The 460515-nt window shown below is 70.4% G+C and carries 403 protein-coding genes, 1 tRNA gene, 1 other RNA gene, 5 pseudogenes and 3 riboswitches; of the genes and pseudogenes, 205 read left to right on the forward strand and 205 right to left on the reverse strand.

Annotated features, from left to right (window positions below):
• Together ACFU8W_RS07270 and ACFU8W_RS07275 are read left to right on the forward strand one after the other, a co-directional pair.
• Window positions 1–398, forward strand: a 398-nt coding sequence (locus ACFU8W_RS07270) for an integrase core domain-containing protein (protein ID WP_384033048.1), incomplete at its 5' end; no start/stop codon positions are given.
• A 56-nt stretch (window positions 399–454) separates the two neighbouring features.
• Window positions 455–655 carry a hypothetical protein gene (locus ACFU8W_RS07275; RefSeq protein WP_384033051.1) on the forward strand — a complete coding sequence of 67 codons (201 nt, stop codon included), beginning with the start codon at window positions 455–457 and terminating at the stop codon, window positions 653–655.
• Window positions 656–836: 181 nt separating this feature from the next.
• Here ACFU8W_RS07275 and ACFU8W_RS07280 read toward each other — a convergent pair whose 3' ends face one another.
• Both ACFU8W_RS07280 and ACFU8W_RS07285 read right to left on the reverse strand, forming a co-directional pair.
• Window positions 837–1346 carry a hypothetical protein gene (locus ACFU8W_RS07280; protein WP_384033055.1) on the reverse strand — a complete coding sequence of 170 codons (510 nt, stop codon included), beginning with the start codon at window positions 1344–1346 and terminating at the stop codon, window positions 837–839.
• On the reverse strand, window positions 1343–1588 hold the full coding sequence (locus tag ACFU8W_RS07285; RefSeq protein WP_384033058.1) for a hypothetical protein: 246 nt from the start codon (window positions 1586–1588) through the stop codon (window positions 1343–1345). Before ACFU8W_RS07285 ends, ACFU8W_RS07280 begins: the two co-directional genes overlap by 4 nt.
• A gap of 657 nt (window positions 1589–2245) precedes the next feature.
• Here ACFU8W_RS07285 and ACFU8W_RS07290 point away from each other — a divergent pair.
• Window positions 2246–2641: a hypothetical protein gene (locus tag ACFU8W_RS07290; RefSeq protein WP_384033060.1), complete on the forward strand. Its 396-nt coding sequence runs from the start codon at window positions 2246–2248 to the stop codon at window positions 2639–2641.
• Window positions 2642–2770: 129 nt separating this feature from the next.
• Window positions 2771–3061: a hypothetical protein gene (locus tag ACFU8W_RS07295; RefSeq protein ID WP_384033063.1), complete on the forward strand. Its 291-nt coding sequence runs from the start codon at window positions 2771–2773 to the stop codon at window positions 3059–3061.
• Between the two features lie 754 nt (window positions 3062–3815).
• On the opposite strand, the gene snpA is transcribed toward ACFU8W_RS07295, so the two are convergent.
• Window positions 3816–4580, reverse strand: a complete 765-nt coding sequence (snpA, locus tag ACFU8W_RS07300) for a snapalysin (RefSeq protein WP_384033066.1) — start codon at window positions 4578–4580, stop codon at window positions 3816–3818.
• Window positions 4581–5087: 507 nt separating this feature from the next.
• Window positions 5088–5237 carry a hypothetical protein gene (locus ACFU8W_RS07305; RefSeq protein ID WP_384033069.1) on the reverse strand — a complete coding sequence of 50 codons (150 nt, stop codon included), beginning with the start codon at window positions 5235–5237 and terminating at the stop codon, window positions 5088–5090.
• Between the two features lie 800 nt (window positions 5238–6037).
• On the opposite strand from ACFU8W_RS07305, the gene ACFU8W_RS07310 reads away from it, so the two are divergent.
• Entirely contained in the window at window positions 6038–6736 is a 699-nt protein-coding gene (locus tag ACFU8W_RS07310; RefSeq protein WP_384033072.1) for a class I SAM-dependent methyltransferase, read from the forward strand.
• Between the two features lie 352 nt (window positions 6737–7088).
• On the opposite strand, the gene ACFU8W_RS07315 is transcribed toward ACFU8W_RS07310, so the two are convergent.
• Both ACFU8W_RS07315 and ACFU8W_RS07320 read right to left on the reverse strand, forming a co-directional pair.
• Window positions 7089–8267 carry a PP2C family protein-serine/threonine phosphatase gene (locus ACFU8W_RS07315; protein WP_384033075.1) on the reverse strand — a complete coding sequence of 393 codons (1179 nt, stop codon included), beginning with the start codon at window positions 8265–8267 and terminating at the stop codon, window positions 7089–7091.
• 745 nt (window positions 8268–9012) lie between these two features.
• Window positions 9013–9930, reverse strand: a complete 918-nt coding sequence (locus ACFU8W_RS07320; protein WP_384033079.1) for a hypothetical protein — start codon at window positions 9928–9930, stop codon at window positions 9013–9015.
• Between the two features lie 50 nt (window positions 9931–9980).
• Here ACFU8W_RS07320 and ACFU8W_RS07325 point away from each other — a divergent pair.
• Window positions 9981–10066 (forward strand) — tRNA-Ser (locus ACFU8W_RS07325).
• A 362-nt stretch (window positions 10067–10428) separates the two neighbouring features.
• Here ACFU8W_RS07325 and ACFU8W_RS07330 read toward each other — a convergent pair.
• Window positions 10429–11097, reverse strand: coding sequence for a hypothetical protein (locus tag ACFU8W_RS07330; protein ID WP_384033082.1), 669 nt, complete (start codon window positions 11095–11097; stop codon window positions 10429–10431).
• A 405-nt stretch (window positions 11098–11502) separates the two neighbouring features.
• A complete protein-coding gene (locus ACFU8W_RS07335) occupies window positions 11503–12087 on the reverse strand; it encodes a flavoprotein (RefSeq protein WP_384033085.1) in 585 nt (194 codons plus the stop codon).
• 432 nt (window positions 12088–12519) lie between these two features.
• Here ACFU8W_RS07335 and ACFU8W_RS07340 point away from each other — a divergent pair, with 432 nt between their 5' ends.
• From ACFU8W_RS07340 to ACFU8W_RS07350, 3 genes are all read left to right on the forward strand, one after another.
• Window positions 12520–12954: a hypothetical protein gene (locus ACFU8W_RS07340; protein ID WP_345512989.1), complete on the forward strand. Its 435-nt coding sequence runs from the start codon at window positions 12520–12522 to the stop codon at window positions 12952–12954.
• A gap of 155 nt (window positions 12955–13109) precedes the next feature.
• On the forward strand, window positions 13110–14459 hold the full coding sequence (locus ACFU8W_RS07345) for a DUF1254 domain-containing protein (protein WP_384033089.1): 1350 nt from the start codon (window positions 13110–13112) through the stop codon (window positions 14457–14459).
• 47 nt (window positions 14460–14506) lie between these two features.
• On the forward strand, window positions 14507–14734 hold the full coding sequence (locus ACFU8W_RS07350; RefSeq protein ID WP_358862430.1) for a DUF2277 domain-containing protein: 228 nt from the start codon (window positions 14507–14509) through the stop codon (window positions 14732–14734).
• Here ACFU8W_RS07350 and ACFU8W_RS07355 read toward each other — a convergent pair.
• The 4 genes from ACFU8W_RS07355 to ACFU8W_RS07370 all read right to left on the reverse strand — a co-directional run bounded on the left by ACFU8W_RS07355 (window position 14721) and on the right by ACFU8W_RS07370 (window position 18637).
• Window positions 14721–15398 (reverse strand): DedA family protein, encoded by a 678-nt coding sequence (locus ACFU8W_RS07355; RefSeq protein WP_384033093.1) that lies wholly within the window; start codon window positions 15396–15398, stop codon window positions 14721–14723. The two genes, ACFU8W_RS07350 and ACFU8W_RS07355, sit on opposite strands and share 14 nt — an antisense overlap.
• A 212-nt stretch (window positions 15399–15610) precedes the next feature.
• Window positions 15611–16069, reverse strand: a complete 459-nt coding sequence (locus ACFU8W_RS07360; RefSeq protein WP_384033096.1) for a DoxX family protein — start codon at window positions 16067–16069, stop codon at window positions 15611–15613.
• 114 nt (window positions 16070–16183) lie between these two features.
• A complete protein-coding gene (locus ACFU8W_RS07365) occupies window positions 16184–17872 on the reverse strand; it encodes an alkaline phosphatase D family protein (RefSeq protein ID WP_384033099.1) in 1689 nt (562 codons plus the stop codon).
• 120 nt (window positions 17873–17992) lie between these two features.
• A complete protein-coding gene (locus ACFU8W_RS07370; protein ID WP_384033102.1) occupies window positions 17993–18637 on the reverse strand; it encodes an HNH endonuclease family protein in 645 nt (214 codons plus the stop codon).
• 302 nt (window positions 18638–18939) lie between these two features.
• Here ACFU8W_RS07370 and ACFU8W_RS07375 point away from each other — a divergent pair, with 302 nt between their 5' ends.
• The gene (locus ACFU8W_RS07375) at window positions 18940–19674 is read left to right on the forward strand and encodes an ABC transporter permease (RefSeq protein ID WP_384033105.1); all 735 of its coding nucleotides are present in this window, start codon (window positions 18940–18942) and stop codon (window positions 19672–19674) included.
• A 21-nt stretch (window positions 19675–19695) separates the two neighbouring features.
• Here ACFU8W_RS07375 and ACFU8W_RS07380 read toward each other — a convergent pair whose 3' ends face one another.
• Window positions 19696–20358 (reverse strand): HAD-IA family hydrolase, encoded by a 663-nt coding sequence (locus ACFU8W_RS07380; RefSeq protein ID WP_384033108.1) that lies wholly within the window; start codon window positions 20356–20358, stop codon window positions 19696–19698.
• 188 nt (window positions 20359–20546) lie between these two features.
• On the reverse strand, window positions 20547–21590 hold the full coding sequence (locus tag ACFU8W_RS07385) for a peptidoglycan-binding protein (RefSeq protein WP_384033112.1): 1044 nt from the start codon (window positions 21588–21590) through the stop codon (window positions 20547–20549).
• 118 nt (window positions 21591–21708) lie between these two features.
• On the opposite strand from ACFU8W_RS07385, the gene ACFU8W_RS07390 reads away from it, so the two are divergent.
• Window positions 21709–23751: an MFS transporter gene (locus ACFU8W_RS07390; protein WP_384033115.1), complete on the forward strand. Its 2043-nt coding sequence runs from the start codon at window positions 21709–21711 to the stop codon at window positions 23749–23751.
• A 51-nt stretch (window positions 23752–23802) separates the two neighbouring features.
• Here ACFU8W_RS07390 and ACFU8W_RS07395 read toward each other — a convergent pair whose 3' ends face one another.
• Together ACFU8W_RS07395 and ACFU8W_RS07400 are read right to left on the reverse strand one after the other, a co-directional pair.
• Window positions 23803–24279, reverse strand: coding sequence for a GNAT family N-acetyltransferase (locus ACFU8W_RS07395; RefSeq protein ID WP_384033118.1), 477 nt, complete (start codon window positions 24277–24279; stop codon window positions 23803–23805).
• A gap of 307 nt (window positions 24280–24586) precedes the next feature.
• Window positions 24587–25702 carry a DUF2330 domain-containing protein gene (locus ACFU8W_RS07400; protein WP_384034243.1) on the reverse strand — a complete coding sequence of 372 codons (1116 nt, stop codon included), beginning with the start codon at window positions 25700–25702 and terminating at the stop codon, window positions 24587–24589.
• Between the two features lie 412 nt (window positions 25703–26114).
• Between ACFU8W_RS07400 and ACFU8W_RS07405 the strand changes: the two genes are divergently transcribed.
• Window positions 26115–28085, forward strand: coding sequence for a bifunctional glycosyltransferase 87/phosphatase PAP2 family protein (locus ACFU8W_RS07405; RefSeq protein ID WP_384034246.1), 1971 nt, complete (start codon window positions 26115–26117; stop codon window positions 28083–28085).
• 66 nt (window positions 28086–28151) lie between these two features.
• Here ACFU8W_RS07405 and ACFU8W_RS07410 read toward each other — a convergent pair whose 3' ends face one another.
• Window positions 28152–29393, reverse strand: coding sequence for an ROK family transcriptional regulator (locus ACFU8W_RS07410; protein ID WP_384033121.1), 1242 nt, complete (start codon window positions 29391–29393; stop codon window positions 28152–28154).
• 188 nt (window positions 29394–29581) lie between these two features.
• Between ACFU8W_RS07410 and ACFU8W_RS07415 the strand changes: the two genes are divergently transcribed.
• Window positions 29582–32185, forward strand: a complete 2604-nt coding sequence (locus ACFU8W_RS07415; protein WP_384033124.1) for an alpha-N-acetylglucosaminidase TIM-barrel domain-containing protein — start codon at window positions 29582–29584, stop codon at window positions 32183–32185.
• Window positions 32186–32311: 126 nt separating this feature from the next.
• Here ACFU8W_RS07415 and ACFU8W_RS07420 read toward each other — a convergent pair whose 3' ends face one another.
• Together ACFU8W_RS07420 and ACFU8W_RS07425 are read right to left on the reverse strand one after the other, a co-directional pair.
• Window positions 32312–33271 carry an AEC family transporter gene (locus ACFU8W_RS07420; RefSeq protein ID WP_384033127.1) on the reverse strand — a complete coding sequence of 320 codons (960 nt, stop codon included), beginning with the start codon at window positions 33269–33271 and terminating at the stop codon, window positions 32312–32314.
• A 136-nt stretch (window positions 33272–33407) separates the two neighbouring features.
• Window positions 33408–34664, reverse strand: coding sequence for a cytochrome P450 (locus ACFU8W_RS07425; RefSeq protein WP_384033130.1), 1257 nt, complete (start codon window positions 34662–34664; stop codon window positions 33408–33410).
• A gap of 292 nt (window positions 34665–34956) precedes the next feature.
• Here ACFU8W_RS07425 and ACFU8W_RS07430 point away from each other — a divergent pair, with 292 nt between their 5' ends.
• Window positions 34957–36135: a steroid 3-ketoacyl-CoA thiolase gene (locus tag ACFU8W_RS07430; RefSeq protein WP_384033133.1), complete on the forward strand. Its 1179-nt coding sequence runs from the start codon at window positions 34957–34959 to the stop codon at window positions 36133–36135.
• A 94-nt stretch (window positions 36136–36229) separates the two neighbouring features.
• Window positions 36230–37534: an alpha/beta hydrolase gene (locus tag ACFU8W_RS07435; RefSeq protein WP_384033136.1), complete on the forward strand. Its 1305-nt coding sequence runs from the start codon at window positions 36230–36232 to the stop codon at window positions 37532–37534.
• A gap of 145 nt (window positions 37535–37679) precedes the next feature.
• Here the strand turns inward: ACFU8W_RS07435 and ACFU8W_RS07440 are convergent, their stop codons facing one another.
• From ACFU8W_RS07440 to ACFU8W_RS07465, 6 genes are all read right to left on the reverse strand, one after another.
• Entirely contained in the window at window positions 37680–38552 is an 873-nt protein-coding gene (locus ACFU8W_RS07440; protein ID WP_384033139.1) for an ECF transporter S component, read from the reverse strand.
• Window positions 38549–40258, reverse strand: a complete 1710-nt coding sequence (locus ACFU8W_RS07445; RefSeq protein ID WP_384033142.1) for an ABC transporter ATP-binding protein — start codon at window positions 40256–40258, stop codon at window positions 38549–38551. The genes ACFU8W_RS07440 and ACFU8W_RS07445 overlap by 4 nt, the downstream gene beginning before the upstream one ends.
• Window positions 40258–41427, reverse strand: coding sequence for an energy-coupling factor transporter transmembrane component T (locus ACFU8W_RS07450; protein WP_384033145.1), 1170 nt, complete (start codon window positions 41425–41427; stop codon window positions 40258–40260). Before ACFU8W_RS07450 ends, ACFU8W_RS07445 begins: the two co-directional genes overlap by 1 nt.
• Window positions 41424–42110, reverse strand: coding sequence for an SCO2322 family protein (locus ACFU8W_RS07455; protein WP_384033148.1), 687 nt, complete (start codon window positions 42108–42110; stop codon window positions 41424–41426). The genes ACFU8W_RS07450 and ACFU8W_RS07455 overlap by 4 nt, the downstream gene beginning before the upstream one ends.
• Window positions 42107–43369, reverse strand: a complete 1263-nt coding sequence (locus ACFU8W_RS07460) for a prenyltransferase/squalene oxidase repeat-containing protein (RefSeq protein ID WP_384033149.1) — start codon at window positions 43367–43369, stop codon at window positions 42107–42109. The genes ACFU8W_RS07455 and ACFU8W_RS07460 overlap by 4 nt, the downstream gene beginning before the upstream one ends.
• Window positions 43370–43476: 107 nt before the next feature.
• Window positions 43477–43611, reverse strand: a riboswitch (cobalamin riboswitch).
• A 31-nt stretch (window positions 43612–43642) separates the two neighbouring features.
• The gene (locus ACFU8W_RS07465) at window positions 43643–44680 is read right to left on the reverse strand and encodes an MBL fold metallo-hydrolase (RefSeq protein WP_384033152.1); all 1038 of its coding nucleotides are present in this window, start codon (window positions 44678–44680) and stop codon (window positions 43643–43645) included.
• Between the two features lie 224 nt (window positions 44681–44904).
• On the opposite strand from ACFU8W_RS07465, the gene ACFU8W_RS07470 reads away from it, so the two are divergent.
• Entirely contained in the window at window positions 44905–46386 is a 1482-nt protein-coding gene (locus tag ACFU8W_RS07470) for an aldehyde dehydrogenase (RefSeq protein WP_384033155.1), read from the forward strand.
• Window positions 46386–46619, forward strand: coding sequence for a ferredoxin (locus ACFU8W_RS07475; RefSeq protein ID WP_358859555.1), 234 nt, complete (start codon window positions 46386–46388; stop codon window positions 46617–46619). The genes ACFU8W_RS07470 and ACFU8W_RS07475 overlap by 1 nt, the downstream gene beginning before the upstream one ends.
• A 212-nt stretch (window positions 46620–46831) precedes the next feature.
• On the opposite strand, the gene ACFU8W_RS07480 is transcribed toward ACFU8W_RS07475, so the two are convergent.
• On the reverse strand, window positions 46832–48307 hold the full coding sequence (locus ACFU8W_RS07480; RefSeq protein ID WP_384033159.1) for a PHB depolymerase family esterase: 1476 nt from the start codon (window positions 48305–48307) through the stop codon (window positions 46832–46834).
• Between the two features lie 302 nt (window positions 48308–48609).
• On the opposite strand from ACFU8W_RS07480, the gene ACFU8W_RS07485 reads away from it, so the two are divergent.
• The 3 genes from ACFU8W_RS07485 (at window position 48610) to ACFU8W_RS07495 (ending at window position 52603) form a co-directional block, all read left to right on the forward strand.
• Window positions 48610–49596: an aldo/keto reductase gene (locus tag ACFU8W_RS07485; RefSeq protein WP_384033162.1), complete on the forward strand. Its 987-nt coding sequence runs from the start codon at window positions 48610–48612 to the stop codon at window positions 49594–49596.
• Window positions 49597–49768: 172 nt separating this feature from the next.
• Entirely contained in the window at window positions 49769–50575 is an 807-nt protein-coding gene (locus tag ACFU8W_RS07490) for a 3-hydroxybutyrate dehydrogenase (protein WP_384033165.1), read from the forward strand.
• Between the two features lie 42 nt (window positions 50576–50617).
• Window positions 50618–52603, forward strand: coding sequence for a helix-turn-helix domain-containing protein (locus ACFU8W_RS07495; RefSeq protein WP_384033168.1), 1986 nt, complete (start codon window positions 50618–50620; stop codon window positions 52601–52603).
• A 30-nt stretch (window positions 52604–52633) separates the two neighbouring features.
• On the opposite strand, the gene ACFU8W_RS07500 is transcribed toward ACFU8W_RS07495, so the two are convergent.
• The 8 genes from ACFU8W_RS07500 to ACFU8W_RS07535 form a co-directional block, all read right to left on the reverse strand.
• On the reverse strand, window positions 52634–53539 hold the full coding sequence (locus tag ACFU8W_RS07500) for an alpha/beta fold hydrolase (protein WP_384033171.1): 906 nt from the start codon (window positions 53537–53539) through the stop codon (window positions 52634–52636).
• A complete protein-coding gene (locus tag ACFU8W_RS07505) occupies window positions 53536–54681 on the reverse strand; it encodes a branched-chain amino acid ABC transporter permease (RefSeq protein ID WP_384033174.1) in 1146 nt (381 codons plus the stop codon). The genes ACFU8W_RS07500 and ACFU8W_RS07505 overlap by 4 nt, the downstream gene beginning before the upstream one ends.
• Entirely contained in the window at window positions 54678–55565 is an 888-nt protein-coding gene (locus tag ACFU8W_RS07510; RefSeq protein WP_345512954.1) for a branched-chain amino acid ABC transporter permease, read from the reverse strand. Before ACFU8W_RS07510 ends, ACFU8W_RS07505 begins: the two co-directional genes overlap by 4 nt.
• The gene (locus ACFU8W_RS07515) at window positions 55565–56317 is read right to left on the reverse strand and encodes an ABC transporter ATP-binding protein (RefSeq protein WP_384033177.1); all 753 of its coding nucleotides are present in this window, start codon (window positions 56315–56317) and stop codon (window positions 55565–55567) included. The genes ACFU8W_RS07510 and ACFU8W_RS07515 overlap by 1 nt, the downstream gene beginning before the upstream one ends.
• Window positions 56314–57105: an ABC transporter ATP-binding protein gene (locus ACFU8W_RS07520; protein WP_345512951.1), complete on the reverse strand. Its 792-nt coding sequence runs from the start codon at window positions 57103–57105 to the stop codon at window positions 56314–56316. Before ACFU8W_RS07520 ends, ACFU8W_RS07515 begins: the two co-directional genes overlap by 4 nt.
• Window positions 57106–57108: 3 nt before the next feature.
• Window positions 57109–58353, reverse strand: a complete 1245-nt coding sequence (locus ACFU8W_RS07525) for a substrate-binding domain-containing protein (protein WP_384033180.1) — start codon at window positions 58351–58353, stop codon at window positions 57109–57111.
• Between the two features lie 210 nt (window positions 58354–58563).
• Entirely contained in the window at window positions 58564–58935 is a 372-nt protein-coding gene (locus ACFU8W_RS07530) for a DUF4190 domain-containing protein (protein ID WP_384033183.1), read from the reverse strand.
• Between the two features lie 147 nt (window positions 58936–59082).
• Entirely contained in the window at window positions 59083–59691 is a 609-nt protein-coding gene (locus tag ACFU8W_RS07535) for a TetR family transcriptional regulator (RefSeq protein ID WP_384033186.1), read from the reverse strand.
• A 228-nt stretch (window positions 59692–59919) separates the two neighbouring features.
• On the opposite strand from ACFU8W_RS07535, the gene ACFU8W_RS07540 reads away from it, so the two are divergent.
• The 3 genes from ACFU8W_RS07540 (at window position 59920) to ACFU8W_RS07550 (ending at window position 63174) form a co-directional block, all read left to right on the forward strand.
• Window positions 59920–61251 (forward strand): glycosyltransferase family 4 protein, encoded by a 1332-nt coding sequence (locus ACFU8W_RS07540; RefSeq protein ID WP_345512948.1) that lies wholly within the window; start codon window positions 59920–59922, stop codon window positions 61249–61251.
• Between the two features lie 70 nt (window positions 61252–61321).
• A complete protein-coding gene (locus ACFU8W_RS07545; RefSeq protein WP_366134209.1) occupies window positions 61322–62089 on the forward strand; it encodes a class I SAM-dependent methyltransferase in 768 nt (255 codons plus the stop codon).
• The gene (locus ACFU8W_RS07550) at window positions 62086–63174 is read left to right on the forward strand and encodes a prenyltransferase (protein ID WP_384033191.1); all 1089 of its coding nucleotides are present in this window, start codon (window positions 62086–62088) and stop codon (window positions 63172–63174) included. Before ACFU8W_RS07545 ends, ACFU8W_RS07550 begins: the two co-directional genes overlap by 4 nt.
• Window positions 63175–63213: 39 nt before the next feature.
• Here ACFU8W_RS07550 and ACFU8W_RS07555 read toward each other — a convergent pair whose 3' ends face one another.
• Entirely contained in the window at window positions 63214–63507 is a 294-nt protein-coding gene (locus ACFU8W_RS07555; RefSeq protein ID WP_345512944.1) for a hypothetical protein, read from the reverse strand.
• Between the two features lie 150 nt (window positions 63508–63657).
• On the opposite strand from ACFU8W_RS07555, the gene ACFU8W_RS07560 reads away from it, so the two are divergent.
• Window positions 63658–64209 (forward strand): hypothetical protein, encoded by a 552-nt coding sequence (locus tag ACFU8W_RS07560; RefSeq protein ID WP_384033194.1) that lies wholly within the window; start codon window positions 63658–63660, stop codon window positions 64207–64209.
• Between the two features lie 40 nt (window positions 64210–64249).
• On the forward strand, window positions 64250–65026 hold the full coding sequence (locus ACFU8W_RS07565; RefSeq protein ID WP_384033197.1) for a maleylpyruvate isomerase family mycothiol-dependent enzyme: 777 nt from the start codon (window positions 64250–64252) through the stop codon (window positions 65024–65026).
• Between the two features lie 9 nt (window positions 65027–65035).
• On the opposite strand, the gene ACFU8W_RS07570 is transcribed toward ACFU8W_RS07565, so the two are convergent.
• From ACFU8W_RS07570 to ACFU8W_RS07605, 8 genes are all read right to left on the reverse strand, one after another.
• Window positions 65036–66049 carry an LLM class F420-dependent oxidoreductase gene (locus ACFU8W_RS07570; RefSeq protein ID WP_384034249.1) on the reverse strand — a complete coding sequence of 338 codons (1014 nt, stop codon included), beginning with the start codon at window positions 66047–66049 and terminating at the stop codon, window positions 65036–65038.
• A 116-nt stretch (window positions 66050–66165) separates the two neighbouring features.
• The gene (locus tag ACFU8W_RS07575; protein WP_384033200.1) at window positions 66166–66948 is read right to left on the reverse strand and encodes a hypothetical protein; all 783 of its coding nucleotides are present in this window, start codon (window positions 66946–66948) and stop codon (window positions 66166–66168) included.
• 244 nt (window positions 66949–67192) lie between these two features.
• Window positions 67193–68134 (reverse strand): N-acetylmuramoyl-L-alanine amidase, encoded by a 942-nt coding sequence (locus tag ACFU8W_RS07580; RefSeq protein ID WP_384033203.1) that lies wholly within the window; start codon window positions 68132–68134, stop codon window positions 67193–67195.
• A 21-nt stretch (window positions 68135–68155) separates the two neighbouring features.
• Window positions 68156–68743, reverse strand: a complete 588-nt coding sequence (locus ACFU8W_RS07585) for a class I SAM-dependent methyltransferase (RefSeq protein WP_384034252.1) — start codon at window positions 68741–68743, stop codon at window positions 68156–68158.
• A 220-nt stretch (window positions 68744–68963) separates the two neighbouring features.
• Complete coding sequence (locus ACFU8W_RS07590) at window positions 68964–70580, reverse strand: chitobiase/beta-hexosaminidase C-terminal domain-containing protein (RefSeq protein ID WP_384033206.1); 1617 nt, start codon at window positions 70578–70580, stop codon at window positions 68964–68966.
• A gap of 251 nt (window positions 70581–70831) precedes the next feature.
• Window positions 70832–72160, reverse strand: a complete 1329-nt coding sequence (locus tag ACFU8W_RS07595; RefSeq protein WP_384033209.1) for a M20/M25/M40 family metallo-hydrolase — start codon at window positions 72158–72160, stop codon at window positions 70832–70834.
• A complete protein-coding gene (locus ACFU8W_RS07600) occupies window positions 72157–73533 on the reverse strand; it encodes a cytosine permease (RefSeq protein ID WP_345512937.1) in 1377 nt (458 codons plus the stop codon). Before ACFU8W_RS07600 ends, ACFU8W_RS07595 begins: the two co-directional genes overlap by 4 nt.
• Window positions 73533–74486, reverse strand: a complete 954-nt coding sequence (locus ACFU8W_RS07605; RefSeq protein WP_384033212.1) for a DUF1177 domain-containing protein — start codon at window positions 74484–74486, stop codon at window positions 73533–73535. The genes ACFU8W_RS07600 and ACFU8W_RS07605 overlap by 1 nt, the downstream gene beginning before the upstream one ends.
• Window positions 74487–74641: 155 nt before the next feature.
• Here ACFU8W_RS07605 and ACFU8W_RS07610 point away from each other — a divergent pair, with 155 nt between their 5' ends.
• Both ACFU8W_RS07610 and pepE read left to right on the forward strand, forming a co-directional pair.
• Window positions 74642–75472: an IclR family transcriptional regulator gene (locus ACFU8W_RS07610; protein WP_384033215.1), complete on the forward strand. Its 831-nt coding sequence runs from the start codon at window positions 74642–74644 to the stop codon at window positions 75470–75472.
• A gap of 87 nt (window positions 75473–75559) precedes the next feature.
• Window positions 75560–76288, forward strand: a complete 729-nt coding sequence (pepE, locus tag ACFU8W_RS07615; RefSeq protein ID WP_345512934.1) for a dipeptidase PepE — start codon at window positions 75560–75562, stop codon at window positions 76286–76288.
• Here pepE and ACFU8W_RS07620 read toward each other — a convergent pair.
• Window positions 76251–78053, reverse strand: coding sequence for an MFS transporter (locus ACFU8W_RS07620; protein ID WP_384033219.1), 1803 nt, complete (start codon window positions 78051–78053; stop codon window positions 76251–76253). The two genes, pepE and ACFU8W_RS07620, sit on opposite strands and share 38 nt — an antisense overlap.
• 252 nt (window positions 78054–78305) lie before the next feature.
• Here ACFU8W_RS07620 and ACFU8W_RS07625 point away from each other — a divergent pair, with 252 nt between their 5' ends.
• Genes ACFU8W_RS07625 through ACFU8W_RS07635 form a run of 3 tightly spaced genes read left to right on the forward strand, consistent with a single transcriptional unit; the run spans window position 78306 to window position 83270 of the window.
• Entirely contained in the window at window positions 78306–80480 is a 2175-nt protein-coding gene (locus ACFU8W_RS07625; protein WP_384033222.1) for an acyl-CoA dehydrogenase, read from the forward strand.
• Between the two features lie 17 nt (window positions 80481–80497).
• A complete protein-coding gene (locus tag ACFU8W_RS07630) occupies window positions 80498–81688 on the forward strand; it encodes a lipid-transfer protein (protein ID WP_384033225.1) in 1191 nt (396 codons plus the stop codon).
• A gap of 55 nt (window positions 81689–81743) precedes the next feature.
• Complete coding sequence (locus tag ACFU8W_RS07635; protein ID WP_384033228.1) at window positions 81744–83270, forward strand: MFS transporter; 1527 nt, start codon at window positions 81744–81746, stop codon at window positions 83268–83270.
• Window positions 83271–83327: 57 nt separating this feature from the next.
• On the opposite strand, the gene ACFU8W_RS07640 is transcribed toward ACFU8W_RS07635, so the two are convergent.
• Genes ACFU8W_RS07640 through ACFU8W_RS07655 form a run of 4 tightly spaced genes read right to left on the reverse strand, consistent with a single transcriptional unit; the run spans window position 83328 to window position 86840 of the window.
• Window positions 83328–83960: a response regulator transcription factor gene (locus ACFU8W_RS07640; RefSeq protein ID WP_345513011.1), complete on the reverse strand. Its 633-nt coding sequence runs from the start codon at window positions 83958–83960 to the stop codon at window positions 83328–83330.
• Between the two features lie 5 nt (window positions 83961–83965).
• A complete protein-coding gene (locus ACFU8W_RS07645; protein WP_384033231.1) occupies window positions 83966–85168 on the reverse strand; it encodes a sensor histidine kinase in 1203 nt (400 codons plus the stop codon).
• Between the two features lie 11 nt (window positions 85169–85179).
• The gene (locus ACFU8W_RS07650; RefSeq protein ID WP_384033235.1) at window positions 85180–85905 is read right to left on the reverse strand and encodes an ABC transporter permease; all 726 of its coding nucleotides are present in this window, start codon (window positions 85903–85905) and stop codon (window positions 85180–85182) included.
• Window positions 85905–86840, reverse strand: a complete 936-nt coding sequence (locus ACFU8W_RS07655) for an ABC transporter ATP-binding protein (protein WP_384033238.1) — start codon at window positions 86838–86840, stop codon at window positions 85905–85907. Before ACFU8W_RS07655 ends, ACFU8W_RS07650 begins: the two co-directional genes overlap by 1 nt.
• Before the next feature lie 306 nt (window positions 86841–87146).
• On the opposite strand from ACFU8W_RS07655, the gene ACFU8W_RS07660 reads away from it, so the two are divergent.
• The 3 genes from ACFU8W_RS07660 to ACFU8W_RS07670 are packed head-to-tail and all read left to right on the forward strand — an operon-like array spanning window position 87147 to window position 90089.
• Entirely contained in the window at window positions 87147–88001 is an 855-nt protein-coding gene (locus ACFU8W_RS07660) for a MaoC/PaaZ C-terminal domain-containing protein (RefSeq protein ID WP_384033241.1), read from the forward strand.
• Between the two features lie 30 nt (window positions 88002–88031).
• Window positions 88032–89108, forward strand: a complete 1077-nt coding sequence (locus ACFU8W_RS07665; RefSeq protein WP_384033243.1) for a Zn-dependent alcohol dehydrogenase — start codon at window positions 88032–88034, stop codon at window positions 89106–89108.
• 33 nt (window positions 89109–89141) lie between these two features.
• The gene (locus ACFU8W_RS07670; RefSeq protein WP_384033246.1) at window positions 89142–90089 is read left to right on the forward strand and encodes a 3-oxoacyl-ACP reductase; all 948 of its coding nucleotides are present in this window, start codon (window positions 89142–89144) and stop codon (window positions 90087–90089) included.
• Window positions 90090–90495: 406 nt separating this feature from the next.
• On the opposite strand, the pseudogene ACFU8W_RS07675 reads toward ACFU8W_RS07670, so the two are convergent.
• A pseudogene (locus tag ACFU8W_RS07675) lies at window positions 90496–91826 on the reverse strand (hypothetical protein).
• A gap of 205 nt (window positions 91827–92031) precedes the next feature.
• Between ACFU8W_RS07675 and ACFU8W_RS07680 the strand changes: the two are divergent.
• From ACFU8W_RS07680 to ACFU8W_RS07695, 4 genes are all read left to right on the forward strand, one after another.
• Window positions 92032–93075, forward strand: coding sequence for an iron-siderophore ABC transporter substrate-binding protein (locus ACFU8W_RS07680; RefSeq protein WP_345512921.1), 1044 nt, complete (start codon window positions 92032–92034; stop codon window positions 93073–93075).
• A 109-nt stretch (window positions 93076–93184) separates the two neighbouring features.
• Window positions 93185–94030: a Nif3-like dinuclear metal center hexameric protein gene (locus ACFU8W_RS07685; RefSeq protein WP_384033249.1), complete on the forward strand. Its 846-nt coding sequence runs from the start codon at window positions 93185–93187 to the stop codon at window positions 94028–94030.
• Complete coding sequence (locus ACFU8W_RS07690) at window positions 94027–94770, forward strand: C4-type zinc ribbon domain-containing protein (protein WP_345513010.1); 744 nt, start codon at window positions 94027–94029, stop codon at window positions 94768–94770. The genes ACFU8W_RS07685 and ACFU8W_RS07690 overlap by 4 nt, the downstream gene beginning before the upstream one ends.
• Entirely contained in the window at window positions 94770–95996 is a 1227-nt protein-coding gene (locus tag ACFU8W_RS07695) for a bifunctional RNase H/acid phosphatase (RefSeq protein ID WP_384033254.1), read from the forward strand. Before ACFU8W_RS07690 ends, ACFU8W_RS07695 begins: the two co-directional genes overlap by 1 nt.
• A gap of 357 nt (window positions 95997–96353) precedes the next feature.
• Here the strand turns inward: ACFU8W_RS07695 and eda are convergent, their stop codons facing one another.
• Window positions 96354–96977, reverse strand: a complete 624-nt coding sequence (gene eda / locus ACFU8W_RS07700; protein WP_384033257.1) for a bifunctional 4-hydroxy-2-oxoglutarate aldolase/2-dehydro-3-deoxy-phosphogluconate aldolase — start codon at window positions 96975–96977, stop codon at window positions 96354–96356.
• 73 nt (window positions 96978–97050) lie between these two features.
• Window positions 97051–97851 (reverse strand): peroxide stress protein YaaA, encoded by an 801-nt coding sequence (gene yaaA / locus ACFU8W_RS07705; protein ID WP_384033261.1) that lies wholly within the window; start codon window positions 97849–97851, stop codon window positions 97051–97053.
• A gap of 282 nt (window positions 97852–98133) precedes the next feature.
• Here yaaA and ACFU8W_RS07710 point away from each other — a divergent pair, with 282 nt between their 5' ends.
• The 5 genes from ACFU8W_RS07710 to ACFU8W_RS07730 all read left to right on the forward strand — a co-directional run bounded on the left by ACFU8W_RS07710 (window position 98134) and on the right by ACFU8W_RS07730 (window position 102297).
• Complete coding sequence (locus ACFU8W_RS07710) at window positions 98134–99555, forward strand: RNB domain-containing ribonuclease (protein WP_384034256.1); 1422 nt, start codon at window positions 98134–98136, stop codon at window positions 99553–99555.
• 194 nt (window positions 99556–99749) lie between these two features.
• Window positions 99750–100292: a TetR/AcrR family transcriptional regulator gene (locus ACFU8W_RS07715; protein ID WP_384034259.1), complete on the forward strand. Its 543-nt coding sequence runs from the start codon at window positions 99750–99752 to the stop codon at window positions 100290–100292.
• An 18-nt stretch (window positions 100293–100310) separates the two neighbouring features.
• Window positions 100311–100712: RNase P RNA component class A (gene rnpB / locus ACFU8W_RS07720), an RNA gene on the forward strand.
• A gap of 405 nt (window positions 100713–101117) precedes the next feature.
• A complete protein-coding gene (locus ACFU8W_RS07725; protein ID WP_384033264.1) occupies window positions 101118–101612 on the forward strand; it encodes a hypothetical protein in 495 nt (164 codons plus the stop codon).
• Entirely contained in the window at window positions 101593–102297 is a 705-nt protein-coding gene (locus tag ACFU8W_RS07730) for a vitamin K epoxide reductase family protein (RefSeq protein WP_384033267.1), read from the forward strand. The genes ACFU8W_RS07725 and ACFU8W_RS07730 overlap by 20 nt, the downstream gene beginning before the upstream one ends.
• On the opposite strand, the gene ACFU8W_RS07735 is transcribed toward ACFU8W_RS07730, so the two are convergent.
• Window positions 102248–103564, reverse strand: a complete 1317-nt coding sequence (locus ACFU8W_RS07735) for a globin domain-containing protein (protein ID WP_384033270.1) — start codon at window positions 103562–103564, stop codon at window positions 102248–102250. The genes ACFU8W_RS07730 and ACFU8W_RS07735 overlap by 50 nt on opposite strands.
• A gap of 641 nt (window positions 103565–104205) precedes the next feature.
• On the opposite strand from ACFU8W_RS07735, the gene ctaD (ACFU8W_RS07740) reads away from it, so the two are divergent.
• Together ctaD (ACFU8W_RS07740) and ACFU8W_RS07745 are read left to right on the forward strand one after the other, a co-directional pair.
• Window positions 104206–105993: a cytochrome c oxidase subunit I gene (gene ctaD, locus ACFU8W_RS07740; protein WP_384034262.1), complete on the forward strand. Its 1788-nt coding sequence runs from the start codon at window positions 104206–104208 to the stop codon at window positions 105991–105993.
• Between the two features lie 46 nt (window positions 105994–106039).
• Window positions 106040–106360: a hypothetical protein gene (locus ACFU8W_RS07745; RefSeq protein WP_384033273.1), complete on the forward strand. Its 321-nt coding sequence runs from the start codon at window positions 106040–106042 to the stop codon at window positions 106358–106360.
• 52 nt (window positions 106361–106412) lie between these two features.
• On the opposite strand, the gene ACFU8W_RS07750 is transcribed toward ACFU8W_RS07745, so the two are convergent.
• The gene (locus ACFU8W_RS07750) at window positions 106413–107060 is read right to left on the reverse strand and encodes a protein-L-isoaspartate(D-aspartate) O-methyltransferase (RefSeq protein ID WP_384033276.1); all 648 of its coding nucleotides are present in this window, start codon (window positions 107058–107060) and stop codon (window positions 106413–106415) included.
• Window positions 107061–107425: 365 nt separating this feature from the next.
• A complete protein-coding gene (locus ACFU8W_RS07755; protein ID WP_384033279.1) occupies window positions 107426–108121 on the reverse strand; it encodes a 2'-5' RNA ligase family protein in 696 nt (231 codons plus the stop codon).
• 269 nt (window positions 108122–108390) lie between these two features.
• Between ACFU8W_RS07755 and ACFU8W_RS07760 the strand changes: the two genes are divergently transcribed.
• Window positions 108391–110541, forward strand: a complete 2151-nt coding sequence (locus ACFU8W_RS07760; protein ID WP_384033282.1) for a hypothetical protein — start codon at window positions 108391–108393, stop codon at window positions 110539–110541.
• Between the two features lie 273 nt (window positions 110542–110814).
• Here ACFU8W_RS07760 and ACFU8W_RS07765 read toward each other — a convergent pair whose 3' ends face one another.
• The 4 genes from ACFU8W_RS07765 to ACFU8W_RS07780 all read right to left on the reverse strand — a co-directional run bounded on the left by ACFU8W_RS07765 (window position 110815) and on the right by ACFU8W_RS07780 (window position 114404).
• Window positions 110815–111720, reverse strand: a complete 906-nt coding sequence (locus tag ACFU8W_RS07765; protein WP_384033285.1) for a MauE/DoxX family redox-associated membrane protein — start codon at window positions 111718–111720, stop codon at window positions 110815–110817.
• A gap of 31 nt (window positions 111721–111751) precedes the next feature.
• Window positions 111752–112366, reverse strand: coding sequence for a cell wall protein (locus ACFU8W_RS07770; protein ID WP_345512906.1), 615 nt, complete (start codon window positions 112364–112366; stop codon window positions 111752–111754).
• 11 nt (window positions 112367–112377) lie between these two features.
• Window positions 112378–112800: an RlpA-like double-psi beta-barrel domain-containing protein gene (locus tag ACFU8W_RS07775; RefSeq protein WP_266986249.1), complete on the reverse strand. Its 423-nt coding sequence runs from the start codon at window positions 112798–112800 to the stop codon at window positions 112378–112380.
• Between the two features lie 251 nt (window positions 112801–113051).
• Window positions 113052–114404: a phosphoribosyltransferase family protein gene (locus ACFU8W_RS07780; RefSeq protein ID WP_384033289.1), complete on the reverse strand. Its 1353-nt coding sequence runs from the start codon at window positions 114402–114404 to the stop codon at window positions 113052–113054.
• Between the two features lie 612 nt (window positions 114405–115016).
• On the opposite strand from ACFU8W_RS07780, the gene ACFU8W_RS07785 reads away from it, so the two are divergent.
• Window positions 115017–116492 carry an ATP-binding protein gene (locus ACFU8W_RS07785; protein ID WP_384033292.1) on the forward strand — a complete coding sequence of 492 codons (1476 nt, stop codon included), beginning with the start codon at window positions 115017–115019 and terminating at the stop codon, window positions 116490–116492.
• A 355-nt stretch (window positions 116493–116847) separates the two neighbouring features.
• Here ACFU8W_RS07785 and ACFU8W_RS07790 read toward each other — a convergent pair whose 3' ends face one another.
• From ACFU8W_RS07790 to ACFU8W_RS07800, 3 genes are read right to left on the reverse strand one after another with little or no spacing between them, the layout of a single operon-like run.
• A complete protein-coding gene (locus ACFU8W_RS07790) occupies window positions 116848–118275 on the reverse strand; it encodes an RtcB family protein (protein WP_384033295.1) in 1428 nt (475 codons plus the stop codon).
• Between the two features lie 5 nt (window positions 118276–118280).
• Window positions 118281–119264 (reverse strand): CapA family protein, encoded by a 984-nt coding sequence (locus ACFU8W_RS07795; RefSeq protein ID WP_384033298.1) that lies wholly within the window; start codon window positions 119262–119264, stop codon window positions 118281–118283.
• Window positions 119265–119289: 25 nt separating this feature from the next.
• On the reverse strand, window positions 119290–119751 hold the full coding sequence (locus tag ACFU8W_RS07800; RefSeq protein ID WP_384033301.1) for an archease: 462 nt from the start codon (window positions 119749–119751) through the stop codon (window positions 119290–119292).
• Window positions 119752–120038: 287 nt separating this feature from the next.
• On the opposite strand from ACFU8W_RS07800, the gene ACFU8W_RS07805 reads away from it, so the two are divergent.
• Window positions 120039–120968, forward strand: coding sequence for an LLM class F420-dependent oxidoreductase (locus tag ACFU8W_RS07805; protein WP_384033304.1), 930 nt, complete (start codon window positions 120039–120041; stop codon window positions 120966–120968).
• A gap of 277 nt (window positions 120969–121245) precedes the next feature.
• Here ACFU8W_RS07805 and ACFU8W_RS07810 read toward each other — a convergent pair whose 3' ends face one another.
• Complete coding sequence (locus tag ACFU8W_RS07810) at window positions 121246–122442, reverse strand: winged helix DNA-binding domain-containing protein (protein ID WP_384033307.1); 1197 nt, start codon at window positions 122440–122442, stop codon at window positions 121246–121248.
• Between the two features lie 1112 nt (window positions 122443–123554).
• Here ACFU8W_RS07810 and ACFU8W_RS07815 point away from each other — a divergent pair.
• Window positions 123555–124382 (forward strand): hypothetical protein, encoded by an 828-nt coding sequence (locus ACFU8W_RS07815; protein WP_384033310.1) that lies wholly within the window; start codon window positions 123555–123557, stop codon window positions 124380–124382.
• A 57-nt stretch (window positions 124383–124439) separates the two neighbouring features.
• Here the strand turns inward: ACFU8W_RS07815 and ACFU8W_RS07820 are convergent, their stop codons facing one another.
• The gene (locus ACFU8W_RS07820) at window positions 124440–125105 is read right to left on the reverse strand and encodes a ChbG/HpnK family deacetylase (RefSeq protein WP_384033313.1); all 666 of its coding nucleotides are present in this window, start codon (window positions 125103–125105) and stop codon (window positions 124440–124442) included.
• Window positions 125106–125128: 23 nt separating this feature from the next.
• On the opposite strand from ACFU8W_RS07820, the gene ACFU8W_RS07825 reads away from it, so the two are divergent.
• Complete coding sequence (locus tag ACFU8W_RS07825) at window positions 125129–125569, forward strand: GNAT family N-acetyltransferase (protein WP_345512895.1); 441 nt, start codon at window positions 125129–125131, stop codon at window positions 125567–125569.
• 54 nt (window positions 125570–125623) lie between these two features.
• Here the strand turns inward: ACFU8W_RS07825 and ACFU8W_RS07830 are convergent, their stop codons facing one another.
• Window positions 125624–126526, reverse strand: a complete 903-nt coding sequence (locus tag ACFU8W_RS07830) for a glycosyltransferase family 2 protein (RefSeq protein ID WP_384033316.1) — start codon at window positions 126524–126526, stop codon at window positions 125624–125626.
• Window positions 126527–126639: 113 nt separating this feature from the next.
• Window positions 126640–127041, reverse strand: coding sequence for a MazG-like family protein (locus ACFU8W_RS07835; protein WP_384033319.1), 402 nt, complete (start codon window positions 127039–127041; stop codon window positions 126640–126642).
• An 83-nt stretch (window positions 127042–127124) separates the two neighbouring features.
• On the opposite strand from ACFU8W_RS07835, the gene ACFU8W_RS07840 reads away from it, so the two are divergent.
• Window positions 127125–128105 carry an aldo/keto reductase gene (locus tag ACFU8W_RS07840; RefSeq protein ID WP_384033322.1) on the forward strand — a complete coding sequence of 327 codons (981 nt, stop codon included), beginning with the start codon at window positions 127125–127127 and terminating at the stop codon, window positions 128103–128105.
• 38 nt (window positions 128106–128143) lie between these two features.
• On the opposite strand, the gene ACFU8W_RS07845 is transcribed toward ACFU8W_RS07840, so the two are convergent.
• The 5 genes from ACFU8W_RS07845 to ACFU8W_RS07865 all read right to left on the reverse strand — a co-directional run bounded on the left by ACFU8W_RS07845 (window position 128144) and on the right by ACFU8W_RS07865 (window position 133418).
• Window positions 128144–129280: a serine hydrolase domain-containing protein gene (locus ACFU8W_RS07845; RefSeq protein ID WP_384033324.1), complete on the reverse strand. Its 1137-nt coding sequence runs from the start codon at window positions 129278–129280 to the stop codon at window positions 128144–128146.
• Window positions 129281–129451: 171 nt separating this feature from the next.
• The gene (locus ACFU8W_RS07850) at window positions 129452–130114 is read right to left on the reverse strand and encodes a ScbR family autoregulator-binding transcription factor (protein WP_345512889.1); all 663 of its coding nucleotides are present in this window, start codon (window positions 130112–130114) and stop codon (window positions 129452–129454) included.
• 268 nt (window positions 130115–130382) lie between these two features.
• A complete protein-coding gene (locus tag ACFU8W_RS07855; protein ID WP_384033328.1) occupies window positions 130383–131261 on the reverse strand; it encodes a PhzF family phenazine biosynthesis protein in 879 nt (292 codons plus the stop codon).
• Window positions 131262–131420: 159 nt separating this feature from the next.
• The gene (locus tag ACFU8W_RS07860) at window positions 131421–132194 is read right to left on the reverse strand and encodes an SDR family oxidoreductase (protein ID WP_384033331.1); all 774 of its coding nucleotides are present in this window, start codon (window positions 132192–132194) and stop codon (window positions 131421–131423) included.
• Window positions 132195–132416: 222 nt separating this feature from the next.
• Window positions 132417–133418: a Gfo/Idh/MocA family protein gene (locus ACFU8W_RS07865; RefSeq protein WP_384033334.1), complete on the reverse strand. Its 1002-nt coding sequence runs from the start codon at window positions 133416–133418 to the stop codon at window positions 132417–132419.
• 79 nt (window positions 133419–133497) lie between these two features.
• Between ACFU8W_RS07865 and ACFU8W_RS07870 the strand changes: the two genes are divergently transcribed.
• Window positions 133498–134802, forward strand: a complete 1305-nt coding sequence (locus tag ACFU8W_RS07870) for a multidrug effflux MFS transporter (protein ID WP_384033337.1) — start codon at window positions 133498–133500, stop codon at window positions 134800–134802.
• Between the two features lie 103 nt (window positions 134803–134905).
• Here the strand turns inward: ACFU8W_RS07870 and ACFU8W_RS07875 are convergent, their stop codons facing one another.
• On the reverse strand, window positions 134906–136234 hold the full coding sequence (locus tag ACFU8W_RS07875) for a hypothetical protein (RefSeq protein WP_384033340.1): 1329 nt from the start codon (window positions 136232–136234) through the stop codon (window positions 134906–134908).
• Window positions 136235–136410: 176 nt separating this feature from the next.
• On the opposite strand from ACFU8W_RS07875, the gene ACFU8W_RS07880 reads away from it, so the two are divergent.
• The gene (locus tag ACFU8W_RS07880) at window positions 136411–137415 is read left to right on the forward strand and encodes a small ribosomal subunit Rsm22 family protein (RefSeq protein WP_384033343.1); all 1005 of its coding nucleotides are present in this window, start codon (window positions 136411–136413) and stop codon (window positions 137413–137415) included.
• A gap of 115 nt (window positions 137416–137530) precedes the next feature.
• Here the strand turns inward: ACFU8W_RS07880 and ddaH are convergent, their stop codons facing one another.
• On the reverse strand, window positions 137531–138433 hold the full coding sequence (gene ddaH, locus ACFU8W_RS07885; RefSeq protein ID WP_345512881.1) for a dimethylargininase: 903 nt from the start codon (window positions 138431–138433) through the stop codon (window positions 137531–137533).
• A 197-nt stretch (window positions 138434–138630) separates the two neighbouring features.
• Here ddaH and ACFU8W_RS07890 point away from each other — a divergent pair, with 197 nt between their 5' ends.
• Both ACFU8W_RS07890 and ACFU8W_RS07895 read left to right on the forward strand, forming a co-directional pair.
• A complete protein-coding gene (locus tag ACFU8W_RS07890; protein WP_327246702.1) occupies window positions 138631–139245 on the forward strand; it encodes a TetR/AcrR family transcriptional regulator in 615 nt (204 codons plus the stop codon).
• Between the two features lie 345 nt (window positions 139246–139590).
• Entirely contained in the window at window positions 139591–140337 is a 747-nt protein-coding gene (locus ACFU8W_RS07895) for a bifunctional DNA primase/polymerase (protein WP_345512879.1), read from the forward strand.
• A gap of 91 nt (window positions 140338–140428) precedes the next feature.
• Here ACFU8W_RS07895 and ACFU8W_RS07900 read toward each other — a convergent pair whose 3' ends face one another.
• From ACFU8W_RS07900 to efeO, 4 genes are read right to left on the reverse strand one after another with little or no spacing between them, the layout of a single operon-like run.
• Window positions 140429–141364 carry a hypothetical protein gene (locus ACFU8W_RS07900; RefSeq protein WP_384033348.1) on the reverse strand — a complete coding sequence of 312 codons (936 nt, stop codon included), beginning with the start codon at window positions 141362–141364 and terminating at the stop codon, window positions 140429–140431.
• Window positions 141297–142268: an iron uptake transporter permease EfeU gene (gene efeU / locus ACFU8W_RS07905; RefSeq protein WP_345513005.1), complete on the reverse strand. Its 972-nt coding sequence runs from the start codon at window positions 142266–142268 to the stop codon at window positions 141297–141299. Before efeU ends, ACFU8W_RS07900 begins: the two co-directional genes overlap by 68 nt.
• Window positions 142269–142300: 32 nt before the next feature.
• Window positions 142301–143611, reverse strand: coding sequence for an iron uptake transporter deferrochelatase/peroxidase subunit (gene efeB / locus ACFU8W_RS07910; protein ID WP_384033351.1), 1311 nt, complete (start codon window positions 143609–143611; stop codon window positions 142301–142303).
• Between the two features lie 20 nt (window positions 143612–143631).
• Window positions 143632–144768, reverse strand: a complete 1137-nt coding sequence (gene efeO / locus ACFU8W_RS07915) for an iron uptake system protein EfeO (RefSeq protein ID WP_384033354.1) — start codon at window positions 144766–144768, stop codon at window positions 143632–143634.
• A gap of 360 nt (window positions 144769–145128) precedes the next feature.
• Between efeO and ACFU8W_RS07920 the strand changes: the two genes are divergently transcribed.
• Complete coding sequence (locus ACFU8W_RS07920) at window positions 145129–145860, forward strand: PhzF family phenazine biosynthesis protein (protein WP_384033357.1); 732 nt, start codon at window positions 145129–145131, stop codon at window positions 145858–145860.
• 144 nt (window positions 145861–146004) lie between these two features.
• Here the strand turns inward: ACFU8W_RS07920 and ACFU8W_RS07925 are convergent, their stop codons facing one another.
• Together ACFU8W_RS07925 and map are read right to left on the reverse strand one after the other, a co-directional pair.
• Complete coding sequence (locus tag ACFU8W_RS07925; protein ID WP_384033360.1) at window positions 146005–146670, reverse strand: heme oxygenase (biliverdin-producing); 666 nt, start codon at window positions 146668–146670, stop codon at window positions 146005–146007.
• 199 nt (window positions 146671–146869) lie between these two features.
• Window positions 146870–147727 (reverse strand): type I methionyl aminopeptidase, encoded by an 858-nt coding sequence (map, locus tag ACFU8W_RS07930; RefSeq protein WP_384033363.1) that lies wholly within the window; start codon window positions 147725–147727, stop codon window positions 146870–146872.
• A 58-nt stretch (window positions 147728–147785) separates the two neighbouring features.
• Between map and ACFU8W_RS07935 the strand changes: the two genes are divergently transcribed.
• Window positions 147786–148016: a hypothetical protein gene (locus ACFU8W_RS07935; RefSeq protein ID WP_037694672.1), complete on the forward strand. Its 231-nt coding sequence runs from the start codon at window positions 147786–147788 to the stop codon at window positions 148014–148016.
• A 35-nt stretch (window positions 148017–148051) separates the two neighbouring features.
• Here the strand turns inward: ACFU8W_RS07935 and ACFU8W_RS07940 are convergent, their stop codons facing one another.
• Complete coding sequence (locus tag ACFU8W_RS07940; RefSeq protein WP_384033366.1) at window positions 148052–149371, reverse strand: MFS transporter; 1320 nt, start codon at window positions 149369–149371, stop codon at window positions 148052–148054.
• A 65-nt stretch (window positions 149372–149436) separates the two neighbouring features.
• On the reverse strand, window positions 149437–150039 hold the full coding sequence (locus ACFU8W_RS07945) for a hypothetical protein (RefSeq protein WP_384033369.1): 603 nt from the start codon (window positions 150037–150039) through the stop codon (window positions 149437–149439).
• Between the two features lie 137 nt (window positions 150040–150176).
• Here ACFU8W_RS07945 and npdG point away from each other — a divergent pair, with 137 nt between their 5' ends.
• Entirely contained in the window at window positions 150177–150887 is a 711-nt protein-coding gene (gene npdG / locus ACFU8W_RS07950) for an NADPH-dependent F420 reductase (protein ID WP_345512869.1), read from the forward strand.
• Window positions 150888–150986: 99 nt separating this feature from the next.
• The gene (locus ACFU8W_RS07955; protein WP_327246712.1) at window positions 150987–151160 is read left to right on the forward strand and encodes a hypothetical protein; all 174 of its coding nucleotides are present in this window, start codon (window positions 150987–150989) and stop codon (window positions 151158–151160) included.
• Window positions 151161–151183: 23 nt separating this feature from the next.
• Here ACFU8W_RS07955 and ACFU8W_RS07960 read toward each other — a convergent pair whose 3' ends face one another.
• The gene (locus tag ACFU8W_RS07960; RefSeq protein WP_384033372.1) at window positions 151184–151984 is read right to left on the reverse strand and encodes a site-2 protease family protein; all 801 of its coding nucleotides are present in this window, start codon (window positions 151982–151984) and stop codon (window positions 151184–151186) included.
• 327 nt (window positions 151985–152311) lie between these two features.
• Between ACFU8W_RS07960 and ACFU8W_RS07965 the strand changes: the two genes are divergently transcribed.
• Window positions 152312–155704 carry a BTAD domain-containing putative transcriptional regulator gene (locus ACFU8W_RS07965; protein ID WP_384033375.1) on the forward strand — a complete coding sequence of 1131 codons (3393 nt, stop codon included), beginning with the start codon at window positions 152312–152314 and terminating at the stop codon, window positions 155702–155704.
• Window positions 155705–155721: 17 nt separating this feature from the next.
• Here ACFU8W_RS07965 and ACFU8W_RS07970 read toward each other — a convergent pair whose 3' ends face one another.
• From ACFU8W_RS07970 to panB, 4 genes are all read right to left on the reverse strand, one after another.
• Window positions 155722–156573, reverse strand: a complete 852-nt coding sequence (locus tag ACFU8W_RS07970; protein WP_384033378.1) for an ABC transporter permease — start codon at window positions 156571–156573, stop codon at window positions 155722–155724.
• Window positions 156570–157595 (reverse strand): ATP-binding cassette domain-containing protein, encoded by a 1026-nt coding sequence (locus tag ACFU8W_RS07975; protein WP_384033381.1) that lies wholly within the window; start codon window positions 157593–157595, stop codon window positions 156570–156572. Before ACFU8W_RS07975 ends, ACFU8W_RS07970 begins: the two co-directional genes overlap by 4 nt.
• Window positions 157596–157777: 182 nt before the next feature.
• Window positions 157778–158692: an IS982 family transposase gene (locus ACFU8W_RS07980; protein WP_384033384.1), complete on the reverse strand. Its 915-nt coding sequence runs from the start codon at window positions 158690–158692 to the stop codon at window positions 157778–157780.
• A gap of 58 nt (window positions 158693–158750) precedes the next feature.
• A complete protein-coding gene (panB, locus tag ACFU8W_RS07985; RefSeq protein WP_376665443.1) occupies window positions 158751–159635 on the reverse strand; it encodes a 3-methyl-2-oxobutanoate hydroxymethyltransferase in 885 nt (294 codons plus the stop codon).
• A gap of 157 nt (window positions 159636–159792) precedes the next feature.
• On the opposite strand from panB, the gene ACFU8W_RS07990 reads away from it, so the two are divergent.
• From ACFU8W_RS07990 to ACFU8W_RS08005, 4 genes are all read left to right on the forward strand, one after another.
• Window positions 159793–161403 (forward strand): MFS transporter, encoded by a 1611-nt coding sequence (locus tag ACFU8W_RS07990; RefSeq protein ID WP_384033388.1) that lies wholly within the window; start codon window positions 159793–159795, stop codon window positions 161401–161403.
• A gap of 151 nt (window positions 161404–161554) precedes the next feature.
• Entirely contained in the window at window positions 161555–162256 is a 702-nt protein-coding gene (locus tag ACFU8W_RS07995; RefSeq protein WP_384033391.1) for a TetR/AcrR family transcriptional regulator, read from the forward strand.
• Window positions 162257–162553: 297 nt separating this feature from the next.
• Entirely contained in the window at window positions 162554–163471 is a 918-nt protein-coding gene (locus ACFU8W_RS08000; RefSeq protein ID WP_384034267.1) for an endonuclease/exonuclease/phosphatase family protein, read from the forward strand.
• Window positions 163472–163701: 230 nt separating this feature from the next.
• The gene (locus ACFU8W_RS08005) at window positions 163702–164916 is read left to right on the forward strand and encodes an MFS transporter (protein ID WP_384033394.1); all 1215 of its coding nucleotides are present in this window, start codon (window positions 163702–163704) and stop codon (window positions 164914–164916) included.
• Between the two features lie 193 nt (window positions 164917–165109).
• Here the strand turns inward: ACFU8W_RS08005 and ACFU8W_RS08010 are convergent, their stop codons facing one another.
• The 6 genes from ACFU8W_RS08010 to ACFU8W_RS08035 all read right to left on the reverse strand — a co-directional run bounded on the left by ACFU8W_RS08010 (window position 165110) and on the right by ACFU8W_RS08035 (window position 171152).
• Window positions 165110–166864 (reverse strand): NAD+ synthase, encoded by a 1755-nt coding sequence (locus ACFU8W_RS08010; RefSeq protein WP_384033397.1) that lies wholly within the window; start codon window positions 166862–166864, stop codon window positions 165110–165112.
• An 87-nt stretch (window positions 166865–166951) separates the two neighbouring features.
• Complete coding sequence (locus ACFU8W_RS08015; protein WP_384033400.1) at window positions 166952–168586, reverse strand: multicopper oxidase family protein; 1635 nt, start codon at window positions 168584–168586, stop codon at window positions 166952–166954.
• Window positions 168587–168647: 61 nt separating this feature from the next.
• The gene (locus ACFU8W_RS08020; protein ID WP_384033403.1) at window positions 168648–169073 is read right to left on the reverse strand and encodes a hypothetical protein; all 426 of its coding nucleotides are present in this window, start codon (window positions 169071–169073) and stop codon (window positions 168648–168650) included.
• A 100-nt stretch (window positions 169074–169173) separates the two neighbouring features.
• Window positions 169174–169599, reverse strand: coding sequence for a CBS domain-containing protein (locus tag ACFU8W_RS08025; RefSeq protein WP_345512855.1), 426 nt, complete (start codon window positions 169597–169599; stop codon window positions 169174–169176).
• 135 nt (window positions 169600–169734) lie between these two features.
• Window positions 169735–170457: a DUF305 domain-containing protein gene (locus ACFU8W_RS08030; RefSeq protein WP_384033407.1), complete on the reverse strand. Its 723-nt coding sequence runs from the start codon at window positions 170455–170457 to the stop codon at window positions 169735–169737.
• 17 nt (window positions 170458–170474) lie between these two features.
• Window positions 170475–171152: a DUF3105 domain-containing protein gene (locus ACFU8W_RS08035; protein ID WP_345512853.1), complete on the reverse strand. Its 678-nt coding sequence runs from the start codon at window positions 171150–171152 to the stop codon at window positions 170475–170477.
• Between the two features lie 273 nt (window positions 171153–171425).
• Between ACFU8W_RS08035 and glnA (ACFU8W_RS08040) the strand changes: the two genes are divergently transcribed.
• Window positions 171426–172787, forward strand: a complete 1362-nt coding sequence (gene glnA, locus ACFU8W_RS08040) for a type I glutamate--ammonia ligase (protein WP_384033410.1) — start codon at window positions 171426–171428, stop codon at window positions 172785–172787.
• A 75-nt stretch (window positions 172788–172862) separates the two neighbouring features.
• Here glnA (ACFU8W_RS08040) and ACFU8W_RS08045 read toward each other — a convergent pair whose 3' ends face one another.
• Entirely contained in the window at window positions 172863–173084 is a 222-nt protein-coding gene (locus ACFU8W_RS08045; protein ID WP_384033413.1) for a tyrosine-type recombinase/integrase, read from the reverse strand.
• A gap of 93 nt (window positions 173085–173177) precedes the next feature.
• A pseudogene (locus ACFU8W_RS08050) lies at window positions 173178–173408 on the reverse strand (GNAT family N-acetyltransferase); the annotation flags it as partial.
• A gap of 176 nt (window positions 173409–173584) precedes the next feature.
• Here ACFU8W_RS08050 and ACFU8W_RS08055 point away from each other — a divergent pair.
• Both ACFU8W_RS08055 and ACFU8W_RS08060 read left to right on the forward strand, forming a co-directional pair.
• Complete coding sequence (locus tag ACFU8W_RS08055) at window positions 173585–175006, forward strand: protein kinase (protein ID WP_384033417.1); 1422 nt, start codon at window positions 173585–173587, stop codon at window positions 175004–175006.
• A gap of 419 nt (window positions 175007–175425) precedes the next feature.
• Window positions 175426–175512, forward strand: a pseudogene (locus ACFU8W_RS08060) (glutamine synthetase); the annotation flags it as partial.
• Between the two features lie 100 nt (window positions 175513–175612).
• Here the strand turns inward: ACFU8W_RS08060 and ACFU8W_RS08065 are convergent.
• Both ACFU8W_RS08065 and ACFU8W_RS08070 read right to left on the reverse strand, forming a co-directional pair.
• Window positions 175613–176824: a globin domain-containing protein gene (locus ACFU8W_RS08065; RefSeq protein ID WP_384033420.1), complete on the reverse strand. Its 1212-nt coding sequence runs from the start codon at window positions 176822–176824 to the stop codon at window positions 175613–175615.
• Window positions 176825–177055: 231 nt separating this feature from the next.
• A complete protein-coding gene (locus ACFU8W_RS08070) occupies window positions 177056–177646 on the reverse strand; it encodes a TetR family transcriptional regulator (protein WP_266986346.1) in 591 nt (196 codons plus the stop codon).
• A gap of 155 nt (window positions 177647–177801) precedes the next feature.
• Between ACFU8W_RS08070 and ACFU8W_RS08075 the strand changes: the two genes are divergently transcribed.
• The 3 genes from ACFU8W_RS08075 to ACFU8W_RS08085 all read left to right on the forward strand — a co-directional run bounded on the left by ACFU8W_RS08075 (window position 177802) and on the right by ACFU8W_RS08085 (window position 180711).
• Window positions 177802–179301: an MDR family MFS transporter gene (locus ACFU8W_RS08075; protein ID WP_384034270.1), complete on the forward strand. Its 1500-nt coding sequence runs from the start codon at window positions 177802–177804 to the stop codon at window positions 179299–179301.
• Window positions 179302–179465: 164 nt separating this feature from the next.
• Window positions 179466–179681: a hypothetical protein gene (locus ACFU8W_RS08080; RefSeq protein WP_345512849.1), complete on the forward strand. Its 216-nt coding sequence runs from the start codon at window positions 179466–179468 to the stop codon at window positions 179679–179681.
• 217 nt (window positions 179682–179898) lie between these two features.
• Window positions 179899–180711, forward strand: coding sequence for a putative protein N(5)-glutamine methyltransferase (locus ACFU8W_RS08085; RefSeq protein WP_384033425.1), 813 nt, complete (start codon window positions 179899–179901; stop codon window positions 180709–180711).
• Window positions 180712–180823: 112 nt separating this feature from the next.
• Here the strand turns inward: ACFU8W_RS08085 and ACFU8W_RS08090 are convergent, their stop codons facing one another.
• Entirely contained in the window at window positions 180824–181339 is a 516-nt protein-coding gene (locus tag ACFU8W_RS08090; protein WP_384033428.1) for a pyridoxamine 5'-phosphate oxidase family protein, read from the reverse strand.
• A 135-nt stretch (window positions 181340–181474) separates the two neighbouring features.
• On the opposite strand from ACFU8W_RS08090, the gene ACFU8W_RS08095 reads away from it, so the two are divergent.
• A complete protein-coding gene (locus tag ACFU8W_RS08095; RefSeq protein WP_384033431.1) occupies window positions 181475–184465 on the forward strand; it encodes a bifunctional [glutamine synthetase] adenylyltransferase/[glutamine synthetase]-adenylyl-L-tyrosine phosphorylase in 2991 nt (996 codons plus the stop codon).
• Window positions 184466–184564: 99 nt separating this feature from the next.
• Here ACFU8W_RS08095 and ACFU8W_RS08100 read toward each other — a convergent pair whose 3' ends face one another.
• Window positions 184565–185500 (reverse strand): phosphatase PAP2 family protein, encoded by a 936-nt coding sequence (locus ACFU8W_RS08100; protein WP_384033434.1) that lies wholly within the window; start codon window positions 185498–185500, stop codon window positions 184565–184567.
• Window positions 185501–185574: 74 nt separating this feature from the next.
• Window positions 185575–186642 carry a LacI family DNA-binding transcriptional regulator gene (locus tag ACFU8W_RS08105; RefSeq protein ID WP_384033437.1) on the reverse strand — a complete coding sequence of 356 codons (1068 nt, stop codon included), beginning with the start codon at window positions 186640–186642 and terminating at the stop codon, window positions 185575–185577.
• A 407-nt stretch (window positions 186643–187049) separates the two neighbouring features.
• Here ACFU8W_RS08105 and ACFU8W_RS08110 point away from each other — a divergent pair, with 407 nt between their 5' ends.
• The 8 genes from ACFU8W_RS08110 (at window position 187050) to ACFU8W_RS08145 (ending at window position 201731) form a co-directional block, all read left to right on the forward strand.
• On the forward strand, window positions 187050–188324 hold the full coding sequence (locus tag ACFU8W_RS08110; RefSeq protein WP_384033440.1) for an extracellular solute-binding protein: 1275 nt from the start codon (window positions 187050–187052) through the stop codon (window positions 188322–188324).
• Window positions 188325–188345: 21 nt separating this feature from the next.
• Window positions 188346–189362, forward strand: coding sequence for a carbohydrate ABC transporter permease (locus tag ACFU8W_RS08115; RefSeq protein ID WP_384033443.1), 1017 nt, complete (start codon window positions 188346–188348; stop codon window positions 189360–189362).
• Window positions 189359–190243, forward strand: a complete 885-nt coding sequence (locus ACFU8W_RS08120; protein ID WP_384033446.1) for a sugar ABC transporter permease — start codon at window positions 189359–189361, stop codon at window positions 190241–190243. The genes ACFU8W_RS08115 and ACFU8W_RS08120 overlap by 4 nt, the downstream gene beginning before the upstream one ends.
• Before the next feature lie 105 nt (window positions 190244–190348).
• A complete protein-coding gene (locus ACFU8W_RS08125; RefSeq protein WP_384033449.1) occupies window positions 190349–192025 on the forward strand; it encodes a glycoside hydrolase family 13 protein in 1677 nt (558 codons plus the stop codon).
• Window positions 192010–193068 (forward strand): LacI family DNA-binding transcriptional regulator, encoded by a 1059-nt coding sequence (locus ACFU8W_RS08130; protein WP_384033452.1) that lies wholly within the window; start codon window positions 192010–192012, stop codon window positions 193066–193068. The genes ACFU8W_RS08125 and ACFU8W_RS08130 overlap by 16 nt, the downstream gene beginning before the upstream one ends.
• A gap of 471 nt (window positions 193069–193539) precedes the next feature.
• On the forward strand, window positions 193540–195246 hold the full coding sequence (locus ACFU8W_RS08135) for a carbohydrate-binding module family 20 domain-containing protein (RefSeq protein WP_384033455.1): 1707 nt from the start codon (window positions 193540–193542) through the stop codon (window positions 195244–195246).
• Window positions 195247–195704: 458 nt separating this feature from the next.
• On the forward strand, window positions 195705–201017 hold the full coding sequence (gene pulA / locus ACFU8W_RS08140; RefSeq protein WP_384033458.1) for a pullulanase-type alpha-1,6-glucosidase: 5313 nt from the start codon (window positions 195705–195707) through the stop codon (window positions 201015–201017).
• A gap of 363 nt (window positions 201018–201380) precedes the next feature.
• A complete protein-coding gene (locus ACFU8W_RS08145) occupies window positions 201381–201731 on the forward strand; it encodes an isomerase (RefSeq protein ID WP_345513001.1) in 351 nt (116 codons plus the stop codon).
• A gap of 49 nt (window positions 201732–201780) precedes the next feature.
• Here ACFU8W_RS08145 and ACFU8W_RS08150 read toward each other — a convergent pair whose 3' ends face one another.
• From ACFU8W_RS08150 to ACFU8W_RS08175, 6 genes are all read right to left on the reverse strand, one after another.
• Window positions 201781–202503 carry a TetR/AcrR family transcriptional regulator gene (locus ACFU8W_RS08150; protein WP_345512834.1) on the reverse strand — a complete coding sequence of 241 codons (723 nt, stop codon included), beginning with the start codon at window positions 202501–202503 and terminating at the stop codon, window positions 201781–201783.
• Window positions 202504–202688: 185 nt separating this feature from the next.
• Window positions 202689–204650 (reverse strand): beta-N-acetylglucosaminidase domain-containing protein, encoded by a 1962-nt coding sequence (locus ACFU8W_RS08155; protein WP_384033462.1) that lies wholly within the window; start codon window positions 204648–204650, stop codon window positions 202689–202691.
• 304 nt (window positions 204651–204954) lie between these two features.
• The gene (locus ACFU8W_RS08160) at window positions 204955–206034 is read right to left on the reverse strand and encodes a PDR/VanB family oxidoreductase (RefSeq protein ID WP_384034274.1); all 1080 of its coding nucleotides are present in this window, start codon (window positions 206032–206034) and stop codon (window positions 204955–204957) included.
• 8 nt (window positions 206035–206042) lie between these two features.
• Window positions 206043–206948 carry a metal-dependent hydrolase gene (locus ACFU8W_RS08165; protein ID WP_384033465.1) on the reverse strand — a complete coding sequence of 302 codons (906 nt, stop codon included), beginning with the start codon at window positions 206946–206948 and terminating at the stop codon, window positions 206043–206045.
• Window positions 206949–207239: 291 nt separating this feature from the next.
• A complete protein-coding gene (locus ACFU8W_RS08170) occupies window positions 207240–207560 on the reverse strand; it encodes a hypothetical protein (RefSeq protein ID WP_384033468.1) in 321 nt (106 codons plus the stop codon).
• Window positions 207561–207945: 385 nt separating this feature from the next.
• Window positions 207946–209904, reverse strand: a complete 1959-nt coding sequence (locus ACFU8W_RS08175) for a hypothetical protein (RefSeq protein WP_384033471.1) — start codon at window positions 209902–209904, stop codon at window positions 207946–207948.
• 108 nt (window positions 209905–210012) lie between these two features.
• Here ACFU8W_RS08175 and ACFU8W_RS08180 point away from each other — a divergent pair, with 108 nt between their 5' ends.
• Window positions 210013–210483: a hypothetical protein gene (locus tag ACFU8W_RS08180; RefSeq protein ID WP_384033474.1), complete on the forward strand. Its 471-nt coding sequence runs from the start codon at window positions 210013–210015 to the stop codon at window positions 210481–210483.
• A 41-nt stretch (window positions 210484–210524) separates the two neighbouring features.
• Here ACFU8W_RS08180 and ACFU8W_RS08185 read toward each other — a convergent pair whose 3' ends face one another.
• Window positions 210525–211970 carry a DUF1996 domain-containing protein gene (locus ACFU8W_RS08185; RefSeq protein ID WP_384033477.1) on the reverse strand — a complete coding sequence of 482 codons (1446 nt, stop codon included), beginning with the start codon at window positions 211968–211970 and terminating at the stop codon, window positions 210525–210527.
• 107 nt (window positions 211971–212077) lie between these two features.
• Window positions 212078–212641, reverse strand: coding sequence for a carboxymuconolactone decarboxylase family protein (locus ACFU8W_RS08190; RefSeq protein WP_345512824.1), 564 nt, complete (start codon window positions 212639–212641; stop codon window positions 212078–212080).
• Between the two features lie 69 nt (window positions 212642–212710).
• On the opposite strand from ACFU8W_RS08190, the gene ACFU8W_RS08195 reads away from it, so the two are divergent.
• Window positions 212711–213214: a MarR family winged helix-turn-helix transcriptional regulator gene (locus ACFU8W_RS08195; RefSeq protein WP_384033482.1), complete on the forward strand. Its 504-nt coding sequence runs from the start codon at window positions 212711–212713 to the stop codon at window positions 213212–213214.
• Between the two features lie 133 nt (window positions 213215–213347).
• Window positions 213348–215036: an alpha-L-fucosidase gene (locus ACFU8W_RS08200; RefSeq protein WP_384033485.1), complete on the forward strand. Its 1689-nt coding sequence runs from the start codon at window positions 213348–213350 to the stop codon at window positions 215034–215036.
• Between the two features lie 22 nt (window positions 215037–215058).
• Here the strand turns inward: ACFU8W_RS08200 and ACFU8W_RS08205 are convergent, their stop codons facing one another.
• The 7 genes from ACFU8W_RS08205 to ACFU8W_RS08235 form a co-directional block, all read right to left on the reverse strand.
• A complete protein-coding gene (locus ACFU8W_RS08205) occupies window positions 215059–215706 on the reverse strand; it encodes a LuxR C-terminal-related transcriptional regulator (RefSeq protein ID WP_384033488.1) in 648 nt (215 codons plus the stop codon).
• Window positions 215691–216959, reverse strand: coding sequence for a histidine kinase (locus tag ACFU8W_RS08210; RefSeq protein ID WP_384033491.1), 1269 nt, complete (start codon window positions 216957–216959; stop codon window positions 215691–215693). The genes ACFU8W_RS08205 and ACFU8W_RS08210 overlap by 16 nt, the downstream gene beginning before the upstream one ends.
• A 266-nt stretch (window positions 216960–217225) precedes the next feature.
• A complete protein-coding gene (locus ACFU8W_RS08215; RefSeq protein WP_345512819.1) occupies window positions 217226–217840 on the reverse strand; it encodes a winged helix-turn-helix domain-containing protein in 615 nt (204 codons plus the stop codon).
• A gap of 332 nt (window positions 217841–218172) precedes the next feature.
• Window positions 218173–219084 (reverse strand): DUF6891 domain-containing protein, encoded by a 912-nt coding sequence (locus tag ACFU8W_RS08220; RefSeq protein ID WP_384033495.1) that lies wholly within the window; start codon window positions 219082–219084, stop codon window positions 218173–218175.
• Between the two features lie 99 nt (window positions 219085–219183).
• On the reverse strand, window positions 219184–220218 hold the full coding sequence (gene glnII / locus ACFU8W_RS08225; protein WP_345512816.1) for a glutamine synthetase: 1035 nt from the start codon (window positions 220216–220218) through the stop codon (window positions 219184–219186).
• A 109-nt stretch (window positions 220219–220327) separates the two neighbouring features.
• Window positions 220328–221524: a hypothetical protein gene (locus ACFU8W_RS08230; protein WP_384033499.1), complete on the reverse strand. Its 1197-nt coding sequence runs from the start codon at window positions 221522–221524 to the stop codon at window positions 220328–220330.
• Window positions 221521–223011: a hypothetical protein gene (locus tag ACFU8W_RS08235; protein WP_384033502.1), complete on the reverse strand. Its 1491-nt coding sequence runs from the start codon at window positions 223009–223011 to the stop codon at window positions 221521–221523. Before ACFU8W_RS08235 ends, ACFU8W_RS08230 begins: the two co-directional genes overlap by 4 nt.
• A 235-nt stretch (window positions 223012–223246) precedes the next feature.
• Between ACFU8W_RS08235 and ACFU8W_RS08240 the strand changes: the two genes are divergently transcribed.
• Window positions 223247–224173, forward strand: coding sequence for a Gfo/Idh/MocA family protein (locus ACFU8W_RS08240; RefSeq protein ID WP_384033505.1), 927 nt, complete (start codon window positions 223247–223249; stop codon window positions 224171–224173).
• Window positions 224174–224220: 47 nt separating this feature from the next.
• Here the strand turns inward: ACFU8W_RS08240 and ACFU8W_RS08245 are convergent, their stop codons facing one another.
• Entirely contained in the window at window positions 224221–224883 is a 663-nt protein-coding gene (locus tag ACFU8W_RS08245) for a hypothetical protein (protein ID WP_384033508.1), read from the reverse strand.
• Window positions 224884–225068: 185 nt separating this feature from the next.
• Window positions 225069–225518 carry a MarR family transcriptional regulator gene (locus ACFU8W_RS08250; RefSeq protein ID WP_384034277.1) on the reverse strand — a complete coding sequence of 150 codons (450 nt, stop codon included), beginning with the start codon at window positions 225516–225518 and terminating at the stop codon, window positions 225069–225071.
• A 70-nt stretch (window positions 225519–225588) separates the two neighbouring features.
• Between ACFU8W_RS08250 and ACFU8W_RS08255 the strand changes: the two genes are divergently transcribed.
• Window positions 225589–226473 carry an alpha/beta fold hydrolase gene (locus tag ACFU8W_RS08255; RefSeq protein ID WP_384033511.1) on the forward strand — a complete coding sequence of 295 codons (885 nt, stop codon included), beginning with the start codon at window positions 225589–225591 and terminating at the stop codon, window positions 226471–226473.
• Between the two features lie 12 nt (window positions 226474–226485).
• On the opposite strand, the gene ACFU8W_RS08260 is transcribed toward ACFU8W_RS08255, so the two are convergent.
• Complete coding sequence (locus ACFU8W_RS08260) at window positions 226486–226845, reverse strand: arsenate reductase family protein (RefSeq protein ID WP_384033514.1); 360 nt, start codon at window positions 226843–226845, stop codon at window positions 226486–226488.
• 120 nt (window positions 226846–226965) lie between these two features.
• Here ACFU8W_RS08260 and ACFU8W_RS08265 point away from each other — a divergent pair, with 120 nt between their 5' ends.
• Window positions 226966–227235, forward strand: coding sequence for a hypothetical protein (locus ACFU8W_RS08265; RefSeq protein ID WP_384033517.1), 270 nt, complete (start codon window positions 226966–226968; stop codon window positions 227233–227235).
• A 66-nt stretch (window positions 227236–227301) separates the two neighbouring features.
• On the opposite strand, the gene ACFU8W_RS08270 is transcribed toward ACFU8W_RS08265, so the two are convergent.
• Window positions 227302–227547, reverse strand: a complete 246-nt coding sequence (locus ACFU8W_RS08270) for a hypothetical protein (protein WP_384033520.1) — start codon at window positions 227545–227547, stop codon at window positions 227302–227304.
• Between the two features lie 76 nt (window positions 227548–227623).
• Between ACFU8W_RS08270 and ACFU8W_RS08275 the strand changes: the two genes are divergently transcribed.
• Window positions 227624–228109 (forward strand): hypothetical protein, encoded by a 486-nt coding sequence (locus ACFU8W_RS08275; protein WP_384033523.1) that lies wholly within the window; start codon window positions 227624–227626, stop codon window positions 228107–228109.
• Here the strand turns inward: ACFU8W_RS08275 and ACFU8W_RS08280 are convergent.
• The 4 genes from ACFU8W_RS08280 to glnA (ACFU8W_RS08295) form a co-directional block, all read right to left on the reverse strand.
• Complete coding sequence (locus ACFU8W_RS08280) at window positions 228075–229034, reverse strand: helix-turn-helix transcriptional regulator (RefSeq protein ID WP_384033526.1); 960 nt, start codon at window positions 229032–229034, stop codon at window positions 228075–228077. The two genes, ACFU8W_RS08275 and ACFU8W_RS08280, sit on opposite strands and share 35 nt — an antisense overlap.
• Window positions 229035–229515: 481 nt before the next feature.
• On the reverse strand, window positions 229516–230028 hold the full coding sequence (locus tag ACFU8W_RS08285; protein ID WP_384033529.1) for a hypothetical protein: 513 nt from the start codon (window positions 230026–230028) through the stop codon (window positions 229516–229518).
• A 796-nt stretch (window positions 230029–230824) separates the two neighbouring features.
• Window positions 230825–231553 (reverse strand): hypothetical protein, encoded by a 729-nt coding sequence (locus ACFU8W_RS08290; protein WP_384033532.1) that lies wholly within the window; start codon window positions 231551–231553, stop codon window positions 230825–230827.
• A gap of 267 nt (window positions 231554–231820) precedes the next feature.
• A complete protein-coding gene (gene glnA / locus ACFU8W_RS08295; RefSeq protein WP_345512801.1) occupies window positions 231821–233230 on the reverse strand; it encodes a type I glutamate--ammonia ligase in 1410 nt (469 codons plus the stop codon).
• Between the two features lie 255 nt (window positions 233231–233485).
• Between glnA (ACFU8W_RS08295) and ACFU8W_RS08300 the strand changes: the two genes are divergently transcribed.
• Complete coding sequence (locus ACFU8W_RS08300) at window positions 233486–233953, forward strand: RDD family protein (protein ID WP_327246799.1); 468 nt, start codon at window positions 233486–233488, stop codon at window positions 233951–233953.
• 89 nt (window positions 233954–234042) lie between these two features.
• Here the strand turns inward: ACFU8W_RS08300 and ACFU8W_RS08305 are convergent, their stop codons facing one another.
• The 4 genes from ACFU8W_RS08305 to lipB all read right to left on the reverse strand — a co-directional run bounded on the left by ACFU8W_RS08305 (window position 234043) and on the right by lipB (window position 237165).
• Window positions 234043–234750 carry a DUF4191 domain-containing protein gene (locus ACFU8W_RS08305; RefSeq protein ID WP_345512800.1) on the reverse strand — a complete coding sequence of 236 codons (708 nt, stop codon included), beginning with the start codon at window positions 234748–234750 and terminating at the stop codon, window positions 234043–234045.
• Between the two features lie 19 nt (window positions 234751–234769).
• Window positions 234770–234970, reverse strand: coding sequence for a hypothetical protein (locus tag ACFU8W_RS08310; protein ID WP_037693926.1), 201 nt, complete (start codon window positions 234968–234970; stop codon window positions 234770–234772).
• A gap of 305 nt (window positions 234971–235275) precedes the next feature.
• Complete coding sequence (gene lipA, locus ACFU8W_RS08315; RefSeq protein WP_345512798.1) at window positions 235276–236241, reverse strand: lipoyl synthase; 966 nt, start codon at window positions 236239–236241, stop codon at window positions 235276–235278.
• A gap of 126 nt (window positions 236242–236367) precedes the next feature.
• Window positions 236368–237165, reverse strand: coding sequence for a lipoyl(octanoyl) transferase LipB (gene lipB, locus ACFU8W_RS08320; RefSeq protein ID WP_384033538.1), 798 nt, complete (start codon window positions 237163–237165; stop codon window positions 236368–236370).
• Between the two features lie 264 nt (window positions 237166–237429).
• Here lipB and ACFU8W_RS08325 point away from each other — a divergent pair, with 264 nt between their 5' ends.
• Entirely contained in the window at window positions 237430–239106 is a 1677-nt protein-coding gene (locus ACFU8W_RS08325; RefSeq protein ID WP_384033541.1) for a regulator, read from the forward strand.
• A 117-nt stretch (window positions 239107–239223) separates the two neighbouring features.
• On the opposite strand, the gene ACFU8W_RS08330 is transcribed toward ACFU8W_RS08325, so the two are convergent.
• The 5 genes from ACFU8W_RS08330 to ACFU8W_RS08350 form a co-directional block, all read right to left on the reverse strand.
• Entirely contained in the window at window positions 239224–241470 is a 2247-nt protein-coding gene (locus tag ACFU8W_RS08330; RefSeq protein WP_384033543.1) for an alpha-L-fucosidase, read from the reverse strand.
• Window positions 241471–241487: 17 nt separating this feature from the next.
• Entirely contained in the window at window positions 241488–243815 is a 2328-nt protein-coding gene (locus ACFU8W_RS08335; protein ID WP_384033546.1) for a family 20 glycosylhydrolase, read from the reverse strand.
• A 94-nt stretch (window positions 243816–243909) separates the two neighbouring features.
• A complete protein-coding gene (locus tag ACFU8W_RS08340) occupies window positions 243910–245223 on the reverse strand; it encodes an NAD(P)/FAD-dependent oxidoreductase (protein ID WP_384033549.1) in 1314 nt (437 codons plus the stop codon).
• Between the two features lie 170 nt (window positions 245224–245393).
• The gene (locus tag ACFU8W_RS08345; protein ID WP_327246805.1) at window positions 245394–246293 is read right to left on the reverse strand and encodes a TIGR01777 family oxidoreductase; all 900 of its coding nucleotides are present in this window, start codon (window positions 246291–246293) and stop codon (window positions 245394–245396) included.
• Window positions 246294–246354: 61 nt separating this feature from the next.
• Window positions 246355–247026 carry a GntR family transcriptional regulator gene (locus tag ACFU8W_RS08350; protein WP_384033553.1) on the reverse strand — a complete coding sequence of 224 codons (672 nt, stop codon included), beginning with the start codon at window positions 247024–247026 and terminating at the stop codon, window positions 246355–246357.
• Between the two features lie 146 nt (window positions 247027–247172).
• On the opposite strand from ACFU8W_RS08350, the gene ACFU8W_RS08355 reads away from it, so the two are divergent.
• Genes ACFU8W_RS08355 through ACFU8W_RS08370 form a run of 4 tightly spaced genes read left to right on the forward strand, consistent with a single transcriptional unit; the run spans window position 247173 to window position 251166 of the window.
• On the forward strand, window positions 247173–248516 hold the full coding sequence (locus ACFU8W_RS08355) for an MFS transporter (RefSeq protein ID WP_384033556.1): 1344 nt from the start codon (window positions 247173–247175) through the stop codon (window positions 248514–248516).
• Window positions 248513–249712: a GAF domain-containing protein gene (locus tag ACFU8W_RS08360; RefSeq protein WP_384033560.1), complete on the forward strand. Its 1200-nt coding sequence runs from the start codon at window positions 248513–248515 to the stop codon at window positions 249710–249712. The genes ACFU8W_RS08355 and ACFU8W_RS08360 overlap by 4 nt, the downstream gene beginning before the upstream one ends.
• On the forward strand, window positions 249709–250614 hold the full coding sequence (locus ACFU8W_RS08365; protein WP_266986463.1) for a polysaccharide deacetylase: 906 nt from the start codon (window positions 249709–249711) through the stop codon (window positions 250612–250614). The genes ACFU8W_RS08360 and ACFU8W_RS08365 overlap by 4 nt, the downstream gene beginning before the upstream one ends.
• A 33-nt stretch (window positions 250615–250647) precedes the next feature.
• Window positions 250648–251166, forward strand: coding sequence for a GNAT family N-acetyltransferase (locus ACFU8W_RS08370; protein WP_384033564.1), 519 nt, complete (start codon window positions 250648–250650; stop codon window positions 251164–251166).
• Window positions 251167–251272: 106 nt separating this feature from the next.
• Here ACFU8W_RS08370 and ACFU8W_RS08375 read toward each other — a convergent pair whose 3' ends face one another.
• Complete coding sequence (locus tag ACFU8W_RS08375) at window positions 251273–251902, reverse strand: TetR/AcrR family transcriptional regulator (protein ID WP_384033567.1); 630 nt, start codon at window positions 251900–251902, stop codon at window positions 251273–251275.
• 140 nt (window positions 251903–252042) lie between these two features.
• Here ACFU8W_RS08375 and ACFU8W_RS08380 point away from each other — a divergent pair, with 140 nt between their 5' ends.
• Window positions 252043–252813: an SDR family NAD(P)-dependent oxidoreductase gene (locus ACFU8W_RS08380; RefSeq protein WP_376342569.1), complete on the forward strand. Its 771-nt coding sequence runs from the start codon at window positions 252043–252045 to the stop codon at window positions 252811–252813.
• A 31-nt stretch (window positions 252814–252844) separates the two neighbouring features.
• Here ACFU8W_RS08380 and ACFU8W_RS08385 read toward each other — a convergent pair whose 3' ends face one another.
• From ACFU8W_RS08385 to ACFU8W_RS08415, 7 genes are all read right to left on the reverse strand, one after another.
• Entirely contained in the window at window positions 252845–253366 is a 522-nt protein-coding gene (locus ACFU8W_RS08385) for a DUF4240 domain-containing protein (RefSeq protein WP_345512998.1), read from the reverse strand.
• A 61-nt stretch (window positions 253367–253427) separates the two neighbouring features.
• On the reverse strand, window positions 253428–254399 hold the full coding sequence (locus ACFU8W_RS08390) for a WYL domain-containing protein (RefSeq protein WP_345512785.1): 972 nt from the start codon (window positions 254397–254399) through the stop codon (window positions 253428–253430).
• Window positions 254400–254534: 135 nt separating this feature from the next.
• A complete protein-coding gene (gene aceE, locus ACFU8W_RS08395; RefSeq protein WP_384033571.1) occupies window positions 254535–257204 on the reverse strand; it encodes a pyruvate dehydrogenase (acetyl-transferring), homodimeric type in 2670 nt (889 codons plus the stop codon).
• Window positions 257205–257462: 258 nt separating this feature from the next.
• Window positions 257463–258086, reverse strand: coding sequence for a GntR family transcriptional regulator (locus ACFU8W_RS08400; protein WP_327246815.1), 624 nt, complete (start codon window positions 258084–258086; stop codon window positions 257463–257465).
• Window positions 258087–258231: 145 nt separating this feature from the next.
• A complete protein-coding gene (gene sucB / locus ACFU8W_RS08405; protein ID WP_384033575.1) occupies window positions 258232–259998 on the reverse strand; it encodes a 2-oxoglutarate dehydrogenase, E2 component, dihydrolipoamide succinyltransferase in 1767 nt (588 codons plus the stop codon).
• A 60-nt stretch (window positions 259999–260058) separates the two neighbouring features.
• Complete coding sequence (gene lpdA / locus ACFU8W_RS08410; protein WP_266986479.1) at window positions 260059–261447, reverse strand: dihydrolipoyl dehydrogenase; 1389 nt, start codon at window positions 261445–261447, stop codon at window positions 260059–260061.
• Window positions 261448–261830: 383 nt separating this feature from the next.
• Window positions 261831–263375, reverse strand: coding sequence for a leucyl aminopeptidase (locus tag ACFU8W_RS08415; protein ID WP_384033579.1), 1545 nt, complete (start codon window positions 263373–263375; stop codon window positions 261831–261833).
• A 261-nt stretch (window positions 263376–263636) separates the two neighbouring features.
• On the opposite strand from ACFU8W_RS08415, the gene ACFU8W_RS08420 reads away from it, so the two are divergent.
• On the forward strand, window positions 263637–264473 hold the full coding sequence (locus ACFU8W_RS08420) for an endo alpha-1,4 polygalactosaminidase (RefSeq protein WP_384033582.1): 837 nt from the start codon (window positions 263637–263639) through the stop codon (window positions 264471–264473).
• Window positions 264474–264513: 40 nt separating this feature from the next.
• Here ACFU8W_RS08420 and ACFU8W_RS08425 read toward each other — a convergent pair whose 3' ends face one another.
• Window positions 264514–265290, reverse strand: a complete 777-nt coding sequence (locus ACFU8W_RS08425; RefSeq protein WP_384033585.1) for an adenosylcobinamide-GDP ribazoletransferase — start codon at window positions 265288–265290, stop codon at window positions 264514–264516.
• Window positions 265291–265378: 88 nt separating this feature from the next.
• Between ACFU8W_RS08425 and ACFU8W_RS08430 the strand changes: the two genes are divergently transcribed.
• Window positions 265379–266140 (forward strand): hypothetical protein, encoded by a 762-nt coding sequence (locus ACFU8W_RS08430; RefSeq protein ID WP_384033588.1) that lies wholly within the window; start codon window positions 265379–265381, stop codon window positions 266138–266140.
• Here ACFU8W_RS08430 and ACFU8W_RS08435 read toward each other — a convergent pair.
• The 5 genes from ACFU8W_RS08435 to ACFU8W_RS08455 all read right to left on the reverse strand — a co-directional run bounded on the left by ACFU8W_RS08435 (window position 266083) and on the right by ACFU8W_RS08455 (window position 271975).
• Entirely contained in the window at window positions 266083–266820 is a 738-nt protein-coding gene (locus ACFU8W_RS08435) for a hypothetical protein (protein ID WP_384033591.1), read from the reverse strand. The genes ACFU8W_RS08430 and ACFU8W_RS08435 overlap by 58 nt on opposite strands.
• Complete coding sequence (locus tag ACFU8W_RS08440) at window positions 266817–268616, reverse strand: phosphatidylglycerol lysyltransferase domain-containing protein (protein WP_384033594.1); 1800 nt, start codon at window positions 268614–268616, stop codon at window positions 266817–266819. Before ACFU8W_RS08440 ends, ACFU8W_RS08435 begins: the two co-directional genes overlap by 4 nt.
• A gap of 90 nt (window positions 268617–268706) precedes the next feature.
• Window positions 268707–269789, reverse strand: coding sequence for a nicotinate-nucleotide--dimethylbenzimidazole phosphoribosyltransferase (gene cobT / locus ACFU8W_RS08445; RefSeq protein ID WP_345515620.1), 1083 nt, complete (start codon window positions 269787–269789; stop codon window positions 268707–268709).
• 115 nt (window positions 269790–269904) lie between these two features.
• Window positions 269905–270732: a class I SAM-dependent methyltransferase gene (locus tag ACFU8W_RS08450; RefSeq protein WP_384033599.1), complete on the reverse strand. Its 828-nt coding sequence runs from the start codon at window positions 270730–270732 to the stop codon at window positions 269905–269907.
• Between the two features lie 40 nt (window positions 270733–270772).
• The gene (locus ACFU8W_RS08455; RefSeq protein ID WP_384033602.1) at window positions 270773–271975 is read right to left on the reverse strand and encodes a bifunctional adenosylcobinamide kinase/adenosylcobinamide-phosphate guanylyltransferase; all 1203 of its coding nucleotides are present in this window, start codon (window positions 271973–271975) and stop codon (window positions 270773–270775) included.
• A gap of 111 nt (window positions 271976–272086) precedes the next feature.
• Between ACFU8W_RS08455 and ACFU8W_RS08460 the strand changes: the two genes are divergently transcribed.
• Window positions 272087–272296, forward strand: coding sequence for a hypothetical protein (locus tag ACFU8W_RS08460; RefSeq protein WP_030933634.1), 210 nt, complete (start codon window positions 272087–272089; stop codon window positions 272294–272296).
• A 69-nt stretch (window positions 272297–272365) separates the two neighbouring features.
• On the opposite strand, the gene ACFU8W_RS08465 is transcribed toward ACFU8W_RS08460, so the two are convergent.
• The 3 genes from ACFU8W_RS08465 to ACFU8W_RS08475 form a co-directional block, all read right to left on the reverse strand.
• Window positions 272366–273442 carry a S1C family serine protease gene (locus ACFU8W_RS08465; RefSeq protein WP_384033606.1) on the reverse strand — a complete coding sequence of 359 codons (1077 nt, stop codon included), beginning with the start codon at window positions 273440–273442 and terminating at the stop codon, window positions 272366–272368.
• Between the two features lie 249 nt (window positions 273443–273691).
• Window positions 273692–274426 (reverse strand): class I SAM-dependent methyltransferase, encoded by a 735-nt coding sequence (locus ACFU8W_RS08470; protein WP_384034281.1) that lies wholly within the window; start codon window positions 274424–274426, stop codon window positions 273692–273694.
• Between the two features lie 125 nt (window positions 274427–274551).
• On the reverse strand, window positions 274552–275151 hold the full coding sequence (locus ACFU8W_RS08475) for a DUF3043 domain-containing protein (RefSeq protein WP_384033609.1): 600 nt from the start codon (window positions 275149–275151) through the stop codon (window positions 274552–274554).
• Window positions 275152–275447: 296 nt separating this feature from the next.
• Between ACFU8W_RS08475 and ACFU8W_RS08480 the strand changes: the two genes are divergently transcribed.
• The 5 genes from ACFU8W_RS08480 (at window position 275448) to ACFU8W_RS08500 (ending at window position 281958) form a co-directional block, all read left to right on the forward strand.
• A complete protein-coding gene (locus tag ACFU8W_RS08480) occupies window positions 275448–276230 on the forward strand; it encodes a PspA/IM30 family protein (RefSeq protein ID WP_384033612.1) in 783 nt (260 codons plus the stop codon).
• A gap of 10 nt (window positions 276231–276240) precedes the next feature.
• The gene (locus ACFU8W_RS08485) at window positions 276241–276519 is read left to right on the forward strand and encodes a hypothetical protein (protein ID WP_345515627.1); all 279 of its coding nucleotides are present in this window, start codon (window positions 276241–276243) and stop codon (window positions 276517–276519) included.
• A gap of 154 nt (window positions 276520–276673) precedes the next feature.
• Window positions 276674–277942 (forward strand): sensor histidine kinase, encoded by a 1269-nt coding sequence (locus ACFU8W_RS08490; RefSeq protein ID WP_384033616.1) that lies wholly within the window; start codon window positions 276674–276676, stop codon window positions 277940–277942.
• Window positions 277939–278637, forward strand: a complete 699-nt coding sequence (locus tag ACFU8W_RS08495; protein WP_345515629.1) for a response regulator transcription factor — start codon at window positions 277939–277941, stop codon at window positions 278635–278637. Before ACFU8W_RS08490 ends, ACFU8W_RS08495 begins: the two co-directional genes overlap by 4 nt.
• A 165-nt stretch (window positions 278638–278802) precedes the next feature.
• Complete coding sequence (locus tag ACFU8W_RS08500; RefSeq protein WP_384033619.1) at window positions 278803–281958, forward strand: efflux RND transporter permease subunit; 3156 nt, start codon at window positions 278803–278805, stop codon at window positions 281956–281958.
• A gap of 124 nt (window positions 281959–282082) precedes the next feature.
• Here the strand turns inward: ACFU8W_RS08500 and nadA are convergent, their stop codons facing one another.
• A complete protein-coding gene (gene nadA, locus ACFU8W_RS08505; RefSeq protein ID WP_345515631.1) occupies window positions 282083–283279 on the reverse strand; it encodes a quinolinate synthase NadA in 1197 nt (398 codons plus the stop codon).
• A gap of 284 nt (window positions 283280–283563) precedes the next feature.
• Here nadA and ACFU8W_RS08510 point away from each other — a divergent pair, with 284 nt between their 5' ends.
• The gene (locus tag ACFU8W_RS08510; RefSeq protein ID WP_030933606.1) at window positions 283564–283920 is read left to right on the forward strand and encodes an iron-sulfur cluster assembly accessory protein; all 357 of its coding nucleotides are present in this window, start codon (window positions 283564–283566) and stop codon (window positions 283918–283920) included.
• Window positions 283921–284089: 169 nt separating this feature from the next.
• On the opposite strand, the gene ACFU8W_RS08515 is transcribed toward ACFU8W_RS08510, so the two are convergent.
• Entirely contained in the window at window positions 284090–285541 is a 1452-nt protein-coding gene (locus ACFU8W_RS08515; protein ID WP_384033623.1) for a hypothetical protein, read from the reverse strand.
• A 139-nt stretch (window positions 285542–285680) separates the two neighbouring features.
• Window positions 285681–285878, reverse strand: coding sequence for a hypothetical protein (locus tag ACFU8W_RS08520; protein WP_345515633.1), 198 nt, complete (start codon window positions 285876–285878; stop codon window positions 285681–285683).
• A 160-nt stretch (window positions 285879–286038) separates the two neighbouring features.
• Here ACFU8W_RS08520 and ACFU8W_RS08525 point away from each other — a divergent pair, with 160 nt between their 5' ends.
• Window positions 286039–287013, forward strand: a complete 975-nt coding sequence (locus tag ACFU8W_RS08525; protein WP_384033626.1) for a carbohydrate kinase family protein — start codon at window positions 286039–286041, stop codon at window positions 287011–287013.
• Window positions 287014–287023: 10 nt separating this feature from the next.
• Here the strand turns inward: ACFU8W_RS08525 and ACFU8W_RS08530 are convergent, their stop codons facing one another.
• Complete coding sequence (locus ACFU8W_RS08530) at window positions 287024–288406, reverse strand: cysteine desulfurase/sulfurtransferase TusA family protein (RefSeq protein ID WP_384033629.1); 1383 nt, start codon at window positions 288404–288406, stop codon at window positions 287024–287026.
• A gap of 269 nt (window positions 288407–288675) precedes the next feature.
• Between ACFU8W_RS08530 and coxB the strand changes: the two genes are divergently transcribed.
• The 4 genes from coxB (at window position 288676) to ACFU8W_RS08550 (ending at window position 293150) form a co-directional block, all read left to right on the forward strand.
• Complete coding sequence (gene coxB, locus ACFU8W_RS08535; protein WP_345515636.1) at window positions 288676–289638, forward strand: cytochrome c oxidase subunit II; 963 nt, start codon at window positions 288676–288678, stop codon at window positions 289636–289638.
• Window positions 289635–291371, forward strand: a complete 1737-nt coding sequence (gene ctaD, locus ACFU8W_RS08540; RefSeq protein WP_384033633.1) for a cytochrome c oxidase subunit I — start codon at window positions 289635–289637, stop codon at window positions 291369–291371. Before coxB ends, ctaD (ACFU8W_RS08540) begins: the two co-directional genes overlap by 4 nt.
• A complete protein-coding gene (locus ACFU8W_RS08545) occupies window positions 291368–291766 on the forward strand; it encodes a cytochrome c oxidase subunit 4 (RefSeq protein WP_345515638.1) in 399 nt (132 codons plus the stop codon). The genes ctaD (ACFU8W_RS08540) and ACFU8W_RS08545 overlap by 4 nt, the downstream gene beginning before the upstream one ends.
• A 127-nt stretch (window positions 291767–291893) precedes the next feature.
• On the forward strand, window positions 291894–293150 hold the full coding sequence (locus tag ACFU8W_RS08550) for an Ig-like domain-containing protein (RefSeq protein ID WP_384033637.1): 1257 nt from the start codon (window positions 291894–291896) through the stop codon (window positions 293148–293150).
• Window positions 293151–293225: 75 nt separating this feature from the next.
• Here the strand turns inward: ACFU8W_RS08550 and ACFU8W_RS08555 are convergent, their stop codons facing one another.
• Window positions 293226–293627, reverse strand: coding sequence for a hypothetical protein (locus ACFU8W_RS08555; protein WP_345515641.1), 402 nt, complete (start codon window positions 293625–293627; stop codon window positions 293226–293228).
• Between the two features lie 187 nt (window positions 293628–293814).
• Between ACFU8W_RS08555 and ACFU8W_RS08560 the strand changes: the two genes are divergently transcribed.
• The 6 genes from ACFU8W_RS08560 (at window position 293815) to ACFU8W_RS08585 (ending at window position 300971) form a co-directional block, all read left to right on the forward strand.
• Window positions 293815–294435 carry a heme-copper oxidase subunit III gene (locus ACFU8W_RS08560; RefSeq protein ID WP_266986533.1) on the forward strand — a complete coding sequence of 207 codons (621 nt, stop codon included), beginning with the start codon at window positions 293815–293817 and terminating at the stop codon, window positions 294433–294435.
• A gap of 62 nt (window positions 294436–294497) precedes the next feature.
• Window positions 294498–295307 (forward strand): c-type cytochrome, encoded by an 810-nt coding sequence (locus tag ACFU8W_RS08565; RefSeq protein WP_345515642.1) that lies wholly within the window; start codon window positions 294498–294500, stop codon window positions 295305–295307.
• The gene (locus ACFU8W_RS08570; protein WP_384033641.1) at window positions 295304–296356 is read left to right on the forward strand and encodes a Rieske 2Fe-2S domain-containing protein; all 1053 of its coding nucleotides are present in this window, start codon (window positions 295304–295306) and stop codon (window positions 296354–296356) included. Before ACFU8W_RS08565 ends, ACFU8W_RS08570 begins: the two co-directional genes overlap by 4 nt.
• The gene (locus ACFU8W_RS08575) at window positions 296353–297978 is read left to right on the forward strand and encodes a ubiquinol-cytochrome c reductase cytochrome b subunit (RefSeq protein ID WP_345515644.1); all 1626 of its coding nucleotides are present in this window, start codon (window positions 296353–296355) and stop codon (window positions 297976–297978) included. The genes ACFU8W_RS08570 and ACFU8W_RS08575 overlap by 4 nt, the downstream gene beginning before the upstream one ends.
• A 124-nt stretch (window positions 297979–298102) precedes the next feature.
• Complete coding sequence (trpD, locus tag ACFU8W_RS08580) at window positions 298103–299167, forward strand: anthranilate phosphoribosyltransferase (RefSeq protein WP_327246845.1); 1065 nt, start codon at window positions 298103–298105, stop codon at window positions 299165–299167.
• An 84-nt stretch (window positions 299168–299251) separates the two neighbouring features.
• A riboswitch (SAM riboswitch) is annotated at window positions 299252–299369 on the forward strand.
• A 174-nt stretch (window positions 299370–299543) separates the two neighbouring features.
• A complete protein-coding gene (locus ACFU8W_RS08585; RefSeq protein WP_384033646.1) occupies window positions 299544–300971 on the forward strand; it encodes an aminotransferase class V-fold PLP-dependent enzyme in 1428 nt (475 codons plus the stop codon).
• A 67-nt stretch (window positions 300972–301038) separates the two neighbouring features.
• Here the strand turns inward: ACFU8W_RS08585 and ACFU8W_RS08590 are convergent, their stop codons facing one another.
• Complete coding sequence (locus ACFU8W_RS08590; protein ID WP_345515647.1) at window positions 301039–301320, reverse strand: Lrp/AsnC ligand binding domain-containing protein; 282 nt, start codon at window positions 301318–301320, stop codon at window positions 301039–301041.
• Window positions 301317–302066, reverse strand: coding sequence for a rhomboid family intramembrane serine protease (locus ACFU8W_RS08595; RefSeq protein ID WP_384033649.1), 750 nt, complete (start codon window positions 302064–302066; stop codon window positions 301317–301319). The genes ACFU8W_RS08590 and ACFU8W_RS08595 overlap by 4 nt, the downstream gene beginning before the upstream one ends.
• Before the next feature lie 163 nt (window positions 302067–302229).
• On the opposite strand from ACFU8W_RS08595, the gene ACFU8W_RS08600 reads away from it, so the two are divergent.
• The 5 genes from ACFU8W_RS08600 to ACFU8W_RS08620 all read left to right on the forward strand — a co-directional run bounded on the left by ACFU8W_RS08600 (window position 302230) and on the right by ACFU8W_RS08620 (window position 307729).
• Window positions 302230–302472 carry a hypothetical protein gene (locus ACFU8W_RS08600; protein WP_266986548.1) on the forward strand — a complete coding sequence of 81 codons (243 nt, stop codon included), beginning with the start codon at window positions 302230–302232 and terminating at the stop codon, window positions 302470–302472.
• A gap of 37 nt (window positions 302473–302509) precedes the next feature.
• A complete protein-coding gene (locus tag ACFU8W_RS08605; protein ID WP_345515650.1) occupies window positions 302510–303871 on the forward strand; it encodes an NYN domain-containing protein in 1362 nt (453 codons plus the stop codon).
• Window positions 303872–304155: 284 nt separating this feature from the next.
• Window positions 304156–305181: an NlpC/P60 family protein gene (locus ACFU8W_RS08610; protein ID WP_345515652.1), complete on the forward strand. Its 1026-nt coding sequence runs from the start codon at window positions 304156–304158 to the stop codon at window positions 305179–305181.
• A 240-nt stretch (window positions 305182–305421) separates the two neighbouring features.
• Complete coding sequence (locus ACFU8W_RS08615; protein WP_384033655.1) at window positions 305422–306453, forward strand: NlpC/P60 family protein; 1032 nt, start codon at window positions 305422–305424, stop codon at window positions 306451–306453.
• A 28-nt stretch (window positions 306454–306481) separates the two neighbouring features.
• Window positions 306482–307729, forward strand: a complete 1248-nt coding sequence (locus tag ACFU8W_RS08620) for a hypothetical protein (protein ID WP_384033658.1) — start codon at window positions 306482–306484, stop codon at window positions 307727–307729.
• On the opposite strand, the gene ACFU8W_RS08625 is transcribed toward ACFU8W_RS08620, so the two are convergent.
• Window positions 307686–308972, reverse strand: coding sequence for a glycosyltransferase 87 family protein (locus ACFU8W_RS08625; protein ID WP_384033661.1), 1287 nt, complete (start codon window positions 308970–308972; stop codon window positions 307686–307688). The two genes, ACFU8W_RS08620 and ACFU8W_RS08625, sit on opposite strands and share 44 nt — an antisense overlap.
• Before the next feature lie 98 nt (window positions 308973–309070).
• Here ACFU8W_RS08625 and ACFU8W_RS08630 point away from each other — a divergent pair, with 98 nt between their 5' ends.
• Complete coding sequence (locus ACFU8W_RS08630) at window positions 309071–310213, forward strand: glycosyltransferase family 4 protein (protein ID WP_384033664.1); 1143 nt, start codon at window positions 309071–309073, stop codon at window positions 310211–310213.
• Between the two features lie 65 nt (window positions 310214–310278).
• Here the strand turns inward: ACFU8W_RS08630 and ACFU8W_RS08635 are convergent, their stop codons facing one another.
• Window positions 310279–312075: an AMP-dependent synthetase/ligase gene (locus ACFU8W_RS08635; RefSeq protein WP_384033667.1), complete on the reverse strand. Its 1797-nt coding sequence runs from the start codon at window positions 312073–312075 to the stop codon at window positions 310279–310281.
• A 293-nt stretch (window positions 312076–312368) separates the two neighbouring features.
• On the opposite strand from ACFU8W_RS08635, the gene ACFU8W_RS08640 reads away from it, so the two are divergent.
• From ACFU8W_RS08640 to ACFU8W_RS08665, 6 genes are all read left to right on the forward strand, one after another.
• Entirely contained in the window at window positions 312369–313175 is an 807-nt protein-coding gene (locus tag ACFU8W_RS08640; RefSeq protein ID WP_345515658.1) for a metallophosphoesterase, read from the forward strand.
• Window positions 313176–313280: 105 nt separating this feature from the next.
• Window positions 313281–313730, forward strand: coding sequence for an SRPBCC family protein (locus ACFU8W_RS08645; protein WP_266986565.1), 450 nt, complete (start codon window positions 313281–313283; stop codon window positions 313728–313730).
• A gap of 4 nt (window positions 313731–313734) precedes the next feature.
• A complete protein-coding gene (locus tag ACFU8W_RS08650; protein ID WP_384033671.1) occupies window positions 313735–315072 on the forward strand; it encodes an ArsA family ATPase in 1338 nt (445 codons plus the stop codon).
• Window positions 315073–315178: 106 nt separating this feature from the next.
• Window positions 315179–315637 (forward strand): DUF5304 domain-containing protein, encoded by a 459-nt coding sequence (locus tag ACFU8W_RS08655; protein ID WP_345515660.1) that lies wholly within the window; start codon window positions 315179–315181, stop codon window positions 315635–315637.
• A gap of 75 nt (window positions 315638–315712) precedes the next feature.
• Window positions 315713–316654: an ROK family glucokinase gene (locus ACFU8W_RS08660; RefSeq protein ID WP_345515662.1), complete on the forward strand. Its 942-nt coding sequence runs from the start codon at window positions 315713–315715 to the stop codon at window positions 316652–316654.
• Window positions 316655–316733: 79 nt separating this feature from the next.
• Window positions 316734–317498, forward strand: a complete 765-nt coding sequence (locus ACFU8W_RS08665) for an endonuclease/exonuclease/phosphatase family protein (protein WP_384033675.1) — start codon at window positions 316734–316736, stop codon at window positions 317496–317498.
• Between the two features lie 44 nt (window positions 317499–317542).
• Here the strand turns inward: ACFU8W_RS08665 and ACFU8W_RS08670 are convergent, their stop codons facing one another.
• Window positions 317543–318193: a hypothetical protein gene (locus ACFU8W_RS08670; protein WP_384033678.1), complete on the reverse strand. Its 651-nt coding sequence runs from the start codon at window positions 318191–318193 to the stop codon at window positions 317543–317545.
• Window positions 318186–318965 carry an alpha/beta fold hydrolase gene (locus ACFU8W_RS08675; RefSeq protein ID WP_345515665.1) on the reverse strand — a complete coding sequence of 260 codons (780 nt, stop codon included), beginning with the start codon at window positions 318963–318965 and terminating at the stop codon, window positions 318186–318188. The genes ACFU8W_RS08670 and ACFU8W_RS08675 overlap by 8 nt, the downstream gene beginning before the upstream one ends.
• 195 nt (window positions 318966–319160) lie before the next feature.
• On the opposite strand from ACFU8W_RS08675, the gene ACFU8W_RS08680 reads away from it, so the two are divergent.
• The 5 genes from ACFU8W_RS08680 to ACFU8W_RS08700 all read left to right on the forward strand — a co-directional run bounded on the left by ACFU8W_RS08680 (window position 319161) and on the right by ACFU8W_RS08700 (window position 324244).
• Complete coding sequence (locus ACFU8W_RS08680; RefSeq protein WP_037697119.1) at window positions 319161–319904, forward strand: lysophospholipid acyltransferase family protein; 744 nt, start codon at window positions 319161–319163, stop codon at window positions 319902–319904.
• Window positions 319905–319954: 50 nt separating this feature from the next.
• Window positions 319955–321187, forward strand: coding sequence for a MacS family sensor histidine kinase (macS, locus tag ACFU8W_RS08685; protein ID WP_384033683.1), 1233 nt, complete (start codon window positions 319955–319957; stop codon window positions 321185–321187).
• Window positions 321184–321894 carry a response regulator transcription factor gene (locus ACFU8W_RS08690; protein ID WP_345515670.1) on the forward strand — a complete coding sequence of 237 codons (711 nt, stop codon included), beginning with the start codon at window positions 321184–321186 and terminating at the stop codon, window positions 321892–321894. Before macS ends, ACFU8W_RS08690 begins: the two co-directional genes overlap by 4 nt.
• A 191-nt stretch (window positions 321895–322085) precedes the next feature.
• Window positions 322086–323114: a 6-phosphofructokinase gene (locus ACFU8W_RS08695; protein ID WP_384033686.1), complete on the forward strand. Its 1029-nt coding sequence runs from the start codon at window positions 322086–322088 to the stop codon at window positions 323112–323114.
• A 77-nt stretch (window positions 323115–323191) separates the two neighbouring features.
• Window positions 323192–324244, forward strand: coding sequence for a 2-hydroxyacid dehydrogenase (locus ACFU8W_RS08700; protein WP_384033689.1), 1053 nt, complete (start codon window positions 323192–323194; stop codon window positions 324242–324244).
• A gap of 43 nt (window positions 324245–324287) precedes the next feature.
• On the opposite strand, the gene ACFU8W_RS08705 is transcribed toward ACFU8W_RS08700, so the two are convergent.
• Both ACFU8W_RS08705 and ACFU8W_RS08710 read right to left on the reverse strand, forming a co-directional pair.
• The gene (locus ACFU8W_RS08705) at window positions 324288–326174 is read right to left on the reverse strand and encodes an anthranilate synthase family protein (protein WP_384033692.1); all 1887 of its coding nucleotides are present in this window, start codon (window positions 326172–326174) and stop codon (window positions 324288–324290) included.
• 94 nt (window positions 326175–326268) lie between these two features.
• On the reverse strand, window positions 326269–326325 hold the full coding sequence (locus ACFU8W_RS08710; RefSeq protein ID WP_107063558.1) for a trp operon leader peptide: 57 nt from the start codon (window positions 326323–326325) through the stop codon (window positions 326269–326271).
• A 102-nt stretch (window positions 326326–326427) separates the two neighbouring features.
• Between ACFU8W_RS08710 and ACFU8W_RS08715 the strand changes: the two genes are divergently transcribed.
• On the forward strand, window positions 326428–327774 hold the full coding sequence (locus ACFU8W_RS08715) for a class II 3-deoxy-7-phosphoheptulonate synthase (RefSeq protein WP_384033695.1): 1347 nt from the start codon (window positions 326428–326430) through the stop codon (window positions 327772–327774).
• A 168-nt stretch (window positions 327775–327942) separates the two neighbouring features.
• The gene (locus ACFU8W_RS08720; RefSeq protein ID WP_384034284.1) at window positions 327943–328275 is read left to right on the forward strand and encodes a bacterioferritin-associated ferredoxin; all 333 of its coding nucleotides are present in this window, start codon (window positions 327943–327945) and stop codon (window positions 328273–328275) included.
• Window positions 328276–328307: 32 nt separating this feature from the next.
• Here ACFU8W_RS08720 and bfr read toward each other — a convergent pair whose 3' ends face one another.
• The gene (bfr, locus tag ACFU8W_RS08725; RefSeq protein ID WP_266986592.1) at window positions 328308–328787 is read right to left on the reverse strand and encodes a bacterioferritin; all 480 of its coding nucleotides are present in this window, start codon (window positions 328785–328787) and stop codon (window positions 328308–328310) included.
• A 154-nt stretch (window positions 328788–328941) separates the two neighbouring features.
• On the opposite strand from bfr, the gene ACFU8W_RS08730 reads away from it, so the two are divergent.
• The gene (locus tag ACFU8W_RS08730) at window positions 328942–329574 is read left to right on the forward strand and encodes a sulfite oxidase-like oxidoreductase (protein WP_345515675.1); all 633 of its coding nucleotides are present in this window, start codon (window positions 328942–328944) and stop codon (window positions 329572–329574) included.
• Between the two features lie 27 nt (window positions 329575–329601).
• Here the strand turns inward: ACFU8W_RS08730 and ACFU8W_RS08735 are convergent, their stop codons facing one another.
• The 6 genes from ACFU8W_RS08735 to thiO all read right to left on the reverse strand — a co-directional run bounded on the left by ACFU8W_RS08735 (window position 329602) and on the right by thiO (window position 335383).
• Window positions 329602–330180, reverse strand: coding sequence for a DUF4396 domain-containing protein (locus ACFU8W_RS08735; RefSeq protein WP_384033699.1), 579 nt, complete (start codon window positions 330178–330180; stop codon window positions 329602–329604).
• A gap of 84 nt (window positions 330181–330264) precedes the next feature.
• On the reverse strand, window positions 330265–331122 hold the full coding sequence (locus ACFU8W_RS08740; protein WP_384033702.1) for a deoxyribonuclease IV: 858 nt from the start codon (window positions 331120–331122) through the stop codon (window positions 330265–330267).
• 6 nt (window positions 331123–331128) lie between these two features.
• Entirely contained in the window at window positions 331129–333039 is a 1911-nt protein-coding gene (pknB, locus tag ACFU8W_RS08745; RefSeq protein WP_384033705.1) for a Stk1 family PASTA domain-containing Ser/Thr kinase, read from the reverse strand.
• A gap of 123 nt (window positions 333040–333162) precedes the next feature.
• Window positions 333163–333957, reverse strand: a complete 795-nt coding sequence (locus ACFU8W_RS08750; RefSeq protein ID WP_384033708.1) for a thiazole synthase — start codon at window positions 333955–333957, stop codon at window positions 333163–333165.
• Between the two features lie 2 nt (window positions 333958–333959).
• Window positions 333960–334178 (reverse strand): sulfur carrier protein ThiS, encoded by a 219-nt coding sequence (thiS, locus tag ACFU8W_RS08755; RefSeq protein ID WP_384033711.1) that lies wholly within the window; start codon window positions 334176–334178, stop codon window positions 333960–333962.
• Window positions 334175–335383 (reverse strand): glycine oxidase ThiO, encoded by a 1209-nt coding sequence (gene thiO, locus ACFU8W_RS08760; protein WP_384033714.1) that lies wholly within the window; start codon window positions 335381–335383, stop codon window positions 334175–334177. The genes thiS and thiO overlap by 4 nt, the downstream gene beginning before the upstream one ends.
• A riboswitch (TPP riboswitch) is annotated at window positions 335381–335493 on the reverse strand. It overlaps the preceding gene by 3 nt.
• A 51-nt stretch (window positions 335494–335544) precedes the next feature.
• On the opposite strand from thiO, the gene ACFU8W_RS08765 reads away from it, so the two are divergent.
• The 7 genes from ACFU8W_RS08765 (at window position 335545) to ACFU8W_RS08795 (ending at window position 340734) form a co-directional block, all read left to right on the forward strand.
• Window positions 335545–335886 (forward strand): hypothetical protein, encoded by a 342-nt coding sequence (locus tag ACFU8W_RS08765; protein ID WP_345515681.1) that lies wholly within the window; start codon window positions 335545–335547, stop codon window positions 335884–335886.
• Between the two features lie 97 nt (window positions 335887–335983).
• Window positions 335984–337168 carry an NAD(P)/FAD-dependent oxidoreductase gene (locus tag ACFU8W_RS08770; RefSeq protein WP_384034287.1) on the forward strand — a complete coding sequence of 395 codons (1185 nt, stop codon included), beginning with the start codon at window positions 335984–335986 and terminating at the stop codon, window positions 337166–337168.
• Between the two features lie 138 nt (window positions 337169–337306).
• Window positions 337307–337492, forward strand: a complete 186-nt coding sequence (locus tag ACFU8W_RS08775; RefSeq protein WP_384033717.1) for a peptide-N4-asparagine amidase — start codon at window positions 337307–337309, stop codon at window positions 337490–337492.
• Window positions 337493–337534: 42 nt separating this feature from the next.
• Window positions 337535–337900: an Rv2175c family DNA-binding protein gene (locus tag ACFU8W_RS08780; protein ID WP_345515685.1), complete on the forward strand. Its 366-nt coding sequence runs from the start codon at window positions 337535–337537 to the stop codon at window positions 337898–337900.
• A 127-nt stretch (window positions 337901–338027) separates the two neighbouring features.
• Window positions 338028–338681, forward strand: coding sequence for a thiamine phosphate synthase (gene thiE / locus ACFU8W_RS08785; RefSeq protein ID WP_384033720.1), 654 nt, complete (start codon window positions 338028–338030; stop codon window positions 338679–338681).
• A 155-nt stretch (window positions 338682–338836) separates the two neighbouring features.
• A complete protein-coding gene (metF, locus tag ACFU8W_RS08790; protein ID WP_384034290.1) occupies window positions 338837–339754 on the forward strand; it encodes a methylenetetrahydrofolate reductase [NAD(P)H] in 918 nt (305 codons plus the stop codon).
• A gap of 50 nt (window positions 339755–339804) precedes the next feature.
• Window positions 339805–340734 carry a hypothetical protein gene (locus tag ACFU8W_RS08795; RefSeq protein WP_384033723.1) on the forward strand — a complete coding sequence of 310 codons (930 nt, stop codon included), beginning with the start codon at window positions 339805–339807 and terminating at the stop codon, window positions 340732–340734.
• A 106-nt stretch (window positions 340735–340840) separates the two neighbouring features.
• Here ACFU8W_RS08795 and ACFU8W_RS08800 read toward each other — a convergent pair whose 3' ends face one another.
• The 5 genes from ACFU8W_RS08800 to ACFU8W_RS08820 all read right to left on the reverse strand — a co-directional run bounded on the left by ACFU8W_RS08800 (window position 340841) and on the right by ACFU8W_RS08820 (window position 346902).
• The gene (locus ACFU8W_RS08800; protein ID WP_384033725.1) at window positions 340841–342361 is read right to left on the reverse strand and encodes a phytoene desaturase family protein; all 1521 of its coding nucleotides are present in this window, start codon (window positions 342359–342361) and stop codon (window positions 340841–340843) included.
• 31 nt (window positions 342362–342392) lie between these two features.
• Window positions 342393–343031 (reverse strand): DUF4126 domain-containing protein, encoded by a 639-nt coding sequence (locus ACFU8W_RS08805; protein WP_345514567.1) that lies wholly within the window; start codon window positions 343029–343031, stop codon window positions 342393–342395.
• A 370-nt stretch (window positions 343032–343401) separates the two neighbouring features.
• A complete protein-coding gene (locus ACFU8W_RS08810) occupies window positions 343402–344013 on the reverse strand; it encodes a TetR/AcrR family transcriptional regulator (RefSeq protein WP_384033728.1) in 612 nt (203 codons plus the stop codon).
• Between the two features lie 29 nt (window positions 344014–344042).
• Window positions 344043–346130 (reverse strand): YhgE/Pip family protein, encoded by a 2088-nt coding sequence (locus ACFU8W_RS08815; RefSeq protein WP_384033731.1) that lies wholly within the window; start codon window positions 346128–346130, stop codon window positions 344043–344045.
• Complete coding sequence (locus tag ACFU8W_RS08820; RefSeq protein WP_345514571.1) at window positions 346102–346902, reverse strand: ATP-binding cassette domain-containing protein; 801 nt, start codon at window positions 346900–346902, stop codon at window positions 346102–346104. The genes ACFU8W_RS08815 and ACFU8W_RS08820 overlap by 29 nt, the downstream gene beginning before the upstream one ends.
• 164 nt (window positions 346903–347066) lie before the next feature.
• Between ACFU8W_RS08820 and ACFU8W_RS08825 the strand changes: the two genes are divergently transcribed.
• The 3 genes from ACFU8W_RS08825 (at window position 347067) to ACFU8W_RS08835 (ending at window position 349146) form a co-directional block, all read left to right on the forward strand.
• Window positions 347067–347621: an SAV_6107 family HEPN domain-containing protein gene (locus ACFU8W_RS08825; protein WP_384033735.1), complete on the forward strand. Its 555-nt coding sequence runs from the start codon at window positions 347067–347069 to the stop codon at window positions 347619–347621.
• Between the two features lie 102 nt (window positions 347622–347723).
• Window positions 347724–348503, forward strand: a complete 780-nt coding sequence (locus ACFU8W_RS08830) for a class I SAM-dependent methyltransferase (RefSeq protein ID WP_384033738.1) — start codon at window positions 347724–347726, stop codon at window positions 348501–348503.
• Window positions 348504–348753: 250 nt separating this feature from the next.
• Window positions 348754–349146 (forward strand): DUF3040 domain-containing protein, encoded by a 393-nt coding sequence (locus tag ACFU8W_RS08835; protein WP_327246885.1) that lies wholly within the window; start codon window positions 348754–348756, stop codon window positions 349144–349146.
• A gap of 343 nt (window positions 349147–349489) precedes the next feature.
• Here the strand turns inward: ACFU8W_RS08835 and ACFU8W_RS08840 are convergent, their stop codons facing one another.
• The 4 genes from ACFU8W_RS08840 to ACFU8W_RS08855 all read right to left on the reverse strand — a co-directional run bounded on the left by ACFU8W_RS08840 (window position 349490) and on the right by ACFU8W_RS08855 (window position 355144).
• Window positions 349490–351901 carry a DUF3488 and DUF4129 domain-containing transglutaminase family protein gene (locus ACFU8W_RS08840; protein ID WP_384033742.1) on the reverse strand — a complete coding sequence of 804 codons (2412 nt, stop codon included), beginning with the start codon at window positions 351899–351901 and terminating at the stop codon, window positions 349490–349492.
• A 10-nt stretch (window positions 351902–351911) separates the two neighbouring features.
• The gene (locus ACFU8W_RS08845) at window positions 351912–353288 is read right to left on the reverse strand and encodes a DUF58 domain-containing protein (RefSeq protein WP_384033746.1); all 1377 of its coding nucleotides are present in this window, start codon (window positions 353286–353288) and stop codon (window positions 351912–351914) included.
• On the reverse strand, window positions 353288–354340 hold the full coding sequence (locus ACFU8W_RS08850) for a MoxR family ATPase (protein WP_345514576.1): 1053 nt from the start codon (window positions 354338–354340) through the stop codon (window positions 353288–353290). Before ACFU8W_RS08850 ends, ACFU8W_RS08845 begins: the two co-directional genes overlap by 1 nt.
• A gap of 240 nt (window positions 354341–354580) precedes the next feature.
• The gene (locus tag ACFU8W_RS08855) at window positions 354581–355144 is read right to left on the reverse strand and encodes a beta-class carbonic anhydrase (RefSeq protein WP_384033750.1); all 564 of its coding nucleotides are present in this window, start codon (window positions 355142–355144) and stop codon (window positions 354581–354583) included.
• Between the two features lie 381 nt (window positions 355145–355525).
• Here ACFU8W_RS08855 and rsmH point away from each other — a divergent pair, with 381 nt between their 5' ends.
• The 16 genes from rsmH to ACFU8W_RS08935 all read left to right on the forward strand — a co-directional run bounded on the left by rsmH (window position 355526) and on the right by ACFU8W_RS08935 (window position 373497).
• The gene (rsmH, locus tag ACFU8W_RS08860) at window positions 355526–356494 is read left to right on the forward strand and encodes a 16S rRNA (cytosine(1402)-N(4))-methyltransferase RsmH (RefSeq protein ID WP_345514579.1); all 969 of its coding nucleotides are present in this window, start codon (window positions 355526–355528) and stop codon (window positions 356492–356494) included.
• A gap of 49 nt (window positions 356495–356543) precedes the next feature.
• Window positions 356544–357140: a septum formation initiator family protein gene (locus ACFU8W_RS08865; protein WP_384033753.1), complete on the forward strand. Its 597-nt coding sequence runs from the start codon at window positions 356544–356546 to the stop codon at window positions 357138–357140.
• 4 nt (window positions 357141–357144) lie between these two features.
• Window positions 357145–359145, forward strand: a complete 2001-nt coding sequence (locus tag ACFU8W_RS08870; protein ID WP_384033756.1) for a peptidoglycan D,D-transpeptidase FtsI family protein — start codon at window positions 357145–357147, stop codon at window positions 359143–359145.
• A gap of 18 nt (window positions 359146–359163) precedes the next feature.
• A complete protein-coding gene (locus ACFU8W_RS08875; RefSeq protein ID WP_384033759.1) occupies window positions 359164–360891 on the forward strand; it encodes a UDP-N-acetylmuramoyl-L-alanyl-D-glutamate--2,6-diaminopimelate ligase in 1728 nt (575 codons plus the stop codon).
• Window positions 360892–360895: 4 nt separating this feature from the next.
• Window positions 360896–362302, forward strand: a complete 1407-nt coding sequence (gene murF / locus ACFU8W_RS08880) for a UDP-N-acetylmuramoyl-tripeptide--D-alanyl-D-alanine ligase (protein ID WP_345514584.1) — start codon at window positions 360896–360898, stop codon at window positions 362300–362302.
• Entirely contained in the window at window positions 362299–363369 is a 1071-nt protein-coding gene (mraY, locus tag ACFU8W_RS08885) for a phospho-N-acetylmuramoyl-pentapeptide-transferase (protein WP_266986653.1), read from the forward strand. The genes murF and mraY overlap by 4 nt, the downstream gene beginning before the upstream one ends.
• A complete protein-coding gene (gene murD, locus ACFU8W_RS08890; protein WP_384033765.1) occupies window positions 363366–364784 on the forward strand; it encodes a UDP-N-acetylmuramoyl-L-alanine--D-glutamate ligase in 1419 nt (472 codons plus the stop codon). Before mraY ends, murD begins: the two co-directional genes overlap by 4 nt.
• 113 nt (window positions 364785–364897) lie before the next feature.
• Complete coding sequence (gene ftsW, locus ACFU8W_RS08895; RefSeq protein WP_384033768.1) at window positions 364898–366325, forward strand: putative lipid II flippase FtsW; 1428 nt, start codon at window positions 364898–364900, stop codon at window positions 366323–366325.
• A gap of 6 nt (window positions 366326–366331) precedes the next feature.
• Complete coding sequence (gene murG / locus ACFU8W_RS08900) at window positions 366332–367426, forward strand: undecaprenyldiphospho-muramoylpentapeptide beta-N-acetylglucosaminyltransferase (protein WP_384033771.1); 1095 nt, start codon at window positions 366332–366334, stop codon at window positions 367424–367426.
• A 50-nt stretch (window positions 367427–367476) separates the two neighbouring features.
• Window positions 367477–368265: a cell division protein FtsQ/DivIB gene (locus tag ACFU8W_RS08905; RefSeq protein ID WP_384033774.1), complete on the forward strand. Its 789-nt coding sequence runs from the start codon at window positions 367477–367479 to the stop codon at window positions 368263–368265.
• 275 nt (window positions 368266–368540) lie between these two features.
• On the forward strand, window positions 368541–369755 hold the full coding sequence (gene ftsZ / locus ACFU8W_RS08910; RefSeq protein WP_384033777.1) for a cell division protein FtsZ: 1215 nt from the start codon (window positions 368541–368543) through the stop codon (window positions 369753–369755).
• A complete protein-coding gene (gene pgeF, locus ACFU8W_RS08915; RefSeq protein ID WP_345514592.1) occupies window positions 369752–370501 on the forward strand; it encodes a peptidoglycan editing factor PgeF in 750 nt (249 codons plus the stop codon). Before ftsZ ends, pgeF begins: the two co-directional genes overlap by 4 nt.
• Window positions 370502–370507: 6 nt before the next feature.
• A complete protein-coding gene (locus ACFU8W_RS08920; protein ID WP_384033780.1) occupies window positions 370508–371227 on the forward strand; it encodes a YggS family pyridoxal phosphate-dependent enzyme in 720 nt (239 codons plus the stop codon).
• Window positions 371228–371353: 126 nt separating this feature from the next.
• Window positions 371354–371971 carry a cell division protein SepF gene (locus ACFU8W_RS08925; protein ID WP_030972886.1) on the forward strand — a complete coding sequence of 206 codons (618 nt, stop codon included), beginning with the start codon at window positions 371354–371356 and terminating at the stop codon, window positions 371969–371971.
• Between the two features lie 70 nt (window positions 371972–372041).
• Window positions 372042–372326 carry a YggT family protein gene (locus ACFU8W_RS08930; RefSeq protein ID WP_037697102.1) on the forward strand — a complete coding sequence of 95 codons (285 nt, stop codon included), beginning with the start codon at window positions 372042–372044 and terminating at the stop codon, window positions 372324–372326.
• 49 nt (window positions 372327–372375) lie between these two features.
• Window positions 372376–373497 (forward strand): DivIVA domain-containing protein, encoded by a 1122-nt coding sequence (locus ACFU8W_RS08935; protein ID WP_384033785.1) that lies wholly within the window; start codon window positions 372376–372378, stop codon window positions 373495–373497.
• Window positions 373498–373779: 282 nt separating this feature from the next.
• Here the strand turns inward: ACFU8W_RS08935 and ileS are convergent, their stop codons facing one another.
• Window positions 373780–376938 carry an isoleucine--tRNA ligase gene (ileS, locus tag ACFU8W_RS08940; RefSeq protein ID WP_384033788.1) on the reverse strand — a complete coding sequence of 1053 codons (3159 nt, stop codon included), beginning with the start codon at window positions 376936–376938 and terminating at the stop codon, window positions 373780–373782.
• 536 nt (window positions 376939–377474) lie between these two features.
• On the opposite strand from ileS, the gene ACFU8W_RS08945 reads away from it, so the two are divergent.
• From ACFU8W_RS08945 to ACFU8W_RS08960, 4 genes are read left to right on the forward strand one after another with little or no spacing between them, the layout of a single operon-like run.
• The gene (locus ACFU8W_RS08945) at window positions 377475–378320 is read left to right on the forward strand and encodes a TraR/DksA family transcriptional regulator (RefSeq protein WP_384033791.1); all 846 of its coding nucleotides are present in this window, start codon (window positions 377475–377477) and stop codon (window positions 378318–378320) included.
• A gap of 58 nt (window positions 378321–378378) precedes the next feature.
• Window positions 378379–379002, forward strand: coding sequence for a signal peptidase II (gene lspA, locus ACFU8W_RS08950; RefSeq protein WP_384033794.1), 624 nt, complete (start codon window positions 378379–378381; stop codon window positions 379000–379002).
• A gap of 23 nt (window positions 379003–379025) precedes the next feature.
• Complete coding sequence (locus ACFU8W_RS08955) at window positions 379026–379967, forward strand: RluA family pseudouridine synthase (protein ID WP_384033797.1); 942 nt, start codon at window positions 379026–379028, stop codon at window positions 379965–379967.
• The gene (locus tag ACFU8W_RS08960; protein WP_384033800.1) at window positions 379964–380443 is read left to right on the forward strand and encodes a GNAT family N-acetyltransferase; all 480 of its coding nucleotides are present in this window, start codon (window positions 379964–379966) and stop codon (window positions 380441–380443) included. The genes ACFU8W_RS08955 and ACFU8W_RS08960 overlap by 4 nt, the downstream gene beginning before the upstream one ends.
• Window positions 380444–380503: 60 nt before the next feature.
• On the opposite strand, the gene ACFU8W_RS08965 is transcribed toward ACFU8W_RS08960, so the two are convergent.
• Window positions 380504–382819 carry a hypothetical protein gene (locus ACFU8W_RS08965; protein ID WP_384033803.1) on the reverse strand — a complete coding sequence of 772 codons (2316 nt, stop codon included), beginning with the start codon at window positions 382817–382819 and terminating at the stop codon, window positions 380504–380506.
• A gap of 239 nt (window positions 382820–383058) precedes the next feature.
• Between ACFU8W_RS08965 and ACFU8W_RS08970 the strand changes: the two genes are divergently transcribed.
• The gene (locus tag ACFU8W_RS08970) at window positions 383059–384645 is read left to right on the forward strand and encodes a Na+/H+ antiporter (RefSeq protein ID WP_384033806.1); all 1587 of its coding nucleotides are present in this window, start codon (window positions 383059–383061) and stop codon (window positions 384643–384645) included.
• A 53-nt stretch (window positions 384646–384698) separates the two neighbouring features.
• Here the strand turns inward: ACFU8W_RS08970 and ACFU8W_RS08975 are convergent, their stop codons facing one another.
• A complete protein-coding gene (locus tag ACFU8W_RS08975) occupies window positions 384699–385826 on the reverse strand; it encodes a mechanosensitive ion channel domain-containing protein (protein ID WP_345514605.1) in 1128 nt (375 codons plus the stop codon).
• A 46-nt stretch (window positions 385827–385872) separates the two neighbouring features.
• Between ACFU8W_RS08975 and ACFU8W_RS08980 the strand changes: the two genes are divergently transcribed.
• The gene (locus ACFU8W_RS08980; protein WP_345514606.1) at window positions 385873–386442 is read left to right on the forward strand and encodes a dienelactone hydrolase family protein; all 570 of its coding nucleotides are present in this window, start codon (window positions 385873–385875) and stop codon (window positions 386440–386442) included.
• A 58-nt stretch (window positions 386443–386500) separates the two neighbouring features.
• Here the strand turns inward: ACFU8W_RS08980 and ACFU8W_RS08985 are convergent, their stop codons facing one another.
• The 5 genes from ACFU8W_RS08985 to ACFU8W_RS09005 form a co-directional block, all read right to left on the reverse strand.
• On the reverse strand, window positions 386501–387484 hold the full coding sequence (locus ACFU8W_RS08985; protein ID WP_384033811.1) for a zinc metalloprotease: 984 nt from the start codon (window positions 387482–387484) through the stop codon (window positions 386501–386503).
• Between the two features lie 286 nt (window positions 387485–387770).
• Window positions 387771–389429: an alkaline phosphatase D family protein gene (locus ACFU8W_RS08990; protein WP_384033814.1), complete on the reverse strand. Its 1659-nt coding sequence runs from the start codon at window positions 389427–389429 to the stop codon at window positions 387771–387773.
• A gap of 85 nt (window positions 389430–389514) precedes the next feature.
• The gene (locus ACFU8W_RS08995; RefSeq protein WP_345514609.1) at window positions 389515–390330 is read right to left on the reverse strand and encodes a DsbA family protein; all 816 of its coding nucleotides are present in this window, start codon (window positions 390328–390330) and stop codon (window positions 389515–389517) included.
• Between the two features lie 44 nt (window positions 390331–390374).
• Window positions 390375–391106 (reverse strand): hypothetical protein, encoded by a 732-nt coding sequence (locus ACFU8W_RS09000; RefSeq protein WP_384033817.1) that lies wholly within the window; start codon window positions 391104–391106, stop codon window positions 390375–390377.
• Window positions 391107–391172: 66 nt separating this feature from the next.
• Window positions 391173–392498, reverse strand: coding sequence for a DUF2252 domain-containing protein (locus tag ACFU8W_RS09005; RefSeq protein WP_384033820.1), 1326 nt, complete (start codon window positions 392496–392498; stop codon window positions 391173–391175).
• A 169-nt stretch (window positions 392499–392667) separates the two neighbouring features.
• Between ACFU8W_RS09005 and dnaE the strand changes: the two genes are divergently transcribed.
• Window positions 392668–396204 carry a DNA polymerase III subunit alpha gene (gene dnaE, locus ACFU8W_RS09010; RefSeq protein WP_345514613.1) on the forward strand — a complete coding sequence of 1179 codons (3537 nt, stop codon included), beginning with the start codon at window positions 392668–392670 and terminating at the stop codon, window positions 396202–396204.
• Window positions 396205–396293: 89 nt separating this feature from the next.
• Here dnaE and ACFU8W_RS09015 read toward each other — a convergent pair whose 3' ends face one another.
• Window positions 396294–396467, reverse strand: a complete 174-nt coding sequence (locus ACFU8W_RS09015; RefSeq protein WP_266986699.1) for a hypothetical protein — start codon at window positions 396465–396467, stop codon at window positions 396294–396296.
• A 223-nt stretch (window positions 396468–396690) separates the two neighbouring features.
• On the opposite strand from ACFU8W_RS09015, the gene ACFU8W_RS09020 reads away from it, so the two are divergent.
• The 4 genes from ACFU8W_RS09020 (at window position 396691) to ACFU8W_RS09035 (ending at window position 400743) form a co-directional block, all read left to right on the forward strand.
• Window positions 396691–397956 (forward strand): NYN domain-containing protein, encoded by a 1266-nt coding sequence (locus ACFU8W_RS09020; RefSeq protein ID WP_384033824.1) that lies wholly within the window; start codon window positions 396691–396693, stop codon window positions 397954–397956.
• Window positions 397957–398050: 94 nt separating this feature from the next.
• Entirely contained in the window at window positions 398051–399025 is a 975-nt protein-coding gene (locus ACFU8W_RS09025; RefSeq protein ID WP_345514792.1) for an ABC transporter ATP-binding protein, read from the forward strand.
• Window positions 399026–399083: 58 nt separating this feature from the next.
• Window positions 399084–399938, forward strand: a complete 855-nt coding sequence (locus tag ACFU8W_RS09030) for an ABC transporter permease (RefSeq protein WP_384033827.1) — start codon at window positions 399084–399086, stop codon at window positions 399936–399938.
• A gap of 34 nt (window positions 399939–399972) precedes the next feature.
• The gene (locus tag ACFU8W_RS09035; protein WP_384033830.1) at window positions 399973–400743 is read left to right on the forward strand and encodes an ABC transporter permease; all 771 of its coding nucleotides are present in this window, start codon (window positions 399973–399975) and stop codon (window positions 400741–400743) included.
• Between the two features lie 165 nt (window positions 400744–400908).
• Here the strand turns inward: ACFU8W_RS09035 and ybaK are convergent, their stop codons facing one another.
• The 4 genes from ybaK to ACFU8W_RS09055 all read right to left on the reverse strand — a co-directional run bounded on the left by ybaK (window position 400909) and on the right by ACFU8W_RS09055 (window position 405065).
• Window positions 400909–401418 (reverse strand): Cys-tRNA(Pro) deacylase, encoded by a 510-nt coding sequence (ybaK, locus tag ACFU8W_RS09040; RefSeq protein WP_384033833.1) that lies wholly within the window; start codon window positions 401416–401418, stop codon window positions 400909–400911.
• Window positions 401419–401435: 17 nt separating this feature from the next.
• Window positions 401436–402185 (reverse strand): LON peptidase substrate-binding domain-containing protein, encoded by a 750-nt coding sequence (locus tag ACFU8W_RS09045; protein ID WP_384033836.1) that lies wholly within the window; start codon window positions 402183–402185, stop codon window positions 401436–401438.
• A gap of 5 nt (window positions 402186–402190) precedes the next feature.
• Complete coding sequence (locus tag ACFU8W_RS09050) at window positions 402191–403228, reverse strand: hypothetical protein (protein WP_384033839.1); 1038 nt, start codon at window positions 403226–403228, stop codon at window positions 402191–402193.
• 229 nt (window positions 403229–403457) lie between these two features.
• Window positions 403458–405065 (reverse strand): oxidoreductase, encoded by a 1608-nt coding sequence (locus ACFU8W_RS09055; protein WP_384033842.1) that lies wholly within the window; start codon window positions 405063–405065, stop codon window positions 403458–403460.
• A 169-nt stretch (window positions 405066–405234) separates the two neighbouring features.
• On the opposite strand from ACFU8W_RS09055, the gene hisD reads away from it, so the two are divergent.
• The 10 genes from hisD (at window position 405235) to ACFU8W_RS09105 (ending at window position 413008) form a co-directional block, all read left to right on the forward strand.
• Window positions 405235–406584, forward strand: a complete 1350-nt coding sequence (gene hisD, locus ACFU8W_RS09060) for a histidinol dehydrogenase (RefSeq protein WP_384033846.1) — start codon at window positions 405235–405237, stop codon at window positions 406582–406584.
• Complete coding sequence (locus tag ACFU8W_RS09065) at window positions 406581–407702, forward strand: histidinol-phosphate transaminase (RefSeq protein WP_384033849.1); 1122 nt, start codon at window positions 406581–406583, stop codon at window positions 407700–407702. The genes hisD and ACFU8W_RS09065 overlap by 4 nt, the downstream gene beginning before the upstream one ends.
• On the forward strand, window positions 407699–408295 hold the full coding sequence (hisB, locus tag ACFU8W_RS09070; protein ID WP_384033852.1) for an imidazoleglycerol-phosphate dehydratase HisB: 597 nt from the start codon (window positions 407699–407701) through the stop codon (window positions 408293–408295). Before ACFU8W_RS09065 ends, hisB begins: the two co-directional genes overlap by 4 nt.
• Window positions 408292–408459 carry a hypothetical protein gene (locus tag ACFU8W_RS09075; RefSeq protein WP_266986719.1) on the forward strand — a complete coding sequence of 56 codons (168 nt, stop codon included), beginning with the start codon at window positions 408292–408294 and terminating at the stop codon, window positions 408457–408459. Before hisB ends, ACFU8W_RS09075 begins: the two co-directional genes overlap by 4 nt.
• Window positions 408460–408470: 11 nt before the next feature.
• Window positions 408471–409112, forward strand: a complete 642-nt coding sequence (gene hisH / locus ACFU8W_RS09080) for an imidazole glycerol phosphate synthase subunit HisH (protein WP_266986721.1) — start codon at window positions 408471–408473, stop codon at window positions 409110–409112.
• Window positions 409112–409840 carry a bifunctional 1-(5-phosphoribosyl)-5-((5-phosphoribosylamino)methylideneamino)imidazole-4-carboxamide isomerase/phosphoribosylanthranilate isomerase PriA gene (priA, locus tag ACFU8W_RS09085; RefSeq protein WP_384033856.1) on the forward strand — a complete coding sequence of 243 codons (729 nt, stop codon included), beginning with the start codon at window positions 409112–409114 and terminating at the stop codon, window positions 409838–409840. Before hisH ends, priA begins: the two co-directional genes overlap by 1 nt.
• Window positions 409837–410235 (forward strand): RidA family protein, encoded by a 399-nt coding sequence (locus ACFU8W_RS09090; RefSeq protein WP_345514629.1) that lies wholly within the window; start codon window positions 409837–409839, stop codon window positions 410233–410235. Before priA ends, ACFU8W_RS09090 begins: the two co-directional genes overlap by 4 nt.
• The gene (gene hisF / locus ACFU8W_RS09095; RefSeq protein ID WP_384033860.1) at window positions 410232–410987 is read left to right on the forward strand and encodes an imidazole glycerol phosphate synthase subunit HisF; all 756 of its coding nucleotides are present in this window, start codon (window positions 410232–410234) and stop codon (window positions 410985–410987) included. The genes ACFU8W_RS09090 and hisF overlap by 4 nt, the downstream gene beginning before the upstream one ends.
• 162 nt (window positions 410988–411149) lie before the next feature.
• Window positions 411150–411737, forward strand: a complete 588-nt coding sequence (locus tag ACFU8W_RS09100) for a helix-turn-helix domain-containing protein (protein ID WP_345514632.1) — start codon at window positions 411150–411152, stop codon at window positions 411735–411737.
• 26 nt (window positions 411738–411763) lie between these two features.
• Window positions 411764–413008 (forward strand): MFS transporter, encoded by a 1245-nt coding sequence (locus ACFU8W_RS09105; RefSeq protein ID WP_384033863.1) that lies wholly within the window; start codon window positions 411764–411766, stop codon window positions 413006–413008.
• 54 nt (window positions 413009–413062) lie between these two features.
• Here the strand turns inward: ACFU8W_RS09105 and ACFU8W_RS09110 are convergent, their stop codons facing one another.
• Window positions 413063–413695 carry a TIGR03085 family metal-binding protein gene (locus ACFU8W_RS09110; RefSeq protein WP_384033866.1) on the reverse strand — a complete coding sequence of 211 codons (633 nt, stop codon included), beginning with the start codon at window positions 413693–413695 and terminating at the stop codon, window positions 413063–413065.
• An 85-nt stretch (window positions 413696–413780) separates the two neighbouring features.
• On the opposite strand from ACFU8W_RS09110, the gene hisI reads away from it, so the two are divergent.
• From hisI to lgt, 11 genes are all read left to right on the forward strand, one after another.
• Complete coding sequence (gene hisI / locus ACFU8W_RS09115) at window positions 413781–414161, forward strand: phosphoribosyl-AMP cyclohydrolase (RefSeq protein WP_266986735.1); 381 nt, start codon at window positions 413781–413783, stop codon at window positions 414159–414161.
• A gap of 11 nt (window positions 414162–414172) precedes the next feature.
• Window positions 414173–415660, forward strand: coding sequence for an anthranilate synthase component I (locus ACFU8W_RS09120; RefSeq protein ID WP_384033870.1), 1488 nt, complete (start codon window positions 414173–414175; stop codon window positions 415658–415660).
• A 14-nt stretch (window positions 415661–415674) separates the two neighbouring features.
• On the forward strand, window positions 415675–416328 hold the full coding sequence (locus ACFU8W_RS09125) for a TIGR02234 family membrane protein (protein WP_384033873.1): 654 nt from the start codon (window positions 415675–415677) through the stop codon (window positions 416326–416328).
• A gap of 187 nt (window positions 416329–416515) precedes the next feature.
• Window positions 416516–416767 (forward strand): HGxxPAAW family protein, encoded by a 252-nt coding sequence (locus tag ACFU8W_RS09130; RefSeq protein ID WP_345514636.1) that lies wholly within the window; start codon window positions 416516–416518, stop codon window positions 416765–416767.
• 75 nt (window positions 416768–416842) lie between these two features.
• A complete protein-coding gene (locus tag ACFU8W_RS09135; protein ID WP_384034293.1) occupies window positions 416843–417325 on the forward strand; it encodes a DUF2752 domain-containing protein in 483 nt (160 codons plus the stop codon).
• Window positions 417326–417440: 115 nt separating this feature from the next.
• Window positions 417441–418250, forward strand: coding sequence for an indole-3-glycerol phosphate synthase TrpC (gene trpC, locus ACFU8W_RS09140; protein ID WP_266986745.1), 810 nt, complete (start codon window positions 417441–417443; stop codon window positions 418248–418250).
• Window positions 418251–418258: 8 nt separating this feature from the next.
• Window positions 418259–418477 (forward strand): tryptophan biosynthesis modulator TrpM, encoded by a 219-nt coding sequence (gene trpM / locus ACFU8W_RS09145; RefSeq protein WP_358857985.1) that lies wholly within the window; start codon window positions 418259–418261, stop codon window positions 418475–418477.
• Between the two features lie 135 nt (window positions 418478–418612).
• Window positions 418613–419899: a tryptophan synthase subunit beta gene (gene trpB, locus ACFU8W_RS09150; RefSeq protein WP_384033878.1), complete on the forward strand. Its 1287-nt coding sequence runs from the start codon at window positions 418613–418615 to the stop codon at window positions 419897–419899.
• The gene (trpA, locus tag ACFU8W_RS09155; protein WP_266986751.1) at window positions 419896–420708 is read left to right on the forward strand and encodes a tryptophan synthase subunit alpha; all 813 of its coding nucleotides are present in this window, start codon (window positions 419896–419898) and stop codon (window positions 420706–420708) included. The genes trpB and trpA overlap by 4 nt, the downstream gene beginning before the upstream one ends.
• A 76-nt stretch (window positions 420709–420784) precedes the next feature.
• Complete coding sequence (locus tag ACFU8W_RS09160) at window positions 420785–421612, forward strand: thioredoxin domain-containing protein (RefSeq protein WP_384033882.1); 828 nt, start codon at window positions 420785–420787, stop codon at window positions 421610–421612.
• A 122-nt stretch (window positions 421613–421734) separates the two neighbouring features.
• On the forward strand, window positions 421735–422715 hold the full coding sequence (gene lgt / locus ACFU8W_RS09165; protein ID WP_384033885.1) for a prolipoprotein diacylglyceryl transferase: 981 nt from the start codon (window positions 421735–421737) through the stop codon (window positions 422713–422715).
• Window positions 422716–422840: 125 nt separating this feature from the next.
• On the opposite strand, the gene ACFU8W_RS09170 is transcribed toward lgt, so the two are convergent.
• From ACFU8W_RS09170 to ACFU8W_RS09200, 7 genes are read right to left on the reverse strand one after another with little or no spacing between them, the layout of a single operon-like run.
• Window positions 422841–423662 carry a CoA ester lyase gene (locus ACFU8W_RS09170; protein WP_266986759.1) on the reverse strand — a complete coding sequence of 274 codons (822 nt, stop codon included), beginning with the start codon at window positions 423660–423662 and terminating at the stop codon, window positions 422841–422843.
• Window positions 423659–424858 carry a CaiB/BaiF CoA transferase family protein gene (locus tag ACFU8W_RS09175; protein WP_384033888.1) on the reverse strand — a complete coding sequence of 400 codons (1200 nt, stop codon included), beginning with the start codon at window positions 424856–424858 and terminating at the stop codon, window positions 423659–423661. The genes ACFU8W_RS09170 and ACFU8W_RS09175 overlap by 4 nt, the downstream gene beginning before the upstream one ends.
• Complete coding sequence (gene rbsK, locus ACFU8W_RS09180; RefSeq protein ID WP_384033891.1) at window positions 424855–425739, reverse strand: ribokinase; 885 nt, start codon at window positions 425737–425739, stop codon at window positions 424855–424857. Before rbsK ends, ACFU8W_RS09175 begins: the two co-directional genes overlap by 4 nt.
• Window positions 425736–427112, reverse strand: a complete 1377-nt coding sequence (locus ACFU8W_RS09185; RefSeq protein WP_384033894.1) for an ADP-ribosylglycohydrolase family protein — start codon at window positions 427110–427112, stop codon at window positions 425736–425738. The genes rbsK and ACFU8W_RS09185 overlap by 4 nt, the downstream gene beginning before the upstream one ends.
• Window positions 427109–428284, reverse strand: a complete 1176-nt coding sequence (locus ACFU8W_RS09190; protein WP_384034298.1) for an ADP-ribosylglycohydrolase family protein — start codon at window positions 428282–428284, stop codon at window positions 427109–427111. The genes ACFU8W_RS09185 and ACFU8W_RS09190 overlap by 4 nt, the downstream gene beginning before the upstream one ends.
• A complete protein-coding gene (locus tag ACFU8W_RS09195; RefSeq protein ID WP_384033897.1) occupies window positions 428265–429494 on the reverse strand; it encodes an ADP-ribosylglycohydrolase family protein in 1230 nt (409 codons plus the stop codon). The genes ACFU8W_RS09190 and ACFU8W_RS09195 overlap by 20 nt, the downstream gene beginning before the upstream one ends.
• The gene (locus ACFU8W_RS09200) at window positions 429491–430720 is read right to left on the reverse strand and encodes an ADP-ribosylglycohydrolase family protein (protein WP_384034301.1); all 1230 of its coding nucleotides are present in this window, start codon (window positions 430718–430720) and stop codon (window positions 429491–429493) included. The genes ACFU8W_RS09195 and ACFU8W_RS09200 overlap by 4 nt, the downstream gene beginning before the upstream one ends.
• Window positions 430721–430981: 261 nt before the next feature.
• On the opposite strand from ACFU8W_RS09200, the gene ACFU8W_RS09205 reads away from it, so the two are divergent.
• The 3 genes from ACFU8W_RS09205 to ACFU8W_RS09215 all read left to right on the forward strand — a co-directional run bounded on the left by ACFU8W_RS09205 (window position 430982) and on the right by ACFU8W_RS09215 (window position 438516).
• On the forward strand, window positions 430982–431716 hold the full coding sequence (locus tag ACFU8W_RS09205; protein ID WP_345514648.1) for a VIT1/CCC1 transporter family protein: 735 nt from the start codon (window positions 430982–430984) through the stop codon (window positions 431714–431716).
• A gap of 778 nt (window positions 431717–432494) precedes the next feature.
• Entirely contained in the window at window positions 432495–437063 is a 4569-nt protein-coding gene (gene gltB / locus ACFU8W_RS09210) for a glutamate synthase large subunit (RefSeq protein ID WP_384033900.1), read from the forward strand.
• A complete protein-coding gene (locus tag ACFU8W_RS09215; protein WP_345514650.1) occupies window positions 437056–438516 on the forward strand; it encodes a glutamate synthase subunit beta in 1461 nt (486 codons plus the stop codon). The genes gltB and ACFU8W_RS09215 overlap by 8 nt, the downstream gene beginning before the upstream one ends.
• A 153-nt stretch (window positions 438517–438669) precedes the next feature.
• Here ACFU8W_RS09215 and ACFU8W_RS09220 read toward each other — a convergent pair whose 3' ends face one another.
• On the reverse strand, window positions 438670–439605 hold the full coding sequence (locus tag ACFU8W_RS09220) for a rhomboid family intramembrane serine protease (protein ID WP_345514651.1): 936 nt from the start codon (window positions 439603–439605) through the stop codon (window positions 438670–438672).
• A gap of 199 nt (window positions 439606–439804) precedes the next feature.
• Here ACFU8W_RS09220 and ACFU8W_RS09225 point away from each other — a divergent pair, with 199 nt between their 5' ends.
• A complete protein-coding gene (locus tag ACFU8W_RS09225) occupies window positions 439805–440524 on the forward strand; it encodes a VWA domain-containing protein (protein WP_345514652.1) in 720 nt (239 codons plus the stop codon).
• Window positions 440521–441096 carry a HutD family protein gene (locus ACFU8W_RS09230; protein WP_384033905.1) on the forward strand — a complete coding sequence of 192 codons (576 nt, stop codon included), beginning with the start codon at window positions 440521–440523 and terminating at the stop codon, window positions 441094–441096. The genes ACFU8W_RS09225 and ACFU8W_RS09230 overlap by 4 nt, the downstream gene beginning before the upstream one ends.
• 160 nt (window positions 441097–441256) lie before the next feature.
• Here ACFU8W_RS09230 and ACFU8W_RS09235 read toward each other — a convergent pair whose 3' ends face one another.
• Entirely contained in the window at window positions 441257–441547 is a 291-nt protein-coding gene (locus tag ACFU8W_RS09235; protein ID WP_345514655.1) for a hypothetical protein, read from the reverse strand.
• A gap of 161 nt (window positions 441548–441708) precedes the next feature.
• Between ACFU8W_RS09235 and ACFU8W_RS09240 the strand changes: the two genes are divergently transcribed.
• From ACFU8W_RS09240 to ACFU8W_RS09260, 5 genes are all read left to right on the forward strand, one after another.
• Window positions 441709–442212 (forward strand): pyridoxamine 5'-phosphate oxidase family protein, encoded by a 504-nt coding sequence (locus ACFU8W_RS09240; RefSeq protein WP_384033909.1) that lies wholly within the window; start codon window positions 441709–441711, stop codon window positions 442210–442212.
• A 146-nt stretch (window positions 442213–442358) separates the two neighbouring features.
• Window positions 442359–442970, forward strand: coding sequence for a TetR/AcrR family transcriptional regulator (locus tag ACFU8W_RS09245; protein ID WP_384033912.1), 612 nt, complete (start codon window positions 442359–442361; stop codon window positions 442968–442970).
• Window positions 442971–443004: 34 nt separating this feature from the next.
• Window positions 443005–443148 (forward strand): hypothetical protein, encoded by a 144-nt coding sequence (locus tag ACFU8W_RS09250; RefSeq protein WP_384033915.1) that lies wholly within the window; start codon window positions 443005–443007, stop codon window positions 443146–443148.
• 249 nt (window positions 443149–443397) lie between these two features.
• Entirely contained in the window at window positions 443398–443601 is a 204-nt protein-coding gene (locus ACFU8W_RS09255; RefSeq protein ID WP_003969786.1) for a cold-shock protein, read from the forward strand.
• Between the two features lie 228 nt (window positions 443602–443829).
• Window positions 443830–445482 (forward strand): DEAD/DEAH box helicase, encoded by a 1653-nt coding sequence (locus ACFU8W_RS09260; RefSeq protein ID WP_384033918.1) that lies wholly within the window; start codon window positions 443830–443832, stop codon window positions 445480–445482.
• 267 nt (window positions 445483–445749) lie between these two features.
• Here the strand turns inward: ACFU8W_RS09260 and ACFU8W_RS09265 are convergent.
• Window positions 445750–445848, reverse strand: a pseudogene (locus tag ACFU8W_RS09265) (enoyl-CoA hydratase); the annotation flags it as partial.
• A gap of 138 nt (window positions 445849–445986) precedes the next feature.
• Between ACFU8W_RS09265 and ACFU8W_RS09270 the strand changes: the two are divergent.
• Together ACFU8W_RS09270 and ACFU8W_RS09275 are read left to right on the forward strand one after the other, a co-directional pair.
• Window positions 445987–446166, forward strand: a pseudogene (locus ACFU8W_RS09270) (hypothetical protein); the annotation flags it as partial.
• A 35-nt stretch (window positions 446167–446201) separates the two neighbouring features.
• Entirely contained in the window at window positions 446202–447428 is a 1227-nt protein-coding gene (locus ACFU8W_RS09275; RefSeq protein WP_384033921.1) for an NADH:flavin oxidoreductase, read from the forward strand.
• On the opposite strand, the gene ACFU8W_RS09280 is transcribed toward ACFU8W_RS09275, so the two are convergent.
• The 3 genes from ACFU8W_RS09280 to ACFU8W_RS09290 all read right to left on the reverse strand — a co-directional run bounded on the left by ACFU8W_RS09280 (window position 447388) and on the right by ACFU8W_RS09290 (window position 451826).
• Entirely contained in the window at window positions 447388–448890 is a 1503-nt protein-coding gene (locus tag ACFU8W_RS09280) for an ankyrin repeat domain-containing protein (protein ID WP_384033924.1), read from the reverse strand. The genes ACFU8W_RS09275 and ACFU8W_RS09280 overlap by 41 nt on opposite strands.
• A gap of 48 nt (window positions 448891–448938) precedes the next feature.
• Window positions 448939–449847, reverse strand: coding sequence for a hypothetical protein (locus ACFU8W_RS09285; protein ID WP_345514662.1), 909 nt, complete (start codon window positions 449845–449847; stop codon window positions 448939–448941).
• 164 nt (window positions 449848–450011) lie between these two features.
• The gene (locus ACFU8W_RS09290; RefSeq protein ID WP_384033927.1) at window positions 450012–451826 is read right to left on the reverse strand and encodes a beta-galactosidase family protein; all 1815 of its coding nucleotides are present in this window, start codon (window positions 451824–451826) and stop codon (window positions 450012–450014) included.
• A 253-nt stretch (window positions 451827–452079) separates the two neighbouring features.
• On the opposite strand from ACFU8W_RS09290, the gene ACFU8W_RS09295 reads away from it, so the two are divergent.
• Window positions 452080–452979 carry an AraC family transcriptional regulator gene (locus tag ACFU8W_RS09295; protein ID WP_345514664.1) on the forward strand — a complete coding sequence of 300 codons (900 nt, stop codon included), beginning with the start codon at window positions 452080–452082 and terminating at the stop codon, window positions 452977–452979.
• An 11-nt stretch (window positions 452980–452990) separates the two neighbouring features.
• A complete protein-coding gene (locus ACFU8W_RS09300; protein WP_384033931.1) occupies window positions 452991–453326 on the forward strand; it encodes a chorismate mutase in 336 nt (111 codons plus the stop codon).
• A 331-nt stretch (window positions 453327–453657) separates the two neighbouring features.
• On the opposite strand, the gene ACFU8W_RS09305 is transcribed toward ACFU8W_RS09300, so the two are convergent.
• Window positions 453658–457548 (reverse strand): ThuA domain-containing protein, encoded by a 3891-nt coding sequence (locus ACFU8W_RS09305; protein WP_384033934.1) that lies wholly within the window; start codon window positions 457546–457548, stop codon window positions 453658–453660.
• Window positions 457549–457985: 437 nt separating this feature from the next.
• Window positions 457986–458963 carry a multicopper oxidase domain-containing protein gene (locus ACFU8W_RS09310; protein ID WP_345514668.1) on the reverse strand — a complete coding sequence of 326 codons (978 nt, stop codon included), beginning with the start codon at window positions 458961–458963 and terminating at the stop codon, window positions 457986–457988.
• A gap of 751 nt (window positions 458964–459714) precedes the next feature.
• Here ACFU8W_RS09310 and ACFU8W_RS09315 point away from each other — a divergent pair.
• Window positions 459715–460515: OmpL47-type beta-barrel domain-containing protein (locus tag ACFU8W_RS09315; protein WP_384034304.1), on the forward strand; the 801-nt coding region annotated here is incomplete at its 3' end.

Raw genomic sequence — 460515 nt, forward strand, 5'->3', positions numbered from 1 at the left:
TCGCCCTGGACGCGCTGGACATGGCCGTCTGGCGCCGCCGGCGCGAGGGCACCGACCTGGCCGGGCTGGTCCATCACTCCGACCGCGGAGTCCAATACCGTGCCATCCGCTACACCGAGCGCCTGGACGAAGCCGCCGCAGTCGCCTCGGTCGGATCCAAGGGCGACTCCTACGACAATGCCCTCGCCGAGGCGTTCAACAGCCTCTTCAAGGCCGAGCTAATCCGCAACAAGGGCCCCTGGACCGGCATCAACGATGTCGAGATCGCCGTCGCCGAGTACATCGACTGGTTCAACCGAAGACGCCTCCACGGCGAGCTCGGCCACGTCCCACCCGCCGAGTTCGAAGCCCGCCACACCCCAACGACCACCCCAGAACTCACCCTGAAAAACAGCTAATCCACTCTCCATCAAACCCGGGGCTTGACAGTGAGGTGGCCTGCTTCCGTAGGGCGGTGATCGAGTTTCCCGCAGTTCGGGAACTCACCTGGACCCGCCAGAGCATCATCCGGCCGGCAGTGGATGCCAGCGGTGAGCAGGACTGGGGCGGGATCGATGCGCTGCGACAGCTCGGGGCCGTCTACCGGCTCGAAGGCGACTGGGGAGCGATCGAGGTCGTGTCTCAGGAGCCGATCGTGCGGATCGTCGGCAGTTGATTTGCGCTGCAGCAGAGAAGTACAGCAACGGTGGCAACCACAGGCGGTCGTCTCTAGCCGTTGCCACCCCCGTAATCACGTCGGGAGACCTCAGCGACCTTCGTGCCCGTAGTTCGCATCGAGGCGGTCACTGTCCCCCAAAGGGAGCGGCAGCAAGACCCAGGAGAACTGGCCATACGCTTCAGTCGGCCGTGCTTGAAGACGCTGAAGACCTGCTCGCGACGCACAGGTCATAGTTGTCCAAGTCGCCCATGTACACCCAGAGCTTGACCGAGTTTGCGGTTCCTCCAGCCGTGTACTGCGCAGACACCTTTGAGTCGGAGAAGTGGATCGTGACTTCAGTGACGGGCTCGGACTCGTCGGGGGGAGTCCAGGTGAACGATTTCCACGACCCGCTGCCACTCCGGGAGTGAAAATCCACACGGTCCGGAAGTTGGCCACTCCAGTCCCAGAAATCGCCGCAGATGTCCTTGGCAACGAAAGTGCCGTTTGCGGCGAAGGTGACACTCCCACTTTCTTCGTCCCGCCAAGCCCCGACCAGTTGCTCATCGGTGACGGCTTGAGGTGTACCCGGGGGCATTGGGGGATCGTGGATTGCGGCGGCGAGGCTGTAGCAGCCGGAAAGCAGCATGCACATCGCGCCGCCAGCCATTGAGGCGCCGAGCATTGTGCCCGCACGAGCGATCCTCATCCTGCTGTCCCGATCTCATCGGTGTAGGTGTCCTCGATACCCTGGCACAAGAGTTGAACATGTTCAAGATGTTGTTGGCGCCCCTTGGATGGCAAGGTCGAAGCCCTCACGTGGTAGGGGCTGACGGCAATGTGATGGACGGCCAGCAGCGCAGCAGAGAGGGCGGCCTGACGTCCACGACTGACATCAACGACGGTGGACGGCAGCAGTACTGAGCGGCTGTCTACAGCACCGTCGCCCATGGCGCGACCAGGTGCGGCTGCTGTCCGGCCGAACTTACAAAGCAGATGTCGGCGGTTCGAAACCGTCCGCGCCCACCAGGGCAAAGGCCCCCGCAGTTTCGCTGCGGGGGCCTTTGACGGTAGTGGGTGACGGCAGTCGCTCACTCGGGCCGGCGCCGCCGCAGCAGCCGGTCCATAACAAGCAGACACGGCACCGGGCGTCCAGGTCGTTCGTGCAGTGGTGCGCTCCACCTGGACGCCAGGACCCGCGCCCGCTCCACGGTGTGTGGGTCGACGGCAGACGGGATGACAGTGGGGCAGGCTGTGGCTGGGGTGCGTGCCCCTCGCGTGCCCGATCCGTCGGGAAACTGGGGGAACCACGGGGAGTCACAGCAAGGTTCCGACCCAGGTCAGCGAAGGTGCAGGTCCTCGGACCATGGCAGCTCCCGCCCAAAGTCTCTCCATGCCGACCTTCGCTGCCAGGCGCACGGACCGTAATCGCGAAGCGCGCCCCGGCCCCATTGACACCAGGACTTGAACACGTTCAAGATGATGTTCGCCGCTACCTTGAGGCGTCGCTACCGGGCATGTGCGAGTCACGAGAGGCAGGGCCGTATGGCTGCCGACCAGCATCAGCGGATACGACGTGCATTCATGGGCGCTGCGTTGGGAGGTGCGGTGACATTCCTGTTGGCCTCCTGTTCCGGCTACTACCCAGTCGAGGTCAACACCGTTGATCAGCTGACGGGCGTGTGGTCGGACTGGACCGGGGCGACCGTTGAGTTCAAGGACGACGGCACGTTCACGGCCGAGGGCTTGGACAAGGCGGACGTCGTCGGCTGGGGGTGCTCCGGGTTCGCCGACCGGCAACATGGAACCTGGTCTCCCTCCGGAACGTATGGCAGGGTCACCTTCGACGGCGTGGACTGCGAGGACATGAAATTGGCCTTCTACGGCTCCCCGGATTCCTTCATCGCCTGCTTCACTCGGGACGTGACTTCCGGGGGTGCACGAACGAATTCAGCCGGGAGGAAGGCTGATCCGAATGATCCTGGCCGTGAACCGACTACTTGATCACCACGTCACGGGACATGTGCGGGACGACTCGTCAGCCGAAGGGCGTATCAGGCGCTTGAACTGCATGGACATGGAGGATCGGACCGGCCTCCGGAACCGTGTGTGTTGAGCGGCATCATGTTCTCCATGACCTCCGGATCCAGCAGCGCTCCCGTTGAGAGCACCCACGTTACGGCCGTGACCGATGGTGTCGCCCAAGTCTTCAAGTGGGAGGCGGACGCGCGGATCGAGGTGCGAGACCTCGGGGGAGAGGTCGTCATTGAGGCGAACGCCGCGGGCCTCAGGACGCTCGCTGGGCATCTCCTCGTGTTGGCCGACGATGGAGTTGCCGATGGAAGTCACCTACACCTCGAGGACGGCAACGGTCTGGAGGGCGGGTCCGTCGGCTTGGTCCTGGAGCGCAGCGACGACGAGTGAGAGCGCCAGGCGGCCGTCGTGCGACTGGGCGACGAGCTGACATCAACAGCGGTGGACAGCAGCAGTCATGCCCGTCCCCTCATGGCGCGTTCTGCCGTGGCTGCTCAAGCCGGTACGAGTGTCCGGGCGAACTTGCAAAGCAGATATCGGCGGTTCGAAACCGTCCGCGCCCACCAGTAGGAAGCACGGCAAAGGCCCAGGTCGCCGGTAGTAAACCGGCGACCTGGGCCTTGATCGTTCCTCCCCGATTACGGCGGGGGAGGGGCGTCGTGCCACTCACGTGCCAGATAGCTCCTCCGGACCCTCCGCGGCGGGCTCTGCCGGCCGGGCCTTCTTGATCTGATCGTCGACGTGAGCGGCGATCGCGTGGTCCCGCCCGTTCACCAGGTGTCGATATTTCGGCACCGCCTGCGTACCGGCCGGCTGGGACGCGTTCGCCCTCTCGCGCAAGCGAGCATCGGCCCGCTGTCCCCACTTCGGGGGTGCCTATATGGGCGCGATTGGTGGCGAGAGAGCCGGCTTCTGCTGATCGTGGCCGGGCCGGCAGTGTTGGCGACCAACCCGGCCCTGTTGGCCACGTTCAAGGTCACCAACCAGTGGGCGGTTGGCTTCGTCTCCCGGCTCCGCCCCCCCAGGACAGCCATACAAAGCACCAGCGTCTGTCGGCCAGCCTGCAGGAGTGCTCAGACGACCGTCTTGAGCATGTGCCTGAAGCCATCCTCGACAGCGAGCCGCTTCCCACTTGGGAACGCAATCACCTCCAGGACGTGCTGTGGAGCGGACGCCCCGGACCGTGGCCCGGCGCCACGGTCCATACCGACGGTCCAGCGCTCCGGTGGTCAGCGGGCTGGTTCACCCTGCCCGGGGCCTGCGCGAGTCCGGTGGCCCACAGCTGGTCGACACGCGCGCGCTCGGCGGCGTTCGGGTAGCGGTTGGTGCAGGACGGGCCGGGGCCGCCGCCCGACATCAGCTCACTGCACGGCCCGCTGTAGTTGTCCAGCAGGCCCAGCACGTGTCCGGTCTCGTGGGCGGCGACGCGGACCGAGTCGTTCTGCTTGCTCTGGGTGTAGTCGAGGAAGATGTAGCCGCGTCCGTGGCCGTTGGTGGAGGCGTAGGACCCGCGTGAGTCGTTGCCCTCGCGGTAGGAGAAGTCGGCACCGCTCGAAGCCTCCTGGAGCTTGACGTTGGACTCGGAGCTGTTCCAGATCGCGGCCGCGCTCGATATCTGCGAACGGAAGCTCGGTGCCTGGGAGGCGTTGTAGTAGACAGTCACCGCCTGCGCGTTGGGCTGGGCGGCGCGCTTCTCGGCGACCGATTTGAGCACGGCCTCGAAGAACGCCTTGTTGTTCGTGGCCTCCTGAACCGACCCGGCGTACCGCGCCACGGAGGTACCGGCGGCAGCGGGCGGGGTGGCGGCCGTCTGGGCGCTCGCCGGCACCGCCGCGCCCAGCGCGCTGGAGGCCAGACCCAGGCCGAGAGCGAGGGCAAGGAGCCTCGCGGATGTTCGGGACGACTTCATGTGGGGGCTCCTACTCGCTCGGTGACGCCGAGCGCCCGGTGCGTGTCGACTCTGCGCGAACACCGGTTCCGAACTGCGGCGACGTCCTGTGGGGCGCCATTCTTAGAACGGCTCGACAGGGAGCACAAGGGGCCCCGCCGCTACGTCGCCTCGTAGGTCCCGGGACCTCGCCAGGGCTGTGTGCGGGTCTTCGGTCCGCGCATGATGGCGGGAGAGAAAGCTGTCGCGGCGTCAGAAGCGTTACACCACGGGGCAACGGGCGTGCTGGCCGGCCGGGCGGAATCCCGGTACACACGGAGGGATCCGAATTGGGGCGAATGCGGACAAATGTTCAGACATCTGCCACGCCGCATCTACTAAGCGCGCTGGTTGGTTGGCGAAGCGCTGTGACCGACGTCATAGAAAACGGGCTTCCGATTCATTCGCGCTCCACCGGCCCCGATTCGCCCCCACCGGGGAGTCACCCTCGGCGCCGGGCGGCATCCCTCACCGCTGAGCCGCCGCCGCTCAGTCCTGATCAGGATGGAAGCCGGGCCCGCCGTGCAGCCCGGCGAGCGGCGCGGGGGAGGGGTCGGTCGGTTCCTCACCCGCCTCCAGCAGCGTGTCCGCCGCACCCAGTGGCTTCGGGACTATGCGGGCCGGGCTGTCGTCAGCCACGCGAACGAGGTGTGTGCCCGGTCGTAGGCAGTAGTCGGGCTGACGTCCGAAAGCCGCTGACCGCCGGGTTGCTGCGTATGCGTCCCACTACCTTGATGCAGCTGGCCCGCACGGACTCGGCAACACAGCTGGGTGAACTGTGGCCTGCGGCGTAACTCCAGCCTGGCGAGGCCCGTCTCGTACGGCATGGGAGACATCAATGCTGTGCTCGCGGAGCCTGGGCTGGCGGTGGTGGAGATTGTTGCGGGAGATGTAGCGACGCTGCACGCGATCGGCGCCCGCCGCCGACCGATGGGCATCGACCGGCGTCCCGGTCGACCACGAGGCGGCGGGCGACGGCTTGGGGTGTCGAGGCAGTCGGTGCACTCCTGGGTGTGCAAGTACACATCCTGGGCCCCGACTTGAGCGACCGGAACCCCCGCGGCGACCTCCATGACCGCGTGATACCGCTGCTCGACCACGCTCAACTCCACCAGCACGGCCCCGGCCCTCCCTGCACACGCCTGTCAGACACACACAGCCACGTGCCCGATCGTGCGGGAAACCACGGGAAACCACGGGGAACCGCGGTGGCGAGCGGGCACCGCGCGGCACCGCGGCCCCTGACCGTATGACCTGGTCAGGGGCCGTTCACCTGCGCGGTGGGTGTGGGATTTGAACCCACGGTGACGTGCGCCCGACGGTTCTCGAGATCGTCGACGACGTTGACTCGCCCATTGTCCGCCGCCGTCAGCCGTTCGCCTCGAACGAGTCGATCCAACTCTGTGGTGTGCGCACGGCGTGGGTGCGAAGGTGGCGGGATGACGCGAGCCGAGACTGCGTACCACGGAGAGCTGGGCGAGTACTTCGCCACCTTTGCCACGAACAACGCCTCCAACGCCCACACCGATCGGCCGGCCATGCTCAAGCTGGCCGGGGACGTGGGCGGGCTGCGGGTACTGGACGTCGGGTGCGGGGCCGGGCACTACGCGGCCGAGTTGCGGGACCGCGGGGCGGCGGAGCTCGTCGGGGTGGAGGGCAGCGAGACGCTGCTGCACGCCGCACGCGAGCGGCTCGGGGATGGCGTCGAGCTGCACCGTCATGACCTGGAGGAGCCGCTGACGTTCCTGAAGGACGCCTCGTTCGACCTTGCGGTGATGGCGCTGGTGTATCACTACGTGGAGGCGCGTGAGCAGTTGCTCGCCGAGCTGCGGCGCGTGCTGCGCCCCGGTGGAACGCTACTCGTCTCCAATACGCACCCCGCCGGTGAGTGGGCATGGTTCGGAGGCTCGTACTTCGCCGACGAGCGTGTCGAGGCCCCCGTCGCCGGGAGGTTCACCATGTCCTACCGGCGGATGACTCTGGAGAGGTTCCTCGGGGAGCTGCTCGGCGCCGGGTTCGTGCTGGAGCAGTTGGTGGAGCCGCGGGCGATGGAAGAGGCCCGCGAGATCGATCCGCGCCGCTACGAGAAGACCCACACCGTGCCCTACTTCCTGGCCGTCCGGCTCCGCCGCCCGTAGCCAGGGACTCCACCGCCCTCACGCCTCACCAACTCAGGGCCACACTTCTGACGGCAGTCTGACGGCAACGTCAGCGGACGTCACGGTACGCAGCGGGGAGTCACGGCGTGTCAACGCTGGTCATGATCCAGAAGATAAGGCCGACCAAGAATGTGACCACCAGGTACATCCAGAAGAAACCGAGCATCCGTCCCCCTCAGCCGGACAGACCTATGGGCTGCGTACCCGTTGCGTGCCCGATCAGACGGAGGCAACCAGGGAACCACGTGGCCGACGTCGGTGAACTCCACCAGCAGACCATGCGCGCGACGGCCGCGGCCAGGGAAGTAGACCTCGCCCAGGCCCTCGGCGGCTATGTCCCACGGCTGCTGCCCGCTGACGCCGACGTGTCGCGCTGGACGCGCTGACGGTGGTGGTCCGGGTGCGGGGTGTGGTCCCGGCGGATGGCGAGGAGGGCGACGTCGTCGCCGAGGCGTCCGCCGGTGTGGGCGAGCAGGTCGCGTTCGATGTGGTGGAGCAGTGCCTCGGGAGGGTGGTCGGTCCACTGCGCTGCGCGTTCCGCGAGCGGGTAGAAGACGCCGTTGTGGTCACGGGCTTCGATGACACCGTCGGTGTACAGGACCAGCGTGTCCTCAGGGCCGAAGGGCAGGACATCGACGACGAGGTTGCCGGGATCCGTGACGCCGACGCCAAGTGGGGGCCCGGGGTGGAGGCGGGGCACGTGGACGGTGTTGTCGGGGCCGAGCAGCAGGGGTGCCGGGTGACCGCAGCTGGTCATGCGGACCACGGGCTCGGCATCGGAGATCTCGACCAGAAGAGCGGTCACGAAGCGTTCTCCCGCCTCGCCCTCCGGTTCGAAGTCGGCGAGGTAGCGGGTCATGCTCCGTTCCAGGGAGGCGGCCAGGTCGGGCAGGGAGGCGTGCTGGTAGGCGGCCTCGCGGAAGGCGCCGAGCAGGAGGGCGGCCTCGCCCAGGGCGGGCAGGCCCTTGCCCCGCACGTCACCGATCATCACGCGGGCCGCGCTGCCGGTGCGGGCGGCGGCATACAGGTCGCCGCCGATATGGGCCTCCTCCTCGGCAGCCAGATAAACACAGGCGAGCCGCAGAGGGCCGAGCCGACTCGGCAGCGGCCACATCAGCACCTGCTGGGCGGCCTCGGCGACCGACCGGACCTGAGCCATCTGGCGTGCGTGCCGGTCGCGCACCGCACACAGGAACACGATCAACGAGGTGATCACCGCGATAGCGATCATCTCCACCACCACGTTCCGCGAAGACAGCGTTCCGGTGCGCCAGCCGCTGACCGCCTCGCCCGCCAAGGCCAGGACCCCGATGCCGCCCGTCGTCCAGGGGCCCGCGAACCAGGCGGTGAGCGTGGGCGCGACCACCAGCAGGGGACCGAGAACGATGTTTGGCCCACTCGCGATGTCCGAGGCAGTGATCACAACGATGAGCAGAACAGGGATGAGCAGCAGCAGGTGGCTCGGCTGCCACGACTGCCCGAGACCCACACGTCCCTGTCTGGAGCCCACGCCTTCCACACTGCACCGCTACGGATCCCCCCGCGACCGCAGGAGACGGTGACAGCAGCAACCACTCAGGCGCGGCCTCAGGGGTGGACCGTGAGCAGTGGGTGGCCTTCCGAGCGGCTCGAACCCAGCGGGCTCAATGCGTCCTCCGGAGCCGTTGCGACAGCGGCAGTGACAGCAGTCCTGAAGGCAACGAGGGCGGACGGCGGCGGGTCCGCGCGACCGTCAGCGGAGGCTCTGCACCAGGACGCACGCCCCGATCATCGCAGCTGTATTCACAAACTCCGCCATCGCGCCGATACTGACAGTAACGGATCGACAAGGGGCCGCAGGACGGTTCCGCCGGACAAACGGGGGCTCCGTGATCTTCTCTATTTCCATGGCGGTTGTGCTCGCGGCCGCGGTCGGGGTGTGCTTGGTCGTACTGCGGCGCAGAGGCGGCGCGGGGGAAAGCGGGGCACTGCAGCGTGGGGCAGCGGACCAGGGACTCGCACAAGGGCTGGGCATGACCCCCAGGGCATGACCACCACCCCACGCGGGGCAACCTCTAGCGCATCGGCTGACAGTCGAGGCGGCCGAACTGGGGGCCAGCGGCGGCAGCCTTCCTCGTACTCTCATGGACGACCACGGACAGAACCTTGCGCTTCATTTCAGGCCAAACGGAAGAGTTACAAGGTCACTTGCGCGCGTGATCGCGTTCGGGGCGAAGAGGTTGTGGGTTTCACATCCCGCCACCCCGACACGGTTCTCAGCCAGAACTGGCGATGACCTGCCCGACGACGGAGAGGCGCTGCTCGCATTCCGGGCAGGTTGCCTCACCGAAGGCATAAGTCAGGGTGCGCGCGACCTCCTCGTGGCCGTCGGTCAGGGCAAGGTCGTAGAGGCGGCGGCCGAGACCTTCCAGGGCGCGGGGGTCGGCCGGATGGAGAGGGAAGGTATCGATGTCGGCGGAGAGTGCGTAGTCTTCCGCCGCGCTGAAGAAGCCCCGCTCTCCGATGACCACCCACAGCGACGCGCACCCGTCGGGATCGGGGCACTCGAGTTCGTATTCCTCGTTGACGACGCCCCAGAACAAGTCCTGTGCCCAGTGGATGCCGCCCTCCAGGTTCAGGACCGCCTCAAGCAGGTGGCAGTAGTCATTCCGGTCTGCGGTGACCTGCCGCCACTGGTTTGCGGCGGCCAGCAGGCGTGCGACTTCCGGCGCGTGCCGGTCGCGCAGGTGCCGGGTCTCGTACCGCTGGTCCGCCTGGACGAGAAGGGCGCCGGCCAGGAGGAGGGCCGAAGCTGCCGTGTCGGCATGGTCGTCCTCCGCCATGTCGGTCAGCGTGTGCAGCACCAACGGTTGGGCCACATCCAGGGAACCGTTGTGATAGAGCTCCGTCCAGAGGTCGCTCCAGGCCTGACTGTCCCGACCCGTGGCGGCACGTTCCAGCAGGGCCCTCAGGCGGTCGGAATCGGCGTCGTCCCCGCGGGGAACAGGAGAACTCGTCGTCATCTCCGGCATCCAAGCAGAGTGCCGCGAGCGCACTTTCGCCAACCCTTCGATTGCGGTGGACGTGTGCCGGTCGGCATCTGGTGGGCTGGGCCGCCGGCCAGGCGAGCCGTTGCGAGTCTGCTCGGTGCCGGAGCTGTTCCGCTGATATCCAGTATTGACATCAACGACCATGGACAGCGGTGGCGCCCGGCAACCATATCCGGCAACCATATGCGGTGCCCGTGCGCGTAAGAGGTCGCAATCGCATCGGGCCCTGATCGAACTTACAAAGCAGATGTCGGCGGTTCGAAACCGTCCGCGCCCACCAGTCGGAACGCCCCCGCAGCGAGCCGCTGCGGGGGCGTTGACGGTAGGAGGTGACGGCAGTCCCTCGGGCGCATCGCGTCGCTCTGGGGTGTGTCCAGTCCCAGGTGATGGCTGCGCCCATGCTCCTGCCTTCGGCCCGCTCGGCGCTGCCGCCGCCGACGCGCGCCCACGAGAGATAGGTCCGGAAGGGCATGAGTCGAGAACCAAGCCCGCGGCTTCAAGACATGCCTCCGGCGGGGGCGCTCAGACTCCGGGATGGACGGGGCGCCGTTCGCGAGTGCCGGCCGGAGCGTGGCGAGCGTCGTGGGGAGCTGAGGTGAGTGGTGGGTAGTGGTGGGTAAGGATGGGTGGCGAAAGTGCAGCTCAGCGAGCATTGCGGGGGAAGAACCTCACGGGTGTGTTGCCCGTGTACTGGAACTCGCCGCCAGGCAGGCAGTTCTCGTCGGGGTTGGTGCCGAGCCCGTCGCAGTGTTCCGCGCTCAGCCGCATGAAGACTGTAGTCGTGTGGCCTCCGGCGCTGAGCGGGTGCAGCGGGGGCGTGGCGAAGGAGGCAAAGAGGATGCCGGTTTCGGGGTCGAGCGTGATACGGCGCACGGCCTCGCGGCCGAAGGTGAAGCTGCGCTCCTGGCGGGTGCCGATGTCGTTGACGACCCGGACACCGCGGAATTTCGAGATGAAGTCGTCCATCGGGGCGGGGCGTGCGGGCGTGTAGCCCGCCGGGTAGACGGTGCCCTGGGCGCTCGGCGCCGTGCCCCAGCTCGGGAATGTTCTGACCCACTGCTCGCCGACGAACGCCTCGCGGCACGGGGGCGGGCCGATGAGCCGCTGGGTGACGCCGAGGAACTCGTTGAGGTTGACCCCCTCGAACACACACGCGTGTTCGACGGGAGGAACCTGAGCGGTCGGAACCCCGGCGGGCTCACCCGCCTGTTGTGCCTGGGCAGTGGCGCCGCCTGCCAGGGCTGTCCCCAGGGCCAGTACGGCGGACACCGCAACGGTGCGCACTCGGATTCCGATCGGGGTCTTCTTCATCGTGCAGCAGCACCTTTCGGCAGCGTCGTCCGGCTTTTGGGGGCAAGAATGGCCCGCACCAAAAGACCTCCGAACCGGACACGCCGGGCATCTGCCGGATGGCCGAGCGGGCTGCGCTCTCGCGGGTTGGAGGCCCGCGGGGCCCGCCCTCGGGCGGACGACTGGAATCTGTCAGACAGGGCCCCAGGAAGCGGGTCGCCCGGCAGCCCGGCGCCGGAGCAGTCGTCCGCCATACCGGACTCCAGCCCGGTGCTGAGCCAGAAGGCCCAGGTCAAGAACGCGCTTCCAGACCTTGGAGCGATGGGTGGCCTTGAGAACGACCACGGACGGCGGCGACACTCAGCAGCCAGGTCTGGCACCGGTGCGCGAGGCGGGCTCCGACCGGGCCGCGGCGAGATCGAACTCCTAGAGCGGGTGTCGAGCAGCCCGGGCCGTCACATGCTGGATGGACTCCGTGATCGCGGCCCAGGGCAGCTGTCGAACCGCCGGCCCTTCGCGGGGTTCATGGAGCGGCCAGACGTCAGGACCGTGGATGAGCTCTACGTCCGCCTTCCGCAGGGCCGCGACATGCCCGTCCCACGCTGGGTGCCGTACGTGTGCTGCGTTGACCCGCGGGAACACCACGACCGGAACGCCGATCGTGCCGACTGCCTCGCTCACTTGCGTCAGTGCTTGGTTGTCGGCGATGCCCGTCGCGAGCTTGGCAACGAAGTTCGCGCTGGCGGGGGCGACGACGTAGCAGTTGGCGACCGGGTGGGGGCGGGCCTCGGTCGGCAGGCGAGGCGTATCCCGGACTGGCAGGCCGGTTACGGCTTCCAGCCGGTCCAGTTCACCGTTCGCCCGCAGCCATTGGCCGGCATTCGGGGTCAGGGTCACGGCTACCTGCCAGCCGACGGCGATCGCCGGCTCGACCAGGCCGGTGCGTAGTTGCTCGACTCCATCGGCTGCCGTGCCCACGACTCCCAGCACTCCGCGGCTGCCTGCGCTCACGGTTCCACCACCCCGCATCGGTCCGGCCCCTCGGCCAGCAGTACAGCAGAGCAGAGAAGTGCCGCAACCACAGCGACTTGGTTGCTAGCCGCAGGATGATTGCTGGCATCTGCGAAGGGATGGTTGGCGGGGTGTGCAGGGGCTCGGCAAGAGTCCGGCGGGTACGAAGTGCAAGGTGACGAAGGTGACGCGGTACCCGTCGGGCGGGTGAGGACGCGGGTCGCCCCGTCGGTGTCGGCGAAGCCACGACAGTTTTCATGAGCGGGTGAGAGCCTGTTCCGGCCTCCCGGTCGTGACTGATCGGGGGGCCGTTTTCATGGCTGTCGCCACGTCGACGGCGTCACCCGTACGGACGCGTCCGGGTGGTCGCGCGGGCGGGTGCCGCGCAGGGTCGGATTCGTTCAGTTGTTCCGCTCGGCCAAGGAGACTTCCATGGCACAGTCAGCTCCCGCCCCCGGCACCCGCCGTACCTCCGCCCCCGTGGGCGAGAATCCCTGGGCGGCCGGGGGAGTCATGTTCGCCGGTGTTCTGCTGATGGTGGACGGCGTCATGGGGGTCATCAAGGGGATCGCCGGCATCGCGTCCGACGACGTCTACGCGCGCCTCAGCAATTACACCTTCAAGTTCGACGTGACGGCCTGGGGCTGGATCCACCTGGTGCTCGGCGTGGTTCTCCTGGTCGTCGGCTGGGGCATCCTCAAGGGTGCCGACTGGGCCAGGGCGACGGGTGTCGTGCTGGCTGCGCTCAACATGATCGCCAACTTCATGTGGCTGCCGTACCAGCCGATCTGGGCGATCATCTCCATCGCGATCGACGCGTTCGTGATCTGGGCTCTGTGCACGTACCGTTCGGCGGCGATCATCTAGTGGTGGCCGTGACCGCGGCAGCTGCGCGGGCGACCGCGGCGGAGAGGGTCCGGGGCCGTCCGATGGTGGAGAACATCCGGACGGTACCCGCGGGCCATCGATCCCGACGATGCCCGGTCGGTGGCTTCGGGCGCTTCCCGGAGGGTGTGTAGGTGATGGGCGAACCGATCGGGCAGGGGGGCGACCTCGTCGCTCTTGCCGCTGAGGCGTACGTGTACGGGTATCCGTTGGTCTCCGGCCTGTCGACGGTCGAGAGATCGATGCAGGAGGGCGTCGGCCCGCTCGCGCCGACTCCGTTCAACCACTTCGCGCACGCGGGGCAGTCGGCGGCTCCCGACACCCACTTCGCCCCCGTCGACCACGACACCGTCTGCTCGATGGCCCAGCTGGACCTGTCCGGAGGGCCGATCCGGCTGCATGTCCCGGACACCGGCGGGGCCTACTACGTTCTGCAGTTCGTGGACACCTGGACCAACAACTTCGCCTATGTGGGGCGCCGGGCCACCGGCACGGACGCGGGTGACTGGCTCATCGTGCCGCCCGGCTGGTCGGGCAGGGAGCCCAGCGGGGTGCGCGGGGTGATCGATGCGCCGACCTCCGTCGTCTCTGTCATCGGGCGCAACGTCTGCGACGGCCCGGACGACATCACGCGGGTGCGGGCGCTTCAGGAGCAGTACACGCTCACGTATCTCGAACCCGGCACGCACCGGACGGGGCTGCCGGCGCCCGACCCCGACGTACCGGCGGAGCTGCGGTTCTTCGAGCAGCTCAGGGTGTGGCTGGCCGACTTTCCGCCGGCTGCCGCCGACTGCGCGTACCAGGACCGGTTCCAGCCGCTGGGGCTGCTGGAGGAGGGTCCCTCGCCGTACGTCTCCGCCGGTTCCGCCCTCGTACGCGCACTCACCGAGGGGATGGCGCAGGGCAGGGAGCGGGTCGAGGCGGCCGCCCGGCCGACCACGGTGACGGGCGGGGGATGGGAGATGGATCCGCATCTCTACGACTACAACCTCGACCACTTCGGGGTGGGGACGATCGACTCGCCGGAGTGGAAGATCGCCGACCGGGAGGCGTCCTACCTGGTCAGAGCGGTGGCGGCGCGCGTGGCTCTGTGGGGGAGCCACGGGTACGAAGCGGTGTGCGCCCACACCTCCCACGATGCCGACGGCAATCCGCTGAGCGGTGCGCACTCCTATGTGATGCGCTTCGAGCAGCTGCCGCCGGTGGAAGCGTTCTGGTCCGTGACCATGTACGAAGCGTCGGACCACCATCCCGTCGCAAACCCGGCGGGCCGACGCTCGCTCGGGGACCGCACCCCCGGGCTGGTGCGCGGGGCCGACGGGTCGCTGACGGTCCACATCAGCAAGGAGACGCCCACGGACCCTGCCGCAGCGGCGAACTGGTTGCCCGCGCCGGACGGGGAGTTCCGGCCCGTGCTCAGGTTCTGCATGCCGGGGCGCGCGATCATCGACGGCAGCTATGAGCTCCCCGCCATCGAACTCAGCTGACCCGGGTGTTCCGGCCCGTTGTCAGTGGGGCGGTCCACACTGGAGTCATGTGCCGCAGTATCAAGACCCTTCGCCCGCCAGCCATCCCCGAAGAGGCCACCGAGGAGGACATCCGGGCGGCCGCCCTGCAGTTCGTGCGCAAGGTGTCCGGCTTCCGGGCTCCGGCCGCGCACAACCAGGAGGTGTTCGACCGGGCCGTGGACGAGATCGCCGCAGCGACCGCCAGACTGATGGACGGTCTTGAGGTGCGGGGGGCGGTCGTCAGGACGCCGTAGAAGCCGAAGCGGGTGCTGGAGCGGAAGCCGTCGCGGCCGCCGCTCCGGGGCGGCGCATGAGGTACGCGGCGAGGGCGCCTGCCACGAACAGGGCCAGGACCGAGACCGCAGTGCCCAGCCATGTCGTGCCCAGCCACTGGCCGCCGAAGTAGCCGAGGCCCACGCTGTAGACCGCCCAGGCCACACCGGCCAGCGCCGACCAGGGCAGGAACTCCTTCACCCTGCGGTGCGCCGCGCCCGCGCCCAGGGAGACGACCGAGCGGCCGGCCGGGGCGAAGCGGGCGATGACGACGAGGATCCCGCCGCCGCGGCTCAGAGCCGCGCCGAGTCGTTCCTGGGCGGTGGTGAGGCGGCGCGAGCGGGCAATCGCCCGGTCGAGGCGGTCGCCGCCGCGCCAGGCCAGCCGGTACGCGACGAGGTCGCCGAGCACCGAGGCGGTGGCCGCGCTCAGGATCAGGGCGAGGAGCGACGGAACCTGGGGGACCTCACTGGGGCCGCCCGCCGTGCCCACGACCGTGGTCGAGCCCGCGGCGGCGGCTGTCGCAGCGGTGATCACCAGGACCCCGCTGGGGAGGACGGGCAGGAAGACGTCCAGGAGCACCGAGAGGGCGACCACGGCATAGATCCATGGGCTGCCGGTCAGCGCACCCACACTCTCAAGCACCTTCTACTCCCCGATTCGTTTCAACGCCGCGACGTCGCAGGGGAGCGGCAGGAGCGGCAGGGCCAGCTGTACAGCGTACGCCTGCCGTTTACCTGCACATCATGAAGGTGCGGGGGATGTTGTGTACCTCACGCGTCACATCCGCCCCGTGGGGGAATGGTGCCCGGCCCTCGCTGTCGCGGAGGGCCGGGCACCCGGTACCGGGCCTCGGATCAGGCCGTGACCGCCGACGCCTGCTCGCGGGCGCCGTCGTCACTGCGCTCCGCGCCGTTCCGCGGGGCGAACAGCCGGTCCAGGGCGAAGGCGCCGGGGCCGGTGAAGACCAGCAGCAGGAACACCCAGCAGAAGACCGCTGACGGCTCGCCGCCGTTCTGCAGCGGGAAGAGGGCCTCGGGCTGGTGGACCTTGAAGTACGCGTACGCCATGGAGCCGGAGGATATGAAGGCGGCGATGCGGGTGCCGAGGCCGAGTACGACCAAGGTGCCGCCGACGAGCTGGATGAGGGCCGCGTACCAGCCGGGCCAGGTGCCGGCGGGTATCGAGCCGCCGCCCATCGCGCCGCCGAGGATGCCGAAGAGCGAGGCGGCACCATGGCAGGCGAAGAGCAGGCCGACGACGATCCGGAACAGGCTGAGCGCGTACGGCTGTGCCTTGTTCAGCTGGGTGTACATGGGGGGGAGAGCTCCTTCGGTCTGGTGGGGACGTGAACCGATTGAGCGCTTCAGGTTAGGGAAACCTTACCAATGCTTGCAAGTTCAACATTCTGTCAGCTGGCTGAAAATTGCCTATGCGTCGATGGTCAGGCTCTGGTCCAGTACCGTCTCCAGCTGCGCACCTGTACTGCTCTCTTTGGCCTGAACCAATGTCAGCGCAGCTTTCCGGCCACGCAGGGTGAGAGTCATCAACTGATTGCCGAACCACGGTCCGCCGGTCTTCCGCCACTGGATCGGTGACGGGCCCGTCCGCCCGTGCCGTGCCAGTGCTCGCCCCAGCCGCCGTCCCGTCCGGCTCCAGGCGAAACGGAATCCCGCCCTGAGCGCGCCGGGTATCGAGTTGTGCACGGGTGAGCAGGTCAGCTGCAGGATGCGCGCCCCGGGTGCACCTCCCGGCGCGTCGGCCGGCCACGAGGGCTGCGCGATGTACGCGTGGTGCACGTCGCCCGACAGTACGCACACCGTCGCCGGGGCGTCCGGACCGCTCCCCGCTTCCCGGATCAGCTCGGTCAACCAGCGGAACGAGGCGGGGAACGCCGCCCAATGTTCCAGGTCGGAGCGTCGACGCAGATTCTCGCCGAACCGCGCCCAGCGCCCGCCGGGCCCACCCCGCTCGCCCCGGCACAGCGCGGCGTCCCACTCCTCCGCGGCATGGACGAGCGGCGGAAGCAGCCACGGCAACGACGTACCGATCAGGAGATGGTCGTACGAACCGGGGTCGGCGAGCGCCTCCTCGCGCACCCAGCGCGCCTCCTCGGCGTCGAGCATCGACCGCTGCTCCTCGTCGAGAACGCGAGCCGCGCGGGTGTCCACCATCAGCAGCCGTATTCGGCCGAAAACACGTCGGTAGCTCCACCGTGTACCGGCGGGTTCGGCACACACCTCGGCGGCGAAGCGGCGCAGTGGCTCCGTGCCGTCAGGGACGGCACACACCTCGGCGTAGAGCGGGTCCGCGGCCAGGGCGGTGGGGGAGAGATTGCCGAGGTGCTGGTAGACCCAGTACGAGGCCAGCCCGCTGACGATCCGCTCGTGCCACCAGGGGGTCGCCCGGACATCGGCGAGCCAGGCGGCGCTGGTGTTCCAGTCGTCCACGACGTCGTGATCGTCGAAGATCATGCAACTGGGGACGGTCGAGAGCAGCCAGCGCACCTCGGGGTCGCGCCAGGACTCGTCGTAGAGGTGGGTGTACTCCTCGTAGTCCGCGACCTCGGCGCCCGGCGGTTCGCTCAGGTCCCGGCGTGCGGCGAGGCGGCGGCGGGTCGCCTTCGATATCTCGTCGGCGTACACCTGGTCGCCGAGCAGGAGCAGTACGTCGGGGCGTGCGGCACCCGGGTCGGCGGCGAGCCGGGCGGCGAGGGCGTCCAGGGCGTCGGGGCCGACGGTGTCGGGCTCGCCGGAGGGTGGAGCCGCCCAGCGGCAGGACCCGAAGGAGATCCGGACGGGCCGTTCCCCGGTGTCATCGGCCGGTGCCGGTGGCGTGGTGATCGTGCTCGCGGGGAAGCCGGAGTCCTTGAGCGGCCAGACCCGGAGGCCGTCGAGCAGCACCTCGTACGTGGTGGTCGAGTCCGGGGTCAGACCGGTCACCACCACCAGCGCGTAGTGGTGACCGGCGATCGCGAACGTCCGGGACGAGCCGGCCGCGCCGTCCGCGCATCGCACGTCGACCGTGGTGGGCCGGTCGGCCTCCACCCAGACGGTTGCGGTGGAGCCCGTCTCCCAGTCGACGTATCGCAGCAGTGGTCCCAGGCGCAGCCCGGCCATGAGGTGCCCTCCTCGCGTCGTCCCGCACGGACGGGGCTCGTCGCATACGGGCGGGGCCCGTACGGTACAGGCGGCTCCGTACCGTACGGAACGACGGGAAGGGGGCGTGCGGTTCCGGGGTCAGCAGCCGTTCAGGACCGACTGGAGCGCGCTCTTCTCCGCGGAGTCGACGGTCAGGTTGTAGTAGTGCTTCACATGCACCCAGGCGCGCACGTAGGTGCACCGGTACGCGGTACGGGACGGCAGCCACTCCGCCGGGTCCTGGTCGCTCTTGGACTGGTTGACGTTGTCCGTGACCGCGATGAGCTGGGGACGCGTCAGATCGTTGGCGAACGACTGGCGTTGGGCGGTGGTCCAGCTGCTCGCGCCCGAGCGCCAGGCCTCGGCGAGCGGGACCATGTGGTCGATGTCCAGGTCGGAGGCGGCGGTCCAGGTGGCTCCGTCGTACTGCGAGTACCAACTGCCGCTGACGGCCGCGCAGCTGGAGTCCTGGACCACGTTCGTGCCGTCGCGCTTCAGGACGACCTCGCGGGTGTTGCAGGTGCCCGACTGGGTGATCCAGTGCGGGAACTTGTCCCGGCTGTAGCCGGTCGACGAGCCCTCCGCCGATACCGTCAGCTCGCTCAGGTAGGTGCGGGCGGTGGAGGCGCTGACCGGGGTGGGCATGGCCGCCTGGGCGGTGGGCGCGGTGAGCAGCCCTGTGGTTGCGGCAAGTGCGGCGGATGCGACGACCACACCTATGCGACGCGCGTAGACACCAGACATGCGAACTCCCTCGATGTGGGGGGACCTTGGACGGGCGACCTGTGGAGCCCGGCCATCGTGGCGGCGCCAGGTTTCTGTGGGGTGGGCGCCAGGTAACAGGGTGGCGACATGGGCACGTCACATCAAGGGCTGGGACGGAGCGGGTCGGCGCTGCGAGGGCGTACGGAAGGAAATGTGCGGGCGTACGCGGATGTTCGCGGCCTATGGGGTGTCCGGGCCCGTACGCGAGGCATATGAGGAAGCGGCAGTTGACGTATCGACAGGTCGCGAATGCCGGGGCCGGCCGGACTTATGGTTGCCGCGTGCTGCTTCCGGTCAACCTCACGCTCGGCATCGTCCTCGCCGTGCTGCTCGCGGCGGCCGCCGCCGTCGCCGCCTGGGCCTCGCTCGGCCGGTCGCGCGAGATCGTCCTCGCCGGGCTGCGTGCCGCGGTCCAACTCGCCGGCGTCTCCGTGCTCATCGGCTGGGTGGTCCGCTCGCTGCCCCCGCTGCTCTGCTTCGTGGCGCTGATGTATGCCGTGGCGGTACGGACCGCCGGACGTCGGATCACCGGGAACCGTACCTGGTGGTGGGCGGCTGTGCCGATCGCCGCGGGGGTGGCGCCGGCGGTCGTCCTGCTGCTGCTCACCGGGCTCCTGTCGGTCCGGGGCATCGCGCTGATCCCGGTGACGGGCATTCTCATCGGGGGCGCGCTCACCGCGACCGTACTCGGCGGACGGCGGGCGCTGGACGAACTGACCGCGCGGCGCGGGGAGGTGGAGGCGGGAATGGCGCTCGGGATGCTCGACCGCGATGCCCGGCTGGAGATCGCCCGGCCCGCGGCGTCGGACGCGCTGCTGCCGGGGTTGGATCAGACGCGGACGGTGGGGCTCGTCACGCTGCCCGGGGCGTTCGTGGGCATGCTGCTGGGCGGCGCCTCACCGGTGCAGGCGGGGGCCGTGCAGCTGTTCGTCCTGGTGGCGCTGATGGCCGTACAGGCGGTGGCTGTTGCCACAGTGCTGGAACTGGTGGCGCGGGGGCGGCTGCACCGCGACTGAGTCCGGGGAGGCTTTCCGCGGTCAGAGGGCGCGGATGCACAGACGGATCGAGCCGTCGGTTGACGCCTCCACCCGGATCTGCGTCAGATCCGCGACGTGCGCATCCGGCGCCAGTGCCGCGGCGCGCGGACCCACGCCCACGACGCGCATCCCGGCCGCCCGGCCTGCCGCGATACCCGCCTCCGAGTCCTCGAAGACGATGCAGTCGGCCGGGGCGAAGCCCAGTTCGGCCGCACCCTTGAGGAAGCCCTCGGGGTCGGGCTTGCTGGCGCCGACGCATTCCGCCGTGACGCGGGTGATCGGCATCCGCAGTCCGGCCGCCGTCATCCGGGCCTGGGCGAGCGCCTCGTCGGCCGAGGTCACCAGGGCGTGCGGGAGCGTGGCGATCGCGTCCATGAAGGCCGGGGCGCCGCCGATCGGGACCACGCCGTCGGTGTCGGCGGTCTCCTCGGCGAGCATGACCCGGTTGTCGGCGTAGTTCTGCTCCATCGGCCGGTCGGGCAGGAGTACCGCCATGGTGGCGTACCCCTGTCGCCCGTGGACCACCTTGAGCGCGGCCTCGGGGTCCAGCCCCTCCCGCAGCGCCCAGCGCCGCCAGCAGCGCTCCACCACCGCGTCGGAGTTCACGAGTGTGCCGTCCATGTCGAGCAGGAGGGCACGTGCGGTGAGGACGGTGGCCGGCATCGGCGGGCTCCAGGGCGCGGGGGGAGGAGGGCAACGTGGGGTGAAGAGAACAAGCGGCCCCGCCCGCCGGTCAGGGAGTGCGGGCGAGGACCACTTTGTTCCATCACGATACAAAAACCTGCCCGGGAAAGCGAATCCCTTTCCGAATACGGGAGGAGAAGGACGGCTCCCCGGGGTTGGTCGCCGCCTCAGGACCGGCCGCGGCCCGTCGTCTCCGCCTCCAGTGCGCTCCGGGTGCTCGGGCCGTAGACGCCCGACGGGTCGTCGTCGATGGCCTTGCGCGACTGGTAGGCGCGTACGGCGCTCGCGACCCGCTCCGAGTAGTTGCCGTTGTCGGGTCCCTGGTAGAGCCGCACCTCCTGCAGCCGCCGTTGCAGCTCGGCCACCGCGGGGCCGTGGTCGCCGGGCTGCAGTGTGCTGCCTTCGGGTTTCCCGAGCGACGGGGCCGTCGAGGTTCCGGTGGGCTGCGAGGCCGTCGCCGATGCCGCCGGGGCGGACGGGCGCGATGAGGCAGCGGATGCGGAGGAGGAGGGCGAGACGCTCGCCGACGCGGAGACGGACGCGGACGGCGACGCCGAAGCCGACGGGGAGGTGGACGCGGACGGCGACGCCGAAGCCGACGGCGATGCGTCCGGTGAAAGGGGCGCATCGGGGACGCTCGACACCCGGGCACTCGGGAGCGTCCGGTCGTGCTCGGAGTCCCCGTTCCCACCCCCGCCGAACAGACCGCCGGCGAACGCCGCGGTGCCCACCACGCCGATCACGGCCGCGCCGACCGCGAACATCGCGAGGGGCCGTCGGCGGCGTGACTGCACCGGATCCACCAGGTCCACCAGGTCCACCGGATCCGTGGCCATGGCGACCGTACGGGGATCGTCCGCCCCGGCGCTCTCCTGCGGCAGAGGCGTCAGGGGCGGCAGAGGCGTCAGAGGCGTCAGAGGTGGCGGATCCTCGGGCGTCGCCGGGTCGAGGAAGAGCGGCATCGTCATGGCGGGATCGCTCGGGGCGGCGTCCGCGGGCGCCTCGTCGCCCCCCAGCGTCACGTACGGCCGGATCCGCAGTGGATCGAAGTCCTCCGCCGCCGCGGTCTCCGCCCGCTCCGCCGCGCGCCGTGCCGCGCGCTCCGCGCACCCGCACCCGGGCCCCGCGTCAGGTCTGCCGTGCGGTCCCCCGCCCCATGCATCCGTCGCTCTGTCGTCCGTGCCGCATTCCGGGCAGACATGTCCGGTCATTGTGGGTCCCTCCCCTTGAACTGCCTGCGATTATGCAGTCCTCCGCAGCAATGCCCCAACAGGCCATAACCGTCCATAACGGCCAGGATGGTGATGTAGCGGAACCGAGGAGATGTTCATGGCTCACCAGCTGAACCCTCCGGCCCTGGCCCCTGGCGAAGGCCGTTCCCAGCGGACGGTCCTGGTCGCCATCGGTGCCCTGCTCCTCGGCATGCTGCTCGCCGCGCTCGACCAGACCATCGTCTCCACCGCTCTGCCGACCATCGTCAGCGAACTCGGCGGCCTGGAGCATCTGTCCTGGGTGGTCACCGCCTATCTGCTCGCGTCGACCGCCGCGACCCCGCTCTGGGGCAAGCTCGGCGACCAGTACGGCCGCAAGAAGCTCTTCCAGCTCGCCATCGTCATCTTTCTCATCGGCTCCGCGCTCTGCGGCATGGCCCAGAACATGCCGCAGCTGATCGCCTTCCGTGGCCTCCAGGGCCTCGGCGGTGGCGGCCTGATGGTGCTCTCGATGGCGATCGTCGGTGACATCGTCGCCCCGCGCGAACGCGGCAAGTACCAGGGGCTGTTCGGGGCGGTCTTCGGTATGACGAGCATTCTCGGACCGCTGCTCGGCGGCCTCTTCACCGAACACCTCAGCTGGCGCTGGGTGTTCTACATCAACCTGCCGATCGGCGTTGTTGCCCTGCTCGTCATCGCCGCCGTACTGCACATCCCGGTCCGTCAGGCCAAGCACACCATCGACTACCTGGGCACCTTCCTCATCGCCTCCGTCGCCACCTGCCTGGTTCTCGTCGCCTCGCTGGGCGGATCGACCTGGGCCTGGGGCTCGGCGCAGATCATCGGACTCGCCGTCGTCAGCGTGGTGCTGCTGATCGCCTTCGTGTACGTCGAGCGGCGCGCCGCCGAACCCGTACTGCCGCTGAAGCTGTTCCGGATCCGGACCTTCACCCTCGTCGCCGTGATCAGCTTCGTCATCGGATTCGCGATGTTCGGAGCGATGACGTATCTGCCGACGTTCCTGCAGGTCGTGCACAACATCTCGCCGACTTTGTCCGGTGTGCACATGCTGCCGATGGTGCTCGGTCTGCTGCTCACCTCGACCGTGTCCGGTCAGATCGTCAGCCGTACGGGCCGGTGGAAGGTCTTCCCGATCCTCGGTACCGGCATCACCGCGATCGGCCTGCAGCTCCTGCACCGCCTCACGGAGAACAGCAGTACCTGGCAGATGAGCGCCTACTTCTTCGTCTTCGGTGCCGGACTCGGTCTGGTGATGCAGGTCCTCGTACTCGTCGTGCAGAACGCCGTCACGTACGAGGACCTGGGCGTCGCGACCTCCGGGGCCACATTCTTCCGCTCCATCGGCGCCTCGTTCGGTGTCGCCGTCTTCGGCACGATCTTCACCAACCGGCTCACCGGCAAACTCGGCGCGGCTCTCTCGGGCGTCCCGCTGCCACCGGGCATCGACGCCGGTCGACTGGCCGCCGATCCGCGCGCCATCTCCCAACTGCCGCCCGTGCTGCAGGCCCCGGTGATCCACGCGTACTCGACCTCGATCACCGACGTCTTCCTGTACGCGGCGCCCGTGGTCCTGGTCGCCTTCGTCTTCGCCTGGTTCCTCAAGGAGGACAGGCTGCGCGGCTCGGTGACGGCTCCCGACAGCACCGAGACCCTGGCCTCGAACCCGGTCGAGCGTTCCTCGTACGACGAATGCGCACGGGCCCTGTCGGTGCTCGCCACCCGCGAGGGGCGCCGCGACGTCTATGTGAGGATCACCGAGCGTGCGGGGTACGACCTGCTGCCCGCGGCCGGCTGGATACTGTTGCGCATCAAGCGGCACGGCACCGTCGAACCCGGGCTGCTCGCCGACGCCACCCCTGTACCGCTGCGCGTGATCAGCGAGGCGGTGCGACAGCTGGAGGAGCGCGGTCTGGCCCGGCGCGAAGGGGTGCAGCTGGTGCTCACCGACCGAGGCTCGGAGGCCGTGGTGAAACTCGCCGAAGCGCGCGAGGAGTTGCTGGCCGAGCTGTTGGGCGACTGGTGGGGGCCGGAGCGGCCGACGGACCTCGTCGGACTCGTCGCGGAGCTGACCGCCGAGACGACCGGATCGAGCAGGGAACAGCCGCGCTGTCCGGAGCCGAGGCGGGACCACGCGCGCTGACCCGGGCCCGGGGATCCCCTGACCGGACCCCGGCCCGGGGACAGCTCCCGGTCACAGCTCCTTCGCGAACCAGTGCTCCGCGTACTGCCGCCGGTGGAACGCGGGCACCTCCCGGTAGCCGTGCTTGGCGTACAGCCCGCGCGCCTCCACCAGGTCGTTGCGGGTGTCCAGCCGGATCTGTCGTACGCCGAAGGCACGCGCCGCGCCCTCGACGGCCGCCAGCAGCAACCCGCCGCCGCCCGTGCCGCGGAACTCGGGGCGCACGAACACGCGGGTGAGCTCCGCGGTGTCCGCGTCCACCACCAGCAGCCCGGCGCAGGACGCGGGCTTTCCGTCGAACCTGCCGACGACGAACGCGCCGGTCGGCCCCGTGAGCAGGTCGGCGCCGTCGCCGGAGAGTCCCTCGTCGATCTCCTCCGCGGTCGCGGGTCGCTGCCAGTAGCGACTGGCGACCTCGTCGTAGTAGTCACGACGCAGAGCGCTCGCGTCGGGGGAGTCGAAGCGTTCAGGGGTCACGGTCCAGGTCATGTGCGCCATTGTGACCTGAGCATGACCGGGAGCCCAACGGTTTCGAGGGAGGGCGACAGCGCAGGACGAGCGGGGGACGAGCGGGGGAGCGGCGAGCGGGCGGTACGGGCCGGGGCCATGCGGCGTGGCCGACGCCTGGGCACCTGAGGGGATGCGGACCGCGGTGACGGCGGACGAGGTGCGGATCGCCGTACCGCGATTCACCCTACGTACAAACGTTTCAGGTCATCGAGCAGTTGCCCGCACTCGGCGTACGGGCCGCCCGCGGCCCTGACGTGCCGCACCGGCGGCACGCACAGCCGCGCACTCACGCCGGCGGCGGTGGGACCGTGACCGGCGGCGGGGGCAGCACAGGGCGCCGCAGGTGCGCCCGGACGCCCAGCAGCACCGCCACGGCTGCGACCAGCACGACACCCAGGAGGGTCAGCAGCCAGGCCGGGACGCCGGCCACGGTCAGCAGTTCGTTCCGGTAGGTCATGGTCCGGTACGGGGTGTCGGCGGCGCTCGCCCGCAGCTCGTGATCCCCGTCGATCCGCTCCGGGTGCGGGAACGACTGCTCGATGGCGGTGACGAACACGGAATTTTTGCCCGCCAGCTCCCGGATCGCCCCCGTAGCCGTGAAGCTCGTCGCAGAGGGTGTCGAACCAGTCGGGTCGACCTTTCCCGCGTACGTCACGCGCGGCGCCTCCCCGCCGATCGGGCCGGCCGGCTCCATCCGGTGGGCGGCCAGCACGTACAGCCCCAGCGACTGCGGTGTCGCGGCGAGCTTCGACAGCCGCATCGGGTAGACGAGCCGGTCGCTCGCGAAGCTCAGCCGCAGCGGGTCGAGCTCGCCCAGCAGGAGCGCACCCTTCTCCCTGGGGGCGAGGCGGACGGCCACGTACTCCCACCTCCGGTCGACGTACGGCTGCAGCGCGGTCGCCAGCCGGTCGGGCAGCTCGAAACCGTTCTGCCGCAGCCAGGTCTGGAGCGCCTCGGGGTCGGTCGCCGTCAGCCGCGCCACATCGAACGGGCCGAGCCGCTCCCGCCCGACAACGCCCACCGGCGGTGCGCCGGCCGCGGACGGCGGTGCTGCGGCGTCCACCCCACTCCCGGAGCCGGCGAACGGCCAGTCCCCGGAGCGTGGCCAGAAATAGTGCCGGGTCGCGAGGACCGGCGCGGTGAGGGTTTCCAGCTCCGAGAAGAGCGCCCGATCACCCAGTTCGACGGAGGCGCGGTGCGGTACGGGCATGATCCAGGCCGCCTCCGGGGCGTCCCCGCGCACCGTCAGCTGCATGACGATCTGCTCGGTGCGGCCGTCCCAGCCGACCACCGATGTCTCCCGGTCCACGGTGACGTGCGCGTCCCTGCCGGGGACCATCGCCCCGCAGCCGCATGCGTACGCCGGGCTGATCAATGATCCGAGCTGCAGCGAGACCAGCATCAGCAGCAGCGACAGGGCGCGGATTCCCCACGAACCCCGCTTCCCCCATGGGCTTCGCTTTCCCCGCACCCGCCGCATGAACCGCGTTCCCCCCGTGCCCGTTGAGCCCCGCCGCGACCGCCCGATCGGTCGATCAGGGGGACAGACGTCGGAGCGAACGATCCGGTTCCGGCCAACTGTGTCCGGGCTCGACCAGGCTCTCCGGCGTTCTCTCGAACAAGGGCGGGATGACAGTCAGGCGAAGAAGGGGTTGATTGTGTCTACCTCATAGCGCAATGCGAAGGTTTCACAGCACGTCCCGCGTCGAGGGACGGCGGATGGACGGTGGGAGGGTCGGCGCAGCGTGGCGAATGCGGAGCACAGTGTGCGCGGAAGCGCGGTGACCGGGGCGAGGACCGGGGCTGCCCGGGCCGTGCTCTGGCTGGTCGTCGCAGTGCTGGCGGGGCGGCAGATGGCGGTGGTGCTTCGGCAGCCACCCGGTGAACGGCTCACCGACCTGGAGACCTGGATCGGCGAGAACGGCGTACTGCACGTGGCGGGCTCGCTGTACGACACCGACCGGTTCACCGGCACCCCCTTCGCCGGACTGGTGCTGAAGCCACTGACCCGTACGGCCGAACAGAGCCTCGGCGTCGCCTGGACCTTCGGTTCGCTGCTGCTCGTCGCCGTCCTCGGCATCGTCGCGGCGCGCGCCCTGCCGGGGCCCGTCTCCCGCCGCACCTCGCTGCTGGCCGCCCCCGTCGCGATCAGCCTGCTCATGCTGTCCCTTCCGGTCCGCAACGCCCTCCACCTCGGCCAGACCAGCATTCTGCCGGTCCTGCTGGTGCTTCTGGGCTGCTTTGTGGCCCGGGGGGAACGGGCATCCGGTGTACTGATCGGGATCGCCGCCGCGCTCCAGCCGACCATGCTGCTCTTCGCCGCCCTGTTCTGGCTCACCGGACGCCGCCGGGCCGCCGTGACGGGCGGCGGCGCGTTCGCCGCGTGCACCGCCCTGGCCTGGGCCGCGATGCCGCACGACTCGGTCACGTACTGGGTGCACCATGTCGCGGGAGCCGGGCTCGGAGACGGCGCGGACAGCCTCGCCAACCAGTCCCTGCACGGCGCGCTGCTCCGCTTCGGCCTTGCGGGCCCGCTCGAGATCGTGCTGTTCCTGCTGCTGGCCGCCGCCGTCTGCCACGTCGGGCTGCGCCGCGCCATACGCTACGCGCAGGACGGCCAGTTGCTCCTCGCCGTCGCCGTGACCGGCTGCGTCGCCGTCGCCGTCTCGCCGACCGCCTGGCAGCACCAGCTGCTGTGGGTGCTTCTCGCCGTCGTCGGCCGGGCCGGTACCCGCGCCTCCGAGCGGCTGGTGTGGCCGGCTGTCGTGGTGCTCGTGCTCACCCTGCCCGGGAAGGTACTGCTGCCGAACATCCCGGTCGCCTACCCGGTACGGGACAACGTGCTGCTCCTGGCGGCGCTCGGCGCGGCCTGCGCCGCACCGTTCCTGCCGCGCACCTCGCCGTACTGGCAGCACCCGGTCCCCACGGACTACGCGGCCCCGGTTCCGGCACGCTGGAGCCGCGTACCGTTGCTGCCGTTCTGGCGGCGGGTGCTCAGCCGCCCCAATCTGCTGCTCGAACTTCTGCTGATCCGGGTCGTCTACTCCGCGTACGGACAGGTCAGGCTCGCGGCCACGGCCGGCCGCGCCACCGCCGAGGAGCACGGACGGCAGATCCACTCGCTCGAACAGTGGCTGCACATCGACATCGAGCACCGGGCCAACCACGCGGTCGTCCACATCGGCTGGCTCCGGGACTTCTTCGACTACTACTACTCGACGTTCCACTTCATCGTGCCGCTGACGATCCTGGGTGTGCTGTACGTACGCCGCCCCGCGGACTACCGCTGGGCCCGATCCACCCTCGGCTTCGCCACCCTGGTCGCACTCCTCGGCTTCTGGCTCTACCCGCTGGCCCCGCCGCGGCTGATGCCGGGGCTCGGCTTCATCGACACGGTCCACGGCGTCCAGGACTTCGCGAAGCCCGACTACGGGACGCTGACCTCGGTGACCAACCAGTACGCGGCGATGCCCTCGCTGCACTTCGGCTGGTCGCTCTGGTGCGGCATCATGATCGTGATGCTGGCCCCGAAGGCGTGGATGAAGGCGCTCGGGCTGCTGCACCCGCTGTTCACGGTCTCCGCGATCGTCGCCACGGCCAACCACTGGGTGCTCGACGCGGTGGGCGGGGCGCTGGTCATCGGGACCGGATTCCTGCTGACATACGTCCTGGCGGGGCCGCGGAGACTGCAACCCGTGGCAGGGGCGACGGACGGGGCGGACGGCACGACATCCGCGGAACACGTGCCGGAGGAGACCGGCGAGGCGGTGGGCGGCAAATGCTGACCGGGTCGCACCCGGTCCTGCTTCGCCAGGGGTCGGACGGTCGGCGGTTGTGGGCCGAGGCCTTTGTCAGCCGAGGCCCTGGTACGACGCCGTCACGCGTTCCTCGGCGACGTCGAGGGCACGTCGCACCGCCCCCAGGGCGACCGCCCGCTCGCCCGACACAGAGGCGTCCACGGCGACCGGTACCAGGGTGTGCGACCGCAGATGCCTGCGCACGGGGTCGAGGAGGACGTCCCCGGCCCGTGACACCCCGCCGCCGATGACGATCCGGCCGGGATCGAGCACCAGCACCAGTGCGGCCAGCCCTCGGGCGAAGCGGGCGGCCACCCGGTCCACCACGCCGACGGCCGCCGGGTCTCCCGCCCGGGCCGCCGTGAAGAGCGGTGCGATGTCGTGGGCGTCACCGACCGCCACACCCGCCTCCAGGGCCAGCCGGTGAATCGCCTCGGCGCCGACGAGCTGCTCGAACGGTCCCATGCCGTCGGCCGGACGCGGTCCCGGAGGGGCGTCCGGATCGCGCACCAGGTCGATGAAGCCCAGCTCACCGGCCGCAGCCGAATTGCCCCGGTAGGGCCTGCCGTTGATGACGATGCCGGTGCCGATCCGGCGGCCCCACTGGACGAAGACCAGGCAGTCGGTGCCCGCACGCGCACCTGCGCCGGTATCGGCCGCCGCGCCGCGTCGGCGTTCCGAGAGCACGGCGAGATTCACGTCGTTGTCGATGGTCACGGGGCAGTGCAGCCACTCGCGCAGCAGCGACACCGCCGGCAGCCCGGCCCAGTCGGGGATGCTGGGGGCCAGCAGCACCTCGCCGCGTTCGCGGTCGACGATGCCGGGGGTGCCCGCACTCACGGCCCACAGGTCCGACAGAGGTACCCCCGCCTCGGCCGCTGCCGCGGTCAGTGCGCTCCGTACCGTGGCGAAGAGCCGGGGCCCGGCCGCGCCCCGGTCCACGGACGCGCGATGGGAGGCCAGCACCTGGCCCGCCAGGTCCGCGATCATCACCAGCACCTTGTGGGGGCCGATGTCGATTCCGGCGACGTACCCCGACTCGGCGCGGAACCTGGCGTACTGGGCCGGTCGGCCGAGCTGCGGGGACCCGGCGGCCGCGGTGAACTCCACCAGGCCGCAGTCCCTCAGCTCGGTCAGCGCCCTCGTCACCGCGGGCCGCGAAAGGCCGGTGAGCGAGGCGAGGTCGGTGACGCGGGCGGTCGGCGCGTCGCCCTCCCGCAGTGCGGCCAGGACCGCGGCGACATTCATCCGGCGAAGGACGTGCGGACCGGTGGCCGCGGCTCTCCCGACTGGCATATGCGTCAACTCCCTTGCACCACCGTGCTGTCGGCACTGTATCCAGCAAGCCGGGAAGCCGGGCCGTCCGTCCTCTTGACGGCCGCACGGCACCCAACTCATATTAACGAATGCTCCGTTACTAAGTCTGATGAGCACCGGTACACGTCCCGGCAACTCCCGCATCCCTTCACCGGACGAGGTCACCCTTGAGAAGCCTCAGATCCTGGGCCGTCGCCTGCACGGCTGCCCTCGCTGTCGTCGCCACGGTCCTGAGCGCCTCCGTCGCCACTGCGGAAAACGGGCCGCCATCGGCCCCTCGTGGCACGCCGGCCTTCGCCCCCGAACCGGCCGAGGAGGCGCTGGCCCGCCTGCTGCCGCACCATGTCTCGCAGTTCGACCTGGTGCCGGTGAACCGCCCCGCCTCCGGCGACTACTTCACCGTGTCCGGCACCACCGGCAAGGTGCGCATCCAGGGCACCACCCCCGCCGTGCTGCTCAGCGGCGTCAACTGGTACCTGAAATACACGGCCAAGGTGGACATCGGCTGGCCCGGTGACAGCACGTCAAGGCTGCCGAAGAAGCTCCCCGCGCCCACCGGGACCATCCGCCAGGACGCCTCGGTGCCGCACCGGTTCGCCCTGAACGACACGGACGACGGTTACTCCGGTGCGTACCGTGACTGGGCCTCCTACGAGAAGCAGATCGACGTCCTGGCCCTGCACGGCGTCAACGAGGTCTTCGTGCAGATGGGCGCGGACGCCGTGTACTACGACACCTTCCAGGAGTTCGGGTACACGAAGGAGCAGCTGAAGTCCTGGATACCGGGCCCGGCGCACCAGCCGTGGTGGCTGATGCAGAACATGTCCGGCTTCGGCGGGCCGGTCACGGACCGGCTGCTGGCGCAGCGCGCACAGCTCGGCCGCAAGATCGCGGACCGGCTGCGCCGGCTCGGGATGACACCCGTCCTGCCCGGCTACTACGGCACGGTCCCGCCCGGGTTCACGGACAGGAACCCCACCGGCCCCGTGGTTCCGCAGGGCGGATGGGTCGGCTTCGAACGGCCGGACTGGCTGGACCCGCGCAGCGAGATGTATCCCAAGGTCGCCGAGGCGTTCTACCGTCATCAGCGCACGATGTTCGGTGACTCCACCCTGTACAAGATGGATCTGCTGCACGAGGGCGGCAAGCCCGGCAACGTGCCCATCGGGGACGCCGCCAGGGCCGTCATGAACGCCCTGCAGGTGGCGCACCCGGGCGCCACCTGGGTCCTGCTCGGCTGGCAGAGCAATCCCTCCACTCAGCTCATCGACGCGGTCGACCGGAGCAAGCTGTTCATCGTGGACGGACTGGCCGACCGCTACAACGGGCTCGACCGCGAAGCCGCCTGGCACGGAACCCCCTACGCCTTCGGCACCATCCCCAATTTCGGCGGGCACACCACCATGGGTGCCAACACCGCCGTCTGGACCGCGCGGTTCCACGAGTGGCGCACCAAGCCGAACAGCGCGCTCCGGGGGATCGCCTACCTCCCGGAAGGTACCGGCGGCAACCCCGTTGCCTACGAGCTGTTCACCGAGCTCGCCTGGCACGCGGGCCCGGTGGACCGGACGGCCTGGTTCGCCGACTACGCGGAGCGTCGCTACGGCGGCGCCGACCCGCACGCCGCCAAGGCATGGGAACTGCTGCGTACCGGCCCCTACAGCACCCCGTCCGGCAGCTGGAGCGAGTCCCAGGACAGTCTCTTCACCGCACGCCCCTCACTGACCGCCGGTACCGCGGCCAGCTGGAGCCCCTCGTCCATGCGGTATGACGCGTCGACGGTGCAGCGGGCGCTCACGGAGCTCCTGCAGGTTGCCCCGGAGCTGCGGAAGTCCGATGCGTACCGCTTCGATGTGGTGGATGTGGCCCGGCAGGCCCTGGCCAACCGCAGCCGCACGCTGTTGCCGCAGATCAGGGCGGCGTACCAGGGGAAGAACCTCACCCTGTACCGGCAGCGGGTCACCGAGTGGAAGCAGGACCTCGCCCTGCTGGACCGGCTGCTGGCCACCGACAGCCGGTTCATGCTGGGGCCCTGGCTGCAGGACGCCAGGTCCTGGGGACGCACCGACGCGGAGCGGGCCGCCGCGGAATTCGACGCCCGCTCGATCCTCACCACCTGGGGTGACCGGTCCGGCAGCGAATCCGGCGGGCTGCGCGACTACGCGAACCGCGAATGGTCGGGACTGGTCTCCGACTTCTACGCGAAGCGCTGGACGGTGTACCTCGACTCCCTGGACACGGCCCTGGTCACAGGACAGCCGCCGGCCGCGATCGACTGGTTCGCGCGGGACAACGCCTGGAACCTGGAGCGCACGAGCTACCCGGTGCGGCCCGAGGGCGACCCGGTGCAGCTGGCCGACACCGTACGCACAGCCCTTCCGGCACCCGTCGTACCGGGCCCGATCACCGGCATCGGCGGCAGGTGCGTCGCTCCGGAAGGCGGCTCCTCCGTCGACGGAACCGCCCTGCAGCTCTCGGCCTGCGACGGCACCCCCGCCCAGACCTGGACCGTGCCGGGCGACGGCACGCTCGTCGCGTACGGCAAGTGCATGGATGTCCGCAACGGCTCGACGGCCGACGGCACCGCCGTCCAGCTCTACCAGTGCAACGGCACCCCGGCCCAGTCGTGGACCCCGTTGCCCGACGGCACGCTGCGCAACGTCAAATCGGCGCTGTGCCTGCACGCCGAGGGCGGTGCCACGGACGGCGCGCGTCTGCTGATCCGGACCTGTGGAACCGCCTCCGAACAGCAGTGGAAACTCCCCGGGTAGCCGGAGCCCGGTCCCTGAGGGCCGAAGGGGTGCCGGGACGAACCGCATCGTCCCGGCACCCCTTCGGCGTGGATCGCCGCGTCTTCCAGCATCCGCCTGTCCGGGGCGGCCCGCCACTCGAACGGCTCAGGGGCGGGACGGTGCAAGCGCCCAGGCGGCCAGCGACAGCGTGGCCATGGACACGACCGTGGACGCCACCACGGAGTTGCGGGCGAGGCTGGTGTCCAGACCGTACTGGCGGGCGTAGATGAAGGCGTTCTGGGCCGTCGGGAGCGCGGAGCAGAGGACCACGGCGAGTAGCTGGTGGTCCGGCAGGTGCAGCAGCGGGCCGCCGACCAGGAAGGCGATCAGGGGCTGGACCAGCGTCTTCAGCACGACCGCCAGGCCCACCTCCGTACGTCCTGCGGGCACCGTCGTCGCGGTCGTTGCCGGATCCGGGCGGCCGTGCAGGGACAGGCCGAGGGTGATCAGGGCGGTGGGCACGGCGGCCGCGCCGAGCAGATCACAGGAGTGTTCGAGGGCGTGCGGCAGCCGCACCCCGAGCGCGGAGACGGCGACGCCGAGCATCGAGGCCATGATGATCGGATTGCGTACGGGCATGGTCACCATCCGTCGCAGCGCGACACCTTTTCCGGAGCCCGCCCCCGTACCCGTGTCCAGCAGCGTCAGGATCACGGGGGAGACCAGCAGCACCTGGAAGAGGATGATCTGGGCGACGAACGACGCGTCACCGAGCACCTGGACCGCCACCGGGATGCCCAGATTGGCGGAGTTGACGTAGCCGGACGCCATGCTGCTGATCGCCTGGTCGGCCGTCTTGCGGCCGAAGAAGCGCCGGGCGAGCAGGAATCCGAGGGCGGACACGAGTGCCGTGCCCGTCCCGAAGGCCACCATCGAGGAGTTGGCGAAGGCGTCCAGTCGCGCACCGGAGACCATCGTGAACAGCGCCGCCGGCATGGCCACATGGAAGACGAACCGGCCGAGCACGGCCTCCGCCTGCTCACCGAGCAGACCGCTGCGGCCGACCGTGTAGCCGATCGCGGTGAGTGTCCAGATCGGAGCGAAGGCGGAGAGCAGGGCATGCATGGACGCCATGATCCTCGGACGGCTGTCCAGTGCCTGTGCCGGGGTGCGGAGGCCGGAAGGGGACGGGGCGCGGACGGGTGGCAGGGGCCGGGGCGTGGGAGGGACGGCCCCCGCCGTCCGGGAAGCCGCGAGCCGGTCAGCCGCCGACGGCGGTACTGACCCGGAGCTGCTTGATTCCGTTCAGCCAGGCGGAGCGCAGCCGCCGTGGGTCCTCGACCAGCCGCAGATCGGGCAGCACGTCCGCGATCGCGTTGAAGATCAGGTCGATCTCCATGACGGCGAGGGACTTGCCGAGGCAGAAGTGCGGCCCGCCGCCACCGAATCCGAGATGGGGGTTGGGGTCCCGGGAGATGTCGAAGAGTTCCGGGCTCTCGAAGACCTCGGGGTCGTTGTTGGCGGAGGAGTAGAACAGCCCGACCCGTTCGCCCTTCTTGATCTGCTGCCCGCCCAGTTCGACGTCCTGGGTGGCGGTCCGCTGGAAGGAGACCACGGGGGTGGCCCAGCGGACGATCTCCTCGGCGGCGGTCTCCGGGCGCTCGCGCTTGTAGCGCTCCCACTCCTCGGGGTGGGTGAGGAAGGCGTGCATGCCGTGGCTGATGGCGTTTCGGGTGGTCTCGTTGCCGGCGACGGCGAGGAGGATCACAAAGAATCCGAACTCGTCCGAGGAGAGGTTGCCTTCGCCCTCCGCGGCGACCAACTGGCTGACGATGTCCTTGGCGGGGCACTCCTTGCGTGCCGCCGCCAGGTTCATCGCGTACGAGACGATCTCCATGGCCGCCTCGGCGCCGACCTCTTCGGTGATCGCGTACTCGGGATCGTCGTACGCCGCCATCTTGTTGGACCAGTCGAAGATCTTGGACCGGTCCTCCTGCGGTACACCGATGAGCTCGGCGATGGCCTGGAGCGGCAGTTCGACGGCGATGTGGGTGACGAAGTCGAACGAGCCGTCGTCGGCGGCGGCGGAGGCGAGGGCCGTCTCGACGATCGACCGGGCGCGGCTGCGCAGGGCCTGTTCCAGGGAGCGGATGGCGCGGGGGGTGAAGCCGCGCTGGACGATCTGGCGGACCCGGGTGTGCTCGGGCGGGTCCATGTTCAGCATGATCAGCTTCTGGACGTCGATCTGGTCGCGGCTGATCGTCTCGTTGAAACGGATGACCGCGGTGTTGGTATGGGAGGAGAACAGTTCAGGGTGTGTGGAGACGTACTTGACGTCCACATGCCGGGTAACCACCCAGTAGCCCTCGTCGTCGAAACCGGAGATACCGGCCGGCTGGGTGCACCACCAGACCGGCGCGGTCTCCCGCATCCGGGCGAACTCCGGGTGCGGGATGCGGGCTTGGAGCAGGTCGGGATCGGTGAAGTCGAACCCTTCGGGCAGATGGGGGCAGGGCATCGGCAACTCCAGGTCGGTCCGAGGGGCGCCCGAACATTGCCTGACGACCCATCAGAAGGTGCCCGCAAGGTAGTAACGAGTTCTACAACTGGCAAGAGTCGCGGCCCGATCTGTTGCGCGAGGGGGCGTGTACGGGCTTCGAGGTGCGCCCATTGTGCGCGCAAGGTATGTGCACGGCTCTTGCGTACCGGGGGTAAGCCTCATAAGACTGCTGGCAGAACTAGAACGCGTACTAGTTCCTTCCGCGGGCGCCGGGACGCCCCCTGCGGAAGCGCGAGGAGAGGACGAGCTCATGGCCGCGGAACCCGTCATCGTCGAAGCCGTACGCACCCCCATCGGCAAGCGCGGAGGCGCGCTCGCCAATCTGCACCCCGCCTATCTGCTGGGCGAGACCTACCGTGAACTTCTCGGCCGCACCGGCATCCACGCCGACTGCGTGGAACAGATCGTCGGCGGTACGGTCACCCACGCCGGCGAACAGTCCATGAACCCGGCCCGCAACGCCTGGCTCACCGTGGGACTTCCGTACGAGACCGCCGCCACCACCGTGGACTGCCAGTGCGGATCCTCGCAGCAGGCCTCCCACATGGTCGCCAACATGGTCGCGGCCGGAGTCATCGACGTCGGTATCAGCTGTGGTGTCGAGGCGATGTCGCGCGTGCCGCTGGGCAGCGGCTCCAAGCACGGCCCGGGGAAGCCCTGGCCGGACGAGTGGAACGTCGACCTGCCCAATCAGTTCGAGGCCGCCGAGCGCATCGCCCGTAAGCGGGGCCTGACGCGGGAGAACGTCGACTCGCTCGGGCTGATCTCGCAGGAGCGGGCGGCCGTGGCCTGGGCCGAGGAGCGGTTCAAACGGGAGACGTACGCGGTCCAGGTGCCGACCACCGAGGAGGAACAGGCGGCCGGGCAGGGCATGTGGCGCCTCGTCGACCGGGACGAGGGGCTGCGGGACACCACGATGGAGGGGCTCGCCCGGCTCAAGCCGGTCATGCCCACCGCGATCCACACCGCGGGCAACGCCTCGCAGATATCCGACGGCGCCTGCGCGGTCATGTGGGCGTCCAAGCGGATGGCGCGGGCACTGAAGCTCAAGCCGCGCGCCCGGATCGTCGCCCAGGCGCTCGTCGGTTCCGACCCGCATTTCCACCTCGACGGGCCGATCGACGCGACCCGCGCGGTGCTGGGCAAGGCCGGGATGTCGCTCAAGGACATCGACCTCGTCGAGATCAACGAGGCGTTCGCGTCGGTGGTGCTGAGCTGGGCCCAGGTCTTCGAGCGGGACCTCGACGGGCTCGCGAAGGTCAATGTCAACGGTGGCGCCATCGCACTCGGCCACCCGGTGGGCGCCACCGGGGCCCGGCTCATCACCACGGCGCTGCATGAACTGGAGCGTAGCGACAAGGAGTTCGCGCTCATCACGATGTGTGCGGGCGGAGCGCTGGCCACCGGAACGATCATCCAGCGGCTGTGAGGAATTCCCCCGGCCGGGGGGTGGTGTCAGGTGCACCCCGGCCGGGGGTCCATGCCGCTGTCGGTGCCGCTCACGGATGCATAGCGTCACGGCCATGGAGAACAACAACAGCAAGACGTGCAGCAATACCCCTTCTTCCGGGGGAGGTCGGCGTGGTGCCCGGCGAGGACTGGCGGTCGCCGTGGTCATCGCCCTCGCCGCCCTCGGCTCCGCGCCCGCCGTGGCCCAGCAGGCCGGACCGGCGGACGGGGGATCCCGCGCCGCCCCCACCACCGGACGGGGCACGCTCCTCGCCGTCACGCCCGTCGCCACGCTCGACCGGACCGACATCGGCGCCTTCCTCGCCTCGGCAGGCATGGACACGGGCACCGTCCGCTACGGCGTACACGCCTACCGCCTCACGTACCGCACGCTCACCCCGCAGGGCGAACCCACCACCGCCACCGGTCTGTTCGTCCTCCCCAGGGGTGGCGCCGACCGCCTGGATCTGGTCTCCGACACCCACGGCACGATGGTCCACCGCGACTACGCGCCCTCCGTCGGCGAGGACTTCGGTCGGTTCGCCCCGTACCTGCACGCCTCCGCCGGCCGCGCCGTCGCCGCCCCCGACTACCTCGGCCTCGGTATGGGGCCGGGCCCGCACCCGTACATGGACACCGCGTCCTCCGTCACCGCCTCCCTCGACATGCTGCGCGCGTCCCGCACCGCGGCGCGGGAGCTGGGGCGCCCCCTCACCGGCGAGGTGTACGCCAGCGGTTTCTCCCAGGGCGGCCAGGTCGCGGCGGCTCTGGCCAAGGCCCTCGACAGCGGCGCGGACCGGCACTTCAGGCTGCGGGCGCTGGCACCGGTCTCGGGGCCGTACGACCTCCGGGGCGCGGAGACGCCCGCCATGTTCGACGGCCGGATCAACGACATCAGCGCCGTCTTCTACATGTCGTACTTCCTTACCGCGCAGAACCGGCTGCACCCGCTCTACAAGGGCCCCTCGGAGTTCTTCCGCGAGCCGTACGCGGACATCGTCGAAAGCCTCTTCGACACCCATCACTTTGAGGAGGACATCATCCCGGCGCTGCCCGGCACGCTGAAGGAACTCCTCACCGACGAGGCCTATCAGGACCTGCAGCATCCGGCGGGTGTGCTGCGCGACGTACTGAACGCCCAGGACGGTCAGTGCGACTGGAAGCCCGAGGCGCCCGTGCGGCTCTACTCGTCAGCCGGCGACCGGGACGTGGCGATCGCCAACTCCCGCAACTGCGCAGCTGATTTCGCCGCGCACGGCACGCGAGTTCCGGTCATCGACCAGGGGACGACCGATCACAACGGGACCTTCATGAAGTCCGGCCCGCAGATCGTCCGCTGGTTCGACAAGGTCGCCGCAGCGGGACGGCGTCACCGCTGATCGGACCGGGCCGGACCCGGAGCCGACGGAGGGCCGGCGGCGGGCGGTGCGGGGCTGGGCGAGGGCGGTGCGGGCGAACGACACAGTTCCGGGGTGGAACGGCTACTGCTCCCGATGGTGGAGGACCAAGGTCCTGTGGGGACCTTCACGCCTTCGGGGCGTCGAATGTGACCTGGGCCTCGAAGGCCGCACGCCGCGTGGCCCGGCGCAGCGCCTTCAGCAACGTCCCGCCGACGACGAGGGTCAGGGCCACGGTCAGCACGGCCCGTCCCAGGTCCCAGCCCAGCGAAGTGGCCAGGCAGTATGCGAGGAAGCGGACCAGGTTCTCGGTCAGCGGATCACCGGGATGGAAGGAGATGCCCGAGCCGAGGCCCGGCACGATCGTCCAGCCGTACAGGTTCATCACCGTGCCGTACGCGAACGCCGCCACACCCCCGTAGGCCGCGAGCATCAGCAGCTCGGCCCGCCCGCGCAGCCGGTCCGGGCCCGGCAGCAGCCCGGCGCCCATGGTGAACCAGCCCATCGACAGCATCTGGAACGGCATCCACGGGCCCACCCCGCCGGTGAGCAGCGCGGACGCGAACATCGTCACCGAGCCGAGCACGAACCCGAAGCCCGGGCCGAGCACCCGGCCGCTCAGCACCATCAGGAAGAACATCGGCTCCAGGCCCGCCGTCCCCGCGCCGAGCGGGCGCAGCGCGGCGCCGACCGCGGCGAGCACACCCAGCATCGCCACCGCCTTCGCGTCCAGGCCGGAGTCCGCGATCGTCGCGACGACCACCCCGACCAGCAGCGGAAGCAGCGCGGCGAACAGCCAGGGCGCGTCCTGGGAGTGCGCGAGGCCGGAGTCCGCGCCGGCCAGCAGCGGCCAGCCGATGGCGACGACACCGATCGCGCTGATCAGGAGGAGCGCGGCGATCGCACGCGGCCCGAGCCGGACCGCCCGCGCCTGCCGGTCGCCGGTGCGCCGGTCCCTCGGTGTTTCGGCCGCTCGTACGGCCCGTTCCCGGGGCGTCATGCGCCCTTCTCCAGTGCCGCGCGTACCTGCGGCACGGTCAGCCACTCCTGCGGGGCGAGTATCTTCGCGGTCTGCGGTGCGAACGCCGGGGACGAGACCACGACCTGCCGGGTCGGCCCGTCCGCGACGATCTCCCCGTCGGCGAGGATCACCACCCGGTGGGCCAGCTCGGCGGCGAGCTCCACATCGTGGGTGGCCAGGACGATTGCATGGCCCTCGGCCGCCAGACCGCGCAGCACGCGTATCAGGCGGGCCTTCGCCGCGTAGTCCAGGCCACGGGTCGGCTCGTCGAGCAGCAGCAGCGGGGGTCGCGCGGTCAGCACGATCGCCAGTGCCAGGGCGAGGCGCTGCCCCTCGGAGAGGTCGCGCGGGTGGGTGTCGTCCGGTACGTCCGGCAGCAGCTCGGAGACCAGGGCCCGGCAGCTGCCCGCCGCGGCGCCCGCGTCCGCGTCGGCCGCCGCGCACTCGGAGGCGACCGTGTCCGCGTAGAGCAGATCGCGCGGTTCCTGCGGTACGAGCCCGACCCGGCGCACCATGTCGCGCGGCGGTGTGCGGTGCGGGGCCAGGCCGCCCACGTGGACGGTGCCGGCCGTGGGCTCGACCGTGCCGACGAGGGTGGCGAGCAGCGTGGACTTGCCCGCGCCGTTGCGGCCCATCAGCGCGACGGTCTCGCCGGGTGTGACGGAGAGCGTCACCCGGCGCAGCGCCTCGACGCGACCGCGCCGCACCCCCAGACTCTCGGCCCGGACGATCGCTTTCCCCGCGGGACCCGGAGCGGGCTCCGGCTCGGGTGCGCGACGGCGTCCGAACAGCCCACGCCGTACCGGGGCGGTGGGCAGCGGTGGCGGGGCAGCGGGCGTCGTCGACGGGACGGCCGACGGTGGCTCGGCCGATGCCAGTCGTTCCCGCAGACCGGTCGCCCGGCGTCGCGCATCACGCACGGAGAGCGGCAGCGGTGTCCAGTCCGCCAGCCGTCCCAGCGCGACCACCGGTGGGTGGACGGGGGACACGGCCATGACGTCGGCGGGCGCACCCGTCACGGGTGCGGCGCCCGGCGAGGGCAGCAGGACGACCTGGTCCGCGTACTGGACCACGCGTTCCAGCCGGTGCTCCGCCATCAGGACCGTCGTGCCCAGGTCGTGCACCAGCCGCTGGAGCACCGCGAGGACCTCCTCGGCCGCCGCCGGGTCCAGGGCGGACGTCGGCTCGTCCAGGACCAGCACCTTGGGGTGCGGGGTCAGCACGGAGCCGATCGCGACCCGCTGCTGCTGGCCGCCGGAGAGCGTGCCGATCGGCCGGTCGCGCAGCCCGGCGAGGCCCAGCAGATCGAGGGTCTCCTCGACCCGCCGCCGCATGACATCGGGGGCGAGCCCCAGCGACTCCATGCCGTACGCAAGCTCGTCCTCGACGGTGTCGGTGACGAAATGGGAGAGCGGGTCCTGGCCCACTGTGCCGACCAGATCGGCGAGTTCGCGCGGTTTGTGGGTGCGGGTGTCGCGGCCGTCGACCGTCACCCGGCCGCGCAGCGTGCCGCCCGTGAAGTGCGGTACGAGACCGGAGACGGCCCCGAGAAGCGTCGACTTGCCGACCCCCGACGGACCGACGAGCAGCACCAACTCGCCCTCCGGGACCGTCAGATCGACGCCGGACAGGGTGGGGTGCGCCATGCCCTCGAACTGCACCGAGACCTGCTCGAACCGGATCATCACTGCCCCTTCTCGGAGTGCGCGACGGGAGCCCCGGCCGGACCACCCACCGGGGGCGGCGCGGGCGCCACCACCGCGGGCAGCAGCCCGATCAGCACCGCCGCCGCGGGCCACAGCGGGAACACCGGCGCGACCAGGGGTACGACCCCGGGGTGCAGCGCCTCCGGGTCGACGCTGCCCGCCAGGATCATCGCCGTCGCGACCATCGCACCCGACCCCGCCACCAGCCAGGCCCGCACACCCCACCGGTCGGGCCGGTAGCGGGTACGGACCGAGCGGGCGCCGCCGAGCCGCAGTCCGGCCGTCGCGGCGACGAGCCCGGCGAGCAGCAGCGGCAGACCGTAGACCGCACCCTGCGAGGCCAGCAGGCCGTACGTACCGGCGCAGACCCCCAGCAGACCGCCGAGGGTGAGGACGTTCGTGGTGTGCCGGACGGCGGGCGGGACCTGCGCCGTACGCCCGTACCCGCGCGCGTCCATCGACGCCGCCACGGCCACCGACCGCTCCAGCGCACCCTCCAGCACCGGCAGTCCGATCTGCAGAACGGCCCTGATGCCCCCGGTCGGGCGGCCCCGCAGCCGGCGTGCGGTGCGCAGGCGCACCACATCGGCGACCATGTTCGGCGCGAACGTCATCGCGACGACGACGGCGACCCCCGCCTCGTACAGCGCACCCGGCAGCGACTTGAGCAGCCGGGCCGGGTTGGCGAGCGAGTTCGCCGCGCCGATGCAGATCAGCAGTGCGGCCAGCTTCGCCCCGTCGTACAGCGCGAAGAGCAGCTGCTCGGCGGTGACCCGGCCGCCGATCCTGACACCCTGCGCCCAGTCGGGCAGCGGGACTTCGGGGAGGGTGACCACCAGGTGCGTACCGGGGATCGGCGAGCCGAGGACGACGGAGAACAGCAACCGCACGGCGACGACGAACAGTCCGATCTTGATGAACGCCCCGTACGAACGCGCCCACGGCGCATCCGTACGGCGCGCCGCCACGACATATCCGGCCACGCCCACCAGCAGCCCGAGCAGCAGCGGATTGCTGGTCCGCGACGCGGCGGTGGCCAGCCCGAGCGCCCACAGCCACCAGGCCCCGGCGGGCAGGGCATTGCTGCGGGTCGCCGCGGGCGCCCGCAGTGCATGGCTGAGCCGGACCGCGCCGGGGGAGGCGGTCATCCGCGCCGGCGGCGGGCCTGCAGGACGGCGGCGATGCCGAGCAGCAGGACGGCACCGAGCCCGACGAGCACGCCGGTGGACGGACCGCTGCGCCCGTTCCCGGGGTGGGAGGACGAGGGAGAGGCGGACGCCGTGTGCCCGCTGCCGGAGACCTGCTCACCGCAGCCCGAGGCGGGGTAGCCGGAGATGGCGCAGAGCAGGGCGTCGCTGCTGTAGCGCAGCGGCTTGGCCACCGAGGCGAGCGCCTCGGCGGTACTCGCCCCGGGGGCGACCTGCGCACAGGCGGTGCGCAGCGCGGGCGGCGTCTCCCCGGCCGGGGCGTCCGCCGCCGTGCCGGGGTCGATGACGAGCGCGACGCGCTTGGTGCCGTCCTTGGCGGGGGTGTCCGCGCAGACCGTCGCGAAGTCGGGGCTGCGGCGCGGCTTCGCCGAGTCCTGGGAGTCCTCGCTCACGGAGAACCGGAAGCCCTGCACCGCCCCGTCGTCGGGCCGGACGAGCGAGGGTCCCTGGGTGGCGTAGGCCCAGCCGGACCCCTTGCCCTCCCAGAACGACCAGTAGCGGTAGCCGGCCGCATGGGCGGTGCCCGCGCCGAGCACGGTCAGAGCGGCGCCGAGCACCAGCAGCAGCGCGACGGCCACCCGTCCGCCGAAGGCATGCCCCGCACGATTCCCCGCCCGGTTCACGGCTGCTTCCGGCGGCTGCTGATCAGGAAACCGATGCCCGCACCGGCGGCGAGACCGATACCGACCAGCCACCACACCCCGAGACCGGCGTCGTCGCTGGTGCCGTCCTGGGCCGAGAAGTCGTCCGGGGTCGCACTGGGCGTGATGACGGCGGCGGGCGCGGGACCGCTCGCGTTCAGCTCCCGGATCAGGTCGACGCCACCGAAGTCGCGGGCGTCGGCGCCGGTCGCGTGCGCGGCCAGGACCAGCTGGGCATAGGCGGCCGGGCCGCTCTCCTCGGCCCAGCTCCTGGAGTTCTTCTGCAGCCAGCCGACCGCGTCGGCCGCCTTGTTCTTGTGGCCCGCGGAGGCCAGGGCGACGACCGCGTCCGCGGTGTTGCCGAAGTCGGGCTGCGGGGTGGTGTCGTCGGAGCCCGGCATCGGCGGCAGGTTCAGATGGTTGCCGTTCTTCGCGAGGGCGCCCGCGAGGTGGAAGGCGCCGTTCTGGGCAGCCTGCTCCGGCTTGACGACGTCGCTCGTCCGGCAGGCCGGCGGCTTGCCCTCGACCGTGGCGTTGTCCCCGGCGGCCAGCCCCTTGCCCATCGAGCCGAGCACGGCGGCCGCGGTGGCATCCGCGTTCGCGGCGAGCTTCCCGGCCTTGTCGGGCTGGTACGCGAACGCGCCCCCGTCCTTGCCGCCGCACGGGATCGCGAGCGCGAGCAGTGCGTCGTACGGGGTTTTGCCGCCCGGATTCGTCATGTCGCCGATCCGCTGGCCCTGCCGGGCCAGCGCGCCGATCACGATCGAGGTGGAGTTGGCGTCGCTGGGGGAACCCGCGTTGTAGCCCCAGCCGCCGTCCTCGTTCTGGATGGACTTCAGCCAGCGGACGCCGTTGTTCACGATGTCGCCGTGCCCGCCGATTTCCGCCAGCGCCTGCACCGCGGCGGCGGTCGCATTGGTGTCCAGCATGGTCTTGGCGTCGCACGGCTTGGAGACATCGGCGCGGTACGAGGCGTAGGCGCCGCTCGCGCACTGCTGGGCGATCAGCCAGTCCACCGACTTCGTCGCGGGCACGACCCCCTCGACGCGCTGGGCGAGGAAGGCCAGCGACTGCCGCCAGACCCCGTCGTACGTCGGGTCCTTGGTTCCGTACAGCCCGGAGGGCAGCGCGACGGACGGGGTGGGGGAGGGGGACGGTGCCGCGACCGCGGCCGGGGCAGCGGCCGCACAGAGCACGGTGGCGGTGGCGGCGAGCGCTGCTGCGCTGCGGCGTACGGTCATGGCGGGCTGAGCCTCTCCTGGTGGGAAACCGGGCACAGGCACACTCAGGCACCAGGCTCCGGCCCCGTATTCCTCGACGGTGCCGGCCACCGGGGTTCCGGTGACGCGAGCCGGTCACGACCGCGGACAGGGCAGCCCGACTCACCGCTGTGTCAGCGGCTCACGGTTGCGTGGTCAGTGCCGGATTCGCACCGGCTTCCCCCTGAACGGGCATGATGACGACTCGCACATTCTACCGGGGCGTAGCCGGCCCCTTCCGGGCGGAGGGCTGCCTCACACAGCGACGTACGTCACGGGTCCGCTGCCCGGCACCGCCTCCGCGCGCCCCAGCTTCACCAGCCGGCGCACATGAGCCTCCGCCTCGGAGACGGCGATGTTCCGCGAACCGTACGGGATCTGCTCCCAGGGCCGGTTCCACTCCATCCGCTCGGCCAGTTGCCATGGCGTCAACGGGGTGGCGAGCAGGGCGAGCAGTCCGGTCAGCCGCTCCTCGTGATGGTCGAGGAGTTCCCCTACGCGCCCCGCCGCGTCCGCGAACGGGTGCTGGTGGGCGGGGAGCACCTCGGCGACCCCGAGCCGGCCGATGCGCTCCAGCGAGTCCAGGTAGTCGCCCAGGGGGTCGGTGACCGTCGCATCGTCCGGGTCCTCGTACAGCCCGATGTGGGGGCTGATGCCGGGCAGCAGATGGTCACCGGAGAAGAGACGGCCGCGGCCGGGCAGACCGGCCGGGTGGTCCTCCTCCAGGTGCAGGCAGACATGGCCGGGGGTGTGGCCCGGCGTCCAGATCGCCCGGAGCCGCCGGCCCGCGAGGTCGAGCAGCTCGCCGGGGACGATCTCGCGGTCCGGGAGGGCGGCGCGCAGTCCGGGGAGCGTGCGCATCCGGCCGCCCGTGCGGGCGGCGCGCAACGGGGCGAGGTGCTCCTCCGGTGCGCCGACCGCGGCGAGCTTCGCCGCGAGGTAGCTCAACCAGGTGCCCGGTTCGGATTCGCGGGTGCGGCGCACGATCGCGGTGTCCGCGGCGTGCATCGCGATCCACGCCCCCGATGCCTCGCGGACCTGTCCGGAGAGTCCGTGGTGGTCGGGGTGGTGGTGGGTGATGACCACGCCGTGGATGCCTGCGATGTCCACACCGACGGCGGCGACTCCGGCGACCAGGGTGTCCCAGGCGTCGGGGTCGTCCCAGCCGGTGTCGACGAGGACCGGCCCGCGGTCGGTGTCGAGGACATGCACCAGGGTGTGGCCGAGCGGGTTGTCCGGGATCGGGACCTTGATGGACCACACGCCGCCGCCGTGCTCGGTCACCTGTGTCATGGGCTCCCCATCTCTCGCGTCGGCCGGGCCGCGCTGTGCCACCCCTACTGTAACGAGAACTTGTTCCATTAGTAGCCCAAGTCGACCATCCGTGCGGGGGTGTTGCAGCGCCCCCGTCCGGGGCGTGGACTCCTGGAACTGGAACTGGTATCAGTTCTGACACGGAGTCAGATATGAAATCAGGTGTGGAGTCGGTACGTGCCGGGTCGCGGGAGGCAGCAGCCATGACCGAGCTTGTGGAACACGGAAAACTGTTCATCGGCGGGGAGTTGGTCGATCCGCTCGGCCGGGACGTCATCGAGGTGATATCGCCCCACACCGAGCAGGTCATCGGTCGGGTGCCGCACGCCTGTGAAGCGGATGTGGACCGGGCTGTCGCCGCCGCCCGCCGGGCCTTCGACGAAGGGCCCTGGCCGCGCGCGTCCCTGAACGAGCGGATCGAGGTGATCACGCGGATCAAGGACGCGTTCGCCGTGCGGCACGAGGAGATCGCCCGCGTGATCAGCTCCGAGAACGGAACTCCGTACAGCTCCAGTGTGATGGTGCAGGCGCTCGCCGCGATGATGGTGTGGGACGCGGCGATCACCGTCGCCCGCACCTTCCCGTACGAGGAGCGCCGCGACGGCGTCCTCGGGCCGCTGCTGGTGCGCCGGGAGCCGGTCGGGGTGGTCGCGGCCGTCGTGCCGTGGAATGTCCCGCAGTTCACCGCCGCCGCCAAGCTCGCGCCCGCGCTCCTGGCAGGCTGCTCCGCCGTGCTCAAGGTCTCGCCCGAATCGCCCCTGGACGCCTACATCCTGGCCGAGATCGCCGCCGAGGCCGGGCTCCCCGAAGGGGTGCTGTCGATCCTTCCGGCGGACCGCGAGGTGAGCGAGTACCTGGTCGGCCATCCGGGCGTCGACAAGGTGTCGTTCACCGGCTCGGTCGCGGCGGGCCGCCGGGTCATGGAGGTCGCCTCACGGAACCTCACCGGTGTCACCCTGGAGCTCGGTGGCAAGTCCGCCGCTGTCATCCTTCCCGACGCCGATCTGGACACGGCCGTCGCCGGCATCGTCCCGTTCGCCTGGATGATCAACGGCCAGGCGTGCGTCGCCCAGACCCGCATCCTCGTCCCGCACTCCCGCTACGACGAGACCGCCGAGGCGTTCGCCGCCGCGGCGGGTGCACTGAAGGTCGGTGACCCGCTCGACCCCGCCACCGAACTCGGCCCCCTGGTCGCGCGGCGCCAGCAGCAGCGCTCCCTCGACTACATCCGGATCGGCCAGGAGGAAGGCGCCAAGATCCTTACGGGCGGCGGCCGTCCGGCCTCCCGGGAGCGCGGCTGGTACGTCGAGCCGACCCTCTTCGGATCCGTCGACAACTCCATGCGCATCGCCCGCGAGGAGATCTTCGGGCCGGTCGTCTGCCTGCTGCCGTACGGCGACGAAGCGGAGGCGGTGAAGATCGCCAACGACTCCGAGTACGGGCTCAGCGGCAGCGTCTGGACCGCTGACACCGAGCGCGGCATCGACATCGCCCGCCGGGTGAGGACGGGCACGTACAGCGTGAACACCTTCAGTCTCGACATGCTCGGGCCGTTCGGCGGCTACAAGAACTCCGGCCTGGGGCGGGAGTTCGGACCCGAGGGGTACGGCGAGTACTTCGAGCACAAGATGATCCATCTGCCCGCCGGGTACCGGCCCGCGCAGCCCGGCCCGCAGGAGGGGTGATGGGGGACCGCTGGCATGTGGAGGTCGACCGGAGCGTCTGCATCGGCTCCGGGATGTGCGTGAACCACGCTCCGGACGGCTTCCGGCTGGACTCCGCCCGGCAGTCCCACCCGGGCGATCCGGAGACCGATGCCAACGAGCGGGTGCTCGCGGCGGCGGAAGGATGTCCCGTCGAAGCGATCACGCTGACGCTGGCCGATTCGGGCGAGGTGGTCTTCCCGCCGGAGGACTGACGGCCGGTCAAGGATGTTCGGGATCGGTGTGCGTGGTGACCGTCACCGCGTACGGCAGCGGCAACTGCATCGGTTTGTCGAACGGATACTTCGATCGGTATGTCAATGGAGCCGGTAGCTACACCGGTTGGTTCGCCGTCACCAACTGGCCGACAAGCGCGAGGTGCAGCCCGGCACGGGCCCCCGGGCTGCACGGCGGAGCTCCCGGCCCCTCAGGCGGTACAGCCGGTGTCGGCGATGACGAACCAGCCCGCCGGTGACTCCCGCAGGGTGTGCGTGACGAACACGTTGTACAGCCCCATGTTCTGCTCCGAGCCGTTGGCGTACACGTAACCGCCGGTCGTGTGCGCCCTGCCCGCCGCCACCTGCGCGTAATTCGTCGCCGTGTAGCAGGCGCCGGTCGCTCCCGAGGTCGTGGTCGCCGTCACCTGGGACGAGACCCCGCCGACCGCGCCCGAGGTGTCGACCGCGGCCACCGTGTAGCGGTACGCGGTCCCGGCGGACAGCCCCGTGTCGGTGAACGCCGTCGACGCGGGCTGGGCGACCTTGCTGCCGTCGCGGTAGACGGCGTACGAGGAGGCTCCCGCGACGGCGCCCCAGGACAGCGAGGCGCTGGTCCCGGTGACACCCGTGACCGTCAGGCCGGAGGGCGCAGGCAGCGGGTCCTCGCCACCACCGCCCGGTGCGCCCTGGTCCAGCCCCCAGAAGACGCCCGTGTGGTAGGTCGAGCAGATCGAGCTCAGGAAGTACGCGGCGGTCCTCCCGCACTGATCGGTTCCGGAGCCCGGGGAGACGGCCAAGCCGTGACCCATGCCGGAGATGGAGTACGTCTCCACGGCCGGCCGCCCGGAGGCGTCGTTGTAGACGCTCCGGGTGGTGTTCCCGGGCAGGGTGGTGGTGCTGGAGGGGGTCTGACCGATGCCCCAGACATCGGTCCACTGGTCACGCAGGGCGGTGGCATTGGCGGGATACACCGTGTAGTCGGACGTGCCCTGCCAGATGGCCACGCGCGGCCACGGACCCGAGTAGCCGGGGTAGGAGCCGCGGACCTTGTCGCCCCACTGGGCGGGGGTCAGCTTCTGCGGGCCGGTCTGGCAGCCGGAAGCGGCCGCCTGACTGGTTGCGCACTGCGCGGGCAGACCGGAGGCCACGGACCCGCCCGCGAACACGTCCGGGTAGGCGGCCAGCAGATCGGCGGTCATTGCGCCGCCCGCCGAGAGCCCGGTGACGTACACCCGGCGGCCGTCCGAGCCGTACTGCTGCTTCGCGTGCTCCACCATCTGCACGACGGAGGCGGCCTCGCCCTTGCCCCTGGTGTCCTCGGCCGGATCGAACCAGCCGAAGCAGGAGAGCGAGTTGTTCGCGGAGGTGGTCTGCGGGAAGACCACGGCGAACTTCCACAGGTCGGCGTATTTCGGCCAGCCCGAGTTGGTGTAGTAGTCGTTCGCCGTCTGCGTGCAGCCGTGCAGGGCGATCACCAGGGGTGCGCCCGTGGGTAGACCGGCGGGGGCGTACTCGTACATCTGCAGATTGCCGGGGTTCGAGCCGAAGCCGGTGACCTGCTGGAGGCCGCCGGCGGCAGCGGCGGACGGGGCTGCCGTCACGGTGCTCAGTGTCGCCGCGACGACACCGAGGACAGCGGTGGACGCGATGCTCCGGAGCAGGCGTCGCAGGATGGATGGGCGCACGGGGCCTCCCTGTTCGGAACGTGCGGACGAGCGGACATACGGACTGCTGCCGGAACCTAGGAGTCCGGGCCGCCCCGGCCCATGGGGCGGGCTGACATCCCTCGGAGCCCGCTGTGTGCGACGCCGCTCTTGCGTCGCTGGTGCTGCGACCGGAAAGGTTTGCCGCGAGCTGTTCCGCCAGGGATTACGGGACAGCCCTTAGCGTCGACGGGAAGCCGGGATTGACATCGAGTGCGCTCGAACATACAGACTCCCGGTCAGCAACGCCCGCACCCGAGACGGGCTGTTGGGAGGGGACAGACATGCGGTACCGCACGATCGGCACGGACCCGAAGAGCCGCCGCGAGGTCAGCGTGCTCAGCCTCGGTGCCATGCTGATGGGCACAGCCACCGACGAGGCGACGTCCTTCGCCATCCTCGACCGGTACGCCGAGGCCGGCGGCACCTTCATCGACACGTCGAACAACTACGCGTTCTGGGTCGACGGCAGCCAGGGCGGGGAGAGCGAGCAACTGCTCGGCCGATGGCGCCGGAGCCGCGGTGTCGGCAACGAGATCGTCATCGCCACCAAGCTCGGTGCCCGGCCGAACGCCCCCGCCACCGGCTTCACCCACGACATCGAAGGGCTTTCGCCGAAGGTGATCCGGGAGTCCGCGGAGCGGAGCCGGGAACACCTCGGTGTCGAGAAGCTGGACCTGCTGTACGCACACGTGCAGGACCGGAGCGTGCCGATGGGCGAGACCGTCGAGGCCTTCGGTGAACTGGTGACCGAAGGGACCGTCGGCCTGTTGGGCGTGAGCAACCACTGGGCGTGGCAGGTGGAGCGGGCCCGGACCCTCGCCGCGGCCGCAGGACTGCCGGGATACGAGGTCCTCCAGTACCACCACAGCTATCTGCGGCAGCGCACGGACCTGCCCGGCCTGCGGTCCCCGGACGGCCAGGAGGGTGTGCTCTCCGGGGACCTGCTCAGCTATCTGCGGGCCGAACCCGCCCTTGTGCCGGTCGCCTACTCGCCGCTCCTGGCCGGTGCCTACGTCCGGGCGGACAAGCCGCTGGGCCCGGAGTTCGACCACCCGGGCACACCGGCCCGGCAGGCGGCGCTGCGGGCGGTGGCCGAGCAGACCGGGGCGACCGTCAACCAGGTGGTCCTGGCCTGGCTCATCGGCGGCGACGTCCCGGTCGTCCCGCTGGTCGGCGCCTCCTCGGTGGCACAGCTGGACGAGAGCCTGGCCGCGGTGGACCTGGAGCTGACGGCGGAGCAGCGGGCGACGCTGGACGCGGCCCACTGAGAGGAGCTCACAGTGCCCGTCGTCGAACCCGGGCCCGACCCGGGCTCGACGACAGGCGCCGACGGGTTCCGCCCCCTGCCTCGCACCATGTACGCCGCCACCATGCCGACACGCGGCGGTGTGTGCACCGACCCCGTGTGACGTGGGCTTCCGCCTCCTTACGGTGACGACCATGGAGACTCCCCAGCGCCCGGAACCCGGGCCCGCACCGCTCACCGTCCCCCCGCCCGTAGACCGGTCCCTCGCCGGCCGTACCGCCCTGGTGACCGGTGCGGCGAGCGGCATCGGACAGGCCTGCGCGCAGGCTCTCGCCGCCGCGGGCGCCCATGTGTACGTCGTGGACAAGGCAGCCGACGCGGCGAAAGAACTGGCGGAGCGGATCGGCGGAACGGCCTGGGTCGTCGATCTGTCCGTGCCCGAGGCGGTGGACTCCCTGCCGGACGACGCGGACCTGGTGGTCAATAATGCAGGGCTGCAGCATGTGGCCCCCGTGCACGAATTCCCGCCGGACCGCTTCGCCCTGATCCACCGCGTCATGGTGGAAGCACCGTTCCGCATCTTGCGCCGCACCCTGCCCGGCATGTACGAACGCGGCTGGGGGCGCGTCGTCAACATCTCCTCCGTCCACGGGCTGCGCGCCAGCCCGTACAAATCGGCATACGTATCGGCCAAGCACGCACTGGAGGGACTCAGCAAGGTGGTCGCCCTGGAAGCAGCACCGCACGGAGTGACCAGCAACTGCGTCAACCCCGGCTACGTACGCACGCCCCTGGTCGAGAACCAGATCGCGGCACAGGCCCGTACCCATGGCATCACGGAGGAGGAGGTGGTGGGCAAGGTGATGCTGGAACGCAGTGCCATCAAGCGCCTGATCGAACCCGAGGACGTCGCCGGGGCGGTGCTCTGGCTGTGCGGGCCGGGTACCTCACACATCACCGGCACCTCCCTTTCCATGGACGGCGGCTGGACCGCCAACTGACCCTCCCGGCTCCCCGCCCCTCCCGACGAACGATGGCCGCCCATGTCTGCACCCACCCCCTCCGCCGCGCCCCACCTGCGCCTCCTCCTCGACCTGCTGGTCGAGGACGCCCCCGCCGAGGCGCTGGGAGCCGTGTCCTCCCAGGCGCGGGCGGCCGGTGTGCCCGCGGGCGAACTCGCCGAGGTGGAGGCGGCCACCGCCACCGCCCTGCGGATCAGGGGCGCCCTGCGCCAGCACCGGCGCCGCGAGCTCCAGCTCACCGCGCTCTTCGACACGGCGGGCGATCTGGCCGCCTCCCGGGATCTGGACGACGTGCTGAAGGCGATCGTCCGGCGGGCCAGGATGCTGCTCGGCACGGACACGGCGTATCTCACGCTCCCCGACGAGGAGGCGGGGGACACCTACATGCGGGTGACCGACGGGTCGGTGTCGGTCCTCTTCCAGCGGCTGCGGCTGGAACTCGGCGAAGGGCTCGGCGGCCTGGTCGCGCAGACCGCGAGCCCGTACGCCACCCCCGACTACCGCACCGACGACCGCTTCCGCCACACCCGCAACATCAACGCCGGGGTCCTCGACGAGGGGCTCGTCGCCATCCTGGGCGTGCCCCTGCTCCTCGGGTCCAGCCGCGGTGGTACGGGGAAGGTCATCGGCGTCCTCTTCGCCGCCGACCGGGCATCCCGCGTCTTCAGCCCCGACGAGGTCGCCCTGCTCTGCTCGCTCGCCGCGCACGCCGCGATCGCGATCGACACCGCCCGCGCCCTCGCCGACACCCGGTCCGCCCTCGCCGACCTCGCCGAGGCGAACGCCGAGCTGGCGGAGGCGAACGCGGCGGTACGCGAGCACTCCGCCGCCATGCAGCGGGCCGAGGAGGCACACGACCGGCTGACCGACCTGGTGCTGCGCGGCGGTGACGTCAAGGACGTCGCGGCGGCCGTCGCCGGGCTGCTGGACTCCCCACTGACCATCCACGACCCGGGCGGGCGCCCGCTGGCGGCCGTCCGGCCCGACGGTGCGGGTCTCGCCGCCGACTCCATGGACGCCGGATGGCTGGTCGAGACCGCCGAGGAGTCCCGCACCGGAGCGCGCGCCGTGCACCGCGACGGCCGGTGGATCTGCGCCGTGCTCGCCGGGCAGGAGCTCCTGGCCAGTCTGGTCCTGCACCAGCACGGCCGGCTCGACGACTCGGACCGGCGGCTCTTCGAACGCGCCGCCGTGGTCACCGGCCTCCTCCTGTTGCTGCGGCGCACGGTCGCCGAGACCGAGAACCGGATCCGCGGCGAGCTGATCAGCGATCTGCTGACCGACGCGGACCGCGACCCCGCCGGACTGGCCGAACGCGGCCGACGCCTCGGCATCGACCTGGACCGCCCGCATCTGCTGCTCGTGGCCGAGGCGGGCGCCCGGGAGAAGCTCTGCGCCGCAGCCCTGCGCTATCTGTTCGGCGGGGACATCCGCGGCGTGAGTGCCGAACACGCGGGAACCGTGGTGCTGTTGATCGGCTGCGAGGCGGACGCGGACCCCGGACCCGATGCGGGGGACGCGGCGCGGGCGGCGGCCGCCCAGCTCGGCCAGCTGGTCCAGGCCCCCGTCACCGTGGCCGCCACCGGTCCGGCCCGGGGGCCTCGGCAGCTCGCCGCCGCGTACGCCGAAGCAGCACGCTGCCTGCGGGCCATGCGGGTCCTCGGCCGTACCGGCGAAGGCGCCTGCGTCGACGAACTCGGCTTCCTCGGCGTGGTGCTGGGCAACGCGCAGGACGTCGACGGTTTCGTCACAGCGACGCTGGGACCCCTGCTGCGGTACGACGCCCAGCGCGGCACCCACCTCGTACGCACGCTGAGCGCCTACTTCGGCTCCGGCGGCAGTCTCATCCGCGCCAAGGACGAACTCCACGTCCACGTCAACACGGTGGTTCAGCGGCTGGACCGGATCCAGGTGCTGCTCGGCCGCGACTGGAACGAGCCCGACCGGGCGCTGGAACTTCAACTGGCGTTGCGGCTGAACCTGTTGTCGGGCGGTCAGGAGCGGTAGCCGACCGATCGGCCGGCTACCGCTCCGTACTCAACTGCCGCACGGACTCGGTATGTTCGAGAGTGCCACCAGTCGTGCGGCGATCTCCCGTGCGCCGGTGTCCCCGGTGAGCACGGTGTAGTGGTTGACGTCCGGCACCGCGACCGGCTCCAGCAGGGTGCCGGAGAGGTCGGCGGCCACCAGCCGCTGCTCGTCGTACAGTCCCTGCGGCTCGTCCATCAGACCGCGCGCCGCCCACAGCAGCGTCGCCGGCGCCGGCAACTTCCTTACCGCCGACAGGACGTCGTCGTCGAAGAGACCGATCCCGTCGGTGCGCACCGCCTCGATCCGGCACGTCGAGTGCATCGCCGGTTCGTCGCCCGTCAGATCGCGCTGGATGTACGCGTCCACCTCGGGCGACCAGGCGTCCCCGGCGAACGCGGGATGCGCCTGCCAGAACTCCCGGTAGGCGGCCCGGTCGGGGAACGTCATCGACAGCCGGTCCATGGCCGGGCCGATCACCGCCGTCATCAGTTCGTCCGGGGAGAGATGGGTGGGGGCGGGGAAACCGATCCCACCGTCGACGAGCAGCAGCGGACCGAACCGGTCCGGATGCCGTACGGCGGCCAGCGCCGCCACGAACGCGCCCATCGAGTGACCGGCCAGCACCACCCGGTCCAGGCCGAGCACCCCGGTCAGGGCCGCGATGTCATCGGCGTGCACCGCGATGCCGTACGGTCCGGGCAGCCCGGAGCTTCCGGCCCGGCCGCGCAGGTCCGGGGCGACCAGCGTGACCTGGCCGGCCAGCAGCCGCGCCACCGTGCCCCAGGAGAGCGCGTTGGCCGTGATGCCGTGCAGGGCGACGACCACCGGCGCGTCGGGCTCCCGGGCCGGCCAGCGCAGGGCGGCCAGCTCGCCCCCGGCCACCGGGACACGTATCTCCTCGTACGCGGTCATGAGCGCCGGTCCTCCTTCTGGGCGGGTACGCCCTCACTGGTCGCACGGAGTACGGAACGTATCCGGGACGGCAGCCGTGCCAGCCCGCCCGGCAGAAGATGGACCACGGCCACGAACACCACACCGAGCAGGAACAGCGGCTGGGAGAGCGGTACCCGCAGTACCGCGGGAAGGTCGGCGACCGCACCCGATCCGGCGAGATCGCCGAGCCGGTGGTCGGCCCACGTGTAGAGGATGCCGCCGACCATCGGTCCCCAGCGGGTGCCCGAGCCACCCAGCACCACCATCACCAGCAGCGACAGCGTGAAGTCCGACGTCGTCGTCTGCGGGGTGGAGCCGCCGGTGAGCAGCAGATGGACGAGCCCGCCGAGCGCGGCCAGCGCACCGGCCAGGACGAACGCCGTCAGTTTGAACCCGTACGGCTTCAGCCCCAGCACCTCCACCCGGCGCTCGTTCTCCTTGATGCCCTCCCAGACCCGCCCCGTCGGCGAGTGGACCGCCCAGTGGACGACGGCCAGCGTGAGGACGAGATAGCCGAGCGCGACCCAGTACAGGTTCGCCGTGTGCTCGATGCCCACGAGCCCGGACGGCAGCAGCTCGGCGGGCGCGGCCCGACCCTCCTCGCCGCCGGTGAAGCCACGGGGGTTGCGGGAGACGAGGATCGAGCCCGCCTGGGCGAAGGCCAGCGTCACCATGGAGAAGCCGATGCCGGTGACGCGCAGGCTCACCGATCCCAGCACCAGCGCGAGCGCGATCCCGAAGCAGACGCCGACCGGCGCGGAGACGGCGAACGGCAGTCCGGCCTCCAGCATGATGGTGTTGGTGGCGTAGCTGCCCGCCGCGAAGTACAGGGCATGCCCGAAGGAGAGCAGCCCGGTCCGGCCGAGCAGTAGGTCGTAGCCGGTGGCCAGGGCGCCGAACAACAGGCAGGTGGCGAGGAGTTGCAGGCTGCCCGGACTGCCCAGCGGGCCGTCGAGCAGTCCCGGCAACGGCAGGGCGCTGTACGGTGCGACGATCAGCAGCACCAGCACCACGGCCGGCCACCAGCGCAGCAGCCGCGCCGTGTTCGCGCGCACCGGTGCGTCGGACGGTGCCGCCGGTGTTCCGCTCGTGCGGTCGGGTGTCCCGGTCACGGTGCTCACGCGAGCCTCCCGGTCAGTCCGCGCGGCCGTACGAGCAGCAGCGCGGCGAGCAGGACGACGACGGCCAGGTCGCCGAGGCCCGCTGCGGTGTAGTAGTTGGCGAACTGCTGGACGAGGCCGATCACGACGGACGCCACGGCGGCGCCGGTCACCGAACCCATGCCCCCGGTGACGACCACGACGAACGCGAAGATCAGCAGCGAGGTGCCCTGCCGGGGGTCGACCGAGCCGAAGTACAGCCCGCCGAGCGCCCCGCCGAGCGCGGCGGCGCAGCCGCCGATCGCGAAGACGAGCGTGAACGCCTTGCGGACGTCGATGCCGAGCGCGGTCACCATCGCCCGGTCCTCGACCCCCGCCCGTACGACCAGTCCGTGCCGGGTCCGCCCGAGGAAGAGCCGCAGCGCGATCAGCACCACGACCGCAGCCGCGATCAGCACCAGCCGGTTGACCGGGACCTCCGCGCCCAGCAGGGAGAACGTGCCGGACAGCGCCTCGGGCCCGGGGAAGGTCCGGGCGTCCGAGCCCCAGATGCCCGACAGCAGCGCCGGGACGGCGAGCCCCACCCCGACCGTGGCGAGCACCTGCTCGCGCGGCCGGGTGTAGAGCGGGCGGACGACGGTGAGTTCCAGCAGCACAGCGGCGGCGGTGCCCACCGCCGTACCGAACAGGACCGCGAGGACGAAGCCCGCACCGCCGGGGCCCGCGCCCGGCAGATGGCCGGACGCCGCCCACCAGGTGCCGTAGGCGCCGATGGAGAGCAGCGCCCCGTGCGCGAAGTTGAGCACGTCCATCAGACCGAAGATCAGCGAAAGCCCCGACGCGATCAGGAAGTAGAGCGCCCCCAGACCGAGTCCGGTCATGGTGAGCAGCACAAGGGTGGACATCAGGAATCTTCCTCCGCGTTCCGGGAAGGCACGTGGGCGGCCGGACCGTGCCCCACGCCCAGCAGCCGGCGCGCCGCCTCGGCGTCGCCCAGCAGCTCACCGGCCGGCCCCTGATGGGCGGTCCGGCCGTCGGCGAGCACCGTGCAGTGCGCGGCGAGGCGCCGTACGACGGCGAGGTTCTGCTCCACGAGCAGCACCGGCACCGCCTCGGCGGCTCGCTCCAGCACCTCGGCGACCTCGGTGACCACCTTGGGCGCCAGACCCTTGGTGGGCTCGTCCGCGATGATCAGCCGGTTTCCGTTGAGGAGAGTGCGTCCGATGGCGACCATCTGCTGCTGCCCGCCGGACAGCGTCCCGGCCAACTGGCGCTCCCGGCGTTTCAGTTCGGGGAAGAGCTCATGGACGAGGGGGTACGCCGGTGCGCCCGCCCCGCGCCGCTCGGCCAGCCGCAGGTTCTCCGCCACGGTCAGTCCGGCGAAGATGCCGCGGTCCTCGGGGGCGTAACCGATGCCCCGTCGTACCAGCGTGTGGGTGGGCAGCTCCACGGTCTCCTCACCGTCGAGCCGGACGCTTCCGGTGCGCGGGACGAGGCCGAGGACGCCGCGCACGGTCGTGGTCTTCCCGGCACCGTTGCGGCCGAGGAGCGCGGTCACCCCGTGGCGGGCGACATCGAGGTCCACGCCGTGCAGGATGTGCCGTCCGCCGATGAGAACCCGCAGGTCCCGTACGGCGAGCAGGGTCTCCGTCGTCACAGCCCCTCCCCGAGGTATGCCTGCTGCACGGTCGGGTCGGCGGTCACGGCCTCGGGGGTGTCCAGCGCCAGCAGCCGGCCGTGGTGCATCACGGCCAGCCGGTCGGCCAGCCCCAGCAGTACGTCCATGTGGTGCTCGACCATGAGGACGGTGCGGCCCTCGTCCCGGTGCAGGGTGCGGATCAGTTCGGTGAGCGCGGGGACCTCCTCCGCGCTCACCCCGGCCATCGGTTCGTCGAGCAGCATCAGCCGCGGCTCGCCCACGAGCAGCACCGCCAGCTCCAGCTTCCGCTTCTCGCCGTGCGACAGCTCGGACGCCAGCGCCCGTGCGCGGTGGCCGAGTCCGGTGCGCTCCAGCACGCCGCGCACCTCGTCGGTGTACGGGGAGGCGCGCCGCCACACGCGGTACGAGCCGCCCCCGGCGGCCTGGGCGGCCAGCCGGACGTGGTCGGCCACGCTCATCCCCGGCCACAGACTGGACGTCTGGAACGTCCGGCCGATCCCGCGCCGGGCCCGGACGTGCGCGGGACGGCCGGTCAGGTCCGTACCGTCCAGCGCGAGGGTGCCGGAGGTGGCTGTCGTCAGCCCGCTGATCAGATTGAACAGCGAGGTCTTGCCGGCCCCGTTGGGGCCGATGAAGGCCAGGAACTCGCCCTCGCGGACATCCAGGGTGATGTCCTCGACGATGGTCGCCCCACCGACGCCCCAGCCCAGTCCGGCCAGTTGAAGCACGGGGGCGGCGGAGTGCGCCGCGCTCCCGTGATCCGTCGTGATGTCAGGTGCTGCCACCGGTCAGCCCGCCGAGGGCTTCGCGGGCGGCGCCACCTTGTCCATCGGCTCGGTGGTCACCAGCTCCGGCTTCGCGGCGGCGCCCTTCCCGGTCAGCTTCGCCACGAACATCGGCTGCAGCAGCGCGTGGTCCTCGGCGCGGATCTGCTCCTTGCCCTTCACCCCGTCGAAGCTCCAGCCCTCCAGGGCCTTCGCCATGGCGGCGGGATCGGTGGCGCTGCCCTCCTCCACGGCGTGCACGATCATCTGGGCCGCGGTGAAGCCGTCGGGGGTGAACAGATCAGGGGTGCCGCCCGCCTTGGCCACCGCGTCCAGCATGGCCTTCTCCACGGCGTTGCCGCCGCCCGCGCCGGGGAAGTAGTGCGCCAGGAACGAGACCTTGGAACCCGCCGCGCCGAAGACCGGGTACGAGGCGGTCCCGGCCAGCCCGGTGACCACCTTGGAGGCGCTCGGCACCCCCTGCTGGTCCAGGGCGGTCCACAGTGCGGGGGCGGTGGAACCGGCCCAGGCGACGAAGACCAGATCGGGACCGGCGGCCTTCACCTGCCGCGCGAACGGGGTCAGGTCCGTGGCGCTCGGCGGGGCCAGCACGGAACCCACCTTCGCGCCCTGGCCGCCGAGCACGGCCTTCACCGCGGCGACGTTGGCCTGGCCGAACGTGGTGTCCTGGGCCAGCACGGTGACCTTCTTGCCCTTGGCCCCGCCGAGCATCGCCCCGGCGGTGAGGATGTCCTGGTAGGACTGCCGGCCGGAGCGGAACGTGTAGGCGTTGATCCCGGTCACGGCGTCGGTGGCCGCGGGCCCGCTGACGTACAGCACTTTGTTCTGCGCGGCGAGCGGCGCCATCTGCAGGGCGACCCCGGAGTCCGTGGTCCCGGCCAGTACCTTGTAGCCCTTGCCGATCAGGTTCTTCGCCGCGGCCACCGCCTTGCCGGGGTCGCCCGCGTCGTCCTGCTCGGTGACCTCGATGCGGTGCCCGGCCACTTTGCCGGTGCCCTTCGTCGCGTAGTCCAGACCCGCCATGAAGCCGTCGCGGTACTGCTTCCCGTAGGCCGCGAGCAGCCCGGTCCGGGAGTAGACCAGCCCCACGTCGATGGTCTGGTCCTTCGCGCCCTTGCCGGACGCGGTGTCAGCCTCGCCCGCCTTGCCGGCGGCGGTGCAGCCGGTCAGCAGGACGCCGGCGGCGGCCAGCGTGGCGAGTGCGGAGAGAGATCTGCGGTGGGCGGTGCCTGTGGCTCTGCGACGCATGGTGACCGGCTCCTCGGCGGGATTCCTGTGATGTCGCCGAACCGTATGAACCCCGCGCCGCCGTCGACATGGTGCAGGGGCCCCCACCTGAGGCGGTGCACATGTGGGGGTCGCACATGGGCCGGAGCCGGGGGCAGGGTGGCGCGGCCCGGGAGGACCGCGCCCCGTCACCGCCGCGCCATCCGCCCGGGCGGATGTCCGTCGGCGATGTCAGACGCCGCTGGCCGCCTGGATCGTGGCCACGAGGAACCCGAGGCAGGCGAAGGCGCAGCCGATGATCCCCATCACCATTCCGGCGGTCGCCTGGCCGCGGGCGCCGCCCTCGCCGCGGTCCGCCATGCGGCGGGCCGAGACACCCAGGCACAGGGCGATGATCGGCGCCACGATCGGGACGAGCAGCAGTCCGACGATGCCGAGCACCATCGAGGCAGTCGCCTTGCCGGTGGGCAGCGCGGCGCCCGTGGGGTATGCGTAGCCGTAAGGGGCCTGGGCGCCTACGCCGTACCCCGGCGCCGTCCCGGGGTGGACGCCCTGGTTCTGCTCGTCCGCCGTGCCGCGTGCCATGCCTGACTCGTCAGCCATGTCTTCCTCTCCATCGATGCTGGTCAGGTTCATGTTAGGAGAGATTCGAGGGCGCCCTGCACGGAGATGTGAGGGGTATGTGGTCGGCAGGTGACGCCTCGGGGCAGGTCTGCCTGGGGCCGTCCGCGGCTGATGACGGGCCGGCCCTCAGGGGGCGTCCGGAGCCGTCACGTCGATCAGCCGGCACACCGTCTCGATGTCTATCTTCACCTGCGCGATCGACGCCCGCCCCGACAGCCAGGTGATCAGCGCCGAGTGCCAGGTGTGCTCGATGACCCGGACCGCGGACAGCTGCTCCGGCGTCGGGTGCTGGAGTCCCATCGAGTCCAGGATGATTGCGGTCGTGATCCGCGAGACGGTGTCCACCTCGGGACTGACGCTGCGGTCCGCAAAGGTCAGCGCACGCACCATCGCATCCGCCAGATGCGGTTCGCGCTGCATGGCGCGGAACGCCCGCATCAGGGTGTCGGCGACGCGCGCCGCCGCGTCGTCCCCGGCCGGGGGGCGCTTGCGCAGCGTCCCGTGCATGTGCTGGAGCTGGTCCTGCATGGTGGCGACCAGGAGGTGGATCTTGGAGGGGAAATACCGGTACAGCGTGCCCAGGGCGACCCCGGCGGCCTCCGCCACCTCACGCATCTGCACCGCCTCGAAACCGCCCCTGCTGGCGAGCTGGGCGCTGGCGTGCAGAATGCGACGACGGCGGGCCTCCTGCCGTTCCGTCAGGGGCGGCGATGCCGGCTTGGCTTCCGCTGTCATGTGTCCCCATCCATGGCTTCTGTCCGCAACCGGGGGAGGCGTCTGGGCCCCGGCGGCGCACAGCATGCCAGGGTGCCCGGTGGTGGCGCGAATCACCTGATCCGGCCGTTGCGTCGACGCTACCTGCCGGTAGATTCGTAGCTCATTGAACGATCCAGTCTGAAACTTGTTCTAGATTAGCGCGAGCGGTTACGCTCCGGCGAACACGCAGTGAGAAGGGGGCCGAGTGTGACCGCTGAGGCCATAGAAGCGGGCCCTCGCACGGGCGGCCACGCGTCGGGCAGCACCGACGGGCGACCCCTGCGCATCGCACTTCTCACCTACAAGGGCAACCCGTTCTGCGGCGGTCAGGGTGTGTACGTACGCCACCTCGGCCGCGAGCTCGCCCGCCTCGGCCACAGCGTCGAAGTGATCGGCGCCCAGCCCTATCCCGTACTCGACGAGGGCGTCCCGCTCACCGAGTTGCCGAGTCTGGATCTCTACCGCCAGCCCGACCCGTTCCGCACGCCCGGACGCGGCGAGTACCGGGACTGGATCGACGCCGCCGAGGTCGCCACCATGTGGACCGGCGGCTTCCCGGAACCGCTCACCTTCAGCCTCCGCGCCCGCCGCCATCTCGCCGCGCGCCGAGGCGAGTTCGATGTCATCCACGACAACCAGACTCTCGGGTACGGGCTGTTGGCGGATCTCGGCGCCCCGCTCGTCACCACCATCCACCACCCCATCACCGTCGACCGGCAGCTGGAACTGGACGCCGCCGACAGCCGTCGCCGCCGCGCCTCCGTGCGCCGCTGGTACGCCTTCACCCGTATGCAGAAGCGGGTCGCGCGCCGGCTGCCGTCGGTCCTCACCGTCTCCGGCTCCTCCAAGCAGGAGATCGTCGACCACCTCGGGGTGCGGCAGGACCGGATCCATGTCGTGCACATCGGTGCGGACACAGACCTGTGGTCGCCCGACCCGAAGATCGCCGAGGTGCCGGGCCGGATCGTCACCACCTCCAGCGCCGACGTCCCGCTGAAGGGCCTCGTCCACCTCGTCGAGGCGCTCGCCAAGCTCCGTACCGAGAACCCGCAGGCGCACCTCGTGGTCGTCGGCAAGCGGGCCGAGGACGGACCGGTCGCGCAGGCCATCGAGCGGTACGGACTCCAGGACGCCGTGGAGTTCGTCAAGGGCATCAGCGACGCCGAACTCGTCGACCTGGTGCGGAGCGCCGAGATCGCCTGTGTCCCGTCGTTGTACGAGGGATTCTCACTGCCCGCCGCCGAGGCCATGGCCACCGGCACCCCGCTCGTCGCCACCACCGGCGGGGCGATCCCCGAGGTGGCCGGCCCGGACGGCGAGACCTGCCTGGCCGTGCCGCCCGCCGACGCCGGGGCGCTGGCCGCCGCACTCGCACGGCTGCTGGGCGACCCGGAACTGCGGGCCCGGCTCGGCGCCGCGGGCCGCGAACGGGTGCTGTCCCGGTTCACCTGGAAGCAGGCGGCCATCGGCACCGCGGAGCTCTACCGGCAGGCGATCGCCGCCCGCGCAGCCACCACGCACTCCGGCGGCCGTCGGTGACCCCGACGCCCGTACACGCCGTCCCTGCTCCCTGACCCCCCTCGACCCCCGACCGCGAAAGCAGGCATTCGTGCTGACCGTGGACTTCACCCGCTTCCCGCTCGCCGCAGGCGACCGAGTGCTCGATCTGGGCTGCGGCGCCGGACGCCACGCCTTCGAGTGCTACCGGCGCGGCGCCCAGGTGGTGGCACTCGACCAGAACGGCGAGGAGATCCGCGAGGTCGCGAAGTGGTTCGCGGCGATGAAGGAGGCCGGCGAGGCCCCCGAGGGTGCCACCGCCACCGCGATGGAGGGCGACGCGCTCAACCTGCCGTTCCCCGACGAGTCCTTCGACGTCGTCATCATCTCCGAGGTGATGGAGCACATTCCCGACGACAAGGGCGTGCTCGCCGAGATGGTCCGGGTCCTCAAGCCCGGCGGCCGGATCGCCATCACCGTGCCGCGGTACGGCCCCGAGAAGATCTGCTGGACGCTCTCCGACGCGTACCACGAGGTCGAGGGCGGTCACATCCGCATCTACAAGGCCGACGAACTGCTGGGCAAGATCCGCGGCGCCGGTCTCAAGCCGTACGGCACCCACCACGCCCACGCCCTGCACTCGCCGTACTGGTGGCTGAAGTGCGCGTTCGGAGTCGGCCGCGACGGCGAGGACGCAGCGCTCCCGGTCCGCGCGTACCACAAGCTGCTGGTCTGGGACATCATGAAGAAGCCGGCCGTCACCCGGGTCGCCGAGCAACTGCTCAACCCGGTCGTCGGCAAGAGCTTCGTCGCCTACGCCACCAAGCCGCACCTGCCCAGGGCCGCCGCCGCGGACGACCTCTCGAAGGCCGAGGCGTGACCACTCCCGAGCAGACCGAACACCTTGTGCTGCCCGGAGTGCTCACCGCCGAGCAGGCCACCGAGACCGTCGAGGCTCTGCTCGCCGTGCAGTGCGAGGACGGCGCGCTGCCCTGGTTCCGCGGTCACCACCTGGACCCGTGGGACCACACCGAGGCCGCCATGGCCCTTGACGCCGCGGGTGAGCACGCCGCGGCGGAACGCGCCTACGACTGGCTGGCCCGGCACCAGAACAAGGACGGCTCCTGGTACGCCGCCTACCACGACGGCGACCCGGAGCGGCCGACCGACCGGGGCCTGGAGTCCAACTTCTGTGCGTACGTGGCGGTCGGCGTCTGGCACCACTATCTCGCCACCGGCGACGACGCGTTCATCGACCGGATGTGGCCGACCGTCTACGCGGCCGTCGAATTCGTCCTGCGGCTCCAGCAGCCCGGCGGCCAGATCGGCTGGAAGCGCGAACCCGACGGAACCCCGGTCGACGACGCCCTGCTGACCGGCTGCTCCTCCATCCACCAGGCGCTGCGCTGTGCACTCGCCATCGCCGAGCAGCGCGAAGAGCCGCAGCCCGACTGGGAGTTGGCGACCGGTGCGCTCGCGCACGCGATCCGCAACCACCCCGAGCGCTTCCTCGACAAGAGCCACTACTCGATGGACTGGTACTACCCGGTCCTCGGCGGCGCGCTCACCGGAACGGCCGCCAAGGAACGGATCGAGGAAGCCTGGGACCGATTCGTCGTCCCCGGCCTCGGGGTCCGCTGTGTGGTGCCCAACCCCTGGGTGACCGGCGGCGAGAGCTGCGAACTCGCCCTGGCGCTCTGGGTGATGGGTGAGTCCGACCGGGCGTTGGAGATCCTCCAGTCCATCCAGCACCTGCGCGCCGAGGGCGGCATGTACTGGACCGGATACGTCTTCGAGGGCAACCGGGCGTTCTGGCCGGAGGAGCACACCACCTGGACCGCCGGCTCGCTGCTGCTCGCGGTGGCTGCCCTGGGGGGCGACGAGGCGACCACTGCGGTCTTCAGCGGCGAACGGCTGCCCAAGGGGCTGGAACCGGACTGCTGCGGCGAGGCTTCGCGCACCTGACGGTCTGCTCGGACCACTGAGCGGGTCCTCGCCGGCAGGTCAGTAGCGGCGGATGTGGCTCGCCACCGCATGTCCGACGAAGAGGTAGACGGCGGCGGCGAGGCCGTATCCGGCGACGACCCGTGCCCACGCCTCGTCGAACGTGAACAGGTCGTACGACCAGCCGGCCAGCCAGCGGGCCGCGCCCCTGACGAAGTCCACCAGGTCGTTGGCCCGGTTCGCGTCCAGGAGGTACATCAGGATCCACAGGCCGATGATGGCGGCCATGACGTCGGCCACGACGGCTATGACACGTGCGGCGGTGCTGCTTCTCGTGCCTTTTCCAGGTGACATGAACACCGGGTTGCCGCTTTCCCCGGCCCGAAACCCGGACGGCGCCTCCCGAGTGGCGCGGCACCCGGGCCGGGATGAGCCTGGCCGGGAGTGCCGGACCGCGTCATTCACCCGCAGAACCCACCGTGTGCCCGTTCAGGGAGGCCCGCTGTGCCCCGTTCCGTACCGCTCCGCCGTCTGTTCGTGGCGTTGCTGCTGTCCTGCACCGTGCTGGTGGGCGCCACCGGGTGCGGCGGGGGCTCCAGCAGCAGTTCGAGTTCCTCCCCGACCCCGAGCGGTACGGCGTCGCCGGAGAAGCAGAAGCTCGCGAAGACGCGGTTCGTCGCCAACGCGGGGCTCGCGGCGGGTGCCACGTATCAGTGGATCGTCAAGCCGTACCGTGCGGGCAAGTTCAAGACGGGCGCCGACGGGCGGAAGACCGCACTGGTCAAGGCGGGGCTCGCGGGCGTGTTCGCGTACAACCGGCTCAAGGCGGCGGCGGACAACGCCAAGGGCGACCCGCTGCTGTCGCAGGCGGTCGCGCCGCTGACGGCGGGCATCGCATCCCTCAAGGGGCTCGGGGCCAAGCTCCGCACGGGCGAGGCGGGCGCAGGGGACGTCAGTGCCTTCGAGAACGTCATCAACGGCGTCAAGGACGCGGGCAAGAGCGCGGGCGCCGAGGTGAAGGACAAGGTGCCGTCCACGTCCCAGCTCGGCGGATAACCGGATGTGGGCTGCGAGGAGGCCGCATTAGGGTGCCGCCATGACGCTTCTGGCACATGATCGCTACTGCGACGAAATCGTCCGGCAGACCGATGAGTTGAGGGCGGCGCTCAAGGGCGCGGACCTCGACGCGCAAGTCCCGACCTGCCCCGACTGGACGCTGCGCGATCTCGCCGTGCACGTCGGCGGCGCCCACCGCTGGGCCGGCGAGATCGTCCGCACCCGGGCGACCGGGCAAGTCCCGGACGAACAGGTGCCGGAGTTCACGCCGGACGGCGACGACCCGGCCGTGCTGGACGCCTGGCTGGCCGACGGGGCGGAGAAGACGGCTGACGTGCTGCGCGACGCAGGTCGTGACCGGCAGGTCTGGAGCTGGTCGTGGGACAGGAGCGCCGGGTTCTGGGCGCGACGCATGGTGCACGAGACGGTCGTCCACCGCGCCGACGCGGTGCTCGCCGTGCGGGCCGGCTACGCGGTGGCGCCCGAGCTGGCGGCCGACACGATGGACGAGTGGCTGGAGATCGTCGCCTTCGCCCAGTCCCAGGGGGACCCGGAGGCCGCGGAGCTCCGGGGGGCCGGCCGGTCCCTCCACTTCCATGCCACGGACGTGCCCGGGGCGGAGTGGCTGATCGAGTTCGGCGAGGACGGGTTCACCTGGCGGCGGGCGCACGAGAAGGCGACCGTCGCGGTGCGCGCGCCGCTGACGGACCTGATGCTGCTGATCAACCGGCGGCTGGACGTGGACAGCGGGCGGGCCGAGGTGCTCGGGGACCGGGAGTTGCTGGACTTCTGGCTGGAGCGGGCGACGTTCCGCTGAGGGGGGCGCTCAGGCGCTGTTGAGGTCTGCCAGTACGCGCAGGGTGTGCGGGTCCGGTGCCGTGACCAGCAGGTCGGTCACCGGCCCCTTCCGCCACAACTCCAGCCGTTCCGCGATCCGTTCACGCGGGCCGACGAGCGAGATCTCATCGGCGAACGCGTCCGGCACGGCCAGCACCGCCTCCTCCTTGCGGCCTTGCAGGAACAGCTGCTGGATCCGCCGCGCCTCCTCCTCGAAGCCCATCCGTGCCATCAGATCGGCGTGGAAGTTGCGGGCGGCGTGTCCCATCCCGCCGATGTAGAAGCCGAGCATCGCCTTCACCGGCAGCAGGCCTTCCGTGACATCGTCACAGACGTGCGCGCGGGCCATCGGCGCGATCATGAAGCCGTCGGGGAGCCCGGTCAGCGACGCCTCGTACACATCGGTCCGCAGCGGCGACCAGTACAACGGCAGCCAGCCGTCCGCGATCCGGGTCGTCTGCGCGATGTTCTTCGGGCCTTCGGCCCCCAGCAGTACGGGCATCCCGGCCCGCAGCGGATGGGTGATCGGCTTCAGCGGTTTGCCGAGCCCGGTCGCGTCCGGACCGGTGTACGGATGGGAGTGGAACCGCCCGTCCAGCTCAACAGGGGCCTCGCGCCTCAGTACTTGCCGGATGACCTCGACGTACTCGCGGGTGGCGGTCAGCGGGCTCCTCGGGAACGGGCGCCCGTACCAGCCCTCCACCACCTGGGGCCCTGACAGCCCGAGCCCGAGCATCATGCGGCCGCCGGAGAGGTGGTCGAGGGTCACTGCGTGCATGGCCGTCGCGGTCGGGGTGCGTGCCGCCATCTGCGCAATGCCGGTGCCCAGCCGGATGCGGGAGGTGTGCGCAGCGATCCAGGCCAGCGGGGTGAAGGCGTCGGAGCCCCAGGCCTCCGCCGTCCACACCGAGTCGTAGCCCAGCCGTTCCGCCTCGCGGGCGAGGTCCAGGTGGGCGGGGTTCGGGCCGCGGCCCCAGTAGCCGAGAGCGAGTCCGAGCCGCATACCGGTCCCTCCAGCCATACAGAACTGACGATACATCAGATTGCTTTGTGCGGACGGAGATTACGGCAGCGGCCCCCCGCCCGGAAGAGGCGAGGGGCCGCGGAGCGGGAGTGCTGTCAGCCGCGCTGGATGCCCGTGGTGTCCTGCAGAACGCCACGACGGCCGTCCTGGGTCTGGGCGATGAGGCCCGGACCGCGCTGCTCGACCGCGAGGTACCAGGTGCCCGGCGCCAGTTCGGCGATCGGGCTCGGCGAACCGTCCTCGCCGTACAGCGGACGGGCCACCGGCACGGCGAACCAGAACGGCGCGAAGTCACCGGCCTGCGCGGCGCCGCCCTGCGGGGCCTGCTGCGCCTGGGCGGGGTCGGGCTGACCGGGCTGCGGCTGGGCACCGTACGGCTGGGGCTGACCCGGCTGCGCACCGTACGGCTGCTGCTGGGCACCCGGGTAGCCGTACCCCTGGCCGGGCTGCGGCTGGCCGCCGTACGGCGCCTGCGCGGGCTGCGGACGCGGGGCGCCCATCAGGGGCGCCTTCAGCGTGGGGACCAGCGGGGTGGCGACCGCGCCGCCGGCCAGCACGAGCGAGCCGATCAGGCCGAGGATGAGACCGGCACCGGCGTCGACCTGGCCGAGGTCGATGATCGTCCAGAAGATGTTCCACGCGGTGAAGACCGTGGCCGCGACACCGAACTGGCCGAGGTCCAGGCCGACGACCTTGCGGGGCTGGGGCTGCGAACGGGAGAGCACGATCAGTGCCGCACCGATCACCCCGACCAGGTAGACGCCGATCGCATTGCCCAGCGAGTCCCAGGCGTTCGGCGCGTCGACGCCGAGGCCGTTGTAGGAGAAGAAATCGAGGAAAGAGGCGATGAACAGCACCACCGCTGCTCCGATCACCACGCCATCGCCTCTAGTGAGCGAGCGGATATTCACGTGAAGGTCCTTAGTCGGTCGTCTCGTCGGGGCGGTCGTCGCTGCCGCCGGTACGGCGGGCACGGCACGAAGCTCGGGGGCGGCTCCCCATCGTACGGATGAATCTATCGTCTGCCAGGGCGGGTTGTGCCCTGGCCCGGACCTTGGACGGTCATCCCCCTGAATAACCCTGCATAACCACCGCACAACCACCGCATAATCAGGGCTCCTCTTACCCGCGCAGGTAGGAACTGATGCCATCCGCAATGCCCTGTGCGGCCTTCTGGCGCCAGCCCGCGCTGGTGAGCAGGGCGGCGTCCTTCGGATCACGCATATTGCCGCACTCGATGAACACCTTGGGCACCGTGGACAAATTGAGTCCGCCCAGATCCTTACGGGTGTCCAACCCCGTATTGCCGCCCACATAATTGGAAGGCGCACTTCCGGTAGCCCGGACGAAGAGGCCGGCGATCCGGGTGCCGAGTTCGCGCGACGGTTCGACGATTTTCGAGGTGTCCGCAGCCCCGCCGCGCACGAGTGCGGGAAGGATCACATGGAAGCCGCGGTTGCCGACCGCGGAACCGTCCGCGTGCACCGACACGACCGCATCGGCCCCGGCGCGGTTGCCGATCCGGGCCCGCTCGTCGACACACGGCCCGTACGGGCGGTCGTTGTCGTACGTGAGGACCACCTCGGCGCCCTGCGCCTGCAGCAGTGCCCGCAGCCGGTGCGCCACATCGAGGGTGAACTCGGCCTCGGCGTAACCCGAGTCGGTGGACGTACCGGTGGTGTCGCACTCCTTGTGCGCGGTGCCGATGTCCACCTGGCGCCCGATCTCGCGGGTGTGCTCGTGGTTGCGCGGATTGTGCCCGGGGTCGATCACGACCGTCTTCCCCGACAGCGGCCCGGACACCGTGCGGCTCGCGGACTTCGACGAGGAGGGCGGCACCGAGGTCGCCCTCGCCGACGGATTGCCCTTGGCGGGCGAAGGCGACAGGGACGGCGGGGACGACGTGCCACCACCGCCCTCGCGCGGCTGCGCCGCCGCTCCGCCGCCGCTGCCACCCCCACAGCCCGCGATCAGGCACACGCAGCCCAGCGCGGCAGCGGCGAGCAGGGTCCGGCGACGCCGCGCGGGGCGCGGGGTGGGAGAAAAGCTGGTGTCGTACGGCACGTCGCGATGCTATCCGGCGGCTCAGATCCCCGTTCCGGTACGGCGCAGGACGCGCAGCGAGTCCGTGACCGACACCTCGGTGAACGCCCCGGACTCCAGCGCCCGCAGATACACCCGGTACGGCGCCTGACCACCGTGCGCGGGGTCGGGGAACACGTCGTGGATCACGAGCAGTCCGCCCTCGGCGACATGCGGTGCCCAGCCCTCGTAGTCGCCGTTCGCATGCTCGTCGGTGTGCCCGCCGTCGATGAAGACGAAGCCGAGCTGCCCGCCCCAGACGGCCGCGACCTGCGGGGACCGCCCTACGAGCGCCACGACGTGGTCTTCGAGGCCCGCCGCGTGCAGCGTGCGGCGGAAGGTCGGCAGCGTGTCCATCCGGCCGACCTCCGGGTCCACGACGGTCGGGTCGTGGTACTCCCAGCCGGGCTGCTGCTCCTCGCTGCCGCGGTGATGGTCGACAGTGAGTGCGGTCACACCGGCCGCCCGGGCGACGTCGGCGAGCAGGATCGTGGACCGCCCGCAGTACGTCCCGACCTCCAGCAGCGGCAGACCGAGCGCGGCGGCGTCGGTGGCGGCCGCGTGGAGGGCGAGCCCCTCGACCACCGGCATGAAGCCCTTGGCCGCCTGGAAGGCGGCGAGAATCTCCGGCTCGGGCTCGGCGGCCACGGGGTTCCTCCTGGTCGTACGGGAATGAAACGGCGCCTCATCGTGCCGTACGGGCCGGTCGGCGCCGTCGGCGGGGTGGCTTGTGCCGGCCGGGCCGACACCTGGTGCGGCCGCAGGAGCGGTGGGCCCGCCGGCCCACCGCTCCAGGGGGTGTCCCGGCGCGTCAGCGGGTGAACGTCAGCGTCGCGGCCGGGGAGGCGTTGCCGTACGCGTCCACCGCCACGACCCGCGCCTCGTACGCGTGGCCGGCCACCGCGCCCGGGACCGGGATGTCCAGGGTGTTCGGGCGCGGCATGATGTAGAAGTCGGAGAGGACCTTGGACGAGACGGCCTTGGTGCCGGTCGTCGTGTCGGTGATGTCGACCTCGTAGTGGTGGACCATCTGGTCGTCCTTGGCCTGCGCGATCCGCACGACCGTGGCGCCCTCGGGTCCGCGTACCGCCGTCAGCGGCTCGCCGGTGGTGAACTCCGGTGCCACCTTGTTCCGTTCGGCGGCCGTGTACCGGAAGTTGTCCTTGATCTGCTGGTTCGTCGAGCCCTTCAGACGTACCGTCCAGCCCGGACCGCTCAGCGTGCCCGCGCTGGCGTACGGCGGCTGCCAGCTCGCCGACCACTGTCCTCCGGCGTAGATGTCGTGCTGGTCCGCGGCCATGTTGATGCGGTCGATCTCCGTACGGTCCTTGTAGACCTCGACGAAGAGCGCCTGGGCGGTCGGCGACTCGAAGCGGTTGGCGAGGCCCGTCTCGGTGACCATCTGGTAGCCGTGGTCGATCTCGACGTACGACATCGAACCGTCGTTGACCGACGTGAAGTCGCGCTGGTGGATCGACCGGTCGTCGTTGATGTTGAGGTGCGAGTGGCCGCTGAAGAGGATCGCCTGCGGGAAGGCGCTCAGGTCCTCGGCCAGCCGCGGGTTGGACGCCTGCTGGCCGTCCATCGCCGTTCCCGTGGTGGGGCGGTGGCCCTGGACGAGGATCGGCCGGTTGGCGTTGGCCGGGTCCGCGGTGAGCTCGGCCAGGCGGGTCTTCAGCCAGGTGCGCTGCGCGGTGTCGTTGTTGTAGGTCTCCGTGTTCACCGTGAAGAGGTGCACACCCTTGACGTCGGACTCGTAGTAGCCGCCGCCGGAGTCCGGGAACCACGCCTTCGGGTAGCCGGCCCGTATCGCGGCGAGGCCCGCGTCGTGGTTGCCGTTGGAGATCAGCAGCTGGGTGCTGTCCATGCCCTTGCGCTTGAGGTTCGCCTGGAAGATCTCCGAGACGATCCTGTGGTCCGGGCCCTTGCCGTCGCCGTTGTCGTTGATCATGTCGCCGTTGGACAGGATCGCGTCCGGGTTCGGGAAGATCGAACCGATGGTGTCGAAGAAGCTCTCGTACTTCTTGTCGTTGTGCGCGTGGTCCCCGACGTGGACGTCCGACATGACGACGAACGTGGCGAGCGGCTTCTCCTGCGTCTTGATCAGGTAGCCGTACGAGACGGGCGGGCTCGCCTGACCGCCGTGGAAGGCGACGGCCGTGACGTTGGTGTCCTCGGTGATCCGCAGCGGGCGGCCGGGGGAGTAGACGCTGCTTTCGCGGGTCGGGGTCGAGCCGTCCAGCGTGTAGCGGACTGTGGTTCCGCGCTCGGTGCTGAACTTCAGTGTCACCGCGTGCTCGTACCGCCCACCGGGCACACTCACGCCGGGTGCCGCGGGCGGGTGGGAGGTGTCGGGCTCGGCGTGGGCAGCGGTCGGTGCGGCGAGCGCCGCGGACGCGGCAACGATCACAAGAGGGGTGATTCTCACGGGGGTTCCTTGTCTCTGGCGCGGTCACCATAACGAGTCGGTAACCGGTCTGAACCAAGGACGCTAGGTGGTCACGGGGAGGGGGAGGGGCGCCGCGGCTGTCCGTTCCATGAAGCGGTCGTGAACGTCCGTGTGCTGCTCGCGCAGGGGCTGCGCTCCATGCCGTACGCCCCCGCCGGAACAGGTCCGGCGGGGGCGTACGAGGGGTGGGCCCGGGTCGGGGCGGCCCCCGGCGGAGCTGCTGGATCGGCTCAGCAGCTCTGCCAGAGTCGGGTCATGACACGCACCCCGAACCGCAGCCCCTCCAGCGGGACGCGCTCGTCCACGCCGTGGAAGAGCCGGCCGTAATCCAGGTCGTGCGGCAGCTTCAGGCCCTTGAAGCCGAAGCAGCGGATGCCGAGGTGGGTGAAGGCCTTGGCGTCCGTGCCGCCGGGGTTGCAGTACGGGACCGGGTGTCCGTCCGGGTCCTCGGCGCGTACGGCCTCGCACATCGCGTCGACGAGCGGGCCGTCGAACGTCGTCTCCATCGCGATGTCGTGGTTGACCCACTTGCGGCTGACCGACGGCAGGAGCAACTGGTCGATGGTGTCGATGAGTTCCTGCTCGTGTCCGGGGAGGAACCGGCCGTCGACGCGGGCCGTGGCCTTCCCCGGGATGACGTTCGTCTGGTAGCCGGCGCTGAACATGGTCGGGTTCGCCGAGTTGCGCAGGACGACCTGCATGAAGTCGGAGACCGGGCCCAGCTTCGCCAGGCTGCCCTCGATGTCGTCCTCGTCGAAGTCGACCCCCTGGAGGCGGGCGGCCTCTTCGAGCAGCGCGCGGACCGGCTCGATCAGGCGGATCGGGAACGTGTGGCGGCCGATCCGGGTCAACGACTCGGCGAGGTCGGTGACCGCGTTCTCGTCGTTGGGGGACGAACCGTGGCCGGCCCGTCCGGTGGCGGTGAGCTCCATCCAGGCCATGCCGCGCTGGGCGTTCTCGATCGGGTAGAGGCGCCGGGTGTCGTCGATGGCGAAGGAGAAACCGCCGCCCTCGCCGATCGCCTCGGTCACCCCGGAGAACAGTTCCGGACGGTGCTCGACCAGCCAGTGGGCGCCGAACCTGCCGCCCGCCTCCTCATCGGCGAGGAAGGCGAGGACCAGGTCGCGGGAGGGCTTCGTGCCCGTGCGGGCGAAGTGCCGGGCGGTGGCGATCATGACCGCCACCGTGTCCTTCATGTCGATCGCGCCGCGGCCCCAGAGGTAGCCGTCGCGGATCTCGCCGGAGAACGGCGGCACCTGCCACTCGGACGCGTCGGCCGGGACCACGTCGAGGTGACCGTGGACCAGCAGGGCGCCGCGCTCGGGGTCGCGGCCGGCGATGCGGGCGACGACGTTGGCCCGGCCCGGGGCGGACTCGACCAGTTCGGAGTCGATGCCCACCTCGGCGAGACGGCCCACCACCCAGTCGGCGCTCGCGCGTTCGTTGCTGGTGGGGTTGGAGGTGTCGAACCGGATCAGTTCGGCGCAGAGGTCGATGACCTCGGCCTGAGCCTGGTCGGACGCCGGGACGAGGGGGGCGGCGGGGTCGGGGGTGGTCATGCTGCTCCCACGGAGGTTGTTGCGCGGGCGGCGGGGACAGCGCTGTCCTCGTCGCCCAGGGTGGAGGTGCCGTACGGCTTGACCCAGCCCAGCAGGCCGAGCACCGCGTACAGCACGAAGGCCGTGCCCAGCGAGTTGAGCGCCGGGATGCCGCCGTCGTAGAACTTGCCGACGCAGAACGCCACGATCCAGATGGCTATGGACATCGGCACCCAGGTCGGCGAGGTCCTCGGCAGCGTCTCGGCCTCGCGGGTGTCGTCCAGCGGCTTGCGCATCCTCTTCACGACCCAGTACTCGGCCACGATGATGCCGCCGATCGGCGGGATGGCCACGCCGAGGATCGAGAGGAACTCGGTGAAGTGGGTCATGATCCCGATCGCGGACAGGACCGTGCCGGCGATGCCGAGGACGATCGTGACCGCGCCGCGGTGCAGCCGCTTGCCGAAGACGACCTGGAAGAAGTTGACGACGCCGAGCGAGGAGCCGTACAGGTTCCAGTCGTTGATCTTCGCGGTGGACATCAGGACCACGATGACGCCGAAGGCACCCGAGGTGGAGAGCACGATGTGCGACACCTCGTTGCTCTTGACCAGGTGGCCGAGGAGCACACCGGTCATGCCGACGATGTACTCGGAGAGGATCATCGACGAGGCGCTCTGGATGAAGACGTGCGAGCCCTTGCGGTTGTAGCGGGTCATCTCCGGGGCCACGATCGCGCCGGTCATGAAGCCGCCCGCGATGGCGGTGGCGGCGACGGCGAGCGGGATCGTCTGGCCGGGCGGCGGCGAGTTGATCAGGTCACTGATCGAGTGGTCCTTGAGCGTCGAGACGACGGACCAGGCGACCATCGCGAAGAAGAGCGGGGTGACGATCTTCGCGAAGACCGCCATGTAGCGGAAGCCGAAGATCACCAGGGCGGTGATGGCCATGCCCGCGAGCACGCACCACATCCAGGACGGTCCGCCGACCAGCGCCGAGACGCTGTTGCCGAAGATCGTGTTCTGGACCCCGAACCAGCCGACCAGGCTGACCGCGATGACAAAGCTCACCAGCGCCGAGCCATTGCGGCCGAAGCCGACCCAGCGGGTCAGCATCGGGGTCGCCAGACCCTCGCGCATCCCGGCCAGACCGATCGCGAAGATGACGATCTCCAGGATCACCGCGCCGAGCGTGAAGGCGAGGAAGGCGTTCCCGAAGGTCATGCCGACACCGATGGTGGCGCCGAGCGTGAACTGCGAGATCGAGCCGGACTGGGCCAACCACTGCAGCAGCATGGACCAGAATCCGAACCTCTTGTCGCGCGGGACGCGCGAGAGGGAGTAGTCGTCGCTGCCGATGCTCTTGGCCTCGGCCTGCGGGGCGGCGGCTGCCATCAGGACTCCTGGGGTGTACGGCCGGAGGTCTGCAGGTGAGCCAGCGACCCGTAGCGGTTGACGAGGTTGTCGAACTCCACCGCGTCGTGGAAGTCCAGGTGGCCACTGCCGTAGGCCTTGGCGACCTCCACGGCGTAGCGGGCGGCGGACGCGATGTCCGTCTCGTGGCTCGCGCCCGTCTGGCAGCCCGGCACCGCGGCGGCCGAGGTGACCGCGAGGCCGACGACCGGAGCGGCCGTCGCGGTGGAGGGCTGCAGGATGGAATTGATGTGATGTGCACCGTTACCGTACGGCGTGATGTCCTGCGTGGTCACGGGGTAGGTGACCAACGGCTCACCGGTGACGACGGCGAGCAGCTCACCGAGCTGCTCGCTGACCCGGAGCACCCATCCCTCCTTGACGGTGGGGGAGAGGGCCAGGCCCTTGTGGTTGATGATCCGGTTGCCCTTGGTGGTGTCGATGGAGAGCACGGCCTCCATCTCGCCGGTCACCTCGTGCCGGTTCATCGTGGCGATGTCCACGGGCGAGCCCATGAACGGCACCGGTTCGTGGGGCTCGGTCGGCGCGTCCGGGCAGATGTGGGTGGCGATGATCACGTCGCCGGGCAGCACATCGCCGCGGCGGCGCATGTCGAGCAGCTTGGCCGCGGTGGCCACGGCGGCTGCCGCGCCGTCGGCGTCGGAGACCAGACCGGTCACCTCGGGCCGGGCGCCGATGCCGCCGAGGCGGCCGACCACACCGAGGGTGCGGGCGCTGCCGCCGGAGGTGCGGCCCTGGCTGCCGGGGATCCTCACGAGCACGAAGTCCGTGGAGCCCCGTTCGCCGGCGACCGTGGTGACCTGCGCGGACGAGCCCTCGGGCCCCGCTACGGAGTCGAGGTACTCGACGACCGTCTTGCCGTTGACCTGGGGGTCGTCCAGCAGGTCAAGGATGTCCAGCACGTACTTCAACATGGGGGGCCTTTCTCACGCATCCATCACACCCGTCCGGCGCCCGGCAGGGAGTCACGGACGCCGGACGGGGTGCTGAGAGCAGATTCGGGATCGGATAGCGTTGAGCGCAACTGTTTCCCGTTATTTGCAATTCAGGTCTGAATGGTGAGATGACGATGGCGGACTTCGATCTGGACCGGCGCACCCCCGCCGGGGCCCTGCAAACCGTCGACCGGGCGCTCCTCGTGCTGCTCGCGTTCGAGCGGACCAGGCCGGACTGGGGTGTGACCGAGGTCGCCGAGGAGTTCGGCTGGGACACCTCGGTGGCCCAGCGGCTCCTCGCGACGCTCGCCGGCCGCGGCTTCCTGGTCTCCGACCCGGCCACCCGCCGCTACCGCATCGGCCCCGCCGTGCTGCGGCTCGGCCGGCTCTGGGAGCGCTCCGGATCGCTGGAACTGCTCGCCGGGCCGGTCCTGGAGGAGCTGCGCCGGGCCACCGGTGACACCGTTCTGTTCTGCCTGCCGGACAGCTTCCACATGCGGTGCGTGGCCGCCGAGGAGGGCGAGACCGGACCGCTGCGCTACTACCCCCTGGTCGGCGAGCTCTACCCGGCGCACGCCGGGGCGACCAGCAAGTCGTACTACGCCTACCTGCCCGATGAGCAGCGCCACCGGCTGTTCCGCGGCCGCCCCATGGCCCGCTTCACCGAGCGGACCGTCACCGACCCGGACCAGCTGGAACAGGAGTTCCTGAAGATCCGTGCCCAGGGGTACGCCTGCACCGTCGGCGAGTACGACACCGGGATCGCGACCGTCGCCGTTCCGGTGTTCCTGGGGCGCGAGCCGTACGGGAGCCTCAGCCTCGGCGGTGGCGAGGAGCGGTTCCGGGGGGCGCCCGAGGACCGGCTCGACGCCCTGCGCCAGGCGGCCCAGCTCCTGGAGCAGAGGCTCACCCACCCGCCGCAGCGCCCGAAGTCGCGGGCCCGCCGCCCCCGTACCACCGACTGACCCGTCCGAACGTCCGGGTCACCGGGACACCGGTGCCCCCCGAGTCACCCGAACCGTCTGAATCACCCGAGTCGTCCGAGGAACCCTGTGAATCTGCTTCTGCTCTCCAACTCCACCCAGCACGGCCGTGGTTATCTGGAACACGCCCTCGACACCGTCATCGGATTCCTGCCCGCCGGTGCCCGACTGGCCTTCGTCCCCTACGCGCTGGCCGACTACACCACGTACACCGCACGCGTCCGTGACGCCCTGGAGCCGTCCGGCATCACCGTCCGCGGTGTCCATGAGAACGCCGACCCGGCCGCCGAACTCGCCGCATCCGACGCCGTGTTCATCGGCGGCGGCAACTCCTTCCGGCTGCTCAGCGCCCTCTACCGCACCGGGTTGCGCGACGCCGTCATCGAGGCGGTGCGCGCCGGGCTGCCGTACATGGGGGCCAGCGCCGGTACGAACATGGCGGCGCCCACCCTCCGTACCACCAACGACATGCCCATTGTCCAGCCGCCGTCCTTCGAGGCGCTCGGCCTCGTCCCGTTCCAGATCAACCCGCACTACCTGGACCCGGACCCGGCCAGCACCCACAAGGGCGAGACCCGCGAGGAGCGGCTGACCGAGTTCCTGGAGGAGAACGACGTGCCGGTGCTCGGCCTGCGCGAGGGATCCTGGCTGCGCGTCAACGGCCGCCAGGCCCGGGTGCAGGGCGCCCACCCCGCCCGGCTGTTCACCCGTGGCGCGCAGCCGCAGGAGCTCCCGCCGGGGTCGGACGTCTCCCATCTGCTCATGACGACACCGCGGTTCGACGCTCCGGTGCGCTGACCGTCAGCACGAGGTCGATCTCGACGGGCAGTCCGCTCGCCGGGTACGCCGCCGGGCAGGCGCGCGGCGCGTACCCGGCGGCGGACCCGGCCAGCACGAAGCTGCTGCCGGAGGACGGGGCGGTCAGGGCGTACCGACCGGCCTCGTCCGTGACGGTGAGCCCCGCCTGCCGGCCATTCCGGTCGATCAGCGTGACGTTGGCGCGGGCCACCGGCGTGCCGTCCGCATCCAGCACCCGGCCGCGGAACCCGCCCGAACCGGCGGCGGCATGCGACGCCTCCCGGACGGGCGCCGCCTCGTCCGCGCTGCTCGCCAGCAGCACCGGCCGTGTCGCGTCGCGCTGCGAAGGCAGGAACGCGGCCACCACCAGACCGATCGCCACCGCACCCGTCGCGATCATGAACGAGGTCCGGAATCCCTCCATCGAGGGAACCGACACCGGTCCCATCCGCACCGAGGTGTTGGCGAGCACCATGCCGATCACGGCACTCGACGCCGACGTACCGATCGACCGCATCAGGGTGTTCAGACCGTTGGCCGCACCCGTCTCGGACGGATCGACGGCCCCGATGATCAACGCGGGCAGCGAGGAGTACGCGAGCCCGATACCGGCCCCGAGCACCACCGCGATCACCACGGTCTGCCAGGCGGCACTCATCAGGCCGAGCCCCGCCCCGTAACCGATCGCGATGACCAGCAGGCCGAGCATCAGCGACACCTTGGGCCCGCGGCGGGCGGACAGCCGGGCGTACAGCGGGGCGACGAACATCATCGTCAGACCCAGCGGCGCCACGCACAGCCCCGCCACGACCATCGACTGCCCCAGGCCGTACCCCGTCGACGTCGGCAGCTGCAGCAGCTGCGGCAGGACGAGCGAGACCGCGTAGAACGCGACACCGACCATCACCGAGGCGAGGTTGGTGAGCAGCACCTCGCGCCGGGCCGAGGTCCGCAGATCGACCAGCGGCGCCGGGCTGCGCAGCTCGAAGAGCCCCCACAGCGCCAGGATCAGCAGGGACGCGGCGATCAGACCGAGCGTGGTGCCCGAGGTCCAGCCCCAGTCGCTGCCCTTGGTGATCGGCAGCAGCAGACAGACCAGACCGAGCGAGAGTCCGAGCGCACCGGGCAGATCGAACCGGCCGGGCGCGCGCAGCGAGGTCTCCGGTACGACGAGGACGGTCAGGGCCATCGACAGCACCCCGAGTCCGGCGGCGCCGAAGAACAGCGTGTGCCAGTCGGCGTGCTGCGCGACCAGCGCGGCGCCGGGCAGCGCGAGCCCGCCGCCCACGCCGATCGAGGAACTCATCAGCGCCATCGCCGAGCCGAGCTTCTCGCGCGGCAGCTCGTCGCGCATGATGCCGATGCCCAGCGGGATGGCGCCCATCGCGAAGCCCTGGAGCGCCCGCCCCACGATCATGACGACGAGTTCCTCGGTGAAGGCGCAGACCAGCGAGCCGATCACCATGACGGCGAGGCTGGCGAGCAGCATCCTGCGCTTGCCGTGGAGGTCGCCGAGCCGGCCCATGATCGGTGTGGCGACGGCCCCGGCGAGCAGCGTCGCGGTCATCACCCAGGTGGCGTTGGACGGATCGGTGTGAAGAAGGGCGGGCAGGTCCTTGATGACGGGGACGAGCAGGGTCTGCATCACCGCGACGGTGATACCCGCGAAGGCGAGTACGGGGACGACACCGCCGCCCGCACGTCGCTCCCGCGGATCGGGGAGCTGCTGCTCCTCGGCGTGCTGATCGTTCGTCGTCTGTGGCATACGTGCGGCCTCCGGGCGGCGGAAGGAAGAGGGGGTGAGGACGGAGTGCGGGTCCGGCGGCGGGCAGCACCGACCGCCAAGTGTGTGCACGCTGAACGCTTCCGGAGGTCCGGGGTATTCCGGTGAACGCGGTACCAACAGGGCATGGCGAGGTACTTGGCCGGAACCGTGCGGCCATCTGACCTTCCGTCAGATTGAAACGTGTTCTACTCTTGCGCCGTTCCAGTGGCCGCGACCGGCGAGGATCCGTACATGGGCATCGGAATCACCCAGGAACAGCGGGATGTGGCGCAGGCCGTACGGGGGTGGCTGGCGCGTGCCGTACCCCCGGACGAGATCCGCAAGCTCCTCGACGCGAGCGCTCCGTCCGCACCCGGCGCGCGCCCCGGCTACTGGGACGGTCTCGGCGAGCAGGGGCTGCTCGGCATCCATCTGCCCGAGGAGCACGGCGGAGCGGGCGGCACACTCCTCGACCTCGCCGTGGTTCTGGAGGAGACGGGACGGGCCGCGCTCCCCGGCCCGTACCTGGCGAACGCGCTCGCCTCGGCGGTGCTGGGCGACGCGGGCGGGAGCGACCTGCTGGGCGCCCTCGCCGCCGGTACCCGCATCGGCGCCGTCGCCCTCGGCCCCGGCACCCTCACCGTCGTGGAGGGCGAGGACGGTCACCTTCTCGACGGCACGGCTCCGCCCGTGCTCTCCGGTGCCGACGCCGACCTGCTTCTGCTCCCCGCCGAATCGGCCGCCGGCACCCTCTGGTTCGCCGTCGACACCGCCGCCGAGGGGCTGACCGTGCGCCCGCACCGAGGCGCCGACCCGACCCGCCCCACCGCCGAGGTCCGGGCCGACGGCGTACTCGTACCCGCGGACCGGGCCGTACGGATCGACTCCGCGGCCGTCCGTGATCTCGCCGCCGTCCTCCTCGCCGCCGAGGCGTGCGGCACCGCCTCCCGGGCGCTGGACACCGCCGTCGCGTACGCCGGGGTCCGCGAGCAGTTCGGCCGTCCCATCGGGCAGTTCCAGGGCATCAAGCATCTCTGCGCCGACATGCTCGTCCGCGTCGAACAGGCCCGCGCCCTGGTGTGGGACGCCGCCCGCGCGGCGGACGAAGCCCCGGAGGTACGGGGACTGGTCGCCGCCCTCGCCGCGGGCACCTCGCTCGACGCCGCATACAGCTGCGCCAAGGACTGCATCCAGGTCCTCGGCGGCATCGGCTTCACCTGGGAGCACGACGCCCACCTCCATCTGCGCCGGGCACTCGTGGCACGGCAGTTGCTGGGGGCGGGGGACGCCCACCGGCTGCGGGCCCTCCGGCTGGCCGAGGGCGGAGCGCGCCGCGAGCTCGCCCTCGAACTCCCCGCCGAGGCCGACCGCCACCGCGCCGAGGCGCGCGAGGCCGTCGCCGCCGCCCGGGGGCTCGATCCGAAGGAAGCCCGCCGCGTCCTCGCCCCGACCGGCTACGCCGCCCCGCATCTGCCCGCCCCCTACGGTCTGGACGCCGGACCTCTCCACCAGCTCGCCGTGCAGCAGGAGTTGAAGGAGCAGGAAGTGAAGGTGAGCGACCTGGGGATCGCCACCTGGGTGGTGCCGTCACTCCTCGCACACGGGACACCGGAGCAGCAGGACCGCTACCTCATGCCCACCCTGCGCGGCGAACTCCTCTGGTGTCAGCTGTTCTCCGAGCCCGGCGCCGGCTCCGACCTCGCCTCGCTCCGCACGAAGGCCGAGCGGACCACCGAGGGCTGGCGGATCAACGGCCAGAAGGTATGGACGAGCGCCGCCCAGGGGGCCGATCACGGCATCCTGCTCGCCAGGACCGACCCGGACGCCCCCAAGCACCAGGGGCTCAGCTACTTCCTCGTCGACATGAGGAACACCGAAGGCATCGACATCCGCCCGCTGAAGGAGATCACCGGCGACTCCCTCTTCAACGAGGTGTACTTCGACGACGTCCTGCTGCCCACCGACGCCGTCGTCGGCGACGTGGGCGACGGCTGGCGGGTCGCCCGCAACACCCTCGGCAACGAACGCGTCCACATGGCCGACCAGATGACCTTCGACACCGGACTGGAAGCGCTCATCGCCCGTTCCGGCGAGCTCGACGGCAGCTACCGGGCGCGGATCGGCGCCCTCGCCGCCGAGGCGCACGCACTCGCCTGCATCGGACTGCGGACCACCCTGCAGCAGGTGTCCGGACTGGAGCCGGGCGCCGGAGCCTCGGTACGCAAGCTCGTCCAGACCACCCACCAGCAGAAGGTCGCGGAACTCGCCCTGGAACTGCTCGGACCTGCGGGGGCGACCGCGGAAGGTCCCGGGGACCGGGCCCTGCACGGATTTCTGATGTCCCGCTGCCTGACCATCGCGGGCGGCACCACCCAGATTCAGCTCAATGTCGTCGCCGAGCGCATTCTCGGCCTCCCGCGTGACTGAAGGGACGTGACCTCTCCATGAAGGCATACATCGTCGGCGTCGGGATGACGAAGTTCGAGAAGCCGGAGACACGCGACTGGCAGTACTGGGACATGGTGAAGGAGGCGGGGAACGCCGCGCTCGCCGACGCCTCCGTCGCCTACGAGGAGGTGCAGCAGGTCCCCGTCGGCTACTGCTTCCAGGCCTCCACGGCCGGCCAGCGCGCCGCGTACGAGCTCGGACTGACCGGCGTACCCGTCTACAACGTCAACAACAACTGTGCCACCGGCTCCACCGCGCTGATGCTGGCCCGGCAGTTCGTCGAGGGCGGCATCAGCGACTGCGTCCTCGCGCTCGGCTTCGAGAAGATGACGCGCGGGTCGCTGGGGAGCGGGTCCGACGGCGGAGCGGACTTCAGGACCTCGCCCGTCGCCCGGCACTACGGGATCATGGCCGCCGCCCACGGCTTCGAGATGTCCCCGCCCACCGCCCAGATCTTCGGCAACGCGGCCCGCGAACACATGGAGCGGTACGGGACGACCGAGGCGCAGCTCGCGGCGGTCGGCGCCAAGAACCACCGGCACTCGGTGAACAATCCGTACGCCCAGTTCCAGGACGCGTACACGGTCGACGAGATCCTCGCCGCCAGGACCGTCCACCGCCCGCTGACCAAACTCCAGTGCTCACCCACCTCCGACGGGGCGGCCGCAGCCGTCGTCGTGTCGGAACGCTTCGTCGGGAGCCACGGGCTGGAGGGCAGGGCGGTCGAGATCGTCGCCCAGGCCATGACGACCGACACCGGCGATTCCTTCGCCGCCGGCACCTGCATCGACGCCGTCGGACTGCCCATGTCACGCGCCGCCGCCCGGCAGGTGTACGACACCTCGGGGCTCTCGGCCGCGGACCTCGACGTCATCGAGCTGCACGACTGCTTCTCCATCAACGAACTGCTCACCTACGAGGCGCTCGGCCTGTGCGGTGAGGGCGAGTCCGGCAAACTCGTCGAGTCCGGGGCCACCACCTACGGCGGCCGCTGGGTGGTCAACCCGTCCGGTGGCCTGATCTCCAAGGGCCACCCGCTCGGCGCCACCGGCATCGCCCAGGCCGCCGAACTCACCTGGCAGCTGCGCGGCGAGGCGGGCGACCGGCAGGTGCCCGGTGCCCGGGTCGGACTCGCCCACAACATCGGGCTCGGCGGCGCGGCGGTCGTCACGCTCCTCCGTCGATAGTCGGAGCCGGTGTCCGGCCATATACTGATGTACGGGGCGCAGGGCGCCTGCGAGTATGACGCTCATGGTTGACGTCACGACGCCCACGCCCCTGCAGAAATCCCGCACCTGGGCGGTGGTCCTCGCCGCCTGCACAGGCCAGTTCCTCGTCATCCTCGACGTGTCCGTCGTCAATGTGGCGCTGCCGTCCATGCGGTCCGACCTGGGGCTGAGCGCCGGTCAGTTGCAGTGGGTCCTCAACGCGTACGCGATCGCGTTCGCCGGGTTCATGCTTCTCGGCGGGCGCGCCGCCGACATATACGGCCGCAAGCGGATGTTCCTGGTCGGTCTCGGCCTGTTCACCGCCGCCTCGCTGGTCGGCGGGTTCGCCCAGGAGGGCTGGCAGCTGCTCGCCGCCCGTGCCGCGCAGGGGCTCGGTGCCGCCGTGCTCTCTCCCGCGACCCTCACGCTTCTCACCGCCGCGGTTCCCGAGGGCCCGGCCAGGACCAGGGCGATAGGCACGTGGATGGCCGTCGGCGCCGGAGGCGGCGCGGCCGGCGGACTGGTCGGCGGGGCGCTCACCGACCTCCTCTCCTGGCGCTGGGTCCTGCTGATCAATGTGCCGTTCGGCGTGCTCGTCCTGATCGGGGCCACGGTCTGGCTCGCCGAGAGCCGGGCGGGCAGGCGGCACCGTATCGACCTGCTGGGCGCGGTGCTGGTCACGGTGGGGCTGGCCACGGTCTCGTACGGCATCGTGCAGACCGAGCGGGAGGGCTGGACGGCTGCGGCCACCCTGGTGCCGCTGCTCGGCGGGGTGGCGCTGCTGGCCCTCTTCGTCCTCGTGGAGGCGCGGACGGCGGTGCCTCTGATGCCGCTCCGGGTGCTGGGCACGCGGGCGGTGGCGGCGGCGAACGTGGCGATGATCGTGATGGGGTCCGCGACGTTCTCGATGTGGTACTTCATGACCGTGTACGCGCAGTCGGTGCTGGGCTACACGCCGATGCAGGCCGGACTGGCCCTGATGCCCACCTCGTTGGCGGTTGTGCTCGGCTCGACGTTCGCGCCTCGGATCATGGCACGCGTCGGCGCGAAGAACCTCGTCCTGATCGGTCTGGCGATCACCGCCACGGGCTTCGGCTGGCAGTCCACGATGGGCGCAGAAGGCTCGTACCTCACGTCGATCTGCGGGCCCGGCATCCTGATGATGGCCGGTGCGGGGTTCGCGTCCACGCCGCTCGCCTCCCTCGCCACCTCGGGTGCGGCGCCCGGGGACGCCGGTCTGGTCTCCGGGCTGGTCAACACCTCACGCACGATGGGCGGTGCGCTGGGTCTCGCCGTGCTCTCCACGGTCGCGGCGGCACGGACCGGGGGCGGCGCCGGCGCGGAGGAGCTGACCGCAGGGTTCGCGCTGGCGTTCCGGACGGCCGGCACGGTACTGCTCGGCGGACTGCTGCTGATGGCCCTGTGGCTGCCGCGCCACAGCTCGTCGCGCTCCGGAAGGTCCGGCCCGTCGGCCACGTCAGGCCCGTCGAGCACCTCGACTCCGTCCCGCGCGTCGAGCACATCGAGCACATCGGGCATGTCGAGCCCGACCGGCGACTGAGCTCCTCCAAGGGCAGGTGGGCGCCGGTCACGTCCGGCGCCCACCTGCGAACACCGCCTACAGCCAGCCCTGCTGCCGCGCCGCCCGCACCGCCTCCATGCGGTTCCGCGTCCCTGTCTTCCCGATCGCCGACGACAGGTAATTACGTACCGTCGACTCGGACAGATGCAGCTTCGCCGCGATGTCGGAGACCGTCGCCCCGTCCACCGAGGCGTTCAGCGCGTCCCGTTCCCGCGCCGTGAGCGGGCTGGGGCCGGCACTCAGGGCGGCCGCGGCGAGGGCGGGGTCGATGACGGTCTCACCGGTCAGCACCCGCCGGATCGCCGCCGCGAGCTCCTCGACCGGGCCGTCCTTGACCAGGAACCCTGCCGCGCCCGCCTCCATCGCGCGGCGCAGATAGCCGGGACGCCCGAAGGTGGTGAGGATCAGCACCCGGCAGTCCGGTACCTCCTCGCGCAGGTCGGCGGCGGCGTCCAGCCCGCTGCGGCCCGGGAGTTCGATGTCGAGGAGTGCCACATCGGGACGGGACAGCACCGCGGCGTCCACGATCTCGTCCCCGGCGGCGACCTGGGCCACGACCTCGATGTCCGGTTCGAGCCCGAGCAGCAGGGCGAGCGCGCCGCGCATCATGCCCTGGTCCTCGGCGAGCAGCACCCGGACGGACGTGTGCGGCGGGTGATCTCGGGGCATCTCGTTCACCGGCCCAGCGTAGGGGGTGAGGAGGGACTTCCCGCGACGTCCACGGTGTCCACCGGCAGCTCCGCGCCGACCACGAAGCCACCGCCCGGCCCGGGGCCCGCGGTGAGCGAGCCTCCCGCCGCGGCGAGACGTTCGGTGAGGCCCTTCAGGCCCGTGCCGCCGATGCCGGGTGCGGGCGGCGGGCCCGCCGGTCCGCGGCCGTCGTCGGTGACGGTCAGCCGGACGTGCTCGGCCGCGCCGGCCACGACGAACGAGCAGGTGGTCGCGTTGCTGTGGCGTACGACGTTGGTCACCGTCTCCCGCACCACCCAGCCCAGCAGCGCCTCCGCCTGCGGGGTGAGCGGCGGTCCCGAGCGGTGGACCACCGCTTCGATCCCGGCGGCGGTCAACGCCGACCTGGCCCGGTCGAGTTCGGTGGCCAGGCTCCCCTCGCGGTAGCCCGTGACGGCCTCCCGGATCTCGGTGAGGGCCTGACGGCCGACGGACTCGATGTCGGCGACCTGGGCCAGCGCCGCGTCCATGTCGCGCGGTGCGAGCCGGCGCGCGGCCTCCGACTTCACGACGATCACGGAGAGCGTGTGCCCCAGCAGATCGTGCAGATCGCGGGAGAACCGCAGCCGCTCCTTCTCGACGGCGGTCGTGGCCAGTTCCTGCCGGGTGGCCCGCAGCTCCGTCACGGTCTCCGACAGGGTCAGGATCGCGGCCGTCACCGCACCCGAGATGAAGGTGCCGTATCCGATGGTCCAGGGGTCCGAGTTGCTGTCCCCGCGCCAGACGGCGACACACGTGGCGACGGCCGCGAGGCCCAACATGCCGAACATCAGCTGCCGGTTGCGCAGGATGGTGCCGCAGGCCAGCGAGAGCAGGGGGAAGAACAGCAGCCAGCTGCCGCCATACCCGATCGCCAGCCCCAACGTGACCAGGGCCATCACGGCGAGCAGCACGTACGACACCGGGCTCTCGCGTTTCCTCTTCTCGAACCCCCGGAACACCACGGAGGGGTAGAGGGAGTTGAAGACGAGGAGCCCGAGACCGCCGATCCAGGGGTTGGAAGTCTCGCCCTGGAAGAGGTTGGAGAAGGCGCCGAGACCCAACAGCAGCCAGGGCAGCAGGGCGTACGGTCCGGGCGGCCCGAGGCGCCCTTCCTCCCGGTGCTGCCTGCGTCGTTCCTTCCACGATCCTGATCCGTTCCGGGACATGCTCGCTCCTGTCACACGGTCCTCGCGGACCGACGGTACGAGACGACGGCGTACGTACCGAACAGCAGGAGCCACCCGGCGAGCACGGCGATCGTTCCGGCGGAGGGCGCGTGGCCGCCCGTGGTCGCCCAGCCCAGGTCGGCGAACCGGTGGGCGGGCGTGTACGTGCCGATGGAGCGCAGCCAGGACGGGTACTCGGAGAGCGGGAACCACAGTCCGCCGACGATCGCGAACCCCATCAGGCAGGCCACGTTGACCACGCCGGTGGCCTGCGGGGTGAGCCGGTAGCCGTTGCCGATTCCGAGCATGGTGAAGGGCAGCGCACCGATCCACAGCAGCAGGGGCAGCGCGATCCACTGCCAGACCTCCAGCCGCACGCCGTTGACCAGCGCCCCGGCGAGCAGCACCGTCAGGATGGTCGGCAGCACGGTCACCGAACCGCTGATCGCACGGCCCACGACCACGCGGGACGGGTCGAGCGGGGTGATCCGCAACTGCTGGAGCCAGCCCAGGGACTTGTCGGACGCGACGCCCGTACCGATCGACATGGCGGCGCCCAGCGCCCCGTACGCGGCCATACCGACCATCGAGAAGGCCTTCCACCCGCTCGCGTCGTCCCCGCCCCCGCCGAGGTTGGTGAAGAGCAGGTACATCAGGACCGGCATCCCGATCCCGAAGATCATGAAGACGCCGTCGCGCAGGGTGCGCCGGATCTCGAGCACGATGTAGGGGAGCATCACACGGTCTCGCTCTCGGAGTCGGTGGCGGGGGAGGTCAGTGAGAGGAACGCGTCCTCGAGCGTGGCCGGGGAGACCCGGAGATTGCGGACCCGGCCGAGGCGGGCCAGCTCGATCACCGTGGCGTCCGAGTCGTCCGTACGCAGCAGTGCACGGTCGCCGCGGATCTCGACGGCGTTGACGCCGGGCAGCAGCTCCAGCCCCTGGGTGGGTCCGCCCGCCAGGTCGAAGGAGACGTGGTTGCCGCCGACGGACTCCTTGATGCGGTCGCCGCTGCCGTCCGCGACGATCCGGCCGCGGTCGATGACGACGATCCGGTCGGCGTTCTCGTCGGCCTCCTCCAGGTAGTGCGTGGAGAAGAGGACCGTGTTGCCGCGCCGGGCGTAGGCACGCATGGAACCCCAGAACGCCCGCCGGGCCTCGACGTCCAGGGCGGCGGTCGGCTCGTCCAGGACGACCAGCTCCGGGTTGCCGGCCAGTGCGACGGCGAACCGGACGCGCTGGATCTGCCCACCGGAGAGCTTGTCGATGCGCCGGTCGGCGTACGCGGAGACGCCCGCCAGGGCCAGCGATTCGCGGACCGGCATCGGGCTGGGGTAGGTGGAGGCGACGAACGCGATCAGTTCGCGGACGGTGACCCGGGGGATCGGCCGCCCGTCCTGCAGCATGGCGCCGACCCGGCCGGCGCGTACCGCCTGCTCGGGGGCGCTGCCGAGCAGTTGCACACCTCCGGAGTCCGGCTCGTTCAGACCGAGGAGCAGGCTGATGGCGGTGGACTTGCCCGCGCCGTTGCGGCCGAGCAGTGCGACGGTCTCGCCGCGCTCCACGGTCAGATCGATCCCGTCGACGGCCCGTACGGTCCGCTCCGCCCGGCCGAAGACCTTGACTGCCCCGGTGAAGACCACCGCGGGCCCGTTCCCCGTCGTCTTTTTCATGACACCGACGGTACGGAGCCGGGCCCGCGCCACGGCAGAGGCGCTTGTACGGACTCCGCGATGACAAATGTCATGGCCCGGGTGCGCCTGACTGGCCCCCGGCGGGAGCCTGATCGCCTGCCCCGCAAGGAATCTGACGAGACGTCAGCAGTCTTCACAACTGCTGGGGGCTGCGTTATACATAGGGCCAACCGGCTAGAACGCGTTCTAGAACGAGCGTGACGGCCGGTCCCGCACGACCTCGGTGCGGCCGACGGTGCGGACGGCCGCGCCGAGGTCTTCCCACCATCAAGGAGCAGCACCCCCATGCCCATTGATGCCGCAAAGGCGATGGCCGCCGACCCCCGGACCGCAGAGATCGGCTGGGACCACAAGGACATCCAGCTCTACCACCTCGGACTCGGCGCGGGCATCCCCGCCACCGACCCCGACGAGCTGCGCTACACCCTGGAGTCCCGGCTCCATGTCCTGCCCAGCTTCGCCACCGTCGCAGGCGCCGGCATGGGCGTCGTCGGCGGACTGTCCTCGCCCGGGATCGACGTCGACCTCGCCGCCGTGCTCCACGGCGGACAGACCGTACGGGTGCACCGGCCGATCCCGGTGAAGGGCAGGGCCGTGCAGACGTCGAAGGTCGCCGCCGTGTACGACAAGGGCAAGGCGGCCGTTCTCGTCCTGCGCACCGAGGCCGCCGACGACGACGGCCCGCTGTGGACCAACGACGCCCAGATCTTCGTCCGCGGCGAGGGCGGCTTCGGCGGCGAGCGCGGCCCGTCCGAGCGGCTCGCGCTCCCCGACCGGGCACCCGACCGGGTGGTCGAGCGGACCATCCGGAAGGACCAGGCGCTGCTCTACCGGCTCTCCGGGGACTGGAACCCGCTGCACGCCGACCCCGAGTTCGCCGAGCTGGCCGGCTTCGACCGGCCGATCCTGCACGGTCTGTGCACCTACGGCATGACGCTCAAGGCCGTGGCCGACACGCTGCTCGACGGTGACGTGGCCCGGATCGGCGCATACAGCACCCGTTTCGCGGGGGTGGTCTTCCCGGGCGAGACCCTCCGCATCCGGATGTGGGCCGGGGACGGCCGCGTCCAGGTGGCCGTGACCGCCGCCGAGCGGGACGACGCACCGGTCCTGGCCGACACGCTCGTCGAACACTTCTGAATCACGCAACGACCCGAGGGGAGCCGCACCATGCGCGCAGCCGTACTGCACGAGATAGGTCAGGACAAACTGGAAGTCCTCGACGACGTCGAGGCGGTGGGCTTCGGTCCGGGCAAGGTCAGGCTCCGCATCCGGGCCACCGGGCTGTGCCACTCCGACGTCTCGGCGATGAGCGGCGTGCTGCCGCAGCCCGCCCCCTTCATCCCGGGCCACGAGGGCGCCGGTGAGGTCCTCGACACCGGCGACGGCGTGACTGGACTGAGTGCGGGGGACCGGGTGCTGGTCTGCTGGCTGCCCGCCTGCGGGGCGTGTCCCGCCTGCAGGCGCGGCCAGACACAGCTCTGCCTGGCCGGGTTCATGAACGCGGGCACACCCAACTTCAAGCGCCCCGGCGGCGATGTGTTCGGTTTCGCCGGGACCGGCACCTTCACCGAGGAGGTCGTCGTCGACGCGGGCTGCGCGGTGCCGATCCCCGACGACGTGCCGTTCGAGATCGCTGCGCTGATCGGCTGCGGAGTGACCACCGGACTCGGTGCCGCGATCAACACCGCGCAGGTGCAGGCAGGTTCATCGGTCGCTGTGATCGGCTGCGGTGGCGTCGGTATCTCCACCATCCAGGGGGCCAGGGTCCAGGGCGCCGCCCAGATCGTCGCCGTCGACCCGGTCGCGTCCCGGCGCGAGGCGGCACTCCGGTTCGGCGCGACGGAGGCGGTCTCGCCCGACGAGCTCGCGGATGCCAAGCAGCGGATCACCGGCGGCGAGGGCTTCGACTACGTCTTCGAGGTCGTCGGCAAGTCGGCGACGGCCCGCACGGCGTACGAGAGCACCCGGCGCGGCGGCACGCTCTGCATCGTCGGCGCGGGCGCGATGGACGACAACTTCCAGGTCAACATGTTCGAGCTGTTCTTCGACGAGAAGCGGATCCTGCCCTCGATGTACGGGGGAGGGGACGTGCTCCGCTCCTACGAACGGGCCATCGCGCTCTGGCGGGCGGGCCGGATCGACCTCGAATCGATGATCACCCACCGGGTGCAGCTGGCCGAGATCAACGACGCCCTCGGCCAGATGAGGACCGGCGAGGCGCTCCGTACCTGCATCGAACTCTGACCCCGTCGCTTCCGAGAGGACTCCGAGATTCCGATGTCACAACCCCTTCCCCTGGACGGGCTGTCCGCGATCGTCACGGGCGCGGGCCGCGGCCTCGGGCGCGCCGAAGCACTGGAACTGGCGAGGCTCGGCGCGGCCGTCGTCGTCAACGACTACGGGCAGCCGGGCCGCGACGGCTCCGGTGAGGCATCGGCGACCCCCGCCGAGGAGGTCGCCGAGGAGATCCGCGCGGCGGGCGGCAGGGCCGTCGCCCACCTCGGCGACGTCTCCGACCACGAGCAGGCCCGGGCCCTGGTGGAACTGGCCGTCAGCACGTACGGCACGCTCGACATCCTGGTCAACAACGCGGGCATCCTGCGCGACCGGATGGTCTTCTCGATGACCGAGGACGAGTGGGACTCCGTCATCCGGGTGCATCTCAAGGGCCACTTCAACACCACGCACTTCGCCGCGGCCCACTGGCGCGCCCGCTCCAAGGAGTCCGGCGGCCCGGTCTACGGCCGGATCGTCAACACCTCGTCGGAAGCGTTCCTGGCGGGCTCGGCGGGCCAGCCGAACTATGCGGCGGCCAAGGGCGGCATCGTCGGCCTCACCACATCGACGGCCCTGGCGCTGGCGAAGTACGGCGTCACCACCAACGCCATCTGCCCGCGGGCCCGCACCCGGATGACGGAGGACGTCTTCGCGGGATTCGAGGAGCCGACGGACGGCCGGCTCGACGCGCTGGCCCCCGAACACGTCTCCCCGCTGGTCGGCTATCTGGCCTCGCCGGCGGCCGCCGAGGTCAACGGCCAGCTGCTCGTGGTGCACGGCGGGATGGTCGCGATCGTCGAACGCCCCCGGGTGGCCGCGAAGTTCGACTCGTCCAAGGAGACGTTCTCCTTCGACGAGCTGGACGAACTCATCTCCCCGTACTACGCGGAGCGTCCGTCGAACGAGACGTTCGCGGCCGCGGAGGTACTGGGACTGAAGCGGGGCTGACCCCCAGGGGTGGGGCAGCGCACAGGGAAGGGCCTCCGCAGCCGAACAGCGCTGCGGAGGCCCTTCCCTCACTCGCCCCCTCGTTGATTTCCGTTGCGGTCAGGCCGCTCTGCCGCCCCCCTCGGCGGGGCGCCGATGGCGACCGTGCGGCTGCCCGTCCGTGCTCTCCGTCGACACACCCCCTCGGTGCTTTCCGGAGCCGTCGGCGTCGGCCCGTGCGGCGTCCGCCCCCGGCGGGCGCGTCTGGGTCGTGTCGGTTCGGGCTTCAGACATGTGGGAAGTCACCCCGTTGTGATCGCTTGCGTGTGTGTCACCGGGACCATCGCGCCACCACCACCCGACACGGCCACCGTCGGCAACCGCACCCGTCGGCTCGTAGGGGTGCCCCCTGGCCCCGGCCCAGAATTTAACCAGGTGCCGTGCGCCCCACGAGAGGCGCCTGGCCCAATGGAACCGGCTTGTACACGGGAAGAGGCGCGGCAGCCGCGGACGGTTGCATACCGCTTTCCGCGACCGCCGTCCACGCAGGCCCGGCGCCGCGTTCCCCGTCCTCCGGCGCCTGCAGCAGGGCCACCCCGCACGGCACGTCCCGGCCGACGTACGGGAGCTTGAGGAAGCCGTCCCGGGTCCACAACCCGGACCCGGCCAACCATCCTCCCGGGGCGGCGAGTTGGTGCAGCCTGCGCCCCGCCGGACGCCACACCCCGACCCAGCTGCCGACCGCACCGTCGATCCGCAGGGCCACCGCACAGCTCTCCGGCATCAGCGTCTGCCCCGGCTGCACGGCGAACGGCGTCACCGCGAGATCCGCCGGATGCAGACACTCCGGGAAGCGCACCGGCAGACTGCTGCCGAGCACCCCCCAGCCGAGCCGGTCGTGGCCCGGCGCATCGGAACGGATCAGCAGCAGTCCGCTGTCCGCATCGGCGAGCAGCAGACGGTCGTTGCTGTCCGGTGTGATCTGCAGCAGCGGCGTCACCTCGCCGCTCCGGTCCAGATCCACGGCGACGGCCTTCACCGGACCGCCGCCCACAGGCTCCCGGTCCAGGGCCAGCATCCGCCCCGCCCGGTCCAGCCACACCCCGCCGGAGCACCGTCCCGGCACCTCGGCGACCTGCTCCGGCCCGTACGCCCCGCCCGCCACCAGCCAGACGGCGGTGGAGCGTTCACCGACCGACAGCGCGTACGCACTCGCACCGTCCGGCGACGGCGGCAACAGGGTCAGGGGGGTGTCGTCGGCGCACTCAAGGGCGCCGAGGGGCAGTTCGCCGGTGCCGGGGCCGGTCGGGTAGAGCAAGGAGAAGGCGTGCCGGTCCGCCACCCGCCGCCTGATCAATACCCGGCCGTCGGTGAGCGGCAGCACGTCGGAGTCCGGCTCCTCGGGCTGGTCGAGGGGGAGCGGCACGGCGTACGGCTCGTGCCCGTCGAGCGTCCAGCGCTCGGGGAACCAGGCGGCGTCCGGCGCCTGCCCGGAGAGCGTGAGCCGCGCCGCGTACGAGCCGTCGGCGGCGATGGTGAACGCGCCGGCCCCGACGGCGGCAGCCCTGCCGGGCCCGCCGGACCCGCCGGGCCCGTCGGGGACACTCGGTTCACCGAACTCGCCCTGCCCGCCGGGCACGATGAGCCCGTTCCGCTCCTCCGGCTCGTCCGAGCCCCCGGGTTCTTCCACTTCTCCGGACGCGGGATCCACCGTCACGACGGCCCCGGCCGACTCACCTCGATGGCACAGGCAGTCACGGAATCATCACCTCCGGCATCCGAAGTTAGTTTTCGCACTTCCTGCCGAACAACACGAGAACCGCCACTTCACACATATGGGTGGCAATGCCCGTATTCGCCTGAGAGTAAGGGGGTGGTTGTGCTGCCGTTGAAGGGTGTAGCTAAGGTTAGGCATCCCTAAGCATTCCCTGTGAGTCCCTCAACTGGAGCAAGTGACCACGTGATGTCCATACGACGCCGCAGCACCGCAGCGGTCGGCCTGGCAGTGGCCGCCGCCCTCACCCTCTCCGCCTGCAGCAGCGACGACGGCGGAAAGTCGGGCGACTCGGCCAAGTCCGCCGGCGGCGACAAGAAGGCAGCCGTGGCGACGGGCGGCAAGGACTTCGGCGACGCGGCGAAGAAGACGGCCGGGTACGGGACGGACGCCCCGGCGGGCCAGTTCCCCCGGACCCTCACCCACGCCATGGGCAAGACCGAGCTCAAGTCCGCCCCGAAGCGGGTCGTCGTGCTGGACGTCGGCGAGTTCGACAACGTCGTCTCGCTGGGTGTGAAGCCCGTCGGCTACGCCCCCTCCGAGGGCGACGAGGCCATTCCCTCGTACCTGAAGAAGGACGCGGGCAACCCGAAGAACGTCGGCACGATCAACAACCTCAACCTCGAGGCGATCGCGGGCCTGAAGCCGGACCTGATCCTCGGCAGCCAGCTGCGCGCCGCCGACAAGTACGACCAGCTCTCCAAGATCGCGCCGACCGTGTTCTCCATCCGTCCGGGCTTCACCTGGAAGGAGAACTACCTCCTCAACGCCGCGGCGCTGGACAAGACCGCCAAGGCGAAGAGCCAGCTCGACGCGTACGAGAAGAAGGCCGCGAAGCTGGGCGAGGACATCGGCCCCGACAAGCCGACCATCTCCATGGTCCGCTACCTGCCGGACCGCATCCGTCTCTACGCGAAGGCGTCGTTCATCGGTACGATCCTTGAGGACGCAGGTCTGCCGCGGCCCAAGAACCAGCAGATCGACGACCTCGCCGCCGAGATCAGCCCCGAGAAGATCGACGAGGCGGACGCCGACTGGATCTTCACCGGCGTCTACGGCGACCCGAAGGCGACCAAGCGCGACACCGCGCAGTCCAACCCGCTGTGGAAGAACCTGAAGGCGGTCAAGGAGGGCCGGGCGAAGGACGTCCCGGACGAGACCTGGTACCTCGGCCTCGGCGTCACCGCGGCGAACCTGGTCCTCGACGACCTCCGCGCCGACCTGGTCAAGTAACCGACTGACCGGAACTGCGCGTAACGATGCGTGACCGGCTGTTGCCCGGCCCTCACGGGTCGCCTCAGCCATGGGCGACGGGGCACGGACGGAAGGTAGCCTTTCCTCCGTGCCCCGTCTGTCTGAAGTTCTCACCGCGCTCGACGCCCTCTGGCCCCCCGAGCGGGCCGAAGGATGGGACGCGGTCGGAACGGTCTGCGGAGACGTGGACAACCCGGCCGCCGAAGTCGACCGTGTGCTCTTCGCCGTCGACCCGGTCCAGGAGGTCGCCGAGGAGGCGGTCAGGCTCGGAGCCCAGCTGATCGTCACCCACCACCCCCTCTATCTGCGGGGTACGACGACGGTCGCGGCCGACACCTTCAAGGGCCGGGTCGTGCACACCCTCATCAAGCACGACATCGCCCTGCACGTCGCGCACACCAACGCCGACACCGCCGACCCGGGCGTCTCCGACGCCCTCGCCGGCGCCCTCGACCTGCGGGTCACCGGCCCCCTCGTGCCCGACCCGACCGACTCCAAGGGCCATCGCGGCCTCGGCCGGATCTGCGAACTCGGCCACCCCGAGACCCTCCGCGACTTCGCGGCCCGCGCCGCCGCCCGGCTGCCCGCCACCGCGCAGGGCATCCGCATGGCCGGCGACCCGGACGCGCTCGTGCGCACCGTCGCGGTCAGCGGCGGCTCCGGCGACGGCCTCTTCGACGCGGTGCGCGCCGCGGGCGTCGACGCCTTTCTTACCGCCGATCTGCGCCACCACCCGGCCTCCGAGGCCGTTCAGCAGTCTCCGATCGGCCTGATCGACGCCGCGCACTGGGCCACCGAATGGCCCTGGTGCGAGCAGGCCGCGGCGCAGCTCGACGCGATTTCCGACCGCCACGGATGGGACCTGCGGGTCCATGTCTCGAAGCAGGTCACCGACCCCTGGACCACCCACCACTCTTCTGGAGCCCCCAACTGAACGCCGCGCCCGCCGACCAGATCCGACTTCTCGACGTCCAGGCACTCGACGTACGGCTGTCGCAGCTTGCCCACAAGCGCAAGTCGCTGCCCGAGCACACCGAGATCGACTCGCTCACTGCCGACCTCGCACAACTGCGTGACCTGCTGGTCGCCTCGCAGACCGAGGAGAGCGACACCGCCCGCGAGCAGACGAAGGCGGAGCAGGACGTCGACCTGGTGCGCCAGCGCGCCGTCCGCGACCAGCAGCGCCTCGACTCCGGCGCCGTCACCTCGCCGAAGGACCTGGAGAGCCTGCAGCGCGAGATCACCTCGCTTGCCAAGCGCCAGGGTGACCTGGAGGACGTCGTCCTCGAGGTCATGGAGCGCCGCGAGTCCGCACAGGAGCGCGTCACCGAACTGACCGCACGGGTCTCCGCCGTCCAGGCCAAGGTCGACGACGCCACTGCCCGCCGGGACGCCGCGACGAATGAGCTCGACGAGGAGGCCGCGACCGTCACGAAGGAGCGCGAGCTCGTCGCCGGCTCCGTGCCGGCCGACCTCCTCAAGCTGTACGACAAGCTCCGCGCCCAGTCGGGCGGGGTCGGCGCCGCCCGGCTCTACCAGCGCCGTTGCGAGGGCTGCCGGCTGGAGCTGAACATCACCGAGGTCAACGACGTCAAGGCGGCGTCCCCGGACACGGTGCTGCGGTGCGAGAACTGCCACCGCATCCTGGTCCGTACGGCGGAATCGGGCCTGTAATGACGGAGCCGCGCCAGTTCGTCATCGAGGCCGACGGCGGCTCCCGGGGCAACCCGGGGCCCGCCGGGTACGGCGCGGTCGTGATCGACCCGGTCACGGGGGAGACGCTCGCCGAGGCCGCCGAGTACATCGGCATCGCGACGAACAACGTGGCCGAGTACAAGGGCCTCATCGCGGGCCTGAAGGCCGCGAAGGCGCTGGTGCCGGACGCGTCGGCGGGCGATGCGCTGCGGGTGCGCGTCCGGATGGACTCCAAGCTGGTCGTGGAACAGATGTCCGGCCGCTGGAAGATCAAGCATCCCGACATGAAGCCGCTCGCGGCGGAGGCGGCCCGGATCCTTCCGGCGTCCGCCGTCACGTACGAGTGGATCCCGCGCGAGAAGAACAAGCACGCGGACCGGCTCGCCAACGAGGCGATGGACGCGGGCAAGCGAGGCAAGCAGTGGGAGCCGTCGGCCTCGACAGCCGCACTCGACCTGCCTCCCGTCTCCGGTCCGCCCGGGGACGCGGCGGCAGGCGCCGCGAAGGCGCGGGCGGCGATATCCACCCGCCGCGAACCCGCGGCCACCCCGCAGGTCGGCTGGGGCGGGGCTCCCGACATGGGTGCGCCCGCGACGTTCGTCCTGCTCCGCCACGGCGAGACGGCCCTCACCCCCGAGAAACGGTTCTCCGGAAGTGGCGGCACCGACCCCGAACTCTCCGCGGCCGGCCGACACCAGGCGGAGCGCGTGGCCGAGTCCCTCGCGGCCCGCGGCACCATCCAGGAGATCGTCAGTTCGCCCCTGCGTCGCTGCCGCGAAACGGCGGCGACGGTGGCCGCGCGCCTGGGCCTGACCGTCGAGGTCGAGGACGGCCTGCGCGAGACGGACTTCGGTGCCTGGGAAGGCCTGACGTTCGCCGAGGTGCGTGAACGGTACGGCCCCGACCTGGACGCCTGGCTCGCCTCCACGAGGACGCTCCCCACGGGCGGCGGCGAGAGCTTCGCCGAGGTGGCCCGCCGGGTCTCGTCCACCCGCGACCGCCTGACCACCCGCTACGCGGGCCGCACGGTGCTCCTGGTCACGCACGTGACCCCGATCAAGACCCTGGTCCGCCTGGCCCTGGGCGCCCCACCGGAGTCCCTGTTCCGCATGGAACTCTCGGCGGCGTCGCTGTCGGCGGTGGCGTACTACGCGGACGGCAACGCGTCACTGCGACTGCTGAACGACACGTCGCACCTGCGGTAGGGAGCGGAGTTCCCCGGGCGCGGGCGCAAGGCGCTCCCGGGCTTCCGTTCCCGGCGGGGGTATTCCGAGCCGAAGAGAAGCGGGCGCCCCGCCGGTTCCCAGGCGGCGCACGGCTGCCGCTGCTGCTTCCCGCCGGGGGCAGGCGAGTACCGCGCGAAACGGTGTGGGGCCGGTGTCCCCCGAGGGGGGCGGCACCGTGACGCGGTGCGGAGCTGTCGTCCGCCGAGGGGCACGGGCCGGCCGTCCGCGGCGCGAAGCTGCCGCTCTTCCGGAGGAACCGGGGGTACTTCGTACGTCCAGGCAACACCCACCGGCGTCCGGGGCGGAGCCCGGTCCGGGAAGGGGCGGGGAGGCGAATCAGCCGCGCAGCGCCGCCGCCTCGCCCGCCAGGCGCTCCACCCGCGCCCAGTCCTTGGCCGCCACCGCATCCCCCGGCACCATCCAACTGCCGCCCACGCAGCCGACGTTCGGCAGTGCCAGATACGAGGGGGCCGAGGCGAGCGAGATGCCGCCCGTCGGGCAGAACCTGGCCTGGGGGAGCGGTGCGGACAGGGCCTTGAGGTAGGCCGTGCCACCCGCAGCCTCCGCCGGGAAGAACTTCATCTCGGTGACCCCGCGCTCCAGCAGCGCCACCACCTCGGACGTCGTCGAGACGCCCGGCAGGAACGGCACCCCCGACCGCTTCATCGCGTCCAGCAGCACATCCGTCCAGCCCGGGCTGACCAGGAACCGGGCCCCGGCCGCCACCGTGTCGGCGACGTTCTGCGCGGAGATCACGGTGCCCGCGCCCACCACCGCATCCGGTACCTCCGCGGCGATCGCCTTGATCGCGTCCAGTGCCGCCGCCGTCCGCAGCGTCACCTCGATGGCCGGGAGCCCGCCCGCGACCAGGGCCCGGGCGAGCGGTACCGCGTCGGCGGCGTCCTCCAGGACGACTACGGGGACTACGGGGGCAAGGTCCAGCACAGAGGAGGAGGTCATGGCCTCATCTTGCCGCGCTCACCGCACAGTACGCAATGAGCGTTGCACATGCTGCAATGCTGCTTGTCGGGCGTCAGTGGATCTCCGTCACGACGACATCGAGCGTCCACGGCCGCCCCGCCCGCCCCGGAGCCTCCGCCTCCACCACGTACCCCAGCTCCCGCAACGCGTCCACCAGCTCCGCGGGTCCCTTCGGCCGGTCCCCCGACTGCAGCAGGTCGCGGACCATCCGCCCCTTCGTCGCCTTGTTGAAGTGGCTGACCACCGACCGCTTCTCCACCCCGTCCACCATCTGGGAGTGCAGCACCCGCACGCTCGCCGTGCGCTCCGCCACCGCACCCTTCGGCTTCCACGCCGCCGTGTACGCGGACGACCGCAGATCCAGTACGAGCCCGTCCCCGGCCGCCTCCGGCATCACCTCGGCCATCGGCGCCCGCCAGTACGCGCCCAAGGCGCCGAGCCCCGGCAGCTTCACCCCCATCGAGCAGCGGTACGACGGAATCCGGTCGCCCACCCGCACCGCGCCCCACAGTCCGGAGAAGACCAGCAGCGACTTCCCGGCCCGCCGCCGGGCCGCCGTGTCCAGGGACGCCAGGTCCAGCGCGTCGTAGAGCACCCCGGTATAGATCTCCGCGGCGGGCCGCGTTCCCGCCGTCCGCAGCTCGACGTTCTTCGCGATCTCGCCGCGCAGCCCCTCGCTGAGACCGAGCACCTCGCGGGCCTTCTCCTCGTCCGCCACGCAGAGCTCGACCAGCTCGTCGAGGACCGCGGTCCGAGCCTCGGCAAGGCCCGGCAGCGACAGCGACTCCGGCTTCAGGGGTGCTCCGCGCCCCGAGGCGGCCTTTCCTTCGGAGGGCGGCAACAGCACGAGCACGGCGGTTCTCCTTCGTACGAACAGGGAAGCGGCCCCCACGACTGCCCAAGGCCTGCCTGCCAGCGTAAAGGGACGCCGGGACCGCCCGGCCCGGCACCCGGTCCGCAGGGCCACCCGCCCCCCGGCACCCGGACCGCAGGACCACTCGCCCCCGGTCAGCAAGGCCACCGGCCCCCGGGCCGCAGGACCAACCGGTCCCCGGACCGCAGGGCCGCCCGCACCCGGGATGCCGGTCGCCCCGCCCCGCCATACGCTCGGTCCATGCCCCGCCGCCATCTCCACATGACCGGCGCAGCCGACACCCCGTTGCGGGCGGCCCTGCGCGAACTGCGCACCACGCTCGGACTGCCCGTCGATTTTCCTCGCGAGGTCCTCGCGGAGGCGGCGCAGGTGGCGAAGTCCCTCGTCCTGACAGGACACCAGGACGCGACGGACCTTCCCCTCTTCACCATCGACCCGCCCACCTCCACCGACCTCGACCAGGCGATGCACCTCGAACGCCGCCCGCACGGCTTCCGGGTGCACTACGCCATCGCCGACGTCGCCGCCTTCGTCCGCCCCGGCGGCGCACTCGACACCGAGGCCCACCGCCGGGTGAGGACCCTCTACTTCCCCGACGGCAAGGTGCCGCTGCACCCCACCGTGCTCTCCGAGGGCGCAGCCAGTCTCCTCCCCGGGCAGACCCGCCCCGCCCTGCTCTGGCGGATCGACCTCGACTCGGAGGGCCGCACGGTCGCCACCGACGTACGCAGGGCCCTGGTCCGCAGCCGCGCCAAGCTGGACTACGCGGGCGTCCAGCGGCAGATCGACGCGGGCACCGCCGAGGAACCCCTCGCCCTGCTGAAGGACATCGGCCGGCTCCGCGAGGAGCAGGAGGTCGCCCGCGGCGGTATTTCGCTCGACGTGCCCGAGCAGGAGATCGTCCAGCGTGACGGCGCATACGGCCTGGAGTACCGCGCCCCGCTGCCCGCCGAGGGATGGAACGCCCAGGTCTCCCTCCTCACCGGCATGGCCGCCGCCCATCTGATGGCCGAGGCAGGCACCGGCATCCTGCGTACGCTCCCGGTCGCCCCGGACGGCGCCGTCGCCCGGCTGCGCCGCTCGGCCGAGGCCCTGCACGTCGACTGGCCGCACCACGTCCCGTACGCCCAGGTCGTCCGGTCGCTCGACCCGAGCAGGGCGAGCCATGCCGCGTTCCTGCAGGAGTGCACCACCCTGCTGCGCGGCGCCGGCTACACGGTCTTCGACCATGGCGAACTCCCCGCCCCCGCCGTCCACGCCGCGGTTGCCGACCTCTACACGCACTGCACCGCGCCCCTGCGCCGCCTCGTCGACCGGTACGCGGCCGAACTGTGCGTCGCGGCAGTCGCGGACCGGGAGCCGTCCGAGTGGGTGACGGCCGCGCTCCCCGGCCTCCCGAAGGAAATGGCCGAAGGGACCCGCCGCGCCAACACGGTGGAACGCGAGTGCGTCGACCTGGTCGAGGCGGCACTCCTCAGTGACCAGGTGGGCGAGGTCTTCGACGCGTACGTGGTCGACGTGCAGGACCAGGAACCCACCATCGGCACGGTCCACATCGAGCACCCCGCCATCGTGGCCCGCATCGACGGCGGCACGACGAAGCTCCCCCTGGGCGAACGGCTCCGGGTCCGCCTCACCCAGGCGGACCCGGGGGCGGCGAAGGTGCTGTTCGCGCCCGCATGAGAGCGGCGGCGGCGCGTGGCGGCCGGCCTCGTGTCCCGGTGCGGCCGACCTGACCGCCATCTCGTACGATCACGCCTTCGGCCACGGGCTCCGAGGGCACCACGGACTCCGGCGCACCCCGGCGGGCTCCGTACGAAGGAAGGCTTTCCAGCGTGACTGAACGTGTCACTGCCCCGGGCCATGCGACCGGCCATGTGACGGAACGGGCCCGGCAGATCATCGCCGCCGCCCGCACCCTCCTGGAGACGGAAGGCCCGGAAGCCCTCACCATGCGGCGGCTCGCCGACAGCATCGGGATCACGGCACCGTCCCTCTACAAACACTTTCCGGACAAGGCCTCCGTCCTGACGGCCCTGGCCGGCGAGGTGCTGCGGGAGACGGCCGAGACGCTGGAAGCGGCCGAGTCCGCGGCCCCCGGTTCGTTCCCGGCCCTCGCCACCGCGTACCGCGCCTACGCCCTGGCCCACCCGCACCTCTACCTCCTCACCACCGCGCGCCCCATGGACCCCACGGCCCTCCCTCCCGGCCTGCAGGAACGCGCCGCGGCTCCTCTCTTCCGCGCGGTCGACGGCGACCAGGAGCGGGCTCGGGCGGCCTGGGCGTTCGCCCACGGAATGGTGGTCCTGGAACTCAACGGGCGGTTTCCCCCGGGCGCCGATCTGTCGGCCGCCTGGTCCGCAGGCATCGCGGCGTTCGCCCGATCAGCTCCGTCCGAGGCGTCCCGCGCGTCCGGGTAGCATGGTCGACACGGCAGACGAGCCGGGCGGACGGCCGCGTGGGGATTTTCGGATCCTCCCGAGGAACGTCCGGGCTCCACAGGGCAGGGTGGTGGCTAACGGCCACCCGGGGTGACCCGCGGGACAGTGCCACAGAAAACAGACCGCCGGGGACTTCGGTCCTCGGTAAGGGTGAAACGGTGGTGTAAGAGACCACCAGCGCCTGAGGTGACTCAGGCGGCTAGGTAAACCCCACCCGGAGCAAGGTCAAGAGGGGCCGTCGCAAGATGGCCCTGCGCGAACGTTCGAGGGCTGCCCGCCCGAGTTCGCGGGTAGACCGCACGAGACCGGCAGTAATGCCGGTCCTAGATGGATGGCCGTCTCCCCGGCCGCCGCGAGGCGACCGGGTGACAGAACCCGGCGTACAGCCCGACTCGTCTGCCGCCACCTGCGGTTTTCCTTCGAAAGGGCCTCCGACCTGCGTCGGAGGCCCTTTCTGGGCTTTCAGCAGCTTGCCGCTTCGGGCCGCAAGGAGTCCCTCCGAAGCCCTCGGACCTGCCGCGTCGGCTCACGCCGGGGTCCGGAGCCGCGACGTCCCGCCGAGCAGGCTCAGCGCCTGAGCGCCCGTCAACTCGACCGCGCGGTGTGGTCCGGTGGCTGCCGGTCCGCACGCCAGGGCCGAACGGCCCAGGGCCGAACGGCCCTAGCGGCGTCGGACCCCCGATGGGTTGACTGCGGTGGACCGCATGCTGCGGGCCGGCCCAACGGCGGCTCCGGGGCCGGGCCGCAGCTTGTGGAGCGTTCGGTCGGAGCGGGCGGTGCGGATGTGTACAGGAGGAGAACGCGTTGATCGCGGTCGTCGGACACAGAGACCTCAACAACAGAACTCTGGCGCTGGTGGAGGCTGAACTGAGAGCGCGGCTGGACTGCCTGGCAGAGGGCGTGGCCGCTCTCGTACGGGTCGGGGCGGGGCTGCCACTGGTGTTCGGGCGCGCCGCCCGGGAGGCCGGACGGAAGCTGACGGTACTGCTGCCGGCCCAGGGCTCTGTGCCCGCAGTGCTGCCCGAGGGGGACCGGCGGGCCGCAGGGGAACTGCTGATCCTGGCCGAGAACGTACGGTTGCTGGCTTTTGATCCGGCCGACCGCAACGCTTGTGTCAGCGCCGATGAACGTCTGGTGGAGACGTGCCGGACCGTGCTCGCCGTGTGGGACGGTTCGCCGTCGGACGGCCGGGACGCCACCGCACACCTGGTTGCCTTCGCCCGGGCGCGTGGAATCCGGGTGGAGGTCGTCTGGCCGGACGGCTCCGTGCGGGGCGGGCATGAGCGCGTCGGCGCGTGAGTCGGAGCTGGTGCCGGGAGCCCCCGAGGCCGATGACCGGGAGGTCGGCTCCTCGCAGGACAGGGCGGACGACGGTGCTTCGAGGGTGAGCGGCGAACAGGAGCGGACCGCGGCGCGCCAGGGATTCGCATGGCTGTTGGTGATCACCGCCGCCCTCGGGCTGCTGGGCTCCTTCGTGATCACCACCGACAAGTTCGAACTGCTCGCCGACCCCGGCTTCGTACCCGCCTGCTCGCTGAGCCCCGTGGTGTCCTGCACGGATGTGATGCGCAGCGAACAGGCGTCGGTGTTCGGCTTCCCCAATCCGCTCATCGGACTGATCGCCTTTGGGACGGTGATGGGGACCGGCGCGGGCCTGCTCGCAGGTGCGCGCTACCGGCGGTGGTACTGGCTGGGGCTGAACCTGGGCACCTTGTTCGGTGTCGGCTTCTGCATGTGGCTGATGACGCAGGCGCTGTACGACATCGGCGCGCTCTGCCTGTGGTGCGTACTCGTGTGGGTGGCCACCATCTTCATGTTCTGGCACACGACCGTGCACAACCTGCGCCATGGCGTCCTGCCCGCCCCACGCGCTCTCGTCGCGGTGGTGCTGGAGTTCCCGCTTGTGGTCCCGGTTACCTGGTGCCTGGTCATCGTCATGCTGATAGCAACGCGGTTCTGGTCGTACTGGCAGACGTTTCCATGACCCGCACGATGCCGGTGCTGTCGTGATGGGTGTGCATGGCCGGGACTCCGGCGGCGGCCAGCCGGGCGGCGACGGCCCGCACGGAGCCTGTCGTGGATGCCTCGGGTTCCAGGGCCAGATAGACGTGCTGCCGGGCGGCGGCCCCGGAACGCTGCGCCAGCATTCCGTCCAGGACCCCCGGACCGGGATCTGCACAGAGACCGGCCCGACCTGCTGTGAGGACGGTCAGCCAGGGGCGTCCGCGCCGGAACGCCTCGAGATACGCCGCGTCGTACATGCCCTCACCCACCCTTGCATCCAGCAGCAGCCGCACCCGGTGCGCACGGGACCGTTCGGCGTCGATCTGCTGGAGCAGCGCCTTCATCGCGGCCCATCCGGTACCGGAGGCGATCAACAGAACGTCGGCGGAGGGGGTGTGATCGGGCAGGACAAGCGCGCCGCGCGGCGCGCTGAGGCGGACGGTGCCGCCTTCCCGCGTGCCGTGCACCAGCGCATCGCTCACCCCGTCGGCGCCCCGGGCCCGTACATGGAATTCCAACTCGCCGTCCGGATGCGGCGCGCGGGCCAGGTAGTAAGGACGCCATGCCTGCTCCTGCAGCGGCGACTCCAAGGACGCGTACTGCCCGGCCCTGAAGGAGTAGGGCTGATGGGGGCGCACCCTCAGCACCGCGAGATCCGGAGTACGGAACTCGTGCGAGGTCACTGTCGCCTCCCAGCTCGGCGGTTCGGCGATCGCCTCGTCCGCGCCCCTGACCATCGCCGAAACGGCCAGCCGCAGCATCCGCAGCCAGGCGTCCTCCAGCGCACCGGTCCACCGGGCGCCCGCACGCATGCGCAGCGCCTCGATCAGCGCCGCCTCGAACGCCTCGAAGTGCGCGGGGCGCACACCGAGTTTGCGATGGTCGCGACCCAACTGCGCGAAGGTGCCGATCATCTCGTCCGTACGGTGCAGATTGCCGATCAGATAGCGGAAGATTCCGACGAGATGGGCCTGCTGGAACGCCATCGACTCGGGGAACAACGACCGCAGATACGGATGCCGCTCGAACATGACCCGGTACAGCTCGGCGATCAGCTCCTCCAGCGGGCTCACCAGCGGCAGGAATTCGCTGATCAGCTGCTGGTCGGCCGTTCCGTCGTACGCCTGCGGTGCCTCGGCGCGCCACGGTTCGGCATCAACTCCGGCCGGGGACAGGAGGCGTCGTCGCAACCGCATCGCGTCGTGCCGCGCGAGCAGTGCGTGGTAGTCCTCGCTCGGGGTGTTCATGGACCGCTGACTCCTTGGGACAAGCACGGTGGGGGGCCGGGACGAGGGGCCCCCGTGGCGCCCGGACGATCTCGGCGGCGTCAGTATGGCACCGCGTCCAGTCTGCTGACCGGCCCCTGCCGCAGGGTCTTTCGGCCCTGTTCAGAGCCCTTTTCGGCATGCTGTGAAGCCTCGGCGGAAGGACCTGCGGACGGTCGCACGTACTGGTTGTCGCCCGTCCCTCACGACGACCACGGGGTCGTCCGGCGCGGCGTACGCGATCTGCTGGAGGCCCAGGACGGCATCGGGTCCGTCGGCGAGGCGTCCGTCCCCACCACAGGGCCGGGACCGGTCCACGGGCGGTCGGCTGACGACAGCTCAACTGCCGAGGGCCCGGCGGTGTGTGGTCTCGAAGGCGGGCGCGGGCGGGGCCGGTCGGCTGCCGAACGCGTGGGGAAGTAGGGCCGGTCGGCCCCGTGGAAGGTGCCCGTCGGTCCCTGGGGAGCGTCGCCGCTTGCGACCAGCATGGTGCGGTCGGGAAGGTCCGGTCCGTCCCCTTGTGATCCGCCGGACCTTCCCGACCGCTCCATGGAGCCGTCCGCGTGCGGCCGGGGCGCGTTCGGAGAACTGCCAGAGCTGGAGGACACGGTCCGGTGGACGCAATGGAATCGCAGGGCAAGCAGGCCGCCCCTGCATATGGCCCCAAGCCCCCCGGCCCCAGGGCCGACCCCGCCGGCGCGCGGGCCAGCACCGTCGACGCGGCGGGCACCCCGGCCGTTCGCCGGCCCGCTCGGGCGGGCACGACTCGGCCCGGCACCGATCTGCCGGGCCGTTCCTCGCGCGGCCGGATCGTCGTCTCGTGGCTCACGACGACCGACCACAAGCAGATCGGCACGCTGTATCTCGTCACCGCGTTCGCCTTCTTCCTGATCGGTGGGGCGATGGCGCTGGTGATGCGCGCCGAACTCGCGCGTCCCGGGACGCAGATCATGTCCAACGAGCAGTTCAACCAGGCATTCACGATGCATGGCTCGGTGATGCTGCTGCTGTTCGCCATGCCGCTGTTCACGGGATTCGCCAACTGGCTCATGCCGCTCCAGATAGGCGCACCCGATGTGGCCTTTCCGCGGCTGAACATGCTGGCCTACTGGTTGTTCCTCTTCGGTTCACTGATCGCCGCGGGAGGGTTTCTCACTCCTCAAGGAGCCGCCGATTTCGGCTGGTTCGCCTATGCCCCGCTGTCCGACGCCGTTCACTCGCCGGGCGTCGGCGCCGATATGTGGATCATGGGCGTGGCGCTGTCCGGCTTCGGGTCCATTCTCGGAGCGGTGAACTTCATCACCACCATCATCTGCATGCGTGCCCCGGGAATGACCATGTTCCGGATGTCGATCTTCACCTGGAACGTACTGCTGACCGCCGTACTCATCCTCCTGGTCTTCCCGGTCCTCGCCGCAGCACTTCTCGCGCTGGAGATGGACCGGAAGTTCGGCTCGCACATCTTCGACGCCGCCAACGGGGGTGCGCTTCTGTGGCAGCACCTGTTCTGGTTCTTCGGGCACCCGGAGGTCTATGTGTTGGCTCTGCCGTTCTTCGGCATCGTCTCCGAGATCATTCCGGTATTCTCCCGAAAGCCGATGTTCGGCTATATCGGTCTCATTTCCGCGACGATAGCCATTGCCGGGTTGTCCGTCACCGTCTGGGCCCACCACATGTATGTCACCGGTGGTGTACTGCTGCCCTTCTTCTCCTTCATGACCTTCCTGATCGCCGTACCGACCGGAGTGAAGTTCTTCAACTGGATCGGCACGATGTGGAAGGGGTCGCTGTCTTTCGAGACGCCGATGCTGTGGGCCACCGGATTTCTGATCACCTTCGTCTTCGGTGGACTGACCGGAGTCATCCTGGCCTCACCACCACTGGACTTCCACGTCTCCGACTCGTACTTCGTGGTCGCCCACTTCCACTACACACTCTTCGGTACGGTCGTCTACGCGATGTTCGCCGGATTCCACTTCTGGTGGCCGAAGTTCACCGGCAAGATGCTCGACGAGCGCCTGGGGAAGATCACCTTCTGGGTGCTGACGGTCGGCTTCCATCTCACGTTCCTGGTGCAGCACTGGCTCGGTGTGGAGGGAATGCCCCGCCGATACGCGGACTATCTCGCAGCCGACGGTTTCACCGCCCTCAACACCCTTTCCACTATCGGCTCATTCCTGCTCGGGCTGTCGTTCCTCCCCTTCTTCTACAACATCTGGAAGACCGCTCAGTACGGCAAGAAGGTAACCGTCGACGACCCCTGGGGTTATGGCCGCTCCCTGGAATGGGCCACGTCGTGTCCTCCTCCCCGGCACAACTTCACCGCCCTGCCCCGAATCCGCAGCGAGTCCCCGGCCTTCGATCTGCACCATCCGGAGATTGCCGCGCTCGACCCCGCCGTACCGCACTGACCTCGTCCACCACCGCAAGCCCCGCTCCTGAGGAGAGTGCTGTCCGATGTCCCATGGTGTTCTGGCGCTCGGCGTCGCCGTCCTCTGCGTATCGGGCAACGTCTGGTACCTGCCCGCCTGCATCGACCTGCGTGCCGGGCAGGACCGGCCGCGCTCCCGCCGACTGGTCGCGGCCGCTGTACTGGCCGGGTGGGGATCGGCGGCCCTCACGATGCTCCTGCTGCTCACGCCGGTCACCCTGTCCGCGGTCGCACTGGTGGCGGTCGCGGGCACCGTCACCACGGTGTCCCTGGCCTTCCGCGCGCGGCTGAGTCGCGGCCAGGAGCAGCGTGAAGAGGAGGCCCGCTGGGCCGCGCTCCTCCGTTGACCAACGCGTTCGCGTCCTTCCCGATACCGGCGGCGGCGGTCTGGCGGTCTGTCTAGGGAAAGCCGTACCGTCCCCGCAGACGCACGAAACGGGCCGCCGTCAGCAGTCGCACGGTGACCAGCCCCGAGGAGGCGCGCCGGAAGGAGATGACCTCCTCGTCCCCTCCCGGCCCGATGGGCTGTACCAGACGGCCGCCGAGCCGCAACTGCTCAATCAGTGGCACGGGGACCTCGGGGAACGCGGCGGACACGAGGATGGCGTCATAAGGAGCGAGGTCCGGCACGCCGCCGCTGCCGTCCCCGATCCGTAGTTCCACGTTCCGGATGTCCTGGCCGGCCAGATTGCGCCGGGCCTGAGCGGCGATGTCCGGCCACATCTCGATGCTCACCACGTCGGCCGTCAGCCGGGCGAGCAGCGCGGTCTGGAAGCCGAGTCCCGTACCGACCTCCAGTACATGCTCGTCCCCGTCCAGGCCGAGGCTCTCGATCATCATGGCCGACAGCGAGGGCTGCGTGGTCACCTGCTGGTAGCCGATCGGCACCGGTACGTCGTCGTAAGCGGCCGCCGCACGGTTGCTGGGGACGAACTGCTCTCGCGGCGTCGTACGCACAGCCTGGAGCAGGCGCTCATCACCGATCCCGGCCGCACGAAGGGCCTGTACGAGATCATCAGGAGTACGGGCGGAATCTCGCGAGCGCATCGGGTGCTCAGGTGTGATCGACCGGCTGCGCGAACCTCTGCCGGTGGGCGCAGTGCGCACAGCAGAAGAACTGCCCCTCAGCCTGCAGACCGTAGCCGGGAGGGTGGCTCCGACAGTCGTCGTTGCGGAGGCACACTGTCACGAACGTTCACTCCTTGATGGACTGCGGGCCTGTGGCTCGCATGCGGCCCGCACTCGGCCCGGCTCCCGCTCGAAAGGCTGCTTCCGACTCACCGACCCACCGACTCATCTTCCACGGGCCCGATGCATGGATGCGTCCGTGCGCAGGGATCACACGGCTGGGCCCCCAACCGGTTGGCTACCGGGTGGCACATCGCCCTGCCCGCTGCCGAACTGCTCGTGCATCACCTCCCGGTGATCTCGGAGAGCCAGGCCGCGTCCTCCGCGCCCGGCGCACCGGAGCCCGGCTCGGGCAGCCAACACACCTCGCCCGTGCCCAGAGCGACCGTGGCCCGCGGCCGCATCGGCCCGTCACCCCTGCGCGAGAGCAGGACGAACTCCCGGAGCGTCGCTGTCATGGCGTCGAGCCGGGCGGTGCAGTCCGCGGCGACCCGCCGCGGTTCCCGGGTCCGGCCCAGGGACAGATGCGGGGTGAAGGTCTTCCCACGCCCACGACAGTGCGGGAACCGCTGCTGCAATGTGCGGTACAGGCACTCCCGCGGTGCCGCGCCGGACGCCGCCGGATCGAGCCACACGGTGGAGTACGCCCGGTGCCGGAAGCTGCGCACCCCGTCCAGCCTGGCCGTGAAGACCGGCGTCTCGGCCGCTGCCGCAGCGAGCAGCGACGCCGCCCGCTCGAAGTGGGACTCAGGCACGAAGCCGAAGAGCAGATTGACGTGCGGCGGCCATCGGTGGATCTGCGGATCGTAGTCCCGGCGGATGTCCTGGATCGGCGGCCACAGTTCCGAAGGCGGGATCCAGGCCACTGCCGTGCGGGCGGTCGGGTACACGTCGAGGACGGCGACGGGCTCGCTCCCGCCGGAGCCCGGCGCCCGCAGGCGGCGCGGGTCCCGGTGACAGATCTGGTCGCTGGTCCGCATCACGCCTCCTTCCCCGCCCTCACACCTTCTCTTCCTTCCAGGGTGCCGTGCATCCTGTCCTTCCGATGCCGTCGCCGCAGGCTCACGCTGCGCCGACGCGCGGGCGGTCCCGAAGGGTGCCGTACTCGGCTTGCGTACCCGTCGTCCGTACTCGGCTGTCTTTTCCTTCCCGGTGCCTTGTCGGCTCCGGGCCCGGCCTGCCCCCACGGCCGGTAGCGTGGGCAGCGGAGACGGAGCCCTGCGAAAGGCAAGAGCGGGAAATCATGCGGATGATCTTCAATCCCGCGGAGGAGAACGAGTACGCGGCGGCCTGTGATCTTCTTGTCCACCGGTTCGACCGGTGGGCCCGGGAGAACGGGATCGACGCCGATCCGTTCGTCGTCGAAGCCGCGCTGGAGTACCGCCATATCGGTACGCCGGACGGCAGGCTCGGACTATGGGACCAGCGGCACATCGAGGAGTTCCTGCTCGACTGGGTTCCACGGTCGGTGACCGTACTTCCCGACGAGGAGCCCGCCGATGTGCCGGGCACCCTGCGGGCCCTGCTGCGGTATCTGGATGCCGTCCACCTCGCGGATCCCCGAGGAGCGTCCCTGCCCGAGGGGCTGGAGGCCGTCGACGCGGCAGCGCCGCGCCACGCGGAGGCGATGGCCGACCGCAGCCGCTGGGGCATGGCGAAGTTCTGGATCACCACCGCCGCGGAGCAGGGCTTCGACGTCCGCGACGAGCATGCGTTGCAGGACTTCGTGGGGCGGGCACAGCGCGAAGAGGTGCCCTACGACCCCGAGGTGCTTCAGGCGATCGTCGAGCGGCAGTTGCGCACGTCCGGGCCCGTACGGTCCGAGCCGCAGCTCCCGATCGCGCTTCCGGGCGACGACGTCCTGCGGGAGCAGGCCGACCGGTCACCGGTCCTGCGGCAGCTGCGCGGCCTTGCCGAATGGGCGGGGCGCGAGGGCCGGGCGCTCACCGGCTCCGGCAGGCTGCGGCTGTCCGATGCGCGGGGGCTCGTGGAGCGGCTGGACACCGGAGACAGCACCGACTCGGTCCGCTCGTCCGCGGATCTGCCGCGCCTCAACCTCCTTGTGGAGTGGGCGAAGACAGCAAGGCTGATACGAGTCGCCAAGGGGAAGCTGTACGCGGTGGCCAAGGCGGAGCCCGTGCTGAACGACCCGCTCGGACTGTGGCGGCGCGCCTTCGACGCGTTCCGCGAGCTGCGCGGCCCGGTGCGGGGCGCGCGCGGCGGCAGGTACAGAAAATCCGTGCCGTTCGACGCGTACGACGCCTACGACGTGTACGACGTCATCCTGCCCGACGTACTGGCAACCCTCTACAGCCTGCCGTACCCCATGCCCTGGCCCGCGTTGCGGGACACCGCCCACCTCGCCCACCGCTCACGTTCGCTGCTCGGCGCCTTTGCCACGTTCGAACAGGCCGACGACGATCTGCGCACGGTGCTGGGGGTGTTGGAGAGCCTGGGGGCGATCGAGTGCCACCGGGGGGTGGCCGATCCTGTCTTCGCGGATCTGGCGATGAGCGAGAACGACATCGAGGGATGGGCCGGAATACCGGCCGAGGACGATGACGACCTCGAGACGTCGCCCGGCGTGCTGCCCGGGATGTCGACCGGACGTGTCGGACCGTCGGGCAAGGCCCTGCCGGATGACGCCCTGTTGGACGGCGCCCTGTTGGACCAGGAGGCCACCCGGCGGGCCCTGAGGCTGAAGTCCGAACTGAGCGCCGGTCCTGTTGAGTTGATCCGTCTCACCGACCTCGGAACGGACTCCGTGCGTCGTCGGCTGCTGGCCGAAGGCCGGGACGCGCCGCTGATCGGTGAGCTTGCCCAGGCCCCGGCGGCCGGCCTGCTGGGCGTCCTCGCCGACGACTACGATCCCGAGTCCGCCCGGGCGGAGCTCGCCGGGTGGATCGCCGTTCACGGCGCCCGGCCCGCAGCGCTGGAGCAGCTCGTCCACACGGTGCGGACCATGCCGTTCCGTACCCGGGCCGAGGCCATGCTGGACGTCCTCGTCTCCTCGCTCGACGACGGGGAGCGGCTGCTGCGAAGTCTCCGTTCGGACCCATCGCTGGCTCCCACCGCGCTGAGCCTCCTGGCCCGTCGGGAGATTCTCTCCCCCGAGGACCTGACGGAGCCGGAAAGTCTGCTCATGGTCGCTGAAAGCCTGTTGCAGCTCTGTGAGGCGACCGGCGCCGACGGGATGAGAGAGGTACTGCACCAACAGGGCCGTGAGGCCGAGGAGGCCCTCCGGGCGGCTCTGGCCTCCGGTCACCCGGACCGGGAGGGCCTCACGAACCTTCAGGCCCTCGCCGAGCGTGTGTCCCGGGAGCGCAGGGCCCACGTCGCCCTTGCTCGGCAGCGCGGCCACCGAAGGAACGGCAGACGGGGCGGCAAGCGGCGCCGCTGAGGACGTGGCGCCGGGCGATCGCATGACAGCGGTGAGTCAGCCGCCCGTACCTCGAGTCCGTCACCGTGCGGCGCCGAGTGGTAACGGAGAAGATCTCCCGGCGAACGTGCCGGTTGCCCCGGCATACAGCCCGGCTCGTCTGCCGCTCGTACGGTCGTCCCGCTACGGTGCCCGGCAGGTATGGAGCAGAGGGCCGGATCCGCGGCTGTCGCGGGTCCGGTCCTGTCGTGCCCCTCTCAGGACCGTGGGGCGCCGAGGTGTCCGTCCGAGGTGTCAGCCCGCCATCGGCAGGCTCTTGCGCGACGGCACCGCGCCCAGTTCGTCCACGGCCACCGCCTCCCCGCTGTCCGCGTCGACGTAGCCGACACGGACGACCGGGTCGTCGCCGGTGTCGCGGCCGGCCGTGGCATCGAGTGCGAACACCACCGCGACCGGACGCGCGTTCTCCCCGTCCCCGTACACACCCGAGTACTGGAGAATGCGCCAGCCGTCGTCCTCCCAGTGGTCCAGCAGGGCGGACCGGACCACTGGCGCGGCGGCCTGCCAGGCAAGGGAGTTCTCCAGGAGCTCGACGCTCGCCGCGACCGGCACCTGGTGGTTCCCGGCGGCGGTGCCGAGGAGCGGGTGCCCGAAGACACGCAGCCTCGTCCGGCGCAGTGGCAGCAGCCACCACCGGTCGAGGTCGGCCGAGAGAGCGACCAGCACCGCCGCCGTCCCGGTCAGGAGGACAAGGGCACCGGCAGTCCGCTCGGAGACCGCCGGCCACCAGGTGTCCTGCGCCACCGCCACCGTGGCCCCGCCGATGAGCACGACCGCCGCCCGTGCGAACGCCCGCCAGGTGATGGGGGTGTCCTCGCGTGCCGAGCAGCCGCAGGAGGACTCCGGTGCCATGGTCCGGCCGTAGCCGAGATAGGCGAGGAACCCCGCCCCGAGGACCGCGGCGGCGGCCCCCGGCACCGGGTTCGCCGGAATCACCAGCAGACCTGCGGCGATCAGGAGTTCACCTGTGCCGGTCGCGCGCAGCACCGTCGTGGCCCGCTCACTGCTGCGCAGCATCCGGGCCAGCGCCGTCTTCGGCGCCTGTTGCGCGGTGCCCCGGCTGAACACCTTGACCGCTCCGGTCCACCCGAGCAGGCCCGCGAGGACCAGTGGGGCGAGGCCCGTTGTCAGTGACAGCATCTCTTCCTCTCTCTGTGTCCTCGGTCCCGCATCAGTGCCCGACGGAGATGCGGACGACGTCCACGGAGTTGTCGGACGGCCGCCAGGCACCGAGCACCTGGGCGCTCTGCCCGATACGCAGCCGGGACAGGTCGGACGTCAGTGCGCGGCCCGCGTAGGAGGCGCTGGCGTCCGGGGCGACGTGACCGACCAGTTCGTGCTGCCCGTGGGCGAGGTGCAAACGGTTCTTCGCGATGCCGCGGATCTGCGTGTCCAGGTTCACGATGTTCACCCACACCGCGTCGGCGGCCACGGTGCCGTCGGGCATCTTGACGCCGCGCGCGTAGAGTCCGTCGCCGACCTCGATCACCTCGGCCGTGGTGGCGCGCACCTTCCACACGCTGGTGACGTTGGTCATCTGCACCCGGGAGTGGCCGCCCTGGGAGCCCGCCACCTCCAGGACGCTGCCGGTGATGCCTGTGATGCGGCCCTCCACGAAGGTGGACCTGGCTATCGCGGGGTCGAGCGAGGGCTCCGCGGCGAAGGCGGCCTCGGCATCGAGGCCGCCGAGCGCCGTCGCGCCGACGATGGTCGCGCCGCCGAGGGCGGCAGTGGTGAGGAAGCGCCGACGGCGCATCCCGTCGGCCCGGTCGTGTCGTACGGTCATGTCTGTCCCCCTCACTCGTAGATGTAGACCGGCAGCTTGCCGGAGCTGAGGTTGCCGATCGCCGAGAAGGCGGCCGGGGTCAGGTCGAGGACGCGGTTGGTGCGACAGGTGCCGTTGCAGCACGTCGCCTCTCCGCACCAGTCCTTGGTGCGTGGGCCGCAGTCGGTGATCGTGATGCACACCGTCGCGCCCGAGCACTGGTGTTTCACCTTCATCACCGCACCGCAGCCGCGTCTGGGGATGTTCTCGCCACAGAGGTCGGGCCGGGTGATGTTCCAGCACGCCTGTGAGGCGTTGGGCCACGCGCCGTGGTGGGCGCTGGACTGGCAGTTGCCGCAGGCGCCGCCGCCGGCGCTGGAGCATGGGCCCCAGGCGTTGCCGCAGCAGAACCAGCTGGTTTCACCGGCCCACAGGCTGGTGGATCCGCAAGCCATCGTGTTGCCCCCTAGAGATTGACAAGTGCATGACAAGATGCGGGTCGACCGGGGACAGGCACAGGTGAAGCGGGGATGCCCACGCCGCGGCCGGGGATGGTTGTGCGAGCGAAGCAACCCAATGATGCGCGTAGACAACCGGGTTGCATAGATGGCCTCGTTCCACACCGCCGCATGCCTCGATCGAGGGGACCCGGGAGGCGTGCACAGCTGTGCCGGAGCGCGGCGGTGGCCGCGCGCCGCGCCGACGCTCAACCTCCCGGTTCTGCGCGAGGCGCCAGGTGGCCGGTGAACCACTCTGTGGCCAGGTCCGCCACCTTGGCGAGAGCACCAGGCTCCTCGAACAGGTGAGTGGCACCGGGGACCACGGCGAGCCGGCTCTCGCAGCGCAGCTGTGCCCGGGCCTGGCGGTTCAGGTCCAGCACCACCTCGTCCTCGCCTCCGACGATGAGCAGTGTGGGTGCGGTCACCGCCGGCAGGCGGGCCCCGGCCAGATCGGGCCTGCCGCCGCGGGAGACGACCGCCACGACCTGGGAGCCCGGCTCAGCCGCCGCCCACAACGCGGCGGCCGCGCCGGTGCTGGCGCCGAAGTAGCCCACCGCGAGGCCCCGGACCTCGGGCTGTTCGAGCAGCCAACGAGTCGTGTCGGTCAGACGGCGGGCCAGCAGGGACGTGTCGAAGACGTTGGCCCGGTCCAGTTCTTCCTGCGCCGTGAGGAGGTCGAACAGCAGCGTGGCCAGGCCGACCTTGTTCAGCGAGGTCGCGACGGAGCGGTTGCGCGGGCTGTGCCGGCTGCTGCCGCTGCCGTGGGCGAACACCACGAGGCCCGTGGCCCCTTCGGGGACAGCCAGCTGCCCGGCGAGCCGGACCGGTCCGGCGTGCACGACGACTTCCGGATCCGCAACGGGCGGAGTGGCGGATCGTGCCGCATCCTGCGGGGCCGAGCCCAGCTGATCGCTCCCTGGCAGCCGGTCTGCCGCCCGTTCGAGGCAGGCGATGACCTCGGAGTCGGTGGTCTGCGCGAAGTCCTCGTAGAACTGCCCGATCCCGAGGAAACCGACCGGGGTGGACAGGCACACCAGCTCATCGGCGGCGCCCTGCATCCTGGAGGTCCAGCCCTCCGGTGCCACGGGGACGGCGAGCACCACCCGGGCCGCTCCGTGGCCGCGCGCGATCAGGCAGGCGGCCCGGGCGGTCGACCCGGTGGCGACGCCGTCGTCGACGACGACCGCCGTCCGGCCCCTGACCCCGGTACGCCGCCGGCTGCCCCGGTAGCGCCGTGCACGCCTGTCCAGCTCCGCGCGCTCCCGCTCCTCCACAGCGGCCAGTTCCTCCTCGGCCGTTCCCGTCGCACGCATCACCTCCTCGTTGACGACGCGCACGCCGTCCTCACCGATGGCTCCCATGCCCAGCTCCGGCTGGAAGGGCACGCCGAGCTTGCGCACCACGATGATGTCCAACGGCGCTCCGAGGGCCTCGGCGACCTCCGCCGCCACCAGCACGCCACCACGGGGAAGGCCGAGGACGACGATGTCCTCGTCCGCGAGGTGTGTCAGCTGCCCGGCCAGTCGCCGCCCCGCGTCAGGGCGGTCGATGAAGTGCATGGTCCAGCCTCCTCGATGCGGCAGAACCCGGCCGTGACACCCCGCGCGGACGCCTGCACCCGGGATTCCCGGGGCGGGAAACGTGCCGACCACGGTCGGTCCTCGTGGGCGATGCGGCACGCTCGCGGCTCCTGCGGGCCGTCGGAGTCACGTTCGCCGGTGCGGGATGCGGCCCGCCCGGGACACGGTCTTCCGTCGAGCCGGTCTCTTCGGTTCACCACCGACCACAAGCGGTGCGGAAACGGTCCGATGTCAGCCGACCGCATCGACTGCTCCGGCAGTGCCGGACGGCCGCCCTCGCGGCTCCGCCCGCAGCTCCCACGCTCGTCGATGTCGGCCGGACTTCTTGCCGGCCCTGCCTCACGGCCCACGCTACTCGCGTTCAGCAGAGGCGCGAGCGCCGAACGCTTCACCGCCGGAGCCCACCATGACCGCCGCCCCGGCGCGCCAGGGACCCATTTCTCCGCACCTCATGAATGCGGATGAAGGGATGATGCGGCCGATACCTCGGTGGGGTGCCGGTCGACGGACGGGGCCGTTCAGAGGCGCGGCGGCCACCCCGGAGGTTTACTGGGTCTGAAGGCTATCGCCGAACGAGGGGACAACTCACCCGTGCGATCCGCCACCGCCACTGCTGTCCGGCCGAAGGAACTCTTCGACCGTGAGGCCGAATGGGACGCGCTCGTCGCCTTCGCCCGCGATCCCCGGCCCGGGCCTGCGGTCGCCATCGTCACCGGGCCCCGTCGGCAGGGCAAGAGCTTCCTGCTCCAGCAACTGACCTCGGCGACCGGTGGCTTCTACTTCGGAGCCCAGGACGTGGCGGAGGCGGAGTCCCTCCGGCGGCTCGGCGACCAGCTGGCCCGTCACACCGGTGCCAACCGTCCGACCCGCTGGAGCTGCTGGGCGGACGCGCTCGACGCCTTCGCGACTCTCGCGAGCGAGCGTCCGCTGCCCGTCGTCATCGACGGCTTCCCCGAGCTCGTCCGGCAGAGCCCCGCCCTGCCCTCCGCCGTCAACAGCGTCTGCCGCCGACTGCGCGAGGCGGGCCGGTCCAACCGAGTGAGGCTGCTGCTGTGCGGCAGCGCCATGCCGATGATGCGCCGACTGCTCGGCACTGCCTCGACCTCGGCAGACCTTCAGCTGAAGATCCTTCCCCTGGACTTCCGGCAGGGCGCGCGGCTCTGGAACATCGACGATCCGCGCCTCGCCCTCCAGGTCCACGCCGTCGTCGGCGCAAGCACCGCCTTCCGGTACGACCCGGCCGGCGAGGACATCCCGGCCGGCCCCGACGATTTCGACGCCTGGGTGTGCCGGACCGTCCTCAACCCCCGCCTTCCGCTGTTGTGGAAGGCTGGACACATCATCGAGCAGGAGCCCGACGGCTGGGACCGCGGCCTGTGCCACTCCACCCTGGCCGCCATCGCCGACGGCTGCTCGACGCCCGGCGCGATCGCCGACTGGCTGGACCGCCCGGCCACCGAGGTGCCCCACCTCCTCGCCGTGCTGCATGACTGCGGCCTCGTCCAGGGCGTACCCGATGCCTTCCGGCCGGGTGTGACCCGGTACCGCATCACCGAGCCGCTGCTCGCCTTCGACCACGCCGTCATACGCCCCAACCGCATCGCGCTGGGGCAGCAGGGCCCCGCAGAGGTCTGGAAGTCCGCACGGTCCGTCTTCGAATCCGCCGTGATCCGGCCGCATTTCGCCCAGGTGTGCCGGGACTGGGTGACCGGGTTCGCGTGCCGGGACACCTTCGGCCCCCGGCCCGTCACCGCCTCCGCCGGGTCGCTTCCAAGGGGCCAGGGGCACCGGCCGGTCGACGTCGATGTGGTGGTCCGCGGCGAGGTCCACGGCCGTGCCGGGGTCCTGCTCTCGGTCGGCAGGGTGTGTTGGGACGAGGTGATGGATGTGCACCACCTGCACGAACAGCTCCAGGTCCTGGCCGAACTCGCCGACCGCGGCGAGGACGTGAGTCGGGCTCAGCCGGCCTGCTACAGCGCGGTCGGGTTCAGCTCGCACCTGCGCGAGGCCGAGGCGCGAGGCGAGGTGGTCCTGGTGGATCCCGACCGGCTCTACCACGGAGAGTGAGAGGAAGCGTCCGGCTTCCCGCCGTGCTCTGACGGGATGTCGCCACCGGCGGCCGGTCGGCACGAGCGAAGGCGCCGTTCACGGGCTCGCCGCCCCGCCGCAGTCGATTGAACGGCACGGTCCGGTGCCTGCGTCGAGGACGTGCTCGTCGCCGTGGGGGAGAGGCTCTGACCGGGGGAGAGGCCCTTGATCATCGTGGCCGACAGCGACGGCTGCGTGGCGAGGAGCCCGCCTGCTCGGCAGCGAACCAGGCATGCGGGATCGCGTGGTCGGCGCCGAGCAGCCGTTTGTCGTGGACCCGCACGGACCGGGGCCTCCGGGGACGCCGAGGCCATCTCTCCCGCTCCGCGCCGACTCATCCCTTGACGACGCCCAGTGGCACCAGGCGGACGATCAGCCGGGCGAGTCCGGCGCCCTCGGTGACGGCGGCGACCGTGTCGACGTCCTTGTACGCCTCCGGCGTCTCCTCGGCGAGACCACGCCACGAGGAGGGGCGTACGGCGATGCCCCGGGCCTCCAACTCGCCGCGAAGCCGCTCCCCGCGGACCATGCGCAGCGCGTGGTGGCGGCTCCAGACCCGGCCGGCTCCGTGGCAGGCGGAGTGGAAGGCGTCGTTGCCGGGCAGGCCGACCATCACGTACGAGGCGGTGCCCATCGTCCCGGGGACCAGTACCGGCTGACCCACCCGGACGAGGTCCTCGGGCAGGCCCGGGTCACCCGGTGGCAGTGCCCGCGTGGCGCCCTTGCGGTGGACGCACAGTGAACGTGCCACACCGTCCACTTCGTGGGTCTCGAGTTTCGCGGTGTTGTGCGAGATGTCATAGACCAGCTCAAGACCGACGTCCGCAGCGGTCGCGAAGGCATGGCGGGTGGCTTCGGACAGCAGCTGGCGGTTGGCCCGGCCGTAGTTGGCGGCCGCCGCCATCGCCCCCAGATAGGCGCGGCCCCGCGGCGAGTCGACCGGCGTGCAGGCCAGCTGCCGATCCGGGACCTGGATGCGGTACCGGTGCAGTTCCTGGTCCATCACGCGAACGTGGTCGGTGCACACCTGGTGGCCCAGGCCGCGCGAACCGCAGTGGATCATGACGCACACCTGGCCCACCCGTAGCCCGAAGGCCGCTGCGGTGGCCGGGTCGTAGACCTGGTCGACCGCCTGCACCTCCAGGAAGTGGTTGCCCGAGCCGAGGCTTCCCACCTGGTGGAGGCCCCGCTCGACGGCGCGCCTGCTCACCTGCCCCGGGGCCGCGCCGTCCAGGACGCCGTAGTCCTCGCAGCGCGCGAGGTCGCGTGGCACACCGTGGCCGCGCTCGACCGCGTAGCGAGCGCCGCCGACCAGCAGGTCGTCCATCTCCCCGGCCCCCGACAGCTTCCACAGACCGCCGCGCCCCATGCCGCGCGGGATGGTGCTGTCGAGGATGTCCATCAGCCGCCGCATCCGGTCGTGGTCGAGCGCCCCGCGGTCGATGCCGGCGGCCAGCAGCCGTACGCCGCAGGAGATGTCGAACCCGACGCCGCCGGGCGAGATGACGCCGCCGTGGGAGATATCGGTGGCGGCCACCCCACCGATCGGGAAGCCGTAGCCCCAGTGGACGTCGGGCATGGCGAAGGAGGCGCGGACGATGCCGGGCAGCGTCGCCACGTTCGCCACCTGCTCCAGCGCCTTGTCCCCCGCCGCCTGCGGCAGCAGCGCCCGCGAGGCGAACACCACCCCGGGTACGCGCATCGGCTCCCGCTGCTCGATCCGGAAGCGGTACTGGTTCTTCTCCACCAGTGCGATCTCCACGTCCCTCACCTCCAGTCGACCGTCAGCCGTCCGGTCCGATCGGCGACGGCGGTGCCGAACTCGGCGCAGGCGGTGGTCAGCCGCTCGCGGATCCACTCCCGGTCCTCGCCGACCGCCAGGCGGGTATGGCAGTAGTCCAGGGCCAGCGGCACCGCCGCCACCTGCGCGGGAACCAGATGTGCGGCATCCGGGCCGTCCAGGGTCACCAGGAAGAGGAGCCCCAGGTCGTTGCGCAGGACCGAGTCGACGGCGTAGTCGTCGACGAAGTCACCCAGGTCGTAGAGGATCCGGTCGGCGATCCCGTGGAAGACATGGGCGGAGTGCCCGGCGACCAGCGTCGCTCCCGCTGCCAGCAGCTCCGGCGCCGCGGCCGAGACGCGGCGCGGCGGCCGGGAGGTCATGTTGGGACCCCAGTGCGGAGTCACCAGTACGACATCCGCTGCCGCAGCGGCCCGGCCCACCGACTCCGTCAGCCAGCCGGGCACCCCCGCATCGAGATCGGCCCAGGCCACACCGGGACTGTTCTCCCCGGCCGCGTAGTCCTCCGGATGGTCCGTGACGCCCACCACCGCCAGCCGCACTCCGCCCGCCTCCAGCACCGCGAACTCCCGGGCCGCGCCTGCGTTCGCCCCGGCGCCGACCGCGTGGACGCCCGCCCCGGCCAGCAGGGTGCGGGTGTCCGCCATGGCGTCGAACCCGTAGTCCAGAGCATGGTTGTTGGCGAGCGTCACGCAGTTCACCCCCAGTTCGGCCAGCACCTTCGCGGCGGCCGGGGGCGCACGGAAGAAGAAGGCCTTCCACGGGTCGGGCCAGCGGTGCCCGCGGTCGGAGACACAGCACTCCAGGTTGAGCACGAACAGGTCCGCCTCCGCGATCGCTTCCCTGACCCCTGCGGAGACGAGCGTCTCCGGCTCCGGCGAGCGGCGCAGCTCCTCGGCGACGCTGCGCCCGAGCATGGTGTCGCCGGCCAGTGCCACCGTGAGCGCCATGATTCCGTCCCTTTCCCGCCCCGGCTCAGACGTCGAGGGTCACCCGGCAGGTCCAGCCGCCGGGGCCACCGCGCAGCTGGAGGTCGTGCAGCGAAACGGCCTTGGGTACCGCACCGACCGGCACGGCGGTGCCGACGTCTGCCATGCGGAAGCGGACCGACAGCTCCCGGCCGTCCCCCGCCGACCGGATCGGCCCCACCTCCACATCGATCGGGATTTCACCGTCGGTATCCATCCGGTAGACGACCTCCTCCAGGACGGACACCAGCAGATCCTCGTCGGACTCCGCCGTGACCGCGTATTCGCGTTCCCCGGCGACTGCTGCCCCGGACGTGTCGGCGAACCCCTCCACGACCGCGCGCACCGCCTCGCCGATGCAGCCCTCGGCCGTCGGCGACCACGCCTCCACCCGCATGTCCGCGGTGTGTGGCACAGCCCGGTGGCCATGCGCGTCGGGCTGCTTCCCCACAGGTTCCCGACCGTCCACGGTCGGCACCTCTCCGTCGTCTCCGGATGCACAGCCTGATGCCGAGTTCTCCGAGCCGCAGGCGATGCCTCCTCCAGGGTCGTCCCGTACACCGCTTCGGGGCAACCTGCACGAGGCGACGCACGCGGTCACCGGCCACGGGGCGGTCGGCAGGGCCGGCCGTCAAGGGCTGGAAGCCGCCCGTCGGCGCCACGCACATTCACCACCCCTGCCCGTCCTGTTGACCGCAGGCAATCGACATATGACATACGGTAGTTGTCCCGCTGTCCTCGTGAAGGAGTGCACGCATGCCGGTCTCGCTCGGTCTCGGTCTTCCGCAGATGAAGCAGTACGACATCGGTCGCGACGTGGCCACGGTGGCACGTGCGGCGGAGGACGCCGGGTACGAGAGCCTGTGGGTCTTCGAGCGCGTGCTCTTTCCGGAGCCGGCCACCCAGGGGCTGTACGGCGTACCGGGGCTGCCGTGGCCCGATCAGTACCGCAGCGTCGCCGACCCGCTGGTCACCCTCACACTGGCCGCCGCGGCCACCGACCGGGCCCGGCTCGGCACCAGCGTCCTGGTCGCCCCGCTCCACGTACCGTTCCAGCTGGCCCGATCGCTCGCCTCGCTCGACGTCGCGAGCGGCGGCCGGGTGGTCGCGGGCCTCGGAACCGGCTGGTCGCTCGACGAGTACGCGGCCGCCTCGGTCGCCCCCTTCGAGAAGCGCGGCGCGGTCCTGGACGAACTGCTGGACGTCTGCGCGGCCGTCTGGGGCCCGGACCCGGTCTCGTACTGGGGCGAGCTGACCACCATCGCACCGGCCGAGGTCGGCCCCAAGCCCGCTCGCCCCATCCCGGTCTATCTGCCGGCGAACAGCCCACGCGCCGGCCGCCGGCTGGTGGACCGGGCGGACGGCTGGATGCCTGTGGCCATGGGCCCCTCGACACTGGCCGAGCAGTGGCGGCGGGTACAGGACCTGGCGGCCGAGCGTGGCAGGCAGAGGCCGATCGAGGTGTGTGCCCGTGCCAACGCGACGTACAGCGCCAAGCCGTTCGAGGGCGCGGACCGGCAGCCCTTCCAGGGCAGCGTGGCCCAGATCGTGGAGGACCTGGTGGCCCATGCTGCAGTGGGCGTGACGGAGATCCTGCTGGACCTCCAGGCGACGACGCGAGACGCCGCCGAACTGGCCGATGTGGCGGCCGAGGTGTATCGGGCGGCCCGAGCGGCGGGCGTCTGACGGTCGCGCCGAGGAAGCACCGGTCCGCCGTCGGCGGGACTGGGCCCTGCCCCGCCGACGGCACACCCCCGCATCCGCCCCTCGGATTGCGGCGGGTGCCTGCCAGGGGTCCTCCCCGAAGCATGAGCCGGTGTTCACGATCGGGTGCTGGTCAGCTACGCCCGGTGCCCCCTGTCCGCCGCGCGGACAGGGGGCACCGGCGGACCGATGATCCCGATGCTGTCGCTGCCGCGGACGGCTCCACCGACTCACTCACCGAACCGGCGGGTCTCCACCCTCACCCGTCGAGCGCCGGGCGATCCCGGCTGATGTTCGGCGCGCCGTTTCCATGGCCGGGGAGCAGCCGGGCCTCGGCGCTCGGCAGCTTGCTCCACCAGTGGTCGAAGCGGCGATAGACCTCCGGATCGCGGTCGGCGAGGAAGGCCGTCATTGACCGGGCCTCGGCGGCCAGTTGCTCCCAGATGTCGTCCGGTAGGGGGTGGAAGGCGGTCGCCTCGATTCCTCCCTCGGCCGGACGCCACACACCGGCGACGTACCCGTCGATCAGCAGGGTCGGCAGCACGTCGCCGTTCCTGCGGGTGACGAGCGTGCGGTAGTCCGGTGGGATGACACGGCTGCGGTCGGAGTAGGCCAGCAGGATGCTGTCCCACATGGCCATCAGCCGGGGCGGTGCCGGCGTGTCCTCGTGCGGACGCGATGCGCCCGGGGTGTCGAACAGCTCCTCGCCGTTCGGCCCTTCCAGCCGCTCGATGTCACCGTCACCGGCGAGAGCCCGCAGCGCCGTCCTGGCCCTGGCGCGCTGGACCAGTGCGAACTGTGCCACGTCCGCCACCGATGCAGGTCCGAACCCCTCGAGATAGCGCTTGACCAGCGTCTGCAGCGACGCGGCGGACACCTCCGGGTTCGCCAGCACCGGTCGGGTCGGGGGCGCGACATACGACGGACGGGAGCCGAAGGACCACGGGGGCGTGGTGGGTGCGTGCAGCAGCGGCGTGTACTGCCGCAGCCCCCACCAGGCTCCGGGCTTCGGCGGCGCACCCAGCCGCTGTGCGAGCCAGGCCTCGTACTCCGCGGCGGTTCGCGGCCGGTCGGCGAACGCCAGCAGCTCCGGAACCAGTGCGTCGGCGTCGTCGGCAGTCAGCCCGGACGCCGTGAAGCGGTCACCCAGCCTGGAGGCACGCAGCAACGGCTGCACGGCCTCACGAAAGGCCCGGAAATCGTCGATGTGGACGGCATGCAAGGTGATCCGCATGAGGGTCGACTTGACGACCGTGTGGCCGGCGAAGGCCGAATCGAGATCGGCCGGGTCGAAGTCGGCGAGCCGGTTCCACAGCGCGAGGTAGGGCGAGGCCGCCTGCTGCGCCTGCAGCGCGACCACGCGCCGTACCGCGTCCGCGACGCCGAGAGTCTCCCGCTGCAACAGCAACTGCCGAGCGAGCGTGGAGCGGTTGAGCTCTCGCGCCGTGATTCTCATGTCGTGACCGTCTCATTCCCCATGTCGTGAACCCGGCACCGACGACGCGCGCGGAGCACCCGGCTGTGCACCCTAACCCGTACGCCGGCCCAACCCGTACGCCGGCACCTGATCGAGACCGCAGCCCCCACCGTCGTGATCCGAGAGCTGCCCGTCATCGGACTTTCTCCAGGCGAACTTCCTTGCGGATCCGGTCCGTTCCGGAGTCGGTCGCGGCAGCCCGGCGTCGATCGGGCCCGCACGCGTCCGGGTGCGCGGTGACGCATTCCCCCCGGTGTGCGGAGGCCGTGCACGGTGGTCCTCGACCGGCGATTTTCGGCCAGCGCGTCGCCGCGTCGCGAGCTGCGGGGTGGCCCCCGGAGGGCTGCGTTCCGCTCACGCTCCTCCGGGGTGGGGCCCATGCGTCCGGGCGGGTGGTCACCGGAGAGGGGAAACGCCCGGTCCCCTGACCGCCACCGATTCCACCGCTCCCGTTGCCGCTTTTGTGTCGCGGCGACGGGAGCGGCCGCGCCATGCGCGCGGGACGGCCTTCAGTTCGTGTGCGGGCGACCGTCGGCCGCGTCATGGGTCTGCTTCAGGGCCATGGGGTAGGCCGATGGACCGGTGGGGCTGCACAGCGTGTCGGGGGCGCGGTGGGGGCGAAGGTCCCTGAGGACCGACTCGACTTCGCAGAGAAAGGATTGATAGGAGGTCAGGCGCTGCCATTCGGAGTCGGGGGCGCCGGGCACCGTAGCGGCGCATGCTGACCAACTTGCCACCAGTTCGGCGTACAACGGTGTGTCACTTGCCGTCTCTGTGTGCGTCCGACCCGGCATGAACGCGCCGGTGACCTGCTCGCGCGGTGCGCGCGCTCCGTGTGCCGCATCCAGCTGGGGCCTCGGACGCGGCCGGGCGTGAGAGGGGCGTGGGGCCTGCGAGGGGTGTGCAATGGATGCCGCCGAGCCCCTGCCGATGGCGGTAGCGGATGAGGGTGCGTTCATGACGGTGGTAACGATCAACCGCCATTTGGGTAACTACGGCCCGACACGGCAAGATTAGATGGAGTTTCACCTTTCTTGGTGCCTTTGAGCCGAAAATCGCTTCAAATCCTGTGGAGGGGCGTTGGTCCCGGCATGGAACCGAGGGAGCTGTGGGAGCGTCATGCCGTACTGGCGCGGGCCTATTTCAGAAATGACGAGGAAGTGCGCGATGCGCAGAGCACCCTCGACGAGCAACAGGCGAACCGTATGCGGACGTTGGCTGCGTTCGCGGTGACGCTGGGGAGCGACGGGACCGTCGCGGATCTCCTCGGGCTCCATGAACGCGAAGTGCGCATGGCTCGCCGCACCGTGGGAAAGGACGATGCCCGGGCAATCGCCAAGGCGCTCCTGGACCACCACGCTGCGGATGCGCACGAGCTGTCTCCCGAGGACGCGGACAGATGCCCGCTGTACCCGGAACCGGAGGAAAGGCCGGTGCCCCATGACGCTCCGGCCCCGCCTCCGCGCCCTCCTCACGCCCCGGGCATCCCGGAGGTTGCCGAGGAGGCGGTTCAGGGAATCGTGTCGTCGTCGGCGGTGGACGCGGTCCTGGTCGGTGCGTGGAGCACCGGGGCCGACCTCTCCGTACTGGCAGGCGAGCTCGGTCTCGATCTCCCTCGACTCGTCGCCCGCACCCGATACCTGGAGGCGCAGGGCCGCCTCACCCGGGCCCCGCAGCCTCTGGACCGTTCCGGCCGTCACCGCCGCGTCGAAGGCGCCGAGGCGCCCACCGTGTCCCAGCCCCAGCAGTGGTACTACCCCACCCAGCATCGCCCGTCGCACCAGACGACGACGTGGGACCAGGCGACGACGTGGGACCAGCAGGCTTCTCACACCACTATGAACTCCGCACCGATGCATGACTGGGACGGCATCCTCGATCAGTGGCAGGTCACCACCAGCCCCACGTCCTCCTGGTAGGGAACCGCACCGGACCTCCCGGCGGCGGCGAGTCCGATACCGGCGTGGCGGATTCCGTCATTCCGCTGCCGTCCGGGCCCACTTCTCCTGAAGGGGCCGGTAGTCGATCACCACGATCCCCTCCTCCCGGAGGATCTCGCCGGCCCGGGGCGAGACGAGGAACTCGTAATCGGTCCGGCGCACACGCCAGCCGTCGGGCTCGATCGCCTGTGCCTCCTCGTTGCCGAGACCCGGATGGACCGCCCATTCGCTGAGACCGGTCGGCAGGGTACGCAGCAGTTCGGCGTAGCGGGCCGGCTTGCCGTCGGTGTCCAGAGCGAAACTGTCCAGGAACGGCCGATCGGTGACGGGCAGCCCCTGCCGCCGCAGCTTCCGGCGCCCCGGCTCGAGCCAGATCCGTACCGCCAGGCCGTACTCGGCGGCCGGCGCCGCGGTCAGGTCGAGGATGTCGTCGCGTCCGCCGTCGGCCAGGCAGTGCCAGTCCAGATGAGTCGGGGACAGACCGGCGTCGGACACGGCGTCGATCTGCGCGCGGAACTCGGATTCGACCTCGTCGATACGGGCCCGGACGAGGAGCTCGGAGCGGGTGGCGGGAGTGAAGAGATCGCCCGCGTCGTCGAGCAGGGACGGGACGTGTGCCTTCGGCGTCAGCGGGCCCCACCGGGAATTCCGGGCCGGTGCGACACCGATGTCCGGGGTGCTGAAAGTCGGTTGACGGCCCACCGCGCGCACGGTTTCCTGCTGCGATGAGTGATCTTCGCTTCGAACACGTGGACGCCGAAGCCACGCTTCAGGACTGGCAGCACGTTCACAACACGATCATTCCCACTGCCGTGTTGTCTCTCGACGAGGTGCGTGAGCGTGTCCGGCGTCACCGGTTGGAGGTGGCCTATCTCGACGATGCCCTCGTGGGCTGTTCGACGGTGCGGCCGCCCACGAGTGAGGCATCGGTGGCCACCGTCATTGCCCGGGTGCTCCCCGCTCACCGGCGACGGGGGATCGGTGCGCAACTCTACGCACGGGGGCTGGAACAGGCGCGAAAGCTCGGCGCGGACGTCATCGAGACGGTTGTCCTGGCGACCAACCCGGACGGGCTGCGGTTCGCGCACGCGCACGGATTCGTCGAGGTCGACCGCTATGTGCTGCCGGGTGACAGCGTGCCCTTCATCGATCTGCGACTGGCCTGAGCGAGCCCGTCGGCGGGCGCCCGTGCGAACCGGGCGCCCGTCGGCACGCCCGGGTCAGATGACCGGTGGCCGCCCCAGCATCGTCATCCGCCACACCGTGCGCCACCGCATCGGCTGCCGACGCCCGCACGGGGTGCGGACCCCCTCGGCAAAGCCACCGGCCCAGGCGCGCAGTCCCGTGGCCGAGCGGGTGCGGGCCACGGTGAGGAGGGTCCAGATGCCCAGATAGGCGGGGACCAGAGGGAGCGGCAGATTGCGGCGGGCCAGCCAGACGCGATTGCGGGCCGTCATCCGGTAGTAGACCGAGTGCCGGGCCGGGGACGTCTTGGGGTGCTGGAGCAGCAGTTCGGGCTCGTAAAGGATCTTCCAGCCTGCGTCGAGCGCCCGCCAGGAGAGGTCTGTCTCCTCGTGCGTGAAGAAGAACTCCGCCGGCCAGGGGCCGGTTTCCGCGAGCATCTTCATGGAGAGGGCGTGGCCACCGCCGAGGAACGCCGTGACGGGGCCGCGCCGCATCGGGTCGGTGGCGCGCAGTCGGGGGACGTGGCGGCGCTGCGTCTCGCCGTGTTCGTCGGCGATACGGAAACCGACGATGCCGAGCTGCGGGTCGGCGGCGTACAACTCCTGGACCTTGCGCAGCACACCGGTGTCGACGAGCAGACCGTCGTCGTCCAGCTCGACGACGACATCGACGTCCCCGAGTTCCGCCAGTGCCGCGATGGCGACGTTACGGCCGCCGGGGCAACCGAGGTTCTCGTCCAGCTCGATCGTGGTCACGCCGCCGGCGAGGCCCGACAGGCCGGGGAAGCCGGTGAAGTCCGGGAGCGGCGAGCCGTTGCCCACGACGACGAGACGGGTCGGCAGCACGTCCTGCATGGCCACCGAGGCCAACAGCGCCTCGACCTGCTGCGGGCGGTCACCCATGGTCACGATGGATACGCCGATGCGCGGTTCGGACAAGGTCAGCACTCCTGAGCTCGCTGCGGTGCCCGTGATCGTAGTCGCTCGATGTTCAGCTGTCGGTCGCCGCCCTGCCACGGGGCGGATGTCGCTGCCCGGTAGGGGATCGGCCGTCAGGAACCGGAGGCGCCGTCGGACTCACCGGTCCGCTCCGGCGAGGGCACCCGTGCCGCGATCCGGCGCAGATGCCCCGCGAAGACCTGGGGCGCCTCGGGGGTGAGGGTGCGGAGGGCGACCATCGCCGTCACGATGACATCGCAGAGTTCCGCCTCCACGTCCTGCCAGGAATGGGTGACGCCCTTGCGCGGGTTCTGACCGATGGTCCCGATGACGGCCTGGGCGACCTCGCCGACCTCCTCCGAGAGTTTCAGCATCCGCAACAGGAGATCCTGCTCGGGGCGGATGCCGGTTCCCGCGTCGAGCCAGCTGCGGAGGTGGTCGACGGTTTCCCAGGGAGACCGGTCCGCATCGTCGGTGTCCGTACCGTCCGGGCGGCCGTTCAGGTCGGCGTTCATACGGTGCAGCCTGCCATGTCCGGACACCGGTGCTTGTCCTCGTGCGCACTCCAACTCCTAGCCTGCGTGGCATGGAGACAGAGATGAGGAACAGGACCCTGGGGCGCGACGGGACCGAGGTAGGTGCGCTCGGCTTCGGCTGCTGGGCCATCGGCGGCGAATGGGCGGACCGGGACGGCAATCCGCTCGGCTGGGGCGCGGTCGACGACGAGGAGTCCGTGGCCGCGATCAGGCGGGCGCTCGACCTCGGTGTGACGTTCTTCGACACGGCCGATGTGTACGGGGCCGGGCACAGCGAACGCGTTCTCGCCCGGGCCCTCGCGGGGAACCGCGACGACGTCGTCATCGCCACCAAGTGGGGCAACCGCTTCGACGAGCGGGCCCGCACGCTGATCGCCGGCGACAGCTCGCCCGCGTACGCCCGCGAGGCGCTCATCGGCTCGCTCCGCAGGCTCGGCACCGACCGCATCGACCTCTATCAGCTGCACCTGTCCGATGCTCCGCTCGACGAAGCCGCCGAACTCCGTCAGGCCTGTGAGGAGTTCGTGGCCGAGGGGCTGATCCTGGCGTACGCGTGGAGCACCGACGACCCGGTGCGCGCCGCGCTGTTCGCCGAGGGGGCACACTGCGTCGCCGTCCAGCACGCCTGCAATGTGCTTCAGGATGCGCCGGAGATGCTTGCGCTCTGTGCGGATCAGGGGCTCGCGAGCATCAACCGCAGCCCGCTCGCGATGGGGCTTCTCACCGGCGCGTACGGCCCCGGCCGGCGCGGGGGTGCGGGGGACATCCGGGCCACCCCGCCCGCCTGGCTGCAGTGGTTCGGGGCGGGCGGGGCCGCGGCACCGGAGTGGGCCGCGCGGGTCGACGCCGTACGCGAGATCCTGACCGCGGACGGCCGCACCCTTGCGCAGGGCGCCCTCGGCTGGCTCTGGGCGCGCAGCCCGCACACCGTGCCGATCCCCGGTTTCCGGACGGTCGCCCAGGCCGAGGAGAATGCCGGGGCGATGGCCCACGGGCCGCTGCGGGACGAGCAGGTGGCGGAGATCGGCGCGCTGCTGGCGTAGCGGGGATCCGTCCGGACCGATCCGGGCCGCCCATGGCCTCAGGCGCCCGCCGCGTACCGCCAGAAGTCCCGCATCAGGGCGGGCGGGGTCGGTCCGGTCATCTCCAACTGGCTGAGCATGATGGAGACCGTGCCGGTGGACGGAGTGAGGTGGGCCGTCGTTCCCGTGCCGCCGACCCAGCCGTAGCGGCCCGGCACGTTCCACTGATCGACGGTCTCGACATCGACCGAACCGCCGAAGCCCCAGCCCTGCCCCTCGATGAACAGGGCACTTGCTGCGCGCTGAGCCGGTGTCAGCTGGTCGGTGGTCATCTGCCGCACCGATGCGGGCGACAGCAGCCCGTCGCCGTCGGCGAGCAGCATGCGGGCGAACGCGAACCAGTCGTCGACCGTGGACACCAGTCCGCCCGCGCCGGACGGGAACGGGGGCACGCTGCTCCACTGCCCGTCGGGGGCGTCCACCAGCTGCGTGCCGCCGTCCGGATCGATGCGGTAGTAACTGGTGAACCGGTCGAGCTTCGTCGGCGGTACCGCGAAGCCGGTGTCCATCATGGCCAGCGGTTCGAAGATCCGCTCGGCGAGGAACTCGGGCAGCGGACGGCCGGTGACCCGGGCGACCAGCACACCGAGGATGTCGGAGCAGGTGTTGTACAACCAGGCCTCGCCCGGCTGGTGCAGCAACGGGATCCGGGCCAGCGTCGCCATCCACTCGTCCGGCGCCGGGACGCACTTCGGTTCCGGTCCCTGCTTCAGCTCACTGAACAGCGGGGCGACCCCCGGCAGCGAGAAGTCGGACGGAAATCCGTACCCGGCGCGGAAGGTCTGCAGGTCGAGCACGGTGATCGGCCCGGTCGCCGGGACCACGTCGTCCAGCGGAGCGGAAGGCGTACGGAGGACCTTCGGCGAGGCCAGCTCCGGCAGCCATCGGTCCACCGGGTCGTCCAGCGCGATCCGGCCGTCCTCGACCAGCAGCATGACCGCCGCGGCGGTGATCGGTTTGGTCAGCGAGGCGATACGGAAGATCGAGTCCCGGGCCATCGGGGCGGTGCCCTCGGCGTCCACCGAGCCGGCCGTCCGCACCTCGATCCGGTCACCACGGGCCACCAGGCCCACCGCGCCCGGAACCTGCCCCTTGCTCACGTGCGCTTCCAGAATGTCTCGCAGCTCGGCCGTCATCGGTCCACCCTCTCCCTCTCGTGCGATCAGAGGTAGGACTTCCGTCGCCGCCCGGAATCACCGGGCCGGTGGCATGAATTTTGCCCGATTGGCGGTCCGAGGGTGGAGAACCGGGGGAGCCTCGCAGACCGCCGGGTACGATTCCGGGCCGGACGGTGCGGCTCCGGGCACTCAGCCGGTGGCGTCGGCCTGGCTCGGCACGGATTCGAGCCGCGAGAGCAGCCGCCCGCCGCGATCCTCGGCCATGTCGAGCGTGGCCAGCACGGCGGGCGTCGAGATGCTCGGCAGGACGTAATGCAGCAGTACGGAGATCCGGCGCCCCAAGTCCTCACGCCCGCACAGGACCTGGGACATCACCTGGATTCCGGAGAAGGCGCCCGCCAGCAGTTCGGCGGTCTCACGCGGATGCACGTGCGGCAGCAGCTCGCCCTGGCTCCTTGCGGCGCTCAGCAGATGCTCGAGCCGGTCGATCCAGGCCCGGAAGGGGGTACCCCGGTCGAGACCCTCGACCGCCTGGTCCATCGCCAGCCCGACACTTGCCCTCACCAGGGGTTCGTGGCGGAGCCGGTGGGCGAGAATCATTCCCTGGTCCACCAGCTCCTGAAGCTTCGTCGGCTGCGGCGGCAGCGGAAAACTGTCCAGCTGGACGTCCATCACGCCGAGCGCCAGTTCTTCCTTCGAGTTGAAGTGGAAGTACAGCGCGCCCTTGGTCACCCCCGCCCGGGCGAGGATCTCGCTGATGGTGGCGCTGCTGTAGCCACGCTCGTCGAACACGGCGGCGGCCGCCACCAGGATCGACCGTCGAGTCTGGATCGCGCGCGCCTGCTGGGCCATCAGCTACGAGTCTCTCTAGTCGTGGCGTGGTCGGCGCCACAGGGGTCTGACTGAAAGGGGAAACCGGACTGACGCATCCTACTGCTGGGGTGGTCGGCCTCCTAAGGGCTGTCCCGGGGTGGATCCGCCGGGAGGACGTCTTGATCCGCCTTCCCTCACACGGCGCCCGGCCCCTCGCGCGTCGACCGCGGGCCGGGCACGGGCTTCGGCACCGTCCACGCCCGGCACGCCCCTCGGTGACATCGGCGGTCCGGCCTCGGCCGGTTGCTCACTGCGCCGCGGGGATACGCGTTCCCGTGCCGCTCACCCGCACCCGCGCGTCGCCCGCGCGCAGTTCGACCGCGAGCGTGCCGGGGCGGCCCATGTCCTGACCCTGGTGGAGGGTGAGGACCGCGGCGTCCGGGACGAGCGCCAGCTCGCGCAGGTACGCGCCGAAGGCGGCCGCCGCCGCACCCGTCGCCGGGTCCTCGACCACGCCGCCGACCGGGAACGGGTCGCGGACGTGGAAGACGGTCGCCGACTCGCGCCACACCAGCTGGACCGTGGTCAGGTCGAGCCGGTGCATCAGCGCTTCGAGACGGGCGAAGTCGTAGTCGAGGTCGGCGAGGCGCTCCCGGCTTCCGGCGGCCAGCACCAGATGACGGGCGCCCGCATAGGCGATGCGTGGCGGCAGGGCCGGGTCCAGGTCGCCGGCCGGCCAGTCCAGGGCGGCCAGCGCCTCGGCCAGGTCGTCCGGGGCGACATCCGTGACATGCGGTTCGACGCTGGTGAGGGTGGCGCGGAGTTCGGTGCCCTCCTGGGCGACGGTGACCGGGACCGTACCCGCCTGAGTGGTGAACACGAGGTCACCCGGGCCGTTGCGCTCGGCGAGTGCGATGGCTGTCGCGACGGTGGCATGGCCGCAGAACGGGACTTCGGCCTTCGGGCTGAAGTAGCGGATCGTGTAGCCGCGACCGCCCGATTCACCCGAAGTGCCCGGTCCGGTCAGGAATGCCGACTCGCTGTAGCCGAGTTCCGCCGCGATCGCGAGCATCGCCGCGTCGTCGAGGCGGGACGCGTCGAGGACGACCCCCGCCGGATTGCCGCCCTGCGGGTCGGCGGAGAAGGCGGTGTAGCGCAGGACCTCGGTTCCTGAAATCTCACTCATGACGCTGCTCAACTCTCCCCCGGCCCAGGGCATTCCCGCCCGGGGCGGGCCGGCGCCCCGGACGCGACCCACGGGCGCGGTGGCGGTTCCTGACGCCGGTGCCCGCTTCGCCCAGGAGCAGGAGTCCGGGAGTGCCGCCCGGCGGCGCGCAGGGAATCGTCAGCCCCGGCCCACATACGGCATCGTCGTCGCCAGGACCGTCGCGAACTGCACGTTCGCTTCCAGCGGCAGCTCCGCCATGTGCACCACCGTCCGGGCCACGTCCGCCGCTGCCATCACCGGCTCCACCGCCAGTTCGCCGTTGGCCTGGAGGATGCCGGTCTGCATCCGCTCCGTCATCTCCGTGGCCGCGTTCCCGATGTCGATCTGCCCGCAGGCGATCCGGTACGGGCGGCCGTCCAGCGACAGCGACTTCGTCAGCCCGGTCATCGCGTGCTTGGTCGCCGTGTACGCCACCGAGTGGGGGCGCGGCGCATGTGCGGAGATCGAGCCGTTGTTGATGATCCGGCCACCCTGTGGGCGCTGCTCCTTCATCTGCCGGTACGCGGCCTGCGCGCACAGGAAGGCCCCTGTCAGGTTCACATCGACGACCGTGCGCCAGTCCTCGTAGGAGAGCTCCTCGACCGGGACGGAGCGCGGGCCGAACGTGCCCGCGTTGTTGAACAGCAGGTCGACCCGGCCGGTCCATTCCCGTACGGAGGAGAAGAGTGCGTCCACGTCCTCGGGGCGGGAGACGTCGGCGGGGACGGTGATCGCCCGAGCGTCCGGCCCGGCCAGTTCCACGGTCTCGGCGAGGGGTTCGGGGCGGCGGCCCGCGAGCGCCACCGACCAACCGGCGCCCGTCAGGGCGAGAGCCACCGCGCGGCCGATCCCGGAGCCCGCGCCCGTGACGACGGCCGTCCTCACGTCGGGGTTCAACACTTTGTTGCTCATGACGACGCAGCGTACGCCTCTCGCCTCAAGAGTCGCCGCCGGGCGGCCGGTTCGGCTCCGCGGAGTGATTCCTCGATCGTTCCTCGCCGGTTCCGGCAGCTCCGGGCCGGCTGGTGACCATCACGGCATTCGCGCATATGCGCACTTCATCCCGCGGATCGTTCGTCACGGAGGTGGGGAACCAGGGCCTCACGCCTGCGTGAAGCCCTGCCTCCGTCCGGGTCAGCCGATGTCGTCCGCCGGGTAGCGGACGCCGATGCGGTGACGTACCGCATCGAGCGTCCGCATCACCGACAGCGATCCGTCCAGCGGCACCAGCGGCGACTCCGTCTCACCGGCCCGCAGCGCGCGCAGGACCTCCGCCTGTTCGAACTGCATCCCGCTGAGCCCGTCGCCCGCGGGCCCTGCGGTGAACTCCTCCGGGTCGTGACCCTCCCGGTGCAGCACGAACCGCTCCGGGTAGAAGAAACCGCGCGGGAAGTCGATCCGCCCCCTGGTGCCCGTGACCGACGCGGTCTGCGGGGTGTCGGCGGTGACCGAGCAACTGAGCAGCGCCGTGGCGCCCGACTCCCAGCCCAGCAGCATGCCGGTGTTCAGGTCGACGCCCTCGGGGGACAGCAGCGCATCGGCCTGGACACGGTCCGGCTCACCCAGCAGCAGATGAGCGAACGACACGGGGTACACCCCGAGGTCCAGCAGCGCGCCGCCGCCGAGCGCCCGGTCCCGCAGCCGGTGGTCCGGGCCGAACGGACCCGCGATCCCGAAGTCGGCCTGCACGGTCCGGATGTCGCCGATGGCGCCGTCGGCGATCAGTGCGGTCAGCCGCCGGACGACCGGGTTGCAGTACGTCCACATCGCCTCCATGAGGAAGAGGCCACGGTCCCGGGCGAGCGCCACGAGCTCCTCCGCCTCCCGGGAATTGAGTGTGAACGCCTTCTCGCACAGCACGTGCTTTCCGGCCTCCAGGCAGAGCGCGGTGGCCTCCCGGTGCGCGGAGTGCGGCGTGGCCACGTACACCACGTCGACCTCGTCGTCGGCGGCGAGCTCGGCCCAGCTGCCGTACGCCTTCGGTATGCCGAACCGTTCGGCGAACGCCTTCGCCGACGTGTCCGTACGGGAAGCCACGGCGACCACTTCCGTGTCGGGCATCGCCTGCAGGTCAGCGGTGAAGGTCGCGGCGATGCCACCCGTAGCCAGCACGCCCCAACGCACGGTCCTGCTCATGCCTGCTCCCAAGAAAAGGTCTCGACCACTCCGGTTGAGCTGAGAGCATAGAGGCGGATTCAACTATTTGGAGATGAGAATGCCGGAGACCGGCGTGAGCCGAGCCCAGCACGCAGACATATCGAACGCCACAGCCGGGCCCGGCACCGCCGCGAGCACCGGTGCCGGGCCCGCCACCGCCGCGGCCCGCCGCACCGCACTCCTCGTCACCCTCGTCCTCGGCGGTCTCACCGCTCTTCCGCCGCTCTCCATGGACATGTACCTGCCGGCGCTGCCGGCAGTCACCGACGCCCTGCACGCCCCCGCCGCCACCGTCCAGCTCACCCTCACCGCCTGCCTCGCCGGAATGGCGCTCGGCCAGGTCGTCGTCGGACCGATGAGCGACCGCTGGGGCAGGCGCCGGCCGCTGCTGCTCGGCATGGCGGTCTACGTGCTCGCCACCGCGATCTGTGTCTTCGCGCCCACCGCGGAACTCCTCATCGGCTTCCGCCTCCTGCAGGGCCTGGCGGGCGCGGCCGGCATCGTCATCGCCCGGGCCGTCGTCCGTGACATGTACGACGGCGTGGAGATGGCGAAGTTCTTCTCCACCCTGATGCTGATCTCCGGCGTCGCACCGATCGTCGCGCCACTGATCGGCGGACAGGTGCTGCGGTTCACCGACTGGCGGGGCATCTTCGCCGTTCTCACCGTCGTCGGCGTCGTGCTCACCCTCGTCGTCTGGAAGTGGCTGCACGAGACGCTGCCGCCGGAGGAACGGCACACCGGCGGGATCGGCGAGGCACTGCGCACCATGCGCGGGCTCCTCGGCGACCGGGTCTTCACCGGTTACATGATCGCGGGCAGCCTCGCCTTCGCCGCGCTCTTCGCCTACGTGAGCGCCTCGCCGTTCGTGGTCCAGGAGATCTACGGTGCCTCGCCGCAGACCTTCAGCCTGCTCTTCGGCATCAACTCCATCGGTCTGATCACCGTCGGCCAGATCAACGGCAGGCTGCTGGTGGGCCGGATCAGCCTGGACAAGGCGCTCGGCTTCGGGCTCGGCGTCATCGTCCTCGCGGCGGTCGCGCTGCTGCTGATGACGTCCGGGGTCTTCGGCGAGGTCGGTCTGGTGCCGGTCGCCGCCGGGCTCTTCGTCCTGATGTCCGCGATGGGGCTCGCGATGCCGAACACCAATGCCCAGGCGCTCATGCGCACCAAGCACGCAGCGGGTTCCGCGTCGGCGCTGCTCGGTACGTCGTCGTTCCTGATCGGAGCTGTCGCCTCACCGCTCGTCGGGATCGCGGGGGAGGAGACGGCCGTCCCGATGGCGGTCGTCCAGGTCGTGTGCGCGGTCGGCGCGATGGTCTGCTTCCTGGGCCTGTGCCGACCCTGGCAACGGCAGTCGTAGAAGCTCGGGAACGACCCGGGAGTGTCCGGCGGATCACGGCCGGGACCGCGACGCCAGGCACTCCCCACGTTCTCGTCCCCACCAGGACAGCCCTTGGAGGAGCTCAGTGGGGCGCGCGCGGGTAGCCGAGCAGATGCAGCCGGTCCCGCTCGTCCGTCCACCGGAACACGCCGACGCCTGCCTCCGCCTCCGCGCCCGGCAGCCGCACATTGGACGGCAGTCCCTCCGGGGTCCCGGTGACGACCTCGACGGCGACCGGGCGGCCGCCACCGTTCAGGGCGTCCGTCGCGTTGCGCACGCTCGTCGCGCCGTACGCGATGCCCTCGTCCGTGACGGAGGCCAGCGTCAGTCGCTTCGAACCGTCCGGCGCCTCCAGGCAGAAACCCTTCTTGGCCGTCAGGTCGAAGGCGAGGTTCCCGGCCACCAGATAGCCCCCCGAGGGCGACATGACGGCCTGCGGGTACTGGCCCGGCTTGATGGCCACCTTGTTGCACTCCACCGTGGCCACCGGTTTCCCCGTCTCCGCGTCGTGCACCGCCCACAGGTCATGGGTCTTCGCCGGCTTCTGCCCCTTGGCGAGCTGCCACTTGGCCAGCACCCAGCCGGGGGCCACGGTCGTCGGGATCCCGCTGGTGCGGTCGGCGTTCTTCGGGGCGACGTTCCGGCTGAACCAGCCGCCCTGTACCCAGAACTCCCGGGCCCCGCTCACCAGCAGGCCCTTCTTCGTCAGTCCGAACACCTCGGTGAGCTGCTTGCAGGACGGGCAGTCCTTCGGGTACTTCAGCGCCGAGGGAGCGATCTTCGAGATCCGCCCGGTCGCCGGGTCGACCACGACACTGGTCGTCCGACCGTCGCTGATCAGGATGTCGGGGCCGGAGGCGATGACGCTCGGGGCGGAGGACCACGGCACCTCGATGCGCCGCCGGGCGCCGTCCTTCACGTCGTACACATCGAGGGAGACGATCGTGTCGGCCGGGGTCAGCGCGTTCACGCCGACCTTTCCGTACGTCCAGGTGACGAAGTACTCCACGTCGTTCTTGGTGACCAGGAGCAGCTTCGGGGAGTGCTTCGAGGCCGGCGGCCGCCAGTTCTCGCCCTTCCAGCCCGCCTTCCCGGTCTCCGAGTCGATGGTCTCCAGCCGGTACTGGTTGTCGGCGACCCGCAGCAGATAGCCGAGGCGCCCCGTCGTCCGGGAGATCGCGTAGTCGGGAGAGGTGTTGACGAGCTCCCAGCCGCTCTGTGTGGTGTACGCGGGAGGAACCGTGAGCTGCGTCGCCGGGCCCGGACCCGTGGGCGTCGGCACCGGTTTCGCCGGCTTGTCGGCGTCCTTCGTGTCCTGGCTGCCCCCGGCACCGCACGTGGCCAGCAGAAGCAGCAGGGCGAGTACGAGCACACCGGCGACCAGAGTCAGGCGCACGATCTTCTGTCTCATGGTCCCCTCCGATGAGCAATCCTGGCGTCGCGCCGGTCAGCGTAGCAACTGGCCGGGGTTTACCAGGAGTTCGGATCCGGCGCTGTTCCGCGAAGGTCCCGTCCCGGACGACGGGGCGCGGGACGGGGCAGGCGCCGGCCGGGGAACAACCGGTCGTATCCGCCTACAATTCGTCGGTGAACGTCACCCTCTCCACCGCGGAAGCCCTGCGCAGGGCGCTGGCCGGACTCCTCGACGGGCTGCCGCCCAAGCAGGCCGCGCAGGCTGTCGACCGGCTCATCGCCAACTACCGGGGGGCCACCCCCACCGATGCCCCGGTGCTCCGCGACCGCTCGGACGTCGCCGCGTACGCCGCGTACCGCATGCCCGCGACCTTCGAAGCGGTGCGGTCCGCCCTCGCCGCCCTCCGTGAGGCCGCTCCGGAGTGGACGCCCGCCACGCACACCGACATCGGCGGCGGCACGGGTGCGGCGAGCTGGGCCGTCGCCGGGGCCTGGGAAGGCCAGCGGACCACCGTCCTGGACTGGGCCGAGCCCGCGCTCACCCTCGGCCGCGAGCTCGCCGAGGCCTCCGGCATCGAGGCCCTGCGCGCCGCCGAGTGGAAGCGGGCCCGGATCGGCGCGGGACTGGAGCTCGACCCCACGGACCTGGTGACCATCAGCTACGTACTCAAGGAACTGACGGCGCAGGCACGCACCGGGCTGGTCGACACCGCGGCGGCCGCCGCACAGGCCGTCGTGATCGTCGAGCCCGGCACCCCCGACGGCTATGCCCGCGTCATCGAGGCCCGCGACCGGCTGATCGCCGCCGGACTGACGGTTGCCGCCCCGTGCCCGCACAGCGACGCGTGCCCCATCGAGCCGGGCACCGACTGGTGCCACTTCTCGGCCCGGGTCAGCCGCTCCTCGCTGCACCGGCAGGTGAAGGGCGGCTCTCTGCCGTACGAGGACGAGAAGTTCAGCTATGTCGTGGCGACCCGCTTCGCCACCGAACCGGTGCGCGCCCGGGTCACCCGCAAGCCGCAGATCCGCAAGGGGCAGGTGCTGCTGGACCTGTGCACGCGCGACGAGGCCCTCCAGCGCTCCACGGTCACCAAGCGGCACGGCGAGCTGTACCGGGCCGCCCGGGACATCGCGTGGGGCGACGCCTGGCCGCCGCCCCACGACGAGGACAGCCCTTAGAGGAGCTCACAGAATGGGAGTCCGATCAGCTCGCGGCGTCCGGTGCGTGCGATCGCAAGGCGCCGGACGCCGCCGGGCCCACCCTTCGGGCGGCCGGCGGGACTTCCGACACACGCTAGGGGGTGCCCCCCTGGCTCCGCAGCTCCTGGGTGCAGCACTTCACGCTGCCGCCGCCCTTGAGCAGCTCGCTCAGGTCCATCGGGACCGGTTCGAAGCCGCGCGCCCGGAGCGGGTCGAAGAGGCCCGCGGCGCCCTGCGGCACCAGCACGTGGAGCCCGTCGCTGACCGAGTTCAGACCGAACGCGGCGGCGTCCGCCTCCTCGGCGATCAGTGCGTCGGGGAAGAGCCGACGCAGCACCGACCGGCTGCCCGGCGAGAACGCGCCCGGGTAGTACATGATCTCGTCGCCCCTCTCGTCGAGCACGCAGAGGGCCGTGTCCAGGTGGTAGTAGCGCGGGTCCACCAGATCGAGGCCGATCACCGGCCGGCCGAAGAACTCCTGCGCCTCGTCGTGCGAGAGCGGACTGGACCGGAAGCCGCGCCCGGCCAGGAGATACGAGGAGGTGACCGCGAAGTCGCCCTCGCCCTCGTTGACGTGGTCCGGCTCATGGATCTCGGTGAAGCCGTGGTCCCGGAACCAGTCCCGGTGCGCCTCCGCCTCCGCGTACCGCTCCTGGTACGCGAACCGGGCGCCCAGCACCCGCCCGTCGACGACGGTGGCGCCATTCGCGGCGAAGACCATGTCGGGCAGCTCGGGGCGCGGGGTGAGCAGCTCGACGGTGTGGCCGAGCGCGCGGTAGCGGTCGCGCAGGTCCTCCCACTGGGCCTGCGCCAGAGGCAGATCGACCGGCTTGGTCGGGTCCATCCACGGGTTGATGGAGTAGGTGACCTTGAAGTGGGCGGGGGCGCACATCAGGTAGCGGCGCGGGGTGGCTTCGCGGGACGCCGGAGCAGTGGTTTCGCGGGGCGAAGGGACGGCGGCTTCACGAAGCGATGAGGGTGTGGCTTCACGAGGCAATGAGGGCTCCTCACGGACGGCAGGGGTTGCCTGCGGGGTGCCGGGGCTCGCACGGGTCTGTGCGTGAGCTCATGGTGCGCCGTTCGGAGCTACCGCGCAGTGAACCGATCGGGTGGTTCTGCGGGATGCTCCGTGACGTCTACGGAGAGATGCGGAGACGATACGTCTCGCCTCGCTCCGCTGCTACCGTGACGGGCATGGCAGAGAACAGGCCGCCCGACCCCGGCCGCCGCAGCGAGCGCTCCCGCCGGGCGATCTACGACGCGGCACTCGGCCTCGTCGGCGAGGCCGGCTACCCGAGGACGACGATCGAGGCCATCGCCGCCCGCGCCGGTGTCGGCAAGCAGACGATCTACCGCTGGTGGCCCTCCAAGGCCGCCGTCCTGATGGAGGCCTTCATCGACCTCGGCAACCGGGCCGCCGAGCAGGCCGGGGAGGCGGCGTACGCCATCCCGGACACCGGCGACCTGGCGGCCGACCTGAGGACTGTTCTGCGGGCCACCGTCGACGAGCTGAACGACCCGGTGACCGAGGCGCCCACCCGGGCGCTGGCCGCCGAGGGGATCGTCGACGCCGCGCTCGGCGCCGAATTCGTCGAGAAGCTGCTCGAACCGCAGCTGCAGCTCTACGTCACCAGGCTGCGCGCCGCCCAGGAGGCGGGCGACGTGCGCGCCGACATCGATCCGAGGATCGCCCTCGAGCTCCTCGTCGCCCCGCTCACCCATCGCTGGCTGCTGCGGACCCGGCCGCTCACCCACGCGTACGCGGACGCGCTCGTCGACTACGCCCTGCACGGTCTGGCCGCTCGCTGAGTCACACCGTGCCACACAGTCACACCTGGTGCCCCTCCCGGAAAGGTTCACCGGCTCGCGAAGCCCGGCGCCGTACCTCGCCGCGTTGTCGCCTCACCCGAGCCCGTCCGGTACGAGGACGATCCTCCGCCTTGCGATGCACCGCACCGGACGACGCGAGCCTCCCGGCCGACCTTTCCGGTCGCAGCACCGGCCAGTCATAGCCACGCCTGTCATTTCCGGACAAAAGATTGAAAAGAGCCCTGATCAATGCATCGGTCGGCGCCCCCGCTTCAGGACTCTGGCCACCCGGGGCGCAGGATGGTGGGACCATAGGGCAGGGGCAACGCTGAGGTAAGGGGATTGATGGGCGCCGATTTCGGCCGTTCTCGCGGCACAGAGAGCAAGTTTTCCCAATGGCTGCGCCGGCGACCCAAACCGCAGCAGCGCGCGGTCGACGACACCGCCCGGGAGGCGCTGCTCCTGGCCGTCGCCGAGGCCGGAATGCCGATCGCGCCCGCCGCCCACCCGATCGGCTACCGATGTTCGTGCGAACGCATCGGCTGTCCCACTCCCGCCAGGCACCCCGTCTCCTTCGCCTGGCAGACGCAGTCCACCACCGACCGCGCCCAGATCGAGCGCTGGGCCCGCAGCCAGCCACAGGCCAACTTCATCACCGCGACCGGCATGATCCATGACGTCCTCGACGTGCCGTTGACCGCGGGCAGTCAGGCACTGGAGCGGCTCCTCGCCGCGGATGTCGACGTCGGCCCGGTGGCCGTGTCCGGCGAGGACCGGATGCTCTTCTTCACCGCCACCCGCGGCACCCCCGAGGACGAGGACGAGTGGTGGCCCTGCGAGCTGGACTGCCACCCCGAGACCATGGACGAACATCCAGGACTGCGCTGGCACTGCCGCGGCAGCTACGTGCTCCTGCCGCCCGCCCTGCTCCCCGGTGAGCTGGACGTGCACTGGGTCCGCGGGCCGGAGAACCCGCTGCCGGACCCGCTGACGCTGCTGGAGACGCTCACCGACGCCTGCGCGCAGTACGCCGACACGGCGGACCAGAGCGATCTCGACCACGGATCGGTGGCCTGGCCGCTCAGCCGCTGAAGCCGGAGCGCGGGGCCTCACGAGCCCTGCGCCCCCCGTCTCCCACATCACGGCCACCGGATCGCGGGTCACCGCTCCCGGGGCCACGGCGTCATGAGCCCTTCGCCGCCGTGAGCCCCGGCAGTCGGTTCAGCATGATCACCTTGGCGCCGTTCGCAGCGCCCTTCTTCGGGACGTACACCAGTTGGCTGGAGACGCGCTCCTTGGTGAGGGTGGTCTTCACCTCACCGGTCAGCAGCGCCTGCACATCCGCGTTGACGGGCGGACGCAGTCCCTTCGCCGCGGTCTGTTGCTCGAAGTGCTTGCTGCTGAAGAAGACCAGCGCCCCGCCGTCCTCGGTCTCCAGTCCGAGCGGACCGAACGTACCGCTGTCCAGCGGCTGGTCGATGTACTGGTACGAGAAGCCCGCCTGGCGGGTGGTCCTGCGCGCGTCCCGCCAGCCCGAGGTGGCGACCCCGGGGGCGAACACGTCCGGCGCGCCCTTCTGCAGATACTCCGTGTACTGGGTGCCCAAGTCCTCGGGCGCCACGGAGAGTTCACTGCTGTCCGTGGCCACCGGTCGGGCCCGCCCGTCGCTGTCCTTCGCGAAGGCGGGCACCGCGGCGGGCGCCACGACCGACAGATAGGCGGCCCGCCACCCGGAGTCGGGCCCGGACCGCAGGAAGACGATCAGCCAGCGGGTGTCCTGCTTCCCGCTGTCCTGGTCGCGGTTGGAGTCGGTGTCCGCGACGAACCAGCGCGGCCAGCCTGCCTTCTTCGGGATGACATAGGTGGCGTCGGTCAGCTCCAACGGCCTGTGGTTGGCATTGCCGCCGGGGTTGTTCTTCTGCCGCGCCTTCAGACCGGCCTGGTTGATCGCGCCGAGCGAACCGGTCACCCGGTCCGCGTCGAGCGCGGGATCGTAGGCCTTGTCCGCCGCGTTGTACGCGGTGGTGAAGTCCGCGAGGGCCTTCGCGGCCTCAGACTTCGTCGCCGCCGGTACGACTTCCAGCTCGCCGTGCACCGTCACGCACCCGCTCGCCGTCATGCTCAGCACTGTCGCTGCCGCGAGCCCCGTCGCCAGCCGAATCGGCCTCAGGCTTCTCATCCGTTGCTTTCTGCGCCTTCTGATCCGTCGCCCCCACTGACCGTCCGAACCCTACCGGGGCAAGGAACAGTGCGAGCGTGGGGATCAGATACAGCGCCCACACCGTGATCTGAAGAACGGTCGGGTCGGGCTGGAAGTTGAAGGTGCCCTTCAGCAGCGTGCCGTACCAGCTGTCCGGCGGAATCGTGGCGCTGATGTCGAACGCCCGGTTGTGGATACCGCCCAGGAACTCGGCCTCCTGCAGGTCGTGGACGCCGTATGCGAGGACACCCGCCGCGACGACCACCAGCATGCCGCCGGTCCAGGTGAAGAACTTCGCCAGGTTGATCTTCAGCGCACCTCGGTAGAACAGCCAGCCCAGCACCACGGCGGAGGCGATCCCGAGGAACGCGCCGATCATCGGATGCCAGCCGTCGTCCGCCGCGTGCACCGCGCGCCAGACGAACAGCGAGGTCTCGAGCCCCTCCCGGCCGACCGCGAGCAGCGCCGTCGCGACGAGCGCCCCGGTGCCCATCGCGAGCGCCGCGTCCAGCTTGCCGTGCAGCTCCTTCTTCAGATGCCGCGCGGTGCGCCGCATCCAGAACACCATCCAGGTGACCAGGCCCACGGAGATGATCGACAGCGAACCGCCGAGCGCCTCCTGCGCCTTGAACGTCATCTCCTGCGAACCGAATTCGAGACCGGCGCCGAACGCCAGGCTGACGACGACCGCGATGCCGACACCGATCCAGATCGGCAGCAGTTTGCTCTTGTTGCCGGTTTTCACCAGATAGGCGATGAGGATGCAGACGACCAGGCTCGCCTCAAGACCTTCGCGCAGGCCGATCAGGAAGTTGCTGAACACGTTTCGGTTCTCCTTTTCCGCTTCGAGTCCCGTTACGAGAACAGCGCCCGGCCCCACCAGTCGTCCTTGTCGCGGACGCCCGGCGGGACGGCGAAGTGCGCCGAACCCACATGCTGGATGTACTCGTTGAGTGCGTCGTGTGCCGCGAGGCGGCGTTGCAGCGGGATGAACGCCTTACGGACATCGCGCTGGTAGGCGAGGAAGAACAGCCCGGCGTCGAGCCGGCCCAGACCGTCCGTGCCGTCCGTGAAGGAGTAGCCGCGGCGCAGGATCGTCGCACCGTCGTTGCTGTCCGGGTGGGCGAGTCGCACATGGGCGGTCGGCAGCATCGCCTTGAGGAACGGCTCGTCGCGCTCCTTCGCCTTGCCCACCGGGGCGCCCTCGCCCTTGTCCCGGCCGAAGACGTCCTCCTGCTCCTGGAGTCCGGTCCGGTCCCAGGTCTCGATGTGCATGCGGATGCGCCGGGCCACCAGGTACGAACCCCCGGTCATCCAGCCCGCCTTGTCCTTCTCGCCGACCCACACATGCTTGTCCAGGGCCGCGGTGTCGGTGCCGGAGATGTTCCGGGTGCCGTCCTTGAAGCCCATCATGTTGCGCGGGGTCTGGGCGTCGGGCGTCGTCGACGACGTCTTGCCGAAGCCCAGCTGGGACCAGCGGATCGCGGTGCGGCCCATGCCGATCCTGGCGAGGTTACGGATGGCGTGCACCGCGACCTGCGGGTCGTCCGCGCACGCCTGGATGCACAGGTCGCCGCCGCTGCGGGCCGCATCGAGATTGTCACCGGGGAACTTCGGCAGATCGACGAGCGCCTCCGGGCGCCGGTCCTCAAGACCGAACCGCCCCTTGGCGAACAGCGAGGGACCGAAGCCGATGGTGAGGGTGAGCCGGGACGGCTTGAGGCCCAGCGCCTCGCCCGTGTCGTCCGGCGGTGCTTCGGCGAGACCGCCGTACGCCCCGTCGCCGACCGCATGACCGGCCGTCATCCGCTCGGCCGCCCGCGTCCACTCCTTGAGCAGGGCGATCAGCTCGGCCCGGTCCTTCGTCGTCACGTCGAACGCGGCGAAGTGCAGCCTGTCCTGGACGGCGGTGGCTATACCGGCCTGGTGCACACCGTGGAACGGCACCGCGGCGCCGCTGTCCGCGGCCGGCACGGCATCGCTCTCCGTGCGCACCGCGGCGACCGCGCCACCGGCCGCGACCGCGCCGAGCGCCAGCCCGGCACCGCCCCAGCCGAGCAGCGCGCGGCGCGACGGGGCGCGGTCGTGGGTGCCGGAGACAGCCCCCTCGGTGGTGTCCGCGCCGACGGCGTCCGTCCCGGCGGTGTTCTGGGTCTTCTCGGACATGCCTGATGCCTCCCCGTCCGCTACTTCGTCACCGCGGCGGCGAGCTGCGACAGCGGCTCGGCCAGTGCGTTGACGGCATCCGACAGCTCCTTGCGGTCCGTCTTGCCGACCTTCTCGTACGAGGTGAACTCGTAGGAGCTCTTGTCCTTGCGGTACTTGTCCAGCAGCGTGTTCAGCGCCGCGAACTGCTTGTCCAGGGTGGCGGTCAGCGCCGCGTCGTTCTTCGAGGCGATCGGCTTCAGCAGCTCGAACGACTTCTGCGCGCCCTCGACATTGCCCTTGAAGTCGATCAGGTCGGTGTGGCTGTAGCGCTCCTCCTCACCGGTGACCTTGCCGGTGGCGACCTCGTCGAGGAGCTCCTTGGCGCCGTTGGCCATCGAGGTCGGGGTGATCTCCGCTGTGCCGACCCGCTCCTGCCAGTCGACCAGGTCCTTGTAGAGGACCGGGGCGAGGGCCTTCTCCTCGGCGCCGAGCTTCTTGTCCTGCCACAGCGCCTTCTCCAGGCGGTGCCAGCCGGTCCACTTCTGGCCGTCCTCCAGGCCGTCCTCGCGGACGTCGACCTTCGGGTCGATGTCACCGAAGGACTCGGCGACCGGCTCGGTGCGCTCCCAGCCGATGCGGGAGTCGGCGTACGCCTTCTTCGCGGCCTCGATGTCACCCGCGGCAACGGCGTCCGTGAAGACCTTGACCTTCGGCAGCGTCTCGTCGGCCTGCGCCTGCACATAGGTGCGGTAGCCGGCGACGGCCTTGTCCATCTCGGGGCTGCGCTTGACCGCGGTGCCGCCGGTGACCTCGATCTTCTGCCGGAAGCCGGCGCCCTTCATGCCCGGCTTGCAGACGACGTCGTACGAACCGGCCTTGACCTCGGCGGTGATGGTGGCCTTGGTGCCGGGGCCGATGTTCTCGCGCTCGGCGACGATGCGGTCGTCCGGGAAGAGGACGTAGACCTCGGTGACCTTGGATCCCTTGTTCTCCACGGCCAGTGCGACGTGACCGGCCGGGAGGGTCTTCTTCGACACCGCGCAGGAGTCGTCCTTCGCGGTGACCTTCACCGCGCCGTCGCCCTTGCCGTCGCTCTTCTCGGCGCAGCCCGTGACGGCGGTCAGTGCCGCCGCGGTGGCGACAGCGGTGACTACGGAGAAACGAACGGCTCGCATACGGGCTCCACACAGGCTGAAGAGAGGAAGAAATGGGGCTGGACAAAGGCGGGTGAGGCGAACCTAACTTAACCGAGGCTTACCTGACCGATACCCACCCGTGCAGTGATTCAGCTCTCACCTGGGGGGCGGGGGAACGGGGTGATCACGGGTAGCCCATGGGAAACCCAAGGGAAGGTCAATCAATAGTCAAATGGGCGGGTTCCTGTTCGTGCGACGAACTCCCGGGTTGCGCAGACGCTTCGGGCTCCTGGGCGTCTCGGGTGGCTCCGCCACGACCGGCGCAGGTACGGCCGACCGGTGGCCCGCCGCTCCGGCCCTGCGGCGCGACCGACGCCCACGCGATGCTTGAATGCGCACGTGAATGACTTCGACGTACCCGCGGGCATCGACGTATTGCGGGTGTTCTGCGGCCCCGACGGCCGGCAGGGCAACGCCCTCGGAGTCGTACGCGACGGGCGCGCGTACCCCGACGAGGCGTCCCGGCACGCGCTTGCCCGGCAACTCGGCTTCAGCGAGACCGTGTTCGTCGACGATCCCGAGCGCGGTCACGTCGACATCTACACGCCGGGGCTTCGGCTGCCCTTCGCCGGGCATCCGCTCGTGGGCGTCGCCTGGCTGCTCGATCTGGAGATTCTGGAACTGCCGGTCGGGGATGTCTTCGCCCGCCAGGACGGCGAGTTCACCTGGATCACCGCGCGCCCCGAGTGGGCGCCGCCGCGCACACTGGAGCGGTATGCATCCGTCGCCGAGGTCGAGGCGCTGAACGGACCACCGCCCGGGGAGGGCTGGCTCTACGTCTGGGCGTGGGAGGACGAGGCGGCGGGTCGAGTGAGGGCGCGGGCCTTCCCGCGGCGCGTCGATGAGCGCGGCGTCAGCCGCTCCGGTGGAGCCGGGGCTCGCACCGGGGGAATCGTCGAGGACGAGGCGACGGGGGCGGCGGCGCTGCTGCTCAGCGCGCAACTGGGCCGTGCGCTCAACATCACACAGGGGCGGGGCTCCCAGATCCTCACCGCACCCGCACCGGACGGCACCGTGGAAATCGGAGGCCGCATCCTGATGGCGGACGCAGTCCTGTCACCGGCACTGTGACGTCCGTCGGGGCAATCCAGGCGTGCCGCCGACACTGTGACGCCCGACGGATGAACTCAAGCGTGTCGCCGGCGCCGCGATGTCCACGGCGGACCGGGTCCACCGCCGAGAGCCGGTCACCCCGACCCCCGTACCGCCGGGGCCCTACGCGCTCAGCGGGAAGACCTCTCCCAGCTCCTGGAGCACCGCCGTGTTCAGCGAGAACGCCCGCTTGCACTCGTCGACGATCCGCTGCTTCTCCCGGTCGTCGGCGTTCACCGCATCCAGCAGTTCGCGGTAACCCCGCTTGAACGAGGCGGGGTTGGCGATCTCCTCGAAGACATAGAACCGCACCCCGTCGCCCTTGCGCGTGAACCCCCAGATCTTCTCCGCCCTGTCGCGGACGATCTGACCCCCGGAGAGGTCTCCGAGGTAACGGGTGTAGTGGTGCGCGACGTACCCGGCGGGCCAGGTGCGCGCGCACTCGGCGACCCGGTCGGCGTACAGGGCCGTCGTGGGCAGCGGTTCCAGACCCTCGCGCCAGTCCGCGCCTCGCAGATGGGTCAGGTCGCGCTCCAGTTCGGCGGTGCGCATCAGCTCCGACCGTATGAACGGACCCGCGACCGGGTCGGAGCGCAGCGCCTCCGCGTCGTCCTCCAGTGCCCGGTAGACGAACCACAGCTGCTCGGTGTAGCGCGCGTACGCATCCACTCCGAGCCGCCCGCCCAGCAGGTCGCTCATGAAGGTCGAGGTCTCCGCCCGGGTGTGCTGCTCGTGCGACGCCGTGCGGATGAGTGTCGAGAAGGGCGTGGCGGTGGCGGTGGCGTCCAAGGGGGGCCTCCGGGGACCGAGGGGACGGAAGGTTCGGAAAGAGAGGATGTCGACGGCAACTGCGCGCAGCGGTGCCTGTCGACAGCCCCGATCCCGATATTCAGGCATGCCTGAGTCGACAACTTCCCGACGGCCTGTCGGTAAAAACGATACGCCGGATTCCGCTCCTGTGCCCGGTGGGAAAGATCGCGTACGAGGGCTACGGAAGGGTAAGGATCTCCGCGCCCGTCTCCGTCACCACCAGCGTGTGCTCGAACTGGGCGGTGCGCTTGCGGTCCTTCGTCACCACGGTCCAGCCGTCGTCCCACATGTCGTACTGGTGCGTTCCGAGCGTCAGCATCGGCTCGATGGTGAAGGTCATGCCGGGCTGCATCACGGTGGTCGCGTGCGGGCTGTCGTAGTGCGGAATGATCAGGCCGGAGTGGAACGAGGAATTGATCCCGTGCCCGGTGAAGTCCCGGACCACGCCGTACCCGAAGCGCTTGGCGTACGACTCGATGACCCGTCCGATCACATTGATCTGGCGCCCGGGGCGGACCGCCTTGATGGCGCGGTTCAGGGACTCCTCGGTGCGCTCCACGAGCAGCCGGGACTCCTCGTCCACGTTGCCGCAGAGATAGGTGGCGTTGTTGTCGCCGTGCACACCGTTGATGTACGCGGTGACGTCGAGGTTCACGATGTCGCCGTCGCGCAGCACCGTGGAGTCCGGGATGCCGTGGCAGATGACCTCGTTGAGCGACGAGCAGAGCGACTTGGGGAAGCCGCGGTAGCCGAGCGTCGACGGGTAGGCGCCGTGATCGCACATGAACTCGTGGGCGACCCGGTCGAGTTCGTCCGTCGTCACACCCGGGGCGATGTGCTTCGCGGCCTCCGCCATCGCCTGCGCGGCGATCCGCCCCGCGATGCGCATGCGCTCGACGGTGTCGGCGTCCTGGATCTCCGGGCCGGTGTACGGCGTGGGGGCGGGCTTGCCCACATACTCGGGGCGCCGGATGTTTCCGGGTACGGAACGGATGGGAGTGATCTCCCCTGGTACGAGGAGCGACTGGCCAGACATGTCAGCGAGTCTAACCAGCGTGCTTGGGGCAGCATGGCCCCGAGGAAAGGAGCCGATGATGGCCCTGTTCAAGAAGCGCACGGTCGGCAAGCCGGGCGAATGGTACTACTGCCTGGAGCACAAGAAGGTCGAGGAAGGTCCGGAGTGCCCGGCGAAGGACCGGTTCGGGCCGTACACCACGCCCGAGGAGGCCCGGCACGCCATGGAGACGGCGCAGGAGCGGAACCTGGAGTGGGAGAACGACCCCAAATGGCACGACCGTTCCACGCCTCCTGAGACCGACGCGTAGACCCGGCCCCGGGGCTCCGCCCCGGACGCCGTTCCTCACACGCCGGAGGGGCTGGACTGCCCGGACGCCGGGAGACCGGATGCTTTCGCCTGCCGCCGTCGTTCGGCGTCCTCGTCCGTCCCGGAGTCGTACGTGAACAGCTTCGGCAGCGCCGCCGCCAGCAGCGCGACCGAGGCCACGCACGCCACCCCGCCCGACCAGATCGCCGAGCGGGTGCCCGTCCAGCCCGCCATCGCGCCCGCCCGCACCTGACCCAGCTGCGGCCCGACGCTGTACGACAGCACCTCGATGCCCGCCAGCCGTCCGCGCAACTCCTCCGGGATGGTCTGGTTCCAGATCGTCGAGCGGCCGAGCCCGCTGAGCATGTCGCCCGCGCCCGCCGCCGCCAGGCAGCCCAGCACCAGCCACACATTGCTGAACCATCCCGCCGCAGCGATCGCCAGCCCCCAGGCGGCCGCGCCGAAGACCACGAACAGCCCGTGCCGTCGCACCCGTGAGGTCCAGCCGCTCGTCAGCCCCAGCACCAGGGACCCGGCCGACCCCGCCGCGTACATCAGCCCCAGCGACCACTCGGCGTGCAGCTCGTCCGCGAGGAACGGGAAGATCGTGTTCGGGAAGGCGAAGAACATCGCGGCCAGATCGATCGCGTATGTCCCCAGCAGCACCGGCCGGCTCCACGCGTACCGCGCGCCCTCCGCGATCCCACGCAGCGACGGCTTCCGCGCGTGCGCGGCGGGCGGTGCGGGCGCCAGCCGCAGACACAGCAGTACGGAGACGGTGAACGTGACCACCGTGACCGCGTACGCCGTCGCGTGCCCGGCATAGGCCACCACCAGACCGGCCACCGCCGGGCCCGTGATCGCGCCGAACTGCCAGCGCAGCGAGTTCAGCGCGGCGGCCGCGGTGAGCTGGTCGTGCGGCACGATCCTGGCCATCAGCGAGTCCAGCGCGGGCCGCTGCAGCCCGGCGAGCGCGGAGACGCCGCCCGCGACGAGATAGAGCGGCCAGAGCGCAGGGTCGGGCAGCGCGGCATTGGCCAGAAGGACGACGGCGAGCAGCCCCAGCCCCGCCTCGGTGCCCAGGATCACCTTGCGGCGGTCCGCGGAGTCGGCGAGCGCCCCGCCGTACAGACCGAAGACGACCAGCGGTACCAGCTCGACCGCACCCATCGCGCCGACGGCGAGCGGCGAACCGGTGATCTCCTTGATCTGGAGCGGCAGCGCGATCAGCGCCATGAAGCTGCCGAAATAGGTGATCAGGCCCTGGCCCCACAGCAGCCGGAAGTCGGCCGAGGACCGCAAGGGCGAGAGGTCGGGCAGCAGCGCGGCGAGCCGGGCGGGCAGGGCGGAGGTCACGAGGGGTCATGGTCCGGTGCTGTACGTGCCGCGTGCAACCGGTTTTGGCCGCGGTGCGCGGCCATTCACCACCTCGGTGGCGGTGGCGCGGTCAGCTGGTCGGCGAGCCGGGAGAGTCGGTCCCGGAAGCTGCGCCGACCGCGCGGCGCCGGGGCGCTGTTCTCGCCGGCCGCGGCGCTCACCAGATGCTGCACGGTGTCCAGGTCCACATCGTCGGTGCCGGTCACCGCGAGCGTCTCATGGGCCAGCCCACCCACCTCCGGGTCGCCGTCGTCCAGCGACAGCACCGTCGCCCCGGCCCGGCGCGCATCGTGCACCCGCTCCAGCAGCCCGGCCCCGGGCCGCTGCGGGGCCACCAGGAGCAGCGTCTCGCCCCGCCCGGCCGCCTCGATCCGGCCCAGACCGACGGCCAGGTGGGCCGGGTCGCCCGGTTCCACCCGGTGCCGTACGAGCGTGGGAGTCAGCTCCGGCCGCCCGGACCAGGTGGACTCGTCCACGAGATGGGCCGCGAGGTGCCACGGCTCGTACGCCGCCGTCCCCACCAGCAGCAGCCCGCCGCCGTGCGGAACGACGGACGAGCGCAGCGTCCCCGCGAAACGCCGGGCTGCCGCGGGCCACTCGGTCCCGGCGAGCACTTCTCGGAGCAGGGCGACGCGTACGGCATCCATGGCCCGGCATCATGCCGCAGACCCCGTCCCCGGCACCGGCGAACGGCACCGAACCAACCGAACGGGGGCCTGCGTGACGGATGTCGCAGGAGGCCGACCTGGCTTTCCCTTCCAGGGTGGGCAGTAATGTCGGCGCCATGACTACGAACGACAGTGGCAGCGCGCCCAAGCCCCCCGCCAAGGATCCCTGGGACCTTCCCGACGTATCCGGGCTGACCGTCGGTGTGCTCGGCGGCACCGGTCCGCAGGGCCGCGGGCTCGCCTACCGGTTCGCCCGCGCCGGGCAGAAGGTGATCATCGGCTCGCGCGCCGCCGAGCGCGCCCAGGCCGCCGCCGACGAGCTGGGCCTCGGCGTCGAGGGCGCGGACAACGCCGACTGCGCCCGGCGCAGCGACGTCGTGATCGTCGCCGTGCCGTGGGACGGCCACGCCAAGACACTGGAGTCGCTGCGCGAGGAGCTTGCCGGGAAGCTCGTCATCGACTGCGTCAACCCGCTGGGCTTCGACAAGCAGGGCGCGTACGCCCTGAAGCCCGAGGAGGGCAGCGCCGCCGAGCAGGCCGCCGCCCTGCTGCCCGATTCCCGGGTCACCGCCGCCTTCCACCACCTCTCGGCGGTGCTGCTCCAGGACGAGGCGATCGAGGAGATCGACACCGATGTGCTGGTGCTGGGCGAGGCCCGCGCCGACACCGACCTCGTCCAGGCGCTCGCCGGCCGGATCCCCGGCATGCGCGGCATCTTCGCGGGCCGGCTGCGAGGCGCCCACCAGGTCGAATCGCTCGTCGCCAACCTGATCTCGGTCAACCGCCGCTACAAGGCGCACGCGGGCCTGCGTACCACCGACGTGTGAGCGGACGGGCGCCGACGGCCGCACCCTGCGGAGAGCGGAACGGGGCATGAGGGACACTGGACGGGACCGTGCACCGCCCCCGGACAGGAGCTGCCCCCCATGCCCCGCCTCGCTCTCTACGCCCTCGCCGTCTGCGTCCTCGCCGTCGGTGCGGCCGTGGCCTCCTTCGTCCAGGGCAGCTGGCTCGGGATCGTCTGGGTACTGATGGCCGGGCTCTCGTCCAACATGGCGTGGTACTACCTGCGCAAGCAGCGTGCCGGGACCGAGGGCTGAGGACTGTCCTCGGGGGACAGCCCTCAGGGCCTGTCGACGGCACAGGCCGGGTTCGCCGTGCTCCAGAACTGGTAGGCATCGCGTCCGCAGTACGTCCTGAATTCACTCACGCCCAGTGACTGCAGCAGGCTGTGGATCGCGTCGAAGAACACGTGGTTGATCTCCGGGATCCACAGCACGCCGAAGACCGCGATCAGTCCGAACTGTGCGAACGGCTCCACCTGGCGGCGGATCCGGTACGACAACCAGGGCTCGATCACCCCGTACCCGTCCAGGCCGGGGACGGGCAGGAAGTTCAGGATCGCCGCGGTGACCTGGAGCAGTGCCAGGAACGCCAGCGCGTACCGGAACTCCCTCGGGACCCCGTCCAGGGCGTGCAGCCAGAACGGCGCCGTGCAGACGAGCGCGAACAGTACGTTCATCAGCGGGCCCGCCGCCGAGATCAGGCTGTGCTTCCAGCGGCCGCTGATCCGGCCCCGCTCGATGAAGACCGCGCCACCGGGCAGACCGATCCCACCCATGATCACGAACAGCACCGGCAGCACGATGCTCAGCAGCGCGTGCGTGTAGGCGAGCGGGTTGAGCGTGAGGTAACCCTTCTCCCCGATCGAGATGTCCCCGCTGTGCAGCGCGGTGCGGGCGTGCGCGTACTCGTGCAGACAGAGGGAGACGACCCACGCCGCCGTGACGAAGAGGAAGACCGCGAGCCCCGGGGGAGACCCGAAGGCCGTCCACACCGCCCAGCCCGATACCGCCATGACGGCGACGATCCCGAGGAAGACCGGGCTGATCCGCCGGTCGCTCCGGGCTGTTGCAGTGGTCATCAACGGACTCCAGGTGGCTGGGTGCGGGGGAGTGCGTCGGGGCGGGCACGAACCCCGACCGTACCGGTGGCACGGAGGAAACGTCTCGCGCCGACGCGGTGGTTCCGGACCTGCGCCCGTACCCCGTGCGGAGCTGTTTCCCCGAGAGAGCAGGAACTCCGCCCGCATGCTGCCCGTCCGGGACGGTCCGAACCCGGCTGGTGCTGATCGCGGAAGACCTGACGGGCCGCAGGCCCGACAGGCAGCGTGAGCGAGAAATTTCCGCAGGTCCCATGACGCGACGTAATCCCCTCTCCGGGGAGGAGAGCGGTCAAGGAGAATGGGCGCGTGCGCTACAGCATCCTCGGCACCACACAGGCACTCCATGACGACGGCACGGCCGTCGTCATCGGTGGGGCGCGGCTGCGCGCCCTGCTGACCGTTCTCGCACTGCGTCCCGGCCGTACGGTCCCGGCCACCGTGCTCGTCGACGAGGTGTGGGACGGCGATCCGCCCGCCGACGCGGTCGGTGCCCTGCAGGCGCTCGTCGGCCGGCTCCGCCGGGTCCTCGGCCATGAGGCGATCACCTCGGCGGAGAGCGGCTACCGGCTCGCCGCCGACGCGGACGCGGTCGACCTGCACCGCTTCGGGCGGCTCGCCGGCGACGGTACGCGCGCACTGGAGGAGGGCGACCCGGCGAAGGCCGTGGCGGTCCTCGACGACGCCCTCGCACTCTGGCGCGGACCGGTTCTCGCCGATCTGCCGGACCGGGGCGCCGTCGCCGCCCGCTGGACGGCCCGCCGCCTGGACGCCCGCCGCGCCAGGCTGACCGCGGCGCTGGCGCTGGGCCGGGCCGATGAGGTCCTGCCCGAGCTGGTCGCGCTCTGCGCGGACCACCCGATGGACGAACCCCTTCAGGCGCTGCGGCTGCGGGCGCTGCGGGATGCCGGACGTACGGCGCAGGCGCTGGCGGCGTACGAAGAGGTGCGCACCGTGCTCGCCGACCGCCTCGGCACCGACCCGGGCCCCGAACTGCGCGCACTGCACGCGGAGTTGCTTCATCAGGAGCCGGTGCGCAGACCGTCGAACCGGACGCCGGGACAGGAGCCGGCCCATGCCGAGGGCCGGACGCCTGCCCCGGGCCGGGCGGTTGCAGAGGCCCCGGTGACGGAACCGGCCCGCATCCCCGCCTCCCACGCCCTCGGTAACCTGCGCGCGAGGCTCACCAGCTTCGTCGGGCGCGAGGACGACATCGACGCCCTCCGTGACGACCTCGCGCAGGCCCGGCTCGTCACCCTTCTCGGGCCCGGCGGCGCGGGCAAGACCCGGCTCTCCCAGGAGGCGGCCGAATCCGTCGCGCCCGCGTGGCCCGACGGTGTCTGGCTGGCCGAGCTCGCCCCCGTCGACGACCCGGAGACCGTGCCCGAAGCCGTACTGACCGCCCTCGGTGCCCGCGAGACCGTGCTGCGCGGCGCCGGTGCCGAAGAGCTCCGGGCCGCCGAGCGCGGCGCGGGCGACCCGCTCGTCCGGCTCACCGAGCACTGCTCCCGGCGCCGCATGCTCCTCCTGCTCGACAACTGCGAGCACGTCATCGAGGCTGCCGCCGCGCTCGCCGACCATCTGCTCGCCCACTGCCCGGACCTCACCGTCCTGGCGACCAGCCGCGAACCCCTCGGCGTACCCGGCGAGTTCGTCCGCCCCGTCGACCCGCTGCCCGACCCGATGGCGCTGCGCCTGCTGGCCGACCGCGGCGCCGCCGCGAAGCCGGGGTTCCGGACCGATGCCGACGAGGAGACCGCGGCGGCCGCCGCCGAGATCTGCCGCCGGCTCGACGGACTGCCGCTCGCCATCGAACTCGCCGCCGCCCGGCTGCGCATGCTCAGCCCGCGCCAGATCGCCGACCGGCTCGACGACCGGTTCCGCCTGCTGACCAGCGGGGCCCGTACCGTGCTGCCGCGCCAGCAGACGCTGCGTGCCGTCGTCGACTGGTCCTGGGATCTCCTCGACCCGTCCGAACGTGCCGTCCTGCGCAGGCTGTCGGTCTTCGCCGGTGGCTGCACGCTCACCGCGGCCGAAGCGGTCTGCGCGGACCGGCCGCAGGACACGCGCGAGGTCGCCGCTCTGCTCGGCTCGCTCGTCGACAAGTCCCTGGTCGTCGCCGCGCCCGCCGACGACGGCGAGATGCGCTACCGGCTCCTGGAGACCGTGGGCGAGTACGCCGCAGGACGGCTCGACGAGGCAGGGGAGCGAACCGTCGTCGAGCGGAAACACCTGGTCTTCTACCGGGAGTTGGCCCGTACCACCGACCCCGAGCTCAGGGGCGCGGGACAGCGGGCCGCCATCGAGCTCCTGGAGCGCGAGTACGAGAACCTGCGCACGGCCCTGCGGCGCGCCGTCGCCGCCCGCGACGAGCAGGAGGTGCTCTGCCTGGTCCTCTCCCTCGCCTGGTACTGGCAGATGCGTGACCTGCGGACCGATGCGCGCCAGTGGTCCGACGCGGCCGCCGAGCTCGGCCCCGACCCGTTCGCCCCGCCCGCCCGGCCCGCGCCCTCGCTCCATGAGCGGTGCACCGACGCGCCGCCGCCCATGTCGTCCGAGCTGCTCGAAGAGGCGCGGCGCGGGGTGCGGCTGATCCAGCTGGTCAGCATGGACCATGCGATGGACGAGTGGACCACCGAGCAGAGCATGGAGCGGCTGCGCGTCATCGCGGGCACCTACCGGGTGGGTCAGCCACAGACCTGCCGCGCCCCGGCGTCGCTCTGGTTCTTCGCGGTCCTGCTCACCGGGGACGTGGGCCGGCTGCGCGAGCTGCTGGACGAAACGGTCCGCTCCTGCCGGGAGTTCGGCTACGAATGGGAGCTCGCCGCCGCTCTCCAGATGCGCGCCAATGTGCTGGCCAATCGCCCCGACTGGGCGGGCGAGGCCCGAGCGGACGCCGACGAGAGCCTGGAGATCTTCAACCGGCTCGGCGATGCCTGGGGTGCCGCGGAAGCGCTCTCCTGCCGGGGCGAGGCCCATGAGAAGAAGGGCGAATACACCAGCGCGGCGGACGACTTCCTCGCTGCGATCGGCTGGGCCGAGCAGCTGGGGGCCCGCTCCCAGGTGTCGCTTCTGCGCACCCGGTACGCCTCCGTGCTGACCGAGCTCGACCGCGGCGCCGAGGCCGAGACGATCCTTCGTGAGGTGCTCACCGAGGGCCGTCAGGCGGGGCACGAGGCGATGCCGGCCGCCCGGCTCCATCTCGCCATCTGGCTGGGACGCTCCGGGCGTACGGCCGAGGCGCGGGAGCAACTCATCGAGCTGCGCGAGGAGTTCCGGTCCGAGACGGTGGCGATCTTCGACGGGTTCGTGCTGGGCGGCATGGCGTGGCTGGACAACGAGGACGGTCTGTACGCCGACGCCCTCGACCGGGGCCGGCAGGCTCTGGTCCGGTCCCAGGACCCGCTGTCGCAGATGGTGGCACCCCAGATGTCCGCCCTTCATCTCGTCACCGTGGCCTGGGCCCTCGGCGGACTCGGTGGCGAGCGCCGGGCGGCGGACGCGGCTCGGCTGCTGGGTGCCCGGGAGGGTCTGCTGCCGACCGGTCATGTCGAGGCTTCGCTGGAGCGCGACAACCATGCCCGGGCGGTGGAACTGGTCCGCGCCGTCCTCGGGGAGGCCTCCTACGCCGCCGCGTACGCCGAGGGCGGCGGCCTCACACTGGCGGAGGCCGCCGCCCTCGTGGACGCGTATCGGGACTGACCCCGGACGTCCCGTCCTCAGGTCCTCTTGCGGAACTTGGCGACCGCGAGCGGCGCCGTCACCAGGGTGATGGCCGCGGCCCAGCCGAGCGTCAGCCACACCGAGTGCGCCACCGGACCGCCGAGCATCAGCCCGCGTGCCGCGTCCGCGAGATTGGACAGCGGGTTGTAGTCGGTGAAGGCCTGGAGCCAGCCGGGCATCGTGGCCGGCGGGGCGAAGATCGATGAACCGAACTGCAGTGGCATCAGCACGAGGAACCCCATTGCCTGAACCGACTGGGACGTCTTGAGGGACAGCCCGAGCAGGATGAAGATCCACATGATGGCGGCGCCGAACACCGCCGACAGTGCGACCGCCCCGAGCAGGCCGACCACCGAAGTCTTGATCTCCAAGCCCAGGGCGAAACCCATGGCCAGCAGGATCACGGTGGCGACCATCATCCGGCCGAGCTCGACCACGATCTTTGCGACGAGTACCGACGAACGGGCGATCGGCATGGTCCGGAACCGGTCCATGACACCCTTGCGGAAGTCGTCATTGACCCCGGTGCCGACCGCTGAAGCGATGTTCATGCCCATCATCGCCATCAGACCGGGGACCAGATAGTTGATGTACTCCTGCCGCCCACCGCCCAGGCTCCCGCCGACCGAGCCGCCGAAGACGTACACGAACAGCAGCGTGAAGATGATCGGCATCAGGAGCGCGTCGAACATCGACTCCGGGTCCTGCTTGATCTGGAGCAGATTGCGCCGCACCAGCGCGCCGATGTGCCGCAGATTGCCGCGCAGTCCGATCCGGCCCTCGTCGGGGAGGACCTTCGCCGGTGCGGAGCCGGTCGGGGCGTCGGGTGTCAGAGTCGCCGTGCTCATGCCGCGACCTCCTCGGGAATCGTGTCGGTCACGGACGGCGCGGTCTTCTCGCCGGTGATGGCCAGGAACACCTCGTCCAGGCTGGGCAGCGCGGTGGCGATGTGCGCGATGGAGAGACCACGGCCGGCGAACAGGCCGATGACGGCGGTCAGTTGGTTGTCACTGAGGATCGGTACGTACAACATGCCCTCGTCGGGGACGGCCTGTGAACCAGCGACCCCGTCGAGACCGGCCTCGGCGAGTGCCCGGGCCATGGCGGGCAGCTGGCCCGGGTCCGTGGGCCGGATCTGCAGGGTGCGGCCGCCGACCTTCGCCTTGAGCTCGTCGACCCCGCCGCTGGCGATGATCCTGCCCTTGTCGGTGACGGTGAGCTCGTCGGCGAGCTGCTCGGCCTCTTCCATGTACTGGGTGGTGAGCAGCACGGTCGCCCCCTCCGCGACCATCCGCTGCACCTCGTCCCAGACCTCGTTGCGGGTCCGGGGGTCGAGCCCCGTCGTCGGCTCGTCCAGATACAGCACGGCCGGGTTGCCGATCATCGAGGCGGCCAGGTCGAGCCGGCGCCGCATGCCACCGGAGTAGTTCATCGCGGGCCGCTTGGCGGCTTCGGTGAGCGAGAACCGCTCCAGCAGCTCGTCGGCCCGGGCCCGCGCGGTCCTGCGGGGCAGGTCGAGGAGGCGCCCGATCATGTAGAGGTTCTCCCAGCCGGAGAGCTTCTCGTCGACCGAGGCGTACTGGCCGGTCAGGCCGATGATGCGGCGCAGCTGCCGCGGCTGCTTCACCACGTCGTAGCCTGCGACGGTGGCGTGCCCTGCATCGGGAACGATCAGCGTGGACAGGCAGCGTACGAGGGTGGTCTTACCGGCGCCGTTGGGGCCGAGCACACCGAGGACGGTGCCCTCGCGCACATCGAGGTCCACGCCGTCCAGAGCCTTGGTCGAGCCGTAGTGCTTGACCAGCCCCCGCACCTCGACGGCGTTGCCGCCGCTCCTGGGGTTCTTGTCGATTCGCGTCATGTCCACCATGGGACCAGCCGCCACCGACAGCCCACCGACATCCCGCCGACAGGGTGCCTGCAGAACGCCTGCAGCCGTCGGCACACGCCGACAGCCCGCCGATGGGGGAAGTCGGCGGGCTGTCGTTGTGCGGGCAGTGGCCAGTGATCCCCCTGAGGGGACCGGTCACTAGATGATCGATTCCAAGGGCTTTAGTGGTCGTATGCGGTCAGTGCGCGCATGATCGGCTGGCCTGTGTGGTCGTTGTGCCAGATGGCGGCCGTGAGCGCGAGTATGCGCTGCAGGACGCGGACGGCCACGCCTGCGGGTGTGCGACCGCGGTGGCGTTCGAGGTCGAGTTGCCCCTTGAAGGTCTCGTTGATCGACTCGATGACTTGCCGCAGCGGCTTGAACAGCTGTGATCCGGCCCGCTCGGCTTCGCCCTTGCGGGCTGGCCGCAGCAGCCGGATGTCCAGCTCGGCCAGCTGCTGCTCGAACTCGCGGCCGAAGTAGTTCTTGTCGCCGATCAGTGTCTGGCCGGGACGCTCGTCGATGAGCTGCGGCTCGACGGTGAGCAGGTCCAGCAGGGTCTCGCGTTCGTCGGCCTTGGCGCCGGTCAGGGCGAAGGCGACGGGCAAGCCGTGCAGGGTGCACACCAGGTGCAGCCGTAGTCCCCAAAAGAACCGGCTGTGGCTGGCGCAGTAGCCGTACTGGGCCCATCCGGCCAGGTCGGAGCGTTTGACGGTCTCGCGGGAGCGTCCGCACTCGACGGGCGTGGAGTCCACCACCCACACATCGTCGGTCCACAACGTGGTGTCGACCGCCAGCGCGCGGGTGACGTACCGGATGAGCTCGGCGGCCTTGCGCAGCCGCTTGTTGTAGCCGGGCTGCTGGGGCAGGTAGGGGAACAGGTGCCGCAGGTGGGCGCGGGCGTGCCGCAGCCACCGGGCCTCGGAGGTGAAGCCGAGCATGGCCTGCATCATCGCCAAAGTCACCAGCTCGGCATCGCTGAGCTGCGGCGCAATGCCCACAGCCGGCCGCCACGGGGCAAACTGCGGCGAATCCTTCAACAGGTCGTCGGTCTTCACATAGAGTGCGGTCGCGAGGGAGTCCAACTCTGTCTTCACACACTGACGTTGGACTCCCTCCTTCTATGCGCGCAGGCGATCCCTTGGAATCGATCATCTAGTGGAAGGTGTGCTCCGGCTGCGGGAACGTGCCACCGACGACCTCGTCGGCGAACTCCTTCGCCGCGTCACCGAGCACCTTGCGCATGTTCGCGTACTGCTTGGTGAAGCGCGGCACCTTGCCGCCGGTCAGCCCCACCATGTCGGTGTAGACCAGCACCTGGGCGTCGGTGTCAGGACCGGCGCCGATGCCGATGGTCGGGATGTGCAGACTGCGGGTGATCTCGGCGGCGACCTCGGCCGGTACGAGCTCCAGGACGACGGCGAACGCCCCCGCGTCCTGCGCCGCCTTGGCGTCCCGGATCAGCCGGTGGGCGGCCTCGTCGCTGCGGCCCTGCACCCGGTAGCCCATGGTGTTCACGGACTGCGGGGTCAGGCCGAGGTGCGACATGACCGGGATGCCGGCCGAGACGAGCAGCTCGGTCTGGGGGAGGGAACGCTCGCCGCCCTCCAGCTTGACCGCCCCGACGCCGGACTCCTTGACCAGCCGGGTGGCGTTGCGCAGGGCCTGGACCGGCCCTTCCTGGTAGGCCCCGAAGGGCAGGTCGCCGACGATGAGGGCGCGCTTGGTGCCCCGTACGACGGCGGCGGAGAGGATGGCGATCTCGTCCATCGTGACGGGCACGGTGGTCTCGTAGCCGAGGTGACAGTTGCCCATGGAGTCGCCGACGAGCATGACCGGGATGCCGGCCTCGTCGAAGACGGACGCGGTCATCGCGTCGTAGGCGGTGAGCATGGGCCACTTCTCGCCGCGCTCGGTGGCGGCGGCGATGTCGTGGACGGTGATGCGGCGGGTGCTCTTGCCTCCGTACAGCGCCTTGCTGCTGTCGGTGGGGGCCCCCGCGGGGGTTGCGGGCTGGTTCTGTGCAGCCTGAAGCGTCATTGCCAACGGCTCCTTCGTCATCTCGAGGCGCCCTGACGGCGTCCCCGGATCGCGTCCATGGTGGCATCCCGGGGCCGTCCGCGGGAAGTGGACACGACTGGGCAAAGACTTTCCAATACGAGACGGTCTCGTATCGAAATGGGATACGCTCGCCGTCATGTCGATACCGTCCGGCCCTCCGGCCGCCGTGCCCCGTGTTCCCGAGGCGATCCACCGTCGCCGTTGGGTGATCCTCACCGTTCTGATGTTCAGCCTGCTCATCGTGGTGCTGGACAACTCGATCCTGAACGTCGCGGTCAAGACCATCGCGAGCCCGTCGCCCACCGGGCTCGGAGCCACCCAGAGCGAGCTGGAGTGGGCGATCAACTCGTACACGCTGGTCTTCGCCGGACTCCTCTTCACCGCCGGTCTGCTCGGCGACCGCATCGGCCGCAAGAAGGTCCTGCTCTTCGGCATCCTGCTGTTCGGTATCGGCTCGGCGCTCGCCGCGATGTCCGGTTCGCCCGGCGAACTCATCACCTGGCGCGCCGTGATGGGCTTCGGCGCCGCGTTCGTGATGCCCGCGACACTCGCGATCCTGATGAACGTCTTCGAGCGTGACGAGCAGCCCAAGGCGATCGGCATTTGGGCCGGCGGCGTCGGCCTGGGCATCGCCATCGGCCCGATCACCGGCGGACTGCTGCTCGAACACTTCTGGTGGGGCTCGATCTTCCTGGTCAACGTGCCCGTCGTGGTCATCGCGCTGATCGCGATGGCGGTGCTGGTGCCGGATTCCCGGGACCCGAAGCCGGGCCGGATCGACCCGCTCGGGGTCGTCCTCTCCATCGTCGGTCTGGTCCTGCTGGTGTTCGGCATCATCCGCGGCGGCGAGCTCGCCGACTTCGGCGACGCCGTCGTGCTCCTCTCGATCATCGGCGGTCTCGTCGTCCTGGCCGGATTCGTCTGGCACGAGAAGCGCAGCAGCCACCCGGCCATCGACATCACGTACTTCAAGAACGGCGCGTTCTCCGCCGCCGTCGCCGCTGTGGCGCTGGTCTTCTTCGCGCTGATGGGCGTGACCTTCTTCTCCGCCTTCTACCTGCAGAGCGTGCGCGGCTACAGCGCCCTGCAGTCCGGACTCCTGATCGTGCCGCTGGCCGCCGCGCAGATGATCTTCGCGCCGCGCGCCCGGCTGGTCGTCGAGCGGTTCGGCTCCCGTGCGGTGTGCACCGCCGGCATGCTGCTGGTCGCGGTCGGACTGTCGGCGTTCGCGCTGTTCGACGCCAGTACACCCATCTGGGTGATGTGTCTGGTCTTCTTCGTCCAGGGCACCGGCATGGCGCACGTCATGCCGCCCGTCACCGTGGCCGTGATGCAGGCGCTGCCGCGCGAGAAAGCCGGTTCCGGATCGGCCATCAACAACACGTTCCGGCAGGTCGGCGGGGCGCTCGGGATCGCTGTCCTGGGCTCGGTGCTGTCCACCGTCTACCGCGGTGACATCGAGGGCCACCTCGGAGCTCTCCCGGCCGCGGCCAGGGACGCGGCGGGGGAGTCGATCGAGGCGACCCTCGGCATCGCGGAGAAGCTCGGTCCGGCGGGCGCCCCGCTGGTCGGCGCGGCCAACGACGCGTTCATCAGCGCCATGCACGTCACCGCCCTCGGCTCCGCGTGCGTCGCCCTGATCGGAGCCCTCGTGGTCGGAATCTTCCTGCCGGGCAGGCCGCCCGCCGGGCAGCGGACCGGACACGGCAACGACGACCGGGCCGTGCCCGCGGGCGCCCGCCGGTGACGCCATGACGGCCACGGGCCCGGACGGCTGAAAAGCCCCGCCCCGGTCACCCCCGGACACACCGGGCCGACCGGGGCGGGAAGCAGGACACCGCCCCGGTCGGTGAGAATCGGGACAGGGACCCGACGGGCGCGGCGAGAGGTGGAGCCAGGTGCAGGCGCAGGTGCAGGCGCAGGACGAGGGCCGGGAACCGCGGCGCGGCCGACCGCGCAGTGCGGCGGCGGAGCGGGCGATCCTGGACGCCGTCGTCGACCTCCTGGAGACCGGCGAACCGCTCGCCGGGCTGTCCATCGAGCGCATCGCCCGGACCGCAGGCGTCGGCAAGGCCACCATCTACCGGCGCTGGAGCGGCAAGGAAGAGCTCTTCGTCGATGTGCTGCGCCACATCGAACCCCCGGAACCGAAGATCTCCGGCACCGCCGGGCTCAGCGACCTCCGCGTGATGCTGGAGTCGCTGCGCAGGCGCGGACTCGCCCAGCGCTCCTCGGTCCTCCTCCACAACGTCTTCGCGCAGATGAAGAGCCACCCCAAACTGTGGGCCGAGTACCAGTGCACGGTGATAGCACCGCGCCGGGTCGCGATGACGGCGGCCGTGCGGCGGGCGGTCGAAGCGGGCGAACTCCGGGCGGACCTGGACGTGGAGCTGATGGACGACCTGTTCATCGGCCCCATGCTCGTACGGACCATTCACCGGCCCGACGCGCCACTCCCGGAAGACCTTGCCGATCGCATCATCCGGACGCTGGTCGAGGGCCTGGCGCCGCGCCCGACAGCTCCCGACACCACCCCGGTCCCCGCCCGGGCAGCCGCGCCCGCCACCCGTCCGTCCGGCAAAAGCGCAGGCCAGGACTGACACGTCCGGCCCCCGCCCGAGTGTGAGCGTTGTGTCACAACGCTCCACAAGATCCGTCCGGCCGGAACCCGCCGCACCACGCCCTTCGTCCTCGTGGCAGTACGGCCGTCGTGGACGGCAGGAAAGGCGTTGCTCATCGCCTAGGGTCGGGGAGCGCGGCGATGGGTACGGCGAAGCAGTGAGGACAGCGCGATGGTGCAGGCGTACAGGGCGGACACCGGGAACGGCAGCGCGGAACCGCAGCGCACCGGGTCCCGCTTCCGGAACCTGCGCGACAGATGGACCAGCGGCAAGGGCATGTGGCGGCGCGGCATCGTCCTCGCCGTCTGCGCGGTCCTGCTGACCCTTGTGATGTTCTTCCACGCGGAGATCCCGAACAGGATCGGCAACCTGGGCAGCCTCTCCGAGACGTTCCTGCCGTGGTTCGGCGTGTTCGTCCCGGTGCTGCTCGTCCTGGGCCTGGTGCGCCGCTCCGCGACCGCACTGATCGCGCTGCTGCTGCCGGCCGTGGTCTGGCTCAATCTCTTCGGCGGGCTGCTCACCGACAAGTCGGGCAGCGGCGGCGACCTGACCGTCGCCACCCACAACGTCAACGCGGGCAACCCCGACCCCGCGGGTACCGCCAAGCAGGTCGCGGGCTCCGGCGCGGACGTCATCGCCCTGCAGGAGCTGCCGTCCGGCCAGGTAGCCGCGTACGAATCGGCGCTCGCCGACCGCTATCCGTACCACTCGGTGCAGGGGACCGTCGGTCTGTGGAGCAAGTACCCGATGAGCGGCACTCGCCCCGTGGACATCAAGATGGGCTGGACCCGGGCCATGCGCTCCACGGTGACGACACCGAAGGGCAAGGTCGCCGTCTATGTCGCCCACATGCCGTCCGTGCGGGTCAAGCTGAACGCCGGATTCACCGCGACCCAGCGCGACGCGAGCGCGGACGCGCTCGGTGAGGCCATCGCCGACGAACAGCTCGGCAAGGTGATCCTGCTGGGCGACCTCAACGGCACGATGAACGACCGCTCGCTGAACGCGGTCACCTCCCAGATGCGGTCCACGCAGGGCGCCGCGGGCAACGGCTTCGGCTTCAGCTGGCCGGCGTCGTTCCCGATGGCCCGGATCGACCAGATCATGGTCAAGGGCATCGAACCGATGTCGTCATGGACGCTCCCGGCCACGGGCAGCGACCATCTCCCGATCGCCGCCTGCGTCGAGCTCTGAGGCAACGGTCCGTTTACCTCCTGGCATAAACCGTCTGAGAGTATTTGTTCCTTCGGGGAACGCGAGCCGACCGGCGACGGAGCCGGTGACCGCGGTGCGACCCGGCCTTCGGGCCGGGTGCGCCGCGCCGCCCGAGCCCGCCGCCCCCACGCCCTCGCCCCCACCCGGCGGCCGGTCAGCCATGCCCGGACGCGGCGGGCCGAGCTCCCTGCGGAAAGGTCTCTCCCGCCATGCCACTGGCTCTTCTCGCGCTCGCCATCAGCGCATTTGGCATCGGAACCGCCGAGTTCGTGATGATGGGCCTGCTGCCCGATGTCGCGGACGACCTGGGTACGTCGGTACCCACCGCCGGCTATCTCGTGTCCGCGTACGCGATCGGGGTCGTCCTCGGCGCCCCGCTGCTCACCGCCGTCGGCTCCCGGGTCCCGCGCAAGCGGATGCTCCTGCTGCTCATGGCCCTGTTCACCGTCGGCAACCTCGCTTCCGCGCTCGCCCCCGGTTTCGGCTGGCTGCTCGCGGGCCGGTTCCTCGCCGGGCTGCCGCACGGAGCGTTCTTCGGCGTCGGCGCGGTCGTCGCCGCGCGCCTGGTCGCCGAGGGGCGGCAGGCGCGCGCGGTGGCGACGATGTTCCTCGGCCTCACGGTCGCCAACATCGTCGGCGTACCCGCGGCCACGCTCCTCGGCCAGCACCTCGGCTGGCGCGCGACGTTCCTGGTCGTCGCCGCGATCGGACTGTGCTCGATGGCCGCGCTCGCCCGGCTCGTCCCGTGGGCGCCGGCCGACGCGCACCAGGGTCTCGGCCGCGAACTCCGCGCCCTCGGCAACCGGCAGGTGCTGCTCGGCCTGCTCACCGCAGTCTTCGGCTTCGCCGGTGTCTTCGCCGTCTACTCGTACCTGTCGGCGATGACGACCGAGGTGATGGGCTTCGGAGAGTCCTCGGTGACACCGGTCCTGGCGCTGTTCGGTATCGGCATGACCCTGGGCGCGCTCGCGGCGGGACCGCTCACGGACCGGGCGTTGCGCCCCACCCTGTACGGCTCGCTGAGCGCGCTCGCGGTGGTCCTGGTCGTCTTCCCGTTCGCCGTGCACGTGAAGTGGGCGGCGCTGGTCATGGTCGTCCTGCTCGGCGGGATCGGCTTCATGACCACGACGCCGCTGCAGATGCTCGTCATGAACAAGGCCAAGGACGCCCCGACGCTGGCGTCCGCGTCCAATCACTCGGCCTTCAACCTCGCCAACGCGGGCGGCGCCTGGCTGGGCGGGGCCGCGATCGCGGCGGGCTGGGGCTGGACGTCCCCGGCACCGGTGGGCGCGGGGCTGGCCGTGGTGGGTCTGGCGGTGGCGGCGACGGCGGGGGTGCTGGACCGTGGGAGGCCGGGTGAGTCCCGGGTGGTGGCGGGCACGGGGGCGTCCACGACGCCGAAGTCCCACGCGGACGTGTGCTGAACACTGCCGCGCGCCGGGGGAGGTGCTCCTCCCCGAGCGCCGGACGGGGTCGCTCCCGCCGGGCCTGATCCCCCCGGTCCTGCGCCGCCGACCATGACGATGGCGGCCGGGCACATCGGGTCCGCCCGGCGGTTGAGGACGGAACGGCTGCCGGGGCGGGCCGGCTCCCGTCGGGCCGGCCCGCCCCGTCGCGTCACACCGACTCGCGCCACCGATTGGTGATGGGCAGCCGCCGGTCCTTCCCGAACCCCTTGGCCGAGATCTTCGTCCCCGGCGGGTACTGCCGCCGCTTGTACTCGGCCGTGTCCACCATCCGCAGCGTCCTCGTCACCAGCGTCTCGTCGAACCCGGCCGCCACGATCGACTCCAGCCCCAGGTCCTGGTCGACGTACATCTCCAGGATCCGGTCCAGCACGTCGTAGTCCGGCAGCGAGTCCGTGTCGACCTGGTCGGGCCGCAGCTCGGCGCTGGGCGGCTTGGTGATGGACGCCTCCGGGATCGGCGGCGTCTGGCCGCGTTCCTCCGCGGCCCGGTTGCGCCACTTCGCCAGCCGGAAGATCGACGTCTTGTAGACGTCCTTGATCGGCCCGTACGCGCCGACGGAGTCCCCGTACAGCGTCGAGTAGCCGACCGCCAGCTCCGACTTGTTGCCCGGCGCGAGGACGATCTGGCCCTCCTGGTTGGAGACGGCCATCAGCATCGTGCCGCGCAGTCGCGACTGGAGGTTCTCCTCGGCGAGACCGGTGAGGCCCAGCGACTCCATGTACGCGTCGAACATCGGCTCGATCGGTACGGTGCGGAAGTTCAGTCCGGTGCGCCGCGCCAGCTCCGCCGCGTCGCCCTTGGAGTGGTCCGAGGAGTACTTCGACGGCATCGAGATGCCGTACACGTTCTGCGCGCCCAGCGCATCGCACGCGATGGCCGCGACGAGGGCCGAGTCGATCCCGCCGGAGAGCCCGATCAGCACACTGCTGAAACCGTTCTTCGCGGCGTACGCACGCAGACCCACGACCAGCGCCGAGTACAGCTCCTCGTCGTCGTCGAGCCGCTCGGCGTAGCCGCCGGTCAGCTCCGCCTCGTACGCAGGGACAGGCTTGTCGGAGAGGACCACATGGTCGATCCGCAGTCCGTCGTTCACCACCCCGGACGGCGCCTCGGGCGCCGCGGCGGGCAGCTCCAGATCGAGGACGACGCAGCCCTCGGCGAACTGCGGGGCACGGGCGATCACGTCGCCGTCCCTGTCGACGACGATCGAGTCGCCGTCGAAGACCAGCTCGTCCTGCCCGCCGATCATTGCCAGATAAGCGGTGGTGCAGCCGGCCTCCTGGGCCCGCTTGCGGACCAGTTCCAGCCGGGTGTCGTCCTTGTCCCGCTCGTACGGCGAGGCATTGATCGACAGCAGCAGCCCGGCCCCGGCGGCGCGCGCGGCCGGCACCCGGCCGCCGTCCTGCCAGAGGTCCTCGCAGATCGCGAGCGCCACATCGACACCATGGACCCGCACGACGGGCATCGAATCGCCCGGCACGAAGTACCGGAACTCGTCGAAGACCCCGTAGTTGGGCAGGTGGTGCTTGGCGAAGGACAGCGCGACCCGCCCGCGGTGCAGCACCGCGGCGGCGTTCTGCGGAGAACCGGCAGGCTGGCCGTAGCGCGGCTGGGCCGTCTCGGAACGGTCGAGATAACCGACGACGACCGGCAGCTCCCCGAAGCCCTCCGCGTCGAGGCGGGCGGCGAGCGCACGCAGCGCGTTCCGCGACGCCTCGACGAAGGACGACCTCAGGGCCAGGTCCTCGACGGGGTATCCGGTCAGCACCATCTCAGGGAACGCCACCAGGTGGGCGCCCTGTTCGGCGGAGTGCCGGGTCCAGTGGACGATCGCCTCGGCGTTGCCGGCGAGGTCACCGACGGTCGAGTCGATCTGATTCAGTGCGAGGCGTAGTTGAGGCACGCGCCTCAGTGTAATCGTCTTTCTGACGCGATGTCCTGGCGGGCCGCACTTCCGCTGCCGCGGCCGACGCCGCCCGCCGGCGCCGGGTCAGCGGCGGTAGCCGAGGACCGTCATCATGTTCATGTTCGAGTGGTAGACGTTGTGGCAGTGGAGCATCCACAGCCCCGGGTTGTCCGCGTCGAACTCCACGGCCACCGACCTGTTGGGCAGGACGATCGCGGTGTCCTTGCGCGCCCCGGGGGCCCTGCCCAGCACCGACCACTTTCCCGCACGTCCCGCGAGGCCGAACGTGTGCCCGTGCAGATGGATCGGGTGCCACATCTCCGTGATGTTGTAGAACTCCAGCCGGACACGCTCGCCCGCCTGGATCGGATGGCGCCAAGCGGGGTCGTATTTCCTGTAGTCGAAGGCCCAGTCGAACGCCCTCATGCTGCCGGTCATCTTGATCCGGATCGTCCGGTCGGGCCGGCGGGCAGCCAGCACCACGGAGCTGTCCGCCTGCAGTTCGAAGGCCGACACCAGCTGCCCGGTCAGCTCCTTGGGCCGCACGGAGGCGGTCGGCGCCGCGCCGCCGCCGGTACGGAGCAGGGCCAGCGCCGACGCCTTCTTGCCCTCGGCGACCGCCGTCAGCGGGAACACCCCGTCCCCGGCGGTGACCAGCACGTCGTACCGCTCGCCCATGCCCAGCAGCAGCGTGTCCGTCGTGGTGTGGCGGACCGGGAAGCCGTCCGCGTGGGTGATGGTCATCCGGTGGCCGCCGAGCGCGACGCGGAAGGGGGTGTCGCCGCCCCCGTTGATGATGCGCATCCGGATCCGGTCGCCGGGCTTCGCGGTGAACGTGGTGGGGTCCTTCGGGATGCGGCCGTTGATCAGGTAGTACGGGTAGTCGACATCGCCCGCGTCACCGCCGAGCAGCTCGCTCGGGGCGCCCCTCAGCACCCGCGAAGGTCCGGACCCGGACCCGGAGCGGGGCTTGTCATCGGCCCCGGAAGACCCGTGATCCATGCCACCCATGCCGTGGCTGAGCTCGGCGAGCACCGCCTCCGGAGTGGAACCCTGCACCCCGTCGACCCAGTCGTCGAGGACGACGACCCACTCCTTGTCGTACGACAGGGGCTCCTTCGGGTCGTCGATGATCAGTGGTGCGTACAGGCCGCGGTCCTGCTGGACGCCCTGGTGCGGATGGAACCAGTACGTCCCCGACTGCGGCACCGCGAAGCGGTACGTGAACTCCGCGCCCGGTTTGATGCCCTGCTGGGTCAGCTGGGGAACACCGTCCATGTCGTTGCGTACGTGGAGGCCGTGCCAGTGCACAGTGGTCGACGTCGGCAGGTGGTTGGCGAGGGTGACTGCCAGGGTGTCGCCCGCGGTGATCCGGACTTCCTTGCCGGGCAGCCGGTCCCCGAAGGCCCAGGAGCTGACGGTGAGCCCGCCGCCCAGATCGAGGCGGGTCGGGGTGGCGGTGAGGTTGATCTTCCGTACGGGGCCGGAGCCTCGCTTCGCCTCGGCCGCCGCGATCTCCGCGTCGCCGGGAGAGATGTACTCCCCGCGGCTCTTCGACACGGGCGACGCGCCGTGGCCCATGGCGTCGTGATGCGTGGGGCCGGGGTTCGCCGCGTGCCGTTCCGGGGCCGTACCACTGGAGCAGGCGGCCAGAACTCCCGTGCCGGCCACGGCGATTCCGGCGCCGAGCACGGCGCGTCGAGTGGGTTGAGTAGGCATGGCTGGAACACCTCTGATGCTGTCGGTGCGGGCTGAAGGAGGGGTGCGGAGCGGCCCGCTCCTATATCCGAAGCGCCGACAACCGGGCGGGAGCCGTCATCGCGGGCGGGGGGCCGGACCACAGCGCACGCGACAACAGCGCTCCCGCGGCCACGAGGAGATGCTCCGCGGCCCGGCGTGCCATCAGCCGGCCGGCGAGCAGGGCGAGACCCCAGGCGCCCAGTACGGCGAGACAGACCGCCATCGGGTTCATGCCGTCGCCCATCGGCGTCGGCGGGACGGAGGAGTGCTTCGCCGAGGGCTCCGTCGTGGAGCTCGCCGGCTGTACCCCCTGAGCTTCCTGGTCCCGCAGGTGGTCCATCGTCACCACGGCCTCATGGCCGCCGTGTTCCGCCGGATACCCGACAGTGTGCATGGTGAAGAGCCCGAACAGCAGCGCGGCAAACAGCAACAAATATCCGTACATCGCACTACATTTCGGGCTCATGTCAGGCACCCTACCCCCGCTGGGTATACCTCGCACGCGGGCCCGGCACCCCCCGTTGTCATGGGTGCCGGGCCCGCGGTGGTGCGCTGTCGAAGGCCGGTCAACTGCGGGCGTAGACCTTCTCCGCCCACCCCGCGATCTGGTCCTCGGAGAGGTGCTGGGCGAGGTCGGCCTCGCTGATCATGCCGATCAGCATCTTGTTCTCGACCACCGGGAGCCGGCGGATCCGGTGGTTCTGCATCTCCTCCAGAACCTCGTTTATTTCTGCGTTCGCATCGATCCAGCGCGGTGTTCCCTGGGCGAGCTCACCCGCGGTCACCTTCGACGGATCGTGGCCCATCGCCACACAGCCGACCACGATGTCGCGGTCCGTGAGGATGCCGACCATCCGGTCCTGTTCACCGTTGGCCGAGATCGGCAGTGCGCCGACGTTGTGTTCGCGCATCATCTGGGCGGCGCGGTCGAGCGTCTCGTGCGCGGGGATCCACTGGGCCCCGGTATGCATGATGTCCTTGGCGGTGGTCATGGGGGATTCCTCCTGGTGCCGATGGGCACTGCGGTCCGACCCCGAGCGAACCCATCGTCATGGGCCCGTTCGGGGTGCGCGACCGCTATCACCCATTCGGGTGCATTCATGCCGCTTCGGGAACGGCGGAATGCCTCAGGGCCTGGACTTCGCCCCGCGCGCCGCCAGCATCTTCGCCATCGCGTCCAGCTCGGACCGCTGGGCCTCGACCATGCCCTGGGCGAGGCGCTTCTCCGCCTTCACCGTACAGAGCTCGGCGCATCCGCGCGCCATGGCGACGCCGCCCGTGTGGTGGTCGGTCATCAGCTGCAGGAACAGGACCTCGGCCTGCTTGCCGCTCGCCTTCCTGAGCCGGTCGAGTTCGGTGCGGGTGGCCATGCCGGGCATGAGGGCGCCGTCATGGGCGGTGAAGGCGCCGTCCGGCCCGCCCGCGTCCTCCATGCCGTCCATGCCGTCCATGTCGTCCGCGCCGTGATCACCGTGCGCGCCGTGTCCACCGTGGGTCGTCATCCACGCCATCGGCTCCTGCCCGGCGGCCACCTTCGGCAGCTCCCACAGATCCAGCCAGCCGAGCAGCATGCCCCGCTGATTGGCCTGGGTATTGGCGATGTCGTACGCGAAACGGCGTACCTCCTCGTCCTGCGTGCGGTCACGCACGATGAAGGACATCTCCACGGCCTGCTGATGGTGGACCGCCATGTCGCGGGCGAAGCCGGCGTCCGCCGAGTCCGGGCCGGGCACCCGGACGGTCGCGGGGGCCGCTCCGGGCTGCTTCCCGTCGGCCGTGTCGTCCCGCGCCGAGGCGACCGTCGCCACCCCCGCGAGGAGCAGCGCAAGGGCGACGGCGGAACCGGCCACCCACTGTTTCGTACCGGTCACTGAGACCCCAGCCCGCCCGTGCACGCCGCACCCGGCTCCGGGGTCTGTTCCCCCTGCACGAACTCGGCGAAGAACCGGCCGACCCGCGGGTCATCGGCGCTGTCCACGGTGACCTGCTTGCCCCAGGCGCTCAGCATGATCGTGCCGGCCTGGTCCTTGTACGGGCTCATCAGCGAGTACGGCGTCTTCCCGACCAGGGCCGCGAGCTGGGCCACGTCGGCGGCCGACGCCTTGTCCGTGTACGTCACCCACACCGACCCGTGCTCCAGCGAGTGCACGGCGTTCATGTCGGGGATCGCCTTTTTGTATACCTCGCCGTCGCAATTCATCCAGACGGGGCTGTGGTCACCGCCGACCGGAGGCTTCATCGGGTACGTGACCGTCTCGGTGACGTGGTTGCGGGTCAGCTTCTTCGCGTCCCACGTCTTGAGCCCCTCGATCGGCTCGGCCGCCGGCTCCTTCTTCTCCGCCGCGGAAGCCGTCGCTTCATCGGCCGCGACGGCGTCCCCCTTGTCCGCGGCCTCGGACCTGTCCAGCAGCGCGTAGGAACCGAAAGCGACCAGACCAGCGACGACAAGGGCGCTCAGCCCTATGGCGAGGGCACGGTTGCGACGGTCGCGTGCACGGTCGGCGTTGCGCATCTGCTCTATGCGGGTCCTGCGGTCGAAGCTCATGTCGTCTGGTCCTTCGGTCCTTCTGCGAACGGGCGGGGAGGGACAGGAACGGGTCGGGAAACCGGCGTGCACGGGGCAGTCGCGACGCCGCTTTGCCCCGGGACTTCTCCTTCGGAGGCCCCGCACACCATGGCCGCCGATCGTAGTGGGTGGCCGAGTGCTCCATCTCACGTCGAGTGCGTAATCTGGGTGAAATCCCGGGTCGTGATACTGGAGTCTCTCCCCTATCCCGGGCGGTGGTGCACAGACCGTCTGAACTGCAAGGATGTGGCTATGGACAAGCAGCAGGAATTCGTCCTCAGGACACTTGAGGAGCGCGACATCCGCTTCGTGCGCCTGTGGTTCACCGATGTGCTCGGGTATCTCAAGTCCGTTGCCGTGGCCCCTGCCGAGCTGGAACAGGCGTTTGACGAGGGAATCGGCTTCGACGGTTCGGCCATCGAGGGCTTCGCCCGGGTGTACGAGTCCGACATGATTGCCAAGCCGGATCCGGGCACCTTCCAGATCCTGCCCTGGCGCGCGGAGGCCCCCGGCACCGCGCGGATGTTCTGCGACATCCTGATGCCCGACGGTTCGCCGTCCTTCGCCGACCCGCGCTATGTGCTCAAGCGCATCCTCGCCAAGACCTCCGACCTGGGTTTCACCTTCTACACCCACCCGGAGATCGAGTTCTTCCTGTTGAAGGACAAGCCGGTCGACGGCCGCCGCCCGACCCCCGCCGACAGCTCCGGCTACTTCGACCACACCCCGCAGAACGTCGGCATGGACTTCCGCCGCCAGGCGATCACCATGCTCGAATCCATGGGCATCTCCGTCGAGTTCAGCCACCACGAGGGCGCCCCCGGCCAGCAGGAGATCGACCTGCGGTATGCGGACGCGCTCTCGACCGCAGACAACATCATGACCTTCCGGCTCGTCATGAAGCAGGTGGCGCTGGAGCAGGGCGTCCAGGCGACGTTCATGCCGAAGCCGTTCTCGGAACACCCCGGCTCCGGCATGCACACCCACCTCTCCCTCTTCGAGGGCGACCGCAATGCGTTCTACGAGTCGGGCGCCGAGTACCAGCTCTCCAAGGTCGGCCGCTCCTTCATCGCGGGCCTGCTCAAGCACGCCGCGGAGATCTCCGCTGTGACGAACCAGTGGGTCAACTCGTACAAGCGCATCTGGGGCGGCTCCTCCCGCGCCGCGGGCGCCGGCGGCGAAGCCCCCTCGTACATCTGCTGGGGCCACAACAACCGCTCCGCGCTGATCCGCGTCCCGATGTACAAGCCCGGCAAGACCGGTTCGGCCCGCGTCGAGGTCCGCTCCATCGACTCCGGCGCCAACCCCTATCTGACGTACGCGGTGCTGCTCGCCGCGGGCCTCAAGGGCATCGAGGAGGGGTACGAACTCCCGCCGGGCGCCGACGACGACGTGTGGGCGCTGTCCGACGCCGAGCGCCGCGCGATGGGCATCGAGCCGCTGCCGCAGAACCTGGGCGAGGCGATCTCGCTGATGGAGAAGAGCGAACTGGTCGCCGAGACGCTCGGCGAGCACGTCTTCGACTTCTTCCTGCGCAACAAGAAGCAGGAGTGGGAGGAGTACCGCAGCGAGGTCACGGCCTTCGAGCTGAAGGCCCTGCTTCCGGTGCTGTAATCGCAGGTCAGCGCCATCTGAGCGAATGTAAGGGGCTTCGGGCCGACGGTTTCGTGCCGTCGGCCCGAAGCCGTTTCACCCGCCCTGGGCCGTCTGTGGGCCGTCCGGCTCCGAATCGGCGGCTTCGTACATGCTGTCCACGGCCCTCCGGGTGCGGCCTTCGCTGCTCGGCATGAGGTGCGTGTAGACCCGCAGCGTGAACCCTGGATCGCTGTGCCCGAGGTACTGGCTCAACGCCTTGATGTTTTCGCCCGCGTCCAGCAGCACGGACGCGTAGAAGTGCCGCAGTGCGTGCATCCCGTGCTCGCGTGCCGCCCGGTGCCGCTCGCCCGGCTTCGGCTCCGAAATGACGCCGGCCGACCCTCGGGGGGCCGGCCGCTGTGATGTGAATTACTGTGCGGTCCCGGGCCGCAGGGGCTTGGCGTAGCAGCGGCTGTCCTCGTACTCGCGGTAGTAGCCGAATTTCACGCACGGCTCGTAGCTGCTGGACGTGTAGAGGGCGATCGCCTCCGGCTGCTTCGTGCCCGTCTCCAGGACCATCCGGATGCGGCCGGCCGCGCGGGCGTCGTCCTCCAGGGCCGCCGGCATGCGGCGGGCCAGGTCGCGGCCGCGCATCGCCTCGGCGTGAAGGGAGGATCTCTGGAAATCCCCTCAAAGAGGGGCGGTTGGGTGTGTAATCGTCGCCAGATGGCCCTGTGGGGGCTCTTGGACTTGGAGGAGCGTTGGAAGCGCTGAGGACAGGGGACCCGCGACGGGTAGGGCGGTACCGGATCGTCGCGCGCCTGGGAGCGGGTGGGATGGGCCGGGTGTACCTGGGGCGCTCCGCGAGCGGACGGGCCGTGGCCGTGAAGGTGGTGCGGGCGGAGCTGGCGGAGGACACGGGGTTTCGGCGGCGGTTCGCCAGGGAGGTCGAGGCGGCCCGGCGGGTGACCGGGTTCTTCACTGCGGCGGTGGTGGATGCCGATCTCGAGGGATCCCCGGCCTGGTTGGCCACCGCGTATGTGCCGGGGATGTCGCTGGAGGGGGCGGTGCGCACCCACGGGGCGTGGTCGCAGGGTTCGGTGCTGGCCCTGGGGGCGGGGTTGGCCGAGGCGCTGGAGGCCATCCACGGGGCCGGGCTCGTGCACCGGGACCTGAAGCCGTCGAACGTGCTGCTGTCCGCTGATGGCCCACGGCTGATCGACTTCGGAATTTCAGCCGTAGCCGGGGCGAGTGTCCTGACCGAGACCGGGATGATGGTCGGGACTCCCGGGTTCATGTCGCCCGAGCAGATGACGGGGAAAACGGTTGGTCCGGCCAGTGACGTGTTTTCCTTGGGCGCGGTACTGGCTTTCGCAGCCACCGGAGTCGGCCCCTTCGGGGCCGGCTCTGCGCACGCGGTGAACTTCCGTGCCGTGTACGAGGAGCCTGACCTCGGCGGGTTGCCGCCCGGCCTGGACGTGATCGGCCAGTGCCTGGCCAAGGACCCCGGCCAGCGGCCCACCGTTCCCGACCTTGTGGCAGCATGCGTCCGAGCGCTGGGCGAGAGGGATGGGCACATCACTGCCACCCAGGTCCTTGCCGAGGCCGACTGGCTCCCCGATGCGGTAGCGCGGAGCCTCCTCACCCACGCCCCGTCCCCTCAGCTCCGGCGCCAGGACCAGGGGCATGACGATGGCGAGACCGCCGGCGACGGGGCCGCTGGGCCATCTGCTACCTCCGCCGATGCCCTGCTCTCACCGTCCGCAACCCCGACGGTGCCACCCGAGCCGGGCCACTCCAACCGCAAGAAAGTCCTTGCGGTGACGGCGGCCATGCTGACTGTGGTCCTGGGCGTGGTGGCCCTCACGGTGGTGCAGACCATGCCCCGGCGCGAGAAGCCCTCCGGCCAACACGGGGCCACCGTCCCGGCCAGCCCTACCACCTGGCCCGGCACAAATACGTTGCCGACCAGACCGGCTCAAGAGCCGGTCTCCGACCTTTGGGGCACCCCCGTCAACATCCCTGACACCCCCAAGATGACCACGCCGACCTCCACCTCCTCGCGGCCCCCCACTACGCCCGCAGACCTCACCAGCGGTGGAACCACCAGCAGCGAGCCGACCGAGGGGGAAAACGTTCCTTCGCCCTGGGATCCCTCTCCCACCTCCAGCCCCAGCCCCACCTCCACCCCCAGCCCCAGCCCCACCATCAGCATCGGCTTGATCGGCGGCTTGATCGGTGGCTCGCTCGGCGGCTGAGCAGCGCCATAAAGCGCGGCAGACCACACCTTCGCCAATCGTCATGGATCGCTACCGCGGAGGCCCGTCGGATCTGCACCCGGGCCGAGTCGGGGTCCGAGCGAACTTACAAGGCACGTACTGGCGGCGCGCGTGCCAGATCCGTGCCGGATCGAGCAGTCAGCCACGGTCAATTGGGGGTGTAAGGCGGTGGGGACACGCCCTGACCGGCTTGGCCCTGCTGTACGGCGGCTGACCAGCCAAGACCGTCCTATGGTCGGCGCCAGGCTTACAAAGCAGCAGTCCTCCCCCTACCGGGCCGTCCCTGGGCCGTCGGAGGGCGGCCGATGGTGACCATCGACGACCGTTGACGACCCCTTCAACTGCGCTCCATGCTGCTGCCATGGAGATCGGCCGAGGGTGCTGCCAGCCCCCGCAACTTCCTGCGCAACAAGAAGCAGGAGTGGGAGGAGTACCGCAGCGAGGTCACGGCCTTCGAGCTGAAGGCACTGCTGCCGGTGCTGTAATCGCAGGTCAACGCTGTGAGAGCGGTGTGCACGGCTTCGGGCCGACGGTTTCGTACCGTCGGCCCGAAGCTGTTTCACGTGGCGCCGTCGCCGCACGTGGTCAGTCCAGGTCGGCCTGCCACAGGTCCGGCCCGAAGACCTCGTACTGGATGTCGCGCGGGGCCACCCCGTGCTCGATCAGCCGGCTGCGCACCGCCTTCATGAACGGCAGCGGGCCGCACAGGTAGTACAGGGCGTCACCGGGGATGTCGACGGCGGTGGGGTCCATCAGCCCTTCGAGGACGCCGTCCACGGGCTCCAGGCTCTGCGCGCGCTTTTCGTACCAGAGGTACATCCGGGCGTTCTTCAGTGCCAGCACGTCGTTGACCACCTGCCGGCGCAGCGGGAAGGACGCCTCGTCGAGATCGGCGTGCAGCACGGTGATCGGCAGCCCGGAATCGGCCGCCACCAGGTGGGAGAGCATCCCGGCCATGGGAGAGATGCCGATGCCCGCGCTGGCGAACACCACCGGGCGCCCCGAGTCGTCGAGGACCACGTCGCCGTACGGCAGGGACAGCGTCAGGGTGTCGCCCACTCCCACCGTCTCGTGCAGCAGCGTCGACATCTCGCCGTCGGGGGCGCCGCCCTCGCCGCGTTCCCGCTTGACCGAGAACTGGCGGTGCTCTCCGTCGTCGGCCCGGGTCAAGCTGTACTGGCGGGGCTGGAGCTTGCCGTCGGGCATCCGCATCCGCAGGGTGACGTACTGGCCGGGCAGTGAGGTCTTCACCAGGCGGTCGTCGATCCGTTTGACCACGAAGGTCACCACATCGTCGGTCTCCTGGATCTTCCGCACCACCTGCCAGTCCCGCCACACCGTCTCCGACCGGACCCCGCGGGCGCTGTACAGACCGCGCTCCTGGTTGATCAGGGCGTTGGCCATCAGCCAGTAGACCTCGTCCCAGGCCGCGGCGACCTCCGGGGTGACCGCGTCCCCCAGGACGTCACCGATCGCCCACATCAGGTTGTCGTGGACGACCTGGTACTGGTCCGGACGGATGCCGAGCGAGGCGTGCTTGTGGGCGATCCGGCGCAGCAGCTGCTCCGGCACCCGCTCCGGCGTCTCCAGCAGCGTCGTCGCGAACGCGGCCACCGACCCGGCCAGCGCCTGCTGCTGGTGGCCGTGCACCTGATTGCCCCGGTTGAAGACACCGTCCATGAGCTCGGGATGCTCGTCGAAGAGATGCCTGTAGAAGCGCTGGGCGATCTCACCGATGTGGTCGCCGACGACCGGCAGCGTCGCGGCGACAACGGGACGTGACGTGTCCGAAAGCATCCGACCTCCCTCGGGGTGGGAGCGGAAATCCCCCGTCCGTCCGCTCCTGGTATCCGGTTCGACGCGTCCGACCACGGTACCCAGTCACGCCCCGTACGGCACCGCGGACCGGACAGGCCCGCCACCTCGAAGCGCGCAACAACCTCGCCGTCCGTGCGCGCACCGTTTCCTGAGGCGAGCCGTTTCCCGAAGCGGCCCGGGGCCCGCCCTTCTCGCGGCCCGGGCCCGCGCTCACTCGAAGCTGCGGGCCATCTCGTCGAGGATCTCGCCGATCACCTGGGACGGCTCCCGCGCCAGGTCCTCCTCGATCCACATACGCATCGCGATCCGCAGCGATGAAAGAAACGCCGCCGCGAGGACCAGCGGTCGTACCGCGTTCTCCGCCGGGCTCTGACGGGACGCCACCGCCTCCGCCAAGTCCCGTTCCAGGGTGGCGTGGTTGGCGAGCTGCCGGGCCAGCAGGGAGGGATGCCGCATGGCCAGCCGGGTGCGGATCGCCCATTCGCGCTCCGGCGGCGCGACCCGCTTCCCGAACTCCGCGACGGCCGCCCGCAGCGCCGGCCAGGCGGGCTCGTCCGCGGGGCGCTCGCGCACGGTCCTGACGAGGTCCCTCATCTGCTGCTCCTCCCCGTAGAGGAGGGCGTCCTCCTTGCCCGTGAAGTAGTTGGAGAACGTTCTGCGGGAGATCCCGGCCGCGTCCGCGACGGCCTCCACGGTGACGTGGTCGAAGCCGTGCTCGACGGTCAGCCGCAGCGTCGCTTCGTGCACGGCCTGCCGGGTGGCTTCCTTCTTGCGTTCCCGCAATCCCACAGAGCTCTCCATGGACTCATTATCTCCCTGCCTCACGATTATTGCCCAATGGGTAAAATTGCCCACTGGGCATGTAAGGTGACCCGGTATTTCGTACCCACCCTGTTCGAACCCTCCGGAGGTTGCGCGTGAGCGCACAGACGGCCGCGCCGACCGAAGTCGCGCCGATGGACCATCGTCATGTACTGCGGGCACTGAGCGGACTGCTCATCGTGCTGTTCGTGGCCATGATCAGCAGCACCGTCGTCTCGGTCGCGCTCCCGCAGATCATCGGCTCGCTCAACGGCACCCAGTCGCAGTACACCTGGGTCGTCACCGCGAGCCTGCTGGCGTCGACGGCGTCCACCCCGATCTGGGGCAAGCTCGCCGACATGTTCAGCAAGAAGCTGCTGCTGCAGATATCCATCGGCATCTTCGTCATCTCGTCGATCGCCTGCGGATTCGCCCAGAGCACCGGCCAGCTGATCACCTTCCGGGCCGTCCAGGGGCTCGGCATGGGCGCACTCCAGGTGCTCGTCCAGGTCATCATCGCCGCGATGATCAGCCCCAAGGAGCGCGGGCGCTACAACGGATACCTCGGCGGCGTCATGGCCGTCGCCACCGTCGGCGGGCCGCTCCTCGGCGGCTTCATCACCGACACCTCGTGGCTCGGCTGGCGCTGGTGCTTCTTCATCGCCGTACCGTTCACGCTGCTCGCGTTCGTGATGCTCACCCGCACCCTGCACCTCGCCGAGGTCCGCCGCACGGACGTGAAGGTCGACTACCTGGGTGCCGCACTGATCGCCGCCGGCGTCAGCCTGCTGCTCCTGTGGGTCACGTTCGTCGGGAACGACTTCGACTGGCTCTCCTGGCAGACCCTCGTCATGGTCGCCGCCAGTGCCCTGATCCTCCTCGCCGCCGTCCTGGTCGAATCCCGGGTCCAGGAGCCGGTCGTTCCGCTCCACGTCGTACGTCGCCGGGACCCCGCCCTCGCCATCGTCGCGAGCCTCGCGGTGGGCATGGCGATGTTCGGCGGTGCGGTCTTCCTCGGTCAGTACTTCCAGATCGGCCGCGGCTACTCGCCGACCGAAGCGGGCCTGCTCACCATTCCGTTGATGCTCGGCGTCCTGGTCTCCTCGACCGTCGCCGGACGGCTGGTCTCGAAGACCGGAAAGGTGAAGCCGTACATCATCACCGGCGTCGTCGTCCTCACCCTCGGCTTCCTCGGGCTGTCCACGATCGACCACGAGACGTCGCTGGTCCTCGTCTCCGTCGGGATGCTCGCGGTCGGCGCGGGCGTCGGCATGTCGATGCAGAACCTCGTCCTGGTCCTCCAGAACACGGTCCCGCTCAGCGAACTCGGCGCCGCCAGCGGTGCGATCACGTTCTTCCGCTCGCTCGGCGGCACGATCGGTGTCTCGGTGCTCGGCGCGGTGCTCGCCAACCGGGTCGCCACGAAGATCACCCACGGCCTGGCCGAACTCGGCGTCGACCCGGCGGCCTCGGCCTCCGGCGGCTCCACCCTGAACGTGGCGGCGATGCCGCCGCAGATCCAGGAAGTGGTGCGGGCCGCGTACGGTGACGCAACGGGCAGCATCTTCCTGATCTCGGCGGGGATCGCGGTGGTCGGTGTGATCGCGGCGCTGTTCCTGACGCCGACGAAGCTGCGCGACAGCGTGGACCTGTAGCCGGTCCCCCGTACGCGAGTGCGCCCCCTGCCGGTCGGGCACGGGGCGCACTCGCGTACGGACCCCTGCCGCAGGAGCGGGCGGGGCCGGTCCGGGAGCCTGGACGCGACGTGTCCCACGGGGGACAATCGGCGGACAGCACACGGTCCGGACACGGGGGTTTCATGGCAAGCGTGTTGGCGCTGCTCGGCGGGCTGCTGGCGCTGATCGTCGTGCTCGTCGTCAAACTGCAGCTGAAGTCGCGGCGCAGGACCGAGAACTTCGAGGGCCAGCAGATCGAGCGGCAGCATCGCGAGGCGATCCGGCACACCCGCGCCAACAACACCTCGGTGGCCGTCCACAACCGGCTCTTCGACGGCGGTGGAGGACGCCGTCGCTGACTCGCCGGCATCGCCACCGGCCGTCCCGGGCAGTGGCCGACACGCCGGCTCGATTCGGGTAGTGTTGCGGATCCCAGCACGGGGACATACCGAGGAGGTGAGACCCATTACCGCTGTATCAGGCTGGGTGCTCACCTCTCGCGACTGCGTGACCGGACCGGTCTAGGTCCTGGGCGGACTGCGGAGCACCCATCGGCATCCCGAAAGGCTCCGCTCCATGTCGCTCTCCTCAACACCGCTCCCTTACTCCGTCATCGTCACGAGACTTCGCGCCGCCGGTTGTGTATTCGCCGAGGACGAGGCGGAGTTGATCCTCTCCACGGCCGCGAACGCGGCCGAACTCGCGGCCATGGTCGACCGGCGGGCAGCCGGACTTCCCCTCGAACACGTCCTTGGCTGGGCCGAGTTCCGCGGCCTGCGGATCGCCGTGGACCCCGGCGTCTTCGTCCCTCGGCGCCGTACCGAATTCCTCGTCGACCAGGCCATCGGTCTTGTCCGTCCCGCGGACGGGCCCGCCGTCGTCGTCGATCTGTGCTGCGGTTCGGGCGCGCTGGGCGCCGCGCTCGCCGCGGCCCTGGACCGGGTCGAGCTGCACTCCAGCGATGTCGAACCCGCCGCGGTGCGGTGCGCGCGCCGCAATGTCGCCGGTACGGGGGAGGTGTACGAGGGCGACCTCTTCGAACCGCTGCCCGCCTCGCTGCGCGGCCGCGTCGGGATTCTGCTCGCCAATGTGCCGTACGTACCCAGCGAGGACGTCGAACTCCTGCCCGCGGAGGCCCGGGTCCATGAACCGAGAGTGGCGCTCGACGGTGGGGGCGACGGGCTCGATGTGCTGCGCAGGGTGACCGCCGAAGCGCCGCAGTGGCTGGCGCCGGGCGGCCATCTGCTGGTCGAGACGAGCGAACGGCAGGCGGCGCGCGCCGAGGAGACCGTCGCACGGAGCGGGCTGACTGCGCGGGTGGTCACTTCCGACGAGCTGTACGCGACCGTCGTCATCGGTACCAGACCCGGCACCGGGGACGGCAGGTAGCCCGCCCCGGGGCGGCTGAGCGGCTCCCGCTCAGCCGCCGTGCGCGCCGGCGACGGCAGGCTTCACCGGGCCCGGCAGTGGTACGGGACCGGAACGCGGCACGGGACGCCTGTCAGCCGAAGAGCCAGCGCGTCTGGCTGTACGGCTCGCCCTTGCCGAAGCCGAATGCCTTGCGCGGGGTCACCCCGAACACGTCGGCACGGCCGCCCGCACCGTTCGCGAACGCGCCCGCGTGGACCTCGAAGTGCCAGTCCGCGCCGTACTTGTCCTCCCAGAGCTTCGCCAGCCGGGTCAGCCGGGTCTCGTCCGTCACCGGGACCGCCCGGCCCTCGACCACCACGTCGAAGCCCCGGGACAGCGTGTTGGTGCCGGTCGTCAGCACGACCTCCGGGTTCTCCGCCAGGTTCCGGGCCTTGCGCTCCGTCGGCCCCGTGCAGAAGTGCAGCGCGCCGTCCGTCCACAGCCCGATCAGCGGAGTGACATGCGGGCGACCGTCCGGGCGGACCGTGGACAGCCAGAACACCCCCGCCCGCGTCAGCACCCCCACGGCTTCCGACCACGGGCGGGCAGTGGCTCTCCTGTCGCTGTACTCCTGTTGCAGCTCGGCGACGGGTTCGGGTCCGGACATGGCGCCCTCCTGATACAGGTCCTGCAAGCGATCGTGCCTGCGAAGTACGGACCGCGCACCCGCTACGAATTCATCGGCGCCGGGCTAGGCTCGGAATGCTGGGACGGGAACGGGCGGCGAGCAGGAGAGCACGGAATGACGACGGTGCCGGGGCGTAGAAGCAGTACGTTCACCCGACTGCTGCGGCACGGTTTCACCGACGCCGCCGCCGCCGAGCGGCTGCTCGACCTGCCCGCCCTGGCGTCCGTGCGCTCCGATCCGGTGCTGCTCGACGCGCTCGGGGCGACCGCCGACCCCGATCTGGCGCTGCGCGGACTCGTCCGGCTGGTGGAGGCGGAGGACGCCGCCGAGCGGCAGATGCTGCTGGACACGCTCGTCTCCGCCAAGCCGCTGCGGGACCGGCTGCTCGGGGTGCTCGGGGCGTCCGAGGCGCTCGGCGACCATCTGGCCCGGCACCCCCGCCACTGGCAGGCGCTCGTCATGTACGAGGCGGCGGACCTGCATCCCGGGGTCGCCGAATTCGAGCACGAGCTCGGGGGCGCCCACGACCCGGACACGCTGCGCATCGCCTACCGCCGATGCCTGCTGGCCATAGCGGCCCGGGACGTGTGCGGTACGACGGACGTCGCCGAGACCGCCGCCGAACTCGCCGACCTGGCGACCGCGACCCTGCGGGCCGCGCTCGCCATCGCCCGGACGGCCGCACCCGCCGACGCCGCCCTGTGCCGGCTGGCGGTCATCGCGATGGGCAAGTGCGGCGGGCACGAACTGAACTACGTCTCCGACGTCGACGTCATCTTCGTGGCGGAACCGGTCGACAGCTCGGAGGAGAGCAAGGCCATCCAGGCCGCCACCCGGCTGGCCGCGCACATGATGCGGATCTGCTCCGAGACGACCGTCGAGGGCACCATCTGGCCGGTCGACGCCAACCTCCGTCCCGAGGGCCGCAACGGACCGCTGGTACGGACGCTCTCCTCACATCTCGCGTACTACCAGCGCTGGGCCAAGACCTGGGAGTTCCAGGCGCTGCTCAAGGCCCGGCCGGTGGCCGGAGACCCCGAACTGGGTGCGGAGTACGTCGAAGCCGTCTCGCCGATGGTCTGGCAGGCAGCGGACCGGGAGAACTTCGTCGGCGACGTACAGAAGATGCGCCGCCGCGTCGTCGACAACATCCCCGCGGACCGTGTCGACCGCGAGATCAAGCTCGGGCCCGGCGGGCTGCGGGACGTCGAGTTCGCCGTACAGCTGCTGCAGCTCGTACACGGCCGCAGCGACGCGTCCCTGCACAGCGGCTCGACCCTGGACGCCCTGCGGGCGCTCGCCGAGGGCGGCTACGTCGGCCGGGTGGACGCCGCGCAGTTCGACGACGCGTACCGCTTCCTGCGTGCCATGGAGCACCGCATCCAGCTCTACCGGCTGCGCCGCACCCACCTCGTGCCCGAGGACGAATCGGATCTGCGGCGGCTCGGGCGCTCCCTCGGGATGCGTACGGACCCCATCGCCGAGATCAACCAGGCGTGGAAGCGGCATGCGTCCGTGGTGCGGCGGCTGCACGAGAAACTGTTCTACCGGCCGCTGCTGGACGCCGTCGCCCAGCTCGCACCGGGCGAGATCCGGCTCAGCGCGAAGGCTGCCGAGGTCCGGCTCGAAGCGCTCGGATACGCCGATCCGACTGCCGCGCTCCGGCACCTGGAGGCGCTGTCCTCCGGGGTGTCCCGCAAGGCGGCGATCCAGCGGACCCTGCTGCCGGTGCTGCTCGGCTGGTTCGCGGACTCCGCCGACCCGGATGCCGGGCTCCTCGGCTTCCGCAAGGTGTCCGACGCGCTCGGCAAGACCCCCTGGTATCTGCGGCTGCTGCGCGACGAGGGCGCGGCGGCGGAGAACCTCGCCCGCGTCCTGTCGGCCGGCCGGCTCGCCCCCGACCTGCTGCTGCGGGCGCCCGAGGCGGTGGCGATCCTCGGCGACCCGCAGGGGCTGAAGCCGCGCAGCCGCAATCACCTGGAGCAGGAGGTGCTGGCCGCGGTGGGGCGGGCCGAGGACGCCGAGTCCGCGGTCGCGGTGGTCCGCGGTGTGCGGCGGCGCGAACTGTTCCGTACGACGGCGGCGGACCTCATCGGCTCGTACGGCACGGAGGAGAACCCCGCGGAACCCGACCACGGCGCACTCGTCGACCGGGTCGGCAACGCGGTCACGGACCTGAACGCGGTCACCATCGCGGGCGCGCTGCGCGCCGTCGTACGCGAACAGTGGGGCGACACCCTTCCCACCAGGTTCGCCGTCATCGGCATGGGCCGCTTCGGCGGTCATGAACTCGGTTACGGATCCGATGCCGACGTCCTGTTCGTGCACACACCGCGCGAGGGCGTCGACGAGCAGGAGGCGGCCCGGGCCGCCAGCACCGTCGTCGCCGAAATGCGCAGACTGCTGCAGCTGCCCACCGCCGACCCGCCGCTGATCATCGACGCGGATCTGCGGCCGGAGGGCAAGAGCGGACCACTGGTGCGCACATTGAAGTCGTACGACGCGTACTACCGGCGCTGGTCACTGGTCTGGGAGAGCCAGGCCCTGCTGCGCGCCGAACCCATGGCGGGTGACGCGGACCTCGGCCGCGCCTTCATCGAACTGATCGATCCCCTGCGCTACCCGATGGAGGGGCTGGGGGAGGACGCGGTCCGCGAGATCCGTCGCCTCAAGGCCCGGATGGAGTCCGAACGGATGCCGCGCGGCGCCGACCCGACGCTCCACACGAAGCTGGGCAGGGGTGGGCTGAGTGACGTCGAGTGGACGGTCCAGCTGTTGCAGATGCAGCACGGCTGGGTGGAACCGGGGCTGCGCACCACCCGCACGCGCGAGGCGCTGGCCGCGGCGTGCGCGGCGGAACTGATCTCCGGCGAGGACGCACAGACGCTGGACGAGGCATGGGTACTGGCGACCCGGGTCCGCAACGCGGTGATGCTGGTGCGCGGACGCCCGGCGGACACGTTCCCTTCGGGGCCGCGGGAGCTGACGGCGGTGGGGCGGTACCTGGGGTACGAGCCGGGGCACGTGGGGGACATGCTGGACGACTACCGGCGGATCACCCGGCGGGCGCGCGCGGTGGTGGAGGAGCGGTTCTACGGGGCGTGAGGGGACGGGGCGGAAGACGTCCTCCACTTGCCGGACGGGCTCGTACGGCCGGCCCGGCCGGCACATTCGAGCCCGTCCTGCGAGGGAGACCGGAGGCGTTCACCGGCGCACCGGTGCCTCCGTGGCCGGGTGGCCCGCCCGGATCGGCGTCCCCGCGCTCAGCCCTGCCGGGCGTGCCCGCCCCCGCGGCGTCTGCACCCGCTTCGTGAGGTGGTGCGGCAGCGCCCCGTACCAGGCGTACGACACCGCGAAACCGAACGTCAGGCAAGCCATCCCGCCCACCGCGTCGAGCCAGAAATGGTTGGCCGTCGACACGATCACGACCAGGGTGACCGCCGGGTACAACAGGCCCAGGATCCGCGCCCAGGGCGCGGACGCCAGCGCGAAGACGGTCAGCCCGCACCACAGCGACCAGCCGATGTGCATCGACGGCATCGCCGCGTACTGGTTCGACATGTTCTTGAAGTTGCCCGAGGCCATCGAACCCCAGGTGTGGTGCACCAGCACGGTGTCGATGAAGTGTCCGCCGTTCATCAGACGCGGCGGCGCGAGGGGAAACAGGTAGTAACCGAGCAGTGCGACACCCGTCGTTGCGAACAGCACCAGACGGGCTGCCGCGTAACGGCCGGGATGGAAGCGGAACAGCCACACCAGCACACCGATGGTGACGATGAAGTGCAGTGTCGCGTAGTAGTAGTTCATCGAGACGATCAGCCATGTCACGGAATTCATCGCGTGGTTGACCGTCTGTTCGACGGCGATGCCCAGGAACTTCTCCACCGACCAGAGCCGGTCGGCATTCGCCAGGGCCGCGGCCTTCTGCTCGGGGACGGCGTTGCGCACCAGCGAGTACAGCCAGTAACTGACCGCGATCAGCGTGACTTCGAACCAGATGCGCGGCCTACCGGGAGACCGCAGCGAGCGCAGTCTCGCGAGCCTGTCGTTCCGCCTCGCCTCGAGGGCCGCCTCGTCCACGATGGGTGACGCGGGGGCCGCCGTGCGGCCTTCCTGTGACTTCACGCTCGATTCACCCATAGGCATCGATTCTGTCAGATACGTCTCTCTGCCCGATCATCCTCCGGTCGGGTTCCGGCTGCACATGATGCACCCTACGGGCGGGCGTGCGCCCCTGGGGCCGGTCCGGAAGCGGAAGCCGGATCCGGGCCGGGACCCGCGGCAGTTGAACCCCGTACGACCAGTTCCGGCATGAAGACGAACTCGCTGTGCGGAGCCGGCGTGCCACCGATCTCCTCGAGCAGGGTGCGGACCGCGGCCTGACCCATCGCCGTGACCGGCTGCCGGATCGTCGTCAGCGGCGGATCGGTGAACGCTATGAGCGGCGAATCGTCGTAGCCGACGACCGACAGGTCGCGCGGCACCTCCATCGACAGCCTGCGCGCGGCCCGGATCGCTCCGAGCGCCATCATGTCGCTCGCGCACACCACCGCCGTGCACCCGCGCTCTATCAGCGCGGAGGCGGCCGCCTGGCCACCCTCCAGCGTGAACAGCGAGTGCTGGATCAGCACCTCCACCTCGTCCGAGGTGAGGTTCAACTGCTCCTGCACGGTGGCGCGGAAGCCCTCGATCTTCCGGAGTACGGGAACGAAACGCTTGGGCCCGACCGCAAGACCGATCCGCTGATGGCCGAGCGACACCAGATGCGTCACCGCGAGCCGCATCGCCGCCCGGTCGTCGGGCGAGATGAAGGGTGCCTGGACTTTCGGCGAGAATCCGTTGACCAGGACGAAAGGGACGCCCTGGGCGCGCAGTTGCTCGTACCGCTGCATATCGGCCGAGGTGTCGGCGTGCAGGCCCGAGACGAAGATGATGCCGGAGACGCCCCGGTCGACGAGCATCTCGGTGAGCTCGTCCTCGGTGGAACCGCCGGGCGTCTGCGTGGCCAGCACCGGGGTGTAGCCCTGCCGGGTCAGCGCCTGGCCGATCACCTGGGCGAGCGCCGGGAAGATGGGGTTCTCCAGCTCGGGCGTGATCAGCCCGACCAGCCCCGCGCTGCGCCTGCGCAGCCGTACCGGCCGTTCGTAGCCGAGGACGTCGAGCGCGGCGAGTACGGATTCGCGGGTGGCTGCAGCAACACCGGGTTTGCCGTTCAGTACACGGCTGACCGTAGCTTCGCTGACCCCCGCCTGAGTTGCGATATCGGCAAGCCGTGCGGTCATGGAAGTGGACTGTACCGGGCGTATGTCGGATTGCCCACCATGCGCAGGAATCGGGCGACCGGACCCGTACGGCCAGGTGCGGCAACCGCGTGCGCCGGTGAGCGGCCGCGCCCCGGAGCGCTGTCGTGGACAGGGCTGCCGCAACATCTTGCAAGGACTTGCGAAGGCATCACGCTGCCCGCAGTCGGATCGTCGCACTGCGGAATCGGCCACCCGTGCCTTCTTCTGCCAGGGCTGGGACGTTCTCGTCAAGAGGCTTGACGGCAACCTTGAGGACACGCGAATGTAACGATCGTCGAAGCTTGCAGAAATCTTCCGCAAGACCTTTCGGCGTTCTTTCATCCTTGTTACGTTCACGTCGACCCGGCGCCGCGACGGAGCGGTACGGCAGTTGAAGGAGTTCACAGATGCGACGTGGCATAACGGCCACCGCCCTGGTCGCGGCCCTGGCGCTCGCGGCGACCGCCTGCGGCAGCGACGACAAGTCCGACGGCACCAGCAAGAGCTCGGGCGAGCTCTCCGGGACTGTGACGTGGTGGGACACCTCCACCGTCGGCAGCGAGGACAAGGTCTTCAAGAAGATCGCCGAGGACTTCGAGAAGAAGCACCCGAAGGTGGACGTCAAGTACGTCAACGTGCCCTTCGGTGAGGCGCAGAACAAGTTCAAGAACGCTGCCCAGTCCGGCTCCGGCGCCCCCGACGTGATCCGCTCCGAGGTTGCCTGGACCCCTGAGTTCGCGGACCTCGGCTACCTCGCCCCGCTGGACGGCACCCCCGCCCTGCAGAAGGCGGACGACTTCCTGAAGCAGGCCGCGGCGTCCACCGAGTACAACGGCAAGACGTACGCGGTGCCGCAGGTCATCGACTCCATGGGCATCTTCTACAACAAGAAGATCTTCAAGGAGGCCGGCGTCGAGGTTCCCACCACCGTGGACGAGCTGAAGACCGTCTCCAAGAAGATCAAGGACAAGACCGGCAAGACCGGCATGTACCTGCGCGGCGACGACGCGTACTGGTTCCTGTCCTTCCTGTACGGCGAGGGCGGCGACCTCGTCGACGCGTCCACCAAGTCCGTCACCGTCGACAACGCCGCCGGCGTCAAGGCGATGAAGGTCGTCAAGGACCTCGTCGACTCCGGTGCGGCCAAGACCGACGCGACGGACGGCTGGGAGAACATGCAGTCGTCCTTCAAGGACGGCAAGGTCGCCATGATGATCAACGGCCCGTGGGCCGTCGCCGACACCTACGCCGGCAAGGAGTTCAAGGACAAGGCCAACCTGGGCGTCGCCCCGGTCCCGGCCGGTTCCGTCGCGCAGGGTGCCCCGCAGGGCGGTCACAACCTGGCCGTCTACGCGGGCTCCAAGAACCTCGACGCCTCCTACGCCTTCGTCGACTACATGACGTCCGCGGACACCCAGGCCCAGGTCACCAAGGAGCTGAACCTCCTGCCGACCCGTACCTCCGCCTACGCGAAGGAAGAGGTCGTCGACAACGAGATCGTCGGCTTCTTCAAGCCGGTCGTCGAGACCGCTGTCGAGCGCCCCTGGATCCCGGAGACCGGCAGCCTCTTCGCCCCGCTCGTCACCGAGTACACCAAGGTCCTGACCGGCCAGACCACGCCGGAGAAGGGCGCCAAGGCCACCGGTGACTCCTACCGCAAGCTCCTCAAGGGCTGGAAGTAACTCAGGAAGGCAGGCCGACTGATGGCTGTCCACACCAGCCAGTCGGTGGCGAAGGCCGCGGACGACGACGTCGTCCGCGGCCGGAGCCGCGGTACTGGTAACCCTCCACCACCGAGCAGGCTCCGTCGGGCGCTGTCGACCCACTGGTACGCCTGGACCATGGTCGCCCCGGTCGTCGTCGTGATCGGCGTGATCATCGGCTACCCGCTCGTCCGCGGCGTCTACCTGTCGCTGACCGACGCCAACGAGCGCAACGTCGCACGGTCCATCGGTGTCAACCACATGCCCGCGACGTACAAGTTCGTCGGCCTGGACAACTACGCCGACGCACTCACGGGCAACCAGTTCCTCGGCACGCTCGGGTGGACCCTGGTGTGGACGGTCTCCTGCGTGAGCATCACGTTCGTCCTCGGCATGGCTCTCGCCAATGTCCTCAACCGCCGGATCGCCGGCCGCTCCGCGTACCGGATGGCGCTGATCCTGCCCTGGGCCATTCCCGGATTCGTCTCCGTGTTCGCCTGGCGCTTCCTCTACAACGAGGACCGCGGGCTGCTCAACAAGATCCTCTCCGGTGCCGGTATCGACGGCGTCCCGTGGCTGAACGACCCGACCTGGGCGAAGTTCGCCGTCATCGCCGTCAACGTCTGGCTCGGCGTGCCGTTCATGATGGTCGCCCTGCTCGGCGGTCTGCAGTCCATCCCCAGCGAGCAGTACGAGGCCGCCGAGATGGACGGCGCCACCGCCTGGCAGCGGTTCCGCCACATCACGCTGCCGGGTCTGCGGCCGGTCTCCACCACGGTGATCCTGCTGTCGACCATCTGGACCTTCAACATGTTCCCGGTGATCTTCCTGCTGACCCGCGGAGGACCCGGCGAGGCCACCCAGATCCTGGTCACCCAGGCGTACAAGTTCTCCTTCGAGATCAGCCCCCGCGACTTCGCGCAGTCCTCCACATGGGGCGTGCTGATCCTCGTCCTCCTGATGCTCTTCGCCGCGGTCTACCGGCGAGTCCTCCGCACGCAGGGAGATAACTGGTGACCACCGCCCCCGCACCCACCGCGCACCACTCGGCGCGCAAGGTCAAGGTCCGGCTCCGCGGCGAGCGCTCGCCGCTCGCCTCCGTCGGACTGCACCTCACGCTGATCGTGGCGTCCGTGATCGCCGTGTTCCCGGTGCTGTGGGTCCTGCTGACCTCGCTGAAGCCCGCCGCGTACGCGACGACGACGGACTTCTTCAAGGACACGACCTTCGAGAACTACACGGGCCTGATCAAGGACACCGAGTTCCTGACCTGGTTCGGCAACTCCCTGGTCATCGCCGGGCTCACCACCGTCCTCGGCGTCTTCGTCTCCGCCACCACCGGCTACGCCGTCAGCCGCTTCCGGTTCCCGGGCAAGCGCGGGCTGATGTGGACGCTGCTGGTCACCCAGATGTTCCCGGTCGCCGTCCTCATCGTGCCGATCTACAACATCATGTCGGGCCTGGGACTGCTCAACCAGCCCGCCGGTCTCGTCATCACGTACCTCACCATCGCGGTGCCGTTCTGCGCCTGGATGATGAAGGGCTTCTTCGACACCATCCCGCGCGAGATCGACGAGTCGGGGCAGGTCGACGGCCTCACCCCGTTCGGCACGTTCTGGCGGCTGATCCTGCCGCTCGCCAAGCCCGGCCTCGCCGTCACCGCGTTCTACTCCTTCATCACCGCCTGGGGCGAGGTGGCGTACGCCTCCGCCTTCATGGTCGGCGACGAGAACCTCACGCTCGCCGGCGGACTGCAGAAGTTCGTCAACCAGTACGGAGCCCAGTGGGGGCCGATGACCGCCGCGTCCGTGCTCATCGCGATACCCGCGGCCCTGGTCTTCCTCTTCGCCCAGCGCCACCTGGTGACCGGCATGTCCGCCGGAGCCGTCAAGGGCTGACGTACGCAGCAGCACGACCGTACGACCGCACGCACCAAGTCACGGCGGCGCCGGATCCCCGACCCGGTCCCGGCGCCGCCCCCACCCAGACACCCCAGGGACGACATGACCCAGCACCTCGCTGCCCCCTCCACCGGCACGTCCGACGACGCTCCGGGCCACCGCACCGGCTGGTGGCAGGACGCGGTGATCTACCAGGTCTATCCGCGGAGCTTCGCCGACGGCAACGGCGACGGCATGGGCGATCTCGCAGGCGTACGCGGCAGACTCCCGTACCTCAAGGATCTCGGCGTCGATGCGGTCTGGCTCAGCCCGTTCTACGCGTCGCCGCAGGCGGATGCGGGGTACGACGTCTCCGACTACCGCGCCATCGATCCGATGTTCGGCACGCTGCTGGATGCCGACGGGCTGATCCGGGACGCCCACGACCTGGGCCTGCGGATCATCGTCGACCTGGTGCCCAACCACTCCTCCGACCAGCACGAGTGGTTCAAGCGCGCCCTCGCCGAGGGCCCCGGCTCCGCGCTGCGCGAGCGCTACCACTTCCGCCCCGGCAAGGGCGCGGACGGCGATCTGCCGCCCAACGACTGGGAGTCCATCTTCGGCGGACCCGCCTGGACCCGGACCACCGACCCGGACGGCACCCCCGGCGACTGGTACCTCCACCTGTTCGCCCCGGAGCAGCCCGACTTCAACTGGGAACACCCGGCCGTCGCCGACGAGTTCCGCTCCATCCTGCGGTTCTGGCTCGACATGGGCGTCGACGGCTTCCGCGTCGACGTCGCCCACGGCCTCGTCAAGGCCGAGGGGCTGCCCGACCTCGGCACCCACGACCAGCTCAAGCTGCTCGGAAACGATGTCATGCCGTTCTTCGACCAGGACGGGGTGCACGAGATCTACCGCTCCTGGCGCACCATCCTCGACGAGTACCCCGGCGACCGTATCGCCGTCGCCGAGGCATGGACCCCGACCGTCGAGCGCACCGCCAACTACGTGCGCCACGACGAGATGCACCAGGCGTTCAACTTCCAGTACCTCTCCACCGCCTGGGACGCCGCCGAGCTGCGCAAGGTCATCGACGGCTCGCTCGACGCGATGCGCCCGGTCGGCGCCCCCACCACCTGGGTGCTCTCCAACCACGACGTCACGCGGCACGCCACCCGGTTCGCCAACCCGCCCGGCCTCGGCACCCAGATCCGCACCGCCGGGGACCGCGAGACGGGCCTGCGCCGGGCCCGCGCCGCCAGCCTCCTGATGCTGGCGCTGCCCGGATCCGCGTACGTCTACCAGGGTGAGGAACTCGGCCTGCCCGACGTCACCGACCTGCCCGACGAGGCCCGCCAGGACCCGTCGTTCTTCCGCGCCGACGGCCAGGACGGCTTCCGCGACGGCTGCCGGGTGCCGATCCCGTGGACCCGCGACGGCAGCTCGTACGGCTTCGGCACCGGCGGCAGCTGGCTGCCCCAGCCCGACAGCTGGGCCGAGCTGAGCGTCGAGGCGCAGACCGGCGCGGCGGGCTCCACCCTGGAGATGTACCGGGCCGCGCTCGCCGCCCGCCGGGTGCACCGGGGGCTCGGCGCCGGGACCGCCGTGGAGTGGCTGGACGCCCCCGAAGGGTTGCTGGCCTTCGCCCGCCCCGGCTTCGTCTGCACCGTCAACACAACCGGCCGGCCGGTCCGCATCCCGGTCCGCGGCCAGGTGCTGCTCTCCAGCAGCCCCGTCGTCACCGACGGCGCGGAGATGGAGCTGCCCGCGGACACCACGGTGTGGTGGACGGTGTGACCGTCCCCCTGCCCAGGGCGGGCGGTGCGCCGAGGCTCTCGGACATCGCCGGTCAGGCCTCGGTCAGCGAGGCGACCGTCAGCCGGGTGCTCAACGGCAAACCGGGCGTCGCGGACACCACGCGTCAGCGGGTGCTCGCGGCGCTCGACATCCTCGGCTACGAGCGTCCCGTGCGGCTGCGGCAGCGCAGCGCCGGGCTGATCGGGCTGGTGACCCCCGAGCTCACCAACCCGATCTTCCCGGCGTTCGCGCAGTCCGTCGAACAGGTCCTGGCCGGGCACGGCTACACCCCGGTGCTCTGCACCCAGCTGCCCGGCGGCGCCACCGAGGACGAGCTCGTCGAGCAGCTCGTCGAACGCGGTGTCGGCGGCATCGTCTTCCTCTCAGGGCTGCACGCCGACCTGTCGGCCGACCCCGCCCGGTACGCCGCGCTCACCGACCGCGGCGTCCCGTTCGTCCTGATCAACGGTTACAACGAACGGATCAGCGCGCCCTTCGTCTCGCCCGACGACACCGCCGCCGTCCGGATGGCCGTCGGTCATCTCGCCGAACTCGGCCACCGCAGGGTCGGCCTGGCCATCGGACCGCAGCGCTATGTGCCGTCCCGCCGCAAACGGGACGGTTTCCTCGACGCCGCGGTGAACCTGCTGGGACTGGACCGCGCCGAGGCCGAACTCCTCGTCTGCTCGACGCTGTTCAGCGTCGAGGGTGGCCAGGTCGCGGCCGGGGCGCTGCTCGACCAGGGGTGCACGGGCATCGTCTGCGGCAGCGACCTGATGGCGCTGGGCGTGGTGCGCGCCGCCCGGGACCGTGGGCTCGCCGTGCCGCGCGACGTGTCCGTGGTCGGCTTCGACGATTCCCAGCTGATCGCGTTCACCGATCCGCCTCTGACGACGGTGCGGCAGCCCGTGCAGGCGATGGCGGCGGCCGCGGTCGGGGCGCTGCTGGAGGAGATCGGCGGAAGCCCCGTGCAGCGCACGGAGTACGTGTTCCAGCCGGAGCTGGTGGTGCGGGGGTCCACCGCGGCGGTCCGCACCGCCTGACGGCGCGTGCGGCATGCGCAGAGGTCCTGGATCCGGAGGGGGATCCAGGACCTCTGCGTCTCTGGGTGCGAGGACAGGTCGACGTACAGGAGAGGCACCGGGAGTCGGCCCTGAATGGGCCGGCGGGGAGTGAGCGACTCCGGGTGCCTCTCTTGTCCGTGACCGGCCCGGCCGGCCGGGCGCGTGGGGCCCGGGCTACCGGGACCCCCGACCGACCGGACCGGGGTCGGGAGAAACGTAACAGCGCTGCAATGTTTTGCGTAAGGCCTTGCAAGAAGAAAACGGCAGCATTTCGCCGATGTAAGCGGGTGGTGTCCAAAGGGTTGACCGGAACCTGACGGGCTCGTACGGTCTCCCCGCGGCAAGGTTTGCATTCTTGCAGCAAGAACCTTCAGGAGCCTTGAGGGCAGGGCGCGTTGCCACGTGAGGCTGCACCGTCACCCGCATTTCCCCCACAGCAGGAGGAAAGACATGGCACGCAGACACCTGTCTGCAGCGCTCGCCCTGATAGCAGGCGCCGCCGCTCTCGTGGCCCCCACCACGACCGCCCAGGCGTCCACGCCGGGCGACAAGGACGTCACCGCAGTCCTTTTCGAGTGGAAGTTCGACTCCGTCGCGAAGGCGTGCACGGACTCCCTCGGTCCCGCCGGCTATGGCTACGTGCAGGTCTCGCCGCCCCAGGAGCACATCCAGGGCAGCCAGTGGTGGACCTCGTACCAGCCCGTCAGCTACAAGATCGCAGGACGGCTCGGCGACCGCACCGCCTTCGCCCACATGGTCAGCACCTGCCACAGCGCGGGCGTCAAAGTCGTCGCCGACTCCGTCATCAACCACATGGCGGCAGGATCCGGCACCGGCACCGGCGGTTCCTCGTACACGAAGTACAACTACCCCGGCCTGTACTCCTCGTACGACATGGACGACTGCACCGCGCAGATCAGCAACTACCAGGACCGTGCCAACGTCCAGAACTGCGAACTCGTCGGGCTCGCCGACCTCGACACCGGTGAGGACTACGTCCGCGGCAAGATCGCCGGATACCTCAACGACCTGCTCTCCCTCGGAGTCGACGGCTTCCGCATCGACGCCGCCAAGCACATCCCCGCGAACGACCTCGCCAACATCAAGTCGCGGCTGACCGACTCCGGCGCCTACTGGAAGCAGGAGGCGATCTACGGGGCGGGCGAAGCGGTCTCGCCCGACGAGTACGCCGGCACCGGCGACGTCCAGGAGTTCCGCTACGCCCGCAGCCTCAAGCAGGTCTTCAACAACGAGAACCTCGCCTACCTGAAGAACTTCGGTGAGGGCTGGGGCTTCATGGCGTCCTCGAAGACCGCGGTCTTCGTCGACAACCACGACACCGAGCGCGGCGGCGACACGCTGAACTACAAGGACGGTGCCAACTACACCCTCGCCAACGTCTTCATGCTGGCCTGGCCGTACGGTTCGCCCGACATCCACTCCGGCTACGAGTGGTCCGACAAGGACGCGGGGCCGCCCAACGGCGGCACGGTCAACGCCTGCTACAGCGACGGCTGGAAGTGCCAGCACGCCTGGCCGCAGATCTCTTCCATGGTGGGCTTCCGCAACACCGCGCGCGGTGAGGCCGTCACCAACTGGTGGGACAACGGCGGCGACCAGATCGCGTTCGGTCGCGGCGCCAAGGCGTACGTCGCCATCAACCACGAGAGCTCGTCGCTGACCCGTACCTTCCAGACGTCGCTGCCCGCCGGTGACTACTGCGACATCCAGTCCGGCAACGGTGTCACCGTCAACGGCTTTGGTCAGTTCACCGCGACACTCGGCGCCAACACGGCCCTCGCGCTCCAGGTGAACGCCCGTACCTGCACGGGCGGCGGTACGACGGACCCGGGCACCAGCACCTCCGGAGCCTCCTTCGGCGTCAACGCCACCACCCAGCTCGGCCAGAACATCTACGTCGTCGGCAACCAGTCCGCGCTCGGCAACTGGAACACCGACAGCGCGCTCAAGCTGGACCCGGCGACCTACCCGGTCTGGAAGCTCGACGTGAGCATGCCCGCCGGGACGTCGTTCGAGTACAAGTACATCCGCAAGGACGCCAGCGGCGCCGTCACCTGGGAGAGCGGCGCCAACCGCACGGCGACGGTTCCGTCGACCGGCAAGGTGTCGCTGACGAGCGACGTCTGGCGGAGCTGAACCCGGCGCCCGGGCCGGGGCGGCTGACCATGTCGTCCCGGTCCGGGGGCTGAACCGGGGGCCGGTGCCGCATCGGGGCGTCTCCTCGAGTGCCGCAGACTCCCCGACACCGCGGCGAAAACGTCCTATTACTGCGTCACCCTGCGGGGATCGCCCCGATACGTCCCCTCCCGGCGCACCGGCCGGCAAGGACGTGGTCGCCCGGCACGGAGGCCTACGGCGCCCTGTGGGCGTCCGGTGTCGGAGGCCCTCGGACGGCGCCCCGGGGCGGGGGTGCACCAGGGCGATCCCCGCAGGACGGCGCAGTAAGTGCACGGCTTCCCCGCGGTGTCGGGGAGTCTGCGGCGTCCGAGGAGACGCCCTGGTGGACCCCCGCCCCCCGGCCCGCCCGAACAAGTCCGTCAACCCCGAGAATCCCGAGAACCCCATAACCCTCGCAACCAAGGAGCCCCTGCCCCGTGTCCCGTACCTCCCTCAGACGGGGAGCCGTCGCCGCTCTGTGCGCAGCGCTCATACCCGTCGTCCCGGCGGCAGCCACCACCGCCGCGCCGAGCCCCCCGGGCCCGCCGTCGGACGCCCGGCTCGCCGCCGAGCCCGCCCGGCACGACCTGACCCGCGAGCAGTTCTACTTCGTCATGCCCGACCGGTTCGCCAATGGAGACACCTCCAACGACCGCGGCGGACTCACCGGTTCGCGCCTGGCGACCGGTTACGACCCCACGGACAAGGGGTTCTACCAGGGTGGTGACCTCAAGGGCCTGACCAACCGGCTCGACTACATCAAGGACCTCGGCACCACCGCCATCTGGCTCGCCCCGATCTTCAAGAACCGCCCGGTCCAGGGCGCCGGAAAGGACGCCTCGGCCGGCTACCACGGCTACTGGATCACCGACTTCACCCAGGTCGACCCGCACTTCGGCACCAACGCCGACCTGTCGAAGCTGATCGACAGGGCCCACGCCAAGGGCATGAAGGTCTTCTTCGACGTCATCACCAACCACACCGCGGACACCGTCGACTACGCCGAGAAGAAGTACGGCTACAGGCCGAAGGGCGCCTACCCGTACCTCGACAGGGACGGCCGCCCCTTCGACGACAGCAAGGGCCTGGCGAAGGTCGACGCCGACTCGTTCCCGTACACCCCGAAGAACACCGGCACGAAGATCCCGTCGTGGCTCAACGACCCGACGATGTACCACAACCGCGGCGACTCGACGTACGCAGGCGAGTCCACCACGTACGGCGACTTCTCCGGGCTCGACGACCTGTGGACCGAGCGGCCCGAGGTCGTCTCCGGCATGGAGAAGATCTACGAGAAGTGGGTCCGTGACTTCGACATCGACGGGTTCCGGATCGACACGGTCAAACACGTCGACCTGGACTTCTGGACCCAGTGGGCGACCGCCCTCGACGCCTACGCCGCCCAGCACGGACGTGACGACTTCTTCATGTTCGGCGAGGTCTACTCCGCCGACACCGCCATCACCTCCCCGTACGTCACCCGGGGACGGCTCGACGCGACGCTCGACTTCCCGTTCCAGGAGGCGGCCCGGCAGTACGCCTCGCAGGGCGCTCCGGCCTCGAAGCTCGCCGCTGTCTTCGGCGACGACTACCGCTACACCACCGACAAGGCCAATGCCTACGAGCAGGTGACCTTCCTCGGCAACCACGACATGGGCCGCATCGGCGCGTTCCTGAAGCAGGACAACCCGAAGGCCGACGACGCCGAGCTGCTCGACCGGGCCCGCCTCGCCAACGAGCTGATGTTCCTCAGCCGCGGCAACCCCGTCATCTACTACGGCGACGAGCAGGGCTTCACCGGCGCGGGCGGCGACAAGGACGCCCGCCAGACCATGTTCGCCTCGAAGACCGCCGACTACCTCGACGACGACGAACTGGGCACCGACCGTACGCACGCCTCCGACGCGTACGACACCGGCCACCCGCTGTACCGGAACATCGCCGCACTCTCCGAGCTGACCAAGGAGAACCCGGCCCTGCGTGACGGAGTCCAGACCGAGCGGTACGCGGAAGGCTCCGTCTACGCGTTCTCCCGTACGGACCCCAAGCGCGCCGACGAGTACCTCGTCGCCACCAACAACGGCACCGAGGCGAAGACCGTCGAGCTGTCCACCGAGTCGGCCGCGATGAACTTCCGCACGCTGTACGGAGGTTCCGGTACGGTCCGCAGCGACGCCGACAAGACGATCACCGTCACCGTGCCCGCCCTCTCCAGCATCGTGCTGCGTGCCGAGAAGCCGCTGGGCGCCCCGGCCGCCAAGCCCTCGATCACGCTGAAGGCGCCCGCCGCCGGAGCCACCGGTACCGTCGACATCTCCGCGGACACCGACGGCGGATCGCTGAACCGGGTCGTCTTCGCCGCCCAGACCGGCAAGGGCAGGTGGGTCACCCTCGGATCCGCCGACCACGCCCCGTACAGGATCACTCAGCACCTGGACGACACCGTGGCGGCGGGAACGCCGCTGCGCTACAAGGCCGTTGTGGTCGACCGTGCCGGACGCACCGCGAGCGCCCTCGCCTCGACGACCGCGGGCCGGGCCCCCGCGGCCGAGAAGCCCGTCGCCGTCGAGCGCGACTACGCCGTCGTCCACTACAAGCGTGCGGACGGCGACTACGACGGCTGGACGATCGAGTCCGGTGACAAGTCCGCCGAGTTCACCGGGCGCGACGCCTACGGCGCCTTCGCCTGGATCAAGCTCGACGAGGGCACCTCCTCCGTCCCGTACACGGTCGAGAAGGACGGCACGGCCGACGGTCCGCAGCGCACCGTCGAGCTCGCGAAGGCCGGGCAGGTCTGGATCGAGCAGGGCAAGGACGGCCAGTCGGACACGGCCCCCGAGGGCGCCTACCCGGCGCAGGACAGGACGAAGGCCGTCCTGCACTACCACCGCGCCGACGGCAACTACGACGGCTGGGGACTGCACACCTGGACCGGCGCGAAGGACCCCACCGACTGGGCGAAGCCGCTCCAGCCGGTGAAGAAGGACGCCTACGGCGTCACCTTCGAGGTCCCGCTCACCGACGGGGCCACCTCGCTCAGCTACATCCTCCACAAGGGCGACGAGAAGGACCTCCCCAGCGACCAGTCCCTCGACCTCGCCACGTACGACCACGAGGTGTGGATGGTCGCCGGACAGCCCGGCTACCTGCTGCCGCAGACCGGCGGTATGCCCACCCCCGACCTCACCAAGGCCGAGGCGCAGTGGATCGACTCCGGCACCGTCGTCTGGAAGGTGAAGGCCACCGACGCCACCAGCGAGCAGCTCGTCTACGCGAAGGACGGCGGGATCTCCGTCGTCGACGGCTCCCTCACCGACGAGGGGCAGTGGCTGCGGCTCAGCCCGTCCGCGCTGACCGATGCCCAGAAGGCGAAGTATCCCCACCTCAAGGACTACCCGGCCTTCACCGTCGACCCGCGTGACCGGGACCGGGTCCGTGAGGCGCTGCGCGGCCAGCTGATCGCCACCCAGCGCGCCGCCAACGGCGCCCTGCTCGCCGCCACCGGCGTACAGAGCGCGGGTGTGCTCGACGACCTGTACGGCAAGAACGCGAGCACCGCCGCGCTCGGCCCGGTCTTCGACCACGGCAGGCCCACGCTCTCCGTCTGGGCCCCCACCGCGCAGACCGTCGCCCTGGAACTCGACGGCAGGACCGTCCCGATGCGGCGCGACGACCGCACCGGCGTCTGGTCGGTCACCGGCACCGCGAAGTGGACCGGCAAGCCGTACCGCTTCGCGGTGAAGGTGTGGGCGCCCACCGTCCAGAAGATCGTCACCAACAAGGTCACCGACCCGTACTCCACCGCCCTGACCACCGACTCCGCCCGCAGCCTCGTCGTCGACCTCGACGCCCCGGGGCTCGCACCGAAGGGCTGGGCCGGGCTGAGGAAGCCCGCCGCCGTCCCGCTTCGCGACGCCCAGATCCAGGAGCTGCAGATCCGCGATTTCTCGATCGCGGACCCGACGTCCCAGCACCCCGGCGAATACCTCGCCTTCACCGACACCCGCTCCGACGGGATGAAGCACCTCAAGGAGCTCGCCGACTCCGGCACGAGCTACGTCCATCTGCTGCCCGCCTTCGACATCGGCACCATCCCCGAGAAGAAGTCGGCCCAGCAGAAGCCCGCCTGCGACCTGTCCGTGTACGCCCCCGACTCCGAGGAGCAGCAGGCCTGCGTGGCGAAGGCCGCCGCGAACGACGGGTTCAACTGGGGCTACGACCCGCTGCACTACACCGTCCCGGAGGGCTCGTACGCCTCCGATCCGAACGGCACCAGGCGCACCGTCGAGTTCCGTCAGATGGTTCAGGGGCTGAACGGCGCCGGACTGCGGACCGTCATGGACGTCGTCTACAACCACACCGTCGCCTCCGGCCAGGACGACAAGTCCGTCCTCGACCGGATCGTGCCCGGCTACTACCAGCGGCTCATGGACGACGGCACCGTCGCCACGTCCACCTGCTGCGCCAACACCGCGCCCGAGAACACCATGATGGGCAAGCTCGTCGTCGACTCGGTCGTCACGTGGGCCAAGGAGTACAAGGTCGACGGCTTCCGCTTCGACCTGATGGGCCACCACCCCAAGGCCAACATCCTTGCCGTCCGCAAGGCGCTCGACGCGCTGACCGTGGCCGAGGACGGCGTCGACGGGAAGAAGATCATCCTGTACGGGGAGGGCTGGAACTTCGGTGAGATCGCCGACGACGCCCGCTTCGTCCAGGCCACCCAGAAGAACATGGCCGGCACCGGCATCGCCACCTTCTCCGACCGGGCCCGGGACGCCGTCCGCGGCGGCAGCCCGTTCGACGAGGACCCCGGTGTCCAGGGCTTCGCCAGCGGCCTCTACACCGACCCCAACTCCTCGACCGCCAACGGCACCCCGGCCGAACAGAAGGCCCGGCTGCTCCACTACCAGGATCTGATCAAGGTCGGCCTGACCGGCAACCTCGCCGACTACACCTTCACCGACTCCTCGGGCCGTACGGTCAAGGGCTCCGGCGTCGACTACAACGGGGCCCCCGCCGGATACGCAGCGGTTCCCGGCGACGCCCTCGCCTACGCCGACGCCCACGACAACGAGACGCTGTACGACGCCCTCGCCTTCAAGCTCCCGGCGGGCACCTCGGCCGCCGACCGGGCCAGGATGCAGGTCCTGGCGATGGCGACCGCCACTCTGTCGCAGGGCCCGTCGCTCTCCCAGGCGGGCACGGACCTGCTGCGCTCCAAGTCGCTGGACCGCAACTCGTACGACAGCGGCGACTGGTTCAACGCACTGCACTGGGACTGCCGGGACGGCAACGGCTTCGGCCGCGGACTGCCGCTCGCGGCCGACAACAAGGCCAAGTGGTCCTACGCCAAGCCGCTGCTGACCGCCACCGCGCTCAGCCCCGGCTGCGCACAGATCGACGGCGCGTCCGCCGCGTACCAGGACCTGCTCAGCATCCGCACGACGGAGAAGGAGTTCGACCTCTCCACCACCGAGCAGGTGCAGTCCGCCCTGTCGTTCCCGCTCTCCGGGAAGGACGAGACGCCCGGGGTCATCACCATGCGCCTCGGGAAGCTGGTGATCGTCCTCAACGCGACCCCCGGCACCGAGCACCAGCAGGTCGCCGATCTGGCCGGGAAGGACTACGCCCTGCACCCCGTCCAGGCCGCGGGGGCGGACCCCACTGTCAAGAAGGCCTCGTACGAGAGGAGTTCGGGAAGCTTCACCGTCCCGGGACGCACGGTGGCCGTGTTCTCCCTGCGGTGACCCGTACCGGACCACGTTGAGGGCAGCCGCCGGGGAGTGAGCCGCATCGCGCACTCCCGGGCGCGTCCCTCCCACCACCTCGGCCGGTTCCGGTCCCCTTTCCCACGCGCGTACGCCGTACGGGAAAGGGGACCGGACCGGTTCGTCACGGCCGACCGCGCAAGGAGCAGGGCGCCCGGCGCTCCACCGGCGGAGCAAGGATCGGATCGTGCCGCGTGCCGGACAGTGACGGTGACCATGGTGGGAACCATTCCCGACGAGACAAGGAGCTGCAGGGTGAGCAGCGAATTCCCTTGTGCGGTCATGGCGATCACCGTAAAGGTGAGCTCTGACAACGGTTCGTACCGCACCCCGGAGCCCCAGATGCCGCAGATCACCGTCGACTACTCCGCCGAACTCGACGACACCTTCGACCGCCGCGGCTTCGCGCTCGCCCTGCACCCGCTGGTCGCCGAGACGGTCACCACGAAGGTCGCCGCCTGCAAGACCCGCTTCCGCCGGGTGGACGAGTCCGTGGTGGGCGACGCCGCCACCGGCGACGCGATCCTGCACGTCTCGATCGCTATGCTGCCCGGCCGCACCGAGGAGATCAAGGCGAAGCTCACCGAGTCCGTACTGGAGCTGTTGGCCGCGCACATCAAGTCCGCCGACGACCTCACGGTCCACACCTCGGCCGAGACCCGCGACCTGGACCCGTCCTACCGCAAGCGCTGACCGCGCCGGCCCTTACGGCCTGGTGCACGACAGAGAGTGGATCAGGTCGTTACGTCAACCGCTGCGACGGCACAGCCGGTACAGCGGGCGAGAAGGCGGAGAGCCGCGCCAGCAGATCTCCGAACGGCCCGTCGGCCGGCTCCTCCGCGAGGACCCGAAGCACGATGCCCGCCATCTCCGCGTCGTATGCCGCACTCACCGCGGCCAGCGCCGCGAAGTCGTGCACCAGTTGCATCTCCAGCTCCGCGCGCGGAATCCGCCGGCCGTCCAGCCAGATCAACGCCGTCGACTCGGCCAGCGACACCCACGACCGTACGACCAACTCCAGCCGCGCCGGGGGCTCCTCCACCCCCAGGTGGGCGAGGATCTGCTCGTACGCCGCCTGCCGCACCCCGTCGATCATCGCGTTCGCCGTCGACGACCCGACTGCGGGCCCGCCCCGCATCAGCGCGGAGAATCCGGGCCCGTGCTCGTCCACGAAGTCGAAGAACCGCCCCATGACGCGCAACAGCCGTGCTCCCAGGGGCCCTTCACGCGGCTCCAGGAACCGGCCCGCCAACTCGTCGGCTGCCCGCCGCAGTGCCGCCTCGTACAGGCTCTGCTTCCCCGGGAAGTAGTGGTAGACGAGCGGCCGGGAGATCCCGGCGGCGGCAGCGATCTCATCGATGGAGACGTCGTCGGGGGCGCGATGGCTGAACAACTCCAGCGCGACACCGATCAACTGCTGCCTGCGCTCATCGACGCCCATCCTGCGCCGTACCCCGGTCGTCATGGCACCAGCGTACCGACCGCGACTTGGACGGGGCTCGGTGGTGCACCGGGCCGATCCCGCCGGCCCACCTCAGGCCGTTCCGCCGCATCGGCCGGGACCGGGCAGCATGCGGGCGCGGGGCCCCGCAGGTGGTCCGTCACCACCCGCAGGGCCCCGCACACCGGAGCGGCATCGGCTCCCGCTACCTACTCCTTCCCCACCTCGGCCGAGGCCGCCGCGAGGAAGGTGTCGAGGACCCCGTCGCCCACCTTGGGCCGCACGCTTCCCCAGGTGTTGCGGGCCGGCACCACCCGTACGGCACGGGCCTGGGTCTGGAGGCTCTTCGACTCCTCGAGCAGCTTCTGGGCCTGGCCGGCGTCCTGGGCTCCCAGTGCGTCCACCATGGTCACCATCGCCTTGCCCCACAGCGCGGTGGCGTCCAGCCAGGAGGCGGCGTCGGTGGTGAAGCCCTGCTCGACTGCTCCGCCGCGGATGACGGCGGGCGCCTGCTCGATGCGCTCGGCGTAGGCACGCAGGTCCGTCAACGCCTCCGTCCTCCGCCCGGCGTTCCAGTCCGCCCAGAAGGCGGCGATGCGGCGGGCGAGTTCGGGGGCCTGCCGCTGCCACGGGGTGGCACCGAAGGTCGGCGCCATGTGCTCCAGATCACCGAAGACGAGCAGGGCTTCGGTGGCCTGCGGGTCGCCGCCCGCGAGATAGGCCATGGCGCGCGGCCAGCTGGTCCGCGCGTCGTACGCGATGTCGTTCCAGGTGAAGTCCGCGGCGCCGAAGACGGCGACCTTGCTGGCGTACGGCTGGTTCATCGGGTTGGCGACGATGCCGGAGAGGTGGCCGGACAGGCCCGCCTCGCGCTTGTCGTAGGGGGCGAGCAGCAGTCGGCCGCTGGTGTTCCCGTAGTCGTTGACCGGATAGTTGTCCCAGACGAAGACCTTGCGGCCGAAGAGCTTGGATGCGCCGTCGGCCTGGTCGTTGGTGATCGTCGGAGGTACGACGTCGGTGCCGGTCCACATGACCACGACCGCGGGGTCGAGGGTGGCCCGCATCGTCTGCTTGTAGCTGGTGTCGGTCAGGTCGCCGTACTCGGTCGGCACCATCTGGAGGGGGCGGGCGTCCTCGTGGGTGGCGATGAAGTTCCGCTGAAGGTCGTTGAGCAGATCCACCTGCGCCTTCGCGGCCGCGGTGCGTCCCGGCTGGCCGTACGCCGCCTGGTCGGCCGCGCAGTTCCACTTGGTGTAGCTGATGTCGTCCAGAGGGATGGAGAAGGACCGGGTGCCCAGGTCGTAGAGGGCCTGGAGCTTGGCCTTGAGGGCCTTGCGGTCGTCGGGGTCGGAGTAGCAGATCGAGCCGCCGGGTGAGACGGCGAACGTGAAGCGGACGTGGTTCGCGGTGGCCCGGTTCACCAGCTCGCCCAGTTCGGCGAGTTTGTCGGTGGGATAGGCGTCGCGCCACTTGTCGCGGTGGTAGGGGTCGTCCTTCGGCGCGTAGATATAGGTGTTGGCCTTGACATCGCCGTAGAAGTCCATCTGGTCGAGTCGTTCGGCATGGGTCCAGGGCTTGCCGTAGAAGCCCTCGATGGTGCCGCGCAGAGGCATCGAGGGGAAGTCGCCGGCCTGTGCGCCCGCCACCGTCCAGTCGTCGTCCTGGCGTTGGAAGAGCTGACGCAGGGTCTGGACCGCGTAGAACTGGCCCGTCGCGTCCACGCCCCCGAGGGCGATCTGCGGATGTGAGGGATGCCCCGACACCCGCAGGGCGTATCCCTCGGCGTGGTCGGGCACGGCGGTGTCGCCCAACGCGTTCGCGATGTCCGGACGTTCTGCGGGTCCCAGCCTCACGGTGAGCAAACCCGCGCCCGCTGGCGGGACATTGCCGGGGGAAACGATGTCAACGCGCGCGGCGCCGTGCCTCTTCAGCTCACGGATCAGGCGGTCACGGGCGGCTGCGTCCGTGCGGTCGTCGGCGACCACGAACACCCGGCCGGTGACGGTCGCGTCCTCGCCGGAGCGAGAGATGGACTGCGGGGTCGGGGAGACCGGCGGCAGGGGGCGGGCGCCGGCCGAGGCGGCGCCCGCCGCGTCCGCGACCCCGGCCGCCTGGGCGCTGGCGCCGTGTGGCAGCACCCCGAGCACCATAGTGCTTGCTATTGCGAACATGCTGACGGCGATCCTGCGTCTTCCCATGGAGCTCTCCAAGGTGGTCTAGACCACAACGACCTCAAAAGGCTACTGGTAAAACTCAGTTCACTGTCAAGAGGTCCGACCTATTGGATTAGACCACTTGAGCCGTTACGTTTCGCTGGAGCCAACCATGGAGTCCAACGTGCATACAAGGGAGGGGAGAGCTCTGTGATCACGGTGCTCACGCGCGACAGCAACGGGTCGGTGTGCTCGTGATCGAGTGCGAGGCGGGCGAAGGATCGACCCGCGGCATGCGGGCGGGCCACGCCCCGAACTCTCCCTACAGGTCCAGCACCAGTCGCTCCCCCCGGCAGCGCGACACACAGATCAGCATGGAGTCGTCGCGCTCCGCGTCCGTCAGGAGTTCGTCGCGGTGGTCGATCTCGCCTTCCAGCACGCGCTGTTGGCACGTTCCGCAGAAACCCTGTTCGCAGGAGTACGAGACATGAGGGAGTTCTTCGCGGACCGCGGCCAGGATCGACTGGTCCGCCGCGACCTGGACCGTACGCCCGGTGCGGTGCAGCTCCACCTCGAAGGCGCCGGAGCCGGCCGGTGATGCGGCCGCTGCCGTGAAGCGTTCCAGGTGCAGGGTGCAGTCGGCCGGGAGAGCGGCGGTGACCGCGTCCATCAGGGGTTCCGGGCCGCAGCAGTAGACCGCGGTGCCGGGCGCGAGGCCGGTGAGGGCCGCCGCCGCGTCCGGGTGGCCCGACTCGTCCTCCGGTACGAGCGTGACGCGGCGGCCTTCCGCGCCGAGCTTCTCGATCTCGTCCAGGAACGGCATCGAGGCGCGCGTACGACCTCCGTACAGCAGCCGCCAGTCGGCGCCGGAGACGGCAACCGCCCGCAGCATCGGAAGGATCGGTGTGATGCCGATGCCGCCCGCGACGAAGACGTACGCGGGGGCTTCGGTGACGAGCGGGAAGCGGTTGCGAGGGCCGCGGATCTCGATCTCCTCGCCCTCGTGGAGCCGGGTGTGGACCTCGCGCGAACCTCCGCGACCGTCCTCGACCAGGCGGGTCGCGACCGTGTACGTGTCGGGGTCGGCCGGGTCGCCGCAGAGCGAGTACTGGCGTACCAGACCCGACGGGAGTACGAGGTCCAGGTGGGCGCCGGGCTGCCAGGCGGGCAGGTCCGGTCCCTCCAGGCGGAGTTGGACCACGCCGTCCGCCGGCGCGGTGCGCTCGGTGATCAGCAGTCGACGGGTGGTGGTGGAACGGCGGCCGGACTGTCCCGAGATCGGCTCCTCCAGGGCCGGCAGCGGCCACAGCGGGGACCTCTCGATGCGGCGCTGCAGGGCGCGCCTGGTGAGCAGCGCGGCACCGGTGACGAGCAGGACGGTGCGCAGGCGGGGGCGGGGCAGGGCCATGGTCAGTGGGATCCCGTCATACGGGCCTCGGCGGCCAGTGCCGCGGGCGAGTGGGCGAGATAGTCGATGGCCTGCGCCGTACTGCCCTCCTGGGAAGGGTGGTAGGAGTGACTCAGGTAGCGCGGGATGGAGCGCAGCAGGGCGGGAGTGGAGGGCAGGGTGCCGCGCTTGCCGCTGTCGTAGAACGCTTTGAACGACGCCTTGCCGTCGAGCAGGCTGGGGTCGTTCTCCATGAAGAAGCGGACACCGCGCTGCCAGAGGAAGAGCAGGGCGGAGAAGGCCATCCCCCAGGTGCGAACCCGGCGCCGGTAGCCGCCGTCGACATGCATGAAGACCTCGAAGGCCACCGAGCGGTGTTCCACCTCCTCGGCGCCGTGCCAGCGCAGCAGGTCCAGCATGGTGGGGTCGGCACCCTTGCGGTCCAGGGCCTCGGAGTTCAGGATCCAGTCGCCGAGGAACGCCGTGTAGTGCTCGATCGCCGCGATGATCGCCACCCGCTCCATCAGCCACCACGTGCGGGCGCGGCCCGGCGGCAGCGTCCGGTCGCCGAGCAGCTTCTCGAAGAACCAGTCGACCTGTGCGGTGTACGGGGTCGGGTCGAGCCCGAGCTTCTTCAGATGGGGGAGGACGTCGTCGTGGGCCTGGGAGTGCACGGCTTCCTGGCCGATGAACCCGATCACGTCCTGCCGCAGCTGTTCGTCATGGATGTACGGCAGCACCTGCCGGTACACGTGGATGAACCAGCGCTCCCCGGCCGGGAGCAGCAGATGGAGCACATTCATCGTGTGCGTGCTGAAGGGGTCGCCCGGCACCCAGTGGAGAGGAGTCCTCTCCCAGGCGAACGAGACCTTTCGGGCCTTCAGCTCGGTTCGCTCCGACGCGACCGCCGCTGGCTGCGTGTTAGACATACTGTCAATGTACTGACGGGTACGCGGAGGGAACAGGGGCGTGCAGCGAATTCCTGCAGCCGCTGATCGGTGGTGACGGAGGGCGCTGTCCGTCGTGTTCGGCGAGCTTCCGACAACGATCGAGCGCCTGCTTCGGTCAGGTCGCACTCGATCCATGACGAGATCGTCGCCCAGCGACTGCCGTCAGTTGGCTCCGGGCCGCGCCCAGTCGGGGCGCACGTGTCGGGCCCGTGGCGGTCCTCCTCGACGGAGGGCGCCACGGGCCCAGTTCATACTGCGGTTCGGATCGGATCAGCGGGAACGGTACTCCCGGTACCGGTCCTGGTCGTGGCCCCAGCGCCCGCGGTAGTCGAGGCCCCAGCGCCCGTGGTCACGGTAGTCGTGGCCCCAGCGTCCGTGCTTGCGGTGGTGGCCCCAGCGTCCGTGGTCGCGGCGGTCGTGGCCCCAGCGCCAGTCGTCCCAGCGGTCGCCATCCCCGTGCCGACCGTCACTGGCCTGCAGGGAGTGGGCACCGCCGGCGGCGCCGGGGGCAGCGGCCTGAGCTGCGCCGCCGCCGCCCAGCACGACGACGGCGGCCACACAGACTGCGGCAGCGAAGCGGGAAACATGCATAGAAATCTCCTGTCGCAGCAGACGCCGATGCGCCTGCTCGGATTGGACACCGCAACCGTCGCCCCCCGAGGACCGTCGACGATCGCGCCACGCGCTCCAAGACACCCGATCTGCTGCAATGCCGCCGATCATGGAACCGAGTCCTGTAGGCAATTCGTGTACCGTCCATCCGTTCCCCCCCGTCCCCTCCCGTGACCGTGGCCATCCACCCCTCGGAACCCCCTCCCACCTGCAGGTTCCCCACCGAGGTATCGGGGGCGCGCACGTCCGGCGGCGACTGCGCGCCCTGATTCCGCGGGCACGCCGGAGGGTCCGCCGCCGGGCACATGAACCGGCCGGGCGGAGGATCACGGCGTGCGCCACGGGATACGGCACGGCGGCATGGTCAGCGCAGCGCGCCCACCCGCCTCCCGTCCGCCAATAGCCCGTTCAACCGCGCCCGATCGCCCGCCCGTGCCCGTACCGCGAGCAGATGCCCCTGCGCCCGGCCCTCCACCCCGCCCGACGTGGTCAGCGAGGCGAACTCCGCGCTGCCCGCCGCCAGTACGTACCACCTGCCGCCGCGCGACTTCCACAGCACGCCCGCCAGAACCCGCGGATCCCGCTCCCCGCAGGCCGGCGAGTCCTCCGCGCGCGCCGCCACCGCCCCGGGCGGCACCGCACCACCGGCGGCGGACTGCGGCGACGGGGCCTGGAACTGAGCGAGGACCCTGCTTCCCGAGCCGCGCCAGGTCTCCGCCCGGGTGCACAGCCACTGCGCGAAGCCATTGCCCTCTGGCAGCCACTGTCGCGCGTACGGCCAGGAGTTCACCGAGCGCACGCCGCGCGAGCGCACCGTGGTCAGCAGGCAGGCGGTCCGTGCCCAGCTCTCCCGCTCCGCCCGCCCGGACACGTCGTGCGGCGCCGACGGCGGCCCGGAGGTCAGCCGGGCCGGGGCGAGTTCGCCGAGGTCCGTCAGCAGACGTGTCGCCGTGGCGTCCCGCATTTCGACGGCGGACCAGGACCGGCAGTCCCCTGTCGTCTGCGGACTTGCCAGCACATCGGTCACGCCGTTCCGGTCGCGGTGCAGCGGCCGGGCGGCCCGGTCGGGGGCGAGCAGATCCCGTACGGACGCCTGCCGCACCCAGGGAGCCGTCAGATAGCGGACCGTGCCGCCGCCACGGCTGACGATCAGAGCGTCGGCGGAGGACGCGTCCGCACTGTCGACACGGGCGAAGTCGAGCGCCGCGCCCTGTGCCGGATCGGCGTCGCGAGCCTCCGCGTACCGCACGATGCGCAGCCCGTCGTAGAACAACACCACCGCGGCCGCGCCCACCTCGCCCGCGTACAGCAGCTGCGGGGGCCCCATCGGTGGCCCGACCGGCGTCCCGGGCGTCGTGGACGACCTGACGGCGCGGCCCGGACGTGCCCAGACGGCGAGTGCGCGCCGCAGCAGCCGGGTGTCGTCGGTACGGTCGCCGCGGGTGGGCCAGGCGGTGAAGTCGGTCCGGGGCGAGCGCTGCCAGTACGAGGGTGGCACCCTTACCAACGCGGCGGGTTCCAGGGCCTGTTCGGCCGCCGGGTTACGGGAGTACAGCGGCGCGGACGCCAGGTCCCGGCCCCAGCCGTTGCCCGGAAGACCCAGCAGCGCCCCGCACACCAGGAGAGCGGCGACCGCCGCGAGCGCCGCTTTCGCGTGCCGGCGGCGGCGCAGCAGATCAGGCGGGCGGGCCTGCAGAGAACAGGGGTCGAACTCCGTGGAGTCCAGGAGCGCGTAGGGCGCGGCCACCGCGTCCGCCTCCGTCAGTGCCGCGTGCGGGTCCGCCACCCCTGCGGCGGCGAGCACTCGACGTACCTCCCCATCCGCGAGGCCCTCCAGGCCGCGCAGGACGTGCGCCGCGCGCGCCGGCCCGGAGAGCGCCGACAGAGCATGGTCCAGGGCGAGTTCGTCCGCACCTCCGGAGTGCGGGAACAGGCGCAGACCCCACACCAGAGGGAGGAGCGGCGGAAGCTGCGACCGGCGCGGCCAGGCCAGGCGACGCAGCGGGCGGCCCGCCTCCAGGGCGGTGCTCACCACCCGCTGCCGGACGTGTGCATAGCCCGGGTCGATCGCCGTCCCATCGGCGGGGCGGCGGCGGGGGAGAGGGACGCGGTCGTCGGCCGTGAACGCCGTCCGGCGCCCCAGCGGCAGGGACCGCTGGGCGAGGGAGTGCGCCGTCAGGACTCGGCGGTTGCGGCCGAGGGAGGACGGCAGGACGAGGTAGCCGAGCCGGACCAGTCGCGGATAGTGCTCGACGAGCGCCGCCTCGGCCTGCTCCACATCGACCGGGGCGGTGGCGGACGGTTCTTCTGGCAGTAGGCGCACATTCAGCTGAACGAGCGAATCGTGCGATGGTCACCCCGGCCCGCGAACCGTTGACTCGGATCGGGCCGTTCGGCCGCGCGACGGAGTGCGAAGGGGCACGATGGCCGGATGGTGGCGCAGCTGGAGATACGACGAGAGCGTCGTTCCGGGGGCAGGACCGCGGCGGTCGTCCTTGCGGGACTGGTTCTCCTGGCGGCATGCGGCGGGGGCGGCGACGACAAGCCGCACGTCCCGCCGACGGCGACCGGCAGCCTGGAGCAGCTGGCCACGAAGGCGCACTGCAAGCCGAACATCCAGACCGACGCGCAGGAACTGCGTCAGGCCAACTGCACGACGGACGACGGGCTTTATGTGCTCGCCACCTTCGCGACCGACCGCGGGCAGCGTGAGTGGATCAACGAGGCCAACGACTACGGCGGCTCGTATCTGGTCGGCCGGAAGTGGGTCGCCGTCGGTGAGGCGAACGTGGTCGCAGCACTGCGCGGCCGGCTCGGGGGGACGGTGGAGAGCGCCTCGCCGCACCACCACTCGGGGAGTGGGGGGAGCGGGGGAGGGCACTCCGGTCACCACGCGAGCTGACCGCGCAGGCAAGAGGGGAGGGGCGCTGCCGAACGAGCGGATCAGCGGCACCTGCGCCCGCCGTTGACGCAGCTCACCACCTTCTTCATCAGGTTGTCGTCGAAGACGTTGATGAAGTCGCCGTGGTCGGTGACGGGCTTGTGCAGCTGCTCCGGGAAGGAGTCGACGGCGAAACCGGGGCCCGGCGGCACGTCGTACACAATGCGCTGGACCAGCTGGGGAATGGCCTTGAAGCCGTTCGGGCACCGTCCGTCGGCCCGGGCGAAGGCGACATGGGTGCGGTGGTTCGCGGAGTCGGTGTTCCGTCCGTCCCAGCAGCTCTGGAAGGCGAACGAGCGGACCACCTGGCTGCCGTCCGGGCAGATCGGGTATTTGTCCTTGAGCTGACGGTTCTCGAATCCGGTGCAGCTCCACGATGCGTTGGCGTTGGCGTCGCCGTTGGTGAACGCCTTGGCGTCGCCGGTGATGATCCGCAGGAATCGCGGCATCGCGGTGACCTTGCCGGTGGGATTGCCGACGAATTTCAGTGTGACCTGGGACGGAGTCTGGATCTCGCCGACGTTCTGGTCCTTTCCGCCGCCATCGGCAGCCGCGTCGTTCTCAGCCGTCCCGTTCTGCAACCGCAGCACGGGCCAGTAATAGGTGGACCTGTCCCCCTGATTCCGGCACGTGGTATCACCGTTGGCCAGGTCGTCATCGTCGGCGAAGGCGTCGTTGGCCTGATTTCCGACGTAATCGTGCATGTGGTGGGCGCCGTTGCTCACTCCGGGCGCGACGATGACGTTGTCGGGGTTGAATTTTCCGTTCTCGTTACGTCCGCAGTCGGTGGTGAACGTACCGCGCGAGGCGCCGCGACGTAGGCGGGGCTTGTCGACATTGGGCTGCACGGACTGGATGTCGACGAAGTCGGGAGCCTCGGGGCCGTTGCCCTGCCGGCCCTGACCGTTGTCGCCTCCCTGGCCCCCGTCCTGGTCGCCGGCCTGTCCGCTGCCGCCGTCAGTGCCGAAGGCGTTGTCGTCGTCGGCGCGCAGACTGCACGGGGCCAGCCCGTCCAGCCCTTCCGGGCGGTCCGCGTTGCGCTCGATGGCCGTCGAGATGCGGTCGATGCCGGCCGTCCGCTTGTCCTTCAGTGGACCGAGCACGGCATTCTCGACGAGGTTCGGATCGCGGGACATCTCATCCTTACGATCGGCGAATTGCTGGTAGGCCTCGGTGATCTGGGTGTCCATGGCGGCCAGTTCGCGGTCGACCTCTCCGCGCGCCTCATCGGGTACGTCGGGAAGTTCGTTACCCACGTCGGGGCAGTCGATGGTGGACATCTGGGTGCCCGCATTCCATGACCGGTCGGGGGGCGAGCCCGACGCTCCTTCCCCCGCCGAAGCGTGGACATTGACCGCGACCAAGCCACCCCCGCCCAGAATCAATGCGGCCGAGGCGATAATGGCCCGGTTGGCCGACGTCGAACGTTTGCGTGATGTGCGTCCCATGGAAATCCTCATGCCTCGAGGGAGAAGCGTGACGTTCCATACGGGTGTGGTTCGGGGGCCGTTCAGCGAAAGGGGAAGTTCGTAGAAAACTCCATTCGCAAAGCGGGTCACATGGGGGCGGGAGCGAACGCGGCGAGCTGAGGGTCGACGGGTGCGTCGGTCAGCCGGTTGGCAAGCGTCGACATCGTGTACGCGCCGATGCCCAGGACCACTTCCAGGGCGTTCCGGTGGGTGTAGCCGTGCGCGAGGAAGGCCTGCAGCGTGTCATCGTCGACCGCGCCCGCCGTGGCGATGACGGCCAGGGTGAACTGCCTCACCGATTCCAGTCGTTCGTCCGGGAGCGGAAGTGGCTTCTCCTCGCGCAGCGCGGCGATGAGGTCGGCGTCCGCACCGAGGGCGGTGAGCTTCGCGGTGTGCATCGCCACGCAGATGTGGCACCTGTTGCGGGTGGCGATCGTCATGATCAGGACCTCGCGGGAGAGCGGGTCCAGGGTGGTCGACTCGAAGATCGCGCTGATCTTCAGAAAGCCGTCGAGCAGCTGCGGCGACGTGGCCAGCCGGCCGACGGCGGCGGGCAGGTATCCCTGCTTGTCCGCTACCGCCTTCATGGTGCGACGGGCGGCGGAGGGGGCGGATTCGAGGGTGTGGTCGGGGAATGCGGATGCGGGCATGGCGTGACCTCTCGCGTAAACTCGACAACGTGATTGACGAAAACGTAAACCAAGTTGTCGAGTTGTGCAATGGGTGAGCCGGCAGGGCGGGCCGATGAGTCGGCGACCGCCGGAGAGGGTGCGGGCTTCGAACTGCCCCTGCTCCTGTTCGCCGGGTTCCGGGCGATCATCGATGAGCTGCACCGGGAGCTGGCCGAGAGCGGTCACCCGGACGTGCGGCCCGCGTACGGCTTCGCGCTCCAGGCCGTCGGCCGCGACGGCGCGACCGCAAGTGAGATCGGCCGACGGCTCGGCGTCTCCAAGCAGGCCGCCGGGAAGACCGTCGACAGGCTGGAGGGCCTCGGTTACGTCGAACGCGTCGACGATCCGCAGGACGGGCGCCGCAAGCTGGTCCGGGTCACCCCGCGCGGTGTCGACGTACTGGTCCGGTCCGCCGAGGGGTTCGACCGGCTGCGCGCCGAGTGGTCCCGGGCGCTCGGGGCCGAGCGGCTGCGCGCCCTGGAGTCCGACCTGCGCGCGATGGCGCCCGCCGGTGGGTTCCGGCTCGACGCGGCGGCATGGTTCAACGGCTGAGTTGCTGCCAGTCGACAGTGGAGAGATGGGACGTATGTTGTAGGCACCCTTCCCGTGGGCCCCTTTGTGCGGCAGCATGCGCACGTCGGTACCCGAGAGATCCGACCAATGGGGTCGGGAAGGGGAGGGAACCATGGCACGACGCACCCGTGTGCTCAGTGCGCTCGCACTGGCGGCAGCGGCCGCGCTCGTACCCGTGCAGGCCACCGCTCAGCAGGCCGTTCAGCAGTCCGGGCCCGGGGCGGCCGCGCCACGGGGCGCTCCGGGCGCCCCGTGCGCGGCGCCCGTGAAGCCTGCCTCGCAGATGGCCGTCGAGTCCTGCGACACCCCCGAGCGGATCATCGAGAAGGCTGCGAACATCGTCCCCACCCCGGGCCAGCTCGCCTGGCAGCAGCGGGAGGTCACCGCCTTCACGCACTTCGGCATGAACACCTTCACCGACCGCGAATGGGGCTCCGGCACCGAGGACGAGAAGCTCTTCGCCCCGAAGAGCATCGACGCCGACCAGTGGATGCGCGCCTACAAGGCGGCCGGAGTCGAGCAGGTCATGCTCACTGCCAAGCATCACGACGGGTTCGTCCTGTACCCCTCCCGCTACACCGATCACTCCGTGGAACTCAGCCCCGGCAGCCCCGATGTCGTCGGCGCCTACGTCAAGGCCGCGCGCAGGGCAGGGCTGAAGGTCGGGCTCTATCTCTCGCCCTCCGACGGCGCCGAACTCCCGCACGCCTGGCATGCCCAGTGGGTCGAATCGATCCGTAAGAAGCAGGCGGAGGGCAAGCCGCTGAGCCTGCCCGAGCGGATGGCTCTGGAGGACGGGGACCGCGCACCCGCCGGCGAGGGCCGGTTCGGCAACGGAAGTGCTGTCACCGAGCGCACCATCCCCACCCTCGTTCCCGGCGACGACCGTGCCTCCGCCGTCGAACGCGGCAAGCTGCCCACCTTCACGGTGATGGCCGACGACTACGACGCGTACTACCTCAACCAGCTCTACGAGCTCTTCACCCAGTACGGGCCGATCGAGGAACTCTGGCTGGACGGCGCCAACCCCTGGTCCGGCTCCGGCATCACCCAGAAGTACAACGTCAAGCAGTGGTTCGACATGGTCAAGGCGCTGTCGCCGAACACTGTCGTCTTCCAGGGCCCGCAGGGTGTGCGCTGGGTCGGCAACGAGAGCGGAATCGCCCGCGAGACCGAGTGGAGCGTCACCCCGCACGCCACCGACCCGTGGACCGGACTCGGCAGCCTGCCCAACGACTCGACCGACGCCGACATCGGTTCCCGCACCAAGCTCCTCGACCCGACGACCAGGTACCTGCAGTGGTACCCGGCCGAGGCCGACGTCTCGATCCGGCCCGGATGGTTCTACCACCAGGAGCAACAGCCCAAGACACCGGCGCAGTTGATGAACCTGTACGAGAAGAGTGTCGGCCGCAACGCCTCGCTCCTGCTGAACGTGCCGCCCGGCCGGGACGGCAGGATCGCCGACGCGGACGTCGCTTCACTGACCGCCTTCGGCAAGGCCGTACGCAGCACCTACGGCACCGACGTGCGGCGCACGCAGGGCCCGGGACCGCACACCTTCGACCGGGTCGCCGTCCGTGAGGACATCCGGCAGGGTCAGCGCGTCGAGAAGTTCGCCGTGGAGGCCCGGATCGACGGCAGTTGGCAGCGGATCGCCGAGGGCACCACCGTCGGCAACCGGCGTATCCTGCCGCTCGCCTCGCCCGTCACCGCGACGGCGGTACGGGTCAAGGTGCTGGAGTCCCGGGCCGCACCGCACCTGGGGGCGACCACGCTGCACCTGAGTTCGGCCGGATGAGCCGTCGGTCCAGGGTGCGGGGTCACCCCCGGTCCAGGTAGGCCAGAACGGCCAGAACGCGGCGGTTGTCGTCGTCGGACGGCGGCAGGCCGAGCTTCCCGAAGATGTTCGAGGTGTGCTTGGCCACCGCCCGCTCCGTGATCACCATCTGCGAGGCGATCGCCGCGTTCGAACGGCCCTGCGCCATCAGCGCCATGACCTCCAGCTCGCGCGGGGTCAGACCGCCCATCGGTTTGTCCTGTGCGCGCCGGGACAGCAGTTGTGAGATCACCTGCGGGTCCATCGCGGTGCCGCCCGCCGCGACCCTGCGTACCGCGTCGATGAACTGGTCCGCGTCGAAGACCCGGTCCTTGAGCAGGTACCCGATGCCCCCGTTGCCGTCCGCCAGCAGTTCACGGGCGTACAGCTGCTCCACATGCTGGGAGAGGACGAGCACCGGCAGTCCCGGCCGGGCCCTGCGGGCCGCGAGTGCGCACTGCAGTCCCTCGTCCGTGTGGGACGGCGGAAGCCGGACGTCGACCACGGCGACATCCGGATCCAACTCGGCGAGGGCACGAGTCAGTTCGGGACCGGTCTCGACGGCCGCCGCGATCTCGAAGTCGTACGCCTCCAGCATCCGGACCAGACCGTCGCGCAGCAGGAAGAGGTCTTCGGCTAGGACAACTCGCAAGGGATCTCCATGGTCACCATGGTGGGACCGCCCGCTGGGCTGCTGACGGCCATGATGCCGTCGAATGTACCGAGTCGGCGTTCGATTCCGCTCAGCCCCGAGCCCGATCCGATGATCGCGCCGCCCCTGCCGTTGTCCGTGACGGAAATCCGGAGCATCGAGTCGACGTGATGGATGTCCACCCGGAGACGGTCCGCCCCCGAGTGCTTGGCGGCGTTCGTCAGGGTCTCGCTGACCGCGAAGTACGCGGCCGACTCCACCGGCGCGTCCGCGCGACCGGGCAGCTCCACGTCGACCTCCGTCTCGATGGGCAGCCGCAGCGCCAGCGCCCTCACCGCGTCCCCGAGCCCACGTTCCGCGAGGACCGGCGGGTGGATACCCCGGACGAGATCGCGCAGCTCGGCGAGGGCTTCCGCGGAGGACTCGCGGGCCATTGCGAGAAGCTTCTTGGCCTGCGCCGGGTCCTTCTCGATCAGCGCCTCGATCGTGCCGAGGTTCATGCCCATGGCGACCAGCCGGGCCTGCGCGCCGTCGTGCAGATCACGCTCGATACGGCGCAGTTCCGAGGCGGCGGTGTCCACGGCCTCGTGCCGGGTCTCGGTGAGCCGGTCGATCCGCCGGGCCAACTCCTGCTCAGGGGTGGGCGCCAGCACCGAACGGGCGATCACGAAGTGCAGCCGGAGCAGCGGTTCGCTCGCTCTGAGACCGATGAGGAAGAGCACCCCACCGAGCGCTGCGGCGGCCAGCGCCGTCGCCTGGCTGTCGACCGGCACGAATCCGTACCAGTAGGTGTCGTCGGTGAAGACCCGCCACAGGCCCGCCGCCAGGACGACCCCCTCCACCGGATAGAACATCAGCCCGGCGGCCACGACTGCCACCACGGAGCCGGCCGTCATGTCGACCAGCAGCCACTGGATGTCCCGCCGCGTCGCCGGGTCCTTCAGCATCAGCATGGTGCGCTCCACCCGGCCCGCGAGCCCGCCGCGCAGATTCTTCGGGACGGGCCGGTAGGGGACCGGGATGCGGACGTCCGCCCAGGTCGCCGCCAGCAGTCGGCGCTGATTGGCGTGCCTGCGGACCGCGGCCAGCACCCGCGGGGTGGTGAGGAGTCCCAGGCCCAGCGGAATGAAGGCGATCGAGAGCACCGTCAGCACGAAGAGGCTGATCGAACCGGCCGGGCCGACGATCGACAGGACGAGCCCGCGCCCGGCGGCCAGCAGCGCGGGCCGAACTCGTCCCCGAATCGCGTTCATGATGGTCCTTCTCCCCTCGTCGGGCCTTCGCGGCAGCGCCGGTCCGAGGACAGTCTCACCCGACGGGCGTCCGCGGCGTCAGCCGTTTCACCACCCGGGAGAGGTGTACCCAGCACCACCCTCGCGACCTCGCCCTGCGGTTCCGGGAGTAGGTGCCGGCAGCTGGGGCGCGCGGTGACGCCCGTACGCCACCGCGTCCGCACGGAAAGGGGCCCCGCCCGACCGGGTGCGTACCGGTCGGGCGGGGCCCCTCGCGTGCGTGTCCGTCAGGGGGCGTACTTGTAGCCGACGCGTCGCACCGTCTGGATCGACCGTCGGTGCTCGGCGCCCAGCTTGCGTCGCAGCCGGGCGATGTGGACGTCGACGGTGCGCCCGTCGCCCACATGTCCGTAGCCCCAGACGGTCGTCACCAACTGGTCGCGGGTGTGCACCCGGTGCGGATGCGCCACCAGATGGGCGAGCAGTTCGAATTCGAGGAATGTGAGGTCGAGCGTGCGCCCGTCCACCGTCGCGGTGCGCTGCACACTGTCGATGCGCACCGGCCCCGCCCCCGGCGTCACCAGCGGCTCCGGCACGATGCGCTGCGCCGCCGCGGCCGCGGCGGCGACGGCGGGCTGCTGGTCAGCCGGTACGAGGACCAGGTAGCCGATCATCGGCGGACGGCCCGGCAGCGCCGGAACGGTGTGCTGGGGTGCCGGAAGCCAGGTCGCACCCGGCGGCAGGAAGTCGGCCACGTCGGCCAGCTGGACGACCTCGTCGGGGGCGACGGCGCGCAGCCTGTGACGGTTGGGAGGGACGGAGCCGGCGGAGGGGTTGGCCGCAGCAGTCGCCGTGGACGCTGCGGTGGCAGCGGCGGCGGAGAAGGTACGAGTGTTCGCCATGAGGGTCAGCTCTTTCGCGCGAAGGAGTCGTCGAGGGACGGACTTGCGTCGTGCGCGCGGACCGAAGGCCGGGGTGAGCGGCGTTAGAGGGCCTGCGCGTTCCTCGCGCGGCAACACACCCGGTCGAAGTCATGATGCTGACGGGAGGGCCAGAACGGCTCAAGGTCACTGCGACCTGATGAGGTGTACGGGAAGCCGGCCATGCCCCCATTAGACCAGACAACGCGGTGGCGCAGCAGGCCTCTCTCACCCGTCGATACGGACCCTTTGCGTTCCGTTCCTCACCACGTCGTCACCCGGCCCTCACCCCGCTGGGCGCTCCTCCCACCGCCTCAGCCGACGAGCCGCTTGCGCCAGTCCAGGTCGGTCACCTCGATCGCCTGGTCGGGCGATCCGTCCCACTTCACCGTCAGCCCCGCCGCACCGAGCGCCGCCGCGACCTCCCGCCCGATGGCGACGGTGGTCGCCTCCGACTCGTCGAACCCGCCGTAGTACAGCGAGAACCCGTGCCCGCCGGCCGCTGCCTCCGTGATCTGTGTATGGAAGAAGACGAAGCCCCGGGCGTCCTTCTCGCCGTCCGCATGGATCTCGCTCAGCCCGCAGGAGCGGCAGCAGGTGAAGTGCTCCCGCGCCGTGATGCCGCTCCCGTCCAGCCGGGCGAAGGCCTGTTCCAACCGGTCCGCGTCCGTCACATCGGTCCACTGCTCCTGCTGGTCGACCCGCTCCAGCCACAGCCGCTCCACCAGCCGGCGCGCCTGGGCCGTCGTCACCGGGTGGACGCCGTCCTCGACGAGGTAGTCCTCGGCGAGTTCGGTCAGGCTCTTCACCGTGCCGTAGCCGCAGCGCAGTGCCAGCCGGACCCGCTCCGTCAGCTGTTCCTCGATCTCCGCGGGTATCGCGGGCACGGGCTCGTCGGCGGGCATGCCTGCGCTCTCCCAGGCGATCCCCGCATCCCACTCCGGCTCCCGGCGCGCCCAGCGCGTCATCACCCCGGCGACTCGCTCCGGGGAGTCGGCCGCCACCCGGAAGTGCCGCTCGGGAACACCGTCGCGATACTCCAACTGGTAGTCCCCGCCGTGTTCGTGCCAGGTCTGCACATAGCAGCCCGGTCGGTCCGGAACCCGCTGGACCACCAGGAAGTGGTCGCCCTCCCCGCCGATCCGGTGCACCAGATCGCTCAGCGCCTGCGCCGAAATGCGGGTGTGCGTCTGCCGGTTCTCGGTCTCCGCCTTGATGTCGAGCATGGGCCAACCCTGGCACACGCCACTGACAGCGGACCGGGCACGCCGAAGGGGCGCCCCCCGTCTTGGGCGGGCGCCCCTTCGGACCGGGTCGGTGCTGGATCAGACCTGGTCGGCCTTCTCCAGCGCCGTGCAGCAGGTGTCGACGATCAGCCGCGTGACGACGTACGGGTCGACGTTGGCGTTCGGGCGGCGGTCCTCGATGTAGCCCTTCTGGTCCTGCTCGACCTGCCACGGGATACGGACCGAGGCGCCGCGGTTGGAGACGCCGTAGCTGTACTCGTTCCACGGGGCGGTCTCGTGCAGGCCGGTGAGGCGGTCGTCGATGCCCGCGCCGTAGTTCTTGACGTGGTCCATCGGCTTCGAGCCCTCGCCCAGCGACTCGCACGCGGTGATGATCGCGTCGTAACCCTCGCGCATCGCCTTGGTGGAGAAGTTGGTGTGCGCACCCGCGCCGTTCCAGTCACCCTTGACCGGCTTCGGGTCCAGGGTCGCGGAGACGTCGAAGTCCTCGGCGGTGCGGTAGAGGAGCCAGCGCGCGATCCACAGCTGGTCGGAGACCTCCAGCGGGGCGAGCGGGCCCACCTGGAACTCCCACTGGCCCGGCATGACTTCGGCGTTGATGCCGGAGATGCCCAGACCCGCCTGCAGGCAGTTGTCGAGGTGCTTCTCGACGATCTCGCGGCCGAAGATCTCGTCGGAGCCGACACCGCAGTAGTAGCCGCCCTGGGCGGCCGGGAAGCCGCCCACGGGGAAGCCGAGCGGGCGGTGGCCGTCGAAGAAGGTGTACTCCTGCTCGATGCCGAAGATCGGCTCCTGGCCGGCGAACTGCTCGGCGACCGGACGCAGGGCGGCCCGCGTGTTGGACTCGTGCGGCGTCATGTCGATGTTGAAGACCTCGCACAGGACGAGGACGTCGTTGCCGCCGCGGATCGGGTCCGGGCAGGAGAAGACCGGCTTCAGCACACGGTCGGAGGCGTGACCCTCGGCCTGGTTGGTGCTGGATCCGTCGAAGCCCCAGATGGGCAGATCCGCGACGTCTCCCGAGGGCTCGCCTGCCATGATCTTCGTCTTCGAACGAAGCTTGGCGGTCGGCTCGGTGCCGTCGATCCAGATGTACTCAGCCTTGAACGTCACGGAAGCCATCCTTTGGGGGTGCTGCGGTGCTGCGGTCTGCGGTCCGGTCTCTGCAGCGCAGCTTCGCAAGACGCGATTTCCCGTCCGTTGCCCATATGTGAACCCCGTGTTACCGAGGTTTCCCGCGTTGTACGTGGGCCTTGAGGAGCCCATCGAAACCGGCGGCCCGGATCCGGCGCACCAGTTCCTCCTCGGTGCTGCCCAGCGCCGTGGCCGCCCGCGCGAGCCGCCAGTCGGCGTCGGAGAGCGTGTGCAGCAGATGCCCGCGTCGCACCTGTGCGTCGGAGAGCCGGAACGTCTTCAGATACGTGACCTGCCCCTTGTGGTCGGTGATCGTCTCGCCGATGTGCCGGCCGCCCCGGTTCCGGGTGAACGGCGGCAGGAACCGCCACAGCGTGAACGGCCCCATCCGGTGGACCCGGTCGAAGGCGTACGACGTGTCCAGCAGCTCGCGCGCGAACAGCGCGTCGTGCGCCTCACGCCACTCCCGCTCCTGCGCCCGTGCTGCCGCCCGGAGATCGGCGAGCGTCCGCACCCGTGCACCGTCGGGGATCCGCGCCCCGAACTCCGGGACCGGACCGCCGTACAGCGCGTACTGATGGATGAGCTCCCCGTACAGATCCTCGACGAGCGAAGCGTGCAGAAGGCGGTAGTCGTCCGGGTGCGGCAGCACGAAGGCGGCGGCGAGCGCATCGGCCGCGTACACCATCACCCCGCACTGGTCGGGATGGATCTCGAAGACACGCAGCGCGTCACCGAGACCGCGCACCGACCACCCCATGTACGCGTCCTCGGCGCGCGGCGAGAGGCCGTCGCGCAGTGCCTGCCGCGACCACTCCTCCCAGGCGATGGCCGGGCCGCCGAAGTGCAGCGAGAGATAGCCCTCCAGCGCGAGGTGCAGCGGCAGGAAGCGCAGCCGGTCGCCGGGCTGCCGCTTGGCCATGCGGTGGTGGCGATGCCGGTGGCGCAGCAGCGGCGCGGTGACGGGCGGGCGGGCACCGGCGCCCGGGTCACCGCTGCCGCCGGTGCCGAGCTGGGTACCGTACGCGGCACTCTGCCGGCCCGTACCGGCGCCGTCCGGCTCCGTACGCAGCCCCGACCAGTCGGCGACGAGACCGTGCGGGATGTATGACGTGTAGTGCGTCCGCGGGCCGGTGTCGACGACGCTGCTGCCGAAGCCCCGGTAGATCTCCTGATGCAGCCGCAGCCCCGCGACGGGCTCCTCACGCACCAGCGGCACCAGCCGGATGCCGCCCCACACCTGGGCGGGCCGGACCGTCAGCCCGGTCAGTTCCAGCCTGTTCACTCTCCTCGGCCCCCTCGTCCCCTCGGTCCGTGACCGGCCACGAAACGTGCGACCTGCCGGTCCAGATAGGCGTGCAGGGCCGCCGCTCCCGTGCGCCCCTCCGCGAACCGCGCGATCTCCACCAGCGCGGGCAGATCCTCGGCGTCACGGATACCGGCCGTCGGCACGCTCGGCGCGAGCCGTCGCACGTCGAAACCGTCCGCTTCGTATACAGGGTTCACATGGACCACGGTCGTGTGCCGGTCCGGATCCATCCGGGTCCGCCACACCCGCAGCACCTCGCCGGCCAGCCCGGGCGGCGCGTTGTCCCAGCCGTCCGAGACGACGACCAGCCGGTCGGGCCCGTGCTCGAGGGCGTCGAGGATCCGGGTGCCCAGCGGGGTCGGACCCCACGGCCGCACGAGAAGCGGATCGGTGGAGCCCGAGGTCCACAACGGGGTGTACGCACCGGGCGCGGCCAGCGCCTCCAGCAGGAAGTGGCAGGCCAGTGCCACGGCCAGCGGACGACGCCGCTTCTCCCCGGACCCGGACGACGAATAGCTGTCGTCCAGCACTGCGGCGACCCGGCCCCAGCTCCCGGCATGGGCACCGGCGGCGCGACGGGCGGCGGCGCGCAGCGCCCGCGTCAGGTATTGACGGTGGGCGTGCCGCGTCCCGAAGCCCAGGGACAGGACATACAGGGCGAGCCGGGTCAGCGGCATCACGGTCAGATCCACCCCGGCGGGCAGCTCCGTCCCGCCGTCCGTACTTCGCTGCCCCTGGGTGCGCAGCCGCTCCAGCCGCGTCATCCGTGGCACCATCCGTTCCAGGAACGCCTCACGCTTCATGCCGTGCTTGGCTGCGAACCCCTCGGCGACGGTGAACGGCAGTTCGTCGACAGCGCCCTGCTCGTAGTGGGCGCGACGCCAGGCGTCGAGCAGTCGGTGCCGGTAGCGCGGCAGTCGGCCGGGTCGGAACAGGAAGTCGCCGAGCTCGTGCGGCGCCTCGGAGTCCGGGTCACCGAGGGGCAGATGGACATGGCGGGCGGCGGTCCTCAGACCGCTGCGGTACTTCACCGCGTCGTGTGCCAGGTCCGGCCGGGAAGCCAGCCAGTCGCGCATGATCGCGCGGGTGCGCCGGTTGTTGATTTTGGCGCTCCGCAGCGCCCGGAACAGCCGGTAGACGCGCTGCGGAGGAAGCCGGGCCAGCCGGGCGGCGATCAGCCGGCCCTCGGTGCGCCGCTCCTCCGCGGTCGCCTCGGCGGCGGTCTCCAGCAACCCCTGCACGATGCGTGCGGCGTTGTGGTCATTGATGTCGAGGGCGAGCGAAGCGGCGTACACCTTGCGGTAGTTGACCCTCACGTACTCATGCAGGAAGTCCAGTGAGAGCTGCTGCTGGTACGCCTCCGAGCGGAACTCACGCTGTCCGGTCGCGGTGATCGCCGCATGGACGAAGAGGAGCACGTCCTCGGCGGCAATGAGGTCGGCGTACGTGTCCGTGTCGGTCATCCTCTTCCCCCGTGACGTTCCGCCGCCGCATGCGGAGATGTGGAAGCCGGCCGGGGAATGGGGGCGCGATCAGCGAAATCACTGCTTCAGAGGCACGTCCCGGAAGTCGCAGCCGGAGTCCCGCGGCCGGCTCCGCCAACGTAACCGCGGGCCGTCGCACACCGCCACCTGATAACGACCTGGTGCACGATGGAGAGTGGATCAGGTCGTAAGCGGACCGGGCAGACTGGCCTCCATGACGACACCACCCGCCGCTCCCCTGCGTATCGGCCTTCTCGGTACGGGCCCCTGGGCCCGGAACACCCAGGCACCCGCCCTCGCCACCCATCCCGACGTCGTGCTCAGCGGCGTGTGGGGGCGCCGCCCCGAGGCGGCGGACGCGCTCGCGGCCACCCATGGCGCCACGGCGTACTCCGGTGACGCGGGCGTCGACGAACTTCTCGCCGTGAGCGACGCCGTCGCGTTCGCCCTGCCGCCGGACGTCCAGGCCCCGCTGGCCGCGCGCGCCGCTGCCGCCGGGTGTCACCTGTTGATGGACAAGCCGATCGCGACGACTGTGGCCGGGGCCCGGGAGGTCGCCGAGGCCGCCGACCGGGCGCGGGTCGCGTCGGTCGTGTTCTGCACACTGCGGTTCGCGAAGGAGACGTCCGACTGGATCGCCGAACAGGCGGGCCGGGACGGGTGGTTCACCGCCCGTGCCCAATGGATCGGCGCGCTGTACGCCCCCGGTGCGGACAGCGAGTACGCAGCGTCTCCGTGGCGCCGTGACAAGGGCGGTCTGTGGGACGTCGGTCCGCATGCGCTGTCGGTGCTTCTGCCGGTGCTCGGCGATGTGACGGAACTGACCGCGGCCCGAGGGCCCGCCGACACCACCCATCTGATCCTCCGTCATGGCTCCGGCGCGTCCAGCACGGTGACGCTCGCACTGGCCGCGCCGCCGGGAGCCGTGGGTACGGAGATCGAGCTCCGGGGGGAGGCGGGGGTCGCCACGCTGCCTGGGTGGGGGGATGCGGTGGGGTCGTTCCGGGCGGCGGTGGATGCGCTGCTCGAAGCGGTACGTACGGGGGTCCCGCACCCCTGCGACGTACGGTTCGGGCTGCGGCTGACCGAGCTGCTGGCCGAGGCGGAGGCCAAGGCGGGGCCGGTGCCCGTACGGTCCTGAACGGCGGGGAGAGACCGTCCGCACCGTGCGGGCACCGCCCGGGCGGGTCAGCCCACGCGCTCGATGCGGGCGCGGCGGATCAGGAACTTGCCCGGCTCGCGGACCTGCTCGAAGGCCGCGTTGTTCAGCAGTGCACAGCTGCCGGAGGGCGAAGTGACCGTCACCGTGGTGGACTTGTTGTTGTCGAGATTGGTCACCCTGAGCTCGGTGCCGACGGGGAACTGATTGCTGGATGCGGCGGGGGCACCACCCTCGCCGGACAGCGTCACGGTGGACCCGGCACAGACGACATCACCGGTGGTCCGGCCCCCTCCGCCGGGCGACGCCGTGGCCGCGGTCCCGGGCGTCGATGCCGGTGCGGACGTGGGTGCGGACGCGGCGGGATCCACGGCCGCCCCCGCCGATGCTTCCCCGCCGCACCCCGAGGCGGCCTGCCGGCGTCGGATCTGCGCGATCACGGCTTCCCGGTTGGCGATCCGCGCAGCCGACTGGGCATCCGGGTCGGCCCGCTGACCGGCGATGAACTTCTCGTTGTTGCCGAGAGCCGTGGCCAGTCCGGTGCAGACGACCGACGAGGCCCGGTCCGTCGGCGGCGACTGCGCCGCCTGGCCGGTCCCGGCCAGTACGGCCGCCGTCCCACCGGCGAGCGCGGCGGCCCCGACCAGCAGGGCGAGCTTCTTCTTGCGGCTGAGGGTTTTTTTGCGTGACACGTAAGGCTCCTGTCCCCGGCCGGAACACCTGGTGCGCTCGGGCCGGATGCGGTGCGTGTGTCCCTACGTACGAGTAACAGGCGCGTTCGTTTCAGCCGCAGCGGGACGTCAGCGGTGGCGGCGGGGGTGCAGGCGCCGCCGCCACGGAACCGGATCACGAACGGGTCTCCTCGATCGCCTGCCGGTCAGCGAATGGCGGTGACCGCCTGGTGCGCGGCGGACAGGAAGCGCCGCACGGCTTCTGTCTCACTCTCGTCGAAGTCGCGCAGCACTGTCACCGTCTTTTCGATCAGCTGCCCGAAGAACGCCCACCCCAGCTCCACCGCCCGTGGGTCCACCGCCAGCAGCACCCGTCGACGGTCGCGCGGGTCGCGGGTGCGGGTGAGGTGGCCGAGCCTTTCCAGCCGGTCGATGACGGCGGTGGTCCCTGCGGAGTTGAGTCCGAGCTGCGCACCGAGCCACCCGGCGGTCGCGTCGGTGCCCGCCCGTTCGGCGTCGAGCAGGCAGATCAGGGCGCGCACGTCGGTGGGGTGCATGCCGTTGCGACTCGCGAACTCGGCCTGCCGCAGGCCGAATTCGACAGTCACTTTGCGCAGCAGATGAACGATCTCCATCTCGGAACTCTGCTCGCCCATGAGATCTCCTTCCCCTATTATCTCGCTGAGCGAGATAATATCCAAGGGCACTCACCTTCGGGAGCACCTCATGGCAACCACGTCATCCGGGTCAACCGCAACGGCCGTCTCCGAGTCGTTCCTCTCGGCGTACGACGAGGTCCTGGCGGCCAAGTGGCCCGTCGGAACGACCCACTCCGACGTCCCCACCCCGTACGGCACCACCCGTATCAACAGTTACGGCCCCGAGGGCGCCCCGCCCCTGGTGCTCCTGGCGGGGGGCGGCTCCACCTCCACCGTCTGGTTCGCCCAGGCCGCCCACCTGGGGCGCACCCACCGCGTCCACGCCGTCGACCTCATCGGCGATCCGGGCCGCAGTGCGGCGGGGGAGTGCCCGATCCGTACGGTGCCGGACCTGACGGCCTGGCTGGACGCCGTGCTGGACGCCCTGAACACCACATCGACAGCACTCTGCGGCCATTCCTACGGCGCCAGGATCGCGCTCCACTACACCCTGCACGCACCCGACCGCGTCCGAAGGCTGATCCTCGTGGACCCGACCCAGTGCTTCGCCGGTTTCCGCCCCGGCTATCTGCTGCACGCACTGCCGATGCTGCTCCGCCCCAGCGCGAAACGCACGCGCACCTTCATGAACTGGGAGACGGACGGCGCCACGCTCGACCCGACATGGCTGCACCTGCGCGAGACGGCCGCCGACTTCCCGACCGCCCGCCCGGTCAACGGCCCGCGCCCCACTCCCGAGGCCCTGAGCACGCTGAACGTGCCGACCTTGATCCTTACGGCCGAGAACAGCCGGGCCCACAACGCCGCACGGGTCGCCACCACCGCGACCCGGCTGCTCCCGCACGCACGGACGGCGACGATCCCGGGCGCCACGCACCACACGCTGCCGCTGCACGCCCCGGACGCCGCCGAACTCAACCGCAGGATCGAGAGCTTCCTGCTGACTGAGTGATTCCGGCAGGGCTCAACGCCCCAGAGCGTCCCGCACGGCTTCCTCCGTACGCGCCACGACGGCCGTCCCGTCCTCCGCCGTGATGATCGGCCGCTGGATCAGCTTCGGATGCTCGGCAAGTGCCGTGATCCACCGCTCCCGTGAACCGGCCTCGCGCGGCCACTCCTTGAGCCCGAGCTCCTTCGCCTCTGCTTCCTGCGTCCGCGTGATGTCCCACGGCTCCAGCCCGAGCCGGTCGAGTACGGCCCGGATCTCGTCGGGCGACGGCACATCCTCCAGATAGCGGCGGACGGTGTATTCGGCGCCCTCGGCGTCGAGCAACTGCACCGCACTGCGGCACTTGGAACATGCGGGATTGATCCAGATCTCCATGGGGCCAACGGTACTCGACGTACCTCGCGAAAGCCCCTCTGGCCAGGGGCGATTGTCAGTGGTGGGTCGTAAAATGGAGGTAGTTCGTGAGGGTTTCACGACCGTGCCAGGAGGATGCCCATGGCCGTTGCCGCAGTCACGACCAAGCCGCTCCACAAGCCCCTGCAGAAGAAGCCGCTCCCCGCGGGCCGACCCCGCGAGTGGTACGTCTCCCACAACCGCCGCCTGAAGGCCATGCGCCTGGCGATCGCCCTGCTCGACACGGGCGTCTACCACCCGTCGAACGCTGACAACGACACGATACGCACGACTGCCGAGCGCATCGGCATCCACCCGCCGTCCGACATCACCTGCCGCATGGTCCGCGCCCTGATCCGCTACGGCCGCTGAAGGACCGGAAGCCTGTGCCCCCGGAAGCCGGGGGCACAGGCACATGGGCACACCCGACTACCCGGTTCAGAACCTGCCGCAGACGGCCGTGGCGAAGGCCCCGGACGCCGAGGCAGTCCGAACGGTGACGTCCATGGCGGTGCCGGTCACCTCGTAGGTGAGATGAACGTTCCTCGTCCTCTCCCTGGACAACACGTCGGCGACCACCCCGACGGCCGCCGCCCCGGCACCGGCCGGCAGAAGCACGACGACCAGCAGCACCACAGGGCAGCCGCGCCTGCGTACGGCCTCCGCTCCGGCCCGGCCCTTCACCCGTCCGGCATACGGGGCATGCGGTGCGGCCTGTGGACCCGTTGACTGGGGCGACGGGCAAGTGCTGGGAGGCACGATGACGAGGAAAGCCGCGCGAGGCCTGTGGGCCGTGCTGCTGACGACGGCCGTGATGTCGACCGCCGGTGCCTGTTCGGACGACGGCGGTGGCGCCTCCACCAAGGCGTCCGAGGCGGCCTCCGCCGCAGCGTCGGCGGCATCCAGGGGTTCCGACGTGGTGGCCTCGGCGACGGCTGCCGCGGGCGAGAAACTGAGAGGCTTCAAGAACGGCGTGAACGCCAAGCGCGACGTCAAGCTGGGCGCGGTGAGCACCGACCGCGACGGCCGCGCCACCTCGAAGATCACCGTGACGAATGGCACCGACTCGCCGAAGTCCTACGCTGTGCAGGTCACCTTCCGTGACGCGAGCGGCAACCTGCTCGACATGGTGGTGGTGACGATCGACGACGTCGGGCCGAAGTCCTCCAAGGACGCCATCGCCCGCAGTAACCGCAAGCTGTCGGGTGAGGTCAAGGCCGACGTGGGGACGGCTCTGCGGCACTGATCGCACCATAAGTGTCTTCACGTTCGGCAGTGGTTGTTCCGCCGTTCCCCGAGGCCGGCCGTTGAAGCACATGGCACGGCGGAGCCTGCACCCGGTGGGAGCGCCAGGAAAGTGCCGTCAGCTTGTTCTCGGTGCCGGTGCCCGGTTGCGGGATCTCGAGAATGATCCGCCGGCCTGAGCGGTCGTCGACAACGAGGGCACTCTCCTCCAGCAGCATGCGGCCGACAAAAGGATGCTTCACCTCTCGGGTGGTGACGTGGTGCCTTTCGATTTCGTGCTGCTGCCACCATTTGCGGAAGTCCGCGCTGTTCTGGCTCAGTTCGCGGACCAGCGCGGTGAACCATGGTTCTTGTACGTAGACTCCGGTGGCTGCGCGGAACTCCGCCAGGACGGAGCGAGCGCTCGGCTCCCAGTTCTGAATCAGTTCCCGCAGGTAGCCGCCGAAGAATAGCCACAGGATGTGACGATGCTCAGGAGGGATTTTGGTCAGATCCCCGTAGACATCGGTTCTGGCCTGGTTCCAGGCCAGAATGTTGAAACGGGGACCGAGGGCGATGGCCGGATGCGGTTGCTGGCTGTCCAGGATGCGTTGGAGGGCTGGAGGCACACCGTCCGGGGAAACACTCGCGCTGGAAGGGGCGTCGCCGTGCGCCAGAGCCAGCAGATATTCGCGCTCTTCGGTGTTGAGGCGTAGGGCTTCGGCCAGCGATTCGAGGACGTGGTCCGATACTCTGATGTTCCGGGCCTGTTCAAGGCGTGAGTACCAGCAGGCGCTGATTCCTGCGAGGTCGGCGACGTCTTCCCGCCGCAGCCCCGGGGTTCGTCGAGATGCCCGTGGTGGAAGACCGACCTCTTCCGGCTGAAGTGCTCGCCGCCGTGTTCTGAGGAAGTCCGCGAGCTCCGCTCGCCGTTGGTCGTAATTCATCCGTCGTTCCCTCTGCTGGGCGACATTTGCGGATGGTTATTACCTGGGACCCCTACTCCTAGGATAGTCGGTTTCTGGATGCGTGCTCGGCCGCGTGTGATGCTGCTGCTGGACGTGGTGTTCGACCGTGCGACGAGGTGTGGAGAAGGGGCACCGTTCCTCAACGAACGCCTGTCTTTCGGTCCGGCGGTCGAAGGGAGAAAGTCATGCATGGCAAGCGGTACCTTTTCGGGCTCAGCCCAGTGCTCATCGCCTCGCTGGCGTTGCCTGCGGGTTTCGCCGGGGAAGCGTTCGGCGCCCCACCCGCGGCCGCTGCGGCGACAGCGGCCCCCTCGAAGGCCCCCTCGGTAGGGCCTGGCGATCCCGGATTCAACATCGGCGTGGCGACCGGCCAGGTCGATGGCCGCGCGCTGTGCGTGAGCAGGGTTGGCGGCCATCTGCCGCTGATTCCCCTGAACCAGCAGGCGGCGTTCAGGGCGGGCTACGACATCGGGTTCACGTCGGTGTGTAGTCCTGCGTTCCAGCCGCAGCGGCTGGTGCAGCGGCAGCAGCAGCAACAACAACAGCAGCAGCAACGGCAGCAACAGCTGCAACAACAACTGCAGAGTCTGCGCGTGAACGTGAACCTGCCGCCTGGGCAGCAGCCCACGACGCCGCCTACGACGCCGCCTACGACGCCGCCTACGACGCCGCCTACGACGCCGCCTACGACGCCGCCTACGACGCCGCCTACGACGCCGCCCACGACGCCGCCCACGACGCCGCCCACGACGCCGCCCACGACGCCGCCCACGACGCCGCCCACGACGCCGCCCACGACGCCGCCGACCACGCCGCCGACCACGCCGCCGACCACGCCGACGACGACGCCGACGGCGCCGACGATGCCGACCACGCCTACGGCGCCGACGATGCCGACCACGCCTACGGCGCCGACGATGCCTACGACGCCGATGATGCCGACGGCGCCCACGATGCCCACGACGCCGACCACGCCTACGCAGTAGCAGCAGGAGCCGGCTGGCGGGGCCCTCCGGCGGTCATCATGCCGCCCGTGGCGCGTAACCCGCGGGACACGCGGGTTACGCGCCTACTCTCTGCCGGTTCCCGGCGTGAATTTCTGTGTCAACGCCGAGGAGGGACGCTACCGCGATGGTGTGGGGTAGCGCCCATCGCTCTCTGTGCACAGGGTGGGACAGGTGCGGACAACGAGTAACGCCAACAGCTGTTTCCGCATTTTCGATTTTTGTGGGTTCGCTTCGCCTCCCATGTATCGATGCGATGTGCCTTCGGGTGCGAGTCCGCGATCGAGATATGCGGCGGAGCAGTTGCGCTGCTCATGGGGCATGTTGGCAAGGCCTTCGGAACTGGGGCGGTGATGCCGCACTGAGCGGTCGCCGACAACGAGTGAAATATCCTTTGGCATATGCGGCTGATGAAAGAGAGCGCCACTTCCCGGACGGTGAAGTGTCGCCTTTCGATTGCTTACTGCCGCGGCCATGTGCAGAAGTCCGTTCCGTTCTGACTCAGTTCGCGGACCAGCGTAGTGAACTACGCTCAGCTGACTATTTCCCGGCCCAAGGAAGGAAATGAGGGCGAGTGTTGAATGCGGTTGCCGCCTGTCCAGGATGTACTGCAGATCCGGAGCTGCATCGTCTGAGGAAGTCCGTTGACTCTGCTCGCCGTTGGGTACCAATCAACCCCTCGTTCCTCTGGCGGCCGACAAGTACGGATGGTTATTACCTGGGACCCCTACTCCTAGGATGGATGGTTTCTGGATGCATGCTCCGCTACGTGTGATGCTGCTGATGGAAGCGGCGTTCGGCCGTACGAGGTGTGGAGAAGGGGCACAGTTCCTGCTGCGAACGCCTGTCTTTCGTTCCAGCGGTCGAAGGGAGAAAGTCATGCGTGGCAAGCGGTACCTTTTCGGGCTCAGCCCAGTGCTCATCGCCTCGCTGGCGTTGCCTGCGGGTTTCGCCGGGGAAGCGTTCGGTGCCACACCTCCAGCCTCTACGGTGGCAGCGGCCCCCTCGAAAGCACCCTCGCAGGTCATTGATCCGTTCTCGTTCAACGCCGGGCTGAGGGCTTGCAGGACTGGCGGCGTGCTGCTGCAGCCGCAGCGGTTGCAGCCGCAGCGGCTGCAGCAACAGCAGCAGCAGCAACAGCAGCAACAACAACAGCAGCAGTTGGTGCAGCTGAACGTGCAGCAGCAACAACAGCAACAGCAACAGCAACAGCAGCAACAACAACAGCAGCAGCAACAGCAACAACAGCAGCAACAGCTGCCGCAGCAGCAACAGCAACAGCAACAGCAACAGCAACAGCAACAGCAACAACAGCAGCAGCAACAACAGCAGCAGCAACAGCAACAACAGCAGCAGCAACAGCAGCAACAGCAACAGCAACAACAGCAGCAGCAACAGCTGCCGCAGCAGCTGCCGCAGCAGCAGCAGCAACAACAGCAGCAGCAGCAGGCTGTAGCCGGCTAGCGCGGCTGTTCGGCGGTCACCATGACGCACCAGGGCGCGTAACCCGCGGAGGATGCGGGTTACGCGCTACGTGCAAAGCGTCCATGCTCTGCCGGTTCTCGGCGGCAGCTGGACAGCCGCCCCCCTTGAATGTCTGTGTGAACGCCGACGAGGGCCGCTACCCCGATGGTGTGGGGTAGCGGCCCTCGCTGCTGCCTGTGTGATCAAGTCAGGGAGCCGGGGAGTAACGCCAAGAGGTGTTCCCGCAGCTCGCAGCCCGCTTTCGAGCTCCGGGCCCGGCTCGTCCGACCTTGCTCTTTAGATGTCGAAGTACAGCTCGAACTCGTGCGGGTGCGGGCGCAGCTGGATCGGGGCGATCTCGTTGGTGCGCTTGTAGTCGATCCACGTCTCGATCAGGTCGGACGTGAAGACGCCGCCCGCGAGGAGGTACTCGTGGTCCGCCTCCAGGGCGTCCAGGACGGCGGGGAGCGAGGTCGGGACCTGCTGGACGTTGGCGTGCTCCTCGGGAGCCAGCTCGTACAGGTCCTTGTCGATCGGCTCGGCCGGCTCGATCTTGTTCTTCACGCCGTCGAGGCCGGCCATCAGCAGAGCCGAGAAGGCCAGGTACGGGTTGGACGACGGGTCCGGGGCGCGGAACTCGACGCGCTTGGCCTTCGGGTTCGATCCCGTGATCGGGATACGCATCGCGGCGGAACGGTTGCGCTGCGAGTAGACCATGTTGACCGGGGCCTCGAAGCCGGGGACCAGGCGGTGGTACGAGTTCACCGTCGGGTTCGTGAAGGCCAGCAGCGACGGCGCGTGCTTGAGGATGCCGCCGATGTAGTAGCGGGCGATGTCCGAGAGACCCGCGTAGCCCTGCTCGTCGTAGAACAGCGGGTCGCCGCCGGCCCACAGGGACTGGTGGACGTGCATGCCCGAGCCGTTGTCTCCGAAGATCGGCTTCGGCATGAAGGTCGCGGTCTTGCCGTTGCGCCAGGCGACGTTCTTCACGATGTACTTGAAGAGCATCAGGTCGTCGGCCGCGGCGAGCAGCGTGTTGAACTTGTAGTTGATCTCGGCCTGGCCGGCGGTGCCGACCTCGTGGTGCTGGCGCTCGACCTGGAGGCCGTTCTTGTCCAGCTCAAGGGAGATCTCGGCACGCAGGTCGGCGAAGTGGTCGACCGGCGGGACCGGGAAGTAGCCGCCCTTGTAGCGGACCTTGTAACCCCGGTTGTCCTCTTCGGAGCCGGTGTTCCAGGCGCCGGCCTCGGAGTCGATGTGGTAGAAGCTCTCGTTCTCCGACGTCTGGAAGCGGACGTTGTCGAAGACGTAGAACTCGGCCTCGGGGCCGAAGTACGCGGTGTCGGCGATGCCGGTGGAGGTGAGGTACGCCTCGGCCTTCTTGGCCACGTTGCGCGGGTCACGGCTGTACTGCTCGCCGGTGATCGGGTCGTGGATGAAGAAGTTGATGTTGACGGTCTTGTCGCGGCGGAACGGGTCGACACGGGCGGTCGACAGGTCCGCGCGGAGCGCCATGTCGGACTCGTGGATGGCCTGGAAGCCGCGGATCGACGAGCCGTCGAAGGCCAGTTCCTCGGTCGGGTCGAATGCCGCTGCCGGGATGGTGAAGTGCTGCATCACACCGGGCAGGTCACAGAACCGGACATCGATGAACTTGACATCTTCGTCGGCGATGTACTTCTTCGCGTCGTCGGCGTTCTGGAACATCCAACTCCTCCTACTCCCGGCCCGGGAGGGACGGGGTTGTAGCTCGTGGTGCGGCCAGTGCGGTGGCACACGCTGGACCCGACCATAGGCAGGCCGGATTTCTCAAGCATGACCCATTTGTTTCGCCGAAGTTAACCGAGGCGGGTGTCGGCGGCACCTCGGAGGCGTACCGGGGCTGTGGCCGGGGGGCCGCGTCCGCGAGCCCGGAGGGCCCCACCCGGCAGGGCGTGGAGGGCGGCGCAGTACCGTGGACGGGTGGACAATAGGCAAGCAATCGGATCGTGGCTCTCCGGGCCGCGTGCGGCCGCCGAGGACATGGGCGCCGATTTCGGCTACCGGGGCAAGCGGCTCGGTCTGCCCGAAGAAGGACCGGGGGCGATCGCGCCGCTCGGCCGGCGCTTCGGCGCCCTTTTCATCGACTGGGCGCTCTGCCTGCTGATCGCATACGGGCTGTTCGCTCGCGGTGACCAGCAGGCGGCCGGGAACTGGGCCCTCGGGATCTTTGTCGTACTGAGTGTGCTCACCGTCGGGACCGTCGGCTGTACGCCGGGCAAGCGCATCCTGGGTATCCGTGTCGTCGGCGAGGGCGGCGGTCGGCTCGGTCTCGGGCGGGTGATCATCCGGAGCTTGCTGCTGTGCCTGGCGATTCCGGCTCTGGTCTGGGACCGCGACGGGCGCGGGCTGCACGACCGGCTCTCGCGCGCCGTGCAGGTGCGGATCTGAGACGGTCCGGCGAGGCGGAGATGTGAAGAGGGCGGGCTGCGAACCTCAGTGGTTCGCAGCCCGCCCTCTTGTGCGTCGAGTGTGTGGCGTCAGCGCATCTTGCCGCCGCGCGGCATCCGCATGCCCTTCGGCATGGGGCCCTTCGGCAGCGGCATGTTGCTCATCAGGTCGCCCATCGCCCGCAGCCGGTCGTTGGCCGCCGTCACCTGCGGGCCGGTCAGGACCCGCGGCATCTTCAGCATCTTGGTGCGGACCTTCTTCAGCGGTACCTGGCCCTCGTCGTTGCCGACGATGATGTCGTGCACGGGTACGTCCACGAGGATGCGGGCCATCTTCTTCTTCTCGGCCGCCAGCAGGAGCTTGACCCGGTTCGGGTTGCCCTCGCCCACCAGCACGATGCCCGCCTTGCCGACGGCCCGGTGGACGACGTCCTGGCTGCGGTTCATTGCTACCGCCGGAGTCGTGGTCCAGCCGCGGCCCACGCGGTCCAGCACCGCCGCCGCAGCGCCCGGCTGTCCCTCCATCTGCCCGAAGGCCGCCCGCTCGGCACGCCGCCCGAAGACGATCGCCATCGCGAGGAGGGCCAGCACGAAGCCCAGGATGCCCAGGTAGATCGGGTGATCGATCAAGAAGCCGACGGCGAGGAGGACACCGAAGGTGACGATTCCCACACCCGCGACGACAAGACCGATCTTGGGGTCGGTCCGCCGGGTCATCTTGTAGGTCAGGGCGATCTGCTTGAGCCGCCCCGCGTTCTCGGCGCTGTCCGCGCCGTCAGTGTTTGCCTTCCTCGCCATGTACTGAAGTTTACGTGGCCTAGGAGCGGTGGTCGGCCACGGCCTCCAGTACGTACTCGGTCTCGACCCGGTCCTTGGCGCGGCGGCGGTCCTCGAGGACGGCCGTCCAGGCGTTGCGGCGGGCGGTGCGCTGGCCGCTGCTCAGCAGCAGCGACTCGACGGCGCGGAGAGCATCGGTGACGGACGGAATGGCGGTGGCGCGTACCGGCACGGCCTGCATCGTGGAAGTCCCCTCGGAACGGATGCGCGGAGTGAGTGGGTTACAGGAGTTGCTTGCGCGGGCTGGAGACGGTGAGCAGTGGCGGCAGCAGCCGTGAGAACCACTGCGCTGCGTGCATCCAGAGTCACTGCTCGGTGTTACCAGCGCATGACCTTTCGGTCAAACACCAATGAAACCTTGATATGAGCGCCGCGCACGCCGACGCGGCCCATACGCGTCCCCGACCTGCGAGGAGCGTATGGGCCGCGTCGATTCAGCCAGTACCGCTCAGTAGCTTCTTGTGCTCGGATTCACACAGCCCGGGTTCAGGCAGTGGGCGCGGCCGTGGCAACGCCGCGCCGCTCGATCGCCTGCTGGAAGAGCCGTCCGGCCCGGTACGAGGAACGGACCAGCGGCCCGGACATCACGCCGGAGTAGCCGATCTCGTCGGCCTCCTCCTTCAGCTCCACGAACTCGTGCGGCTTCACCCAGCGCTCGACCGGGTGGTGGCGCACGGAGGGCCGCAGGTACTGCGTGATCGTGATGAGCTCGCAACCGGCGTCGTAGAGGTCCTGGAGAGCCTCGCTCACTTCCTCGCGGGTCTCGCCCATGCCGAGGATGAGGTTCGACTTGGTCACCAGCCCGGCCTCGCGGGCCCGCGTGATGACCTCCAGGGAACGCTCGTAACGGAAACCGGGGCGGATCCGCTTGAAGATCCGCGGCACGGTCTCGACGTTGTGCGCGAGCACCTCGGGGCGCGAGGAGAAGACCTCGGCCAGCTGCTCGGGCTCCGCGTTGAAGTCGGGGATCAGCAGCTCGACCTTGGTGGCACCGGCCTCGCGCTCCGCCGTCAGCGTGTGGATCTGGCGCACGGTCTCCGCGTACAGCCAGGCTCCGCCGTCCTCCAGGTCGTCGCGGGCGACGCCGGTGATCGTGGCGTAGTTCAGGTCCATCGTGACGACCGACTCGCCCACGCGGCGGGGCTCGTCCCGGTCCAGCGCCTGCGGCTTGCCCGTGTCGATCTGACAGAAGTCACAGCGCCGGGTGCACTGGTCACCGCCGATGAGGAACGTGGCCTCACGGTCCTCCCAGCACTCGAAGATGTTCGGGCAGCCGGCCTCCTGGCACACCGTGTGCAGACCCTCGCTCTTCACGAGCTTCTGCAGCTGGTTGTACTCGGGGCCCATCTTCGCCCGGGTTTTGATCCACTCGGGCTTGCGCTCGATGGGGGTCTGGCTGTTCCGGACCTCCAGGCGCAACATCTTGCGCCCGTCGGGTGCGACAGCGGACACGTCCGGCTCCCTACGACTTCGATTCTTCGGCGAACACCAGGGTACGCCCGCTATTTGTGCGGTTGGGGTGTGGCCCTTGCCCTTGGGCAACCAGGGGGTGGTCCGGGCCATTCCCGGGGCTCCGGGTCAGGCCGAGGCCCGGTCGATCTCCCGCGGGGCGAGCTCCGCGTTCTCCAGGACGTCCGTCAGGTGCTTCTCGATCACCGGGAGCACCTCGGCGACCGTGACGTCGCGGCCCAGCTCGTACGCGAGCGAGGTGACGCCCGCGTCGCGGATGCCGCACGGCACGATCCGGTCGAACCAGGTGTTGTCCGGGTTCACGTTCAGCGCGAAGCCGTGCATGGTCACACCCTTGGCGACCCGGATGCCGATCGCCGCCAGCTTGCGGTCCTCGCGCCGCTGACCGGCGTTGGACGGGGCGTACTCGGGGCCGTTCAGCCGCGGGTCGAACTCCTCGTCGTGCAGCCGCGGGTCGAAGTCGAGGGAGAGGCCGCCGAGCGACGGACGCTCCTCGACCGGGTCGCCGAGCACCCAGACTCCGCTGCGGCCCTCGACCCGGCTGGTCTCCAGACCGAACTCGGCAGCCGTACGGATCAGCGCGTCCTCCAGCCTCCGGACATGCGCCACGACGTCCACCGGGCGCGGCAGCTTCTGGATCGGGTAGCCGACGAGCTGCCCGGGGCCGTGCCAGGTGATCTTTCCGCCGCGGTCCACGTCGACGACGGGAGTGCCGTCCAGGGGGCGCTCACTGTCGGTCGTACGGCGTCCCGCCGTGTAGACGGGCGGGTGTTCCAGCAGCAGACAGGTGTCGGGAACCGTGTCCTCGAACCGGGCCGCATGCACCTCGCGCTGCTTCTGCCAGGCCTCCTGGTAGTCGACAGCTTCCTTGCCGAATCCCAGCCGGACGAACCGAAGCTCACTCACGGAGATGCCTCCCTACTTGCGGTACCGGGAGCCGGGGGGTGCCCCGGAACCACGTCACCATGCACTGATTCGCGCCCGGGCCACTGTACGACCGCCCCGGGAGCGGTGGCCCGGCAGGTTGTTCCCGTCAGCGCCACCCCCAATCCTCACACGATCGGATGAATGTGAAGCGAAGGAGACTGCGGCCGCCGTAGGGCCCGCTAAATTCGCGCCGTTCCATAAGGGCCGCCCGCCCGGCCCCGAAGGCAGGAGACCGTACAGCTGATGTCGGAACGACCTCCGCAGCGCACCCCCAACCGCCAGCTCGCCTCGCTCATCACCGAAGCCGGATTCTCGAACGCCGGTCTCGCCCGCCGGGTGGACCAGCTCGGCCTCGAACACGGCCTGGATCTGCGCTACGACAAGACCTCCGTGACTCGCTGGCTGCGCGGTCAGCAACCGCGCGGGACCACCCCCGCACTGATCGCCGAGGTCTTCACCCGGCGGCTCGGGCGACGGCTCTCCGCGCAGGACCTGGGCCTCGACGCGTGTGCGCCCGTCTACGCCGGCCTGGAGTTCGCCGCCACTCCGGCCGAGGCGGTGGACATCGTCAGCGGCCTGTGGCGGAAGGACTCGGGCAGCCATGCGGAGCTGCGCAAGATCGCCTTCACCCCGGCAGGGCTCGTGGTGCCCAGCCGAGACTGGCTGATCGGACGGGCCGACGAGTGGGTGGGGCGGGGGAGCGAGACGGCTGCCCCCGGCGGGGGCAGCGGGACCCGGGCGGCGCCGGTGCTCGGTGCGCAGCGCGGGCCGGTGGGGGCCAACGGGTCCCGTGGTTCGCACGCCGGGGCGCACGCCACGGCCCACGCGGGGGCGCATGGATCGCACGGGGGGAGCGGGCCCGGGGGCCGGTACGGCGCCCGGGGGCCCGCGCCCGCCAGGCCCTCCGGGCCCGCCGCGTCGCCCTCCGCCTCCGCCGGGACTCCGGTGCATCTCGTGCCGTCGGCAACCGGTGCCCCCGGCGTCCCCAGGCAGCGGCAGTCCGACCGCGGATCCGGCCAGAAGGTCAGCAGCGGCGATGTCGCCGCCCTGCGTTCCGTCGGCGAGCTCTTCCGCACCCTCGACAACGCCTACGGCGGTGGCCACGCCCGCCAGGCGCTCGTCCGCTACCTGGAGCACGAGGCCGAGCCGATGCTCCGTGGGACGTACGGGGAGGCCACCGGACGGCGGCTCTTCTCGGCCGCCGCCGATCTGACCCGGCTGGCGGGCTGGACCTCGTACGACATCGCGGCGCACGGCCTCGCCCAGCGCTACTTCGTCCAGGCGCTGCGGCTCGCGCAGGCGGCGGGGGACCGGGCGTACGGCAGTTACGTGCTGATCACCATGAGCCGGCAGGCGGTCTATCTGGGGCACGGCAGGGAAGCCGTCCAGCTGGCGCGCGTCGCCCAGCAGGGCATCGGCTCGTCGGCGCCGCCCGTCGTGCTGGCCCTGCTGCACGCCGTCGAGGCGCGCGGGCACGGCGTGCTCGGCGAGGCCAGGACCTGCGCGGCCTCGCTGGCGCGGGCGGAACGCGCGCTGGAGAGCGCCCGGCCCGGGGACGACGTACCGTACTGGGCGCGCTACTTCGACGAGGCGCAGCTCGCCGACGATTTCGGGCACTGTCACCGCGATCTGCAGCAGTACCGGGCCGCCGCCCAGCATGCGGAGCGTTCGCTGCAGCTGCGCGCCCCGGCGTACGCCCGGAGCAGGCTGTTCTGCCGGGTGGTGCTGGCGTCCGCCCGGCTCGGGCTCGGTGAGCTCGACCAGGCGTGTCTGCTCGGCGCGGAGGCGGCCCAGCAGGCGGCGGAGATGCGGTCGGTTCGGGCGACGGAGTACGTACGGGACTTCGAGCGCCGCCTCGAGCCGTACCGGGACGCGGCTGCGGTACGCGGATACCGGGACCGGGTCGCGGCCCTCGGGTGATCCCTCCCGCGGGACCACGGATGACGCTTCCGTGTGACTCCGGCGCGCGACAGAACGGGTGGTGGCCCGGACCGGGAGCGATCGGTCCGGGCCACCACCCGTTTCGGCGGGGCTCTCTCAGTGCCCGCGCACCTCGACCTCCGCCAGCGACAGCGGGTTGGTGCCGGAGGTCAGTTGCACGCGGACGTACCTGCCGGAGGTACCCGCCGGGAGCTGCACGTTGGACGGCCGTCCGGCCTGGCCGGTGACATGGACCGCCGTCACACCGGGTGCGGTCCGCGCCTCATCGAGTCCGTCGGCCGTGATCGGGGTGTCCGAGGTCATGACCCAGAAGTCCTTCAGCCGATCGGAGCAGCAGTCGGTGCGGTTCCAGATGTCGACTGCGGACAGTGACTTCGAGGCGCCCAGGTCGACCTGCCACCACGCCTGCGACGAGGGCTCCGCGGTGTGGGTCACCGAGCCCGACCCGAAGGAGCCGTCGGTGTTCCCGTCGACGGCGCGGGAGGCAGGGGCGTCCCACGCGGTGCTCTTCTGGGTGGCCGGCTTGTTCCGGGCGAGGTTCTCCGGGGCCACCGTGACCTTGACCGCCGTGGTGGTCGTGAGAGGGCCGTGGCGCAGGGTGATGTTCAGTGTGTGCCTTCCGGGGGCCGCGGAAGCGGGCGGCGTCACGGTGAACGGGACCTTCGCGTCGGCGCCCGGCGACAGCGGGTTCACGCGGGTGGCCGCCGGCGTGACGGTCCAGCCCTCGGGTCCGGACAGCGCGATCCCGGTTCCGGGTGCGTGCGTGCGGGCGGTGTTGGTGAGGGTCAGGGTGCCGTCGGCGGCTCGTCCGGGGTTGAGCTCCTTCGGCAGTTCGGTCCTCGTGCGGACGAGGGTGTTCACGCCCGGAGTGGTGACCTTGAAGACGTACGCGCTCGTGCTCCTGGTGGCCGACGCCCCCTGCTTCGGCGTCTCGACGATCACGCGGCCTGCGGAGTCCTTGTGCCAGGGCAGTGCGCTGCCGTCCGAACCGAGCAGAGTGATACGGGAGTCGGCGGTGACGGGCGTGTCGGCGCCGAGGGTGAGTTCGGCGCCGGGCCACTCCAGCGCGGTCGCGTACAGCGTGCCGTCCTTCACCGTGTAGCGGACCTTGTCGTCCCCGGTCGGTTCCTCGGCGTGGTGCCAGTAGGTCGTCCCGTAGATCGCCTCACCGTTGATCTTCAGCCAGGCTCCGATGTCGAGAAGCCGCTGCTGCTGGATCTCGGGGATGGTGCCGTCGGCGCGCGGGCCGATGTCGAGCAGCAGATTGCCGTTCTTGCTGACGATGTCGGTGAGCGAGTCGATCAGCTGGTCGGAGGTGAGGTGGTCCTCCTCGGGCTCGTTCTGGTTGTAGCCGTAGGAGTGCGCGATGCCTCGGCTCGCCTCCCACTTGTTCGGGTCGATGTCCGGCTTGACCGTGTACTCGGGTGTCTGGAAGTCGAGTTCCTTGCTGTCCAGCGCACCGGTCTCGATCTTGCAGCGGTTGGCGACCGCGACTTCCTTCGGGTGCGCCCGGTTCTTCGCGCGGTTGTAGTAGTCGGCGATGACGGGCGCGGTCTTCCAGTACGACGCGGGTTTGTCCCACTGTCCGTCGCACCAGATGATGTCGGGATCGTACTGATCGACCAGCTCGTTCATCTGCGGGACCATGTAGTCGCCGACGTAGTCCTTGACCGACGGGGCGCCGGTGTACGGGACTTCGACGCCGGTGTACGGGTTGCGGACCGGTTTGCCGGTGTACGACGGGTTGTACCACTCGTACAGCGAGTAGTAGAAGCCCGCCTTCAGCTGCCCGCCCTCGGTGTCCTTGCGCGCCGCCTTGAACAGGTCGCCCGCCAGGTCGCGCTTCGGGCCGAGGTCCACGGTGTCGCGGCCGCTGACCTTGCTGTCGAACAGTGCGACGCCTTCATGGTGCTTGGAGGTCAGCACGAAGTATTTGGCACCGGCATCCTTGAACAGCTTCACCCAGGCGTCCGGGTCGTACTTCTCGGCCTTCCACTGGCCGATGAAGTCGTCGTAGTTCGCCGCCGTGCCGTAGGTGTCCTTCTGGTGGGTGTTGGTGGCGCTTCCCTTGCTGTTCATGTAGTTCCAGTACCACTCGGCGTAGCTGCCGCGCGGGCCCCAGGCGGGCACCGAATAGGCGCCCCAGTGGATGAAGATGCCGAACTTGTCGTCGTTGAACCACGTCGGCGTGGGGTGGCTGTTGAGGGACTCCACCGTCGGCTCGTAGTCCTTCGACGGGGGTTCGGGCGCGGCGGAGGCCGGGGTGGTCAGGAAGCCGGCGAGGGCCGCCAGAGCCGTCGCTCCGACGAGTCTGGTACGGGTACGGATGCGGGTGCGGGTCACTGCGGGTTCCCTTCGGGTCAGCGGTCGTAGCGCGCGTAATCGGCCCGGACCTGGTCGGGGCTCAACGCCTCGTCCCAGGTGGTGACTTCGTCGAGATCTCCGCGCAGCCCGGCCTTCTCGGTGCCGATCGAGCGCAGCGGGAGCGGAATGGACGCGTCGACCGTGCCGACGCGCTCGCCGTTCGCATACAGGGTGGTGCGGCCCGGCTCGGTGACCCAGGTCAGCTGGACCCACTGGTTCAGCGGCAGGGTGTAGTCGAAGCTGTGGTCGGCCGCGCCGTAGCGGGTGAAGCCGACCTTGCCGGTGCCCCACTGCTGGAGCTTGAGCGCGCCGGCCTTCGAACTGAGCAGCACCTGGTCACTGGTCCTGCCCGTCGTCCTGACCCAGCCGGAGACGGTCCACGGCTCGGTCAGGTCGAGGCCGCCGAATCCCACCCCGTCGCGGTCGCTGTCGAAGCGCCAGGCCTGGCCGCTCACCCCGTCCGGGACCGGAGTGGGGTTGTTGATGATGTACGAGGTGCCCGGCAGGTTCCCCGCGGTGTCCTCGGCGAAGATCGTGTTGCCGGGGCTGCCGGCCCACGTCCAGCCGCTCGGGTAGGAGGCCTGGTCGAAGGTCCAGTGGTGGCTCGGCCGACCGTCGTCGACCCGGGGTGTCACCGGGTCGGGCCGCAGGCCGGGCGGGTCACCGAGCCGGGCGACCAGTGTCCGGAAGTCCTGCACGGTGTCCGGGGTGGCGGAGGCGTTCCAGGAGCGGTCCGCGATGATCGCGCGCGCGGTGGCCATCTGCTGCTCGAAGTAGCCGTCGTCGGCCCAGAAGTTGTAGTCCGCCCAGTTCATCAGACCGGATCCGAGGAGATCCGGTGCCGTGCTGGGCACCCAGGAGTCGTACATCCACGTCTCGTCGGGGTACGAGTGGTGATAGTTGTTCGGCGTGTTGTAGAACGGGCCGATGGCGATCTCGTCGTGGCCGGGGATGACGGGCTCGGTGCCGGTCCCCTCCCAGGTCAGGAACACCACGGGCGCGTGGACCTTCTGCTGGGGTGCGGCGAGGTGCTCGGAGCCGTTGTAGATCGCGGTGCGCTTGCCGTGCTCGGCGACGACGTCGTCGAGGGTGTTGATGTAGCCGTTCAGCAGGTCACCGAGGGTGCTGGTGTCCGGATCGGCAGCGAGATGGTTCTTGACGCGGGGGCAGTTGGCGAGCTGGCCGGGCAACTCGTCGGCGCCGATGCTGAACAGCGGGGCGTCGAACCAGCCGGCGAACTCGTCGACGATCCGGCGGGTCGTCGCGACCGCCTTCTCGCTGGTGAGGTCGACCATCCAGTTCGGCGTGAGGTGCGAGTGGGTGTGTGCCTGGGTGCACGGTCCGGGGCCGTCACCGAAGCCGATCTTGAAGGCGTCGGTGATCACGGTCGCGTGTCCGGGCACGTCGATACCGGGCATCACCTGCACGTGATAGTGGGCGGCGACACGCTTGAGCCGCTCGATGTCGGCGCGGTCGTAGCTGTGTGCGGGGTCCGCGAGTCCGGGGAACTCCGGGCTGAAGAGACGGAAGCCCTCGGAGTCGGAGAACTGCAGGAAGAGGGTGTTGAGCTTCTGGTCGGCCATCCGGCGGACCAGCTTCTCCAGGTACTGCGGCTGCCAGTACTTGCGGCCCGCGTCGAGCATGGTCATCCGGACCGGCTGGGCGGGACGGTCGGTGGAGACGGCCTTCGGCACGGTGAGGTGATCGGGAGCGGTGCGCAGCAGCTGCAGGAGCGTGCGCGTCCCGTAGAACAGGCCGTGGGTGGAGGCGGCTTCGATGCGGACGGCGTCCGTGCTCTCGAACCGGTAGCCCTCCGCGCCCAGTGCCCCGTGCTCGGTGAGCGTCAGCACGATGTCGCCGGCCCGTGGGTGCCGGATGTCGCTGCTGACGGCCGGAGTGACCCCGCTGACCTGGGCCACCTCCGTACGCAGCTGCTTGGCCAGGTCCTGCACGGACTGCCGTGCGGGGCCCGGGAGTTCGGCTTGCCCGGAAGGGAGCGCGGTCGTGGAGCGGGACCGGGGGTTTACCAGGATGCGGGTCCCCGCCGACAGCTGTGTGTGGCCGCCCGGTTCGGTCCACTGGGTCGGTCTGGGAACAACGGGCGGCCCTGGTGCGGCCGTTGTGGTGCCTGTGCTCGATACAGGTTCGTCCGGAGGCTCGTTCGCCACCGCGACGGGAGTGATAGATCCGATGACTAGAGCTATAAGGAGCGGCAGAACGGGCATGACTCGGCGCACTACGGTCTCCTGAAGTCCGGTTTCGCCAGGACCGTAGCGGTAGACGTGGCGCACGACAAGGGTGTTTGCGGGAGTGGTGTAAACCATTCCCGAAAACAGGAGGTGGGGTGAGAGATCCGATCTGTAAGGGGAGTTGGAGGTTGGGGTCGGCTGGACCGGGGCAGGATGTGCGCGGGCGGACTCAGGCCGCTTCGCGCAGTTCGGACTCCAGATGGCCGGGCCGGATGCCCAGATCGCCGAGGATGGCGTGCGCCGCGCGGCGGCCCGAGAACAGGGCGCCCTGCACCGAGCTCGTGTCCCGGTGGTCGCCGCACACGTACAGCCCGGCGAGCAGTCTGACCGGGCGGCGCAGGTCGTGCGGGGGCGGCATGGCGGGGACCGCCTCCGGGTCGTGGTGGGCGGCCAGCAGTTCCCAGTCGTCCGTCGGGGTGCCGTACAGCGCGGCGAGATGTGTGCGGACCGAGCGATCGAGATCGGGCGGCGGGGTGCCGAGCACCGTCGACGTGATCAGGGTCCGGCCGTGCGGGACGCGCGAGGGGTCGACCTCGCTCATCACGCAGGTGTGGGCCACCGGGCCCGAGCGGTCGGCGTCCAGCAGCAGCGAGGCACCGGTCGGCGGGGGAGCGGGGGCGGTGTGGTGCAGGACCGTCACCGGATGGAAGGGCGGCACATGCAGACCGGGCAGCAGCTCGGCGGCGGCGCTCGCGCCGGTGGCCAGCAGCAGGGAACGGCAGCCCAGTTCGCCGTGTTCCTTCGTGCGTACGGAGGTGATGTCGGCGGCGGTGACATGGACGCCGGTCCGCACGGTGCCGGGCGGCAGGGCCGCCGCCAGCAGCTCGGGCAGCGTGGCCGAGCCGCCGGACGGTACGCACAGCCGGCCGAGCGCGTAGTTGCGCAGGGCGAGATCGGCGCACCGGCTCGATGTGGTGAGTCCGGGGTCACTGAGCAGTGTGGCGAGCAGCGGACGCAGGAAGCCGTTGACCGTACGGGAGGGCAGGCCGCGGGTGGACAGTGCGGCGAGCGCGGTCCGCTCCGGCCGGGCCAGGATGCGGGTGGCCGGGGTGGTCGCGAGCCGGGCGAGGGCCGCGCCGAGCCTGGCCTGGTCGATCGGCCCGCCCATCGGTGGGCGGGGGGCGCTCGCCAGGGCGCGCGCCGCCTTGAATGCGCCCCGTGCGCCCCGTGCCTGGCGCGCAACGCCGGTCCGGTACTGGCGGCCCTCGCTGTGGACGAGGACCCCCGGAGCGAAGGTCCGGAGCAGGAGCCCTTCGAGGCCGGGCGCTGCGCGCAGTTCCGGATACGAGGTGCTGAGGAGCGGGCCGATGTGGTCGAGCCGGAACCCGTCCACCTCCTCGGTGGTCATCCGGCCGCCGACGCGTGGGCCGGCCTCCAGGACGCTGACGCTGACCCCTGCACTGGTCAATTGATGGGCTGCTGACAGGCCGGCGATCCCGGCTCCGATGATGACGACGTCCGCGTGGTGTGCCGTGCTGAGCACGTGCCCCTCCCCGAGTCGGCGCGACTGCTGGGAGGCTCCTGCCCCCAACAGGCCCCCGGAATGCCCGAGTTCGCCACGAGGCTAGGAGGGGTCCGGTGCGGGCACAGTCGCGCGCGGCCCGGGGCACCGTTGCACGGGGTCGCACATTCGTGTGATTCGACCGTGCGTGGTCAGTGCAGCGCCGCGCGAATGGCGCCGTCGATGCCGGGGAAGGCGAAGGTGAACCCCGAGTCCAGCAGCCGTGCGGGCAGTACCCGTTGGCTTCCCAGCACGTCCTCCGCGAAGTCCCCGAGGGCGATCCGGAGCGCGGGCGCCGGGACGGAGAACAGCGTCGGACGGTGCAGCACGCGCCCCATCGCGGCTGTCACCTCGGCGTTGGTCACGGGGCCGGGGCCGGTCAGGTTCACCGGTCCGGACAGCGACTCCGTGTCGAGGAGGTGCCGCAGGGCCGCGATGTGGTCGTGCAGCGCGATGAAGCTCCAGTACTGGCGCCCGCTGCCGAGCCGCCCGCCGAGCCCCGCCCGGAACAGCGGGAACAGCCGCCCCCAGGCCCCGCCCTCCCGGGCGACGACCAGGCCCGTGCGCGCGTAGACCGTCCGGATGCCTGCCGCCTCCGCCGGAGCCGCGGCAGCCTCCCAGTCCACGCAGACGGACGGCAGGAAGCCCGTGCCGTGCGGCGCGCTCTCGTCGACCGCGCGGTCCCCGGTGTCGCCGTAGTAGCCGATGGCCGACCCGCAGAGCAGCACCTTCGGCGGTACGCCGAGGGAGGCCACCGTCTCGGCGATCGCCGCCGTGCCCAGCACCCGGCTGTCCCGGATCTCCCGCTTGTACTCCTCCGTCCAGCGGTGGTCGCCGACCCCGGCGCCGGCGAGGTGGACGACGGCGTCACAGCCGACCAGGCCCGCCCCGTCGACGTACCCCCGCTTCGGGTCCCACTCGACCTCGTCCCCGGCGCGCGCCGGGTGCCGGACGAGGCGCACGACCTCGTGTCCGTCGGCCCGCAGCGAGCGCACCAGCGCGGTTCCGATGAGTCCGGTCGATCCGGTGACAGCGATACGGGAGTGCACCATGACCCCATCCTGCCGCAGCGGCGTACGGGGCGCCTCGCCCCCCTCACTCGTCACGCCCGAATCACTCGAACAGCAGTTGTAGGGCGACGTCCCGGTAGTGGCGCACATGCCGCAGGGCGCAGACCGCCGCCGCCTCGCTGTCCGCCGCGGTGATGGCGGCGGACAGCAGCCGGTGCTCCTCCCAGAGCGGTCCCGGGTCGTCGATCTGCTGGAACAGCCAGCGCAGCCGTCCCTCCAGCGACTCCAGGGTGGTGGCCAGCAGCTCATTGCCGGACAGCTCCACGATGTGGTGGTGGAAGGCCGTGTTGGCGCGCGAGATGCGTTCCGGCCTGCCGGACAGAGTGGCCCGACGGGCTGTTTCCAACAGGGCTGCCAGTTCCTGCAGTTGACTGTCGGTGGCTCGTTCGGCGGCGCGTCGGACAGCGAGCACCTCCAGCGCCTCGCGCATGTCGAAGAGGTTCTCCACGTCCTGCCGGGAGAGCTGCTTGACGACGATGCGGCGCGGCGACAGCGCCTCCAGGAAGCCCTCTCCGAGCAGGATGCGGATCGCCTCGCGCACCGGGACCCGGGAGACCCCGAACTCCTCGGCGACATCCCGCTCGACCAGCCGGTCGCCCGGCTTGAGCCGCCCGGTGATGATGCGGTCGCGCAGCCCCTCGCAGACCTGGTCGCGCAGCCACACCGTGCCGGTCAGTGAACTGGCCGTCTCGGTACCTGTGTTGGTCCGGCTCACATGTCCTCCGTGTATCGATTCGCTCACGGTATACCAAACCCTTGACGACCTCGATAAGCATCTGCATTCTTTGGTATACCAAAACGCGGAACGGCCCGGCCGGAGCCGCTGCTCACCCTGTCCGATCAGTGATTCGAGGGTTTGCCATGACCAGTACGTCCCGCACGTCAGCGACCGCGGGCAGGGCCGGCGCATCCGGCGCCCGCCCGGCGGGCGACGGTGCCCGCCCGACCCGGGTGCGCTGGAAGATGTTCGTCCTGCTGCTCGGCGTCGTCGCGCTCAACTACATCGACCGGGGCTCCGTCTCCGTCGCGCTGCCGCTGATCACCAAGGACCTCGGTCTCTCCAAGGAGACGACCGGCTTCCTGCTCAGCGCGTTCTTCTGGACGTACGCGCTGATGCAGATCCCCAGCGGGTGGCTCGCCGACCGGTTCGGCGCCCGCCGCATGGTCTCCGGCGCCTGCGTCGGCTGGGGAGTCGCCCAGGGGCTGACCGCGGCCGCCGGCGGCGCGGGCTCACTGCTCGGCTTCCGGATGCTGCTCGGCGTCGTCGAAGCCCCCGTCATGCCGGCCGGCGGCAAGCTGAACGCCCAGTGGCTGCCCGCCAAGGAGCGCGGCCGGGGCGCGGTTCTCCTGGACGGCGGCGCCCCGCTCGGCGCGGCGCTCGGCGGCATCGTGATCTCCATGCTGATCGGCTGGACCGGGAGCTGGCGGATCAGTTTCCTCGTCGCGGGTGTCCTCACCGTCGCCGTCGGCCTGTACGCCGGCTGGTACATCCGTAACACGCCCGCCGAGCACCCCGGCGTCAACGCCGCCGAGGCCGCCTACATCGAGCGGGCACACGCCGAGGAGGACGCCGCGGGCCCCGCCGATGTGCGCACCGGCCTGCTGCCGTACCTCAAGTACCGCTCGTTCTGGGCCATGTGTCTGGGCTGGATGGGCTTCAACGGCGTCTTCTACGGACTGCTGACCTGGGGCCCGCTCTATCTGTCCGAGTCCAAGGGCTTCGACATCGCGACCATCGGCTGGTCGACCCTGGCCATCTTCGGGGCGGGCTTCGTCGGCGAACTGATCGGCGGCTGGACCTCCGACCGCTGGAAGGCCAAGGGCGCCGGAGCCAACACGGTGATGCGCACGATGATGGGCGTCGCCGGGATCGCCGTCGTCTCCGGACTGCTCGGGGTGGTGCTGGTGCCCGACGCCATGACGGCGGTCGTGCTCCTCTCCGTCGTCCTCTTCTTCCTCCGCTGGGCCGGTCTGTACTGGTCGCTGCCGTCCGTGCTCGCCGGACGGGCCAACGCCGGAGTCGTCGGCGGAGCCATGAACCTCTCCGGCAACATCGCCGGGATGATCACGCCGATCGCGGTCGGCTTCATCGTCGGCGCCACCGGCTCGTACACCTGGGCGCTGCTCTACTTCGTCGGCGCTGGTGTGCTGTTCACCGTGTCGTCCCTGGTCATCGACTACAGCAGGAGGCTCGCCGTCCGATGACGACCACCACCGGCAGTTCCCGCCGCATCCGCATCGGGATGCTCACCCCGTCCTCCAACACCTGTCTTGAGCCCGTCACGTACGGGCTGCTCCACGGCACGGACGTGGCCACCGCCCATGTCGCCCGCGTCCCGGTCACCCGGATCGCCCTGGACGAGGGGTCCGACGCCCAGTTCGACCCGGCGCCGATGCTCGCCGCCGCCCGGCAGCTGGCCGACGCGCAGGTCGACGTCCTCGCATGGAACGGCACCTCGGGCTCCTGGCTGGGCCCGGACCGGGACCGCGCGCTGTGCGCCCGGATCACCGAGGAGACGGGCATTCCCGCCACCACCTCCACTCTCGCGCTGCTCGACGCCTGTGCCGCGTACGGCGTGACCAGGCTCGGGCTCGCCCTCCCGTACACCCGGGACGTCGCCGACCGGATCGTGCGCCGATACGCGGACGAGGGCCTGGACTGCACGCTCGCCGAACCCTTCGGTATCAGCGACAACGAAGCCTTCGCCCGTATCCCGGCCGCGGACGTGGCCCGGCAGATCGAGGCGGCGGCGCCCGGTATGCACGCCGTCGCCGTCGTCTGCACCAATGTGTACGGGGCGGACGCCGCCCGGCAGCTCGAACCGGCCCTGGGAATACTGGTGTTCGACAGCGTCACCGCGACCCTGTGGCAGGCTCTGCGCCTGGCCTCCCCGGATACCGGCGTCCCCGCCCTGCCCGGCCATGGCGACCTGCTCCGCTCGGGCGCCCTGCGGGCACGCTTCCAGACCGTCCTGCGAACCCTGCTGGAGGCGACCGGCGCCGACCGCACCACCCTCCGTCTCGACCTGCCCGCACACGGACTCGGCGTCGATCTGACCGCCGCCGAGGCGCTGCGCGAAGGCGTACGGTCCATCCGCCGCGACGCCTCCCTCGATCAGCGCCGGCTGAACACCGTCGAGTGGCTGGAGCGGCAGCGGATCCCCCTGGTCCAGCCGCACTTCGAGGCGATCCCGCATCCGCCCCAGGCGCTCGTGGACGTGTACGGCGTGCACGCCCAGATGCTCTCGCCCCTCGTCCGCGACGACCGGATGACCGGCTGGATCTCCGTGCACAGCCGGGACGAACGCGACTGGACCGAGCGGGACACCGCCGCGCTCCGGGTCGCGACGGACGACGTACAACACCTCCTCGACACCGACCGGAAGGCATCCGCCGCATGACCAAGGACATCAAGATCGCGCTCGGCGTGGACGTGGACGCCGTGGCCGGCTGGCTCGGCTCCTACGGCGGCGAGGACTCGCCCAACGACATCCAGCGGGGCGTCTTCGCCGGTGAGATCGGCACCCCGCGACTGCTCAAGCTCTTCGAGCGGTACGGGATCCGGACCAGCTGGTTCATCCCCGGGCACTCCATCGAGACATTCCCCGAGCAGACCCGCATGGTCGTCGAGGCGGGGCACGAGATCGGCGCGCACGGCTACTCGCACGAGAACCCCATCGCGATGAGCCCGCAGCAGGAGGAGGACGTACTCGCCCGCTGCGTCGAACTGATCGAGGAGTACACCGGCCGCAGGCCACGCGGCTATGTGGCGCCCTGGTGGGAGATGTCGGCGTACACCGCCGAACTCCTCCACACCTACGGCTTCAGCTACGACCACAGCCAGAACTACCGCGACTTCACGCCCTTCTACGCCCGGGTCGGCGACAGCTGGACGAAGATCGACTTCGGTAAGGAGGCCAAGGAGTGGATGAAACCCCTCGTCCACGGTCACGAGGTCGACCTCGTCGAGTTCTGCGGCAACTGGTACGTGGACGACCTGCCGCCCATGATGTTCAACAAGCACGCGCACAACAGCCAGGGGTACGTGAGCCCGCGCCAGCTGGAGCAGGACTGGCGCGACCAGTTCGACTGGGTCCACCGTGAGCTCGACTACGCGGTCCTGCCCATCACCCTGCACCCGGACGTCAGTGGCCGCCCGCAGGTGCTCCTCATGCTGGAACGCTTCATCGAGTACGTCTCCGGGCACGAGGGCGTCAGCTTCTGCACCCTGGAGGACGCGGCCGACGACTTCCGCCGCCGCTTCCCGTTCGGCTCCGCCGAGCGCCCGGCAGATATGCGATGACGTGACCGGGCGGGTCGTGGCACAGTGGCGCCCATGTCCGAGCTCCGCACCCGCCCCGTGCGCCCCGCCGTTCTCTCCGACGACGCCGCTCTCGGGGAGCTCGACCGGGCCACGTGGTCGACCCTCCACTCCGTACAGCCGCGGCCGCACCCGCCGTACGAACCGTTCTTCAGCGACCGCAGCCGGCCCGAGCACCTGCTCGTGGCCGAGGCGGAGGACCCGGCGGGCGATATGCGCATCGCCGGCTACATCCGGGTCGTCGCACCGACCTCGCTCGCCTGCCACACGCATGTGCGCCAGATACAGGGCCTCGCCGTGGCCGACTGGGCGCGCGGCAGCGGTGTCGCCCGAGGGCTGCTGCGGGCCGCGTCGGCGCTGGCCCGCAACGAAGGGGCGAACCGGATGACGCTGCGGGTGCTCGGACACAACGCGCCCGCCCGGGCGCTGTACGCGTCGGAGGGGTTCGTCGTCGAGGGGGTGCTGCCCGGTGAGTTCTTCCTGGGCGGGCGCTACGTCGACGACGTGATGATGGGCCGCTCGCTCGCCCTGTGACGGCTTACGGCCTGGTGCACGAGAGAGAGTGCACCAGGCCGTTACGGCCGCACCCACGACAGGGAGTGGGCTCCCGATGCCCTGTCGCGGGGAGGCCGTTACCGCCTCACCCCTGGAACAGCCGCATGCCGCCCGTGAGTTCATTCAGGCAGCGCACCGCGAGGGCGGCAGGGGAGCCGGCCCCCGTCGTCGGCGCGTCCGTGACCGCCCAGGCCTCCAGCGCCACCCGCACCGCGTCCGTGGCGGCCGCGGCGGCCAGCCGGACCTCCAGCGGATCCGCGCCCTCACCGGCCAGCCGTGTCAGCACCGGCAGCAGCCGCTCCTCCGAATCCTGATTGACCCGGTACCAGACGGCGCGCAGCGCCGGATCGTCCTGTGCCGCCCGCAGGAGACCGCGTGTCCAGCCGAGCTGCTCCGTGGCGTGCTCGTCGCGCGGGCTGAGCGCGTCCGTGACCGCACTCTCCAGCGCCTCGGCCGGCGGGACACCCGGACCGGTCGCGTCGAGCAGGGCGCGCCAGCGCTCGGCGCCGCCGGAGAGCAGTGGTCCCACCGCGTCCTGCTTGGAGCGGAAGTAGCGGTAGAAGGTGCGCAGCGCGACGCCCGCCCGGTGGGCGATGTCCTCCGCCGTGGTGCCGTCCGGCCCGCGCTCGGCGAAGAGCGCGGCGGCCGCGCGCGCGATGTCCAGCTGGGTCGCGGCCTTGCGGCGCTCGGTGAGGGACGGCTGCCGGTGGTTCATTCCCGCAGATTACCCGGCCTGGGTTCCTTCGCGCGGAAGAGAAGTGCACAAAATGCCGTTGTGGCAAAACGTGCCACCCAGGCGTACGGTGGATGCGAATCAAGAGAGTCGTCGGGGGACTCGGAACCAGGAGTGAACACATGAACCGCTACGAAGGCCGCCGCGTACTCATCACCGGCGGTGGCTCCGGCATCGGACAGGCCACCGTCCACCGCGTACTCGCCGAGGGCGGCCTGGTCGTCGCCGCCGACGTCAACGAGGCCGGGTTGAAGGCCACGTACGACACCGCTGTGGCGGGCGGCGTCGCGGAGAGGCTCACCACCGCTGTCCTCGACATCTCGGACGAGGCTGCGGTCCGGGCCGGTGTCGCTGACGCCGTGGCCGCGCTCGGCGGCCTCGACGTCCTGGTCAACGCGGCGGGCATCCTGCGCTCGGAGCACACGCACAGGACGTCGCTGGAGTTCTTCAACAAGATCCTCGCGGTCAACCTCACCGGCACGTTCCTGATGATCCGTGAGGCGATACCCGCGCTGCTGGCGGGCGACAAGCCGGTCGTCGTGAACTTCTCGTCGACCTCGGCGAGCTTCGCGCACCCTTATATGTCGGCGTACGCGGCGAGCAAGGGCGGCATCCAGTCGATGACGCACGCGCTGGCGAGCGAGTACAGCAAGCAGGGTCTGCGCGTCGTCGCCGTCGCACCCGGATCGATCTCCTCCGACATGACCAGCGGCAACGGCCCGGGGCTGCCGGCCGACGCGGACATGTCGCTCTTCATGAAGCTGTCCCCGGCGCTGGGCGAGGGCTTCGCCAGCCCCGACACGGTGGCGGGCGTCGTCGCGATGCTGGGCTCCGAGGACGGTGCGTTCATCACGGGCACGGAGATCCGCGTCGACGGCGGCACCCACTTCTGAACCCGGGTGCCCACAGCGGGGGCGGGGCGGCTCAGCCGGAGCCGAACCGCTCCCAGAGCAGGGGGTAGCGTCCGGCCAGCGCCGCGGCGTCCTCGAAGCGGACAGGGGCGCCCTCCGGCTCGGCGGACTGCGGCGGAAGGCCGAGGTCCGGCGTGACGACGCCGGTGAGCTGTTCGTACGCCTCGTCGGCCGCATAGCCGAGATCCTCGGCGTCCCCGTCGATCTCCTCGTCGAAGTCGTCGAGGAGTTCGGCGAGGCTGTCCGGATCGTGCACCGCCCCCTCGAAGACCTCCCGCCCCTGGCCGATCAGCCAGCACCGGAAGAAGTCGAAGGCGTCGTCGCTCGCACCGCCGAGCAGCACGGCGGCGGCGCCCCACAGGTCCCAGCGGTACGCGCGGTTGTAGCGGGCCTCGAAGTGCCGCGCGAAGTCCAGCACGGATTCCGGATCGAGCTGCACCAGCCGGTCGACGAGCAGGTCGGCATGGTCCTCGGGGTCGCCCTCGGCGGCCTCGCGGGTGCTGTCGATGATCTCCCAGAACTCCGTTTCGTCCATCACGGGTCAAGCATCGGCCTTGGTGGCAGGCGATGCACGCAGAGACACCGAAAAGAAGCCTTCAACGATAGAGGTCGCTCAGCCGTTCGGCGGCAGCGGCGAAGCGGTTCCGCAACGCGGGCGGTTCGAGAACCTCCAACTCCGGTCCCAGGGACAGCAGCTGCTCGTACGCGACCTCCAGGGACTCCACGGGCAGGGTGACGGTGCGCCACCCGTCGGTGCCGGGCGGCCCGGCCGAGTCCAGGGCGTTCCGGACCGCCGAACGGTCCATGGTGTGCGGCAGTCGGCCCACCCCCGCCTCCGACACCCGTACCGTCACCTCGGTCCGCAGGATCGAGCGGGCGAACTGCGCGGCCTGCTCGTCCCAGAAGCCCGGCAGATCGAAGTCGTCGTCGCGTACGAACCGTTCGTCCGACACGGCCACGGCGGTGAAGCGGTCGATCCGGTACACCCGGAAATCCGTCCCGGCACGGGCGCACACGTACCAGACCCCGGCCTTGAGAACGAGTCCGTACGGCGCCAGCTCCCGCTCGACCTCACCGCCCGCACCGCCGCGCCGGTAACGGGCGCTGAGCATCCGGTCGTCCCAGACGGCCTCCGCGACGGCGGGCAGCAACTCGGGCGTGACGGGCTCCTGATACCAGCCGGGTGCATCCAGGTGGAAGCGCCGGGCGGCGGTGTCGGAGGCGTCCCGCAGCGAGGGCAGCAGTGCGGCGGTCACCTTGAGCCGGGCCGCGGACGCGGCGTCCTGGAGCCCCATCTCGCGCAGCGCGGACGGCAGCCCGGAGAGGAAGAGTGCCTCGGCCTCGCTACGGGCCAGCCCGGTGAGCCCGGTCCGGTACCCGCCGACGAGCCGGTACCCGCCGGCCCGGCCCCGGTCCGCGTACACGGGAACCCCCGCCTCGGAGAGCGCCTGGGCGTCGCGGGTGACGGTCCGTTCGGACACCTCCAGCTCCCGGGCGAGCTCGGCGGCGGTCATGGCGGACCGGGACTGGAGGAGCAGCACCATCTTGATGAGCCGGGCAGCACGCATGGGGACAAGTCTGCCCTGCCCTCCATCGCCGGGCAGGCGCGCAAAAATGCCCTCCGTCTCCGGACAGGCTCGACGATCAAGCCCGCCCGGAGACGGAGGGCGGCACGGCGGCCGGGCGTACCCGGCCGCCTCACCTCACAGCCCGTACTTCTCCCGGGCCTCCTTGACCGCGGACGCGGTCACCTCGCCGCGCCGCGCCAGCTGGGCCAGTGCCGCGACCGTGATCGACTGTGCGTCGACCCCGAAGTGGCGGCGGGCCGCGTCACGCGTGTCGGACAGACCGAAGCCGTCCGTGCCGAGCGAGGACCAGTCCTGCTCCACCCACTGGCTGATCTGGTCCGGCACCTGCCGCATCCAGTCGCTGACCGCGAGGACCGGGCCCGGTGCGCCGTCCAGCGCCTGGGTCACGTACGGCACCCGCTGCTCGCCGCGGAGCAGCGCCTCGTCGCACTCCAGCGCCTCACGGCGCAGCTCACCCCAGGACGTGGCGGACCAGACGTCGGCCGTGACACCCCAGTCCGCGGCGAGCAGTTCCTGGGCCTCCAGGGCCCAGTGGATCGCCGTGCCGGAGGCCAGCAGCTGCAGGCGCGGCGCGTCCGCCGTGGCGGGCGTGCCCTCCTTGAAGCGGTAGAGGCCCTTGACGATGCCCTCCTCGACGCCTTCCGGCATCGCGGGCTGCGGCTTGGGCTCGTTGTAGACCGTCAGGTAGTAGAAGACGTTCTCGGCCTCGGGGCCGTACATCCTCCGCAGACCGTCCTTGACGATGACCGCGATCTCGTAGGCGAACGCCGGGTCGTAGTTGAGCGACGCCGGGTTGGTGGCCGCGATCAGGTGCGAGTGGCCGTCCGCGTGCTGGAGTCCCTCACCCGTCAGCGTCGTACGGCCCGCCGTGGCGCCGACGATGAAGCCCTTGCCGAGCTGGTCGGCGAGCTGCCACATCTGGTCGCCGGTCCGCTGCCAGCCGAACATCGAGTAGAAGATGTAGAAGGGGATCATCGTCTCGCCGTGCGTCGCGTACGACGTGGCGGCGGCGATGAAGTCGGCCATGGCCCCGGCCTCGGTGATCCCCTCGTTGAGGATCTGGCCGTCCTTGGCCTCCTTGTAGTACATCAGCTGGTCGCGGTCGACCGGCTCGTACGTCTGGCCCAGCGGCGAGTAGATACCGGCCGACGGGAACAGGGACTCCATGCCGAAGGTGCGGGCCTCGTCCGGGACGATCGGAACCCAGCGCCTGCCGGTCTGCTTGTCCCGCATCAGGTCCTTGACCAGGCGCACGAAGGCCATCGTGGTGGCCATCTCCTGCTTGCCGGACCCCTTCTTCAGCGCGGCGAACGCCCGCTCCTCGGGCTCCGGCAGTGCCACCGCGTGCACCCGGCGGGCCGGGGCGGGGCCGCCGAGGGCGGCGCGGCGCTCCTGGAGGTAGCGGACCTCGGGGGAGTCCGCGCCCGGGTGGCCGTAGGGCACCTGGCCGTCGGCGAAGGCGCTGTCCGGGATCGGGAGGCCGAGCAGCTCGCGCATGCCCTTGAACTCGTCGATCGACAGCTTCTTCATCTGGTGGTTGGCGTTCTTGGACTCGAAGCCCTTGCCGAGCGTGTAGCCCTTCACCGTCTGGGCGAGGATCACGGTCGGCGCGCCCTTGTGCTCGACGGCCGCCCGGTACGCCGCGTACACCTTGCGGGCCTCGTGGCCGCCGCGGGAGGTGTAGAAGCACTCGGCGATCTTCGCGTCCGTGAGCAGTTTCGCCAGCTCGGCGAGGGCGGGCTCGGCGCCGAAGAAGTGCTCGCGGATGTACGCGACGTCGCGGGTGGCGTACGTCTGGAACTGGGCGTCCGGGACCTCCCGGAGCCTGCGGACCAGCGCGCCGGTGGTGTCCAGCTGGAACAGCTCGTCCCAGGCGTTGCCCCAGAGCGTCTTGATGACGTTCCAGCCGGCCCCGCGGAACGCGCCCTCGAGCTCCTGGACCACGCGGAAGTTGGCGCGGACCGGGCCGTCGAGGCGCTGCAGGTTGCAGTTGATGACGAAGGTCAGGTTGTCGAGCTGCTCACGCGCCGCGAGGGCGAGGGCGGCGGTCGACTCGGGCTCGTCCATCTCGCCGTCGCCCAGGAAGGCCCAGACATGCGAGTTCGACGTGTCCTTGATGTTGCGGTTGGCCAGATAGCGGTTGAAGCGCGCCTGGTAGATGGCCGAGAGCGGGCCGAGGCCCATCGACACGGTGGGGAACTCCCACAGCCAGGGCAGTCGCCGCGGGTGCGGGTAGGACGGCAGACCGTCGCCGCCCGACTCCTGGCGGAAGTTGTCGAGCTGCTGCTCGCTGAGCCGGCCGTCGAGGAAGGCGCGGGCATATATGCCGGGGGAGGCGTGGCCCTGGACGTAGAGCTGGTCGCCGGAGCCGTCCCCCTCCTTGCCGCGGAAGAAGTGGTTGAAGCCCGTCTCGTACAGCCAGGCTGCCGAGGCGAAGGTGGCGATGTGGCCGCCGACGCCGAACCGGGAGCCACGGGTGACCATGGCGGCCGCGTTCCAGCGGTTCCAGGCGGTGATCCGGGACTCCATCTCCAGGTCGCCGTCGAACGCGGGCTCGGCGGCGGTCGGGATGGAGTTGACGTAATCGGTCTCCAGCAGCTTGGGCAGCGCGAGACCGGCGCCCTCGGCGTGCTGCAGCGAGCGGCGCATCAGGTACGCGGCGCGGTGCGGGCCCGCGGCCTTGGTGACGGCATCGAGGGAGGCCGCCCATTCGGCGGTCTCCTCCGGGTCACGGTCCGGGAGCTGGTCGAGCTCGCTCGGAAGCTTTCCTACGGGGTCGGTCATGATCGCCGCCTTCCGGAGAGGAGGGGGGTGGAGAAAGGCCCTGACTGGCAGGACAGGGCAATGGGGCCGGTGGGCCCGCGGAGTGAACTGTAAGGCGCTGATCGATGATCGATCAAAGGGTGAAGGGCAAAACTTCTCGATATGAAGAAATTGGCATCCGGTGCCCTCTTTCGCGGCACGGAGTGACGTCGGAAATAGGAGGAAACCGGGCGCTCGACTGCACGGTTGAGCGCCCGACCACGCATCTGCTCACCTGCCTCAGGCGCGCGGCGCGCACCCCAGGACGTGCGCCTTCACCAACAGGCCGATGTCCGGGTCCTTGCGCAGGAACGCGTCGATCAGCGCCTCGTGCTCCTCCGCGTACGACTTCTGCACCGTCCCCAGCCACCGGATCGAGAGCGCCGTGAACACCTCGATGCCCAGCCCCTCCCAGGTGTGCAGCAGTACGGCGTTTCCGGCGGCCCGCACCAACTCCCGGTGGAACGCCACCGTGTGCCGCACCTGCGCCTCGCCGTCGGCCAGCCGGTCGGCCTCGTACAGCGCCGCCACATGCGGCGACAGCCTCGAACAGTCCTCGCCGAGCGCCGGAGCCGCCAGCTCCGCCGCGATCTGCTCCAGACCGGCCCGTACCGGGTAGGACTCCTCCAGGTCGGCGGCGGTCAGATTCCGGACCCGTACGCCCTTGTTGGGCGCCGACTCGATCAGCCGGAGGGTCTCCAGCTCCCGCAGCGCCTCGCGCACGGGCGTCTGGCTGACCTCCAGCTCCGTGGCGATCCGGCGCTCCACGATCCTCTCGCCCGGCTTCCAGCGCCCGCTGACGATCCCGTCCACGATGTGCTCGCGGATCTGTTCGCGCAGCGAGTGGACGACGGGCGGGGTCATGAGGGCTCCTTCGGGGAAACCGGTGCTGCCGATCCGACCGGTGCGGGCGAGGCAACCGGTGGTGTCTAGACAATACGGCGGCGCCCCCGTCCGGAAGGGTTCCGGACGGGGGCGCCGCTGGTGAGGCTGGTTACAACCGTGGTGCTCAGAGGCCGAGCTCGACCTCGAACTCGCCGGCCTCCAGGATCGCCTTGACCGCAGTCAGGTAGCGGGCGGCGTCCGCACCGTCCACCAGACGGTGGTCGTAGGAGAGCGACAGGTACGTCATGTCGCGGACACCGATGACGGTGCCCTCGGCGGTCTCGATGACCGCCGGACGCTTGACGGTGGCACCGATGCCCAGGATGGCGGCCTGGTTCGGCGGCACGATCACGGTGTCGAACAGCGCACCGCGCGAACCGGTGTTGCTGATGGTGAAGGTGGCACCGGACATGTCGTCCGGCGTCAGGCCGCCGCCGCGGGCCTTGCCGGCCAGCTCGGCGGTCTTCTTCGAGATACCGGCGATGTTCAGGTCGCCCGCACCCTTGATGACCGGCGTCATCAGACCCTTCTCGGCGTCCACGGCGATGCCGATGTTCTCCGAGTCGAAGTACGTGATGGTGCCCTCGTCCTCGTTGATCCGGGCGTTGATGACCGGGTGGGCCTTCAGCGCCTGGGCCGCCGCCTTCACGAAGAACGGCATCGGGGACAGCTTGACGCCCTCGCGGGTGGCAAACGCGGCCTTCGCCTGGTTGCGCAGCTTCATCAGCTTCGTGATGTCGACCTCGACGACCGAGGTCAGCTGGGCCTGCGAGTGCAGCGCCTTCATCATGTTGTCGCCGATGACCTTGCGCATGCGGGTCATCTTGACCGTCTGACCGCGCAGCGGGGACACCTCCAGCTGCGGCGCCTTCGCGGCTGCCGGGGCAGCCGCGACGGGGGCCGGAGCGGCAGCGGCGGCCTTGGCGGCCTCCGCGGCGGCGACGACGTCCTGCTTGCGGATACGGCCACCGACGCCGGTGCCCTTGACCGCACCGAGGTCGACACCGCTCTCGGAGGCGAGCTTGCGGACCAGCGGCGTGACGTACGCGCCTTCGTCGGCGGCGGCCGCGGCCGGAGCCACCGGGGTGACCGGAGCCGGAGCCGGGGCCGGGGCGGCCACGGGCGCCGGGGCGGCGGGCGCCGCCGGGGCCGGAGCGGCCACGGGGGCGGGGGCGGGGGCTGCGGCGACCGGAGCCGGGGCGGCCGGAGCAGGAGCAGGAGCGGCCACGGGGGCCGGAGCGGCCGGAGCCGGGGCAGCCGCCGGGGCGGCACCCGCGGCACCGATGACGGCGAGCTTCGCGCCGACCTCGGCGGTCTCGTCCTCGGCGACCACGATCTCCAGCAGCACACCGGAGACCGGGGCGGGGATCTCGGTGTCGACCTTGTCCGTGGAGACCTCGAGCAGCGGCTCGTCCTCCGTCACCTCCTCGCCGACCTCCTTCAGCCAGCGGGTGACGGTGCCCTCGGTGACGCTCTCGCCGAGCGCCGGGAGGGTGACGTCCGTACCGGCGGCGCCGCCGGCCGGGGCAGCAGCCGGAGCCGCGGCCACGGGGGCGGGGGCGGCGGCGGGGGCCTCCGCGACCGGTGCCGGGGCGGCAGCCGGAGCGGCCGCGGGCTCGGCGGCAGGAGCCGCGGCCGGGACGGCTGCACCCCTGCCGTCGTCGATGACGGCCAGCTCGGCGCCGACCTCGACGGTCTCGTCCTCGGCGACCTTGATGGACGCGAGGATGCCGGCGGCGGGCGCCGGGATCTCGGTGTCGACCTTGTCGGTCGAGACCTCGAGCAGCGGCTCGTCGGCCTCGACGCGCTCGCCCTCGGCCTTCAGCCAGCGGGTGACAGTGCCCTCGGTGACGCTCTCGCCGAGCGCCGGAAGGGTTACGGAAACCGACATGGTTTCAGTTGCTCCTTACGAAAGTGCGGAAGTAGGTCGGTCGTCGCGCCCGGGACTGGATCAGTCGTGGGAGTGGAGGGGCTTGCCGGCCAGGGCCAGGTGGGCCTCGCCGAGCGCTTCGCTCTGCGTCGGGTGGGCGTGGATGAGCTGCGCGACCTCGGCCGGCAGTGCCTCCCAGTTGTAGATCAGCTGGGCTTCGCCGACCTGCTCGCCCATACGGTCACCGACCATGTGGACGCCGACCACGGCACCGTCCTTGACCTGGACGAGCTTGATCTCGCCCGCGGTCTTGAGGATCTTGCTCTTGCCGTTGCCCGCAAGGTTGTACTTCAGAGCGACGACCTTGTCCGCGCCGTAGAGCTCCTTGGCCTTGGCCTCGGTGATGCCCACGGAAGCGACCTCGGGGTGGCAGTACGTCACCCGGGGGACACCGTCGTAGTCGATCGGGACGGTCTTCAGACCGGCCAGTCGCTCCGCCACCAGGATGCCCTCGGCGAAGCCGACGTGTGCGAGCTGCAGCGTCGGGGCCAGGTCGCCCACGGCCGAGATGGTCGGAACGTTGGTCTGCATGTACTCGTCGACGAGGACGTAGCCGCGGTCCATCGCGACGCCGGCCTCCTCGTAACCCAGACCCTGCGAGACCGGGCCGCGGCCGATCGCGACCAGCAGCACCTCCGCCTCGAACGTCTTGCCGTCGGCGAGGGTCACGCGGACACCGTCCTGCGTGTACTCGGCGCTCTGGAAGAACGTACCGAGGTTGAACTTGATGCCGCGCTTGCGGAAAGCGCGCTCAAGAAGCTTCGAGCTGTTCTCGTCCTCGACCGGAACGAGGTGCTTCAGACCCTCGATGATCGTGACGTCGGTGCCGAAGGACGTCCACGCCGAGGCGAACTCGACGCCGATGACGCCGCCGCCCAGGACGATCGCGGACTTCGGGACGCGGTCCAGCTTCAGCGCGTGGTCCGAGGAGATGATCCGGTTGCCGTCGATCTCCAGGCCCGGCAGCGACTTCGGCACGGAGCCGGTCGCCAGGAGCACGTGGCGGCCCTGGATGCGCTGGCCGTTCACATCCACCGAGGTGGGGGAGGAGAGCCGTCCCTCACCCTCGACGTAGTGCACCTTGCGGGAAGCGATGAGACCCTGCAGACCCTTGTACAGGCCCGAGATCACATCGTCCTTGTACTTGTGGACGGCCTCGATGTCGATGCCCTCGAAGGTGGCCTTGACGCCGAACTGGTCGGCCTCGCGTGCCTGGTCGGCGATCTCGCCGGCGTGCAGCAGCGCCTTCGTGGGGATGCAGCCGTTGTGCAGGCAGGTGCCGCCGACCTTGCCCTTCTCGATCAGAGCGACGTCCAGGCCCAGCTGCGCTCCGCGCAGGGCCGCGGCGTAACCGCCGCTACCACCGCCGAGGATCACTAGGTCGAAAACGGTGCTGGCGTCGTTCGCCACGTCACGTCCTCCATGCATGTGCGCCGTACGCCGGGCCCCGTCGCTGGGGGATGACCGGCCGGTCGGCTGGTGTTCGGCCGCTTTTGTTATTCGGCCCTGTGGTGGGGGCCCTGTCCTGCCGAGAACCCATCTTCGCACTTGTTGACGGTGGGCGGGACGCGGGGCCCGGGTCCGAGACGGATGATCATCCGTTCCGGATGGTTACTGCTGCGTAGAGATTGGTAGGAGCGGCGCGAAGCGCTGTGGTGGAAGGGTGGTGGTGGGAGACGGGTGGGAGTGCGGATTTCGTTGAGAGCGAAACCTGCGCGCATCGTGAGTCCATACCGACGAGTGAACACGTACGGCCCCGGACGTATGCCCGGGGCCGTACGTACGAAGCATCCTCAGCCGAGGTCCCCGGCAGCGGTGCGCTCCGCCAGCTTCACCAGCGTGCGGACCGCGGAACCGGTGCCGCCCTTCGGCGTGTAGCCGTACGGCGCGCCCTCGTGGAAGGCCGGACCCGCGATGTCCAGGTGCGCCCAGGCGATGCCCTCGCCCACGAACTCCTGCAGGAACAGACCGGCCACCAGGCCGCCGCCCATCCGCTCACCCATGTTGGCGATGTCGGCGGTCGGGGAGTCCATGCCCTTGCGCAGGTCGGCGGGGAGCGGCATCGGCCAGGAGGCCTCGCCGACCTCCTCGGCGATCTCGTGGATGGACGTACGGAAGGCGTCGTCGTTCGCCATGATGCCGAAGGTGCGGTGGCCCAGCGCCAGGACCATCGCTCCGGTCAGGGTCGCCACGTCGACGATCGCGTCCGGGTTCTCCTCGGAGGCGAGGGTCAGCGCGTCGGCGAGGACGAGCCGGCCCTCGGCGTCCGTGTTCAGCACCTCGACGGTCTTGCCGCTGTACATGCGCAGCACGTCACCCGGGCGGGTGGCGCTGCCGGACGGCATGTTCTCGGCGAGCGCCAGCCAGCCGGTGACGTTGACCTGGAGGCCGAGACGGGCGGCCGCGACGACGGTCGCGAACACGGCGGCGGCGCCGCTCATGTCGCACTTCATCGTCTCGTTGTGACCGGCCGGCTTCAGCGAGATGCCGCCCGAGTCGTAGGTGATGCCCTTGCCGACCAGGGCCAGGGTCTTCTCCGCCTTCGGGTGCGTGTAGGCGAGCTTCACCAGGCGGGGGCCGTGGGTCGAGCCCTGGCCGACGCCCAGCAGACCGCCGAAGCCGCCCTTGACGAGCGCCTTCTCGTCGAGGACCTGCACCTTGATGCCGTGCTCCTTGCCGGCGGCCGTGGCCACGGCGGCGAAGGACTCGGGGTACAGGTCGTTCGGCGGGGTGTTGATCAGGTCGCGGGCGCGGTTGATCTCCTCGACGAGCGCGGTGGCACGCTCTGCGGCCGCCTTGAACGCCTTGTCGCGCGGCTTGCCGCCGAGCAGGGCGACCTCGGCGAGGGGCAGCTTGGCGCCGTTGCCGTTCTTCTTGTCCTTCGGCGCGAGCTTGTTCTCGCCGCCCTGGTACGCGGTGAAGGCGTACGCGCCGAGCAGTGCGCCCTCGGCGACGGCCTCGGCGTCCTCGACGGACGTGATCGGCAGCGCGAAGCCGGCCTTCTTCGAACCGGTCAGCGCACGCGCTGCGGAACCGGCGGCGCGGCGCAGTGCCTCGCCGTCGAATGCCGCGTCCTTCTCCGGGACCGGACCGAGTCCGACCGCGATGACGACCGGGACCTTGAGGCCGTCCGGCGCGTGGAGCTTGGTCACTTCGCCCTCGGCACCGGAGGCGCCCAGGGTCTCCAGGACGGTGGCGAGCTTTCCGCCGAACGCCTTGTCCACGGCCTCGGCGCCCGGTGCGACGACCGGGCCCTTGGCTCCCTTGGCGACGCCGACGACGAGTGCGTCGGCGCGCAGCGTCGCCGCACCTGCAGTGCTGAGAGTGAGAGCAGTCACGGTGGTGAAATCTCGCTTCCGTTGAGTTCGTTGTCGGTCGAGGGGTGGGCCGACCGTGCCCGGCGCATCGTAGACGCCGCCGCAATGTGCCGGGAATGAGCCTACGCGCGCCTTTGCTGAGGGATCACGGCGGCGGGCCGTCTGCGGTCCGTTCCGGCGGTACGTCTCCGGCCCCCGGCCGGTCCGGTCGGGGGCCGCGGGGGTGCAACCGGCCCGGGAAGTAGGGTCGGTCGGAGGTGCCGGAGCGAGTGGGGGAGAGCGATGCGCGCCCGTCGGGCTGCACGCAGGACGAGACCGAAGTCGGCGGCGGCCATCACCGTGCTGATCCTGTCGGCGATGCTGGCAGGCTGCACCTCGGCACCTCGCACCACCTCCGCGGGGCGCTGGCAGCCGAAGCCGGGCACCGACTGGCAGTGGCAGCTCTCCGGCCGCCTCGACCCCACCGTGGACGTTCCGGTGTACGACATCGACGGCTTCGAGCACGATGCGCGGGCGGTCGCCGATCTGCACCGCCGTGGTCGCAAGGTCATCTGTTACGTGTCCACGGGCGCCTGGGAGGAATTCCGCCCCGATGCCGGGAAGTTCCCCGCCTCGATCCTCGGGAAGGGCAACGGCTGGCCGGGGGAGCGCTGGCTCGACATCCGCCGCACGGATCTGCTCGGGCCGCTGATGGAGTCCCGGATCGAGATGTGCGCGAAGAAGGGCTTCGACGCGGTCGAGCCCGACAACATGGACGGCTACCGCAACCGCACGGGCTTTTCCCTGACCGGCGCCGATCAGCTGCGCTACAACCGCCTCATCGCCCGCATCGCCCACCGGCACGGACTCGCGGTCGGGCTGAAGAACGACCTGGACCAGATCCCGCAGCTGGAACCGGACTTCGACTTCGCGGTCAACGAACAGTGTGCCCAGTACGACGAGTGCGCCGACCTCACTCCGTTCATCGAGGCGGACAAGGCGGTGTTCCATGTGGAGTACGAGGTGCCGGTGGCACGGTTCTGCCCGGAGTCGACGCGGCTGCGTCTGAGTTCACTCCTCAAGAAGTACGACCTGGGCACCTGGCGCCGGAGCTGTGTGGCGAGCCCGTCCGCGGAGTGAGGAGAAGACGGAAACCGGGCCGCCACGCACCCCCGTCCGCCTACCCCAGGGTCAACACCACCAGAGCCGCCGTCGCCGCCGTCTCCGCGACCGCACCGAACACATCCCCGGTCACGCCGCCGAACCGCCGCACACAGTGCCGCAGCAGCAGCTGCGCACCCATCAGCCCGGCCACTACGGCGAGGCCGTGGGCCAGCGCCCCGTACCCGCCGAACACCGCCCCCGCCCCCGACCCCGCGGCCACCACCGCGACCGTCACGGCCGCCGCCGCGCCCATCGGCACCGTTCCCGCGACCGCCGCGCCCAGCCCCTCCGGCCGGGCCGGAGGCACGCCCTGGCGGGACGCCAGCGTGAGCGCGAGGCGGGCGGTGACCCCCGCGACGACCGCAGCCACCGCGCCGTGCGCCCAGCCCTCCCCGTACAGCTCCTGGAGGACCGCGACCTGGGCCAGAAGGACGAACAGCAGGGTGATGACACCGAACGGCCCGATGTCCGACTGCTTCATGATGCGCAACGCGTCCGCCGCGGGCTTGCCGCTGCCGAGCCCGTCCGCCGTGTCGGCGAGTCCGTCGAGGTGCAGCCCCCGTGTGAGGACCGCGGGCACCGCGGTGGAGGCGACCGCCGCGAGCAGCGGCCCCGACCCGAGCAGCAGCAGTGCGCCGGGGGCCGCCGCGAGCAGCCCCACCACCAGGCCGGCGAGCGGGGCGCTCAGCATCCCGGCACGGGCGGCCTCGCGGTCCCAACGGGTGACGCGGACGGGGAGCACGGTCAGGGTGCCGAAGGCGAAACGTATGCCGTGGCTGTTCAGGGAGGTCACGGCGCGCAGGCTAATCCCTGGGCCGCACCGCTAGATTGGCCGAAACGCTGCAAAGCACCGCACAAGCGGATCAATGGGAGTGGGTGGCATGGGTCACTGGTTCGATCAGAACTTTGTCGAGCCGGGGAAGCTGCCCCTGCTTCTCGCCCTGGCCGCCTTTGTGCTGACCTTCGCCATCACCCGTCTCATCACCCGGATGATCAGGGCCGGGAAGGGGCCCTTCCGCAACATCACGCCCGGGGGGGTCCACGTCCACCATGTGGTGCCCGGTGTGGTGCTGACGGTGATCGGCGGCTTCGGCGCGGTATCCAGCGGACGGTACGGCGTCGCGGCGGGCGTCTGCGCGGTGATCTTCGGGACGGGCGCGGGGCTGGTGCTGGACGAGTTCGCCCTGATCCTCCATCTCGATGACGTGTACTGGTCCGAACAGGGGCGCCAGAGCGTCGAGGTCGTCGTCCTCACCGCGGCGCTCGTCCTGCTCCTCCTCGGCGGCTTCTCGCCGCTCGGGGTGAACGAACTGACCAGTGATCAGCAACAGGGCCGGCTCGGCATCGTCCTGACCCTGCTGATCAACTTCTGCTTCGTGCTGATCGCCCTGTTCAAGGGCAAGGCGCGGATGGCGGTGCTCGGCACCCTGGTGCCGTTCGTCGCTCTGTTCGGGGCGATCCGGCTGGCCCGGCCGACGTCGATGTGGGCGAAGAGGTTCTACCGCAACCGGCACCGCGCCCGTTCCAAGGCGGTGCTGCGCGCGTACCACCACGACCGGCGCTGGGCGGGGCCGCGCCGCAGGTTTCAGGACCTCATCGGCGGAGCGCCGGACCGGGGCCGCGTTCCCACGCCCAAGTCCTGATCGCGACGGACGGGCGGTTGCCGACGCCGGTCGTACCGGGCGGTGAAGCCGCACAGGATCAGCACCGCGGCGATCGCCGCCAGATGCTCCTTGCCCGCCAGATTGTTCCTGAGGAGCACCTCGACGACCATCGCCGCGATCACCACCGCCCCGGTGAACCACGCCCGGTAGGCGTGGCACACATAGATCGCGAGCCCCACGACTGCCGCCGACGGTCCCGTGTCGACGACCTGCGCGTCGGATGCCGGCAGCCCGAACAGCCCGTCGGGGCCGACCGCGACGCCGGTCCGTGCGTACAGCGTCCCGGCCAGCGTGGCGACGTACGCGATGAGCAGCGTGCGCCGCCGCCCGAGACAGATCTCGGCGACCCCGAACACCACGAGCACCTGCGCCAGCGCACCCCACACCGGCAGATCGAGCGCGGGCACGAACAGCGACAGCGGGGTACGCAGCAGGGCGGTCCACAGCGGGTCCTCGGCCCGCACCGAGCCGAGGACCTGTACCGGAAGGAAGCCCCACGGCTGGTTCTGCACCGCCTGGAGCAGCGCCGTCAGACCGACCGCGGCCGGCGTCATGGGGGCCGCCCGCAGCCGGGAGCGGGCGAGCGCCCCGCGTACGGTCGAGAGCAGCGGTGCCCACTCGCGTCGGGCGACCGTGCGCAGCGCCGCCAGCGGTCTCATCTATGGGTTCCCAGGTGCGAGCGGTGCAGCCACTTGGGCAGCCCGGGCGCCTCCAGGAACCCTTCGGCGCGGCCCGCGGCGATGCCGATGCGCAGCAGGTCGGAGCTCTTCTCGAAGAGCATGAAACGCGGCTCCCAGATCGGTCGGTACTTGGCGTTGGCGCGGTAGAGCGACTCGATCTGCCACCAGCGCGAGAAGAAGCTGAGCAGCGAGCGCCACAGCCTCAGCACCGGTCCCGCGCCCAGCCGCGACCCCCTCTCGAAGACCGACCTGAACATCGCGAAGTTGAGCGACACCTGCGTGATCCCGATCTGTTCGGCACGCTGGAGGAGTTCGATGACCATGAACTCCATCAGACCGTTCTCGGCGTCCCGGTCACGGCGCATCAGGTCCAGCGAGAGACCGTTCGGGCCCCAGGGAACGAAGCTCAGTACGGCTCGCAATTCGCCGGGGCCGCCCGTTCCTTCGCCCTGCCCCTTCTCCGTGGAGTCACGGCATTCGAGCATCACGCACCGGCCGTCCGCCGGATCGCCGAGCCGCCCCAGCGCCATCGAGAAGCCGCGCTCGGTCTCCCCGTCGCGCCAGTCGTCGGCGCGCCGCAGCAGTTCGGCCATCTCCTCGTCGGGGATGTCGCAGTGGCGCCGGATGGTGACCTCGTACCCGGCACGCCTGATCCGGTTGTACGCCTGGCGGACGGTCCGCATCGCCCGCCCTTCGAGGGTGAACTCGGCGGTCTCCACGATTGCCTCGTCGCCGAGTTCCAGCGCGTCGAGCCCGTGCCGGGCGTAGACCGTGCCGCCCTCCTCGCTCACCCCCATCACCGCCGGGATCCAGCCGTGCTCGCGGGCCTCGGCCAGCCATGGTTCGATCGCGCCGGGCCAGGCCTCCGGGTCGCCGATCGGGTCACCGGAGGCGAGCGAGACGCCGCCGACCACCCGGTAGGTGACGGCCGCCTTCCCGGTCGGCGACCAGATGACGCTCTTCTCCCGGCGCAGCGCGAAGTAGCCGAGCGAGTCGCGTTCGCCGTGCTTTTCCAGGAGGGCGCGGAGCCGGTCCTCGTCCTGTTGGGTGATCGGGTCGACGGCCCGGCGGGAGCGGAACGCCACGTACACGACGGCGATCAGCAGCAGCGTGGAGAGGATGTTGATGACGACATTGACCCAGCCGGGCACGGTGATGCCGGGGAAGCGGGCTTCGTCGGTCGCCACCGAGATCAGCCGCAGCGCGCCGTAGCGCCAGCGGTCGAGGAAGGTCGACCGGTACTCGTCGTGCGCCGTGTTCGTGACGGTGACCAGCAGGGTGGCGATCAGCGAGGTGACCAGCAGCCCGCCGACGGCGACCACGGCCGCCAGCTTCGCGTTGGACCGGTCGCCCTTCGCGTAGAACTCCCGCCGGCCCAGGATCAGTGCCACGACGAACGCGGCTGTCAGCGCCAGGGAGATCCAGTTCTGCGGGTACCGCCGGATCTCGGGAAAGAGGATCACGAAGGCGAAGAGCAGGAGCAGGAGGCCGCTCAGCACGATGTTGACGATCCAGGCGGCGCGCTTGCGGCGTCGCATGGTGATCGCGAGGAAGAGGGCGACCACTCCGGAGGAGAAGCCCGCGGTGAGGAGATAGGGCGTGAAGTAGTTCTCGGTGTTGTGCCGACGCAGGTCCTGACCGAGCGTGACCCAGACGGCGCTCAGGAAATTGATGAACGACACGATGCGCAGATACCAGATGGTGAATGCCGCACTGCGTCGTGAGCGGACGGTGCTCCGCCGGGCGTCCTGGCTGACCAATCGGACCTCTCCCATGAAAAGCGATCATATGGTGCATCGCGCCCCATGGGGAGGCCTGCTGCGGCCGGTGTCCGGTGGTCGGCGGCCGCAGCGCAGCAGGGTCCGTCAGTCGTCGTCCGTGTCGGTCTTCGAGGCGTCGTCCTCGTCGGCCGGCACCCGCTCGGGCAGCTCCGCCGCCAGCGCGGCGGCGGCCTGCACGAGCGGAAGCGCCAGCAGCGCCCCGCTCCCCTCGCCCACGATGACGCCGTGGTCCAGCAGCGGGTTGAGCGCCATCCGGTCCAGCGCCTTCGTCTGTGCCGGCTCGCCGCTCACCTGGCCGGCCAGCCACCAATCCGGCGCCCGGAAGGCGGCCCGCTGAGCGACCAGCGCGCACGCCGACGAGACCACGCCGTCCAGGATCACCGGCAGCCTGCGCACCGCGCACTGCAGCAGGAACCCCGTCGTCGCCGCCAGGTCCGCGCCGCCGACCGTGGCCAGCAGCTCCAGCTGGTCGCCGAGGACCGGCCGGGCCCGCCGCAGCGAGTCCCGGATCGCCGCGCACTTGCGCATCCAGGCGAGATCGTCGATACCCGCGCCGCCGCGCCCGGTGACCACGGAGGCGTCCGTGCCGCACAGGGCCGCGATCAGGGTGGCCGCCGCCGTGGTGCCACCGACGCTCAGATCACCGAGCACCACCAGATCGGTGCCCGAGTCGGCCTCCTCGTCGGCGATCGCGATGCCCAGACGTACCGCCTGCTCGGCCTCCTCGGCCGTCAGGGCGTCCTCGATGTCGATCCGGCCGCTGCCGCGCCGCACCCGGTGACGTACGACCGACTCGGGCAGCAGCTCCGGCTCGCAGTCCAGGCCGGCGTCGACGATCCGCACCGGTACGGAGAACTGGCGGGCCAGCACGGCCAGCGGCGTCGCGCCCTCCAGCGTGGCCCGGACCAGCTCGTGCGCGGTCCCGGCCGCGCGGCCGGAGACACCGAGCTCGGCCACCCCGTGATCACCGGCGAAGAGCACCACGCGCGGCTGCAGGATCGGCTTGACCGGCACGGCCTGCTGGGCGGCCGAGAGCCACTCGCCCAGCTCGTCGAGCCGGCCGAGGGCGCCCGGGGGCACGATCTGCCGCTCCCGGCGTTCCTCGGCGTCGCGCCGTACCCCGCCGTCGGGGCGTTCGATCAGGTCGGAGAAGTCGTCCAGATTCACGGGGGTCTGCCTCGCGGGTCGTTACGTGGTGTGGGCCGGTGAGCCCGGCGGCGGGCTCACTGCGGAACAGTACCTGCCACGATTCTGACGCATCATCAGTGCGGCGGCCGGCCCCTCAGGTGCCGAAGCGCAGCAGCGTCATCGCAGGGGTCAGCGTCCGCAGCCCCGGCGTCAGATGCTGGAGCCGGATCAGTTCTCCCATCGCGCCCCGCCCCCGCGGCAGCCCCAGCGCGCGCACCTCGGTGATGTTCGGATGCGCACTGCGCAGCTTCTTCCGCTCGCCCGGGTTCATCGCCCAGTGCATCGGCGGGACGGTCATGGAGCCGACCTTCGACTTCCCGGCCACCGTCCCCTTCGCCGGCCGGCGCGCCATCGAGTCCAGGACGAGCACCCCGCCCGGCAGCCGTTCGGCGCAGGTCGCCAGGATCTTCCGTACCACCCAGGGCTGCAGATACATCAGCAGCCCCTGTGTCGTGACGATCACGCCCCGGCCCGCAGGGTCCTCGATCTCGTCCAGCCAGGAGAGATCGGTCGCCGAGCGGGAGAGCGTCCGCAGCCGGTTCGAGGAGGGCAGCAGCATCCGGCGCAACGCTGCCACCTGGGGCAACTCCACACTCAGCCAGCTGAGCCGCCCGTTGTCGACCCGCCAGAAGCCGGTTTCCAGCCCGTCGCCGAGCGCGACGACGGTGGCCTCCGGATGCCCGCGCAAATAGCCCTGCACCGTCAGGTCGAAGCAGCGTGAGCGCAGCGCCTGCGCCTGCGAGTGGAAGGCGTTCGGCCGCCCGAAGCGCTCCTCGAAGGGGTAGTCGAGGTCCGCCATGAGCTGCAGCGCCATGGGATCGTCGATGACGGGATAGAGCTGCCCCGCCTCGTACGCCCGGTTGTAGAGCGTCCAGAGCAGGGTCTCCGGAACGCCTTCCAGCATCGGCCTCACCCGTGCCATGTCCGCTCCCTTCCTGCTGCTGATCCTGTTGCGATGCGGGTCAGCCGCGTAGCGTCAGCGCCTGACCGGCCACCACCAGCAGCACGTGCTCGCACTCGTCGGCGAACGCGGAGTTGAGCCGCCCCAGCTCGTCCCGGAACCGCCGACCGGCGGCGGTTCCGGGCACCACGCCCGAGCCGACCTCGTTGGTCACGGTGACGACCGTACGCCGCGTCCCGCGCACCGCGCCGACCAGTTCGGAGACCCGCTCCCGCAGCGCACTCTCGCCGCCGTCCGCCCACGCCGCGTCGTCCCAGGCGTTCACCCGGTCCATCGCGTCCGTCAGCCACAGAGACAGGCAGTCGATCAGCAGCGGCGGCCCGTCCGACTTCAGCAGGTCCACCAGCTCACAGGTCTCCTCGGTGCGCCAGGCCGTCGGTCTGCGATCCCGGTGCAGCCCGACCCGGGCCATCCACTCCGCGTCGCCTTCGCGGCCGCCGCCGGTCGCCACATACACCACCTCGGGGAAGGTCTCCAGCCGCCGCTCGGCCTCCACCGACTTCCCGGACCGCGCCCCGCCCGTCACCAGTGTTCGCCGCGGGACATCCGGTACGACGTGGTACTCGCCGACCACCAGTGTCGTCCCGTCCGGCACGGTCCGGGCGCCGGCCGCCGCGAGGCGCCGGTCCAGTTCGGGGCCGATGGGCGCGTCATGGTCCAGATGAACGGCGATGACCTCGGTGGCCGGCCCGATCGCTTCGACGGCCCGCAGCCTGGCCATTGCGTCCGGGCGTCCGGTCACATCACCGACCACCATGTCGTACGGCTCCGCCACCCGGTCCGTGAGACCGGCGGGGGCCGCGCCCGGCGGCATGTACAGCAGCCGCGCGCCCTCCGGGGACGTCACCTCGTACCCGGTCCCCGGCGAGTCCATCGGCACCGCCCGGATCCGGTGCCCGCTGATCAGCGTCAGCACCTGCCCGTCCGGCACCCGTCCGGCCGGAGGCAGCCCGGCGGGCAGCTCCACGGCGGGCCCGTCGTGCGGATGGCTGAGCAGCACCTGCCGTACGCCGGTCAGTGAATGACCCGCACGTGCGGCGGCGAACACGGCCCCCGGGGTGAGATCGAGCAGCACCGCGCCGTCGACCAGCAGTGCGGTCGCGGCGCGCGCCCACACCCCGCGGGCGGTGGCGCAGGCGGCGCACGGACATTCGGGGCGCGGCAGCCCGTCGGGGGCTCCGGTGCCGAGCAGTGTCAGTTCCACGCTCCGATCCTCCCGCGTCCCCGCACCGACTGCGCGACCAACCTCATGGATCTCGGTCCGAAAGGCCCCAGGCACTAGGCTGCGGGCAGCAACGCGACCCAGGAGGCGGACATGGCGTGGACGTGGCGGTTCGAGAAGTCCGACGGTACGGAGACGGAGCCGGCCCTGCAGCCGGAGGAATTCACGACCCAGGGCGATGCGGAGTCATGGATCGGTGAGTTCTGGAAGGAACTTCTGGACGGCGGGGCGGACCAGGTGACCCTCTTCGAGGACGCGACGAAGATCTACGGCCCGATGAGTCTCCAGGCCGACCAGGGCTGACCGCCGATACGGGCGCACGAAGGCCCCGGGCGCCGTTCCTCGGCATCCGGGGCCTTTGCGTGGCAGCGGTCAGATCTCGCCCAGAGTGACGACCGCAGTATTCTCCACGCCGTTGCGCAGATATGTCACCTTGACCTTCTCGCCAGGCTTCTTGCCGGCCAGCGTCTCGGCCAGCGCCGTCATCGTCGTGATCCGTGTGTCGTCGATCTTCGTGACGATGTCGCCGACCCGCAGTCCGGCCTTGTCCGCGCCTCCGCCAGAGGTGACGGTGACCAGCGCGATTCCGAACGGCTGGTAGTTGTCGTCGACGACTGTGCGGCCGGTGATGTTCAGCGCCGCCCGGCCCGAGTCGGTGACCTTGCCGTACTTGATGATCTGGTCGGCCACTGTCTTCACCATCGAGACGGGGATCGCGAACCCGATGCCGGGTGCCGCGCCGTTCATCTGCGGATCCGTCGCCGCCAGCGTAGGAATGCCGATCACCTCACTGTTCAGGTTCACCAGCGCACCGCCGCTGTTGCCCGGGTTGATCGCCGCCGAGGTCTGCACCATGTTCGCTATGGTCGCCCCCGTGCCACCTTCCTCCCGGCTCTCGCTGACGGTCCGGCCGACGGCCGACACGATGCCCTGGGTGACGCTGCTGGACAGTCCGAGCGGCGAACCCATCGCCAGCACTATCTGACCGACCTCGACCTTCTCCGAGTTGCCGAACTTCGCCGCCTTCAGCCCGCTCGGTACTTTGTCGAGCTTGATGACGGCCAGGTCCTGCTCCGGATAGGTGGCGACCAGCGAGGCGTCCAGCTCCTTCTCGCCGGTGGCGACGGTGACCTTGAATGTCTTCTCCTGGCCGACCACATGGGCATTGGTGACGATATGGCCCTTGTCGTCGTAGACGATGCCGGATCCGAGACTGTCGGCGGCTTGGATCTGTACCACGGAGGGCAGCACGTTCTTGATGACGGTCTGGTACTCGGCCTGCAGATCACCTGAGGCCCGGGAAGTCGTATGCGGCGAGGCCGACTTCGTGGCATCGGCGCTGGCCGAGTCCGAGTCCGAGCAGCCGGACACCAGGGCTATGGCACAGACACCTGCGGTCAGAGGCAGCAGCAGCCGGTAAAGACGGCCGCGCGAGTGGAAAGCATCCATGTCTGAATCATTACTTTTAACCCCATTGGCGGCCTGTTGGGCTCGGCCGATCGGGTGAAGCCCGCTCCCCGTCCGCCCCTCAATCGTCCCCGGGGATTTCCGGCGGATCACGGCCGGGGCCGCGCCGGCCTGCGCGGCATCTCGCGGCGCTGCCGATATGTCGGAACAGCTCGCTACCTGGATGCTCCGGCGCCCTGCGACGCACCGCGCCGGGCGCCGTGAACTGTCCGGCCCTCTTCCTGACGCCCGCTAGCCGCGCACCCCGCACAGATGCAGCAGCGCGGCAACCCGGCGGTACGGATCCGTCCGTCCGGCCCGGTCCTCCGCGGCCAGCACCCGGTCGAGTTCCGCCGCGGCCGGCAGCTCCACGTCATTGCCCACCTGGTCCGTGAAGATCCGCACCCCGTACCAGGCGTGCAACGGCGCCGCGATCCCGGCGAGCGTGGCCGTGAGGGCGTCCAGCCGGTCGGCGCGGACCGTCAGGCCCAGCCGGTTGGTGTACGTGTCCGTGTCGAACGCGGCCAGTGCCGTGTCCCAGTCCCCGGCGGTGCCCGGCCGCATCGCCAGCGCGTCGCCGTTCCGTACGAGCAGCGAGAGCAGCCCGCCGGGCGCCAGCATCCGGGCCAGTCCGGCCAGCAGGGCGTCCGGCTCCCGGACGTACATCAGCACGCCGTGGCAGAGCACCACGTCGAAGCTGCCCGGCAGGAAGTGCACACCCGTGTCCAGGCCGTCGCCCTCGATCAGCCGGACCCGCTCCCGGATGCCCGCGGGCTCGGCCCCGAGCGCCTCGCGGGCGACCCTCAGCATCTCGGCGTCGGACTCCAGACCGGTCACCGTGTGGCCGGCCCGGGCCAGCCGCAGCGCCTGCGTGCCCTGTCCCATGCCGACATCGAGAACCCGCAGCCGCTGACCGACCGGGAAGCGCGCGGCTATCTGCTCGTCGAGCTGCCGGGCGACGAGCTCCTGGCGGACGGTGTTGCGCAGCCTGCCGAGCCCTCTGAGCCACGCCGAAGAGGCCCCGGTGAACCCGTAGTCCCTGGAGTCCCTGAGGGCGGCATCGCCCGGCAGGCCCGCGGACGGACCGCCGACCGAGTCGGAAAGCTCCGTACTCAGGGCCGCTCTCCGCGCTTGACCTGCGGCTTCGGCAGACGGAGCCGACGCATCTGAAGCGTACGCATCAGGCCGTAGGCGACCGCGCCGCGCTTCGGCGTATCGGGGAAGCGGGCGTTCAGCTGCTTCTTCAGCCGGAACGTGAGACCGATCGAGTCGATGACGATCAGCACGATCACGCCGAGCCAGAGCAGCAGCGAGATGCTCTGGATGTTCCGCACCTGGATCACGCTGAGGATCAGGATGATCACCGCGAGCGGCAGGAAGAACTCCGCGATGCAGAAGCGCGAGTCCACGAAGTCGCGGACGAAGCGCCGCACCGGACCCTTGTCACGGGCCGGCAGGTAGCGCTCGTCACCACTGGCGAGCGCCTCGCGCTGCTTGGCCAGGTCCACCCGGCGCGCTTCGCGCTGGCGTCTCATGGCCTCCTTGCGGTCGAGCGGCGCGCCACTGGAGGCACGACGGCGCTGCGACTGGGCATCGCTGCGCTTGGGGGTGGGGCGACCTTTGGGGGCCTGCGGGTCGCGGGGCTGCGTGGAGAGGTCCGCCGTCACCTTGGTGGCGGGGGCCTTCTCATCCTTCGAACGGCTACGGAACACAAAACCCAAGGGTACGGGGTCGGCCGCGACGACCCCAGCCCGGTCGGGAACGATCCGGCAACGGCCTACGTCCTTCCAGGTGTCCCGAGAGGCGCAGATCGGACGTTGCCACCGGTTTCCCCGAGGGCCGCCTACTCCCTGGGCCGGAGCGGTAACCGGGGGCAGTCGTCCTTGGGGAGGAGCACATCCGTGCTCGAACAGTGCGGTAATAGAGACAGGGCCCGTACTGTGGGTTCTGTTGGAGTGCTGGAGCCCAGTCCGTCAGAAGGGGGCGCGCGAAGCCCATGAGCGGTGTCATGAAGCGTATGGGGATGATCTTCCGCGCGAAGGCAAACAAGGCCCTTGACCGGGCCGAGGATCCGCGCGAGACCCTCGATTACTCGTACCAGAAGCAGCTGGAGCTGCTTCAGAAGGTGCGCCGCGGTGTCGCCGATGTGGCGACCTCGCGCAAGCGCCTGGAGCTGCAGCTGAACCAGCTGCAGGGCCAGACGTCCAAGCTGGAGGACCAGGGCCGCAAGGCGCTCGCGCTCGGCCGCGAGGACCTGGCCCGCGAGGCGCTGTCCCGGCGCGCCGCACTCCAGCAGCAGGTCACCGACCTGGAGACACAGCACGCGACGCTGCAGGGTGAGGAGGAGAAGCTCACTCTCGCGGCCCAGCGGCTGCAGGCCAAGGTCGACGCCTTCCGTACGAAGAAGGAGACCATCAAGGCCACCTACACCGCGGCCCAGGCGCAGACCCGGATCGGCGAGGCGTTCTCCGGGATCTCCGAGGAGATGGGCGACGTCGGCCTGGCGATCCAGCGGGCCGAGGACAAGACCCAGCAGCTGCAGGCGCGTGCCGGTGCGATCGACGAGCTGCTCGCCTCCGGCGCTCTGGACGACCCGACCGGGACGGCGAAGGACGACATCGCCGCCGAGCTGGACCGGATCTCCGGTGGTACGGATGTGGAGCTGGAGCTGCAGCGGATGAAGGCCGAACTGGCCGGCGGCTCCGCCCCGCAGCAGGCCATCGAGGGCGGCTCGCAGGACGCCGCCCAGCAGCAGTCCTCGCAGTCCCCGCACAGGTTCGACAAGCAGTAAGGCGGACGTCATGATCGTTCGGATCATGGGGGAGGGCCAGGTAGTCCTGGCCGACAGCCATCTCGCCGAGCTCAACAAGCTCGACGACGAACTGCTCGCCGAGATGGAGAGCGGCGACGGCCCGGGCTTCCGCGCCACGCTCCAGGCGCTCCTCGCCGCGGTGCGCGAGTTCGGCACGCCTGTGCCGGACGACTCCCTGGAGCCGTCCGAACTGATCCTGCCGTCGCCCGACGCCACCCTCGAAGAGGTGCGCGACATGCTCCGCGACGAGGGTCTGATCCCCGGCTGACGCCGGTTGCTCCAGCACCCGCACACACGCACTGTGCCCCGTGTCCGGTCCGCCGGTCACGGGGCACAGTTCTGCCCGGATTGCCACGCTCTGCGTACGGCCCCTGCCGCGGGTGGACCGTATCCGTGCGCGACACGCCGTACCGTAGCTTGACGTGACCACCCTCGGAACCGGGTTCCTGCGCGTCCGGCGCTGGCTGCGCGACCATCCCCTCGCGTTCGACGGTGCGCTCGCCGTGGCCGTACTCGTCGCGATGATCGTCGGGTCGTTCGCGGACCCGAACGCCCCGAACGGGCCCAGCTTCGGCACCTGCACGCCCGAGGCGGGCAGCGTGGTCCTGATGGTGCTCGCCGCCGCCGTGCTCGTCCTGCGGCGGCGCAACCCCATGGCGGTGCTGGCCGCCACCGGTGGGTTGTCCATCGTCGAGTTCGTGCTGGTGGACCCGCCCGCCCCGGTGGTCATGAGCGCGGTCATCGCGCTCTACACGGTCGCCGCATCCACCGACCGGCCCACCACCTGGCGGGTCGGCCTGCTGACCATGGCCGTGCTGACGGCGTCCGCGATGGCCTTCGGCGCGTCCCCCTGGTACAGCCAGGAGAACCTCGGGGTCTTCGCCTGGACCGGCATGGCGGGCGCCGCCGGGGATGCCCTCCGCTCCCGGCGGGCGTTCGTCGACGCGATCAGGGAACGCGCCGAACGCGCCGAGCGCACCCGCGAGGAGGAGGCCCGGCGGCGGGTCGCCGAGGAACGGCTGCGGATCGCCCGTGATCTCCACGATGTCGTCGCCCACCACATCGCCCTGGTCAATGTGCAGGCCGGGGTCGCCGCCCACGTCATGGACAAGCGCCCCGACCAGGCCAAGGAGGCGCTCGCCCATGTCCGGGAGGCCAGCCGCTCCGCACTCAACGAACTCCGCGCCACGGTCGGGCTGCTGCGCCAGTCCGGCGATCCGGAGGCGCCGACCGAACCGGCACCCGGTCTCGCGGTCCTCGACGAACTCGTGGAGACGGTCCGGCGCGCCGGGCTCCCGGTCCAGGTGGCCTGCGTCGACCGCAGGCCCCCGCTGCCCGCGGCCGTCGATCTGGCCGCGTACCGGGTGATCCAGGAAGCGCTGACCAATGTGCGCAAGCACGCGGGCCCCGGGGCGAAGGCCGAGGTCAGTGTCGTACGGGTCGGGGGGACGGCCGAGGTCACGGTCCTCGACAACGGCACGGGCAGCCCCGAGGGTGCGGGCGCCGGGGCCGACGGCGGCGGCCACGGGCTGCTCGGTATGCGCGAGCGCGTCACCGCCCTGGGGGGCATCCTCACGGCCGGGCCCCGCTACGGCGGCGGATTCAGGGTTCATGCGATCCTGCCGCTCAAGGCCCGCACGGGAGAGCCGGGGACGCCGGGCATGGCGGGCCGGACGGGGGAAGGCACATGACACCACCACCCATCAGGGTCCTGCTCGTCGACGACCAGGCGTTGCTGCGCAGCGCGTTCCGGGTCCTGGTCGACTCGGAGCCCGACATGCAGGTCGTCGGCGAGGCGGCCGACGGAGCGGAGGCCGTGGCGCTGACCCGCTCGACGCGCGCCGATGTGGTGCTGATGGACATCCGGATGCCCGGCACGGACGGACTGGCCGCGACCCGGATGATCAGCGCCGACCCGGAGCTGGCGGACGTACGGGTCGTCATGCTCACCACCTTCGAGGTCGACGAATACGTGGTGCAGTCGCTGAGGGCCGGCGCCTCAGGCTTCCTCGGCAAGGGCGCCGAACCGGACGAACTGCTCAATGCCATCCGTATCGCCGCGGGTGGCGAGGCGCTCCTCTCGCCGGCCGCCACCAAGGGACTGATCGCCACCTTCCTTGCGCAGGGCGGCAGTTCGGGCGATGAGGGGCCGAGCGCCGCAGAGTACTCCGAGCGGCTCGATGCGCTCACCGGTCGCGAACGAGAGGTGCTGGTCCTCGTCGGAGGCGGGCACTCCAACGACGAGATCGCCGAGCGTCTCGTCGTCAGCCCACTCACCGTCAAGACCCATGTGAACCGGGCCATGGCGAAACTGGGCGCCCGCGATCGGGCCCAATTGGTGGTTTTTGCGTACGAATCGGGCCTGGTGCGCCCGCGGGCGGAGTGAAGGGTGGAGAAGCGGCGTACTCCACCTGCGGTACGCGCCACATAAGAAAGTGGCCCTGGGGTCGACGCTTCCACCCCTGTGGATGAGCGATGGTGTAGCTGGGCCGGGTCTGTCCCCGAGTCGCCCGCCCACCTGCCGCGTACGCCACAGAAGAGAGACCCACCCATGTCCTGGCTGTCCAGATTCAGCCTCGCGCAAAGGGCCCTGATCGGGCTGATCTCGATCGTCGCGCTCGTCTTCGGAGCGATCGCGATCCCGCAGCTCAAGCAGCAGTTGCTGCCCACCATCGAACTCCCGATGGTCTCGGTGCTCGCCCCCTACCAGGGTGCGTCCCCCGACGTGGTCGAGAAGCAGGTCGTCGAACCGCTCGAGAACTCCATCAAGGCCGTCGACGGCGTCACCGGCGTCACCTCGACCGCCAGCGAGGGCAACGCCGTCATCATGGCGACCTTCGACTTCGGCGACGAAGGCACCAAGCAGCTGGTCGCCGACATCCAGCAGGCGGTCAACCGCGCGCGCATCCAGCTGCCCGACGACGTCGACCCCCAGGTCATCGCCGGCTCGACGGACGACATCCCGACCGTCGTCCTCGCCGTCACCTCCGACAAGGACCAGCAGGCGCTCGCCGACCAGCTGGACCGCACCGTGGTCCCCGCTCTGGAGGACATCGACGGTGTCGGCCAGGTCACCGTCGACGGCGTCCAGGACCTCCAGGTCTCCATCACCCCCGACGACAAGGAGCTCGCGGCCGCCGGCCTGAACGCCGGATCCCTCGCCCAGGCCCTCCAGGCGGGCGGCGCCACGGTCCCGGCCGGATCGTTCTCGGAACAGGGCAAGAGCCGCACCGTCCAGGTCGGCGGGGCCTTCACCTCCCTGCAGCAGATCGAGGACCTGCAGGTCGCCGGTCAGGACCCGGCCACCGGCAAGCCCGGCAAGCCGGTCCGTATCGGTGACATCGCCACGGTGAAGCAGGAGCCCTCCACCGCGGTCTCCATCACCCGTACCAACGGCAAGCCGAGCCTCGCCGTGATGGCCACGATGGACAAGGACGGCAGCGCCGTCGCCATCTCGGACGCCGTCAAGGACAAGCTTCCGGACCTTCGCAAGGACCTCGGCGCCGGCGCCGAACTGACCGTCGTCTCCGACCAGGGCCCCGCCGTCTCCAAGGCGATCTCCGGTCTGACCACCGAGGGCGCGCTCGGCCTGCTCTTCGCGGTCATCGTGATCCTGGTCTTCCTCGCGTCGCTCCGCTCGACGCTGGTCACGGCGGTCTCCATCCCGCTCTCCGTGGTTCTCGCACTGATCGTGCTCTGGACCCGCGACCTGTCGCTCAACATGCTGACGCTCGGCGCGCTGACCATCGCGATCGGCCGCGTCGTCGACGACTCGATCGTGGTCCTGGAGAACATCAAGCGCCACCTCGGCTACGGCGAGGAGCGGCAGTCCGCGATCATCACAGCGGTCAAGGAAGTGGCCGGCGCGGTCACGTCCTCGACCCTCACCACGGTCGCGGTCTTCCTCCCGATCGGTCTGGTCGGCGGCATGGTCGGCGAGCTCTTCGGCTCGTTCTCCCTGACCGTCACCGCGGCCCTGCTCGCCTCCCTGCTGGTCTCGCTGACCGTGGTTCCCGTCCTGTCGTACTGGTTCCTGCGCGCACCCAAGGGCAGCACGGAGAACCCGGACGAGGCCCGCCGCAAGGCTGAGGAGAAGGAAGCCCGCAGCAGGCTCCAGCGGCTGTACGTCCCGGTGCTGCGCTTCGCGACCCGGCGCCGCATCACCAGCATCGTCATCGCCGTGGCCGTGCTCTTCGGGACCTTCGGCATGGCACCGCTGCTCAAGACCAACTTCTTCGACCAGGGCGAGCAGGAAGTCCTCTCCATCAAGCAGGAGCTGGCCCCCGGCACCAGCCTGGCGGCCGCCGACGAGGCGGCCAAGAAGGTCGAAAAGCTCCTCGACGAGGACAAGGGCGTCAAGGACTACCAGGTCACCGTCGGCTCCTCCGGCTTCATGGCGGCCTTCGGCGGCGGTACGGGCGCCAACCAGGCCTCCTACCAGGTCACCCTGAAGGACTCGGCCGACTTCGACGCCACCCAGAAGCGCATCGACGAGGGCCTCGGCAAGCTCGACGGCATCGGTGACACCACCATCGCCGCCGGCGACGGTTTCGGCAGCCAGGACCTCAGCGTCGTGGTCAAGTCCGCGGACGCCGCGACTCTGAAGAAGGCCTCCGAGGAGGTACGGGCGGAGGTCGCCGAACTCAAGGACGTCACCGACGTCCAGAGCGACCTGGCGCAGAGCATTCCGCGCATCTCGGTCAAGGCCAACTCCAAGGCCGCGGCCGCCGGATTCAACCAGGCCACCCTCGGCGCGGCCGTCGCCGGAGCGGTGCGCGGCACCCAGGCCGGCAAGGCGATCATGGACGACACCGAGCGCGATGTCGTCATCAAGTCCGCCCACCCGGCCACCACGATGGAGGAGCTGAAGAAGCTTCCCCTCGGCCCGGTCGAGCTCGGCCGGATCGCCGATGTGAAGCTGGTCCCCGGACCGGTCTCGATGACGAGGATCGACGGCCAGCGCGCCGCCACAATCACTGCCAAGCCCACCGGTGACAACACCGGCGCGGTGAGCGCCGCGCTCCAGTCGAAGATCAACGGCCTGGACCTGCCGGACGGCGCCACCGCCACCATCGGCGGCGTCTCCCAGGACCAGAACGACGCGTTCATGAAGCTCGGCCTGGCCATGCTCGCGGCCATCGCGATCGTCTTCATGCTGCTGGTCGCGACCTTCCGGTCCCTGGTCCAGCCGCTGATCCTGCTGGTCTCCATCCCGTTCGCGGCGACCGGCGCCATCGGCCTCCTCGTCGTCACCGGCACCCCGATGGGCGTCCCGGCGATGATCGGCATGCTGATGCTGATCGGCATCGTGGTGACCAACGCGATCGTGCTGATCGACCTGATCAACCAGTACCGCACGCAGGGCTTGGGCGTCGTCGAAGCAGTCATCGAGGGCGGCCGCCATCGCCTCCGCCCGATCCTGATGACGGCACTCGCGACGATCTTCGCCCTGCTCCCGATGGCGCTCGGCGTCACCGGCGAGGGCGGCTTCATCTCGCAGCCCCTCGCGGTCGTGGTGATCGGCGGCCTGGTCACGTCGACGCTGCTGACGCTGCTGCTGGTGCCGACGCTCTACGCGATGGTGGAGCTCCGCAAGGAGCGCCGCGCGACGAAGAAGGCCATCAAGCGCGCGAAGAAGGCGGGCGTTCCGGGCACGGCCCAGTCGGAGGAGATCACCTCCGAGGAGCCGGAGCCTGCGAAGGCCTGACATCCGGCACACGAAGGCCCCGGCACCGTTCACGGTGCCGGGGCCTTCGTGCGCCGGCCTTCCGGGTCCATACGGGCGACCGAGGCCCCAGGCGGGGGCGGAGGCCCGGAGAGACCCGTAGCGCCTACGGGAGCGCCAGCATGCGCTCCAGCGCCAGCTTCGCGTACTTCTCCGTCTCGGGGTCGACCTCGATCCGGTTGACCAGATTCCCCTCGGCCAGCGACTCCAGCGCCCACACCAGGTGCGGCAGGTCGATCCGGTTCATCGTCGAGCAGAAGCAGACCGTCTTGTCGAGGAAGACGATCTCCTTGTCCTCCGCGGCGAACCGGTTGGCCAGGCGGCGCACCAGGTTCAGCTCGGTGCCGATCGCCCACTTCGAGCCGGCCGGGGCCGCCTCCAGGGCCTTGATGATGTACTCCGTCGAGCCGACGTAGTCCGCCGCGGCCACGACCTCGTGCTTGCACTCGGGGTGCACCAGCACATTGACGCCCGGGATGCGCTCGCGCACATCGTTGACGGAGTCCACCGAGAAGCGCCCGTGCACCGAGCAGTGCCCGCGCCACAGGATCATCTTCGCGTTCCGCAGCTCCTCGGCGGTGAGGCCGCCGTTCGGCTTGTGCGGGTTGTAGAGGACGCAGTCCTCCAACGTCATCCCCATGTCGCGGACCGCGGTGTTCCGTCCCAGGTGCTGGTCGGGGAGGAAGAGGACCTTCTCGCCCTGTTCGAAGGCCCACTCCAGGGCGCGCTTCGCATTGGACGAGGTGCAGATCGTGCCGCCGTGCCTGCCGGTGAAGGCCTTGATGTCGGCGGAGGAGTTCATGTACGAGACGGGTACGACCTGCTCGGCGACCCCGGCCTCGGTCAGTACGTCCCAGCACTCGGCGACCTGCTCGGCGGTGGCCATGTCGGCCATCGAGCAGCCGGCGGCCAGGTCCGGCAGCACGACCTTCTGATCGTCGGTGGTCAGGATGTCCGCGGACTCCGCCATGAAGTGCACGCCGCAGAAGACGATGTACTCGGCTTCCGGCCGGGCGGCCGCGTCACGGGCGAGCTTGAACGAGTCGCCGGTGACGTCCGCGAACTGGATGACCTCGTCGCGCTGGTAGTGGTGGCCGAGAACGAAGACCTTGTCCCCGAGCTTCTCCTTGGCCGCGCGGGCGCGCTCCACCAGGTCCGGGTCGGACGGGGAGGGCAGATCGCCGGGGCACTCGACGCCGCGCTCACTCTTCGGGTCGGCCTCGCGGCCGAGCAGCAGCAGGGCGAGGGGTGTCGGCTGGACATCGAGGTCCTGGACGGGGTGGGCCGTGGTCACGTCACGCACCCTTTCTTCTCTGCAGATAAGCCTTTTCGTCTAATTGACATTATCTATCATATCCGGTTCACGTCACTTTGACGATGCCGATAGCGTCTATGTGACGAATTCCCTCTGGAGGTGGCGGGGGGCTGTTCCGGGGTCGTGAGAGGAGTCCTTGTCCCGCCCGGCACCTCTTCCCGGAGGGGTGTGCGAGCATGAAAGGAACAGGCAAGCGCTCGGCCCGGAATGAATCCGCGGTCCCGACGGTTGCAACGTCGGCAAGCAGTCCGTACAACCCGGGAGAGAAGCAGATGTCCGTATCGGACGAGACCACCACCGTGAGCGACGGCATCCTCCTGTCCGACGCCGCCGCAGCCAAGGTCAAGGGCCTGCTGGAGCAGGAAGGCCGTGACGACCTGGCGCTGCGCGTCGCCGTCCAGCCCGGCGGCTGCTCGGGCCTGCGCTATCAGCTCTTCTTCGACGAGCGTTCGCTCGACGGCGATGTCGTGAAGGACTTCGACGGCGTCAAGGTCGTCACCGACCGGATGAGCGCTCCGTACCTGGGTGGCGCCTCCATCGACTTCGTCGACACCATCGAGAAGCAGGGCTTCACGATCGACAACCCGAACGCCACGGGCTCCTGCGCCTGCGGTGACTCCTTCAGCTAAGTCGCGAAGGCGGTAACGGGCAGCAGTGCCTGCAGAGGGCGGCGTCCCCCGGATTCCGGGGGCCGCCGCCCTCGGTCGTGCCAGGCACCGATCAGCCGACCGTCACCGACGTCATGACCGAGTGCACCTGGTGCCGTGACCGGAAAGGTTCACCGGCTCGCGATGCCCACTAGCCGCGCGGCACCGTGCCGCCCGCCGCGTCGAGCACCTTCCGGTCGCCCAGCGGGGCGTCCAGCGTCACCGTCCGCGTCAGCTCCTTGGCGATCATGATGCAGACCTTCTTCGGGTCCGGGGTCGACTCGATGATCGTCACCCGCACCGCGTCCGCGCTCTCGGTCGCGCTCGCCGCGTACGTACTGCACACACCGCCCCAGAACGTCACCTTCAGCGTCCGGCCGTCCGCGGTGTACGAGGTCAGCTGGTGCGTGGACCGTGACGTGTCCCCGGTGCCCGAACCCGACCCCGGGTGCTTTGAAGAAGGCTTCGCCAGCGAGTCCGGGTCCACTGCGACCTGCGCCACCGTGTTGCCCGTCCCGCCCGCTGCCGGATGCACCGAGAAGAGCCATGACGGTACGAGTGTCTGCTTCCCGTCCACGTACCGCATCGCAAGGCCGAAGACCGCCTTGTCCACCGTCACGGTCGTCGTCTCACGCTCCGCTCCGGTCCGTGTCCCGCAGCTGACAGCCGACGACTTCGGTTCGTCCTTCTCCAGTGGTGCGGGGGTGGCGCACCCGCCGATGTGGCTCCGCGAAGCGTTCGCGCGGCCGGCCTTGTTCAGCTGCTTCAGCGCATCCTCCGCGCTGATCACCGGGTACTCCGCACCTTTCTCCAGGCTCTTCAACTGGCCGCTGCCGCCGACCACTTGACCGTCGGATCCCACCTGGATCCCGGTTGCCCAGCCGTACGTGGGCAGCCCGCCCACCACCGGGTCCGCGTTCACCACCCGTACCGAGCCCATGAGTTGGGACGCGTCGAGGACGGCATCGTCCTGGCCCGCCGCCTTCAGCACGGGCACGGCGGCGGCCTTGGCGGCGTTCTCGCTCACCGGCGATCCCGTGCCGCCCGGTGCCACGTCCTTGCTCGCACACACCGTCGTGCTCCGGCAGTTGTCCGTTCCGCCGGAACCGAAGCGGGCGAAGGACCAGGTGCCCGGCGCCTGCTTGTTCACCCGCAGGACCGGACCCGAGCCGTCCCCGTCGGACCCCACCTTCCATGCCGTGCCCTCGGTCCGCGGAGTGCCCTCCAGGCCCAGAACCTTCGCCAGCCGGGTCACCTCCGCGGCGGAGACGGTGCCCTTCGCCCGGTGGACGGCGGCCTTGGCCGGGCCGTCGGGCAGCTTGCCGGACGCGCGGTAGACCACGCCGTCGCCGCTGGGGTCGGGCTCGCCCGGGGCGATACCCTCCGGGGGTGCCGTCGGGCTCGGCGAGGGCGCGTCGAGCGCGAGCTGGGGAGGTGGGCGGTCACTGCTGCCCGCCCGGCTGCCGCTGCCGCCGTCCGCGGCAGCCCAGTACGCACTGCCGCCCCCGGCGAGCAGCACCGCTGCCGCCACCGAGGCCACGGCCAGCGGCGACCGCCGTCGTCGGGGGGCAGTCACGTCGTTGTCGGGTCGCTCGGTGCTCACCGGATCGCTCCTTCGGCTGCGTTGCCGTCACCATGACCGTCGCACGGTCATCGCCTGTCCCGCGAGTGCGGACAACGGTGGGACGGAGCAGGGGGGCACCCGGTTCCCCGAGGCCGCCGGAAGTGAGCGGTTGTGGCCGTCAGTCGCCGTACTCGGACATCGCGTCGATCAGCCGTGCGGACGCGTCCGGAACGGTGACGCCATGAATCAGGGACGGCGCGACAGGGGTGGGGGCGGCCTTGGCGGGTACGACCCAGTGCGGAGCCATCCGTGCGCAGTCACCGCGCAGCTCGGCCAGGCTGATCTCGGACTCGCTCGGGGCGATGTTGTTCGGCATATCCGCACCGTAGGCACCGCAGACCTCAGGATAAAAGACCTACTATCGGGTAGTTTTTCCCCCTTCAGGGCGAGTGCGGCGAACGGGTAGCGTGAACTGTCACGCCGTCCCGGGAACGCAGTCACCCGTTCCCCCCGACCTCCGCAGGAGCAGTCTCCCCGTGCGTATCGCAGTCACCGGCTCCATCGCCACCGATCACCTCATGACCTTCCCCGGCCGTTTCGCCGACCAGCTGGTCGCCGATCAGCTGCACACGGTCTCGCTCTCCTTCCTGGTCGACAACCTCGATGTGCGCCGGGGCGGTGTCGCCGCCAACATCTGCTTCGGCATGGGCATGCTCGGTACCGACCCGATCCTGGTCGGCGCCGCGGGCTCCGACTTCGACGAGTACCGCGCCTGGCTCGACCGGCACGGCGTCGACACCGGCTCGGTGCGGATCTCCGAGGTTCTGCACACCGCCCGTTTCGTCTGCACGACGGACGCCGACCACAACCAGATCGGCTCCTTCTACACGGGCGCGATGAGCGAGGCCCGGCTGATCGAGCTGAAGGCCGTCGCCGACCGCGTCGGCGGTCTCGACCTCGTCTCGATCGGCGCCGACGACCCGGAGGCGATGCTCCGCCACACCGAGGAGTGCCGTTCCCGGGGCATCGCGTTCGCCGCCGACTTCTCGCAGCAGATCGCGCGGATGGACGGCGACGAGATCCGGATCCTCCTCGACGGCGCCACGTACCTCTTCTCCAACGAGTACGAGAAGGGGCTCATCGAGTCCAAGACCGGCTGGACCGACGAGGAGATCCTCGGCAGGGTCGGCCACCGCGTCACCACGCTCGGGGCCCGCGGCGTCCGGATCGAGCAGGCCGGTCAGGAGACCATCGAGGTCGGCTGCCCGGAGGAGGAGACGAAGGCGGACCCGACCGGCGTCGGTGACGCCTTCCGCGCCGGTTTCCTCTCCGGCCTCGCCTGGGGCGTCGGCCTGGAGCGCGCCGCGCAGGTCGGCTGCATGCTCGCCACGCTGGTCATCGAGACGGTCGGCACCCAGGAGTACACCCTGCGCCGCACCCACTTCATGGACCGCTTCACCAAGGCGTACGGTCACGACGCCGCCGCCGAGGTCCGCGCCCACCTGCGCTGATCCGGGAACGCTACGACAGCCGGCGGACCACATAGGCGGAGCCCCGGTCCGCCGGCTCCTCACCCACGTACTCCTGCTCCCGCATCTCGCACCACGCCGGGATGTCCAGCCGCGCGGCCTCGTCGTCGGAGAGCACGGTCACCGTCCCGCCGACCGGTACCTCTCCGATCACCTTGGCGAGCTCGATCACCGGGATCGGGCACCGCCTCCCCAGCGCATCGACCACCAGGGACGCGGTCGTCGTGGGGGAGGGGGCGGGCGAGGCGGGCGCGCCCAGCCGTTCCCGTACCCCTGCCACCACCCCCGGCAGCACCCCGAGGAAGCGGTCGACGTCCTCCTGCGTGGTGCCGGCCGGCAGGGACACCCGGACGTTGCCCTCCGACAGCACTCCCATCGCCTTCAGTACATGGCTCGGTGTGAGTGTGCTGCTCGTGCAGGACGAACCGGACGAGACGGAAAATCCCTCCCGGTCCAGTTCGTGGAGGAGTGTCTCCCCGTCGATATAGAGACAGGAGAAGGTCACCAGGTGCGGCAGCCGCCGCACCGGATCGCCGACCACCTCCACATCCGGCACGACCGACGCCACCGTGGCTCGAATCCGGTCCACCAGCGCCCGCAGCCGTACGGACTCCACCGCCGCCTCGGCCCGGACGGCCCGCAACGACGCCGCCGCCGCCACGACGGCCGGGATGTTCTCGAAGCCGGCGGCCCGCCCCGACTCCCGTTCGTCCGCCGCGCCTTGGGGTGCGAACCGGACCCCCTTGCGTACGGCGAGCAGCCCCACCCCCGAGGGTCCGCCCCACTTGTGGGCACTGGCCGTCAGCAGCGACCAGCCGCCCGGCACCGGACCCCAGCCCAGCGACTGGGCGGCGTCCACCAGCAGCGGCACGCCCGCCGCCCGGCAGGCCTCTGCGACCTCGGCCACCGGCTGCTCCGTACCGACCTCGTGGTTGGCGGACTGCAGGCAGGCCAGTGCGGTGTCCTCGCGCAGGGCCTCTCCGTACGCCGCCGCGCTCACCGTCCCCGCCCGGTCCACCGGCACCTCGGCGAACGTCCCGCCCCGAGCCTCATGGGCGGCGGCCGAATGGAGCACCGACGAGTGTTCGACCGCCGAGACCACCAGATGGCGGCCGACACGCCGACGCCCGGCGAGGGCCCCGGAAATTCCTGAGTGCACCGCCCGGGTTCCCGACGAGGTGAAGGTCAGCTCGTCCGGGCGGCACCCCACCGCCTCCGCGGCCGCCTCCCGGGCCGCGTCCAGCAGCAGCCGGGCCCGCCGCCCCTCCCGGTAGAGGCGGGCCGGGTCGGACCAGCCCTCGTCCAGTGCGGCCAGCAGCGCCTGGCGGGCCACGGGGTGCAGGGGTGCGGAGGATGCGGCATCGAAGTAGGGCACATGTCCACGCTAGCTCGCACCCGCCGCCGCCTCGGGACGGGCCGCTCACGCAGCGAGGAGAGGGCCCGTCAGATGGCGGCCGGAGGCCCGGATTCCACCCCTTCGGGGTGTCGGGCGGCGCGTTGGGCACCCTCCCCGCGCGACCCCAAATGGCGTCCAGTAGGGTTTGGTCCGCATAAACATCCAAACCCCTGCCCGCGTCAGGGCGGCGACCGACCAGAGAGACGGCCGCGCCGAACGCGCGGGCGAGACTCTCGGGAAGGCGCTACGTGAGTCCCAACGGCTCCGACCGCTCGTCGCGGCGCCCGATGCGGCGGAAGCTGCCGCAGGTGCTGACTGCGGGCCTGATCCTGGCGACCGCCACCGGTTGCACATACAAGGACTTTCCCCGCCTTGGTATGCCCACGCCGGTAACGGAAGAGGCACCACGGATCCTTTCCCTCTGGCAGGGCTCGTGGGCGGCAGCGCTCGCCACGGGTGTGCTGGTCTGGGGCCTGATCCTGTGGAGTGTCATCTTCCACCGGCGCAGCCGCACCAAGGTCGAGGTACCTCCGCAGACCCGGTACAACATGCCCATCGAGGCGCTGTACACCGTGGTCCCTCTCATCATCGTCTCGGTGTTGTTCTACTTCACCGCGCGCGATGAATCGAAGCTCCTCTCGCTCTCCCCGAAGCCCGCCCACACCATCAACGTGGTCGGCTTCCAGTGGAGCTGGGGCTTCAACTACATCGAGAACGTGGACGGCTCGACCGCCACGGGCAACGAGATCCCCAAGGAGCTCGACGCCATCCCCGACCGGTTCCGGAAGGACTTCCCCAAGGGTGCGGAAGGCGTCTACGACGTCGGCATCCCGGGCACCCGGAACCCGCAGAACGGCAACCCGGGCCCGACCCTGTGGCTGCCGAAGGGCGAGAAGGTCCGCTTCGTTCTGACTTCGCGTGACGTCATCCACTCCTTCTGGGTGGTGCCGTTCCTCATGAAGCAGGACGTCATTCCGGGCCACACCAACTCCTTCGAGGTGACTCCCAACCAGGAGGGCACCTTCATGGGCAAGTGCGCCGAGCTCTGCGGCGTCGACCACTCCCGGATGCTCTTCAACGTCAAGGTCGTCTCCCCGGAGCGCTACCAGGCGCACCTCAAGGAGCTGGCCAAGAAGGGCCAGACGGGCTACGTGCCGGCCGGTATCGAGCAGACGAACCCGGCCAGGAATGCGGAGACGAACAAACTGTGAGCATCCTCAACGAACCTCAGGGTGCCGCGGCAGCAGACGACTCGTACGAGGACGAGCTGCCGGTCCGGCTGAAGCAGCCGGGAAACGTCGTCGTCAAGTGGTTGACCACCACTGACCACAAGACGATCGGCACGATGTACCTGGTCACATCGTTCGTGTTCTTCTGCATCGGCGGTCTGCTCGCGCTCTTCATGCGCGCCGAGCTGGCCCGTCCCGGCACGCAGATCATGTCGAACGAGCAGTTCAACCAGGCGTTCACGATGCACGGCACGATCATGCTGCTGATGTTCGCGACGCCGCTGTTCGCCGGGTTCGCGAACTGGATCATGCCGCTGCAGATCGGCGCGCCCGACGTGGCGTTCCCGCGGCTGAACATGTTCGCGTACTGGCTGTACCTCTTCGGCTCGATCATCGCGGTGGCCGGCTTCCTCACCCCGCAGGGTGCGGCCGACTTCGGCTGGTTCGCCTACTCCCCGCTCTCGGACGCCGTCCGTTCGCCGGGTGTCGGCGCCGACATGTGGATCATGGGTCTGGCCTTCTCCGGCTTCGGCACGATCCTCGGTTCGGTCAACTTCATCACCACGATCATCTGCATGCGCGCACCCGGCATGACGATGTTCCGGATGCCGATCTTCGTGTGGAACGTCCTGCTGACCGGTGTGCTGGTCCTGCTGGCCTTCCCGGTGCTCGCCGCCGCGCTCTTCGCGCTGGAGGCGGACCGCAAGTTCGGTGCGCACGTGTTCGACGCGGCCAATGGCGGCGCGCTGCTCTGGCAACACCTCTTCTGGTTCTTCGGCCATCCAGAGGTGTACATCATCGCCTTGCCATTCTTCGGAATCATTTCCGAAGTGATTCCGGTGTTCAGCCGGAAGCCGATGTTCGGCTACATCGGCCTCATCAGTGCCACGATCGCCATCGCGGGCCTGTCCGTGACCGTGTGGGCGCACCACATGTACGTCACCGGCGGTGTGCTGTTGCCGTTCTTCTCGTTCATGACGTTCCTCATCGCGGTACCGACCGGTGTGAAGTTCTTCAACTGGATCGGCACGATGTGGAAGGGATCGTTGTCCTTCGAGACACCGATGCTCTGGGCCGTCGGCTTCCTGATCACCTTCACCTTCGGTGGTCTGACCGGCGTCATCCTGGCCTCGCCGCCGATGGACTTCCACGTCTCGGACTCGTACTTCGTCGTCGCGCACTTCCACTACGTCATCTTCGGCACCGTGGTCTTCGCGATGTTCTCCGGATTCCACTTCTGGTGGCCGAAGTTCACCGGCAAGATGCTGGACGAGCGGCTCGGCAAGATCACGTTCTGGACGCTGTTCGTGGGCTTCCACGGCACGTTCCTGGTGCAGCACTGGCTCGGTGCCGAGGGCATGCCGCGTCGTTACGCGGACTACCTCGCCGCCGACGGCTTCACCCTGCTGAACACGATCTCGACGATCTCCTCGTTCCTCCTCGGACTGTCGATGCTGCCGTTCTTCTACAACGTGTGGAAGACCGCCAAGTACGGCAAGAAGATCGAGGTCGACGACCCGTGGGGCTACGGCCGTTCGCTGGAGTGGGCGACCTCCTGCCCGCCCCCGCGGCACAACTTCCTCACCCTGCCGAGGATCCGCTCCGAATCCCCGGCGTTCGACCTGCACCACCCGGAGATCGCGGCGCTCGAACAGCTGGAGCACCACTCCGAGGGTGACAAGGCCCTCGCTGGTGGCAAGGAGGCCGGCAAGTGAAGATCCAGGGCAAGATGTTCCTCTGGCTGAGCATCTTCATCCTCGCCATGGCAATCACCTATGGCGTGTGGTCGAAGGAGCCGGCCGGTACCACCGCGCTCGTCCTGGCCTTCGGTCTGAGCGTCATGATCGGCTTCTACCTGGCCTTCACGGCGCAGCGCGTCGACGCGATGGCTCAGGACAACAAGGAAGCCGATGTCGCGGACGAGGCCGGCGAGGTGGGGTTCTTCTCCCCGCACAGCTGGCAGCCGCTCTCACTGGCCATCGGTGGCTCCCTCGCCTTCCTGGGAATCATCTTCGGATGGTGGCTGCTCTACTTCTCGGCCCCGATCATCATGATCGGCCTGTTCGGCTGGGTCTTCGAGTACTACCGCGGCGAGAACCGCACCCAGTGACACCGCTCCACGGGTGACACCGCTCCACCTGACGGGGGGCCCGCACTTCTCCTCCACGAGAAGTGCGGGCCCCCCGTTTGCAGTCACCCGGCGCGCTGAAACGGATGAATCTTCTTAGCGTGGGTTCATGAACCTCACGCCGCGCTTCCGACCCGTAGCGAGTTGCACACTGGTGGTCGTGACCCTGGTTGCAGGGGCGACCGCCTGTGGGGGGCCCGATGGTCATCCGCTGTCCGCGCAGCCGTACGACGCGGCGGACGAGATCTCCTTCAACACCCCGGAGGGCGGCAAGAAGGCCGATCCCGACAAGCCCCTCGAAGTCACCGCCACGGGTGACGACGGCCGGATCACGGACGTGACGGCCGTGGACACGGCCGGACACCATCTCGCGGGTGAACTCGCCGCCGACGGGAGCCGCTGGCACTCGACCGTCCCGCTCGCCGCGGGCACCCGATATACCGTCAAGGTCAGCGTCGAGGACGAGGACGGCGCCCCGGGCGCCCGTACGCTCGCTTTCGAGACGGCCCCGGCGAAGAAGTTCCTGAAGGTCGCCTTCGGCCCGCAGGCAGGCACCTACGGCGTCGGACAGCCCATTACGGCGGTACTCAGCGCTCCGGTCAAGGACAAGGCCGCCAGGGCCACCGTGGAACGCTCCCTGAAGGTCCGGTCCACGCCCTCCGTGACGGGCTCCTGGTACTGGGTCGACGACAAGACCCTGCACTACCGTCCGCAGGAGTACTGGCCCGCCAGGGCCACCATCGAGGCCACCAGCACCATGGCGGGCATCAAGGTCACCAAGGCGCTGTACGGGGCTCCCGCGAAGGCGTTGAAGATCACCACCGGTGACCGCATAGAGGCCATCACCGATGCCGCCGCGCACACCATGTCGGTCAAGCGCAACGGACGAGTGATCAAGACCATTCCGGTGACCACCGGCAGGCCCGGCTTCGACACCCGCAACGGCGTCAAGGTCGTGCTGAGCAAGGAGTACTCCGTACGCATGCGCGGGGAGACGATCGGCATCGCGGCAGGCTCATCCGACTCGTACGACCTGCAGGTCTACTACGCGACCCGCGTCACCTGGAGCGGCGAGTACGTGCACGCGGCCCCCTGGTCCGTCGGCTCGCAGGGGCTCGCGAACGTCAGCCACGGCTGCACGGGCATGAGCACCGGCGAGGCCGAGTGGTTCTTCAACACCGTGCGCGAGGGCGACATCGTCAAGGTCGTCGGCAGCCAGGGCGCGACGATGACGCCGTTCGACAACGGCTACGGCGACTGGAACCTTTCCTGGGCCAACTGGCAGAAGGGCAGCGCCCTGCAGAACAACGCCACGCCGGACCGCGCGGACACGATCCAGGCGGCGCGCCTGCGCCCCGAGGTCTGACCGGCCGGGGGAGTGCGCTGCCCCTCGGAGGGACATGAAGGGCCGCGGATGCGACCGCGGCGGATCCCGGGCCGGTCAGGCGTCTGCGCAGAGCCTGTTGCGCAGCAGAGCGGCCAGGGTGTCGGCGAACTCGACCGGCTCGACCGGAAGGGTCACCGCGGCGTCCGCACGGCTCCAGGTGGCCAGCCAGGCGTCCTGAGGGCGCCCGATCAGCAACAGCACCGGCGGACAGTGGAAGACCTCGTCCTTGATCTGCCGGCAGACGCCCATGCCGCCCGCCGGGGCCGTCTCGCCGTCCAGCACGCACACGTCGATGCCGCCGTTGTCCAGAGCGGTCAGGACGGCGGGCAGGGTGGCGCACTCCACGAACTCCAGCGGTGGCACGTCCGCCGCAGGCCTCCGACCGGCGGCCAGCCTCACCTGCTCACGGGTGTTGGCGTCGTCGCTGTAGACCAGGACCGTGGCGGTCGGCTGCATTGTTCCTCCGTGACATCTGTGTCTTCGGGGCTCTCGGGGCATGAACCGATGCGCGGATCGTACTCCGACGGACAGCCTGTCAGCACCGGTAATGACGCCGATTCGATGGGCCGTTCGGGGAGGACACACCCTGCTGACACACCGAACGGCACCCCCCGGAGTGAGGGCGGGATAAGCGACCGACATAATGTCGGTCGTGGCGACAGCAACGACAGTAGAAACCGGGCACGCGCACCCGTCGGTCAATCGACCGAACCTCACCAGCGTCGGAACCATCATCTGGTTGAGTTCCGAGCTGATGTTCTTCGCGGCCCTCTTCGCGATGTACTTCACCCTGCGATCGGTGATGGGACCCGACCACTGGAAGGAAATGGCTTCGGCCCTGAACTTCCCGTTCTCGGCGACGAACACCACGATCCTGGTGCTCTCCTCCCTCACCTGCCAGCTCGGCGTCTTCGCCGCGGAGCGGGGCGATGTGAAGAAGCTCCGTGCCTGGTTCGTGATCACTTTCGTGATGGGTGCGATCTTCATCGGTGGCCAGGTCCTGGAGTACACCGAGCTGGTGAAGAAGGACGGCCTCTCGCTGTCCTCCGACCCGTACGGCTCGGTGTTCTACCTGACCACCGGCTTCCACGGTCTGCATGTGACAGGCGGTCTCATCGCCTTCCTGCTCGTTCTGGGCAGGACATACGCAGCCAAGAGGTTCACCCACGAACAGGCGACCGCCGCCATCGTCGTGTCCTATTACTGGCACTTCGTCGATGTCGTGTGGATCGGCCTCTTCGCCACGATCTACATGATCAAGTAACCGGGTTCGAACCCGAACCACATCCAGCATCGACGCAGAAGATCCTGACACCGGGGTAATCCGTGAAAAAGCTCTCCGCACGACGACGCCATCCGTTGGCGGCGGTCGTCGTACTACTCCTCGCGCTGGCGGCCACTGGGGGGCTGTACGCCGCGTTTGCGCCCGCGAGTAAGGCGCAGGCCGACGACACCGCCCAGTCCCTCGCCATCGATGAGGGCAAGAAGCTGTACTCCGTCGGTTGCGCCAGCTGCCACGGAACCGGCGGTCAGGGCACCACCGACGGGCCGAGCCTGGTCGGCGTGGGCTCCGCCGCCGTCGACTTCCAGGTCGGCACCGGCCGTATGCCGGCGCAGCAGCCGGGTGCCCAGGTACCGAAGAAGAAGGTCATCTACAGCCAGGCCGAGATCGACCAGCTCGCGGCGTACGTCGCGTCGCTCGGCGCCGGCCCGATCGTGCCGACCAAGGACCAGGTCAGCCCTGACGGTGCGGACATCGCCAAGGGTGGCGAGCTGTTCCGTACCAACTGCGCGCAGTGCCACAACTTCACCGGCGAGGGCGGTGCGCTGACGAAGGGCAAGTACGCGCCCAGCCTTGAGGACGTGGACCCGAAGCACGTGTACGAGGCCATGCAGACAGGCCCGCAGAACATGCCGTCCTTCCCCGACACGACGATGCCCGAGCAGCAGAAGCGGGACATCATCGCGTACATCAAGACCGTGAACAGCGCCGAGTCGGAGACCCCTGGTGGCCTCAAGCTGGGCGGGCTCGGTCCGGTCAGCGAGGGTCTGTTCGCCTGGATCTTCGGGCTCGGCGCACTGATCGCAGTTGCCGTTTGGGTCGCGGCCCACACCGCTAAGGCCAAGAAGTCATGAGTAGCCAAGAGATTCCAGAAGAGAACCTGCCTGCTGAGCAGGGCACCGCGCACACCGCGGTAGAGGTCGCGGACGACCCGTTCGCAGACCCGGGGCTGCCGGCCCACAAGCCGCGCATCCAGGACATCGACGAACGGGCCGCGAAGCGGTCGGAGCGCACGGTCGCGCTCCTGTTCGTGCTGTCCATGCTGGCGACGGTCGGCTTCATCGCCTCGTACGTCATCTTCCCGGTCGACAAGATCGTGTACATCTGGCCGTTCGGTCACGTGAGCGCGCTCAACTTCTCCCTGGGTCTGACCCTGGGCGTGGCCCTCTTCACGATCGGAGCGGGCGCCGTCCACTGGGCGCGCACGCTGATGTCCGACGTGGAGGTGGCCGACGACCGTCACGCCATCGCGGCCGAGCCCGAGGTCAAGGCGAAGGTTCTCGCCGACTTCGCGGCCGGTGCCGAGGAGTCCGCGCTCGGCCGGCGCAAGCTGATCCGCAACACCATGTTCGGTGCGCTGGCCCTGGTGCCGCTCTCCGGTGTGGTCCTGCTGCGCGACCTCGGTCCGCTGCCGGAGAAGAAGCTCCGCAACACCCTGTGGGCCAAGGGCAAGCAGCTCATCAACATGAACACGATGGAGCCGCTGCGTCCCGAGGACGTCGCCGTCGGTTCGCTGACCTTCGCCATGCCCGAGGGCCTGGAGGAGGACGCTCACGACTTCCAGACGCAGATCGCCAAGGCTGCGCTGATGATCATCCGTATCCAGCCGGAGAACATCAAGGACAAGCGCGAGCGCGAGTGGGCCCACGAGGGCATCGTGGCCTTCTCGAAGATCTGCACCCACGTCGGCTGCCCGATCAGCCTGTACGAGCAGCAGACGCACCACGTGCTCTGCCCGTGCCACCAGTCCACCTTCGACCTCTCCGACGGCGCCCGCGTCATCTTCGGTCCGGCCGGTCACGCCCTTCCGCAGCTGCGGATCGGTGTGAATGCCGAGGGCAACCTCGAAGCGCTCGGTGACTTCGAAGAGCCCGTCGGTCCTGCCTTCTGGGAGCGCGGATGAGTACTGTGACCGACACCAAGCGCAAGGCGCCTGCCGGTGAGCGGGTGGCCGACTGGGCGGACGGCCGGCTCGGGATCTACTCCCTGGCCAAGGCCAACATGCGCAAGATCTTCCCGGACCACTGGTCCTTCATGCTCGGTGAGATCGCCCTCTACAGCTTCATCATCATCATCCTCACGGGTGTGTATCTGACGCTGTTCTTCCACCCGAGCATGAACGAAGTCGTGTACCACGGCTCGTACGAGCCGATGCAGGGCATCCGGATGTCCGAGGCCTACGCCTCGACGCTGGACATCAGCTTCGACGTCCGCGGTGGTCTCCTGGTCCGCCAGATCCACCACTGGGCCGCGCTGATCTTCCTGGCCGGCATGTTCGTGCACATGATGCGCGTGTTCTTCACGGGTGCGTTCCGCAAGCCGCGTGAGATCAACTGGCTCTTCGGCTTCCTGCTGTTCGTCCTGGGCATGTTCACCGGTTTCACCGGCTACTCGCTCCCGGACGACCTGCTCTCCGGTACGGGTGTCCGCTTCACCCAGGGCGCGATCCTGTCCATGCCGATCGTCGGCACGTATATCTCGATGTTCCTGTTCGGCGGGGAGTTCCCGGGCGGCGACTTCGTCGCGCGGTTCTACTCGATCCACATCCTGCTGCTGCCGGGCATCATGCTCGGGCTGCTGGTGGCCCACCTGATCCTGGTCTTCTACCACAAGCACACGCAGTTCGCGGGTCCCGGCCGGACGAACAAGAACGTCGTCGGCATGCCGCTGCTGCCGGTGTACATGGCGAAGGCCGGAGGGTTCTTCTTCCTGGTCTTCGGTGTCATCGCCGTCATCGCGGCCATCGCCTCGATCAACCCGATCTGGGCCATCGGCCCGTACCGTCCGGACCAGGTGTCCACCGGCGCCCAGCCCGACTGGTACATGGGCTTCGCCGAGGGTCTGATCCGAGTGATGCCGGGCTGGGAGATCAACCTCTGGGGTCACACGCTCGTCCTGGGTGTGTTCATCCCGCTGATGGCCTTCGGTCTGGTACTCGCCATCATCGCGGTCTACCCGTTCGTCGAGTCCTGGGTGACCGGGGACAAGCGCGAGCACCACATCCTGGACCGCCCGCGCAACGCCCCGACCCGGACCGCCTTCGGCGTCGCCTGGATCACCGAGTACGTCATCGTCTTCATCGGCGGTGGCAACGACCTCTGGGCCACGCACTTCCACCTCTCGCTGAACGCCATCTCGTGGTTCGTCCGGATCTTCATCTTTGTGGGGCCGGTCGTCGCGTTCATCGTGACGAAGCGAATCTGCCTCGGTCTTCAGCGCCGGGACAAGGAGAAGGTGCTGCACGGACGCGAGTCCGGCATCATCAAGCGCCTGCCGCACGGTGAGTTCGTCGAGATCCACGAGCCGCTCGGTCCCGAGCAGCTGCACACGCTCACCGCGCACGAGCAGTACAAGCCGGTCGAGATCGGCCCGACGGTCGACGAGAACGGTGTCGAGCGCAAGGTGCCCGCGATGCAGAAGCTGCGGGCCAAGCTCAGCAAGGGCTACTTCGGCGAGCACAACCAGATCGAAAAGCCCACCGTCGAGGAGTACAAGGAGATCACCAGCGGCCACGGCCACCACTGATCACCTGAACTGATCGCCACAGCAGGAGCCCCGTCCATTCGATGGACGGGGCTCTTCGCTGTCCGTGGGGCTCGATAGGGTGGGGTGTATCCCCTTTATCGGCTGTGGACCCCAGGAGCGGACCATGAACGTTGTGACCCCGATCGGCGGCGACAGCGTGGCGGCTCGTTCCTGGCCGGGCGTGCTGAACCCGCTGATGCGTGGCGAGGACCTGACCGCCGACGACACCGCGTGGGCGATGGACAGCATCATGAGCGGTGAGGCGACCGACGTGCAGATCGCCGGTTTCGCCGTCGCCCTGCGGGCCAAGGGCGAGACCGTCGACGAGGTCACCGGACTCGTCCGCGCGATGTACGAGCACGCGACCACGATCCACGTGCCGGGCCGCACGGTCGACATCGTCGGCACCGGCGGCGACCTCGCCAAGACGGTCAACATCTCCACGATGTCCGCGATCGTCGTCGCGGGCACGGGCGCCAAGGTCGTCAAGCACGGCAACCGGGCCTCCTCATCGGCCAGCGGCGCCTCCGACGTCCTGGAGAAGCTCGGCGTCAACCTGGAGCTGACCCCGCAGCGTGTCGTCGAGGTGGCGGAGGAAGCCGGCATCACCTTCTGCTTCGCGGTGAAGTTCCACCCCGCCCTGCGGTATGCGGCGAAGGCCCGCAAGGAACTCGGCGCGCAGACCACGTTCAACATCCTCGGGCCCCTCACCAACCCGGCGCAGGTGCGCTCCCAGGCCATCGGTGTCGCCGATCCGAAGATGGCTCCCATCGTCGCGGGCGTGCTCGCGGAGCGTGGCAACTCCGCGCTCGTCTTCCGCGGCGACGACGGTCTGGACGAGCTGACCACCACGGCGACGTCCCGGGTCTGGGTGGTCCGCGACGGAGAGGTGCGCGAGGAGGCGTTCGACCCGCGCGACGTCGGTCTGCAGCTGGTCCCCGTCGAGGCGCTGCGCGGCGCCGACGCGTCGTACAACGCCGATGTGGCCCGTCGGCTGCTGGCCGGCGAGACCGGTCCGGTACGCGAAGCGGTGCTGCTCAACTCGGCGGCGGCGCTGGTGGCGCTGGACCCGGGCGAGGGCACACTGAACGAGCAGCTCGCCGCCGGAATGGCGAAGGCCGCCGAATCCATCGACTCGGGTGCGGCTCGGGCGGCGCTGGAGCGCTGGGTGGCGGTCAGCAACACCTGACCGTACGGAAATGTGGCACAGGGCGCAGTCCAGATCTTGGACTGCGCCTTGCACGTCGGCGCACGTATGGCAGGATGCTGGTCAGGTCATGAGTGACAGCGACTACGGCCCCGGCCCGCTGTCCGGCAACCCTCCGTCCGTGGCGGGGTGCCCCGGGTGAAGACCAGGCCGTAGGCAGCGAGGTCTGCGGCAAGCGCGGACCCCTCGACATCTCTGAATGTCACATCCCTGGGGTCCTGGTCCTCAAGGAGCCTCTTGTGAGCAAGCGAATGCGATAGGGCCCAAGGCCCTTCTCCGCACCCCCTTTTTTCTTCTTCCTGCGCTGCCGCGTGTCCGCCGGCGCAGTGAATTCGCCTGCCTCTTACGGGAGTTCGCCATGTCTGTTTCCACCGCTGCCGCCGACCAGTCCGTTTGTACCCCGTTGCCCGTTCTGGGGCGTGATGTGACCGTTCCTCTGGTGACCGGTGGTGAAGTCACGTACGCCGCCCTCGACTACGCGGCCAGCGCCCCGGCCCTGCAGCGCGTGTGGGACGACGTCGCCGCGTACGCCCCGTACTACGGCAGCGTCCACCGCGGTGCCGGCTACCTCTCGCAGCTCTCCACGGACCTCTTCGAGAACAGCCGCAAGGCCGTTGCGGAGTTCCTCGGCTGCCGCCTCGAGGGGGATTCGGGCGAATCCCGGTCGAACAAGGGTGGTGGGCGACGGGAGGGGGACCAGGTGATCTTCACCCGGTCGACGACCGACTCGCTGAACCTGCTCGCCGCGGTGCTCCCCGCCGACTGCCAGGTCTTCGTGTTCGAGACCGAACACCACGCCTCACTGCTGCCCTGGCGCGACGCCCGCGTCACCTACCTCAACGCCCCGCGCACCCCGGCCCAGGCCGTCGAGACGCTGGAGCGGGCGCTCGCCGACCGCGACCCGTACGGTCCGGCGCTGGTCTGCGTCACCGGCGCCTCCAACGTCACCGGTGAGCTGTGGCCGGTGAAGGAGCTGGCCGCCGCCGCCCACGCGCACGGCGCCCGGATCGTGCTCGATGCCGCGCAGCTCGCCCCGCACCACCCGGTGGACATCGAGGAGCTCGACGTCGACTGGGTCGCCTTCTCCGGACACAAGCTGTACGCGCCGTTCGGCTCCGGTGTCCTCGCGGGCCGCGCCGACTGGCTGCAGGACGCCGAGCCGTACCTGGCCGGCGGCGGCGCCTCGCGGAAGGTCGCCCGGCGCACCGACGGCGGTGTGGACGTGGAGTGGCACTCGACCGCCGCCCGGCACGAGGCCGGTTCGCCCAACGTCATCGGTGTCTACTCCATCGCCTCCGCCTGCAAGGCGCTCACCGAGGCCGGCTTCGACCGGCTCGTCGCCCGTGAGCAGCAGCTCGTCACCCGGGTCCGCGAAGGCCTTGCCGAGGTTCCCCAGGTCAAGGTGCTGTCGCTGTTCGGCGACGACGCCCCGCGGGTGGGCGTCATCTCCTTCGTGGTGGAGGGCTGGAACAGCTCGCACTTCGCCGCCGCGCTCTCCGCCGAGTACGGCATCGGGGTGCGCGACGGACTGTTCTGCGCCCACCCGCTGGTCCGCACCCTGCTGGGCAGCGACCCGCAGGACCCGGGCGAGTGCGGTGCGCCGGAGGCCGAGCCGGGCGAGCGGTCGCTCAACGCGATCCGGGTCAGTTTCGGCGCGGGCACGCCGGACGAGCACATCGAGCGTTTCGTCCGCGCGGTCAAGGAACTCGTGAGCAAGGGCGCCCAGTGGACGTACCGCACTGAGGACGGCCGCTGTGTTCCCGACCGGGGCGCGGCGCAGGTCTGACGGGCCCGTCATACTTCTGCCGGGGACGGGCAGCGCTGCCCGTCCCCGGCAGAAGTGCGACGCGAACCTACGCGTCGAGACCGATGGCGAAGGCCGCCTCCAGGTCGTGCTGCGAGTACGTACGGAACGCGACATGTGTGTCGGTGCCCTCGACACCCTGGATCTTGCTGATCCGGCCGGGGATGACGTCCGCGAGGTCGTCGTGCCTGGCCACTCGGACCATGGCGATCAGGTCGTACGTACCGGTGACCGAGAAGACCTCGCTGACATTGTCCAGCGCGGCGATGGCCTCGGCGATCTCCGGAATCCGGTCCACGCTGGTTTTGATGAGCACGATCGCGGTGATCACGGCTGGCTTTCTCCCTCGGTGGCCGTGGCTGGAGCCTTCACTCTAGCCCCACGGCCGTATCGTCCCCAGGCGTAGGCGAAGCCGCAGACGAAGCCGACCACATGGGCGAGATACGCCACCCCGGGACCGTTGCCCGCGCCCTGCGCCGCCATCCACTGCAGCACGAACCAGAAGATCAGCACGATCCAGGCGGGAAAGCGCAGCGGAAGGAAGAGCAGGAACGGGAAGAGGCTGGTCACCCGCGCCCTGGGGAACAGGTAGAGGAACGCCCCGAGCACCGCGGAGATCGCCCCTGACGCGCCGACGAGGGTCTGGTCGGATCTCGCGTGGGCCGCCGCGTACGCCAGCAGTGCGAGATAACCGCAGCCGAGGTAGAAGAAGGTGAATTCGGCACGGCCCATCCGCTCCTCGGTCATGGCCCCGAACACGTAGAGGAAGAGCATGTTGCCGAGCAGATGCAGCCAGCTGCCGTGCACGAACAGTGCGGTCAGCGGGGTGAGCAGGGCCTGCGCGGAGCCCGCCCACAGCTCGCTCGGGATCACCCCCCAGCGCTCGAAGTACCCGGCCTGGGCGGCGAGCAGGGTGTCGGCGGTGCCGTACGTGGGGTTGAAGCCGGAGAGCGGGCTGATCAGGAAGACGGCGCAGCACAGGGCGATGAGGGCATACGTCACCTGCGCACCGGCCGCCGTGACGGCGCGCAGGAGCCTGCCGGTCACTCCGCCTCTCGCGGCTCGCCGATCGATCATGCACAGAGCATGACGCAAGGTGATGGAACGGGACAGACCGCCTCGCCGTGTCTATGGGTATGGGCAAGGCCGTAGGGTTACAGCAGGACATCCGCAGTTCGACGGCGCACCGCGAGATCCTGGGCAGACAGCAGCATCACGCTCGACGAAAGAGGACGCAACGATGACGACGGTTCCCCAGCCGACCGACGGGACCCGCTGGCGCTGCACGCTCTGCGGAAATCTCACCCGCTTCGACGTGACCCGCACCTCCAAGGTCGTCGAATACGTCCATCTCGACCTGGCCGGTGAGTCGACGGTCGAGGAACGCGAGGTGGTCAGTGAGACCATCGAGTCGGTCCGCTGCCGCTGGTGCAACGCGGTGGACCAGATCGAACTCGTCGACAGGCCGGGTGCCGACTCCTGACGGGGCCGTGCGGACAGACATTTTGGGGTGACGGATCGTGGAGCAGCCCGATAGCGGCGCCGAGCCGGCCGATGGAGCCGGCGACGCCGTCGAGGCGCTCGACCGCCCGCTGCCCGAAGGCGTACGGCGGCGGGTCGTCGCGCTGGTCTCGGACGCGTTCGGCGGCCTGACGGTCACCGAACTCCCGGCCCAGCTCAGGCAGTACGCCCGCTTCACCCCGACCCGGCGCGCCAAGTTCGCCGGGAATGCGATGGCGGCCGCCCTGGAGAACGACACCCTGTTCCGTCAGCGCATCGGCGAACGGCTCCGGGAGTCCCAGCCGGAGCTGGCCGCTGCCGTGGAGGCCGGGTCACCGCCGGCCGCCGCCGATCCCGTCGATGTGGCCGCGGCCGCCTATGTGCTGCGCCCGGTCGGCTGGGTGAAACTGGTCGCCGCCGCCGGCGAGGAGGTCCAGCGCGCCGACGCCGAGCGGGCCGACGAGGAGAGCCGGCGCGAGCTGGAACGCCTGCGCGAGGAGCTCGCCCAGGCCCGGACCCAGACGAAGAGCGAGACCGAACGGCTCCGCGCCGAACTCGACGCGGCCCGCAAGGAAGCCGATTCGCTGCAGCGCAAACTCCGCTCCGCCCTCAACGAGGTCAAGCGCGGCGAGGCCGCGGTGCGTCGCGGCAAGGCCGAGGCCGACACCCTGCGGGCCGAGGCGGCCGCCCAGATCTCCGCCGCCGAGAGCGAGGCCCGGCGGCTGCGGGCCCGGCTCGGTGAGGCGGAGGCGTCCGTCGAGGCGAGCCGCAGAGCCGCCAGGGAGGGGCGTTCGGTCGAGGACATGCGGCTGCGGCTGCTCCTCGACACGGTGCTCGACGCGGCCCGCGGGCTGCGCCGCGAACTGGCCCTGCCACCCTCCTCGATCCGCCCCGCGGACAGTGTCGACGCGGTCGAGCCCGGCGCGATGTCACCCAAGGACATTGCTGCCAGGGCTCTTTCGGAGACCGATCCGGCCCTGCTCGACCAGTTGCTCGCGCTGCCGCAGGCGCATCTGATCGTGGACGGCTACAACGTCACCAAGACCGGCTATCCGCAGCTGCCGCTGGAGAAGCAGCGGTTGCGGCTGCTGGGCGGTCTCGCGGTGCTCGCCGCGCAGTCCGGCGCCGAGATGACCTGTGTCTTCGACGGGGCCGAACTGGCCGCTCCGGTACTGCTCGCACCGCCGCGCGGGGTGCGCGTGCTGTTCAGCAAGCCGGGCGTGACCGCCGACGAACTCATCCGCCAGCTCGCCCGCGCCGAACCGCCGGGCAGGCCCGTCGTGGTGGTCTCCACCGACCGTGAAGTGGCGGACGGCGTGGCGAAGGCAGGGGCCAGGCCCGTTGCGTCCGCCTTGCTCCTGAAGCGGCTTTCGCGCGTCTGACGCGCCTTGTGGCGACTTGTCGGAAATCAAGGAACGTACCGTCAAGTCGCCGCTACACCCTGTGTGATGAGAGTAAAGAAGTGGGTGTTGTGGCGAGATTTTTCTTGCCAGGATTTGAACTGATTACAAGATGGTCACTAGGGTCGGGCTTCGAACCTTCGCACGGTTGATCACCCATCCGGGGTGGCAGCGAAGGAACCGCCGAGTCCGTGACGTGCACGGAGCCGGGATTTCGGTCCCTCCATAGCCCGGTAGGCGGCTCGAGGAAGAAGGAGCTCGCCTTCGTGGCGTCCCACCGTCGTCCCAAGCAGCCGAGCCGCGCCCGTGTGACCGTGCTCACCGCTACCGCCGCCGCGGCCGTGGCCCTGACCTCCCAGGCCGCCCACGCCGACCCCAAGCCGACCAAGAGTGAGGTCAAGGCGAAGGTCGACAAGCTCTACCACGAGGCGGAGAAGGCCACCGAGAAGTACAACGGGGCCAAGGAGCAGCAGCAGAAGCTCGAGAAGCAGGTCGGCGCGCTGCAGGACAAGGTGGCCCGCGGTCAGGAGGAGCTCAACACGCTCCGCAGCGGCCTCGGTTCGCTCGCCGCCGCGCAGTACCGCTCCGGTGGCATCGACCCGTCCGTGCAGCTCTTCCTCGCCTCGGACCCGGACACCTTCCTCGACGAGGCCTCGGCCCTCGACCAGTTGACGGCCAAGCAGGCCGAGTCGCTGGAGAAGATCCAGGAGAAGCAGCGGGCCCTGGCGCAGCAGCGCAAGGAGGCCCAGGACAAGCTGGGCGACCTCGCGGACGTCCGCAAGACGCTCGGCGAGAACAAGAAGAAGTTCCAGGGCAAGCTCGCCGAGGCGCAGCGCCTGCTCAACACCCTGACCGCCGCCGAGCGCGCCAAGATGGCCGAGGACGACCAGCGCGCCAGCCGCGCCGCCGGCGACCGGGTCGACCTGGGCAACGAGGCCCCTGCCTCCGCCCTCGGCGCCGCCGCCCTGCGGGCCGGCGCCACCCAGCTCGGCAAGCCGTACGTCTCCGGCGGCACCGGCCCCAACTCCTACGACTGCTCGGGCCTGACCCAGTGGGCCTACGCCCAGGCCGGTGCCCACATCACCCGCACCACGTACACCCAGATCAACGAGGGCACGCAGATAGGTCGCAGCGCCCTCAAGCCGGGCGACCTCGTCTTCTTCAACAACACGTCGCACGTGGCTCTGTACGCGGGCAACAACACCGTTCTGCACGCCCCGAAGCCGGGCGCGGTGGTCCGCTACGAATCGATGAACACCATCGGCAGCTTCCAGGTCGGCGTGCGTATCTGACGACGCCCGAACGGGCGAATTGCCGCGCCCCGTACAGACAGCCCGCCCCGCCGGAGACCACAGGTCACCGGCGGGGCGCCGTCGTTCGTGACCCACACCCGTCCGGCGCGGACGTTCGTGCGCTCCGTAGTCGCCCGACTACTGTCTGCCTGCTGTGCGGCTCCCGTCCGTCGGTCCGCCCGTCCCGGGCGGCACGGAGCCGCGTACGTCTGCGTGCAGCGGAAGGGAGTGCGGCGTCCTGTGGTGTCCCATCGCCGTTCCACACAGCCCGGCGTCAACCGGAGTGTCCGGGTCACAGTCCTGTCCGCGGCCGCGGCGACCGCCGCCGCCACGCTCGGGGCGGCAGCCGCGCACGCCGACCCGAAGGTCACGCCCCGGACCGCCAGGGCCGAGATCGACCGGCTGTACACCGAGGCCGAGCACGCCACCGAGCAGTACAACAAGGCGGGGGAGAACGCCGACCGGCTGCGTGGCGAGCTGAACCGGGTCCAGGAACGGGCGGCCCGCCGTCAGGAACGGATCAACCGGATGCGCATGGCGCTCGGCTCGGCCGCCGCCGCGCAGTACCGCTCCGGTGGCATCGGCCCCTCGCTCGCCCTGCTGCTCTCCGCCGATCCGGACAGCTACCTCGACCGGGCAGCCACCCTGGATCGGCTGAACGCCCGTCAGGTCATCGCCCTGCACGAACTCCAGCGCGCTCGGCGCGGCCTCGCGCAGGTCCGTGCGGAGGCCGCCCGCTCGCTCGCCGGCCTGGAGCGCAACAAGGCGGCCGCCATCCGGCACAAACGGACCGTCGAGGGCAAGCTCAGGCAGGCCCGGCAGCTGCTGGCCGCGCTGCCCGGCGCGGACCGGGCGGCCTTCGACCGCGCCTCGCGCTCCGGCCGCGACGCCTCGTTCTCCGCCCTGGCCGATCTGCCGGCCGGCTCGTCCCGGGCGGCGGCCGCCGTCATGGCGGTCCGTCGGGCCGTCGGACTCCCTTATATCTGGGGCGCCAACGGACCCGCCGGATTCGACTGCTCCGGGCTGATGCAGTGGGCGTACGCCCAGGCCGGTGTCAGCCTGCCGCGCACCTCGCAGGCGCAGCGGTACGCCGGCCACATGGTGCCGCTCTCCCAGGCCCGCCCCGGCGATCTGGTCGCCTACCGCTCGGACGCCAGCCACATCGGGATGTACGTGGGCAACGGGCAGGTGATCCACGCCCCGCACCCGGGCGCTCCGGTCCGCTACGACCCGGTCGGCATGATGCCGGTCTCCTCGGTGACCCGCGTCTGATCCGCGTCTGACCCGTACCCTCGGTCAGGTGGCTGATCAGGGGTGCACCGCAGGGCGGGGACGCGACGGACGGAGGCGCGCGGCGGGAGCGGCGCTCGCCGGGCTGCTGCTCGCGTCCGCCTGCACCGCCCCTGCCCCCGCCACCCCCGACCCCACCGTCCGGGCCGTCGGCGCCACCCTGGACCGCCGCGCCGCCGCTGTCCTGGAACACGACCCGGACGGCTTCCTCGCCGCACTCGCTCCCGGGGCCGCCGGGCTGCGGGCAGCCCAGCGCCGCGAGCTGGCCCATCTCGCCGACGTGCCGCTGAGTTCATGGGCGTACAAGGTGACGGACGTGCGCAGGCGCGGAGCCGACCGGGCCACCGCCGACGTCGAGTTGCGCTACCGGATCGCGGGCTACGACAGCGCTCCGGTCACCGCGGACCGGGTGCTCGACCTGGAGCGGGACCCGGCGGACGGCCGCTGGTACATCACCGCGGACCGGGCCGGCCGGGACGGCGGCTCGCAGCTGTGGCAGCAGGGCGACGTCCAGGTCGTACGGGGCAGGCGAAGTCTCGTCCTCGGTGTGGGGCGGACGACGACGGAGCTCCGCGCGATCGCGGACACCACGGACCGTGCGGTGCCCGCCGTCTCCGCCGCCTGGCCGGAGCGCTGGGCCGGCCGTGTGGTGGTCCTCGTACCGGAGACGACCGACGACATGGCCGGGCTGCTGGGGTCACCGGCGGCGAACTACCGGGGCATAGCGGCCGTCACCACCGGTGAGACCGGCAGCCGGGCGCCCGCGGACCGGGTGATCGTCAACCCTCAGGCGTACGCGACGCTCGGCACGTTCGGGCAGCGGATCGTCCTCACCCACGAGACCGCCCATGTCGCCACCCGCGCCCGCACCTCCGCGTCCACCCCGACCTGGCTCTCCGAGGGCTTCGCCGACTGGGCGGCCTACCGCGCCGAGCACCGGACAGCCGAGCAGGCCGCGCCCGAACTGGCCGATGCGGTCCGGCGCGGTGAGCTGCCCGCCGAATTGCCCACCGACGAGGAGTTCGGGTTCACGGGAGACTCCGGGCGCCTCGCGAGGGCGTACGAGGGCGGCTGGCTGGCTTGCGCACTCATCGCCGACCACTGGGGCGAGAAGAGGCTCTTCGCCTTCTACCGGGCCGTCGGGGGGCACTCAGGACGGGACGGAGCGGTGGAGCAGGCGATGCAGGACGTGCTCGGCACGACCCCGCAGGAGTTCACGGTGCGCTGGCGGGAGTATCTGCGGTCCCGTCTCGGCTGACCTGCCCCGCAGGACCGGACGGCTGGACCGACAGCCGGTGCCGGTCCCGGCGGACCGGCGCGGGCACCGTCTCCTTCCACAGCCGCCGGGACGCGACCAGGGTCGCCGCGACGAGCAGACCGTTGCGTACGAACATCAGCGTCACGCCCTGCGCGTCGCTGGTCACCACGTGGACGAACCCGAGCGGGAACTCCAGCTGGGTGACGCCCGTCGCGACCAGCACCAGAACGGCCGGCAGCCCCATCCGGCTGGACCGGAAGGCCAGACAGACCGCCGCGAGACCGACCAGCCACAGCATGTACTGGGGGCTGATCACCCGGCTCGTGGTCGTGAACAGCAGCACCGCCGTGAACGCCGCGTCGGCCGGCGTGCTCACCCCGAAGTCACGGGCCAGCAGCCGCCACATCACCAGCCAGCCGAACGCGACGAGGCTCAGCCCCAGCGCCAGCGTGCTCACCAGCTGCACATGCGGCCCCAGGAACTCCAGCGACCCGTAGTTCAGCTCCACCCGGCCCTGCCAGCCGAACTGCCGCGCCACATGGAAGACCAGCGCCCCCAGCGACTCGACCTCGGTGCCGCGGTCGCGCTGGAACCCGAGAAAGGCCAGCGCCCCCGGCATCGCGGCCGTGCACACCACCAGCAGCCCGACCGCCGTCACCACCGCCGCCGTCCATGAGCGGCGGGTCGACTCCCCGCGCGCGGTCCCGGCCAGCAGCAGCACCGGCCACACCTTCAGCAGCGCGCCGAAGGCGGCCAGCGCCCCCAGCACCCGCGGATGCCGTACCCCCGCCAGCAGCGCCGCGACCGCCACCGCCGTGACCATCACGTCGTACCGCGCGTACGCGGTCGTGCCGAGCAGGGGCACCCCCGCCACCCACACCCAGCCGCCCGCGGTCCGCCTGCCGGTGCCGCGGCCCGCGTACAGCAGCAGGCCGAGCACCAGCGCGTCGCAGAGGCAGGCGAGGACGAAGAAGGCCGAGGCGTAGTCCAGGAACGGCAGCAGGGCGGGGGAGAGGATGGCGAGTGCCGCGACGGGCGGGTACTGCCAGGTGACATCGCCCAGCGGATACGTACCGGTCTTCAGCACCTCTGACCAGCCGTGGTAGATCACCGAGACGTCGCTCGTCACGTCCGGGCCCGGCAACGTGACGACCTTGAAGACGCAGAGCAGCAATGCGGCCCTGGTGAGCGCCCACACCGTGACGGGCGCGAGAAATCTGCCGGTGCCGCCTGTTGCTGTCATGCCCGCGTCCATCCCCTTCGCCGGTGGCTCCGAGCCATGATGCACGGCGCATCTGTGGGCGAGCCATCAAGCCGGGCCGTTCGGTACTGTCGGCGGCGATGGACAAGACCCTGATCGTGACCAACGACTTTCCGCCCCGACCCGGCGGTATCCAGGCATTTCTGCACAATATGGCACTCCGCCTGGACCCCGGTCGGCTCGTCGTCTACGCCTCCACCTGGAAGCGGAGTCCCGAGGGCGTCGCGGCCACCGCCGCCTTCGACGCCGAGCAGCCGTTCACCGTCGTCCGTGACCCCACGACGATGCTGCTGCCGACCCCGCGGGTGACCCGGCGCGCGGTCCGGCTGCTGCGCGAACACGACTGCACCTCCGTCTGGTTCGGGGCCGCTGCCCCCCTCGGGCTGATGGCACCGGCACTGCGGAGGGCGGGTGCCCGGCGACTGGTCGCCACCACCCACGGGCACGAGGCCGGCTGGGCCCAACTTCCCGCGTCCCGCCAGCTGTTGCGCCGGATAGGCGAGGGCACGGACACGATCACCTACCTCGGCGAGTACACCCGCTCCCGGATCGCCGGGGCGCTCACCCCCGAGGCCGCCGGCCGCATGGTCCAACTGCCGCCCGGCGTCGACGAGAAGACCTTCCACCCGGGCTCCGGCGGGGACCGGATCCGGGCCCGGCTCGGACTCTCGGACCGGCCCGTCGTCGTCTGTGTGTCGCGGCTGGTGCCCCGCAAGGGCCAGGACACCCTGATCCTCGCGATGCCCGCGATCCTGGCGCGGGAGCCGGACGCCGTCCTGCTGATCGTCGGCGGCGGACCGTACGCCAAGGAGCTGGAGAAGCTGGCCGCGGAGACCGGCGTCACCGACTCGGTGCGGTTCACCGGGCCGGTGCCCTGGGAGGAGCTGCCCGCCCACTTCGGCGCGGGCGACGTCTTCGCCATGCCGTGCCGCACCCGTCGCGGCGGCCTCGACGTCGAGGGGCTCGGCATCGTCTACCTGGAGGCGTCCGCGACCGGACTGCCGGTGGTGGCGGGCGACTCGGGCGGCGCCCCCGACGCCGTACTCGACGGCGAGACCGGCTGGGTGGTGCGTGGCGGCTCCGTGGAGGAGACCGCCGACCGCATCGCCACCCTGCTCGGCGACCCCGAACTGGGCCGGCGGATGGGGGAGCGGGGCCGGGCCTGGGTCGAGGAGAAGTGGCGCTGGGACCTGCTCGCGGAGCGCCTCAAGACGCTGCTCTGAGATACGGGGAGGGGCCCGCACGACCAGTCGTGCGGGCCCCTCCCCGTGCACCTGCAGCCGCGGGATCAGCCGCGGTAGATCGACTCCACCTCGTCCGCGAAGTCCTTCGCCACCACATTCCGCTTCAGCTTCAGCGAGGGCGTGATGTGGCCGGCCTCCTCGGTGAACTGCGAGGCCAGGATGCGGAACTTGCGTACGGACTCCGCCTTGGACACCGCCGCGTTGCCGTCGTCCACCGCCCGCTGCACCTCGGCCAGCAGCTCCGGGTCCTCGCGCAGCGACACCGCCGTCGAGCCGGCCGGCTTGCCGTGCTCCTCGGCCCAGTGGCCCAGGAACTCCTCGTCCAGGGTGATCAGCGCACCGACGAACGGCCGCCCGTCGCCGACCACCATGCACTCCGCGACCAGGGCGTGCCCGCGGATCCGGTCCTCGATCACCGCGGGAGCGACGTTCTTGCCGCCCGCCGTGACAATGATCTCCTTCTTGCGGCCGGTGATCGTCAGATAGCCGTCCTCGTCGAGGGTGCCGATGTCGCCCGTGTGGAACCAGCCGTCGGCCAGTGCGTCGGCCGTCGCCGCCTCGTTGTTCCAGTAGCCCGCGAACAGATGCTCGCCGTGCAGCAGCACCTCGCCGTCGTCGGCGATCCGGACGACCGAGCCGGGCAGCGGCTGGCCGACCGTACCGATCTTCTGCCGGTCCCACGGGTTGAATGCGGTGGCCGCGCACGTCTCCGTGAGGCCGTAACCCTCCAGCACCGTGAAGCCGATGCCGCGGTAGAAGTGCCCGAGCCGCTCGCCCAGCGGCGCACCGCCCGAGATCGCGTACTCGCCGCGGCCGCCGAGCACGGCGCGCAGCTTGCTGTAGACCAGCCGGTCGAAGACCTTGTGCTTGAACTTGAGGCCGATGGACGGGCCCTGAGGGGTGCCGAGCGCACGGCTGTAGGCGATCGCGATGTTCGCGGCCCTGTCGAAGATCTTGCCCTTGCCATCGGCCTGCGCCTTGGCACGTGCCGAGTTGTAGACCTTCTCGAAGACCCGCGGCACACCGAGGATCAGCGTCGGCCGGAACGTGGCCAGCTCATCGGTGAGGTTCTTGATGTCCGGTACGCAGCCGAGCCGGATCGGGGCCATCACCGCGGCCACCTCGACCAGCCGGCCGAAGACATGGGCCGCGGGCAGGAAGAGCAGTACGGAGCACTCGCCGGTACGGAAGAGGGGCTTCAGCCGCTCCACCACGTTGCCGCACTCGGCGAAGAAGCTGCGGTGCGTGAGTACACAGCCCTTGGGGCGTCCGGTGGTGCCCGAGGTGTAGACGATGGTGGCCGGGTCGTCGGCCTTGGCGCGGGCGCTGCGCAGGTCGACGGTCTCGTCCGAGACCTCCGCACCCGACGCGGTCAGCTCGTCGACCGCGCCCTTGTCGATCTGCCATACGTTGCGCAGCTCCGGCAGCCGGTCGCGCATGGCGGCGACGGACTCGGCATGCCCGTCGCTCTCCACGATCACCGCGACCGCGCCGGAGTCGCCGAGGATCCACTGGACCTGCTCGGGGGAGCTGGTCTCGTACACCGGGACGGTGACCGCGCCCGCGCTCCAGATCGCGAAGTCCAGCTGCACCCACTCGAAGCGGGTGCGGGACATCAGCCCGACCCGGTCACCGGGCTGCACGCCTGCGGCGATCAGGCCCTTGGCCGCGGCTCTGACCTCGGCCAGGAACTGGGTGGCGGTGACATCGGTCCACGCGCCGGCCACTTTGCGGCTCATCACCGCCACATCGGGATGCTGAGCGGCATTGCGGCGGATGAGATCCGTCAGGTTGCCGTCCGAAGGGACCTCGTACAGGGCCGGAAGGCTGAACTCGCGCAAGACTGCTGCTCCTCATCGGGCTCCGGTGCCACGGCTCTGTGTGACGCACCGGCTGCGGTCCAAGACTGGCAGGGTGCTCAGTGAGGTGAGCACGACTGGACTGCCCGGACGTTACCCACCAGTACTCGGTTCCGGATAGGGGGTTCCGGCCAGATGTTTTATGCGTCACACATATCGGTGGTCCTCGCGCGCACAGTAGTGCACCCAGGTGACATGCACGAAGTATCCGCAGGTCCGAGGGGCTCTACGAGGGGCTCTACCCAGGCCGCCGGCGGCGCCCTAGGGTGATCGTCATGCCAGCCGGATCGAACAGCCGCGAGGGTGCCACCGCACGTCGTACGCGGATCCACGTGGTCAGTGACGTGCACGGGAACACCGAAGCCCTGGCCCGGGCCGGGGACGGCGCCGACGCCCTCGTCTGCCTGGGTGACCTGGTGCTCTTTCTCGACTACGCCGACCACTCGCGCGGCATCTTCCCCGAACTCTTCGGCGTGGAGAACGCCGACCGGATCGTCGAACTGCGCACCGCCCGCCGCTACGAGGAGGCCCGTGACTTCGGCCGCGGGCTCTGGGCGGGCCTGGACCGCAATGCCGCCATCGTCGGTGCGGTGCGCCATCAGTACGCCGAGATGTTCGCGGTCTTCCCCACCCCGACGTACGCCACGTACGGCAATGTCGACATCCCCGATCTCTGGCCCGACTACGCCCGCCCCGGCACCACCGTCCTGGACGGCGAGCGCGTCGAGATCGGCGGACGTGTCTTCGGCTTCGTCGGCGGCGGGCTCCGGACCCCGATGCGCACCCCGTACGAGATCAGCGACGAGGAGTACGCCGCCAAGATCGAGGCCGTCGGCGAGGTGGACGTCCTGTGCACGCACATCCCGCCCGACGTGCCGGAGTTGACCTACGACACCGTGGCGCGCCGGTTCGAGCGCGGCAGCAGGGCGCTCCTCGACGCGATCCGCCGGACCCGCCCCCGCTATGCCGTCTTCGGCCATGTCCACCAGCCACTGGTCCGCCGGATGCGGATCGGGGCCACGGAGTGCGTCAACGTCGGGCACTTCGCCTCGACCGGCCGGCCCTGGGCCCTGGAGTGGTGACCACACGGCCCCGACCCTGGGACGATGCGCGCCGCGCACGCGATAGCCTTCTGGCGGCAGGCATCTGCCGACCGACCGGTACACCGCACTGGAGGAGCCACAGCGATGGCTGAACACACCAGCTCGACCATCACGATCGAGGCGGCACCGGCCGACGTCATGGGCGTCATCGCCGACTTCGACCGGTACCCGGAGTGGACCGGTGAGGTCAAGGAGGCCGAGGTCCTCGCCAAGGACGAGCAGGGCCGCGCCGAGAAGGTCCGGCTGGTCCTCGACGCCGGTGCGATCAAGGACGACCACACGCTCGCCTACACCTGGACCGGCGACCACGAGGTCAGCTGGACCCTGGTCAAGTCCCAGATGCTGCGCGCCATCGACGGCTCCTACGCACTGGCCCCGCTCGGCGACGGCAGCCGCACCGAGGTCACCTACCGGCTGACCGTCGACGTCAAGATCCCGATGCTCGGCATGATCAAGCGCAAGGCGGAGAAGGTCATCATCGACCGCGCGCTGGCCGGTCTGAAGAAGCGCGTCGAGTCCGTCCCGCGGGGCTGACCGGATGCGTACGGTCCTCGTCACCGGCCCCGGCGGCGCCGGCCGTACCACTGTCGCGGCGGCGACCGCACTGGCCGCGGCCCGCCGCGGCCGCCGCACGCTGCTGCTCTCCGCCGACGCCATACCCGGCTTCCCCACCGGCACGGAACCCACCGAGGTCACCGAGGGGCTCCGGTTCGCCCGCGTCGACTCCGGCGAGCACTTCCGTACCGAACTTCTCTCCCTCCAGGACCAGGCGTCCTCCGTACTCGACCTGCTCGGCGGGAACCGGCTCGACGGCGAGGAGCTGACCGAACTCCCCGGCAGCGCCCAGCTCGCCCTGCTGCACACCCTGCGCCGGGCGGCCCGGGGCGACTGGTCGCGCGACGGCTACGACACCCTCGTCGTCGACCTGCCCCCACTGCGCGAAGCCCTCGCCGTGCTCGCCCTGCCCGAACAGCTGCGCCGCTATCTGCGCCGTCTGCTGCCCCCGGAGCGCCAGGCCGCCCGCGCCCTGCGCCCGATGCTCGCCCAGCTCGCCGGCGTCCCGATGCCCGCCCAGTGGCTGTACGAGACCGCGGCCCGCCGGGACGCCGAGCTGGCCTCCGTCCAGGCCCTGGTCGAGGACCGCAGCACCACGGTCCGCCTCGTCGCCGAACCGGGACCCGCCGCCGAGGACGCCCTGCGCACCGCGCGCACCGGACTCGCCCTGCACGGACTGCGCGTCGACACGCTCACCGTCAACCGGGTCCTGCCCAGGCACTCCTCCGACCCCTGGTTCGCCGATCTCGCCGCCCAGCAGGAGAAGTGCATCGACCACTGGTACGAGGAGTGGGCGCCGGCCGCGTCCCTGTGCGAGGTGCCCCATCTCGGCCGGGACCCACAGGGGCTCGACGACCTCGGCCTCCTCGACACTTCGTCGAACTGCACCGCCTTCGAGGCGGCGGGCACCGGTGGCGGGCACTTCGCGGGGGACGGTCTCGCCGTCGAGCTGGACGACCGGCCGCACGGACGCGCCCAGGACCCCTGGTGGATCGAGGACCCGAACGCCCCGGACGGCCACGACGAGCTGCGGGAACTGCTCCGTGGCGGACCGGACGCCACCGTCTCGCCGCGGCCGGCCGCCGGTGAGGACGGCGACGGGGTCCTGGTCTGGTGCCTGCCACTGCCCGGAGCCGTCAAGGAGAACCTGCAGCTGGTCCGGCGCGGCGACGAACTGCTCCTGACCGTCGGCCCGTTCCACCGGATCGTGCCGCTGGAGTCCGGGCTGCGCCGCTGCACCGTCTCCGGCGCCGCACTGACGGACGGGGTGCTGCGGGTCCGGTTCACGCCGGACCCCGCACTGTGGCCGCGGACCTCCTGAACGGCGTACCACCGTTCGGGTAACGTCGGTAGTACGCGTCCCGTATGCGGCGGTGGACCACACCCCCGCACGCGCGACGTCCGCAACCACGTCGCAGGAGTCCGCCATGAGCGAAGCCACCGATCGTCCCGTCGACGACGACGCGTGGGCCAAGGCCTGCGCCGAGGACCTGGAAGCCGAGAAGGCCCGTCGCCGCGCCGAGTACGGGCCGCCCGCCGGTTCCGCGGCCGAGGAGCTGCGCAAGCTGGTCGACGCCGTGGCCGACAAGGTCGCCTCCCTCCAGTCACCGCTGTTCGGCGTCGCCGCCCAGAGCGCCGTACAGCAGGTGATCAAGCAGGCGAAGGCCGCCGTCGAGCCCGTCATCGAACGCAATCCGGACGTCTTCGACCACATCGCCGCGGCCGGCAGCGAACTCCTCGCCGCCTACCGCTCCGCCGTCGAGGGCCAGGAACGCCGCTGGACCCAGGACGCCACCGACCCCGGTGGCGCCTCGAAGAAGGCCGGCGACCCCACCGACCCGCGCGACGACGACAGCGGGCCGGGCGAACACATCGACCTGGACTGACCGGCACCGATAGGGCGGGGAGCGGCGCTCGGGTACGGTTGGCCATAGCGGGGCTCGACCGAAACTGAGGGATTCATGGGACTCACCATCGGCGTCGATATCGGCGGCACGAAGATCGCGGCTGGAGTGGTCGACGAAGAGGGCCGGATCCTCTCGATGTTCAAGGTGCCGACCCCGCCGACGGCTGAAGGCATCGTGGACGCGATCGCGGCGGCAGTGTCCGGCGCCAGCGAGGGCCACGAGATCGAAGCGGTCGGCATCGGCGCTGCCGGATATGTCGACGACAAGCGCGCCACGGTGCTGTTCGCGCCGAACATCAACTGGCGGCACGAGCCGCTGAAGGACAAGGTCGAGCAGCGCGTCGGCCTCCCCGTCGTCGTCGAGAACGACGCCAACGCGGCGGCCTGGGGCGAATACCGCTTCGGCGCAGGCCAGGGCCACGACGACGTCATCTGCATCACGCTCGGCACCGGCCTCGGCGGCGGCATCATCATCGGCAACAAACTGCGCCGCGGACGCTTCGGTGTGGCCGCCGAATTCGGGCACATCCGGGTCGTCCCGGACGGGCTGCTCTGCGGTTGCGGCAGCCAGGGCTGCTGGGAGCAGTACGCATCCGGGCGCGCGCTCGTCCGGTACGCGAAGCAGCGTGCCAACGCCACCCCGGAGAACGCCGCGGTCCTTCTCGCCCTGGGCGACGGCACGGTGGACGGCATCGAGGGCAAGCACATCAGCGCGGCCGCCCGGCAGGGCGACCCGGTGGCGATCGACTCGTTCCGCGAGCTGGCCCGTTGGGCCGGCGCCGGACTCGCCGACCTCGCCTCCCTCTTCGACCCGTCCGCGTTCATCGTCGGCGGCGGTGTCTCGGACGAGGGCGAACTCGTCCTCGGCCCGATCCGCAAGTCGTTCCGGCGCTGGCTGATCGGCGGCGAGTGGCGGCCGCACGCCCAGGTGCTCGCGGCCCAACTGGGTGGCAAGGCAGGCCTGGTGGGCGCGGCGGACCTGGCCCGCCAGGGCTGAGCCCGCCCCATCGCGGACAACGCCGGACGCCCGTCGCGCCCTCACCGGGAGCGGCGGGCGTCCGCGTATGGTGAGCCGTATGGTCACGACGGAGCTGCCCGACTCCCGTACCGAGCCGGACGGTTCGGCCGTCATCAGAGTGCTCAGCTACAACATCCGGTCGATGCGCGACGACCGTGAGGCGCTGGCCCGCGTCATCCGCGCCTGCGCACCCGATCTGGTCTTCATCCAGGAGGCCCCGCGCTTCTTCCGCTGGCGCAAGCGCGCCGCCTGGCTCGCCGCCCACACCGACCTGGTGATCCTCTCCGGCGGCGCCACCGCCGCCGGGCCGCTGCTCCTGTGCTCGCTGCGCGCCACCGTGGAACGCACGGAGGACCTGCTGCTGCCGCGTACCCCCGGGCTGCACCGCAGAGGCTTCGCCACGGCGGTGGTACGGATCGCGGGCACCCGGATCGGGCTGCTGAGCTGCCATCTGAGCCTGCGTCACGAGGAGCGCGTGGTCCAGGCGGACATGCTGCTCGACCGGCTGGACGCCATGCAGGTCGAGCATGTCATCGTGGCCGGCGACCTCAACGACGCACCGGAGGGGAAAGCCTTCCAGCTGCTCGCCGGGAGGCTCCAGGACGGCCGGTCCGTCCGGCCGTGGGGTGGCGAGCTCACCTTCCCGGCACATGATCCGCGGCTGCGCATCGACGCGGTCTTCGCGAGCAGAGGCATCGAGGTCCTCGGCTGCGGAGTCCCGTCGGGCCTGCCCGGCATCACGGAGCAGGACCTGCGCGCGGCCACCGACCATCTGCCGGTACTGGCCGCGCTCAGGGTGCCCGCCCTGTCCTCGCTCGCCTGAGGGCTGCTCGTCCCCCCCGGCCGGTCTGATCCGGGGGAGTCGGCTCAGACCACCGCGCCGCGCCCGGGGTCGTCGTCATCCTCGTCGTCGTGCTGCATCCGCGCGACCAGGGTGACGAAGCCCCCCAGGAAACCGCCGATGCAGACCGTGGTGAGCCACCACGTCATCTCCCACTGCAACAGGACGGCGAGCAGCATCAGCACCGGTCCGCCGACGACCGCGAGCCAGGCGAACTTCGCCGTGACATCGGCCTCCGGCAGCGGAGGCGGCTCCGGCGGGACGAAGTGTCCCTCGTCGCTGTCGTCCGCGTCGCCGTCCGTCGGCTCCGCCACCTCGTAGTCGCGGGGACCACCGACGCCGGGGGCGAAGACGACCGAGCTGCCGAGCGGCTTCTCCGGCGGTTTCTTCTTCTTGATGCCCTTGTCCGGCTCCAGGACGTTGCGCTCGCCGTCCTCCAGGAGCGCGAGGTCGTCGATCGACTTGAACGGCTTGGCGCCCGGCGGGTCCGGTGGCTCCTCGCCGTAGCCCGCGACGATCGCCTCCCAGGCGGCGTCCTCGTCGAGCGCGTCACCCTGGCCGGGCCCCCCGGGGACGTGTGGCGCACCCGCGCCCTTCTCGGGCACGGCTGCTCCCTCGGTGGGGCGCGGTTCGCGCTCCTCCTCGCTGCCCGCGCGCTCCGCGTCGTGCTCAGCCACCTGACGTGCTCCCCTTCTTCCCGACGCTCGGAGCGAGGCGGCCGATGAACGAGTAGCTCTCGTCGAAGATCCGCTCCGCATCGTGGTCCAACGTCGCCACGTGGTAGCTCTGTTCCAGCAGGATCTCCTCGACGTCCGTGGACGACACCCGGCTGAGGATCCGCGCCGAGTCCGCAGGCGGCACCACATGGTCCTGCGGGCTGTGCAGCAGCAGGAGCGGCTGGGTGACCTGCGGCAGCTCCGTGTCGACCAGCCGGAAGAAGTTCCGCAGGGAGTGCGCCGCGTGCAGCGGCACCCGGTCGTACCCGATCTCGACGGAGCCTTCCCGGGCGATGTCGTTCGCCACGCCCTTCGTGGACGGCAGCAGATGGCGGGCGACCGGCAGTGCGTACGCCGCCAGGCCATGCACCTTGTTGCCCGGATTGACGAGCACCAGACCGCTGATCGCGTCCCCGTGCTTCGCCGCCAGCCGCAGCGACAGCGCGCCGCCCATGGACAGCCCGAAGACGAAGACCTGACGGCACCGCTCCGACAGGGCCCGCAGCTCCCGGTCCACCTCCGCGTACCAGTCCTGCCAGCCCGTGACCTGCATGTCCTCCCAGCGGGTGCCGTGCCCGGGCAGCAGCGGCAGCGCGACCGTGAGTCCGCGCTCCGCGAGATATTCGGCCCAGGGGCGCAGCGACTGAGGGGAACCGGTGAATCCGTGACAGAGGAGGACGCCGACCTCTCCGCCCTCGTGGCGGAACGGCTCGGCTCCAGGAAGGACCGGCACCGGGGTCTCCTGTTCGTGAGGCTCGAAAGGGAGCGAAAGGGGGAGTGCAAGAAGGATTACTTCACCGTACGCGACCGGACTGACACCGACCAGGGCCGTCACCGGTCACAGCCGTGCTTCGGTCCGGTGCCGGGCAGGAACCGGGGCAGCACCACGGGTTAAGGTCAAGGCGACAGCACACAGGAGGCACCCGAGTTGATCTACGGCGCGATGAAGTTCTCCATCGGCGGGTCATTGAAGCTCGCCTTCAGGCCGTGGGTGGAGGGCCTGGAGAACATCCCCGCTCAGGGGCCGGCGATCCTCGCGAGCAACCATCTCTCGTTCTCCGACTCCTTCTTCCTGCCGGCCGTGCTGGACCGCAAGGTCACCTTCATCGCCAAGTCCGAGTACTTCACCGCGCCCGGCGTGAAGGGCAAGCTGACCGCCGCCTTCTTCAAGGGCGTCGGCCAGCTCCCGGTGGACCGGTCCGGTGCCCGCGGTGCCGGTGAGGCGGCGATCAAGGCCGGCATCGAGGTCATCGAGAGCGGCGGGCTCTTCGGGATCTACCCGGAGGGCACCCGGTCGCCCGACGGCCGCCTCTACCGCGGCAAGCCCGGCGGTCTGGCCCGGGTGGCGCTTGCCACCGGAGCACCCGTCATCCCCGTGGCGATGATCGACACGGAGAAGATCCAGCCGCCCGGTCAGGTGATCCCCAAGCTGATGCGCCCGGGCATCAGGATCGGCAAGCCGCTCGACTTCAGCCGTTACCACGGCATGGAGGGAGACCGCTTCATTCTCCGCTCGGTCACCGACGAGGTGATGTACGAGATCATGAAGCTCTCCGGGCAGGAGTACGTCGACATCTACGCGACCGCGGCCAAGCGCCAGATCGCGGACGAGGCGAAGCGCCGCGCGGAGGAAGAGAAGCACGCGGGCAGAAAGCCCGGCACGGAAGGGTGACGGAACAGCCGGCGCGTCACCGCGTCGGTGTCCGTCCGGGGGTGGGGGACATGGCCAAGCGCGAGCGGGTCGTACGGATGTCGGTCGAACAGCCGCTGTGGAGCGCGCTGACCGCATACCGGCTTCTGACGATGGTCTACGCGATCCTGCTCGCAGTCTTCGGCCGGGCGCGGTACGACCGGCCGTGGGTGGCCATCGCCTTCCTGGTGGTGATGGCGGCCTGGACGCTCGGCACCCTCCCGAAGGTCGCGGGCGCCGTCGCCTGCACCAAGCGTTTCCTCGGAGCCGACCTGGCCATCGCCCTCGTCGGCATCCTCCTCACCCCTCTCGCCGACTTCGAGGCCCAGCACGTCGACGGTCCGACGCTGCCGTCCATCTGGACCGCGGGCTCCGTGCTGGCCTTCGCGATCAAGGGCGGCTGGCGGTGGGCGGCGCTGGCCTCCACCTTCGTCGCCGTCGCCAACATCATCGAGCGCGGCGAACCCAGCCGGGACACCTTCCACAACGTGCTGCTGGTCTGGGTCGCCTCCATCGCCATCGGGTACGTCGTCGAGGTCGCCCGTGCCAGTGAGCGCACCCTCGCCCGCGCCCTGGAGATCGAGGCGGCGACCCGGGAGCGGGAGCGGCTGGCCCGCGACATCCACGACAGCGTGCTCCAGGTCCTCGCCATGGTGCAGCGCCGCGGCACGGCACTGGGCGGCGAGGCCGCCGAGCTGGGCCGGATGGCAGGGGAGCAGGAAGTCGCCCTGCGCACCCTGGTCTCCAGCGGCCTGGTGCCCACCACCCGGGTCTCCGAGGACGCCGCCGAGGGCGCCGTGGTCCGCAGCGTTGAGGTCGACGACCGGGAGGACGGCCCTTCCGGTCCGGCCGACTGCGATCTGCGCGCCCTGCTGGCCCCGCACGCCGGCTCCCGGGTCAGCTTCGCCGAGCCCGGCGCTCCGGTCCTGCTCGCCCCGGCGGCGGCGAAGGAACTCGCGGCCGCTGTCAGTGCCGCCCTGGACAATGTCAGGGTGCACGCCGGCCAGGACGCCCAGGCGTGGATACTCGTCGAGGACTGGCCGGACGAGGTGATCGTCACGGTCCGGGACGACGGTCCCGGCATCCCGGAGGGGCGGCTGGCCCAGGCCGAGGGGGAAGGCCGGATGGGGGTCGCCCTGTCGATCCGGGGGCGGCTGCGCGACCTGGGTGGCACAGCAGAGTTGATTTCGGTGCCCGGCCAGGGCACCGAGGTCGAGTTGAAGGTTCCGAAGGTTTCACGGGGGAAGGCAGGATCCGGCCGATGAGTACGGAGAACACCGCGAGCGCCGAGAGCGCGCAGGACGCCGAGCAGCGGACCATCAGGGTGATGGTCGTCGACGACCATCCGATGTGGCGCGACGCCGTCGCCCGTGACCTCGCCGAGTCCGGCTTCGACGTGGTGGCGACCGCGGGTGACGGACCGCAGGCCGTGCGCCGGGCGAGGGCCGTCACCCCCGACGTCCTGGTCCTCGACCTGAACCTGCCGGGGATGCCCGGCGTCCAGGTCTGTAAGGAACTCGTCGGCTCCCACCCGGGCCTGCGGGTCCTGGTGCTCTCGGCGAGCGGTGAGCACGCCGACGTACTGGAGGCGGTGAAGTCCGGCGCCACCGGCTATCTGCTCAAGTCGGCCAGTACGCAGGAGTTGACCGAGGCCGTGCGGAGCACCGCTGTCGGCGACCCGGTCTTCACCCCGGGCCTCGCCGGACTGGTGCTCGGCGAGTACCGCAGGCTGGCATCCGAGCCCGCGCCCGTCGCGCCGGACGAGCCGAAGGCACCGCAACTGACGGACCGGGAGACCGAGGTGCTGCGGCTGGTCGCCAAGGGACTCTCGTACAAGCAGATCGCCGAGCGGCTGGTCATCTCGCACCGCACCGTCCAGAACCATGTCCAGAACACCCTGGGCAAGCTCCAGTTGCACAACCGGGTGGAGCTCGTGCGGTATGCGATCGAGCGTGGTCTCGACGACGCGTGAGCTCAACGGCGTCCGATCTCAACGGCGTCCGATCTCAACGGCGTCCGATCTCAACGACGCCCGAGATGGACGACAGATGTGATCAACTGTGCCTTGTTGCAGGGGAATTGACCATCCGGCCCATCCCGGAGTGACCTGGATCACCATTAGCGTGGTCGCCAGCGAGCTCACTTCGGCGAAGGGATGCTTCCATGCGGGTCGGAGTACTGACCGGGGGCGGCGACTGCCCCGGACTCAACGCGGTCATCCGCGCCATCGTCCGCAAGGGCGTGCAGGAGTACGGCTACGACTTCATCGGCTTCCGGGACGGCTGGCGTGGTCCGCTGGAGGGCGAGACCGTTCCGCTCTCCATTCCGGCGGTGCGCGGCATCCTGCCGCGCGGCGGCACCATCCTCGGTTCCTCGCGGACCAACCCCCTCACCACCGAGCACGGCGTCCGCCGGATCAAGGGCAACCTCGCCAAGTACGAGGTCGACGCGCTCGTCACCATCGGCGGCGAGGACACCCTCGGTGTGGCGGCGACCCTGTCCGACGAGTACGGCATCCCATGCGTCGGCGTGCCCAAGACCATCGACAACGACCTCTCCGCCACCGACTACACCTTCGGCTTCGACACGGCGGTCGGCATCGCCACCGAGGCCATCGACCGGCTGCACACCACCGCCGAATCCCATATGCGGGTCCTCGTCGTCGAGGTGATGGGCCGCCACGCGGGCTGGATCGCGCTCCATTCCGGGCTGGCCGGCGGCGCGAACGTCATCCTCATCCCGGAGCAGCGCTTCGACATCGACCAGGTCTGCGCCTGGGTCACCTCCCGCTTCAGAGCCAGCTATGCCCCGATCGTCGTGGTCGCCGAGGGCGCCATGCCCGCCGAGGGGAAGATGATCCTCAAGGACGAATCGCACGACTCCTTCGGTCATGTCCGGCTCTCCGGGGTCGGCGAATGGTTGGCCAAGGAGATCGAGCGGCGGACCGGGAAGGAGGCCAGGACCACGGTCCTGGGCCATGTCCAGCGCGGCGGTACGCCCAGCGCCTTCGACCGGTGGCTGGCCACCCGCTTCGGGCTGCACGCCATCGAAGCCGTCCGCGACGGCGACTACGGCGTGATGGTCGCCCTGCGCGGCACGGACATCGTGCGGGTGCCGATCGCCGATGCGACCGCCAGGCTCAAGACGGTCGATCCGACGCTCTACGCGGAGGTCGGCGTCTTCTTCGGCTGACTGTGAGCGGCGCACCAGGGATACGGGCCGTATATTCGCGGCTGTCCGGCCCGTAACTCTGCTTGTCTGGAGAAATCGTGGAGATCCTGGCGTTCGGTGTGCAGTCCGACGAGAAGCCGCTGATCGAGAAAGCCTTCGCCGGACAGCACGAGGTCCGCTGCCTGGACGTGTTCCTCAACAAGGACACCGCACCCATCGCGGCGGGCTACGAGATCATCTCCACCAGTGTCAACGCCGACCTGGGCAGCGGCGTTCTGCAGACGCTCGCCGCGGGCGGCACACAGATGATCGCCCAGCGCTCCACGGGCTTCAACAACATCGACCTCGATGTCGCCGAACGTCTCGCCCTGCGGGTCGCCCGGGTCTCGTACTACTCGCCGTACTCGGTCGCCGAATTCGCCTGGACGCTCGCCATGGCGGTCAACCGCCGCATCATCCGCGCCGCGAGCCGCACCCGCGACTTCGACTTCCGGCTCGACGGTCTCCTCGGCCGGGACATGCGCGGCCGCACGGTCGGCGTGATCGGCACGGGCAAGATCGGCGAGGCCTTCACCCGTATTGCCCATGGCTTCGGGATGAAGCTGCTCGGCTGGGACGTGGCCGAGAACCCCGCCTGCACCGAACTCGGCATGACCTACGTCGAGAAGGAACGGCTCCTCGCCGAGTCCGACCTGATCAGCCTCCATGTCCCGCTGCTGCCGGCGACCCATCACATCATCGGCGAGGAGGCCCTGGCCGTGATGAAGGACGACGCGATCCTGATCAACTCCAGCCGTGGCGGACTGGTGGACACCTCGGCCCTGGTCACCGCATTGCGGGCGGGCCGCTTCACCGGTGTCGGACTCGATGTGTACGAGGCGGAGGCCGGGCTCTTCTTCCTCGACAAGTCCCTGGAGGTCGTCGACGACGACACCCTGGCCCGGCTCGTCACCTTCCCGAACGTCATCGTCACCTCGCACCAGGCGTACTACACGGAGGACGCGGTGGCGCAGATCATCGACGCCACCGTGCAGAACGTCGCCGACTACCTGGCCCGCCGCCGCAGCGACAACGTCCTCGTCCCCAGGCCTCCCCAGGACCAGGGCCTTTCCTTCGGATCAGCCCGGCCCGATCCGAAGGAAAGGCCCTGAGGCCCCGGACCGCCTCGGCGGATTCCGGAGCCCCCGTCCGCGGTCAGCCGGGCACGGGCAGCCCCGCCAGCAGCTCGGCGACGATCGACGCGCCGCGCAGCGTCAGCACCGACTCCGGGTGGAACTGCACCGACGCGAACCCGCCCCCGCGCAGCGCGTGCAGCTCCCCGGTGGCCGCGTCCCGGCTCACCTCGATGGAGTGTGCGGCCAGCTCGGTGGCCGTCTCGTCGTCGCAGCGTGCGGTGAAGCTGTTGTAGAAACCGACCGTCTCCGGGCGCCCGAACAGCTCGATCCTGGTCTGCGCGCCCTGGTACGGCACGATCTTGCGGACGATGTCCAGACCCAGCTCCGCCGCGATCAGTTCGTGGCCCAGACACACCCCCAGCAGCCCGTGCCGGTGCTCCCGCACCAGCTCCGCGGCGAGCTCGCGCAGCAGCCGCATCTTCGGATCGCCGGTGTCGGCCGGATCCCCGGGCCCGGGGCCCAGCACGACCGGGCCCGTGTGCGCCCGTACGGTTTCGCGCAGCTCCGGCTCGTCGTAGCGGTGCACCGACACCTCAAGACCCGAGGCGCGCAGCAGATGCGCCAGCATCGCGGTGAAGGTGTCCTCCCCGTCGATCACCAGCGCATGACCGGAGAGCTCCTGCGTGCGCTCCTGCATCCGCAGCCAGAACGGCGCGAGACCGTCCCGCCGGGCGTCCAGGGCGGCCCGCACCCGGGGGTCGCCGGCCAGTTGCGGACGCGCCTCCGTCGCCCGGGGCCGTCCCGGCCGCACGCCGAGTGCGGTCAGCACCCCCGCCGCCTTCGCGTGGGTCTCGGCGACCTCGCTGTCCGGATCGGAGTGGCGTACGAGCGTTGCCCCGACCGGCACCCGCAGCCGTCCGTCGGCCGCGATGTCGGCGGTCCGGATCAGGATCGGCGAGTCCAGGGTCTGTGCCCCGCCGGGCTCCTGCCGCAGCAGGGCCAGCGCGCCCGCGTAGTAGCCGCGGCCGCCGGGCTCGTACCGCTCGATCACCCGGCACGCGTTCTGCACGGGCGAGCCGGTGACGGTCGCGGCGAACATGGTCTCCTTCAGTACCTCCCGCACATCCAGCGAGGAACGCCCACGCAGCTCGTACTCGGTGTGCGCGAGATGCGCCATCTCCTTGAGCCGTGGCCCGATCACCACGCCGCCCATGTCGCCGACGGTGCACATCATCTTCAGTTCCTCGTCGACCACCATGGAGAGCTCCTCGGTCTCCTTGCGGTCGCCGAGGAAGGCCAGCAGGCTCTCGGCGGTCGGTCCTTCGGCGGGGTAGCGGTACGTTCCGCTGATCGGGTTCATCACGACCGTCCCGCCGGACATCCGCACATGCACCTCCGGGCTGGCGCCGACCAGCGTCCTCTCCCCGGTGTGCACGACGAACGTCCAGTACGCACCCCGCTCACCGGCCAGCAGCCGACGGAACAGGGCCAGCGCGTCGGTCCGCCCGAACCCCGGGATGTCGCCCTGGAAGGTCCGACGGATGACGAAGTTCGCACCCTCGCCCTGCCCGATCTCGTCCTCGACGACCCGCCGGACGATGCCGGCGTACTCCTCGTCGGGGACGTCGAAGGCGCCGCCCTCGACCCGTACGCCATGGGTGGGCAGCTCGGCGAGCACCTCGTCCAGCGGAAGCTCGTACGTCTCCTCCGCGACCAGCACGGACAGCGGCGTCCCGTCGTCGCGCACATCGAATCCGCGCTCGGCGATCTGCCGGAACGGCACCAGGGCGAGCGAGGGCTGCGGTCCGAGCGGGAGACCGGCGAGCCGGTCCGCCTCCCGGACCCGGCCGATCAGCACCTCGACGAGGTCGTGGTCGTGACCGGGGGTGCGCCTGCGCAGCAGCGCGAACGGCGGGCAGTCCTCCCGGACCAGCCGGGCGAGGACGGATGCGGTGCGATGAGGCATGGGGTGGTGTTCCTTCCGGATGGAGGAACGGCCCCGAAACGCAGAGAAGGCCGCCCCTCGGGCGGCCTTCGCGTGGTCTGTCGCGCGCGATGAATCAGTGGGCCGCCGGATGAGCGGTCCACCACCAGTTCTGGTGCGTCTGCGCGAACATGTCCGAACCCTATCGGACGCCCGGTCCATCCGAGCGCGCGTCTCAACTATTGAGCGTACGGATGGACGCCCCCCTGGACCCCGTAATGTTGTGGTTGTGACCGTGAACGCCAATACCTCCGTCGCCGGTGGCAACACCTGGCGAGACCTTCCCGCGGCGCAGCAGCCCGAGTACCCCGATGCCGAGGCTCTGCGCGATGTACTCGCGGACCTCGCGTCGTATCCGCCGCTCGTCTTCGCGGGCGAGTGCGACCAGCTGCGCGCCCGCATGGGAGCCGTCGCCAAGGGCGAGGCGTTCCTGCTGCAGGGCGGCGACTGCGCCGAGGCCTTCGACGCCGTGTCGGCCGACCACATCCGGGCCAAGCTGAAGACGCTGCTCCAGATGAGCGCCGTCCTGACCTACGCGGCCTCCGTGCCCGTCGTCAAGGTGGGCCGGATCGCCGGCCAGTACTCCAAGCCGCGCTCCAAGTCGACCGAGACCCGCGACGGCGTGACCCTGCCGACCTACCGCGGCGACTCCGTCAACGGCTTCGCCTTCACCGAGAAGGCCCGCGTCCCGGACCCGGACCGGCTGAAGCAGATGTACCACGCATCCGCTTCCACGCTGAACCTGGTCCGCGCCTTCACCACCGGCGGTTACGCCGACCTGCGCCAGGTCCACGCCTGGAACCAGGACTTCGTGAAGTCGTCCCCGTCCGGGCAGCGTTACGAGGCGCTGGCCCGCGAGATCGACAACGCGCTGAACTTCATGAAGGCGTGCGGCACGGACCCGGCCGAGTTCAAGGCCGTCGAGTTCTACTCCTCGCACGAGGGGCTGCTGCTGGACTACGAGTCGGCGCTGACCCGCACCGACTCGCGCACCGGTGAGCTGTACGACACCTCCGGTCACATGGTCTGGATCGGTGAGCGCACCCGCCAGATGGACGGCGCGCACATCGAGTTCGCCTCGAGGATCCGTAACCCCATCGGCATCAAGCTCGGCCCGACGACCACCGTCGACGAGGCACTCGGTTACATCGACCGCCTCGACCCGGACCGCGAGCCCGGTCGGCTGACCTTCATCGTCCGGATGGGCGCCGACAAGGTCCGCGACAAGCTCCCCGCGCTGGTGGAGAAGGTCACCGCCTCCGGTGCGGTCGTCGCCTGGGTCACCGACCCGATGCACGGCAACACCTTCGAGGCGGCCTCCGGCCACAAGACCCGTCGCTTCGACGACGTCCTGGACGAGGTCAAGGGCTTCTTCGAGGTGCACAAGGGCCTCGGTACGCACCCGGGCGGCATCCACGTCGAGCTCACCGGTGACGACGTCACCGAGTGCGTCGGCGGCGGCCACGAGATTTTCGTGGACGACCTGCACCAGCGGTACGAGACGGCTTGCGACCCGCGGCTCAACCGCAGCCAGTCGCTGGACCTGGCGTTCCTGGTTGCCGAGATGTACCGGGACCAGTAGCCATCACCGCAGGTAGCGCACGTACGACTGTGGGGCACGGATCGATGTGATCCGTGCCCCACAGGGCGTTCCGGGACTTTTGCCGGCCCCGGGCGCCGGGTAAGGTTAGGTTAGCCTCACCGTTCAACGGGGTGGCATCCATGACCATCCTGCCGGGAGGTGAACCGCATGTACGTCTGCTCGTGTTTCGGCATTACGGAGCAGCAGGTCAAGGAGCATGCGGACGCCGGGGCGTGCACCCCCCGCCAGATAGCCAACGCCTGCAAGGCGGGCACGGACTGCGGTGGCTGTGTCCGCCGGATTCAGGCGATGCTCGGCCGCGGCGCGTGCGCGCGCCGGGAGCTGCTGGACCAGAAGCAGGCCCCCGGTGACGCCCCCGAGCGGACCCCCTCGACCACGCCAGGTGCGGCGCCCCTCATTGGCCCGCGCCTCGCCCCCGGACGGGTCCCGGGCATCGGTCCCGGCCCGGTTCCGGGCGTCCGGCTCCCCGACGCGGCCTGAATCGGGCTGTCCCGGAATCGGCTGTCCCGCACTCAGCTGTCCGGCTGTTCGATCTGCTGCGCGATGTAGAGCGGCTCGCCGAGCTTCTCGATCAGTTCCAGCTGGGTGTCGAGGTAGTCGATGTGGTGCTCCTCGTCCTCCAGGATCGATTCAAAGATATTTGCGGACGTGATGTCGCCCTTCCCCCGCATCAACTCGATGCCGCGCTTGAGCCGGTCGATCGCCTCCACCTCGACCTGGCGGTCGGCCTGGAACATCTCGGTGACCGTCTGCCCCACGCGTACGTGGAAGAGCCGCTGGTAGTTGGGGAGTCCATCGAGGAAGAGGATGCGGTCCGTCAGGGTCTCCGCGTGCTTCATCTCGTCGAACGACTCGGACCGGGTGTACTTCGCGAGCTTCGTCCAGCCGAAGTTGTCCTGCATCTTTGCATGCAGGAAGTACTGATTGATGGCAGTCAATTCGGCGGTCAGCTGTTCGTTCAGGAACTCGAGGACCTCGGGGTCGCCCTGCATCGCAGAGGCTCCTTCCAACCGGTGAACTGGGCAGGTTGGCCGCATCCTCGCACCGCACCCCTCAGCCGTCCAGTAAGTGCATGCTTAGTACGAGTTGCCCGAATGGTCGCTGCCCTGGTCATGACCACCCCTGCCTGTCTGTCACCATGGAGGCATGGGTCAGCCGGAAAGCCGGGAATACCGCGAATCAGAGCAGTCCGAGCTTCCGCCGGGTCAGCGACTGCAGCGCGGTTGGCCGGTTACCCACTATGGGCCGGTTCCCAAGTTCAAGCCCGACCGCTGGGAGTTCCGGGTCTTCGGAGCCACCGCGGACGGCGAGAAGCACTGCTGGAACCATCAGGAGTTCTCGGCCCTGCCGTTCTCCTCGGTCGTCGCCGATCTGCACTGCGTCACGAAATTCAGCATGCTCGGGGCCGAATGGGGCGGGGTCCTCGCCCGTACGATCCTGGAACTCGCACCACCCGCGCCCCAGGTCACGCATGTGATGGTCTGGGCCGAGTACGGATTCAGCTCGAACCTGCGGCTCGCCGACTTCACCTCAGAACGCACGCTTTTCGCCACCCACAAGGGCGGTGAGCTGCTCACAGCGGAGCACGGCTTCCCGCTGCGCCTTGTCGTACCGCACCTGTACGCCTGGAAGGGGCCCAAGTGGGTCCGGGGCGTCGAGTACATGACGGCCGATCGCCGCGGCTTCTGGGAGGAGCGCGGCTACCACAACATCGGCGACCCGTGGCGCGAGCAGCGCTACTCCTATCAGGAAGAGCCCGGGGAAGGCCCCGAGCTCTGACCTGATGGTCCCGGTGCGGGACCGTCCTCAGTGGTGGTACTGGTGCACCACCGCGTGGCCCTTGCCGCGGCCGATCATCCACTTGTTGACCGGTGTGGTGACGACGAAGGCCACGGCCAGCGACAGTGCGAGCGCCCCCCAGAACAGCGCGTCGGCGAGCTGTGCGTCCATGGCGCCCGGCCACAGGACGATCACGCCGTTGTCGATCAGTTCCATCACCGCGATGGAGAGGGTGTCGGCAGCCAGGGCGACCCGGAACGCCGTACGGAAGTCGACGCCGGCCTTCAGGATCGAGCGCAGCGTCAGCGTGTAGCCGAAGAAGAACGCCAGGACGATCGCGAGGACCATCGTCTCCGCGTTGCCCCAGCCGAGAGCCGTGCCGATCACCATGCCGAGGATCTCGCCGATGGCGCATCCGGTGAGGCAGTGCAGTGTGGCGCGCGCGGCCATGGCCCAGCCGACCCGGCCGGGGGAGTGTGCCGCATGGTCGGCGTGAGCCGAGTGGCCGGCGTGGGCCGCGTGGTCGGCGTGACTGCTGCCGTCGTGACCCTGTCCGTGGCGCTCGTGGTGCTGCTGGTGCTCTTCGTCGCGCGTGTCGTGCTGCATGGCGGTCCCCCAATGCCGGTGGCGGTTCCTGTCGACAACAGGAACCGTATACCCCCTAGGGGTATTCCTCAATGGGTTTCGCGGTCAGCCTTGGTCGCGCAGCCCCTTCAGTCGTGCCACATCGGCCGCATGGCCTTCCTTGCCGCCCGGCGTCTCGATGATCAGCGGCACCCCCGCCGTCGCCGGATGCGAGAACAGCTCCCGGAACGGCTCCTCGCCGATGTGCCCGGCGCCGATGTTCTCGTGCCGGTCCTTGTGGGCTCCCACCACGTCCTTGGAGTCATTGGCGTGGATCAGCTTCAGACGCCCCTCGCCGACCGTGTCCACCAGCAGGTCCAGCGTCTGCTTCATGCCCGCGGGACCCGCCAGATCGTGGCCCGCCGCGTAGATGTGGCAGGTGTCGAGACAGACACCGAGCTTGGGGTGGGCGTCGAGTGCGTCGAAATACGGGCCGAAGTCCCAGGTCCGCGAGCAGAGCGAGAACCCCTGTCCGGCCGTCGATTCCAGCAGCAGATACGGGTCGTCGTCATGGGTGAGCTCGTCGAGGAGCGGCCTCATGTGCGTCCGTACCTGCGCCAGGGCCTCCGCCCGCGGCCGACCGCCGGTCGCCGAGCCGGTGTGCACCACGACGCCCAGGGCGCCGATCTCGCGGGCCCGGCGCAGGGAGTGGCGCAGCGAGTCCACGGACTTCTCCACGGTGGCCTCGGTGTGCGAGCCGAAATTGATCAGGTACGGGGCGTGGACGTACGCCGGTATCGACTCGGCTGCACATTCGGCGCGGAACTGTTCGTCCTGCGCGGGGTTCCCGGTGGGCGTGGCCCAGCCGCGTGGATTGGCGACGAAGACCTGGACGGCCTCCGCCCCCATCTCGCGGGCGTAGGGCAGGCCGACTCTGGCGAGGCCGCCGGCCACGGGGACGTGGCCGCCGACGGGGTTGCGCATATGGATCTAGAGCCCCTTGGTCTTGATGGTGATGGTGCTGCCCTCGGGGGCCTGTTCGCCGCCGTCCACGGACTGGCTGGCGATCTTGTCGCTGAAGGAGAGGAACGGACGGTCGACCTTGACCTCGAAGCCCGCCGCCTTCAGCAGGCTCGTCGCCCGGTCGACGTCCTTGCCGGTGACGTCCGGTACGTCGATCATCCGCGGGCCCTTGGAGACCGTGAGCGTGACGGTGTCGCCCTCGGCGACCTGGGCACCCTGACCCGGGGACTGGTGCGCGATGTCGCCCTCGGCCTCGGGAGAGTTGACGCGGCCGGGCAGCACCTCGGCCTTCAGCCCCTCCTCGTCCAGTGCGGCGGTGGCGTCCTGGACCGACAGTCCGGTGACATCGGGGACATCGACCGGGATGCCCTTGCTGACGACCAGGGCGACCGCGGAGTCGGGGTGGCGCTGGGTGCCCGCTTCGGGATCCGTACGGATCACGTCGCCCCGGTCGAACTCCCCGCTGAACTCCCTGGTGACCATGCCGGGCACCAGCCCGCTCTTCTTCAGCGTCTGCCGGGCCTCGGCCAGCGCGGTGCCCTCGACGTGGGGCACCTTCACGATCTCCGGGCCGCGCGAGACGGTGATCGTCACCGCGCCGTTGCCCCGGATCCGGGCGCCGGACTTCGGATCGCTGCCGATGACCTTGCCACGCTCGACGCTGTCGCTGTACGCCCGCTTGACGCTCTTCAGCTCCAGCCCGGAGGCAGAGAGCCGCTGCTCGGCCGCCTTCTCGGTCTGGCCGAGCAGGGAGGGGACCCGGGTGAACTGTCCCGAGTTGATGTACCAGACACCGGAACCGACCGCGAGCACCAGCAGCACGGCGACGATCGCGGCGAGCATTCCGCGCCGCGGCCCGCGTCGGGCCTGCCGGTCCTGCTCGGGCGTCAGCGGCGGGGGCATCTCCAGCCGGCTGGTGTGGTGGGCGGTGCCCTGACCGGCCGGGAGTACCCGTGGGATCACGCTCGTGCGGTCCTCGGCGGCGTCGTGCACCTCGGCGAGGGCCTGCGGCGGTACGGCGTCCAGTTGTTCGTCGGTGAGCGCGGCGCGCGCGGTGCGGGCCTCGGCCAGCAGGGCCACCGCGTCGAACGGGCGGACCTCGGGGTCACGGGCGGTGGCGCTCGCGACCAGGTGGTCCAGCTCGACCGGGAGCCCGGGGACGACGGCCGAGGGGGCCGGGACGTCCTCGTTGAGGTGCTGGTAGATGACCTGGGCGGGGGAGTCCCCGGTGTGCGGCTTGGCGCCCGTCAGCATCTCGTACAGCACGACACCGCAGGCGTACACATCGGTGCGGGTGTCCGCCGTGCCGTGCTCGATCTGCTCGGGGGCGAGGTAGGAGACGGTGCCCAGGACGGATCCGGTGGTGTTGGTGTCGGAGCCCACGGCCCGCACGAGACCGAAATCCGCGACCTTCACCCGGCCGTCGTCCCCTATCAGGACGTTCTCCGGCTTCATGTCGCGGTGCACGAACCCCGCCCGGTGTGCGGCACCGAGCGCTGCGAGGACCGGCTCCAGGATGTCCAGGGCGGCGCGCGGCTGCAGGGCGCCGCGCTCGCGCAGGACGTCGCGCAGCGTGCAGCCCGCGACGTACTCCATCGCCAGGTAGACGTACGCCCCCTGGGCGCCCTGGTCGAAGACCGCGACCACATTGGGGTGCGCGAGCCTGGCCACCGACTTGGCCTCGCGGATGAAACGCTCGACGAACGAGGCGTCGGTCGCGAGCGCCGGGTGCATCACCTTGAGGGCGAGCACCCGGTCGAGCCGGGTGTCCATGGCTCGGTAGACCGTGGCCATCCCGCCCACGGCGATGCGGGCATCGACGCGGTAACGGCCGTCGAGCAGCTGCCCGACAAGCGGGTCCTGGAGGGTCATATCCACGCAGTCGAGTCTACGAGCCGGCGCGGACACGGCTGACGGGCCGGGGCGATCCCGGGGCCGTACTGCAGCCGAGCCGTGACAGGGACATGCACTTCAGTAACGTACGGACCCGGGAGCGTGCGCTCAGAACGCCGGCCGCTCCGGGTCCAGCACCGCCCGCCCCTCCACCGGTGAGGAGGCCTCGGCGAAATGGCGCCGCGGGATCCGGCCCGCGCGGTACGCCAGCCGCCCGCCGTCCACCGCGTGCCGCATCGCGGCCGCCATCAGCTCGGGCTCCTGCGCCCGGGTCACCGCCGACGCCAGCATCACCGCCGCGCACCCCAGCTCCATCGCGAGCGCCGCGTCCGAGGCGGTCCCGGCGCCCGCGTCGAGAATGACCGGAACCCGGGCCTGCTCGACGATCAGCTGGAAGTTGTGCGGATTGCGGATGCCGAGCCCGGAGCCGATGGGGGAACCGAGGGGCATGATCGCCGCGCATCCCACGTCCTCCAGTTTCCGGGCGAGCACCGGGTCGTCGCTGGTGTACGGCAGGACGGTGAACCCGTCGTCCACCAGGGTCTCCGCGGCGTCCAGCAGCTCGATCGGGTCGGGCAGCAGAGTCCACTCGTCGGCCACGACCTCCAGCTTGATCCAGTCGGTGCCCAGCGCCTCGCGGGCCAGCCGGGCGGTCAGCACGGCCTCGCCCGCGGTGAAGCAGCCCGCCGTGTTCGGCAGGACGCGGATCGAGAGGCGTTCGAGGACGGAGAGGACCGAGCCCTGCACGGTCGGGTCGAGGCGGCGCATCGCGACGGTGGTCAGCTCGGTGCCGGATGCCGTCAGGGAGCGTTCGAGCACGTCGAGGCTGGGCGCCCCGCCCGTTCCCATGATCAGTCGGGAGCCGAACGTGGTGCCGCCGAGGGCGAAGAGATCGTCGGACATGGTCAGCCTCCCTGGACGGCGGTGAGGACTTCGATCCGGTCGCCGTCGGCGAGGGCGGCGACCGCCCAGCGGCTGCGCGGGACGACGGTCTCGTTGAGCGCCGCGGCTACCCCGGAGGGCGCCGCCGTCAGAGTCGCGACAAGGGTCTCCAGGGTGGTCCCCGCGGCGATCGAACGGGGATCGCCGTTCACGGAGACGTTGAGCGGAAGGGAGTCGGTCATGCGGGCTGCTCCTGACGTACGGAGGAGGAGGGCGGTACGGGGGCGGGTGCGAACCGCCCGGGGGCGAAGGGGCGGGCCACGGCCGGCAGCTCGCCGGTGGTCAGCAGCTCGGCCATGGCGTCACCGGTGACGGGGGTCAGCAGGACGCCGTTGCGGTGGTGGCCGGTGGCGAGGTGGAGGCCGGGCAGGGCGGTGGGACCGAGCAGCGGGGCGTTGTCGGGGGAGGCGGGGCGAAGGCCGGCCCGGGTCTCGGTGAGCGGCAGTTCGGTGATGCCGGGCACCAGCTCGTGGGCGTCGCGCAGCAGCTCGTACACCCCGCCCGCCGTGACGGTGGTGTCCCAGCCCATCTCCTCGCTGGTCGCGCCGACGACGAGCTCTCCGTTCTCGCGCGGGACGAGATAGACATGGCTGCCTCGGACCACGGCCCGCACGGTGCGAGTGAGGAACGGTGCGTACGCGGCGGGCACCGTCAGCCGGAGCACCTGTCCCTTTACGGGCCGCACCGGGGGAACGACCTCGTCCGGCAGCCCGGCGAGCCGCCCGCTGCGGCTGCCCGCGGCGAGTACGACCTGGTCGGCGGCCAGCACCGTACCGGCCGCGAGTACGGCTCCGGCGGCCCGGCCCCGTGCCACGCCGAGGCGTTCCACCCAGTCGCGGTGGAAGACCACCCCGGCCCGCTCGCAGGCCGTCAGCAGAGCGGCGGCCAGCCGGCGGGGATCGACCTGGTGGTCGCCGTCGACCCGCAGACCGCCGCGCACGCCCGGCGCCAGCATGGGCTCCAGCCGGCGGCACTCACGGCCGGTGAGCCACTCCGACTCCAGCCCCGAACGCTGCTGCAGCGCGTGCAGCTCCCGCAGATGGGCGCGGTCGTCGGAGTCCAGGGCGACCGCCAGGGTGCCACAGGCGCGGAAGCCGATGTCCTGGCCGCTCGCCGCCTCCAGTTCGGCCGCGAAGGCCGGGTAGCGCGCGGCGGACGCGACATTGAGGCCGAGCAGCATCTGCTCGCCGTAGTGGAGTTCGGTGACGGCGGCGAGCATCCCGGCCGCGACCTGGGCGGCCCCGCCGCCCGGTTCGGGGTCGACGACCGCGGTGCGCAGACCGTGCTGCGCAGCCCGCCAGGCGGTCACCAGACCGATGATCCCGCCCCCGATGACGAGGACGTCGGATCCTTGTGCGGATACGGATGTGTTCCCGGAAGAACGCATGGGCGTCCAGCCCCTCCCTTCGCCGGCATGACCCGGATCAGGTTCGTACGGTCGGAGGCCGCCCAGCCTCCCTCTCAGCCCGGTGCGTCCGGGCTCCCGCGAGTGCCTTACGGTGGCCACCCTAGACCCCGTCCCCCGGACCCTGTAAGGGAGCAGTCACCGTGGCCCGTTCGCTCGACGGACTCGTCCTCTCGCCGGTCGCCGACCAGGCGCCGGGCCAGGTCGGCACCCGTACCCGCTTCACGTACCACGAGGAGGACGGCCGGATCTGGGCCGAGTACGCGGGCGGCGACGTGGTCCGGGGCCATCTCGTCGGCACCAGGACCGCCGATCGACTCGACTTCCGGTACGTCCAGTTGAAGCAGGACGGAACGACATCCTCCGGACACTGCCTCTCCACCGTCGTCGACCTCCCGGACGGCCGGGTGCGGCTGGACGAGCGGTGGGAGTGGGAGTCGCAGGAGGGCAGCGGGACGAGCGTGGTCGAAGAACTGTCTGGCTGACGGATCGTCAGATGCTTAAGGTGGACAGGTGAGCGAGCAGCAGACTGAGCAACCAGACCGGCGGACCGAGCGCCGCATCGTCATCGTCGGTGCGGGCATGGCCGGTGTGCAGACCGCCGTGGCCCTGCGGGAACAGGGCTTCACCGGCCCGGTCACCCTGATCGGAGCCGAACCCCACCAGCCCTACGACCGGCCGCCGCTGTCCAAGGCGGTGCTGCTCGGCAAGGCCGAGGACTCCGCCTTCGACATCGACTTCGAGGCGCTCGACATCGAGCTGCAACTGGGCCGCGACGTGACCGGCGTGCGGTCCGCGGCGCACGAACTGGACACCCCGACGGGCCCCGTCCCGTACGACGTCCTGGTCATCGCCACCGGCGCCGAACCGGTCGAGCTCCCCGGCTCGGAGGGTGTGCGCGGCGTCCACCTGCTGCGCACCTTCGACGACGCCGCACGGCTGCGGCCGGTCCTCGGTGAGCAGCACACCGTCGTGGTCGTCGGCGCCGGATGGATCGGCGCGGAGTTCGCCACCGCGGCCCGCGCCGCGGGCTGCGAGGTCACCGTCGTCGAGGCCGCCGACCGGCCGCTCGCGGGCGTCCTGCCCGCCGAGGTCGCCGCCCCGATGGCCCGCTGGTACGGGGAGAGCGGCGCCGAACTCCTCACCGGTGCGCCGGTGGCCCGCATCGAGCCCGGCCGCGTGGTCCTCGCCGACGGCCGCGCACTCGAGGCAGGAGCGGTGGTCGTCGGGATCGGTGCCCGGCCCGCCACGGCCTGGCTGGCCGGCTCCGGCATCGCGCTCGGACCGGACGGATCGGTGACCGCCGACGAAGCGCTGCGCACCTCGCTGCCCGATGTGTACGCCGTCGGGGACTGTGCCTCCTTCCCCTCCGCGCGGTACGGCACGCGCCTCCTCGTCCACCACTGGGACAACGCCGTCCAGGGGCCGCGGACCGCCGCCGCCAACATCATCGGCGCCGGATCCGGCGGGGCGCCGCAGCCGCTCACGTACGACCCCGTGCCGTACTTCTGGTCCGAGCAGTTCGACCGGTTCGTGCAGTACGCGGGCCATCACGGGGGCGCCGACACGCTGCTGTGGCGCGGTGAGCCGGACGGTCCCGCCTGGTCGGTGCTCTGGCTGCGGGACGGCGCGCTGGTCGCCGTCCTCGCCGTCGGCCGGCCGCGCGACCTGGCCCAGGGGCGCAAGCTCATCGAGGCGGGGGCGCGGCTCGATCCGGTGCGGGCGGCCGATCCCTCCGTACCGCTGAAATCGACGGTGCGTCAGTAAGAAGCCGACGGATCCGTGACGGGTCCGGTGTCCAATCTCCGTTGTGCGGACGCCTCTTGGCTGCCGGGCAAAAAGGGTGCACTGTACAGCTTTTGGATCACCGGACCCTGTCCGAAGGAGGTACATGTCCCCCTACCGATGGGTCCGCGCGCTGCGCGGAATCTTCATGGCGGCGGCCCCTGCCGAGAGGTGCAGGTCACGGTGGACGGGCGCCCTGCGGGCCTCGCCCAGCCGTATCCGGTCGTCCACTCCGGCGGCACCGTGCCGACCCTGTGGCGGCCGATCCCGGCCATCGAGGGGGTCCGCGAGGCCCTGAAGGGATGAGTCCGGGTATCGGCTGTCAGTGCGGGATGGCAGGCTTGTCCTGTGACCGAGATTGACGCAAAGATCGATGCTCTCGTCCCTGCCTGGCTCCACCTCCCCGACATCGCAGAAATGTTCGATGTCGAGGTGACGCGCGTGCGGCAGCTGGTCAAGGAAGGCCAGCTCATCGCCGTACGACGTGGTGAGAACCGGGCGCTCCAGGTGCCTGCTGCCTTCATCGACGGCAACAAGGTGGTCAAGGGCCTCTCCGGCACCCTGACGCTCCTGAGGGACGACGGCTTCTCCGACGAAGAGATGCTGGAGTGGCTCTTCACCCCTGACCCGACCCTGCCGGGTACCCCCGCACAGGCGCTGAGCGAGAATCGCGGCACGGAGGTGAAGCGCCGCGCCCAGGCGCTCGCCGTCTGACCGGGACGACCGCACGAGGGGTGCGGGCCGTGCGCCTCCGCACGGCCCGCACCGTCGCATCGAGCCGCCCCGTCGTACCGCTCCGCACCACCGGTCGTACCGCTCCGTCCCAAGGGGGAACCGCACCATGCCCACGCCTCGCGCGCTGCTGTCCGACGCCCGGCTCTATCTGTGCACGGACGCCCGCAGGCGCGAGGGGGACCTCCCCGAGTTCCTCGACGCCGTGCTCTCCTCCGGTGTCGACATCGTCCAGCTGCGCGACAAGGGCATGGAAGCGGCCGAGGAGCTCGAACACCTCGCTGTCTTCGCCGACGCCTGCAGGCGCCACGGCGCGCTCCTCGCGGTGAACGACCGGGCCGATGTCGCTCATGCCATCGGCTCCGATGTGCTCCACCTCGGCCAGGGGGACCTGCCCGTGCCCGCCGCCCGGGCCATCATCGGCGAGGACGTGGTGATCGGCCGCTCCACACACGCCGAGTCCGAGGTCGACGCGGCCGTCGCCGAGCCCGGCGTGGACTACTTCTGCACCGGACCCTGCTGGCCCACCCCGACCAAGCCCGGCCGGCACGCCCCGGGCCTCGACCTCGTGCGGTACGCCGCCTCGCTCGGCCGGACGCGCCCGTGGTTCGCCATCGGCGGGATCGACGCGGACAACCTCGACGAGGTGCTGGACGCGGGGGCGCGCAGGATCGTGGTCGTACGGGCCATCACCGAGGCCGACGATCCGGCCGCGGCCGCCGCCGGGCTCGCGAAGCGGATCAGGGCGCGCGCCGACGTCTGACAAGCACGTCGGGAAAGTCGCGGGGCAGCCATGAACGACCGGGTTCGCCCGGGGACTGCGCGAAGGGTGTCCGAGGGGTGGACAAACCACCAGTCAATTCGGGCAATTGCCGCTGGTCTGGTTGGGGCACCGTCGAGCCCTGGTTAACCTTCAGTATGGCCCTTGGCACTCCTTCTACCAGGACAGATCACGCACGCACCGTGCGTGACCTTCTCGCGACCGGCAAGACGTCGTATTCGTTCGAGTTCTGGGCGCCCAAAACCGAGAAGGGCGAGCGGAATCTCTGGAATGCGCTGCGCCGTGTCGAGGCGGTGAGGCCGAGCTTCGTCTCCGTGACGTACGGTGCCGGCGGCTCCACCCGGGCCGGAACGGTGCGGGCCACCGAGCAGATCGCGGCCGATTCCACGCTCACCCCGGTCGCCCATCTGACCGCCGTCAACCACTCCGTCGCCGAACTCCGCAACATGATCGGACAGTACGCGGACGCCGGAATCAGGAACATCCTCGCCGTGCGCGGCGACCCGCCGGGCGACCCGATGGGTGAGTGGGTCGAGCACCCGCAGGGTGTGCGGTACGCGGCCGATCTCGTTCGGCTCATCAAGGAATCCGGCGATTTCTGTGTCGGCGTCGCCGCATTTCCCGAGATGCACCCGCGCTCGACCGACTGGGACGCCGACATTCAGCATTTCGTGGACAAGTGCCGTGCCGGCGCCGACTATGCGATCACGCAGATGTTCTTCAATCCGGAGGACTATTTGCGTATGCGTGACCGAGTGGTTGCTGCGGGTTGCGACACGCCGATCATCCCCGAGGTCATGCCGCTCACCAGCGTCAAGCAGTTGGAGCGGTTTCCGCAGCTCAGCAACGCGTCGCTGCCGTCGTCGCTGAAAGAACGCATCCTCGACGTCAAGGACGATCCCGCCGCTGTACGCTCCATTGGGATTGAGTTCGCGACGGAGTTCTGCGCGAGGTTGCGCTCCGAGGGTGTACCCGGACTGCACTTCATCACGCTCAACAACTCGACGGCGACGCTCGAGATCTACGAGAATCTCGGACTGCACAAGCAGTCGTGACCGGCCGTACCCGCCACGATCCGGGGCGGTGGCCGTAGAAGGGGGCGGGCATGGGCTGGACGGTCCTCTACATCGCGTTCGGCATCGTGGCGTTGTGGCTGCTCGGCGAGGTGCTGCTGCAGTACAAGGCGCGCCTTCGCTGGCGCCTGCTCGCCTTCGCAGGCTTCGCCTGTGTGGTCGTCGGCGTGCTGATGCCGTCCGTGTTCGTCATCGCCGTCGGCGCGATCGCGTTCGCCACCGGCCAGACGTACGTCACGCTCTCGTTCCGGCGCGGCTTCTCGACCGGCTGGGCCATAGGCGGAAGCCCGGGCGCGAGCCGTCGCCGCCGGTCGGGGGGCGCCCGGGACACCCACCGGGAGCCCACGCTGGAGGTGTCGGACCTGGAGATGGAGTACGACCACTCGGACCAGGACGAGGCGAAGAAGCCCGCTCCCGCGAGCGGGGCCGCGGTCTACGAGCCGGAGCCGCTGCCCGACGACACCGGGCAGTACGGCATCTACACCGACCCCCGGCGCGCGCAGCAGTCCCAGCAGGCGCAGCCCTCGTACGCCTCCTACGACCCGTACCCGGACCACTCCACGTACACCGCGCCCGCCCAGGACTCGTACGCCGGCCAGGACAGCTTCGGCGGGCAGGGCACGTACGCGGGCCAGGACTCCTACGCCGGGCAGTACGACTACGGCACGGACCGGCAGCAGTACGCCGCGTACTCCGACCCGTACATCGGCACCACCACCGGCTCCCCGCAGTACGGGGCGCAGGATCCGTACGCGAGCCATGACAGCTACGGCGGTCAGCAGCAGTTCACGGCAGACCCCTACGCCCAGCAGTACGCCTCCGAGACGCCGCCGGGCGGCGTCTGGGTGCCGCAGCAGCGCGAGGGCGAGCAGTACCCGCCGCTGCCACCGGAGCAGCCCGCACAACCCGCGCCGTTCCCGAACGGCTACGACACCGGACACAACGACCAGTACCGCTACTGACGGGACAGGCCTCGCCGTCGGGCGGAGGCCGAGCTCGTCGGCTGGCGGACGACGGAGCGGCGACCGGACGTGTCCGGCACCCGTCCCCTCAGGGGCACCGGGCCCCTCACTGGGAGCCGCGGAAGCCGTCGCCCTCCACGATGAGCCCGGCGACGAGCGCTCCCGACATCCCGGCGTGCGCGAGCCCGCCGCCCGGGTGCGACCAGCCACCCGCGAGGTAGAGCCCGGGCAGCCGGGTGCGGTTGCCCGGATGCAGATACGCGCCCCCGGCCCCGGCGAGCGCGGGCGCGGGCACCGAGCCGCCCTCGGCGCCGGTGTCGGCCGCGCTCTCGACGGGCGTCCGCACCTCGGCGTGGAGCACCCGCTCCCGTATTCCGGGAACGGCCGCGCCGGCCGCCTCGATCAGCGTGGCTGCGTACCGCTCGCGCAGCGCATCGTCCGTCCAGTCCACCGCGCCGTGCGGGGCGACCGTCGCCGTCAGCGTCACGGCCTCGTGGGCGTCGTCGGGGCGGGTTGCGGGATCGTCGGGGCGGATCACCGTCACCGTGGGACCTGCGGCGAGCCGACCGCCGAACACCGCCTCGCGCTCCGCCGCTCCGTCCGCGCCGTGCACCACCGTCCGGTGCGCCGCGTCCGCGGGCCGGGCGCCGCGCAGCGACAGCAGGACCTGGAACCGGCCCGGCACCGGAGTCCCGCCGCCCGGTCGCGGCTGAGCCGTCACATCACCGCTCTGCCAGAGCCCCTGACCCGGCACCAGATCCGGGTGCGGCCAGGCCCCCAGCACCACGTGGTCGGCCTCCGCGACCGTGCCCGCGGCGAGCTCGACGCCCGCTGCCCGGCCGTCCTTCTCCACGACCCGGGCCACCTCGGCGCCGAAGACGAACTCCACCTTCCGGGCCAGGCACCGCTCGTACACCGCCTGCGCCAGTGCCCGGATTCCGCCCGCCACGTACCAGCTGCCGAACGTCTCCTCCATGTACGGCAGGAGGGCCGCGCTCGCCGGTGCGCGCAGCGGATCGAGGCCGTACGCCAGCGCGTATCCGTCGAGGAGAGCGGCCAGCCGGGGGTCCGTCAGCTCCCAGGCGCCGACCTCCGCGACCGTGCCCGCCAGGCGTGCTGAGCGCAGCAGCCGGCGCTGCCGGAGAGCGGGGTACGGATCGCGGCCCAGCACCTCCCAGTCGGCGCGCAACGGCTCCTCGAGCAGTGGCCGCCGGGACCGGTCCCAGGCATCGCGGGCCCGGTCCAGGAACCCGCCCCAGCTGCCGCCCGCACCGGCCCCCAGCGCATTGTCCAGGGCGGCGACCACCCCGGCGCGCGAGGCGTTCGGCAGCGAGACCGCCGTGCCGTCGGCGAACAGATGGCGGCTCGCCGGGTCGACCTGCGTCATCGTGACGCACCGCTCCAGCGGCTCCTTGCCGGTCTTCACGAACAGGTCGCGGTAGACGGCGGGCAGATGCAGCAGCGAGGGGCCGGTGTCGAAGGCGAAGCCGTCGCGGGCATACCGGCCGACCGAGCCGCCGAAGGTCTCCGACCGCTCGTACACCGTCACCCGGTGCCCTGCCACGGCCAGCCGGGCGGCCGCTGCCATCGCGCCCATCCCGGCGCCGATCACCGCAATACGTGCCATGTCAGTGACCTTAGCGGCCGGCACCGACAGCTCAGCCGGAAGGCCAGTGCGAACGAGGCGCCGAAGGCCCCGAACCCGCTCCGGCCAGGTGTTTCTCCCCCCGCCGCTGCGCTCGGCGGCGCAGGAACCGGCGGATGCGGGAGGCCAGGAAGATCACTACCACCAGGCCGAGGAAGAGCAGGGTCGCGGCGATGACCGCCGCCGCCAGCGGATGGAATATCGCGAACGTGATGATCCCGGCGACGCCGAGGTCCTCGGCCGTGCTCACCGCGACATTGCTGAACGGCTCGGGGGAGGTGTTCACCGCCATCCTGGTGCCCGTCTTCACCAGATGGCTCATCAGCGCCGTGGAACCGCCGACGGCCCCGGCCGCCAGCTCCGGCAGCGAACCGCTCTCTCCGGCCAGCAGCGCCGCCACGACAGCCCCGGCGACCGGCCTGATGACGGTGTGTACCGAGTCCCAGACCGAGTCCATGTAAGGGATCTTGTCCGCGACCGTCTCGCACAGGAAGAGAACGGCGGCCACCACGAGCACATCGGTGCGCTGCAGCGACGCGGGCACCTCGTCGCTGATTCCGGTCGCGCCGAAGATGCCGAGCAACAGGACCACCGCGTAGGCGTTGATCCCGCTCGCCCAGCCACTTGTGAACACCAGGGGGAGTACGGACACGGACGCGATCGTAACCAGGAGCGTGCCGCTCCGGGTGGGGTCCGGTGCGCAGCTCTGAGTATCCGTACCTAGTCGGCGAGATGAGTAGGTGCGCGGATGGGCTCCCACCTGCGCAGACGGAAGAGTGGAGGGCACGGAAGGGGCGCAGCGCCGGTACCGCCGACACGGGGCGGCGGAACGGGTGCCGCACTCCTTCCGGAACGGGGGCGCACGGGGGTGCGCAACGGAGGGCCGCGGACCACGGGGGAACACACGGGGGTCACGGGGGAAGGCTCTCCGGCAGTGCAGGAAGCGCCGGTCGGGCGAGGCTCGGGGGGATCGAGCCTCGCAGGACCGGCGCTTCCGCGTGTGCGGACGTCGCCCCGGGGCGTCAGTGCCCGCTGACCCGGCCGTGCAGCAGCAGGGACAGTGCCGAGTGCACGTCGTCCATGGATCGCTCCGGCTGGAACGCTTTCCAGTCCAGGGCCGCCACCAGGACCATGCCGACCAGGGCGGCCGCCGTCAGCGGGATGTCGATCTCCTCGCTGAGCTCACCGTTGCCGACGCCCTCGCGCAACACGTTCTCGACCACGGCGACGGCCTCCTGACGTACCACCAGGAGGGTCGCCTGCCAGGCGCGGTTGGTGCGCCACAGCTCGGCGACGTACAGCTGGGTGAAGGCCGGATAGCGGTCGATGAAGGCCAGACCGGCCCTGATCATCGCGTCCAGGGCCTCGACCCGGGTACCGCCGTGCTTCGCCGTCTCCTCGGCCGCGGACCGCAGCGAAGCGGTCAGCAACCCGACGCCGTGCCGCAGCAGTTCCTCGAAGAGCTCGGTCTTGCTCTTGAAGTTGTAGTAGACCGTGCCCTTGGCGACTCCGGCGCGCTCGGCGATCTCGTCGACCGTGGTCGCCGAGAAACCCTTCTCGGCGATGAGAGTGACGGCCGCCTCGTAGAGCTTCTGCCGGGTGGCCTGGCGGCGCGTGGTGCTACTGCTTTCCATGCGCTCGATTCTCACAGGTCCGGGCGCGCTCACAGGCTCAGCTCCGGATGCAGCCGGTCCAGCGTCCACACCTGCTTGCGCCGGGCGGATACCGCGGTCAGGGCCAACGCCCCCGCGGTGAACGCCAGCAGCACCGCGCAGCCCTGCCAGACCGGGCCAAGCCCGCCGCCCGTGATCAGCCGGCGCAGGCTCTCGACGATGTAGCTCATCGGCAGGTACGGGTGGATCGCACCGAAGAAGCCGGGGCTGGTCTGGACGGGATACGTGCCACCGGCCGAGGTCAGCTGCAGCATCAGCACCGCGAGCACGAGGATCCGTCCCGCCGCACCGAACCGGGCGTTCAGCCACTGCACGATCGCACCGAAGCAGCAGGTCACGAGGGCGAGGAAGCCGATTGTCCCGGCGGCATGGGCCATCTGCAGCCCCAGCCCCCAGTGCAGTACGGACATCAGGGCTGCCACCTGCAGCAGACCGATCGCGGCCACCGGCAGCCAGCCGGCGAAGGCGATGCGCCACGCGGAGGCCCCCGCGGCGAGCGCCCGCCGATTGAGCGGCTGGATCAGCATGTACGCCACCATCGCGCCGACCCAGAGGGAGAGCGGGATGAAGTAGGGCGCGAATCCGGTGCCGTAGTTGGGGGCCCGGTGCAGCGACTGGGAGGCGAGCTTGACCGGATCGGCCATGACATCGGTGCGCCGGTCGCGGTCCTCCTTGTCGTAGTCCGGGATCTTGCCGACGCCGTCGTTCAGCCCCTGGGCGAGCGTGACGGAACCGTCGTTCAGCCGGATCAGCCCGCCGTCCAGGTCGGTTGCGCCCGTCTTCAGCCTGCCGACGCCGGTGTTCAGATCGGCGGATCCGGTCTTGGCCGTGGCGAGACCCGTGTGCAGTTCGTCCGCGCCCCTGGCGACCTTGTGGGCACCGGTGTTGAGCGCGTTGATCTTCGCGACGGCGGACCTCAGGTCCTCGTCCAGGTGTGGGGAGCGCTCGGCGAGGGCGTCGGCCTGCTTCTGCAGAGTGGTGAGCTGCCCGCGCAGCTTTTTCAGGTCTCCGTTCTGGTCCTTCACCAGGACGTTCACATCGTCGGCGACCTTTGCGACATCGGCGGCCGCGGTCGTGGCGCGCTTCAGCGGGGGACAGGCGGCGGGGTCGGGGAGCAGCTGCTCCGTGCAGCGGGTGCGGTAGACGTCGGCCAGATCGTCGGAGGCCCTGTGGGCGGCGGTCGCCGCGGTGGGCGCCGCCTCCACCAGCACGTCGAGGTTGTCCCGCACGGTCTGCGAGGAATCGGCGACCAGCCGGGCGGTGTCACCGATCGACTTGCCGTTGTCCTTCAGGAACGGGCGGACGTCGGCAGCCACGCCGTTGACCTTGTCGGCGAGGAGCTGGGTGCCGTCGGCGACCTGTCGGGAGCCGGTTTCGAGGTCTCCCGCGCCCTTGTTCAGTTTGGTGATCCCGCTCTCCAGGCGCCCGCTGCCCGCCTTGGCGTCCTTCAAGCCGTCCGCGAGGTCCTTCGAGCCCTTCTTGGCCTTGCCGATCCCGTCCTTGAGGTCGTCGGCGCCCTTGGCCGCCTCGGCCGTCGCGTCGTGGAGGTCGGAGAAGGAGATGAAGATCCGGTCCAGGAAGCCGCGCGAGGCGTTGGTCGAGGCGGCGGTGCGGACCTCGGAGAACACCGTCCGGGAGATCTGCCCGACGATGTAGTTGTTGGCGTCGTTCGTCCGGACCTGGAGAGCGCCGGTCTCGGGGGAGTCACCCGAACTGGACACGATCTGCTTGCTGAAGTCCGACGGCATGGTCAGCGAGAGGTAGTACGTACCGTCCTCGACGCCCCGGCCGGCCTCGGCGGAGCTCACCTCGTGCCACTCGAAGACCTTGGAGTCGAGCAGCTTGGCGGTGATCTCGTCACCCGCCTCGACGCGCTCGCCGGCCGCGGTGGCGCCCTTGTCGTCGTTGACCAGCGCGACGGGGATCTTGTCGAGGCGGCTGTACGGGTCCCAGAAGGACCACAGATACAGGGCGCCGTAGAGCAGGGGCAGCAGCAGGAGCGCGACGAGTGCGGCGCGGGGCAGCTTCCCCCTGCCGAAACGCTTCAGCTCAAGCGCGGCCAGTCTCGGCGATCGCATCGGCCGTCCCCTCCTCGGTCGCCGTCGCCCCAGGGGCGTCGGTGGTCTCTGCGGTGTCGGTGGTGTCCGTGGTCCCGGCGCTGCCCGTACGCACGGTGATCGCGCCCTCGGGGGCCTGGCTGCAGACGGCGATCACGGTCGTTCCGCCGGCGGCGACGGAGCGCAGCATCTCCCAGGCCTCGGCGCGCTCGGCGTCGGAGAGCTTGAGATCGGTGTCATCCACGGCGAGCAGCCGCGGGCGGCCGATCAGCGCGAGGGCGACGGACAGCCGCAGCGCCTCCAGCCGTTCCAGATCGCGTACGGAGGTCCGCTCGGCCTTGGGCAGGGTCGTGGGGTCGAGTCCGGCGGCGTCCAGTGCGGCGTCGATCCGGGCCCGGGCCGTGGCGGCGCGCTCTGCGCGCGGGCGGAGCAGGGCACGCAGCGAGCCGTCGAAGCGGTGCTGCAGGAGGGCCCGCTCGCGCAGGTGCTCGGAGACGGTGAGGGCCGGGTCGAGTTCGCTGACGCCGGGGACCGGGCCGAGGGCGCTGATCCTGCGTACGGCGGCCATCTGGCGCGGCAGGCGCAGACCGCCGATCTCCGCACGGCCCTCGGAGGGACGCATCCGGCCGGTCAGGGCGAGCAGCAGACAGGTGCGGCCGGAGCCGGACGGGCCCTCGATCGCGACCAGTGCGCCGGGCCCGGCGTCGATCCGCACACTCCGGAAGGCCCAGCCGCGCGGTCCTTTGAGCCCGAAGTCCTCGGCGGTGACAGCTGCCCCGTGCGGGCTGTCCACAGATCCTCCCTTTTTGAACTGACCAGTCAGTTCAAAAGGTAACCCGAACTCGCGATCGAAGCAAAAGTGCAGGTCAGCGGCTGATTGGTGCCGATTGTCAGTGGTGTCCCCCACGATGGATACATACGGCCACGGAGCCGTCACACGACGACAGGAGGTTCGTCATGGCCAACTCGTCCGCAGCAGCCGCCTCTCGGCGCCGCGCAGGCGGCCCTGCCCCCTCACCGACCGGCCCCGCCCCGTCCTCTCCGTCGAGCGGTCCGGCGAACGACGTCCACCCCGTGCTGCGCCGCGCCACGGCGCCGCCCGCAGCCCTCGACCTGCTCGCTCAGGCCCGTATCGGCCTCGACGAGGCCGCCGTGCTCACCGTGCCGAACGAGCGCTATGCCACCGCCCACCTCGCGGCCCTGCGCACCGCCGCCGCAGTGCTCGCCGCACGCGGACGGCCCGAGACCACCAGGCGGCGGCGGGAAAGGATCCGCAGCGCCTGGGAAGTCCTTCCGGAGATCGCCCCGGAACTCACCGAATGGAGCGCCCTGTTCGCCTCCGGGGCCCTCCGCCGGGCCCGCGCGGAAGCGGGTATACCGGGGGCGGCCAGCAGCCGTGACGCCGACGACCTGCTGCGCGACGCGGCCATGTTCCTGCGCCTCGTCGAGAGGCTGCTGGTCCTCCAGCCGACACTCCCGCAGACCAGGAAGGAGCGGCCCGACGCGGGATGACGGCGGCGGTGGCCCGAGGCAATAGGGTGGACAGTACCTGCATCACCTGCACTGTTCACGCTCCGCCGTCAGCGGCGGCACCGTGCCGAGGAGTCATCTGCCGTGTCGGACCAGCTGCGCCCCCGCGCCTCCCTCCGTACCGCCGTGGTCTGGGACGTCCTGAAGGACGCCCTCGACCGCCAGGTCAAGGCGACCGGCCGGGACGCCCTGGACGTCCTGGACACCGGTGGCGGCACCGGCAACTTCGCGGTGCCGGTCGCCCGGCTCGGCCACAGGGTCACCGTCGTCGACCCCAGCCCCAACGCGCTCTTCGCGCTGGAGCGCCGCGCCGCCGAGGCCGGGGTCGCCGACCGTGTCCGAGGCGTCCAGGGCGACATCCTCGGTTTGTTCGAGGTGGTCGACCGCGGTGGGTACGACGCGGTGCTCTGCCACGGCGTCCTGGAGTACGTCGACGACCCCGCTGAGGGGGTACGGAACGCGGTCGACGCACTCCGCCCGTCCGGTGAACTCAGCCTGCTCGCCGCCGGGCTCGGCGGCGCCGTCCTGGCACGGGCGCTCGCCGGGCACTTCACCGAGGCCCGGCGGGCGCTCACCGACCCGGCGGGCCGCTGGGGCGAAGGCGATCCGGTGCCCCGGCGCTACACCGCGGAGCAGCTCACCGAGCTGGTCTCCGCAGCGGGCGTCGAGGTCGGCGCGGTCCACGGTGTACGGGTCTTCGCCGACCTCGTACCGGGCGTCCTGGTGGACACCGAACCCGGTGCGATGGAGGCACTGCTCAAGCTGGAGAGCGCCGTCGCGGAACTGCCGGCCTTCCACGCGGTCGCGACCCAGCTGCACGTTCTGGGCGCCAAGGGTGCAGAGGGGCGGCCGCAGCGCGGCTGATCAGCAACGAAGCTGCAGACGGAGTACGCCCCAGGACGCCCGATCGGGGGCCGCGCCACGTATGATCGGGGGACACCATCCGGCATGACGGATCGGAGGTTGGGGAATCTACGCCTCAGCAGCTGAGCCGTCGTGGCGGCCCGGACTGGCTGATTGGCGATGAGGGCGGGTTTCACGGGGGCGAATCCCTGCCTATCCTGGAAGGGCCGCATACCGGCCGCCCCCCGCGGCCGACGACGAGGAGGACTCCGTGCCGCTCTCGGAGCACGAGCAGCGAATGCTCGAGCAGATGGAGCGAGCGCTGTACGCCGAAGATCCCAAGTTCGCGACAGCGCTCGAGGGAAGCGGGCTGCGTACGTACACCCGACGACGGGTCTACCAGGCGGTCGCAGGCTTCCTGGTGGGTATCGCGCTCCTCATGGCCGGAATGGTCGCCCAGCAGATCTGGATCAGTGTGGTGGGATTCCTCGTCATGCTGGGCTGCGCGGTCCTTGCGGTCACTGGCTGGCGCAAGGCGCCCAAGCCCGGCGAGCAACAGGCAGCCGGCGGCGGGAGCGAGCGCCGACAGTCCAAGCCACGCCGAACGGTGATGAACCGGATCGAGCAGCGGTGGCAGCGACGCCGCGACGAGCAGGGCCAGTAACGCTTTCGGAAAACCGATGGGTGAGGGGCGGCCGCAGGAATGCGGCCGCCCCTCACCCATGTTCGACCCGGGGCTGTGACCGCTCATGGGTGTTTCCGGTGTCGTGACCGGCCGATCACGTACGTCCTGTACGAGGACGATCCCCCGCCCTGCGATGCACCGCACCGGACGCCGCAGGCCGATCCACGAAGATCGATCGGACAGGACCTGAGCGCCGGACGGGCCGCGGCCGCTCGACGGGCTTGTGAAATCAAGCCCGTCGAAGGGATCCCCCTCATGCCCTTGACGCTGTGGGGGAGCTCCAGGACACGGCGCAGGCCAGGAGCAGGCCGCGCGCCATGCCTCAGCTCTGCTGCCGGGACGGCCACCGCAGCCAACCGCCCCACCGCGCAGCCCATCTGCCGGTGAAGGCCGACCGGCGTTCCGAGAGCGCGTCCATCACCCGAATGGCCGAGCGCGGTGCCACGACCGCCCGGATCCGGGTGAAGCGGTCGGCGGAGATCCGCAAGCTGTTCCGCACCGTCTCCACGTCCTCGGCGAACCCGGCACCCGTCCGGGGCTGCGGCGCGTAGAGCACCTGCTCCACCGCCCCCGCCACCCGGTGCACCGCAGCCGCCGCCTCCGTGTCGAGCCGCCCCAGCCGGACCACCCGGGCCGCCGTCTTCCGCGGGGTCTGTGAGTCGTCCGGCTCGATGCCGTGGTCCCACGCGGTATCGATGATCTCCAGCCAGGCCGCCAGCGTTCTGACCGTCACATCGGCAGGCGTGCGCCCGGTGGACGACGCCAGCCTCCGCCTACGCACCCGTACCCGCCACAGCATCGGCAGCAACGGCAGCGTGACGACCACCAGCGCGGCCAAAGCCGCCCAGACAATGGTGCTCGTCGGGGTCCCCGAGTCCGTCGGCCCCCCGGCGGCCGGCGCCACCTCGTTGCCGCACTCGCCCATCCTGCGCTGCTGCTGCGGGCAGCTCTCCGAGGCGGACGGTACGGCGGACGGCGCCGCCGAGGCGCCCCGCTCGGGCTGGTTCGGGTCGGCTGCGCCGCCCGCCGGTGCGTCCGGCTGGGTATAGCCGGGCGCGCTGCCACGCGTCGGGGTCGGCTCGAACCGGGTCCATCCGACGCCCTCGAAATACAGCTCGGGCCAGGCGTGCGCATCGCGCAGCCCCACCGACACCGCACCGTTCGACTGCACGGTGCCGGGAGTGAAGCCCACCGCGACGCGGGCCGGAATGCCCAGCGTCCGCGCCATCGCGGCCATCGTGAACGAGAAGTGGACGCAGAAGCCCCTCTTGTCCCTGAGGAACCGGCCGATCGCGGCCGAGCCGGTGCCGGAGGTCACTGTGGTGTCGTAGCTGAAGCCGCCCTCCGAGGCGAAGTAGTTCTGCAGCTTCACCGCTCGCTCGTAGTTGTTGGCGGCGTCCTTCGTCACCCGGTCCGCCGTCTTCTTGACCACCTCCGGCAGCGAGCCCGGCACCTTGGTGTACTCCCGCAGCACTTCGGAGGGCGCGTCGGGAGCCGCGGCGAGCTGGTCCGCCGTCGGCTGCACGACCAGGCTCGACACCTCGTACCGCGCGCCGCTGGTCGTCTGGCCGCGGTCGCCGACGAGGGTGCGCCCCGCGGGTTCGTACCGCCAGCGCCCGCCGATCCTGACCTCGGTCGCGGGGTAGGGGAGTGGCAGATAGGTCTGCTGGTAGGAGCGGGAGGAGGAGATGTTCGACCGGATCTCCGTGACAGCGACATCCGGACTCAGCCCGTCCGGCTCCGGGATCCGCTTCGGCACATCCTTCAAACTGCGCCGGGAGGCCCGCCACTCACTCCCGTTGAACTGGTCCAGGGCCAGAATCCGCAGATAGTAGTCCTGAGGGTTCCGGGAATTGGTGCGATACGACATCACCTCCCGGTTCTCCGGCTGGTTCAGATTGTTCTGCAGCGAGACCAGCGGGTTCACCGCGGAGATCGTGCCGCCGCTACCGCCCTTGCCGTTCCCGCTGCCGGTCCCCGCGAGGAGCCCGCCGTCGAGAGCGGGCAGGGCCGCCGGTACGGCCAGTGCGATGCCCAGTGCCAGCGCACCGATCCGCCGCCCGGTGCGGACCGGGGCGAGCGCCCGGCCGCCCGACACGTCGAGACCGGCCGCCCCACCGCTCGGTGACCGTCCCGCACCGCCGAAGACCCGCCCCCACTGGGAGATCCGGTCCCGGCCCTCGGCCAGCAGGAGCAGCAGATAGCCGCAGGCGGCGAGCAGGAACCAGAGCCAGCCCGCGCCGCCGCCGCCGGACAGTCCCGCGGCGACCGAGTAGAGCGCCAGGAGCGGCAGCCCGGCCGGGGCCGCGCTGCGAAACGTCACCGCGAGGGTGTCCACGGCCAGACCGATCAGCAGTACGCCGCCGACCAGCATCAGCCGGATGCCCGCCGTCGCGGGCGCCGGGATGGCGTACTGCCCCACGTCGTCCGCGCCCGCCCGCAGCAGGTCCGCCAGGTGCCGTACGGCCTCGGGGCCCGGCAGGAAGCCGACCACGGCCTGCTCCCGTGCGAACACCGCGGTCAGCAGCACCAGGGTGACCAGGAACTGTGCCGTGACGATCAGCAGCCGTGGCAGCGGCACCCGGCGGGCGAGCGCGCCCACCCCGCTCTGGATCGCCAGCAGGGCCGTGGCCTGCAGGATCCATCCGGCCGGGTCGACCAGCGGCAGCATCGAACCCGCCGCCAACAGCGTCGCCGCAAAGGCGCACAGCGCCAGCCGACCGCGACCGCTCATGACCGTCCCCTCATGACCATCCACCGGTGAAACCTGTCGTGCCGTCCGACAGCGCGGACTGCGTCACGGAGCTCTGCTGTCCCGCCTGCTGCCACAGCCGGGCGAGATCCGCCCCCGGCCCCACCGCGACCGCCGTCCAGCCCGACTCGCGCAACAGTCGCAGGCGTTCCTCGGACGCCGCGAGCGCCGCGTCGGACGCGCTGCCGTGCATCCAGGCGGCACTGTCCAGGACGAATGCGACGGCGCCGCCGCTGCGCTGCCGCATTCGGGCGGCCACCGCCGTCTGCTCGTCGTCCAGATCGCCGAGGAACGCGACCAGCAGCCCTTCGTTACCGCCGCGCAGTACGTCGTACGCGCGCGACAGACCGCCTCCGTCGGAGTGGTCGACAACCGCGAGGGTGTCCATCATCAGTCCCGCGGAATCGGCGGACTCCTGGGTCGATCCGGCGAAGCCGCCCTCTCCCTCGCCCGGCACCGAACTGCCGTCGTCGGTCAGCAGCCGCACCGCGAAGCCCCGCTCCAGCATGTGCACCAGCGCGGACGCCGCCCCCGACACCGCCCACTCGAAGGGCGAGTCGGGTCCCGTCCCCTGATAGGCGATCCGCCGGGTGTCCAGCAGCACCGTGCACCTGGCCCGCTGGGGCTGCTCCTCGCGGCGCACCATCAGCTCGCCGTAGCGCGCGGTGGAGCGCCAATGGACCCGGCGCAGGTCGTCGCCGTGCCGGTAGCCGCGCGGAATCACGTCGTCCTCACCGGCCAGGGCGAGTGAGCGCTGCCGCCCCTCGCCGTACCCGGACGCCTCGCCCGACAGCCGTACCGGCGGCAGCGGCTGGGTCCGCGGGACGACGACCAGGGTGTCGTACGCACTGAACGACCGGGTCAGCTCGCACATCCCGAACGGATCGCTCAGCCGCAGCTGCAGCGGCCCGAGCGGATACCGCCCGCGCAGATCCGACCGGACCCGGTAGGACACCTCGCGCCGGCCGCCCGCCTCCACCCGGTCCAGGACGAACCGGGGACGCGGCCCGAGCACATAGGGCACCCGGTCCTGCAGCATCAGCAGCCCGGTGGGCAGCCGGGACACGTTCTCCATTCGCAGATGCACCCGTGCCTCGGTGCCTGCGGGCACCCGGGACGGGGAGAGCCGTCGGGTGCCCGCGACCCGGTAGCGGGTGCGGAGGAGCACCGTCATACAGACCAGCGGAAGCACGCTGAGCAGCAGCCCGACCCGCAGCAGATCACCTTGGCCGAGCACATACGCGCAGATCGCGGCCGCGATTCCGGCAGCGAGGAAGGACCGCCCACGCGTGGTCAGCCCGCCCAGCGCGGCCCGCAGACCGCCTTTGCCCTCGCCGTCCTCCATCGAGGCGGACCCCCCGGCCGTCATCACGCCCGCCGTGCGCCGGGCGGCTGCTGCCGGCCGTACACCGGCCGGCCCGGCTGGTGCTGCGGCGCCGGGACCGACGTACCGCCGGCCGCGGTCGGCACCGGCGTCTGCTGGAGGATCTCCAGCACGACCTGCTCCGCGGTGCGGCGGTTCAGCTGGGCCTGCGCGGTGGGCAGCAACCGGTGCGCGAGCACCGGGACGGCCAGCGCCTGCACATCGTCCGGCAGACAGTAGTCCCGCCCGGTCAGCGCCGCGGACGCCTTGGCGGCTCGCAGCAGATGCAGGGTGGCGCGCGGCGAGGCACCGAGTCTGAGATCCGGGTGGCTGCGGGTGGCGCCGACCAACTCCACCGCGTACCGCCGCACCGACTCGGCCACATGGACCGTCCGCACGGCTTCGATCAGCTTCACGACGTCGTGGGCGTGCGCCACCGGCTGCAGATCGTCGAGCGGTGAGATGCCGCCGTGCACATCGAGCATCTGCAGTTCGGCCTCCGCACTGGGGTAGCCGATCGACACCCGGGCCATGAACCGGTCGCGCTGGGCCTCGGGCAGCGGATAGGTGCCCTCCATCTCGACCGGGTTCTGGGTGGCCACCACCATGAACGGGTCCGGCAGTTCGTAACTGTGCCCGTCGATGGTGACCTGGCGCTCCTCCATCGACTCCAGCAGAGCGGACTGGGTCTTCGGCGAGGCGCGGTTGATCTCGTCGCCGATCACGATCTGGGCGAAGATCGCGCCCGGCTTGAATTCGAAGTCGCGTCGCTGCTGGTCGAAGATCGACACACCGGTGATGTCCGAAGGCAGCAGGTCCGGCGTGAACTGGATGCGCCGCACCGAGCAGTCGATCGACCGCGCGAGCGCCTTGGCCAGCATCGTCTTGCCGACCCCGGGGACGTCCTCGATGAGGAGATGTCCCTCCGCGAGCAGCACGGTCAGCGAAAGCCGTACGACCTCAGGCTTGCCTTCGATCACACTCTCCACCGACCTGCGCACCCGCTCCGCTGTGGCGGTCAGATCTGTGAGGCTCGCTCGATCGTCATAGGTCGTCACCCGGCCCTCCTCGGCCCTGTCCCGCGCTCTCAACGAGCAGGGGGTACCCCATTCACGGGCCGATGCGCTGTAGTTGGCCCGGCCCACCCCGATGTACGGACACCCTCCGGACAGGTCCGTCGGGTGTCACACCCGCATTCTTGTTGCCGTTACCGCTTCGTGTCACTCGCCTGTGGACAAGTGGATGCGAAATGTCAGGGTCCAGGCCATTTTCGGTACCCGCCGGACGTGCAATCAGGGTCAGGCGACGGGAAGGATCTCGCGGAGCAAGCCGCTGGTCACGTCGAAGACGAAGCCGCGGACGTCGTCCGTGTGCAGCAGGAACGGCGAGGTGCGGACGCGCTGCATGGACTGCCGTACGTCCTGATCCGCGTCCTTGTAGGCCTCCACGGCCCAGACCGGGCGCTGGCCGACCTCTGCCTCGAGCTCCTGCCGGAACTCCTCGGTGATCGATTCGAGGCCGCAGTTGGTGTGGTGAATCAGGATGATGCTGCGGGTGCCGAGGGCTCGCTGGCTGATGGTGAGCGAGCGGATCACGTCGTCGGTGACCACGCCGCCCGCGTTGCGGATGGTGTGGCAGTCGCCGAGTGCCAGGCCGAGCGCGTCGTGCAGGTCGAGCCGGGCGTCCATGCAGGCGACCACGGCGACCTTCAGCACCGGCCGTGCGTCCATGCCGGGGTCTTCGAAATCGGCTGCGTAACGGATGTTCGCCTCGACCAGCCGGTCGGTGACGGTTCCGCCGGTACGGGCCTGACCGGCAGCGGGTGCGGAGAGCTCGGTGTGGGGGTGCGCGGAAGTCGACATGGATACGACGTTAGCTCGCACAGTTCGCTCCGGCGTGCTGTGAGAGCGGACAAAGAACGTCAACGAGGCTTGTTGTGAGGTAACCCACAAGCCTCACAACGAATCGCTCGACCGGGTGACGGAGAGGGCGGGGCGACGCGCTGCCCCGTTGATTGATCGGGAATCGATCGAATGGCAGGGTGGACTAAAGTGACCGGAAGTTACCGACACCCTGCACATTCCGAAGAATTCCCCTGTGTGCGCGGCGTACGTACGGCCCGGCCCTCTCCCGCTTGCCGGTCGGCTGACGCCACTTCCCCGGCGCCGGTGGACCTCCCCTTCCGAGCGGGCGGGGACCAGGCCGTACGTGCAGCCACACGGGACCTGAGCCTGAGAGGGCGCATGAGCCAGACCCGACACGTCCCGGTGATGCTCCAGCGATGCCTGGACCTGTTGGCCCCGGCTCTGGAAGCATCGGGCCCGCAGCAGCCCGTGGTCGTCGACTGCACCCTCGGTCTCGGCGGCCACAGCGAGGCTCTGCTCGCCGCCTTCCCGTCCGCCCGGTTGATCGCGCTGGACCGGGACAAGGAAGCGCTGCGGCTCTCCGGCGAGCGGCTCGCCCCGTACGGCGACCGGGCCACATTGGTGCACGCCGTCTACGACGAACTGCCCGAGGTGCTCGCCCGGCTCGGCATCCCCAAGGTCCAGGGCATCCTGTTCGACCTCGGTGTCTCCTCCATGCAGCTGGACGAGGCCGACCGCGGATTTGCGTACGCCCAGGACGCCCCGCTCGACATGCGGATGGACCAGACGACCGGCATCGGCGCGGCCGAGGTGCTCAACACCTACCCGCCCGGTGAGCTCGTCCGGATCCTGCGCGCGTACGGCGAGGAGAAGCAGGCCAAGCGGATCGTCTCCGCGATCGTGCGCGAGCGCGAGAAGGAGCCGTTCAGCAACAGCGCCCGGCTCGTCGAGCTGATCCGGGACTCCCTGCCGCAGGCCGCCAAGCGCACCGGCGGCAACCCGGCCAAGCGCACCTTCCAGGCGCTGCGCATCGAGGTCAACGGCGAGCTCACCGTCCTGGAGCGGGCGATCCCGGCCGCGGTGCAGTCTCTTGCCGTCGGTGGCCGGATCGCTGTTCTCTCCTACCACTCGCTGGAGGACCGCCTGGTCAAGCAGGTGTTCGCGGCGGGCGCCGCCAACACCGCGCCGCCCGGACTGCCCGTCGTCCCCGAGCGTTACCAGCCCCGGCTCAAGCTGCTGACCCGCGGCGCGGAACTGCCCACGGAGGAGGAGGTCGCCGAGAACCGGCGAGCCGCCCCCGCCCGGCTGCGCGGCGCCCAGCGGATCCGCGAGGAGGAGAAGCGATGAGCGCGGCCGGTCCGGTCGGCACGGCACCGGGAGAGCCCGAGGTGGCGCGGTGAGCGGACCGGCCGGACAGCTGAAGGGGCGGGCCGCGCGGCTCGCCCGGCTGATGCCCTCCGGGCCCAGCAACGCGGCCCGTACACCTTTCGTCCTGCTGGTCGTGCTGCTCCTCGGCGGCGGGCTGATCACCCTGCTGCTGCTGAATTCCGCGCTCAACGAGGGTTCGTTCAGGCTGAGCGAACTGAGGAAGCGGACCACCGAGCTCACCGACGAGCAGCAGGCGCTCCAGCACGACGTCGACGGATATTCGAAGCCCGACGCACTGGAGCGCCGCGCCCGCGAACTGGGCATGGTGCCCGGCGGCAGCCCCGCCTTCCTCAAACCCGACGGCACGGTCCGCGGCGTCCCCTCCGAGGCCACCGCCCCGCCGACTCCCGCAGCCCCCCGGCAGACCCAGCAGGCGGCGCCCCCGCCGCCCGCCGCTGCCTCGCCCAGCTCCACAGCGGCGGTCACCGGCTCGCCGTCGGCGCCGCCCGCGACGAAGCCCAGCACTTCGGCGGCCCCGCCCGCGACGAAGCCCGGCACCTCCGCAGCCCCGCCCGCGCAGCCGCGTACCCCGGCAAACCAGTCCTCGACGAGCCCCGGCAGGTGACGCAGTGCCCCCCAAGGAACCACCGCGCCGCCGGGTCCCCGGCCCCGCGCGTCCCCGTAGCGCCGCAGCCGGCTCCGGCCGCCCCCGGCCCGCCGCCCGCCGCCCGTCGTCCGCCGCGGCCGCGCCCCGTGCAAAGCGCCGCAGCGCCCCGCGCAAGGGATCGGCGCGACCGCTGCGGCTGGGCAGCCCGCGCCCCCGGCTCCGCCTGGTCAGCCTGGCGCTGACGCTCGTCATGCTGGCGTTCGTCGTGCGGCTCCTGCAGGTGCAGGCCGTCGATGCCAGCGCGTACGCGGCCAAGGCCGACAAGAACCGCTACCTGGAGTACACGGTCGCCGCCGAGCGCGGTGAGATCACCGACCGCAGCGGGATCGCCCTGGCCACCAGCGTCGACGCGTACAACATCACCGCCGACCCCAAGATGTTCACACCCGAGGACAGCAAGGCCCCGGACGCACCGGAGCAGGCCGCGGCCCTCCTCGCACCCATCCTCGGCGTCGAGGCCGGGGAGCTGACGAAGAAGCTGTCGAAGCCGAAGAGCCGGTACGCGGTGCTGGCCCGCCGCCAGACCCCGCAGGTCTGGAAGCAGATCAAGGACCTCAAGTCCGTTTTCGCCGAGAAGGCCCAGAAGGACAGGGTGAACGGCGGCACCGGGGCCAATGTGCTGGCCGGTGTCTTCCAGGAGACGACCACCAAGCGGGTCTACCCCAACGGTGGGCTCGCCGCCGGGATACTGGGTTACGTCAATGCCGAGGGCAAGGGTGCGGGCGGCCTCGAGTCACAGCTGGACAAGGAGCTCGCGGGCGAGGACGGCAAGATCAGGTACGCCCAGTCCGGCGGCCGCCGGGTGCCCACCGCGGGTACCAGCGAGGTTCCGGCGGTCGCGGGTTCCGACATCGAGCTGACCATCGACCGGGACATCCAGTGGGCCGCGCAGAAGGCCATCTCCGACCAGGTGAAGAAGTCCGGGGCGGACCGCGGCTATGTGATCGTGCAGAACGCGAAGACCGGCGAGGTCCTCGCCATGGCCAACGCCCCGGGATTCGACCCCAACGACCTCTCGCAGGCCGACGCGGCGTCGCTGGGCAACGCGGCGCTGCAGGACGTGTACGAACCGGGCTCCACCAGCAAGGTCATGTCCATGGCCGCCGTGCTGGAGGAGGGGGCGGCCACCCCCGGCACCCATGTCACCGTCCCCAACCGGCTGCACCGCGGCGACCGGCTCTTCAAGGACGACATCGACCACCCCACCTGGTACCTGACGCTCAACGGCGTACTCGCCAAGTCCAGCAACATCGGCACCATCCTGGCCACCGGGCAGCTCGGCAGGACCCAGCCGAAGGCCAACGAGGTCCTCTACTCGTATCTGCGCAAATTCGGCATCGGCCGTCCGACCGGACTGGACTACCCGGGTGAGACGCCCGGCATCCTCGCCAAGCCGCAGGACTGGTCGACCTCGCAGCAGTACACGATCCCGTTCGGCCAGGGACTCTCGCTCAACGCCATGCAGGCCGCCTCGGTCTACTCGACGATCGCCAACGGCGGCGTCCGGGTCCGGCCCACCCTGATCCGCGGAACCAAGGGCGCGGACGGCCGCTTCATCCCCGGTGCCGCCCCCGAACGGACCCGGGTGATCAGCAAGAAGACCGCGAAATCACTTGCGGGCATGCTGGAGTCGGTGGTCGGTGACGAGGAGGGCACCGGCACCAAGGCCCGCATCCCCGGATACCGGGTCGCGGGCAAGACCGGCACGGCCAACCGGGTCGACCCGGTCCGCGGCGGCTACCGCGGCTACACCGCGTCCTTCGCGGGCTTCGCGCCCGCCGACGACCCGCAGATCACCGTCTACTGCGCGATCCAGAACCCCACCAAGGGAAGCTACTTCGGCGGTCAGATCTGCGGTCCCATCTACAAGCAGGTCATGGAGTTCGCGCTGAAGACGCTCCAGACCCCACCGTCCGGCAGCGAGTCAGCCCGGCTGCCGGTGTCCTTCGATCCCGGCGAGTGAACTCGGGGAAACCAGCCAGTGACAACCATCACCCCCGAACCCGGGAACCGGAACGGAAACCACCGCAACCCTGCCCCCTCACTTAGCGAGGCGCCGGGTGCGCCCGGTACGCTCACCGCCGTGCCCCACGCTGAACAGTCCCAAACCACCCCGAAGGACGCCCCTGTGACCTACCCGGGAGCGCCCCGCCCGGATCGGCTGCGGCCGACCCCCCTCGGTGAACTGGCAGCCCGGCTGGGAGTCGATCCGCCGGGATCCGGTGAGGTCACCGGCATCACCCACGACTCCCGGGCGGTACGGCCCGGCGATGTGTACGCGGCGCTGCCCGGCGCCCGGCTGCACGGCGCCGACTTCGTCGCGCAGGCGGCCGGTCTCGGCGCTGCAGCGGTCCTCACCGACCCGGCGGGCGCCGAGCGCGCCGTCGCGACCGGGCTGCCGGTGCTGGTCACCGAGAACCCGCGCGGCCGGATGGGCGAACTCGCCGCCGAGATCTACGGGCGGCCCGGCGCCGACCTCCTCCAGATCGGGATCACCGGGACGTCCGGGAAGACCACCACCGCCTACCTCATCGAGGGCGGCTTCCGTGGCGCCGGACGCAGCACCGGCCTGATCGGCACCGTCGAGACGCGGATCGGCGACGAGCGCATCAAGTCCGAGCGCACCACCCCCGAAGCCACTGATCTCCAGGCCCTTTTCGCCGTCATGCGCGAGCGCGGCGTCGACGCGGTCACCATGGAGGTCTCCAGCCACGCCCTGGTGCTCGGCCGCGTCGACGGCTGCGTCTTCGACGTCGCCGTCTTCAACAACCTCAGCCCGGAGCACATGGAGTTCCACTCCGGTATGGAGGACTACTTCCAGGCCAAGGCGAAGCTGTTCACCCCGCAGCGGAGTCGGCAGGGCGTCGTCAACTTCGACGACGAGTACGGCCGCAGGCTGGTCACGGAGGCAACCGTCCCGGTCGTCACCTTCTCCGCCGAGGGCCACCCGGACGCCGACTGGCGCGCCGAGGACGTCGAGGTCGGGCCGCTGGGCTCCGCCTTCACGGCCGTCGGTCCCAAGGACGAACGGATCACGGCCAGGGCCCCGTTGCCCGGCCCGTTCAACGTCGCCAACACCCTCGCCGCGATCGTCACCCTCGCCGTCGCGGGCGTCGACCCGCAGACCGCGGCCGACGGCGTCGCCGCCGTCCCCGGCGTCCCGGGCCGGCTGGAGCGGGTGGACGCCGGCCAGCCGTACCTCGCGGTCGTCGACTACGCGCACAAGACCGACGCCGTCGAGTCGGTCCTGCGTTCGCTGCGCAAGGTGACCGAGGGCAAGCTGCACATCGTGCTCGGCTGCGGTGGCGACCGCGACATGACGAAACGCGGCCCGATGGGCGCCGCCGCGGCCCGCCTCGCCGACACCGCCGTACTGACCTCCGACAACCCTCGCTCCGAGGACCCCCTGGCCATCCTCGCCGCGATGCTCTCGGGCGCCGCCGAGGTGCCCGCACACGAGCGCGGTGACGTCCTCGTCGACGCCGACCGGGCCGCCGCCGTCGCCGCCGCGGTCGCCCGCGCCCGGCCCGGCGACACCGTGCTGATCGCCGGCAAGGGGCACGAACAGGGCCAGGACATCCACGGAGTGGTACGCCCCTTCGACGACCGTACGGTGCTGCGCGCGGCCATCGCACGGTCCCTGGGGCACGGGAGCGCCGAGGGCGCCCCGGAGCTCGCCCACACCCACGAGAACAACAGTCAGGGATGACCAAGTGATCGCCCTTACCCTCGCCGAGATCGCCGAAATCGTCGGCGGGCAGTCGCACGACATACCGGATGCGGCAGTGACCGTCAGCGGGCCCGTCGTCATCGACTCCCGACAGGTGCAGCAAGGCAGTCTGTTCGTCGCCTTCGCCGGCGAGCGGGTCGACGGCCACGACTACGCGCAGCGCGCCGTCGAGGCGGGCGCGGCAGCCGTACTCGCCGCCCGCCCCGTCGGTGTTCCAGCGATCGTCGTCGACGACGTCATGGCCGCGCTCGGCACCCTCGCCCGGACCGTCGTCGAACGCCTCGGTACCACTGTCGTCGCCCTCACCGGCTCCGCGGGCAAGACCTCGACCAAGGACCTGATCGCCCAACTCCTGGAGCGCAAGGGCCCCACCGTCTTCCCCGCGGGCAACCTCAACAACGAGATCGGCCTGCCGCTCACCGCCCTGCGCGCCACCGAGAAGACCGAGCACCTGGTCCTCGAAATGGGCGCCCGCTACATCGGCGACATCCGCTACCTCACCGGCCTGGTCCCGCCGCGGATCGGCCTCGTCCTCAACGTCGGCACCGCGCACATCGGCGAGTTCGGCGGCCGTGAGCAGATCGCGATCGCCAAGGGCGAGATGGTCGAGGCGCTCCCGGAGGACGGAGTCGCCGTCCTCAACGCCGACGACCCGCTCGTCCTCGCCATGTCCTCCCGCACGAAGGCCCGGGTTCTGCTCTTCGGTGAAGCCGCGGATGCGGACGTACGGGGAGAGAAGGTCCGTCTCACCGACGACGGCCGCCCCGCTTTCACGCTCCACACACCTACCGGGTGCAGCGATGTGACCATGCGCCTGTACGGTGAGCACCACGTGTCGAACGCGCTCGCCGCGGCCGCCGTCGCCCATGAGTTGGGCCTGTCCGTGGACGAGATCGCCGTCGCGCTCTCCGAGGCGGGCACCCTCTCCCGCTGGCGCATGGAGGTCACCGAGCGTCCGGACGGCGTGACGTTCGTCAATGACGCCTACAACGCGAACCCCGAATCCATGCGAGCAGCGCTGCGCGCGCTGGCCGCCATGGGGAAGGGACGGCGTACGTGGGCGGTGCTCGGCCCCATGGCCGAGCTCGGCGACGCCTCGCTCGCCGAGCACGACGCGGTCGGACGGCTCGCCGTCCGGCTCAACGTCAGCAAGCTCGTCGCGGTCGGGGGCAGAGAAGCCTCCTGGCTGCAACTGGGCGCATACAACGAGGGTTCGTGGGGTGAGGAGTCGGTGCACGTGTCCGACGCACAGGCGGCCGTCGACCTGTTGCGCAGTGAACTGCGCGCGGGAGACGTCGTGCTGGTGAAGGCGTCCCGGTCGGCCGGCCTGGAACAGGTCGCCCAGGCACTGCTGGAGAACTCGACCGAGGGCGAGGTCACCGGCCGATGAGGCAGATCCTCTTCGCGGGGGCCATCGGGCTCTTCCTGACCCTGGTCGGTACCCCGCTGCTCATCAAGCTCCTGGCCCGCAAGGGATACGGGCAGTTCATCCGTGACGACGGCCCGCGCAGCCACGGCAGCAAGAAGGGCACGCCCACCATGGGCGGCATCGCCTTCATCCTGGCCACGCTGATGGCGTACTTCCTGGCGAAGGTGATCACCGGCGAGCAGATGCGCTTCTCCGGTGTGCTGGTCCTGTTCCTGATGACCGGTATGGGTCTTGTCGGGTTCCTCGACGACTACATCAAGATCGTCAAGCAGCGTTCGCTGGGTCTGCGGGCCAAGGCGAAGATGGCCGGTCAGCTGATCGTCGGTATCGCCTTCGCGGTGCTGTCGCTCCAGTTCGCCGACGGCCGTGGCAACACCCCGGCCTCCACCAGGCTGTCGTTCGTCACGGACTTCGGCTGGTCGATCGGCCCGGTGCTGTTCGTGGTCTGGGCGCTGTTCATGATCCTCGCCATGTCCAACGGCGTGAATCTGACGGACGGTCTGGACGGCCTGGCCACCGGCGCGTCGGTGATGGTCTTCGGCGCGTACACGTTCATCGGGCTGTGGCAGTTCCAGGAGTCCTGCGCCAACGCGGTCTCCCTGACCAATCCCAACGCCTGCTTCGAGGTGCGCGACCCGCTCGACCTCGCGGTCGTCGCCTCCGCGCTGATGGGCGCCTGCTTCGGCTTCCTGTGGTGGAACACCTCGCCCGCCAAGATCTTCATGGGCGACACCGGTTCGCTGGCACTCGGCGGTGCGCTCGCCGGTCTCGCGATCTGCTCCCGCACCGAGTTCCTGATGGCGATCCTCGGCGGCCTCTTCGTGATGATCACCATGTCCGTGGTCATCCAGGTCGGTTCCTTCAAGATGACCGGCAAGCGGGTCTTCCGGATGGCGCCGCTCCAGCACCACTTCGAACTCAAGGGCTGGTCCGAAGTCCTTGTCGTGGTCCGCTTCTGGATCATCCAGGGCATGTGCGTGATCGTCGGACTCGGTCTCTTCTACGCAGGGTGGGCAGCCGCCAAGTGAGCAACCAGGACTGGCAGGGCAAGCACGTCACCGTCGCCGGACTCGGTGTCAGCGGGATCCCCGCTGCCCGTGTCCTGCACGGCCTCGGCGCCGTTGTCACGGTGGTCAACGACGGGGACGACGAGCGTTCCCGTGCGCAGGCCGCAGAGCTGGAGGCGCAAGGGATCACCGTGCGCCTCGGCGACGGGGCGACCCTGCCCGAGTCCACCGAGCTCATCGTCACCACCCCCGGCTGGAAGCCGGACAAGCCGCTCTTCGCAGCAGCCGCCGAGGCGGGCGTCCCGGTCTGGGGCGACGTCGAGCTCGCCTGGCGGCTGCGCGGTCCCGATGCGGCACCCTGGCTCGCGGTCACCGGCACCAACGGCAAGACCACGACCGTCCGGATGCTCGCCTCGATCCTGGAGGCGGCCGGGCTGCGCACCGCAGCCGTCGGCAACATCGGCGTCTCCCTCCTCGACGCCGTCCTCGGCGACGAGACCTACGACGTACTCGCCGTCGAGCTCTCCAGCTACCAGCTGCACTGGGCGCCCTCGCTGCGCGCCCACTCCGCGGCCGTTCTCAACCTGGCCCCGGACCACCTCGACTGGCACGGCTCCATGGAGGCGTACGTCGCGGACAAGGGCCGGATCTACGAGGGCAACCGGATCGCCTGCGTCTACAACGCGGCCGACCCGGCCACCGAGGACCTCGTCCGCGGTGCGGACGTGGAGGAGGGCTGTCGCGCCATCGGCTTCACCCTCGGCACCCCGGGCCCGTCCCAGCTGGGCGTCGTCGACGGCATCCTCGTCGACCGTGCCTTCGTGGCCAACCGGCAGAAGCAGGCCCAGGAGCTCGCCGAGGTCGCGGACGTCAACCCGCCCGCCCCGCACAACATCGCCAACGCCCTGGCGGCCGCGGCACTGGCCCGCGCCTTCGGCGTCGAACCCAGGGCGGTACGGGACGGTCTGCGGGCCTTCCGACCCGACGCGCACCGCATCGAACACGTCGCGGACGTCGCATCGGTGGCGTACATCGACGACTCCAAGGCCACCAACACCCATGCCGCGGAGGCATCCCTCGCGGCCTATGACCCGATCGTCTGGATCGCCGGCGGCCTCGCCAAGGGTGCCACGTTCGACGAGCTGGTGAGCGGCGCCGCCAAGCGTCTGCGGGGCGTCGTGCTGATGGGCACCGACCGGGCGCTGATCCGTGAAGCCCTCACGCGACACGCCCCCGAGGTCCCGGTCGTCGACCTCGACCGGACCGACACTGGGGCGATGTCCGAGGCGGTCCGCGAGGCGGCACGGCTCGCCCGGCCGGGAGACACCGTACTGATGGCCCCGGCCTGCGCTTCGATGGACATGTTCGCCAATTACAACAAGCGGGGCGAGGCATTCGCGGACGCGGTCCGCGCACTCGCCGACGAGAGCGCCTGACGGGCGCGGCCGCCGCGCCGTACTGTCCCGGACAACCGGGTTCGGGCGGCTCCGCCGCACGCCCTGGCCCTCGGCAGCAGCCCCGGGCACGAGCAGTGGAGGGGACAGCGACAATGCCGGCCGACGAGAGCTCCGCCGCGCACGGCACGGGCCGCCCACGGATCGGCCGGGTGCTCGCCCCACCCTTCCTGGCCGGACCCCCGGTGCCCGCCGGCCTCGCCCTGCGCGGCAGGCTGGCGAGCACCCGGCAGCCCGCCGTACCGCGCTCCAGGAGCCGCAGCGGCTCCGGCCCCCGCGCCCCCCGTGGCGGTGGTGTGCGGCGGCTGTACGAGCAGGCGCGCCGGGCCTGGGACCGCCCGCTGACCGCGTACTACCTGATCCTCGGCGCCGGGCTGCTGATCACCGTGCTCGGACTGGTGATGGTCTACTCCGCCTCGATGATCAAGGCGCTGGAGCTGTCGAAGCCCGGCACGTACTTCTTCCGCAAGCAGTTCCTCGCCGCCCTCATCGGTTCCGGACTGCTGTTCATGGCCTCCCGGATGCCCGTCAAACTCCACCGGGCGCTCGCCTACCCGCTGCTGATGGGCACGGTCTTCCTGATGATGCTGGTCCAGGTGCCCGGGATAGGGATGTCGGTCAACGGCAACCAGAACTGGCTCTACCTGGGCGGCCCCTTCCAGCTCCAGCCCAGCGAGTTCGGCAAGCTCGCCCTGATCCTCTGGGGCGCCGACCTGCTCGCCCGCAAACAGGACAAGCGGCTGCTGACGCAGTGGAAACACATGCTGGTGCCGCTCGTCCCGGTCGCCTTCATGCTCCTCGGGCTGATCATGCTCGGCGGCGACATGGGAACTGCGATCATTCTCACCGCGATCCTGTTCGGCCTGCTCTGGCTGGCCGGGGCGCCCACCCGGCTGTTCGGCGGGGTGCTCGCGGTCGCGGGAGTGCTGGCCTTCCTGCTGATCAAGACCAGTCCGAACCGGATGTCCCGGCTCAGTTGCATGGGCGTGAGCGAACCCGGGCCCGACGGCTCGTGCTGGCAGGCCGTCCACGGCATCTATGCTCTGGCATCCGGTGGATGGTTCGGATCCGGGCTGGGTGCAAGTGTGGAAAAATGGGGCCAACTACCCGAACCGCACACCGACTTCATCTTCGCCATCACCGGGGAGGAACTGGGTTTGGCGGGGACGCTGTCGGTGCTCGCCCTCTTCGCGGCTCTAGGCTATGCGGGTATCCGCGTGGCCGGACGCACGGAGGACCCCTTCGTGAGGTACGCCGCGGGAGGTGTGACCACCTGGATCACGGTTCAGGCCGTGATCAACATCGGTGCGGTGCTCGGCCTGCTGCCGATCGCCGGGGTCCCGCTCCCGCTGTTCTCCTACGGAGGATCGGCCCTGCTGCCGACCATGTTCGCGGTGGGGCTCCTGATCGCCTTCGCGCGTGAGGAGCCTGCTGCGAAGGCGGCCCTGGCCATGCGGAGGCCCGGGGTGAGATGGAAGACGATGAGACGGCGCGGCAAGAAGCGTCCGTCCGGAGAGCGGTGAATTTCGGTGCATGTCGTACTCGCCGGTGGGGGGACCGCCGGCCACATCGAGCCCGCGCTTGCCCTCGCGGATGCCCTGCGCAGGCAGGACCCGAGCGTGGGAATCACTGCCCTCGGCACGGAGCGCGGACTCGAGACCAGGCTCGTACCCGAGCGGGGGTACGAACTGGCGCTGATCCCGGCCGTGCCGCTGCCCCGCAAACCCACCCCGGAACTGATCACTGTCCCGGGACGGCTGCGCGGCACCATCAAGGCCGCCGAGCAGATCCTGGAACGCACGAAGGCGGACTGCGTGGTCGGCTTCGGCGGCTATGTCGCCCTGCCCGGCTACCTCGCCGCCAAGCGGGCGGGGGTGCCGATCGTGGTCCACGAGGCCAACGCCCGGCCGGGACTGGCCAACAAGATCGGTTCGCGGTACGCGCACGGGGTCGCCGTCTCCACGCCTGACAGCAAGCTGCGCGGTGCCCGCTACATCGGCATCCCGCTGCGCCGCACCATCGCCACCCTGGACCGGGCCCGGGTCCGGCCGGAGGCGCGCGACGCGTTCGGTCTCGACCCCAACCTGCCCACGCTGCTGGTCTCCGGCGGCTCGCAGGGCGCCCGCCATCTCAACGAGGTGGTCCAGCGGGTCGCCCCGCTGCTGCAGCGTTCCGGGATCCAGATCCTGCATGTGGTCGGCCCGAAGAACGAATTGCCGCGCATCGACAACATGCCCGGGATGCCGCCCTACATCCCGGTACCGTACGTGGACCGGATGGATCTTGCGTACGCCGCTGCCGACATGATGCTCTGCCGAGCGGGCGCGATGACCGTCGCCGAACTCTCCGCCGTCGGGCTCCCCGCCGCCTACGTCCCGCTGCCCATCGGCAACGGCGAACAGCGGCTCAACGCCCAGCCGGTGGTCAACGCGGGCGGCGGTCTGCTGGTGGACGATGCGGCGCTCACCCCCGAGTGGGTGCAGGGCAACGTCCTGCCGGTGCTTGCGGACCCGCACCGGTTGTACGAGATGTCCCGCGCCGCCGCCGAGTTCGGCCGCCGGGACGCCGACGACCTGCTCGTCGGCATGGTGTACGAGGCGATTGCCGCACGCCGGAGCGCGTGAGGCGGACGGGTCCGGGGGCGGTGCCCCTGGACCCGGCATAAGGAGCGAGCGTGGCCGGACCGACGACCGCCCAGCGCGGTGCAGGGCAGCAGACGGACGACCAGTCCCGCCCGCCGAGCCCCACCGGGCGCAGACGGCCCAGCCGCAGACTGCTGCTCGTGATCGCCGTGGCCGCCCTGCTGCTCGCCTCGGGGGTCGTCTGGGCGCTCTACGGCTCGTCCTGGTTCCGGGTGGAACAGGTCAGGACCACCGGCGTCGACGTGCTGACCCCCGCGGAGGTGGAGTCCGCCGCGGCGGTGCCGATCGGCGCCCCGCTGGTCTCCGTGGACACGGACGCCATGGCCGCCCGGTTGCGCCAGAAGTTGCCTCGTATCGACTCGGTGGATGTCGTACGGTCATGGCCGCACGAAATCGGACTTAAAGTGACCGAACGGCAGCCGGTCCTGTTGGTAAAAAAGGGCGCAAAGTTCATTGAAGTGGACGCAAAAGGTGTCCGTTTCGCCACGGTGGACAAAGCGCCCGGGCGTGTACCCCTGCTCGAATTGACACCCGCCCAGTCAGCCAGCCTGCGCCGCTTCGGCAGTGGCCGGCTGGTGCGGGAAGCGGTCCGGGTCGCGGGCGGACTTCCCCGCGCAGTCGCCAAGGGCACCCAGGTCGTACGAGTCACCTCGTACGACTCGATCTCCCTGGAGCTGACCGGGGGGCGCACGGTGGTCTGGGGCAGCAGCGAGGAGGGGGCGGTGAAGGCAAGAGTTCTCACCGCTCTCATGAAAGCGGCTCCCAAAGCGGGACACTTCGACGTGAGTGCACCCACCGCTCCCGCCGCCTCGGGTGGTTGACGGGCATTTGGCCTGGCCAGCACCCTGGTTGGTCAGCGCTACGGGTGATCACATAGGGTGAAAAGAAAAACGGGAGGTTCGGCGTGTTCGTTGAACGTGCGCCACTTGTCGACTTAGTGTCCTGTTCGGAAGAGTCCAAGAAGCAGACACACTGGTAACCCTAAACTTCAACGTTAGGGTTTGGGTCGGCGTCGGACCGTCCCAATCGGCATCCGTCGTCGCGGCGGGACTACCGCGAAGCGACGACACGTAAATCGAGGCGAGAGGCCTTCGACGTGGCAGCACCGCAGAACTACCTCGCAGTCATCAAGGTCATCGGTGTCGGCGGCGGTGGTGTCAATGCCATCAACCGAATGATCGAGGTCGGTCTCAAGGGCGTCGAGTTCATCGCGATCAACACTGATGCGCAAGCCCTGTTGATGAGCGACGCCGACGTCAAGCTCGACGTCGGCCGTGAACTCACCCGTGGCCTCGGCGCCGGGGCGAACCCGGCCGTCGGTCGCAAGGCGGCAGAGGACCACCGTGAGGAGATCGAGGAGGTCCTCAAGGGGGCCGACATGGTCTTCGTCACCGCCGGAGAGGGCGGCGGCACCGGCACCGGCGGCGCACCCGTCGTCGCCAACATCGCGCGCTCGCTCGGCGCCCTGACGATCGGTGTGGTCACCCGCCCGTTCACCTTCGAGGGCCGGCGTCGCGCGAACCAGGCGGAGGACGGCATCGCCGAGCTCCGCGAAGAGGTCGACACCCTCATTGTCATTCCCAACGACCGACTGCTGTCCATCTCGGACCGCCAGGTCAGCGTGCTCGACGCGTTCAAGTCGGCCGACCAGGTGCTGCTCTCGGGTGTCCAGGGCATCACCGACCTCATCACCACCCCGGGTCTGATCAACCTCGACTTCGCCGACGTCAAGTCGGTCATGTCCGAGGCCGGATCGGCGCTCATGGGCATCGGCTCGGCCCGCGGCGACGACCGCGCGGTGGCCGCGGCGGAGATGGCGATCTCCTCGCCGCTCCTGGAGGCGTCCATCGACGGCGCCCGTGGTGTCCTGCTCTCCATCTCCGGCGGCAGCGACCTCGGCCTCTTCGAGATCAACGAGGCGGCGCAGCTGGTGAGCGAGGCGGCACACCCCGAGGCGAACATCATCTTCGGTGCGGTCATCGACGACGCGCTGGGAGACGAGGTCCGGGTCACCGTGATCGCCGCGGGCTTCGACGGCGGGCAGCCGCCCGCCCGTCGCGAGAACGTCCTGGGTGCGGGTGCCGGGAAGCGTGAGGAGTCGGTGCCGCCGGTCCGGGCCGCCGAGCCGGTGCGCCAGACGGGCGGGCTCGGTTCCGTCACGCAGCGGGAGGAGCCCCCGGCCCCGGCCGAGTCCGTGCCGGTGGCGAACGAGACCCCGATGCCGCCGGTCTCGACGCCGCACGTCCCGCCGGCCCGTCCCTACCAGGACTCCCAGGCCGAAGAGCTGGATGTCCCGGACTTCTTGAAGTGATAACTCAGCACCACGCAGTGACCCCGGAGTCATCGGGGTATCGCGCTCACTTCGCCTTCACCGACAGGTGGGGCGGGGTGAGCGCCGCTCCGTACGGGGAACTCAACCTCGGCGGCGCGGTCGGCGACGAACCCGCAGCCGTTCTCGCCAACCGGGAGGCGGCCGCCCGGGGTCTCGGTCTCGATCCGGCGCAGGTCGTCTGGATGAACCAGGTGCACGGGCGGGACGTGGCCGTCGTCGACGGACCCTGGGGAGAGCGTGCGGAGCCCCCCGCGGTGGACGCGGTGGTGACCGCGCGGCGCGGACTCCCGCTCGCCGTTCTCACCGCAGACTGCACCCCCGTACTTCTCGCCGACCCGGTCGCCGGGATCGCGGCGGCGGCACACGCGGGCCGCCCCGGTCTGGTCGCCGGAGTCGTCCCCGCCGTCGTCGAGGCCATGGTCGGGCTCGGCGCGGACATCTCCCGGATCACCGCGCACACCGGACCGGCCGTCTGCGGACGGTGTTACGAAGTTCCGGCGGAGATGCGATCCGATGTCGCCGAAGCCGTTCCCGCATCGTGGTCCGAGACGAGCTGGGGGACACCGGCCGTGGACGTCACCGCCGGAGTCCACGCCCAACTCGAGGCCCTGGGGGTGCGCGACCGGCACACGTCGTCAATCTGCACCCTCGAATCGGGCGACCACTTCTCGTACCGCCGCGACCGCACCACTGGGCGGCTCGCCGGATATGTCTGGCTGGACTGATAGGACATGACGGACCGTAGGACTCAACTCGCCGCAAATCTGGCACAGGTGGAGGAGCGTATTGCCTCAGCCTGTATCGCCGCCGGTCGCAAAAGGGAAGAAGTGACCCTCATTGTGGTCACGAAGACCTACCCCGCGAGCGATGTGCGGATCCTGCATGAACTCGGTGTGCGTCATGTCGCGGAGAATCGTGATCAGGACGCCGCACCCAAGGCGGCCGCTTGCGCGGATCTGTCGCTCACATGGCACTTTGTCGGACAATTGCAGACGAATAAGGTTCGTTCTGTGGCGAGTTATGCCGATGTCGTGCAGTCCGTGGACCGGGTCAAGTTGGTCACGGCCCTCTCGGTCGCCGCGGTGCGCGACGGGCGCGAACTCGGGTGCCTCATCCAGGTCGCACTCGACGCGGAGAGCGGTGAGCGCGGGGCCCGGGGCGGCGTCGCGCCGGACGGGATCGACGAGTTGGCTGCCGCGGTGGAGGCGGCGCCGGGGCTCCGGCTCGACGGTCTGATGACCGTGGCGCCGCTCGCCGGACCGTACGCGGGACGGCAACGGGCGGCATTCGACCGGCTGATGGAATTCTCATCCCGCCTGCGCGGGAACCATCCGGCTGCGAACATGGTCTCTGCCGGAATGAGTGCGGACCTCGAGGAAGCGATTGCGGCCGGAGCGACACATGTGCGCGTCGGTACGGCGGTACTCGGAGTCCGACCCAGGCTCCGGTAACGTCGCCAAGCAAGTCGGACCACAGCAGAAAATATGGTCATTCCCGCCAATGGCGGGCAGGCCTGAGTGGATCGCGGGGCACTTGGTGACAGATGCCGATCCACCACAGAGCGGAGGACTCAGAGCATGGCCGGCGCGATGCGCAAGATGGCGGTCTACCTCGGCCTCGTGGAGGACGATGGCTACGACGGTCCGGGGTTCGACCCCGACGACGAATTCGAACCCGAGCCGGAGCCGGAGCGCGACCGGCGGAGGCATCAGCCCGCGCATCAGGTGGAGCGGGATCGCGAGCGGGACGAACCGGTACGAGTGGTGCAGCCTCCCGCGCAGCGGGAACCGGTTCAGATCCCGGCGGAGAGCGTGCGACCCGCCCGGATTGCACCCGTGGCATCCATCACACCTGAACGCCCGAACATGGAGAAGAACGCACCGGTGATCATGCCCAAGGTTGTGTCCGAGCGGGAGCCCTACCGCATCACCACGTTGCACCCCCGGACCTACAACGAGGCCCGTACCATCGGGGAACACTTCCGTGAGGGCACTCCGGTGATCATGAATCTCACGGAGATGGACGATACGGACGCGAAGCGACTTGTCGACTTTGCCGCAGGACTCGTCTTCGGTCTCCATGGCAGCATTGAACGGGTGACGCAGAAGGTGTTCCTGTTGTCGCCTGCTAACGTCGATGTCACGGCGGAGGACAAGGCCCGCATCGCTGAGGGCGGATTCTTCAACCAGAGCTGAGAACACGACACCGGGAACAACCCGGCCGCAAGGCCGGAGCTACGAGAGCCAGGGGAGAGGGAAGCGCGAAATGGGCGTCGCACTGCAAGTTGTCTATATCGCGTTGATGTGTTTCCTCATCGTGCTGATCTTCCGGCTGGTCATGGACTACGTCTTCCAGTTCGCACGTTCATGGCAGCCCGGCAAGCCGATGGTGGTGCTTCTCGAGGCCACCTACACTGTCACCGATCCACCGCTCAAGCTTCTGCGGCGGTTCATTCCGCCGCTGCGTCTCGGGGGCGTGGCACTCGACCTGTCCTTCTTCGTTCTGATGATCATCGTCTACATCCTGATCTCGATCGTGACCAGGCTGTGAACGATACGGTCTTGCCGACTGCCGACGACTACGTAGAGGTGAAGAAGAGATGCCGCTGACCCCCGAGGACGTGCGGAACAAGCAGTTCACGACCGTCCGCCTCCGAGAAGGCTATGACGAGGACGAGGTCGATGCCTTCCTCGACGAGGTCGAGTCCGAGCTGACCCGCCTGCTCCGTGAGAACGAGGACCTGCGCGCCAAGCTGGCCGCTGCCACGCGTGCCGCCGCGCAGAACCAGCAGCAGCAAGGTATGCGTAAGCCGGAGCCGCAGGATCGTCCCGGTGCACCGGTGCCCGCCGCCATATCTGGTCCGCCGGTCCAGCAGCAGCCCCCGCAGATGGGTCCGCCCCAGCTGCCCGGTGGTGCTCCGCAGCTGCCCGCCGGTCCCAGTGGTCACGGTCCCCAGCAGCACGGCCCCGGCCCGCAGGGCCAGCACGGCCCTGGCCCGATGCAGGGCGGTCCCATGGGTGGCCCGATGGGCGGTCCCATGGGTCACGCGCCGCAGCAGCAGATGCAGCAGATGCAGCAGCCGCAGATGCAGCAGCCCGGTCAGGGCCCCGGTGGCGACAGTGCCGCCCGTGTCCTCTCGCTCGCGCAGCAGACCGCCGACCAGGCGATCGCGGAGGCCCGTTCCGAGGCCAACAAGATCGTCGGCGAGGCGCGCAGCCGTGCCGAGGGCCTGGAGCGCGACGCGCGTGCCAAGGCGGACGCGCTGGAGCGGGACGCGCAGGAGAAGCACCGCGTGGCGATGGGCTCGCTGGAGTCGGCCCGCGCGACGCTGGAGCGCAAGGTCGAGGACCTGCGTGGCTTCGAGCGCGAGTACCGGACCCGTCTGAAGTCGTACCTGGAGAGCCAGCTGCGTCAGCTGGAGACCCAGGCCGACGACTCGCTGGCCCCGCCGCGGACTCCGGCAGCCGCTTCGTTGCCGCCGTCGCCCTCGCTGGCTCCGGCCGGTGCGGGTGCCATGGGTCACACCATGGGTGGCAGCCACGGCAGCCCGCAGATGGGCGGCAACCCGTCCATGGGCGGTGGGCCCTCCTACGGCGGCCAGCAGCAGATGTCGCCGGCGATGACTCAGCCGATGGCACCGGTGCGGCCGCAGGCGCCGCAGCCGATGCCGCAGGCGCCGTCGCCGATGCGTGGGTTCCTGATCGACGAGGACGACAACTGAGCGGGTTGCGCGCGCTGAGCGCGTAGCCGTCGGCAGGCTGAGGGCCGGGCCCCGGGGTTTTCCCCGGGGCTCGGCCCTTTGCCGTGGGCGGGGGTGGGGGAGCCTGCTGAGCCTGTTCGCCTACGCGCCCCCTTCCGGGCCGGGGCTCCGCCCCTGACCCCGCGCCTCGAACGCCGACAAGGCCGGTCATGGGGCGGGACCCCGGTTTTCGGGAAGGGGCGGGTAGGGGAACAGCGAAAGGCCCGGCCGGAACGTGTCCGGCCGGGCCTCTCGTCGTATGGGTTACTGCTCCGTCCTGCGGAGGCGGAACGTCAGCGCCAGGCCCTCGTCCTCGAACGGAGTTCCGTACGTCCCGTCCGCCTCGCCCTGCGCGTAGTCCAGCGCCAGCACCTCGTCCGCGATGAGCGGCGCATGCTCGGTCAGCGCCTCCACCGTCGCGGGGGACGTGGACGTCCAGCGGACGGCGATGCGGTCCGCCACGTCCAGGCCGCTGTTCTTGCGGGCCTCCTGGATTAGCCGGATCGCGTCACGGGCCAGGCCCGCACGACGCAGCTCCGGGGTGATCTCCAGGTCGAGCGCGACCGTCGCACCCGAGTCGGACGCCACCGACCAGCCCTCGCGCGGCGTCTCGGTGATGATCACCTCGTCGGGGGCGAGGGTGACTGTCTCGCCGTCGACCTCGACCGACGCCGTGCCCTCGCGCAGGGCCAGGGAGAGCGCCGCCGCGTCGGCGTTCGCGACCGCCTTCGCGACCGCCTGGACGCCCTTGCCGAACCGCTTGCCCAGCGCCCGGAAGTTCGCCTTCGCGGTCGTGTCGACCAGCGAGCCGCCGACCTCCGAGAGGGAGGCGAGCGAGGAGACGTTCAGCTCCTCGGTGATCTGGGCGTGCAGCTCGGGGGAGAGCGACTCGAAGCCCGAAGCCGCGACCAGGGCACGGGACAGCGGCTGGCGGGTCTTGACGCCCGATTCGGCGCGCGTCGCGCGGCCGAGCTCGACCAGGCGGCGCACCAGCGCCATCTGCGTGGAGAGCGCCGGGTCGATCGCGGCCAGGTCCGCCTTCGGCCAGGAGGACAGGTGCACCGACTCCGGGGAGTCCGTGGTCACCGGGACGACGAGGTCCTGCCAGACCCGCTCGGTGATGAACGGGGTCAGCGGGGCCATCAGACGTGTGACCGTCTCGATGACCTCGTGCAGCGTGCGCAGTGCCGCCTTGTCGCCCTGCCAGAAGCGGCGGCGGGAGCGGCGCACGTACCAGTTGGACAGGTCGTCCACGAACGCGGACAGGAGCTTGCCGGCGCGCTGGGTGTCGTACCCCTCCAGCGCCTGCGTGACCTGGTCCACCAGTGCGTTCAGCTCGCTGAGCAGCCAGCGGTCGAGGACTGTGCGGTCCGCCGGGGCCGGGTCGGCCGCGGACGGCGCCCAGTTCGACGTGCGCGCGTACAGCGCCTGGAAGGCGACCGTGTTCCAGTACGTGAGGAGGGTCTTGCGCACGACCTCCTGGATCGTGCCGTGGCCCACGCGCCGCGCGGCCCACGGGGAGCCGCCCGCCGCCATGAACCAGCGGACCGCGTCCGCGCCGTGCTGGTCCATGAGCGGGATCGGCTGGAGGATGTTGCCCAGGTGCTTGGACATCTTCCGGCCGTCCTCGGCGAGGATGTGACCCAGGCAGACCACGTTCTCGTACGAGGACTTGTCGAAGACCAGCGTGCCGACGGCCATCAGCGTGTAGAACCAGCCGCGGGTCTGGTCGATGGCTTCGGAGATGAACTGCGCCGGGTAACGGCTCTCGAAGAGTTCCTTGTTCTTGTACGGGTAGCCCCACTGCGCGAACGGCATCGAACCCGAGTCGTACCAGGCGTCGATGACCTCCGGGACGCGGTACGCCTCCAGCTGGCAGTTCTCGTGCGAGCAGGTGAACGTGATCGCGTCGATGAACGGACGGTGCGGGTCCAGGTCCGACTGGTCGGCGCCGGTGAGCTCGGTGAGCTCGGCACGGGAGCCGACACAGGTGAGGTGGTTGTCCTCGCAGCGCCAGATCGGCAGCGGGGTGCCCCAGTAGCGGTTGCGGGACAGCGCCCAGTCGACGTTGTTGTTCAGCCAGTCGCCGAAGCGGCCGTTCTTGACCGAGTCGGGGAACCAGTTGGTCTTCTCGTTCTCTTCGAGGAGCCGGTTCTTGATGGCGGTCGTACGGATGTACCAGGACGGCTGCGCGTAGTAGAGCAGCGCGGTGTGGCAGCGCCAGCAGTGCGGGTAGCTGTGCTCGTAGGGGACGTGGCGGAAGAGCTTGCCGCGGGCGGCCAGGTCCTCGGTGAGCGCCTCGTCGGCCTTCTTGAAGAAGACGCCGCCGACCAGCGGCAGGTTCTCCTCGAAGGTGCCGTCGGGGCGGACCGGGTTCACGACCGGCAGGCCGTAGGCGCGGCAGACCTTGAGGTCGTCCTCACCGAAGGCAGGGGACTGGTGGACCAGACCCGTACCGTCCTCGGTCGTCACGTACTCGGCGTTGACGACGAAGTGCGCCGGGACGCTGTCGCTCGGGAAGTCGACGAGTGCGAACGGGCGCTCGTACGTCCAGCGCTCCATCTCACGGCCGGTGAAGGACTGGCCGGTGAGCTCCCAGCCCTCGCCGAGTGCCTTCTCCAGGAGGGGCTGGGCGACGACGAGCTTCTCCTCGCCGTTGCTCGCGACGACGTACGTGACGTCGGGGTGCGCGGCGACGGCGGTGTTGGAGACCAGGGTCCACGGGGTGGTCGTCCAGACCAGCAGCGCGGCCTCGCCGGCCAGCGGGCCGGAGGTGAGCGGGAAGCGTACGAAGACCGAGGGGTCGACGACCGTCTCGTAACCCTGCGCCAGCTCGTGGTCCGAGAGGCCGGTGCCGCAGCGCGGACACCACGGGGCGACGCGGTGGTCCTGGACCAGCAGGTCCTTGTTGAAGATCTCCTTCAGGGACCACCAGACGGAGTCGACGTACGACGGGTCCATCGTGCGGTACGCGTCGTCCAGGTCGACCCAGTAGCCCATTCGGGTCGTGAGCTCGGTGAACGCGTCCGTGTGGCGGGTCACGGACTCGCGGCACTTGGCGTTGAACTCGGCGATGCCGTACGCCTCGATGTCCTTCTTGCCGTTGAAGCCCAGCTCCTTCTCGACCGCGAGCTCGACCGGCAGTCCGTGGCAGTCCCAGCCGGCCTTGCGGCCCACGTGGTAGCCCTGCATGGTGCGGAAGCGGGGGAAGACGTCCTTGAAGACGCGGGCCTCGATGTGGTGGGCGCCGGGCATGCCGTTGGCGGTCGGCGGGCCCTCGTAGAAGACCCACTCGGGGCGGCCCTCGGACTGTTCAAGGGTCTTGGCGAAGACCTTGCTCTCGCGCCAGAAGTCGAGCACGGCGTGCTCCAGCGCGGGAAGGTCGACCTGGGCGGGTACCTGGCGGTACTGCGGCGATGTCATGGGCGAGATTCCTCCGGCGGACGTTTTCCACTTCCGTCGGAGGGACGAGAACCGTGCGGTTCCCGCGGTACCACCCTCCTTGGCCCCGGGTGTGCGCCCGTGGCCCCCTCATTGGGGTCGCGATGCCGGTTCTACTTGCCTTGCGGCGTTCTTCCGACGACTCCGGGTGATCTTCACGACGCGCTCGCCCCCAGGCTTCCACCGTCCCCGGGTCGCTCCTGGCTGCGTACGACGCTACTCGTCCCATCCACGCCTCTCGCTGGGCCCAGTGTACGGGCCCGTACGGGCGACGGCCGACCGGTTTATCCGGGGGCGCGGGCGTGACCCGAATGGCGAGACGGGGCGCGCGGAGTCCCGGTGGGGCGCGGAGGGCGGATTACCGGGCGGGGAGCTGGGAACAACGGTTTCAGGCGCGCGCTGATCCGACACGGGGAGGGGCGATTCGGCGGCGTGCCCCGTTGCCGCGGGGCTGGGGTCGATTTATCGTCCCAGCACGATTCGCGTGCAAGATCACAATATGTGAAGGGGCCGCGGCCATGGTGGCGAAGAAGACCGCCGTACAGAAGTCGGCGTCAGCGAGATCCACGGGCGCGGCGGCCGAGGAGACGAACGCAGACGCGGGCACGGAGACCGTCCTGGAGCCGGTTCCGGTGAAGGCCGCGGCAAAGAAGACCGCAGCGAGGAAGGCTGCGGTGAGGAAGACCGCGGCACGGAAGACGGCCGCGCACGAGGCGGACGGAGAGCGGACGGCCGACGGTGACACCGGCGGCGGGCACGCGGCACCTGGCACGAAGGCCGCGGCGAGGAAGAACGCGGTCAAGAAGGCTTCGAAGAAGGCCGCTGAGGCGGCCATGGGGGCGGTCGAGGCCGCCGAGCAGACGGGAGCCCACACGGTGGTAGCCAAGAAGAGCGCAGCCCGGACCCGCACGTCCGGCAAGGACGCGGCGCCGGTGCCGCTTGCCCGGGTCGCCGCCGCGACGGCGCCCGGGGATCTGGCCGTACGGCCGGGCGAGGACCCCTGGACGCCCGAGGAGGTCGCGGAGGCCCGGGCCGAGCTGGCCAGCGAGGTCATGCGGCTCCGCAGCGAGCTGGAGGCGTCGGGTGCGGCGCTCGCCGGGCTGATGCGCGACTCCGGTGACGGGGCCGGTGACGACGAGGCGGACACCGGCACGAAGAACATCACGCGTGAGCACGAGATGGCGCTCGCCGCCAACGCCACGGAGATGCTGGAGCAGACCGAGCGGGCGCTGGCCCGGCTCGACGCGGGGACCTACGGACTGTGCGAGATCTGCGGCAATCCGATCGGCAAGGCGCGGATGCAGGCGTTCCCCCGGGCGACGCTCTGTGTCGAGGACAAACAGAAGCAGGAGCGTCGCGGCTGATTCAGGGAGGTGTGTCGTACCCTCGTCTTCGGTCAGGAACCTAGGTTGAGGGACTCACGTGGCAGAGGCGGAGCGCATCATCGGTACGCCGGACATCCCTGATGCTGAGGGGACCGGGGGCCCCGAGGACGAGGTCCGGGGTGAGACCGTCGGGGACACGGGCGCGGACACGGACCGGGCCGAGGCCCCCGGCAAGGGCAAGCGGAAGATCATGGTGCTCTTCGCCGTGGCCGTCGTCGCCTATCTGCTCGACCTGAGCAGCAAGATGATCGTGGTCGCGAAGCTGGAGCACCAGCAGCCCATCGAGATCTTCGGTGAGTGGCTGCGTTTCGACGCCATCCGGAACGCGGGCGCCGCCTTCGGTATCGGCGAGGCGTTCACGGTGATCTTCACCGCCATCGCGGCGACGGTGATCGTGGTCATCGCCCGCCTCGCCCGCAAGCTCTACAGCCTGCCGTGGGCGATCGCGCTCGGTCTGCTGCTCGGCGGTGCGCTCGGCAACCTCACCGACCGGATCTTCCGCTCGCCCGGTCTCTTCAAGGGCGCGGTGGTCGACTTCATCGCCCCCGCGCACTTCGCCGTCTTCAACCTCGCGGACTCCGCCATCGTCTGCGGCGGCATCCTGATCGTGATCCTTTCCTTCAAGGGCCTGGACCCCGACGGCACCGTGCACAAGGACTAGCAGGGGCAAGGCATACTCGACTGGTGAGTACGTATCCCGAGGTCCGCACCCTGCCCGTTCCCGACGGTCTGGAAGGCGAGCGTGTCGACGCCGCCATTTCCCGCATGTTCGGCTTCTCCCGCACCAAGGCCGCCGAGCTGGCCGCTGCCGGGAAGGTGCTGGTGGACGGCGCTGCGGTCGGGAAGTCCGAGCGGGTGCAGGGCGGTGCCTGGCTGGAAGTGGAGATGCCCCAGGCACCCGCTCCGGTGCAGGTCGTCGCCGAGCCCGTCGAGGGCATGGAGATCGTGCACGACGACGACGACGTCGTCGTGATCGTGAAGCCGGTCGGGGTCGCAGCCCACCCGAGCCCCGGCTGGACCGGCACGACGGTCATCGGCGGTCTCGCCGCGGCCGGTTACCGGATCTCGACCTCGGGCGCCGCCGAGCGCCAGGGCATCGTCCACCGCCTCGACGTCGGCACCTCGGGCCTGATGGTCGTCGCCAAGTCCGAGCGGGCCTACACGCTGCTGAAGGGCCAGTTCCGCGACCGGGTCGTCGAGAAGAAGTACCACGCGCTGGTCCAGGGACACCCGGACCCGATGAGCGGCACCATCGACGCCCCCATCGGGCGCCACCCCACGCACGACTACAAGTGGGCGGTCACGGCCGAGGGCAAGCCCTCCGTGACGCACTACGACCTGATCGAGGCGTACCGGTCCGCGAGCCTCCTCGACATCAAGCTGGAGACGGGCCGTACGCACCAGATCCGGGTGCACATGTCCGCGCATCGCCACCCCTGCGTCGGCGACCTGACATACGGCGCCGACCCGACGGTGGCCAAGCGCCTCGGGCTGACGCGGCAGTGGCTGCACGCGGTCCGGCTCGGCTTCGAGCACCCGTCGGACGGCAGCTGGGTGGAGTTCGCCAGCAGCTACCCGGACGACCTGCAGCAGGCCCTCGACAGGATTGCGGCGGAAAGCCAGTGACCACCGGAACCCCGGCCCCGTACACCACGCGCACAGCCGTCGACGAGAGCGACCTCGCGGCCTGTTTCCAGGTCCGCAAGGAGGTCTTCGTCGGCGAGCAGAACGTGCCCGAGGAGATCGAGTACGACGCCTACGACGCGGACGCGCTGCATGTGATCGCCGTCGCGGCGGACGGTACGGCGCTCGGTACGGGACGGCTGCTGCACGGCGCGGGCGTGGCCGCCAAGACCGGTGGCGACCTCACCGTCGGCTCGCTCGGACGCCTCGCGGTGACCAGCCGGGCACGCGGTCTCGGGGTCGGCGCGGCGCTGGTCCGCGCCATCGAGGACGCGGCCCGCGGTCTCGGTCTGGCCGCGGTGGACCTGCACGCCCAGACCCATGCGCTCGGCTTCTACGAGCGGCTCGGGTACGTGGTGTACGGCCCCGAGTTCCCGGATGCGGGGATCCCCCACCGGGCGATGCGCCGCAGCCTGTAGATCACACCGGGCGCCGCTCCGGTCGTACGGACCGGAACGGCACCCTCGCACACGTCTCCGTCAGCCCGGCAGACCCCAGCGCGTCCAGGTTCCGTTCGACGGCACGTCGCGCGGACCCGGCTCCGGGCGACGCGCGCCGTGCGGTGTGATCACCGCCGTGCCGCCGCGTGGCAGGGTGACCGTGATCCGGCCCGGACCGGAGTCCCGCCAGTGCAGCGGGCGCCCGTGCCCGTCCCGTACGTCGATGCGGCCCGTGATCGAGTGCTCCAGGGTCAGCGGGGCGCCGGCCTCGCTGTGCACCCGTACCCAGCGCGTGGCGCCGCCGGCGCGGTCCGCGTCCACCAGGAACGCACCCTGGGTGCGCAGTGACGCGATCGAGGCGTCCGCCCAGCGCTCCGACACGGACGGGAAGACCTTCACCACCCCTTCGTGGCCCTGCACCACCATGTCGAGCATCGACTGCGCGGCGGAGAGCGGGGACTCCAGGGCGAGGTTCTTGCCCTCCCGGTACATCGTGTTGACCGTCATCCGGCAGTCCGCGACCACCTTCAGATCCGTGAAGAACGTCAGATGGTCCAACGCCTTCTCGGGCTCGTCCATGACCGAGTACATGGACGAGGCGGTCGCGTAGCTGTAGCCGTGCCACAGCTGCTGCATGGAGACCCAGTGGTCCATGGAGCGCCGCATCACCTCACGGTCTTCCACCCGGTCCCAGTTCCGCTCGCGCAGCGGGTAGAGCCAGAGCAGATGCGAGTGGTGCCGGTGCGAGTCGGCGAGCGGGACATCTTTGCCGATCATGACACCGGCCGCCGGGTCCTCGGCGTACGGAGTGAGCCGGCGCTCGATGTCCTGCCAGCGCTTCAGCCGCGGATCGTTGTTCCGCAGCAGTTTCGCCGAGGCGATGAGAGTGCGCACACCCCAGCGGATGAGCGAGAGGTCGTACGTGCAGTCCGCGGCGTTGGCGTACTCGGGGGAGCGGGTCTCCAGCAGATGCAGCCTGCCGTCCGGGCCCTCGTGCAGGAAGTGCGCATAGAAGTTGATGGCCCTGGCGAGGATCGGGTACACCACGTCGCGCAGGACTTTGAGGTCCATCGAGTGCCGGTAGGACTGCCAGACGTTGTGCAGGGCCCAGGTGAGGTTGCCGAAGTTGTCGGAGATGTGGTCCGAGCCTGGCGCGCCCACGTCGTAGGTGTCGCCGGCCCGCAGCTGCCAGTCGGAGGGGTGGCCCAGCGCGTAGCTCTCGCCGTCGCGGTATTCGGCCGGGACGGAGGCCGGCAGGTTGTGCTCGAAGCGGCGGAAGGCGTTTGTCACGGAGTCGAGTTCGGGATGGTTGGAACCGTGGATCGGTGCCGTACCGATCTGGACGTTGAGGTTCCACCAGACCGCGGTCCAGTTGTTGCCGATCTCCGGGAACCACGGCCCCCACTCGGAGATCGTCGGTCCCTCGGCGCGGGTCGACGCGGCGAGCTTGTAGAGCTGGATGAGGTAGAAGCTCTGCAGCCGCTTGTCCGGTACGGAGAGGAAGCTGCGCCGGTAGTACGCGTGCCACCAGCGGCGGTGACGGTCCACCAGCTTCTCCGGATCGATGGTGAGCGTACGGTCCACCGCCCGTAGCGCCTCGTCCGTCGCCTCCGTCACCTGGCCGGGGAACCGGTACACGAGGTGCGCGGCGAGCAGCCTGCCGGTGCCCTCGCTCCGTTCGCGCCAGGCGATGCTCCAGCCGCCGCCCGCGAGCAGCGGCTGCTCGACGAAGCCGTCGCCGACCCGGGGGTCGGGGTTGGGCGTGTAGTCCGCCGGTTTGCCGCTGCTGCGAGTGGTCGCGGCGCGCAGCCACTGGAAGGACCAGGCCGCGGACTCCTCGCCGGGGGTGGGCCGGGTGGAGATCAGCAGGGCCCCGGTGTCGTTCTGCACGAGAGCGGAGAAAGTGAGGGAGCCGCGGGTGGTGGTGACGGTGCCGCGCAGCTCGGCGTCGTACGGGTCCAGTGTCCAGTCGACGTCCGTGATCTCCCCGGCGAGGGTGAGGGTGAAGTAGCCGATGGGGAGCCGGGAGAAGCCGATGCCGCCGCGCCACTGGCCGCGCTGGTCCTGCACCTGGCTGTGACTGATCATCAGCTTCAGGGTGTCGGCGGTCCTTCCCGCGTACAGCTGGGCGCCGAGGTAGCCGTTGGCGAGGAAGGGCGCCTCCTGCCAGCCGGTCGGGAGCCGGCGCCAGGTCGGGGCGGCATCGCGGACGGTCTGCTCGTACGGGTCGGCGTGCGGGCTGCCGGAGGCTGCGGGGGCGGGTGCGGCCCAGGCGGTACGGGATCCGGCGAGCCAGAGGGCGGTGGTGCCGGCCGCCGCGGTGCCCACGAAGTGCCTTCGGGAGAACTCGGTCACGGTCTCTCCAGTCAGTCATATATGTGGTGGAGGTTCTCGTCCCTGAATCGCGCACATTGCATACTGCCCGCCCGGCGGAGGTGACGGAAGAGGGTTGACCGAGGAGACATCGGATCAATGAACGGTCAAGGAAGTGAGAGGGAGGGGGTGTTGTCCGCTTTGCAGGCATTGCGTGGCACGCTGGAACCACTGATCGACCGACCACCGGGTTCCGCTCGGCATGCTCCGGAAGGCACATCGTGGACCAACTGGCACTGCTCCTCCTGCTGTTGCTCGGAGCCGTGGTCACGGTGCCACTGGGGGAACGTCTCGGGCTGCCCGCCCCGGTGCTGATGACGCTCGCCGGAGTCGGCATGGCGTTCCTCAGCTTCGTGCCGAATGTGGACATCCCGCCGGAGATCATTCTTCCCGCGCTGCTGCCGCCGCTGCTCTACGCCTCCGTGCAGCGCACCTCCTGGCGGCAGTTCACCGCCAATAAACGACCGATCTTTCTGCTGGCCGTGGCGCTGGTCTTCGTGACGACGGCAGCCGTCGCCGCCGTCGCCAACGCGATCGTCCCCGGGCTGCCCCTCGCCGCGGCCGTGGCCCTCGGCGCGCTCGTCGCCCCGCCCGACCCGGTCGCCGCGACCGCCGTCGCGGGATCGCTCGGGCTGCCGCGCAGGCTCGTCTCCATCCTGGAGGGCGAGGGACTGTTCAACGACGTGACCGCGATCGTGCTCTACCACGTGGCGATCGCCGCCGCCGTGAGTGGCACTTTCTCGCTGCCGGAGGCCTTCGGGCTGCTGATCCTCTCCGCCGTGGTCGCCGTGGCCGTCGGTCTGGCGGTGGGCTGGCTGACCATCAAACTCATGGGACTGCTCGGCGATGCGACGCTCCAGGTCGGGCTGACGCTGCTGGTGCCGTTCGTGAGCTATGTGCTCGCGGAGGAGCTGATGGGGTCGGGCGTGCTCGCCGTGCTCACCACCGCGCTGTTCCTCGCCGAGCACACCGCCGACGCGGACGACGTGCTGGGCCGGCTCACCGGCCGCAGCTTCTGGGAGATCGTCGACACGCTCGTCACCGGCGTCGCCTTCGGCCTGATCGGTCTCGAACTGCACAACGTCTTCGGCACGTCGCACGGCCGCGGCTGGCAGATGGCCGGCTGGGGCCTGGCGGTGGTCGCGGTCGTCGTCGGCGTACGGCTGGTGTGGCTGCTGCCCGCCACCTGGCTGGCCAAGCGGCTGCACACCCGCCGCGACTACAGCGAGGAGATCCCCACCAGCTGGCGCGAGACCGTTGTGATGTGGTGGGCCGGGATGCGTGGGGTGGCCTCCGTCGCGCTGGCCCTCGCGATCCCGCTGGAGACGGACGACGGGAAACCCTTCCCCGGCCGCGACGAGATCGTCTTCATCGCCTTCGTCGTGATCATGGCGACCCTGGTCGTCCAGGGGCTCACCCTGCCGTGGCTGGTACGGAAGCTCGGCGTCCGCGCCGACGCGGACGCGGAGGCGGCGCTGGAACGGGACCTCGCCATCCGCGCGGCGAAGGCCGCGAGGCACCGGCTCAAGGAGATCGAGGAGGTCGAGGAGTTCCCTGAGGAGGTCGTGGAGCGGCTGCATCGGCTGGCGTACGACGTGGGGGCGCGGATCAGCTCCGACATGGTCGACGAGGACCGGCGGGAGGCGTACGCGAAGCGCGCCGAGCGGTTCCGGGCGGTCAACCGGGTGCAGCGCGAGATGATGTCCGCCGCCCGGCACGCGGTGTTGTCCGCGCGCAGCGAGTCGGGGACGGACCCGGAGGTGGTCGACCGGGTGCTGCGGCAGCTGGATGTTCGCAGCCTGCGCTGACCCGGGCGTCCCCGCGGCCTGTGCTTCCGGCCGGCGCTCCGGACCCGCGTCACTCAGCCGCGGCCGGTCCGGGGCGCCACCTCGTGCGTATCGGACGGCTTGGCGCCGTCCGGGTGGGGCAGATCGGGCCACTGTCCGCCCGGGGGCAGCGGCGCGGGCGCCGTCGCGACCCGCGGCAGCGCGTACGGATGATGGTCGCGCAGCCAGCCGATCAGCTGCTCCCGGACGGCGCAGCGCACCGTCCAGATGTCGTCCGCGTCCTTCGCCGTGACCACCGCGCGCACCTGCATCGTCGACGGGGTGGTGTCCGTGACGGCGAGGGACCAGTCGCGGCCGTCCCAGGCGCCGCACTCGCCCAGGATGTCCCGCAGCTGCTCACGCATGGCGGCGACGGGGGCGCTGTGGTCGAGGTGGAAGAAGACCGAACCGGTCATCTGGGCGCCGCCGCGCGACCAGTTCTCGAACGGTTTGCTGGTGAAGTACGAGACCGGCATCGTGATCCGCCGCTCGTCCCAGGTCCGTACCGCGAGGAAGGTCAGTGTGATCTCCTCGACGGTGCCCCACTCGCCGTCCACCACCACCGTGTCGCCGATCCGCACCATGTCGCCGAAGGCGATCTGCAGCCCCGCGAAGAGGTTGCCGAGCGTGGACTGGGCGGCGATGCCCGCGACGATGCCGAGGAGGCCGGCCGAGGCCAGCATCGAGGTGCCGAAGGTCCGCATCGCGGGGAACGTCAGCAACATCGCGCCGGCCGCCACGGTCGCCACGATCGCGGTGACCACCCGCTGGATGAGTGTCACCTGCGTACGGACCCGCCGCACCCGCGCCGGATCGCGGGTGTTCGCCGCGTATCTGGCGTACACGGAATCGACGACGGCCGTCGCGATCCGGACCACCAGCCACGCCGATGCCCCGATCAGCACCAGCGTCAGGACCTGGCCGATCGCGGCCCGGTGGTTCATCACCACGTCGAGCCCGGTATGCGTGTAACTGCCTCTCAGCAGCGCCGTGCAGAGCACCAGCAGCAGCGGGATCCGGCAGCGCCGCAGCAGACCCCACAGCGGTGTGTCGGGATGCCGGGCGTCGGCGCGCCGGAGCAGCACATCGACCCCCCAGCCCACCAGCAGTGTGAGCACCACCGAGCCACCGACCGTGACCAGCGGACGCAGTATGTTCTCCATCCCGTGGTTCTCCATGCCGTCGACCGTAGCTGGCACCATTGCTCCCATGAACATCATGCTTTTCCACTCGACGTACGGGCTGCGCCCCGCGGTGCACGCGGCCGCCGCCCGGCTGCGCGGCGCAGGGCACGAGGTGCACGTGCCCGATCTCTTCGACGGGCACACGTTCGAGACCGTCGAGGAAGGCATGGCCTTCAAGGACGAGCTGGGCAAGGACGAGTTGCTCAAGCGCGCCGTGCTGGCCGCCGCCCCCTATTCCGAGCGCGGTCTCGTCTACGCCGGCTTCTCCTTCGGCGCCTCCACCGCGCAGACCCTGGCACTCGGTGACGAGAAGGCGCGCGGGCTGCTGCTCCTCCACGGCACGTCGGACATCGCGGAGAACGCGGAGGTCGACGAGCTGCCCGTGCAGCTGCATGTCGCCGACCCCGACCCCTTCGAGACGCAGGACTGGCTGAACTCCTGGTATCTGCAGATGCAGCGGACCGGCGCCGACGTGGAGATCTACCGGTACCCCGGCGCGGGCCATCTCTTCACGGACCCGGATCTGCCGGACTACGACGCGGCGTCGGCCGATCTGACGTGGAAGGTCGCCCTCGGCTTCCTCGCGACTCTGTAGACGGACGGAGCCCCGCACACCGTGACGGTGTGCGGGGCTCCTCCTCGTGACGCCGGGATCAGGCGCGGTAGGCGGTCCAGCTGTCGCTCATCCGCTGCACCTGGCCCGCGGTGAACTGGTACATGCACGAGTCGTAGGTGTAGTCCATGAAGTTGTGGATCGGGTCGACCCCGGTCTTGTTGGTGCAGGTGTCGCGTCCGGTCGGGCACGCGAACGCGGCGCTCTTCTCGGCGGGCGTGTCGGACACGTAGTCGCCGTTGCCGTTACAGCCGCCCTGGAACGTGTGGTAGAGCCCCATCCAGTGGCCGACCTCGTGGGTGGCCGTGTCCCCCTCGTTGTAGTTGGTGGCCGAGCCGCCCGGCAGCGAGGTGTCGAGGATGACCACGCCGTCCATGCTCGGGCTGGAGTTGTACGAGCTGGGGAAGGTCGCCCAGCCGAGCAGCCCACCACCGAGGTTGGCGGTGTAGACGTTGAGCGCGTTCTTGCCACCCTTGCGCAGGGCCGTCTTCATGTCCCTCTCGGCGGAGGAGCCCGAGGAGAGGTTGTACCAGGTGGCGTTGTCCGTGTAGTCGGTGCCGGCCAGCGAGAACTGGAAGCCGGAGTTGGTGTTTCCGGTGCCCTGGCCGCCGTATGCCGCGTTCAGCACGCTCATCTGGCTGCTGATGTCGCCGGAGGTGAGCTTGCCCGTGGTGCCGGAGTGAATGACGTGGAAGTAGACCGGGATGGTCGCTCCGGCGGCGAGCGTGGCGCCGCTGACCCGGCGGTCCGCGAGTCTCGCCTTGAGCTGCGCGTCCATGGCCTTGGCCTGGGTCGCGGTGAGTTCGTTGGGGTCGGAGGCGTGCTGGGTGCCCGAAGGACGGGCCTCGCGCGCGGTGGCGTCGGTGTTTGCGCACTTCTCCGCCGAGGCGGAGGCGGTGGACACCTTGGCGGCGGCCGCGCCGGAGGGAGCGGAGAGCGGTGCCAGGGCCAGGGTTCCGGCCAGGACGGCGATGCCGATCGCACGGTGACGTATACGCGGCGATATACGGGCAAGAGTGCGCACGAGTACTCCTCGCTGAAGCGTGGGGGAGGGATTTCCTCACCTGCCGCCGGGAGATTACGTGCGCATGTCACACCTTGAGGAGCGCTGATCAAGCCCAATCAACCGTGGAACAAACCGGGGAAACGGGAAGAAATAATTCTGTCCGTTCCAGAGTTTGAGACCTGGACGTAACGTAGTGCGTTACCCCGACGGGTGGTGTGTCCCCATTGGATCCAGGGAACACGCCACCCGCCGTAGCGACGTAATACGCCGTCAACATGGCCCGCCGTGGCCGAAACCAGACGTTTCAGCGCACCGGGTGGTCCACCCGCTCGACCTTCTGGGTGCCGCTGAGTGTCCGGTACGAGCGCGTCCAGGCGGAGCTCGCGTCCCGCTTCGTCTTGTCGGAGACCACGTAGTAGTCCATCTGCGCGCGCTCGGCGGTCACATCCAGGACGCCGTAGCCGTGCGAGTCCATGTCCACCCACTTCACATGGCGGTTGGCGGTCTTCACCGCCGCGGCCGCGACCACCGAGACCGTCTGCGGCGCGACGTGCAGAATGTCGTCGAGATTGTCCGAGGTCACCGACGTGACCACGAACTCGGTGGCGGCCGAGGCCGAGAGCGGATACGTGGCCGCCTTCACCGGTACGTCATTGGCCCATGCCATGTGGATGTCGCCGGTCAGGAAGACCGTGTTGCGGATCGACCGGTCCCGCAGATGCGTGATCAGTTCCTTGCGGTCGTCCGTGTAGCCGTCCCACTGGTCGACATTGACCGCGAGCCCCTCCTTGGGCAGCCCCAGCAACTCCGCGAGCGGCTCCAGCAGATGGGCGGGTACGGAACCGAATGCGACCGGAGAGATCATCACCGACGTGCCGACCAGCTTCCAGGTGGCGTCCGAACCGGCCAGGCCCGCCTTCAGCCAGTCCAGCTGAGCCCGGCCGGTGATCGAGCGGTCCGGGTCGTCGACCGAGCCGCTGCCGATCGTCGCCTGCTGGGAGCGGAAGGTCCGCAGATCCAGGAGGTGGAGATCGGCCAGGGTGCCGAAGCGCAGCCGACGGTAGACGGTGCCTTCGGTGGAGGCGCGGACCGGCATCCACTCGAAGTACGCCTGCTTGGCGCCCGCCGCGCGGTCGGCCCAGGCGCCCTCGGTGTCCGGCGTGTGGTTCTCGGCCCCGCCGGACCAGGCGTCGTTGGCGAACTCGTGGTCGTCCCAGATCGCGATCACCGGATGCGTGGCGTGCAGGGTCTGCAGATCGGAGTCCGTCTTGTAACGGCCGTGCCGGGTCCGGTAGTCGGCGAGGGTGAGGATCTCGTGGGTGGGTTCGTGCTGCCGTACGACGTACTTCGTGTCCGGGTAGCTCCCCGACGCGTACTCGTAGATGTAGTCGCCGAGATGGAGGACCGCGTCGAGATCGGCGCGGCCGGCGAGATGGCGGTACGGGGAGAAGTAACCGGATTCCCAGTTGGCGCAGGACACCACACCGAAGCGCACCCCGGGTGCGGTCGTGCCGGGAGCGGGAGCCGTCCGGGTGCGCCCGGCCGGGGAGAGGACTCCCGCACCGTCGCCCGCCGAGAAGCGGAACCAGTATGCGGTCGCCGGGGCGAGACCCCGGACATCGGCCTTCACGGTGTGGTCCGAGGCGGCTCTCGCCACGGTGGAGCCCTGGGCGACGACCCGGGCGAACTCCTTGTCCTCGGCGACCTCCCAGCGCACCGCCGTGTCGGCGCCGCGGCCGGAGCCGGGCACGGCGTCGGGCGTCGGGGTGACACGGGTCCACAGGAGTATGCCGTCGGGCAGCGGGTCGCCGGAGGCGACGCCGTGCAGGAAGGCGGGGCCGTCGGCGGCGCGGGCGCTGGTGGCGGCGAGCACGGGGGCGGCGACGGCCGTGGCGGCAGCGGCCTTCACCAGGGTGCGGCGGCTGGGGGCGGGAAGGGACGGGGAATGGTGTCGACTGGTCACGAAGGGAAACCCTACTGACCGGTAAGGCGAACGGGCGGGCGAACAAAGGAAGTTCGCCCGCCCGTAGGGAAACCGTTGCCGGTCGTCAGCCCTTCAGCGCCTTGGTGATCGCGGTGTTGAAGTCGGCCACGCTCATCGGGGCGTTCTCGCTGCCCTCGCTGGTGAGCGTCTTGCCGTCCATCTTCAGCGTCGGGGTGCCCTTCACGCCGCTCTTGTCGAACGTCGCGGACATCTTCATCGCCCAGTTGTCGTACGTGCCGTCGTTGACGTCCTTCTGGAACGCCTTGTTGTCCTTCAGCTCGTCAACCGTGTTCGCGATCTTGATCAGGTACGAGTCCTTGGCGAACTTGTCGTCGGACTCCTCCGGGTGGTACTTCGCGGAGTAGAGCGCGTACTTGTAGTCGAGGAACGCCTGCGGGCTCACGTCGAGCGCCGCGCCCAGCGCGCTGAGCGCGTTCTTGGAGCCCTCGCCGTTGTCGCTGTTGTCGATGAACGTGGCGCCGATGTACTTGACCTTGTACTTGCCGGCGTCGACGTCCTTGTGGACCGTCTCGCCGACCGCCTGCTCGAACTGGGCGCAGATCGGGCAGCGCGAGTCCTCGTACAGTTCGAGGGTCTTCTTGGCGGTCGACTTGCCGATCACGACGGTCGTGCCGTCGGTGCCCGACGTGTTCTTCGGCGCGGTGACGTTCTTCGCGTCGGCCGCCGCCTCCCAGTGCCCCGGCTTGTTCAGCTGCATCACGCCGTAGCTGACGCCGCCGGCGATCGCCAGTACGGCGACCACCGAGACGCCGACGATCACCTGCTTGCGGACCTTGTCCTTCTTGGCCTGGCGCTCGCGCTCCGCGCGCAGCCGCTCGCGGGCGGCTGCCTTGTTGGCCTGGCTGTTGCGCTTGCTCATGGTTGTTTCTCCGTGGTGTGGGGTTGTCGGGGGACTGTCCTGGCTCAGGCGGTGGCGCAGGCCGAGCGAGGCGGTCCCCTCCGTCCCACGGAGTGCACGAGGAGGCGGGCGTGCGCGAGCAGATGCGGGCGGTACGGGGCGGGCCCGGCGGCACGCCGTACGGAGCGGCGGACCGTACCCGCCACGGCGACCGCGATCAGCAGCGGCCGGAACGCCGTGGCGGCGACCGCTCGCAGCAGACCGGCGAGCGCGGACTCGCCGCGTCGCAGCCATGCCGCGGCCAGCAGACCGACCGACACATGGGCGGCCAGCAGCAGCCACGGCACAGCGGGACCGGGAGAGGCCAGCAGGGCGGCGGCGCCATGTCCGGCACCGGTCACCGAGGCGAGCGGGGTGCCGACCGCGCCGACCCCGCCGAGCTGCGCCCCACCGGCATCGACCTCGCCGCCGCCGCACAGGACATCGACACCGACCGAACGCAGCGGACCCGCGATCGGGCCGCCCGCCGCTCCGTAACAGAGGTGCTGGCCGGTGGTGAAGACCGTGTCCGCGGCCAGCTCCAGAGGCACCAGCAGCCCGGCGATCGCGCCGAAACCGCGCTCCCGGCCGGCCAGCGCGTACGCCGCGGCGAAGACCAGACCGGCCAGCCCGCCGACCACGGTCAACGGCAGTGGGACCTGGGAGAGCAGCACATGGGACGCAGTGGAGAGCGTCACGACGAGCGCTGTGAATAGCGCCGCGCGTACGACTCTGAGCTGCGTACCGGATATGTCCATCGTCCGAGAGTGTGCCATGTGAACCTGTCAGCGCCGCCTAAAGGGGGTGTGGCACCGCGAGGAGACCTACAGCCCCGGGATGCGGCCGTTGCGGAAGAGGTCCACGAAGATCTGGTGGTCGGCCCGTGCCCGCGCCCCGTAGCTGTGCGCGAAGTCCACCAGCAGTCCGGCGAAGCCCTCCTCGTCCGCCGCGATCGCCGCGTCGATCGCCCGCTCCGTGGAGAACGGCACCAGCGAGTGGCCGCTCTCGTCGTCCGCGGCGGAGTGCATCGTCGCCGTCGCCCGGCCGAGGTCGGCGACGACCGCCGCGATCTCGTCGGGCTCGTCGATGTCGGACCAGTCCAGGTCCACCGCGTACGGCGAGACCTCGGCGACCAGCTGACCCGCACCGTCCAGTTCGGTCCACCCCAGCCACGGGTCGGCGTGCGCCTGCAGGGCGCGCTGGGAGATGACCGTGCGGTGCCCCTCGTGCTGGAAGTAGTCGCGCACGGCCGCATCGGTGATGTGCCGGGAGACCGCCGGGATCTGTGCCTGCTTGAGGTAGATCACCACATCGTTCTCCAGGGCGTCGCTGTTGCCCTCCAGAAGGATGTTGTACGAGGGCAGCCCGGCCGAGCCGATGCCGATACCGCGACGGCCGACGACGTCCTTCACCCGGTACGAGTCGGGGCGGGTCAGGCTCGACTCGGGCAGCGTCTCCAGATAGCCGTCGAACGCCGCCAGCACCTTGTAGCGCGTCGCCGCGTCCAGATCGATCGCGCCGCCGCCGTCCGCGAACCGGCGCTCGAAGTCCCGGATCTCCGTCATCGAGTCGAGCAGCGAGAACCGGGTCAGCGACCGGGCCTCGTGCAGCGCGGCCAGCAGCGGACCCTCGGCGGTGTCCAGCGTGAACGGCGGCACCTCGTCGTTCTTCGCGCCTGTTGCGAGCGCGTGGATCCGCTCGCGGTAGGCCGCCGCGTAGACCCGGACGAGCGCACTGATCTGGTCGTCGCCCAGCGCCTTCGCGTACCCGATCAGCGCGACGGAGGCGGCGAACCGCTTGAGGTCCCAGGTGAACGGGCCGATGTACGCCTCATCGAAGTCGTTCACATTGAAGATCAGCCGGCCGTTCGCATCCATGTACGTGCCGAAGTTCTCCGCGTGCAGATCGCCGTGGATCCACACCCGGCCGGTCCGGTCGTCCAGGTAGGGGCCGCCGTGCCGCTCCCGCTCCAGGTCGTTGTAGAACAGGCACGCCGTGCCCCGGTAGAAGGCGAACGCCGAGCCTGCCATCTTGCGGAACTTGACCCGGAAGGCAGCCGGATCGGCGGCCAGGAGCTGGCCGAAGGCGGTGTCGAAAACCTCGAGAATCTGCTCCCCGCGCTGCGCTGCGCCGGTCTGCGCTTCCGACATTTCTGGGTGCCTCCTGGTACCTGGCGTGCATGACGAACGGGACGGGCGTCTCCGTCCCCTCAACGCGCGACGGTACCCGGGAGTGCCCCTCGGTTGTCGGACCGGAGACGTAGACTTCCAGGCTGTCCCCCCTGACCGTCATTGCTTGTTTCCCCGGAGGCCCGACGCCGTGACCAAGCCGCCTTTTACGCACCTTCACGTCCACACCCAGTACTCGTTGCTGGACGGTGCCGCGCGGCTCAAGGACATGTTCGCTGCCTGCAATGAAATGGGCATGTCGCACATCGCGATGACGGACCACGGCAACCTGCACGGGGCGTACGACTTCTTCCACCAGGCGAAGAAGGCCGAGGTGACGCCGATCATCGGTATCGAGGCCTACGTCGCCCCGGAGTCGCGCAAGCACAAGCGGAAGATCCAGTGGGGCCAGCCGCACCAGAAGCGCGACGACGTCTCGGGTTCGGGTGGCTACACCCACAAGACGATCTGGGCGGCGAACAAGACCGGTCTTCACAACCTCTTCCGGCTCTCCTCGGACGCGTACGCCGAGGGCTGGCTGCAGAAGTGGCCGCGCATGGACAAGGAGACCATCGCCCAGTGGTCCGAGGGGCTGATCGCGTCCACCGGCTGTCCGTCCGGCGAGGTGCAGACGCGGCTGCGGCTCGGTCAGTTCGACGAGGCGGTCCAGGCGGCGTCCGACTACAAGGACATCTTCGGCGAGGGCAAGTACTTCCTGGAGCTGATGGACCACGGCATCGAGATCGAGCGCCGGGTCCGTGACGGACTCCTCGAAATCGGCAAGAAGCTCAACATCCCGCCGCTCGTCACGAACGACTCGCACTACACGTACGCCAGCGAGGCCACCGCGCACGACGCGCTGCTCTGCATCCAGACCGGCAAGAACCTCTCCGACCCCGACCGTTTCCGGTTCGACGGCACGGGCTACTACCTCAAGACGACGGACGAGATGTACGCCGTCGACTCCTCCGACGCCTGGCAGCAGGGGTGCGCCAACACCCTGCTGGTCGCCGAGCAGATCGACACCAGCGGGATGTTCGAGAAGCGCGACCTGATGCCGAAGTTCGAGATCCCGGACGGCTTCACCGAGGTCACCTGGTTCCAGGAGGAGGTCCGGGTCGGCATGAACCGGCGCTTCCCGGCCGGCGTCCCCGAGGACCGGCAGAAGCAGGCCGAGTACGAGATGGACGTCATCATCCAGATGGGGTTCCCGGGATACTTCCTCGTCGTCGCCGACTTCATCATGTGGGCCAAGAACAACGGCATCGCGGTGGGCCCCGGGCGTGGCTCCGCGGCCGGTTCGATCGTCGCGTACGCGATGGGCATCACCGACCTCGACCCGATCGAGCACGGACTGATCTTCGAGCGGTTCCTCAACCCCGAGCGTGTCTCCATGCCCGATGTCGACATCGACTTCGACGAGCGTCGGCGCGTCGAAGTGATCAGGTATGTGACGGAGAAGTACGGCGCCGACAAGGTCGCCATGATCGGTACGTACGGCAAGATCAAGGCCAAGAACGCGATCAAGGACTCCGCCCGCGTCCTCGGCTACCCGTACGCGATGGGCGACCGGCTCACCAAGGCCATGCCCGCCGACGTCCTCGGCAAGGGCATCGACCTCTCCGGCATCACCGACCCCAAGCACCCGCGGTACAGCGAGGCGGGCGAGATCCGGGGGATGTACGAGAACGAGCCGGACGTCAAGAAGGTCATCGACACCGCCAAGGGTGTCGAGGGGCTGGTCCGGCAGATGGGTGTGCACGCCGCCGGCGTGATCATGTCCAGTGAGCCCATCGTCGACCACGCCCCGGTCTGGGTGCGGCACACCGACGGCGTCACCATCACGCAGTGGGACTACCCGCAGTGCGAGTCGCTCGGCCTGCTGAAGATGGACTTCCTCGGCCTGCGCAACCTCACGATCATGGACGACGCCATCAAGATGGTGAAGGCCAACAAGGGCATCGACCTGGAGATGCTCGCCCTCCCGCTGGACGACCCCAAGACGTACGAGCTGCTCTGCCGCGGTGACACGCTCGGCGTCTTCCAGTTCGACGGCGGTCCGATGCGTTCGCTGCTGCGCCAGATGCAGCCCGACAACTTCGAGGACATTTCCGCAGTCTCGGCCCTGTACCGGCCGGGCCCGATGGGCATGAACTCGCACACGAACTACGCCGAGCGCAAGAACGGCCGCCAGGAGATCACCCCGATCCACCCGGAGCTGGAGGAGCCGCTCAAGGAGACGCTCGGCCTGACCTACGGCCTGATCGTCTACCAGGAGCAGGTGCAGAAGGCCGCCCAGATCATCGCCGGGTACTCGCTCGGCGAGGCCGACATCCTGCGCCGCGTGATGGGCAAGAAGAAGCCCGACGAGCTGGCGAAGAACTTCGTGCTGTTCCAGGCGGGCGCCAAGAAGAACGGCTTCTCCGACGCGGCGATCCAGGCGCTGTGGGACGTACTGGTCCCGTTCGCCGGGTACGCGTTCAACAAGGCGCACTCCTCCGCGTACGGACTGGTCACGTACTGGACCGCGTACCTCAAGGCGAACTACCCCGCCGAGTACATGGCGGCGCTGCTGACCTCGGTCAAGGACGACAAGGACAAGTCCGCGGTCTACCTCAACGAGTGCCGCCGCATGGGCATCAAGGTGCTCCCGCCCAACGTCAACGAGTCCGAGTCGAACTTCGCCGCTCAGGGCGACGACGTCATCCTCTTCGGGCTGACGGCCATCCGTAACGTCGGACAGAACGTCGTCGACTCGATCATCCGGTGCCGCAAGGCGAAGGGGAAGTACAGCAGCTTCCCCGACTTCCTCGACAAGGTCGAGGCGGTGGTCTGCAACAAGCGGACCGTCGAGTCACTGATCAAGGCCGGCGCCTTCGACGAGATGGGCCACACCCGCAAGGGCCTCGTCGCCCACCACGAGCCGATGATCGACAACGTGGTGCAGGTCAAGCGCAAGGAGGCCGAGGGGCAGTTCGACCTCTTCGGCGGCGGCGAGGAGGACAGCGACGAGCCTGGCTTCGGACTCGACGTCGAGTTCTCCGACGTCGAGTGGGAGAAGTCGTACCTGCTGGCCCAGGAGCGCGAAATGCTCGGGCTGTACGTCTCCGACCACCCGCTCTTCGGTATCGAACACGTGCTGACCGACAAGTCCGACGCGGCGATCTCCCAGCTCACCGGTGGCGAACACGCCGACGGGGCGATCGTCACCATCGGCGGCATCATCTCCGGACTCCAGCGGAAGATGACCAAGCAGGGCAACGCCTGGGCCATCGCCACCGTCGAGGACCTGGCCGGTTCCATCGAGTGCATGTTCTTCCCGGCCACGTACCAGCTGGTCTCCACCCAGCTCGTCGAGGACACCGTCGTCTTCGTCAAGGGACGGCTCGACAAGCGCGAGGACATTCCGCGGCTGGTCGCCATGGAGATGCAGGTCCCCGACCTCTCGTCGGCCGGGACCAACGCGCCGGTGGTGCTCACCATCCCGACGGTCAAGATCACCCCGCCGATGGTCGCCCGCCTCGGCGAGGTGCTCAGCAACCACCGCGGCAACACCGAGGTACGGATCAAGCTCCAGGGCCCCCGCAAGACCACCGTCCTCCGGCTCGACCGGCACCGGGTCCAGCCCGACCCGGCGCTCTTCGGCGACCTGAAGGTGCTGCTCGGCCCGTCCTGCCTGGCCGGCTGAGCGGCTCCCGCAACGCACGAGAGAGGCGCCCCGCCCTGCGGGAGCGCCTCTCTCGGCTACCGGCCTGTGGCCGGACCGGAGACGACCGGTCAGTTGTGGCCGAAGCGCCGCTGCTGCTTACGGGCAACATCAGCAGGGCTGCCCTGGGCCTGCGACTGGGACTGCGACTCGTAAGCCGTCGACTTCGTCTCCTCCGCGCCGCGCTCCGGTATGGACGCGCGGTTCTGCTGGCTGCCCTGCTTGCGGTTCTTGTTCTTGGCCATGGTGTTCCTCCTGTGCGGAATCTCGGGGCCAGGACCGCTGTCAGATTCACATACCGGCATATACAGCGCATGTTGGATCATTACCGTGCGTAGTGAGGGGGTATCATGCGCCGTTTTCCGTATCCGCCACGCCGATGATCGAGTTCCGGCCGTCAACCCTCACGCCGTCGGGCAGACTTCGAGGAAACCCTGAGCAGAACCCATTCCCGAATTCTGGAAGAGGGTGGATCGCGTGGACCGTTGCGTCGTCCTGGTGGACGCCGGCTACTTGCTGGGCGCAGCCGCGAGTCTGCTGGCGGGAGAGCCCGCCCGTTCCCGCATCACCGTCGACCACGCGGCGCTGATTCAGGGCCTGCGCGAGCGGGCCGAAGCCGACACGGAGCAGCCGCTGCTGCGGATCTACTGGTTCGACGGTGCCCCCGACCGCGTCCCGCAGCCCGAGCACCGCAGGCTGCGCGTCATGCCCAGGGTGACCGTGAGGCTCGGAGCGCTCACCCGCAGTGACGGACGCTGGGCGCAGAAGGGCGTCGACGCCGCCATGCACGCCGAGCTCACCGAGTTGGCCAGGAACCGCGCCTGCTCCGACGTCGTCCTGGTGACCGGCGACGGTGATCTGCTGCCCGGACTGATGTCTGCCAAGGAACACGGTGTGGCCGTCCATCTCTGGGCCGTGCAGGCCGCCGACGGGGACTACAACCAGTCCGAGGACCTGGTCGCCGAGGCCGACGAACGCCGGGTGCTCGACCGGGCCTGGATCACCCAGGCCGTGCGGGCCAAGGACAACGGCGGCAGCTGCGCCCCGCCCCCCGCAACCCGCCCCGAGATCGCCGCGATCCTCTCCGCGCCACTGCCCGAGGCGGCCCTCGCCGCCTCCGCCGAACGCGCCTCGGAGGCCCAGGCGGCCGCCGCCCGCAACGGCGCGGCGGTGCCCACCGGCGAGGAAACCGCGCATGCCCCGGCTGCTCAGGGCGGCAGGGGTGTCCCCACCCCCAAGGACCTGGCGGGCACCCTGCGCGGCCCCGGCACCCCGACCGCCGCCGCACAGCCGGCGGCGCAGCCCCCGGCGACCGCGACCCTGCGCTGGTCCTCCGACAGGGGCTGGATGGAGCGCGGCGGACCGCTCGGCGAACCCGCCGAGACCGCCTCGCTGCCCACCCTGGCCCAGCTCACCTCCGCCGAGCAGCGCTGGGCGGACCGTGAGGAGGACATCACCACGGTCGGCGGTGACCCGTTCGAGGTGGGTCAGGTCTTCGCCCGGCGCTGGATGGAACGGCTGCCGGAGACCGTCCATCTGCAGAAGCTGTCCACCATGTACCCGCGGATCCCGCACCGCATCGACGGTGAGCTGCTGCGGTACGCGGCGCGGTTCGGCCTGCTCGCCCACAAGGACGACCAGATCGACGAACACGACCGATACGCGATCCGGGCGGGTTTCTGGCGCGAGATCGACGTACGCGCGGCGGCCGAACACGCCCCCGTGGTGGAGTAGTCCGGCAGCCCGGGCGCAAAAGGGGGCGTCCGACCCCGTACTCTCGTACCTCGTGAGTACGGGCACAGCACAGGCGCAGACGGCGACCGGGACCGTGTGCGCGGTGCGTGATCTGGTCAAGACCTATCCCGCCGCCCGCGGCCGCCGCGGCACACCCGCCACCCCCGAGGTGCGCGCGACCGACGGGATCAGCCTCGACGTCCGACGCGGTGAGATCTTCGGACTTCTCGGGCCCAACGGTGCGGGCAAGTCCACGCTCGTACGCCAGCTCACCGGGCTGATGCGGCCCGACTCCGGCAGCGTCGAGATGCTGGGGCACGACCTCGTGCGCCACCCCGAGCGGGCCTCCCGGCTGATCGGCTACCTCGGGCAGGAGTCCACGGCCCTCGACGAGCTGACCGTTTCGCTCGCCGCCGAGACCACCGGGCGGCTGCGCGGACTCGCGGTACGGGAGGCACGCGCCACGCGCGACGCCGTACTCGAAGAGCTCGGTCTCACCGACATCGCGGCGCGCCCTCTGAAGAAGCTTTCCGGCGGGCAGCGGCGGCTTGCCTGCTTCGCCGCCGCCCTGGTCGGGGAGCGGCCGGTCCTGATCCTGGACGAGCCGACGACCGGGATGGACCCCGTCGCCCGGCGCGCCGTCTGGGCCGCCGTCGACCGGCGCCGCGCCGAGCACGGTACGACGGTGCTGCTGGTCACCCACAACGTCATCGAGGCCGAGACCGTCCTCGACCGGGTCGCCGTCCTCGAACGCGGCAAGGTCATCGCCTGCGACACGCCCACCGGCCTCAAGGAGCGGGTGGCGGGCGAGGTCCGGGTCGAGCTGGTGTGGCGCGACCGCGCGCCCCTGGACGTTCCCGAGGTGGCCGTGCTGCGGCAGTCCGCGCAGGAGTCCGGGCGCCGCTGGGTGCTGCGGCTCGGGCCGGACGAGGCGCGGGCGGCGGTCGCCGCGGTGACCGGCGGGGCCGCGTTCGCCGCACTCGACGATTTCACTCTGGCGACGCCGAGCCTGGAGGACGTCTACCTGGCGCTCGGCGGGGACGCCACGCAGGGGCTGGTGAAAGCATGACCGCGGCGATCGGGTACGGATGTACGGCCGGGCAGGGACCGAACGGGAGCAGCACCAGGTGACGAGCATTGTTCCTGCGGAGGCGGCCGGTGCTCGGACGACGGGCGGAAGCGGTTCTGCCGCCGAGGGAGGGACCGGGGACGGCGCCGGTGGCGTTGCCGTGCCGCTCGCGCCTCGGGCCCGGCTGCTTCCCTCGCTCTCGGCCGTGTACCGCGCCCAGCTGTCCCGGGCCAGAGTCGCCCGCATCCCGCTGCTCTTCGTGGCGACCTTCCAGTCCATCGGGATCATGATCCTGATGCGCGGCGTCGTCGACGGCGGCTCCGAGGCACGGGCCGTCGTCGCCGGATCCAGCGTCCTCGTCGTCGCCTTCGTCGCGCTCAATCTGCTCGCCCAGTACTTCGGGCAGCTACGGGCCGGCGGCGGGCTCGACCACTACGCCACCCTGCCGGTGCCGCCCGCCGCGGTGGTGCTCGGTGCGGCGGGGGCGTACGCCTCCTTCACCGTGCCCGGCACGATCGTCACCGCGGTCACCGGGAGCGTGCTCTTCCAACTGCCGATGACCCACCTGTGGGTGCTCGCCGCCGTCATTCCGCTCGCCGGAGCCGCGCTGGCCGGGCTGGGCGCCGCGCTCGGACTGCTCGCGCCCCGGCAGGAGCTCGCCACGCTGCTCGGACAGCTCGGCATGTCGGCGGCGCTGCTGCTGGGGGTGCTGCCGGCCGACCGGATGCCCGCGCCGATCGGCTGGGCGCGTGATCTGCTGCCCTCGACGTACGGCGTCGAGGCCCTGTCCCGGTCGTTCAACGCCCATCCCGACTGGGCGGTCGTCGTTCTCGATCTCGCCGTCTGCGCCGTCGTCGGCGTCCTCTCCCTGGCCGTGGCGACCTGGGCGTACCGCAGGGCAGCGGTCCGGTGAGGCGTGGCACAGGGGCGCCTGGCACGATGGCAAGGTGACCGCACCTCTGACACCGCCCCACCAGCCCTCGTCCCATGGCCCCTGGCAGACGCCGCCGAGGGGCGGCGGCTCCGGTCCGGGGACCTTCCTGGAGTCTCAGGAGGAGCACGATCCGCGGGCGGATCTGCGGCGCGCGGCCGTCGTCGCCGTCCTGCTGGCGGTGGCCGGCGTCGGGCTCGGACTGCTGTGGCTGTGGCTGTCGCCGCGGGTCCCGCTGATCTCCGACAGCCAGGCGGTCTTCCTCAAGGACAGCGAGGGCGAGGAGGCGATCGGGAGCGACGGGACGTTCGTGCTGCTCGCGCTCGCGTTCGGGGCGGTGTCCGCGGCGCTGGCCTTCTGGTTCCACCGACGTGGCGGGATCGCGCTGGTCGTGGGGCTTGCCCTGGGCGGGCTGCTCGGGTCGCTGGTGGCCTGGGGGGTGGGCGTCTGGCTCGGACCGGAACGCGATGTGGTCGCCCATGCGCGTGAGGTCGGCAAGGGCGTGGTGTTCGACGCACCGCTCGACCTCCACGCGAAGGGTGCGTTGCTGGCCTGGTCGCTGGCGGCGATGGTCGTTCATCTGGCGCTGACCGCGGCGTTCGGGCCGCGGGATCCGGAGCCGGACTGGGGAGCCTGGGGTGTGCCGGGGGGTGGGCCGGGGGGTGCGGGCTCGGCGGGGCCTTCGTCTCCGTCCTCGCCTTCGTCTCCGTCCTCGCCTTCGTCTCCGTCCTCGCCTTCGTCTCCGTCCTCGCCTTCGTCCTCTCCGTCGCCGCCGAAGGAGTCGTAGGGAGCGGGGCGGGGCTACGGGGGTAGGGCCGCTGCGCGGGGCCTCACCCCACCGCGCCCCTTCCCGCAACCGGGGCTCTGCCCCGGACCCCGGTCCGGGGTCGCCGGACGGGCTGGAAGAGGGGCTGCGAATGCCCCTGGGTGAGTGCCCCCGGGGCCGCTTGCGCTACGCCCGGCCGATGGCCGCGAACACCGCCCCCGTCAGCGCAGCCAGATCCTTCGGGGCCAGTTCCACCTCCAGGCCGCGGCGGCCCGCCGATACGCAGATCGTCTCGTGGAACTGCGCCGACTCGTCCAGTACCGTCGGCAGCCGCTTCCGCTGGCCCAGGGGGGAGATGCCGCCCCGGACATAACCCGTCGTGCGTTCCGCCGCCGCCGGGTCCGCCATCGCGGCCCGCTTGCCGCCGACCGCCGCTGCCAGGGCCTTCAGGTCCAGGGAGCCGGCCACCGGGACGACCGCCACGGTCAGGGTGCCGTCCACGTCGGCCACCAGGGTCTTGAAGACCCGGTCGGGGGCGACGCCCAGCGCTTCCGCCGCCTCCTCACCGTACGAGGGGGAGGCCGGGTCGTGCTCGTACGCGTGGGTCGTGAAAGGGGTGCCCGCCGCGGTCAGGGCGACCGTCGCCGGAGTGCCGCCGGAGCCGGACTGCTGGTGCTTCTTCGGCTTCTTCGCCACGGGGCAGGGTCCTCACATCAGTTGGGGTGGGTCGGCGCCCTGGTCAGGTCGACTGCGGGCAGGGACGGCAGGTGCCGGATGACGGCCGTCTCGGAGCGCAGGAGCGTCAGTTCCTCGCGCAGGCGCGTCGCCGTGTCCGGCGCCTGCAGCAGTCGCTGCTTCGACGGGATGTCGAGGACCGCGGCGGCGGCCACCAGGTACGAGACGACCGACGGTTCGTCCGGCAGTTCCGCGCCCGTCGTCAGGGAACGCTCGCTCGCTCCGGCCAGTCGCTTCTGGTAGCTGCGGAACGCCCGCAGTACGCCCTCGGCAAGCGCGCCCGCCTCGTCGCCGGTGTCCTCTTCGAGCTCTTCGACCTCGGCCGTCAGGTAGGGGCCGCCCGCGTCGACCGAGAGCAGCTTGACCCGGGTGGTGCCGGTCGCCAGGACCTCGAAGCTGCCGTCCGCGCGTTCCCGGATCTTCGCCGCGTCCGCGACACAGCCGACCCGGTGGAACGTCTGGATCGGGTCGGGGCCGAAGCCGTCCGAGGGACCGCGCCCGGTGGCGGAGGGCACCGTGGTGGCGTCCGGCATTCCGGCGGCGGTGGGCGCTATCTCGCGGCCGTCGCGGATCGCGACGACCACGAAGCGGCGCGGTTCGTCCTCATCGGTCTTCAGCAGCTCGCGCATCAGGGCGCGATAGCGCTCCTCGAAGACGTTGAGCGGCAGCACGAGGCCGGGGAACAGCACCGCGTTCAGCGGGAAGAGGGGCAGACGAGCGGTGGTCACAACGGTCAAGCGTAATGGCCGCGCGACCCGCTGTGGTCGGCCCGGTACCGCAAAGGCATCCCGGATGCCACCTGGAGGCGTACCCCGTCCCGCGCGTCCAGGAACTGGCCGAGCGGATCGTCGGAGACCAGCGACCACGGGAACGACGTCGCATGGGGCCCGATCAGCCGGAACTGTTCCAGCGCCTCGTCCCAGCGCCCCCGGACGACCAGCACGTACGCCAGCAGATTGCGGACCTCGGCCGGCCACGGATCGCCCGGCTCATACGTGGCGGACAGCGCGATCGCCAGATCCGCGGCCCTGTCGATCCGCTCCTCCAGCACCGATGTGGTCTGTGTCTCGGGGCCGGCGATCAGGAGCGCGAACGCGGCCCGCACCGGCAGCGCCTGCACCAGTGAGCTGGGCAGCGAGTCCTCCGCGGCCTGTTCGGCGAAGTCGAAGCATTCGCGGTGCGAGCCGTACCAGGCGGCGGACAGGTACTGCAGCGCCGCGACATGGCAGCCGTAGTGGTGCGAGGAGCGCCGGACGGCCTGCTCCCACAGCGCCTCGAAGGCGGCATGCGGGGCATGCGTGCCGCGGGCGTGGTCGAGTGCGAGCCGCCAGGGCACCGGGTCGCGCGGATCGCTCTCGGCCGCCGCGGTGATCAGTGGTGCCACGTCGCGCAGCTGCTCGGCGCGGGCCGGTGACTCCCAGGCCCGCCGGACCGCCAGTTCGGCCTTGACGAGCAATGCGTCCGGGTCGTGCGGGGCGGCGGCGAGCCAGTCGGCCAGCCAGCTGTCGCGGTGGCGGGCGAAGGTGACGAGCCGGCCGAGGTAGCGGTCGCGATTCTCCCACTCGGCGGCGTCCCGGGTGGTGGCGAGGAGCTTGGCGGCCGGCTCGTACTCCCCGAGGGCGGCGGCGACGAGCGCGGGGGAGAGCCGTTCGTCGGGGGCATCGAGCAGCACCGCATCGTCAGCGGGCAGTCCGGTGGACAGCTGCGGCGCGTGCCGGATCATGCGCGCGGTACGGAGCAGGGCGCGAAGGAATGACATGGTGCAGGCCATTGAAAAACGCTGGTCGAGGCGGCGCCAGAGGGGCGCTGTGAAACTTTGGTGCCGAGTACAAGGGTTGCCCCGACGAGGGTCAACAAAGAGTAAAGGATGAGGTGGAATCTGGCTTGATTGTTTTGCTCCGGTGGTCGGTATCCGCGCTGGTCGGTCGAGGGAGACCGGTCGCCGTGTCCGCCGGGCCCTTGCCTGCGGGCAGCGGGCGGCCCGTGCCGACCGTGCCCGGTCAGCCGCGGCGCAGCAGCCGCGACGCGCCCGCCGCCACCGTCGTGGCCAATATCCACCCCAGCAGCACCAGCGCGGCCGCCGCCCACTGCCAGCCGCCCTCCATCCGCCAGTACCCGTCCTGTCCGAGGTTGATCACGGGCACCAGCAGATCCAGCGCGTACAGCGCCGCATTCCACTCCGGGTGCTCGTCCTGCTTGATCGCCGCCGGTTCGTACTGCGAGAAGGCCACCGTCCCGGCCGCCCACAGCACCGCCATCCACACCGCCGCCCGCCCGGGCCGGTAGCCGTACGCCACCGTCCAGTCCTGCAGGATCCCCCACAGCTTCGCGGCGGGCGGCAGCGTCTCGCGCCGGCGCCGCTGCTTGGCGAGCAGCACCTCGCGGGCGTCCGCGTCCTCCCCGCAGTTGCGCAGCACCGTCGCCAGCCGTTCGTACGGCTCGGGTACGTACTCGGGGGTCGCCGCCGCCAGCCACTCCAGGCGGCGGGAGAGCGGGAAGTGCCCGTACGGGACGAGGTTCTCGTAGACGAAACCGCCCATCGCGAGACCGCCGGGCCCCGGCCAGCTGGTCGACACGTCGATCAGCGTGACGACCTTCGCGCCGTTGAGCACGACCCGGCCCTCCTCCGGGCGCTCCGCGTTGAACCGCAGCTCCGGGGCGACGATCCGGCGCAGCGACAGCTCCTCGCGGGGCGCCAGCACGAACCTGGCCTTGTGCAGGTCGACCGCGTCACCGAACCGCCCGTCGTCCAGCCGCACTCCGCCGCGGCACTCGAAGACCTGAGCCCGGGTGCCGTGTGCCGGGGCCTGGGCCTGGGCCATGACGATGCCGTACGGGGGAGTGGTGCCCAGGTTCCCCGTGTCGACGCTGACCCATGCCTCGGTCATGTACAAGGTCCGCTCCACCGTCAGCTGCGGGGCGTTCAGTGCGCGCCGGGCACGCCCCGCCCGCAGCCGGCTGCCGCGCAGACTCAGCGAACCGCCGACCTTCGCGCCGCGCAGACTCAGCTCGCCACGCGTCTCGACCATCTCCGCCTGCAGGTCCTGCGCGACCGTCAGACCGTCCGCGGCGAGCGCGCGGCCCTGCCGGTCGGCCCCGAGCTCGATCTGGTTGAGCAGCAGATCGGTGCCGATATGGGCGTCGGTGAGCCGCATCCCGCGCTCGATCTGGCAGCGCGGCAGATGCAGATCGCCCTCGGTGCGCAGCCGCGCCGCCTCCAGCCGGGGCACCGCGCAGCCGACCATCCGCAGCGTCGTGAAGTGACACTCCGGCAGGACCACCTCCTCCTCGAAGCGGCAGCCCGTCAGCTCCACGTACGGAGCCACACGCCCGCCCGCGAGATCGAGCGTCCCGGTGATCCGTACCCCCCGGAGCTTCAGCGCGGCGACCCGTCCGGGCCGGGCGGGCGGCCCGCTCAGCAGCAGCCGGGCGACGACACGGGCGTCCACACTGCGCTCGGCGCCCCAGACCGTCGGCGCGAACGGGTCGTCCCGCATCGGGTCGCGGGCGCGCAGATCGTAGGTGCTGCCGTTCCGGAACGCCTGCCACATGCCCAGTTCCGCCGTGCTGAGGCTGTCCGGGATCTCGCTGTCCTGCGGTTCGGTCACCGGGGCCCCTTCCGCTTGCAGCTGTTATTCCCTCTGTGTTCCCTCTGGGTGACGGCGTGAACGCCGACGGTCAGTAGTGGCCGGGAGTAGTCGGCCGTGACGGCCGGGTCATGTATCAGCCAGTGATACGGGCGAACTGCCGCCGGAGGCGGTCTGAGAGAATTGGGGTGTGATCTCTCGAATCGATCTGCGCGGCGATGCCCTCCCCGAGGGCGGCGACCTGCGCGACCTGCTGCCCCGAGCCGAGTTCGACGTGGAAGCCGCACTGGAGACGGTGCGCCCCATCTGCGAGGACGTACGCCATCGTGGCTCAGCGGCAGTGATCGAGTGGGGGGAGAAATTCGACGGCGTACGGCTCGACTCGATCCGGGTCCCGGCCGCGGCCCTCTCCGAGGCGCTGGACCGGCTCGACCCCGCCGTACGGGCCGCCCTGGAGGAGTCGATCCGCCGCGCCCGCCTCGTCCACCACGAGCAGCGCCGCACCACGCACACCACACAGGTCGTCCCCGGCGGCACCGTGACCGAGAAGTGGGTGCCCGTCGAGCGCGTCGGCCTGTATGTGCCGGGCGGGCGCTCCGTCTACCCGTCGTCCGTGGTCATGAACGTCGTCCCGGCGCAGGAGGCGGGTGTCGAGGGCATCGCCGTCGCCTCCCCGCCGCAGAAGGAGTTCGGCGGTCTGCCGCACCCCACCATCCTCGCCGCCTGTGCCCTGCTCGGCGTCGACGAGGTGTACGCCGCCGGTGGCGCCCAGGCCATCGCGATGTTTGCGTACGGAACGGCCGAATGTCTCCCGGTGAACCTCGTCACCGGCCCCGGCAACATCTATGTCGCCGCCGCCAAGCGCCTCCTCAAGGGCCGCATCGGCATCGACGCCGAGGCCGGACCCACCGAGATCGCGATCCTCGCCGACTCCACCGCCGATCCGGTGCACGTCGCCGCCGATCTGATCAGCCAGGCCGAGCACGACCCGATGGCCGCCGCCGTCCTCGTCACCGACTCCGAGGAACTGGCCGCCGCCACCGAGGCCGAGCTGAAGCCGCAGATCGCCGCGACCAAGCACATCACCGACCGGATCGAGCCCGCGCTGGCCGGCCGTCAGTCCGCGATCGTCCTGGTCAACGATCTGGAGGACGGCCTCAAGGTCGTCGACGCGTACGCCGCCGAGCACCTGGAGATCCAGACCGCCGACGCCGCAGCCGTCGCCGACCGGGTCCGCAACGCCGGAGCGATCTTCGTCGGCCCGTGGTCCCCGGTCTCGCTCGGCGACTACTGCGCCGGCTCCAACCACGTCCTGCCCACCGGCGGCTGCGCCTGCCACTCCTCGGGCCTGTCCGTGCAGTCCTTCCTGCGCGGTATCCACATCGTCGACTACACGCGCGACGCGCTCGCCGAGGTCACCCACCATGTCGTGGCCCTCGCCGAGGCGGAGGACCTCCCCGCCCACGGCGCCGCTCTCAAGGCTCGATTCGCCGAAGGCGAACTGGACGAGCACAGTGGCTGGAAGGTTCCGCAGCAGTGACGAACAGCAGCACCACCCGTATCGACGACCTGCCGATCCGGGACGAGCTCCGTGGTCAGTCGCCGTACGGCGCGCCCCAACTCGACGTGGCCGTACGGCTGAACACCAACGAGAACCCGTACCCGCTCCCCGAAGCGCTCGTCGACCGTATCGCCGAGCGTGTCCGCGAGGCCGCCCGCGACCTCAACCGCTACCCCGACCGGGACGCCGTCGAGCTCCGTACCGAACTGGCCCGCTACCTCACCCGCACCGCCGGGCACGAGGTCGGTCTCGCCAACGTCTGGGCGGCCAACGGCTCCAACGAGGTGCTGCAGCAGCTGCTGCAGACCTTCGGCGGGCCCGGACGCACCGCGATCGGCTTCGAGCCCTCGTACTCGATGCACGCTCTCATCGCGCGCGGCACCGGCACAGGCTGGATCTCCGGACCGCGCAAGGACGACTTCACGATCGATGTCGACGCGGCCTGCAAGGCCATCGCCGAGCAGCGCCCGGACGTCGTCTTCATCACCTCGCCCAACAACCCCACGGGCACCGCGGTCGACGCCGCCACCGTCCTCGCGCTGTACGACGCCGCCCAGGCCGCCAGGCCCTCGATGGTCGTCGTCGACGAGGCGTACGGCGAATTCAGCCACCACCCCTCGCTCCTCCCGCTGATCGAGGGCCGGCCGAACATGGTGCTCTCGCGCACCATGTCGAAGGCGTTCGGCGCCGCCGGACTGCGCCTCGGCTATCTCGCCGCCGACCCGGCCGTCGTGGACGCCGTCCAGTTGGTGCGGCTGCCCTACCACCTGTCCTCCGTCACCCAGGCCACGGCACTCGCCGCCCTGGAGCACACCGAGACGCTCCTCGGATACGTCGCGCAGCTCAAGAGCGAGCGCGACCGGATCGTCACCGAACTGCGTGCCCTCGGCTTCGACGTGACGGACTCGGACGCCAACTTCGTCCAGTTCGGCCGCTTCGCCGACAGCCACACCGCCTGGCAGCAGATCCTCGACCGGGGAGTCCTGGTCCGGGACAACGGCGTACCGGGATGGCTGCGGGTCTCCGCAGGAACCCCGGCAGAGAACGACGCGTTCCTCGATGCGGTACGCGAACTCAAGAAGGAGCACGACGGATGAGCCCCCGCGTAGGCCGCGTGGAACGCACCACCAAGGAAACGTCGGTGCTCGTCGAGGTCAACCTCGACGGCACCGGAAAGGTCGACGTGTCGACCGGGGTCGGCTTCTACGACCACATGCTCGACCAGCTCGGCCGCCACGGCCTCTTCGACCTCACGGTCAAGACCGAGGGCGACCTGCACATCGACACGCACCACACGATCGAGGACACCGCCCTGGCCCTCGGCGCCGCCTTCAAGCAGGCGCTCGGCGACAAGGTCGGCATCTACCGCTTCGGCAACTGCACCGTCCCGCTGGACGAGTCGCTCGCCCAGGTCACCGTCGATCTCTCCGGCCGCCCCTACCTGGTGCACACCGAGCCGGAGAACATCGCGCCGATGATCGGCTCGTACGACACCACGATGACCCGGCACATCCTGGAGTCCTTCGTCGCCCAGGCACAGATCGCCCTGCACGTCCACGTCCCGTACGGCCGCAACGCCCACCACATCGTGGAGTGCCAGTTCAAGGCGCTCGCCCGCGCCCTGCGGTACGCCTGTGAGCGCGACCCGCGCGCCGCCGGAATTCTTCCTTCCACGAAGGGCGCGCTGTGACCGGCCTCAACACCGTTCTGATCGTCCTCGGCCTCTTCCTGGCCGGTGGCGTCTACTCCTTCTCGAAGCAGAAGATGCCCAAGGGCGTCATCGTGCTGCTCGGGATCGCATCCGTGATGTGCCTGGTCGCAGGTGTCATGCGGATCCAGGGACTCTGGGACTGAGGGAGCGACCTGTGAGTGAGAAGAAGAAGGTCGTCGTCTTCGACTACGGCTTCGGCAACGTCCGTTCCGCCGAGCGCGCCCTCGCCCACGTCGGCGCGGACGTCGAGATCACACGCGACTTCGACCGGGCGATGAACGCCGACGGGCTGCTGGTGCCCGGCGTCGGCGCGTTCTCCGCCTGCATGGAGGGGCTGAAGAAGGCCCGCGGCGACTGGGTCATCGGCCGCAGGCTCTCCGGCGGCCGGCCCGTGATGGGCATCTGCGTCGGCATGCAGATCCTCTTCGAGCGCGGCATCGAGCACGGCGTGGAGACGGAGGGCCTCGACGAGTGGCCCGGCACCGTCGCCCCGCTGAAGGCCCCGGTCGTCCCGCACATGGGCTGGAACACCGTGCGGTCCCCCGAGGACTCCGAGCTCTTCGCCGGTCTCGACCCCGAGGCCCGGTTCTACTTCGTGCACTCGTACGCGGTGCACGACTGGAGCCTCGAAGTCACGAACGCCAGGATCAGGGCCCCCCGGGTCACCTGGGCCACCCACGGTGAGCCGTTCGTCGCCGCCGTGGAGAACGGCGCCCTGTGGGCCACCCAGTTCCACCCCGAGAAGTCCGGCGATGCCGGCGCCCAGCTGCTGACCAACTGGATCGGAACACTCTGATGTCCACCACGCTTGAGCTCCTCCCCGCCGTCGACGTCCGCGACGGCCAGGCCGTCCGCCTCGTGCACGGCGAGTCCGGCTCCGAGACCTCGTACGGCGACCCCCTGCAGGCCGCCCTCGCCTGGCAGAAGGCGGGCGCCGAGTGGCTGCATCTCGTCGACCTGGACGCCGCGTTCGGCACCGGTGACAACCGGGCGCAGATCGCCGAGGTCGCCCGCTCCATGGACATCAAGGTCGAGCTGTCCGGCGGCATCCGTGACGACGCCTCGCTCGCCGCCGCCCTCGCCACCGGCTGCACCCGGGTCAACCTCGGTACCGCCGCCCTGGAGACCCCCGAGTGGGTCGCCAAGGTCATCGCCGAGCACGGCGACAAGATCGCCGTCGGCCTCGACGTCCGCGGTACGACGCTCCGCGGCCGCGGCTGGACCCGCGACGGCGGCGACCTCTACGAGACCCTCGCCCGCCTCGACTCCGAGGGCTGTGCCCGCTACGTCGTCACCGACATCGCCAAGGACGGCACGCTCCAGGGCCCCAACCTGGAGCTCCTGAAGAACGTCTGCGCCGCCACCGACAAGCCGGTCGTCGCCTCCGGCGGCGTCTCCTCGCTGGACGACCTGCGGGCGATCGCCTCGCTCGTGCCGGAGGGTGTCGAGGGCGCGATCGTCGGCAAGGCGCTGTACGCGAAGGCGTTCACCCTCGAAGAGGCGCTGCAGGTGGTCTCCGGATGACCGATTCCGTCAACCGCATCTCCTCCGGCGCACCCTGGGAGGACAAGTTCGGCTACTCCCGCGCGGTGCAGCTGCCGAACGGGCTGGTCCTGGTCGCCGGCTGCACGTCGGTCGTCAACGGACAGATCTCCGCGGGCGGCCCGTACGAGCAGGCCGTCGTCTCCTTCAACGTCGCCTTCGACGCACTGAAGCAGGTGGGGCTGGGCCGCGAGGACGTCGTCCGTACCCGGATGTACATCACGCACGCCCGGGACGTGGACGAGGTCGGCCGTGCCCACAAGGAGCTGTTCGATGACGTCCGCCCCGCCGCTTCCATGATCATCGTCTCCGGTTTCGTCGACCCCAGCCTGGTCGTCGAGGTCGAGGTCGAGGCCTACCGGGAAGGTGCGCAATGAGTCTCGCGGTACGAGTCATCCCGTGCCTGGACGTCGACAACGGCCGGGTCGTCAAGGGTGTCAACTTCCAGAACCTGCGCGACGCGGGTGACCCCGTCGAGATGGCCAAGCTGTACGACGCCGAGGGTGCCGACGAGCTGACCTTCCTCGACATCACCGCGTCCAGCGGCGACCGGGAGACGACCTACGACGTGGTGCGCCGCACCGCGGAGCAGGTTTTCATCCCGCTCACCGTCGGCGGCGGTGTCCGTACCGCCGACGACGTCGACAAACTGCTGAGGGCCGGCGCCGACAAGGTCGGCGTCAACACCGCGGCGATCGCCCGCCCGGACCTCATCCGGGAGATCGCCGAGCGGTTCGGCCGACAGGTCCTCGTGCTGTCCGTGGACGCCCGGCGTACCCCCGCGGGCACCTTCGAGGTCACCACGCACGGCGGCCGCAAGGGCACCGGCATCGACGCCGTCGAGTGGGCGCACCGGGCCGCCGAGCTGGGCGCGGGCGAGATCCTGCTCAACTCGATGGACGCCGACGGCACGAAGGACGGCTACGACACCGAAATGATCACGGCGGTCCGCACTCATGTCACCGTCCCCGTCATCGCCTCCGGCGGCGCGGGCCGGCTCGCGCACTTCGCACCGGCCATCGCGGCGGGCGCCGACGCGGTGCTCGCCGCGTCCGTCTTCCACTTCGGCGATCTGCGGATCTCCGAGGTCAAGGGCGCTCTCAGGGAGGCCGGACACCCGGTCCGCTGACCGCAGTACTCCGTCGATCGCCGGACGAGCCGTTGTGGCCCGTCCGGCGATCGACGTTTTGCGGGCCGTCCCCTCACGGCATCGGGGCGGTATCCGAGATTCCACAACTTTTATTGCACAAAAAAGATTGTGCAAGTTTTCTTTTCTGTCTACGGTGAGGGCATGGCAAGCAACGAATCTCGCCGGATCTCGGACCTGGAGACCCTGAAGGCCTTCGGGCACCCCCTGCGGATGAAGCTCTACCGGGCGCTCTACATCTCCCGTAAGGCCACCGCCTCCCAGCTCGCCGAGCAGGTTGACGAGGCGGTCTCGCTGGTCAGTTACCACCTGCGCAAGCTCGCCGACCACGGCCTGATCGAGGAGGCCGAGCAGCAGGGCAAGGACGGCCGCGAGCGCTGGTGGCAGCCGGCCTCGAAGGGGCTGAACGTCCATGCCGAGGATTTCAGTGACGCGCCCGAGAAGGTCGCCACGCACACCGCCATCGGTCGGCTCTCGTTCGACCAGCACGTCGAGCTGTACCGCAGCTACATCGACTCGGCCCAGAGCTGGTCACTGGAGTGGCGCAGCGCCGCCTCCGGCTCCGAGTACCTGGCCCGGCTCACCGCCGACGAACTCGCCGCGCTCAGCCGTGAGGTGCACGAACTGATCGACCGGTACGAAGAGCTCGGCCGCGCCCGCGACGAGGCCGGAGACACGGAAGGCCGCGAGAACGTCGCCATGCACCTGTACGCATTCCCGTTCCGCACCTGAGTCGCCGCCCCGGGAGGACGACCCTCATGACCGTCACCGTCACGGCCACGAAAGCACCCGAACGCCCGGCCCACCGCGACGGCAACGTCCTGCGCTGGCTCGGCGCCTACGCCGCGTCGATGATCGGCGACAGCGTCTACTACATGGCGCTCGCCTGGTCCGCCGCCCGCACCGGCAGCGCCACCCAGGCCGGGCTCGTCCTCGCCGTCGGCTCCATACCCCGGGCCCTGCTGATGCTCGGCGGGGGAGTGCTCGCCGACCGGCTCGGCCCGCGCCGCGTCGTCATCGGCAGCGACGCCGCCCGCTGTCTGGTCGTGCTGGGCCTGGCGGGCGCGCTGCTGTTCACCTCGCCCGCCGTGTGGATGCTGGTCGCCGTCGCGCTCGTCTTCGGTGTGGTCGACGCGCTCTTCCTGCCCGCCGTCGGCGTCCTGCCGCCCCGGATCACCGCCGCCGGACAGCTGGCCCGCGTCCAGGGACTGCGGGGACTCGCCTCCCGTGCCGCCAATGTCGTCGGAGCCCCGCTCGGTGGCGCCGCAGTGGCTTTCGGCGGCCCGACCCTCGCGTTCGCCGCGGCCGGAGTGCTCTTCGCCGTGTCGCTGCCGTTGCTCCTTGCCCTGCGGATCAGCCCGCTGCCCGCAGCGGAAGCCGGTGAACCGTCCGGCACCGCCTGGCACGACCTGACCGACGGGCTGCGCCACATCCGCCGCCACCCGGTGCTCGGACCGCTCATGCTCGCCGTGGCCCTCAGCGAGCTGGGCTTCACCGGGCCGTTCAACCTCGGCCTGGTCCTGCTTGCCGGGCAGCGCGGCTGGGGGGCGTCCGGCATGGGCTGGATCGTCGCCGCGTTCGGGATCGGAGCCGGTGCGTCGGCGCTGCTGCTCGCGGTGCGCGGCCGGATGCCACGGGCCGGTCTCGTCATGTGCCTGACGGTACTGGTCGGCGCACTCGCCACAGCCGTTCTGGCCTTTGCCCCCTCGGTGGGCCTCGCCGCCGCGGTCGCCTTCTGCGTCGGGCTCTTCGCCGGACTCGGCGGCGCCCTGTGCGGCGCCCTGATCCAGACCGTCACCGACCCTGCCTACCTGGGGCGGGTCACCTCGGTCTCGACGCTCTTCACTCACGCGATCGCCCCGCTCAGCTACCCGGTCACAGGAGCCGCCGTCGCCGCCTGGGGCACCGGCCCGGTCTTCGTCACCAGTGCGGTGGTGTGCGCGGCCGGGGCGACGACCGGTCTGGCCTTCACGCGACTGCGCCGCGCCGAACTGCCGCACTGACATCGGGCGGCGGGCCGCGCGTACGGCACGCCGCCGGCCGCGCGGCCCGTCGTCCTACATGCCGAGCTCCGCCGTCCGCAGCCGGGCCACCGCCTCCTTGTCGCCCTCGACCTCCACCCGGGCCGCGTCCTGCCGCCCGGACGCGTACAGCAGCAGTTCGCCCGGCTCGCCGGTGACGGTCACCACCGGAGTGCCCTTGTGCGCCACCGCGGTCTGCCCGTCAGGGCGGCGCAGCACAAGACCCACCGGTGCCTTGCGCCCCATCAGCCGCGCCGCCTTCTCCATGCGCGACCAGAGCGCATCGGCGAAGACCGGGTCCAGCTCCCGCTGCGACCAGTCGGGCTGCGCCCGGCGCACATCCTCGGCGTGGATGTAGAACTCCACCGTGTTGGCCGCCTCGTCCACCTGCTTCAGCCCGAACGGCGACATCCGGGGCGGCCCCGTACGGATCAGCTGGATGAGTTCCTCGTACGGCTTCTCGGCGAACTCGGCCTGCACCCGTTCGAGCCGGTTCTTCAGCGGGCCGAGCAGCACCCCGGCCGCCGCGTCCGGTCGGCGCTCGCGCACCACGACATGGGCCGCCAGGTCCCGGGCCGTCCAGCCCTGGCACAGAGTGGCGGCTTCGGGGCCCGCCGCCTCCAACAGGTCGGCAAGCAGAAGTCGTTCGCGCTTCGCATGGGTCGACATGCTCGCCAGCGTACGACCGGGTCCCGCGGTCCGCCCAGTGGACGTCTCACGTAACCGCCCTCGCGACCACGGCAGAATGGGACCCATGACCAGCATGCCCGCGCCCAGCACCCCGCCCGCCAGCAGCCTGGACCCCGCCATCGCCGCCCGTCTCAAGCGCGGCGCCGACGGACTGGTCCCGGCCATCGCCCAGCAGTACGACACCGGCGAGGTGCTCATGCTCGGCTGGATGGACGACGAGGCCCTGCACCGCACCCTGACCACCGGCCGCTGCACCTACTGGTCGCGCAGCCGCCAGGAGTACTGGGTCAAGGGCGACACCTCGGGCCACATCCAGGTGGTCAAGTCCGTCGCCCTCGACTGCGACGCGGACACCGTTCTCGTCAAGGTCGACCAGACGGGTGCCGCCTGTCACACCGGTGACCGGACGTGCTTCGACGCAGACGTACTCCCGCTGGGACAGTAGGGTCAGCCGCCATGGATCTTGAGACCTTCCGCAAGCTGGCCGCCGACCGGCGTGTCATCCCCGTCAGCCGCCGACTCCTCGCGGACGGCGACACCCCGGTCGCGCTCTACCGCAAGCTCGCGGGCGAGCGCACCGGCACGTTCCTCCTCGAATCCGCGGAGAACGGCCGTACCTGGTCCCGCTACTCCTTCATCGGCGTCCGCAGCGCCGCCACCCTCACCGTCCGCGACGGGCAGGCGCACTGGCTCGGCACCCCGCCCGTCGGCGTCCCCGTCGACGGGGATCCGCTGGACGCCCTGCGCGCCACCGTCGAGGCCCTGCACACCACGCGCGACCTGCACTCCGGCATGCCGCCGTTCACCGGCGGCATGGTCGGCTATCTCGGTTACGACATCGTGCGCCGACTGGAGCGGATCGGCGAGCACGGAGGCGACGACCTGCAGCTCCCCGAGCTGACGATGCTCCTCACCTCGGACCTCGCCGTCCTCGACCACTGGGACGGCAGCGTCCTGCTGATCGCCAACGCGATCAACCACAACGACCTGGAGACCGGGGTCGACGAGGCGTACGCCGATGCCGTCGCCCGGCTCGACGCCATGGAGGCGGACCTCTCCCGTCCGGTCGAGAGCGCCCCCGTGGCCCTTCCGCCGTCCGAGCTCCCGCCGTACACCGCGCTCTGGGGCGGCCAGGCCTTCCAGGACGCGGTCGTCGACGTGAAGGAGCGCATCAGGGCCGGCGAGGCGTTCCAGGTCGTCCCGTCCCAGCGCTTCGAGACCCCGTGCACGGCAAGCGCGTTGGACGTCTACCGGGTGCTGCGCGCGACCAACCCGTCGCCGTACATGTACCTCTTCCGGTTCGAGGGCTTCGATGTCGCGGGTTCCAGCCCCGAAGCCCTCGTCAAGGTCGAGGACGGGCGCGCGATGGTCCACCCGATCGCCGGGACACGGCCCCGCGGCGCCACCCCGCAGGAGGACCAGGCTCTCGCCGACGAGCTCCTCGCCGACCCGAAGGAACGCGCCGAGCACCTGATGCTCGTCGACCTCGGCCGCAACGACCTGGGACGGGTCTGTGTGCCCGGCAGCGTCGAGGTCGTCGACTTCATGTCGATCGAGCGGTACTCGCACGTGATGCACATCGTCTCCACGGTCACCGGCCGCGTCGCCGAAGGCCGTACCGCCTTCGACGTCCTGACCGCGTGCTTCCCGGCCGGGACTCTCTCCGGCGCCCCCAAGCCGCGGGCCATGCAGATCATCGAGGAGCTCGAACCCACCCGCCGCGGACTGTACGGAGGCTGCGTCGGCTACCTCGACTTCGCCGGGGACTCCGACACCGCGATCGCGATCCGTACGGCTCTGCTGCGCGACGGCACCGCGTACGTCCAGGCCGGAGCGGGAATCGTCGCCGACTCGGACCCGGTCGCCGAGGACACCGAATGCCGCAACAAGGCCGCCGCGGTCCTGCGCGCCGTCCATACCGCCAACCGCCTCCACGAAAGCTGAACGGGTAAGGGATAGTGGGGTACGTGAGTGCTGTCCCCGTACCCCAGCCCCGTGCCCGAGCCGCCACCGCGCCCGACGCCACGGGAAGCCGCCGCAGCCTGGCCGTCGGCCTGCTTCTCGGGGCGGTCGGTGCCACCGTCGTCCTCCTCGCCTCCGGCCAGACATGGGCCGAGGGCAAGGCCGCCGTCGGCGGCGGCTCCCTGCCTCTGACCGCCGACGGCCAGGACGTCACCGGACTCCCGGCGGCCCTCGCCATCGTCGGCCTGGCCGCCCTCGTCGCCGTCTTCGCCGTCCGCAGCACCGGCCGGCTGCTCGTCGCCGGGCTGCTCGCCCTCAGCGGCCTCGGCGCCGGACTGAGCGCCTACCTCGGCGCCTCCGACAGCGCGGCCCTCGACGAGAAGGCGGCGCAGACCACCGGCGACACCTCCGCCACCATCGACGCCCTCAGCCACACCGCCTGGCCGTACGTCACCGCCGTCGGCGGACTGCTGATCCTCATCGCCGGGCTGCTCGCCCTGCGGTACGGGAAGTTCTGGCCGACCATGTCGGGCCGGTACGAACGCGACGGCACTCCGCGCCCCCGCAAGGCCCCCCGCACCGCCCCGGACCCGGACCGGCCCGAGGACCTGTGGAAGGCCCTGGACCGCGGCGAGGACCCGACGCACTGAAGGACTTCCCGGCGCGAGCGGGGCGTGACCGGTGGGACACACCACGGGTACGACCCCCAGCTCACGTCGTACCCGTCCGTACGGGACAATGGTGGTGAGCTTTCTGCACAGCGGCAGCACAGCGCCACCAGCTTTGCGTACAGCGATACAGCGATACCCACAGCGCAACACCAACGAGGAGCAACTCATGGCGGGCAGCAGCCACGGTCACACCCCGGCCGCCTGGACCGGTGTCATCATCTCGTTCATCGGCTTCTGCGTCGCAGGCGTCTTCATGGTCGCGGCCAACCCGCTCGGCTTCTGGGCAGGTATCGCGGTCATCCTCATCGGCGGAGTCGTCGGTTTCGCGATGAAGGCCGCCGGCCTCGGCATGCCGAAGGAGTCGGCCGAGATGGCCGCCGCCCGGGCGCGAGCCGGACAGGCCCAGACGTCTTCCTGACGCCGGTCGGAACATCGTGAGAGGCGCAGCCCGGGCCGGGCTGCGCCTTTCCGCGTGAGCGGGGACAATCACCGGGTGGACGCCTCGCCTTCTCCCGCAGCCGCACCGGGCCCGCCCGGTCAACAGCCCGCGCCGGCCTTCCCGCCGGCACCCGTGCCCGCATCACCTTTCCGGCGGCTCGTCACCCCGGTGGCGGTGATGGCGGCCGTCATCGGGGCCTTCGGCTACGTCGGCGCCGTCGACCCCAACCAGCCGGGCCACTACCCGGTCTGCCCGATGCTGCAGGTCACCGGCCTGTTCTGCCCCGGCTGCGGCGGGCTGCGCAGCGCCCACGCCGTTGCCCACGGCGATATCGCCGCCGCCTTCGGCTCCAATGCCCTCGCCGTCGTCGGCTACGCGATCTTCGCCGCCGTCTGGGTGGTCTGGATGGTCCGCGCGAGCAGAGGAATGCCCGTACGGATCAACCTTGCACCGGCCTACTGGTGGGGGATCGGCGCCGTGCTGCTGATCTTCACCGTCGTTCGGAATCTGCCGTTCGGATCAGTACTGGCGCCATGAATGCCCAGCTAGTGGGACATTCGGCGGCCGGATGCGGGCCCTCGGCCCTCCTACGGATACCATCGAGATGGCTGATCCTGTTCCCTCATCACCGTCCCGGAAGGGGGCCGCTCGCGTGAGTGTGCTCGACGAGATCATCGACGGCGTCCGCGCCGACCTCGCAGAGCGGCAGGCGCGTGTCAGCCTCGACGAGCTCAAGGAACGCGCGGCGCGCGCTCCGGCGGCCAAGGACGGAGTCGCCGCCCTGCGCGGCGAGGGCGTGACCGTCATCTGCGAGGTCAAGCGCTCCAGCCCCTCCAAGGGGGCCCTGGCCGCGATCGCCGACCCGGCCGCGCTCGCCGCGGACTACGAGGCCGGTGGCGCGTCCGTCATCTCCGTCCTCACCGAGGAGCGCCGCTTCGGCGGTTCGCTCGCCGACCTGGAAGCCGTCCGCGCCAAGGTCGACATCCCGATCCTGCGCAAGGACTTCATCGTCACCTCGTACCAGCTCTGGGAGGCCCGCGCCTACGGCGCCGACCTCGCCCTGCTGATCGTCGCCGCCCTCGACCAGGAGGCCCTCGTCTCCCTGATCGAGCGCGCCGAGTCCATCGGCCTCACGCCGCTGGTCGAGGCGCACGACGAGGAGGAGGCGGAGCGCGCCGTCGACGCCGGAGCGAAGATCATCGGTGTCAACGCGCGCAATCTGAAGGACCTCAAGGTCGACCGCTCCACCTTCGAGCGTGTCGCCCCCGAGATCCCGGCGGGCATCGTCAAGGTCGCCGAGTCCGGCGTCCGCGGCCCGCACGACCTCATCGCCTACGCAAACGCCGGCGCCGACGCCGTACTCGTCGGCGAGTCCCTGGTCACCGGCCGCGACCCGCGGGCCGCTGTCGCCGACCTGGTCGCCGCGGGCGCCCACCCGGCCCTGCGGCACGGACGGGGCTGACCCGCACCATGTCCGCCGACCGTCCCCTGCCCCGCACCCGGCCGCGCCTGCGCCTGGCCGTGGTGACGGCTGCCCGGGACCCGCACGCGCCGCTGGCGCGCGGCTGCCGCCCCCGCGGCTGCCGCGCCCCCGCGCGCCGCGTGCACGGACGGCGGGTGCGGTATGTGATCGGCGACGAGCCCGGCCAGGTCAACGGCATGCGATGGCGCACGGGGACCGCGCTGTAGCGAGCCCCGGCCGACGTACTCGCACCACCCACTCGTACGTACGACCGCACCGTCCGACCGTCCCCGGTCGCGGCGGCGCTCTGCTGACGGCGCATACGGTGAACCCACCCGTTGCCATGACGAGGAGCACGTCGGATGTCATCTGACTTCTTCATTCCGGACCCCGAGGGTCTGATCCCCAGCGCCGAGGGCTACTTCGGCGCGTTCGGCGGCAAGTTCATCCCGGAGGCGCTCGTCGCCGCCGTGGACGAGGTCGCCGTCGAGTACGACAAGGCGAAGGCCGACCCGGCCTTCGCCGCCGAGCTCAATGAGCTCATGGTCAACTACACCGGTCGGCCCAGTGCGCTGACCGAGGTGCCGCGCTTCGCCGAGCACGCGGGCGGAGCCCGGATCTTCCTCAAGCGCGAGGACCTGAACCACACCGGCTCGCACAAGATCAACAACGTGCTGGGTCAGGCGCTGCTCACCAAGCGCATGGGCAAGACCCGCGTCATCGCCGAGACCGGCGCCGGCCAGCACGGCGTCGCCACCGCGACGGCCTGCGCCCTCTTCGGCCTCGAATGCACCATCTACATGGGTGAGATCGACACCGAGCGGCAGGCGCTGAACGTGGCGCGGATGCGGATGCTCGGCGCCGAGGTCGTCGCCGTGAAATCCGGCTCCCGCACGCTCAAGGACGCCATCAACGAGGCGTTCCGCGACTGGGTCGCCAATGTGGACCGCACGCATTACCTCTTCGGTACGGTCGCGGGCCCGCACCCCTTCCCGGCGATGGTCCGCGACTTCCACCGCGTCATCGGCGTCGAGGCCCGACGGCAGATCCTGGAACGGACCGGCCGGCTGCCGGACGCCGCGATCGCCTGTGTCGGCGGCGGCTCCAACGCCATCGGCCTGTTTCACGCCTTCATCCCGGACGCGCACGTCCGGCTGATCGGCTGCGAGCCCGCCGGACACGGCGTGGAGACCGGCGAGCACGCGGCGACCCTGACCGCGGGCGAGCCCGGCATCCTGCACGGCTCGCGCAGTTACGTCCTCCAGGACGACGAGGGTCAGATCACCGAGCCCTACTCCATCTCGGCCGGTCTGGACTACCCGGGCATCGGCCCGGAGCACGCGTACCTCAAGGACATCGGTCGCGGCGAGTACCGCGCGGTCACCGACGATGCCGCCATGCAGGCGCTGCTGCTGCTCTCCCGCACCGAAGGGATCATCCCGGCCATCGAGAGCGCCCACGCGCTGGCCGGAGCCCTGGAGGTCGGCAAGGAGTTCGGCAAGGACGGGCTGCTCGTGGTCAACCTGTCCGGCCGCGGCGACAAGGACATGGACACGGCGGCCCGCTACTTCGGGCTGTACGACGCGGACGCGACCGTCGAGGCGGACGCGGGGAACGGCGACGCCGAGATCGAGGAGGACGCCAAGTGAGTGGCAACATCGAGTTGTTGAGCGCCGCTCTCGCCGGTGCCAAGGCGGAGGACCGTGCCGCGCTCATCGCCTACCTGCCGGCCGGGTTCCCGACGGTCGACGGCGGCATCGAGGCCGTGAAGGCCGTCGTCGCCGGTGGCGCCGATGTCGTCGAGGTGGGCCTGCCGCACAGCGACCCCGTGCTCGACGGGCCGGTCATCCAGACAGCCGACGACATCGCTCTGCGCGGCGGCGTGAAGATCGCCGACGTGATGCGTACGGTCCGCGAGGCGTACGAGGCGACCGGCGCCCCGATCCTTGTCATGACGTACTGGAACCCCATCGACCGGTACGGCATCGAGCGGTTCACCGCCGAGCTCGCCGAGGCGGGCGGCGCCGGGTGCATCCTGCCCGACCTGCCGGTCCAGGAGTCCTCGGTGTGGCGCGAGCACGCCGACAAGCACGGTCTCGCGACCGTCTTCGTCGTCGCACCGAGCAGCAAGGACGAGCGCCTCACCACCATCACCGCGGCCGGCTCCGGCTTCGTCTACGCGGCCTCGCTGATGGGGGTCACCGGCACCCGCGAATCGGTCGGCGAGCAGGCCCAGGACCTGGTCCGGCGCACCCGCGCCACGACCGAGCTCCCGGTCTGCGTCGGCCTCGGCGTCTCCAACGCCCAGCAGGCCGCCGAGGTCGCCGTCTTCGCCGACGGGGTGATCGTCGGCTCCGCCTTCGTCAAGCGGATCCTGGACGCCCCCGACGAGGCGTCCGGTCTCGCCGCGGTCCGCTCATTGGCGGGCGAATTGGCCGAAGGCGTTCGAAAGCGCTGACATCGGGTGTAATCCATCCGGGTGGACCTGGGGCCGGGGAGGCACGCACGTGCCTCCCCGGTTCGTTGCTGCGGGTGTGAGCGAGAACAACCAAGAGGGAAAAAGGGCCGCGCGCGACCGGCTCATCCAGCAGCGTGAGCAGGAGAAGGCGCGCGAGCGCCGCCGGCGCACGCTGATCGTCTCCACCGCCGTGGTGGGTGTGCTGGCGCTGGCCGCCGTCATCGGCGTGATCGCCGCGAATTCGGGGGGCAAGGGCAACAAGGCGAGCAAGTCGGGGCCGGCCGTCGCACCGTCGGGGGCGACGGGCAAGGACAGCCTGGCCATCCAGGTGGGCGCCAACGACGCCCCGTCCACGCTGACGGTCTGGGAGGACTTCCGCTGCCCGGTCTGCGGCCAGTTCGAGAACGCGTTCCGGGACACGATCCACCAGCTGGAAAACACCGGACAGCTCAAGGTCCTGTACCACCTGGTCACGCTCATCGACGGCAATCTCGGCGGCAGCGGATCGCTGGACGCGGCCAATGCGGCCGCCTGCGCACAGGACGTCGGGAAGTTCTCCGCGTACCACGACGTCCTGTACCGCAATCAGCCGCAGGAGACCGACGACGCCTTCGGCAAGAGCAGCAGGCTGATCGAGCTGGCGGGCAAGGTCGAGGGCCTCGACACGCCCGACTTCCGCAGCTGTGTGGAGGACGGCACGCACAACACCTGGGTCCAGAAGTCCCACACCGCCTTCCAGACCGGCGGATTCCAGGGCACGCCGACCGCGCTCCTCAACGGCGAATCGATCTTCCCGAAGAAGGGGAACGAACCGATCACCGTGGCGAACCTGAAGAAGTGGGTCGCCGAGGCGAACAAGGGCAAGCAGCCGGGGAAGGTCACCCCGTCGCCCTCCGGTTCCTGAGTCACCCCACTGACGTGGGCTGCGGGCCGGCCGGGACGGGGAATCGATGACCGGCTCGTTACCCAGAAGTTGTCGGGCGGGTTGCCGCACCTCCCGCCCGGCAGGGTAGCGTCGACCCTGTCATGGACCTTGCCTACATTCCCAGCCCGTCGACCGGCGTGATCAATCTCGGCCCGATCCCGCTTCGCGGCTACGCGTTCTGCATCATCATCGGTGTGTTTGTCGCCGTCTGGTTCGGCAACAAGCGCTGGATCGCCCGGGGCGGCAGAGCCGGCACGGTGGCCGACATCGCCGTCTGGGCCGTGCCCTTCGGTCTCATCGGCGGCCGGCTCTACCACGTCATCACCGACTATCAGCTGTATTTCAGCGACGGTGAGAACTGGGTCGATGCCTTCAAGATCTGGCAGGGAGGCCTCGGTATCTGGGGCGCGATCGCGCTCGGCGCGGTCGGCGCCTGGATCGGCTGCCGTCGTCGAGGGATCCCGCTGCCCGCCTGGGCCGACGCGCTCGCCCCCGGCATCGCCATCGCCCAGGCGTTCGGCCGCTGGGGCAACTGGTTCAACCAGGAGCTGTACGGCAAGCCGACGGATCTGCCGTGGGCACTGAAGATCAGCGAAGGTCCCAACCGGGTCGCCGGAACGTACCACCCGACGTTCCTGTACGAGTCGCTGTGGTGCGTGGGCGTCGCCCTGCTGGTGATCTGGGCCGACCGCCGCTTCAAGCTCGGACACGGGCGGGCCTTCGCGCTGTACGTCGCGGCGTACTGCACGGGTCGCGCCTGGATCGAGTACATGCGGGTCGACGAGGCGCACCACATCCTGGGCCTGCGCCTGAATGTGTGGACCGCGCTCATCATGTTCGTGCTGGCGGTGACGTACATCGTGATCTCGGCGAAGGTACGGCCGGGGCGCGAGGAGGTCGTCGAGCCGGGAGCGGCCGAGGACACCGAGGGCGTCGAGGACGCGGCGCCCGACGCGGATGCCACCGGTGACACGGACCGTGACGGCGACGCCGTCGGCGATACGCAGGCACCCGATGCGGAGGCGCCCGATGCGGAGGCGCCGGAGAAGAACGGCACCGCAGAAGCGGCCAAGAACGCCTGACGCCACCCATCTGTACGAAAGGCCCCGAACCAAACGGCTCGGGGCCTTTCGCTGTTCCCCTCCGAGGTCTTGGCCCCCGGCCCTCCGCTTCTCGGTCGCCGGAGGCGCTGGATCTTTTTCCCCCGTCACCCCACCCGTTCCGCCAGCGCCAGCGTCCGGCGGGCCGAAGCCACCACCGCCGCGTCCACGAAGCGGCCGTCCGGCAGAGCCAGCGCACCCGCATCCGTCAGCGCCGCCGCCACGATCTCCTGCGCCGCCTCGATCTCCTCCGCCGTCGGCCGGAATGCCCGTTCGATGACCGGCAGCTGCCGGGGGTGGATCGCCGCCCGGCCGACGAACCCCAGCGCCCTCCCGTGCACGCAGGACTTCCACAGCCCGTCCAGGTCCAGGACGTCCGGGAACACCGACTGGGTCGGCGGGGCGAGCCCTGCCGCGCGGGCGGCAACCACCACCCGGCTGCGCGACCAGTCCAGTCCCGTGTCGTCCCGTACGCCCAGATCGGCCCGGAGATCGATCTCGCCGATAGCGATGGAGCGGACCTGGGAGTGGGACGCCGCGATCGTATACGCGTGCTCGATGCCGAGCGCCGACTCCAGCAGCGGACAGAGCGCGACGCCGGGGGCCAGAGCCGCGATGTGATGGACGGTCGCGGCATGCGTGATCTTGGGCAGCCGCAGTCCGGCCAGGCCGGGAAGTCCGGCCAGGGCCAGGATGTCGGCTTCGGTGTGGACCCGGACATGCACCGGCACACCGTCCGTGCCGGCGAGCGGTTCGGCGAGGAGTTCGGCGGTGGCGGACCGTGCATACGCCTTGCGGTCCGGTGCGACCGCGTCCTCCAGATCGACGATCACCACGTCCGCGCCCGAATCGCGCGCCTTGCGCACCACGTCCGGCCGGTCCCCGGGGACGTACAGCCAGGTCAGAGGCACCGCTGCCGCCGCCGTCACAGCACGCCCCCCGCCCGCAGCGCGGCGATCTCCGGATCCGTCAGGCCGAGCCCGGTGAGAATCTCATCGGTGTCCGCGCCGTGCGGCCGGCCCGCCCAGCGGATCGCCCCCGGGGTCCCGGACAGCCGGAAGAGGACGTTCTGCATGCGCAGCGGGCCCAGCTCCGGATCGGGGACCTCGGTGATGGAGTCCAGGGCCCGGTACTGCGGGTCCTCCATCACGTCCCGGATGTCATGGATCGGCGCGATGGCTGCCTCCGCCTTCTCGAACGCGGAGATCGCGTCGTCACGGGTGTGCCGGGCGATCCAGTCGCCGACCGCCTCGTCGAGTTCGTCGGAGTGGTCGGCGCGGGTGGCGCCGGACGCGAACCACGGCTCGTCGATCAGTTCCGCGCGGCCGACCAGATGCATCACCCGTTCGGCGATCGACTGGGCGGACGTGGACACGGCGACCCACTGACCGTCGGACGTGCGGTACGTATTGCGCGGGGCGTTGTTGCGCGAGCGGTTGCCGGTGCGTTCCTGGACGTATCCGAGCTGGTCGTACCAGAGCGGCTGCGGGCCGAGCACGGTCAGGATCGGCTCGATGATCGCCATGTCCACGACCTGCCCCTCCCCGGTGCGGTCCCGCCCGGCCAGCGCCGCCATCACGGCGTACGCGGTGGCGAGCGCCGCGATCGAGTCGGCGAGCCCGAAGGGCGGCAGGGTCGGCGGCCCGTCCGGCTCCCCGGTGATCGCGGCGAACCCGCTCACGGCCTCGGCGAGTGTGCCGAAGCCGGGGCGGTGCGCATGCGGGCCGAACTGGCCGAAGCCGGTGACCCGGGTGAGCACCAGCCGCGGGTTGACGGCGTGCAGCTCCTCCCAGCCGATGCCCCACCGTTCCAGCGTCCCCGGTCGGAAGTTCTCGATGATCACATCGGTGGACGCGGCCAGCCGCAGCAGGACGTCGCGCCCGCCGGGAGCGGAGAGGTCGAGGGTCAGATTGCGTTTGTTGCGGCCGAGCAGCTTCCACCACAGACCGATGCCGTCCTTCGTCGGGCCGTGCCCGCGCGACGGATCGGGTTTCCGTGGATGCTCGACCTTGATCACCTCGGCGCCGAAGTCGCCGAGCATGGTGGCCGCGAGGGGGCCCGCGAAGAGCGTGGCGAGGTCGAGGACCCGCAGACCGGTGAGGGGTGCTTCCCCGGGCGCGGTCATGCGGCGTCGATCTCGCTGCGGTACGGCATGGAGGTCGAGGCGCCCGGCTTCTGCACACAGAGTGCGGCGGCCGACGACGCCCAGGCCAGCGCCTCCGGTACGGAACGCCCCTCGCCGAGCGCCACGGCGAGCGTGCCGACGAAGGTGTCCCCGGCGCCGGTGGTGTCCACGGCGGTGACCTCGGGCGCGGGGAAGTGGATCTTTTCGGTGCCCCGGGACGCGTACAGGCAGCCCTTCGCGCCGAGCGTGATGACGACCTCGGGGACCTGCCGGAGCAGGATGTCCGCCGCCGCGTGGGGTTCGACGTGCCCGGAGAGCGCGGCGGCCTCGTGCTCATTGGGAATCAAGAGATCGATGGTGTCGAAGAGTTGGTCCGGCAGCGGTTGCACGGGGGAGGGGGTGAGAATCGTCCGTACACCCTGCGCATGGGCGACCCGCGCCCCTTGCAGCACGGCGGACAGGGGCAGTTCCAGTTGCAGGAGCAGCAGGTCGGCGCCCGCGATGGCGGCCATCTCGCCGGGGCCGAGGGAGGTGACGGTTCCGTTGGCGCCGGGGATCACCACGATTGCGTTGCCGCCCGCGTCGTCGACGACGATGTGCGCGGTGCCGCTGGGGCCCTCCGCGGTGTGCAACAGGTCGGTGTCCACGCCCGCGTGCTCCAGTCCGGACCGCAGCTGCGCCCCGTACGCGTCGTCACCGACCGCGCCGATCATCATCACGTCGGCGCCCGCGCGGGCGGCGGCGACGGCCTGGTTCGCGCCCTTGCCGCCGGGGACGGTGCGGAACTCCCGTCCGGTGACGGTCTCCCCGCGCTGCGGAGCCCGTGCGACGTAGGCGACAAGGTCCATATTGGTGCTGCCGAGCACCGCGATGCCGGTCATGGGCGGCGTGCCTCCTCGTGGATGAGCCGGTGGGTCATTTCGGCGAGTGCGTCGAAGCCGATGGAGTCGAATCCGGGAACGGATGTGGCGAGCCGGTTCTTCAGCGGGGTGGTCCATCGGTCGGGCAGCGCCTCGGGCCGGCCGGCCAGCAGACCGGCAAGTGAACCGGCGGTCGCACCGTTCGAGTCGGTGTCCCAACCACCGGCCACCGCACGGCAGATGGAGCCGGAGAAGTCGCCGTCGGCGTGAGTGAGAGCGGCGGCGAGCAGAGCGGCGTTGGGCAGTACATGGACCCAGTGGTACGCGCCGAACTCGGCGTGCAGCCGGTCGACGACCTCGTCGAAGTCCTCCTCACCGCGGGCCGCGTCGATCCCGGTGCGGACCGCGTGCGCAAACCGCGAGCGGGGCGGCACGACGCGTAGACCGGCCGTCAGACAGCCGTGCACATCCGCGGCGTCACCGGCCGCCTCGGCGAGCGCCGCGGCGGTGAACATCGCCCCGTACACACCGTTGCCGGTGTGTGTGAGGACCGCGTCCCGGTGTGCCTGTTCGGCCGCGGCCGCCGGGTCGCCGGGGTGGGTCCAACCGTGCACGTCGGCGCGGATCCGGGCGCCGATCCACTCCCGGAACGGGTTGCGGTGCCGGGCGGTGTCCGGCGGTTCGATGCCGTCGAGCAGATTGCGGTACGCGACCCGCTCGGCGGTGAACGTACGGCCCGCGGGGAGTTCGTCGAGCCAGAGCCGGGCGAGATCGGCGGTACGGAAGGACGGCCCGTACCGCTGGATCAACAGCACGGTCAGGAGCGGGTAGTTGAGGTCGTCGTCCTCCGGCATTCCGTCGATGTTCTCGGCGAGCGAGGTGGGTGCGGAGCGACGGTTCCAGGGGTGGGCCGCTGCCAGTTCGGCGGGCAGGCCCTTCGCGGTGAACCAGGTGGCGAGCGGCCAGTTCCCGGTGGCCCGGGCCAGCGCACGGATCCCCGCGAGGGGCAGTTTCTCGACGGGTTTGCCGAGAACGCAGCCGGCCGCACGCCCCAGCCACGCCGCCTCCAGCGGGGCCGTGCCGGCCGGTGAGGGGTCCGTGCGGGACGCCGGCCAGTACGGGCAGGCCGCCCGGATCGCGGCGAGATCCGTCGGCTCGTCGACATGCAGCGGCGAGGTGAGCCCGGCGAGTTCGTCGAGCAGGCCCTCGGCGAGCGCACGCAGGGCGGGTGGCGCGGGGGACTTCGACGCGCCCGCGCGCTCCGGGGCGGGTGCGCCGCCCGCCGCGTACCACCTGCGCTCGATGTGCCGCGCGTCCCGGCCGTCCTCGGCCGCCTGGCGCAGCTCGTGCCCGATCAGGTCCTCGGGCTGCACCCAGGTGACCCGCACGGTCATGGCGTGCCTGCCAGCGTCGCGAACGCCGCCTCGTGCGCACGCCGCCGGGCGGTGTCCCGTGCGAACACCTCGCGGGCGACGTCCGTCAGCGTCCGCGCCGGCGCGTGCAGATCGAGGCGGCTGGCCTCGGCGACCGTTTTCACCCAGGTGGCGGGGATCGCCGCTTCACCGTGCAGCGCGCCCGCGAGAGCGCCGCCCATCGTGGCGATCGAGTCGCAGTCGCGGCCGTAGTTCACCGATCCGAGCACTGCGTGCCGGTAGTCGCCGTCCGCGACGAGCAGCATCCCGAGGGCGATCGGGAGCTCCTCGATGGCGTGCAGCCGGGACGGCCGGCGGGCGCCGAGGGACGGAGAGCGGTAGTCGGGTCCGACGGTGTCGAAGGGGGCCACCGCGGCACGCAGCGGCGCCAGCGCCGTCTCGAAGTCCTGGTGCCGGACGGCCACTTCGCACACGGCCTCGATGGCGGTCCGGGTTCCGTCCTTGGCGAGCGACAGGCAGGTGTCGACGACGGTGGCGGGCGTCGCGTCCGGGGCGCAGGCGGCGGCTACGGCCGCCGCGAAGACCCCGGCCGCCTCCCTCCCGTACGACGACTGATGGGCGCCCGCGAGGTCCAGCGCCTCGGCGTACGCGGCCTGCGGATGCGCGGCGTTGACCAGACCGACCGGCGCCATGTACATCGCCGCACCACAGTTCACGATGTTTCCGGAGCCCGCCTCGCGCGGATCGACATGGCCGTAGTGGAGCCGGGCGACGATCCACTTCTCGGCGAGGAAGACCCGTTGCAGTGGCAGCGCCTCGGCCTGCAGCTCCGGAATCCAGCGGGGGTTCGCGATCAGCTCCGGTACGAGGTGGTCGGCTACGGAGTACGCGTCGAGGTGGTCCCGTACGGCGCCGTACACCCGTACCAGCGCATGGGTCATCAGGGTGTCGTCGGTGACGTGCCCGTCGCCCTTGTAGTAAGGGGCGATGGGGCGGGCGGTGCGCCAGTCGTCGCCGTCCCACGGGCCGACGATGCCGGTGACCCGGCCGCCGTGACGTTCGGCGATCTGCTCCGCGGACCGGCCCTCGACCGGGCCGCCGAGCGCGTCGCCGACGGCGGCGCCGACGAGGGCGCCGCTGATCCGTTCATCGAGGGTGAGCGCGGTGGGCGGTTTATTCCCTGTGGGCGTCATGGGCGTCATGTCGGAATTGTCCACCCGGAGGGGCTGGTTCCGTGTCTGTCAGCAGCCCGGCGAGTTCGATGAGATCCGTGCCCGCGAGTCGGGGCAGCGCACACCCGGCGAGGGTGCGGCAGGCCTCGCGCCAGCCGTCCGGTACGGCGGCGATACCGCCGAGCGCGCCGGTCAGCGCGCCGGCCAGGGCGGGCGCCGAGTCCGCGACCCGTGACAGGCAGGCCGCCGCCGGAATGGCCTGGGCGATCTCGCCCCGGGCGGCGGTGGCGAGGGCGAGCGCGACCGGCACGGTCTCGGCAGCGGCGATCCCGTAGCTGTACACATGATCGACGATCTGATGCTCCAGCACCGGTACGAGCGCGAAGGCGCCCGCCGCCTCGCCGACGAAGTCCCGGGCGATCCGGACGGCGTGGGCGGCGTTGCGGGCGATCTCGGTGCCGTCGGGGAGCTGGGCGAGTGCGGCGTTGACCACGGTGTCGACATCGGCCCCGCCCAGCGCCTCGGCGATCGCGGCGGCCATCGCGCGCGCGCCGTGCACACCGTCGCCGTCCTGGGTGTATCGGGCATCGAACTCGGCGAGTTCGGCGGCGGCTCCGGGCTCACCGGGGTGGACGACCGCCAGCACGGCGGCCCGCACACAGGCCGCGTCGTCGAAATAGTGCGGGTTGTCGTGGCCGGTTGCGGGCGGCCGCAACCCGGCGGCGAGATTGCCGAGCCCGGCCCGGACCGAGATCCGGGCGCGCAGGGGGAGGACCGCCGACTCGACCTCCGGCGCCTGCGCGGCAGCCGCGGCGACCTCAGCGGCCAGCGCGTTCCAGGAGAGGTCGATGGCGGCCTGCATTCGGCGCTCGGGGGAGAGGTGGTGCAGCGACCCTGCCTCCGAGGCGAGCACGGTCCCGGCGGCGAACGCGGCCCATTCGGCATCGTCCGACGGCCCGAGTCGCAGCGGTTCGGGCGGCTGGTTGAGGGCGATCGGCACGGGCAGGGTGGTGGTGGCGTTCTGCTCGGCGAAGGTGTCGAGCTCCCGGGTGAGGCGCCGGGTCCACTCCGGCATCCGGGCCGCCCGGTGGCGTGCGGCGGGCCACCCCGCGGCATCCCCCGAGGCGAGCCCGAGGAGCAGTCCCTCGATCCGGGCGCGGCGCCCGGGCAGGGGCCGGGCGGGGAGGGAGGCGGGGTCGCCGGTGCGGCGAGTGTCGCGTGCGGTGGTCATGACGCAACCACCGCCGGTTCGCCTGCCCCGCCGACCGCCCCGCCCGCCTTGCCGGTCCCGCCCGCCGGGTCCGCCTCGTCCGTCTCGTCCGGCGTGAGCAGCTCCGCGATGTCCAGGACGTGGTAGCCCCGCATCGACGGCAGACAGCTGCCCCGGACCGGTCCGATCGCCTCGCCCCAGATCCGCGGGATCGCGGACACCCCGTGCAGTGCGCCGGCCAGCGCTCCCGCCACGGCCGCCGTCGTGTCCGCGTCGCGGCCCATGTTGACCGCGGTCAGCACCGCCGTACGGAAATCGCCACGGGCCGCCGCGAACGCGCCGAACGCCAGGCCGACCGCCTCCGGCGCCAGGTCCGTCCATGGATATCCGCCGACCACCACCGCCGAGCGCACGGCCCGTTCCGTGGTGAGCCGGTCGGGATGGGCGCGCTGGGCGGCAGCCACCGCGCGGCGCAGCGAGCGCGCCGTCCAGGAGTCCATCGGTACGACGGACAGCGCGGCCGCGATCACGGAAGCGACCCCCGCACCGACCATCGCGGCGGCCACTCCGGCCGCCACCGCCTGGCCGCCGTAGATGCCCTCGCCGTCGTGGCTGACCCGGCCGTCGACCGCGACCAGGCGCGCGGCCTCCGCGGGCCGGCCTGCCGCGAACACACCGAACGGCGCCGCCCGCATCGCGAGTCCGTCGCTCCAGGCGTGCCGGTGCTGGGCGGAGATCGGGGCGGCGAGACCCCGGCGCAGGTTCTCCAGCGTGCCGCGCTCGCTGAACCCGGCGCCGCGGAACGGCCCCTCGTCCAGGTCGGCGATCCACAGGTGCCAGGCCCGCTCGACATGGGTGACGGTCAGAGCCGAGCCGTGCCGGGCGAGCAGCAGCCCGGAGAAGATCGCATACTCCGTGTCATCGGTGCCTGCCGGGTCGTCGCTGACGAAGCCCTCGATCCGGCCCCAGCGGCGGCGGATCTCGGACGGCCGCAGGTTCTCCGCCGGTGCGCCCAGGGCGTCACCCACGGCGAGCCCCAGGAGCGCGCCGCGGGCCCGGCCGGCCCGGTCGAGGCGTTCGGCGTGGACCGTGTGGTCCGCATGGGCCGACCGGCCCCTGCCGGGAGCGTCCGGGGCGTGCCGTGCGGCCTCCGCCGCACCGCCTGCGCCCGTACCGCCCGTGCCCGTTGCGCCCGCGCTCGTACGGCCCGTCCGCCGCTCTGCCGGATTACCCGCAATCGACTCCATCGCGTCGACCCTTCGCTCGTACCGAGCCAGTTCTCGTGCCTGTCCGATCTGTGCCACGCGGAGACCCGACAAAGGCCGACAGACGTGACAAAAGGGCCAGTCGGATGACGGGATGCCTCTCCTGAGGCAGGCCTTGCTTACCTGGTCAGGAGGCAGGTAAGTACGGCCTGGCTTGCTGGCGGGGTGCTCTTTTCGTGCGTAGTTTCGAGGGTGTTGAGGGGGCGGAGTGAGTGAATTCCGCTGCCGGAGAAGGGGAGAGCTGTGTCCATCATCGAGACCGACGCCGTCCTGCATGAGGCGCACCGTGACAACCACACCCACCGTGATGTGAACGGTGGCTGGCTGCGCCCCGCGGTCTTCGGTGCGATGGACGGGCTCGTCTCCAACCTCGCGCTGATGACCGGCGTAGCGGGCGGCTCGGTGTCCCAGCAGACGCTCGTGATCACCGGTCTGGCGGGTCTGGCCGCCGGTGCGTTCTCCATGGCGGCCGGCGAGTACACCTCCGTCGCTTCGCAACGAGAGCTTGTCGAGGCCGAACTCGACGTCGAGCGCCGCGAATTGCGCAAGCACCCCGCGGACGAGATGGAAGAGCTCGCCGCGCTGTACGAGTCCCGTGGTGTCGAGCCCGGGCTCGCCCGCGAGGTCGCCCGGCAGCTGTCCCGCGATCCGGAGCAGGCCCTGGAGATACACGCCCGCGAGGAGCTCGGCATCGACCCGGGTGATCTGCCGTCGCCGCTGGTCGCCGCTGTGTCGTCGTTCGGTGCGTTCGCGCTGGGTGCGCTGCTGCCCGTACTGCCGTATCTGCTCGGAGCACACGCCCTGTGGCCCGCGGTGCTGCTGGCGCTCATCGGGCTCTTCGGCTGCGGTGCGGTGGTGGCCAGGGTGACGGCGCGCAGCTGGTGGTTCAGTGGGCTGCGGCAGCTGGCGCTCGGTGGTACGGCTGCGGCGGTCACGTACGGGCTGGGTACGGTGTTCGGTGTGGCCGTCGGGGGCTGAGGGCCGGTCCGTCATCCCTGACGGGCGCACGACGACAGCTGTGGCACCTCGCCGCGTTGTCGGAACGTCCGAATGAGTCCAGCATGCGGACACCCCTCCGCCCTGCGATGCACCGCATCCGAATCGGCGCGCCGAGCCGTCAGCGATGACGGGACAATCCCTGGGGTCGCTCGTTCGGATCACGCCGGGCCCGCGGGTTCGGCCCGCACAACTGCTGCGTTGCCGTCGGTCCTCCCCGAGCTCTCGGCTTCGCTCGAGCGGGCGAGCCCCCCATTCGCTTCGCGGGGGAGCATGACCGGGTCCACGTTCGCCGTGTTCCGCAATATGCCCTCACGGGCCGGACGGGCCCATGGTGTCGCCTGTCCTGCATCGCGCGTGGACGGTCCGGGGTGCGTGCGGGATGATGCCCGTAACCTGGACGCCATCCGTGTGACGTACGTCTTGGTCACCGCCTCTGGGCGGAACCCCTCCGCGGACGTAAAATGAGTCCCTATACAGGGCTCCACATAAGTAGCCGTTACTCGGCGGTTTCGATTCCTTTTCCGCCGGGCATGAGGCGTAGACACCGCAGGCAACGACGCCTGCTCTCTGTGGTCCCCCGGGCGCCGATCCTCCGACTGCGACCCAAACCCCCGCCGCTCCGTGAGCGGTGTCCGCATGTTGGAACGGACTATCCGCTTCTTGAGAAGCGCCCCATTATGTAACCTGCATGAAATTTCGCAGAGGGCCAACGTCGTCCCTCGGCACTGCATATGCCACGACGACGACGGGAGAGCCGATGCGTTCCGACGCCTGGTCGCCCATGGACGGTCGCCCCGCCCAGCAGGGGATGTACGACCCCCGTAACGAGCACGACGCCTGTGGCGTCGGGTTCGTGGCCACTCTGACCGGTGTGGCCAGCCATGAGCTGGTCGAGCAGGCGCTTACCGTGCTGCGCAACCTCGAACACCGCGGCGCCACCGGATCCGAGCCCGACTCGGGCGACGGCGCCGGAATCCTGCTCCAGGTGCCCGACACCTTCCTCCGTGAAGAGGTCCCCTTCGACCTCCCTGAGGCCGGTGCCTACGCCGTCGGTATCGCCTTCCTGCCCGCGGACGACTCCGCCGAGGCCGTCCAGAAGCTTGAGAAGATCGCCGCCGAGGAGGGCCTCAAGGTCCTCGGCTGGCGCGAGGTCCCGGTCACCCCCGATTTCCTCGGCAACGGCGCCCGCGCCACCATGCCCGAGTTCCGGCAGCTCTTCGTTGCCGACGGTACGAGCGCCGGCATCGCCCTCGACCGCAAGGCCTTCGTGCTGCGCAAGCGCGCCGAGCGTGAGGCCGGGGTCTACTTCCCCTCGCTCTCCGCCCGCACGATCGTCTACAAGGGCATGCTCACCACCGGGCAGCTGGAGCCGTTCTTCCCGGACCTCTCCGACCACCGCTTCGCCACCACGGTCGCGCTGGTCCACTCGCGTTTCTCCACGAACACCTTCCCGAGCTGGCCGCTCGCCCACCCGTACCGCTTCGTGGCGCACAACGGCGAGATCAACACGGTCAAGGGCAACCGCAACTGGATGAAGGCCCGCGAGTCCCAGCTGGCGTCGAGCCTCTTCGGCAGCGAGCAGCTCGACCGGATCTTCCCCGTCTGCACCCCGGACGCCTCCGACTCCGCCTCCTTCGACGAGGTCCTGGAGCTGCTCCACCTCGGCGGCCGCTCGCTGCCGCACTCGGTGCTGATGATGGTCCCCGAGGCGTGGGAGAACCACGACTCCATGGACCCGGCCCGCCGCGCCTTCTACCAGTACCACTCCACGATGATGGAGCCCTGGGACGGCCCGGCCTGCGTCACCTTCACCGACGGCACCCAGGTCGGCGCGGTCCTCGACCGCAACGGTCTGCGCCCGGGCCGGTACTGGGTCACCGACGACGGCCTCGTCGTCCTCTCCTCCGAGGTCGGGGTCCTGGACATCGACCCCGCGAAGGTGGTCCGCAAGGGCCGCCTGCAGCCCGGCAAGATGTTCCTCGTCGACACCGCCGAGGGCCGCATCATCGAGGACGACGAGATCAAGGCGGGCCTCGCCGCCGAGCAGCCGTACCAGGAGTGGCTGGAGACCGGCGAGATCGAGCTGGAGGATCTCCCCGAGCGCGAGCACATCGTGCACACGCACGCCTCCGTCACCCGCCGCCAGCAGACGTTCGGCTACACCGAGGAAGAGCTCCGCGTCATCCTCGCGCCGATGGCCCGCACCGCCGGCGAGCCGCTCGGCTCCATGGGTACGGACTCGCCGATCGCCGCTCTGTCCGAGCGCCCCCGGCTGCTCTTCGACTACTTCACCCAGCTGTTCGCGCAGGTCACCAACCCGCCGCTGGACGCCATCCGCGAGGAGCTGGTCACCTCGCTGCGCTCCACGCTCGGCCCGCAGGGCAACCTGCTGGAGCCGACCGCCGCGTCGTGCCGCAGCGTCACGCTGCCGTTCCCGGTGATCGACAACGACGAGCTGGCCAAGCTGATACACATCAATGCCGACGGCGACATGCCGGGCATGAAGGCCGCCACGCTCTCCGGTCTCTACCGGGTCAGCGGCAGCGGTGAGGCCCTCGCCGCCCGGATCGAGCAGATCTGTACCGAGGTCGACGCCGCCATAGAGGACGGCGCCCGCCTGATCGTCCTGTCCGACCGGCACTCCGACGCCGAGCACGCGCCGATCCCGTCGCTGCTGCTCACCTCGGCCGTCCACCACCACCTCATCCGTACCAAGCAGCGCACCCAGGTGGGTCTGCTGGTCGAGGCCGGGGACGTCCGCGAGGTCCACCACGTCGCGCTGCTGATCGGTTACGGCGCCGCCGCGGTCAACCCGTATCTCGCGATGGAGTCCGTCGAGGACCTGGTCCGGGCCGGCACGTTCATCGAGGGCATCGAGCCCGAGAAGGCCATCCGGAACCTGATCTACGCGCTCGGCAAGGGCGTCCTGAAGGTCATGTCCAAGATGGGCATCTCCACCGTCGCCTCCTACCGCGGCGCCCAGGTCTTCGAGGCCGTCGGCCTGGACGAGGCCTTCGTCGCGAAGTACTTCAACGGCACCGCCACCAAGATCGGCGGCGCCGGACTCGACGTGGTCGCCAAGGAGGTCGCCGCCCGGCACGCCAAGGCGTACCCCGCCTCCGGCATCTCCGCCTCGCACCGCGCGCTGGAGATCGGCGGCGAGTACCAGTGGCGCCGCGAGGGCGAGCCGCACCTCTTCGACCCGGAGACGGTCTTCCGCCTCCAGCACGCCACGCGCAACAAGCGGTACGACATCTTCAAGAAGTACACGGACCGGGTGAACGAGCAGTCCGAGCGCCTGATGACGCTCCGCGGTCTGTTCGGCTTCAAGTCGGACCGTGAGGCGATCCCGGTCGACGAGGTCGAGTCCGTCTCCGACATCGTCAAGCGGTTCTCGACCGGCGCCATGTCGTACGGTTCGATCTCCCGCGAGGCGCACGAGACCCTCGCCATCGCCATGAACCAGCTGGGCGGCAAGTCCAACACCGGTGAGGGCGGCGAGGACGCCGACCGGCTGTACGACCCGGCGCGCCGCTCGTCCATCAAGCAGGTCGCCTCCGGCCGCTTCGGTGTGACCAGCGAGTACCTGGTCAACGCGGACGACATCCAGATCAAGATGGCGCAGGGCGCCAAGCCCGGCGAGGGCGGCCAGCTGCCCGGCCACAAGGTCTACCCGTGGGTCGCCAAGACCCGGCACTCCACCCCGGGTGTCGGTCTGATCTCCCCGCCGCCGCACCACGACATCTACTCCATCGAGGACCTGGCTCAGCTGATCCACGACCTCAAGAACGCCAACCCGGCGGCCCGCATCCACGTGAAGCTGGTCTCCGAGGTCGGCGTCGGCACGGTCGCCGCGGGTGTCTCCAAGGCGCACGCGGACGTCGTCCTGATCTCCGGCCACGACGGCGGAACGGGCGCCTCCCCGCTCACCTCGCTGAAGCACGCGGGCGGCCCCTGGGAGCTCGGCCTCGCCGAGACGCAGCAGACCCTGCTGCTCAACGGCCTGCGCGACCGCATCGTCGTGCAGACAGACGGCCAGCTGAAGACCGGCCGCGACGTCATCATCGCCGCGCTGCTCGGCGCCGAGGAGTTCGGTTTCGCGACCGCGCCGCTCGTCGTCTCCGGCTGCGTGATGATGCGTGTCTGCCACCTCGACACCTGCCCGGTCGGCATTGCCACCCAGAACCCGGTCCTGCGCGACCGGTTCTCCGGCAAGGCCGAGTACGTCGTCAACTTCTTCGAGTTCATCGCCCAGGAAGTCCGCGAGCTCCTCGCCGAGCTCGGCTTCCGTACGATCGAAGAGGCCGTCGGCCACGCCGAGCTGCTGGACACCGACCGTGCGATCACGCACTGGAAGGCGCAGGGCCTCGACCTGGAGCCCCTGTTCTACGTCCCCGAGCTGCCCGAGGGCGCGGTCCGCCACCAGCTGATCGAACAGGACCACGGTCTCGCCAAGGCCCTCGACAACGAGCTGATCAAGCTCGCGGCCGACGCCCTGAACGCGGACAGTGCCGAGGCCGCCCAGCCGGTCCGGGCCCAGATCGCGATCCGGAACATCAACCGGACCGTCGGTACGATGCTCGGCCACGAGGTGACGAAGAAGTTCGGCGGCGCGGGTCTGCCGCAGGACACCATCGACATCACCTTCACCGGCTCCGCCGGCCAGTCGTTCGGCGCGTTCGTGCCGAGCGGTGTGACGCTGCGACTGGAGGGCGACGCCAACGACTACGTCGGCAAGGGCCTCTCCGGCGGCCGCGTCATCGTCCGCCCGGACCGCGGCGCCGAGCACCTCGCCGAGTACTCCACCATCGCGGGCAACACCATCGCCTACGGCGCGACCGGCGGCGAGCTGTTCCTGCGCGGCCGCACCGGTGAGCGGTTCTGCGTCCGCAACTCCGGCGCGACGGTCGTCTCGGAAGGCGTGGGCGACCACGGCTGCGAGTACATGACCGGCGGTCACGCCGTCGTCCTCGGCGAGACCGGCCGCAACTTTGCCGCCGGTATGTCGGGTGGTGTCGCGTACGTCGTCGACCTGGACCGCGACAACGTCAACGTCGGCAACCTCGGCGCGATCGAGACGCTCTCCGACAGCGACAAGCAGTGGCTGCACGACGTCGTGCGCCGCCACCAGGAGGAGACCGGCTCCACGGTCGCAGAGAAGCTGCTTGCCGAGTGGGACAGCGCCGACGGCGGTGTCTCCCGCTTCAGCAAGATCATCCCGTCCACCTACAAGGCAGTGCTCGCCGCCAAGGACGCCGCTGAGCTCGCCGGTCTCTCCGAGCAGGAGACCACCGAGAAGATGATGGAGGCGGCGACCAATGGCTGACCCCAAGGGCTTCCTGACCACCGGGCGCGAGGTCGCAAAGACCCGCCCCGCGGGCGAGCGCGTCAAGGACTGGAACGAGGTCTACGTTCCGGGCTCGCTGCTCCCGATCATCAGCAAGCAGGCCGGCCGCTGCATGGACTGCGGCATCCCGTTCTGCCACAACGGCTGCCCGCTGGGGAACCTCATCCCCGAGTGGAACGACTACGCCTACCGCGAGGACTGGACGGCTGCGTCCGAGCGCCTGCACGCCACGAACAACTTCCCGGAGTTCACCGGGCGGCTGTGCCCGGCTCCCTGCGAGTCGGCATGCGTGCTCGGCATCAACCAGCCGGCCGTCACCATCAAGAACGTCGAAGTCTCGATCATCGACAAGGCGTGGGACAGCGGCGACGTCACCCCGCAGCCGCCCGAGCGCCTCTCCGGCAAGACGGTCGCGGTCATCGGTTCGGGTCCGGCGGGTCTCGCCGCCGCCCAGCAGCTCACCCGGGCCGGTCACACGGTCGCCGTCTACGAGCGCGCGGACCGCATCGGAGGCCTTCTCCGGTACGGCATCCCCGAGTTCAAGATGGAGAAGTCGCACATCAACCGCCGCATCGAGCAGATGCGTGCGGAAGGCACCAAGTTCCGTACGGAGGTGGAGATCGGCAAGGACATCGACGCCGCCAAGCTCCGCCGCCGCTACGACGCGGTCGTCATCGCCGCCGGTGCCACCGTCTCCCGCGACCTGCCCGTCCCGGGCCGCGAGCTGAACGGCGTGCACTTCGCGATGGAGTACCTGCCGCTCGCCAACAAGGTGCAGGAGGGCGACCTGACGGTCTCCCCGATCAGCGCCGAGGGCAAGCATGTCGTCGTCATCGGCGGCGGTGACACCGGCGCCGACTGCGTCGGCACCGCTCACCGGCAGGGCGCGGCCTCCGTCACCCAGCTGGAGATCATGCCGAAGCCGGGCGAGGAGCGGAACGCCAACCAGCCCTGGCCGACCTTCCCGATGCTGTACAAGGTCACCTCGGCGCACGAGGAGGGCGGGGAGCGGGTCTACTCCGTCTCGACCACCCACTTCGAGGGCGACGAGGACGGCAACGTCCAGGCGCTGCACCTCGTCGAGGTGGAGTTCAAGGACGGCAAGCTGGAACAGAAGCCCGGCACCGAGCGGCGGATCCCCGCGCAGCTGGTCACCCTGGCCATGGGCTTCACCGGCACCGACCAGGCCAACGGTCTGGTCCAGCAGTTCGGCCTCGAACTCGATGAGCGCGGCAATGTCGCGCGCGACGCGGACTTCGCCACCAATGTCGGCGGTGTGTTCGTCGCCGGTGACGCGGGCCGCGGCCAGTCCCTCATTGTGTGGGCCATCGCCGAGGGCCGCTCCGCGGCGCGTGGCGTGGACCGCTTCCTGACCGGGGCCAGCGCACTGCCGGCCCCGATCCGCCCGACGGACCGTTCCCTGATGGTCTGAGCACCACCAGCAGTACGCATCACCACAACAGACGTCCCGTACAACGGCGTACGGAACTGAACGCGGCGCCTGCCCGTCCCCGACCGGACGATTCGGCAGGCGCCGTGGCGCGTCCGGGCCCGGGGCGCCGGCCAGGACCGGGCAGGCGGAACCTCACGCCACGGCGCCGCCGGTCAGCTGCGAGGTCTTCAGAACGACCAGGGCGACCAGCACCACGAAGACCACCCCGCACGCAGCGATCTGCACCGCGGTACGGCGCTTCGCCGGGGCGTACGCGAGCGCGGCCATGACGACGCCGCCCGTGAGGAGCCCGCCCAGGTGCCCCTGCCACGAGGTGAACCACGCGGATATCAGCATCCAGATCAGGAACCCGGCCATGAACCGGTTGACCGCCTCCATGTCCCGGCCCAGCCGCCGGTTGATGACATAGAACGCCGCCGCCAGACCGAAGACCGCACCCGAGGCGCCCACCGTCAGGGCGGCCGGTGCGATCAGATACACCAGCACCGAGCCGCCCAGCGCCGACAGCAGGTACAGCGCGAGATACCGGCCCCGGCCGAGCTGCTCCTCGACGACCCGGCCCAGATTCCACAGGCCGTACATGTTGAAGAGGATGTGCAGCACCCCGAACGGCAACGCACCGAAGGACGACTCGCCCGGCGGAAGATGAAGGAAGGCCCCGGTCAGCAGCCGGTACCACTCGCCGTCCACCACCCCGACCGCGTGGAACCCGTGGAAGTCCCCGCTCTCGTACATGTACTGGCCGCCGTGGGGTCCGACCAGAACCGCACCGAGCATCCCGAACCGGTCGACGATCCCGGGGCGTACCAACTCGCCCAGGTACGCCGCTATGTTCAGGCCCATGAGGACGTACGTCACCACGGGCACCGCCGTCCTCGACACCGCACCGCCGAAGACCGTGCGCGCCTGCCGGATCGACCGCTGCCCCTCCTTCACGCACTCCACGCAGTGGTGGCCGACCGCGGCCTCACGCATGCAGTCCGGGCAGATGTAGCGGTCGCAGCGGGTACAGCGCACATACGTCTCGTACGACGGATGGCGGTAGCAGGTGGTGACAGCGGCCTCCATGGCCGGCTCCTTCACGGGGGGACGGTGGCGGGCGGCCGGTGGGGGTCGGCGGCGATCAACATAGCGAACGCGGGCCGCGCGGAAGCGGCGGGGTGGCGGGACGGACCAGGTGCGGGAACGGCCGGCCGTCCACGACGCCGCAGCCGGTCCACCACGGTGACGTAACCTCGTAACTCCCTTCTCAGGAACGGAGCCCCGTATGGCCGGCATCAGTCTCCGCAAGGTCGAGGAGACCGCCCCCGCGCTCGTCAGCCTCTACAGGAGCGCCGGGGTCTCCCTGGAGAAGCACCGGCTCAGCGGAGAGCGCGCGGCCGTCTATCTCGTGCTCGACTACTCCGGCTCCATGAAGGAGTACTACAGGGACGGCAGCGTCCAGGCCCTCGCCGACCGGGTCCTCGGCCTGTCGGCGCACCTCGACGACGACGGCCGCGTGCCGGTCGTCTTCTTCTCCACGGACATCGACGCCGTCACCGACATAGCCCTCGACAACCACCTCGGGCGCGTCGACCGGATCGTCGCCGGACTCGGACACATGGGGAAGACCAGCTACCACCTGGCCATGGACGCGGTCATCGACCACTACCTCGACAGCGGCTCGACCGCACCCGCGCTCGTCGTCTTCCAGACCGACGGCGGCCCGATCAACAAGCTCGCGGCGGAACGCTATCTCTGCAAGGCGGCGAAGCTGCCGCTGTTCTGGCAGTTCATCGGCTTCGGCAACAAGCGCAGCTCGCAGTTCAACTTCCTGCACAAGCTCGACGAGCTGGCCGTGCCCGCACGGCGCCCCGTCGACAATGCCGGCTTCTTCCACGCCGGACTCGATCCGCGGCAGGTTCCGGACTCCGAGCTGTACGACCGGCTCGTCGCCGAATTCCCCAGCTGGCTGACCGCGGCCCGGGCGCAGGGGATCGTCAAGTGATGCCACGGGTACTGAGGGCGGCCGACCGCACGGCCGTGCCCTGGAAGAACGGTGGGGGAGTCACCCGGGAGATCGCCGCTTCCCCCGAGGGCGCACCGCTGGACGACTTCTACTGGCGGGTCAGCCTCGCCGATGTGACCGCGGACGGGCCGTTCTCCTCGTTTCCCGGGGTCGACCGCACGCTCACCGTGGTCGAGGGCGCCGGGATGGATCTCATGGTGGGCGGCGAGCACCACATCGTCGACGAGCAGTACTGGCCCCACGACTTCCCCGGGGACCTGGAGACGGACGGGCGGCTCCTCGGCGGCCCTGTCGTGAACCTCAATGTGATGTACCGCAGGGAACGTACGGCGGCGGAGGTCGCGGTCGTACGCGGCACGCTGCGGCTGCAGGCACCGGAGGGCGGCACGGTCCTGGCCGTCGCACTGGAGGACGGTGCGACGCTCGACGGCCAGGACGTCGAACTCGACTGCTATGACGCCGTGTTGATGGAGGGTGCGGCACCTGTGGTGCTCCGCACCCAGGGCTGGGCGCTGGTGATCACCCTGTCACCGGCCGGCGGGCAGGGTTAGTGCTGCGACCGGAAAGGTTTGCCGGGAAGCTCGCGGCGTCCGGTGCGGTGCATCGCAAGGCGGAGGATCGCCCTCGTACTGGACGTACTCGTGTGATGCGACAACGCGGCGAGGTGCCGTGCCGGGCGTCGCGAGCCGGTGAACCTTTCCGGTCGCAGCACTAGGCGGCTTCGGGCACCCGGTGATGGTGGGTCCGTGCGGTCCTCGGCGGTCCGGACGGCATCGGCAGGCCGAGCCTCCGGGCGATCGGCAGCATGGCCGCGCCGAAGTTCTCCACGGCCTCCGGCGACTCCCACAGGTCGAAGAGCTCCACGCCCGAATCGGTCGTGACGCAGACGTGGGAGAGGCAGCCGGCGAAGGCGTCGCCGGGAAGTGCCTGGAGTTCTTTGTCGAGAGCGTCGTACTGGTCTGCCGTGACGCCCGACAAAGTGGCATGCACGAAGATTGCCATCGGATTCCACCTCGGGTCGCGGGAACAGTCCCTCCCCGCCGCCACGATGACGGCCAAGTGCCTCGTACAGCACACCACGATCATCGCGGTACGGCATCCGAACCAATGACGGCCCGGAAATCCGGACAGAAGATGTCGGGTTTCAAGGGTTCGATGGAACCATGACATCGAGTTCATGGGCAGCGTTCCAGGTGGCGGAGCCGGGCTTCGCCGAGACCGTTCAGGCCCGCTTCGAGCAGCACAAACACCACATCCTGGCCACCCTTCGCAAGGACGGTTCACCACGCCTGACCGGGCTGGAAGTGAACTTCCACTTCGGTGAGCTGTGGCTCGGCATGATGCCGAACTCGCGCAAGGCGCTGGACCTGCGGCGCGATCCGCGGTTCGCGGTGCACGCGAATCCGGGACCGGACGACGCGATGGAGTACGCCGACGTCCGGGTCTGCGGCCACGCGGTGGAGGAGACCGACCCCGACGTCCTGGCCCGATTCATCGGGGAGGTGAAGCCGCCGGAGCCGTTCCATCTCTTCCGCGCGGAGTTGACGGAGGTCGTCAGCACGGGGGTGGAGAACGAGGATCTGGTCGTCCGGGTCTGGCGACCTGGCAAGCCGCTGCGCACGATCCATCGCGGAACGGACGACGGCAACCCGCGCGAGACGACCTGACGCCCGAGCCGGTGCCTGCCGGGCCCGGCAGGCACCGCCCCTCGGCCCGGCGACCGGGGACAGAACGACCCGGTCAGCGGCCGACATCCCTGACCGGGCCCGCGCCGACGCGTCCGTGGGGCATCGCACGGGCGGAGAATGGGCGGGTGCCTACCAAGAAGAAGCCCCAGGTGACCCCCTCGCCCGAGCGGCGCCGCGAACTCCTCGACACCGCCGCAGAGGTCTTTGCCGCGCAGGGATACAACGCCACCACGGTCCGCAGGATCGCGGACGAGGCCGGGATGCTCGCGGGCAGCCTCTACTACCACTTCGATTCCAAGGAATCGATGATCGACGAGATCCTCTCCACCTTCCTCACCGAACTCTGGGAGGGGTACGACGCGGTGCTCGCCGCCGGACTCGGCCCCCGCGAGACCATCGAGGCCCTCGTCACCGAGTCCTTCCGGGAGATCGACCGGCACCGCGCCGCCGTCGCCATCTACCAGAAGGAGTCCAAGCACCTCGCCACCCAGCCGCGCTTCGCCTATCTCGTCGACTCCCAGCAGAAGTTCGAGAAGGCCTGGCTCGGCACGCTGGAGCGCGGCGTCGCCGCCGAGGTCTTCCGCGCCGACCTCGACATCCGGCTCACCTACCGGTTCGTCCGCGACACCGTCTGGGTCGCGGCCTCCTGGTACCGGCCGGGCGGACAGCACAGTCCCGACGAAATCGCCCGCCAGTACCTCTCGATGGTCCTGGACGGCATCGCTCTGCGTACGTAACCCACACTCACGGACCTCTCAAGGAGCGGCAGTCATGGCCGAGGCCTGCATCGTCGAAGCGGTACGCACCCCGGTCGGCCGACGCAGGAAGGCCTCGGAGCCGTCCACCCCGCCGACCTCGGCGCCCATGTGTGAGGGCGGCGTCCAGGAGAACGTGACGATCATCGAACGGCTGTGAATCGGTTGTCGCCAAGACTTCCGCGGAAGTCCGCCGGCCGGCGGCGTGGCAAGATCCTCCGCTGGTCGGCAGAACGTGCTACGGTGGTCCAGTTGCAGTTTTGGTACCCATGAACTTTATGTGCGCCTGACGGGAATGCTTCCTCAGGCGCATTATTGTTTTCCGGCTTTCTCCGGATGGGGCTCAATGCGGCGACTTGGAATTCGTAAAGTGCGGATTTCCGGCACTGCACCTCTTGAGGAGAATGACATGGCTACTGGAACCGTGAAGTGGTTCAACTCGGAAAAGGGCTTCGGCTTCATCGAGCAGGACGGCGGCGGCGCCGACGTCTTCGCCCACTACTCCAACATCGCCACCTCGGGCTTCCGTGAGCTCCAGGAGGGCCAGAAGGTCTCCTTCGACGTCACGCAGGGCCAGAAGGGCCCGCAGGCGGAGAACATCGTCCCGGCCTAATTGCCGCGACGCGTACCTCGCAGCCGGGGCCCGCACCGTGAAGGTGCGGGTCCCGGCTTGTGCTGTCCCGGGGAAATGCGCCGAAAGTTCCACGGGTACGAGCGCGCACGCACATACCGACCGGAATTCTCGAACATTCACTGAGAATTCACGAGCCGGTACGCGCGCTCCGTAGAGTCCCCAGCAGTCCCAAGTAGTTCCCAGGAATCCCCAGGAGGGCAATTCCGTATGACCCGCTCCGAACGCCAGGACCGACCCGCCCGCACCCGCCCGTCGAGGGGGCGCGGCACGGCCCCGGCACAGGCAACCGCTAAGGGTTCCGGCAAGGGATCCGGCAAGGCGTCGCCCCGTCGCAGGGCCACGCCGCCGCAGGGCGAATTCGCCCTGCCCGAAACCATGACCCCCGCACTGCCCGCCGTCGAGGCGTTCGCCGAGCTGGACATGCCCGCCGCCCTGCTGAAAACCCTTGCCGCGCAGGGCGTCACCGATCCGTTCCCGATCCAGGGCGCCACCCTGCCGAACTCGCTCGCAGGCCGGGACATCCTCGGCCGCGGACGTACCGGCTCCGGCAAGACCCTGGCCTTCGGCCTTGCGCTTCTCGCCCGTACCGCCGGACGCCGCTCCGAGCCGCGCGCCCCGCTGGCACTCGTCCTCGTCCCGACCCGCGAGCTCGCCCAGCAGGTCACCGACGCGCTCACGCCGTACGCGACATCCGTGAACCTGCGGCTCGCCACCGTCGTCGGCGGCATGTCGATCAGCAAGCAGGCCGGCACGCTGCGCCGCGGCGCCGAGGTGCTCGTCGCCACGCCGGGCCGGCTGAAGGACCTCATCGAGCGCGGCGACGCCCGACTCGACCAGGTGTCCATCACCGTGCTCGACGAGGCCGACCAGATGGCCGACATGGGCTTCATGCCCCAGGTCGTCGGGCTGCTCAAGCAGGTCGAGCCGGACGGTCAGCGGATGCTGTTCTCCGCGACCCTGGACAAGAACATCGACCGGCTGGTCAAGATGTTCCTGACCGACCCGGTCGTGCACTCGGTCGACCCCTCCGCGGGCGCCGTCACCACCATGGAGCACCACGTGCTGCATGTGGCCGACGAGACCGACAAGAAGGTGATCGCCACCAGGATCGCGGCCCGCGACGGCCGGGTGATCATGTTCGTGGACACCAAGCGTGCCGCCGACCGCTTCGCCAAGCGGCTGCTGGCCAGCGGTGTCCGGGCTGCCGCGCTGCACGGCGGGCGCTCCCAGCCGCAGCGCAACCGGACGCTCGACCAGTTCAAGAACGGTCAGGTCACCGCACTCGTCGCGACGAACGTGGCCGCCCGCGGCATCCACGTCGACGACCTCGACCTGGTCGTGAACGTGGACCCGCCGACGGACCACAAGGACTATCTCCACCGCGGCGGTCGCACGGCGCGCGCCGGGGAATCGGGCAGTGTCGTCACACTGGTGCTGCCGGAGGAGAAGCGGGAGATGACCCGGCTGATGGCCGACGCGGGCATCGCGCCGCGAACCACCCGGATCAAGTCCAGCGACGAGGAGCTCAGCCGGATCACCGGGGCGCGCGAGCCGTCCGGCATCGCGGTCGTCATCGAGGTCCCCCAGCCGACCCAGCCGAAGCCGCGCACACGGTCGGGCGGGGCCGGTGGAACCGGAGGCGGTGCGCCGTTCCGTTCCGGCACCCGAGGCCGGGGCCGACGCGGTGGGTCCGGCGCCGGAAGCGGAGCCGGGGCCGGGGCCGGGGCCACGCAGGGTGGCGGCGCGACGCGGGCCGGCGGCGCGGGTCGTGGCAGCGGTTCGGGCGCGTCCTCGAGGCGTGCGGGAGGCTCCGGGCGAAGCAACGGCAGCGCGGCCGCGCGGGGTCGCAGGGCGGCGTAGTCGCGTACGAGGTGTGGTGACCGGTCGACCCGGTCACCGCACCGAGGCTCGCCCCGAACCCCGTTCGGGGTAGCCGGACAGGCTGGATCCAACCGCCTGTCCGGCTTTTTCGTTCCGTGTCGTGGAGGCTCCCGAACGGACCTGGCGCCCTGCCCCTGCACCCGCGACAGTCCCTTCAGCACCTCCCGCGCCTCCTCCATCACCCGTTCCACCGGCTCCGCGGAGCTCGGCAGGTCCTCGATCAGGCCCGCCACCCGACCCGACGCCATCAGGCAGACAGAACGCCGCGTCGTCGCTCGCCACGATCGCGTCGGCCTTCCCGGCCGGACCGATGCCGCCGCCGAGACAGAAGCCGTTCACCGCGGCCGACGGTGACGACGGAAATGCCTGTGGCGGGGCTGGAGGTGGAGACACCCATGAGCGGATCAGCTACCTTTCCACCAAGCATTTGTTAGGTATGGGAGTCGGGAGCCTACCCCCGCATCGCCGACAAGGGGATGTGAGATGACCGTAAGCAGCGACGCGCACGACACCCGGATCTGCGCCGGACGCGTCGTCATCGTGCCGGGCGCCGGGCGCCGGGCGCGGGCTCGGCCGGGCTCATGCGCGGGCGTTCGCCGCCGAGGGGTGAAGGTCGTGGTCAACGACCTGGGTGTCGGACTCGACGGCTGCGGAGGGTCCGCCCGGAACCCATCCCACCCCCGGAAACGGAGACCGAGATGCACACCCACGACCGCCTCGCCCCCGATCCCTTCGCCCCCGCCTCCCTCGGCCCCCTCACCCTCCGCAACCGCATCATCAAGTCCGCCACCTTCGAAGGCGTCACACCCCAGGGCCTCGTCACCGACGCCCTGATCGCCTACCACCGCAGACCCGCCGCGGGCGGCGTCGGCATGACCACCCTCGCGTACTGCGCCGTCGCCCCCGAAGGCCGCACCGAACGACGCCAGATCTGGATGCGCCGCGAAGCCCTGCCCGGGCTGCGCCGCCTCACCGACGCGGTCCACGACGAGGGCGCCGCCGTCAGCGCACAGCTCGGACACGCCGGCCCGGTCGCCGACGCCCGCTCCAACCGGCTCCCTGCCCTGGCGCCTTGCCGCTTCCTCAGCCCGCTCGGCATGCGGATGACGAAAGCGGCGACGCCCGTCGACATCGACCGGGTGACCCGCGCACACGCCACCGCCGCCCGCCTCGCCGTCGAGTCCGGATTCGACGCCGTCGAACTGCACTTCGGCCACAACTACCTCGCCAGCTCATTCCTCAGCCGCCGCCTCAACCGCCGCGACGACGCCTACGGAGGAAGCCTCGCCAACCGGGCCAAAGTGGCCCTCGGCATCGCCCGCGCCGTCCGCGACGAGGTCGGCGACCGGATCGCCATCACCGCCAAACTCAACATGGACGACGGCGTACCCGGCGGCTTCTGGCTCGACGAGAGCCTCCAGGTCGCCCGCTGGCTCCAGGGCGACGGCACAGTCGACGCCCTTGAACTGACTGCGGGAAGCTCCCTGCTGAACCCCATGTACCTCTTCCGGGGCGACGCACCGCTCGCCGAGTTCGCCGCGGTCTTCCCACAGCCGATGCGCCTCGGTGTACGGCTCGCCGGCGGCAGATTCCTGCGCGCCTACTCGTACGAGGAGGCGTTCCTGCTGCCCTGTGCCCGCCAGTTCAGGGCGGAGCTCAGCCTCCCGCTGATCCTCCTCGGCGGCATCAGCCGCCGCGAAACCGTCACGCGGGCCATGGCGGAAGGGTTCGAGTACGTGGCCATGGCCCGGGCGCTGCTGCGCGAGCCGGATCTGGTCAACCGGATGGCCGAGGACGCCGGAGCGCGTTCCCTGTGCATCCACTGCAACAAGTGCATGCCGACCATCTACTCGGGCACCCGCTGCCCGCTCGTCACCGCGCCGCTCACGGCAGGCGCGGACACAGCTGTTCCAGACGCTCCCTGACCGGGCCGTCCGTCATGTACGCCGCCGCGTCGACCGCCACCGACCGCGCATAACCGTCCGGCTCCGACTCCCGCAGCAATCGCTCCAACACCGGTACCGCCCGCGGGTCCTGACGGCGGGCCAGGCCCTGTGCCGCCTCCGCGACCGTGTCAGGATCCGCGTCGTCCAGCCGCTCCACCAGCGCTGCGCGGAGCGCCGGTGTGTCCGCGTCCAGCGTGGCCAGCGCCGTCGTCGCCCAGTCCCGCACCTCCGCATCGGTGTCCCGGCTCAGCCCCACCAGGGCCGCGACCCCCTCCGCATGGCCACCGGAGACCAGGTCGAACAGCGCCAGTGTCACCGCACGGCGCACCACCCGCTCCGGATTCCGCGCATGCAGCAGCACCTCCGGCAGGGCCACCGGATCGCCATGGTGCCCCAGCCCCAGCACCGCCGACCGGATCAGCTCCGTATCCGCCGCCTCCCGCGCCATCTCCCGCAGCAGCGGAACCGAACGGGCGGCAAAAGGCTTCGACCCGGTGCGGAAACCGAGTTGGGCCAGCACATCCGCACCGAACGCCCGCCGCAACGGCTCACCGTCGCTCGCGCACCACGCGGCGCCCGCCTGGAACGTCTCCTCGTCGCCCCGCCGCCACAGCACCTCGACCGCCTCGTGCCAGTTGTCCAGTTCCGGGTTCCCGCCGCGCAGCGCCCGCGCCGCCAGCTCCGCGTACGGCGTCCGCAGACCCAGCTCCCCCTCCAGGACCGTGGCGATCGCACCGTGCCCCGTCTGCTGCTCCTGCCCCGCGAACGGCTCCCCGTCCCGCACCAGTTCGACGGTCACCGTCTCCCCGCCGTCCACCGCCGTGCGGCGCACCACCATCCCCGGCCCGTCCCCGTACATCTCCCGGAGCGCGCGCCGCATCTCCTGCTCCACATCCAGCGCAAGCATCCCTTGCGCCTCCCGCAGCGCCTCCTCCAGCGCCCCGGCCCGCGCACCTGCCCCGTACCGCAGCAGCGCCCGCACGGTCTCCAGAGACCCGCGCCGTACCGCGAACACCAGCGGCGGTTCATGCCCCGGCCCCGGTCCCGGCAGGTCGGGGTCCGCACCATGGGCGAGCAGCGTCTCCGCGATCCGCGCATGACCCAGACCCACCGCCCATCGCAGCGCCGTGAACCCGAACTGCTCCCGCAGATCGGGCTGTGCCCCGGCCGCCAGCAGCGCCTCGACGACCTCCGTGTGCCCGCCGCACACCGCCCCGCAGATCGGCAGATCGCCGGCCTCGGGCCCGCACGCCCGGTCCGGATCGGCGCCCGCCGCCAGCAGCAGCCGCACCACACCCGGCCGGTCCGACACCGCCGCCAGATAGAGCGCCGTCGTACCGTCCTCGTCGACCGCCTCGGCGGGAGCCCCCGCGCGCAGCAGCCGCACGACGGCGTCCTCACCCTCGTGCACGGCCTCGAACAGGTTCCGTGTGTCCGTCACCGGGTCTTCTGCCACCCATCGACTCTACGACGGAGGGCCCCGACGGGCTCAGGTATTGCAGTCCAGTACGGTGCGGCACAACCCGCACCGCGCCCGCACCCGGCCGCGGACCGGTACCCGGATGCGCTGGTGGCAGGTCGGGCAGGCGAACGAGACCCGCCAACCCCCCGAACCCCCCTCGAACCGGTACGGGACCCCGGGGGTCGCGGCGGCCCCCGCATGGTCCTGGGCGTACCGCCGGTCCTTCGCGTAACGGTGCCGGCCGGCCCAGCCCGCCGCCGCCAGCGGAGGCTGCTGCGCGTCCCGCAGCGCCAGCGCCCGCCCCTTCACATAGGCCGTATACGCCTGCGGACTCGTGAACCACGGCGACGGATCCTCGTCGAACACCAACGCCCGCTTGGCCAGCACGTACCCGAACTCCTCCGGGGTGAGATAGCCGAGCTTCTGACTGGAGGCGGCGTCCTCCCGGAACGCGTCGAGCAGCAGCCAGCCCGCCCCCAGATACGCCGCCGCCGTGTCGGTCAGGATCTCGTTGTCCTGCGTACCGGGGAACTCCAGACCCAGCCGGTGCAACAACACATGCATCACCTCGTGCGACAGCGCGGCACCGATGTCCCTGCGATGCGTGCGGAAGCGATCGTTCAGCTCGATGAAGTACTCGGGCCCCGCCGCGAGTTCGACACTCCCCGCATGCTCCATCGCCCGGAACCCGACGATCATGCGGGCATCCGGCAGATGCAGATGCCGGACCATCGCCCGCGCCACGCGCTGCGCCCCCAGATGCAGATCGTCCTGGTCGGAGAAGGCCGCGTCGGCGGGCAGCAGGCTCGGGGCGTACCTGAGCACACCGTCGTACGACAGCCTCCGGTACAGCGCCGTGATCGCGGACCGGACGATGTCCAGATGAGGGAAGCCATGCACCACCGGGCTGCCGTCCGGCACGTCCGCACCCCCCATCCGTGATGCTCAACCGGCTTCCACTGTAAGCGGATGCGCGCGCAACGGCGGCGAGGACGGCCCCGTACACCGCTCGCGGTCTCCGCCGGAATGCGGACCTTGTGAGGACTGCGAGCGCTTCCCGACAATCCGGCCCATGCATTCCATCGACCGGCCCCACCGCATCAGCCCTGAGCACCCCCGGGTGTGCCCGCCCGGACGGGCACACCCGGACCCAGCTCCACCCACGGATCCCCGGCGCCCTCCACCTCCAGCACCCACACCTCGTTGACGCCCTCCCGCAGCACCGGACCCGGTACATACAGCGTCCGCTGCGGGCCCGCCGACCAGTACCGGCCCAGACAGAAACCGTTAACCCAGACGAACCCGCGTGTCCAGCCCGGCAGTTCGAGCCCCGCGTGATCCGGAAGACCCGCGCCCGCCGAAACCGCCGACTCGAACCAACCCCGGTACAGCCCGGCACGACCTCTCTCGGCGACAGCCCCGAACGGCACCGCGTCCACCGCACCCGGCTCCTCGAAGGATGCCAGCCGAAGCGCCCGCGCGCTCACCCCGTGCAGATACTGCCGCTCGTGCCGGATGCCGCCCGTGATGCCCTTCGGCTCACCCAGCCGCGGCCCGTAATTGACCCGGCCCAGCGACTCCACCCACAGCTCGACCCACGCGGGCCCGGCCACCGGCTCGTCGAGGGTGGCGTTCTCGCCGCTGAGCACGCCCTCCCGAACCCCGTTCACATACACCACCGCCCGGTCCCGGAGCCCGGTCACACCCAGCGCATACGGGCGTCGCAAACCCGGAACGGCGACCTCGTACCGCACCAGCCCCCGGTCCACGCCCAGCTCCTCGAACGTCGGCGGCACACCGGACTCCGCCCGCTCCGCGTCGCCCAGCACCTCCAGCACCACGGACAGCGGCGCCCACCCGGTCAGCTCCGCCCGCACCGGCTCCGCAAGCCCGGACGGCTCCGGCGGCAGCTCCGGAAGCGGACCGTCCGCGAACTCCGCCAGGACCTTCCGGAACAGCCAGAACTTCTCGGTCGGCCGCCCGTACTCGTCGATCGGCGCATCGTAGTCGTACGACGTCACCGTCGGCTGAAGATCCTGGTCCTGCACCGGACCCGAGCGGTTCGCCCCCGCCCAGCCCGCAAAATTCGTCCCCCCGTGCGCCATGTAGACATTCACCGACGCCCCGCACTCCAGGATCTCCCGCAGGGCCTCCGCGGACTCCGCCGGATCCCGTACCACCGGCGCGGCACCCCAGTGCTCGAACCAGCCGCACCAGAACTCCATGCACATCAGCGGACCCTCCGGCTGATGCCGGCGCAGCACCTCGAACGCCTCACGCGCCCCCGAGCCGAAATTCACCGTCGCCAGCACCCCCGGCACGGAACCACCGGTCAGCATGTGGTCCTCCGGCCCGTCCGACGTGAACAGCGGCACACTCACCCCGTGCCCGCGCAGCACCTCCGCCAGCCGCCCCAGATAGACCTGATCGGTGCCGTAGCTCCCGTACTCGTTCTCCACCTGAACCATGACCACCGGGCCGCCGCGGTCGATCTGCCGCTCCACCACCTGCGGCAACAACTCGGCGAACCACCGCTCGACCGCCTCCAGATACCCGGCGTCCCGCGTCCGCACCCGCCGTCCGAACCGGCCCGTCACCCACGCGGGCAAGCCGCCGTTCTCCCACTCGGCACAGATGTACGGACCCGGGCGCACGATCGCCCACAGCCCCGCCCGGTGCGCCGCATCCAGGAACCGGCCGAGCGCAGCCACCTCCCGGAACACCCCGGGCTCCGGCTCATGCAGATTCCACGGAACGTACGTCTCCACACAGTTCAGGCCCATCGCCCGCAGCATCGACAGCCGATGATCCCACTGCGCCTCGTGCACCCGGAAATAGTGCAGGGCCCCCGACAGCAGGCGTACGGGCTTCCCGTCGAGCCGGAAGTGGTCGTCCCCCACGGTGAAATCAGCCATCGTGCTCGTACTCTCCTGTTGCGCCGGTCCCACCCCCGGGTCAGCGCACCCCGGGGCCGCACAACGGCACGCACCACGGAGCGGGCGAACCCGGGAGGAATGTTCCATCCACCCTCGCCCCCTGGCGTGCAGCCGGTCCATGGACAAAGATCACTGCTGTTTGGACACAATGCGCAGATCACCGCGGCCGGCCGAGCCGAAGTGAGCCCGGCGGAGTCGAGCCCGGCCGAGCCGAGCGGAGGAAGGAAAGCCGATGCCGACGTACCACACCTGGATGCGATTCTTCACGCCCAGCCCGCTCCACCACCGCCTCGGCCTCGTCTGCCTGGGCGTCGGCCTGCAACACGGCGCCCTGCCCACCGTCGGTCCCCGCACCCTCGACCACCACGTCGCCGTCGTCATCAACTCCGGCAGCGGCTGGTTCAGCGGCTCCGACGGCCGCCGCATACCCGTCACCGCCCCCAGCCTCATCTGGCTCACCCCCGGCACCCCGCACCACTACGGCGCCGACCCCGGCACCGGCTGGGACGAAGCCTTCGTCGACTTCACCGGCCCCGCCACCACCACGTACACCGAACTCGGCTACATCGAACCCGACCGCCCCCTCGTCCCCCTCGCCGACACCGCAGGAGCACGCGCCGCCGTCAGCCGCATGGTGCGCGCCGCCAGACGCGGCAATCCCCTTCTCGAAGTCGAGACCGGCGCCGCCGTCCACGAACTCCTCGTCGCCCTGCGCCGCGCCCGTGCCGACGTCAGCCCCGACGGCGACCCCGTCCTGCAGGCGCTCGCCCGCGACGCATTCCAGCCCCTCTCCGTCGCCGAACACGCGGCCCGCCACAGCATGACCCCCGCCGAACTGCGCACCGCCGTACGCCGCGGCGCCGGCTGCAGTCCCAAGGACTACCTCCTCGGCATCCGCCTCGGCCGAGCCAAAGAACTCCTCGCCGCAACCGACCTGCCGGTCGCCGCGGTCGCCCGCCGCGTCGGCTATGACGACCCCGCCTACTTCTCCCGCCTCTTCGCCCGCCGCGTCGGCACCGCCCCCGTCCGCTTCCGTGAACAACAGGGCCGCGCCGTTCCCGGCGGCTGGAGCGACCAGGTCCCCGACCCCGAACACCCACCGACGATCACCGCGTGGACCCCGGGCGTCTAAGCTCGACGACCATGACCACGAGCGACATCGACGAGTCCGTACGCGCGGAACTGAACCGGCTCCGCGAGAGCATCGACAACATCGACGCTGCTGTTGTCCACATGCTCGCCGAGCGCTTCAAGTGCACCCAGCAGGTCGGCCACCTCAAGGCGAACCACAAACTGCCCCCGGCCGACCCGACCCGCGAAACCGAACAGATCGCCCGTCTGCGCCGCCTCGCCGAGAACGCGAAGCTCGACCCCGCCTTCGCCGAGAAGCTCCTGAACTTCATCATCGCCGAAGTGATCAGGCACCATGAGCGGATTGCCGGTGACCCCCCGACCGGCGACGCACCCTCCGAGAGCTGATCCTCTGCACCCTGCGCCGTACGGCGGGCCGAGCCCGCGCGCCCCGGGCCCCGCGGGCTCGGGGCCGTCATTGCTGTGGCAGCACTTACGACCCGGTGCACGAGGGAGAGTGCACCAGGCCGTTACCACTTCCGGGCCTCCATCACGTCCTGAGCCGGTGACGTTCACGGAGATCACCCACTCCACGAAGCCCTGACGAACATCAGTCAGGTACGAACACGCAGCGAGGGCCGCGACCTCAAGGCCGCGGCCCTCGCTTCCGTGCCGTTACAGCGAGTATCCGAGGGGGTAGACCTCCCCCGGAGTCACGCTTCGGGTCGACCGCTCGCGATTACAGGTTCCGCACCCGGATGTTGCGGAAATCGATCTGGTCGTTGTTGCTGTGGTTCTGCAACCCCACGTACCCGCTGAGGAACTGACGCAGGTCCGTGGGCGGGTCACCCGCCCGGGACGACGACTTGCCGGGCGTGTTGTCGAACTCGTTGATCACCACGCCGTTGCGGATGATCGTGTAGTGCTGCCCGACCGCGCGGATCTCGTAGTCGTTCCACTGGCCCTTCGGAGTCACCCCCGCCTTGTCCAGGCCCACCGGCTTGAAGTTGTACACCGAGCCGGTCTTCTGGACCTCGCCCGTGGCCCCGTCGTAGATCTGGATCTCCTGACCGCAGTAGATCGCGAGCCACTCGGGGGCGGTGCGAGCCGAACCGACCGTCCCGCAACTACCGGCCGGGCGGTCGGCCAGCGGCGTCCGCGGGTCCGGGAACCGGATGAAGACACCGCTGTTGGCGTTGCCGTTACCCGGAGCCATGTCCCGGAACTGGAGCCTGACCGAGAAGTCTCCGAGCTCCTGCTTGGCGTACCACAGCATGCCCAGGCCGCCCGAGCTGCGGATGGTGCCGTCGGGCTGGAGGGAGAACTTCCCGGGGCCGGCCTGCCGCCAGTCGGCGAGGCTCGCCGCGGTCCCGTCGAAGAGGGGCCGGTATCCGGCGACCTTGCCGATATCGCTCTGCGCCGCCGCCTTGCTGATCGCCGCCGACTCGCGGTTGTCGAGGACGTCCTCCTTGCGGAGGTTGTTGACCACGCTGTTGACGTGGCTGACGAACTCGCCGTGGTTCGGCCAGGACGCCTCGTCGTCGATCAGGTCGTTGACGGTGCAGTCGCCGCCCGCGCGGTGGTTGGCCACGCCGGTGTCGGTGTCGAGCAGCTTGACGGTCGGACGGGCGTCGGGCGCGGGGCAGCCGGCCTTGGCGTCGAACGTCGCGGTGGCCTTCTCGCCGTCGGCGTAGGTGACCGTCAGCTTCGCGTGGTACGTGCCGTAGTCGGCGTAGGTGTGCGTGGGGTTGGCCTCGTGCGACGGCGCGCTGCCGTCACCGAAGTCCCACTCCCAGGCCACACCGCCGACCTTGGCACCGGAGAACGCCACCGTCTTGGGCTTGCTCTGGGTGATGACGCGCGCCCCGGCGTCCTGCGGCTTCGGGGTGGCCGGGCCACCCTGGTAGGTGATGCGGATGAGCTTCTGGTTGGAGTGCAGGCTGAAGAAACCGCCCGCGTAGTCGAGCATGTACAGCGCACCGTCGGGACCGAACTTGGCGTCCATCCAGCTCTGCAGCTGGGTGGAGCCGCTGCCGGGCGCGATGATGCTGCGCAGGTCCTCGCCGAAGGCCGGCGCGCCCGCGTCCTTGACCTTGTCGGGGTCGACGGTCACCGCGACCCGGTTGTTGGAGTTGGACTCGTCTCCGATGAACCACTTGTCCTCCCAGTACGCCGGCCAGGCGACACCGCTCTTGGTGTCCACCTGGGAGCGGTGGTAGGTCGGACCGGACATGATGGCCTGGCCGCCGCCCTTGAGGTACGGCTGGGTGTAGGTGGCCTCGCTGTCGACGTAGCTCGGGAGACCGCTGCCGTCGGAGCGCTTGGGGAAGACGGGGCCGCCGCCCTGGGGTGAGTACCAGATCATGTTGTCGCGGGCCGGCGGGATGTCCACCAGGCCGGTGTTGCGCGGCGACTCGTTCTTGAGGTTGTCGCAGTCGTACCAGCCGGTGAGGACGCTGGCGTCGGTGTTGCTGCGGTCACGGTACGGCTGCCGGTTGCCCATGCAGTACGGCCAGCCCTGGTTGCCCGCGGAGGTGATGATCGTGGCCGTCTCGTACTTGGCCGGGCCCAGCTCGGGACTCGGCGTTCCCGCGTCCGGCCCGACCCAGCCGGCGTTCAGCCAGTTGTGCACCGGGTCGACGGAGAGCCGAGCGATGTTGCGGACACCCATCACATAGATCTCAGGACGGGTCTTGGCCGTGCCCGGCGCGAAGAGGTTGCCCTTGGGGATGGTGTAGGTGCCGTCGGCCTCGGGGTGGATGCGGATGATCTTGCCGTTGAGGTCGTTGGTGTTACCGGCGGTGCGGCGGGCGTCCTGGAAGGAGACACCCTTGTAGTCCTGGGTCCAGTTGTTCCCGGAGTAGCCGCTGGACCCGCCGGAGGAGTTGCTGTCACCGGAGCCGATGTAGAGGTTGCCGTCCTTGTCGAACGACATCCCGCCGCCGGCGTGGCAGCAGCTGTGGATCTGGGTGTCCCAGTGCAGCAGATCCTTGCGGGTGGACTGGTCGATGGACTCGTTCGCGAAGTCGTAGGTGAGCCGGGAGACCGTCCGCTGACCGATCCGCTTGTCGCGGTCGATCGAGTCGTGCGGCATCCAGTAGATGTAGATCCACCCGTTCTTCTCGAACTTCGGGTCGAGCGTGATACCGACGAGGCCTTCCTCGTTCTTGACCAGTTCGTCACCGCTGCCCCGGTTGCCCATCACATCGAGTGTGGTGAGCAGCTTGACCTGCTTGGTCTTGGAGTCCCACTGGTGGATGGTGCCGCAGCCCAGGCCGACCTTGGGGTCGTTCCAGGAACTGATCGGGCCGGACGGGCAGGCGGCCTTGCCGATGTAGAAGGCCTTGCCGTCGGGGGCCATGGTGAGGCCGTGCGGCTCACCGATCTGGTCGAGCTTCCCCGCCTGGTTCTGGGCGGTCAGCCGCTCGGTCTTGTAGTTGGACGCGATGGTCGCCTGGCAGTCGCCGCGGACCATGCCGGTGGTCCACTGGATGGCGCCGAGGAGGTGGCTCTGGAACTTCGTGTCGGTGGTGTAGCTCTCCTCGGTGCGGCCCATGCCGGTGTAGAAGGACCGGCCGCCCTCGTAGTCCCGGCACCACGAGATCGGGTGGAACGGGCCGTTGGCGCTGAGCCCCGGCTTGTACCTCCCCTCCTCGACCTGGGCAATGGTGTGGACCTTGCCGATCGGGTTGGGGTCCCAGTTGATCCACTGGTCGGAGCGGGTCCAGTTGAGCGGAAGCCCCTTGTTGGCAGGATGCTGACGGTCCGTCACATTAACGACGGACTCCTGGACCTTGGAGTCCTGCGGGGGCGTCGGCTTGGCGCTGAAGAGCCGCAGCTCGGCCAGCTGGGTCAGCGGCTCACCGCTGTTGGCAGTGATGTCCAGCCGGTAGTGCTGGTAGGCCGTGCTGTTGGTGAACTGGAACTGCCTGGTCTGGAACCGCGACGAGAAGGTCTCGCCGGTCCGGGTGTCCAGGGTCTTCCAGGTCTCGCCGTCCTCCGAGCCCTGCAGCTTCCAGTCCTTCGGGTCCCGTCCCGAGGAGTCGTTGGCGGAGGTCAACGCGTAGTTGACCACCGCGACGGGCTTGTCCAGCTTCATGGTGACCCAGCCGGTCGGCGTACGGGCCAGCCACTTGGTGTCGTTCTTCCCGTCGAACAGCTTGTCCTTGGTCTCGTTCGGCGGGTTCTCCCCGTTGGCCGCGCTCTCGACGACCTTCTCGGGGTCGGGGAGGCCCAGGGCCGGGCGGGTGCCGATCAGCCCGGTGAACCAGGAGGAGTCGGACTGGGCCCGGGCGGCGTCGTGGACGCCGACGAAGCCGCCGCCGTTGTTGATGTACGACTGGAACGCGGCTTCCTGCTCGGCGTTGAGCGTCACGCCGTCGGCCGACAGGAACACCACCCCTCGGTACTTGGCGAGGTCGGCGGTGTTGAACACCCTCGCGTCCTCGGACTCGACGACCTTGAACCCGTTCTTCTCGCCGAGGTTCTCGATCGCCGCCGTGGCCTTGTTGACCGGGTCGTCCTGCTTGGCGGCCGGTCCGTGGAAGACCAGGACGTTCACCTGGGTTTCGGTGGCGGCGCCCTGGTCCTGGCCGGCGCTTTCGACGGGCGGCTGCGCCTGTGCCTGCACGGAAGGCAGCGTGGACAGCCCCACGGTCAGTGCGGCGCTGGACAGCAGAACGACCGCGCGGCGCCAGGGCCACGCGTGACGAGAGGTCCGCGCAGGACGCGACGGCGGTGATCCGCTTCGTCTCGACAGTGCGAACCGGTCTCTCTTGCCCATGTGTGCTCCTTGACTCGATCCGGAAACGGAAGAGTGATCAGGGGATGGAGCGAGGGCTGCCGCAGGTGCCCCGCCCGGCATGCGCCGGGCGCGACGGCTTTCAATGGGCGGTCGCTCTGCCCGGGAAGGACAGGGTGCCGGAGCAGGGAGGCCAGGTTCGCCTCCGGTCCTGGCTGGCGAGGACCGACCGGCGGCAGGTTGGTACACGCCCGTCAGGCCGTCAGGCAGGCCTGACGGGCGTGGCTTCGGGGGCGGAGCCCGTATCAGGACCCCGCCGCTGCCTTCTAGTGGTGGGGCATGCCGCCGGGGACCGAGCCGTCGGCCTCGGTCACGAGGAAGATCCCGGCCATGCCCATGTCCGCGTGGCTCTGGACGTGGCAGTGGTACATCCAGGCACCTGCGCCGACCCGGGCACCCGCGATCACCTGGAACCCGAAGGAGTCCGCGGGGCCGACGGTCTTGGTGTCGATGACCCGGCTCACGTCCTGCGGACCCTGCAGGATCCCGGTGCGGTTGTCCGCCCAGCGGTGGCCGTGCACATGGAAGGTGTGGAAGAAATCCCCGTGGGTGATGACGATGAACTCCACCCGCTCGCCGCGGACGGCCGTGAAGGTGGGGGTGTCGTGGTGGGCCTTGTTGTTGATCGTCATGTCGTTGAACACGACCGTGAACTGCTTGTCGGGCAGCACGTCGCCCTTGCGGCGCACGATCACGGGGCCGTACAGGCCCTTCTTGAGGCCGCCCGTGCCGTGTTCGGTGCCCACGTTGTGATCGTGGTAGTGCCAGTAGCCGGCGCTGCCGGCCTCCCACGTCCCGTCGCGATTCGGCCCCGGGGCGTGGGTGCGCCAGACGTAGGTCCGTCTGCCGCCCGGCTCGACAACGCTGTCATTCATCTTGGTGCCGTCGCTGGCGACGTCGTAGTCCACACCGTGCACGTGCAGACTCGCGGCGACGTTCAGGTTATTGACGACCTCGATGCGCATCGTGTCGCCCTCGGTCAGCTCGATGAGCGGGCCGGGAATCGACGCCTTGCCGGGCTCCAGGCCGTAGCCCATTTGCCCGTTCGGCAGGTTCTCCATGTACAGCGTCAACTCACGGACGGTGCCCTTGTCGTTTCCTTGACCGTTTCCTTCACCGGGTTTGTCCTTCGGGGCGGCGGCGGAGGTGCCGAGCACCGTGGGCACGACCGCCGCGGCGGCCGCGCCGGTGGCGAACGCTCGCCGGGAGAAGAGATGTCTCGTGCCTGCGCCTGAGTCGGTCATCGCTCTCCAAATCCTCGATACGCGAAGGTGCCCGAAGGCTTTCGTCGTCGTGGTGTGAGTCGCCGCCGACGGCAGCTGTCCCGTCACGGCGGTACGCGGTGGTGCGCCGGGCGTTCGGCCCCGCGTGACAGGCGGGGCGGTCGCCGGACCGAACTCCGGTGGGGACGGTCCGACTTGGCCGGACCCCGGTGGAAGCGGTCCGGCTTGGCTCGATGTGCCGGCTACGGCCGGGATCGGATCGGCTGGGCGAAGGGGATTCGCCTCGGGACCTGGACACCGTAGCGAGCACGCATCCAGTTTTTCCAGACTCAGGTCAAAGTTGGTTGGATTCTCGTCATAGGTCTTGGCGGATAGTCAAAAGACCCGCTAGCTTCCCCTCGTTGCCGCATTGAAAGAGGTTGCGTGAACCCCGCCCTAGGGTTCGCGGTACCAGCGGCCTCGCAGCGACAGGGGCGGATGCCGCCTGTGCATGACTGACGGCGCCCCCCGCCGTCGTCGCGCGCGGGCGATCAACCGAAGCGCGGCACTCGCCCCGTTCCGTCCAGGGCGCCGGTCCGGTGAGCGCAGTACTCGCGTCTCGAACGCGCTCATCCCGGCGGCTGATCGTCCACCCGGCGGGATCGCGAGTCCTGCGCGGTGCCGCACAAGCGAATTCCCGGAAGGTGCAGCGGTGTTCAGAAGACTGCTCCATGCCCAGACGGATCCGCCCCTCTCAAGATCCGCGCTACGTGACCGATTCGGCGAGCATCCGATGCTGATGGCGCTGATGGCCGTTGTCTTCACAGCTTTCGCATTGGCCGTTCCGGCCGCGTACGCGGCGGTGAATCACGCGGAGAAGACCGCAGCGACCCAGGTGCTCACCTGGACGGCCGGCGACGATTACACGAAGTACACGTCAGCCCCCACCACCGCGGTGGCGGGCAAGGCGACCATTGTGTTCGAGAGCAGTGCGGCGACCGGCAACACGACGGGGTTGACGCACACCTTGACGTTCGACTCTTCGAACACCGACTACAACAACGATGTCAGCCTCAACATCCTGGCGAGCCCCTTCGACTCCGAGGGAGGCAAGCACACGGTCGAAGTCACCCTCACGCCTGGCGTCTACCGCTACTTCTGCGCGATGCCGGGCCACCAGATGATGACGGGTGAGCTCATTGTCACCGCCGCGCCCGGCGACGACACCACTGCGCCGGACACGTCGGCGACGGTGTCGGGGACGAAGGACTCCGCCGGGAACTACATCGGCAGCGCGAGCGTGGCGCTGACCGCTTCGGACGCGGAGTCCGGTGTGGCCGGAATCGAGTATTCGCTCGACGGTGCGTCCTATCGCAACTACACGGCGCCCGTTGACGTCGACGCCGTGGGTCGGCACACGCTGAGCTACCGGGCGACGGACAAGGCGGGCAACACCTCGTCGGTGAAGTCGGTCGACTTCACTGTCGTGGCACCCGAGCCGCCGAAGGACACCACGCCGCCCGACACCTCCGCGACAGTGTCCGGAACCAAGGACTCCGCCGGGAACTACGTGTCCAGCGCGAGGGTCACAGTG

The sequence above is a fragment of the Streptomyces sp. NPDC057565 genome, from assembly GCF_042801455.1.
GTDB lineage: Bacteria > Actinomycetota > Actinomycetes > Streptomycetales > Streptomycetaceae > Streptomyces > Streptomyces yanii.

Excerpts from the sequence above, each read along its gene's own strand:
- ACFU8W_RS07280 (WP_384033055.1), bottom strand. The coding sequence starts at position 1,346 with ATGAGGATCGCTCGTGCGGGCACAATGCTCGGCGCCTCAATGGCTGGC.
- ACFU8W_RS07285 (WP_384033058.1), bottom strand. The coding sequence starts at position 1,588 with ATGGGCGACGGTGCTGTAGACAGCCGCTCAGTACTGCTGCCGTCCACC.
- ACFU8W_RS07295 (WP_384033063.1), top strand. The coding sequence starts at position 2,771 with ATGACCTCCGGATCCAGCAGCGCTCCCGTTGAGAGCACCCACGTTACG.
- snpA (WP_384033066.1), bottom strand. The coding sequence starts at position 4,580 with ATGAAGTCGTCCCGAACATCCGCGAGGCTCCTTGCCCTCGCTCTCGGC.
- ACFU8W_RS07310 (WP_384033072.1), top strand. The coding sequence starts at position 6,038 with ATGACGCGAGCCGAGACTGCGTACCACGGAGAGCTGGGCGAGTACTTC.
- ACFU8W_RS07320 (WP_384033079.1), bottom strand. The coding sequence starts at position 9,930 with ATGGTCGTTGATGTCAATACTGGATATCAGCGGAACAGCTCCGGCACC.
- ACFU8W_RS07330 (WP_384033082.1), bottom strand. The coding sequence starts at position 11,097 with ATGAAGAAGACCCCGATCGGAATCCGAGTGCGCACCGTTGCGGTGTCC.
- ACFU8W_RS07340 (WP_345512989.1), top strand. The coding sequence starts at position 12,520 with ATGGCACAGTCAGCTCCCGCCCCCGGCACCCGCCGTACCTCCGCCCCC.
- ACFU8W_RS07345 (WP_384033089.1), top strand. The coding sequence starts at position 13,110 with ATGGGCGAACCGATCGGGCAGGGGGGCGACCTCGTCGCTCTTGCCGCT.
- ACFU8W_RS07350 (WP_358862430.1), top strand. The coding sequence starts at position 14,507 with ATGTGCCGCAGTATCAAGACCCTTCGCCCGCCAGCCATCCCCGAAGAG.
- ACFU8W_RS07360 (WP_384033096.1), bottom strand. The coding sequence starts at position 16,069 with ATGTACACCCAGCTGAACAAGGCACAGCCGTACGCGCTCAGCCTGTTC.
- ACFU8W_RS07365 (WP_384033099.1), bottom strand. The coding sequence starts at position 17,872 with ATGGCCGGGCTGCGCCTGGGACCACTGCTGCGATACGTCGACTGGGAG.
- ACFU8W_RS07370 (WP_384033102.1), bottom strand. The coding sequence starts at position 18,637 with ATGTCTGGTGTCTACGCGCGTCGCATAGGTGTGGTCGTCGCATCCGCC.
- ACFU8W_RS07380 (WP_384033108.1), bottom strand. The coding sequence starts at position 20,358 with ATGCCGGCCACCGTCCTCACCGCACGTGCCCTCCTGCTCGACATGGAC.
- ACFU8W_RS07385 (WP_384033112.1), bottom strand. The coding sequence starts at position 21,590 with ATGACCGGACATGTCTGCCCGGAATGCGGCACGGACGACAGAGCGACG.
- ACFU8W_RS07390 (WP_384033115.1), top strand. The coding sequence starts at position 21,709 with ATGGCTCACCAGCTGAACCCTCCGGCCCTGGCCCCTGGCGAAGGCCGT.
- ACFU8W_RS07395 (WP_384033118.1), bottom strand. The coding sequence starts at position 24,279 with ATGACCTGGACCGTGACCCCTGAACGCTTCGACTCCCCCGACGCGAGC.
- ACFU8W_RS07400 (WP_384034243.1), bottom strand. The coding sequence starts at position 25,702 with ATGCTGGTCTCGCTGCAGCTCGGATCATTGATCAGCCCGGCGTACGCA.
- ACFU8W_RS07410 (WP_384033121.1), bottom strand. The coding sequence starts at position 29,393 with ATGCCAGTCGGGAGAGCCGCGGCCACCGGTCCGCACGTCCTTCGCCGG.
- ACFU8W_RS07420 (WP_384033127.1), bottom strand. The coding sequence starts at position 33,271 with ATGCATGCCCTGCTCTCCGCCTTCGCTCCGATCTGGACACTCACCGCG.
- ACFU8W_RS07425 (WP_384033130.1), bottom strand. The coding sequence starts at position 34,664 with ATGCCCTGCCCCCATCTGCCCGAAGGGTTCGACTTCACCGATCCCGAC.
- ACFU8W_RS07430 (WP_384033133.1), top strand. The coding sequence starts at position 34,957 with ATGGCCGCGGAACCCGTCATCGTCGAAGCCGTACGCACCCCCATCGGC.
- ACFU8W_RS07435 (WP_384033136.1), top strand. The coding sequence starts at position 36,230 with ATGGAGAACAACAACAGCAAGACGTGCAGCAATACCCCTTCTTCCGGG.
- ACFU8W_RS07440 (WP_384033139.1), bottom strand. The coding sequence starts at position 38,552 with ATGACGCCCCGGGAACGGGCCGTACGAGCGGCCGAAACACCGAGGGAC.
- ACFU8W_RS07445 (WP_384033142.1), bottom strand. The coding sequence starts at position 40,258 with ATGATCCGGTTCGAGCAGGTCTCGGTGCAGTTCGAGGGCATGGCGCAC.
- ACFU8W_RS07450 (WP_384033145.1), bottom strand. The coding sequence starts at position 41,427 with ATGACCGCCTCCCCCGGCGCGGTCCGGCTCAGCCATGCACTGCGGGCG.
- ACFU8W_RS07460 (WP_384033149.1), bottom strand. The coding sequence starts at position 43,369 with ATGACCGTACGCCGCAGCGCAGCAGCGCTCGCCGCCACCGCCACCGTG.
- ACFU8W_RS07465 (WP_384033152.1), bottom strand. The coding sequence starts at position 44,680 with ATGACACAGGTGACCGAGCACGGCGGCGGCGTGTGGTCCATCAAGGTC.
- ACFU8W_RS07470 (WP_384033155.1), top strand. The coding sequence starts at position 44,905 with ATGACCGAGCTTGTGGAACACGGAAAACTGTTCATCGGCGGGGAGTTG.
- ACFU8W_RS07475 (WP_358859555.1), top strand. The coding sequence starts at position 46,386 with ATGGGGGACCGCTGGCATGTGGAGGTCGACCGGAGCGTCTGCATCGGC.
- ACFU8W_RS07485 (WP_384033162.1), top strand. The coding sequence starts at position 48,610 with ATGCGGTACCGCACGATCGGCACGGACCCGAAGAGCCGCCGCGAGGTC.
- ACFU8W_RS07490 (WP_384033165.1), top strand. The coding sequence starts at position 49,769 with ATGGAGACTCCCCAGCGCCCGGAACCCGGGCCCGCACCGCTCACCGTC.
- ACFU8W_RS07495 (WP_384033168.1), top strand. The coding sequence starts at position 50,618 with ATGTCTGCACCCACCCCCTCCGCCGCGCCCCACCTGCGCCTCCTCCTC.
- ACFU8W_RS07500 (WP_384033171.1), bottom strand. The coding sequence starts at position 53,539 with ATGACCGCGTACGAGGAGATACGTGTCCCGGTGGCCGGGGGCGAGCTG.
- ACFU8W_RS07510 (WP_345512954.1), bottom strand. The coding sequence starts at position 55,565 with ATGTCCACCCTTGTGCTGCTCACCATGACCGGACTCGGTCTGGGGGCG.
- ACFU8W_RS07525 (WP_384033180.1), bottom strand. The coding sequence starts at position 58,353 with ATGCGTCGCAGAGCCACAGGCACCGCCCACCGCAGATCTCTCTCCGCA.
- ACFU8W_RS07530 (WP_384033183.1), bottom strand. The coding sequence starts at position 58,935 with ATGGCTGACGAGTCAGGCATGGCACGCGGCACGGCGGACGAGCAGAAC.
- ACFU8W_RS07535 (WP_384033186.1), bottom strand. The coding sequence starts at position 59,691 with ATGACAGCGGAAGCCAAGCCGGCATCGCCGCCCCTGACGGAACGGCAG.
- ACFU8W_RS07555 (WP_345512944.1), bottom strand. The coding sequence starts at position 63,507 with ATGTCACCTGGAAAAGGCACGAGAAGCAGCACCGCCGCACGTGTCATA.
- ACFU8W_RS07565 (WP_384033197.1), top strand. The coding sequence starts at position 64,250 with ATGACGCTTCTGGCACATGATCGCTACTGCGACGAAATCGTCCGGCAG.
- ACFU8W_RS07570 (WP_384034249.1), bottom strand. The coding sequence starts at position 66,049 with ATGCGGCTCGGACTCGCTCTCGGCTACTGGGGCCGCGGCCCGAACCCC.
- ACFU8W_RS07585 (WP_384034252.1), bottom strand. The coding sequence starts at position 68,743 with ATGCCGGTGGTCGAGGGGCTCGCCCTCCACGCGGCCGCCACCGACGCC.
- ACFU8W_RS07595 (WP_384033209.1), bottom strand. The coding sequence starts at position 72,160 with ATGACCACCCCCGACCCCGCCGCCCCCCTCGTCCCGGCGTCCGACCAG.
- ACFU8W_RS07600 (WP_345512937.1), bottom strand. The coding sequence starts at position 73,533 with ATGGCAGCCGCCGCCCCGCAGGCCGAGGCCAAGAGCATCGGCAGCGAC.
- ACFU8W_RS07605 (WP_384033212.1), bottom strand. The coding sequence starts at position 74,486 with ATGTTGAAGTACGTGCTGGACATCCTTGACCTGCTGGACGACCCCCAG.
- ACFU8W_RS07610 (WP_384033215.1), top strand. The coding sequence starts at position 74,642 with ATGGCGGACTTCGATCTGGACCGGCGCACCCCCGCCGGGGCCCTGCAA.
- ACFU8W_RS07620 (WP_384033219.1), bottom strand. The coding sequence starts at position 78,053 with ATGCCACAGACGACGAACGATCAGCACGCCGAGGAGCAGCAGCTCCCC.
- ACFU8W_RS07625 (WP_384033222.1), top strand. The coding sequence starts at position 78,306 with ATGGGCATCGGAATCACCCAGGAACAGCGGGATGTGGCGCAGGCCGTA.
- ACFU8W_RS07630 (WP_384033225.1), top strand. The coding sequence starts at position 80,498 with ATGAAGGCATACATCGTCGGCGTCGGGATGACGAAGTTCGAGAAGCCG.
- ACFU8W_RS07635 (WP_384033228.1), top strand. The coding sequence starts at position 81,744 with ATGACGCTCATGGTTGACGTCACGACGCCCACGCCCCTGCAGAAATCC.
- ACFU8W_RS07640 (WP_345513011.1), bottom strand. The coding sequence starts at position 83,960 with ATGCCCCGAGATCACCCGCCGCACACGTCCGTCCGGGTGCTGCTCGCC.
- ACFU8W_RS07645 (WP_384033231.1), bottom strand. The coding sequence starts at position 85,168 with ATGTCCCGGAACGGATCAGGATCGTGGAAGGAACGACGCAGGCAGCAC.
- ACFU8W_RS07650 (WP_384033235.1), bottom strand. The coding sequence starts at position 85,905 with ATGCTCCCCTACATCGTGCTCGAGATCCGGCGCACCCTGCGCGACGGC.
- ACFU8W_RS07655 (WP_384033238.1), bottom strand. The coding sequence starts at position 86,840 with ATGAAAAAGACGACGGGGAACGGGCCCGCGGTGGTCTTCACCGGGGCA.
- ACFU8W_RS07660 (WP_384033241.1), top strand. The coding sequence starts at position 87,147 with ATGCCCATTGATGCCGCAAAGGCGATGGCCGCCGACCCCCGGACCGCA.
- ACFU8W_RS07665 (WP_384033243.1), top strand. The coding sequence starts at position 88,032 with ATGCGCGCAGCCGTACTGCACGAGATAGGTCAGGACAAACTGGAAGTC.
- ACFU8W_RS07670 (WP_384033246.1), top strand. The coding sequence starts at position 89,142 with ATGTCACAACCCCTTCCCCTGGACGGGCTGTCCGCGATCGTCACGGGC.
- ACFU8W_RS07680 (WP_345512921.1), top strand. The coding sequence starts at position 92,032 with ATGTCCATACGACGCCGCAGCACCGCAGCGGTCGGCCTGGCAGTGGCC.
- ACFU8W_RS07695 (WP_384033254.1), top strand. The coding sequence starts at position 94,770 with ATGACGGAGCCGCGCCAGTTCGTCATCGAGGCCGACGGCGGCTCCCGG.
- eda (WP_384033257.1), bottom strand. The coding sequence starts at position 96,977 with ATGACCTCCTCCTCTGTGCTGGACCTTGCCCCCGTAGTCCCCGTAGTC.
- ACFU8W_RS07710 (WP_384034256.1), top strand. The coding sequence starts at position 98,134 with ATGACCGGCGCAGCCGACACCCCGTTGCGGGCGGCCCTGCGCGAACTG.
- ACFU8W_RS07730 (WP_384033267.1), top strand. The coding sequence starts at position 101,593 with ATGAGCGCGTCGGCGCGTGAGTCGGAGCTGGTGCCGGGAGCCCCCGAG.
- ACFU8W_RS07735 (WP_384033270.1), bottom strand. The coding sequence starts at position 103,564 with ATGAACACCCCGAGCGAGGACTACCACGCACTGCTCGCGCGGCACGAC.
- ctaD (WP_384034262.1), top strand. The coding sequence starts at position 104,206 with ATGGAATCGCAGGGCAAGCAGGCCGCCCCTGCATATGGCCCCAAGCCC.
- ACFU8W_RS07745 (WP_384033273.1), top strand. The coding sequence starts at position 106,040 with ATGTCCCATGGTGTTCTGGCGCTCGGCGTCGCCGTCCTCTGCGTATCG.
- ACFU8W_RS07750 (WP_384033276.1), bottom strand. The coding sequence starts at position 107,060 with ATGCGCTCGCGAGATTCCGCCCGTACTCCTGATGATCTCGTACAGGCC.
- ACFU8W_RS07755 (WP_384033279.1), bottom strand. The coding sequence starts at position 108,121 with ATGCGGACCAGCGACCAGATCTGTCACCGGGACCCGCGCCGCCTGCGG.
- ACFU8W_RS07760 (WP_384033282.1), top strand. The coding sequence starts at position 108,391 with ATGATCTTCAATCCCGCGGAGGAGAACGAGTACGCGGCGGCCTGTGAT.
- ACFU8W_RS07765 (WP_384033285.1), bottom strand. The coding sequence starts at position 111,720 with ATGCTGTCACTGACAACGGGCCTCGCCCCACTGGTCCTCGCGGGCCTG.
- ACFU8W_RS07770 (WP_345512906.1), bottom strand. The coding sequence starts at position 112,366 with ATGACCGTACGACACGACCGGGCCGACGGGATGCGCCGTCGGCGCTTC.
- ACFU8W_RS07775 (WP_266986249.1), bottom strand. The coding sequence starts at position 112,800 with ATGGCTTGCGGATCCACCAGCCTGTGGGCCGGTGAAACCAGCTGGTTC.
- ACFU8W_RS07780 (WP_384033289.1), bottom strand. The coding sequence starts at position 114,404 with ATGCACTTCATCGACCGCCCTGACGCGGGGCGGCGACTGGCCGGGCAG.
- ACFU8W_RS07795 (WP_384033298.1), bottom strand. The coding sequence starts at position 119,264 with ATGGCGCTCACGGTGGCACTGGCCGGCGACACCATGCTCGGGCGCAGC.
- ACFU8W_RS07805 (WP_384033304.1), top strand. The coding sequence starts at position 120,039 with ATGCCGGTCTCGCTCGGTCTCGGTCTTCCGCAGATGAAGCAGTACGAC.
- ACFU8W_RS07810 (WP_384033307.1), bottom strand. The coding sequence starts at position 122,442 with ATGAGAATCACGGCGCGAGAGCTCAACCGCTCCACGCTCGCTCGGCAG.
- ACFU8W_RS07815 (WP_384033310.1), top strand. The coding sequence starts at position 123,555 with ATGGAACCGAGGGAGCTGTGGGAGCGTCATGCCGTACTGGCGCGGGCC.
- ACFU8W_RS07825 (WP_345512895.1), top strand. The coding sequence starts at position 125,129 with ATGAGTGATCTTCGCTTCGAACACGTGGACGCCGAAGCCACGCTTCAG.
- ACFU8W_RS07835 (WP_384033319.1), bottom strand. The coding sequence starts at position 127,041 with ATGAACGCCGACCTGAACGGCCGCCCGGACGGTACGGACACCGACGAT.
- ACFU8W_RS07840 (WP_384033322.1), top strand. The coding sequence starts at position 127,125 with ATGAGGAACAGGACCCTGGGGCGCGACGGGACCGAGGTAGGTGCGCTC.
- ACFU8W_RS07845 (WP_384033324.1), bottom strand. The coding sequence starts at position 129,280 with ATGACGGCCGAGCTGCGAGACATTCTGGAAGCGCACGTGAGCAAGGGG.
- ACFU8W_RS07850 (WP_345512889.1), bottom strand. The coding sequence starts at position 130,114 with ATGGCCCAGCAGGCGCGCGCGATCCAGACTCGACGGTCGATCCTGGTG.
- ACFU8W_RS07855 (WP_384033328.1), bottom strand. The coding sequence starts at position 131,261 with ATGAGTGAGATTTCAGGAACCGAGGTCCTGCGCTACACCGCCTTCTCC.
- ACFU8W_RS07860 (WP_384033331.1), bottom strand. The coding sequence starts at position 132,194 with ATGAGCAACAAAGTGTTGAACCCCGACGTGAGGACGGCCGTCGTCACG.
- ACFU8W_RS07865 (WP_384033334.1), bottom strand. The coding sequence starts at position 133,418 with ATGAGCAGGACCGTGCGTTGGGGCGTGCTGGCTACGGGTGGCATCGCC.
- ACFU8W_RS07870 (WP_384033337.1), top strand. The coding sequence starts at position 133,498 with ATGCCGGAGACCGGCGTGAGCCGAGCCCAGCACGCAGACATATCGAAC.
- ACFU8W_RS07875 (WP_384033340.1), bottom strand. The coding sequence starts at position 136,234 with ATGAGACAGAAGATCGTGCGCCTGACTCTGGTCGCCGGTGTGCTCGTA.
- ACFU8W_RS07890 (WP_327246702.1), top strand. The coding sequence starts at position 138,631 with ATGGCAGAGAACAGGCCGCCCGACCCCGGCCGCCGCAGCGAGCGCTCC.
- ACFU8W_RS07895 (WP_345512879.1), top strand. The coding sequence starts at position 139,591 with ATGGGCGCCGATTTCGGCCGTTCTCGCGGCACAGAGAGCAAGTTTTCC.
- ACFU8W_RS07900 (WP_384033348.1), bottom strand. The coding sequence starts at position 141,364 with ATGACGGCGAGCGGGTGCGTGACGGTGCACGGCGAGCTGGAAGTCGTA.
- efeB (WP_384033351.1), bottom strand. The coding sequence starts at position 143,611 with ATGTCCGAGAAGACCCAGAACACCGCCGGGACGGACGCCGTCGGCGCG.
- efeO (WP_384033354.1), bottom strand. The coding sequence starts at position 144,768 with ATGCGAGCCGTTCGTTTCTCCGTAGTCACCGCTGTCGCCACCGCGGCG.
- map (WP_384033363.1), bottom strand. The coding sequence starts at position 147,727 with ATGTCTGGCCAGTCGCTCCTCGTACCAGGGGAGATCACTCCCATCCGT.
- ACFU8W_RS07935 (WP_037694672.1), top strand. The coding sequence starts at position 147,786 with ATGGCCCTGTTCAAGAAGCGCACGGTCGGCAAGCCGGGCGAATGGTAC.
- ACFU8W_RS07945 (WP_384033369.1), bottom strand. The coding sequence starts at position 150,039 with ATGGATGCCGTACGCGTCGCCCTGCTCCGAGAAGTGCTCGCCGGGACC.
- npdG (WP_345512869.1), top strand. The coding sequence starts at position 150,177 with ATGACTACGAACGACAGTGGCAGCGCGCCCAAGCCCCCCGCCAAGGAT.
- ACFU8W_RS07955 (WP_327246712.1), top strand. The coding sequence starts at position 150,987 with ATGCCCCGCCTCGCTCTCTACGCCCTCGCCGTCTGCGTCCTCGCCGTC.
- ACFU8W_RS07960 (WP_384033372.1), bottom strand. The coding sequence starts at position 151,984 with ATGACCACTGCAACAGCCCGGAGCGACCGGCGGATCAGCCCGGTCTTC.
- ACFU8W_RS07970 (WP_384033378.1), bottom strand. The coding sequence starts at position 156,573 with ATGAGCACGGCGACTCTGACACCCGACGCCCCGACCGGCTCCGCACCG.
- ACFU8W_RS07975 (WP_384033381.1), bottom strand. The coding sequence starts at position 157,595 with ATGGTGGACATGACGCGAATCGACAAGAACCCCAGGAGCGGCGGCAAC.
- panB (WP_376665443.1), bottom strand. The coding sequence starts at position 159,635 with ATGACGCTTCAGGCTGCACAGAACCAGCCCGCAACCCCCGCGGGGGCC.
- ACFU8W_RS07990 (WP_384033388.1), top strand. The coding sequence starts at position 159,793 with ATGTCGATACCGTCCGGCCCTCCGGCCGCCGTGCCCCGTGTTCCCGAG.
- ACFU8W_RS08000 (WP_384034267.1), top strand. The coding sequence starts at position 162,554 with ATGTGGCGGCGCGGCATCGTCCTCGCCGTCTGCGCGGTCCTGCTGACC.
- ACFU8W_RS08005 (WP_384033394.1), top strand. The coding sequence starts at position 163,702 with ATGCCACTGGCTCTTCTCGCGCTCGCCATCAGCGCATTTGGCATCGGA.
- ACFU8W_RS08015 (WP_384033400.1), bottom strand. The coding sequence starts at position 168,586 with ATGCCTACTCAACCCACTCGACGCGCCGTGCTCGGCGCCGGAATCGCC.
- ACFU8W_RS08020 (WP_384033403.1), bottom strand. The coding sequence starts at position 169,073 with ATGAGCCCGAAATGTAGTGCGATGTACGGATATTTGTTGCTGTTTGCC.
- ACFU8W_RS08025 (WP_345512855.1), bottom strand. The coding sequence starts at position 169,599 with ATGACCACCGCCAAGGACATCATGCATACCGGGGCCCAGTGGATCCCC.
- ACFU8W_RS08035 (WP_345512853.1), bottom strand. The coding sequence starts at position 171,152 with ATGAGCTTCGACCGCAGGACCCGCATAGAGCAGATGCGCAACGCCGAC.
- glnA (WP_384033410.1), top strand. The coding sequence starts at position 171,426 with ATGGACAAGCAGCAGGAATTCGTCCTCAGGACACTTGAGGAGCGCGAC.
- ACFU8W_RS08045 (WP_384033413.1), bottom strand. The coding sequence starts at position 173,084 with ATGCACGCACTGCGGCACTTCTACGCGTCCGTGCTGCTGGACGCGGGC.
- ACFU8W_RS08055 (WP_384033417.1), top strand. The coding sequence starts at position 173,585 with ATGGGCCGGGTGTACCTGGGGCGCTCCGCGAGCGGACGGGCCGTGGCC.
- ACFU8W_RS08065 (WP_384033420.1), bottom strand. The coding sequence starts at position 176,824 with ATGCTTTCGGACACGTCACGTCCCGTTGTCGCCGCGACGCTGCCGGTC.
- ACFU8W_RS08070 (WP_266986346.1), bottom strand. The coding sequence starts at position 177,646 with ATGGAGAGCTCTGTGGGATTGCGGGAACGCAAGAAGGAAGCCACCCGG.
- ACFU8W_RS08075 (WP_384034270.1), top strand. The coding sequence starts at position 177,802 with ATGGACCATCGTCATGTACTGCGGGCACTGAGCGGACTGCTCATCGTG.
- ACFU8W_RS08080 (WP_345512849.1), top strand. The coding sequence starts at position 179,466 with ATGGCAAGCGTGTTGGCGCTGCTCGGCGGGCTGCTGGCGCTGATCGTC.
- ACFU8W_RS08085 (WP_384033425.1), top strand. The coding sequence starts at position 179,899 with ATGTCGCTCTCCTCAACACCGCTCCCTTACTCCGTCATCGTCACGAGA.
- ACFU8W_RS08090 (WP_384033428.1), bottom strand. The coding sequence starts at position 181,339 with ATGTCCGGACCCGAACCCGTCGCCGAGCTGCAACAGGAGTACAGCGAC.
- ACFU8W_RS08095 (WP_384033431.1), top strand. The coding sequence starts at position 181,475 with ATGACGACGGTGCCGGGGCGTAGAAGCAGTACGTTCACCCGACTGCTG.
- ACFU8W_RS08100 (WP_384033434.1), bottom strand. The coding sequence starts at position 185,500 with ATGGGTGAATCGAGCGTGAAGTCACAGGAAGGCCGCACGGCGGCCCCC.
- ACFU8W_RS08105 (WP_384033437.1), bottom strand. The coding sequence starts at position 186,642 with ATGACCGCACGGCTTGCCGATATCGCAACTCAGGCGGGGGTCAGCGAA.
- ACFU8W_RS08110 (WP_384033440.1), top strand. The coding sequence starts at position 187,050 with ATGCGACGTGGCATAACGGCCACCGCCCTGGTCGCGGCCCTGGCGCTC.
- ACFU8W_RS08115 (WP_384033443.1), top strand. The coding sequence starts at position 188,346 with ATGGCTGTCCACACCAGCCAGTCGGTGGCGAAGGCCGCGGACGACGAC.
- ACFU8W_RS08125 (WP_384033449.1), top strand. The coding sequence starts at position 190,349 with ATGACCCAGCACCTCGCTGCCCCCTCCACCGGCACGTCCGACGACGCT.
- ACFU8W_RS08135 (WP_384033455.1), top strand. The coding sequence starts at position 193,540 with ATGGCACGCAGACACCTGTCTGCAGCGCTCGCCCTGATAGCAGGCGCC.
- ACFU8W_RS08145 (WP_345513001.1), top strand. The coding sequence starts at position 201,381 with ATGCCGCAGATCACCGTCGACTACTCCGCCGAACTCGACGACACCTTC.
- ACFU8W_RS08150 (WP_345512834.1), bottom strand. The coding sequence starts at position 202,503 with ATGACGACCGGGGTACGGCGCAGGATGGGCGTCGATGAGCGCAGGCAG.
- ACFU8W_RS08155 (WP_384033462.1), bottom strand. The coding sequence starts at position 204,650 with ATGTTCGCAATAGCAAGCACTATGGTGCTCGGGGTGCTGCCACACGGC.
- ACFU8W_RS08165 (WP_384033465.1), bottom strand. The coding sequence starts at position 206,948 with ATGTCTAACACGCAGCCAGCGGCGGTCGCGTCGGAGCGAACCGAGCTG.
- ACFU8W_RS08170 (WP_384033468.1), bottom strand. The coding sequence starts at position 207,560 with ATGCATGTTTCCCGCTTCGCTGCCGCAGTCTGTGTGGCCGCCGTCGTC.
- ACFU8W_RS08180 (WP_384033474.1), top strand. The coding sequence starts at position 210,013 with ATGGTGGCGCAGCTGGAGATACGACGAGAGCGTCGTTCCGGGGGCAGG.
- ACFU8W_RS08185 (WP_384033477.1), bottom strand. The coding sequence starts at position 211,970 with ATGGGACGCACATCACGCAAACGTTCGACGTCGGCCAACCGGGCCATT.
- ACFU8W_RS08190 (WP_345512824.1), bottom strand. The coding sequence starts at position 212,641 with ATGCCCGCATCCGCATTCCCCGACCACACCCTCGAATCCGCCCCCTCC.
- ACFU8W_RS08195 (WP_384033482.1), top strand. The coding sequence starts at position 212,711 with ATGGGTGAGCCGGCAGGGCGGGCCGATGAGTCGGCGACCGCCGGAGAG.
- ACFU8W_RS08200 (WP_384033485.1), top strand. The coding sequence starts at position 213,348 with ATGGCACGACGCACCCGTGTGCTCAGTGCGCTCGCACTGGCGGCAGCG.
- ACFU8W_RS08210 (WP_384033491.1), bottom strand. The coding sequence starts at position 216,959 with ATGAACGCGATTCGGGGACGAGTTCGGCCCGCGCTGCTGGCCGCCGGG.
- ACFU8W_RS08215 (WP_345512819.1), bottom strand. The coding sequence starts at position 217,840 with ATGGCGAACACTCGTACCTTCTCCGCCGCCGCTGCCACCGCAGCGTCC.
- ACFU8W_RS08220 (WP_384033495.1), bottom strand. The coding sequence starts at position 219,084 with ATGCTCGACATCAAGGCGGAGACCGAGAACCGGCAGACGCACACCCGC.
- ACFU8W_RS08235 (WP_384033502.1), bottom strand. The coding sequence starts at position 223,011 with ATGACCGACACGGACACGTACGCCGACCTCATTGCCGCCGAGGACGTG.
- ACFU8W_RS08240 (WP_384033505.1), top strand. The coding sequence starts at position 223,247 with ATGACGACACCACCCGCCGCTCCCCTGCGTATCGGCCTTCTCGGTACG.
- ACFU8W_RS08250 (WP_384034277.1), bottom strand. The coding sequence starts at position 225,518 with ATGGGCGAGCAGAGTTCCGAGATGGAGATCGTTCATCTGCTGCGCAAA.
- ACFU8W_RS08255 (WP_384033511.1), top strand. The coding sequence starts at position 225,589 with ATGGCAACCACGTCATCCGGGTCAACCGCAACGGCCGTCTCCGAGTCG.
- ACFU8W_RS08260 (WP_384033514.1), bottom strand. The coding sequence starts at position 226,845 with ATGGAGATCTGGATCAATCCCGCATGTTCCAAGTGCCGCAGTGCGGTG.
- ACFU8W_RS08265 (WP_384033517.1), top strand. The coding sequence starts at position 226,966 with ATGGCCGTTGCCGCAGTCACGACCAAGCCGCTCCACAAGCCCCTGCAG.
- ACFU8W_RS08275 (WP_384033523.1), top strand. The coding sequence starts at position 227,624 with ATGACGAGGAAAGCCGCGCGAGGCCTGTGGGCCGTGCTGCTGACGACG.
- ACFU8W_RS08280 (WP_384033526.1), bottom strand. The coding sequence starts at position 229,034 with ATGAATTACGACCAACGGCGAGCGGAGCTCGCGGACTTCCTCAGAACA.
- glnA (WP_345512801.1), bottom strand. The coding sequence starts at position 233,230 with ATGTTCCAGAACGCCGACGACGCGAAGAAGTACATCGCCGACGAAGAT.
- ACFU8W_RS08305 (WP_345512800.1), bottom strand. The coding sequence starts at position 234,750 with ATGGCGAGGAAGGCAAACACTGACGGCGCGGACAGCGCCGAGAACGCG.
- ACFU8W_RS08310 (WP_037693926.1), bottom strand. The coding sequence starts at position 234,970 with ATGCAGGCCGTGCCGGTACGCGCCACCGCCATTCCGTCCGTCACCGAT.
- ACFU8W_RS08325 (WP_384033541.1), top strand. The coding sequence starts at position 237,430 with ATGTCGGAACGACCTCCGCAGCGCACCCCCAACCGCCAGCTCGCCTCG.
- ACFU8W_RS08335 (WP_384033546.1), bottom strand. The coding sequence starts at position 243,815 with ATGGTTTACACCACTCCCGCAAACACCCTTGTCGTGCGCCACGTCTAC.
- ACFU8W_RS08345 (WP_327246805.1), bottom strand. The coding sequence starts at position 246,293 with ATGGTGCACTCCCGTATCGCTGTCACCGGATCGACCGGACTCATCGGA.
- ACFU8W_RS08355 (WP_384033556.1), top strand. The coding sequence starts at position 247,173 with ATGACCAGTACGTCCCGCACGTCAGCGACCGCGGGCAGGGCCGGCGCA.
- ACFU8W_RS08360 (WP_384033560.1), top strand. The coding sequence starts at position 248,513 with ATGACGACCACCACCGGCAGTTCCCGCCGCATCCGCATCGGGATGCTC.
- ACFU8W_RS08365 (WP_266986463.1), top strand. The coding sequence starts at position 249,709 with ATGACCAAGGACATCAAGATCGCGCTCGGCGTGGACGTGGACGCCGTG.
- ACFU8W_RS08370 (WP_384033564.1), top strand. The coding sequence starts at position 250,648 with ATGTCCGAGCTCCGCACCCGCCCCGTGCGCCCCGCCGTTCTCTCCGAC.
- ACFU8W_RS08375 (WP_384033567.1), bottom strand. The coding sequence starts at position 251,902 with ATGAACCACCGGCAGCCGTCCCTCACCGAGCGCCGCAAGGCCGCGACC.
- ACFU8W_RS08380 (WP_376342569.1), top strand. The coding sequence starts at position 252,043 with ATGAACCGCTACGAAGGCCGCCGCGTACTCATCACCGGCGGTGGCTCC.
- ACFU8W_RS08385 (WP_345512998.1), bottom strand. The coding sequence starts at position 253,366 with ATGGACGAAACGGAGTTCTGGGAGATCATCGACAGCACCCGCGAGGCC.
- ACFU8W_RS08390 (WP_345512785.1), bottom strand. The coding sequence starts at position 254,399 with ATGCGTGCTGCCCGGCTCATCAAGATGGTGCTGCTCCTCCAGTCCCGG.
- aceE (WP_384033571.1), bottom strand. The coding sequence starts at position 257,204 with ATGACCGACCCCGTAGGAAAGCTTCCGAGCGAGCTCGACCAGCTCCCG.
- ACFU8W_RS08400 (WP_327246815.1), bottom strand. The coding sequence starts at position 258,086 with ATGACCCCGCCCGTCGTCCACTCGCTGCGCGAACAGATCCGCGAGCAC.
- sucB (WP_384033575.1), bottom strand. The coding sequence starts at position 259,998 with ATGTCGGTTTCCGTAACCCTTCCGGCGCTCGGCGAGAGCGTCACCGAG.
- ACFU8W_RS08420 (WP_384033582.1), top strand. The coding sequence starts at position 263,637 with ATGCGCGCCCGTCGGGCTGCACGCAGGACGAGACCGAAGTCGGCGGCG.
- ACFU8W_RS08430 (WP_384033588.1), top strand. The coding sequence starts at position 265,379 with ATGGGTCACTGGTTCGATCAGAACTTTGTCGAGCCGGGGAAGCTGCCC.
- ACFU8W_RS08435 (WP_384033591.1), bottom strand. The coding sequence starts at position 266,820 with ATGAGACCGCTGGCGGCGCTGCGCACGGTCGCCCGACGCGAGTGGGCA.
- ACFU8W_RS08440 (WP_384033594.1), bottom strand. The coding sequence starts at position 268,616 with ATGGGAGAGGTCCGATTGGTCAGCCAGGACGCCCGGCGGAGCACCGTC.
- ACFU8W_RS08450 (WP_384033599.1), bottom strand. The coding sequence starts at position 270,732 with ATGGCACGGGTGAGGCCGATGCTGGAAGGCGTTCCGGAGACCCTGCTC.
- ACFU8W_RS08460 (WP_030933634.1), top strand. The coding sequence starts at position 272,087 with ATGGCGTGGACGTGGCGGTTCGAGAAGTCCGACGGTACGGAGACGGAG.
- ACFU8W_RS08465 (WP_384033606.1), bottom strand. The coding sequence starts at position 273,442 with ATGGATGCTTTCCACTCGCGCGGCCGTCTTTACCGGCTGCTGCTGCCT.
- ACFU8W_RS08480 (WP_384033612.1), top strand. The coding sequence starts at position 275,448 with ATGAAGCGTATGGGGATGATCTTCCGCGCGAAGGCAAACAAGGCCCTT.
- ACFU8W_RS08485 (WP_345515627.1), top strand. The coding sequence starts at position 276,241 with ATGATCGTTCGGATCATGGGGGAGGGCCAGGTAGTCCTGGCCGACAGC.
- ACFU8W_RS08495 (WP_345515629.1), top strand. The coding sequence starts at position 277,939 with ATGACACCACCACCCATCAGGGTCCTGCTCGTCGACGACCAGGCGTTG.
- ACFU8W_RS08500 (WP_384033619.1), top strand. The coding sequence starts at position 278,803 with ATGTCCTGGCTGTCCAGATTCAGCCTCGCGCAAAGGGCCCTGATCGGG.
- ACFU8W_RS08510 (WP_030933606.1), top strand. The coding sequence starts at position 283,564 with ATGTCCGTATCGGACGAGACCACCACCGTGAGCGACGGCATCCTCCTG.
- ACFU8W_RS08520 (WP_345515633.1), bottom strand. The coding sequence starts at position 285,878 with ATGCCGAACAACATCGCCCCGAGCGAGTCCGAGATCAGCCTGGCCGAG.
- ACFU8W_RS08550 (WP_384033637.1), top strand. The coding sequence starts at position 291,894 with ATGAACCTCACGCCGCGCTTCCGACCCGTAGCGAGTTGCACACTGGTG.
- ACFU8W_RS08555 (WP_345515641.1), bottom strand. The coding sequence starts at position 293,627 with ATGCAGCCGACCGCCACGGTCCTGGTCTACAGCGACGACGCCAACACC.
- ACFU8W_RS08560 (WP_266986533.1), top strand. The coding sequence starts at position 293,815 with ATGTCGGTCGTGGCGACAGCAACGACAGTAGAAACCGGGCACGCGCAC.
- ACFU8W_RS08570 (WP_384033641.1), top strand. The coding sequence starts at position 295,304 with ATGAGTAGCCAAGAGATTCCAGAAGAGAACCTGCCTGCTGAGCAGGGC.
- ACFU8W_RS08575 (WP_345515644.1), top strand. The coding sequence starts at position 296,353 with ATGAGTACTGTGACCGACACCAAGCGCAAGGCGCCTGCCGGTGAGCGG.
- trpD (WP_327246845.1), top strand. The coding sequence starts at position 298,103 with ATGAACGTTGTGACCCCGATCGGCGGCGACAGCGTGGCGGCTCGTTCC.
- ACFU8W_RS08585 (WP_384033646.1), top strand. The coding sequence starts at position 299,544 with ATGTCTGTTTCCACCGCTGCCGCCGACCAGTCCGTTTGTACCCCGTTG.
- ACFU8W_RS08595 (WP_384033649.1), bottom strand. The coding sequence starts at position 302,066 with ATGATCGATCGGCGAGCCGCGAGAGGCGGAGTGACCGGCAGGCTCCTG.
- ACFU8W_RS08600 (WP_266986548.1), top strand. The coding sequence starts at position 302,230 with ATGACGACGGTTCCCCAGCCGACCGACGGGACCCGCTGGCGCTGCACG.
- ACFU8W_RS08625 (WP_384033661.1), bottom strand. The coding sequence starts at position 308,972 with ATGACAGCAACAGGCGGCACCGGCAGATTTCTCGCGCCCGTCACGGTG.
- ACFU8W_RS08630 (WP_384033664.1), top strand. The coding sequence starts at position 309,071 with ATGGACAAGACCCTGATCGTGACCAACGACTTTCCGCCCCGACCCGGC.
- ACFU8W_RS08640 (WP_345515658.1), top strand. The coding sequence starts at position 312,369 with ATGCCAGCCGGATCGAACAGCCGCGAGGGTGCCACCGCACGTCGTACG.
- ACFU8W_RS08645 (WP_266986565.1), top strand. The coding sequence starts at position 313,281 with ATGGCTGAACACACCAGCTCGACCATCACGATCGAGGCGGCACCGGCC.
- ACFU8W_RS08650 (WP_384033671.1), top strand. The coding sequence starts at position 313,735 with ATGCGTACGGTCCTCGTCACCGGCCCCGGCGGCGCCGGCCGTACCACT.
- ACFU8W_RS08655 (WP_345515660.1), top strand. The coding sequence starts at position 315,179 with ATGAGCGAAGCCACCGATCGTCCCGTCGACGACGACGCGTGGGCCAAG.
- ACFU8W_RS08660 (WP_345515662.1), top strand. The coding sequence starts at position 315,713 with ATGGGACTCACCATCGGCGTCGATATCGGCGGCACGAAGATCGCGGCT.
- ACFU8W_RS08665 (WP_384033675.1), top strand. The coding sequence starts at position 316,734 with ATGGTCACGACGGAGCTGCCCGACTCCCGTACCGAGCCGGACGGTTCG.
- macS (WP_384033683.1), top strand. The coding sequence starts at position 319,955 with ATGGCCAAGCGCGAGCGGGTCGTACGGATGTCGGTCGAACAGCCGCTG.
- ACFU8W_RS08690 (WP_345515670.1), top strand. The coding sequence starts at position 321,184 with ATGAGTACGGAGAACACCGCGAGCGCCGAGAGCGCGCAGGACGCCGAG.
- ACFU8W_RS08695 (WP_384033686.1), top strand. The coding sequence starts at position 322,086 with ATGCGGGTCGGAGTACTGACCGGGGGCGGCGACTGCCCCGGACTCAAC.
- ACFU8W_RS08705 (WP_384033692.1), bottom strand. The coding sequence starts at position 326,174 with ATGCCTCATCGCACCGCATCCGTCCTCGCCCGGCTGGTCCGGGAGGAC.
- ACFU8W_RS08720 (WP_384034284.1), top strand. The coding sequence starts at position 327,943 with ATGTACGTCTGCTCGTGTTTCGGCATTACGGAGCAGCAGGTCAAGGAG.
- bfr (WP_266986592.1), bottom strand. The coding sequence starts at position 328,787 with ATGCAGGGCGACCCCGAGGTCCTCGAGTTCCTGAACGAACAGCTGACC.
- ACFU8W_RS08730 (WP_345515675.1), top strand. The coding sequence starts at position 328,942 with ATGGGTCAGCCGGAAAGCCGGGAATACCGCGAATCAGAGCAGTCCGAG.
- ACFU8W_RS08735 (WP_384033699.1), bottom strand. The coding sequence starts at position 330,180 with ATGCAGCACGACACGCGCGACGAAGAGCACCAGCAGCACCACGAGCGC.
- ACFU8W_RS08740 (WP_384033702.1), bottom strand. The coding sequence starts at position 331,122 with ATGCGCAACCCCGTCGGCGGCCACGTCCCCGTGGCCGGCGGCCTCGCC.
- ACFU8W_RS08750 (WP_384033708.1), bottom strand. The coding sequence starts at position 333,957 with ATGTCCGACGATCTCTTCGCCCTCGGCGGCACCACGTTCGGCTCCCGA.
- thiS (WP_384033711.1), bottom strand. The coding sequence starts at position 334,178 with ATGACCGACTCCCTTCCGCTCAACGTCTCCGTGAACGGCGATCCCCGT.
- thiO (WP_384033714.1), bottom strand. The coding sequence starts at position 335,383 with ATGCGTTCTTCCGGGAACACATCCGTATCCGCACAAGGATCCGACGTC.
- ACFU8W_RS08770 (WP_384034287.1), top strand. The coding sequence starts at position 335,984 with ATGGCCGGTGTGCAGACCGCCGTGGCCCTGCGGGAACAGGGCTTCACC.
- ACFU8W_RS08775 (WP_384033717.1), top strand. The coding sequence starts at position 337,307 with ATGGGTCCGCGCGCTGCGCGGAATCTTCATGGCGGCGGCCCCTGCCGA.
- thiE (WP_384033720.1), top strand. The coding sequence starts at position 338,028 with ATGCCCACGCCTCGCGCGCTGCTGTCCGACGCCCGGCTCTATCTGTGC.
- metF (WP_384034290.1), top strand. The coding sequence starts at position 338,837 with ATGGCCCTTGGCACTCCTTCTACCAGGACAGATCACGCACGCACCGTG.
- ACFU8W_RS08795 (WP_384033723.1), top strand. The coding sequence starts at position 339,805 with ATGGGCTGGACGGTCCTCTACATCGCGTTCGGCATCGTGGCGTTGTGG.
- ACFU8W_RS08800 (WP_384033725.1), bottom strand. The coding sequence starts at position 342,361 with ATGGCACGTATTGCGGTGATCGGCGCCGGGATGGGCGCGATGGCAGCG.
- ACFU8W_RS08810 (WP_384033728.1), bottom strand. The coding sequence starts at position 344,013 with ATGGAAAGCAGTAGCACCACGCGCCGCCAGGCCACCCGGCAGAAGCTC.
- ACFU8W_RS08815 (WP_384033731.1), bottom strand. The coding sequence starts at position 346,130 with ATGCGATCGCCGAGACTGGCCGCGCTTGAGCTGAAGCGTTTCGGCAGG.
- ACFU8W_RS08825 (WP_384033735.1), top strand. The coding sequence starts at position 347,067 with ATGGCCAACTCGTCCGCAGCAGCCGCCTCTCGGCGCCGCGCAGGCGGC.
- ACFU8W_RS08840 (WP_384033742.1), bottom strand. The coding sequence starts at position 351,901 with ATGAGCGGTCGCGGTCGGCTGGCGCTGTGCGCCTTTGCGGCGACGCTG.
- ACFU8W_RS08845 (WP_384033746.1), bottom strand. The coding sequence starts at position 353,288 with ATGACGGCCGGGGGGTCCGCCTCGATGGAGGACGGCGAGGGCAAAGGC.
- ACFU8W_RS08855 (WP_384033750.1), bottom strand. The coding sequence starts at position 355,144 with ATGTCGACTTCCGCGCACCCCCACACCGAGCTCTCCGCACCCGCTGCC.
- rsmH (WP_345514579.1), top strand. The coding sequence starts at position 355,526 with ATGAGCCAGACCCGACACGTCCCGGTGATGCTCCAGCGATGCCTGGAC.
- mraY (WP_266986653.1), top strand. The coding sequence starts at position 362,299 with ATGAGGCAGATCCTCTTCGCGGGGGCCATCGGGCTCTTCCTGACCCTG.
- ftsW (WP_384033768.1), top strand. The coding sequence starts at position 364,898 with ATGCCGGCCGACGAGAGCTCCGCCGCGCACGGCACGGGCCGCCCACGG.
- ACFU8W_RS08920 (WP_384033780.1), top strand. The coding sequence starts at position 370,508 with ATGACGGACCGTAGGACTCAACTCGCCGCAAATCTGGCACAGGTGGAG.
- ACFU8W_RS08925 (WP_030972886.1), top strand. The coding sequence starts at position 371,354 with ATGGCCGGCGCGATGCGCAAGATGGCGGTCTACCTCGGCCTCGTGGAG.
- ACFU8W_RS08930 (WP_037697102.1), top strand. The coding sequence starts at position 372,042 with ATGGGCGTCGCACTGCAAGTTGTCTATATCGCGTTGATGTGTTTCCTC.
- ACFU8W_RS08935 (WP_384033785.1), top strand. The coding sequence starts at position 372,376 with ATGCCGCTGACCCCCGAGGACGTGCGGAACAAGCAGTTCACGACCGTC.
- ileS (WP_384033788.1), bottom strand. The coding sequence starts at position 376,938 with ATGACATCGCCGCAGTACCGCCAGGTACCCGCCCAGGTCGACCTTCCC.
- ACFU8W_RS08945 (WP_384033791.1), top strand. The coding sequence starts at position 377,475 with ATGGTGGCGAAGAAGACCGCCGTACAGAAGTCGGCGTCAGCGAGATCC.
- ACFU8W_RS08975 (WP_345514605.1), bottom strand. The coding sequence starts at position 385,826 with ATGGAGAACATACTGCGTCCGCTGGTCACGGTCGGTGGCTCGGTGGTG.
- ACFU8W_RS08980 (WP_345514606.1), top strand. The coding sequence starts at position 385,873 with ATGAACATCATGCTTTTCCACTCGACGTACGGGCTGCGCCCCGCGGTG.
- ACFU8W_RS08995 (WP_345514609.1), bottom strand. The coding sequence starts at position 390,330 with ATGAGCAAGCGCAACAGCCAGGCCAACAAGGCAGCCGCCCGCGAGCGG.
- ACFU8W_RS09000 (WP_384033817.1), bottom strand. The coding sequence starts at position 391,106 with ATGGACATATCCGGTACGCAGCTCAGAGTCGTACGCGCGGCGCTATTC.
- ACFU8W_RS09005 (WP_384033820.1), bottom strand. The coding sequence starts at position 392,498 with ATGTCGGAAGCGCAGACCGGCGCAGCGCAGCGCGGGGAGCAGATTCTC.
- ACFU8W_RS09015 (WP_266986699.1), bottom strand. The coding sequence starts at position 396,467 with ATGGCCAAGAACAAGAACCGCAAGCAGGGCAGCCAGCAGAACCGCGCG.
- ACFU8W_RS09050 (WP_384033839.1), bottom strand. The coding sequence starts at position 403,228 with ATGGCCTGCACCATGTCATTCCTTCGCGCCCTGCTCCGTACCGCGCGC.
- hisB (WP_384033852.1), top strand. The coding sequence starts at position 407,699 with ATGAGCCCCCGCGTAGGCCGCGTGGAACGCACCACCAAGGAAACGTCG.
- priA (WP_384033856.1), top strand. The coding sequence starts at position 409,112 with ATGTCCACCACGCTTGAGCTCCTCCCCGCCGTCGACGTCCGCGACGGC.
- ACFU8W_RS09090 (WP_345514629.1), top strand. The coding sequence starts at position 409,837 with ATGACCGATTCCGTCAACCGCATCTCCTCCGGCGCACCCTGGGAGGAC.
- hisF (WP_384033860.1), top strand. The coding sequence starts at position 410,232 with ATGAGTCTCGCGGTACGAGTCATCCCGTGCCTGGACGTCGACAACGGC.
- ACFU8W_RS09100 (WP_345514632.1), top strand. The coding sequence starts at position 411,150 with ATGGCAAGCAACGAATCTCGCCGGATCTCGGACCTGGAGACCCTGAAG.
- ACFU8W_RS09105 (WP_384033863.1), top strand. The coding sequence starts at position 411,764 with ATGACCGTCACCGTCACGGCCACGAAAGCACCCGAACGCCCGGCCCAC.
- ACFU8W_RS09110 (WP_384033866.1), bottom strand. The coding sequence starts at position 413,695 with ATGTCGACCCATGCGAAGCGCGAACGACTTCTGCTTGCCGACCTGTTG.
- hisI (WP_266986735.1), top strand. The coding sequence starts at position 413,781 with ATGACCAGCATGCCCGCGCCCAGCACCCCGCCCGCCAGCAGCCTGGAC.
- ACFU8W_RS09120 (WP_384033870.1), top strand. The coding sequence starts at position 414,173 with ATGGATCTTGAGACCTTCCGCAAGCTGGCCGCCGACCGGCGTGTCATC.
- ACFU8W_RS09130 (WP_345514636.1), top strand. The coding sequence starts at position 416,516 with ATGGCGGGCAGCAGCCACGGTCACACCCCGGCCGCCTGGACCGGTGTC.
- trpM (WP_358857985.1), top strand. The coding sequence starts at position 418,259 with ATGTCCGCCGACCGTCCCCTGCCCCGCACCCGGCCGCGCCTGCGCCTG.
- trpB (WP_384033878.1), top strand. The coding sequence starts at position 418,613 with ATGTCATCTGACTTCTTCATTCCGGACCCCGAGGGTCTGATCCCCAGC.
- lgt (WP_384033885.1), top strand. The coding sequence starts at position 421,735 with ATGGACCTTGCCTACATTCCCAGCCCGTCGACCGGCGTGATCAATCTC.
- ACFU8W_RS09175 (WP_384033888.1), bottom strand. The coding sequence starts at position 424,858 with ATGACCGCGCCCGGGGAAGCACCCCTCACCGGTCTGCGGGTCCTCGAC.
- rbsK (WP_384033891.1), bottom strand. The coding sequence starts at position 425,739 with ATGACCGGCATCGCGGTGCTCGGCAGCACCAATATGGACCTTGTCGCC.
- ACFU8W_RS09185 (WP_384033894.1), bottom strand. The coding sequence starts at position 427,112 with ATGACCGTGCGGGTCACCTGGGTGCAGCCCGAGGACCTGATCGGGCAC.
- ACFU8W_RS09190 (WP_384034298.1), bottom strand. The coding sequence starts at position 428,284 with ATGACGCCCACAGGGAATAAACCGCCCACCGCGCTCACCCTCGATGAA.
- ACFU8W_RS09195 (WP_384033897.1), bottom strand. The coding sequence starts at position 429,494 with ATGACCACCGCACGCGACACTCGCCGCACCGGCGACCCCGCCTCCCTC.
- ACFU8W_RS09200 (WP_384034301.1), bottom strand. The coding sequence starts at position 430,720 with ATGGAGTCGATTGCGGGTAATCCGGCAGAGCGGCGGACGGGCCGTACG.
- gltB (WP_384033900.1), top strand. The coding sequence starts at position 432,495 with ATGCGTTCCGACGCCTGGTCGCCCATGGACGGTCGCCCCGCCCAGCAG.
- ACFU8W_RS09215 (WP_345514650.1), top strand. The coding sequence starts at position 437,056 with ATGGCTGACCCCAAGGGCTTCCTGACCACCGGGCGCGAGGTCGCAAAG.
- ACFU8W_RS09220 (WP_345514651.1), bottom strand. The coding sequence starts at position 439,605 with ATGGAGGCCGCTGTCACCACCTGCTACCGCCATCCGTCGTACGAGACG.
- ACFU8W_RS09225 (WP_345514652.1), top strand. The coding sequence starts at position 439,805 with ATGGCCGGCATCAGTCTCCGCAAGGTCGAGGAGACCGCCCCCGCGCTC.
- ACFU8W_RS09235 (WP_345514655.1), bottom strand. The coding sequence starts at position 441,547 with ATGGCAATCTTCGTGCATGCCACTTTGTCGGGCGTCACGGCAGACCAG.
- ACFU8W_RS09240 (WP_384033909.1), top strand. The coding sequence starts at position 441,709 with ATGACATCGAGTTCATGGGCAGCGTTCCAGGTGGCGGAGCCGGGCTTC.
- ACFU8W_RS09250 (WP_384033915.1), top strand. The coding sequence starts at position 443,005 with ATGGCCGAGGCCTGCATCGTCGAAGCGGTACGCACCCCGGTCGGCCGA.
- ACFU8W_RS09255 (WP_003969786.1), top strand. The coding sequence starts at position 443,398 with ATGGCTACTGGAACCGTGAAGTGGTTCAACTCGGAAAAGGGCTTCGGC.
- ACFU8W_RS09260 (WP_384033918.1), top strand. The coding sequence starts at position 443,830 with ATGACCCGCTCCGAACGCCAGGACCGACCCGCCCGCACCCGCCCGTCG.
- ACFU8W_RS09275 (WP_384033921.1), top strand. The coding sequence starts at position 446,202 with ATGCACACCCACGACCGCCTCGCCCCCGATCCCTTCGCCCCCGCCTCC.
- ACFU8W_RS09285 (WP_345514662.1), bottom strand. The coding sequence starts at position 449,847 with ATGGGGGGTGCGGACGTGCCGGACGGCAGCCCGGTGGTGCATGGCTTC.
- ACFU8W_RS09290 (WP_384033927.1), bottom strand. The coding sequence starts at position 451,826 with ATGGCTGATTTCACCGTGGGGGACGACCACTTCCGGCTCGACGGGAAG.
- ACFU8W_RS09295 (WP_345514664.1), top strand. The coding sequence starts at position 452,080 with ATGCCGACGTACCACACCTGGATGCGATTCTTCACGCCCAGCCCGCTC.
- ACFU8W_RS09300 (WP_384033931.1), top strand. The coding sequence starts at position 452,991 with ATGACCACGAGCGACATCGACGAGTCCGTACGCGCGGAACTGAACCGG.
- ACFU8W_RS09310 (WP_345514668.1), bottom strand. The coding sequence starts at position 458,963 with ATGACCGACTCAGGCGCAGGCACGAGACATCTCTTCTCCCGGCGAGCG.